Source organism: Flammeovirgaceae bacterium (assembly GCA_015180985.1).
In the GTDB taxonomy this organism is placed as follows: domain Bacteria; phylum Bacteroidota; class Bacteroidia; order Cytophagales; family Cyclobacteriaceae; genus UBA2336.
The window spans coordinates 115,343-576,715 of sequence record CP054185.1; the positions used below are offsets into that span (position 1 = coordinate 115,343).

Sequence of the window (461,373 nt, forward strand, 5' to 3'; positions counted from 1 at the left end):
CCTGATTTCAATTATTGCCAGCCTCACTACATTGGCTATTGTTATTTCAACCCTTTAGTGCATTACCTTGAGCACTGAAAAAACCATAATACAATCCTCAGCCGAAAACATTGATTTTAGCAAACTTAAAATCATTGTCAGAACAAATTTTATATGGATTGTGCTGATTTTCCTGCTAACAAATGCAGCGGCTTATTTTTACCTGCGTTATACCAAAGATTTATATGAGTCGGTGTCAGAGATAAAACTGGATGTAAAACAGGATGCCACCGAACTGGGCATTCGTGAAATAATTCCTGAACGGCAGAATGTTAACCTTATATCATCCGAAATTGAGACGATTAAATCAAAATTGTTTTTAAGCAGCGTTATTGACTCACTAAACCTGCACGTAAGTTATTATAGTATTGGAAAAATACTGAATACCGAATTACACACCAGTTCACCGTTTGTGGTTGAGCATCAGGTTAACAGCCCGGCCTACTTCGATATTCTTTTTCTTATCGAACCCACCTCTAACAACACCTACCGGCTCCGCATACCTGTGTATGCCTCAACCTATGAGGGAGAATTTGGTAAACCGCTAACCTCCAACCATTTTTCACTTACCATCAAAAAAAAGGATGCACCAGCCTTTGAACCTGAAAATCAATACTCGTTTATTGTGAACAGTAAACGCGCATTATTGGATTACATACTCACCAACCTGACGGTTGAACCGCTTAATGTTAATGCCAATACCATTCGCGTGTCCTTCCGCGATAACAACCCTTTTAAAGCACAGGACCTGGTTAATGGAATCGATTCGCTTTACCTGCGGTACAGCAATGCGCAAAAAAATCTGGCCAACCTCCAGAAAATAGCCTGGCTTAACAATGAATTGAGCCAGATTGAACAACAGATGGAGCAGTACGAAAATTACTTTGAAAACTTTACGCTCAAGAACAAGACCAGTAACCTGAATGATGACCTGAAGCGAACCATCATCTTAATCAACAAAATTGATTCACAACGATTTGAAACAAACCGGAGAATCAACGAAGTAAACCGGGTAATAGACGGCCTTGCCGGTAATGAATTTTATGTAAGTCCCTCACAACGAACCCTCTTTTCCGAGTCGGTAAATAAGAACATTGAGAAACTTCAGGAGCTTTACCTGGATATAGATAAAATGAAACTCTCCTACAGCGAGAGTACCTTCGCCTTTAAACAAAAAGAAGCTGAGATAGAAAGCATTCGGAAAAAAGTCTATGGGCAACTTACCGAAATTAAGTCCGACTTAATGAAACGCCTGCAGGACCTGAACAAATCTAAGACCGCACTTGAAAACGAGTTTGCCGGCATGCCCGATAAGAATACGCAGTTCAATAAAAATGCCCGCTTCTATAAATTATATGAAGAATTGTACTTAACCCTGATGCAGCGCAAATCGGAATTTGAAATTGCACGGGCAGGAAGCACCCCGGATTTTAAGATTCTCTCAACGGCCGATCTTCCGCAAAAGCCCATTGCTCCGCAGCGCATACTCATCCACGCCATTGGGTTTGTGGCCGGCATTGTTCTGTCGTTTGCTTTTATAGGCATTCTCTATCTTGCCAACGATAAAATTACCAGTGTATATGAAATTGAACGGATGGCCGGTGTACCCTTGTTAGGCGTGGTGCCGGCATTTCGTGGCCAACCCGAAGAGGGAGTATTCATTATTAATTACCCGAAATCCATGGTTAGCGAAGCCATACGCACCTTGCGCACCAACCTGGATTTTTTTAGTCCGGCAATTTCCAAAAAGATAATAGCAATATCCTCAACCATTTCGGGAGAAGGCAAATCATTTCTGGCCATGAACCTGGGCGGCATTGTTGCATTATCCAGAAAAAAAGTTGTGCTGCTTGATTTGGACATGCGAAAGCCCAAGTTAATACAGGTGACCAACGGCTCCGATCCGAATAAAGGCATCAGCACCATTCTGATACGCAAAAACACCTGGCAGGACTGCGTGGTTAAAACGCCTATTGAAAATTTTGATTTTATACCGGCCGGGCCACATCCGCCAAATCCTGCTGAATTATTACTTAATGGCGAATTCAGCACCATGCTGAATGAACTAAAAGAAAAATATGATTTCATACTATTGGACACACCCCCGGTGGGCCTGGTTACCGATGGCATCATGGCCATGAAGCATGCTGATGTTTCGGTGTATGTTTTCAGAGCCAACTATTCCCGTAAGGAGTTTATACACAACCTGCAGCGCATCGTTCGCATCAACAAATTCTCCAACATTACAGCCGTTGTCAATGCGCTGCCGGCTACCAGCGAAACAGCCTATGGCTATGGCTACTATGAAGATCGGAAACCCTCAGGATTGAAGTCAATTTTTAATCGCAGTGTTTAGCTGGTTCTCTGGCACGAAAAAAGCACCTCAAAGACCGCTGGCAGCTGACATCCATTCACACCTGCTGCCCGGGCTTGACGATGGCGTGCAATCCTTTGACGAGGCCGAGCGAATCATCCGGGACTTTCAGGATATGGGTTATAAAAAACTAATTACAACGCCCCACATCATCAGCGACAGTTACCGAAACACTCCGGAAGCAATACTATCTAAACTGGCCGAACTAAAAATTTACCTGGCCAAAAAATCAATACCCATTGAAATTGAGGCCGCAGCCGAATACTACCTGGATGAAAATTTGGTGTACCAACTGGAGAACAATGACCCGCTATTAACCTTTGGCAACCGGTATCTTTTGTTCGAAGTAAACTTTATGGTTGAACCCTTAAACCTGAAAGAATTTATTTTTAAACTCACTACGCGTGGATACAAGCCTGTATTGGCACATCCTGAACGGTACGTTTTTCTTCAGCAACATCCGGAAAAGATTGAAGACCTTATTAACCGCGGTGTACTGTTTCAACTCAATATCAACTCCCTCACGGGCTATTACTCCAAACCCGCACAGGTAGTGGCACGAAAACTTATTGAAAACAAGTGGGTGCATTTTGCCGGCAGCGACTGCCACAACGCCAATCATCTCCACCTGCTTAAACAAGCCCAGGACACAGCGCTCTATCAAAAACTTTTATCTTTGCCCCTGCTCAACCATTCGCTGATTTAACCCGCACAACATGATTGCCGTAACCGGGGCCAACGGCTTATTGGGAAGTTATATAGTAAGGAAACTTCTTGCCGAAAAAATTCCCTTCATTGCATTAAAACGTTCAGGCAGCGATACCTCGTTACTTAATGATATAAACAGCCAGATTACCTGGCGCGATGCAGATGTATTAGACTTACCGGCATTACATAATGCACTGCAGCATGTAAGCGGTGTAATTCATGCGGCCGCGCTGGTGTCCTTTAATCCACGCGATAAGAAGAAACTCTTCGCAGCGAACATCGAAGGCACAAAGAATATGGTCAATGCCTGCCTGCTGCTGGGCATTACACGTTTTTTGCACATCAGCTCGGTGGCAGCACTTGGCCGGTTAAATGGCCAGCGGGTAATTACCGAAGAAAACAAGTGGACTGACAGTACACTAAACAGCGCCTATGCCGAATCAAAATACCGGGCTGAACTGGAGGTATTCCGTGGGCAGGAAGAAGGCCTCAGCACCGTCATCGTTAATCCCTCGGTTATCCTTTCGCGTAGCGATTGGAACCGCAGCAGTTCACAACTCTTTAAATATGTATGGAACCAACGCCCCTTTTATATTGATGGATCGTTAAATTATGTTGATGTCCGCGACCTGAGTGAGGCCATCGTAAGATTATACCAATCCGATTTTGAAGGAGAACGTTTTATACTCAATGCCGGATCGATACCGTACCATGATTTTTTTGCAGCAGTGGCGAAGCAATTTAACCGGACACCCCCCCGCATTAAACTTTCAAAAACCATGCTTACCTGGCTTGCCCGCGCTGAGCGGGTACGGTCGGCCCTTACCGGTGCCAACCCGCTGATAACACCTGAAACAGCCCGCCTGGCCGGAACGAGTTTTTTCTATTCCAACCAAAAAATTAGTGCTGCCCTGAACATGGCTTTTCAACCGATTGAACAAAGTATTGACTGGTGCTGTGACTGGTATAAGGCGCAGGCCGGTAAAAAATAATTTTTTTAGAATAACTTTGCCTCAGATTTTTTTAACTTGGGCAAACCCATACGCAAATGGCCAAAGAATTTCGCAGGCGTGAGGATGAGGGGAACGATCTGATAAGGCGCTTTGAAGACCACCTTCGCAAAAAGAAATCCGATTATTTTGATCTGGAAGCATTCGAAGAAATAATTGAATTCTATTTACTCCGGTCGAAGTACAACAAAGCCCTGCAGGCCGTTAACCTGGCCATCACCCAGTTTCCTTATTCCACCGGGCTGCTCATTGCAAAAGCCCAGGTGCTTACACACCTCGAAGAATTCTCGGACGCGCTTGACCTGCTGGAGCAAGCTGAAAATCTGCAGCCCAACGATCCGGAAATTCTGCTTTCAAAAGGCTCCCTGTTTGCTGCGCAGAATAAGCACAGCGAAGCCATTGAATGCTATGAACGCGCACTTGATTTTTCAGAAGATAAAGACGAAATCTACTATAACATCGGGCTGTCGTACCAAACCCTGGAAAAATATGAACAGGCCATTCAGGCTTACAAACAGGCAGTTGAATTTAACCTGAACCATGAAGGCGCCCTGTACGAACTGGCCTATTGCCTCGATATAACCGGCCAACTGGAAAGCAGCGTGTCGTATTACAAAAAATTTATTGACGAGGACCCCTACTCGGCCGCAGCCTGGTACAACCTGGGAATTGTGTACAATAAACTGGGCCAGTTTGAAGAAGCACTTACCGCTTATGATTACGCATTAACCATTGACGACACGTTTGCCTCGGCTTACTTCAACATGGGCAATACCTGCATGAATCTGGGTCACTATACAAAAGCACTCGATTCGTTCAAGAAAACCATTGAACTGGAGGGACCCAGTGCAGAAGTATATTGTTCCATTGGTGCCGCTTACGAAAGCCTGGAACAATTTGAACTAGGCCTGAAATACTACCAGAAAGCGGCCAAGCTTGATCCGATGTACGATGAAGCCTGGTTTGGCGCTGGCGTATGCCTCGAAAAACAGGAGAAGTGGTACCAGGCGCTTCACTTCTATAACAAAGCGCTGAAACTTCATGCCGAAAACCCCGAATACTGGCGCGCCATTGCACACGCTGAATTTAAGGTGGGCAACATTGTTTCGAGCATTGATGCCTACGAAGAAGCTTCGCGACTCGATCCGAAAGACAGAGAAATCTGGTTAAACTGGTCGTTTATTTACTACGAGCAGGGCGATTATCAGAAAGCGGTTAATGTATTATTGGAAGGTTTTGATGAATTGCCCGATGATGCCGAATTGTATTACCGGATGACCGTTTACTTAATTGAAGCCGGTAAGTTTAAGGAAGCCTTTAATTATCTTGAAAATGCATTAATTTTGAACTTTGAAGGACACGCCACCTTGTATGAGTTCTTCCCTCAGATCGAAACACAGAAGGCGCTGTTCAAAATCATTGAACAATTTAGAAAAGAAAACAAGTAATGAATTACGAGTTAAAGAACCTGCCTGAGCGAACACGCAAGCCCAGGCAGTACGGTTTTACCATGGCCATGGACAAAGGCCTGAGTGTGCGTGAAGCCGAGGATTTTGTTAATGTATGTGCCGATCATGTTGATATCGTTAAACTCGGTTGGGCCACTTCGTATGTTACACCTAACCTGAAGGACAAATTAAAAATATATAAAGATGCCGGCATTCCGACCTATTTTGGCGGAACCCTTTTCGAGGCATTTATCATCCGCGACCAGTTTGATGACTACCGGAAGGTACTCGATAAGTACAACATGTCATTTGCTGAAGTTTCGGATGGCTCCATCGATCTGGACCACGATAAAAAATGCGATTACATCAGCAAACTCTCCGAACAGGTAACCGTGCTTTCGGAAGTAGGATCAAAAGATGCCGATAAAATCATCCCTCCTTATATGTGGATTGAACTGATGCAGAAAGAACTGGATGCCGGTGCCTGGAAAGTAATTGGTGAAGCACGCGAAAGCGGTAACGTAGGGTTGTTTCGCTCAACCGGTGAGGTGCGATCAGGCCTGGTGCAGGAAATTCTTACCAAGATTCCATTTGAAAAAATCATCTGGGAAGCCCCCCAAAAAGCACAGCAGGTTTGGTTTATTAAATTGCTGGGCGCCAACGTAAACCTGGGCAACATTGCCCCCAACGAAGTAATACCACTCGAAACCATCCGCCTGGGCCTGCGGGGCGATACCTTCCTGCACTTCCTGGGCATTGAAAAAAAGAAAACCAACACCGCACCGCCTTTCGAAGTTGACTAATCGCTGATACTTGAAACGACCAGTCGACTATATATTGCTTTACCTGAAAGGACTAAGCATGGGCGCTGCCGATGTAATTCCCGGTGTATCCGGGGGTACGGTTGCCCTGATAACCGGCATCTATAATGAACTCATCCACTCCATCAAAGCCATTGATGCAGATGCTCTGAAACTGCTGCGGCACTTTCGGTTTGGCGATTGCTGGAAAAAGATAAACGGAAACTTTCTGGCCACCCTGCTGGCCGGTATCCTTACCAGCCTGGTGCTGCTGGCCGGTGTGATGAACTACCTGCTAAAGAACCATCCTATTCTTATATGGTCGTTTTTCTTCGGATTGATTCTAATCTCTGCCCCATTGGTCATGCGTGAAATTAAAATCAAAAATCCGGCAATAATTTTTTCGTTCATTTTCGGAATTGCCATTGCTTACTTCATAACAGTGCTCACGCCAACCGAATCGCCCGATGCCCTCTGGTTTATTTTTTTCGCAGGAATGCTGGCCATCTGTGCCATGATTTTACCGGGTATATCAGGCGCCTTTATTTTGCTGTTACTGGGCAAATACCAGTTTATGGTTAATGCTTTGTTAAATGCCAATGTGGTTGTCATTGCTGTTTTTGCTATGGGGTGTATGGTAGGCATCCTCTCCTTCTCACGGCTTCTTTCCTGGATACTCGATCGGTATCACGGCATTACAGTCGCCTTACTGGCCGGCTTTATGCTCGGTTCACTGAACAAAGTATGGCCCTGGCGACAGGTTCTGGAGTATCAAACATCCGAATCAGGCGAACGGGTATCGGTATTTGATAAAAGTGTATTACCTTGGGACTACCTCAACCTGACCGGAAAAGACCCCCAGCTTTTCCAGGCCATTTTAATGATGGCCCTGGGCGTATTACTTGTAGTAAGTATTGAAAAAATTGCAACGCGTTTAAAAACAAAAATCTGAACATGGAAAAAGTATTCGGGCTTATCGGCTCAACCGTCAGTCACTCTTTTTCAAAATCCTATTTCGATGAAAAATTTTTTCGGGAAGGCCTCCGCGATCACCGCTACGAACTGTATCCGCTAACCAGTATTACTGATTTTAAAAAGCTTGTTTCGGATACTAAAGGATTAACCGGCCTGAATGTAACCCTCCCGTACAAAGAACAGGTGGTATCATACCTTGATGATATCGATGCAGAGGCCAGGAAAATCGGAGCGGTTAACGTAATTAAAATTAAAGACGGCAAACTTATCGGTTACAACACCGACAGCGAAGCGTTTTATGAAACCGTATCGAAATGGCTGCCGAAGGACAAAAAATTCACCGCACTTATTCTTGGTACAGGCGGCTCCTCCAAAGCAGTTCAGCAGGCACTTAACCGGTTAGCCATTCCGCACAAAACCGTTTCGCGCAGCGAAGGAAAGGCAGATTATACCTATGACGAATTAACTGCTAAAATCATCAAAGAAAACAAACTCATCATTAACACCACCCCACTGGGCATGCATCCCAATACCGAAAGCCTGCCCCCTATTGCCTACGAGCATATTTCAAAAGATCATTATGTATACGACCTGATTTATAACCCGGCACGTACGCAGTTTTTACAAAAAGCTGAAATCCGCGGGGCTACCATTAAAAACGGTCTTGAAATGCTGCACGTGCAGGCCGAAAAATCATGGACTATCTGGAATAACTAAGTTATAGAATATGTTTGGTTAGTCGTAGGCAGGATTCTATCTTACCAAGCACGATTAATCAACCTTAATTGAATTTCAAACTTACCAGCGAATATGAGCCTACAGGCGATCAACCGCAGGCCATCCGCCAGTTGGTTGAAGGCCTGGAGCGGGGTGAACCTCACCAAACCTTGTTGGGTGTAACCGGTTCGGGCAAAACGTTTACCATGGCTAATGTGGTAGCCCGGGTTAACCGGCCTACCCTGGTGCTCAGTCACAACAAAACCCTGGCAGCCCAGTTATATGGCGAATTTAAAAACTTCTTCCCCGGAAACGCGGTGGAATATTTTATCTCGTATTATGATTATTACCAACCGGAAGCGTACATTCCATCCTCTAATCTATATATCGAAAAAGACCTCTCCATTAACGAAGAGATTGAAAAGTTAAGGTTAAGCGCTACCTCTTCCCTGCTTACCGGCAGAAGAGACGTACTTGTAGTGGCCTCAGTATCGTGTATTTACGGTATCGGTAATCCGGATGACTTCGGTAAAAATGTTATCAAACTAACCGTGGGTGAGACTATCGCACGAAATCGCCTGCTGTTTGCCTTGGTTGACATTCTGTACAACCGTACTGAAGCGGAGTTCAAACGGGGCACCTTCCGCGTTAAAGGCGATACGGTAGATATCTTTCTGGCCTATGCTGACTATGCCCTGCGTATCTACTTTTTTGGCGATGAAATTGAATCGATACAGCGTATTGATCCGGTATCCGGAAAAAAAATATCAGACGAAAAAATCGTGACCATCTTCCCCGCCAACCTGTTCGTTACCGGTAAGGACTCCCTCCACCAAGCCATTAAAGAAATTCAGAATGACCTGGTGATGCAGGTTGACATGTTTGAATCGGAAAAGCGCCACCTCGAGGCCAAACGGTTAAAAGAACGAACAGAATTTGATCTGGAAATGATGCGCGAACTGGGCTACTGTTCAGGCATTGAAAATTACTCGCGCTATTTCGATCGCAGAAAACCCGGTGCCCGACCGTTTTGCCTGATTGATTACTTTCCCGATGACTTTCTCATGATCATTGACGAAAGTCACGTTACCGTGCCGCAAATCAGGGCCATGTGGGGTGGTGACAGGTCGCGCAAAGTAAACCTGGTCGATTACGGATTCCGGCTGCCTGCAGCCCTTGACAACCGCCCGCTCACGTTCAATGAATTTGAATCGCTGATAAACCAGGTTATTTATGTAAGCGCAACACCGGGCGAATATGAATTGCGGAAATCCGAAGGCGTGGTCGTAGAACAACTCATCCGGCCAACCGGGCTGCTCGACCCGGAAATTGACGTGCGTCCCAGCCGCAACCAGATTGACGACCTGCTGGAAGAAATTGATCAATGCGTGAAGAAGAACGAACGCGTATTGGTCACTACCCTTACCAAACGCATGGCCGAAGAGCTGACCAAATTTCTGGACCATGCTGGCGTAAAATGCCGGTATATCCATTCCGAAGTAACCACACTGGATCGTGTTGAAATTCTGCGGGAATTGCGCCTTGGGGTATTTGATGTACTGGTGGGCGTAAACCTGCTGCGCGAAGGGCTCGACCTGCCCGAAGTTTCACTAGTAGCAATTCTTGACGCAGACAAGGAAGGCTTTTTACGCAACCAGCGATCGCTGGTGCAAACCATCGGGCGGGCGGCACGAAATGTTAACGGCCGCGTGATTATGTATGCCGATTCGGTAACGGAATCGATGCAGGTGGCCATTGATGAAACTAACCGCAGGCGCAAGGTGCAGATGGACTACAACAAAGCAAACAATATTACTCCGCAAACCGTCATAAAATCACGCGACTCTATTTTGCGTCAAACGAAAGTGGCTGACTCCAAGAAATCGGCTAAGAAATACTATGTGGAGAATGAAGAATCAAGCCTGGCAGCCGACCCGGTAGTGGCCTACCTGGGCAAAGATGAGTTAATTAAAATGGCCGACCGAACACGTAAGGCTATGGAAAAGGCAGCCAGGGAACTGGAGTTTATGGAAGCTGCCCGGCTGCGCGATAAGTACATGGCTATTCAAAAATTAATTGACGATCGTTGATAGAAAAATAAGAACCTAACCGAATGTACCGTTTTCGGGCTGTCAGAAATTCAGTTCATCCGCAACTTCAGCTTTTTACCCAGTTCTTCAACCGAAGATTTAAAGTTCGCATCGGTCTTCATCATGTCTTCCACCGATTCGAGCGCATGGATAACCGTGCTGTGATCGCGCCCGCCAAAATTTTCGCCTATCAGGGCCAGGGTTAACTGGGTATACCGTTTGCAAAAGTACATAGCTACCTGGCGGGGGATTACAATTTCGCGCTTTTTAACCTTTCCCTTCATCGACTCCAGGTCAACTTTAAAATACTCTGAAACGGTTTTCTGAATAAAGTCAACGCTTACATCAGCTTGTATTTCCTTAATAATGTTTTTAAGAACTTCCTTTGCCAGATCAAGATCAATTTCCTTCTTCAACAAGGTGGCGTGAAAAATGAGTGAATTCAGCACACCTTCCATATCGCGCAGGTTGGTATCAACACTATAGGCCAGGTATTCGGCCACTTCGGTGGGGATGGTGATCCCATCAGCCTGCATTTTTCGATGAATGATGGCTAATTTGGTTTCAAAATCAGGCTCCTGTAAATCGGCAGTAAGGCCCCACTTGAAACGCGACAGCAGCCGCTCCTGGAATCCCTTCATATCGCGGGGCGGGCAATCGCTGGTCATAATTACCTGCTTGCCCGACTGGTGCAACTGGTTAAAGATGTGAAAAAACATCTCCTGCGTTTTCTCCCGGCCGGCCAGAAACTGCACATCATCCAGAATCAGTAAATCAACCTGCAGATAAAAATTCTGGAAGTCCTGCAGTTTATGGTTTTGAAGTGCATTGAGAAACTGCGTGGTAAAATCATTCTGATCAACATAAAGCACGATTTTATCGGGCATGTTGTTGCGAATTTCGTTGCCGATGGCCTGTACCAGGTGGGTTTTTCCTACACCCACACCTCCGTATAGCATTAACGGGTTAAATGATGTTACCCCGGGCTTTTTAGCCACGGCCAACCCGGCCGACCGGGCCAGCCGGTTGCAGTCGCCTTCTACAAAGTTATCAAAGGTATAATTGGGGTTGAGACGCGAATTAACCGTTTGCGGATTCAGTGCCTTGTAGGTAAATGGTGAATATTCGCTATCCAAACCATTGGCTGAAGCCCTGCGCGAACCCATACCATTAGGGTAATGCACCGTAACAGGAGGTGTATTGGTGTTGCCGCTGTCAACAATTACCGAATACTCCAGCCGTCCGGTAGGACCTAACACTTTTTGTAATGCTTTCTTAAGTACAGGCACATAATTATCTTCAAGCCACTCATAAAAAAACTGCGAGGGTACCTGAATGGTTAACACATCTCCCTCCACTTGTACCGGAACAATCGGCTTAAACCACGTTGAATAATTTTCTTCACCGACCGATTCGCGAATTACTTCGAGACAGTCGTTCCATAGGGTTGTGCAATCAGCTACCATGAAATGTTCGGTTTAAGAATTAACCTTCCGTGGGGAGAAAGGGAGACAAAGATGTGAAAAAAGGTTTTACGAAAACAAGATCGCCAACGCTTGATTTTGTCAAAAAAAATTTCGTAATAATGAGGCCAACAATTTACCTGCCTGAATCTTTATTTTTTTGAATTAAAAAACAATCGGACAAACGATTGGGTGTTTGCTATCTTGCACTATGGCCGAGAATTATTCTAATCTTTTCAGCGAATTCAATATACCTGATTACAGCGAATGGCTTACCGTTGCGCGTGAAGAATTACAAGGCACCGACCCCGAACAGGCTTTGGCTTGGCAAGTTACTGATTTACAGGGCAATCCGTACTATACACCCGAGCATTTAAAAACCAAACAGGCCATTGGCCTGGTGCTGCCTCCCTGGCAAAATAGTCCACTTATATCTGTTACCAGCGAAGCAGCCGGCAACGTACAGGCGCTTGAACACCTGAACCAGGGAGCTGACGGTATATTATTTTACATCCCTAATCCGTCAACGATTTCACTTGAAAAACTGCTTGAAAAAATCGAATGGCCGCATTGTACGTTGTCGTTTTTACTGGATGAAGCTGATGACTCGTTTTCCGTTAAGCTGAAGCAATTCATCGGCAAAAAAAAATATTCGCCTGATGAACTGACCGGATCTTTTTTTGTAAAAACTTATCCACACCATCCACAAACGATTAACAACATTGTCCACAACCTCATAGCTTTCACCAATCTTAATTGCATCGGCCTGTATATTTCTTCCGGCCAACCGGTGGAACGGCTGGCTACCGGTTTAGCCCGGGCGGTACAGACCGTTGAACAACTTGCGGCAGCGGGCATTAGTGCACAGGTCTCACTACAGCGGATGGGTTTTGTTGTTGAAACAGGCAATGATTTCTTTATCGAGGCAGCAAACCTGCGGGCGTTGCGGTTGCTGTTTTATCAAATTGCAAGGGCATACGGTGTAACCGAATATCAACCTTCCGACCTTTACATTCAGGCGCTATCAACGCCCTGGGTTCAAAGCGAATTAGGGCCGCACAGTAACATGCTTAAAAGTACAACCGCGGCCCTCGCTGCAATTACCGGAGGCTGCAACGCATTAACTGTTTTACCCGAAAATGAGACCGATGCCCGCATGGTACGGATAGCCCGCAATGTTTCTAATTTATTAAAAGAGGAATCGCGGTTAGATAAAGTTACCGATCCGCTTGCCGGCTCGTTTTATTTCGAAGCGCTAACCTTTCAACTAATTGAAAAAGCGTGGACGCTGTTCCAACAAAAAATAGCTGCCCGATGAAACCGGATTTCTCCAAAATTTCAGTGGCTGATTTTGTTATACCCGTCAGGCCGATGCCGGTGCTGCAAGAATGGGAAAGTCCGGAAGAAATTCTGATAAAAGCGTTTTATACCGAAGCGGATACAAAGAGTTTAACTCATATCCATTTTGCCTCCGGTATTCCGCCTTTTCTGCGTGGTCCGTACGCCACCATGTACACCATCCGCCCGTGGACGATCCGGCAGTATGCAGGCTTTTCAACAGCAAAAGAATCCAATGCATTCTACCGTAGGAACCTTGAAGCCGGGCAGCGGGGACTATCAGTGGCCTTTGATTTAGCCACCCACCGCGGTTACGATTCTGATCATCCGCGTGTAGCGGGCGATGTGGGTAAGGCAGGCGTAGCTATTGATTCGGTACTCGATATGAAAATCCTGTTCAACCAGATACCATTAGATAAAATGTCGGTATCGATGACGATGAACGGGGCAGTTATTCCTATCATGGCGTTTTACATTGTGGCAGCCGAAGAACAAGGGGTTAAGCCTGCCCAACTCAGCGGCACCATTCAAAATGACATCCTCAAAGAATTTATGGTGCGCAACACGTATATCTATCCTCCGCAGCCTTCCATGCGCATCGTTGCCGACATTTTTAAGTATACTTCGAAGCACATGCCAAAGTTCAACTCCATCAGCATCAGCGGCTACCACATGCATGAAGCAGGCGCTCCCGCCCACCTGGAGTTAGCCTACACCCTGGCTGATGGGCTGGAGTACATCCGCACCGGTTTACAGGCCGGCATTGCCATTGATGACTTTGCACCACGGCTTTCATTCTTCTGGGGCATCGGTATGAACTTCTTTATGGAAATAGCCAAGATGCGGGCCGGCCGGCTGTTGTGGTCGAAAATTGTTAAACAATTCAATCCGAAGAATCCCAAATCGATGGCCTTGCGTACACATTGCCAGACATCGGGGTGGAGTTTAACCGAGCAGGATCCCTACAACAATGTTGCCCGCACGTGCATCGAAGCACTGGCTGCCGTGTTGGGCGGTACCCAATCACTACACACCAACTCGCTGGATGAGGCCATCGCCTTGCCCACTGACTTTTCTGCCCGCATTGCCCGAAATACACAACTGTTCATTGAAAAAGAAACCGGAGTAACACGGGTAGTCGATCCGGTTGGCGGATCTTATTACATTGAATCGCTTACCAACAGCCTGGCCAGAAAAGCCTGGACGCTGATTGACGAAGTGGAGCAATTGGGCGGCATGACCAAAGCCATTGAAAGCGGATTGCCCAAAATGCGCATCGAGCAGGCCGCAGCCGCCAAACAAGCCCGCATTGATTCGGGTAAAGAAATTATTGTTGGTGTTAACAAATACCAAACAGATGAATCCGCGGATTTTTCAATCCTGGAAGTGGACAACAACGCTGTACGTAACGAACAGATAGCACGCCTGAACCAACTCCGGACCGAACGAAACAGCACAGCGGTTGAAGCCGCGCTTTCTGCATTAACACAGGCGGCAGAAACCGGCAAAGGTAACTTACTTGAACTGGCCATTATTGCAGCCCGTCATCGGGCAACGCTGGGTGAAATTTCAGGCGCGATGGAAAAAGCGTTTGGCCGCTATACGGCATCCATCAAATCGGTTTCAGGTGTATATTCGGGTGTAATGAAAAATGAAAAGTCATTTACCCGCGCACGAAAACTTTCCGATGATTTTGCCGTACGAGAAGGAAGGCGACCGAGGATACTGGTTGCCAAGATGGGCCAGGACGGGCACGACCGTGGCGCCAAAGTAATTGCTACCGGTTTTGCCGACCTGGGTTTTGATGTGGATATCGGGCCGCTGTTTCAAACTCCGGAAGAAGTGGCTATTCAAGCTGCCGAGAACGATGTGCATATTGTGGGCGCATCTAGCCTGGCCGGTGGGCACAAAACGTTAATTCCGCAACTCATCGAAGCACTAAAAAAGATTGGCCGCGAAGATATTCTGGTAGTGGCCGGTGGGGTTATTCCGCAAAAAGATTACGATTTTCTTAACCAGTCTGGTGTATCATTTATTTTCGGCCCCGGTACCGTTATCAGCGAAGCAGCTATAAAAATTCTGCAAAAACTAACGCCAGGCCGATGATGGGCAACGCCCGCTTTGTACTCCAAAAACCAGTTAGAATTTAGTAGATTAGTCGCCCGAAACAGGTATAAATAAACTGAAGTGTTATGAGAAAAATGCAGGTGTTTGTGGTGTTGATGGCATTTGTGCTGCCCCTGGCAGTACAGGCGCAAACCAAGTTTGATAAAACCCTTAAAAAAGCCGATAAGTACTATAATAGCGGTAGCTACGCCAAAGCCCTGAAAACACTGGCCAAATACAAAAAAAGTATTAAGGGCAACCAGGCCTATATGCCTAACTATTATACCCGCGAAGCGCGCTACAACCTCGGCTACGGTATTCTGACCGATTTCGATAAAAACATCACAACAGCTATTTCAACCAGCGCCTCCGTTTTTGGCGAAACCTCCATTAATCACGCCAACATCCTTACCGATGTGGCTGAAATTTTTAACCAGTACGGCTATTACCGGCTGGCTGCCGATTATGCAGCCAAAGCCCTTGAAATAAACAGCACAGCAGAAACCGAAGATGCTGCACTGAAGAGCCGCGCACTGCTTGCCCGTGCCGAAGCACTGATAGGCCAGGGTTTTTCAAACGAAGCTCTGGCGCTTTTAAAAACCAACGAATCATTTATGGCTTCGCGTGCAGTTGAAAAAGAAACTTTCGTAGAGAATGGTAAAATCCAAAACCGCAGGGTACCTGAGGAAGAACTTGCGCCCCGTTTCAATAGTTATGCACGGTTACTCATGCTGCGATTGGCCGCCTACGGTAAGAAAGGCGACATTGACAGTGTTGATGCCACAGCTGCAGCAGGCCGGCCCTGGATTTCAAAAAACATTCGCTATATGGGCGAAACCAGTTTAACATTAATTGAACACGATTTTATCTATACCAAAATGTTTGCCGAGAACAATAACGGCATCCCGCCTCCAGGATTGACTAAACGCCAGAAATGGGCCGAATACAGTGAGCAGTTAAGCGAATTAAAAAAACGCACCTCTCCTTCGGTGCCCCTGGCGCACGATTTATACCTGGCCAACCTGGATATGTTACTTCGCCTGAGCGGCAAGAGCGTTCAGTTTGCCAACCTCAAGGCCGAGTACGACCGCATGCTGGCCAAGTACTTTAACAAAGCCAGCGTAATGAACATTAACCTCAAGGCCATTGAGTTCAACTCCAAACTTGAAAAAGATAAAACCCGAAACCTGGAAAACGATGCTCAAAACGTGTTGGGCTCATCAACAATGCCAAAGTTTTACAAAACCCGTATCAGCACACTTGAATTTCTTTATGATCTCTCCGTACAGTTAAGACGTTACACGAATGCCGAATCGTACCTGAACCAGGTTATTGAACAGAAAAAAGAATTGTATGGCGAATTGTCACCCGAGTACCATCTGTCGCGCATCAAGCTGGCTAATTTTTACATGGATTATACCAACAAGCTTGAGGAAGCCGGTAAAATTTACCGCGAAAGTTATACGGGTGTTATCGAAAAACAAATTGCGCCCAAACACAAGGATAACCTGGACATCCTCTACCACCTGGCCGCATACTACGAGATAACCGACAAGTACAGCGATGCAGCAAAAATGCTGGAAAAGGCCAGCGGCATTGCCCTCATCAAATACGATAATGTGGACCCTGTTTACGCCATCGCCCTGAACAACATGGCTAAATTGCGTATCAAAATCGGTGATTACGAGCGCGCGGAAGACGACATCAATAAGGCCCTGGCGGTTTTTGACATGAAAGAAAACCGCGATGACAAATGGAAAGCCGATTACATTAATGCCATTGAAACTCAGGCAAAACTCTTCGGTATAAAAGGCTTATTTGACGAGGCCCAGGATAACCTGGACCGCACCCGCAAAATGATCCTGAAATCCAAAGTACCACTCACCAATGAATTGTCAACAGCCGAAGAACTGTCCGCCCTGCTGATTCAGCTTGGCAAATATTCACAAACCGACCAACTGCTCAACCAGCTCATTCCGGAATATGAGCGGCTGTATGGAAAAGAATCGCTACACCTGATTGACCCGCTGGTTAACAAAGGAAGAATTTTACTGGCCCGTGGCGATTATACCGAAGCCGATAAAGTTGCCCAGCGCGCCAACCAGATTGCCGTTAAAACCTATGGCGAACTCTCCACTAAAACCGCACCTTCTCAAAAGCTGATGGCCGACATTTATTATCAGCTCGGTGACTATGAAAAAGCTGAAGAAAATATAAAGAAAGCGGTTGCCAGCCAGGAAAAACAGTTCGGCCGAAACCACGTGGAGGTAGCCAAATCGCTGTCGCAACTGGCGCTGATCCAGTTTCACGGTGGTGGCGACAAAAAGACCATCGAGAAAAACATGTTCGAAGCCCGCGATGTGGTTGCCAACAAACTGGGCAAAGACAACCCGCAGTATGCCGAGCAACTCAAAAACATAGCCGTGTTGTACATTTCGGAAAAGCAATACGAACTGGCCTTTAATTCGCTGAATATTGCCGTTAGCATCTGGCAGCAAAAAACCGGCTCTAAACGAAACATCAATACAGCCAGCATCTATACCCTGATGGGTGATGTTTACTACCAGCAGAAGAATTATAGAAAAGCCGAAGAATTTTACAATAAATCCAAGGATCTGTACGAACGGAATTTCAGCGCGACCCATCCCGAATACGTAAAAATCCTGTCGAAGTTGAGCAAGGTGCATTACATGGAAAAAGACTATAAACGCGCCAAGCAACGCATTGAACAGGCACTGAATAATTACCAGGATTTTATTAACAAATTCTTCCCCGCCCTCAGTGAACGCGAAAAAGCAAAGTACTGGAACACCATTAAAGGCGACTTTGAATTTTACAACACACTGGCTTTAGGCCGGTTGGAAGACTTTAAAGATTTGAGTGACCAGGTGTATAACTACCAGTTGCTCACCAAAGCGCTGTTACTGAACTCATCCATTAAAATCCGCGAACGCATCCTGAGCAGCAACAACGAAGATCTGATTAACAGTTTTAATACCTGGGTACAAAAAAAGGAACTGCTTACCCTGGCCCTTTCCATGAGCCCCACCCAACTGGCCGAAAATGAAATAGACCCGGCCCTGCTGAACCACGAAGTGGAAAGGTTGGAGCGTAGTTTAAGCCAGCAATCCGAATTATTCGGGCAGAGCTTCGATAACAAAAAGATCACCTTTGAGGATGTGAAAAAATCACTGAAGCCCAACGAAGTGGCCATTGAAATGGTGCGGTTCCGGTACTTCAACCACACGTTTACCGACTCGGTTATATATGCAGCCCTGTATATTAAAACCGACATGAGCAAACCGAAGGCCATTATCAATGGCAACGGGGCGCGGATGGAAGGCCGCAGCTACCGGTTGTTCCGCAACTCCATGATCAACCAGATTGAAGATAACCAATCCTACAAAACCTATTGGGAGCCTATCCATAAAGAACTCGGTCAGGTATCCAGCATTTACCTGTCGGCCGATGGCGTTTATAACCAGATCCCGCTGGATGCCCTGCTGATGCCCGATGGAAAATACGTGCTGGATAACGCGAATATTGTGTACGTAAGCAATACCAAAGATCTCTACCTCCGCAAGGTAAAATCTTCGGCCAGGCCTGATAACAAAGCGTCCATGTTCGGCAACCCGACATTTTATGTTACTGCTTCGCGCGAAAACGCACCCATTACCCAGCTGCCGGGTACCGAACGTGAAATCAATCAACTCCAGTTTTTGCTCAAACAAAAAGGCTGGATGACCGAGGAGTATATTGAAAAGTCAGCCACTGAAGAACAAATAAAGGAACTGAACAGCCCGAAAGTATTCCACGTTGCCACACACGGCTTTTATAAACCCACTTCTGAAGTTAGTGCAGAAACTGAACTAGAAGGCAACGAAGCGCAACTTGCCCAAAACCCACTGATGCGCACCGGGCTCCTGTTACGGGGCGCAGGCGACCTGCTGGATAAAACTGATTACAATTACAATATGGAAAACGGTATCCTAACGGCTTATGAAGCCATGAACCTGAACCTGGATAAAACCGATCTGGTGGTGCTGAGTGCCTGCGAAACCGGGCTGGGTGAATTGCAGGCAGGCGAAGGGGTATTCGGTTTGCAGCGGGCCTTTCTGGTGGCTGGCGCCAAAGTGCTTATTATGAGCATGTTTAAAGTAGATGATGAAGCCACCCAACGGCTGATGCTCAAGTTTTACCAGAAGTGGCTCAACACAAACAATATGCGGCAAAGTTTTACCGAGGCCAAAAAAGAATTGCGGGCTGATTACCCCGACCCGATTTACTGGGGTTCGTTCATGATGATTGGTCTTGACTGATCCGATTGAATCAAATGCAATGCCGGGCTACTCTCCCGGCATTTCTTTTTTATACTTGCATATGAAATCATTTGCCAGCGACAATTACTCCGGGGTACACCCCGAAATCATGGAAGCCCTGCAACGAGCCAACCACGCGCATATGGGTTCGTATGGAAACGATGTGATCACTGATCGAGCCGTGAACCGGTTTAAAGAATTCTTTGGCGATGACATCAAGGTGTATTTTGTGTATAACGGAACGGGCGCCAATACGCTCGGGTTACGGGCACTTACACAATCCTATCACGCCATCATCTGTTCTGATTTGGCTCATATCAACGTGGACGAATCAACAGCCCCGGAACAATTTACGGGTTGCAAACTGGTGGGTGTGCCTAACCAAAACGGAAGGATAAACGCACAACAAGTTGCTGAAAAAATACAACGACTGGGCGACCCCCACCATCCACAAGCAAAGGTCATCTCCATTTCGCAACTAACAGAATATGCAACGGCTTATTCGGTTGATGAAATTAAAGCCCTATCCGAAGTAGCCAAACAGCACAACCTGTACCTGCACATGGATGGGGCGCGCATCAGCAATGCCGCGGTAAGTCTGAATAAAAATTTTCGGGAATTTACACGCGATGCCGGAGTGGACGTACTCTCTTTTGGAGGAACAAAAAACGGGATGATGTTTGGTGAAGCCGTTGTGTTTTTTAACCAGGAGGCAGCAACATACTTTCAGTACATCCGCAAACAAGGCATGCAACTCCACTCCAAAATGCGTTTTATCAGCGCCCAGTTCGAGGCATTATTAAGTAACGATTTATGGAAACGAAACGCATCGCATGCCAATGCCATGGCAAAAAAACTGGCTACAGGGTTACGTGAAATACCCCGGGTTACCATCACCCACCCGGTTGATGGCAACGGAGTGTTCGCCATCATGCCAAACGAAATCATCGCACCCCTGCAACAGGAAGTTTTCTTTTACGTGTGGAATGAACCAACCAACGAAGTGCGCTTAATGTGCTCATTCGATACAACAGATGAAGAAATACACCGGTTTCTTAAAAAAATAAAAGCGCTGGTCAGCGCTTAAGAAATTTAAAGGTACCCTTGAATTTACTGCCTTCATCCCGAAGGGCAATCAGGTAATACCCTGCAGCAAGGTCTTTTATGCGCATCCGGATTTCGTGCTGATCGATTACTTCTGTTTCGGTGCGGATTTCATTACCGATAATATTATGGAGTGTTAACTTCACCTGCCGGGCATCCAGATCTTCCATTCTTACAAACACATAATCATCGGCAGCCGGATTGGGATACACCGAAATAGTCTTGCCCGGATCGGACGTTTCCCGGGCAAATTGTGCTTTTGCAGGCAGTGCAAAGGCAATTAAAACAACTACTATGGTGCTATTGAGAAGGCGCATTACTAAGTCAAATTTACGCAAAATCCACTCCAAAAGTTCAAGCCTGCGTTGCTTTATAGATTCAGGAAAAGGTCAAAAGGTTTAAAAAACCGGTAAATTTTATTGAATAGCCTGTATGGCTTCGGGTATTTTTTCAATTAAATCGGAGGTTATCAGCCCTTCTACCCCTTTTTCGCGCATTGCCAGGTCGCCTGCCAGTCCATGCAACCAGCACCCCAGTTGGGCGGCCTCCACAGCCGTATAGCCCCGGGCCAGTAAAGCGGTAAGCATACCGGTAAGGGCATCGCCACTGCCTCCTTTGGCCATACCGGGATTACCTGTATTGTTAAAAAATACTTTACCCGATGGAGCGGCAATAGAAGAATAGGCGCCCTTAACAATAAGTACCGATTTAAGATTAACCGCCAGTTTACGTTGTCGTTCAAGCCTGTCGAAACTATTTTTCCAATCGCCTGCCAATCGTTTAAACTCACCCGGATGCGGAGTTAAAATACTGCCCTCCGGTATAAGTGCCTGCAATGCCGGGTTAGCCGATAAAATAGTCAATGCATCAGCATCAAGTACCATTGGTTTTTTGTAACGTTCCATAAGTTGCTCCAGTGCTTTGGTTACCATGGTATTGGTACCAATACCCGGACCAACACCAACGGCATTGTAAGTATCAAGCTCAGGTACGCGGGTGAAGTAAGCATCATCGTCATCCACCGACACCATGGCTTCTGGGACGGCTGATTGAAGGATGGTGTTGCCCTGCCTGGGAATATGCGTTGTAAGCAAGCCAGCGCCACTGCGCAGGGCAGCGCGGGAGGCCAGCACAGCCGCTCCCATTTTTCCGTAACTGCCGGCAATGAGCAAGGCATGACCAAACCGACCTTTGTGATCAAAGGTGGAGCGGGGTTTAAGATTTTTTTTCAAATGCTTTTTCGAAAGCAGGTAATTGGTTGTTTCAGACTGGTTGATAAACTCCTTGCTTAGGCCGATATCAACCATTGTCCACGCTCCGACAAAGGGATGATTTTCGGGCATGAAAAACGCCAGCTTCGGCAACTGGAACGAGACTGTATAATTTGCTTTGATAATCGCCCCTTCTGATGGCTTGTCGGCAAACAAGCCGGAGGGAATATCCACGGCAATACGGGTGGCATCGGTCTGATTTACAGCTTCAATTACCTGCGCATAAATTCCTTCCACCGGCCGCGACAGGCCCGAACCGAACAGGGCATCAATCAGTACATTACATCCTGCAAATTCATTAGCCGCTGGCGCTGATGTGATTTGAGTTACTTCCACTTCCTCCGGCAGGCGTTCACGATTTTTTTTGAAGTCATCGGTCTCCGTCACCGAACCGCGAACAATCCAAACTTTTACCGTATAGCCCCAGTCGTGCAACAGGCGGGCTATACCCAGGCCATCGCCACCGTTATTGCCCGTTCCGCAGACAATGCCGATTTTTTTTAAATCATCAATGTGCTGCGAAAACCATGAGCAAAATGCCCGGCAGGCGCGTTCCATCAAATCAAGAGAAGCAACAGGTTCGTGCGCAATGGTGTAAGCATCGAGCGCTTTGATTTGATCCGAACTCAGGACTTTAATCATAAGGCAATTATCAAATTGGCGGCATTCCGGCAAATGGATTAACACTTTACAATCATACGCTGTTACGAATATAACAGAACCTTCGCTTCGGGTTCATAACCTTTGGTTAAGGCCTTGTTGTCATTCGATCTGTTTAGCCGTTCGGCTAACGTAATCCAGCAGTATTCTGAAAAATTCAGCAGGTTGCTCTTCCACAATTTCATGGCCGCATTTTTCAATCACATGCATTTCGCTGCGCTTTAAACATTCCTTTTGCAAATAAAATGTCGACTCGCCCTGGTCATCTTGCCTGCCATAAACAATTAAAGCTGGTATCCGCAGTTTTTTCAATCGGTTAGTGATATCCCACTTTGTTTCGATTACCTCCTTATCGATTATCGGAATAGGCTGAAAATTGAAATCGTAAAAGAGTCGGTCAAAATATTCCTGGGATATTTTATTCCTATCGTAATACATTGCCCGAACATGAATAGCCATAAAGTTCTTATAGGCAACAACTTCTTTACTTAACGGATCGGCCCGTTTGAGTGAATCCAGTTCCTTATCAGTCTTTGTTGCAAAAATCTTTTGCAAAAAGTCCATTGAATCTAGTTCAGCTTTCGAACGCCTGGCATATTGATTGTCGTACAGGAAATGCCAAAGTGTATAAGATGGCGGAGCCGAGCACACCAGTATAAGATTTGAAACAACCTCTGGGTAGTACGCTGCATAATTCATTGCAAGCAAACCACCCCACGAAACCCCTAATAAGGTAACTTTTTTATCACCGCGTTCCCTTCGTAAAAACTCAATATCTTGTGTATAGTTTGCAATGGTAATTGTCTTTTCATTGACAGGTATATTCCTTGATTTTCCTGAACCCCGTTGATGTATCAGAATACATGTATAATATGATTTCAGGCTGTCAATTATCTGACGATACGGATGGTCAGGTGCTTCCCCTGGTCCGCCCGATAAAATATATAGTGCAGGCCCTTTGCCAAATTCTTCATAGTACAATTTTAAGGTACCGTTAGTATAACTTTTAAGAGTCTGAGCCGGGCTAGTTGAATAAGCTAATAGCAGAAGAACCAGTAACAAAGAAGAACTTTTCATTTTTACCTCAATAGCTAATCATATCTTGCTCTTAAGAATTAAGCAAGTCGGGTAAGTATAACAACAGATTGCTTCATTTTTCCGGTTATAAGGTCACCACCAAAATACCTATTGCTACCGCTGCACGCCAAAGAACTCGTAGTTCTTGGCAATGTAGCCCTTCCACTGGTCGGGCACCTGGCTCTCCTCAAAAATGGCATCCACGGGGCAGGCCGGCACGCAGGCATCGCAGTCGATGCACACTTCGGGGTTGATGTACAGTTGCTTGCCGGTTTTATCGAAGCCTGGTTCTTTTACTTCCTGGCCGCTGCCATCGGTCTTCACCGGGCCGTGAATACAATCCACCGGGCATACATCCACACAGGCGGTGTCGCAGGTACTTACGCAGGGTTCGCAGATGATGTAGGGCATGGTTTGATATTTTTTAGGTTTTCAAATGATTTCAGTCATAGTTAAAAATAGGCAATAAAATTAGCATCGCCCAACCTCACCGGCCTTAGTTAATCTGGAGCAGGTGATGTAACTTAACAGACCTAAATTGAACAGCTATGGATGATACGCTGGTAAATGGCACAAAAACCACCAAAGAACTGGAAAAAGTGGTAATCCGGTTTGCCGGAGATTCAGGAGACGGCATGCAGCTTACCGGTTCGCAATTCAGTTTTACCTCGGCCCTGTGGGGTAACGACCTGGCCACCTTTCCGGATTTTCCGGCCGAGATACGGGCACCGCAGGGAACCGTGGAAGGCGTATCGGGCTTCCAGGTGCAGATTGGCAAAATTGATATCTACACTCCGGGCGACCAGGCCGATGTGCTGGTGGCCATGAACCCCGCGGCCTTAAAATCAAACCTGCAGTTTGCACGCAAAGGCGGCAACATTATTATCGACATGGATGCCTTTGTCGATCGCAACATCGAGAAGGCCGGGTTTAAAACCAACCCGCTTGAGGACGGAAGCCTGAACGACTACAACGTAGTTGAAGCCCCCATCTCATCGCTTACCAAAGCGGCACTGGAGGGTTTGCAACTTGACAACAAGAGTATTATGCGGTCGAAGAACATGTTTGCCCTGGGCATGATGTACTGGCTGTTCGATCGCTCATTAAAGGAAACCGAAAAATACATCGAAGATAAATTCCGCAAAACTCCGGCCCTGGCCGAAGGAAACAAGCGTGCACTGAATGCCGGCTACCATTATGCCGAAACCATCGAAGCGCTGCCGGCCCGTTACAAAGTGCCGCCCGCCTCTATTGAAAAAGGAATTTACCGGCACATTTCAGGTAACACTGCCACGGCCTGGGGGCTGATTGCCGCTGCGGAAAAACTAGGCAAACAACTCTTTCTGGGTTCCTACCCGATTACTCCGGCATCGGACATCCTGCATGAACTGTCGCGCCACAAAAACCTGGGAGTAATTACCATGCAGGCCGAAGATGAAATTGCAGCCGTGTGTTCTGCTATTGGCGCCAGCTATGCCGGGCAGGTGGGCGTTACCACATCAAGCGGGCCGGGTATTGCGTTGAAAGGTGAGGCTATTGGTCTGGCGGTGATGGCTGAAGTTCCACTGGTTGTTGTGGATGTACAGCGGGGCGGACCTTCTACCGGTCTGCCGACAAAAACCGAGCAAGCCGATATAAATATTGCCGTGTATGGCCGCAACAGCGAAAGCCCGGCCGTAGTCATCGCGGCCAGTACGCCCAGCAATTGCTTTGAGTTTGCCTACCAGGCGGTGAAGTTAGCCGTGGAGCACATGACGCCCGTCATCCTGCTTACCGATGGGTATCTGGCCAACGGTTCGGAACCCTGGAAGTATCCGAAACTTGCCGACCTGCCACCGATAAAAATAAATGAACCGCAAAAGTCGAATGGCACTTACTACCCGTATGCACGCGATCCGGAAACACTGGCTCGTGGATGGGCCATTCCCGGAACCACCGGACTGGAGCATCGGATTGGCGGCCTGGAAAAACAAGACCTTACCGGCAATGTTTCGTACGACCCGCAGAACCACGAAAAGATGGTCCGTACCCGGGCCGAAAAAGTTGCCCGCGTGGCCAACTACATTCCTGAATTGGACGTCATCGGTAAGGGCGATGGCAAACTGCTGGTGGTGGGCTGGGGCGGTACCTATGGAGGATTACTCACTTCAGTGAAAGAATTGCAGCAGGCCAACAAGAAAATTGATTTTGCTCATTTCAACTACATCAACCCGTTGCCAAAAAATACGCAGCAAATTTTTGAAAAATACGATAAGATACTGGTTTGCGAACTCAACATGGGGCAGTTTGCATCGTTGCTCAGAAGCAAATTCCCCGGCTTGAATATTCTTTCATACAACAAAATCCAGGGGCAACCTTTTCTTGTTACTGAATTAAAAGAGGTTTTCATTAACCACCTAAAAGACTAACACATGGAAAATACCATTGATATACCGCAGCAAAAGCTTACCAAAAAAGATTTTGAAAGCGATCAACTGGTGCGCTGGTGCCCCGGTTGTGGCGACTACTCGATATTATCGGCTATGACCAACGCGTTGCCCCAACTGAACATTCCGCGAGAGAACATCGTGTTTATTTCAGGCATCGGGTGTGCCTCCCGCTTTCCGTATTACATGAACACCTACGGCTTTCATACCATCCACGGGCGCGGGCCGGCCGTGGCTACGGGTGTTAAGCTTGCCAACCCCAAACTAAGTGTTTGGGAAATCCAGGGAGATGGCGATGCCATGGCCATTGGCGGAAACCACTTTATCCATGCCCTTCGCAGAAACATTGACATTAACATCATTCTGTTTAATAATGAGATTTACGGGCTTACCAAAGGGCAATACTCACCCACTTCGCCTACCGGGCTGGTTACCAAGTCAACCCCATATGGCTCCATTGAGCGCCCCTTTCATGCAGCCGAACTGGTTATAGGGGCACAGGGTACTTTCTACGCCCGCACCATTGATACCAACCCGAAACTAATGACCGAAATTTTTGTGCATGCAGCCAGGCATGTGGGCACCTCGCTGGTTGAGGTATTGCAAAACTGCGTCATCTTTAACGATGACGCCCATGCGGCCGTAACGGCACGCGAAAACCGCGATGAGTTTCAACTGCACGTAAAGCACGGGCAACCTTTGCTGTTCGGAAAAGAAAACAAGAAAGGCATACGCCTGAACGGGCTTAAACTGGAAGTTGTAACACTGGGCGAAAACGGCATTACCGAAAAGGATATTCTGGTACACGATGCGCACACTGAAGATCCTACCCTGCATTTAATGCTGGCCCGCATGGCCCCTCCGCATTTCCCGATGGCGCTGGGCGTTATCCGCGAAGTGCGTGCAAAAACGTACGATGAGGCTATTACCGAAGAGCGTGAAAAAATTACTAAAAACGCCAGGTACCACTCGGTTGACGACCTGCTGAAGAGTGGTGAAACCTGGGAGATTAAATAACCATGGGCAGCGAAGCATTGGTGATTTTGTTTATATGCGCCATCATTATGGTGGGCGCGGGTGTTTTGGTTTCGAACCTGGTGGCGCCCAAATCAAAAAACCTGCAGAAAGATGAACCGTATGAGTGCGGCATTCCTACAAAGGGCACATCGTGGATTCAGTTCCGCGTTGGCTACTACCTTTTCGCTATCATCTTTCTGATTTTTGATGTAGAGACCGTTTTTATCTTTCCATGGGCCGTAGCCATGAAGCACGTTGGGCTTGCCGCTTTTATTGAAATTGTGATATTCTTCCTTGTATTGGGATTGGGGCTGTTGTACGCCTGGAAAAAGAAAGCATTAACATGGGAGTAAACCAAAATACAATAACACCACAGCAGCACGAAGAACTGTTGAAAGATTTTCCCGGCCAGGTTGTTCGTGGGCCGGGAAGCAACATCGTCATCACTTCGGTGGATAATGTGGTGAACTGGGCACGCGCCAATTCACTTTGGCCGTTGGTTTTCGGTACCAGTTGCTGCGCCATCGAGATGATGGCCACCGGTGCCAGCCGGCACGACTGGAGCCGGTTTGGAACTGAGGTAGCACGGGCTACTCCGCGTCAGGCAGATTTGATTGTGATTGCCGGAACCATTGTAAATAAAATGGCACCGGTACTGAAAAGATTATATGACCAGATGGCCGACCCGAAGTATGTAATCGCCATGGGTGCTTGTGCTACTTCAGGAGGACCGTTTTACTACAACACCTATTCGGTGGTAAAAGGAGCCGACCACATTATTCCGGTTGATGTGTATGTACCCGGCTGCCCGCCACGGCCGGAAGCATTGTTGTACGGAATAATGCAATTACAAAAGAAAATCCGGGGTGAGTCAGTAACCGAGCCGCGTAACCCGATGGAAGACTTTGTTTGACCTCACTCCCTTTAATCCCTATCCTGAAGGAGAAGGACGCTAAGAGATAAACAGACTATATGGATAACGAAGCGCTGAAGGAATTCATTTTACAACGGGTACCCGAGGCTGAAATCAGCCAGGGCGCCCAATATCTGCAGGCCGTTGTTCCTTCCGAAAAAGCACATCCCCTCCTCTCCGAACTTAAATCCAACCCGAAAACTTCATTCGATTACCTGTTTTGCCTTACCGGGGTTGATTGGCCCCAACACATGGAAGTGGTTTACCATTTGAAATCCACTTTGCTCAATCACATGGTGGTGATTAAAGCAAAAATCAATACACGGGAAAATCCGCAAACCGATACCGTCTGCGACCTCTGGCGAACAGCCGAATTTCATGAGCGCGAGGTTTACGATTTATTCGGAATAGCATTTAACAATCATCCCGATTTAAGGCGGCTGTTATTAACCGATGACTGGGTTGGTTACCCGATGCGAAAGGATTATGTGGATAAAGTAAACATGATTGAATACTGATGGAAGAGGTTGTTACCACAGCGCTGGAGTCGCAGGAGTACTTCATTAACATGGGGCCGCAGCATCCATCCACACACGGTGTGCTGCGCCTGGTGCTTTCGCTCGATGGGGAGATCATCCGCAAAGTAGAACCCCACATCGGGTACATTCACCGCTCCATCGAAAAAATGTGCGAGCACGACAGCTACCAGCAGATTGTGCACCTTACCGACCGCATGGACTACCTCTCCTGCCACATTAACAACGAGGCGGTTTGCCTGGCTGTGGAAATGGGCCTGCAGGTTGAAATCCCTGAGCGCGTAAAAGTCATCCGCACCATCATTGGTGAACTGACACGCCTCTCTTCGCACCAGTTGTGGTGGGGCGTAATGGGCATGGACCTGGGCGCGATTACTACGTTCCTCTATGGTTTCCGCGACCGCGAACTGATTACCGATATTTTTGAAGAAACCTGCGGGGCACGGCTCACCATGAACTACAATGTGCCGGGCGGACTGATGTTCGACATCCACCCGAATTTTCAGAAGCGCACGAAAGATTTTGTAACTCACTTCAAAAAGAAATTGCCTGAATATGATGATCTGCTGTCCAATAACGTCATCTTCCGCGAACGCACCATCGGCATCGGTAAACTATCAAAAGAAGATGCGATTTCGGTTGGCGTAACCGGTCCTTCGGGCAGGGCCTCCGGCTTTTCGTGCGATGTTCGCAAGCACCACCCGTACAGCGCCTACGATAAGGTGCAGTTTAAAGAAATTATCCACACCGAAGGCGACTGCTTTGCGCGGTATCAATGCCGTATTGCCGAGATGTGGGAATCGCTTTCAATCATTGAGCAACTGATTGATAACATACCGGAAGGACCTTTTAAAGCTCCGACCAAAGCGGTGATCAAACTGCCCAAGGGCGAATGGTATCAAAAAGTAGAAACGGCCCGCGGTGAGTTTGGGGTGTACATAATCAGCGAAGGGCAGAAAAGTCCGTACCGCTTAAAATTCCGGTCGCCAGGCTTTAGCAACCTTTCGGCACTCGACCACATGGCGCGCGGGTGCAAGATTGCCGACCTGGTAGCCATTATGTCAACCATTGATTTAGTAATACCCGATATTGACCGATGAAAGCTCTGTACGATTTTTCTTACCTGACCAGCGCCATCCACGAGTGGCTTTCATCCTTCCTTTCTCCAAATGGCGTGATGATTACTGAAATGATTCTGGTAGGCATTGCCTTCATGTTGTTTTTTGCCGTGCTGGGATTGGTGCTCGTTTATGCCGAACGGAAAGTGAGCGCCTTCTTTCAGCAGCGCCTGGGCCCCATGCGTGTAGGCAAATGGGGTACCGCGCAAACCATTGCCGATGTAATTAAACTGCTGATGAAGGAGCCCATCATTAACAAAGAAGCCGACCGGTTTCTCTTTAACCTGGCTCCGTATATAATTATGATGGCCGCGTTCATGGCCATGGCGGCATTGCCTTTTGCCAAAGGATTGCAGGCACTGGATTTTGATATTGGCATTCTCTATGTGGCGGCTGTATCTTCCTTAGGCGTTATCGGAATTCTGCTGGCCGGCTGGTCATCCAACAACAAGTATTCGTTAATCGGTGCCATGCGGGCCGGAGCACAGATCATCAGCTACGAACTTTCGGTGGCACTTTCTCTTCTTACCATTGTTGTACTCACCGGCAGTTTGCAACTCAGTGTGATTGTTGAATCGCAGGCCGATGGCTGGTGGATATTTAAGGGTCACATCCCGGCCATGATTGCCTTTCTGATCTTCTTAATTGCCAGCACAGCCGAAACCAACCGCGGGCCGTTTGATTTGGCTGAGGCCGAATCGGAACTGACTGCCGGTTTTCATACCGAGTATTCAGGATTGAAGTTCGCGTTCTTTTTCCTGGCTGAATTCGCCAACATGTTTATCGTTTCGGCTATTGGCGCTACCGTTTTTCTGGGCGGTTGGATGCCGCTGCACATCGGCAACTGGGAAGGTTTTAACGCCATCATGGATTACATTCCCCCGGTCTTCTGGTTTTTCGGAAAAGTATCGTTTATGATTTTCCTGATGATGTGGTTCCGCTGGACGTTCCCGCGCCTGCGCATCGACCAGTTGTTAACATTGGAATGGAAATATTTATTGCCCATTAACCTGGTAAACATTTTAGTGATGGCCTTTATCGGATTGGTGGGCTGGCATTTTTAACTCAGTCGTCCTACCACTTGAAGTGGTAGGACGACTTTACTGCGCTATAAATGAAAAGTGTTGTAAACTATTTTAAGGAAATCTACTTCGGCCTCCGGTCGCTAATAACCGGTCTGCGGGTAACAGGGCATTATATTACCCACCCGAAAGAAATCATCACCCAGCAATACCCCGAAAACCGCGATACTTTAAAAATGTTTGAACGCTTCCGGGGCGAGGTGGTGCTTATTCACGATGAGAAAAACGAGCACCGCTGCACAGGCTGTTCGGCCTGCGAAGTGGCGTGCCCAAACGGCACCATTGAGATTATTCACAAGAAAGTTGATGTTGACGGAAGAAAAGTAAAAGCCCTCGATAAATTCGTATATCACCTGCAGATGTGCACCATGTGCGGGCTGTGCATACCGGCCTGCCCCACCGATGCCATTAAAATGGCCAACACGTTTGAGCATGCCGTGTTCGACCGGTCGAAGCTCACCAAAATTTTAAATAAGCCGGGATCAAAAATTATGGACGGAATAAAATGATGGGAACCAGCGCACTCTTATTTTATCTGCTATCAGCCGTCATGATCCTGTCGGCCATAGCCGCAATTACGGCCCGCAGAATTTTGCGTGCTGCCGTTTACCTGTTGTTCGCACTGGGAGGCACGGCTGCCATCTACTTTATGGTTGATTACTATTTTCTGGCAGCCGTTCAGCTGATTGTGTATGCTGGCGGTATTGTGGTGCTGATTATCTTCTCCATCCTGCTCACCACCCATATCAATGAGAAACTGGAGCTTCCCCGCTGGAGCAAGATTGCCGCAACCTTTACGCTGACAGCGGTGGGATTTACTATCACAATTTATGTACTTACTCACCACCCCTTTGCAGCAGGCACGGGCACTTTAGTAGATGCCACCGTGGGCCTGATTGGTGAACGTATGCTGGCGTATAATGCCGGAGGATATGTGCTGCCCTTTGAGGTAATCAGCATCTTGTTATTGGCTGCACTGGTAGGCGCCATTGTTATTGCTAAACGAAATCCGCCCGCAGCATGATTGACCAGGTTCCTTTATCGCACGTGCTCATTGTCTCCACGCTGATGTTCTTCATCGGTGCGTACGGTTTTCTTACGCGAAAAAATTTAGTGACGATGTTAATTGGTGTCGAGCTGATGCTCAATGCGGTGAACATCAACTTTGTGGCCTTCGACCGGTACCTGTTCCCATCGGGTATTGACGGCCATTTTTTCGCACTGTTTATCATTGCCATTGCCGCTGCCGAAGCGGCTGTGGCTATTGCCATTTTCATTAACCTGTACCGTAACATCCGCTCCATTGATGTGGAAGAAGTTGACAAAATGAAATATTAATGAATCCGACCCTGACCATACTCATCATCCTGTTGCCCTTCGCGGCCTTTGTTATTAACGGTTTGCTGAGCGATAAACTTCCGCACAAAGCAGCCGGGTGGCTTGCGGTAATTGCCATCGGTATCTCAACCTTTCTTTCATGGCAATCTGCGGCTAACTACTTTTCACAATTCGGGCCATACATCAAACAGCTTGCCTTCAACATAACCTGGCTCCGGTTTACCGATGCGTTGCAGATTGACATGGGCATCCTGCTCGACCCGATTTCGGTGATGATGCTGGTGGTAATCACCACCATATCGCTGATGGTGTTTTTGTACAGCCTGGGTTACATGCACGGTGAGAAGGGTTTTGTGCGATACTTCGCGTTTCTTTCCTTATTCAGCTTCAGTATGCTGGGGTTGGTGGTGGCTACCAACCTGTTTCAACTGTATATGTTCTGGGAACTGGTGGGCGTTTCATCCTACCTGCTTATAGGTTACTATTACGACAAACCCGAAGCGGTTGCTGCGGCTAAAAAGGCGTTCATCGTAACCCGCTTTGCCGACTTCGGTTTTCTTGTGGGCATCCTTATCATTTCGTATTACACCGGCACGTTTGATTTTATTACAATTACCAATCCTGCAAATCCGGCCATCGCTTCCATTACCGGCATATCCTTTATGGGCATTTCGGTACTTACCTGGGCGCTGGTGCTGATTTTTATGGGCGGGGCAGGTAAATCGGCTATGTTTCCGTTGCACATCTGGCTACCCGATGCGATGGAAGGCCCAACACCTGTATCGGCACTAATCCATGCTGCTACCATGGTGGTGGCCGGTGTGTTTCTGGTGGCCCGCATGTTCCCGGTATTTGTATTCCATGCACCGGTTGCACTGGATGTAGTTGCCTTTATCGGAGCCTTCACCTTGTTGTTTGCCGCCATTATTGCCTGCACGCAAACCGATATTAAGCGGATACTCGCGTTCTCCACCATGTCGCAAATCGGGTACATGATGCTTGCCATCGGTGTTTCCGGTTACGGCCAGGAAGGGCTTGGGTTTACGGCCTCTATGTTTCACCTGTTTACGCACGCCTTCTTCAAAGCGCTGCTGTTTCTTGGTGCCGGTTCCATCATCCATGCGGTGCATGCGAATGATATCCGGGAAATGGGCGGGTTGCGGAAGTATCAGCCGGTAACGCACATTTTATTTCTCATTGCGTGCCTGGCCATTGCAGGTATTCCGCCTTTTGCAGGATTTTTCAGTAAGGATGAAATTCTTACCGCCACACTGGCTTCAAATCCCGTTTACTTTATCATGGCCACACTCGCTGCGGCACTTACTGCTTTCTATATGTTCAGATTGTACTTCCTGGTATTCTGGAACAACGATCGTACTTATGAACATACCCCGCATGAATCGCCTGCCGGTATGCTGGTACCAATGGGTATTCTTGCCATTGGATCAATCACTGCAGGATTTATACCGTTCGGAAACTATGTTACTTCAGATGGAAACCCGCTGGAAACACCTCTTCATCTGAACGTGGCTGTTATTTCCGTAACCGCAGCAGTAGCCGGAATTGCCGCTGCATGGTTATTCTATAAAAAGAAATCAGAAACACCGGACAAAATCGCTTCTTCCCTTGGCGGATTGTATCAAACGATTTACCGGAAGTTCTACATTGATGAAATCTATGTTTTTATTACAAAGCGGATAATCTTCAACCTGGTATCCCGACCGCTGGCCTGGTTCGACCGGCACATTATTGACGGCTTTATGGATTTTACGGCCGCAGCCACCAATTGGATCTCTCTTCATATCAGGGAATTTCAATCGGGACAGTTGCAGAAATATGCGTACATCTTTTTATCGGGTGTTATTTTAATTGTATTGGTTGTACTGTATTCACATAGGTAAAATGATACTGATATCGCTCATCCTCGTTCCGGCCCTTACCACCCTGGCTATTGTGTTTGCACAAAACTCAAAGCAGGTTAAGGTTTTATCTGCAACCGGTATGAGTATTCAACTGGTGCAATCGTTTTACCTCCTCTATGCCTTTCTTTCCGAACGTGCATACGGAAATGCTGAACCTGTATTGTTCTATCACCGGTTTCCGTGGTACAACAGTTTGAGCATCTCATTTGACATTGGTGTAGATGGTATTTCGGTAGCTATGATTGTGCTTACCGCTATCGTTATCTTCACCGGTGTTTTTGCAAGCTGGGAAGTGGAGGATCAGTACAAGGAATTTTTCATCTCGCTGATTGTGCTGGCCACAGGCGTGTTCGGGTTCTTCATCTCCCTCGACCTGTTTGTGATGTTTCTCTTCTTCGAGTTGGCCGTCATCCCCATGTACCTGCTCATCGGCATCTGGGGCAGCGGCAAAAAAGAGTACAGCGCCATGAAGCTAACGCTGATGCTGATGGCCGGGTCGGCCCTGCTGGTGGTAGGTATTCTCGGCATTTATTTCAACTCCGATTTTAACGGGCATCACAGCTTCAACATTCTTGAACTGGTCACACAAAACTTTTCTATGGAAATGCAGCGCATATTTTTTCCGCTTACCTTCATCGGGTTTGGCGTAATCGGTGCCTTATTTCCGTTTCACACCTGGTCGCCTGACGGACATAGTTCCGCTCCCACCGCAGTATCGATGCTCCATGCAGGGGTGCTGATGAAACTGGGCGGGTATGGCTGCCTGAAAGTGGCCATCTGGCTTATGCCCCAGGCCGCTAATGAACTGGCCTGGATATTCCTAATCCTAACCTCTATTTCTGTTATCTATGGTGCACTGGGTGTAATAGCCCAAACCGATTTGAAATACATTAACGCATACTCTTCCGTAAGCCACTGCGGGCTGGTATTGTTTGCGTTGCTGATGCTGAATAAAACCGCAACCACCGGTGCAGTCATTCAAATGATTTCACACGGTTTGATGACCGCTCTTTTCTTTGCTTTGATTGGCATGTTGTATTCACGCACGCACACGCGCATTGTGCATGAAATGGGCGGGCTGATGAAAGTGCTGCCCTTCCTGTCGGCATGCTATGTGATTGCCGGTCTGGCTTCGTTGGGCTTGCCCGGCCTGAGCGGCTTTGTGGCCGAGATGACCATCTTTGTCGGTGCCTTCCAGCACCCGGACTGGTTCCATCGCTTCATCACCATTATTGCGGTTTCCTCCATCGTGATAACAGCCGTATACATCCTTCGTGTGGTGGGCACCTTACTGATGGGGCCGGTTAAAAACGATGAGTACAATAAATTTCATCCTGCAACCTGGTATGAAAAACTGGCCACTGTTTCGCTGATTGCCGGCATTGTGGTTATCGGCATCGCACCGCTGTGGCTATCGGATATGATAATGAACAGCCTGGGTACAATTTTGGATTAATGCGATGACCTGGAACGAACTTTTACTGATGCGACACGAATGGGCCCTGATCGGGCTGGCCCTGGTGCTGATTATTCTTGAGATTGGAGTTTCCGATGAACAGAAAAGCAGGATAAATGTTGTTGCCTGCCTGCTGATGGCTGCGGTTGCCCTGTTTGGATTTTGGCCCGCTGAAAGCGGAAGTATTTTTGGCGGAATGTACATTACCGATCCCTTGCGCATGCTGATGAAAAACATCCTGAACATCGGGGTGCTGATTATTTTTCTGCAAAGCAACGTGTGGCTGGGTAAGGCCGGCATGAAAAGCCGGATAACAGAATTTTACCTGCTGCTGGTTTCAAGTTTGATTGGTGTAAACTACATGATTTCGGCAGGACACTTCCTGATGTTTTACCTCGGGCTTGAGTTGCTCACTATTCCGATAGCTGCACTGGCTGCTTATGAACAATACCAGAGCAAATCGGCCGAAGCGGGCATCAAACTTATTTTGTCATCGGCATTTTCATCGGCCATTCTTTTATTTGGGCTATCCATGCTGTATGGGGCAACCGGCAATTTATATTTTGCCGATTTCTCCCTAAGTGATTCACTGCTTACCATCCTGGGTTTTATTTTCTTCTTTTCCGGTTTGGCCTTTAAAATCAGCATTGTGCCCTTTCACCTGTGGACGGCCGATGTATATGAAGGAAGCCCCACCAATGTTACTTCGTACCTGTCGGTTATTTCAAAGGGTTCAGCTGTGTTTTTACTGGTTATCCTCCTGTTCACATTGTTCCGTACGATTCAACCCGTATGGCAGGAAGTATTGTATGCCACGGCCATCGTCACCATGACCATCGGTAACCTGTTTGCCATCCGCCAGCAAAACCTGAAACGTTTCCTGGCATTTTCGTCTATAGCACAAGCCGGTTTTATGCTGCTGGGCGTTATCAATGGTGATACCCTGGGGATGGCCACTGTTGTTTACTTTGTACTTGTTTACGTGTTCAGTAACCTGGCTGCTTTTGGCGTGGTACAGGCGGTAGAACAGGCTTCAGGAAAACTAAACATTGATGATTACAACGGATTTTATAAAACCAACCCGCTGCTGAGCCTGACCATGATGCTTGCGCTGTTTTCGCTGGCCGGCATACCACCCCTGGCTGGCTTTTTCGGTAAGTTCTTTTTATTCACGGCTGTTGCCGAAAGCGGCTTTTACACCTTGCTATTGATAGCGGTACTGAATACGGTAATATCGCTTTACTACTACCTGCTGGTGGTTAAGGCCATGTTCATCAACAAAAACGATTCGCCTGTGCCTGTCATCACCAGCGATGGGGCTATGCGAATTTCGCTTATACTTTCTGTAGCCGGTATTGTAATATTGGGTTTTTACAGCCCGGTGTTTGATTACATTAACGAACTTTGTAAATCCTTCTGATGGCACTCGATAGATTTCAGCACGTAACCAAAGAGATTGACGGAGTGAACTACCGCATCATCGAAGCTGGTATTCCGAAAAATCGGGCTGATTTTCTTCACCGGTTACTCACCCACAACAAACTGGAAACGATTGTCGAAACCGACCCACCCAAAGAGGGGCTGGAACCAACTTATACCATCATCACACCCGATGTAACGTTTAACCCGGTTGTAAAGGTGTATAACCGTGAACTCCGCACGTTGGATGGCCGCAGGGTTACCCCAGATTACTGGAATCAGTTAACGGAAAAAACGGAACCCAACTACTGGGATCTGACCAAAAAGGACTTTCTTAAAAAGTAGTCAGCGCTTCACCAATACGCCCGGATAATTATTAACTGCCCGTTGGTTTTGGTACACCGGCTCACCATTTACCCAAACCATCTCCACACCAGCAGATAGTGCCGATGGGTTTTCAATGGTAGCGTTATCCATAACGGTTTCCGGATTGAATAAAACAAGATCAGCAAAGTACCCGGGCTGAATCAGGCCGCGGCCTTTAATACCCAGATTCTGTGCCGGTAGCCCCGTCATTTTATACACTGCTTTTTCCAGCGGCATCAGGTTTTGCTCGCGCACATACCGGCCAAGAACCCGTGTAAAGGCGCCATGTCCGCGCGGATGGCCATCAATTGAGCCATCAGAACAAATGCTGCTGTATTCCCATAGTAAAAAATTTTTAATATCGGCTTCGTTCATGGATGTGGCCACAATGTAACCGCTCTCCCCGGCAGCTTCCCCTTCGCGGATGATGCGCAGTAAGGCTATGGCTGCATCTTCATTGTTTAGTTTTCCAATATCCGTAATTGTTTTTCCTTCATACGCTTTGTTGGGCGGAAACCAGGCCATTACCGATGCGGACGGATCAAATAATTCAGTAGTTGCATAACGCGCAGCGGCCAGGCTGGTAAAATCTTTTTTAGGAAACAACACCCGCGGTGTTGAGCCCCACATGCTGTAGGGATACACATCGGCTGTAACAGTTACACCATGCTGGCGCGCTTGCTGAAGTAAGGCGAGCAGGGATACCGAACTACCCCATTTGCTTCGCAACGCTATTTTAAAATGCGAAATCTGCACGGGTATGCTGGCCTGCCGGCCGATATCAATCAATTCTTCAAGCGCCCTGTCAATGTGTACATCTTCACTGCGGATGTGGCTGATGTACCGGCCGTTGTATGCTGCAGAAATTTTCGCCAGTTCAATTACTTCATCGCGGCTTGCATAAAAGGCGGGTTCATACTCCAGCCCGGTTGAAAGGCCCAGGGACCCCTTTTCCATTTCCTGTTTCAGCATGTCTTTCATGACAAGCAGTTCTTCAGGTGTGGATTTTCGGAGCACATCACCGTTCATAGCTTTTTCCCGTAGTGAGGCGTGCCCGGTAAACGTGGCGATGTTAATGCTTACCGGTTGTTGATTGAGCAAATACTGAATGGAGTCAATCGGTTTTGAGCCGCCATCCTGCCCCACCACGATGGTAGTAATACCCTGACTGGTGGCTGCAATGCACGATGGGTTTTTCTTCAGGCCCCAATCGTGGTGACTGTGGCTGTCGATAAAGCCGGGTGCCAGCACGTTTCCTTTTCCATCGGTAGCAGTTTCACCGGGCAGCGGTGTCAGGTTGCCGATGTCGGCAATCCGGTCGTCAACGATGCGCACACTGCCACTAAATGCCGGAAGCCCTGTTCCGTTAATGATTCTCACATTGGTAATCAAATGGGTGGATGGAAGTGTGTATGGTTTATCTTCCCAAATGTCGCGCACCACGCGGGCAGTACTATTTGTATTATTCGATAAGACAATAAGTGTTTGATTTTTATCAACATACCGAACAATCAAGGTGCGAAACCCTACCCAGCTTCCGGTATGCGAAACAGTTTTTCCTGGCTCATCAATCCGCCAGCCGAATCCGTACTGGTGGTTTTCCCCCGAATTCAGTTTCCCTGCTGTAAATGCTTCATCGCGCGTTGCTCGTTTTACCAGCTTTTCAGTATATAAAGCCTGGTCCCACTTATATAAATCCTCAGCAGAAGAATACACATTACCATCGCCAACAACACCATCAAACTGATTCAGGTCGTTGATTACCGGCTTGCCTCCTTCGTAACGAAAACCAATTACACGGCCGGCAGGACTCCTGCCCAACTTCAGCGTATACACATACGTGTTGGTTAACTTCAATGGCTTTGCAATTGACTGACTGAAAAACCGGTTGGCCGGCATACCTGATAGTTTTTCAACCAGTGAACCCAGCAGGATGTAATTGGTGTTGCAGTACTCCCAACGTTCACCCGGTTTAAAAACCAACGCGGGTTTCTTGGTTGCCAGTAAATCAAGCACCATGCTGTTGGTAAGCGTATCGAGCAGGTTCATGTCGCGATCAACCAATTCAAAATATTCAGGCAAACCGGAAACCTGGTTAAGCAAATGCCGGATAGTTATGGCCGGATAAGGGAACGTTGGAAAATAGTTTGCAACGGGATCATCATATCGTAGTTTACCTTGTTCTTTCAGTATCATGATCATCATGCCGTAAAACTGTTTGGATACCGAAGCAAGATTAAACGAAGAGGAAGTAGTTAACGCCTGGCCGGTTACCGGATCGGCCGGTCCGAAAGCTTTTTTGTATACTGCTTTACCTCTCTCACCTACCAGCACCACTCCGTTAAACAGTTGCCGCTGGTGGAGGTATGTTAATACAGAATCAATTTTTGCAATCTTCCTGTTGGTTTGTGCCGATACGGTTACTGATAATCCAATACAAAAAACAAGGGCAAGTCGGTTTATCATGGATTCTGAAGAGATTATTTCGCGAAGTTAGTCGTGGAGGGGTCGTTTCTTGATCATGCCGCCTTTTACATCATTAATGCTATTCTCTACCACAAAGGCGTGTTCATCAATTTTAGAAATTTCTGTTTTTAGTTTTTGCAACTCCAGCCGGGTAATGACTGAGAAAATAACATCCATGTCCTTTACCCGGTGCCCGGTTTTGCCAAAGCCGCTTTGGCCCTTTAAAATGGTAACCCCGCGGCCCATGCGGTTAGTGATGGCGTCTTTAATCTGCTCGCTTTTTTCTGAAACAATCATTACACTGGTATATTCTTCAATGCCATGCACAACAAAGTCAACCGTTTTGGAGGCTACCAGGTAGGTGAGTATGGCGTACAGGGCCGTTTCAATATTGATTAAATAGGCCGCCACTGAAAATATCAGGATGTTTAATCCAAGAATTATATCACCTACAGTAAGCGTGGTTTTGCGGCTGGTATAAATCGCCAATACTTCTGTTCCATCCAGTACGCTGCCTCCGCGTATGGATAAGCCGATGCCGGCCCCCAGGAAAAAACCGCCAAAGAAAGCAATCAGCAAATCGTCATCGGTAACCAAAGGGAAATCAATCCAATACAACGCCAAGGCCAGCCCGACAATGGCAACAAGTGTTTTAAATGCAAACAACCTGGAAACCTGGGTGTAACCGATAACAATAAATGGCGCATTGAGCACCACAACCAACAACGATAAGTCGGTTTTGGTAAGTTGATTAACCAGCAGCGAAATACCCATTACACCGCCATCTAAAAATTTATTGGGCAGCAAAAACCCTTTAAGTCCGAACGATGCGGCCAGAATACCAAGGGTAATAAAAAATGTGTCCTTTACAGCTCGTTCAAACTGGATTCGCCTGATGCGGATAGCCTTCAGTTCCTGAAATCGCTGCTGGGTACTCATGCCCAACAAAATAGCAAATCCCGATGGTCTTTGAAAATCATCGCCCGGTGTGACTGAAGTCATAGTTGTACCCGCCCCTGCTGTGCACCTTTACATAAAATTTTAAATCATGACGTACACACATGCTTATACCGTAAACCTGCGCTGGGATGCGGAGCGGAAAGGGACTCTTTATTCTGATGAACTTGATCAGAACCTCTCCGTAGCTACCCCCCCGCCCTTTCCGAAAGGCATGGAAAAAATCTGGTCGCCCGAACATTTGTTTACTGCCGCAGTAAGCAGTTGCCTGATGACGACTTTTCTGGCTATTGCCGAAAACTCAAAACTGGCGTTTGAACGTTTCGCGTGTAAGGCAACCGGCAAACTGGACCAGGCTGAGGGCAAATACCGGATGACGGAGGTGCTGCTGGAGCCGGAACTGGTTATTATCCGTGAAGAGGATTATGCACGGGCCGAACGGATTTTGCAAAAATCAGAAGCAGCCTGTTTAATCACCAATTCTATCAACTCAAAGGTGGAAATGAAACCGGTGATTAAAGTACTGAAACCGGTCTGATGCCGTCTATCAGCCGATGCGTTTCACTTTATACCCGCTTTTAGTAAGCAGGGTTACCAGTTTATCGCGCTGGTCGCCCTGCAAAAGAATTTCACCGTCTTTTACCGAACCGCCAACGCCACACTGGCCTTTAAGTAGTTTTCCAAGGGCCTCCAGGTCAGCTACTTTACCAACAAACCCGGTAACAAGGGTAACGGTTTTGCCGGCACGCCCGCTTTTGTCGAGCAGCACGCGTAGCTGTTGTTGCTGAGGCGGAAGGGTGCCGGGTTCGTACACAGTACGGGTTTCGTACTGAAAATTGTTGTTGGTAGAGTACACAATTCCCTCCCGTTGTTTCCAATTGTTTTTCTTAGTCATTACGAAACGAAAATCAGTATTATGGTAAAAATAATAAGGAACACACTAATAATACCCAGATTAAACCTGAACTCTAAGCTACCGAGGCCTAAAATCCACAGCACACTGGCAACCACCAGTAAAACCGGAACAAAAATAAAATTACCGTATAACGAACCCAGGTTGGTAATCACAAGGGTTCCGTCTGTGGTTTGAACTTTCATCAATATGTTGAAGATGGCCGATTCAGTAAACACCATTTGTGAACTAACAGGTAACGCCTGCACGTCTTCAACCGCAATCTTCACTTCTCTGCCTGTATTGGTAACGAGGTAATCCTGCCACCCGCGCCTGAACGCTTCATTACGAAATTTCACCAGTGTTTCAACAGCTTGCCTGGGGGGCAGAAAGTAATCCGCCACCAGCAATGCAAAAAGCAGGCATCCCGCAATGGCCACCGGCCTGAGGAATAGCAGTGCATTGATCATGAGGTCGCGTTGGGTTGGTCCCTTCGGTTGTGGCGGCCGGTATGCACCATTGCCCCGATAGCGGGGATCACGATGTGAAGGAACAGGCGGTTCAACAGTTTGGGTGAACGGATTTTCCAACCGGTAGTCGTATTCACTCCGCTTTGCTTGGTCACCCAACACATCATAGGCCTCGTTAACCAATTTTATCAGTTCCTGTGCATGCGGGTCAGGATTTACATCGGGATGCAACTGCTGGACAAGCTTCCGGTAAGCCCGTTTGATTTCAGCCGGCTGGGCGGAACGCGAAACTCCTAATACCCGGTAATAGTCTTCCATAAAAGGCAACTACAGAAAAATATCGCCATAAAACAAAAAACCCGGTTGCCCGGGTTTTTACATATAAACTACGTTGGATTATTTCCGATGCTTCACTACAAACGTTAACACCGGGCGTTTGCTGTGGTTTACCACATCTTCAGCAATACTGCCTGCCAGTACGTGCGCGAAGCCTGTGCGGCCGTGGGTGGCCATCGCTATCATATCAGCATGGATACTGTCGGCAAAATAAATAATACCTTCTTCCTCGGTAACATCGTTAAACACATTAATGGTGTAATTTTTCAACTGCAGCTTTTTAGCAAAATCCTGCATGTATTTTTTTACTACGGCATCACGCTGAAAGTTGCCGGGTGTATTAATGCGCACCAGGTGAATGGTTGAATCGTACATGGCCTGGGCGCGTTTTACAATACGGGAGAAAACTTCTTCATCCTTGCTCATGGAGGTAGCGTAAACGATGTTTTTAAAGTTCGTTCGCGTGGGTTTTTTCTGGATAGTGAGCACAGGGCACTTGGCATGGCGTACCACTTTTTCAGTGTTTGAGCCAATAATCATTTCGGTGGCACCGCTAACACCGGTTGTTCCCATTACCACCAAGTCAACTTTGTGTTCGGCAATAATGGTACGCATGCCGTGGAAAGGAGACCCGATTCGTAATTCAGGTTTAACGTTTACTCCGTTAAACACCGGGTCGGCCGCAAATTTGGCCATTTGTTTTTTTGATCGCTCTATGAGTTTCAACATAAACAACTTCTCCTCCATGTCAGCGAATTGAATCTCACCGGTTACGGCAAAAGATCCTTTGGAACCTTCTTCTATAACGTGAAGTAATATCAACTCGGCACCGGCTTTTTTGGCGATACCGGCCGCCACCTCGGCTGCCGTCTGGGCCGTTTTAGAGAAATCAATAGGTACAAGAATTTTTTTCATGGCGTTGATTATTAATGTTTTTAAAGATAAAAACTTTCATGTTAGTTCTAACCTTTCTTTACGGAATTAACACAAATTTTAAGGTTGGGCCTGCATTTCAGGCACAATCAAAACCGGTACCGGGGCCTGGCCTATAAATCCTTCCAGGGTCATCCCTTTCTGTTCAATTATTTCAGAGGCCAGGCGTTGCCCGATTACCACAAACCCCACGCGGTTTGCCTGCACCGAACTTTTAATCCGGTCTGAAAGAAATCCCACTTCGGCCCGGAATTCATAGGGTATCGAACCGTTCAGGCCAAGTTTTTTTTCCAGTTGTGCAAAATTTTCCTGGGCTTTTTTCACAATAGTCCTCCTGTAATCGGCAATGGTTTCATTTTCCGGAATAATCCGGTAGGCATACAAAACGATTAGCCGGGTATGAAAATGGGCAGCCAGATTAACAGCTGCCTTCAGAACAACAGGCGAATTCTCCGAAAAATCAAGTGCGCAAAGTACAGGGTCCATGCATGGTAACTAATGCTAACATACAGGGTTTGGCCGGGTTACGTGCTTGATATGCATCATACCAAAAACTGATTTTTATCATGCCCGGTTGTTGCTATATTTCCACTCCGTGAACGAGCAGCCATTCAAGATACCTTTTGCCTCACCCGAAACGCTGAGCGAAATCTTTCAAAGTTCAGCCGAGGGGATTCTGATGGTGGACGAGGCCGGCATAATCCGGTTGGCTAATAAAGCATCTGAACTTATGTTTGGATACCAGGCCGGTGAACTGCCTGGTAAATCACTGGAGATATTGCTGCCTCAGCGTTACCGCGCAGGGCACGTAAAATACCGGGAGTCGTTCCGGCAGGCACCTGCGCCCCGCAAAATGGGTGTTGGTCGCGATTTGCTGGCTGTTCGGAAAGACGGTACCGAATTTCCGGTGGAAGTAAGCCTGAGTCATCACCGGATAAACAATCAGTTCATCGTAATTGCCTTTATCATTGACATTACCGAACGCAAAAAGGCTGAAGAAGCCGTAAAACGCAGTGAGGAACAATTACTGCTGTATGCTGCCGAACTGGAACGCAAAGTTCGCGCCCGCACCGATGCACTCAACAAATCCGTTGAAGACCTTGAGCGGGCTAACCGGTTTTTACAGGAACAAATTGCCGAACGAAAAAAGGCGGAGGAAGAAGTAAAGCATGCCCTGGAACGCGAGCGCGAATTAAATGAACTGAAAAGCAAGTTCGTTTCCATTGCCTCACACGAATTCCGCACTCCGCTCAGCACGGTACTCAGCTCAGCTTCGCTTGTGATGCAGTACAAAGAAAAGGGCGACCTGGCAAAAATTGATAAACACATACAACGGATAAAATCTTCGGTAAGCCACCTGACCAACATCCTGAATGATTTTCTTTCGCTGGGCAAACTGGAGGAAGGCCGGATTGACATTGCCAAAGAAACGATACCCCTGAGCGAGTTGCTGCACGAAGTTATTGAAGAAATGAAACCCCAGCTTAAAGAAAAGCAGAACCTTACGCTTCAGATCATGGGAAAGGAAAAACCCATATGTACTGATCCAAAGGTGTTACGCAATATACTGTTTAACCTCATCTCCAATGCCAGCAAATACTCCGAAGCGGGCAAGCCCATTGCTATCCACGTTACCTTCTGGGAAAATCATTTCGACATTGCCGTAATCGATCAGGGTATCGGCATCCCGAAAGAGGATGTAAAACACCTGTTTGAACGTTTCTTCAGGGCCAGCAATGCCGGCCAGGTTCAGGGCACAGGGCTTGGCCTGAACATTGTAAAACGGTATGTGGAATTATTAAACGGAGAAATTAATTTTACCAGCCAGGAGGGAAAAGGAAGTACCTTTACCATTATACTGCCAACTACCTAATGCATACCATGAAAAAGATTCTGCTCATTGAGGATAACCATGAAGTCCGCGAAAACACCAGCGAAATACTTTCGCTGGCGAATTATGAAGTAATTACTGCCGAAAACGGAAAAGTTGGCGTTGACCTGGCACAGAAAAACATGCCCGACCTGATCATCTGCGACATCATGATGCCAGAACTCGATGGATATGGTGTATTGCACATCCTTAGCAAGAAACCTGAAACCGCCAGCATTCCGTTCATCTTTCTTACCGCCAAAACCGAAAAAGCCGACATCCGCAAAGGCATGACACTCGGTGCCGATGATTACCTGACCAAACCGTTTGATGACACCGACCTGCTAAATGCCGTGGAGACGCGACTTAACAAAGTGGCTCTCTTCAAAAAGCAGTATGAAGCAACCGCTTCAGGGCTCAACGAATTTATTGAAGATGCCCAGCGGGTTCTGAACTTAAAAGATCTGTGTAAAGACAAAAAAACAAGAGCATTTAAAAAGAAGGCAGGAATTTTTATGGAGGGTGAGCTTCCCAACTTTATCTACTTCTTACAAAAAGGAAATGTAAAGGCCTTTCGTACCAATGCCGATGGTAAAGAGTTTATTACCAATCTTTACACCACGGGGGATTTCTTCGGCTACGAACCGATCCTTGAAAACACCAATTACACTGAATCGGCTGTAGCCATGGAAGACAGCGAACTGATTGCCATACCCCGCCACGATTTTCTTACACTGTTGCACAGTCACCCTGAATTATCGCGGTCTTTTGTATCGCTACTCTGTAAAAAAATTGAAGAAAAAGAATCGCAGTTGCTTACACTGGCCTATAATTCGGTGCGGCAACGAACAGCCGAAGCACTTTTGAAAGTACATCAGCTAAAGGAAGGTGAGTTAATGAATGTATCGCGCGATGACCTGGCTAAAATGGTGGGCACCGCCTCGGAATCGGTAATCCGGGTGCTCTCCGATTTCAGGGAGGAAGGTATTATTGACATTGAAAGCGGCAAGATAAAAGTACTTTACCCTAACAAACTGGAACAGGTAATTAAATGGAATGTGGCCCGGCATTAATGCAGCGGATAACACAGCACAGTTTTATCAATGGCGAATAGCCCCTCTATTGAAACACCACGCCAAATCATGATAAAGGCCATGAGCCCAACAAAAACAAGTTGAATTTTTTTTACCGGAATCGGAATAACCCCTATAATGTTGGTGTACAACCAGGCTGTAACCAACATGGCCGGCACGGTTCCAAGCCCAAATGCCAGCATAACCATTACACTGTTAATCCAGTTGGTTTGCACCAGTGAAAGTACAACAGCTGCATAGACCAATCCACAGGGCAAAAAGCCATTCAGAACACCCATCAACACGGCCGAGCCTGCACTTCGCTGACGAATAAATTTTGAAATACCTTGCTTTAGAAAATTTATTGCCATAAAAGTTTTTGGTAACACCCATCTTTCAACCTGTTTGAAAAGCAGAACACCCAATACGGCTAAACCCAGCATAATAGAAAGCCAGCCCTGCCATCCGCTGAGTTCAATCAGGTGGCCGAATAAACCAGCCATAAGGCCCAACAAACTGTAGGTAACAACCCGACCCGTGTTGTACAGCGCCCGGTTCAACACCAGCTTTTTATTATTTGGGGCCTGAACCTGCACAGCCAGCGGGCCACACATACCGATGCAATGGAGGCTGCCTGTAAATCCCAGAATAAAGGCCGCAGTTAGCATACCCGTAATTGAATAATATACGAAGGAAACTTTTAGATTACTACAAACTTCTCAAGATAGTATTCTTTACCTTCCATTGTCCATTCCATTTTTACCCGATAAGCACCCGGCCTGAGGTTACTAACCCGAAACATCTGCACAGAGTCTGCCGAGGCACTTAATTTAAACTGCTGATCGAGCTTATCAGAAGATGGCCGGAACAATTGTAACTCACCTTGTTCTATAAACCTGGCTTCCGGAAAGTAGACCTTTAAATAGGCGTTCTCAACAAAAGTGATTTCTGGCTTAACCAGTAGTTGTTCGGTATTGTTTTTACGATCGAGTTTTTGCTGGTACGCCAGTTCATCCTGATAATAGGTTCTGGATACCAGGTTTACATCCTGCCGCATGCTAATTGCAACAATACTGCCGATGAAAACAGCAAACAACACAAACGAAACAATTATCCACTTGCCCCAATTCATAGTTTCTCTATCGTCCTCCTTTTACACGGTCGCGATGCGAATGCACCGGCCCTACAAACTTGGCTTTTACAATTTCTATCTGCTCACCGCCCTTGTAAACACCCACCTTCACCACCATTTTGGCAGATGATACCAATTCGGCCGGAATTTCAATGAAGCAAACACCTTTATACAACCCCCCTGGCGTAACCACAATTTCCTGATCGCCAACTTTACGGATGGTTACACCTGGAGGCGATTCAGCCTTAAGTGTTAATTCAATAGCATCAAAAGTTTTATTGACAAACTCAATATTATACAAATTGGTGATTTTACCGTCATCCGTACGCTGAAATAATGTGCCAGGGACTTTTAATATAGTTGTTTCAATATCAGACCGGGTAGCGATCATAAAACTGAGTAACCCCACGAGCGCGGTAAGTACAACCGAATAGCCCGCCACACGCGGTGTAAATAATTTTTTAACACCATCTTTTATTGAATTGTACGATGCAAACCGGATAAGTCCTTTTGGCTTACCGATTTTTACCATCACCTCATCGCAGGCATCAATGCAAGCCGTACAGTTAACACATTCCAGTTGTGTGCCGTTGCGGATGTCAATGCCGGTCGGGCAAACATGTACGCACAGTTTACAGTCGATGCAATCGCCCCGGTTTGCCTGAGTTTCTCCTTTTTTTATTTTTCCCCGGGGTTCTCCGCGCAACCAATCGTACGCTACAACAATACTGTCTTTAACCAGTAAAACACCCTGAAGCCTTCCATACGGGCAAACCGCAATACACGCTTGTTCCCTGAACCAGGCAAAAACAAAATAAAATACACCTGTAAAAGCCACCAGACCGATAAAGCCGGCCAGGTGTTCAGTGGGTGGCTGAGAAACGATTTCTTTTACCTGCTCAATCCCGATGAGGTACGCCATTGCCGTATGCGAAATGATCACCGAAATCAGGATAAAGACTACTTGCTTGCCTGCCTTTTTAAAAATTTTTCGGGGAGTCCACGGTTCCTGGTTTAGTTTGCGCTGCTGGTTGGCATCGCCTTCAATCCAGTATTCAATTTTTCTGAACACCATTTCCATGAACAAGGTTTGCGGGCAGGCCCACCCGCACCACACGCGGCCAAATACCACTGTAAACAAAATAATAAATACAAAAAGCGTGATGAGCGTAAGGGCCAGCAAAAAGAAATCCTGAGGCCAGAAAACCTGACCGAAGATGACAAACCTGCGTTCAAACAGGTTGAGCATAAGCAAGGGTTGTCCCCCGATTTTTATAAACGGCCCTGCAAAGAAAATACTAAGTAGGGTAACAGTTACTGCGATGCGGTAGTTATGAAGTTGGCCTGCAGGCTTTTTTGGATATATCCAAACACGTTTGCCCTTTTCATCGACCGTGGCAATGCTGTTCCGGAATTCCTCATCGTATTGATAAAAGTTTTCACTATCCGTGGTCACGTCTCTTCAATTAACTTAGTGGCGTATTAATTTTCTCAGCCGCGATGCACAGCAAGTTACATGGAGGCTCCTTCGCTTGTGGCCGGAGTGGTTTCTTCCTTGTACAATTCACCCTGCGGAGCTTTCGGGTTTGGCGGGTTGCTTCCCTTAATGCTCTTGATGTAAAAGGTAACATCGCGTATCTGCTGCGGAGATAACACCGGACCCCACGGAATCATTCCCTTCTCCTGCACTCCGTTTTTAATTACTTTATAAATATCGGTAACGCTGCCGCCATGAAGCCAGTATTCATCCGTCAGGTTGGGGCCAATGTTCCCCTGCCCGTCAGGCATGTGGCATGAGGCACAATTCACCACATACACCTGCCGGCCGTTTTTAATTATTTGTTCATCCGCTTCATATACCAGGTTATTTTCATCAATGGCCAGTGCAGGCTGGGAGGCCAGCAGTTTTGCTTTTTGTTCCTCTGCAATAGCCACTTCGTTTTGATATTCCTGGTCCATCAGCGGCAACGAGTCGGTAACATGGTAAACAACCAGGTAAATAGCCCCCCAAACAATTGAACCGTAAAACAGCCAGGTCCACCAGGGCGGCAGGTGGTTATCCAGTTCCTTTATCCCATCGTAATTGTGGTCGAGCATGATTTCTGATTCCTTCTCAATGGGCCGGTAGCCGTTTATCCAGTTCCAGAATTTTGTCCAGGCTCCTGGTTCAGGTACATACACCTTACCCGTTTGCGCAGCTTTCTCCTCTTCGGCCTTGCGGATGAAAACATTTAACACCTGCAGCATGTAAATGGCCACAATAATTACCAGCAAGGCTACTACAAATACAAAGGCAATCACAACATAAAACGGAAACAACGGATCGCTTAAGGGGTCGCTCCAGAAGCTTCGGGCGGGTGTACCCTCCTGCGCCAAAAGCGGGCCGCCCAACAGGAATAAACTGATTAGGGATAGTATCTTTTTCATGACTTGCTGGTTTTTTCGGTTACGGATTGCGGGTCATTATTTTCATTCAGGGGCATTTCTTTCATGTAGCGGATAAAACTTTTATCGGCTGTAAAAACATACCATAAAAGAAAAAGGAAGAACAGGAAGAAAATCACGAACGATATGATGGGCCATACCTGTACGTTATCAATCTGCTGAAGCACGTTTTTATACATAGCCTTTACTGGTTACCCGTTGACAAATTATTATCGGCTGTCTTTGATGCTTTAATATCCTTACCCAACCGCTGCAAGTAGGCGATCAGCGCAATAATTTCAGCATCCGGCTCTACTTCAATGCCCTCCAACTGCAGGTTTTCGGCCATGCGCCTGGCTTGCATATCCAAATCATCATTAGCCCTGCTCTCGTATCCTTCTTCATACGGTACCCCTATCGTGCGAAGGGCCTTTATTTTGGAAGCCGTGGTACTCTTATCAATCACCTGCTCAAACAGCCACGGATAGGCCGGCATAATCGAACCGGTTGATACGGCATCGGGCGCTAGCATGTGGTTGTAATGCCAGCTATCCGAATACTTGCCGCCCAGGCGGTGCAAGTCGGGGCCGGTACGTTTTGACCCCCACAGAAACGGATGGTCGTAAACATATTCACCCGACTTGGAGTATTCGCCACCCAGCGGATCGTACCGCTCCACCTCCGAACGGAACGGGCGAACGAGTTGCGAGTGGCAGCTTACGCATCCTTCGCGTATGTAAATATCGCGGCCGTGCAGTTCAAGCGGAGTGTAGGGCTTAACACTGGAAATAGTCGGCACATTTGATTTAATCAGGAAAGTGGGCACCATCTCAACAATACCGCCAATCAGTATTGACACCAGGGCCAAAGCCGAGAATAATACCGGTTTGCTCTCCAGCCAGTGGTGCCAGCCGCCACCGCTTGATTCTGTTTTAACCAGCGGGGCCGCTTCGGCTGCTTCGTTAGCAATGAAACTTCCGGCATACGCGGTTTTAACCAGGTTATAGGTCATTACAATTGCGCCTGTCAGGTATAGCAAACCGCCAAATGCACGCAGCATGTGCATGGGTAAAATCTGCACGGTGGTTTCAAGAAAGTTTTTGTATACCAAAAAGCCTTCGGGGTTAAACTCTTTCCACATCAGGCTTTGGGTAACACCCGAGATATACATCGGAAGGGCATAAAAGATGATACCCAGGGTGCCAATCCAGAAATGGAAGTTGGCCAGTTTATTCGACCAGATTTTGGTATTCCACATGCGGGGTACCAGCCAGTACAGCATACCGAAAATCAGGAAGCCGTTCCAGCCCAGACCGCCTACGTGTACGTGCGCCACAATCCAATCGGTAAAGTGGGCAATGGCATTTACATTTTTAAGCGACAGCAACGGACCTTCCAGTGTAGCCATGCCGTACGCGGTAACGGCCACCACCATAAACTTCAGCACTACATCTTCGCGCACGCGGTCCCACGCTCCGCGCAGGGTCATTAACCCGTTAAGCATACCGCCCCATGAAGGCGCAATAAGCATCACCGAAAATACCGTTCCGAGTGATTGCGCCCAATCCGGTAATGTTGAATAAAGTAAGTGGTGCGGACCAGCCCAGATGTATATAAAGATCAGCGACCAGAAGTGTATTATCGATAACCGGTATGAATATACCGGGCGGTTGGCTGCTTTGGGCAGAAAGTAGTACATCATGCCGAGGTAAGGTGTGGTAAGAAAGAAAGCCACGGCATTGTGCCCATACCACCATTGCACCAGGGCATCCTGCACACCGGCATACCAGGAGTAACTTTTGAACAAGCTTACCGGCATTTCGAAGGAATTAACAATATGCAGTACAGCTACGGTAACAAACGTGGCGATGTAAAACCAGATGGCCACATACATGTGCTTTTCCCTGCGGTTCAGGATGGTTCCGATCATGTTCCAGCCAAAAACAACCCAGATTAACGTAATGGCAATGTCAATGGGCCATTCCAGTTCGGCATATTCTTTTGATGTGGTAAGCCCCAGCGGTAAGGTAATGGCAGCGGCAAGAATTATCAATTGCCAGAGCCAAAAGTGAATCCAGCTGAGTGTGTCGCTGAACATGCGGGTTTTAAGCAACCGCTGCATAGAATAATACACTCCGGCAAACATGGCATTGCCTACAAAGGCAAAGATTACCGCATTGGTGTGCAGCGGCCTGATACGCCCGAATGATGTGTACTGAAGTTCGAAATTAAATACCGGCCAAACCAACTGGAGGGCAATGGTAAGGCCCACCAACATGCCCACCAGGCCGAAAATAACGGTGGCAATAATAAATGCTTTTACGATTTTGTTATCGTAACTGAATTTGTCGAGTTCCATAGGCAGGGATAGTGTTAATGGTTCAGGTAAAGCTACGAGTCTGGGCTTAAAAGTAGAAGATTGAAATTGCCCGCTTTTATGACTTCGGTTACAGAACGGTATGATTTTCGTCAGGAAACAATTCTCCTTTCAATAAAAAAGTCCGCGGTTGCGGACTTGCCTGATGGTGGAGCCAGTGGGAGTCGAACCCACGACCTCTACAATGCCATTGTAGCGCTCTAGCCAGCTGAGCTATGACCCCGAATGGGCTGCAAATATATTTTTAAATTCCCATGTGCCCAAACTACCGTCTATCCCTTAATAATTCAGTTATCCTTCTGATTTTCTCCTCATCGGCCACCCATTTACCCGAATCATCTGGCAATGATTCCGTCAGACTGATGAGGTGGTTAAACCGTTGATATTCCGATGGTTTGTAGGTACGTGCTGAAAAATGAATTTCCTTTACACCAGTATTCTTAATAACAGGGATAACATTTGATTGATTAATTCCGACCCCGGCTATAATCGAAATCTTTCCTTCCGCACGCAGCACCAAGTCTTTAATTACATCTGCGCCTTCTGCCGCGCTGGGCTGCCTGCCGGAGGTAAGGATGCGGTCAAAGCCTGCTTCCTGGCAATCCTGAAGCGCCTCGTAAGCATCGCGGGTAAAATCAAAGGCGCGGTGGCAGGTAACCTTCAGAGGACGGGCCGCTTCAATAAGTTTTCGGGAACGTTCCCTATCAATTGTGCCTTCCGGTTTTAATATTCCAAACACCACACCATCCAGGCTGGCCCGCTTGCACATTTCAATATCGCGTTTCATAGCATGATACTCGTAGGCCGAGTAAACAAAATCACCGCCCCGTGGCCGAATCATGGCATACACATCAATGCTTATTGCTTGTCTTACGGTTGCCATTACGCCAAAAGAAGGTGTAGTGCCGCCTTCCGAAGGATTATCGCACAGTTCTACCCGGTCGGCCCCACCCTTTTGAGCATACAGGGCCGACTCAATGTTAAATACAGCTACTTCAGTAGTTATGGCCACGGCTCAGTTAAAATAACTTGCTGATTTGATTACAACATGCAACTGATCAGGAGACGTAATGGTGTATTCAAACACGTTGTTTGTTGAATAAGCGCCAACCTCGCCATGAACATTTAATGCCAGAAAGGCAACGCTTAATTCCTTTGCCTTTTCTTCGCCCCGTTTACGGATAAGCCTATTAATCGCTTCTTCACAGGCTTCCTGCGGTGATCGTCCGTTGCGCATCAACTCTACAATGGTATGGCTGCCGGCAATGCGAATCATTTCTTCGCCCACACCGGTAGCTGTGGCCGCTCCTACTTCGCCATCTACATACAAGCCGGCCCCGATGATGGGCGAATCACCCACGCGGCCGTGCATCTTATAAGCCATGCCGCTGGTGGTGCAGGCGCCCGAAAGATTTCCGTTACTGTCCAGTGCAAGAATGCCGATGGTATCGTGCTGGCCGGGATTATGATACGGTTTGTATTCCGATTTTTTCAACCATTCCCTCCATGCCTTTTCAGATTCCTTGGTTAACAGATTTTCCTTTTTAAAGCCCTGGCTTAGGGCAAACTGTTCAGCGCCTTTACCCACCAGCATCACATGCGGGGTTTTTTCCATTACCAGGCGGGCAATGGATACCGGATGTTTAAATCCCTGAACAAACGCTACCGACCCGCAATTGCTTTTTTCATCCATGATGCAGGCGTCAAGTGTAACCATACCTTCACGATCGGGCAAGCCGCCATATCCGACAGAAGTATCCTTCGGATTAGCTTCAGGCACGCGCGCCCCCTGTTCCACTGCATCGAGTGCATGGCCCTTGGCGCTCAGCACCTTCCAGGCAGCTGCGTTGGCATCGGTATTCCGCCAGGTTGAAACCACAATTGGTTTTACAATTAACGGAGCCTTTTGTGCTGAAATTTTTGTAAGCGAAAAAAATGCTGTTGATAATGCCGAAATCTTCAAAAACTTTCTTCTCGAATTAAATTCATTCATAGTGCCAGAGGTAATCACCAGTGAAGGTAATAAAACTTTCAGGCAACATTTACAGAGGCCCTCATTCAATCACCCGCCTGGCTAACCTGAATCGTTTGATGTAGTACTCGGTGTAGATGTTGGTTTCAACCACGCCCAACGTTGTTGAGGCATGAATAAACTTAACGTTGTCTTTGGATTTCTTATCGGTAACCAAGCCCACGTGGGTAATTTCCCTTCTTTTCTTTCCGGTGGCAAAAAATACCAGGTCGCCCGGTTCAACTTCCTTTAACTTTACTTCCTTGCCCACCTTGCTTTGTGCTTCGGAGGTTCGCGGCAATTCCAGATTAATAGCACGGAAAGCATTGAGTAACAGTCCGCTGCAATCCATACCGGAACGGGTAGTACCACCGTACTTATACGGTGTACCCACGTAACTCCGGGCAGCAGTAATCACTTTTTCAACCTTCTCTTCTTTAACCCTGGCTTTGTGTGAGGCGCAGGAAGTTAACAACATCCAGGCAATCAGAAAGTAAAAAGGTTGCTTACCTTTGAGGTTAAAAAATAGCATCCTTAATAAGTTTAAAAAATGGCTCTGTAAATATACGCGTTGTATGGCATTTCCGGAAGTAAGCAAAGATGTTGTAAGCCAATTTGTAACCATTGTAGGAATAGAGAATGTAATTCTTGATGAAGAAAAAAGGCTTGATTATGCTCATGACAAAACGGAAGACTATTCCTTTTTGCCATCGCTGGTTCTGAAGCCAGGCACCACGCAGGAGGTTAGCCAGATTATGCAGTTATGTAATGAGCACCGTATTCCGGTTACTGCACGGGGTGCCGGTACCGGCCTTGCCGGGTCGGCCTTACCAACACATCACGGCCTGGTGTTGTCGATGGAGCGGTTCAACAAAATCCTGAACATTGATGAACTGAACCTTCAGGCTATTGTTGAGCCGGGCGTGATCACAGAAGTCTTTCAGAATGCTGTGAAAGAGAAAGGTTTATTTTACCCCCCCGATCCGGCCAGTAGAGGGTCCTGCTTTCTGGGTGGCAACCTGGCGCAAAACTCAGGCGGGCCCAAAGCCGTGAAGTATGGTGTTACGCGCGATTATGTATTGAACCTGGAAGTAGTTTTACCTACCGGAGAAATTATCTGGACGGGTGCCAACGTGCTTAAAAATTCAACAGGGTACAACCTCACCCAACTGATGTGCGGCAGCGAAGGCACATTGGGCATTATCACCAAAATTGTTTTTAAGCTGCGGGGCTATCCGCAGAAGAACGTACTCATGCTCATTCCCTTTGTAACAAATGAAGAAGCCTGCAGGGCTATCGCGGCAATCTTTACGGCCGGTATTCAACCCTCGGGAGTTGAGTTTTTTGAGCGCGTGGCCGCCCTTCAAACATTGGCATATTGCCAGAAAGTTCTGAACAGTCCGGTCACCACCACGTTCCCCGATAACATGGATGCCTACCTGCTGTGTGAACTGGACGGCAACGATGAGGAAGTGCTGATGCGCGATGCCGAACGCGTGATGAACGTGGTGGAAATATTTAATTCCGGTGAAATTTTATTTGCCGAAAGTGCTGCGCAAAAAGAAGAACTGTGGAAAGTACGGAAGAATATCTCGCCTGCTGTTAACTGGTTTACACTTACCAAAAGCGAGGATGTGGTTGTGCCGAGGGCCAACCTGCCTAAGTTGATTTCGGGAATTAAAGAAATAGGCAAACGCTATGGATTCAATACCGTTTGTTTCGGGCACCTGGGAGACGGCAACCTGCATGTTAATGTACTCAAAGAAAAAATAAGCGATACGGATTGGGCTACCAAAATCCCCGAAGGCATTGGCGAAATATTTAAACTTACTGTGAGCCTGGGCGGAACGCTCTCGGGCGAACATGGCATCGGCATTGCCAAACGGCCCTATATGCCCATTGCCCTGGGCGAGACGAACCTGGAACTGATGCGCGGCATTAAAAAAGTATTTGATCCAAATGGTATATTGAATCCGGGAAAAATCTTCTAACCATGCGTATAGTTTTATTCCTGGTGGCCGGTTTGATGCTCACAACCTGTGAACTAAAAAAACAACCGAAACAACCAGCCGATAGGTACAACCAGTTAACTGTTGAAGAAAAAGATAATGGATGGACACTGCTCTTCGATGGCAGAACGCTGAACGGCTGGCGCATTTTTAAAAACCAGCCAAACAATTCATGGGAAGTTACGGATGGCACCCTTCACTGCAAAGCCTTTGCTGATGGCACCTTGAACGAACGCTCGGATTTAATCACCACCGGAGAGTATGGTGATTTTGAGTTGTCTTTCCAATGGAAAATTTCCCGTCAGGGAAACAGCGGTGTAATGTTTCGTGTAACGGAAGCCTACGACCAAACCTATGCCTCCGGACCGGAATACCAGGTGATTGATGAAGTGAATTACCCTGGCGACTTACCCCCTGAAAATAAGGCGGCTGCCAACTTCGGTATGCATGCTGCCGACAGTACTTTTGTTTACCCGGTAGGACAATGGAACGAAGGAAAAATTATTGTTCAGGGAAATCATGTTGAACACTGGCTTAACGGAACAAGGGTGCTTGCCTACGATTTATTTTCGGATGAGTGGAACAACCGGAAGACTGCCTCCAAATGGAAAGATTTTCCGGGGTATGCATCTGCCAGGAAGGGGTATATTGCATTGCAGGACCATGGTAATGAAGTATGGTACCGCGCCATCAAAATAAGAAATCTATAAGCGATAGAAATTTAAACATTCAATACCTATGAAAAAACTTCTTATACTCTCATTAGCAACTGCCGCACTTGCCTGTAAACCCAAGGAACAGCCGGACACACCAGGCAAACCGGCAACTGAAACCGTTGCCCAGAATACGTTAACCGATCAACAAAAAGCCGAAGGCTGGCGGTTGCTGTTTGATGGCCAGTCTACAGCCGGCTGGAAGAACTTTAATAAAGAAGGCGTAGGTGCCGCATGGACTGTTGATAACGGCACCCTGCACTTTGATAACACGAAGGAAGGCAAAGGAGATATTATTACAGTAGATGAGTTTGAAAACTTTGAGTTGGCGCTGGAATGGAAAATTGATAGCTGTGGCAACAGCGGAATTATGTTCAACGTAGTAGAGAGTCCTGAATTTTCAAACACCTATTTAACAGGCCCCGAAATGCAGGTGCTCGACAATGCCTGCCACCCGGATGCCAAAATTATGAAACACCGTGCTGGCGACCTGTATGATTTAATATCCTGTTCAACCGAAACCGTAAAGCCGGCCGGTGAGTGGAACCAGGTGCGCATTGTGTCCGATAAAGGTAATTGTCAATTCTGGCTTAACGGAACCAATGTTGTAAACTTTACCATGCACACACCCGAATGGGATGCCCTGGTGGCCGGCAGCAAATTCAAGCAATGGCCCGCCTTTGGCAAAGCAAAACGCGGCCACATTGCCTTGCAGGACCATGGCGATAAGGTATGGTACCGGAATATTATGATTAAGCCTTTACCATAAACAGCATACCAGGTGAGTTTCAGAAAAACACTTCTAACTGTTGTTTTGCTTGAAATTCTTCTGGTCGTTCTGGCGCTGGTTAACTATGGTAATTCACTCGCTGGCCTTCAGGCGGTAACCCGGTATTCCGGGCGGCTTTCCCTCCTGTTGTTCAGTATCGTGTTTATCGTTTTACCTGACAGGCAGCAATTAAAAAAGGTATTATCCGATAACCCCTTTTTAATTTTTGCAGTTGCCCACGGCATTCACCTGGCCGAACTGGTAGCCTATGTGTACTTATCGGGCAATGAACTCATCCCCATCCGCCTGGCCGGTGGATTTATCGCATATGTGCTGATTTTTGCAATGCCGGTCTTTCAGTCGCGATATGAAAAAGGGCTGATCACAGAAACGCATTTTAAAACAGCCCTAACAGTATACCAATATTACGTGTGGTTCATCTTCTTCATGAGCTACCTGCCCCGCGTACAAGGAAAACTTCCTAACGTAGGTGGAGAGTATTGGGAGTTTGTAGTGCTGCTGGCCTGGGTGTGCATGCTGATGGGAATGAAACTGGCTTCATTACTATTAAATGGTAAACGTGCCTAATTTTAAAATTCAAGGTTCAACGTTCAGTATTCAATATTAACCCAATACAAGGAACGTTGAACCTTTGAACCAAGAACCTTGAACTTTAAAATCACAGTATGTGCGGCATAACCGGAATTTTTGCCTTTAACCTGGTAGGCAAGATGAACATGATTCACCTGGCTAATGCCACACGTGCTCTTGAAAAGCGGGGGCCCGATTTTCAGGATATGTACCACGACCAGTTTGTCGGACTGGGGCACCGAAGGCTTTCTATCATCGATACCAGTGCTGCAGCTAATCAGCCCATGTGGGACGAAACCAACCGGTATGCCATTGTTTATAACGGTGAAATTTTCAATTACCGCGAACTGCGTAAAGAACTTCAAAATCGAGGTGTTAATTTTTTCTCGCAATCGGATACCGAAGTTTTGCTTAAACTATACATTCACCATCAGGAAAATTTTCTTAACAAACTCAATGGCTTTTTTGCTTTCTGCATTTACGACATAAAAGAGCAAACTTTTTTTCTTGCCCGCGATCGGTACGGTGTAAAGCCGCTGCTGTACCTGTACGATGAAGATAAATTTCTGTTTGCCTCTGAAATGAAATCGATACTTGAGTACGGTATTGAAAAGAAATTAGACTTCACCGCACTGTACACCTACCTGCAACTAAACTATATTCCTGCGCCCGACACAATTTTTCAGCAGGTAAAGAAATTAAGTCCGGGAAACTACCTGAAAATTGAAAAGGGTAAGTTTCTAATCAAAAACTACTACACCATTCCTTACAACCAGAAAGAGGCAGGTCAGAACCCCATTACGTATGATGAAGCCAAAAATGCCTTCAAAAATTTAATTGAAGCCTCGGTTCAGCGCAGGCTCGTGGCCGATGTTCCGTTGGGCGCATTTCTAAGCGGTGGCATTGACTCATCGGTAGTTACCGGACTTGCCGCCAGACATAAACCCGATCTGCATACGTTTTCCATTGGCTTTAAAGACGAAAAGTTTTTTGATGAAACAAACTATGCCAACCTTGTTTCAAAGCACTTCAATACCAAACACACAGTATTCTCGCTAACCAATGCCGATTTATACGAACACGTTTACAACATTCTGAATTACATTGATGAACCTTTTGCCGATTCATCGGCTATTAATGTATATATACTGAGTAAGGAAACACGAAATCATGCCACGGTGGCGCTTTCAGGCGATGGAGCGGACGAACTGCTGGGCGGATACAATAAGCACGCAGCCTTTTTGCAAAGTCTCCAGCCCGGATGGAAGGAAAAACTCATATCGAAATTCGACTGGCTGTGGCAACGCCTGCCCCAGTCAAGAAATAACGCACTCACCAATTTATTCCGGCAACTGGCACGATATAGTTACGGGTTAAAACATTCCATGGAAGTTCGGTATTGGCTATGGGCTTCGCTTGCTTCAGACAATGAAGCGTTGGCATTACTACATCCCGATCAACGGCATCATACCTTTTACAACGAAAATTACTTTACAACCATCAAGAGTACCTGGCTCAAACACCTGCACAGTCAATCTGACATGAACGATATTTTACTAACCGATATGGAGCTTGTACTGCCTAACGACATGCTCACCAAGGTTGACCTGATGAGCATGGCCAACAGCCTGGAGGTGCGCACTCCGTTTTTGGATTACGAACTGGTTAATTTTGTTTTCAGCCTGCCGGCCGAATTCAAAATCAATTCCTCCATCCGGAAACGAATTCTGCAGGATGCCTTTAAAGATTTTCTTCCTGAAAAACTTTACAACCGCCCAAAGAAGGGTTTTGAGGTACCCTTGCTGAAATGGCTCCGAAAGGAAATGAAATCGCTGATTACCGATAACCTGCTCGAAAAGCGTTTTATTGAAGAGCAGGGCATCTTTAACATTGTTGAGGTTGAGAAACTAAAAAAACAACTGTTTTCCTCAAATCCGGGAGATGTACACGCCCGCATCTGGGGGCTGGTGGTGTTTCAATGGTGGTGGAAAAAGTACATGAACTGATGGGCCATGTAAAGAAAATAGAATTTGACAACAGAATTATTCTTGAGATAGATTATTCTGGTTGTAATGAGTCGGGTATGATTAATTTATTACATCAGGCGGCAATCATTGGCATCACTGATAACCGCCCTTATCTCGTGCTTTCAGTGTTAAATAAAAAAAACTTCCTTACACCTGCATTTATGAAGGAAGTAAAGGAAGTAGTGAAACAAAACCTGCACCTTATCGAGAAACAGGCCATTGTAGGCTTAACCCAAACGCAAAGAATTATTGTAATGGGCCTGAATATTTTTGTCCAGCGCAACTTCAAGGTATTCGATACAAAAGAAGAAGCCGTTCGCTTTCTGCTCGATAAAGATTCAACCGATACGGACCTACCCGAGTATTTCAGAAAAAAGGGGCGCTAAAGGGCACTCACTTAAAACGGTAACGTAATTAAAGTCACACACCAGGATTGGACGAAAGGTTACCTTTGCAGTAAAAAATCATCATGACCGTTAAACTCACAACCGCAGACTTCAAAAACAAGGTTTTTAACTACGAAACCGATAAAGAATGGAACTATAAAGGCACCCTGCCCGCCATTATTGACTTTTATGCCGACTGGTGCGGGCCCTGTAAAATGGTATCCCCTATTCTGGAAGAGCTCAGCAAAGAGTATGATGGAAAGATCGTGATTTACAAAGTAGATACCGAGGCCGAACAGGAATTATCCGCAGTGTTCGGCATTCGCAGCATTCCCACTTTCTTGTTTATACCCCTTAACGGCCAGCCCGCTATGCAGCCCGGTGCCTTGCCAAAACACGTATTTAAGCAGGTAATTGATGAGCACCTGGTGGGAGAAAAGCAATTTGCCGAATAGGCCGGTTAAGTAACGAATCTGTAGTTGCCGGTTAAGCCTTTTTGGTAAACTAAAAATACGCTTTTCCTGTATTATTGTTGTACAAAAGGAATTGACCGGATGTCAACCGTAAAACAAGCTTTTCCCGTACTGGAAATGACCTGCGCGGCTTGTGCAGCAAGCGTGGAGTCGATTCTGAAAAATGCTCCCGGAGTAAAGAATGCCTCGGTTAACTATGCTAACCAATCTGCCCTGGTGGAGTTTGATCCCCAAACGGCATCACCCCAAGCCCTGCAGGAGGCTGTGCGTTCTATCGGCTACGACCTGGTAGTGGATATAGAAGACCCGCAAGCGGTAAAAGAAGAAGCCCAACGCAAACATTATCAGGAAATCAAAAGCCGAACAATCTGGTCGGCCGTGTTTTCTGTTCCGGTGGTGATCATCGGGATGTTTTATATGGCTTGGAAACCGGGTGCATATATTTCTATGACCTTGTCTGCACCCGTGGTTTTTTATTTTGGCCGGTCTTTCTTTGTGCATGCCATTAAACAAGCCCGCTTCGGCAAAGCCAACATGGATACCCTGGTGGCACTCTCCACCGGCATTGCATTTTTGTTCAGTTTATTCAACACGTTTTTTCCTGAATTCTGGCTCAGCCGTGGTATTCATGCACACGTGTACTATGAAGCCGCAGCAGTAATCATCACCTTTATCTCGTTGGGCAAGTTGCTGGAAGAACGGGCGAAGTCGAACACCTCATCGGCTATTAAAAAACTCATGGGGCTTCAGCCCAAAACCGTGCGCGCCAGGATTGATGGCGTGGAAATGGAATTGCCAATTGCTTCGGTAAAACCAGGCTACACCATACTTGTTCGGCCGGGTGAACGAATTCCCGTGGATGGTGTGGTAACATCAGGCTCTTCCTTTGTTGATGAAAGTATGATTAGTGGTGAACCTGTGCCTGTCGAAAAAATTGCAGGCGAAAAGGTGTTTGCCGGAACAATCAATCAAAAAGGCAATGTTGAATTTGAGGCACAGAAAGTAGGTGCCGATACGGTGCTCGCACACATCATCAAAATGGTGCAGGAAGCACAAGGCAGCAAAGCACCCATACAAAAACTGGTTGATAAAGTTGCCGGAATTTTTGTGCCCGTAGTTATCGGTATTTCAATGCTCACGTTTATTACCTGGATGGTGATTGGTGGCGAAAATGCCTTTACCCACGCATTGCTCACCTCAATAACTGTTTTGGTCATTGCCTGTCCGTGCGCGCTGGGATTAGCCACCCCTACCGCCATCATGGTTGGTGTGGGCAAAGGTGCGGAAAACAATATTCTTATTAAAGATGCCGAGAGCCTCGAACTGGCTCATCAGGTTAATGCCGTTATACTGGATAAAACCGGAACGATAACCGAGGGCAAACCACAGGTAGTTGAATTCAAGTGGCTGCAAGGACTTGAAAACACTGATCAGCTTCGTAGGATTCTGTTTTCACTCGAAAAAAAATCCGAGCACCCGTTGGCTGAGGCAGTAACTTCTTATCTGAAAGGAACAACCGAAACCCCGGTGGAGTCTTTTGAAAGCATTACGGGAAAAGGTGTAAAAGGCATTGTTGATGGAGCAACGTATTACGTAGGCAGCGAAAAGCTGCTGGACGAATCCAACTGCATGGGCTGTGCTGATTTAGACGTACAAGCCGAACAATGGAAGGCAGACGCCAAAACAGTTGTATGGTTTGCCGATTCGCGAAAAGTGCTGGCGGCTATCGCCATTGCCGATAAAATAAAAGATTCATCCAAAGCGGCCATCGAAGCCCTGCAAGAGAAGAGCATTGAGGTTTACATGCTCACTGGCGACAACGAACAAACCGCACACGCAGTTGCGAAACAGGTTGGTTTAAAACACTACAAAGCCGAAGTGCTTCCTTCCGGCAAAGCTGATTTCATCAAACAACTTCAGGCAAAAGGTAAAATCGTAGCCATGGTGGGCGATGGCATCAACGATGCGCACGCACTGGCCCAGGCCGATGTGAGTATCGCCATGGGCAAAGGCACCGACATTGCCATGGACGTAGCGAAGATGACCTTGATTACTTCGGATCTTCAATCAATACCGAAGGCCTTGAACTTATCTACAAAAACTGTAAAGGGCATTCGCCAGAATTTGTTCTGGGCATTCATTTACAACATAATCGGCATTCCCATTGCGGCCGGTGTGCTATACCCAATTAACGGTTTTTTGTTGGATCCGATGATTGCCGGTGCGGCCATGGCGTTGAGCTCGGTGAGTGTGGTGAGTAATAGTTTACGGTTACAGTTTGCGAAGATATAATCCACTACCCTTTGTTAAACATTTCTCGGTGTTATTGGTGGTAAAAATGAATTACAAAGGATACTTTTTGATGCGCTGCGGGTAATGGCAAAGTATACTCCGTTCGGCTTAAGCAAGCTGAAAGAACTTGAAAATTTAAACTAAAGCATAACCATCAAACCCCGCTTTGCTGCCACTCATAAGAAACTATTGCAATTTCTTTAGATCAAAAAACCTGTACATTGGATAGTACGTAAAGCAGAAAATAAATTATTCAAATCGATACACTATCTCAATCATGAAAACAATCCATCGTCTCCACTATTTTTTGCTTGTACTTTTTTCGGGAATTACTTTGCAGTCCTGTGAAGAAGCCGATACAGTATTATCAAATCCTGTATCTACACCGGCAACAGTTCAATTTGTAAGTACCAACATTGGCCTGAGTGAACTGGCCACGGCAACGGAGGTTACGCTTCAGCTTTCACACCCGGCTCCTGCAGCTGGTACCATTACAATCAACATCAACTTGGAAAATGAGAATGATTTTACCAGTCAGCCGGCTGTTGAAGATGGTAGAATTATTTTACCGGTGGCAGTAGGCCAGTTGCAGGTAAAATTTATTCTTACACCAACTGATAACAATTTATACACCGGCAACCGCAATCTTCTCTTCACGATTGGATCAGTGACAACTGGATTACTTATCGGAACGGAAAAATCATTGCACGTCACCATCTTCGAAAATGAGCAACCCAACCTGGTAAATTTCGAGGCAACGGAGGGTTCCCTGCAGGAACAATTTACTGAGGGCATGATTGTGACGCTTGGTCTTTCACTTCAGGCGGTAGATGCAGGAGAGGTCGAGCTCGAACTCGTGAATGCCACTGGCCTTTATGGAACATATTTCACTACCGAACCGGAAGCCATCAATGGAAAAATTACAATGCCTGTGGCAGCCGGCACATCCTCTCTTCCTATAAAATTCATTCCGGTTAATAACCTGACGCTGAACGGACACAGGGAATTTGTAGTAAGAATTATTGACGCTTCCGGATCAGTGATGAAAGGAGATATGCTGGAACTGAACATTACCCTTATAGATGATGAACTGGCCGGAAAACCAAAGAGCTATGAAACCGGTGCCGGAGAGTGGAAAACGAAGCGTGTTTATGAATACAATGAATCAGGTCAAATCGCCAGGATTCACGTTGAACAGAATTCACTTAGCTGGACGGAGACATATCACTATGACGAAAACAACCTGCTGAAGAAGATTACCAAGTGGACTACCGATGAAACTATTTTTAAACGTGACAACCAAAACAGGATTACCCGTTCGGAAGAGTCGAGAGAAGGAGTCATGAAAAAATACAGCATCTATTCGTATGATCAGGCGGGCAATATTGGTGAAGTAGCTGTATTTCATCGCCAACCTACCGGTGAGTTTGTAATGTCGAACCTGTTTGTATACCTCTACTACAGCAACAGCAACACGGTATTCAAAAAGTTAATTTACTATCCCCTTCCAGGTGATGAATACGCCCTGATTCAGGAAGAGACTTTTGAGTACTTAGCGTCAAACTACACGCAAAACCCATTTCCGATGGTTGACATCTTACCAGGCGTAAATTCACAACCGCTCTATCCTTCCAAGTATACATTATCGCGGGATGGAAAAGTTTACACCTATTATTTGAGCTACGAATTCAACCCGGTGGGTTATCCGGTAAGCAGAACAATTGGCTCGAGAGAAGCTACACGGTACCAGTATTACTGAGAAATTCAATTGATTAAAACAAAGCCACAATACCGTGGCTTTGTTATTTTTGTACCACGCTGGGAAAAGTGATTAAAAGGAAACAATGTGTTTCTTTGGATAAGGCTGAAGAAAATAGCATGAGCACCTTGAAATTCAAAACCAACATTAAATGCTCCTCCTGTGTGGCTACTGTAAAGCCTGTTCTTAATACACTTGCCGGTGAAGGGAAATGGCATGTTGACCTCGCTGCCCCCGAGCGCACTCTCACAGTAGAAACTGAAGCTACCGACAACCAAATCAGTGAAGCCCTGTTAAAGGTTGGCTATAAAGCCGAAGTTATAACCAATTGCTAAAACTTGAGTCCGGTTCGCGGCCACTCTACACCGGGCCGGAGGATAAGCATAACATACGCCCAGTTGTTGGTTTGTTTGTGGCCATCGGCCACATCTTTAAGAAACGCCATGGATTGTGTAGCAAACATTTGGGAATACCCTCCCTGAAAACTGATGCCCGGTCGTAGTTGCAGGACAATGGTTACATCCAGTTCCGTACCTAGTTTTGAATCGCTTACCGTTCCGGGTGTATCATTATTTTCAACGTTGGCATTAGCATAAAAGAAATGCATAGCCGCTCCAATCAATGTTTTGGTGCCCTTCAGTAATCCCTTAACGTAATAATCGTTCAACCCCACCGAGTTGATGTGATTTCCCACATAGAAGTAGTCCATATACCCGTTAAAGCGGTGGTTCGTACCATAATACGGTGTAAATGATCGGCTCTTTCCGGCTGGCGCGTTAACCTGATCTGTACCCGAAAGCATTTCCAACCCTGCGGTTAATGAAAAGCTTCTGTTCACATCATACGCCAGCTCGGCCATTAAATCATAACCTGATAAGGACTGATTCAGATTGTTGGTACCCGTCTGATAATAGAAAGCCACATTACCGGATAACTTGCTGTCACCTTCCTTGTACACCAACCGCGGGCCAAAGGTTTGTGTAAATACGGTGGTGTATTCTGCCGGTATACTATTTGGCTTTTGTATCTGAACACCGTTGTTCAAAAACAGAAACGAGGATTTTATTTTACCAAAAGGCTTGCTAACGTACAGGTATTGAAAGGTTTTATAGTTGTTGGGCACCGTATAAATAGTTCCAACCAATTGTTCCTTGTCCTGATTGAAGGCAAAGCCGGCATGCACCTGCGTATTGCTGGCCGAATCATAGTACTTCAGAATGGCCACATCGTGCCTGCGGGCCTGCATCAGCCAGTCGAGGCTTCCAAAAATGCGGTCTTCATCGTATGCTATTTCCTGCCTGCCCATTTTCAACGCTAACTTTTTACTGATCGGAAGGGCCACCCATGCCTCATGTACCGAAAGCAAGCCTGCATTATCAATAGCCGCATTGGCTGTACTGCCCCAGGTGCGGATGTCCTGAATACTTACATAGATCTCAGCACCCTGAAATTTCAGACTGGTTATGATCCGTGCCCGCTGACTGATGAAAAATGCCGCATCCTGATCCGGAGCCGCAAGCGTAGAAAATCCATGCCGGTACTCGGCCCGGTTCATGTACTGCCCGTTGATGGAAAAATTGACTTGTGCACGAAGCGAACCGGACATACCAATCAATACAAAAAGAACAATTCTAAATAGCAGGGTTTTCATGGTTCTGATTATTGCCAGGTCTAAAGGAAATCCTTAACTTAATTCAGGGTAATGACTTTGGTCATAAATTTCTTATTCATTGCTTATTTTATTTGAAACCATATGCCCGTAAAAAGTTACCTGGTATTTCCCATTGCCGGAACAGTGGCCCAGGTGATTGAAAAGCTTCAATCTTTCAATCACTGTAAAGTATTGCCTGCAGACAACCGGGAAGTAATTGTGCTGGTAACTGATTCGGATTCAGAAAAAGAAGACGAACAGTTTTTGGAGGCCCTGAAAGCCGATACTACCATTCAACACATCAGTTTAATCTCTGGTTTTAGCACCTGAACAATGGAAAGGAAAGCCTATACCGTTAACGATCAATCGCGCAGAAACTTTCTCAAGCAACTGGCGGCCACATCGGCCATCAGCGCGGCAACGGCCATGCTGCCTGAAGTTACATTTGGAGGAGTTGAGAAGTTTTCAGGAAACGATAAACTCACCTGGAAAAAATCGCCCTGCCGTTTTTGCGGAGTAGGCTGCGGTTTGCTCATTGGCTTGCAAAACGGTAAGGCCGTAGCGGTTAAAGGCGATCCCGACAGCACGGTAAACAAAGGGCTGTGCTGTGTGAAGGGCTACCACTCAGTAATGGCATTATACGGGAAAGACAGGCTCAGAAAACCTCTAGTAAAGCGCAACGGCAAATGGGTAGAAGTAACCATGACCGAAGCCCTGGATTTGGTGGCCAGCAAAATGAAGGAAACTATCGACAAGCATGGCAAGGATGCAGTGGCCATGTATGGCTCGGGGCAGTGGACCATCCCCGATGGCTACGTGGCCAGCAAATTCATGAAAGGTGGCATTGGTACAAATAACCTTGAAGCCAATGCACGCCTGTGTATGGCCAGCGCAGTAACCGGCTTTATGACTTCCTTCGGACTGGATGAACCCATGGGTTGTTATGAGGACATTGACCATGCCGATGTATTTGTATTGTGGGGCAACAACATGGCCGAAATGCACCCTGTGCTTTTCTCACGTTTGTTAGACCAACGATTAAAACGAAAAAGCATCATCATCGATTTAGGCACTCGCACCACACGTACCAGTCTGGCAGCCGATAAATCCATACTCTTCCAACCTCAGGGCGACCTGGCCTTAGCCAACGCCATCTGCTACGAAATCATTACCAATGGATGGATAAACCGTGGTTTTGTAGAAAAACATTGTGTATTCAAAAAAGGGAAAACCAATATCGGGTACGGGCTTGAAGATAACTTTCAGTTTACCGATGAGCCCGGTGATATCAGTTTCAATGATTTCAAAAATTTCCTGAACGATTATGCCCCTGTAAAAGCATCGGCATTGTGTGGCGTATCGGTTAAAGACATCAAGTATCTCGCACAATTTTATGGCGACCCGAACAAAAAAGTGATGTCGCTATGGTGCATGGGCCCCAATCAACATACGCGGGGGACCTGGATTAATAATCAGATATACAACATCCACCTGCTCACCGGAAAAATTTCCACTCCGGGCAACTCGCCATTTTCGCTTACCGGCCAGCCGAGCGCCTGCGGTACCGTACGCGAAGTAGGAACACTCACGCATCTGCTCCCGCACGGAACAGTAACCAACGAAAAAGATCGCAAACTTGCCGCAGAAATCTGGAAGGTGCCTGTAGAAAAAATTCCGGCTAAGCCCACCTTCCATACTGTTGAAATGTTTCGTGCATTAGACCGTGGCGAAATCAAATTCATGTGGATACAGGTAACCAACCCGATGGTTTCCATGCCTAACCTGAAACGCTATCGGAACGGTGCATTGAAAGAAGACCGGTTTATCGTGGTGTCGGATGTGTACCCCACACCCACTACCGATGTAGCCGATGTGATTCTGCCCTCAGCCATGTGGATTGAGCGCGAAGGCATGTTCGGCAACTCCGAAAGACGTACGCAGCATTTTGAAAAAATGATTGAACCCCAGGGTGAGTGCATGAGCGACACCTGGCAGATTATTGAAGTAGCCAAACGCATGGGTTATGGAAATCTTTTTCCCTGGACAAAAGAAAGCCACATCGAAGAAATCTGGAAAGAATATACCCGGTTCCATCACGGACCGGAACATGCCATGGCCAGTTACGAAGAACTGAAAGCAAGGCCGGGCATTCAGTGGCCTTATGTTAATGGAAAAGAAACCAAGTGGCGCTACCACGCCAAGTACGATCCCGCAGCAAAAGGCGATTCATTTGACTTTTATGGCAAGCCCAATGGCAAAGCCTGGATATGGGCAAGGCCTTTTGAACCGGCACCGGAAGTTCCTGATAAGGAATATCCATATTGGCTCTGCACCGGCCGGGTGGTTGAGCATTGGCATACCGGCTCCATGACAAGGCGGATTCCTGTGTTACATCAGGCGGTACCACATGCCTATGTGGAGCTGAATGTGCAGGATGCAACAAGTATGAACATCCGCACAGGCGATAAAGTGAAACTGGTTTCGCGCAGGGGTGAACTTGTATTACCCGCCTCTGTAAATGAACGGGGCCAGCCTCCGCGCGGCCAGGTATTTGTTCCCTTTTTTGATGAGGCCCTGTTGATTAATGAACTTACCATTGATGCATTCTGTCCGATTTCGCGCGAGCCCGAATATAAAAAGTGTGCGGTAAAAGTGATGAAAGCCTGAGCCATGACCATCAAGCCGAAACAACATATACTCATTTTCTATATAGTTGTGCTGATGGCTTCAGCGATAGTTGTGCTCAACTTCAGCATGCTGGTGGAGCAGGAGGAAGCGCACGTAGAGGAAGAGTTGTTTCCGTATGTTGAGCCCCTTCCTTTCGAGTCGGGGGTGTTTGAACGTGCCGAGTTTGCATTGGCCTATCGGAACATGCCTGATGATGAAAATCATAATCGCTCATTGGAAGGATATTATAAGCGAAGGGCTTTCTCAGGCGCACCGCCCGTCATTCCGCATGCCATTCTGAATGAAAGTGCCTTTGGCGGAAAGGCTTGTTTGCAATGCCATCAGAATGGTGGATATGTAGAACAGTTTAAAGCCTTTGCACCGGTAACACCCCACCCTGAACTGATTAACTGCAGGCAATGCCATGTGCCGGTCAACACCAATGCACTGTTTAAAGCAACTGCGTTTGAAGGACTGAAAGCACCTGCTATCGGCAACCGTGCGATGGAAGGCAGTCCACCGGTTATACCACATACCTTACAACTCAGGGAAAATTGCCTGGCCTGTCATGCCGGTCCGGCCGCTCCAAAAACCATTCGCGTTACGCACCCCGAGCGGGTAAATTGCCGGTCGTGTCACGCCCTGAAACCTTTAACACCCATTGAATGGGAGAGACCGGCCAAATGATTAAGCACAAGACCATAGTACTTTTTGTCTGTGCAGCACTTGTAATGATTTTGTATTACAGTTGCTCTTCATCCCATCCGCATGATGAACAGCATGACAAAGTTCACGGCCCATTAGCCAACCGCTTGCGCGCCTACACCGACAGTATTGAATACGAAAAATCATCGCTTGATGCCATGCAGCAGGTAAGGCTGGTGCTGGCACAGGTTCACGATACAGTTTCTGTGCTTCTTCCAGAACGCACTTCCATGATTCGTTCCTATCCCTGCAGTAATTGTCATACACAGCCTTTGGCGAAATTAAGTGCCGGCAGAAAAGCCGATGAGAAAAAATCGCACTGGGATATAGCCATCATCCACGGAAGTGCAGAAGTAATGAACTGCCAAACCTGTCATGATGAGAAAAACATGAACGAACTGGTTTCACTGACCGGCAATGCTATTTTATTTGATGAGAGCTTTAAGCAATGCCGGCAATGCCACTCTACGCAATATGCCGATTGGGTAGGTGGCAGTCATGGCAAGCGCCTGGGCGGCTGGCTTCCTCCACGCATCATGAATACTTGTGTAAATTGTCATAATCCGCACAAGCCTGCATTTGCAAGCCGGTGGCCTTCGCGTTTAAATACATCTTCACTAACTGAATGATTTAGGTATGGAACCTGTACAATTACCAGAAAACAAACGCACCGGGTGCCAATCAGGCAATTGTTCTTGCGGAAAAAAGAAAGAGGATGGCTTTGAACAGGTGATGAAAAAACCCTCCGACAGAAGAGAGGCACTGAGAAACCTTACATTAGGCCTGCTTACCGGTATAGGCTTCGCATCAACATCGTGCAGCGTTACGGCCGGTGACGCAAAAAAAGAAAAAGCACAACTCAATTGGGAAGAGTTTTTTAAAGGCAACTACCAGTTAATGACGGATGAAGAAAAAGAATCGACCGTGAAACGCCTTGAACGATTATACGAACTCAACAACGGAAGAAAAATAAATGTATCAGCGCAAGGCCCGATGAAGGATGTGCTTTATGGCTATGCCTTCAATATCTCAAAATGCCAGGGGTACATGGACTGTATTAATGCGTGTGTGCAGGAAAATAACCAGGACCGCAATTCGCAGATGCAGTACATCCGCATACACGAACACAAAAATGGTTCGATGGATTTTGAATTGGCAGATGATAATTTCTATCATGAAGTTCCGGCTGCCGGTCATTTTTATATTGGAACACAATGCTTTCATTGTGAAAACCCACCTTGCGTGGAAGTATGCCCCGTAAAAGCCACCTGGAAAGAGAAAGACGGTATCGTGGTGGTTGATTACGACTGGTGCATCGGTTGCCGGTATTGCATGGCGGCCTGCCCGTATGACGGGCGCAGGTTTAACTGGGCTACTCCCGAAGTTCCGGCCGAAGAAGTAAACCACAACCAGCACTACCTGGGCAACCGGCTTAGAAAGAAAGGTGTGATGGAGAAGTGTACCTTCTGCATCCAACGTTCGCGCAACGGCAAAAATCCGGCTTGTGTAGAGGCCTGCCCCACGGGCGCGCGCATCTTTGGTAACCTGCTCGACCCGAACAGCGAAATCCGGCGGGTGCTGGCTAACAAAAAAGTTTTTAGGCTTAAAGAAGATTTAGGCACAGAGCCGAAGTTCTGGTATTTCATGGATTAACAGAAGCGCATGAAACAGCTGCAAATCTTCAGATCACTGGTAACTAACGGAATAAAAACCGCGCTTCACGGTAATTCATTATACCATGTATGGATGGGTTTTCTTACCTTTTTCATGTTGCTGGGTGCATTTTGCTTTTACATTCAGTTGCGTGATGGACTAATTGTAACAGGCATGCACAACCACGTAAGCTGGGGTTTGTACATCTCCAACTTTACTTTCCTGGTTGGTGTTGCGGCTGCAGCAGTGATGTTGGTGTTACCTACCTACGTATTGAAGGAAATGGACTTTTCAAAAGCGGTACTGATTGGCGAAGGCATGGCCGTAGCCGCGCTCATTATGTGCCTGGCTTTTGTTACCGTTGATTTAGGCGGGCCCATCCGCGCCTGGCATCTGATACCCGGCATAGGCGTATTCAACTGGCCCAACTCTATGCTGGCTTGGGATGTGATTGTGTTGAATGGTTATCTCTTCATTAACATTACCGTGCCCCTGTACATTTTAATGTGCCGGTACCAGGGCAAAGAACCCAATAAAAATTTTTACCTGCCCGGTGTTTTGATTTCTGTTTTCTGGGCCGTAGGCATTCACCTGGTTACAGCCTTTCTGTATGCAGGCTTACCGGCACGGCCGCATTGGAACAACGCACTGTTAGGTCCGCGCTTTCTGGCATCAGCTTTTGCGGCAGGACCGGCACTTATCGTCATTGCGCTTGCCGTAATCGACCGCTTTACAAACTACAAGATTGATGACAACACCTTCCGGAAACTTGCCCTGGTCATCACCGTGGCTGCTCAAATAAACATCATTATGCTGGGCTCTGAGATATTCAAGGAGTTTTACTGGCCCACGCACCACGGAAGCAGCGCCATGTATTTGTTTTTTGGATTACACGGAAAAAACGCATTGGTTCCCTACATCTGGACGGCCATTGGCTTAAGCTTTACCGCCACGGCCATTTTAAGTTTGCATAAACTAAGAAACAACAGAGTGTGGTTGTACATAGCGTGTATCATGTTGTTCACCGGTATCTGGATTGAGAAGGGCATGGGGTTGATCATCCCCGGATTTATTCCAGAGGCCTGGGGCAACATTGTTGAGTATGCACCGACATGGATAGAAATCGGGGTAACCGGTGGTATCTGGGCCATGGGGGCGTTTGTTTTTTCGCTGCTTGCCAAAGTGGCCATTGGCATTGAAACCGGAACACTTCGTTACCAGGAAAAAATTTCAGTATGAAAAAATCTGCCAGGAAATTACCCAAGCCGCCTAAGTTCTTTACCAATTTCGAAAAAAAGTATCCCGAGGTAGCCAAAGCCTACAAGCAATTAGGCGATGCTGTGCATGAACAGGGGCCTTTAACGGAACGCGAACGCGCATTGGTGAAACTTGCAGTATCGGGCAGTCATCGCTTAACGAGCGCGCTGAAATCGCATATCCGAAAAGGAATTACAGCCGGTTTGACACGGGAAGAAATGGAGCAGGTTGCCTTGTTGCTTTTACCCACGGTAGGTTTTCCTACCACCATGACCATGTTAGGTGTTATTGAAGAGCAGTTTGTGAAGAAATGATCCATTGGCCCCGCAAAATTCGTTCTTTCAAGAAATGTGATTAGCAATGAAAATTGACAAAAACCAGTCGATTCTGTTTCAGTTTCGAAGGTTTCCATGAATTCTGTAAGGGTTTGAAATAACTTTATAAATCCAAAACCACCGAAATCCGTACATTTGCTTAATAATGAAACTGCTCCGCACCATATCCTCCCTCCTGCTGGCCGCACTTGTGCTGATGGCCTCTAGCAGTTTTTATGTGGGTGTGCACTATTGTAGCGGTGCTGTTAAAGCAGTAGCCTTCCTTGACGAAGCCGATGGCTGCGGACATCAACAGTTGCCGCCTTGTCATCGAAAAGCGATGGAAGGATGTTGTAATGATGAACAGTTTATTCATGAATCGCAGGATATTAATGGCGCAACCGTAAACATCTTACTTCCTGTGCTTTCATCCACAGATGTTATTCATCACACACAGGTGGTGGCTGAAATTATCCCTACTGCTTCCGTTTCTCCAACATCGTATTTTACAGATCACCCCCCTGCCCCCACCGGGCACGATATCATTATCACCAACCAGTCATTCTTAATCTGATTCTGTTCAGCCATTCTCTTTGATGAGATTGGTGTGTCTTCTTTTTTTCTTTTCAAGAAGTCTTTAGAACAGAACTATGATCAATCTTATAATAAAATTCTTTTTAGAACAAAAACTGGTAACCGTGCTTGTGCTCCTGGCCATTGTAGGCTGGGGCCTGGTTACCGCTCCCTTCAACTGGAACATTGGTTTTCTGCCGCAAGATCCTGTACCGGTGGATGCCATCCCCGACATTGGTGAAAACCAGCAAATCGTTTTCACGGAGTGGATGGGACGATCTCCTCAGGATGTAGAAGATCAAATCACATATCCACTGACTACAGCGTTGCTGGGTATGCCAGGTGTGAAGGCCATCCGCAGCACATCCATGTTTGGCTTCTCTTCTATCTACATCATTTTCGATGATAATGTGGAGTACTACTGGAGTCGCTCAAGAATTCTTGAAAAGTTAAGTGCCCTGCCGTCCGGTTTATTGCCGGATGATGTTCAACCCAAACTTGGACCCGATGCCACCGCACTCGGACAAGTGTATTGGTACACGCTCGAAGGTCGTGATGAAAACGGAAACCCTGCAGGCGGTTGGGATTTACATGAACTGCGTACCATCCAGGATTTTTATGTGCGTTATGCACTCACCGGTGCAGAAGGTGTTGCCGAAGTAGTCAGTGTTGGCGGACATATCAAAGAGTACCAGGTCGACCTTGATCCAGTGGCGATGAAGACGTACAACATTTCCATGATGGAAGTGATGCTGGCGTTGCGTAACAGCAACAGAGATGTTGGCGCTAATACAGTAGAGATAAATCGTGTGGAGTATCTGATTCGCGGGCTCGGCTATGTAAAAAAGATTGAAGACATAGAAGAAGCTGTGGTGCGGGTAAATCAGAATGTGCCTGTTCGCATTAAAGACATCGCACGCGTTGCGCTTGGTCCTGCTGATCGTTCCATGCTGGGGATTTTGGATAAGAGTGGAGCGGAAGCAGTGGGTGGTGTAGTCATTGCCCGCTATGGTGATAACCCATTGGCTGTAATCAATCACGTAAAAGACAAGATCAAGGAAATAGCCCCGGGATTACCTTCTAAAAAATTAGACGATGGAAGGACTTCTAAAGTAACCATCGTTCCGTTCTACGATCGCACACAACTCATCTATGAAACTTTAGGCACGCTGAACGATGCCATCACGCTGCAAATTCTTATCACCATCATTGTAATCATCGTGATGGTGTATAACCTGCGTGCTTCATTTTTGATTTCAGCGTTGTTACCATTGGCAGTGCTGATGTGCTTCATCCTTATGAAATATTTTCATGTGGATGCCAACATTGTTGCGCTTTCAGGAATTGCCATTGCCATCGGAACCATGGTCGATCTCGGCATCATTCTCAATGAAAATATACTGAGACATCTTGAAGAAGCTCCGAAGGAACAACCATTAATCACTACAATTTATAATGCCGTATCGGAAGTTTCATCCGCCATCATCACGGCCGTATCCACCACCATTGTAAGTTTTCTGCCAGTATTTACGTTGCAGGCTGCCGAAGGAAAATTGTTCGGACCATTGGCTTATACAAAAACATTTGCTTTGGTGGCTGCTTTGATCTTCACACTTGTCATCATGCCCACCTTCACCCACTGGGTGTTCGGCATGAAGGTCGGTAAAGGAAGATTCAAACTTGTTGGGAATATCTTACTCGCTTTAACGGGATTATTCATCGCGATAGTTTACTTGCCATGGGCAGGTGTTGCGTTGCTCTTGTTTGCGGTAAATAATATCCTCAATCATTTTTATCAGGAGCAATATTCCCGCTTTCATGAATTGGCTACCGTAGGTATTTCTGTAGTAGCGGTATCATGGCTGCTGGCTACCACCTGGCTGCCGCTGGGTGTACACAACAGCATTATCCTGAACTTCCTGTTTATCCTCATCATCATGGGATTGGTACTGGGTGGATTCACCGCCTTCATTCGCTTCTATCCGGGAATTCTAACCTGGTGCCTTGAAAACAAGGTAAAATTCCTGCTGATCCCTGTCTTTATCATTCTATTGGGCTTAAACATTATGCTTGGCTTCAGCAAGGTGTTTGGTTTTGTTGAAAAAGGTTTTGATGCCATCGGCTGGAATATTCGGACCACTTCGGTGTGGAGTTCATTAACGCATACCTTCCCCGGTATAGGTAAAGAGTTTATGCCATCCCTGGATGAAGGTGCGTTTTTACTGATGCCAACCTCCATGCCGCATGCCGGTGTAGAAGCCAACAAACAAGTAGTGCAACAACTGGACATGTTGGTAACGGCAATCCCCGAAGTAGAAATGGTTGTCGGGAAAGCGGGTCGTGCCGAAACTGCACTTGATCCCGCTCCGATGTCGATGTATGAGAATGTGATTCTTTATAAATCTGAATACATCACGGATGTTAACGGAAGAAAATTGCGGTTTAAGGTTGATGATGAAGGAAACTTTGTCCGTGATGAAAACAGCAACCTGATCGAAGACAACTCCGGTGAATACTTCCGGCAATGGCGAAATCATATAAAGAGCCCTAACGACATCTGGGATGAAATTGTAAAGGTGGCCAATATTCCCGGGGTAACCTCTGCACCCAAACTTCAGCCCATAGAGACGCGATTAGTAATGCTCCAAACCGGCATGCGTGCTCCCATGGGTATCAAGGTTTATGGTCCAGACCTAAAAACCGTTGAGACATTCAGTCTGAAGCTGGAGAAACATCTGAAGGAAGTTCCCTCCGTAAAACCTGAAGCTGTGTATGCCGACCGGTCCCTGGGCAAACCTTACATGGAAATCGATCTTAATCGTAAGGCCATGGCACGGTACGGATTGAATGTAAGTGATGTGCAGGAATACATTGAAGTGGCATTAGGCAGCATGAGTATGACCACCACCGTTGAAGGCCGCGAACGTTACTCCATCCGCGCGCGCTATGCACGCGAGTGGCGCAGCGATCCGGAATCCATCAACAAAGTATTTATTGCAACCCCAACCGGTGCGCAGATTCCGCTCAGCGAAATTTCCACCATCAACTATCGTCCCGGCCCAATGATGATTCGTGGAGAAGATTCATTTCTGGTGGGTTATGTATTGTTCGATAAAAAAGATGGTTACGCAGAAGTGTCGGTAGTGGATGAAGCACAACGCTTCCTGAACAATAAAATTGCCAACGGTGAATTGATCGTACCGGCCGGAGTGAGCTACAAATTCTCAGGTAGTTATGAAAACCAGGTTAGAGCTGAGAAAAGATTAGCTGTAGTAATCCCATTATCGCTGCTGACCATCTTCCTGATTTTGTATTTCCAGTTCCGTTCGGTGGCCACATCACTCTTTATATTCTCCGCTATCGCCATGGCGTTTGCGGGAGGTTTTATGATGCTTTGGCTGTATGGTCAGGATTGGTTCATGGACTTCAGTTTCTTTGGCACCAACTTCCGTGAACTGTTTCAGATGCGTGCATTCAACCTGAGTGTTGCCGTATGGGTTGGATTCATTGCACTGTTTGGTATTGCTACCGATGATGGTGTTGTGATTGGAACCTATCTCGCTCAAAGTTTACAGAAACATAAACCTGGAAACGTGAGCGGGATACGCAAAGCAGTGCTTGAAGCCGGTATGCGCAGGGTACGTCCATGTTTGATGACAACCGCCACAACACTTTTTGCCCTTTTACCTGTACTGACATCATCGGGACGAGGCTCCGACATTATGATTCCGATGGCCATTCCTTCCTTTGGCGGGATGGCGGTGGCCCTTATAACCTTATTTATAGTTCCGGTATTATTTTCCTGGAATGAGGAAAGAAAAGTTAACAACCGACAATTACCATAGTCATGAAAATGAAAACAAAAATATTCATTATCAGTCATCAGGTATCTCTAATCTTCAGTTTGATAGTTCTTGCTTATCACCTTCAAGGACAGTCTTTGGATGAGTACCTTAAGATCTCGGGTCAGAACAACCCATCACTCAAAGCAAGGTACAACGAGTACTATTCAGCGCTGGAAAGAGTACCGCAAGCCGGCTCACTTCCTGACCCGCAACTATCCTTCAGTATGTTCATTTCGAAAGAAGGATTATACATGGAACGCTTCATGGGAGAACAGCTCTCTGAAATTTCCGTGATGCAAATGTTTCCCTGGATAGGCACGCAAGGTGCCGCAAAAAATGAAGCTACTTACATGGCACAAATGAAATTTACTTCATTTAAGGAATCAAAAATCAACCTTTACCATGAAGTGCGTGTAGGCTGGTACAGGCTCTATCAGGTTGATAAGGAGTTAAAACTGTTGGAAGAGGAGAAGGAGATATTAAAAACCTACGAACAACTGGCGCTTACCCGATTTAAAACCGGAATCAGTGGTAGTGCTCCAATGAATAACCAAATCACAAACGTCCAACCCTCCACTTCATCAACAGGCATGGCTAACATGGGTATGGGTGGAAGCAACACAACTTCACCCAGTCCAACATCCAATACAGGAACTGGTGGCATGTCGGGTGGATCAACGGGCTCAATGGTAGATGTATTACTTATTCAGCTCCAGATAAAAGAACTGGATACACGGATATCCATCCTTAAAGCATCACAGAAACCCCTGGAAATAAAATTCAACAATCTGCTCAATCGCCCGGCCCATGAATCCATTGTTGTGGCTGATACATTAGCATCAATACCGTTGCCGGCTTCACTTTCGATAATACAGGATTCCGTCATTCAAAATCACCCTATGGTGAAAATGTATGAATGGGATGAGAAGGCTCGCGAGCAACAACAACGCATGGCTAAACTCATGGGCCGACCTATGATTGCTGTGGGGCTATCGTACATGATTTTCCGTCCGCGGTTCGATGAAATGTTCAATGAAAATATGGGTGGTGAAAATATGTTCATGCCAATGGTAACCATGACACTTCCTATCTATCGAAAAAAGTTTTCAGCACAACGTAAAGAAGCAGAATATTTGCAACAATCAGCTACTGAGAACAAGGAAGCTGCCAAACTTGAGTTACTCAGCGAGCTGGAAAGTTTATTGTATGAATACGAAAGCAGTAACAAGCGCCTTGAGTTGCTAACCGAACAGATAGCAATAACTAACCAGGTCATCCGCCTGATGACAACAACTTACAGCACCGGTGGCAACGGAATAGAGGAGATTCTTCGACAACGACAGTCGCTGCTGAATTATCAACAACAACAAATATCAACCTTGACTGAACAACATGTTATTGTATCAGGAATAACAAAACTTATGGGAATAGACTCAAATTGATATATCAATGATAAAAAATATGAAACCAAAATCAATCATCACTTACATTCTTCTGATTACCATTGGATTAGTTCTTGGCTGGCTAATCTTTGGAGGAAAGGAATCCGCAACACACGACCACAATACAGAAACGACAAGCGAATATACATGCTCCATGCATCCGCAAATCCGGCAGGCTGGGCCAGGTAAATGTCCGCTGTGTGGCATGGACCTGATACCCGTATCAAAAAGTGGAAGCGGTCAATCCAACGCGTTTGTCCATGAAATGACAGCAGAAGCCATCGCGATGGCCAACATTCAAACCACGAAGGTAAAATCCGTCTCAGGTGCGAACGAGCTCTCCCTTACGGGAAAAATTAAAATCAACGAACAACAGCTCTCCGTGGTAACGGCCAAATTTCCCGGGCGGATTGAAAAACTCTTTGTAAACTTTGAAGGACAGGAAGTAAAAAAAGGAGAAAGACTGGCAACTCTTTATTCACCTGAATTGGTAACGGCTCAACGTGAATTACTGGAAGCTAAAAAAATGGCTTCCCTATCACCTCAACTGTACGAAGCAGCTAAAGAAAAGCTTCGACTTTGGAAAATCAGTGATAAACAGATCGAGCAAATTGAAAGTTCGGGTAATGTTGCAACCACAATGGATGTCTATGCTGAAACTTCGGGTGTAGTTACCAAACGCCAGGTCGCTTTAGGTGATTACGTTTCCACCGGAAGCATCATGATGGAGGTTGCCAATTTGTCTTCCTTATGGGTTGTATTGGATGCCTATGAAAGTGATTTAAGCTGGATAAAAAACGGTTCAACAATCAATTTTACTGTACCATCACTTCCGGGAAAAGAATTCAAAGCTACCATTCAATATATCAACCCATCTTTGAATACAGAAACACGGTCAGTTGATGTTCGTGCCGTGGTACCTAATACCGGAAGTCTTCTCAAGCCCGAAATGCTGGTAAACGCTACACTGCAAACCAAACTGGATGCAAAAGTCAGCGGCCTTGCCATTCCAGCAACAGCCGTACTCTGGACGGGCAAACGCTCGATTGTATATATAAAACAGAAAGGCACAATGCCTGCCTTTGAACGAAGAGAGATAACACTCGGTGCACGTATGAAAGATTTATACCTGGTGGAGAAGGGGCTGGAAGTTGGAGAAGAAGTAGTATCCAATGGTGTATTCTCCATTGATGCCTCCGCCCAATTGAGCGGCAACTACAGCATGATGAGTTCACCGGAAACAAAATCTCTTGAAGTACCGGATGCTTTCAGGGATCAACTTACGGCAGTAGCTAATACTTATTTTAATGTGAAAAATGCATTGGTAGAATCCAACCCGTTAACTGCAGCTACAGCAGCAAAAGAAGTGCTGAAAGCACTGAAGGCGGTAGACATGACATTATTGGAAGGCCGGGCTCATGATGAATGGATGGCGTTACTCAAACCCATGGATCAAGGTGCGACCGGCATCAGCACAAAAACCGATGTGGAAGTGCAACGTAAAGATTTTGAACTCCTTTCGGATCACCTGCTTGAAGCCGTTGAACTTTTCGGGCTGTCCAGTGAAAAAGTATATCGCGCCTATTGTCCGATGGCCTTTGATGATAAGGGTGCGTACTGGTTAAGTGAATTCGAAGAGATTAAAAATCCGTATTTTGGCGCCTCCATGTTGAAGTGCGGAGAAAACCGGGAAGTATTCAGGAAACGTTAACAGAAAAAATATTATATTCATCGATATTGATGGGTAGGCATAAATATTGATTCGAAAATCAATGTCAAATTATAAACTAAACGAATAATGAGAATCAAATCAATTTTAGCATTTGCCTTGGCTGCACTGATAATGACAGCCTGCGGAAAAACAGAAAAAGCTTCTGACGAACAAGCACAAGCCAGTACCAAAGAAACCAACGAAGCGTTGAAAGTCGTACTTACCGGATACTTTGATGTGAAAGACGCGCTAGTCAGCGATGATGCCGCGAAAGCTAAAGAAGCTGCAGCCGCTCTCGTTATTTCTACCGGAGATTATGCCAATTCATTAAATGAATCGCTGAACACCATTGCCTCCACCGATGATATCGAAGCACAGCGTGTTGCCTTCGAAACCTTATCCATGAACCTGTATGATGCAGCCAAAGCAGGTGGTGCAGGCATGACCATCTACAAGCAGTACTGTCCGATGGCCTTTAACGACAAAGGCGCATTTTGGCTGAGCAACGAGAAGCAGGTATTGAATCCATACTTTGGTGCTTCGATGTTACGCTGTGGTTCAGTTAAAGAAGAAATAAACTAAGATTCAATCTTCCTGCAGATTGTTGATAACGATCTGCGGGGTGATTTTTATACGGTAAAAATTATGCGATGCCTCCTCTACCCTGTTCTCGTTTTTGCAAGCCTGGTTGCGTGTCAATCGAAAAAAGAATCAGCCGAAAATCACGAGCACCACACCACGGCACCTGCAACCGCTGATGCCGATACCTTGAAAAAGAGCTTGCCTAAAGAAACGCATGCTATGGTTGGCGGTGCACACATCACCATCAAGTACACTGCACCTGTGGTTAAGGGTCGGGTTATCTGGGGTGGTTTAGTTCCATATAATGAAGTCTGGGTTACGGGGGCGCATCGTGCTACTTTATTCGAAATTGATAAGAACTTCATTATCGGCAATCAAAGCATACCCGCTGGCAGGTATGCTATTTTTACGATTCCGGGTACAGAAACCTGGACATTCATTCTTAACAAGAACTGGGACCAGCATTTAGCTGATGACTATAAAGTTTCGGAAGATTTACTGCGAATAACTGTTACACCCGAAAAACTGGAAGAAACCCAGGAGCGTCTCCTGTATGCTATTAAGACTATTTCAGCTAAGGAAGGCACCTTGCAGATCAGTTGGGAAAAAATCAGGATTACTATTCCACTGAAATTTTAGCCAATATTATTTTAAGATTCGATTCAAATCCGCCTCCGCGGCAATAAACCCAAAGGCGGCAAAATGCTTCCCTGAAGTAACTTGTTTAAAAATCTCAACTGCGCGGGTAGTATCGCCTTCGCACAGATACCAGTTGCCAACACCATAGCCCTGCGTAGCCAGCGCCAGGTCAACATCCTCATTGCTATTGCTGACTTTCAGTAAATCATCAGGCGGAATCATACCCTTATACATCTGCAACCGCAGGTAATACGAGTCATTTTCAACGATGTTCATGTTCTCTTTAATCAATTCAAGCACCTTTGCAGCTTCCTCTTTTTTACCCATTCTCCGGTAGGTCATATACAGCCAGTCGGCTGTTGCGGTAATCAGGTCATCATTATCCGAAACATCCAGGCATTGCAGGTATGCCTTCTCGGCACTTTCATAATCACCCTTCAGGTAATGCGCCAGGCCTAAATGATACCACACATTAAATTGTGTATTCGAAAGTGGCAGATTCAACTTATTGGGTTGACCATCCGGTTCAATTTCCAGTGGCTGGCGGGGCATCAGCGAAGCAGCCATCTGCAAGTCGGCAATGGCTTTATCAAAATCCCTAACAGTAATGTAGCGGTGCCCGCGATGACGAAACAGTTTGTAGGAATTGGGGTATTTTTCCAATCCTTCGGTGAATGTTTTAATGGCTTCATTATACCGATACAGATAGGCCTGCCTGCGCCCCAGCCAGATAGAGTTTTCTTCGGAAGGATCAGCCTCAAAATTTTTCTGCGCTACATGCAGGTTGCTGTCGAGCCGGGCTTGTGCTGCCGGGCTTCGTTCGGGTTCAAAGTATTGCTTACCATCCAGGCCGGTGAGGACGGGTGATGGTTCGGATTTTTTTTCTGGCGTAGCGCACGCACAAAAAATCAGCAGAAGTATGAATGTATTTCTATACATAGTATTGTTTGAATATCGCATTAGGAGTTACAAATTTTAGATTGACGATTTACGATTTTTACTTCAGAAGGTAACGCACACTATCAATCTGAAATCGTAAATCCTAAATCAAAACTACTGAAGATAAACCACACCCTCCTTCATCACAAAACTTACTTTCTCCATGGTTTTAATGTTCCGCAACGGGTTGTCATCAGTGGCTACAATATCGGCCAGTTTACCGGTTTCAATCGTTCCGATTTTATCACTCATACCCACTACTTCAGCCGCCACCACGGTTGCTGATTTAATCGCTTCCATAGCCGGCATACCTGCCTCCACCATGTAGGTAAATTCTTTTCCGTTTTCACCGTGCGGAAAAACTCCGGCATCGGTACCAAATGCAATCTTTACACCCCGCTTATAGGCTTTACCAAAGGTTTCCTGAATTTGCGGCCCGATAGCCAGCGCTTTAGGCGTAACCAGTGGGTGATAATAACCGGGCTCTTTCGCCTTATCGGCTACAAACTTTCCGGCCGAAATGGTTGGCACATAATACGTTCCTTTCTCCTTCATCAGGTCCATAATCTCTTCGGTCATCATAGTGCCGTGTTCAATGGTGGTAATACCCGCCAGTACTGCCCGCTTCATGCCTTCAGTGCCATGTGCATGGGCAGCGGTGTGCATACCGTAATCTTTAGCGGTTTCCACAATGGCTTTCAGTTCATCCATGGTAAACTGCGGACCACTGCCATCTTTAGCGAGACTTAACACGCCACCCGTAGCGGTAATCTTTATCAGGTCGCTGCCGTCCTTGTAGCGCTGGCGCACTGCCTGTCGTGCCTCCTCCGGAGAGTTAATCACACCTTCTTTGGGTCCGGGGTCGCCCATCAAATCTTCACGGTAACCGTTGGTTGGGTCAGCATGTCCTCCGGTTGTTCCGATTGATTTTCCTACAGAAAAAATCCGCGGCCCGACCACCAGACCCTGGTTAATCGCATTTCGTAATGAAGTATTAACCCCACTGCCTCCTAAATCGCGTACGGTGGTAAAGCCGGCCAGCAGGGTTTTCCTGGCATATACCGTTGAACGAAAGGCCACATCCGCCTTGTTTGAGGTAAACCGCTGCAGGGCCTGATCTTTATTGGTTTCGCCTTCCAGGTGCACATGCAAATCGATGAGTCCGGGCATTACCGTCTTTTTACTCAGGTCGATCAGCTTATCGGTTGTGCCGGGTTTGGTAAATCCCTTTTCAACTTTTGTGATTTTATTTCCTTCAACAACCAAGGTCATCTGCGGCTGCACGTCATTGGCTTTGCCGTCAATCAGGTTACCACAGTGGATAATGGTTCGCTGGCCGTAAAGCAGTGTAATAACGCAAAGAAAAATAAGGGGTAAAAACTTCTTCATAGGTTTTGTTTATTTCGATAAATACTTCTCTGTTAAATCGCGCAGGGCCTTTTTTTCGTGTTCTTCCATGGTTTCGCGCACATGCAGCATCATATCGAACATTACGGTTTGGTCATAGCCCAGTTTGGCGGCTACCTGCGAACAATATCGTATCTCCTCCTGGTAGAGCCGTTCATCAATCTTCATCAACTGTACCAGGCTCAGCAGATACGAAAATTTTTGCTCAGCCGTAAGGTTGCCCAGGTCAATATTATCATGACTTTTTTCAAGCAGTTGCACCACATCTGCCAGCGGCACTCCATTGGCCAACCCGATGTTGGTGATGTATTTCTTTTCACGCTCAGCCACCTCGCCATCAATGCGGGCCAGATTTACAAGCAGTTTAAGTTGCGGTAACGCCATGATTAGTTGATTTTGAACTTGGAAGATGGGGAATTGTTTTTCGATAGTCAATAGTTTATAGTAGATAGTCCATAGCCTGGCAAGAGTTTACCAGACTACGAACTAATGGACTATGAACTATTGACTATGGACTATTATCTTGACCTCATGAATTTTCTCGCACACCTTTATTTATCCGGCAACAACCCTAAAATAATGGTGGGAAACTTTATTGGCGATTTTGTGAAAGGCCGGAACCTGGCCGAACAATTTGAGCCGGACATTGCCAAAGGCATTGAACTGCACCGCGCTATTGATGAATTTACCGACAGCCACCAGCAGGTAACACACAGCAAAAACCGCCTCCGCCCGAAATACCGTCATTATTCAGGTGTAATTGTTGACATTTTTTATGACCACTTCCTGGCCCGGCAGTGGGATGAGTACCACCCCGAATTTTTACCCGACTATGCCGAACAGGTTTACCGGCTTATCGATCAGCATGAGTCCATCCTGCCGCGCGAAGTAAAGTTTATGATGCCCTACATGACCAAAGGCAACTGGCTGGTGAATTACGCCCAACTGGAAGGTATCCACCGTGCTTTGAGCGGCATGGCGCGCAGAACGCCATACGAATCAAAAATGGATGAAGCCATTGAGGACCTGCGCCAATCGTACACCGATTTCAAAAGTGAGTTCGACCAGTTCTTTCCCGAACTAGCTGCTTTTAGCAAGGCCTGGCTCGATGCCCACCGCTAATTTTTATTTTACGAATTTAACCACCAACTGTGCAACTCGATTAATTCGGGCACTTTACACATAGTCTCATGCTGTTTAATCAAAGGCCCATCGCAAGCTCAGGACGCCAGGTGGTTTGTTATGCTGAGGTCGCTCGTTGAGCGGACGAAGATTTTGTAGAAGCCATCTCAAAAATCAGGTTAACCACAAACTAGCACAAAGAAAACGCAAAGGTCACAAAGAAAGAGGTCAGCATATTGTATTTCTTCGTGTTCTTTGTGTGTACTTAGCGAACTTTGTGGTTATGTTTATTTTTGAGATGGCTCCTAGTTGTATTTGCGTATTATCAGCCTACTTAATTTCAACACTCACTTCGCTTGATTCGCTGCCATTTACAAACTTGATTTTATACTTGCCTTTGCCGGCATACTTCACAGCGGTATCGGTTGCAGGCACGGGCTTAGCACCTTTTCCTTTCGGAGCAGGTGCCGCGGGTGGTGAAATTTTAACATCCCAGCTTACCGTATGAAAACCGGCTGAACCAACCGCGCTGAATTTCCTGACAAGCACATTTTTTTCATCGTAAACCTCAACACCAACTTCAGCAACCGGTTTACCCACATAATACAGGAAACTTACTTTCGGTTCGTTGGCATCGGCCCACGGGTAGGGTTTTTCGCCCCAGCGTTCGTTAAACCGGATACTTTCCGCACCGGCAAACGCCACAATTCCTTTATTAACACCCCCATTTTTCAAGGCCTGCAGGGGCTTCACATTGGCAACAAAAACACTTCGGCCATGAGTACCCACAACCAACTCATTGTCGCGGGGATGAACCATCATATCGTATGTTGCCACGTTTAGCATCCCGTTAAAGAAATGCCAGGTTGTTCCTTTATCCAGGGAAACGTAGGTTCCGTTGTCCAGTCCGCAGTAAAGCAGATCAGGATTAACCGGATCCTGAATAATCACATTGGCTACCGACTCGGGCAAGTTTCCTTTAACACTCTTCCAGGTTTTTCCGTAGTCGGTACTCATAAACAAATAGGTACTAAAGTCGTCATCGCGGTAGCCGTTGAGCGAAACAAACACGGTTCCTTCCTGGTGTGGCGAAGGCGATACGCTGCTTACCCATTTATTGGCCGGCAACCCGGCCGAAATGTTTTCCCAACTTCCTCCTCCGTTTCGGCTCACCCACAGGTTACCGTCATCGGTACCGGCATACAGCAACCCGAATTTCAATGGCGACTCGGCCAGTGCACTGACGGTTGAAAAGGGCACATCGCCCTGCGGTTTGTTTTTAGTCAGGTCATCGCTTATAGCCTCCCAGTTATCGCCTTTGTTTAAGCTGCGAAATACTTTGTTGGCCGCCATGTACACAATGTCGGGGTTGTGTTTACTCAACAACAACGGGGTGCGCCAGTTCCAGCGGTAAGCCGGTTCACCAATGTCGTGCCGTGGTGTAATGCGGGCCGGCTGCTTACCTTGTTCAGTACGGAAATAATTGCCGAACTGAAAGCCCCAGTACACCAGGCGACTGTTCCGCGGGTCGGGCGCCACGTACATGCCATCGCCACCGCCAATGTACTCCCAATGTTTCGAAACGTTGGGTTCGGATTTTGACGAACCCTTCAGCACGCCATTGTCCTGCAAACCGCCATATACGTTGTAAGGTATTTCCATATCCACGTTCACCGTATAAAACTGGCCCACCGGCATGTTGTTAACATGCTTCCAGTAAGCGCCCTCATCATAGGTTACATACAAACCGCCATCGTTGCCCAGTAACATGTGTTTACCGTTGGTTGGGTTGATCCACAACGCATGATGGTCAACATGGATATCCTGTTCGCCACGCAGTGTATCCAGCCGGTGCCAGGTAACGCCACCATCGTTTGATTTAAGCATGGGCACACCATAGATGTAAATCTTATCGGCATTGGAAGGATCAACGCGCATCTCGGCAAAGTAATAGCCGTAGGTAAAGAATACTCCGTCCAGATCATAACTGTTCATCTTCTTCCAGGTTGCCCCGAAGTCATCAGAACGGTAAACTTCCGCACCAATAATTTTTGCATTAAACAAATTGGCATTGGCATCGCCACCCAGGTAATCGTAAATGGCTTTGGGCTGATACTTGCCTTCACGGATTTCCTGCTTCACTTTACGCGCATCGTACTTTTGCGGAAAGCGACTCTCCCGAAGAAATTCATCCAGCTTTTTATCATCCAGTTTCAGAAAATCATCCTTCGAAATGGATTTGAAATCGGTCAGTTTCAGCTTACCATCATCCTTTGGTTTTTCGGTTTGCGGAATCTCACTTTGGTTATCAAGAATGGCATAGACGATGTTGGGTTTGCTGTTGCATACATCGAGCCCGATGCGCCCCACCTGTTTACCTTGTGGAAAACCGGCTATTGATTTTGCCCATGATTCACCGCCATCATCAGAACGGTAGATGGCCGATGCCGCACCTGATTCTTTAAAGTTCCAGGCCTTGCGATCCTTCTCCCATGCAGCCGCCAGCAGTTGATTGGGGTTTTGTGGATTAACCACCAGATCAATAATCCCGGTGCTGTCGTTCACAAATAATGTTTTCTTCCAGGTCTTTCCGCCATCGGTGGTCTTGTACACGCCCCGGTTCGGGCTGTTGGTGTACAGCGGGCCAACCGCTGCAACCCAAACGGTGTTGTTGTCAGCCGGATGAATAACCACCCGACCGATGTGTTGCGTACCGGCAAGCCCCAGGTGCTGCCAGGTTTTGCCGCCATCGGAGGTTTTGTAGATGCCGCTGCCGGCATAGGTTGAGCGGCTGCTGTTTTTTTCGCCCGTGCCTGCATAGAGTATTTCTGTATTGGTCTGCGATAGCGCAAAGTCGCCAATACCTAATGCATCGTTGTTATCGAAAACCGGTTCGAAGGTAATGCCGTTGTTCCTAGTTCTGAAAATACCGCCTGATCCAAACGCCAGGTAATACTCGTTGGTGTTTTTAAGGTTCACCTCAATATCCACAATGCGGCCACCCTGAATGGTAGGCCCGATATTGCGGACAGGGTATTCTTTTAAAATGGATTGTGCCGCCAGGCCTTTCCGCTTCTGCATCGAGGTTGTCCAGTCGGCCTCGCTGGTGGGTTGAGCCGATACTGAAATGGCGAAGAAGCCAAGGATAACAGGTAGCAGGTTTTTCATATCCGATAAGGTTTGTGCACCGAAAATAGGGAATTATAAGTTTGACCTGACGGACATAGCGGAACATATTATTTTAGCGGTTCAATTACACGATATGCATAACGATCCGGAGTTGAGCGGGAAATACCTGGGCACCATTTCGGGCGACTTTGTAAAAGTGGCCGATTCGGTAAAGGAGGCTTCGTACCAGATTCGCACCCGCGGTTTTTCCGATCACCCGATTTTTCCGATATGCAAGGACGAGCAGCCCATCGGCCAGTTGCTGATTGATAAAGATTTGGCTCACACCACCTGGAATTATTACGCCTCCTATCTGGACGAATTTGTTCAGCGGGGCCTGGTGGATGAATCGAAAACTGATGAATTCAAAAAAGCTTATAAAGACCCTGATGAATTTTGCTGCTTGTTTGTAGTGGATAAGGAGTTTACCAATTTTGTATTTATTCCATATCCGATAGACTAATGAGGGGCACGTTGGCCATCATATTATTCTGGATACCCCCCCTGTCAGGATTTGCTCAAATACCCGATACCCCACCCGCTTTTGAACAGGTAATACCACCCGGCACCATCCGGTCAGCCGAACTAACCGATGTAATACAAGACCGCGCGGGACTTATCTGGATGGCGGCAAACGGTATATTCTCCTATGATGGCTACCGGTTTACCCACTACACCACGTTGGCGGATTCCGGTTCAATTCATAATCAGGAAGTAACCTGCTTGCTCTACGATTCAACCCGTAACCGGATACTTATCGGTACACGAAATCTGGGTATCGTAGCCTATAATTACAACACCAACGAACTTAAGCGATTACCTACCAAAGGCGGCATACCCATCATCAACCAGCTGGCTCTGACTCCCGATGGAATTATATGGGTAGCATCGTTTAACAGCGGTTTGTTTCAACTTCATGATGATACCCTTAAACGCAGCTCCGTATCCGGATACAAAAGCATTCGCACCTCTTACCTGCTACCCCATGGTAACAAACTTTACATTGGCGACCACCGGAAAATTTTTGAGGTACAGAATAACCGGGTAACCGACTCGGTGATGTTGCGCTGGGGCAACGTGGATTTTACCTCGCATGGAAGAGTAACAGCTCTTTATGCAGTTAACGAAACCTTATACATCGGCACCGAAAAGGTGGGTATGCTGGTATATGATTTAAAGACCAGGCAATTCATAAAGCATTTCAACACCAACACGGCACCTTTCTTTAACCGCATTAACCGGATTTATGCCGACCGGCACGGTGTTATGTGGATTCTGACCAAGGCGGGCGGGTTAGTACTTTACGATCCAAATACCGATACCATCAGGCGAATCACCAAAGATCCGACACAAGCCCACTCATTAAGCAGCGACAACTGCAATGCAATTATTGAAGATAAAACAGGCATCATTTGGATTGCAACCACCGGGGCATTGAACAAATACGATCGCCTCAAAATCCAGTTCCAACACATCACCCACGATCCGAACAACATCAATTCCCTGTCCGACAGAATGGTGCGGTGCCTGTTTGAGGAAGAAGATGGCACCGTGTTAATCGGAACGGATGGCGGATTCATTAATTTTCTGAATAGGAAAGAAGGAACCGTAGAGCGGGTTAAAATAACTATACCGGGCTTAAACAAAACATTAATGCCCGCATGCCTGCAGCCGTTGTCGAAGGACAAGTTATTGATTGGCACATCGGCCGGGGCAGTTGTTATGGATCGTAAGAAAAAAACATTTACCCGGTTTTCAATCGGGCCAGAACTTGAAAATGTTCTGATCCGTCAACTTCTGAAAAAAGAAAACTACCTGTATTTTATTGCCGGAGGTTCCTTTCGAATTTACGATTTGACTACAGGCCGCCAAAAAGTTTTCAAAAACTTCAACGATCAGGCCGGCAACAACCCCGTTTTTGGCGCCACAGCATTTTTTATTGACTCCCGCCAGCGCATCTGGGTTGGGGCGCAGGGAGGGGTTTCGCTTCTTAATCCAGACTCCACTTTCACTTACTTCCCGGTTGAACGCCAGCCGACCCGTCCGGACGGTTCGTATTTTATGGTATTAGCTTTTGAGGAGTTTAACGGGTATTTGTGGATCAGCTCGTTTAATAACGGAGTGTGGAGACTTCCGCTAACGGAACAAAACCAGGAAGCGCAACTCACCCAACGTGTTAACATCTCTGAACTGAACACCAATACGGTGTATTGCACATTGCCCGATAGAGAGGGATTAATCTGGATGAGTACCAACCAGGGCATCCTGCAGTATGATCCGGCAACTACCGAAATACGGACGTTTCTGCCCGAAGAAGGCGTACAAGCCCTGGAATTTAACCGGCTGGCTTTTTTGAGAACACATGACAATGCCTTTGTAATGGGTGGCATTAACGGCATCAATATTTTTAAATCAGAGGATATTAAACTTCGCGAAACCTTACCAACACCTGTTCTTCTCAGTATTACCAATTACAGCAATGCGCCCAGCAACTTCTATATCAACCTCCGGCAACAGAACCTGATAGAACTTCCGGAAGGTAATAAATCGCTTACTATACATTACCTGATACCCGATTACAGCAATCCACGCAATTATACCGTTGAATACAAACTCGAAGGTCATGATCCGATGTGGATTCAGTCAATTGCTTCGGAGGCAACATACCCCAACATTAAAGAAGGAAATTATACGTTCAGGGTGCGTGTTCAGAACAATGATCAATTCAGTGAAACCGCACCCCTGCAACTTATCATCAAACCGCCTTTTTGGAAACAAACCTGGTTTATGGGCATTGTTGCAACGCTGCTTATCGGAGTCACACTCGGGGTATTCCGCATCCAGGCCATTACCAGCAGGCGCAACAAAGAACGGCTTGAAAAATTACTGATGGAGCGAACCTCCGAAATCGAAAAATCCAGGGCCGAGCTGCAGGCCCTGAACGAAAAAAAAGATTTGATCTTCTCCATACTTTCACATGATCTCCGATCGCCCCTAACCACCTTAAAAGGTTTCTTATCATTATTAACCGATACCCCGGTTCAGCTTTCGCCCGAGCAAATCAATCAGTACGCACGAAACATTCGCAACTCCGTTAGCAGCGCACTCGACCTGATTGACAATACCCTGTATTGGTCGCTCTCGCAAACCGGAAGCATCAACCGCCATGCGGTTGATTTTTCGGTGAAGAATTTACTCACCAAAATCTATCACCTGTACCAGCCTACCGCTTTGCGTAAGCGGATTGAATTTGAGTTTCAGACAGACGAAGATATTTATGTTCATGCCGATGAAAACATGGTGTACGTTGCTCTGCGAAACGTTGTTTCTAACGCGATTAAGTTTACTCCGGAAGGGAAACTTGTAAAGTTAGTAACCGGTAAAAATCACAACCAGGCCATCATTACCGTTACGGATCAGGGAATCGGCATGAGTGAAGATTACCTGAGGCGTGTATTAAACCATGAGCACGTAGTGCTGAAAAAAGGTACGGCCAACGAAAAGGGTACAGGCCTCGGCCTGATCTTGTGCCGTAAATTCATTGAACTGAACGAAGGAACACTGGAAATACACAGCGAAGAAAATGCCGGCACAGAGTTCCGGATTTACCTGCCGCTGGCTAATCATCTGAAATGATCCCACCCCTGTGCCGTTAAAGGCACTGCATTTCCTTGCTTTGTTATCAGCAAAAATTCTTTCGGCTTATCATGCACATAGCCAATCATGTGCACATCGGGGTGGTTTTTTATTTTATCTGCATCACTGGGTGAAATGGTGAAAAGTAACTCGTAATCTTCACCGCCATTCAGGGCGCAGGTTACCGGGTCAATTTTAAATTCAAGTGCTGCCGTATTGTACGTTTCGGCATCCAGCGGAATTTTATCTTCAAAAATCCGCACACCTGCATTTGAACTTCTTCCGATATGAAAAAGCTCGGAAGCCAGCCCGTCCGAAATATCAATCATGGCCGTGGGTTTAACACCCAGCTCTTCCAGTTCAAACACCATATCGGTACGCGCAATGGGCCGCAATTGCCGGCCTACCATATACTGGTATTTTTCCAGGCCGGGCTGCATGTTGGGGTTGGATAGAAAAACTTCTTTCTCGCGTTCCAGTATCTGAAGCCCGGTATACGCTGCCCCTAAATCTCCGGTTACACAAATAATATCGTTTGGTTTAGCCCCGCTGCGGTACACAACCTTATCCTTTGCAACACGGCCCAGCACGCTTACTGAAATGACCAATCCCGACCGCGAAGCTGTGGTGTCGCCACCTACCAGATCAACGTTGTATTGGTCGCACGCAGCGCGGATACCCGAGTACAGCGCATCAACCGCCTCAACCGAAAACCGGTTGCTCAGGGCCACACTCACCAGAATTTGTTCGGCCTTGCCATTCATGGCAGCAATGTCCGATACGTTAACACTTACAGCCTTATGGCCCAGGTGCTGCAGCGGTGTAAAAGCCAAATCGAAATGAACGCCTTCGGCAAGCAAATCGGTTGACCACAGCAAATACTCATTTCCACACGCAATAACGGCTGCATCATCGCCAATGCCCTTTATAGAGGATGTGTTGCCCAGCTTAACCTGCTGATGGATACGCTCAATGAGCCCAAATTCACCCAGTTCGCCAATTTCTGTTCGCTTTTCTGCCATGTGTTTACCGGTTGTAACCGCCTGTTTGCCGGTGCGGCAGGCGGTTCGTCAGGCAAAAGTAAGATTATAACCCGATTTGAAAGATTTGATTTTTGGCAAGCCTGTATCTATGCCCAAAAGTAAAGCAGTATGAAATGGCTGATGTGGATTGTCGTGGCTTTAATCCTGTTCAGTTCATGTTCAACGGTACCCAAACCGTATTATGAAACGCGCGAAGGGAAGAAAAAACTGAAGTACTACAACTCGATCCAGTTTGGTCAGCGCAATACCATGGAGTTGCCTAAGGGCCGGTAATTTCCTGGCACAGCTCGATTAAAACCCCCTGCGTTGACTTCGGGTGCAGAAAACAAATCAGTTTGTTGTCTGCACCTTTTTTTGGCTCGTTACCGATGAGTTGAAACCCAAGTTGCTGGTAGTGTTTTATGCTTGCCCGGATGTCTTCCACCTCAAAAGCAAGGTGATGAATCCCTTCTCCACGCTTTTCAATGAATTTATTGATGGCCGAGTTGGTGGTCGTGGCTTCCAGCAATTCAATTTTCACTCCGCCAAGTTCAAAAAACGAGGTTTTGACTCCTTCCGATTCAACCGACTCAATCTTATAATGCTCCCGTCCAAGCAGGTTGGCAAACAGCTTATTGGCCTGTTCCAGGTTCTTTACCGCAATACCGATATGCTCAAGTTTCTTCATTATTGCCTAATTTTGTACACCAAAGTCAGAACTTTTACGGGCTTTGAAAAGTTTTTGCCTTGAAACCCACATCCATGATAGAAACCACCAGCGAAATGCACGTAGAAGCCGCCCGCATCCAGCAGGAAATTAAAGACTACCTGGGGCTGCGAACGGCTGACCTCGTATTTGAATACAGTACCGTTGACCGCAAGGTAAAGCTGGACCTGATTACCATCAACCCGCGGCACAACCAGGCGTTTTTGTTTCACTCCGAAACAGGAACGGATAAACTGGACGCCCTGAAGAAAATGCTCAACTACGTGCAGAACTATAAGGAAAAAGAAAACAGCTACACCATCCAGTGGGTGGCCAAAGGCGAGCGCGAACTGCATACCTCGTACTTCCGGGCCGGCAACATTATGGATGCGCTGCAAAAATTGTATTACGGCCGCGACATGAACACGATAACCGTTTTTAGTGTTGTATTGAATCCGGTGTCTTAGGTTGAATGATCTATGATTAGCGTAACTGAAAAAGCGAAGGATAAGATTATAGAATTGCGGAAGCAGGAAGGAAAAGTTTCCGAGCCCAACATCCGTGTGTCAGTAAAAGGCGGGGGCTGTTCGGGACTGATGTACGATCTGTCGTTCGATGAATCCATTAACCCGGCCGACCAGGTGTTTGAAGACAAGGGTATTAAAATTCTGGTCGATAAAAAAAGTTTGCTGTACCTGCTGGGCACCACCCTCGATTTTTCGGACGGCCTCAACGGCAAGGGCTTTCAGTTCATCAACCCGAACGCCTCGCGCACCTGCGGCTGCGGGGAGAGTTTTGCAGTTTAGGAAATCTCAGTAGTGCAGATATGCTAGTGATGGGTTCATAATATATCACAAAATATTATCAGTAACCAAGATCGTGTAGTATTGACTTGGATTATATTGAAAACATATAAACTAAAATGTTTTAAACCTACCAAACACCAGAACCGCATTACCCGGAACAACGTCATTGACTGGGTTTATACCACCTTCCGTGTTCGCAAGCAGTTCAACAGGTATAAAACCTATGAAGGAACTTTGTTTATAAAGATTCACAAAGAATATTAATTTGATGTCATCAAGTGATTGATGAAATTGTATGTCATCTGTCAATCCGGAAAAAGTAATTGTATGACCAGTCTTGCGGTTGAATAGAGAAGTGAGGTAATCGCCTCCTTTTTCAAATGTGAGCAGTATAAATGCATCATTGATCAGCACTCTAAAATGGCGAAAAGCATACTGCTGATTACGGAGTTTCGTTACAAAATCGTAAGCATTGTCGAAATCAGCTTCATCATAAAATTTTTGCGGGAGACTCCATGCCCCGTAATCGAGCTGATAAGCAAGTTGCACCCCATCTTCATCAACCGTGTATATGTTATTGATAGCACTGTCCCAAAAAAAAATTTCTCCTTTGGATTCCGGAAAGTGATACCCAGTCAAAAAATTAAAGTATTTCCGTAGTTTCTCCGAAACCGGAATCAGGTCTTTTAAAACCATCCCATCTTCCATATTATAGATCACCAACTTGCCTTGGTTATATTCGGTAACTTCATTTCCTGTATATAAAATAACTACTCCATTACGAAGAATGCTAAATGACTGGGCAAAAACCGGAATTACAACTGTACGTTCCCATTGCAGTAAATCATTGTATTGATGAATCTTCTTGGCCGTCCGATCCAATATGAAGACTTTCCTGTCTGATACAGCAATACTGGTTATTTCGCCAAGCCTGAAATCCGGTACAACCTGTTGGGTCACTTCGCAACGATGGTTCAGCAGGCTAACAATTGCCGGTGAAGTTGAATGAATAATCCAACCTCCAAAAAAAGGGAAAGCATACTTAACCTCCCCTAAATCATGAAAACCTCCGACATTAATAACTTTAAATGAATCAATCTGTGCTATGCGGCTCAAAGTGATTCGCGATTCAAACATTTCGGTTATATGTATTGATTCAATACTATTCTTATCTGATTCTTTCTTTGCACAGCCAATGAGTAAAGTTAACAAGCATAAAAAGATTCTGTTCATAGGGTATTGCTTAGTAGTTTGTCGCACTTATTACTTGAATACAGAAATTACTTTGCTTCCAAAAAACAAGAAGACCCCGTAGGTCTTCTTGTTCTTTTACATTATTCATTATTCCCACCACTGCCACACCGTACGGCACCACAATCATTCGTACCCGCTGCACAGCAAAACTGTGTACCTTCTGGATTGCCCATTAGTGTCCCTTTATCCACACTAGCGTGGATATACGGCATTGTTTGCATAACAAGTCCAACAACAAAAAGTCCTGTGACTGCAATTTTCAAAACTTTAGATGATTTCTTCATAAGGATATAGAATTAAGATATCCACCCACCCCCTCCGGAGCCCCTCACCGGCTACCCTTTCGGATTACCGGCCGGTGAAGTATGCAGGGGCGAATTGGTATACCGAAGTAATAACCGGTTGTGTTATTGAGCAAATCAATTTTGCAGGTAAAAGCACATGCTTACGGCCCGGTAATTTAGTGTGCCGCCAAACCAAAAAAATGGTTTTTGGCGCCTATTTACACACACACACACACGAAAAATTTTGACAAAACCAGGCCAAACCATACATCAGCGAATATTAATAAGGGTACTGTTCCACTGGTTAATATCGAATAAAAAATCATTGTAACGACTCAGGTTTGTGTTTACCGACAAGGTACCACCAGTAACAGCCAACGGTTGAAGCAGCCCAAGATTTAGGACGCCTGTGGTTTGTTGCCGCTCCTGAAAACGAATGGTACCATCATCTAAACGGTTTTTGAAAAAATCACGGTTATAATCAGGTAAATTTCCCTCTAACCGCAACTGCGGGTTGTAATTGGAACGAAAGACACGGTACTGCCAATAGCGCGTTTCCTTTCTTGTTTCGTTTGAACGCCCAACTGGCGATTGCTCAAGGGCAATGTCAATAGCCTGATTAAGAGAGTAAATTATCTGAGACCATCCTTTAGAAGAACAAACAATAAAAAAAAGAATTGTACAGATTGACGCCTTCTTACTCATACCTTTTACATTTAGGTTTAGCTTGTTATCTAAATATACAAATTACTGAGATAGTGCATGTGCATTAGTAATATTCAGGTGCACACCATCAACATATAGTCAAACTGATCCTAATTGATTTCCTCAAAACGGCAAGGGCTTTCAGTTCATCAACCCGAACGCCTCGCGCACCTGCGGCTGCGGGGAGAGTTTTGCGGTTTAATCAACTGTAGCAATACACTTTAATTCAATAGCAATGGGTGTGGGCAGCGCATTCACTTCCACTGTAGTGCGGCAGGGCTGATTGTCCTTAAAGTATTCCGCATAAATTTTATTGAATACCGGAAAATCATCCTTCATATTGGTCAGGAACACGGTTACATCCACCAGGTTTTCCCATCGCGAGCCGGAAGCCTCCAGGATGTAGCGCACATTCTGAAACACCGAGTGGCACTGCTCTTCGATATTGTAAGCAATACTATTTCCGTTGGCATCCAGCGTTACGCCCGGAATTTCCTTTGATCCTCTCTTTCGGGGGCCCACCCCGGATAAGAACAGCAGGTTGCCCACCCTGCGCGCATGCGGGTAAGCACCAACGGGTTCGGGGGCTTTATCGGAATACATATTATCCTAATTTAAAAGTAACCGGCACAACATACCGAGACCTAATTGGAAATCCCCTGATCCTGGCCGGATTCCATTTTGGCGAAAGTTTAACTACCCGTATTGCTTCATCCGCAAGTTCCTTATTCGGAGAACTAACTACATTAAATTCCGATAAGAGTCCGGATTCATTGATGATAAATTCCACAAACACTTTTCCCTCAACTCCATTGTTTCTAGAGATTCTTGGATACTTCAATTCATTCATTATACGATTATAAAACACATTCAGTCCTCCATCAATCTCAGCTTGAGTTTGAAATTCATTATACTCAGATACAACCTGCCCATCCATTACTCTTTTACCTTTTATGAATTTTCCCAATGAATAGTCCTCAATCAAATACTCGTTATGATTTGGAAACCGGATGGTCCATGTTGAATCCCTAAGCCCGTTCACAATTTTTCCTGATTCTATAATCTGTTTACCTAAAAGCTCTGAGTAATAGTTACAATATCCATTGGAGTTGGTGACCGTTTGAACACCTGCCGTGTCCCAGCAGCTTAAAAGCCTATATTTAAATGGATACGTCAAGTCAAAAGTGCCGGCCTCAGAATACGCAAGTATTGCTTTGGCTTTCCCGCTCTCATAATATTCAGTTGCTATACCAAAACGAGCACCCAATTTAAAGTAAGCACGTTCTTTGAGGGAGCCATTTTCGTAATAATAAAGGCTAAATCCATTCTGAATCCCCTGGGAATTAAACACTTCAATCGATCGACTTTTTTTAGAAGAACAATAATATGCTTTCACTGTATCTTTAAATGTCCTCTCCGAACCTGAAACTATTTGTCCCTCTTTGAAATAGTAACAATTCATCTCAGTTGTAACCAGGTCAGCCTTATCGTAATAAAGTCTGCTTTGTGCTGAAATAAAATTTGAAAGAAAAACAAACTTGATAAGAAATGTATAGTACTTCATAAATTCTGCTTATCAAAACCCAAACACCAAACTGCCCCAGTAGCTCTGCCAGTCGGCTCCGGCTTCTTTGGCCGGCACCATCTTCACGCAACTTACCATCCACCTGCCTGTGCTGCTTAGCCGGGTGGCAAGCGTGCCGTCTTTTTCGGTGTAGATGTTTTGTACGGTAGTGCGGTTGTCCTTTCTGTTCCACACTTTTACCAGTGCAAACGCAAGCGGTTTGCCTTCAAATACCACCTGAAATTTCATTTCAGCGCCCGGCTTTAGCGAATACGGATTTTTTAGCGGTATGATTTCAATCGGGGTGCCAACGGTTTTACCAAACGTGTCATCCGGAGTATTACCCACCTGCACCAGCAACTTGGCACTGCGCTGGTAGTATTCCTTTGCGCCCTTACCTTGCGTATTTGTCTTAACACGATATTCCAGGATATCCTCCAGGCCGTCTTCCTTTAAATAGGCATTAAACTTTTCAGCTTCCAGCTCAATAAAGGCGTTGTTGCTTTGCATAACAAACAGGTGTGTGCCCTCCCTGTCCAGTTTCAGTTCAAGGTTGTTTCCCTCGCCCGGCAACACCTGCTCAATCAAGCCATTTGAATAGTTGCCGGCATGATGATCAAACCGGATGAGCCGGTGCTTTTTCAGGTCCCACCGCTCACCGGTAAAATCCTCGCCCACCATGAAATTTAATTTTAGTACTTCACCTTTCTGATACAAAAACTTATCGGACTGGAGCCAGAACTCGTGGGCCTGCACAAGCAGGCTTATCAGCAAAACTGAAGTAAGCGTAACAAACCTAATACGACTCATTTTGAATGCATCAGGTCTTCAATTTCCTCGGCTTCAATCGGGATGTTTTTCATTAAATCGTGCAGGCCGTTTTTGGTTATTACCACATTATTCTCCAGGCGGATGCCCAGGCCTTCCTCCTTTATATAAATGCCCGGCTCTACCGTCCACACCATGCCTTCTTTCATTTTGGCGAACATGTTGCCGGTGTCGTGTACATCCAAACCCAAATGATGGCCTGTGCCGTGCATGAAATATTTCATGAAGGCCGGCTTTTCGGGTGATTGCTTTTTGATGTCGGTTTTATCAATCAGTTTAAGCTTCAGCAGTTCGCTCTCCATGATCTTCTGCACCTCCTTATGATAATCAAAATATACCATGCCCGGCCTCAGCAACTGGTAGGCGGCACGTTTTACGCGCAGCACTGCGTTGTACACATCTCTTTGCCGTTTGGTAAACCGACCACTGACCGGGATGGTGCGCGTCATGTCGGCATTGTAGTTGGCGTATTCGGCACCAACATCCAGCAAGAGCACATCGCCTGCCTTGCAAACCTTTTCATTCTGAATGTAATGCAGCACACACGAGTCGGCCCCGCTGGCAATAATCGGCTCATAGGCGAAACCGCGTGAACCGTTACGCAAAAACTCGTGCATAAACTCCGCCTCAATTTCATATTCCTTCACACCCGGCTTTACAAACTTCAATACCCGTTGAAAAGCGCTGGCAGTAATGTTACAGGCCTGTTGCATCAACTCAATTTCATATTTCGACTTGATAGCCCGCAACTTTGACATGATAGGCGCCACGCGTTCGTACTTATGCAATGGATATTTTTCCTTGCACCAGGCAATAAACCGGCTGTCGCGGGTTTGTACCACCACATCGGCCCGGTAGTGCTCGTTGGTATTGAGATACACCTGCTCAACACCCCCCATCACCATCATGGTGTTAAAAACACGGTGGAATTCGGACGTCCATAGTACCGTTTCAATACCGGTCAGTTCGCGGGCTTCCTGTTTGGTGAGTTTATGCCCTTCCCAGGTGGCGATGGTGTCGTTGGTTTCGCGCAGGAACAACACCTCTCGCATTTTTTTATCCGGATAATCGGGGCAGATTACGAGGATGGATTCTTCCTGGTCAACCCCGGTAAGGTAAAACAGGTCGCTGTTCTGCCTGAACTTCATCGTGCCATCGGCATTGGTAGGCATGATGTCGTTGGAGTTGAAAACTGCAACCGAGCCCGGTTTGAGTTCCTTTACCAGGCGTTTGCGGTTGTCAATAAACAATTGTTTGTTGATTTTCCTGTATCGCATAGAAGTAATTCATCAAAAATAAAAAACCCGGGAGGTTAAAAAAACCTGCCGGGCTGCGGTTTTAATCAATGCTAATTTAACCTGCCGAAGGCTCATCTGTATTGATGTAATTAATCAATACAAAGGTTACAAGCAGGCCGGAGAACACGCCTTCGAGCGCCACAATAAATGATGCGATGTAGGGATTAAGAAACCTGCCCATCGGTTCGTTTTCAATGATGTACCGCATCAGTTCCGTATCCAGAAACGACACATACACAAACAGAAAACCGGCAAACACCAGCGAAGCAATGGCGCCTGTTGCCACACCGGTTACCAGCGCACGGAAGTAGTTAATATGCTCCCCATGGGTGTGCTGAAATTTCTTCAGCGCCATGTAGATACCGGCTACCAGGATAACCAGGTTTAACAGGCGCAACTCAACCACATGCAACAAGCCGGCAAATTTCATGATGAGGAAATAAACAATAAGCCCCGCTGCCACGCGCAGGCCATAATTAACATGAATGTGACTGGAATCGGTTAAGCTCATGGCGGATTTGATTTGGTTCATCTAAAATTTTGAAATTTTAAACAGAATACCAAGCATTTGCGCGGTATATTTTGATAATTTCGTGAAAACAAAAAATCCTTGCATTATGGTAAAGAAAGTTTTGCTTGCCGTGGCAGGCCTCGTTGTGGTTTTGGTAATAGTCGGGTTTTTCCTGCCCTCCAAAATTCAAGTTACGCGCTCCATTTTTATTAATGCCCCCTCCGGTTATGTTTTTGAAGAAGTAAACAACCTGGAAAGACATCCGGCCTGGTCGTATTGGAATAACCTGTACAAAGACGATATGACCGTTAACTACGGCAACATTAAGGCTGGTGCCGGTGCGGTTTCTGAGTGGGACGGTGAAAAATCAGGCAAAGGCAAAATGACGATCACCGAAAGCATACCCGACAAATCCATAAAAATAGATCTTGATTTTATGGAACAAGGCACGGCCCAATCGTGGTACACCTTTGAGCCCGAAGGTGAAGGCACAAAAGTTACCACCGGCTTTGAAGCCGATATGGGCATGAACCCGTTTATGCGCCTCATAGGCGTTGTGCTCATGAAGCCTGATATGAACAATGCCTTCGATTACAACCTGAACCACCTGAAGGAGATTGCTGAGGCTAAAAAGGATACTGCGAAATAAATAACTGAGGAGTATTATCCGATGAAAAAATAAGTTGCGAGCTACAAGCCTCGAGCTGCAAGTTTGTTATTGTAAACCAGAAGCTTGCAGCTCGAAGCTCAACGCTCGAAACTAATTGTCTTCATCGTGCTCCCTGGCTTTTACACGTTGTTGTTTTAATTCCTCCACTTCCTTTCTGCGTTGTTCCAACTCCGCTTCGGTTGGCTGGTAGTTCATTAATTCTTTCACATCGGGCTGGCCGGCATCCATCCACGCACTGTACCAGAAATCGCCAATCATTTTTACGGCTCCCCGCATTTGCCGTTCCACCATCCCGTTAAGGGCAGTGTGGTAGGCTTTTGAAAATTCAACGGAGTACACCTTAACCGTTTGCTTGCCCTTCGTTTCGAATGAAAATTTCCGTTCGCCAAACTGCCGCGTAAGCCGCTGCTCAATCAGTAACACCGAATCTACTTCACGATGCGATGATGCTACGGCTTCCCAGGCCTTTAGCTGCGGATTTGAAACATGTTCGGCTTTGCCCACAAAAAAATCATAGTCGGCTGACAACAATTCCGGCACCCGCGATTCCCAAAAGGCATGGATCCCCTCCTGCCCGGTTAGCTGGCCGTTGTAATTTTCAGTAGTATGCAGAGGCACATGCGCATCGGCAATGTAGTGGCCCAGGTCGGCCGACAGACTGAGTATTCGTTGTGGATCTTTCATCAAAAAAGCATCGCGCAGCCGGTAGTAAACCACTGCAATGTGCCAGGGTAAGATGCCGTAGGTTTTCAGTGTATCTTCACCATATTTCTCCACTGCTTCTTTCCAATACCGCGGCATGGTGTACACGGCACTGTCGCCAAAATGATCAATATCAATATAATGGCGGGGCCCTTCATCCGGTATGGCAAACCGCCTTTTATCAGGATTCACCGCGGCCTCCGAAATATAGTTGATGTGCTTTTTGTAAAACCCGATTAACGGAGCGGGCAGCGTAAACACAGCCAGCCGGTTAATTTGCCGGTGCGCATAAAAGCCCCAGTTGCCGAGCAACAGCAAACCAAGTATCAGTAAACTGTTGAAAACATATCTCACAACCGTTAATTTACACCGAAATATAAACTCGCATGTTATACCGCATTCTGGTTTTACTTTCCATCGTTACAGGTGCTGTTGCCGACAACTACCCGCGTAACGAAGCCATCGATATAAAAAAATACACCTTCCGCATTGAACTGAACGACACCACCAACCGCATCGCAGGGCAGGCAACAATTATGATGGCCATAAAGAAAATAATTCGCGATGTTGAACTTGACCTGGTACAACAGACACAGGAAAAAGGTATGACTGTGAACGAGGTACGGGTGGGTAACCGGCAGGCTATTTTTTCGCACAAAAATAACAGACTGAAAATCCTTCTACCCACCGAAGCTGCTGCCGGAAGTGAGATCACAATAACAATACACTATGCAGGCATACCACAAGACGGACTGATTATATCAAAAAATAAATTTGGCGACCGCACTTTCTTTGGCGACAACTGGCCCGACCGCGCCCGCAACTGGCTGCCGGCCATTGATCATCCATACGACAAAGCGAAAGTTGAATTTATTGTCATCGCCCCGCCACATTACGATGTGGTAGCCAATGGCGCACGGGTGGAACAAAGCTTTGTTAACAGCAAACAAAAACTTACCCACTGGAGCGAAGAGGCTGACATACCCACCAAAGTAATGGTAATTGGTGTAGCCCGCTTTGCCATACACCAGGCGGGCAGGGTCGGGAACATACCGGTTGAAAGCTGGGTCTATCCGCAAAATAAGGAAGCCGGATATTCCGACTATCAGCCGGCCGTGAAGGTGCTCGATTTTTTTAATCGGTTTATCGGGCCGTACCCGTACGAAAAACTGGCCAATGTACAATCCACCACCATTTACGGAGGCATGGAAAATGCCAGCAATATTTTTTATTACGAAAATTCAGTAACCGGTAATGGTGAAATCGAAAACCTGATTGCCCACGAAATTGCCCACCAGTGGTTCGGCAACTCGGCATCCGAAAACGACTGGCACCATGTATGGCTTAGCGAAGGATTTGCCACCTACTTTACGCATGTATACAATGAATTTACCTACGGTGTTGATCGGTTAAAAGAAGGATTACAACGTGACCGCACTACCGTAATACAACATTGCACACGTGCTCCGGCTGCCGTTATTGACACCCGCATTACCGATTACCCGAAACTACTGTCGCCCCACGTTTATCAACGAGGCAGTTGGGTGCTGCACATGCTACGCCAGGAAATGGGAGACGAAGCGTTTTTTACCGGCATCCGAAACTACTACACGCGCTATCAAAATTCAAACGCCCTGACCAGCGACTTCCGGCTGGTTATGGAAGCGGCATCGGGAAAAACATTAAATACATTTTTCGGCCAATGGCTGGAGGAAACCAACCTGCCGGAGCTAACCGGTCAATGGGCATACAATCCTGCCGCCAAAGCCATTTCACTCACCATCGAACAGGTTCAGCCAGGCAGGGTATTCGATTTGAACCTGGAGATTGCCATTCATAATGGTACAAGCGAACCGGTTATTAAAACTGTCAAAATCAATCAGAAAAGCACAAAAACCAGTATTCCGGTCGATTTTAAGCCGGTTAAGCTTGAACTTGATCCTGCCACAAAACTCCTTTTTAAAGGAAACATCAGGAATTAAAAGACCCCGCTTGGCAATTCGGCCCGATAGGATTACCTTTGCCTCCCTTAAAAAGTATTGAACAAACACTATGGCGAATCACAAATCGGCAGAAAAGCGGATACGGGCCAACGAAGCCAAGCGGGTACGAAACCGCTATCAGCACAAATCAACCCGTACCCTGATGAAGAAACTGAAGACCACCACCTCCAAAGCCGAGGCTGAGGCCCTTTTAAAAGAGGTTTCTTCCATGATCGACAGGCTGGCAAAAAAGAATATCATTCACTGGAAAAAAGCCGCCAACCAGAAATCAAAACTTACTAAAAAGGTAAACGCCTTGAAATAAAACCCATATTCATACGCAATTCACAGACCCGGACGCAAAAAACGTCCGGGTCTTTTTATTTTTAAGGAATGAAGAAAGACCAGCATGGGTTTCTTAACATCAAAAACTGGGCAGCCGAAGATCGGCCACGTGAAAAATTGTTGCTGAAAGGAATGGCTGCACTTACCGATGCCGAACTCATTGCCATCCTGCTGGGAACCGGCACCGCCTCTACCAGCGCGGTTGACCTGGCTAAAACAATACTGCAAACCGTTGGCAATAACCTTGACGACCTGGCCCGGCTGTCAGTAAAGGATTTAATGAAGATAAAGGGTGTTGGCGAAGCAAAAGCCATTTCCATCATCAGCGCACTTGAACTGGGCCGAAGAAGAAAGGAAATACGTTCAACCGAAAAGCCTAAAGTTAGTACGTCAGGCGATGCATATGCCTTGCTGAAAGGCAACCTGATGGACAAACCCCACGAAGAGTTCTGGGTTCTGTTGCTAAACCGCAGTAACCGGCTGATTAAAAAACAGCCAATTAGTTTTGGCGGTGTACACGGCACTGTGGCTGATCCAAAAATCATTTTCAAAACAGCATTGGAAGAACTGGCCAGCGCCATTATCGTTGCGCATAACCATCCTTCGGGCAATCTTACCCCCAGTCAGCAGGATATTGATTTGACTAAAAAACTTAAAGAAAGTGCCCGGTTGCTTGACATTACCCTGGCCGACCACCTGATTATTGCCGGCAAGGATTACTTTAGCTTTGCCGATGAGGGAATATTATGAGTGCGAAAAAGATCCTGGTTTTTGTATTTGGTGTAGTGGCCACGGCCGCGGTTATATACTCCTTCATCGGAAACAATAAGGCCGATTACATCACCACCATTGAAAAGGCCAGGAAAGAAAAAGACCACTACCTGCGCACTTCCCCCGACTCACCTTTCAAAGACGATCCCCAGTCTTTTAAAGGCCTTACCTATTACCCGGTTGATCCGGCCTTCCGTGTTCAGGCCAGGCTCGTCCCCATTGAACAAAAAAAAGTAGTGGTTTTACCCACCAGCGATGGGCAGGAAAAAAAATACATCGAATACGGCTATGCCGAGTTTAAGTTAAATGGTGTTGCCAACCGGTTGCTGATCCTCGAAATTATGGACATGGGTCCTTACCGCGGTACATTGTTTCTGGCGTTTGGCGATGCCACCAGCGCCCGCGAGACCTACGGAGCCGGCCGGTATCTTGATGTGAAGAATGTAAAGGGCAGCCACACGATTACACTCGACTTCAACGAAGCCTATAACCCGTACTGCGCGTACAACGAAAACTATTCATGCCCCCTGCCGCCACGCGAAAACCTGTTGGTCATACCCATAACAGCCGGTGAAATGAATTATCCGAAATAGGCCATGTACTGCCAAAGTCTTATTTTTGAAGCCGGTGCCCCGAACGACTTCGGGGTAATTTGTATAGCGCTATGACCATCTCCTACAATTGGCTTAAGGATTACATTGATATTCCCGAGAACCCCGAAGACCTTGGCAAAATTCTTACTTCCACCGGGCTGGAGGTTGAGTCGGTTGAGCCCTTCGAAACAATAAAAGGAAATCTGAACGGATTGGTGGTGGGCGAAGTGCTTACATGCGTAAAACATCCCAATGCCGATAAACTTTCGCTCACTACCGTTGATGTGGGACAAAACCAACCACTTTCAATTGTTTGCGGAGCCGCCAATGTAGCAGCCGGCCAAAAAGTTATTGTGGCCCTGCCCGGTACAACCCTCTATCCCACAAAAAGGGAATCGTTCACCATTAAGTCGGCTGTAATACGCGGTGAAAAATCCGAAGGCATGATCTGTGCAGAAGATGAAATCGGGCTAAGCGACAATCACGCAGGGATCATCGTACTTAATACAAAAGCCGCCAACGGCACACCGGCTGCTGAAATCTTTAAGGTTTATTCAGACTATCGAATTGAAATCGGCCTTACGCCCAACCGGGCCGATGCCGCCTCGCACCTGGGTGTAGCCCGCGACATAAAAGCCGCTAAAAACAGGTACGTGCGCTGGCCTGTTGTTGAATCATTTAAACCCGATACCAACAGCCTTCCTATTCCGGTTGAAGTAAAAAATCCGGAAGCATGCCCGCGCTATTCGGCCGTAACCCTAACCGGTGTAACCGTAACCGAATCGCCCGGCTGGCTGAAGAACAGGTTGCTGGCCATCGGCCAAACACCCATCAATAACATTGTTGATATTACCAATTACATACTGCACGAAACCGGCCAGCCTCTCCACGCCTTCGATGCCGATGCCATTACCGGCAATAAAGTGATTGTTCAGATGCTCCCGGAAGGAACGACTTTCATTACCCTTGATAAAAAGGAACGTAAACTCACCGCTTCCGATTTAATGATTTGCAACGGGAAGGGCGAAGGCATGTGCATTGGCGGAGTATTTGGTGGGATTAACTCAGGAATAACAAACACAACAAAAAATGTATTTCTAGAAAGCGCCTGCTTTTCACCGGATTATATCCGCAGAACGGTAATGCACCACGGCTTAAAAACCGATGCCTCCTTTCGCTTTGAGAGAGGAACCGATCCAAACAACACTGTTTATGCCTTAAAACGGGCGGCTTTACTGATTAAAGAAATTGCCGGAGGGATGGTGTCTTCCGAGATTGTAGACATTTACCCAAAAAAGATTGCCCACCGGCAGATTGAGCTGAAAGACAAAAACATTACCCGGCTTATCGGTAAAGAAATTTCACGCGATGAAATTTTCGAAATCCTGAACCGGCTCGACATCACCATCGAAACAAAAGCCGCTGATCGGTTTACCGTTTCAGTACCCCCGTACCGGGTGGATGTACACCAGGAAGCTGATGTAATTGAAGAGATACTTAGAATTTATGGTTTCGACCGGGTTGAGCTGAGGCCCACTGCAGGCTCTGATTTCATTGCCGGGTTTCCGGCCAACGACCCCAACAAATTCAGGCGTGCCATAGGCGAACTGCTTACCGCAAACGGCTTCTTCGAAATATGGACCAACTCACTCACTAACGCAGCCTATCAGCACAAACATAACCTGCAGTTTCGCGGCAAACCCGTAGAGATGCTTAACAAATTGAGCGAAGAACAGGGTATTTTAAGGCAAACCCTGTTGTTTACCGGCCTGGAGGTATGCGCCTATAACATCAACCGCAAGCAGAAAGACCTCAAATTATTTGAGTTCGGTAAAATTTATTACAAAGAAGATTCCGGTTACTCAGAAGAAGAGCAATTGGCTATGTTCATCACGGGCAACCTGGAAACCGAAAACTGGCAAAATAAAACGCGTGAAGTAACCTACCACGATCTGGCCCAACAGGTGTATCAGGTTATTCAAAAATCAGGCATAACCAATCTGAAACACGAAGGAATGACCGATCAACTCTATGAATACGGATCAAAGTTATCCACAAATGATGCACTCATTGGAAAAATCGGCTTGATAAAATCGGCCTTCCTGAAAGATTTCGGCATCCGCCAACCTGTATTTTATGCCGAACTGAATGCGGCCTTGCTTTTCAAAGCGGCAAACCCTAAGTTAGTAGTTAGGGAGGTGCCCAAATTTCCGGAAGTAAGGCGCGACTTGTCGCTTGTACTTGATAAGCAGGTAAGTTTTGATGATGTGCACAAATTGATTTTGGCTACCGAAAAGCAACTGATAAAAGAGCTGTTCGCTTTTGATGTGTATGAAGGAAAAAACCTGCCGGAAGGTAAAAAAGCCTATGCGCTCGGGTTTATCCTGCAAGACGAAACCAAAACCCTTACCGACCAGGAAATTGACACGACCATGAACCGCCTGATGGCCGCTTTGGAAAGCCGGTTAGGCGCAGTAATACGAAAATAAACCGGCCTGCATAAGGCTTAATTTGAAAGATAACACAATGGACCAGGAACTCTTAAAAACTAACCTGAACGGCTTGGAACGAAAAATAGCCGTGCTCATTAACGAACATAAGCGTTTAAAAGACGAAGTGCGGTTGCTTAAAACTGAAAACCAGGAACTTAAAGCGCACCTGAACAGCCGCGATGAGCAACTGGATCATTTTAAAAATCAAATTAAAATCTCTAAAATTGTAGATAATATAAGCCCGGAAGACGGAAGTGTTTCGGATTTAAAGAGAAAAGTTGACGATTACATCAGGGAGATTGACAAGTGTATCGCTTACTTAAGCCGATAGGAACCTGTAAGAAAAATTAATGGAAGAACTCTCCATACGTATTAAAATAGCCGACCGCGAATACCCCATGAAGGTGAAAGCGCAGGACGAAGAAAAAGTGAGGAGCGCGAGCCGGCTCATTAACGAACGCCTCAAAACTTACAAAGACCAATTCGGTATTGACGATAAACAGGATTTACTGGCCATGGTGGCCTTCGACAGCCTGGTTGAAAAACTAACCACCGATGAAAACCACCAGGCCATTGACCAGACGGTCATCGAAAAAGTAAACCACCTCAATCACCTCGTTTCGCAATCCATTCTCTGATTCGCAAACTTCCCTGCCTTGTTCAGGCCTGCCGGGTTAACGTTAACCTATAACCCATATTGCTATGATACTACTTGACTTTGGTATGGGCAGCGAGTTCCTGACAGCCTTAGGAGTTGCCCTGCTGGCCACCATAATTCTCAGCATCGTACTCGGCACGCTTTTATATAAACGCAAAATCAGCAAGCGCCAGAAAGAACTGGACCAGAAAGCCAAGCTGATTTTAAAAGAAGCCGAAATCGCTGCTGAAAACCTGAAGAAAGACAAAATCATCGAGGCCAAAGAAAAAATCCTCAAAATGAAATCAGAGTTTGAGGAAGAGGCCAACCGCAAGAAAAACCAGATCATCAGCAACGAACAAAAGGTAAAACAGCGTGAAGCACAGATAAACAAAGAACTGGAGCAGGTAAAACGTAAAGAAGCCGAACTGGCCGACATGCAACAAACCCTCGCCCAACAACTGGAACAGGTGCGCAAACGCAGGGAAGAACAGGAAAAGTTTAACCAACAGAAAGTTCAGATACTCGAAAACATTTCCAAGCTTACTGCCGAAGAAGCCCGCGAGCAGCTGGTGGCCTCTTTAAAAGACGAAGCCCAGACACGGGCTGCCTCCTTCATAAAAGACATCATGGAACAGGCCAAGCTCACGGCCACCAAAGAAGCGAAGAAAATTGTGGTGGAAACCATCCAGCGCACCGCCACTGAACATGCTATCGAAAACTGCGTGTCGGTGTTTAACATCGAAAGCGATGACATCAAAGGAAAAATCATCGGGCGCGAAGGGCGCAACATCCGGGCGCTTGAAGCGGCCACCGGTGTTGAAATTATTGTTGACGATACACCCGAAGCCATCATCATCAGCGGTTTTGACCCCGTACGCAGAGAAATTGCCAGGCTCTCGCTCCACCGCCTGGTGCAGGACGGCCGCATACACCCCGCCCGCATCGAAGAAATTGTGGCAAAAACCACCAAGAATATTGAAGATGAAATCGTGGAACTGGGCGAACGCACCGTTATCGACCTGGGCATTCACGGCCTCCATCCCGAACTGGTAAAAATGGTGGGCCGCATGCGGTTTCGCTCGTCCTACGGACAAAACCTGCTGCAACACTCACGCGAAGTAGCCAACCTGTGTGCCGTGATGGCAGCCGAACTGGGATTAAACGTAAAGCAAGCGAAACGAGCCGGTCTGTTGCATGATATCGGCAAAGTGTGGCCTGAAGAACTGGAAAAGCCCCACGCCATTGTGGGCATGGAACTGGCTCAGAAGTATAAAGAACATCCTGCGGTTTGCAACGCCATTGGCGCCCACCACGATGAGATTGAAATGACCAGCATTATCTCGCCCATTGTACAGGCCTGCGATGCCATCAGTGGGGCACGGCCCGGGGCAAGGCGCGAGGTGATGGAGCAATACATTAAGCGACTGAAGGAACTGGAGGAACTGGGCACCAGTTTCGATGGCGTTGAAAAATGCTATGCCATCCAGGCCGGGCGCGAACTGCGTGTAATACTTGATGCTGAAAAAGTAAGCGATGAACGTGCCAGTCAGCTTAGTTTTGAAATATCGCAGAAAATTGAACGCGATATGCAGTATCCCGGCCAGATAAAAGTTACGGTCATCCGGGAGATGCGCAGCGTAGCCTACGCCAAATAATATGATTGTTCAATTTGAACAACCCGGAACAAAAGGTGCTTTCTTCATTGAGGAAGATGGAAAGCGCCTGGCGGAGATGACCTTCAGCTTGGCCGGTAATCGGGTACTCATTATCGATCATACAGAAGTTTCAGATGCACTGCGCGGTAAAGGAACCGGCAAACAATTGGTGGAGGCTGCTGTGCAGTACGCCCGCGAGAAAAAAATAAAAATCCTGCCGCTTTGTCCGTTTGCCAAAGCGGTCTTTGAAAAATCAAAATCATACCACGATGTACTGGATTCGTAAATCTTTCTTTCTCCGTATCCTTGCCTGTACCGTCATTTTCTTAATAGGCTGCAAAACCCAGGAAATATCGTTACAGGCAACCGAATGGAAATTATTACACCTCGGCCAGGATGATGTAAGTATGCTGCAAAACCCGGTAACGCTGACTTTTACCGAAAACGAAAGCCGCATCAGCGGCTTTGGTGGTTGCAACCGCTATTTCGGTTCTTTCAGCCAATCCGGTAACCGGATTAGTTTTACAGGTGTGGGTTCTACCAAAATGTACTGCGATGAAACCATGAATGTTGAAGACACCTTCTTCCGGTTGCTCAATGAAGTTGATGCATTCAATGTGCAGGGAGAAAAACTGGTGTTGCTAAAGGGCGCAACTCCGCTGCTCGAATTTACCAGGGGCCGGTAACACTACTTCATCAACTCCACAATTTCCCGCTCATCAATACGGATATCATCTTCACCCACTTCATCAAACGGATGTTCAAGGTGGTCCTGAATGTTATCCAGGCTAACCAGAATAAAGCTGTACAACACGGGCATTACATACTCCAGGTGGGCGGAATAATCGTGAAAGGTGCTGGCGAAATACGGGCCGTAAATGATCGGGAAAATGTAAATAAACACTTTGCTGTAGGCCCGTAAGGTAACCGGTGTGCGGTACGCATGGATTATTTTAAGGTTATCGAAAGCAATAATCATTTTGCTTACGTATTGGCTTACCCGCGAAATCTCACCACTCTGAACCCCCAGGCTCCTCAATTCCATAGTCAATGCCGAGAGGGTGGAAAATAAACTGTAAATCTTAACCTCATTATCATGCCACTCATGCCGTTGCGATGAGGTAAACATGCTCCTCATTAGTTGGGTTAAGTCGTTAACCAGTTTTCGCGTACGTTCGGGCAAATCGCTGTCTTTATTTGTAGTCCAGTCGCGGGTGGCGTAATAAATGGCAATGGCATGCCCCTTAAAATCCGATAGCCGCTGTAAAGCCGTCTCCCTGCGGTTATAGGCCGAGCCGATTGAAAAGACCACCGGAAAAACGATGGCTACACCCACCAGCATATCCGGAAACTTGGCGGTAAGGCCAAGGTGAAAACAAATGTAGGTTGATACCACCGCCAGGATGGTGATGATAAGGGTTTTATAGTTAATGATGAGGAAGAAACTTTTAAATACACGTTTCATTGGGTTGCAGATTTAGGCAACCCAAGTTTCTTAAAAACCCGAATATTAACAAATGATTAAGATCAGGTTACGCGGATGTTAAGGATGCCTATTCCTGAAGGATTTCAACCTCTACGCGCACATTCTTTTTTGCATTGGCACTGTGTCGATCGTACAGCGGCCGCTTGCCACCCCAGGCTTTAATTTCAATCCGGCTACCATCAATACCGTTAACCATCAGGTACTCCTTAATGGTTTCGGCCCGCTGGAAGGACAGGTCTTTTGCCGAGCCGATGGTTTGCCGGGCACCGTCCAGCGAGAAAAAATTCTGCTCAGAGCCCAGTTGAAGAATTTTACCGTGGTAATTGCCATTGGTGTGCCCGTGCAGTTTAATGCGGTAGTTTGGATTTTCCTTCATCATCTCTACCAGGCTGGTCAGTTCGTACTTTGATTCCGGCAGCATAATGGCTGCATCGTTAAAAAAGTAAACGTGGTAGAGTGTGGCAATGTCGCCCCGATGGTACCGAATCATATCGAACTTCACGGCCAGGGTAGTTCCCATCAGTTCGATGTAGGGCTTAATGGTGTCGCGCAAGGGCAACGGATAATTTATTTCAACTTGTTGTTTGCGGTAGCCGAAGACTTCGGCAATGAGCGTGAGCTGACCGGATTTGGTTTTGGGATCGGGAAGAATGAGGTACTCATTTCCTTTAACCGTGGTAATTAACCGGTTTCTTTCTGTATCAATTACCTGAACATCTCCGTCAATAACCCGGTTGTTGGTAGCATTATACAGGCTAAGGAATACTTCGGTATTACCCAGCGTCATCACCGGGTACTGAACAAGTTTCTGCTCTTCTTCAGGTTCAGGCTCATCTGCCGGCAGTGTAGTTACCGGCTTTTCTTCAACCGGTGGTATGGGTTGTGGTGCGGGTGTTGTCTCAACAGGTTTTGTTTCTGCTTTGGGTGTGGTTTCGTTAACGGCTGGTTTTTCTGCCAGTACAATATCGCCTGATACCACGCGCACCCAGGCATCGGTAAACTGACCTTTTAAACGAACCTGCTGCATTTCTACCAGTGCAGATTTCAGATCAGTAAAGTAATTGAGGTAAACAAAGTATAGTTTCTTCTTTGTGTTAAAGCCATAGCGGGCCGTGTGGCCGCTGGCCGATAGCTGTTGTGTGTATCGGTTTGCATAATCTTCACGGGTGCTGGCATAGGCGGCAACTACCACGTAATAGCCGGCTTTTAACTCACCGGCCGACTGGCCAACAACGCAAAAACTTTGCAGTACTAGGATCAGAAAGAAGACCCGGGAGGTAAAAAAATTCATGTAAGATAGGCTTGGTTTATACTCAATATTCACCAAAAAAAACAAGAATTTCAAGGCTTGGCATTCGGAACGACCTAAAAGTTAAGGTATTAACCCATGTAAGGTTTAATGATTTCCCGTAAAAAGCCAAAGCCATACCCGGTTAGCTGAACCAGCGCTGAGGGTATGCTGAGCAAGGCAACGGTAACTGACTTGGTGGTAAGTCCGGCATCGGCACCAATGGCGGCCAAGTAAACCAGGTACAACGTTATAGTGAGTTTAAACAGGAAGGAACTCACCACCAGCACTACCGGCAGGCTGGCCAATCCGATAACAAAGACAGCCGGAAACCAATGAACTACTTTTACCTCGCCCGGGTGAGCCCTGCCCACACGCACCCGCCCTCGCCCGAAGCCGGCTACTTGCCTATAAAATTGCTTCAATGATGTTCTGCGTTTATGAAATACATACGCATCTTCAATAAGCATAATGCGAAACCCCGCCTTTCGTATGCGTACGCTTAATTCAATGTCTTCGGCCAGCCGATCGAAGTGAAAGCCGCCCGTTGCTTCAAATACCTTACGCGATATACCCATGTTAAAGCTGCGCGGTTGAAATTTTTCAGCTACCCGTTTGCTGCCGCGTATGCCCCCGGTTGTTAATACCGATGCCATGGTGTAAGCCATGGCTTGCTGTACCGGGGTGAAATCAGCATGCCCGCGATCAGGACCACCCCACGCATCAATGCCCTCTTCGCGCAGTACGTTATAAACAATTTGAAAATAATCCGGAGGGATTATGCAGTCTGAATCAAAATAAACAAAGTAATTACCTGCTGCTTTTTCACTTCCGTAGTTGCGGCCGGGGCCGGGCCCCGCATTGGGTTTATAAAAGTATTGAATGCGAAGTTTATCGCGACAGGCATCGACAACCGTATCGCAGCGAACAGACGAACCGTCTTCAACAACAAGTACCTCAAAGTCTGTAAAGGTTTGCTGCGCGAGGCTTTCCAGCAACTCGCGGATTTCATCGGGCCGGTTATAAACCGGAACGATTACGGAAAAGGTAACCGCAGCAGACATAGTCACCTGGCAAAAGTAAGTAAAGATTTACCGATCAACCGAACTATTCGCTTCTGAGTTTTCGTAACTTCGGGACTCATTCAAAAACTTCAACATGAAAAAATACCTCCTGCTGCTTGCCTTGCTTCCGGTTGCCCTCCAGGCACAAAATTATGCTGCTGATGTGCAAACGGTTGATACCATTATTGCCGCGTTGTACAATGTTATCTGCGGAGAGCCGGGTGAGCCGCGCGACTGGAACCGGTTTAAAAACCTGTTCGCTGCCGATGCCAGGCTGATCCCTACGGTAAAAAGCCAGGACGGTAAGATTGCTTACCGGGCGTTAAGCCCTGATGAGTATGTACAACTGTTCAGCAGCCGCATACCTACGGGCTTTTTCGAGCGCGAACTGCACCGCGTTACTGAGCAATTTGGTACGGTTACGCATGCCTTCAGCACCTATGAAACCCGCGAGCGCAAAGACGGCCCGGTAACCAATCGCGGCATCAACAGCATTCAGTTATTTCATGATGGCTCCCGGTATTACATTATAAGTGTCTTCTGGTGTGCCGAAAGCATAGGATATGTGTTACCAGAAAAATATTTGAAGTAATGCCCCGGCTATTTAAAGCATCCCCCTCTTTCCCCCCTCAAGGGGGGAAGCTAAGTCTGTTCATTATGAAGTTACTTCCAATTGTTTTTATCACCCATTGCTTCATTGTCACTGCCCAAAAAAGCAGGTCTGTAAACATGGATGCAATAGCCATAAAACATGCTGTAACTTCGTTCAAAGAGTTCTACGACATGTTAAGCCTGCCCAACGATGCGCACTATCTTGACGACATTGAAAAAAATGTGCAGTGGTGTGAAGCCGCTTTTGCCAAACGGAACTTTACCAGCAAACGGTTAAATACCGCCACCGTGCCCTTGCTGCTGGCCGAACGGAAGGTTAAGAAACCGGTGAAGACAACCAAAACGGTATTGATTTACCTGCAGATTGACGGCCAGCCGGTAAACCCGGCACAATGGAACCAGGAGAGCCCGTGGAAACCCACGTTGAAAGAAAAAGATGCACAGGGTACTTGGAACCCCATTCCGTATGAGCGCCTCTTTGAAGGCTACGATTCCGACTGGCGCATTTTTGCGCGTGCCGCCTCCGATGCCAAAGGGCCGGCAGCCGCATTTCTTGCCTCACTCGATGCACTGGACGAACTGAAACGGGAACCCACCTTCAACATAAAGGTGATCATGGACTTTGAGGAAGAACTGGGCTCGCCCAACCTGCCCGGTGCGGTAGAAAAATACCGCAGCGACCTGGCCGCAGATATGTTTATTATTTTTGATGGCCCCCGGCATATTAGCAATCAACCCACCCTGAGTTTTGGCGCACGCGGCATCTGCACTATAACCCTTACCGTTTTTGGTCCGCGCAATCCGGCACACAGCGGCAACTACGGCAACTTTACGCCCAACCCGGCCTTGCGCCTGGCCCAGCTGCTCGCCTCTATGAAAGATGATGAAGGCCGTGTACTGATTCCCGGCTTTAATGATGGCGTTGTGCTGACGGCAGAAGAAAAGAAAATCCTAAGCCAGGTACCTGATGACGAGCAGCAGATTAAAAAGTTTCTTGGTATTGCCGAGCGCGACAAGGTGGGCGATAACTTTCAGGAATCCATTCAGTACCCCACACTGAATATCCGAGGACTTAATGCCCTGTATGTTGGCAGTGAAGCCCGTACGTTAATCCCCGATAAAGCCGTTGCCGAAATTGATATCCGGCTGGTACCTTCCAGCGATGCTGAAAGGTTAATCGGGTTGGTGCGCAGGCATGTGGAGAGCAAGGGGTATTATATTATTGATCGCACGCCCACGGAAGAAGAGCGGCTCACGTACCCGCGCATCGCATCGTTTACATCAAGTGTTGCGTACGGTCCGTTCCAAACACCGTTCAACTCCGAAGCAGGCCTTTGGCTGAGCCGGGCTATGGTCAAAGCATTCGGTAAAGAACCCGTTAAGATCAGGATGACGGGCGGCTCCATTCCCATATCACCGTTTGTAACCACGCTGGGCATACCGGCAGTAAGCGTACCCACCGTAAACCCCGATAATAACCAGCATGCCGAAAACGAAAACATCCGGGTTGGTAATTATGTAGATGCCGTGAAAACATTTTTGGCTATTTTGATGGAACCTTTGTAGTCGAGAATTTCATTGCACAAGTTAAGCTAAGTGGTTTAAAGGGCCCCACTATGCTAAACATAGGCTATCTTCAGAAATTAACACAACCCCTTATCTTTGTTTAGTCACTACCTGTTCCATGCGCTCACGCTTCGAAAACTGGTTACTCGGTCCCCAGCCCATACCCTCGCACCTGGAATATAAAACCGCCCTTTTGCGGGCCACACTGGCTATCATTTCAATAACGGTGGGTGCGGTTTACATCATTGCGGATGCCTTTTATCGCATTACCGGAAATTCACCGTTCTACATTTTCGCAATGATTGCCGGAACCATTACCCTGCTCTTAAACCGCAGGCGTTATTTTACGCTGGCCAGTATTGTTTTTATGATTGCCATTAACGGGGTTGTTTTTCTGTTTGCCGACAGCGACCCTTTTTACACCGGCATTTATGCATACTTTATCTGCACCAGCCTGACCGCCTTTGCCTTATTTGGCATTCAGAAAAAATTTCTTGCACTGGGCTTCAGTGCGCTGGCTTTGATTTTGTGCCTCACCGCTTACTGGACGGAAGGCCACCTGCTAAACCATAACGTGGTGCCTCCTGCCTATGCCAACATTTACCTTACCATTAATATTACCGTAGCACTGGTTACCAGTGTGGCTATAATTTACTTCCTCACCACACTTAACCAACACTCCGAAAGGATATTGCAAAATCAAAACAACCAGCTTGCCAAAGCGAATGCTGAACTGGATCAGTTTGCCTACAGCGTTTCGCACGACCTGCGCGCACCGCTCAGCTCCATCCTCGGGCTGATAAACCTGTATAACCTGGCGAAGAGCGAATCAGAAAAAGACAGCCTGGTAGCCCTGATCAGCGGGCGTGTAAACACGTTGGATCAATTCATCCGCGACATCCTCGATAACTCGCGCAACTCGCGCATGGAAATAAAATTGGAAGAAGTAAAACTGTCCGACATGATCCGCCAGGTGGTGAGTCAGCTAAGCCACATGCGCGATTTTGGCAAGCAGGAGTTGCAATTACATGTGCCGGAAACCTTCAGCATCATTACTGATGCAGGTCGCCTGCGGATGATCCTGTCGAACCTGATAAGCAATGCCGTAAAGTATTACGATCCGGCCAAGCCCAATCCCTACATCCGCATTTCGGCCGGCATCGAAAATCCGCACTGGTACCTTACCGTTGAAGATAACGGGCTGGGCATTTCGGATAACCACCGCGGAAAACTGTTCGATATGTTTTACCGCGCACATGCCCATGGCGAAGGCTCCGGCCTGGGGCTATATATTGTTAACGAAGTGTGTAAAAAAATGGGAGGCAGCATCTCGGTTAAAACGGTGTATGGCGAAGGATCTTCGTTTACGGTAAGGTTGCCGCTTATAAATTTATAAAGCACCGATCAATTTTATTTTTACTCGTGATTGCTTCGCTTGCCGGGAGGAGCCAAAAAACAATTACATATTTCGCCTTCCATGCTTGAACGGCTGCCCAGATGGGAATGCTGATACCATCACCATCCGACTCTCATGAATTGACAATACCCTACCAAATCAAAGGTGACACCCTTGTTGAAACCGATAAAAACAATACAAAGACTTACTACCTGATGTTACGTACTTAGTGATGCCTTAATGCCTTTGAGTCTTTGTGGCAAGAAAAAATCTACGAAATTAAGCCACGAAGACACCAAGTCACCAAGATTTCACAAAGAAAAAGATAACGTGCGTAACAGCAGCTATTTCCTCAGAAAGAAATAAAGTTCTTTTAACCTACCACCTTCATTTTGCCGGCAGGCAATTCATCCATACCCACCCGGTCAATCACAAGGTAATCTTTCTTTGAAAGCGACTGGCGCGTAATCAGTTCGGCCAAAAAGCCGGTTACAAAAAGCTGCACCCCGATCACTACGGCTACCAGCGCCAGGTAAAATATGGGTTGCTGGGTAATATCACGCTTTAGCGGAATGTGAGAGAAATAAACCGAGTCAATCTTATCCCAGAAAAGTTTAGCGGTAAAAACAAATCCGGCCAGAAAAGAAAGAATGCCGAGCGTTCCGAAAAAATGCATCGGCCGCAAGGCAAAACGGCCTACAAAGGTTATGGTAAGCAAATCGAGGAAGCCGCGCACAAACCGTTCAAAGCCGAACTTGGTATGGCCGTATTTGCGCTCGCGGTGCTCCACCACCTTTTCGCCAATTTTTTTAAAGCCGGCCCACTTGGCTATAACGGGTATGTACCGGTGCATTTCGCCATACACCGAGATGTGCTTTACCACGGCTTTATCGTACGCTTTCAGGCCGCAGTTAAAATCGTGCAGGTTGATACCCGACAACCTGCGTGTAACGGCATTGAAAAATTTAGACGGTACGGTCTTACTAAGCGGGTCGTTGCGTTTTTTCTTCCAGCCCGATACCAGGTGGTAGCCCTCCTGCTTAATCATGTTGTACAGAGCGGGTATTTCATCAGGGCTGTCCTGCAGGTCGGCATCCATCGTGATAATTACTTCGCCCTGTGCGGCACGAAAGCCCGTTTGCAACGCAGCCGATTTACCATAGTTACGGTTAAACCGAATGCCTTTAATATTGGGACTGGCCTGACTCAGCAATACAATTTGCTGCCATGAGTTATCGGTGCTGCCGTCATCCACAAACAGCACCTCATAGGATAAGCCGTGCGCTTCCATCACACGGCTTATCCATTGAGTCAGTTCGTTCAGCGACTCCTCTTCGTCCAGTACTGGAATGACAAGCGATATATTCAGATTACTCATTTACACCATTTCCGGCTGGTTTTTCTTTACAATCAGGCCGGTAATCAGCGACAAGATAATATACCAGATTAATCCGGTAAAATAGCCTTTAACTAATCCGAATGCAGTAAAGTTTTGCGGCATATCTTCACGCATTTTTTCAATCTGCTCTTCGATGGCATCTGGAGGCGCCCCCCAGTTTTCCATGGTCTTTTCGGTATTGGCAATAATGGCATCAACCATGTTACCGGGTAAGTCGGGATCAATAACAAAATACAGTAAAAACGAAAACGCTGTGGAGATCACTCCGGCAACAGCAAAAACCAGAAGGCCATGAAGGTAGGCCTTTCCAAATGGGATGTAACCGCCAATTTGATTGCGGTAATTTATTCCCGCATAAATTACCATGCCGATGCCCAATACAGTTGCAATGATGATAAATGTGAAGCCTGCCATTAAGGTGTAATCAACGGCATACAGCAGCATAACCAATACCGTAGTTACACCGGCCAGGATAGCGCCCCATTTAATAGCATGATTTACAAGGGTTGGTGATGAGGTGTTCTCTTCCATAACTAATTTGTTTTAGGTTGTTTTCGTAAGATGACTGACATTATAATGCTTACAAGCAGGCCGATTACGAAGCTTTGGGCCAGGTAGGTGGAGGCCAGTTGCGCCATGTTAGTCGATGGAAGGCTTTTTAAATTACTTTCATAAACCTCTTTTCCGATGCGCTGGATATCCTCCTCAGGAAAGTTTTTAAGGTAGTCGGTCATTTGCCGAACATAGGAAGGCACAAATTCGCTTTCCAGGGTACCGAAAATCCAAAAGAACAAAGCGCCCAGCAGGCCTGCCACGGCTACCATTATAAAACTGCCGGCCATACCCTGCCAGAAATACAAGGCCCCATCCTGGTGATAATCGCGGAATTCGCGCAGGGAAAAGAAAATAAAAATGCCGTACAGGATAATGCGAAAATCAAGAAACGGAGCCACCATAAGCGGGTGCCGCCCCAGGTAGAACATGGTTATCATCAGCGACACGGCCAGCACCGAGGCAATAGCTCCCCAGCGAATTGAAATAAGTGCCAAACTCCGCAACATGAATTTCCGGTTAATCGTCAATGCGCTGCCGGCCATTATTAAAAACAGCCACGGCTTTTCCTTTTATCGGTTTACCGTACCATGGCGAATTTACCGACTTGCTGAAATTGCTATTTTCATCAAACGTCCAGGTACGCTCCGGGTCAAACAAGGTAAGGTTGGCTTTTGCATCTACATCAACGATTGGCAGTTCAAGACCTAACACCTTGCGCGGGGCCACCGTTACTTTTTCAATCAGTACTTCCCACTTTACCAGTTCAGCCAAAGCCACCAGGTTGGCGCCCATGGTTTGCAGGTTGATGATGCCCGGCTCGGCATGATCAAATTCCACGTTCTTGCTTTCAATATCCTGTGGCAGGTGGCCTGAGCAGATAACATCGATAGTACCATCATTAAGCCCCCGGATCAGCGCATCGTTATCGCGTTTTTCACGCAAGGGCGGATTCACTTTATAATTTGTATCGAACCCGGCCAGCATAGTGTCATCCAGCAGGGGTTGATAGGCTGCGATATCGCAGGTTACCGGTAATTTTTTCTTAGCACTCCGGAGCAGATTAACCGATCGGGCCGATGAAAGACGGGCGATGTGCAACCGGCCACCGGCATACTGAAGTAAATCGAGGTTGCGGTGAATGGCTACCTCTTCGGCCAGGCGCGGCATTCCTTTTAACCCCAGCATGGTGCTTTGAACACCTTCATGCATTTGCCCGAACATGTTCAGCCAGATGTCTTCGGGATGATCAATCAGCACACCATTAAACTGCTGCAGGTATTGCAGGGCTTTCAGAAAAATATCAGTGTTCCAAATGGTTTTTAGTCCATCGGTAAAGCCCACGGCACCGGCCTGGTGCAGGTCCATCATTTCGGTCAGTTCTTCCCCTTTGGTGTTACGGGTAACCGCGGCTAGTGCATGCACGTGTACCAGGCGGCTGCTGTTGGCACTGGTCAGGTAGGTAACATCGTTTTTGCTTTGAATGGCCGGCTGGGTATTGGGCAGTACGGCTATTTCGGTAAACCCTCCGGCCATGGCGGCCTTGGCTACCGACTCCAGGTCTTCTTTGTGCTCAAAGCCCGGGTCGCCAACATACGTGCCCAGGTCAAACCACCCGGGGCTCAGCAGCATGCCCTCGGCTTTTATCACTTTATCGGCCTGGTAATTTTTTTCACCGATATCGGTTACGCGACCGTTTTGAACAACAACGTTTCGTATTTTTTTATGAAAAGGTGAGTTGGGGTCGAGAATTTTGGCAGACTGAATAAGTACTTTCATTAAGTCTTATTTAAGAAACCGGACCAGCAAAATTTCCACCAGCAGGAAGAGTAACGCCAACAGTATCGCATATTTCCATAAAGGTGTCCCCAAATATCTGGCTTTTATTTCGTTGCTGAAAGTTTCGGATGTATTTGATTCGAAAATGGTAATTTTTTTACCATTACCCAGTTTTTCTTTAACCGCCTGTGGGGTATATTGATCCAGTAACGACTCCAGTTTACTTTGATTCAACGCGAGAAGGCCAAGGGTATCGGTCCGGTGCAAAGCATAATAAAATCCGGCATTCATTGAAAACCGGGGCAACTCCATCACCAGCCGGCTGCCCACCTTGCGCTGTGGGGGTATAACTTCCTGTTGCCCGGCCAGCCGCACCGGCTGTTCGCCCGCCAGGCTGTCGGCCCGCAAGGTAATAATGGGCTGCGTTAACAGGTAATAGGGCTTATTTTCAACTTTCTTACCGGTGGAAGCCATCCGATACATAACCGGCAGAAACAAAAAGTTACTGGCAAAATCGGTGTACTCGTTTGTAAGTGGTGAAGCCAGCAGGTACGTTAAGCCTGTTCGGCCAAAACGCGATAAAAAAGGTTGCTCGTTTTTTAGTCGGAGCAAAGCGGAGCGGTCAGCCCCCCAATCGAGGATCCTTCGGGCCACCGGCAATGCCAGCCGGGTGTTTCGCTCTTCAAACACATTTTCGAAAAAAGGATTATTTAGGTCGGGTGGTGCCAATTCCAGGTTCTCGAGGTCCTCAGCTTTTTTCAACGTTACTATTCCGGTTATCGTCTGGTAGTCCTTTAATTGCGGATTGGCCGATGGAATAATTAACAAGGTTCGTCCGGAGGCACGGTAATCATTAAGCACTTGCTGAAGCGGAGGCTCAACCCGATCCAAGCTGTTTAGCACAACCAAATCAGCCTCCAGCAGCTCGCTGTAGTTTATGTTACCTGAAAGAAAAGAACGGAAGGAGAACACCGACTTGTTTCCAAATACTTTTTCAATCACGGTGGCTGCCGGTATTGATTTGATCTCCAACACCCGTATTTTATCCGAAAAATTAAGCGAAAGATAAAACTCATTATCAAACGCCACCGGATAATCGTTAAAACTAATAACCGCCCGACTAAACCGGCTTAAACCGGTTACAATGTCAAAGGATGTTTGTGCTGTAGATTTTGCGGGTATGGAAACCATTGCCGTACCCGCTTGTATATTATTAATACTTAACTTAAGCAGCAACTGCTCCACGGATTTTGTGCCCTCATTGCGCAGGCGCACATGGAGCGTATTTTTTTCGCCACCTACAACAAACGGGCTTTCCAACCAGGCCGTATCGGCAAAGATATTGGCCTGTGGCATACGGGTGATGGGAACCAGGTGAAGGCGTTGGGAACTATCGGTTAACCATTGAGCATGCGGCTCACCAAATGTTGACTTTTGGAAATCGGATATCCAGAATATATCAGTAGCTGCCTGGCCCTCAGAATTGGTGATGCGTTCACGAACCTCATTAACGGTGCGACTAATGGGGCTTAGCCTTACCTGCGTTAGCAGATCAGTGACCTCGGTTTTGGTTTTGAACGAATTGGAGAAAGGAGCAAAGTCATTCGTTACCAACTGATAGCGTGTATCCGGTGGAAAAACTTCAATAACCTGTTGGGCAAAATTGATACCCGCGTCCAGTGCACGCACATTGTCATGCGAAGGTACCGACATGCTCATGGAGTTATCCACATACAACGTTATGCTACGCATGGCCGAAACCTGTTCGGTAGCAGGAATAAAGGGCTGGGCAAAAGCCAGTACCAGAAACAGGAGAAACAGGAGCCGGGCTGCCAGAATCAGGTAATGTTTGAGTTTTCGTTTGGCAGAAGTAGCCTGCTGTACCTGGCGCAGAAACCGGTTGGATGAAAAATAAACCCGCTGGGTCTTCCGGAAACTAAATAGGTGAATGAGTACCGGAATAGCCAGCACACTTAATGCCCATAGAAAGCCAGGCGATACAAAACTCATTGTTGCAAAATACGATTACAAACTACGATTTACGAATTACCAACCCGCAAGTTGCATCAAATTATACAACCGGTAGTGACTTTGCATAATCACTCTGATTCTATTCATAAAAAAACAGGTGTATGAACCGGGCACGTTTAACTCCGCCAATCAATTCAGGATCCCTGGCCGATATCGCTTTCCTGCTGATATCATTCTTCCTGTTAACCACTGTAATTAAAAATGAAAAAGGCATTGCTATACTTTTACCATCGTATTTACCAACCGATCCGCTTCCTGTTCATGAACGAAATATTTTGAGAATACAAATCAATTCACAGAATCAGTTCATGGTAGAAAATCAACACCGACCAAGCCTGTACGGATTAAAAGAAGAGATTAAACAATTCATACTGAATTATGGTGTTATTCCAAATGCCTCCGAAAATCCGGAAAAAGCCATCGTATCACTCCGGGCCGATCGGGGTACCCGTTATGGTATAGTTATTCTGGCGCTGGACGAGATCCAGTCGGCATACTATGAAATTTATGCTCAACGGGCAGGCATTTCACCCGAACAATTTAGAAACCTTGATTTAACGATACCGGCCGACCGGCTGCTTTACGAAAAGGGTAAGCAAGGAATTCCGATGAATATTTCCATCGCAGAGCCAACGGCTGTAAAATAAAAAACCCGGTTCCGTTGCGAACCGGGTTTTTTTTCTGTGCAATCAGGCCTGCTTACCACCCAGCATCACCAGGTCATTCACGTTGATTTCGGTGATGTAGCGCTTTTCACCGGCACTGGTTTCGTACACGCGGTGTACCAGTTTACCTTCAATGGCCACTTCGTTTCCTTTCTTCAGGTATTTCTCGGCTATGCCCGCCAGTTTACCCCAGATGACCACGTTGTGCCACTGCGTATCCTGCACCTTTTCACCTTTTTGATTTTTGTACGAATCTGAAGTAGCAATGGAGAATGAGGCCCGCGTCTTGTCGCCAAACGTTTTCACTTCCGGGTCTTTGCCTAACCGACCGATTAACTGCACGCTGTTTCTTAAACTTTTCATAACGGTATTGTTTATTGGTTTAACATACGATTTTGTGAATTGCGCCAACCGAATAGTGTCGATTGACGATGCAAAGGTGTGGGCATAAAAAAACCCGACTCGTATGATAATCGCTTATTTTCGGTTATATTCGTTTGTAAACGTTTAGCAACGCTTAAGAAATAAGCAAAAATCAGCGAAATCATGGCAAAAAACGATGAAAAGGTGTGCCTGGAGTGCGGGGAAAAAATAAAAGGCCGGGCCGACAAAAAATTCTGTTCCGACCCGTGCCGCATCAGTTATAACAACAAACTGAACAGCGATGAAACCAACTACATGCGCAACGTAAACAACATTTTGCGCAAAAACAGGCGCATTCTGACCGAGTTGAACACCACCGGTAAAACCCGCGTAAGCCGAAGTAAACTGAACGAGAAAGGTTTTGATTTCACCTATTTTACAGGAACCTACACCACCAAAGAAGGAGCCGTGTACAAATACTGTTATGAACAGGGGTATCTGGAAATGGACAAGGATTACTTCCTGTTAGTAGTAAAAAAAGAAATGTAGGCTACCAGCCAAAACGTTCCGGATCAAATTGATTCAGGGAAACGGATGGTCTTTCCCGGTTAACTATCTCGCCCACCAACTTACCGGTGCCCGGCCCTAAACTCAATCCCATCATGGAGTGACCCGTAGCAATGACCAGGTTGGAGAAACTTCTAGATCGGCCGATGTACGGCAGGCCATCAGGCGAGCAGGGACGAAGCCCATGCCACACGTCCTTCGCATCAGGCATATTAATTTTTATATCAGGATAATACCGGGGAATGGCGTTCACGATTCCTTTTACCCGATTCATATTTATAGAGTGATCTACACCGGTTATCTCCATGGTACCGCCAAAGCGCAGCGAACTGCCCATTGGCGTTACGGCTACACGCGCTTCCAGAAAGATGGAAGGTATGCGCGAATTCTTTGCTATGTTGTTTAGGGTAAAACTGTATCCCTTGCCGGCCTGCATCGGCAGGGTAATGCCCAGTTTGGAAACAAGCAACCCTGACCATGAACCTGTGGCAATAACCACTTCATCAAAATCGAAATGGCCTTTATTTGTTATTACCGATTTTATCTTGTCTGCTCCAATCGTAAAATCCTGCACCTCGGTTAATGTATGGAAAGCAACACCATTAGCTATTAAATAAGGAATCCACTGGCTTACCAACGCCTGCGGAGTGATGTGGGCATCGCCCGGATAATAAACTCCTCCTCTTACACTCACCCGCATATCGGGTTCAAGTTCCTGCACTTCAGCTGCCGAAAGCACACGCGCCTCAATACCGAGCTTATTGGCAAAAGTTGCCGCTTCAATTTCTTCGTGCCCGGTTTCTTTTGTTTGGTAGAGCATCAGCAAACCCCGCTCATGGAATCCAAAATCAAACGGAAGCTCTTTAGCCAGTTGCTGGTACATGGCTTTGCTGAGCAGGCTAAGTTCTTTCAAAGCCGGGGCAGCACGCTCAACATGATCTTTGGTTGAATGCCGGTAAAACTGCCAGCCCCATTTTAACAGGTTACCGCTCAGGCGTGGCCTTACATAAAACGGACTGGTTGAGTTGAACATCCAGCGGATACCTTTGCTAATCATGCCCGGTGCGGCCAGTGGAATAATGTGGCTGGGCACAATCATGCCGGCATTGCCAAAGGAGCAGCCGTCTTTTAAATCGCTTTGATCAATAACGATAACCTGGTGGCCTGCCCGCATTAAATAGTAAGCCGAACTCAGTCCGATAATTCCTCCTCCGATAATTCCTACCTGAGCCATAATCTAATCGTAATGAAATTTGCAGGAGATTATCCGGATTTCCGAATCGGTTACTTCATAAACCAGTCGGTGTTCACGGGTTATTCGCCTTGACCATTTTCCTTTTAAAGAGTGTTTTAAAGGTTCGGGTTTACCAATTCCTGCAAATGGATTCTCAGAAATTCCGGTAATCAAGGCAACAATTCGAATAGCAATCTGTGGCTGAGTCGCCTTCCATTCATCTAATTGCATCAGCGCTTCCCTGCTGAATACAATCTTTCTCATTTCAAATATTTTTCCTGGAGTTCAGCCAAGGTAAAGGGTATACCTTCTCCCAGTTTAATTTCTTCTATTGATTTATATAGGTGTTTTCGATTGGCTTCGGTTGACAATAGATAATCAGTTTCGTCAATCACCTCGGTCACGGTTATTTCAATTTCTTTATCCTGAAAAGCCTCTTGAATCGACTTTAGAATATCTTCAGTAAGCTGGCTTGCCTTTATTCTATACGTTGTAATCATAATATAAAGGTAATAAATGTATCAAATTACCTGAAACCCATACGCATACGGATCATCTTCCGGGACGATGGTTATTGTGTTGAAACCGTACACCCTTGCCCAGCCTTCAACACTGGGTATGATGGCCGGCTTACCGCTTAGTTCTGTCTCTTCTTCTATTCTGCCGATAAACGTTGAGCCGATGATGCTTTCATGAATGAAGGCTTCGCCTTTTTTCAGTTTTCCTTTGGCATACCACTGTGCCATACGTGCCGATGTACCGGTACCACAGGGTGAACGATCGATTGCCTTATCACCATAAAATACTGCGTTACGTGCCGTAGCGCCAGGGTCAATCGGTTGGCCTGTCCAAAGGATGTGGCTGCACCCGTTGATGGTGGAGTTTTCCGGATGCACGAAGGTATAGTTGGCATTGATGTTTTTCCGCAACACACGGCTCCAGCTAATCAGCTGGTCGGCCGTGAAGTGCTCAAGCCCCGGAAAATTTTTCTGTACATCCACAATGGCATAAAAATTTCCGCCATAGGAAACGTCCACGGTAAGTTCGCCCAGGCCCGGGCATTCGGCCTTTAAATTTTCGGCAGCCAGGTAGGCTTTTACATTTCTGATTTTTACCGACTTCACTTTTTTGCCCTCCTGTTTGTATTCCACGCGAACGAGTCCGGCAGGCACTTCCAGGTTAAGCACACCCGGAGTTTTTGGCTTTACCAGGCCGTGTTCAATGGCAACCGTTACCGTACCGATGGTGCCATGCCCGCACATGGGCAGACAGCCGCTGGTTTCGATAAATAAAATACCAGCATCGTTGGCCGGATCGGATGGTAGGTATAAAATGCTGCCGCTCATCATATCATGGCCACGCGGTTCAAACATCAGCCCTTTACGAATCCAGTCATATTCTCGCATAAAATGCTGCCGCTTTTCACTCATGTTGGCACCTTGAAGTTGCGGGCCGCCTTCGGCAACTACCCGAACGGGGTTACCACACGTGTGCGCATCAATGCATTTGAAAATGTTCATCCTGTTGGTTGTTGGTTATTAGTTGTTAGCAGAGCAGCCGGCAGGAAGCCAAAAGTCTGCAATCAGTTTCAGTCAAGGTCATTTTTCCCACTTTCCGTCAACCAATCGCCATATACCCAGGGGATTGCTGTTTTTCAATTCTTCGGGCAACAGGGCATCGGCAAAATTCTGAAAAGCCACCGGCCTTGCAAATCGCTTAATGGCATCGGTACCCACTGCGGTGAAGCGCGAATCGGTTGTGGCAGGGAAGGGTCCGCCATGCATCATCGAAGGACAAACCTCTACGCCTGTCGGCACACCATTCATAATAATTCGTCCTGCTTTCTCCGCTAGGATGTTGAGCAAGTTTCGATGTTTTATCAGCTCCGGTTCATCGGCAATAACTGTAGTAGTTAACTGACCCCGGATGCGGTTCACCACGGCATGAAGTTCATCAATAGTTCTGCAACGGATGATTAACGAAAACGGTCCGAAAACCTCTTCGGCCAGAGCCGGGTTTTTAATAAACTCTTCGCCCGGTGCCGAAGCTACCAGGGGGCGGCCTTGTTCTTTGCCGCCAGCATCTGCCGCTTGTCCTTCAACAGTAACGCCCTTCTGTGCTAGAGTCTCTTTTAATTTCTTATGGTAATTATCGGCAATACCCTGGTGCAGCATTGTCCCCGGCAGAACCTTCCCGATTTCAGACGAAAGACTTTGTATGAACCGATTCAATCCATCGCCTTCTATAGCTATGATTAGTCCAGGATTCGTGCAAAACTGCCCAACACCCAGCGTGATGGAGGCCGCTAATTTATTAGCCGTTGTTTCCGCATCGCGCGAAAGTGTTTCAGGCAAAAGCATAACCGGGTTGATGCTGCTCATTTCAGCAAAAACCGGTATCGGTTCAGGACGTTGATTAGCCAGATCAAAAAGTGCTTTACCTCCGGCAAAAGAACCTGTAAAGCCTACGGCTTTTGTAAGCGGGTGTTTTACCAACGCTTGCCCAACGTCAAAACCGGCCCCGTACACATGCTGAAAAACACCTTTGGGCATGCCGGTTTTTTCCATGGCTTTTTGAATGGCCGATGCCACCAGGGTTGATGTTTCCGCGTGTGCAGGATGTGCCTTTACCACTACAGTACACCCGGCGGCAAGAGCTGATGCCGTGTCACCACCGGCAGTTGAATAGGCTAGCGGAAAGTTTGCAGCTCCAAAAACTACCACTGGTCCGATGGGCACAAGCATTTTGCGTATATCGGGCTTAGGTGCCGGCATGCGGTTGGGTAGGGCGGTGTCAATCCGTGCTTCAATCCACGAGCCTTCTTCAACCAAATCGGCAAACATGCGGCAATGCCAGGTGGTGCGGCTGCGCTCATTGATAATGCGGGCTTCGGGCAGGTTGGTTTCGCGCATGGCGGTTTGCACCAAGGTATTACCCAGAGCTTCTATTTCATCGGCAATGGCCCGCAGAAACCCGGCCTTTTTCTTGCCTGAAAAATTCTTGTACGACAAAAACGCCAGGTGAGATTCCTGCATCGTTTTGCTCAGGTCTTCCGGTGTGGTGTCAGTAAACGTCATTTGTACAGCAGGGTGTCAGTACGTAGTATTACAATTTCGGGCGGCTATTGATTCCGGCACGGATAATTTTTAAAACCCGTTCGCGTTCTTCACCAACCAGTGGCAGGCGCGGTGCGCGTACCTGCTCCGAACCTAAACCCACCTCCTGTTCAGCCAGTTTAATGTACTGCACTAGCTTCGGGTGGATGTCTAATTCAAGTAAAGGCAGGAACCACCGATAAATTTTCAACGCCTCATCTGTCTTTCCTGCCTTGGTGAGTTTATACACAGCAACAGTCTCTTCAGGAAAAGCACAAACAAGTCCGGCTACCCAGCCATGTGCTCCGAGTACCAACTCTTCCATAGCCAGGGTATCGACACCGCACAAGATTTTAAACCGATCGCCAAAGCGGTTAATCATGCGTGTAACATTCGATACATCGCGGGTAGATTCTTTTACGGCCTGTACGTTTTTAATGGCAGCCAGTTCAGCAAACATATCAATGGTTACTTCAACTTTGTAATCAACCGGGTTGTTATATACCATGATTGGCAATGAGGTTGAATCGGCTACCGCCTTGAAAAAGGCTACTGTTTCGCGGTGGTCAGACTTGTACCGCATGGGGGGCAGCATCATTAATCCCTTAGCACCGTTTTTTTCCGCTTCGGCTGCCTGCTTTACCGCTTCGCGTGTGCTCCCTTCGGCAATGTTTATCACCACCGGAACCTTTCCGGCAACTTTTTCAACAGTAAATTTTAGCAGCGCTAATTTTTCTTCATTGTTCAGTACACTCGCTTCTCCCAACGTACCCCCAAGGATTACGCCCTCAACGCCAGCAGTAAGTTGGGCCTTCAGGTTTTTTTCAAAAAGAACAAAATCAAGCTTGTCCTCAGCTGTAAACTTGGTGGTTAATGCCGGGTAAACACCATTCCATGAAATCATACACAGTTTTTTATCCGGCCAAAGTTATACGAATTGCCCTAATACCCATAGCCTTCCCGCAACCGCTTGTACGCCTAAACTACCGAAGTTAGAAAAGGAACCAGCCAATTTCGGAATTATGGCTAATTCAATTTTACATTTGTTACCAGCCAACCCAACCATGAGTACGCCCCGGAAAATTCAGACGCTTAAATTTTATTCTTCAGAAAAACTGGAAACCGTTAAAGGCTTTAAAGCAAGTGATGGGCAACGGTACGCCATCTCGAATTTCGGCCGGGTGGTAGCCTTTTGGAACACCCATGATAACGGGTACTTTATGAAACACAGCTACATTAAACAATACCCGGGTATTCAATTGCGCAAAAACGGAAAGAGTTACGGGTTTTTGGTGCACCGCCTGGTAGCTGAATACTTTTGCGAGCGGCCCAGTGCGGCCCATAAGTTTGTTATCCATCTTGACCATAAGAAAGAAAACAACTATTACCGTAACCTCAAGTGGGTTACGCGCGATGAAAAACACGCCCACATGGTGAAAGATCCGAACTACATTCAATCGAAGGCTGAGTATTCGGGTCGCGGACAAAAACTTACTACCGAGCGTGTGAAGCTCATTAAGCGCAAGTTGGCTGAAGGAAAAACAAGAATGAAAATCATTGCCAAGCAATTTGGCATTTCGGAGATGCAACTCTATCGGATTAAATCCGGAAAGAACTGGGGGCATGTGAAAGGGTAATCGGGTTGCGGGGTACGGGTTTCGGGTTTGTTCAGTACTTTTGAAACAAGTCTTAACCAACGTTTATGCTGCGATTTACTTTTCTTATCCTTATTGTGCTTATGGCCCTGCCGGCCCGGGCACAAGTGTTTGTTCAGGCCAAACCGGAAACGGTTGGTTTTTCAGCCGAACGACTTAAGCGGATTGATGCAATGGTGAACGACCTGGTTGCCAAACAAGGCATTCCAGGGGCAGTGGTGCTGCTGGTGCGCAACGGCAAAATTGTGTATCACCAGGCGTTTGGATATAGCGATACAGAAGCCAAAAAAGCGATGCAGAAAGACAACATCTTTCGCATTGCTTCACAGACCAAAGCCATTACCAGCCTGGCCGTAATGATGCTTTGGGAGGAGGGAAAGTTTTTGCTTGATGACCCCGTTTCGAAATACATTCCTGAATTTAAAAACCCCAAAGTGTTAAAAACATTCAATCCGGCCGACAGTAGTTTCGTATCGGAGCCAGCCAACAAAGAAATCACTATCCGGCAGTTGCTTACCCACACCTCGGGCATTGATTATGCAGCCATCGGCAGCAAAGAGTTTAAGGCCATTTATGCCAAAGCAGGTGTGCCAAGCGGCATCGGTAACGATAAAGAAGTGTTGGCTGACAAGATGAAAATTTTAGGTGGCCTTCCGTTAAAGCATGCGCCCGGAGAGCGGTTTACCTACGGATTAAACACCGATGTGCTGGGCTACCTGGTTGAAATCTGGTCGGGCATGCCGTTCGATGAATTTCTGCGAAAGCGCATTTTTGAGCCGCTGGGCATGAACGACACCTGGTTCTACCTGCCCGCTGAAAAACACGCCCGCCTGGTGCCGTTGTACAGCGGCCGCGATGGAAAACTTCAAAAAGCAACAACCAACATGTACGATAAAGTCAACCCTGACTACCCGAAACTGAAAGGGAGCTATTTTTCAGGAGGAGCCGGATTGTCATCAACCGTTGAAGACTATGCAAAATTTTTGCAGCTTTTTCTGAATTACGGTCAACTGAACGGAGTTCGGTTAATCAGCCGGAAAACCGTTGAGCTGATGCTGACCAACCAGGTTGCAGCCATCAACGCCTCACCGGTTGGTTTGGGTTTCGGTCTGGAAACAACTTCCAACGATCATTCTTCTGTTGTTTCGCTCGGAACATTTTCGTGGGCCGGAGCTTTTAATACCCATTACTGGGCTGACCCCAAGGAGAAACTGATCGGATTGATTTTCACCAATATTTATGAAACAGCACACTGGAGTATTGGCGAAAAGTTTAAAGTGCTTACCTATCAGGCCCTAGCTGATTAGTACATTGACAACTGAAACAACCAACCAAAAAAATCAAAAACTCTATTCCATTGCCCTGGCATTGGCAGTTTTTACCATTATCTACAACCTGGCCGAAGGAATTATTGCCACCTGGTTCGGCTATGAAGATGAAACGCTTACGCTCTTCGGCTTTGGGGTTGATAGTTTCATTGAAATGATTTCCGGCATCGGCATTATGCATATGGTGCTGCGCATCCGGCACCATCCAACAGCTAACCGTGATTCATTTGAACGCACCGCGTTGCGCATAACCGGAACAGCCTTCTACCTGCTGGCTGTTGGCCTGGTAGCAGGAGCGGCATGGGTAATTTACCTCGGCAAAAAACCGGAAACCACATTTTGGGGTGTTATTATTTCAATCATCAGTATTGCGGTTATGCTCGGCCTGATATACGGCAAACGGTACACCGGCCACCGGCTGAAGTCGGAAGCCATTTTAGCCGATGCAAACTGTACACTGGTTTGTGTTTATATGTCGATAATTCTACTCTTATCGAGCGGCCTGTATGAACTCACCGGCCTGCCGTACATTGATGCAGCCGGTACCCTGGGACTGGCATGGTTTTCCTACAAAGAAGGAAAAGAGTGCTTTGAAAAAGCAGCCAGCAATAAGTACTGCGGTTGTGATCACCCGTAGCCTGTAAGATTGAACCCTTCAGATATCAGCTTTATTCAACTTCAGGTAGCTGAAATAGTTAAACAGAAACGTCCATACCAGGGCAATGGCTACAGCCGAAAGGCTTACATAATCCTGTATCTCCTGGAAGGCGTACCGTGCAAAGGGCAATGGCACCAGGTTCATGATGGATTCGAGCGGAAAAAAACGGATGGCCTCCGGAAAATAGTTGTCCAGGTTTTCTTTTATGATGAGTTCAATCAGGTAAGAATTCAGTAATAAAATAATGCTCAGACCTGATCGCTGCACAAAAACACCAAGCATAAGTGCAAACGAAAGAAAGGCAAAAACCTCGAGGAAGTAAGCCGGAAAAAATTCAATCCCCCGAAACATGTAGTCGATATTGTAGGATGGCGAGTAAATAAGGCCGGTAACCAGTGCCACCAGAAAAACGAGCATCATGCTGAGTGCAGCCAACACCAGATTCGTTAAAATCTTTGAAATCAAAAAATCCTTCCTGCTCAGTCCGTCAATAATGTTTTGCCGGATGGTGCGGTACGAATATTCATTGGTGATGGAGATGACCACCATGATAGCAATCATTATCTTCAGCAGCCCGCTGCTCCAGGCCAGGTTTTGCCAAACATCCGGAAAATGATACAACGGAATGCGGTTAATATTAATCGATTGCCCGAATCCTTCAACCGTGCGGGCAAGCCATTTTAAAAACTCCATACCGCTGGCCGTGGCCATGAGCAACGTGAAAAAGTACAAGCCGCAGATAATCCAGAAGGTTCTGTAATTGAGCAGTTTTTTAAGATCTATCTTAAGCAGGTGCAGCATGTTGGTCAATTTGATTCCGATAGAATTTCAAGAAACTGTTTCTCGAGGCTCTTTCGTTTAGTTACCAGGTGAGACGCAACAACACCTTTTTCAAACAGAAACCGGTTAAGGTCTTTGCCGGTAAACCCCTCCCGCAGCGAAACATGGTAACTGCCGTTTTCCCTATTGATGGATGACGTTCCGGAGAAGTCGAGCAGCAGTTCATTCAGGGTTTCAACGTCAGCATTCACTTCAACCACTTCGGCACCGCTGCCAACCTCGCCAACCGGTCCGGTATAAATCATGTTTCCCTTTTTTAATACGGCAAAATGGGTGCACACTTTTTGCACTTCATCCAGCAGGTGACTGGCCAGGATGATAGTTTTACCCTGCGCAGCGATTTTGCGGATGATGTCGCGGATTTCTGCGATACCCATCGGATCAAGGCCGTTAGTCGGTTCGTCCAGAATCAACACGGTTGGATCGTTAAGCAATGCAGACGCAATAGCCAGGCGCTGCTTCATACCCAAAGAGTAGGTTTTATACTTATCGTCTTTCCGATCGGTAAGCTCAACCAGATCTAATACACGAGGAATATTTTCTGCAGCACATTCCTTGATCATCGCGTTTAGCTCCAGGTTCTTCTGTCCGCTCAGGTAAGGGTAGAAAATAGGATGCTCAAGTACCGCACCGATTCGCTTCCGGATTTGAGGTGTGGGCTCCTCGCCAAACCAGTAAAAACTTCCTGAAGTGGGGTTGGTTACGCCCATCAGCATACCCAGCGTAGTGGTTTTACCACTGCCGTTCGGGCCAAGCATGCCAAATACCTGTCCGGATTTTACTTCCAGATTCAGGTTATTGACGGCCCTGATCCGGCCAAAGTGTTTGGACAGGTTTTGGATGGAAAGAACCGTTGCCAAAGTTTAATGAAGATTAGTGATTGTTTTCTTTGTCGTCATCCTTGCGCTTTGCATTACGTTCAGAGAAGTTTTTAATTTTAGTGCCGATATCGGCACTCTCGTCAATAGCCTTATACAGGGTGGTTACCTGGTCAAGCGCAATACGGCCTACAATATCCAACACGTACAAATTTGCCGAATCATTTACGAGCACAACCATTCCCTGCGTTTTGCCTGATTTTTCTTTTAGAAGAACATCCAGGTTCCTTCCCTGGTAGCGGGTGGTCATTACTGCTTCAAAGGTTTCGGCTGCATAGTCTTGCTTTAAGCGCTGATAATCGGTTGGTTTAAATGCATCTTTTTTGTCAATCATCAGGAACTTCATTTTCTCGATGTCCTTAATTAATTCATCAAATTCCTTATTCTCAGACTGATTGATCATGCGGAGCGTATTTTGATAAAAGAACAATGAAAATGAATCATTAAATTTTTTCTGCAGATTTTCGGTGGCCTTGCTCTGGGCGGTTGCACCAAATGAAACAATTAGGAGGCAGCAATAAATAAGTTTTTTCATACACTGGTTTTTAAAACGAACAAAGCAACTGCCGGGTTTTGCAGTTGCTTTGTTATTATAACTTCTGCTAAATCAGCTCTTCTTCTTTTTTTCATCCACCTTCTCCAGTTTCTCCAGGCCTTCCACATTCATCTTACGGCCAATACGTGAGACTTGTTTCAGATCAATCTCGCCAAACAAACTCATCAGCATAAAATCCTGCCCGTTGCCCGAAAGCATTACCAGCTCGCTGATTTTGCCGGGGCTTTTTTCAAGGATGTAAAACTTCATATCCTTGTCCTTATCGCGAACGGCCATCAATTCCTCATACTTGTTTGCAGTGATAATTCCAAAGGCTTCTTTGTACAGGTTGCGCGCATCGCTGGTATTGTCCTTGCCGATAATGCGAAGCCCTTTAAGTTTACTGATGGCGTCCAGCACTTCTTTATCTTCCGGGGTTTCTGCCTCCATGTCAGTAAACAAACTGAACATTTTGCCTGAAATGGTTACCTGCGTGGTAAATGAATCATCGGTAGCGTACTTATTAAAAAACTTTGCTATTGCCTCACCCTGCGCATATACGCCCGTGCCCAGGGCTACCAGCGTTACCACTATAATTACCTTCTTCATAGTTTTAATTTTTGTTTTAGTTATAATTCTGCTTCTTTCTTTAATTGATTCTGAATTTTTTCCTGTGCTTCATTGAAAACGTTGATCTTTTTTGCCTGTTGCTCGGCCCTTACAAATCCACGCGAAATCATTTCAAGGGCTTTCTTTGTCTCTTCAAATGCCTTTTGCGGATCATCGTACGTATCAACCAAATCGGCATTTGCCGCAACGCCATCTGCCCGCTGCAATTCCTGGCGTACCAGAAAGACGGCCACCACCAATACGGCCACACCAGCGGCAATGCGGATCGAGTAGGTAAATAGCGTTTTGATTCCCGGTGTACCGCTTTTTCTGGTTTGCGTCATTCTGCCGATCACCAACTGGTCAAAATCATCATTCAGTGAATTAGTCTTTTGTTCATCAAAGTAACGGAAGAGACTGGCGGCAGGCGCCAGGTCTTCCGGAACATCGGTTTGCCTGAAGTACTCGCGGAGTTCTTTTTCTTCATCAAGCGAGGTCTGGCAGTCCCAATATTTTTTTAGCAGCTCATCTGCACGCTTAGAGTCCATACGCATTGATTTTCATCAGTTTTTCCCGAACAGCATTTCGCGCCCTGAACAGGTTTACTTTCACCTGGTTCATATCGAGCTCTAAAATATCGCAAATCTCGTTGTACGTGTAGCCTTCCACATCCCGTAGGTGAATAATCTGTCGTTGTTTTTCCGGCAAGCCTGCAATCAATTGATTTACATTCAGCATACTTTCATGAAGCTCTGCCCTTACATCCGGGGTAACATCCGGGTGTTGCATGGTAACACGTTCGTATGTGGAATGTATTTTCATTCGTTTTTGTACCCTTAGCTTATCCAGCGAAAGGTTTTTGGTTATTTGCATGCACCAGGCCTCCATATTCTCTATGTCGGCCAGTTGATCGCGTCCCTTCCATACCCGGATAAATACCTCCTGAATTACATCTTTAGCCTCGTCTTCATTACCCAGCATGCGCAGGGCAAACCGAAAAAGCTTGTTTTTAACAGGAAGAACTCGGTTTTGAAAAGCGTGCAAATCCATTCTTTCAAATCCATTAACCAGACGCCTGGCGGGTTTATTTGTTACAGCTTACTTCAAAAGTTTTTTTATACGGATATTAACGTGGACATCCATCATGTATCGGTAAAACCATGGAAAAACAGGATAAAATCATTGTACTCAAAACGTTTGGCGGTGCCATTGAGGCAAACATTGCCAAAACCAAGCTCGATGCCTACGGTATTCCCTGTTTTTTGAGCGAAGAAAACCTGGCCAACCTGTATCCCATTCAAAACCCACGGTTTAGTGTGCGGCTTCATATTTTTGAGAAAGATAAAACGCGGGCAACAGAAGTACTCAGCGAAGTTGTTCAGCAGCCGGATGAGGAGCCGATCCGATGTCCGCGTTGTAAATCAGCAAACATTGAAACCGGATACAGCCGAAAACCGGCTTCCATTATTCTTTCCCTGTTCTTCTCGCTATTCTTTGTATTGTTTCCGCCAAAAACAGTTTCGCGATGTAAAGATTGTGATCAGGAGTTTTAAGCAGGGCTAACCCGGATTTAAAACAAATGAATTGTTTTAAATTGCCACACTCAGTTATTCTGGAAATAAAAAGATGCCCCGAATTCACCTTGTTTTACCTGAAACGTTCAACTTTATATGCGAACTCCCGGTAAGGGTTTCCGATCTGAACTATGGCGGGCATGTGGGTAATGACTCCTTCCTTACTATCATGCAAGAGGCCCGTGTGTTGTATTACCGGCAACTGGGATTTCAAAGCGAGCTCAGCCTGGAGGGAACCATCGGCCAGATCATTACTGATGCGGCTGTGGTTTATAAGTCAGAGTCCTTCCTGGGTGATGTGCTCACCATCGAAATTGCTGCGACTGATTTTACTAAATACGGGTTTGACCTTATGTATCGCCTTCGGAATAAAGCCACCGGAAAAGATGTGGCATACGGAAAAACCGGTGTTGTTTGTTTTGATTATGCTGTTCGAAAAGTAACGCCCGTACCTGAACCAGTTAAAAGAAAACTTCAATTAAATTCTGAACATACTGAAAAAAGAGAATAAACCTTTTGGTATGATTCCAGATTATCGAAAAAAAGAATGTAAGAGGTTACAAAATTCTCTATGAAACTCTGCTGCTCCGCCAGTTTACCGGCAGGCTGGAGCCAATCGCTTAGTTCTTCACAAGGCTCACCACATTCTCCACATGCATCGTGTGAGGAAACATATCTACCGGCTGAACAGCAACAATGGAGTATTTATCAGCCATAATTTTTAAATCGCGGGCCTGTGTGGCCGGGTTGCAGCTTACATACACAATTCGCTTAGGCTCAGCCTTTAACAACATCTTGCAAACATCTTCGTGCATTCCTGCCCGGGGCGGATCGGTAATAACGACATCAGGCTTGCCGTGTATGTTCAGGAAATCTTCATTCAACAGGTTCTTAATGTCTCCGGAAAAAAAATCGGTGTTGGCTATGCTGTTTAACTTTGAATTGATTTTTGCATCGTCAATGGCAGCGGCCACATACTCCAGTCCGATAACTTTTTTTGCCTCCCCGGCTACATAGTTGGCAATGGTTCCGGTGCCGGTGTACAAATCATAAACAAGTTCGTTTCCCGTAAGGGCAGCCAGTTGCCAGGCAACATAATACAATTTCTCGGCCTGTTCAGAATTAGTTTGATAAAACGATTTTGGCCCGATACGAAATTGAAGTACCCCGCTGCCCTCCGGCCTCTTCATGGTCTCGGTAATATACGGATTACCCTTCCAGGTGTTAACCGTGAGTTCGTGAAAAGTATCGTTACGTTTGGTATTGATGACATATAACAGAGAAGTGGTTTGCGGAAAGCGATTGCTAACCTCGTTCATTAAAACAGATAGCCATTCCGGTTTATCGTAAGCAACTTGTACAATCACCATCACTTCACCGGTGGTAGCTGTGCGAATGGTAACGGTACGCAGGTAGCCGGTCTGCTTTCGCAAATCGAAGAAAGGAATTCCATTACCAATTGCTGCTTCCTTTATGGTTTTGCGAATTTCATTACTCGGTTCGGGCTGCAGGTAACAATGCTCCACATCAAACACGCGGTCAAAGCTTTTGGCCACATGGAAGCCTAATCCATCACGCCCTAATTCCCCCTCTCCGCTGGGGCGGGGGTTGGGGGGTGAGGTCAGCCACCGGTAATTCGTGGCACTGAAGTCCAGCCGGTTGCGGTAATACGTAGTTTTCGATGATGGAATAATGGGTTGAACTGTTGGAAAAGTCAGTCCGCCAATCCGCTCCAGGCTATCAACCACCTGTTGTTGCTTATACTGAAGCTGCGTTTCATAGTTCAAATGCTGCCACCGGCATCCTCCGCAAAAACCAAAGTGCGAACACACCGGCTCAACGCGGTTTGCGGAGGGAGTAATTACCCTGCTCAGCGTAGCTTCCAGAAAGTTGTTTTTGATTTTTGTGATGCGGGCTTCAACAACATCACCGGGTGCGGCACCTTCAATAAACACCACTTTCCCATCCAGGCGGGCTACGCATTTCCCTTCGGCTGCCATGCTTTCTACCCGTAATCCTTCCAGAATATCTCCTTTTTTCATCACCATGAAATGCAAATATGCGTGTTTTTCCGGCTGCACAGGTTTTCTTATCTTTCCCATCCGGGTATGAAGAAAATAGTACTGGTTGGCCTTTTCTGTGCGGTTGGAGTATTCACCCGCGCCTCGCACATTGTTGGTGGAGAGTTTGAACTGAAACACCTTACCGGCAACAACTACCGGGTTAACCTGATTCTTTATTTTGATAAAATCAACGGCTTAGTGGGCGCCAAAGACCTGAGCGTTATGGCCCGCATCTACCGGATACACGATAATGCCCGCATGACCGATGTGTTCTTACCGCTTACCACCGAAGAGGAGGTTTCCTATACCCAGCCGGAATGCTCAAATGGCGAAATCGAAACACTCAAATTAACCTACACCACCACCATTATTTTGCCCGACAACATGTACAATCACCCGCAGGGCTACTACCTGGTGTGGGAACGCTGCTGCCGCAACTATTCCATCACCAACATCATCAGTCAGGAGCCGCCCCAAAATGATCCGCTTTTTCCGAATGCAGCCGGCCAAACCTTTTACCTGGAGTTTCCCCCGGTTGTAAAAGATGGACAGCCTTTCATCAATTCAACGCCCCGCCTGTTCCCTCCGCTTAACGACTACGCCTGCCCGCGTAAACCTTACTACACCGACTTTGCCGGTACTGACGATGATGGCGATTCGCTGGTATACTCGCTGGTTACTCCGCTTAACACACACTCTGCGGTGGCCATACCTGCAGGCGGCCCGGGCACGCGCCCCTATCCGCTGGTGAAATGGCAAACCGGATTTTCATTGAACAACATTTTGCACGGAATGCCTGATTTGAAGATAAGCCCGGACGGTTTTTTAACCGTTACACCTACTGTACAAGGACTGTTCGTATTTGCCGTTAAATGCGAGGAATTCCGTGATGGCGTGAAAATCGGTGAAGTAAGGCGCGACTTCCAGATGCTGGTAGTAGAAGCATGCCCCGTAGCAGAACCGCCACAGATTGTAGGTAGAAAAAAAGGAACTACAACGTTTACTTCAGCTAACCAATCATTAAACGTGTCGTTTGCAAATACCGTAACCGATGCCGACCGCTGTGTACAGGTGCGCATATCCGATCCGGATTCAGAAAAAATTGATGATAACTTCCAGGAGAGAGTTTTTATCCGGGTATTTCCGCTCAATTTCAAAAAGAGCACACGGTACCTGAATGAATTGCTTCCTGTGGTAAGTAATGCCACGCTAATTAACGGCAGCACCGTTGATTTTGAAATCTGCTTTCCACAATGCCCTTACCTGCCCGATGGAAACTACCAGGTGGGTATTATTGCTTACGATGATGCCTGCAGTTTGCCTTTATCCGATACACTGGTGGTAAATGTGTTTGTTCAGCCGCCACCCAACAACAAGCCAACGTTCACCACGGCCAACGTTATCACCACGCTTAATGAAGGAGACCCGCCCCTGACCATACCCATTCATGCCGTTGATGCCGATGGCGACCAGTTGGATGTATTTGTAATTAATGATGGATTCATCCTCACTGATGTGGGCATGACACTCGGCCTCAGCACCTCCCCTGCCGGGCAGGTGAACGGCCAGTTAATCTGGGATACGCGATGTGATGTGTACGACTTTACACAAAAAACCAATTTCAATTTTAAAATCATTACCGATGACCGCGACCAATGCCTGTTTGCACACCCTGATACCATGTTGATTACCCTCAACATTATCCTGCCCGGCAACTTTGATCCGGTTATCAGTTCATCCTTGCAAACGGCAAACGAAAAGACCATTGAAGTTACCCGTAAGATTTACGAACCTTTGACGTTTACCGTAACCGGTACCGATGCCGATAACGATTTGCTGGTGCTGAGTATGTACGGCTTGAACTTTAGTACGACTGAATTCGGAGTCTCCTTTTCAGAAGTAACAAACCGGGGCATGGTCACTTCGGCATTCTCATGGTTTCCGGATTGCAGCACCATCGACCTGGATGTGAAAAATCAATTTGACTTCCGGTTTATTGTGGTGGATAATGCCAATAAGTGTCGCTTTTACAAAGCCGATACCCTGCACGTCATCGTGCACGTTGAGCCGCCCGACAACAATGCGCCTGAGTTATCGGTTGCCAGCACTAATCCGGAAATAACCATAACGGATAATTCGCTTACCGCTATTTTAGGAACTCCGATAACCCTTTCTTTGGCTGGCTTTGATGCCGACCTGGCGCCTGATAAAGACTTGTTGAAACTGGAACTGATTGGAAAAACCGGAGTTGTACAGCCCACGGGATTTGTATTTCAGAATGTCGAGGGCCCATCGCTTTTAACCGCTTCGTTCACCTGGGAGCCTGATTGCAGCATCTTTAAAAACCGCATTTACGAAAATAACTATGTGTTCACCTTTTTGCTAAGCGACAACCGTTGTTTTAATACTAAAACTGATACACTTGAACTGGCCATTACCATTAAAGATGTTGACGGCAGCGATATAAATTTTCTTCCGCCAAATTTCTTTTCACCTAACAACGATGGTGTAAACGACTTCTTTGCCATGATGGCCTGGGATGAGGCCGCCAACAATTTTGTAAACATCCTGCCCCTTGATAACTGCGTGGGCGAGTTTGTGAGTATCCGTATTTACAACCGGTGGGGCCGCCAGGTGTTTGAAAGTACCAACCGCGATTTTAAATGGTTTGGCGAGGGGTTGCCGAACGGAGTGTATTATTACCTGGTTAAGTACACCCACAAAGAATACCGTGGCTCCGTTACATTACGATTCTGAAGTCAGATTTTTATTGCTTTAACATTCGATTCGCGGACGTAAACTTCACGGTCCTGCCAAAGAACTTTAACCCACACATCCTCCCTGCCAAGCACTGTTACCCGATTGCCCTCGCCAATTACGGCAACCACCGAAGAACCAGCCGAAGGTCCAGACATCAGGTAAGCTGTGCCTTGTTTAATAATCGCCTTTTCTTTAAAGGGAAAATTCAGATGAATTAACAGCAGAGCAAAGCAAAAAGATTGTGCTGCCCAATGGGCCTTGCGATTGCGGTTACTGACAACCAGCAGCACCGTAAATACCACTGCTACAACAACCAATACCAACGTAACCAGGTATCCATGCTTACGCCAGGCCATTTCCAGTTTGTCTAAATCGGTTTGTTCATAACCCGTAAACCGGTTTGCTTCGGCTATCTCTTGAATTTTACGAATAGCCGCTTCATCAAATGTGTACTGATAATACAGATTCAGGTAATAAAGCGCGTTGGCTTTGTGCATAAGCCCTTCTTCAATAAAAGCCATCCGCAATAACATTGCCGTAGAGAATATTTTTTTGTCAACCAACTCCGTGTATACTTCAAGCGATTGGGTGTATTTCTTAATGTTAAACAATGAATCGGCCCGAGCCAGCTGTTGGGTTGGCGACTGACCCTGTACGCTATTGAGCGAAAGGAGAAGACCAAACACCGCGAGGGCAATTTTTAAAAAGGCTTTTTGCATAGTTGTGCCCTTGTGCTATTTTTGTGCCCTCAATAACGGAAAAGCCCCCAAATTAGGCAAGGAAGTTAATTTTTGAGGATCTTGTGGCTCAGCTGGTAGGGCCCTGACGCTTTCGGGTCAGGACTTAAATCAGCTAAGAAACTGCAAAAGGAATGATTTGACATAAATAATTGATCTCGTAGCTCAGCTGGTAGAGCATTACACTTTTAATGTAAGGGTCCTGGGTTCGAATCCCAGCGGGATCACGAAGAACAAAATGCAGAGGCTGCCTCAAAAAGGCAGCCTTTTGCTATTATGCGTGGATGAATAGTGTTTGACCCAACTTTTCATAAAATGTAACTAAAATCACAGGCCGGTTGCCGGTTAATCAGGAACTTTGCGCTTACCTTATAAAATTTAGCGATGCCATGAACCGACTTTTGGTAACCCTGTTCAGTTTAACCCTCCTTGTCGTTGCATCAAGTTGCCAGGGGCAATCCGGGGCACAGGTGCTTAATGTCAATGCGTTTGAAACGAAACTTAATGCTACACCGGAGAAGATTATTCTTGATGTACGCACCACCTCGGAATACAACCGGGGGCATTTAAAAAATGCAGTACTGGTTGACTATTACCAGCGCGATTTCAGTGCGCAACTCGGCAAACTGGATAAAACAAAACCTGTGTTTGTGTATTGCGCCAGCGGGGTACGCAGCAATTCGGCTGCCCGGGAACTTGTTAAGTTGGGATTTAAAGAAGTTTACGACCTGAGTGGCGGCCTGTCGGCTTGGGCACGGGCAGGCAAGCCAATTGAAAAATAACTTCTTTCCTTTTACTTACTTGCATATCTAAATTCTCATTTTGTTGATCGTTCAGGTATTCCTCATCGGGTTTGTATTCAGTTTTTTAGGCTCTATTCCCCCGGGCACACTAAACATGATGGTGTTGCAACTTGGGCTGGAGCGCAAAATTAATGTAGCCCTGCGCTTTGCTTTAGCCGTGGCTGTTGTGGAATATCCGTATGCCTGGATTGCCGTAGAGTTTGAGCATGTCATCACTTCTTCACCGGTAGTAGTCCACAACCTGCAACTATGGGGAGCAATCATTATGACTGTAATTGGAGCAATAAGTTTATGGACAGTACGGAAACCGTCAGCGATTTCAGTAAAACTTCAGCAAAGCGGTTTCAGGCGTGGTATTATACTAAGCATTCTTAATCCGCAGGCTATCCCGTTCTGGATTGCCCTTACCGCATATTTAAAATTGCAGGGCTGGATTGACATTAGTACAAACTGGCGATTGCACAGTTACATCCTCGGTACCTCGGTGGGTGCTTTCGCCTTGCTTGCATTGTTTACGTTTATGGCAAACCGCGTAGCCTCCTCCATTAACGACAACCGGTTAATACGGATGATTCCGGGGCTGGTGCTGCTCTTTCTTGGTGCAATTGGTTTTATGCGATATTTCTTTTTTTAGAAGCTACTTCTCTACCGGCTTACTTATGGTCATGGCCAGTTTTACTGCTTCATACGCATTAACCAAACCGCCTGTAATGCTCAAATCTTTAAACATCACTTCCTGGCCGCTGCCTGGTTTGGCTACCTTCAGGTTATCGAACTTGCGGGTAGATTGCCGTAAAATTTCGCGTACCTGTACAGCCGATAAATCCGGAAAATAAGCCATCAGTATAGCCGCTACCCCGGCTGTTGCCGGGCTGGCCATGCTGGTGCCATCGTTGTTCTTATACTGGCCTTCCGGAATGGTTGAATAAATCCGCACACCGGGCGAAAACAGGTCAACGGTTTTCTTTCCATAGTTCGAGAATGACCCCACAAATGAATTATCGGCTCCCCAGGCCGAGGCTCCGATTTCAACCCAGGTTTTACACTCCTTGCCGTCTTTGTAAAAGCGCGAAGGGTAATTAACTTCTTCATCTGAATTCTTTGCATCATTACCGGCTGCATGAACCAGCAGTACACCCTTCGATTCGGCATAACGAACGGCCTTATCCACCACTTCCTTCTGCGGTGAGTATGATTTACCAAAACTCATGTTGATTATATGCGCTCCGTTATCAACAGCATAGTAAATGGCATTGGCTACATCTTTATCACGCTCATCGCCATTGGGCACTGCACGCACCGACATAATTTTTACGTTATCAGCAATGCCTTTTATACCCAGGTTGTTGTTGCGGTTGGCCGCAATGATGCCCGCTACGTGTGTGCCGTGTTCAGCATCAGGGCCTTTAACATCGTTATTTCCGTAAGCACGCTCATAAGGATTACTATAGTCATCGCCTACAATCTCACGCGAATCAAAGTTTTCGTTGTATCCGTAGAGAGCCTGTACTTCGTAATAATGGACCGCGTCTTTCAATTCCTCCAGAAAACTTTCCGCATCGGCATCGGGACCCGCATTTTTATAAAGTACACTCATCGCATTTTTGGCAAACGCCTTAACCGGTGTAGTGGGTTTAATCGTATCTACCATTTCGGCTGTTAGCCGGTCAACCTTTAAAATCTTTTTTAGTGTATCATTGGCAAATGAAATGTTCTGGTAGAACGAGTTATACAGGTTGTATTGATTGGTTGCTTCTTTGGCGCGCTTTTCAAATTTGGTTTTAATGTCATTCCAATACGCGTACTCGGCTTGTTGCTTTTTACCTATTTTCTTCTCATCAATATTTTCAAACTTCGGCTTTAGCCGCACGTATTCGCGGGTAAGTTCATAGGTATCTTCATTAACGTTTCCGTTTTTTCCGCCTATAAAATTCCAGCCATATACATCATCCACGTAACCGTTCTTATCATCATCAATGCCGTTATTGGGTACTTCCTTGGTATTGACCCAGATTACATCTTTCAAATCCTCATGAAAGATATCCACCCCGGAGTCAATCACCGCCACAATTACCGTACGGGCCGGTTTGCCTTTAAGTAGCGTGTTATAAACCCGTTCGGCACTCACCCCCTGAAAGCGATCTGTTTCAGGATCGAGTAAAAACCAATCGTCAGGTACGGTTTTATGCTCATTTTCGGTAATGCTGGTTTGCGCTAATACACCAGTACTCTGCAACGTAGCAATCAATACCAGGGCAATCCACTTCAATTTCACTGTCATGCTGTATGGGATAAATTATTAAAAGGCTGCAAGTTACACTTTGAATCCGTTCTGCAAGCATGAAAGTTTACAGGCGGTAACCCGGCACAAAAGAACAAAATCGTGCCAAATATTACGTTGGTTAAAGGTACCCATACTAAACCGGAAACAATGGGTAAAGGTTGCTCAATTTTGAACCGGATTAACGAGGGAGGTATGGTATATATATTCTTTACAACACTTACGGCACTTTACAGCCTGATTTTCTACGGTGCTCATCAGGCAAAAAAAACACAGCGCATTACTGAATGCAAAGAATCCAGCCGGTAACCGCTGGTGTTTAGAAATCGCTTGCAATCAGTTCGGCCCACCGGGTGTACATGGCACCGGAAGGATGCAACTTATCGGCTGCAACCAGGTGGGGCTGTTCAAGGCCCTTTCGTGTTAAATCTGTAATGTAATAGTACCGGATGCCGTACCGCAGCGTTATCTCGCGGTTTGCCTGGTTAAAGGCATCAATGGCTTTTGAAATTTCTTCCTTCTTCGGTTCACCAAAGGGAGTAAATCCATAATCCGGAATTGACACCACAAACACGCGTTCTTTTCTGCCCCCGGCCAGCTCAATGGCTTTTTTAAGGAGTCCTTCAAACTCCGGTTTATAACTTTCAACCGATTTTCCCTGGTATTGATTATTAACTCCGATGAGCAGTGAAACCAAACCATAATCGTTACTTAAGCCGGCATTATCGACAGCATTTTTTAAATCATCGGTGCGCCAGCCGGTAGTAGCAATAATGCGTGACGCTTCAATTCTATAGCCTTTGGCATTGAGCAGCTTTACCAGTTGCACCGGCCACCGCTCATGCTCCGGCACACTTTCTCCGATTGTATAGGAATCACCCAGTGCCAGATAGCTGACTTGCTCGTTTTTATTAATGGGTTGTGTCATGGCGGTTAATGAAAAGATGGACATAATTACGAGACCGAATATTTTCATAATCCAATAAACTGATTTTTGATGAATTTCCAGTGCTGCATTCTCAGGTTTCCATGTACCCGGTTTTTATCAAAACACTATCGGGTATGCCGAGTTTTTCTTTTACTGCCATGCACTGCGCTTTTAACGCTGCAGCTGAAAACCGGTTAGTCCGGTCAAAGGCTTCAATTTCAATAAATTTCCGATTGTCAGGAAGGGTATCCAAATGAATTTTCAGGTTATCGAGCCTATAAATTTTTCTTGATTTTCTCACAAAACCTATCAGTTTGTTCTGGCTTCGTAATTGTTTAATTGCTTCGGATGAAGGATTTTCTTCGTAGCGAAATACAATTGTTTTTTCGGAACCAACCTCGTATTCGCGTCTGTAGTGTGCTATCCTATTTTCAATGGTGCCTTGCCTGAGTTTTAATTTTCCGTTATCAGTTTCAAAATAATAATCGGTTTGCTCATCATTGCCGATGTACATGGCTCCCATGGAAATCAATACCTCCTCAACCGGAGCAAAGTTTGTTAGGGTAGCCTTAATGGTGAAGTCGGTGTACTCCAGCGGGCTATTGGGGTTTTCAGATGACACGACCCGAAGTTACCAAACTAAGGCTTTTGTGTTTACTATAACCCGATTTTAAAAATGGGCCCCTGTGGAATGCTCTTTGGTTAACAAAAAAAGTCATCCCATGTATAAAATGACTTTTAAATATTGTGCCGAAGGTGGGACTCGAACCCACATCCCGCCTGGGCGGGACGCCACACGCACTAACTGCAACCTTAAGCCCTTTGAAATAAAAAAGTCATCTCGTGCATAAGATGACTTTTGAATGATGTGCCGAAGGTGGGACTCGAACCCACACAGCTTTCGCCACACGCCCCTGAAACGTGCGTGTCTACCAGTTTCACCACTTCGGCAAAAAATTAATGAACAATGTAGTGCCCAGGACTGGATTCGAACCAGCACACCCTTTCGGGCGCTACCCCCTCAAAGTAGTGTGTCTACCAATTTCACCACCTGGGCAATTCGGGGCGACAAAAGTAATAACCTTTTCGGAATTTGTACAGTTCAGCGGCTGTGCCGGTATTTGATAACATTCACCGGCTCCAGCGTTATCAGGCCTTCTTTTACGTGTTCATCCAGAAAGGGAATCAGTTTATTGATATGCTCCTCGGTATCAACAATTTCAATCACAATGGGCAGGTCTTCCGAAAGGCGCAGTACCTTGGCCGTGTGGATACGGCTTTCAGCTCCAAAGCCCATAATGCCGCGAAACACGGTGGCCCCGGCCAGGTTCAGTTCGCGGGCTTTCAGCACAATGGCCTCATACAATGGCCTGTCATTAAGTTGATCCGACTCACCAATGTGGATCCGCAGCAGGATTCCGTTTTCAGGCAATTTCATAGCTTGGTTATCAGTTGTTGAACTTCCCGTGTGGCGCTAAATCCGGCAAAAGCCAGCAAAATACCTCCTACGTTATTCACCAGTATGTTGAGCAACGCAGTGCGTACCTCACCATCGCGTAACAGGCTTAGGGTTTCCAGCGAAAAGGTTGAGAATGTGGTAAATCCACCCAGTATACCTACAAACAGAAAAACGCGCAACGTGGGGCTCATCGTTGCCGATTCGAACAAGGCCCATAAAACGCCAATCAGAAATGAGCCCGCCAGGTTTACGGTTAACGTGCCCAGCGGGAACACCCCGCTGTATTTACCGTGCACCCACCCCGACACACTGTAACGAATAAGTGATCCGATGCCTCCGCCCAGTAAAACGAGTACAAATTTCATTGCCCGAAGTTACAATTTACCGGCAATATGTAATTTTGACCAACTTGCCGAAGTAGCTCAGCGGTAGAGCAACGGTTTCGTAAACCGTAGGTCGTGAGTTCAAATCTCATCTTCGGCTCTGGTATTAAATTAATGTATTGAAGGGAGTTGCAGGCTACCCGGTAACATTCGGACCCAACTCCTGCCCCATGCTTTCTAAAAAATGTAAATACGCCATCCACGCCCTGGTTCACATGGCCAGGAACCCGGAGGAAAAATTTCTGATCCGCGAAATCTCTTCTTCCTGCAACATCCCGAAAAAATTCCTGGAGAACATTCTGCTTGAACTGAAGCGGGCCGGAATTCTAGGAAGCCGGGCCGGCAAAGGAGGCGGTTACTTCCTCAGGCGATCAACCCGCGATGTAAACCTGGCCGAGGTAGTACGGCTGTTTGACGGGGCTATTGCTGCCGTACCCTGTGCCACGTATAAGTATTATGAATCCTGTACTGAATGCCGGGATGAAGAAACCTGCAGCATTCGCCATGCTTTCTTGCAGGTACGCAATGCCACGGTTGACATGCTGAAAAAAGATACGCTGGAGTTGCTGGTTAAACAGGAACAAAAACTTACCCGCAAAAGAAAAAGTTAAACCCTTTAAATCAACTGACCTTGATACCCCGACTGCTTACCACCGCCTTTATTATTGTTTTTATTCTTAACGGATGCGGCAAGAAAGAAAAATTTACCAAACCACAGATAAAACCCCTGGTAGAAGCTGTATACGCCTCCGGCAACATCGTTTCGGAAAACGAATACCAGGCATTTGCTCAGGTTGATGGCTATGTAGCCGATAAACACGTGCAAGACGGTGACCCGGTACGTAAAGGCGATGCTTTGTACACCATCCAGGCCGATCAGCAAACAGCCCGATACCGTATTGCACGCGAAAACTATGAACTCGCCCTGAAAAACTTCAGCGAGAACTCCCCGGTACTGGCCGAACTGAAAGCGGCTTTAACTACCGCCCGAACAAAAATGCTGTTTGACTCAACAAACTTTATACGCTACTCCAACCTGCTTAAGAACAATGCCACCTCAAGGGCCGAGTACGACCGCATGAAACTGGTATACGAAAATTCAAAAAACGATTTCCTGCTGGCCGAGAGCCGTTACAAACGAACTTATGACCAGTTGCAACTCGACCTGCGAAACGCAGAAAATCAGTTCCGCATAGCCCGCGATGAATCAGATCGCTATACAATCCGAAGCCAGGTAGATGGCCTGGTATTTAAAACGTTAAAGGAGAAAGGCGAACTGATCAAACGAAACGAGGTTGTGGCTGTATTGGGCAGCGCCAACTCATTTTACCTGCAACTTAACGTGGATGAACTGGACATTCAACGCATACAGGTAGGCCAGCCGGTAGTTGTAAAAATTGATGCCTACCCCGACCGGATTTTCAACGCTGTTGTCAGCAAAATATATCCGCTGGTTGATGTGCGGCAGCAGGCCTTTCGGGTAGATGCAACGCTTACCGAAAAACTGCCCGGTACCTTCTCCGGGCTTGCCTTGGAAGCCAACATCATCATCCGCCAAAACCCCACCGCGCTGGTTATTCCAAAAAATGCCCTCCTTCCGGGCGACTCCGTAATTATACGAAGTGAATCGGGTTACCGGAAAACAAAAATATCACGGGGCATAACCACGCTCGATGAAGTTGAAATACTGAGCGGTATTGATAGTCAGACGCAGGTAAAAATTAACTGAGTGCCACGCCATGACCCCTGTTGTTGAAATAGCCTGGACACACATCGTTTCAAAACCCAAGCAAACCATTGTTGCCATGCTGGGCGTTACGTTTGGCATCGGTATGTTCATCGCGTTGGTAAGTTTAATGACAGGCCTTAATCAGTTTACCGAAGATGTTACCATGACCTCATCACCCGACATTCACATTTACAATGACATTACCCGCGAACGAAAATCCATCGTGGATGAATTAAACCCGGCCGGCATTAACCTTGTGCATCACCAAAAACCCAAGGTAGAAACCACCAAACTCCGCAATGCCCTTCAGGTAGTCGAAATCATCCGAAAAGACCCCCGCGTTTCCGGTGTGGCCCCAACCCTCTCCTCGCAGGTATTCTACAACTTCGGGCCGATACAACTAAACGGCCAGATATTGGGTGTTGACATATTGGAAGAAGACAAACTTTTCGACATCCGCTCGCGGCTAAAATCCGGACGGCTGGAAGATTTGAAATCCAACCCGGATGGCATCCTGGTGGGTACCGGCCTGGCCCGAAAACTGAGTGCCGCCACAGGCGACCGCGTTGTGATTACCACACCACAAGGCTATACCATGACACTTAAAATAGTTGGCACTTTTCAAATGGGTATTGGTGCGGTGGATAATGTGCGCGCCTATGCCAACATAGCCACCGTGCAAACCATCTTGCAGCAGGACCAGACCTACATTACCGACATTAACATTAAATTACATGACCGACTTCAGGCAAAAAAAATTGCACCGGAATACGAGACCATGTTTCAATACAAGGCCGAAGACTGGGAAACGGCCAACGCTACTTTTTTAACCGGTGTTACCATCCGTAACATCATTACCTGGTCGGTATCGGTTACACTGCTTATTGTGGCCGGCTTCGGCATCTACAACATCCTGACCATGACGATCTACAACAAAATGAAAGACATCGCCATCCTCAAAGCAATGGGATTTGCCGGTACCGATGTACGCTTGATTTTTATGTTCCAATCGCTGGTCATCGGGTTTGCCGGAGGGCTGATGGGGCTCATCATTGGGTACATACTGTCGTGGCTGATTTCCAAAGCGCCTTTCGAAGGCGGTGATATTGTCAGCCTCGATCACTTTCCGGTAAACTTCGACCCCATGTACTATGTAATCGGGATTGCTTTTGGTGTGCTTACCACCGCTTTTGCCGGGTACACCCCCTCGCGAAAAGCTTCGCGGGTTGATCCGATTGAAATTATACGCGGCCAGTAATGTATGGAACCGGTACTACAAACCCGAAAGATCAGCAAGTATTTTTATGAACCTGAAAAATTCCAGGTATTAAAGCAGATTGATCTGACGGTAAACCGGGGCGAATTTATGTGCCTGATGGGGAAATCCGGGTGCGGTAAATCAACGCTGATGTATGTACTTTCTACCATGGACACCGACTACGAAGGTGAGCTGGAGATTGCCGGAGAGAACCTGAAGGGCAAAAGTCAGAATTACCTTTCGGCTTTTCGTAACAAACACATCGGTTTTATTTTTCAGTTTCATTACCTGCTGCCCGAGTTTACCGCTTTACAAAATGTGATGTTGCCCGCCATGAAACTCGGGCGGTATTCCAAAGCAGAAATTGAATCCCGTGCCTACGATAAACTGAAAATACTGGGAGTAGCCGATCAGGCCCTTAAAATTTCATCCAAACTTTCCGGTGGCCAGCAGCAACGCGTGGCCATTGCCCGCGCCCTGATTAACGACCCTGACATTATCATGGGCGATGAACCGACCGGTAATCTGGATTCCTATAACTCTAATGTGGTGTTTGATATTCTGCAGGAACTTACCCACACCTACCGGCAAACCATTATTGCCGTTACTCACGATGAGGATTTTGCCAACCGTTCCGATCGTGTTGTGGAGATGAGCGATGGCCGGATCATCCGGGGCGATAACGGAAGTGCCTGACCTCTTCACCTTGTGTAGTCAGATACTCGCCCATGCAATCGGCTGTTAAACACGAATGCACAGGCAAAATTCCAAGAACATCACCCTCTTTAATGGATTCAATTTCTTCTGCTGAACCACCGATGATGCCGTGTTCCTGCGAAAGCGATTTTACAAACAGGGTTGTCGGCTCAGCGAGCCACCCACTATCAGTAAGTCTTACAACTTTGCCAAACAGTACCCGGCCATTCTCAGCAACCGAATCTTTCGAAAAATGAATGCTGCCTCCGTAAATAACCACTTCATTGCGCTGCCTGTGTGTACTTACTACGGGGCAGGCCATGCAAACAGCCACATCATCAAGCGAGCAGGAGCCAATTAAAGATTGTGTAATGTCATAAAAAAACAAAATTTCCCGGTCGTATTTCATCGATACCCGTAAACTCTTCCATCACGCTGCACGATGGAGTATCGCCAACAGAAGCAAGAACATCGGGGTACTTGCTACGATAATACTCTTTTATCGCACGCATGACTTCGAGCGAACTGTTGTGGATTTTTTCAATTTCATGTCGGCCGCGGGCTTTGTAGCTATGGCCGGCATGGGTTAAGAAACCGAGAAAAGAAAAGGATGCCACATTTGTGATTTCCCGGAGTATGGCATCTATCAAAGTTTTATCCGTAGGATCAACTCCTGTACGGTGATAACCACTATCGACTTTAATAAATAACCCGATTGGTTGCGTAATACGTTCTTGCAACTTCCTGACTACGACCGGAGATTCCACCAACAGGTTGAGGTTGATTTTGCCGGCCAGTTTATTGATCAATTCATACTCATGAATATTTGCCGGAAAAGCCACGGTAATGTCATTCCATCCATCGGCAGCAAAATACTCGGCCATAGCAAGTGACGAAACTGTTATGGCTTCTGCACCAAAATCCCTGAACCATCTTCCGATTTCGTGCGCCTGGTGGGTTTTAAAATGCGGCCTGAAGCGCACACGGTGCCTCCGGGCTTTTTCGGCCATACGCGAAATGTTCCGTACGCATTTCTCCTTATCCAGAAGCAACGTAGGTTTTGTAACCGGTAACATCACAAGTAAAAGGGAGTGGAAACACCATTTTTCAGGCGTGGGTCGGCCACCGGGGTTTTACGCTCAAGCTGAAGCGGCACCACCCCCGCCCACACATCTAATGTATAATCTTCTTCATCATCAACGGGTGGACCGGTTCTGATTTTTGCCGAAACCTCTTCTATCGGGAAAGCCAGTACCATAGTCGCTTTCCACTCAGCCGTTGTGGGTTTGCGTACATCATCCCACCGGCCGGGTTGCATTTTGTTTGTAAACACTTCGAGTACGCGGTACAATTCAGCCTCATCGGTTATCCGTTCAGGTTTGCCGAACAATACCACCGACCGGTAATTCATGGAGTGATGAAAGGCCGACCGCGCCAGCACCAGGCCATCCAGGCAGGTTACATTGATGCAAACAGGTGTTTTCTTTTCAGCGAGTTCCCGCATGTAGGTACTTCCAACTGAACCGTGTATGTAGAGTTTATCATCAATCCGGCAGAAGCCGGTTGGAAGTTGAACGGGCCCACCGTTTAACACAAAGGCTACTGTACAATACAACGCTTCATCCAGTATAGCATAGATGATTTCTTTGTTGTACGAAGCGCGTTTAGCTAAACGCGTAATTGTTGTCCGCTCGGTTTTCTGAAATTCACTCATAAGTACCTGAAATTTTATCAGCGGGTATCTGCGCAATCAGCGGAAGGCATCATCCTACCGGGCTGTAATTGTATAGTTCCAGTTGTGTTTATCCGGTTCTATACCGTGGCGGATGTTGTATAATTTTTTCTTTACCTGCATTTGAAACGATTTTTCTGTGGCAGGCGGTAATTGAAAATCTTTTCCGTGAATGTTAATGGTTGCAATGGGCGCTACCACGGCTGCGGTTCCTGCACCAAATGCTTCGGTTAACGTTCCGCGCTCAAATCCTGCAATCAAATCATCCAGGCTTACTTTGCGCTCTTCGGCAACCATGCCCATTTCGTTGGCCAGGATAAGAATGCTGTCGCGGGTTACGCCATCCAGCAACGCGGTGGTGAGTTTGGGTGTTATCAGTTTTCCATCCAGCACAAACATCACGTTCATGGCTCCTGATTCATCAATGTACCTGTGTTCTTTCGCGTCTGTCCACAATACCTGGTCGTACCCCTGCTCACGGGCCAGTTGGGTAGGGTAGAAGGCGCCACCATAATTGCCGGCACATTTGGCGTAGCCGGTGCCACCTTCAGCGGCCCGCACATACGTTTCTTCTACTTTTACTTTGATGGGTTTATTAAAATAGGGTCCCACCGGGCTGGTCATCACCACAAATTTGTACTGATCGGATATTTTTACACCCAACCTCGACTCGGAAGCAAAAACTACCGGCCGGATGTAGAGGGCGCTGCCTTCGTCATCAGGTACCCATGCCCGATCAAGGTCCACCAGCGCATGCAGGCTCTGTACAAACATTTCTTCGCTGATGGCCGGCATGCACATCCGCTCAAGCGATTTGTTGAGACGCTGGTGGTGCTTGTAGATTCTGAAAATAGTGATGTTCCCATCGACTGTCCGAAATGCTTTCATGCCTTCGAACACAGCCTGGCCGTAGTGCAGCGCCAGGATGGCCGGTGTCATGGCCATTTCACCGTAAGGTTTGATTACGGGTGCATGCCAGGTTTTATTTCGGTACTCGGCTACCACCATGTGGTCGGAAATGTATTTTCCAAACTCCAGGTTTTTAAAATCAATTTCGCTGATCCGCGATTTGCCGATCCGCTCAACCGGTATGCTTTCGGTAATGGTCATGGCCTGAATTGTTTCTTCAAGGTATAAATTATTTGGCTACAGAAAATCATAAAATCAGTTCCATTTTAATGTTGCTGCGTTTATAAGGCCCGTCAAGCGGTATTTCATTAAAACCCAGTTTCCGGTAAAGCGCTATGGCAGGTGCCAGTATGGTGTTTGAATAGAGAATGATCTTCTTTGCTCCTGATTTTTTTGCTTTTCCGATGGCTGCCTTGGCCAGCGCCTCGCCCACTTTCTGTCCCCTGAATTTTTCAGCCACCGCCATTTTGGTAAACTCAGATACGCCCGTCTCCACCAACTTCAGGGCCACTGTACCGGCAATTTCTTTATGTACGGATGCCATTAATATAACGCCACCTGTACGGATGATGTGAGTTTCCGGGTCGCCCAGCACGGCTTCATCTACCGGTTCCATCCAAAAAAATTTTTCAATCCATTCGCGGTTCAGTTGCTCAAACCACGGCTGATGCTCCGGCTTAAAATCTACGATTTCGAGAATTGCGCTTTCCATATGGTACGAAGTTGGTACCCGCGGTTTACCAGGTAAATACCGGCAATGGTTACGGCAATGGCCAGGCCGATGGTACCATTTAATTTCTCATTCAATACCATCCAACCCAGGATAACCGCCACCAATGGATTAACGTAGGCATAAAGTGATACGATTGTCATCGGAAGACTGCGCAGCGCATACAGGTAGCTGGCATAAGCCACGATGGAGCCGAATATAATCAGGTATAGCAAGGTATAAACGGCCTCAGGAGACCAGCTTACGGTGGTTAAATCATCGACTGCAAAACTTATTGGCAAACAAAACAAACCGCCAAAAAACATCTGAAGGGCAGCATTAACAAATGGATTGCTGTTGCTGTGATGTCTTTTGATCCAAATGCTGCCGAACGCCCAGCTTAAAACGGCACCCAGTGTAAGCAGTATGCCCAGCAAATATTCGGTTTTCGAAAACTCAGCCACATGCTCGCTAAACATCAGTAAAATGCCACCAAGCCCGAGGATGGCTCCAAGCCCTATGGTGAGGTTGGGTTTTTCATCGCGCCCGATGGTCATATTAATAAGGATAACCGCTACGGGCATCAGCGAACAGAGGATGGCCGCCACCCCGCTTGGAATATGCACCTCCGACCAGGCCACCAGCCCGTTTCCCATCGTAATTAAAAAAAAACCGGCAATGGCTTGTTGCAGAACATGACTGGCCGGTGGCCAAGGCACTCTTTTAAAGCCTGCAATCAACGCCATCAAAATCATGCCTGCACTTACCTGACGGATAGCGGTGAACAAAAAAGGCGGAAAATTCAGTACACCAATACGAAGGGCCAGGTAAGTAGTACCCCAGATAAAACTTACCGCAACCAGGGCAGCATAAGGAAGGTAATTCGGGCGTGTTTTCACTTCGGCTATCAAAAACTTACGCTAATTACGCATAAACAGGTCGTTCAGTTCCACCACTTAAAAAAATACCGGCCCGGCAATGCCACCAAGTGCAACCAAAGAATGAAAAAGTTCTTTAAGCATAGTTTTTTGCTATTTATTTAATAAAGAAGGTCCTTCGCCTACCCGGCCAGGGCGGCATACGCAGAACCACAAAGGTTTTTTTGTTATGCTGAGGCCGCCCAACGGGCGGGCGAAGCATCTTTTAATGACGGATGTCTGTGGTATGTTCAAAATAAAAACGGTATGTGGGCGTCTGTCATCCACCGATTACTTCAACTTTAGTCAAGCTGTCTTCCCGCATGAACTCCTCGGCACGCTGGCTCACCATTGGAATTTTATCCATAGCGTCAACTTCAATCATATTCACGCCAAAGTCTTCTGCAACAGTTCCCTTAATCAGGTAAAACCCGCGGCCACGGAAGGGAAACCTGCGGGCCGCATCCGGAAAATGAACGGTATCAAACACGTCACCCTGCTTATCGTAAAACGTGCCGAAATACATCGGGTCGCCTTTGATGGTGCTGGTATACTTGATAGTTACCATATAACCTAAAATACAAACGGTCTTTCCGATGCAACCCGGCAAATCGCCTACCGTATGTGTTGAGTCAACCGGTGTAACCAGTTTAAACGGATTGCACAACGGAAAGCCGAGCAGTTCAATTTCATCAAAGGCATCTTCCAGTTCACCACGCTGCAGGGGCGGCAGCGGGTACTCGGCCGGCTCGGTGTCAAACAATTCAGCCGATGGCACTTTTGTTCTGGCCTGGCCGAGGTACAGCATCGCCTCCCACAACAATCGCTGTTTCGACTTACCGGTAAACCGGAATGCACCTACCCGGATTAAAATACGTACTTGCTCTAACCCGGGGTTTACTCTTCGCAAAAAATCATGCAGACTTTTAAATTCTCCGCAGCGACTGCGCTCGACAGCAATTTGCTGTGCAATGCGGGTTTCGAGGCTTTTCAGGTGGATAAATCCCAGGTACATGCAATTGCCATAGATTGTGGTGAGGTATTCGCTGTAATTCACACAAGGTGCCTCCATAACAGCTCCGTTCATCCGCGCCTCATGAACATAGAACTCGGTTTTATAAAATCCGCCAAAGTTGTTGATCACACCCACCATAAACTCCAGCGGGTAATGGGCCTTCAGGTACAAACTCTGGTAGCTCTCCACGGCATAACTGGCCGAATGCCCCTTGGCAAAGGAATAGCCTGAGAAACTTTCAATCTCATACCACACCCGTTCAATAACATGTTGAGGGTAGTTGCGCTGCCGGCAGTTTTCAAAAAATTTATCCTGCACCCGCTTAAACTCTTCGCGCGACCGGTACTTGCCCGACATGCCCCTGCGCAGCACATCGGCCTCTGTTAAGGTGAGACCGGCAAAATAGTGCGCTACTTTAATCACATCTTCCTGGTACACCATTACGCCATAGGTTTCTTTCATCAGCTCATCCATCTTCGGATGAATCGATTCATACGTACCCCCGTTTTGAACAGCATGAAAGCGTTCGATGTACGCGCGCATCATGCCCGAACGCGCCACACCCGGCCTGATGATGGAACTGGCCGCCACCAGCGTGAGGTAGTCTTCGCACCTCAACTTGCCCAGTAACATGCGCATGGCGGGCGACTCCACATAAAAACAACCCATGGTTTTGCCGGCACGCATCAGCTGCTTTATTTTCTCATCCTTTTTAAAATCACCAAAGCGGTACACATTTACATCAACACCGCGGTTGCGCCTTATATGCTTTACGGTTTCCTTAATATGCCCCAGCCCGCGCTGGCTGAGAATGTCAAATTTGTAGATGCCCAAATCTTCGGCATTGTGCATTTCGAAGTGCGATACGGGTAAACCTTTTGGCGGTAGTTCGGTGGCGGTATAGGCATAGATGGGTTTTTCGGTGATGAGCACACCACCGGCATGGATGGAAATGTTGGCGGGCAAATCCTTGATGCGATCGGCATAGTTAAAAATCAGTTCAGTAATGTGATCGCGGTGGCGGTTTTCTTCCGGGTATTCCACCAACGCATCAATTTCGGCTTTAGGTAAACCGAACACTTTTCCCAGCTCGCGCAGCACCGAGCGCTTCTGGTAGGTAACATGCGTACCCAGCAGGCATACGTGGTCGCGGCCGTATCGGGAAAACAGGTATTCATAAACAGCATCGCGGTTGTCCCACGAAAAGTCAATGTCAAAATCGGGTGGCGAGGTGCGCTCGGTGTTTAAAAACCGTTCGAAATACAGGTCCAGTTCAACCGGGTCAACGTTGGTAATGCCCAGGCAGTAGGCCACCATGCTGTTGGCTCCGCTGCCGCGGCCCACAAAATCGAAATGGCTGGCGCGGGCAAAGCAAACCAGGTCGTAGGCAATCAGGTAATAGGCACAAAATCCCTTCTGCCGGATGATGCTGAGTTCGCGCTGAAAGCGTTCGCGTAAAACCGGATTGCCGGCATCGTACAGCCGTTGAAAACCTTCCCACGCCCGGGTAACCAGAAAATCCCAGTCGCTGGCTTCGCTGCCGGTAACGTGTTTTTTATTCTTGTCTTCACCCAGCGTAAAATCAATTGAACACTGATTGAGCAGCCGGGTAGTGTTTTCAATCAATTCAGGATAGCGCGCCAGCCGGTTCATCAATTCTTGAACTGGCATCATCACCTCATCGGCACGGGCCTGCCGGTAGGGATGCAGCTTGCTGAGCACCGTGTTGTAGTGGATGGCCCGCAACAACCGGTGTACATTAAAATCAATTGCCGAGGAAAACGTTACCGGCTGAAGCAACACAAACCGTGGTGCATATGCTTTTCGGTTGGGATACCGGTTGTATTGGTTTAGCTGATGAAGCCCTACCCCGATAAATTCATTGGAGCGCAGGCGTTCCGGTTCTGTTTTTCCGAAAGGATAAATAACAAAAACATCTTCTATTTCGGGGGCCCGCTGTGGAAACGGCTTGCCGGCAGCATGGTGGTGCGACAGAAACCGGTTTATCTTTTCAAAGCCGCTGTTGTTGCGCGCCAGGATAACATACAGTAATTCATGGTCGCTCTCCTTGTTTCTGAACTCCACTCCAAGTACTATCTCCAGGTTCTTGTCTGTCCCCCGCTGAAGGAGTGTTTTACAAACCCGCAGCATTTCAATGTACGAGGCCACATTGTTGATTTCGGTTAGCGCCAGTTTGCGCACTCCGCATCGGCAGGCTTCCTCTGCCAGTTTTTGCACCGGCAGGGTGCCATATTTAAAACTAAAGGCGGTATGGCAGTTCAGGTACATGGTGCTAAAGGTAAATGGTTGACGGGCCGGTTATGCAGGGTGCGTCCTGAGCCTGTCAGCAATTGTCAGGAAAAAAATCACGCTTTAATTAACAGAAATAAAACCACCGGAAAATACGCTGAAACTGCCCTATGCATTAACTTGCCTGCATGCCCCGCATCTCCGAAACCGACCTTATCCTGAATAAAGACGGCAGTGTTTACCACCTTAACCTGCTGCCAAAACATGTATCGGAAATTGTAATCATGGTGGGCGACCCGGGCCGGGTTTACCGGGTAAGCCGGTTTTTTGATGAGGTGGTATTTGAAATGAACAAGCGGGAGTTCATTACGCACGTGGGAGAATTTAATGGGAAACGAATAACTGTGATGAGTACCGGCATCGGCACCGACAACGTTGAAATTGTACTGACCGAACTGGATGCGCTGGTGAATATCGATTTGAAAACCCGCGAACCGAAAACCAAAAAGAAAAAACTGAAGATTATCCGCATCGGCACCTCCGGGGCGTTGCAGGAAGATATTCCGGTGGGCGCTCATTTAATATCAGAATACGGTGTGGGGCTCGATAACCTTATGAATTTTTACGAATTGCCTTTGACTAATTTTGAAAAGCGCATCGGCAAAGATATTAAACGCCATACCGGCCTTGCGTTTACACCGTACGTGGTGCGCGGATCCGACTTATTGTTAACCCGGATCGGTCAGGACATGATTGTTGGTAATACCATTACTGCTCCAGGATTCTACGCCCCGCAGGGACGGAAAATACGGGCCACCGCGCGCTACCCGAATCTGCTGGACGATTTTACATATTACCACAACAAGGCCGGTAATTTCTGGTTAACCAATTTTGAAATGGAAACGGCAGCGTACTATGCACTCGGCCGGTTGCTCGACCATGAAGTAATCAGCGTTAACGCCATTATCGCCAACCGGGTCAAGAAAAAGTTTATGAAAAATCACGATAAGGCTATTGATGATTTGATACAAAAAGTACTGGAACGGGTATAACACTAGAAGCCATCTCAAAAATAAACTTAACCACAAAGGCCACTAAGTACACACAAAGAACACGGAGAAACACAATATACTGACCTCTTTCTTTGTGACCTTTGTGCTTTATCTGTGCTACTTTGTGGTTAACCTGATTTTTGAGATGGCTTCTAAACGCCCAGGTCGGCTCCATCGGCAATCAGCAACAGCAGCTCTTTCACCTCTTCGGCTTTATCGTGTTCGCCCATTTTATCAAACGACATAATAAGATTTCGGAAAACCCTGCGCACAATTTCAAGGCTGGAACACGGCTCGAAAAAGGAAGGTTGCGGAGCCAGGTGCAACTCATGAATATAGTTTTCAATATCCTGCCGTGAAAAAATCAGCCCCTTATTAAAAGCATTGATATAAAACTGCGTCTTCTCGTCTTTATAGGTAAGAATAAACAGGTTGGGCAGGTTAACGCCATATATTGGCAGTTTTAGTTTTTGAGCAACCAGCATGTAAATAACGCACAACGAAATGGGATTTCCTTTACGGGTTTCGAGCACCACGTTTATCATGGAGTTGCCCGGTGAATGAAAATTTTTTGTGTTGGCCCCAAACTTCAGTTTATTGAACAACACACCATTCAACACCTTTACCTGATCGAACGCATATAGATCGGGCTTAAATTCAAGCCAGGCTTCGTAATAAATCTGTTCCAAATCCTGTTTTAATCGCTCCAGTTCAAGATCAGGATATTGGTAGGTAGCAATCAGCCACAGCCCGGTAAGCAAATCCTGATCCGTACTGGCATACCAATCCGCCACACGTTGCTTTAAAAGTTCATATTGAAGATCATGGATAAGGTCCTCAATCTTACGTTGCACCAACGGGTTAAAATTGTTCTCCCATTCCTGCTCCAGGTATGGAATTACCTCCTTTCCGAGTGAGCGGATTTTATCGGTTACCTCCGAAACGACCTGCTCGTCATTATCATCAAGCAGCGAAACCAGCGCTTTCAGTTCTTTGTCAGTCATCACGTTTGAATAACGCCTACATTAAACCGTTCAACCGGTGCATGATTAGCCGCTTCAATGCCCATGGAAATAACCTGCCGGGTTTCAACCGGATCGATAATGCCGTCAACCCAGAGGCGGGCGGCAGCGTAATATGGGCTTAGTTGCTCGTTGTACCGATCAGTTATCTCTTTAAGCAAACCGGCTTCCTCTTCTTTGCTGATTTCCTTTCCCTGCGATTTGAGCGCAGCCACCCGTATCTGCAGCAGCGTTTTGGCTGCCGAAGCCCCGCTCATAACGGCAATCTGGGCAGAAGGCCAGGCAAAAATGAGCCGCGGATCGTAGGCCTTGCCGCACATGGCGTAGTTGCCGGCTCCGTACGAGTTGCCCATGATGATGGTAAACTTGGGCACCGTGCTGTTGGCCATGGCATTCACCATTTTGGCGCCATCTTTTATTATTCCGCCATGCTCGGCTTTGCTGCCCACCATAAAGCCGCTTACATCCTGCAGAAATACCAACGGAATTTTACGCTGGTTGCAGTTCATAATAAAGCGCGCGGCCTTGTCGGCCGAGTCGGAATAAATTACTCCGCCCATCTGCATCTCGCCTTTTTTTGACTTAACCACTTTTCGCTGGTTGGCAACAATGCCTACGGCCCAGCCGTCTATCCGGGCGGTACCGCAAATCAGCGTTTTGCCATACAAGGCTTTGTATTCATCGAAGGCTGAGTCATCAACCAACCGGTGGATGATTTCCATAGTGTCGTACGGTTTAACCCGGTCGGCAGGAAAAATTCCATACAGGTCCTTCAGATCAGCCTTTGGCATAGTGGGTGTTGCCCGGTCAAAGCCGGCCGGTTCGTGATGCCCCAGTTTATCGAACAGCGAGCGGATGTAATCCAGACAGGCTTCATCGTTGGGAAATTTATTATCGGTTACACCGGATATTTCGCAGTGTGTAGTAGCTCCGCCCAGCGTTTCATTGTCTATCTCTTCGCCAATGGCTGCTTTCACCAGGTATGAACCCGCCAGGAAAATGGAACCCGTTTTATCCACAATCATAGCTTCATCCGACATGATGGGCAGGTAAGCGCCACCGGCCACACAGCTGCCCATGATGGCGGCAATCTGCACAATGCCCATGCTTGACATCCTTGCATTATTTCTGAACTGCCGGCCGAAGTGTTCTTTATCCGGAAAAATTTCATCCTGCATGGGCAGAAACACTCCGGCACTATCAACCAAATAAACAATGGGCAGGCGGTTTTCCATGGCAATCTCCTGAGCGCGCAGGTTTTTCTTGGCAGTAATCGGAAACCACGCGCCCGCCTTTACGGTAGCATCGTTGGCTACAATTACGCATTGGCGGCCTTTAATATAGCCGATGCCGGTAACCACACCACCCGATGGGCAGCCCCCTTGTTCTTTGTACATGCCGTCACCGGCAAACAACCCGATTTCAAGAAAAGCAGCGTCCTTATCGGTGAGGTAGGCAATGCGCTCGCGGGCTGTAAGCTTACCTTTTTGGTGCTGCTCTTTTATTTTCTTTTCTCCCCCACCCAGTTTCGTAGCGACCGTCTTTACATGCAGGCGGTGAATCATCTGCTTGTACTGATCTTCATTCCGGTTAAACTCCAGGTCTTTCTCAGGCATGACTACTTTTTTGCATCCTCCTTTCGCTGGCGTTCCAGGTCGCGCTGAATTTTGTTTCGGCTTTTACCCAGCGGAGCCATAAAGTGTTTAGGATTTTCGTTGAGGTGATTGGCTAATGAATCAAGCGAAACTAACAGCTTGTTGAGATTCACGTATAAGGTGTCCTCCGTCATCAGTTTGCTCATGGTATTATCGCCCTTGCTTAAGCGCGACAGCGATTCGTTGAGTTTTGCCAGGGTGCCCTCAATATTTTTCAGCGTCTTGCTTACTTCTACGGCCTTCAGCGAGTCAGAAAAAACTTTCAGGTTGGTAAGCGTGGGGCGTAGTTCGGATAGGGTGCCCCGCAGGCTGCGCGACAATGCACTCAGATTAGCAGAAACGCTATCCATTTTATGGTTGGCATTAACAATGGTGTTGTTGAGCAAAACCGGAGTTTGTTTAAACCCGTCAAATATCGAATCCAGTTTATATGAATTGCGGCCCAGGTTATCAAGTATTGTATTGAGTTTACGAAGCGTACTTTGTAAATTATCGGTAACCGGTGCAGCATTTTCGGCCAGAAAATCGGTAATGCCTTTGGCCACATCCGATCGCAACGTGTCCTTGGCTTTCAGTTCACGCCTGATGCGGCCGATATTTAATTGAATAAACTTGGTGCCCAGAAAATCGCCATTCAGAATGGCCACCGTTGAATCGCCCAGACGCACGTACGAATCAATTTCCATCTCAACAATAACACGCCTTCTCACCTGGTCAATCTGTATGCGGCTAACCCGGCCCACCGAAACCCCGCTCAGAAAAACCTGGTTGGAAGGCATGAGTTGATCCACGTTTTCGTAAACGGCATAATATTTTTTTCGGGAAGAAAAGAAATCAATGCCCTTCAGGTAATTGAAGCCCAGGTAGAGCAACACCAATGACACGACCATGAACAGGCCTACACGTACTTCTTTGGATATCTTCATGCCGGGTGGGTTAACAGGATTATTTAAATCCTTAATTTAGAGATTCTACTTCATTTTTATACTCACGAACAGCCCGGTAAATCCCTGAAGCCAGCAGATCCTGACCTTTTTCGGAAGCCAGAAACTGCTCTTCCTTTTCGTTGGACAGAAACCCTACTTCAACCAGTACGCTGGGCATAGCTGTTTTCCATAATACCAGAAAGCCGGCCTGCTTTACACCGTGGTTTTTGCGCCCTACCCGTTTTTCAAATTGCTCCTGAATTTTTGCCGCCAGTTTCAGGCTGCTTTCGGTATACGCGCTTTGTGTAAGCGAAAACAATATGTATGACTCCGGGCTGTTCGGGTCAAATCCCTCTGCACGCTCCTTGGAGTTTTCATCCAAAAGAATAACTGAATTTTCCCGCTTGGCAACCGCCAGGTTGCTCTCTGTTTTATGAAGGCCCATTACCCAGGTTTCTGTTCCATACACCTGCGGACTGGGACTGGCATTTACATGAATGGAGATAAATATATCGGCTTTATTGCGGTTAGCCAGGTTGGCGCGGTCATCCCAGATTACATATCGATCGTCTTTGCGGGTGTACAGCACCTTAACACCAGGAATATTTTTCTGGATGTACTCACCAACCTTTAGCGATATACTCAGGGCGATGTCTTTCTCCTTATTATTGGCTTTACCAATGGTACCCGGATCTTTACCCCCATGGCCGGCATCAATTACAATGGTGTTTACTTTATACTCCCTTACCGGCAAGGTACTTGAGGAGTTTAGCAGGGTTATTGCTATGCAGAGCGCTGTTATTCCTATATTCCTCACGGGCCTTACAATGTTCAACCGATTTGCAATACCTTTACGCAAAGTTGTGAATTTATACCGGATTTTCAACGTTTCGAACGTGCCCTCTGCCTTTAGCCGCATCGCCCTGTTCTGTTTTTTTATAACCTACTCATCCATAGCCTATACACAGGTGGTACCTGATAGCCTGCAAACCATAAACCCCAGCGATACAACCAAAAACCCTGCCGATACCATCCCCAAAAAGGGCGACATCGAAACAACTATTATCTATTCCGCACGGGATTCCATCCATACCAGTATTGACGGAAAAATTATATGGCTGTACGGTAATGCGAAGATTACCTATGGAGCCATTCAACTGGACGCTGAAGAAATAATTATTGATTATGCCAACAGCACACTTACGGCCCACGGCAAGCGCGACTCACTGGGGCGCAGGGTGGGTTTTCCGATTTTTAAGAACGGGCCCGAGGTTTACGAAACCAAAGACATTACCTACAACTTTAAAACCGGTCGGGCCCGGATCTCCGAAGTCGTTACCCAGCAGGGCGAAGGCTATCTGCATGGCGATGTGGTGTATAAAAACGAGCGGAATGAATTGCTGAGTTTGCGCAATACCTATACCACCTGTAACCTGGAACATCCGCATTTTCGAATCCGCTCCACAAGAACCAAGGCCATACCCGATGACAAGATTGTTTCGGGGCCATTTTATGTTGAGTTCAACGATGTGCCGCTTTATCCCATCGGTTTCTTGTTCGGCATGTTTCCGGCTCAGCAAAAAAGCACATCCGGAATTCTCTTCCCCTCCTTTGGCGAAGATCGCAGGCTTGGCTTTAACCTGCGCGATTTAGGCTACTTTTTTGATGTGAGCGAATACATGAAACTCGCCCTGACTTTCGACCTATACTCCAAAGGCGGGTTTGCCGGCCGGGTTGCATTGCCTTACATGAAACGGTATAGCTTCAATGGCAACCTAAACTTCAGCTACTCACGTTACCGGTTTAGTGATAAAATTGAAGACCAATCCGTATCGCGCGATTTCCAGATAAACTGGAGCCACACTCCGCAAAGCAAAGGAACCGGCCGTTTTTCGGCTTCTGTATCGGCTGCCAGCAACTCCTTTAACCAAAATAACAACCTCAACCAGGGCATGCCAGCAAGCATTTACTCACAGGGGCTTACCAACACCACGCGCAAAATGAATTCAAACATCTCCTACAGTAAACGGTTTGCGGGAACGCCCTTTAACCTGGGGTTAAATGCCAGCCACAGCCAGGATTTACAAACCAAACAGGTTGACCTGACGCTGCCTTCCCTGACAGTAAATATGCAAAACCTTTATCCTTTTCAACGCAAAGACGGTACACCTACCGCGCTTGACAATTTCAGCATCGGGTATAGCATGGCAGCCTCCAACCGGATTACAAACAACCTGGGCCGTATCGGCACTTCCACACAGGACAGCATAGCCCCCTTTACAGTTGAAAATCTCCCCAAATTCATTGAGAACGGTAAAAACGGAATCCGGCATTCCGTGCCCATCGGCTATTCGTTTAAAGCCTTTCGGTTTTTTACCGTTTCACCCCAATTCTCGTACGAAGAAAAATGGTATTTCGAAAAACTGGGGTGGTCGTACAACATCCAAAACAACCAGCCGGTACTGGTGGCTTCTGATACCATAAAAGGCTTTAACCGCATCGCCAACTATTCTATATCGGCAGGTTTTAATACACGTATTTTCGGTACTTATTTTTTTAAGCGGGGTAATGTAAAAGCCATCCGGCATGTTATGAACCCGACCATTTCGTTTAGCTATGTGCCTGATTACACCAAAAACACCAACTACTTTCAACCGATTAACGAAAACGGAAAAATGAGGTACCAATCGCGGCACCAGGGCTTTTTATACGGAGGTTCCAACACCGGCAAAAGCGGTTCCATCGGATTCGGGCTTGGCAACACCCTGGAGATGAAGGTGAAATCAGCGAAGGATACTGTTGCCCGAAAAGTAAATCTGCTTAATAGTTTATCAATAAACACCGCGTACAACCTTGTTGCCGATTCATTTAAACTGGCCCCTTTCAGCCTGGCGGCCAACACCAACATACTGGACAATCTGATTAACCTGAACCTGAATGCAACGCTGGATCCATACACCATTGTTACCCGTACGGATGAGAACGGAAAAAAAACCGAGGTGAGGATTGATGAGTATGCCTGGAAAGGCGGCAGCCTGGGGCGCATCACCTCCGGAACTATTGCATTAAGTACCAACCTCAACCCAAAAGGCCGTGAGCAGGACCAAAAAAGCCGGGAGAAAATTGCTAAATCCGACTTACCCGAGCAGGAAAAGCAATACTACCTTAACAATCCCGATACGTACATCGATTTTGAAATCCCCTGGAGCCTCCGCCTGAATTACAGCCTTCAATTTTCTCATCCGGTTAACACCGATATCCGCATAACACAGGCCCTGCAGTTTTCGGGCGATATAGCCCTTTCAGAAAAATGGAAAGCCATGTTCAGCTCCGGTTACGATTTCGAAAACAAAACGTTAACGCTTACCAACATCGGCATTACCCGAGACCTTCACTGCTGGACATTGATGTTCAACTGGGTTCCCTTCGGAACGTTTACACAGTATAACTTCCGGATTAATGTAAAGGCCTCTATTCTATCGGATTTGAAACTGGAACGCAGGCAACCCTTCTATATCAACCGGTAACAAAATTACTTAAGCCACCCCTCCACTTCTTCTATCGTGGGATTTTTAACATCCTCCAGTTTCATTTTTTTGCGCATACCGCACACATCGTTGAAGAGTTTGGAGGCTTTTATGGACTTTAACTGCTCTACTGACTGGATGCCGAGCTTTTGAATAACGGGAAACAAGTCGCTGCGGATGCCCAGTTGCTCGGCATCCTTTACCGTAAACCCTGAAGCCGGCTTTTCGGGCTTCATCTGCGGGAAGAAGAGCACATCCTGAATGGAAGGCTGGTTGGTCATGATCATACACAATCTGTCAATGCCCACGCCCAGGCCGGCTGTGGGCGGCATGCCAAACTCCAGGGCGCGTAAAAAATCTTCATCCAGCGTCATGGCTTCTTCATCGCCCCGTTTTCCGAGTTCCAGCTGTTCTTCAAACCTTTTGCGCTGATCAATCGGGTCGTTTAGTTCTGAAAAGGCGTTGCAAATCTCTTTCCCGTTGCAAATGGCTTCAAACCGCTCAACCAGGCCGGGCTTGCTGCGGTGCTTTTTGGCCAGGGGCGACATTTCAATGGGATAGTCCATAATGAATGTCGGTTGTATAAGGTGCGGCTCGCATTTCTCACCAAAAATGGCGTCAATCAGTTTACCTTTGCCCATCGTATCATCAACCGGCACGTGCAGCTTACGGCAGGTATCGCGCAACTCATTTTCCTCCATCGATGAAATATCTACATTGGTAAAGTGCAGTATGGCTTCAAACATGGTGAACCGTTTCCATGGCCTTTTAAAATCAATCACATGTTCGCCAACTTTTACTTCGGTGGTGCCGTGCAAATCAAGCGACACTTTTTCAATCATCTCCTCCACCAGATCCATCATCCAGAAGTAATCCTTGTAGGCCACGTACAACTCAACCTGTGTAAACTCAGGGTTATGAAAGCGCGACATGCCCTCGTTGCGAAAGTCTTTCGAAAACTCATATACTCCGTTATACCCACCCACAATCAAACGCTTTAAGTAAAGTTCGTTGGCTATTCGCAGGTATAATGTCATATCCAGCGTATTGTGGTGTGTTTTAAACGGCCTGGCAGCCGCACCACCATACAGCGGTTGCAGCACGGGAGTTTCAACCTCGAGGTATGCTTTGCTGTTAAGGTACTCCCTCATGGAGTTGATGAGCTGGGTGCGTTTAACAAATACGTCACGTACTTCGGGGTTTACAATCAAATCAACATACCGCATGCGGTAGCGTTGCTCGGGGTCGCTGAACGCATCGTGCTTGTGCACGTGGCCTTGTTCATCCACCGTTTCTTTAACGATGGGCAACGGGCGTAGCGATTTCGACAGGATTTTGAATTCGGTTACATGGATGGATATTTCACCGGTTTGCGTAGTAAAGCCATACCCCTTCACCCCGATGATATCGCCAATATCGAGCAGCTTTTTGAAAACTACATTATAAAGCGTTTTATCATCGCCCGGGCAGAGGTCATCTCTGCGGAAGTATAACTGAATGCGCCCGGTTTCGTCCTGCAACTCGGCAAACGAGGCCGAGCCCATAATCCTTCGGCTCATGATGCGGCCTGCAATGGAAATACCCCGGTAATCACTTTTGTGCCTGGGGTAGTTCTCCAGGATTTCCTTGGCCGAAACGTTAACTTCAAAACGATCGGCCGGATATGGGTTAATGCCCAGTTTTTCCAACTCCTCCTTCGCCTGCCTGCGGATGATTTCCTGTTCGGATAACGACATGATAAACAACTTTTCGGGCAAAAATAAGGTAATAATGCCGAGCGAAAAACCGGAGGAAGCCTTATCGGGAATTTTTACGCCTGCTGAGTTCTTTTCTTATCAGCATCAACTCACGACTGCTTTGTCCGGCAACGGAAGTGTTTTCTTCGGCCCTGCGGAAAAGATATGGCATTACTGAACGTACCGGCCCATAAGGAAGATACTTAACCACATTATAGCCGGCTTTAGCCAGGTTAAATGAAATGTGATCGCTCATCCCGTATAATTGCGCAAACCATACCCTCGGATCATTATTCAGCATACTGTGTTTCTCCATCAGCACAGTGAGGTAATAGTTGCTGTAATCGTTGTGCGACCCGCACATCAGGGAAATGCGCTGTTTATTGTCAATACAAAAGGCAAGGGCTTCGTTAAAGGCATCATCCGTGGCCTGCTTATTCGGATGGATAGGATCAGTATAACCCATTTTCGCAGCACGTTCCCGTTCTTTCTCCATGTAAGCACCCCGCACCAGTTTTGCTCCAAAGTACACGTTGTGCATTACGGCCTCATGAAAATGGTTACGCAGGTTCGGCAGACCGGCCGTTCGGTAGAGCTGGTAGGTATTGTAAACGATGGCTTTCTCCCTGTTATACTTAATCATTAAATCCATTACAATTCGGTCAATTGTATCCTGGTACCATGAATCTTCGGCATCGATTAAAATCGGAATACCGTATTCGTACCCTTTGGCACAAATGCGGTCCATCCGGTTTTTAACACGGTTAAATGCGGCTTGCTCTTCAGCAGTAAGCGATTGCTGTAACTGCACTTTTTCAAGCAGGGCCGCAGAGGCCAGCCCGGTAACCTTAAAAACACAAAACGGAATTTTGGTTGTGGCTTTGGCATTCTCAATGGTCCGCAGGGTTTCCTGGGTGGTTTGTTCAAATCCTTCCTCCGTATGCTCGCCTTCTACCGAATAATCCAGGATGGCGCGTACATTAAACCGGGCAATAACCTGCATTACTTCATCGGCCTGGGTAATTGTTTCTCCGCCACAAAAATGGTTGAACACCGTTTTCCGGATGATACCGTTGACGGGCAGCCGTAAAAACAACCCTGCTTTAACAAGCCCAATGGCCAGGGCCGATATCCATGGGTGGTTGACCAATGAGAAAATGAAATGGGCCCTTCGCAACTCCGCATCTGATTTATAGGCAAAAGCTGTTTGCGTATCCTCGAACGAAACTTTAGGGGTGGATTCCATATTAAAATAAGGTGCGCTAATATAGGCGGTGAAGGGCAGGTTTCAAGCCCCGGTTGAACCAGTGGCTAAACAAATGGATGGCTTTGTGCATTTACCTGTCACGATGAATTGATTTTCTTAACTTTCAACCCCAATGAAACCTGAAAACTGGAACGCAGCCTTCTGCACCGGTAACCAACCCCTGGTTATTGCCGGGCCCTGCAGTGCCGAAAGCTACCACCAACTGCTAACCGTTGCCACTTCGCTGAAAGAACAAGGTATCGGCCTGATGCGGGCCGGAGTTTGGAAACCCCGTACAAGGCCGAATACTTTTGAAGGAAACGGCCGCGAGGCGTTGGACTGGATTGCCGAGGTTAAAAAGCAAACCGGAATTGCCATAGCCACCGAAGTAGCCAGCGCGCAGCACGTTGAGCAGGCGCTTCATGCCGGGATTGATGTACTATGGCTGGGCGCACGCACAACGGTAAACCCCTTTTTAGTCCAGGAGCTTGCCGATGCTTTGAAAAGCGTTGATACTATTGTACTGGTTAAAAACCCGATCAATCCCGATTTGTCGCTATGGATTGGTGCCCTGGAACGGCTGCACCGTGCGGGTATAAAAAAACTCGGGGCCATTCACCGCGGCTTTTCTTCACTTCAAAATTCGGTGTTCCGGAACCAGCCCCTGTGGCAACTGCCACTCGAACTTAAAATCAGGTACCCCCAACTTCCGCTGATTGCCGACCCCAGCCACATTGCCGGCAACCGGAAACTGATTTTTGACGTATCGCAAAAAGCGCTGGACCTGGGCTATGACGGCCTGATGATCGAAACTCATCCTGACCCGGATAACGCCCTGAGTGATGCACAGCAACAGATTACCCCCTCTGCCTTAAAAGAACTGCTGGCTAACCTGCGTATTGCCGAGCGCTCCTCTGACAACATTTTATTCCTCAATCAACTGGAACAGCTTCGCGAGCGGATAGACCAGATGGATCAGGAACTGATTAACACGCTCGCTTCACGGATGAAGCTGGTTGAAAAAATCGGGGACTATAAAAAAGAAAACAACGTAACCGTATTTCAGCTGGAGCGGTGGAATGAGATTATGAAAACCCGCCCGGAGTGGGGGCAGCACGCCCACCTGGCAGCTGATTTTATTAAAGAACTTTACCGGGTTATCCACGATGAGTCCATCCGCATCCAAACCGAAATCATGAACCAATCCGAAACCCGGCATGATACTCCCTGATCACATCCGGCTATCGGCCTGGCCGGAAAACGACCTGCGCGAAGTTCTGACAGTAAAAAATTACTCCCGTGTTTCCGTTCTGGTTGATGAGAACACAAAAAACCAGTGCTATCCCCGGTTAAAGCAAAGCCTTCCGGCACACCAGGTAATTACCATACCCGCTGGCGAACAGTACAAAACCATCGAAACCTGTATGCAGGTTTGGAAAGCCATGACCGACCAGCAACTTGACAGGCATTCGGTGCTGATTGTTGTGGGAGGCGGTGTGGCAGGCGACCTGGGCGGATTTTGTGCCAGCACGTTTAAGCGGGGTATTGATTTTATACTAATACCCACCACCCTGCTGGCTATGGCCGATGCCAGTATTGGCGGTAAAGTGGGTGTGGATTTGGGTTATTACAAAAACCAAATCGGGGTTTTCAGAGAGCCTGCCTATACCATCTTGTCCACCGTGTTTCTTAACACTCTCCCCGAAAAAGAGCTGCGATCGGGCTTTGCTGAAGTGATTAAACATGCCCTGATTTCGGATAAGCCCCTTTGGGATATAATACGGGTTAAAAGCTGGAAGAGCCAGGAGTGGAACAGCCTGGTGCAGCATTCGGCCACGTTAAAATGGCGGGTGGTACAACACGATCCACATGAAAAAGGATTGAGAAAAATTCTGAATGCCGGCCACACCATCGGCCATGCTATTGAAACACACTTTCTGGCAAAAGGCCAACCTGTGTTACATGGCGAAGCCATAGCAGCCGGCCTGATTTGCGAATCGAAAATTGCTGCGCAAAAAGGACTGATAACCAGGCAGGACATGCAGGAAACCTCCAGTTACCTGCTCTCGGTTTTCGGCAAACTAAGCCTGCCGGAGCACCCTGAAGAAATAGCGAAGTTGTGCTACCAGGACAAGAAAAATAAAGACAATAGGGTACTGATGGCCCTTTTAGATGGCATCGGAAGGGCCCGATGGGACGTTGAGGCTTCTATGGCTGAGATGGTTGACTCGCTGACATACTATAGTTCGCTTCACACGTAGTGGGCTTCCGAATCGTTGAACGACTCCCTGCTTTTACGGATGGCTCGCTTTACGTCATCGGCTTTTTTAGCAATAAAATCCACGGTTTTCTTCTTACGGTCGCCCGTAAGCAGCCATGCTGCCAGTAAAGCCCCTGAGGCAATTCCCAACCCAATCGCTATTTTTTTGGTGGTGCTCATAAAATACTATAACAAAGTTAACTGCTAACGATGTGTAAATGTTTCATACCTGCAAAAAAATCTTTTACAAAATGTAATTTGTGCAACTAACAGTTGTTCAGTGAACCGCCACATTACGCTTCAACACAAACCGACCATTTCCGGAACCGTCAGCCATCTGCCGGCATCAAAAAGCATCAGCAACCGGGTTTTAATTATCCATGCACTCAGTGGTGGCAACACCCCAATTAATAATCTTTCGGAGGCGAATGATACGCGCCTTATGCAGCAATTGCTTAACGCACCCGAGCCGGTACTTGATGCGGAGGATGCCGGAACCACCATGCGTTTCCTGACGGCCTACTTTTCGGTGCGGGGCATACCAAAACGGATAACCGGCACCGACAGGATGAAGCAACGCCCTATTAAGTTGTTGGTTGAAGCCCTCAGCAAGCTTGGCGCCCGGCTATTTTACACCGAGAAGGAAGGTTTTCCACCGGTGCAGATTGATGGCCCCTTCATTCAAAAAACCAATCGTTTGGCAATCCGGGGCGATGTCAGCAGCCAGTACATATCAGCCTTGCTCATGATTGCCCCCATGCTGCCGCAAGGACTAACCCTTGAACTGGAGGGAAAAATTGCCAGCCGCCCCTACATTGAAATGACGCTTTCGCTGATGCGTACGTTTGGTGCAACAACCCACTGGAGTGAAACCATCATCACCGTTTCGCCCGGCACCTATAAAGCCGTGCCTTATACGGTTGAACCGGATTGGTCAGCCGCCAGTTATTGGTTTGCCTTTACAGCCCTTGCCAGGCAGGCGGAGATTACCCTTCCGGGAATATCGGTAAGATCAATTCAGGGCGACCGGGTGATTGTTGACATGATGGAGTTGCTTGGTGTAAAAACCGAACCACGGGGCAATAGCCTGATTTTACAACCGCAAGACCCTCGCCAGGTATTTAGCCGGGATTTTACCGATTGCCCCGACCTTGCACAAACGGTAGCCGTAGTGTGTGCCGCCAAGGGTATTACAGCAACTTTTACAGGACTGGATAGTTTGCGCATTAAAGAAACCGACCGGACAAAGGCGCTACAGACCGAACTGGCAAAACTGGGAGCAGAATTTCAAGAAAGACAGGGTGCCTGGCATCTTACCCCGGCACGTAAACTACCCTACGAAATTGGTACGATTTGTACCTACCTGGACCACCGCATGGCTATGGCTTTTGCACCGCTGTGCATGCTCAGTGCGATACACATTGAAAATCCGGACGTGGTTAAAAAATCTTATCCGCATTTCTGGCACGATGTAAAGTCGCTTGGCATTACGGCAACTGAAGCCTGAGTTCCTTAACGTAATCAGCAAATTTCAGCAAGCGGCTGCCGTACCATGAAAAGGATTCACCATTAACCAGAATAACTTTCGCACCTGGCACCAGGCGTTCCAACTCTATTTTATGTTTATCTGCGAACGGATAGGGCTCGGACGACAAGAGGATGATTTCCGGATTAAGCATCCGTATAGCATCATCCGTAAGTTCTGGGTAACGCGGCTTTTTGAGTACATTTTTAAAACCGGCCGCTTCGAGCATGGAGTTGATAAATGTTTCACGGCCGGCTGCCATCCAGGGTTCTTTCCAAATGAGATACAGTACCGTGAAAGGTTTTATCTTTTCCAGCAGCTTAAAAGAATTTTCTATTTGGCCGATAAGGTTTACAGCCCGTTGGGCACAACCTGTAATCATGCCCAATTGCTCAATAAGGTGAATGGCATCGGCAAAGGTGGTCACATCGCTCATCCAAACCGGAAATTCACGCTTCAGTTGCTCAATACCCTCCAAGTAGTTTTCTTCCTTGTTTCCAATAATCAGATCAGGGTTGAGCGAACGGATTCGATTGAAATCAAATTTTTTTGTTCCACCGATAATGGTTTTTGACTTGCGCCACACGGCCGGGTGAATGCAGAACTTTGTTATTCCAACAACTTGTTCATTGAGCCCTAAATCAGCAAGCAGTTCGGTTTGAGAGGGCACCAGCGAGATGATGCGCTTTGGCGAACAGGGTACCGCCACCTTGTTTCGCAACTGATCGGTAAAGATCCGGGTTTCCATACGGGTATAAAGATAAAAGGCACCCCGCCAATGGCAGGATGCCTCGTTGATAAAAAGCGCACAGAGCACACGAAGAAAGACCCTCTCAATAAAAACTCCGTGACCCTGCGCGCATGTCGTTAACCGGCAACAGCGGGCATTGTTACCTGGTTTGGAATAAATATTTTAAACGTGGTGCCCACGCCCACCTGCGATTTCATTTCAACGGAACCCTTTAACCGCTCAACGGTATCCTTCAAAATGAACAGCCCCAATCCGGTTCCTTGCGATTGGGTGGTGGCCCTGAAGAAGAGATCATAAATTTTGTTTTGATACTTTTCTTCAATGCCGATGCCGTTGTCTTCTACAACCAGTACGCACTGTTGTCTATCGGTTTTGGCAGTTATCCGGATGACCGATTTTTCCTTAGTTACATCGGCATACTTGATAGCGTTGGTAACCAGGTTGGTCAGGATGGTTTTTACCCGAATCCGGTCGGAGAAAAATGCCTCCTCTTCATCAACCGCAGTTTCAATCGTCAGCCGGTCGGCCCGGTACAGGTTGCGTTGGCTTTCCAGTTCTTCGCGGATAAGTTCGCTGAGGTTTATCCGCTCCCGCTGTACCTCCATCTTCTCTGCACGGAAAAAATGGTTCATCTCTTCAATAAATCCGTTCAACTTGTGCAGGCTCTTCCGGATAAGCGCCAGGTATTCATCCTTTTGTTCAGCCGGGGCCTTTATGGCCAGGTCAACCAGCCCGAGGGCCGACATGAGCGGAGCCCGCAAATCGTGTGTGGTTTTATAAATAACCTGGTCGAGCTGCTTATTGGAATTAACCAGTTCTTTCTCCTTAAGCTTGCGCTGGGTAACATTGTGCAACTTAAGCACATGGCCGTTTTCTGGTGCGCCCTGGTTAATGCGGTAGATGGTAACATCAAAATACGTAGTGGTGCTCTTGCCTAACCGTAAACCGATTTCATACAATCTTCTTTCCTCAACACCCGCCAGGTGTTGTTTCCATTCTTCGGTTTTTTCAGGGCAAACAAAATCAAAGATGTTTTTGCCCAGCAGGGAAAGCGGTTCGGCTCCGTATTCTTTTACACCCGAAGAAATGTAGCGGATCCGAAAGTTTTTATCCACCACCGTAAAGATGTCGCCCGAGTTCTCTACCAACTCCCGGAAAATCCAATCCGCTCTTTCCATCCCCTTAAATTATCGCTGAAACCGGATTCAGCGCACATGTACTTCTTAAATAAGTATCGACATACTGCTCAACTGACCGGAAACCTTCAGGTTTGAACTGGTAAAGGTGCCCTGGTTAAGCTCCCACTTCAGTTTGCCGTCAACAATTTTGAAGTTGATGCAGCTGCCTTTTTGTCCCAGCCCACTGCCATCGGTTACAGTTAGTACGGGCTTGCCGGAGATGCTGTTTTTGATGTTCTCAAATTCTTTGCTTTTGTTTTTACCCAAATACACTACGTGGCAGGCAGCGGCTTCATCGGCCGAAGCAAGTTTTTTTACCACATACTTCTTGGCCCCTTTGGGTTTGCCATCGTACCATGCCTTGAGTGTATTAAACACATCGTCCTCGCCCATCACGCCCACTACAAAATCGCCACCTGCTCCTTCATCAGGCCATTGAACATACTTGATGAAGTTGAACACCATGGCCGCATGGATTTCGTGGTTCGGTCTTTCCTGTGCCCAGGCGGTACTTCCCGCCAGCAACACGGCAAAAAATACAACTGCTTTTTTCATATTCAGAGAGGTTTTGTTTATACGAATGTAAAATCTTAAATCAATATAGCCATTGAAGTAAGCGAACCGGAAACTTTCAGGTTCGAAGCCTCAATAGCTTTCTGATTCAACTCAAACTTGAGCTTGTTGTCAATATTCTTAAAGTTAATGCCACTGCCTTTCTCGCCTAAACCTGCTTTATCGGTAATCACCAATGTGCCTTTGCCTTTAACTTTGGTATTTACCGCTTCAAACTCACCGCTCTTTGATTTATCGATAAACACCACATGACAATCGGCCACATCGGCTGCTGAGTTGAATTTCTTAATCACATAGGTTTTGCTGCCGCGCGGTTTGCCGCCATACCAGCTGTTTAGTGTGGCAAACACATCGTTGTTGCCAATAACACCAATAACAAATTCGCCACTCTCAGTGTGATCGGGCCATTGAACGTATTTCACAAAGTTATACACCATCATAGAGTACACCTCGTGCAGGGGGCGCTCCTGTGCAAATACAGTTGTAGCAGAGGCTACCAGAAAGGTGAAGAGGATTTTCTTAATCATTTTCATACGGGTCAATTCGTTTAGTTGATTTTTACGATACAAAAATAGGCCCCTCTTTTTCGCTTGAGGAGCCTATCAAGACCCGTTTCTTATGGATGTAAGATTTTCAGGGTTTACTTAATGTACCGGAAATCGTGCCCCGGCTTAACCTGCAAAAGAACCTCAAAAATGAGCTTTATTACGTTTTCCACATCGTCTTTATGCACCGTCTCGACCGTGGTGTGCATGTATTTAAGGGGTAAGGAAATAAGCGCTGAGGCCACTCCTTCGGCCGAGTAGGCAAACGAATCGGTATCGGTGCCGGTGGAGCGGCTAACGGCCTGCCGCTGGAAGGGAATTTTCCGTTTTTGGGCTGTTTGAATGACCATTTTGAGAACATTATTCTGCACGGCCGGACCATAACAAAGCACCGGACCGCTGCCGCATTTAATATGACCCGTTTCCTTTTTGCTGTACATGGGCGAGCAGGTATCGTGTGTTACATCCGTACAAATTGCCAGATCGGGTTTTAACCTGCGCGAAATCATTTCAGCACCGCGCAAACCGATTTCTTCCTGCACCGAGTTGACGATGTACAGGCAGAACGGAAGTTTCCTTTTACCCTCCTTTAGTCTGCGGGCCACTTGGGCAATCATAAACCCACCCATCCGGTTATCGAGTGCGCGACCCACCAGATAATTCTTGTTCATCTCCATCAATTCATCTTCGAAGGTGATAACGCAACCTACATGTACACCCATTGCTTCTACTTCCTTCTTGCTTTCGCAGCCGATGTCGATAAAAATGTTTTTCAAGGAAGGTGGTTCTTCCTTGGCCGCATCGCGTACATGAATAGCCGGCCAGCCGAATACACCTTTTACAATGCCTTTTTCGGTATGGATGTTTACCCTCTTGGAGGGCGCTATCTGGTGATCGGACCCGCCATTGCGCTTAACATAAATGTAGCCGTCATCGGTAATGTAGCCAACAAACCAGGAGATCTCATCGGCATGCGCTTCAATAACCACTTTGTACTTTTCTTTCGGGTTAATAACGCCCACCACCGTGCCGTACACATCAACCAGGTAATCGTCAATGTAGGGCTTCAGGTAGTTGAGCCAGATTTGCTGGCCGGGGTATTCAAATCCGGTGGGTGAGGCATTGTTCAGGTAATCAAACAGGAAGGTTTTACTTTTTTTGTCCATAAGAAGTTAATCGGTTATTCTGATCGGGTAAAGATACTTAAATAAGGAGGTAATTACGTGACTCACCCCCTCCTTCCCCCTCTCTGCTGGCAGAGAGGGGGATGTCAGCCGAAGGATGACAGGGGGTGAGTCCAGGATTATTAGTTACAACGGAATATTCCCATGTTTTTTCCGGGGTAGTTTTGCCGCTTTATTCTCCAGCATCTTAAACGCACGGATTAACTTTTCGCGGGTCTGGTCAGGGTAGATCACTTCGTCAATATAGCCCCGGTGCGCAGCCCGATAGGGGGTAGCAAATTTGCGGGTATATTCCTCCACCTTTTCGTTGAGTTTGGCCTGGGGGTCAGCCGCTTCGGCAATTTCCTTTCGGAAAATAATTTCGGCCGCACCTTTGGCGCCCATCACGGCAATTTCGGCTGTGGGCCATGCGTAATTCAAATCGGCCCCGATGTGTTTGCTGTTCATCACATCATAGGCTCCGCCATACGCTTTGCGGGTAATTACTGTAACACGGGGCACGGTAGCCTCTGAAAATGCATAAAGCAATTTTGCACCGTTGGTAATGATGCCGTTCCACTCCTGGTCGGTACCCGGCAAAAAGCCCGGCACATCTTCAAACACCAACAGCGGAATGTTAAAGCAATCGCAAAAGCGAACAAAGCGTGCCCCTTTTACGCTCGCGTCAATATCCAGCACACCGGCCAGTGCAGCCGGCTGATTGCCGACAATACCAATGCTTCGGCCGGCCAATCGCGCAAAACCCACCACTATATTTTCGGCAAAGTTTTTATGTACTTCAAAAAAACTGCCCTCATCCACCGTGCCCGTAATCACTTCACGCATATCGTACGGCTGATTGGGGTTAGAGGGCACTATGGCATTCAATGCTTCCCGTTTTTCATCAGCCGGTGTGTAGGGTACAACGGGCACATCATCCTCACAATTCTGCGGCAGGTAACTCAGCAGTGTTTTGATCTGACGGATACATTCTACTTCATTGGCACAGGCAAAATGGGTTACCCCGCTTTTGGTGCTGTGCGTTTGCGCCCCGCCCAATTCTTCAGAAGTTACATCTTCGTGTGTAACGGTTTTAACCACATTCGGGCCGGTAACAAACATGAACGAAGTGTGCTCCACCATGAAAATAAAATCGGTAATAGCGGGTGAATACACCGCACCGCCTGCACACGGCCCCATGATGGCCGATATTTGCGGAATAACTCCTGATGCCAATGTGTTGCGATAGAAAATATCGGCATAGCCACCCAGCGACACCACGCCCTCCTGGATGCGCGCCCCGCCCGAATCGTTCAGACCGATGATCGGGGCGCCATTCTTCATGGCCAGTTCCATGATCTTCACAATCTTTTCGGCATGCGTTTCAGAAAGGGAGCCGCCAAACACGGTAAAATCCTGTGAGAACACATACACCAGTCTGCCGTTTACGGTGCCATAGCCGGTAACAACGCCATCACCCAGGTAGTGTTCCTTGTCCAGGCCAAAATCTTTGGCGCGGTGCATCACAAATTTGCCTAGCTCTTCGAAGGAGCCTTCATCCAGCAGCAAATGAATGCGCTCGCGGGCTGTTAACTTGCCCTTGGCATGTTGTTGTTCTATGCGCTTTTCACCGCCACCTAATAAGGCTTCGTTGTTCTTGCGGTCCAGCTCATCAAACTTCTGTTGCAGAATGGTATCGGGTGCTTTTCGCTTTGCCATGAAGAAGGGGATCAGCCCGAAATATAGTTAAAGGAAAGGAAGGTAGTAAATTGCCTTTTTTAAAGGCCATGACCAACCGTATTGCCATTATTGATCTGGGTACCAACACGTTTCACCTGCTGGTTGCGGAAAAAAAGAACGGAGTATTTTCCATTATTCATCGCGACAGGCGGGCGGTGAAGATTGGTAAAGGCGGCATTAATCAAAACCAGATTACCGATGAGGGGATGGCCCGCGCCCTGGAGACCATGCAATTGTTTAAAGATACCCTTGCAATGCACAATGTAGCCGTTGTTTATGCTTTCGGAACCAGCGCGTTGCGTCATGCCGTTAACCGGGATGAAGTACTAACTGCCATTAAATCTAAAACCAGCATTGAGGTTAAGGTGATTTCGGGTGAAGAAGAAGCGGAATACATTTATTACGGAGTGCGGTGGGCGCTGAACCCAGGCCATGAAAAAATGCTGATTATGGACATTGGCGGGGGCAGCGTGGAGTTTATTATTGCCAACGGCAACGAAATTTTCTGGAAGGTGAGCCTGGAAATAGGCGCCCAGCGGCTGCTGGAGAAATTTCAGCACCACGACCCGATAGCACCCGAAGAAATTGCTGCTCTTAACGACTACTTTGAAACGCAATTGCCTGAACTGAAAAAAGCATTGCAACTGCACCGGCCTTTTATCCTGGCCGGCTCTTCCGGAACGTTTGATACATTAAGCGACATCTATTGCATTCAGCAAAACCTGCTTACACAACCGGACGCACCCGAAACTCCGCTGACTATAGAAGCCTTTTACAAAATTTATGATGAACTGATTACCAAAAACCGCCAGCAGCGGCTGGCCATACCCGGCATGCTGGAGATGCGCGTTGACATGATTGTGGTAGCCTGCTGCCTGATACGGTATGTATTGCAACTACATGCTTTCACCGGCATCAGGGTATCAGGTTACTCAATGAAAGAAGGGGTGCTGGCAAGGCTTGGGAGCAGATAATAAAAAAAACAGGCCGCACACTTTATCAGTTGACACTTGACAAAATGCTATAAGTGAAATATATTCAATTGTATAAAGAACGGTATTAGGGGTTATTAGACGAGAACCCTCGCAAAAAATTAGAATTTAATGAGAATATATTTCATCATCGGACTTTTACTTGCATTCTCGCCCAGATTGTTTGCTCAAGAGACAACTGCTAATGCAATAGATAGTTCTTTAATGAATTCATTCAAGCATTTTGAACTAAAAATTGAACACTATAATTTAAGTGATACTGCCAATAATGAATTTGCCGCATATTTGATTAAAACTGGATTTAAAAATTATATGATAAGAAGGGAAGAGTTGAAAGAAAGTTCTTTAGATCAAAACAACAAAAGCAAACAAAATTTATTTAGGATTTTAAGCGAACCTTCCTTCAATCACCCCATTTGCTTTACAATAAGTATTAAAAATAACCAAAGATATTTAACATGGACAATTGGCAAAGGTTCTGGAGGATATGAACCTAAAGGGATTAAGAAAAAAGGAAAAGTTAAAATTCCGGATAAAGACTGGAATTATTTTAAACAATTAATTGATATTAATTCAATTGATACATTACCTCTAGCGTCCTATTTACCAATGACAGACGGGACATCATGGACAATCGAAAAAAATATTAATAATATTTACAAAATATATTTTACGAATACTCTACCAGCCGGACTTAAAGATGGCTTTGCTCTATTATCCCATATAAGTGGCATAAAGAACAATGAAATAACTCACTTTTTTAATGGAACAGAATTGAGATTCTTTGATAAGAATAACAATAAAATTAGTTTAGACAGTTTAGCAGAGAAAGTTAGGCTGCATTTGAATAATGATTTTTCTGAGAAACTCAAGGTTGACAAATATTGTTTCGATTGGGACATCTACATAAAAATCAACTCAAGAGAGAAAGTTAAATCAGTGAAATACATTCCATACATTTTACCACACCTTTCATTAAAAGATAGATTTGAATATTTTGTTGAAAATTTTGAAGATAGAAAATTTCTAAATGAAGTTAAGAAATCATTAAGTAGGATTACAATTTCTGAGTTTAATCTTTCGCAGAGTATATGGATTCCCGTTTATATAGGTTGCGACAAACAAAAGAGAATACTTAAATTCAATAGTTACTAACAACCCTAACAACGGCTATATGTAAGCTCCCCCTTTTTAGGACAACTCTAAATTAGAAAATTTATTCATTGTTATCATAGTAACCGGCTGTGGGTTTGTGGGAAACTCGTTTCGAGTTTTCCATAAATCCACTGCCAGCATGTCCGCAGGACTGCGACCTTCTAGCGCGTCATGGGGACGGTGGTAGTTATAATCATTCATCCACTCGTCTGCCAGGATTCTAACCTGGGTCAGCGATTCGAATACGTATGCATCAAGCACATCCTTCCGAAAGCTCCCATTAAAACGCTCGATGTATGCATTTTGGGAAGGTTTGCCTGGTTGAATGAATTGTAAATGGATACCATTCTCCTCGCACCATAAGCCAAGTTTGCTTGATATGAATTCGGGCCCATTATCAACCCTGATTCGCTTGGGTTTCCCTCTCCACCCAATGACTTGTTCCAGCACCCGTATCACCCGTTCGGCTCTCATTGAGGTGTCCACTTCAATAGCCAGAGCCTCGCGGTTAAAGTCATCCAGCAGGTTCAGCACCCTGAACTTACGACCTGACAAAAGAGAATCACTCATAAAATCCATCGACCAGCTTGCATTGATATGGCTAACCGCCTCCAGGGGCTGGAGCGCGCGTGCCGGTAACCTCTTTTTTCCTTTTCGCTTCATATTCAATTTCAATAGTTTATACACCCGGTGGATGCGTTTATGGTTCCATAATAATCCTTCCTTTCGTATCCTGAAGTACATTTTCCAAAAACCCTCCGTAGGCCGTTTCTCCGCTAAATCCTGAAGTTTGTCAATCACCACATGATCGTCCTTCTTACTTTGGTAGTAGTAAACCGAACGTGAGATATCCATCACTTTACAGGCCCGACCGAGGCTGACTTTAAATGTCGTTCTCAGATGGTCTACATGGGTTCGCTTCTCAGCGGGCCTTAATACTTTTTTCCCAAAACATCTTTAAGCATCTTGTTGTCCAGGGCCAGGTCGGCATACATCTGCTTGAGTTTCCGGTTTTCTTCCTCAAGTTCCTTAACCCGCTTGAGTTCGCTCATCTCCATGCCCCCGTATTTTGCCTTCCAGTTATAAATGGTGGCTTTCGAAATCCCCTGATCGCGGGCAATATCCTGGATGTTTTTGCCAGCATCAAACTCCTTGAGAATGTTGAAAATCTGGACTTCGGTGAATCGTGTTCTTTTCATAGTTAACAGTTTAAAGTTAGACCTTTTGTCTAATTCAAAACTGTCCTATTTTCGGGGGAGCTTACATATACATCATTGCTTTTATTTAATTATTTTTAAAAGATAAAAGCAATGCTGTATAGCCAAACGTTAGCGATCACAGTTACGTAGTCGTTGCTTTATTTACCAAGCCTCCTGAACCCGCAACAGCACAAACACAAACGTTATTCTACAACCCGCTCACCTGCCTGTCCTTCGGGTATTTCACTTCGTACTTAAACACCACCTTCTTCGATTCATTGGGCTGAAGGTTCATTTCCCACACCAGCTTGCCGGTGTCTTTGGTGTACTTCGCACCACCAACATCAACAACAGTTACTTCAATCTGGCTGATCTTGGATATGGGCACCTGGTCTTCCATTACCAGTTTTACCGGCTCGTTGCGCGTGTTGCGTACGGTAATTTCCCAGGCAGCCGTCTCGCGGATGCTGGAACCAATGGCTTTGCGCGATGTAAAATCCTTTACGCGCTCGCGCTGCACCACAATGCGCTTGTCGCGGCCCAGTGAAACGGAGATGGTGTCCTTCACGTTGTTCGGGTCAATAAACGAGTTGCCTACAAAGGTTCCTTCAAAAAACACGTTGGCCTCACCGGGCAACAGGCTGAAGTCCTCCCAGCCCGTGGCGCGGGCCATCAAAAAGGCATCGTTATCCAGCTTGGGCGCCACGGCATAGCGGTAGTCGGCCTTCATTTCGTGATTGCGGATGTCCACCAGTGTAGGCTTTGATGCCGAAACCACCGTGTAGGGCAGGCTGATGTCAAACTCGGTATTCAGACTGGTCTGAATGGTTTGCGTGTAATCGGCAACACTCTTTTGCTCTGTTGGAGGAACTTCTATGCTCAGCTCCACTTCTTCAGCCTTTTCAGGGGCAGCCCGGTGAACTGCTCCCATCCGGGAAATTTCGCGTTGCTTGTAGGTAGGATAATAAAAATCAAGGTACCAGGTGTACAGCTCGGGCTTGGTGCCGCCCAGGCTGGGGTTGGCGGTGGAGAGTTTCAGCCGCACATCTTTCCAGTCTTCGCCTGTGCTTTGAAACACATTGGCTTTGTAACTTAACTGGATCGGGCTCTTTGTATTCACCGCCCGCAGGTCGTACACGGCATACCAGCCGGCATTGGCCACCACGTAATTTACTTCCAGGTCAACAGTGCCGGCCGTTTCAGCCGCCAGGCTTATCACAATCTCGCTGGTATTGCGGCTGTACAATTCGTTTTGCTCCTGGATTTGCTGATTGAGTTTACTGATGCGCTCGTTGGTTTTGCGGATCTTCTCATCGCTTTTGATTTTGGCCATCCCGATTTCGCCCAGGCGGCTGCGGTAAAACTCGGCCATGGCCTTCAGTTCATTTACGGTAATATTCTGGTTATTCCCCCCGATCTTCTGATTGGCCAGCAGCAACTGCTCTTCTTTGCTGAGCACATCTTTTTGTTGCTGTTCTATGAGTAATAATCGTTTATAATAGTCAAGCGAATCGTTCAACACACGCAGGCTTTTCGGCAGGTTAAATTCGCTGATAAAATTCTGGCGGTGATTGATACCCAGCAAAATAAAATTTCCTTTACCCGAAACCTGCACGCTTTGCTGATCGAGCTGCGCGGTGAGGCCCGAAAGCACCAGGCTGGTTTTGCCGGCCTCCACGCGGGTTTTAAGTTCGCGGGTTACCTGGGCGCGGTTTAAGAAAACGGTTACGCGGGTAATTTTTGAATCAACCGGCTTTTCGGGCTGTGCAATAGCATAACCGGCAACAACTAACAGAATCAGTAACAGGCTAACGGGCTTCATAAGTTAAAATTTATCTCTTCAGATGCAGGCATGCACCCTTTTTCACAAACCAAAGTAAATCTTTTTTACCCACCCGCCATACTGGCAGGTTGTCTATCTTTGCCGCACATGAGTACCCGCACATACACCATCTCCGAACTGAAAAATTTTGCTTATTCAGTCTTTACAAAAATGGGTTGCCCTGAAACCGATGCCCGGCTGGCAGCCGATGCGCTGCTGGCAGCCGATGTGCGTGGTATTGATTCACATGGCGTAGCCCGGCTTTCAGGGTATGTGCGATTATGGGAAGCCAACCGCATTAACCCAACACCTGCAATCCGGATTGTACATGAGTCACCTGGAACGGCAACCGTTGATGGCGATGCCGGCCTGGGCCTGGTGGTAGCGCCAAAAGCCATGGCCATAGCCATTGAAAAGGCAAAAGCGTGCGGCACCGGCTGGGTGGCGGTGCGCAACTCCAACCATTTTGGCATTGCCGGCTATCATACCATGCTCGCCCTTGAGCACGATATGATTGGCTGGGCCATGACCAACGCCAGTCCGCTGGTGGCGCCCACCTTTTCAACCGAGCGGTTGCTGGGCACTAACCCGATTTCGGTAGCCATACCGGCCGGCAAGCAACCACCCTTTGTGCTGGATATGGCCACCACTACTGCAGCCAACGGTAAGCTGGAAATACTTCAGCGAAAGAATAAAGAAGCGCCACTCGGGTGGATACAAACGAAAGACGGCAAGCCCTCCGCCAACCCGCACGAACTGAAAGCAGGTGGCGCGCTCATTCCGCTGGGCAGCGATTATGAACACGGCAGCCACAAGGGCTACGGACTTGGGGCGATGGTGGATATCCTTTCGGCTGTATTAAGCGGGGCAAACTACGGCCCTTGGGTGCCGCCCTTTGTTGCTTTTTTGCAACCCCCGGCCGACCCGGTGGGTAGCGGCATCGGGCATTTTTTAGGAGCCATGCGCATTGATGCGTTCCGGCCGGCCGAAGAATTTAAGCAGCACATGGATACCTGGATTGAACGATTCCGTTCGGCTAAACCAGTGGAGGGAAACTCATCCGTGTTAATTCATGGAGACCCCGAACGTCAAATGACAGACAAGCGCTTGAAGGAAGGAGTAGAATTAAATCCTGCTGTTGAAAAAGATTTAAAGGAACTGGCCGCCAGGTTCGGTCTTTCGTTTTAGAAGCTAATTCCACCAATGGTTATACCTGCCCGGATTACCCACGGACTCTGGTACGGAGTGTATAAACTTGATGAGGCCGTGTACGAAAAATTATAGAGGGCCATTACAAAGAACGCAGCATTCCTGCCCATGGGCTGAATAAAACCACCACCAGCCAGAAAACTGTTAAATGTGCTGCGCGCGGTTTCTCCAAAGCCAACATAGTATTCGTAATTGAGGTGTTCGAATTCTGTTTGAATGAAGATGCCGTTATACACCGTGAACCGTGCAAACGGGTTAAAGGCGTAATCGTTAAAAGTAATGGGTGGGTTTATTGTTTTATATTTTGTGTAACGGTACGTTAAGCCGGTGCCGGCTATAAATTTTTTGGTAATGGCATACCCGATAATCGGTGAAACAGAAATGAAGTCCATCGTGTTGCCAAAACTTAATCCTAGTCCGCCACCGGTAACGATGCGCTCCTTTGCGGGCACTCCTTCCAGGCTGTTGTTTTTTCCTTGTGAAAAAGCAGTCAGGGGGCCCAGCACGATAATACAACTTAAAAGGAATGGCTTCATCGTAAACGAAGGTTTATTCTTCAACGATAACAAATACATCTTCATTATCTTTCTTCATCAGGTATTTTTCGCGGGCAAATTTTTCGAGCGATTCCCGATCACCGAACAACTCGTTCTTATCCTGCTCAACCTCTTTTATTTTTTGCTGGTAGTACGCCTTTTCGTTCTCCAGCGCCCGTAACTTAGCCGACAGGCGGTAGCGCGAAATCAGATCATTGGAATCCAGAAACAGCATCCAGATAAAAAAAATAAGGCCGGTAATCACATAAAAATTACGGAAGGCCTTCGGCAATTTCTTCCACATAGCTTAAAAAATGATGTCTAAGGTAGCGCTAATTACGGGAGATTACAACCCTGTATTCCAAGGTGGTCAGAACTTCTTTCCCGGAAAGTACGCCACCTCGCCCAGTTCTTCTTCAATGCGGATAAGCTGGTTGTATTTGGCCATCCGGTCAGATCGAGAAGCGGAGCCGGTCTTAATCTGTCCGGTATTCAAGGCTACTGCCAGGTCGGCAATGGTGCTGTCTTCGGTTTCGCCCGAGCGGTGCGACATCACACTCTTGTAACCATTGCGCCTGGCCAGATTAACGGCATCAATCGTTTCCGTTAAAGAACCAATCTGATTCACCTTTATAAGGATGGCATTGGCAATACCATCGTCAATTCCTTTTTGAAGCCGCTTTACGTTGGTCACAAAAAGGTCATCGCCCACCAGTTGTACTTTCTTGCCCACCTTGTCGCTTAATGCTTTCCACCCGGTCCAGTCATCCTCGGCCATGCCGTCTTCAAGCGAAATAATCGGATATTTCTTTATCCAGTTGGCCCAATAATCGGCCATTTCTATCGGCTTCAGTTTTTTACCGGACGACTTTTTGAAGTGATATACTTTGGCTTTGGAGTCGTAGAACTCCGAAGCGGCCGGATCAAGCGCGATAAAAATATCCGAGCCGGGTTTGTAGCCGGCTTTTTCAATCGCTTTCAGTACCACTTCAATAGCCTCTTCGTTCGACTTCAGGTTTGGAGCAAAACCGCCTTCATCGCCCACGTTGGTAGATAATCCTTTGTCGTGCAGCACTTTCTTCAGGGTATGAAAAACTTCGGCACCCATGCGCAGCGCTTCTGAAAACGTGTCGGCCCCTACGGGCATTACCATAAACTCCTGGAAGTCGATGGCATTGTCGGCATGACTTCCGCCATTCAGGATATTCATCATCGGCACGGGCAGCGTGTTGGCGCTCACACCACCCATGTAGCGATACAGGGGCATGCCGGCTTCCATGGCCGCTGCTTTGGCGATGGCCAGTGAAGTGCCGAGTATGGCATTGGCGCCAATCTTCGATTTGTTGGGCGTACCATCCAACTCGATCATGATTTTATCGAGCAGGTTCTGTTCAAAAACAGAAAAGCCAACCACTTCAGCCGCGATTTTATTGTTTACGTTATCCACGGCCTTCAGCACACCTTTGCCGAGGTATTTTTTCTTATCACCATCACGCAACTCTACAGCTTCATGTGTTCCGGTTGATGCTCCGGATGGTACGGCCGCGCGTCCGTAAGCTCCGCTTTCGGTAACTACATCAACTTCAATAGTGGGATTGCCGCGGCTGTCCAGTATCTGCCGGGCGTGAATACTTTCAATTAAACTCATAGGTGCTTTGAATTTCTAAATGGCAACTTTCATTTCACTTTTCCGGATCATGGAAACAAACTGCTCAAACAGGTAGCGTGAGTCGTGTGGTCCGGGTGATGCTTCCGGGTGGTACTGTACCGAAAAGGCCTGCTTGTTTTTAAGACGAATGCCCATGATGGTGTTGTCGTTCAGGTGAAGATGAGTGACTTCTACCTCGTTATTTTTCTCAATATCTTTTTCGCTTACGGCAAACCCGTGATTCTGCGATGTGATTTCACCCAACCCGGTTACCAGGTTTTTAACCGGATGGTTAAGTCCCCGATGGCCGTGATGCATTTTGTAGGTTGAAAGTCCGCAGGCCAGGGCCAGCAATTGATGGCCGAGGCATATCCCAAACAACGGTTTATCGGCATCAAGTATTTTCTTTACCGTGGTGATGGCATACTCCATTACCGCTGGATCGCCCGGGCCATTGGAAATAAAGTACCCGTGCGGATTCCACTGCTCCATCATTTCGAACGATGTCTTTGCCGGAAACACCTGAATGTAGCAGCCCACCCTGGCCAGGTTGGTAAGGATACTTTTCTTGATGCCCACATCAAGCGCGGCAACCCGGTAATCGGAATCGCTGCTTCCGAAAAAATAGGGTTTTGAAGTAGAAACTTTGGACGCAAGTTCAAGGCCGTCCATCGAGGGCACGTTCAGAATTTCCTTTTTCATCTGCTCCGGTGTAAGTTCGGAAGAGATCAGAGCATTCATCGCTCCCTTGCTGCGGATGTGCCTTACGAGCATCCGGGTATCCACATCAGCAATCCCGGTTATCTTATGTTTCTCAAGATAATGTTGCAGACTTTCGCGTGCGGTTGCCCGGCTGAATTCAGTTGAAAATTCGTTTACCACGATGCCGCTGATTTTGGGCGAATCAGATTCCTGCTCGGCATCCACCGTTCCGTAGTTTCCAATATGGGCTGTGGTGTTCACAATAATCTGCCCGAAATATGACGGGTCGGTGTAGATTTCCTGATAGCCCGTCATGCCGGTATTGAAACAGATTTCACCACCGGTTGTGCCCGGGCTACCGACCAGGTTGCCTTCCACCAACAGGCCATCTTGCAGTAAGAGGTACGCTTTCTTTTTCACTTCGATTCAGGTTTAACAAAAATAGTCCGCAATCCGATATGACAGACCTTTACCCGGTAATTTTTGCAGACACTCGCAAAAACGCAATAAAAAAAGGGATTGAACCAAATGCCCAATCCCTTTTGTATGCCGAATCGCACGTTATTCTTTATCTTTTTTATCCGATTTCTTTTTAGCGGGTTTCTTTTCGGCTTTAGGTTCTGAAGCAACGGTTTCAGTTGTTTCAGCGGCTGTTTCCTCCTTTTTGCCCTTAGTCCCCCGGCTTCTGCGGGTCTTGCCTTTCTTGGCCACGGCTTCCTTGCCGTATAGTTCGTTAAAGTCAACCAGTTCAATCAGGCACATTTCGGCATTATCGCCCAGGCGTACATCGCCCATTTTAATAATACGGGTATAACCGCCCTGACGCTCGGCTATGCGGGAAGCCACGGTACCGAACAACTCGCTAACTGACTCCTTATTTTGGAGGTACGAGAATACTGTTCTGCGCGAGTGGGTTGAATCCGTTTTGGCTTTTGTCAGCAAAGGCTCAACGTATTTACGCAAAGCTTTGGCCTTAGCAACCGTGGTGGTAATGCGCTTTTTAAGGATGAGCGAACTGGCCATGTTGGAGAGCATTGCTTTCCGATGGCTGGACGTTCTTCCCAGATGATTTACTTTCTTACCGTGTCTCATGATTCGTTAATCTTCTTCGAGTTTATATTTCCCGAGGTCCATACCGAACGTCAGGCCTTTCTCTGAAACCAATTGTTCTAATTCAGCAAGCGATTTCTTTCCGAAGTTTCTGAACTTCATCATATCGGAAATCTCCAATTGCACCAGGTCGCCCAGGGTTTTCACATCGGCAGCCTTAAGGCAGTTGTACGCCCTTACTGACAGATCTAAATCGTGAAGCGGAGTCTTCAGGAGTTTGCGCATGTGCAGCATCTCCTCATCTACCTGCTCTACTTCAGCATCTTTGCCGGTTTCAAGTTCCATTGACTTATCGCTGAACAAGGCGAAGTGCTTAATCAGGATATGGGCGGCACCTTCCAACGCCTTCTCAGGGTGGATGGAACCATCGGTTTGTATATCAAGAACCAGCTTTTCGTAGTCGGTTTTTTGTTCCACACGGGTATTCTCCACGCTGTACTTCACGTTTTTAATAGGCGTAAAGATGGCATCAATGGGAATAAACCCGAATACCTGTTCGGCCGGCTTACTTTCTTCGGCCGGGAGGTAACCACGGCCTTTATCGATGGTCAGTTCAATTTCAAAAGTGGCCGTTTCATCCAGGTTACAGATAACGTGGTCGGGATTCAATACTTCAAAAGCAGAAGTAAACCGGGCAATGTCGCCTGCTTTAAATTGCTTTTGCTTCTTGATGTTAACTGTTACTTTGCTGTCGAAGTTGTCACCGGTCTTCTTCAACCGAACCATTTTCAGGTTCAGGATGATCTCAGCCACATCTTCCACAACACCTTCCAGTGTAGAAAATTCATGCAGCACTCCCGGTATTTTAATACCGGTAATGGCATAGCCTTCCAGCGAGGAGAGCAGAATTCTGCGCAGCGCATTACCGATGGTTACGCCATAACCTTTTTCAAGCGGCTTGAAGGTAAAGGTGCCGTGAAAATCATCGGCCTTTTCCATCACCACTTTATCGGGTATTTGAAATGCAAGTATTGACATAGTTACGTTCTGATTAAAGGTTAGAATTATTTTGAGTACAATTCAACGATAAGCTGCTCGTTGATGTTCTCCGGTATATCCTCTCGCGGAGGCAGGTGGATAAGTTTTCCTTCCATTTCGGCACCATCCCATTCCAGCCAGGAGTATTTTCGCGCACTCTGCAACGAGAGGCTGTTGGTAATGGTTTCGAGTGATTTCGATTTCTCACGAACACCCACTTTATCGCCCGGACGAAGGGTAAAAGAAGGAACATTTACAACTTCGCCATTTACGGTAATGTGCTTGTGCAGCACAAGCTGTCGGGCGCCCCTACGGGTTGGCGCAATGCCCATGCGGTAAACCGTGTTATCGAGTCGTGCTTCCAGTAATTGCAGCAACACTTCACCGGTTACCCCTTTTTTTCGCGAAGCCTTATCAAACAACTTGGCGAACTGCCGTTCCAGCAGACCATAGATGTATTTTGCTTTTTGCTTCTCGGCTAACTGCGTAGCGTATTCCGACTGCTTGCGTTTCTTTCCACGACCGTGCATACCAGGGGCAAAGTTCTTCTTCTGAAGCGCTTTATTCTCACCCATTACCGGCTCTCCGAATCGCCTGGATATTCTGGCTTTTGGACCTGTATATCGTGCCATTACTTCTTGATTTTTTTATTTCAGTTTTTTAAGTCAATTAAACCCTTCTCTTCTTTGGCGGGCGACAACCATTATGCGGAAGCGGTGTCATATCCTTAATGGCCGTCACTTCAATGCCCGCAGTTTGAATGGTACGGATGGCCGACTCGCGTCCAGCGCCCGGACCCTTCACAAATACTTCCACTTTGCGCAGGCCAAGTTCGAAGGCGCGCGTGGCGCAATCCTGGGCGGCCATCTGGGCTGCATACGGAGTATTTTTTTTCGAACCTTTAAACCCCATTTTGCCTGCCGAAGACCAGGTAACTACCTGACCCGTGGAGTTGGTCATAGAAATAACGATGTTATTAAACGTGGCTTTAATATGCGCCTGACCTACGGCTTCCACGTTTACTACCCGCTTCTTGGCTTTGTCTTTACGTTTCTCGGTTGACATTATCCTTGTTCGTTATTGTTTCTATATCAATTACCCTTTCGTGGCCTTCTTCTTATTGGCTACGGTCTTACGTTTTCCTTTGCGCGTACGGGCGTTGTTTTTGGTTGTCTGTCCACGCACCGGCAACCCTTTGCGGTGGCGAAGGCCCCGGTAGCAGCCAATGTCCATCAGCCGCTTGATGCTCAGTTGCACTTCGGAACGCAGGGAACCTTCTACCCGGAATTTCTCGGAGATGATGGAACGAATAGCATTCGACTCCTCATCGGTCCAGTCTTTTGCCTTCTTATTCCAATCCACACCCGCCTGGGTAAGAATGTTTTGCGCTGACCTGCGGCCAATACCGTAAATGTACGTGAGGCTGATTTCGCCACGTTTGTTATCCGGAATATCGACACCTTGTATCCTTGCCATGTTGTATAAGTTATCGTGTTTTGGTTATCCCTGGCGCTGTTTAAACCGGGGGTTCTTTTTGTTAATAACATAGAGCTTGCCGTTGCGCCTGATGATTTTGCAATCGGCACTGCGTTTCTTTATGGATGCTTTTACTTTCATTGCGTTCAATCCTTATTTATACCTGAATACAATTCTTCCTTTTGTCAAATCGTAGGGCGACATCTCAAGCCTTACCTTATCGCCAGGCAATAACCGGATGTAGTTCATCCGCATCTTGCCTGATATGTGTGCCAGCACTTCGTGTCCGTTTTCCAACTGAACCCGAAACATGGCGTTCGATAACGCTTCGGTTATCGTTCCATCCTGCTCTATCGACTTTTGCTTCGCCACTTATACGAATACTTTTCTTCTATATACTGATGTGTTGTTAACACCTCTGTTCTATCTTCCCGTATGGCAACCATGTGCTCAAAATGAGCCGAGGGTCGCCTGTCGGCTGTGCGTATGGTCCATCCGTCACGCTCCTGCACCACGTTTTTAGTACCCATGTTAATCATGGGTTCAATGGCAAACACCATTCCGGGCACCAGTTTTACGCCTTTGCCCCGTTTACCAAAATTGGGCACCTCCGGATCTTCGTGCAGTTTTTTACCTACACCGTGACCCACCAACTCACGCACTACACCGTAGCCAAAACTCTCCACATAGCTCTGTATGGCATAACTCACATCGCCCATCCGGTTTCCGGCCTTAGCCTGTTCAATTCCTTTGAACAGCGATTCATAGGTCCGCTCCAGCAACAACAGCACTTTTTCATCGGCACCTTCCAAAGGATAGGTGTAGGCTGAATCGCTGTGATAGCCTTTGTAGTACACCCCGCAATCAATCGATACCACATCCGCTTCTTTCAGCTCATAACTTGATGGGATTCCATGCACCACCACATCATTTACCGAAATACACAGCGATGCCGGAAAGGACCCGTTATAGTTTTTGAATGACGGGATACCTCCGTGATCGCGGATAAATTCTTCGGCCACCTTATCGAGTACTGAAGTTTTGATGCCGGGTTTTATCAGACCAGCCACTTCACCATGAGCTTTGCCCAATATGTGGGCACCCTCTTTGATGATGTGTATCTCCTCTTCAGACTTTAAGTGAACCATTCAGCACTTAAGCCGCAGCAAATTGAGAACGACCTTTCACACGTCCCGATTTCATCATGCCTTCATAATGCCGCATTAACAGGTAGCTTTCAATCTGCTGCAGGGTATCGAGGATTACCCCCACCATAATCAGCAGTGAAGTGCCACCATAAAACTGGGCAAAATTCTGACCGACACCGGCCCGCACAGCAAAAGCCGGCAGCACCGCAACAACCACCAGGAACAACGCACCGGGCAGTGTGATTCTTGACAAAACTGTATCGATAAATTCAGCGGTTTGCTTACCCGGCTTTATCCCGGGTATGAACCCACCGTTTCGTTTCAGGTTATCCGCTATATCATTTGAATTAATGGTAATAGCTGTGTAGAAAAATGTAAATATCAGAATCAACGAACCAAACAGCAGGTTATACTGCCAGCTGGTAAAGTCAGAGAACGTTGAACCGATATAGGCCCCAATGTCGCTATCGCGCCAGAAGCCGGCCAGCAAAGCCGGAATGAACATCAGCGCCTGTGCAAAGATGATTGGCATAACACCGGCTGAGTTTAACTTAAGCGGAATGAAATCGCGTTTGCCGCCATACAGTTTATTTCCGATAACCTGTTTGGCATATTGAATAGGTATCCTCCGGGTAGCCTGCGTAAGCATGATTACACCCATTACCACAAAGAACAAGGCCAGCAATTCGATAATAAACAGCAAAGCACCCTGCATACCCCGGTTGTTCACCGCTTCATCAATGATGGCGCCCGGGAAACGGCTAACAATACCGATCATGATCAGCATGGAAATACCGTTACCGATACCTTTATCCGTAATGCGTTCGCCCAGCCACATGCAGAACATGGTTCCGGCAATGAGGATGGTGATGGAAGAGAAATAGAAAAAGAAGCCGGGATTGGTTATTGCTTCAACAGGTATAGTACCGCGGATATAGCCGTATGATTGGAAGCCCGTGATAAAGATGGTGAGTACGCGGGTCATCTGGTTGAGGCGCTTCCGGCCGGAGTCTCCCTCCTTCTGTAGCTTTTGAAAATAGGGTACAGCAAACGTGAGCAATTGTACAATAATGGATGCCGATATGTAGGGCATTATACCCAGTGCAAAAATGGATGCACGGCTGAACGAACCACCGAGGAACGTGTTGAGCAGATCAAAAATACCACCAGAGGCTACATTGCCTGCCAGTATTACCGGATCGATACCGGGCAACACGATAAAGGAGCCGAGTCTGAAGATAATCAGAAAACCAATCGTGTTAAGAATCCGGACACGCAGATCTTCAATTGAGAAAATATTCCGTATGGTGGTAATGAATCGCTTCATTATTAAATCTTGGTTGTTGAGCCTCCGGCCTTTTCAATAGCCTTGATGGCGGTTTCAGAGAAGGCGTGCGCCTGAACATTTACTTTCGCTTTCAGTTCGCCCCGGCCCAGCACTTTCACTTTATCTTTTTTACCTACAATTCCGTTGTCAATCAAAAACTGAAGGCTGATGTCACTCGATTTGGCCGCCAGGGTTTCGAGTACGTCCAGGTTAACTGCTTTGAAATACTCTTTGTTGTTATTCTTAAAACCGAACTTCGGTACGCGTCTCTGCAGCGGCATCTGGCCGCCTTCGAAACCGAATTTCTTGGCGTAACCCGAACGGGATTTAGCCCCTTTGTGGCCGCGACCGGCCGTAGTTCCGCCCGAGCCTTGTCCGCGCCCGAGCCGCTTATTGGTTTTTACCGATCCTTCTGCCGGCTTCAGTGTATGCAGTTTCATTTTACAGTTCCTTTACAGTAACCAAGTGATTTACTTTCTGAATCATCCCGGCAATCTGCGGGGTGAGTTCAACTTCTACTGATCTATTTAAACGGCCCAGGCCCAGCGCGCGCAAGGTGCGCTGCTGTGTCTCCGGTCGCTTAATGTCACTTCGCGATTGCGTAATTTTTACCTTACCCATGGCTCTTATCCGTTAAATACTTTCGACAGTGATACACCGCGGTTTTTAGCAACGGTAAAAGGATCGCGCATGCTGGTAAGAGCCTTAAAGGTTGCTTTTACCACGTTATGCGGATTGGAAGATCCTTTTGATTTGGCTAACACATTATGAATACCGGCACTTTCCAACACGGCACGCATGGCACCTCCGGCAATTACACCGGTACCCGGTGAAGCCGGCTTGAGCAACACCAACCCGCCACCAAACTTGCCAATGGCTTCGTGCGGCACGGTGCCTTTTGCAATCGGAACTTTAACCAGGTGCTTCTTGGCATCGTCAATGCCCTTGGTTATCGCATCGGTTACCTCGTTGGCTTTGCCAAGTCCGTAACCCACTACTCCGTTTCCATCGCCCACAACGACAATTGCAGCAAAACTGAACCTGCGACCGCCCTTTACCACTTTGGCTACACGCTCAATGGCAACCACGCGTTCTTTCAGATCAATTTCGCTTGCCTTAACCGTACTGATGTTGCTTACTGACATACTAATTTTTTTTGTCTGAAGTTTAGAATTTCAATCCGCCCTCGCGGGCACCTTCCGCAAATGCTTTTATATTCCCATGGTACAGATAGCCGTTGCGATCGAACACCACGGTGGTTACTCCGGCAGCGATGGCTTTTTCAGCAATCTTTTTCCCGGCATTCTTTGAATTAGCCATATTGAGGGTGGCTTTCTCGCCCAGCTCACGGGTTGACACTGAGGTTAACGTAACTCCCTTGCTATCGTCAATAACCTGGGCATAGATGCCGGTATTGCTGCGGAATACGGTTAACCGCGGGCGCTCGGCTGTACCTGTTATCTTCTTGCGGACACCCATCTTAATCCGTGCCCGCCTTGCTGTGTTCTTACCTGCCATCGATATCGTATTTACAATTACCTATTATTTAGCAGCTGCCTTACCGGCTTTTCTGCGAACATATTCACCCACAAACCGGATACCCTTGCCTTTGTACGGTTCCACTTTACGCAGCGATTTGATTTTGGCCGCCACCTGGCCTACCAACTGTTTATCGATACCTTCCAGTGTAATAGTGGGGTTGCCTCCCTTCTCCTGGGTGGCCTGCACTTTTACTTCCTGCGGAACCGCCAGAAAGATATTGTGTGAATATCCCAGGCTTAGTTCAAGTACATTGGATTGGGCATTGGCTTTAAAACCTACACCCACCAGTTCCAGTTGTTGCTTATAGCCGTTCTTTACTCCTTCAACCATGTTGGCAATAAGTGCACGGTATAAACCATGCATGGCCTTGTGGCGCTTTTGCTCCGTGGGCCGCTCAACAATAACCTGGTTGTTTTCCTGCTTGATTGTAAAATCCGGATCGATAACCTGCGAGAGTTCACCCTTCGGGCCTTTAACGGTTACCTTGTGATTCTCTTTCGAGAATGTAAAGGTAATTCCTGCAGGGATGTTTATGGGTTGTCTTCCTATGCGCGACATAGCTTCCGTTCGTTTAATACACGTAACATAAAACTTCACCCCCTACATTCATTTTGCGGGCTTCCTTATCGGTAATCACTCCTTTCGAAGTGGATAGGATGGCTACACCCAACCCGTTCATTACCCGGGGCAGGCGGCTGGTGTCAACATACTTGCGCAAGCCCGGAGTGCTGACGCGCTCAAGCCTGGAAATGGCCGACTCGCGGGTTTCGGGGTTATACTTCAGGGCTATTTTTATTACGCCCTGATTGGCCAGTCCGTCCTCAAACTTATAATTGAGGATATAGCCTTTATCAAATAACACCTTGGTTATTTCTTTCTTCAGGTTTGACGCAGGAATTTCAACCACCTTGTGGTTTGCCTTTATGGCATTGCGCAACCGGGTTAAATAATCTGAAATAGGATCTGTCATGTTTCTATTTCTTAGTCTAAAATGCTTTAAATAAAGCAGCCCGTTTTAAACGGGCTGCAAAGATACCTAACAATTTCTGTTATCCAAACTGTTACCTGGTTTCGCCCCGGTTGCCGGCCGGGGGACCTTGGTACTCAGCAACCTAATCAATATGTCGTGCCGGTTATTACCAGCTAGCCTTGGTCAACCCCGGGATTTTGCCTGCTGAGGCCATTTCGCGGAAAACATTCCGGCATACGCCAAATTTTCCCACGTACCCTTTCGGGCGGCCGGTAAGCTTGCACCGGTTTTTTAAACGCACCGGTGAGGCATTGCGCGGAAGTTTATCAAGCGCTACGTAATCGCCTGCTTCTTTTAAACTCTTGCGCTTGGCAGCATACAATGCCACCAGTTTTTCCCGTTTGGTTTGCCTTGCTATTACAGATAGTTTCGCCATTCGTTTTTAGTTTTTATTGGCAAACGGCATCCCGAATGCCTTCAGGAGCTCGTAGCTTTCTTCATCGGTTTTGGCAGTGGTTACGAACGTAATGTCCATCCCGCTGATCTTATTTACTTTATCAATGGAAATTTCCGGGAAGATGATTTGTTCCTTTACCCCCAGGGTATAGTTTCCACGACCGTCAAATCCTTTCGGATTCACACCACGGAAATCGCGCACACGCGGAAGGGCAATATTCATCAGGCGGTCCATAAATTCATACATCCGGTCGCCCCGGAGGGTAACGCGTACGCCAATGGGCATATCCTCGCGCAACTTGAAATTCGAAATCGCTTTTTTCGATTTGGTGGCAACAGCTTTTTGGCCGGTGATTGCTGAAATTTCCTCAACCGCCACATCAATCAACTTCTTATCGGTTACGGCAACACCCATACCCTTGTTGATGCAGATCTTATCAATCTTAGGTACCTGCATAACCGACTTGTACTGAAACTTTGACTTCAAAGCCGGTACAATTTCTTTCTGATACTTTTCTTTTAATCTTGGGGTAGCCATCACTTTATAAATTCTCCTGTTTTCTTCGCATAACGTTGAAGCTTGCCTTTTTCATTCGGCTTTCTTCCAACCCGGGTAGGCTTGCCGCTGGCCGGGTCAACCAACATCAGGTTACTGATGTGTATGGAGCCTTCGGTTTTTTTAATACCGCCTTCGGGCTTTCCGGCCGAAGGTTTCTCGTGTTTGGTAACTACATTAATCCCTTCAACAATAGCCCGGTTTTTCTGCAGCCACACTTCCAGCACCTTTCCGGTTTTACCTTTATCGTCTCCGGCAATAACCTTCACGGTATCGCCTTTACGGATGTGGAGTTTGGGTTGTTTGTTATATTTTCTTTCCATGACTTAAATCACTTCAGGTGCCAGTGACACAATCTTCATAAACTGTTTTTCACGCAACTCGCGGGCTACCGGCCCGAAAATGCGGGTACCGCGGGGCTCATCCTGGTTGTTGAGCAGCACAGCTGCATTATCTTCAAACCGGATGTACGATCCATCCTTTCTGCGGATCTCCTTGGTGGTTCGTACCACTACCGCTTTCGATACGGTACCCTTTTTTACCTGGCTGGTGGGCATGGCCGACTTAACCGTTACTACGATCTTATCGCCAACGGAAGCATACCGCCTTTTACTTCCGCCCAGTACGTGCATACAAAGCACTTCTTTTGCTCCGCTGTTATCAGCTACCGTTAATCGGGTTTCGGTACGTATCATACTTATTTCGCTTTTTCAACAATCTCAACTAATCTCCAGCGCTTGTTCTTGCTTAACGGGCGCGTTTCCATAATGCGCACGGTATCACCAATGCCGGCTTCATTTTTTTCGTCATGGGCCATGAACTTGGTGGTTTTGTGAACAAACTTTTCGTAGATGGGATGCTTAACCTTGCGGTCAACCGCAACGGTTATGCTTTTCTGCATTTTATTGCTCACCACTACGCCAACACGTTCTTTTCTAAGTTTCCTTTCCATAGGAATTATTTTTGAATCTCTTTCGCACGAAGCTCGGTTTGCAGGCGGGCAATCAATTTGCGGGTTTGTTTAATCCGCATGGGATTTTCAATTGCCGATACCTGATGGGCGAACTTCATTTTTCGCAATGCCTCTTTTTCACTGGCTATTTTTTCAGTGAGTTCCGGTACGCTCAATGCTTTAATGTCTGTATTCTTCATGGCTTACTGACCTTCTACGTAATCTCTTCGGACGGTGAATTTGGTTTTAATGGGAAGTTTCCCTTCAGCCAGCCGCAGAGCCTCGCGTGCTGTGGCAACGCTTACCCCACCGGCTTCGAACAGAATGGTGCCCGGCTTTACAACTGCTACCCAATACTCGGGTGCTCCTTTACCCTTACCCATCCGCACTTCAGCGGGCTTTTTGGTTATGGGTTTATCCGGAAATATCCGAATCCACACCTGGCCTTCGCGTTTCATGGCCCGCGTAACAGCCACACGCGCAGCCTCGAGCTGGCGCGATGTTATCCAGCCGCCCTCCAGACATTTCAGGCCGAACGAACCAAAGGCAATGGTATGACCCCGGGTGGCCATTCCCTTCACCCGGCCTTTTTGCATCTTTCTGAACTTGGTACGTTTAGGTTGTAACATGACGTAATACTGTTATCGCGTTCGTTTAAATTCAATTACCGTTTTGATCTGCGCTCGCCTCCGCGTTCACCCCCGCGGCCTTCACCCCTTCTGCGGCCACCGCGCTCAGATCCGCCACTGCGCTGGCCACTACCCTGCTGTGCGGTTGTGGTGTTGCTCACAATGCCTACGTTAGGCGACAAATCACGCTTACCGTATACTTCTCCTTTAAAAATCCACACCTTGATACCTATTTTACCATAAACTGTTTGCGCTTCGGATATGGCGTAGTCAATATCGGCCCGAAGGGTGTGCAACGGAATACGGCCTTCCTTGTATTGTTCAGTACGGGCCATATCGGCACCTGCCAAACGACCTGACACCTTTATTTTAATACCTTCAGCTCCCACACGTATGGCCGATGCGATGGCCTGCTTCATGGCGCGCTTATAGGAAATACGGGCTTCAATCTGCTGGGCGATGGATTCGCCAACAAGTTTTGCATCCAGTTCAGGACGCTTTATTTCGTAAATGTTAATCTGAACGTCCTTGCCGGTTAACTTTTTCAGTTCCTCCTTAATTTTATCAACTTCGGTACCGCCTTTACCAATAACAACACCCGGGCGGGCCGTGTGGATGGTTAGGGTAATGCGCTTTAGTGTACGCTCAATAACAATCTTGGCTATGCCGCCTTTAGGAATACGGGCTTCGATGTACTCCCTGATCTTCTGATCTTCAACCAGTTTCTCGGAGAATGTGTTGCCACCATACCAGTTGGAGTCCCAACCTCTGATGATGCCCAGACGGAGCCCGATTGGATTTATCTTCTGTCCCATTATTCCTTAGTTTCTGTTATTGTTGTTTCGGTTTCAGCCGACTTCTTCAAACTGTCAATTACCAACGTTACGTGGTTTGAACGCTTACGGATGCGGTGTGCCCTGCCCTGCGGAGCCGGGCGGAGCCGCTTTAATATCCTGCCGCCATCTACCCAGATATCCTTCACATACAGGTCAGCCTCCTCCAATTTGGCATCCTGATTTTTGGCGCCCCAGTTCGATATAGCCGAGAGCAGAAGTTTTTCAAGCTTTGGCGATCCTACCTTGGGCTCGTACTTCAAAATATTAAGCGCTTTACTTACCCGTTCGCCCCGGATAAGGTCGGCCACCAAACGCATTTTACGCGGTGAGGTAGGCACGTTTTTCAACTTGGCCACCACGGGGCCGGTCTTAGCGGCTTCCTTTCTGGCATCGCGCTTTTCGCGTTTTACAACGGATCGTTTTGTTTTCTTTTCAGTTGTTTCCATGACTACTTAGCTGCTGGAGTACCCTCATCTTTTCTGTTACCCGAATGACCGCGAAATGTACGCGTGGGTGCAAACTCTCCCAGTTTATGACCAACCATGTTTTCGGTTACATAAACCGGTATGAATTTATTTCCATTGTGGACCGCAAAGGTATGGCCGATCAGTTCAGGCACTATCGTTGACCTTCTTGACCAGGTTTTAATTACCGATTTCTTTCCTGACTTTTCAGTTGCCTCAACTTTCTTCAGCAAGCGAAAGTCACAATACGGTCCTTTTTTTACTGAGCGTCCCATTTATTTTTTCCTCCTTGATATAATTAGCCGATCGGAATACTTCTTCGGATGACGGGTCTTTTTGCCTTTAGCATACAACCCCTTTCTAGAACGCGGGTGTCCACCGGAAGCGCGGCCTTCGCCACCTCCCATCGGGTGATCAACCGGGTTCATGGCCACACCCCGGTTACGCGGCCTTCTTCCACGCCAGCGGCTGCGGCCCGCCTTGCCCACGCTTTCGTTCATGTGGTCGGGGTTGGAAACGGCTCCTACGGTTGCCATGCATACTTCCAACACATTGCGCATTTCACCCGAAGGCATTTTCAGCGTGGCCAGCCCGTTTTCGCGGGCCAGTAACTGAACGAACGAACCTGCGCTGCGTGCGATGGCTCCGCCCTTGCCCGGCTTTAATTCAACGTTGTGTACGATGGTACCCAGGGGTATTTTCGACAACGGTAACGCATTGCCTACTTCGGGGGCAACATCGGCACCGGATACAACTTGTTGACCTGCTTTCAATCCATCCGGAGCGAGTATGTATGATTTATCCCCATCGGCATAATAGAGCAGGGCCACCCTAGCCGAACGGGTAGGATCATATTCAATAGATTTTACCGTGGCCGGCACACCATCCTTTTCACGCTTAAAGTCAATGACACGCAATTTCTGCTTGTGCCCACCGCCAATGTAGCGCATGGTCATACGACCGTTGTTGTTTCTGCCTCCGGTTTTCTTGCGGGTAACAACCAACGACTTCTCAGGTGTTGCCGAGGTAAGGTCGTCAAAACTCGGGGCGAGTCTGTGTCGCGTTCCTGGGGTTACCGGTTTTAATTTCTTCAACGCCATCGCTCAATACATTAAACGTTGCTGTAAAAATCAATTACTTCACCACTGGCCAGGGTTACGATGGCCTTTTTGTAATTCGGCTTACGGCCTTCCAGAACACCTGCTTTGGTGTAGCGCGACTTACGCTTACCCATTACCCGGATGGTGTTCACCTTTTCAACGGTTACACCATACTGTTTTTCTACGGCATTCTTTATTTCAACCTTGTTGGCATCAATGGCCACAATAAATCCATACTTGCCCTTTTCGTTCAGGGCGGAAACCTTCTCGGTGACCAGGGGTTTCTTTAACACGCTCATTATTCTTTATTTAACAGGCTCTCAACCTTGGTTACTGAACTCTCTACGAAAATCAGGCTGTCGGCATTTATCAAATCGTAGGTATTGATCTGATCAGCCGTAGTAATTTTTGCATTCTTCACATTTCGGCCTGATAGAATGATGTTTTTATTCATTTCCGGCAACACCAAGAGGGTTTTCTTATCAGCCAATGATAAAGCCGAAAGGAAACTGATATACTGCTTGGTTTTAGCCGATTCAAAAGTAAAATCCTCTAAAACAGCTATGGCATTTTCCTTTGCCTTGTAGGTCAGGGCCGATTTGCGGGCCAGATCTTTTACTTTTTTGTTTAACTTAAATGAGTAGTCGCGCGGAACAGGGCCGAATACCCGGCCTCCGCCTTTGAACTGCGGGTTTTTAATGTTACCGGCTCGCGCCCCGCCTGTACCTTTTTGTTTTTTGATTTTTTTGGATGAGCCGGCAATCTCGTTGCGCTGCTTCGACTTGTGTGTACCCTGGCGCTGGTTGGCCAGGATGCTCTTTACATCAAGGTAAATAGCATGATCGTTAGGCTCGATGCCAAATACAGATTCAGGAAGTGAAACCTTCTTTTTGGTTTTCTCTCCGGTATATGTGAACACTGCTACTTCCATCACTTCTGCAGAATTACGGTTGAATTTTTTGCGCCAGGCACAGAACCGCTCACCACAATGATATTCTGGTCAGGCATTATCTTAACCACTTTCAGGTTCGTCAGCTTTACACGGTCGTTACCCATGCGGCCCGGGAGGCGTTTTCCCTTAATTACCCGCGAGGCAAATGAAGCGTTACCCATCGAACCGGGAGCGCGTAACCGGTTGTGCTGACCGTGTGTTGCTTCGCCAACACCACCGAAACCGTGGCGTTTTACCACACCCTGAAAACCACGACCCTTTGAGGTGCCAACGGCATCTACAAAGTCGCCTTCCTGGAATACATCCTGCACCCGTATTTCTTTTCCTAACTCAACAATACCTTCGAACTCTTTTCTGAAATCACGAAACTCAACAACATTACGCTTAGCCGTTGTGTTTGCTTTTTTAAAGTGGCCGAGAAGGGCCTTGGGGGTGTTCTTTTCTTTTTTCTCTCCGAAGGCGAGCTGGACAGCACGGTAACCGTCTGTTTCCACGTTTTTTACTTGGGTGACTACGCAGGGGCCCGCTTCAATAACCGTACAGGCGATATTTTCGCCTTGGGGGCCATAGATGCTGGTCATTCCTACTTTTCGTCCTATAATTCCAGGCATGGGTAAAACCTTTTAATGCTTGTTTTTCAGGATTTTGCGCCATTCTGACGCAAAAAGGACTGCAAAGATATGAGATAAAGGGTAGTTAGCAAACCCGCCTTTTAAAATTTTTGGAAGGCCCCATGCCGCTCAGGTAAGTCGGTACAAGCCGCTTGTTTTTGTTATCATTGAGCGCTAAAACACTCAATGCGGTACGCCTGGCTGCTTCTTTCTCTAATTCTGCTTGTCTTTTTTCTTCTCAACCTGTCGCTGGGAAGCGTATCTGTTCCGCCCCTTGAAACACTGAATGTTTTACTGGGTGGAGACCCATCGGTACAAGCCTGGAAAGACATTGTTCTTGAATTCAGACTGACAAAAGCTCTTACGGCTGTTCTGGCCGGGGGGGCACTATCGGTTAGCGGCCTGTTAATGCAAACTCTCTTTAGAAATCCACTTGCCGGACCTGATGTGCTGGGCCTGAGCTCCGGTGCCAGCCTGGTTGTGGCTGTTGTTGTAATGGCCGGTGCACCGTTTTTCTTTTCTGCCCCTTACGCTATTTCGCTTGCGGCAAGCTTAGGATGCCTCTCAGTTTTCATTTTGATGCTATTGGTGGCACAACGTTTACGCGATAATGCTTCTTTACTCATTGTAGGGCTTATGGTTGGTGCGGCAACTTCATCGCTGGTTAGTGTTCTGCAATTTGTCAGCCGGGCTGAAGACCAGCAGTATTACCTCGTTTGGACGTTTGGCAGTATCGGAAGCCTGAATAAACAAGAGGTATCCGCGTTAGCTACGGTTAGCCTGTTAGGAATTGCGTTGGCTTTTTTTCTGATTAAGTCGTTAAACGCATGGCTGCTGGGTGATACCTATGCACGTAGCCTTGGGGTTAACCCCAATCGGGCAAGAATACTTATTATGGTAAGTGCATGCCTGCTTACCGGTACCGTTACTGCCCTGTGTGGGCCGATTGCCTTTGTTGGACTTGCCGTTCCGCACCTTACCCGGTTGTTTATTAAATCCAGCAATCATAAACTGCTGATACCAGGCACTGTATTAATGGGCGGATCATTTATGCTGGTGTGTGATAGCCTGGCGCAACTTCCAGGCGTTGCTATGGTGTTGCCAATTAATGCTGTTACCGCGCTGATTGGCGCACCGGTCGTTATCTGGGTAATTATCCGGTCGAAAAAAATATGGGTTTAAGCATGGCGTCTGATCGAAGTCCATTACTCACAACTGCTAAACTGGATGTGGGGTTTGCCGGTAATCCGGAGATACTGCTATTCGCTAACCTTGACCTTGTTTTGATGCCCGGAGAACTGGTTTGCTTTATGGGACCAAACGGTATTGGCAAATCAACGCTGCTGCGAACCCTGGCCGGATTGCATAAACCGTTACACGGCACTGTTTCGGTTTATGGCACTAAAGCCACTGAACAAACGGTGGCCGTAGTATTAACTGATACGGTAAGCGGTAACCTCACTGCCCTTGAATTGATTACCTATGGCCGCTATCCCTATCTGGATTGGAGCCTGCACTTAACTCAAGTTGATAAAGACTCCATTGAGGAGGCCATAAGCATAACTCATGTCAGTCATTTGAGGAATAAGAAAATTTATGAGTTGAGCGATGGCCAGCTACAAATGGTAATGATTGCCCGTGCGCTTGCACAGGAAACACCCATCCTGTTGCTGGATGAACCAACCTCACACCTGGACCTGAACAACCGGGTTGAGATTATGAATTTACTCCGCAAAGTTGCCCGCCAAAAAAATAAAGCGGTGCTGGTTGCAACCCACGAACTTGATTTAGCCCTACAAACCGCTGACCTGATTTGGTTGACGGGAGAAAATAGGGACCTCTTAACAGGAATTCCGGAGGATCTGGTTCTTGATGGGTCTTTTGACAGGATTTTTCAACTTAAAGGTTTCGACTTAAAAACCGGGAAAGTTAAGCACGAGGCCTGGCGCGGAGTAACAATAAACCTTGAAGGCAGTGGCCCGGAATACCTGTGGACAAAAAATGCGCTGGAGCGAAATGGATTCATAGTTTCACCCGATGCCCCAACCACTGTGCAGATAATTAATCAGCATCAAAACCTAATCTGGGTCATTAATCGCAAACCGTGTAGATCAATAAAAGAACTTCTAACGACTCTTGATACCAGTTCAGTTTAGCTGTACAAAAAACATCACTTAGGTTTAAACCTGCGTTTTACTCCTTCCAGTTCTTCCTTAACCCATGACTCACAATTGTCTTCCTTAAATAAGGAATCGGCATTCATTGAAGTCATTTTACTGCCCAGTTCAACTGCTTTCTTAAAATCAGCGCAGGCCAGGTCGTTATAAAACAAATCGCTATACACCAAGCCGCGGTACATATAGAAATCCGCCTCTCGCGGTTTTAATTCAATTGCCCGGTTGATGTGCTCAAGGGCTTCGTGGGGCAGGTGATTCATCCAGAGATAATAAGCCATGTTTGATTGGAGGTTGTCATCCTGTACGGAACGCGGATCGACAAACGCTTTATCCAGAAAAAACTTGGCTGAATCGTATAGCTGCAGTTGCAGGTACACATTTGCCAATGCGGATAGTACCCAGTAACTGTTGTCGCCTGCATGATATAGTTGTATTAAGCAGTTCCGGCCGTCCTCGAAACGTCCGTTTTTACAGTGTTTTACTCCCGCCTTAAAAAGTTTAGTTGTATAGCGGTGTGCACAACCCGGGCATAAAAGTAAAATCAGCATACAAATCCGCAGCGTACTCATCGCATATCAAACGTTTGCGTACTAAACTTATTTGCCGCTTCCCTTAATAAATTTCAGTTTTTGTACTTTGGCGGCTTGTTTTTACAGTCATGATTCATCTGAACGAATTATTCCCCTACTCTTTTAGTAAAAAGTATTCAAAACCCGTAGCCTACTTTTCGATGGAATTTGCCATTGACCAGCCGTTGAAAATTTACTCGGGCGGGTTGGGCTTCCTGGCCGGTTCGCACATGCGCAGCGCCTATGAACTGAAGCAAAATATGATTGGCATCGGCATCTTGTGGAAAAAGGGTTACTACGACCAGGAGCGCAACGAAGACCAGACCATGCGGGTTAGCTTCAGGAATAAAGATTATTCATTTTTAACCGATACCGGCATCCTGTTTCCAATTACTATACACGGTTCGCGCGTTTATGTGAAGGCATTTTTACTGAAACCAGAAGTATTTAAAACGGCACCCATCTTCTTACTTACTACTGATATTGATGATAACGACCACCTGGCGCAGACCATCAGCCACAGGTTGTACGACCCCAACGAAACTACCCGCGTGGCGCAATCCATTTTATTAGGGATTGGCGGAGCCAAACTGCTGGAAGTACTTGGCCGCGAAACCGACATCTACCACATGAACGAAGGACACTCGTTGCCGTTGTGTTTCTACCTGCTCGATAAATTCAAAAACATCAATGATGTACGAAAGCGTGTGGTATTTACCACCCACACACCCGAAAAAGCTGGTAACGAAGAGCACAATATTCCGCTGCTTGAAAGCATGAGTTTTTTTAACGGCTTAACACCACAGGAAGTTGACGAGTATGTTTATCCTGAAAACGGAACGCTGAACTACACCTTAACCGCCTTGCGCATTGCTAAAAAGGCCAATGGCGTTTCTCAACTACATGGCGAAGTAGCCCGAAAAATGTGGGAACCCTATAAAGGCATTTGTGAAATCGGTGCCATTACCAATGCGCAGAACAAAGCCTACTGGCATGACTACATGCTCGATAAAGCGCTGGCAAAAGGCGATGACAAAAAACTGCTGGCCCGGAAAAAGATGCTTAAACGGAAACTCTTTAGGGTGGTGGCCAACCAAACCGGTAAACTGTTCGATGAAAATGTGCTGACCATTGTTTGGGCCCGGAGATTTGCGGGTTACAAACGCGCCAACCTGTTGCTGCGCGACTTTAACCGGTTCAAGGCACTCATTAATAATAAAGAGTTCCCCATCCAGGTTATCTGGGCCGGCAAACCCTATCCGGAGGATTACACAGCCATCAACATTTTCAATGAGATTTTCTGGAAGACAAAGCCCTTCTCTAACTGCACCGTGCTTACCGGTTATGAACTCTGGTTATCCGGACATTTAAAACGCGGTTCGGATGTGTGGCTGAACAATCCGCGGCTTTACCACGAAGCCTCCGGCACTTCGGGCATGACGGCCGCCATGAACGGATCGGTTAACGTTTCCATTCCTGACGGGTGGATACCCGAGTTTGCCAAACACGGAAAAAACAGCTTCATTATTCAGCCTGCAGCTGATGATTTACCACAGGAAGAAAAAGACAAACAAGAGGCCAGCCACTTGTATGACCTGCTTGAAAACGAAATTATTCCGATGTACTACAAAAGCCCGGCTAAATGGCTAAAGATAGTGAAGGCCGGAATGAACGATGTACTCCCCTATTTCGATTCGGCACGGATGGCCGATGAGTACTACGAAAAGCTATATAAGTAATTTTGCCAGCTACTTTTTAGGTTCGCTTTTCTTTTCGCGGTAGAAATTCAGCGAAACCGAGTTCACACAATAGCGTTTGCCCGTAACGGTGGGCCCGTCATCGAACACGTGGCCTAAATGCGAACCGCAGTTGGCACACATTATTTCAGTTCGCTCCCAACCGTAAGCCCGGTCAACCTGGTATTTGATTTTGCCTCCCTCAATGGCTTTATCAAAACTGGGCCAGCCGCAATCGCTGTCGAACTTCATATCCGAAGTAAACAGCTCGGCATCGCAGGCGGCACAGGCATAAACACCTTTGTCGTTGGTTTTATAATACTTGCCGGTAAAAGGACGCTCAGTGCCCTTTTCCCGAAGGATGTGGTACTGTTCGGGGGTTAGTATCTTTTTCCATTCCTCTTCGGTTTTAAAAACCTTCTGCTCGGCAACCACCGGTTTTTCTTTTTCGATGATTCGCGATTTCATGTCTTGCGCAGGCATACAGGAAGTGATTAAAAGTCCAAGTGAAATTAATGTGGTCGTTTTAACGGTCATCACCGGTACTAACAATTTTTGATTAATAAAGTTGCAGGTTACCATCTTTTTACCACCCCGATTGCACCCATGAGCGCTTTATTTCTAAACCGATCATTGGGTTCAGGAAATTGCTGAACCTCGGTTTCAGTAAAATACTCGGTAAAGTGAAACTGGGCCGCAACTTTAACCGACCATTTTTCGGAAAGCAAGTACTTCAGATAAAGTTCTGAGTTGAGGTTTCCTCTATCATTATCGCTGATGAGTAAAGCATTAAACGAGGCCGGTCTGGTTCGGATAGGGGTGTTGCGAAATGTACCCGGCTGACTGGCTCCAAAAGAAAAGCCGATAGCGTCAATATTAAAGCCGAGCTGAAACTTTGAGTGTACTGCATACCGCATGTTGATGAAAAGATTCAGGGAGTTGACCTGCGCCTTTGCCAGCAACACGGTGTCTATGTTTTCTGGTATATTTTCTTTAAAAATCACTAAGGGCCCCGTACTGCCCGTGGTGAGTTTGGCGGGTGCTGTTTGATAATATTGGTTTGTTCCAAAGTAAGAGGTAAACCGGGCACCAAAACCAACGGCAAATTTCTCTTTCGATCCTACCTCCCGATCATAGCCTGCCAACAGGCTGACTGTACCCTGGGCATTACCAATGGCTGCTGTAAGGTGAACTTCCTTAACCTGGGTATAGGCCGCGATGCTTACGCCCAGAAGAAGTGCAGTAAAAACTGATACCCTCATAATTTTAAAACAATGAAATTACCAAACAGGCTACTGTAAACTGTCGGCCAACCGACATCCGGTTACTTAAGCTGGCTTAAATCCCGAATGAGAATTTTCCTTCTGTCAAAGTAAATCAGGTTTTGATCTTTTAATTCGTTAAGGATGGTAGTAACCGTTTGGCGTGAAGTACCGGTAAGTGCCGCAATATCTTTGTGTGTGAGCTTAGTGGGAATCATCGTCTCAAAGCCCACCTTCTTTCCCTTCCACGAAGCGGCATCCTTTAAAAATTCAATAATGCGGGTGCGGGCATCTTTAAACACCAGCAACTCCAGCTTTCGTTCCAGCCGCATCAGCCGCAGGCCAACCAGTTTCAATAAACGGAAGCTTAATTCCTTATCATCCTTCATCAAAGCTTTCAACTCTTCAATGCTAAGCGGGCAAAGCACCGTACTGTTTTCCATGGCCTGCGCAAAATCCTTGCGCTTTTCTTCACCGGCAAGTGCCAGTTCCCCAAAAATCTCTCCTGTAGTAAGGATGGCACTAACAACTTCTTTTCCGTCATCCAGGTAATGACCGATTTTTACCCGTCCTTCAACGACCATATAAATATGACTGGCCTCATCATTGGGGATGTAAATAAACTGATCTTTGTGGTACTGCCTGAACTCATGCTTTTCGCCCATCACTTTTGTTTTGTGCGGGCACAATACGTTATACAAATTTACGCTTTCGAAATACCAGAGCGCAGCCGTGTTGCTCATAATCCAACAAAAGATTCTTTAAGTTAGCAAAAATTTGAGGCCATAGGTTAATGAAAAAACAAGTCAGCGAAATATGGCTTTATCCGGTTAAGTCGCTTGCCGGTATACGGGTAAACCAGGCTAAGGTTATGGAAAAAGGCCTGGAGCACGACAGGCGATTTATGCTGGTTGATGCCGACAACCGGTTTATTACACAACGTGAACATCCGCACCTGGCTCTTTTTAATACCGAAATGGTTGACAACCAGCTTCGAATAACGCACCGGCTAAGTAAACAGTTCGTAAATCTGGAAATCGCTCCTGAACCAAAGGCCACCTTTTCAGCCACTATCTGGAATGATACGGTTTCTGTTTCTGAAGTAGACAGCCACTTAAGCGAATGGTTTTCCGATCACTTAAAGTTTCCATGCAGGCTGGTGTATTTTCCTGAAAACAATAAACGTCCGGTAGATAGTACTTATGCCATTAACAATGAACAGGTAAGCCTGGCCGATGGCTACCCCTTCCTTATCATTGGGCAGGCTTCGCTGGATGATCTGAACACCCGCCTGGCTGAGGCGGTCGGAATAAACCGTTTCCGCCCGAATTTCGTTTTCATTGGAGGGCAGCCATATGAAGAGGACGAGTGGAAAAATTTTTCAATTGGTTACGTCCGTTTTACGGGTGTAAAAAACTGCGCCCGCTGCGTGCTTACTACCGTTGACCCGGCAACAGGATTAAAAGGCGCTGAGCCCCTCAGAACCCTTTCAGCTTACCGAAGAAAAAACGGTAAGGTTTATTTTGGTCAGAACGTGGTGGCAATTAGTTCAGGAATTGTTAAAGTTGCAGACTCTATTAATATTGAGTAAGCATGCGTGAACAGTTAATTTATTTCATTGTTGTACTATTTCTCTGGAGCTGTCAGGCAGAAAAAGAAAAGCCCCTTCCCATCTTCGGCCACCGCGAAGTAGTGGTTAATGAAGTTAACGGACAAAAGGTGGTAGACACAGTATATCACACCATTGCCGATTTTGAATTTGTTAACCAGGATAGCGCGCTGGTTACCAACAGAACTTTTGAAAACAAAATTTACGTAGCCGATTTCTTCTTTACCTCCTGCCGTACCATCTGCCCGAAAATGAAAACGCAAATGCTGCGCGTGTACGACTCTATTCAATCTATGCCCGATGTACTCATCCTTTCGCACACCATCGACCCGGAACACGATGATGTTGCCCGCCTGCACGATTTTGCCGAACGGCTCGGAGTGAGCAGCGCCAAATGGCATTTTGTTACCGGTGAACAGGATAAGATTTACGACATCGCACAAACCAGTTACTTTGCCACCGCTATGGTGGACAAATCCGAACCGGATGGTTTTATTCACAGCGGTGCCTTTCTGCTTATCGACAAACAGCGAAGAATACGCGGTAAGTACGATGGCACGATGGAGGAAGATGTAAACCGGTTAATCAAAGACATTAAGCGATTGCGCCAGGAGTATGGAACGTAATTATTGGTTGTTGCTCACCAGCCTGCTGTTTGTGGGGTGCGGGCATTCGCAGGAAAAAAATAAGTTCACCAACTACTACCGGCAGGGCGAACAACTCTACATTAAACACTGCAGCAACTGCCACCAGCCCAACGGCACCGGGCTCGGCCGGGTGTATCCGCCTCTTCATCAATCCGATTACATGAAGAACAACTTTAAAGCTGTTATCTGCCTGATGAAAAACGGGATAGACGGACCCTTACTCGTTAACGGGAAGGAATTCAACCAGGCCATGCCGGGCGTACCCACACTAACTGATTTGGAGATTGCCGAAATCGCCACTTACATCTACAACTCGTGGGAACATAAACGCGGTTTGGTTGATGTAGCAGAGGTAAGTAACGTGCTTCGCGAATGTACTTCTACTTTAAACTGATGGATTGTTTGGTGTTGCTTTTAACCGTAAACCGTGCATCCTCAAATGCGGGCGGCCCGAATGTTCCCCGCGCATTGTTCGAAAACCCGTAAGGCTCGCGGGGGATGCCCATGAAATTTGAATCCAGCTTTTTGTTGTTGTTTATATCGTGGTAACAACTGATGGCATATTCGCCTGGTTCGAGATTATCAAACGTTACATGCATGTTGTTTCCGGTAACTGCAACTTCGCGTACGGCCTTGTGCTTTTTCATAAAATCAGCCGAATTGTTGTAGAGGGCCATCCGGATGGAGCCTTTAATAACCTTAATATCCGAAACTGTTACTTCAAGCGTGTGCTGGGCCAAGGTGCATCCACAGTAAACCATAAACCCTAAAATCACTATCAAAAACTTCATTTATCAGCCGTTTACCACTAAAAATTAACCATTCCCGTTAATCGAATCCGTTAACAAATTTTTTACAAACCCGGTGTCCGGCAATTTCGTAACTTTCATCACTTCCTGAAAAAAACCTTTACTCCTCATGGCAACAATCAAACTTAAAATCAACAAGAAAACGTATTCGCTGGAGGCCGATCCCAACATGCCCCTGCTTTGGGCCCTGCGCGATCTGGCCGGGCTTACCGGCACCAAGTATGGCTGCGGTATTGCCCAATGCGGTGCCTGTACGGTTCACCTTAATGGCGCAGCAGTCCGCTCCTGCTCCCTGCCAGTTTCTGCGGTTGGCGATAGTGAAGTGACCACCATTGAAGGCTTATCGAAAAACGGTGATCATCCGGTACAGAAAGCCTGGGAAGAAGTGGATGTAATGCAGTGTGGTTACTGCCAGGCCGGCCAAATCATGACGGCTGCCGCGTTGTTAAATCAAAATCCAAACCCAAGCGATGCGGATATATACAATGCGATGAACGGCAACATTTGCCGGTGTGGCACCTATCTGCGTATTCGCGAAGCCATTAAACTGGCCGCAGGCATGAAATAACAGGTTCTGATTGTAAACCCGAAAAACACCCATTATGGAAATTATTAAAACTCATTATAACAGACGATCTTTTTTAAAGGTATCGGCTGCTGCTGGCGGAGGTATGGTTATCGGCTTTAACTGGCTGATGTCGTGTGCGCCATCGCAGGAAAAAGCCGGGCTCGCCATGCCCGATGAATGGTTCGACATCAACGCGTTTTTGAAAATCGGAAACAACGGAGTGGTAACTATTTTTTCGCCCAACCCCGAAATCGGACAAAATGTAAAAACATCCATGCCCATGATTGTTGCTGAAGAACTGGATGTGGACTGGGGCAACGTGTTGGTTGAACAGGCGCCCCTCAACACCGTAAAATATACACGGCAGCTGGCGGGCGGCAGTCAGTCCATTCGGCAAGGATGGAAATCGCTGCGTATTGCCGGGGCTTCGGCCAGGCGTATGCTCATGGAAGCAGCCGCCAAACAATGGCAGGTACCGGTTTCCGAACTCGCCACCGATAACGGTGTCATCAAACATGCTACCGGAAAAACAATCGGTTATGGCGAAGTGGCCGCGCAGGCTGTTTCAATTCAGGTGCCTGAAGAAGTACAACTTAAAGAGCCGAAAGATTTCAAGATCATCGGTAAACCAACGAAAAATGTTGATGGCAAAAAGGTTATCAAAGGTGAACCGTTATTCGGACTTGATATACAACGCGAGGGCATGCTGATAGCTATGATCGTACATGCACCCGCCTTCGGCATGCGGCCCAAATCGGTGGATGACTCAGCGGCCCGATCCATGCCGGGAATAAAAGATGTTTTCATCATCAACTCATTACCCGATGGCATTGAACCGCAATGGTCGGATGTGAATGCTTTTAGAGAACTGGTGGTACTTGTTGGCGACAACACCTGGAATGTAATGCAGGCTAAAAAAGCGTTGAACATTGAATGGGAAACTGTTTCAGCGCCCATGGACACCACCAGCTACGACAAAGCCCTGTCGGATCTGCTGGAGAAAAAGGCTGATACACCTGCACGCAAAGACGGCAATCCGGATGAAGCTTTTAAAAAAGCGGCTAAAATTATTGAACGCACTTACTCAGCTCCCTTCCTGGCGCATAACACCATGGAACCGATGAATTTCTTTGCGCACGTTACAGCCGATGGTGCCGAACTGATTGGCCCGATACAAACGCCCGAATTTTTACGCAAAACGGTTGCGGCAGTTACCGGATTGCCGGAAGACAAAGTAACCATTAACATGACGCGACAGGGAGGTGGCTTTGGAAGAAGATTATACGGGCACTTTGGTGTTGAAGCAGCCGTGATTTCCAAACGCGTGAATGCTCCGGTTAAAGTGGTATACACCCGCGAAGACGACATGACCCAGGGCACCTACCGACCTGCTTATAAAGTGAAGTACCAGGCAGCCATTGATAAGAACAATAAACTAATTGGACTGAAAATACGTGGAGCCGGCATTCATGAAAGCCCGGTGTTTGCTAACCGGTTCCCGGCCGGAGCTGTGGATAATTACCTGGTGGAAAATCATGCGCTCGAATCGAATATATCCACGGGCGCCTGGCGAGCACCCCGATCCAATTTTATGGCCATAGCTGAACAGTGTTTTCTTGATGAAGTGGCCGAAGCCCTGGGCAACGATCCGATTGACTTCCGGTTGGAACTGTTGGATCGCGCAGCCACCAATCCGGTGGGTACTAACAACGATTACGATGCCGCCCGCTATGCCGGGGTACTTAAACTGGTAAAAGAAAAATCGGGTTGGAGCGAAAAGAAAAATGGCGTACACCGCGGGGTGTCGGCCTACTTCTGCCACAACAGTTATGTGGCCCAGGTGCTGGATATTGTAATGAAAAACTCAAAGCCCGTTATCCAGAAAGTATGGTGCGCGGTTGACTGTGGCATTGTGGTGAATCCGGAGGGTGCCAGGAATCAACTTGAAGGCGGAATTGTAGATGGCCTCGGCCATACCCTGTATAGCGAGATGACCTTTACCAACGGCAAACCCGACCAGAACAACTTTCATAACTACAAACTGATCCGCAACAGCGAGGCCCCGCTGGAAATTGAATGCTTCTTTGTTGACAACGGAGTTGAACCTACTGGTTTGGGCGAACCCGGTCTGCCACCGGCTGGTGCAGCGCTGGCCAACGCCCTGTATGCTGCAACCGGAAGGCGCCTAACCAATCAACCGTTCTACAAAGACGAGATGGCCATAAGCCCGATGTAAAAAAAAATAATACCTCCAAACGGAATTTCTTTGGTAAAAATACCCCTATCAGATTAGGGGTATTTTTATTTTCTTTTGATTTTCAGCAAAACATCAGAATAGTCATTCAGTCCTTTACTTCTGTAAAGATTTTTATTTGGTGGATTAGTTTAAATTCGCTTCATCTAAACTTTTACTAAACCCTAAAACCTATGCAGTTAAAACGTTCCTTAAAGCTGTCAGGTATGATTGTACTGATAGCCGTGACATCGTGCGTTGATGAAAATGTAATTACGCAGGATGTAAGCATCCAAAAGTCCGGTTCGCAACCGAAGTATGTTCCGGGCGAAGTGCTGATCAAATTCAAATCCACCGGTCAGGAAGGTGCGCGTGCAAAGTCTGAGGCCCTGGCATTAATCGGGGCCGAGGTACTTGAAACCATCGCTACGCCAGCCATGGAGACAGAAATGGCCCGTAAAGGTGCAACAGGTGATTTGGTTCTTGTTCATTCTGCGCTTGAAACCATGGAAGCAATTAATGCGCTTCGGAAGTTACCAGAAATTGAGTACGCTGAACCCAATTGGATTTACACACATTTTGCCACTTCCAATGATCCTTATTACACCAATGGTTCACTGTGGGGCATGTATGGCGATGCTACCTCACCATCCAATCAGTTTGGAAGCCAGGCCGGTGAAGCCTGGGCGGCCGGTAATGTCGGTTCTAATTCGGTTTGGGTAGGCATTATTGACGAAGGGTACATGTACACGCATACCGACCTTTCTGCCAATGCGGGTAAGAATCCGGGTGAAGTTGCCGGCAACGGTATTGACGATGATGGTAATGGATATATTGATGATGTATACGGATGGGATTTTGCCGGTGGCAACAATACCGTATTTGATGGACTTAGCGATGACCACGGAACACACGTTGCCGGAACTATCGGTGGTGTTGGCGGCAATGGCACCGGTGTTGCCGGTGTGGTTTGGACCGTTAAAATGATGAATGCTAAATTTTTGGGCAGTAACGGTGGTACTACTGCCAATGCCATAAAATCTGTTGATTATTTCACCGACCTGAAACAACGCCACAACCTTAATTTGGTTGCTACCAACAACTCCTGGGGAGGTGGCGGCTTTTCACAAGGATTATATGATGCCATTGAGCGGGCTAACCAGGCCGGAATCCTGTTTATTGCTGCAGCAGGTAACAGCACCAACGATAATGATGCAAGTCCATCTTATCCGGCTTCGTATAATAACAGTAACATTATAGCTGTTGCGTCCATTGACAGTAATGGTGCCCTGTCAAGTTTCTCCAACTGGGGAGCCACAACTGTTGATCTCGGTGCGCCAGGTCGTGGAATTGTTTCCACTGTGCCTGTACGCTCAAGAGGACAAATTGTATCCGGATATTCCAGCTACAGCGGTACGTCCATGGCAACACCTCACGTTTGTGGTGGTGCAGCACTGTACGCGGCTTCTCATCCAGGGGCAACGGCCTCTCAGATAAAGAATGCCATTATGAACAGCACGGTTGCCACTTCTTCCTTAAGCGGTAAAACAGTTACCGGTGGCCGCCTGAATGTAAGTGGTTTCTGAAAAACAAAGCCAACTTTAAAAGCCCTGATGCAGTCCGTCAGGGCTTTTTTTTATCTTTAAAATCGCCATGTTTAAACCTTCAGCAATACTAATAGCACTTGTATTTATCGGAAGTTGTAATACCTCACAGGTATCTTCTGCCAGCATCACCGCAGTGGGTTTACTGTTTAAACCAGAGTTCACCTCCTATATGTACGGAACTCATGCCCTGGAAGAATCCCGAAAGAATAAGCACTATGCCTTAACCAGTTCAACCTGCAACCTGGACAATTATGTAAATAAAACCGTTCGTGTAAGAGGAAAACGCATACAGGGATACTCTTTAAGCGGAGGGCCACAATTAATAGAAGTTATTTCTGTTGAAATAATTAAGCCTCAATAGACTTCGTTTAACTTAGTTGATTAAGTAAATTCAACTTGTGAAAGAACTGAAAGCCATTGTAACAGCCTTCAGGGCTACAGACTACAGCATACGCAAAGCCGCCCTGGCCACCGTGGTACGTGTACACGGCTCATCGTACCGGAGCCCCGGGGCCCGCATGCTCATAACCGATGACGGCAAATGGACAGGCTCCATCAGCGGGGGCTGCCTGGAGGGTGATGCCCTGCGAAAAGCACGGCAGGTGATGATAGACGGAAAACCGCTGACCGTTACGTACGACACCCGCGAAGAGAGCAACCAAAACCTCGGCATCGGCTTGGGCTGCAACGGGGTAATTGATGTACTTATCGAACCAATCGAACCTTCATCACCACACAATCCAATACTGCTGTTTGAAAAGATCATCAGTCGGAATGAACCCGTGCTGCTGGCCACAGCCTGCAAAGGAAAATCAACGGGCTGCAAACTACTGATGGATGAATTCAAGCAGATCCTTTTTAACACGTTTAACCAGGATATCACCGGTTTAATCACTGAAGACTTATCGGCTTTGACAAATAACCGCGCCAGCCGGATAGAGACCTATACCGACACCGATGTCTTCCTCGAACTTATTCAACCCGCCATTTCACTTATCATTTTTGGCGGGGGCTTCGATGCCCGGCCGGTAAGCGAATTGGCCAAAACGCTGGGCTGGAGTGTACAGATAACCGATGAATGCGTGGCCCACATTGCCCCCGTGTTTTTTCCTACTGCCGACAGGCTTTCGCTCTGCCAGCGGGAATTCATTGAGCGCGATTTTTCCATTACTAACTACACTGCCTGCATACTCATGTCGCACAATTATGAATATGACCGTGATGTGCTGAAGAAACTTTTGAAAACAAAAACTCCCTATATCGGTATGCTTGGTCCGCGCAAACGTTTTGAAAAAATGCTGGACGAATTTGAAAAGGAGGGTCTCACCCTGAACGCTGACGATCTGCACCGCATTCATTCCCCAATTGGACTGGATATCGGTGCCGAAACACCGGATGAAATTGCCGTATCGATCATAGCCGAAATTCAAAGCAAGTTCACCAATCGTTCTGGCGGGTTTTTAAAATACCGCAGCAGCCCCATCCATCAGCGCGACACGAATAGCGACCAGATTTTCAAGCAGGTGTTTCTGGAGGATGCTCAGGGAGTCAAGCCCAGCAAACTAAAAACTTCAGGACGCTGAAGTAAATGGCCCGTGTGAATGAAATGACCCGTCTTGCCAGGGAGTTGCGCAAACAACAAACACCCCAGGAAACGCTGTTATGGCAAAAATTACGTAACCGAAAATACCATAACCTGAAGTTCCTGAGGCAGCACCCGATAGTTTACGATAAGCAAAGGGGTAATTTGAAATTCTTTATTGCTGATTTTTATTGTGCTGAACTCCGCCTAATCATTGAAGTGGATGGCTTGATTCACCAATTTCAAAAGCACTATGATCAAAACCGCGATGCTATTTTGCGCGACCTGCGAATACAAGTCATCCGGATAAGAAATGAAGAGCTAGCGGATGTTGATGCGGTTCTTAAAAAGTTGACAAGCACAATACAGGCAACTCTCCCCCCGGCCCCCTCTCTGCAAGGCAGAGAGGGGGTGTCCGAACGCAGTGAGGACGGGGGTGAGGCAAATATGTTTTAAATCTGTGTTAGAACCGCGTGTTAATCATTGACATTTATCTTTGGTTAGCTATCCTTTTAAAATCAAGTATGGTAAATTGAAAAAGCGCTTTAACTCGCTAAAAAATTGAAAAACAAAATTCAAAAGACTCTCCCCCCAACCCCCTCTCTGCAAAGCAGAGAGGGGGTGTCCGAACACAGTGAGGACGGGGGTGAGTCAACTGTTATACCGATAATCATCCTTGCTGCCGGCCCTTCTTCCCGGCTTGGTCAACCCAAACAGCTTTTGCAATTGCAGGGTGAACCCCTTATCCATCGAATAACCCGATACGCCAGTGAAAGCAACACCGGCCCTGTGGTGGTTGTGCTGGGTTCACAGGCTAAAAAAATACAACAAGCAATTACCGATCTGCCCGTACACATCTGTGTTCATACCGATTGGAAAAAAGGTATGGGCAGTTCCATAAAGGCAGGTTTAAAGTTTGTTGAGAAAAAGTTTCCGGCTGCCGCAGCCACTATCCTGTCGGTGTGCGACCAGCCGTTTCTGGAGGCCGGTCATTTCATGAGTCTCAGCAATGCTTTCAGAAAAAAAAGAAGCGAAATTATTGCTTCGAAATATGCAGGAACATTCGGGGTTCCGTGCCTCTTTGGTAAACGCTTTTTTTCTTCCCTCGAAAAATTGCGCGATGACCAGGGAGCCAAATCAGTATTGGAAGTGCATCGGAATGAAATCGCTTTTATTTCCTTCACGAAGGGTAACGTTGATGTTGATACGGCAATGGATTGGGAAAAAGTACAAACCCTGATTTCATCAAAACCTTACTAAGCCGGTTTCATTCAATTCATACTTTGGTTGTGTCATTCTGATTCAATGGGGTATCCATCAGCCACGTAATAAACATGTAAAACCTGCCGGTAAAAGTTAAAAAATTCGGGTGAACCGAAGGCCTGTGATCCTTATCCCTACAAGCTTATATTTGCGCGCCATGCGATTAGTTACCATACTGCTTGTTTTTCTTACGCATATAACACAGGCGCAGGCTAATGCTTTTCAACAGTTTGAGGAAGGCGGGGAAATCGGGCTGCGCAACAGCCAAGGCGTTGTGGTAATCCCGGCAAGGTACGAAGCACTCGGCTGGAGCGATCATTCATTCTCGCTGATTACAACCGTTACCGGCTACAAACTGGATGGAAAATGGGGACTCATCAACACCTCGAATCAACGAATTACACCACCTGAATATGACGGGCTGGTACCCGCAGACAGCCGGCACATTCTGGCTGTAAAACAATCACCGGTAACTTTCCGAATTAAAACCGGCTGCCTATCGGCCAATGGAAAAATCATCATCCCGTTTGACTATACCGGTATTAAACTCCATGGCCTGCGGGCTATAACCTACAGCCTTGACAAAGACAATCAATTAAAATACGGACTGATTGACCTGGAGAACAACACTATACTGCCAGCCTTGTACCAAAATATCTATCCATTGGGAAGCCTGCGGTATGCCGTGCAAAATACATCCGGTAAAACCGCTTTGTTTACAGAAAACGGAAAAGCGATTACCAGTTTTGTAATCGACAGCATTGGCCCGCTGCAAAATGATCGGGCTGTTTACTATCAGGACGGCCGGCAGGGCCTGATAAACCGTGATGGCACAATGATAAAAGATGCCATTTATCGCGAAATCAAATCAGAAAACTACAACTGGTATGGAAGGCTCTCTGACGAGTGGATGGTACTTTCTTCCTCAAATACCATTGCCAAAAGACTGGCAGGTGATTCACTTGTCGGGCTAAGCGATGGACGATTCAAACTCGTTACCACACATGGAACAGAACTGCTGGATGAACAGCTTAATCCGGTAACCACCAAACGGTTCAACTCCATTTCCGGCTTCAGCAACGGTATGGCTGTTTTCTCGGATGGAGATAAAAAGGGTATCATCCGAAGTAACGGCACGATAGTTTTGCCGGCCGCATATCATGAAGTCGCCATCGGCAGCACCCATCTCTTCGTTGCCGAAAATTTTTCTGGCACCCTTAAATGGTCACTCTACAATTCAACCGGCCAACGCGTAACAAAAAAAAACTATGCGCAGATTGGCGAACTCAATGAACACCTCTTTTGGGTTACCGAAAACGGGTACCAGGGCGCTATCAACAAACTTGGTGATGAACAGATTGCCTGTGTGTTCGACAGCCTGTTGGAAACGAAAGGCAGCCTGGTGGTTGTAAAGTTCAGGGGGCAGTATGGCATCATTTCTGAAAAAGAAGAATGGATTGTAACACCACAGCGAAATCCTATCCGATTGATTACCAGCGATCGCTTCCTTGAAAATTCGGGTAACCTGATAACCCTGAAAACCTTGGGTGGAACTATTTTGTATTTCACTACGAACAAAATTGAAGTTGAGCAAGAAAAATTAACCGAGCATCTTTCAGACGGTGGGAAATGGATTATCAACATGAATGGACAAATCATCTCACGTGAACTGCCCCCTTCTGAACAAACTGAGTTGGTATGGCCGGCCACCGAAGGTTATCGGATGATAAAACGCAACGGCCGCTACGGCTTTATTGATAACCAGGCCCGGCTGATGATTCCCAACCGCTACGAAGAAGCCAAACCATTCAACGAAGGACTGGCGCCCATTAAAATCCGCAACAAGTGGGGATTTATTAACCACGATGACAAAATTGTGGTGCAACCGGTGTATGAAAGCGTTTCCTCATTCGAAGCCGGTTACTGCCGGGTAAAACTGAACGGAAAATACGGACTGATTAATAAAACAGGAGAACAGGTTTTGCCAACCCGTTACGATGAACTGACTGTACTGCCGGGCGGGAGAATTCTGTTAAAGTCGGATGGCTCGTTTGGCCTGAGTAGCCCGCATGGCGATGTATTGCTTTTTCCGAAATACGATGTGGTAACTGATTTAAATAATGGCTTTGTTATTGTGGCGCAGCAAGGAAAATACGGACTGGTTGATTTGAAGGGCCTTACCACCATTCCGCTTATGTACGATTATCTTTTTTTCAATCCGGCAGCCGGTACTTACGTGGGCCTTGTAAAAAAATCGTGGGAAGAAATAAAGTAAAAGGGGCCGAAGCCCCTCTGTTATATACTTAATCTTTCTTCGGTGCATTGCTTGACCCCTTCCCTGAATCAGAAATGGATTGCCGCATGCCCGTATCGGCCTGCACGTTTTGCATCCGGTAGTAATCCATCACACCCAGGTTGCCTTTAATGAAGGCTTCGGCAATGGCTTTCGGAATCTCGGCTTCGGCCTGAATAACATTGGCGCGCGCTTCCTGCGCTTTTGCTTTCATTTCCTGTTCCAGCGCAACGGCCATGGCGCGTCTTTCTTCCGCCTTTGCTTCGGCTACTTTCAAATCGGCCGAGGCCTGATCGATCTGTAGCTTGGCACCAATGTTAGCGCCAACATCCACATCGGCAATATCAATCGAGAGAATCTGGAAGGCCGTACCTGCGTCAAGCCCCCTTGATAGAACAACTTTCGAAATTTTATCGGGATTTTCCAGCACTTCCTTGTGCGACTTGGCCGAACCAATAGCGGTAACAATACCTTCGCCAACACGGGCCAGGATGGTATCCTCACCGGCACCACCCACCAGTTGCTGAATGGCAGCCCGTACCGTGACCCGTGCAATGGCAATGAGCTGGATACCATCGGCAGCAACAGCCGCTACTTTGGGTGTGGTGATCACCTTGGGGTTAACCGAAATCTGAACGGCTTCAAACACATCACGTCCTGCAAGATCAATAGCCGTAGCCTGCTTGAAATCAAGATGGATGTTTGCTTTCTCTGCAGAAATCAGCGCCCGGATAACATTTGGCACATTACCACCGGCCAGGTAGTGTGTTTCTAATTCGGTAGAAGTGAGTTTCAACCCGGCCTTGGTTGCCGTAATCAGCGACTCAACAATGACCCGCGGTGGCACCTTACGAATGCGCATAAAGACCAGTTCGAACAACCCCACGCGCACCCCGCTGAACAGGGCGGTAATCCAAAGGTTAATGGGAACAAAGTAGAGGAAAATAAAAAACAGGATTATCCCTGCAAAAACAACAAACAAGAGTGCTACACCTTCTAATTCCATAGATTAATAAGTTTAGGTTAAGGGATTGGTTCTACCAAAATATCATTCGACTGAATCTGAACAACTTTCACTTTCGAGCCTGCTGCAAGATAGTCGCCATTGGTTTTTACTTCAAAAATTTTCCCGTCAAATTCTGCTGTTCCCATCGGCCGCAGAGCCGAAACGGCCACTCCTTCATTGCCGGGCTTTAAGGCCTGCGTCACACCTTCGTTTACCTTGCTTTCGATGCTGGTTTTCAGCGAAAACCGCTTCCAGGCGCCCTTTCTGAAACTCAGGTAGAGGGCCAGCGCAAAACCAACGGTTGAGGCAATGAGTGTATAATTACCGACTTCACTGCCAAATTGCCCGTAGCTGAAGGCAATACCCACAATCAAAAAAACTAGGCCCAGTATACCCACCACTGTAGTACCCGGAATAAAAACTACCTCCACAATCAGCAGGGTTAATCCGACAGCAATAAGCGCAATAACAACCAAAGCCATAATTTTCTTTAAAGTTTAAAACGGAACCGAAGGTAATGCAATTCGGTGAATTGATCGACTTTGTTTACGTTTCAATATGCCTGCGCAAACAACACCCTACGCGTTGATGGTTTGCCTGAATATACACAAGTGCCGGGTTCTTCCGGTGAATCGAGCGGGATACACCGTATGGTAGCCTTAGTTTGTTCTTTAATGGCTGCCTCGGTTTCTTTGGTTCCGTCCCAGTGAGCCGACACAAACCCGCCCTTCTCACTGATTACCCTTTTAAATTCATCAAACGAATCAACGGGGGTTGTCATTTGCTTATGGAAAGCAAATGCCCGTTTATAAATGTTTTTTTGAATTTCATCGAGCAATAACACCACGTTAACCGCCACCTGATCAACCGGCATCACGTGTTTTTCTTTGGTATCCCTGCGGGCAACTTCCACGGTTCCGTTCTCCAAATCGCGTGGACCAAGTGCAAGCCGCACCGGTACGCCCTTCAGTTCCCACTCGGCAAATTTAAAACCCGGCTTTTGGGTATCGCGGTCGTCAAACTTTACGGTAATGTTATGCCTGCGCAGGTCTTGTGTAATTTGGTTTACCTTTTCACGAATAGCCGCCAGTTCCGTTTCGTTCCGGAATATCGGCACAATTACCACCTGGATGGGCGCCAGTTTCGGGGGAAGCACCAGTCCATCGTCATCGGAGTGTGCCATAATTAATGCCCCCATCAGACGTGTACTCACGCCCCATGAAGTACCCCAAACGTATTCCAGTTTTCCTTCTTTGGTGGCAAACTGTACATCAAAGGCCTTGGCAAAATTCTGCCCGAGGAAGTGCGAAGTACCTGCCTGTAATGCTTTACCATCCTGCATCATCGCTTCGATGCAATAGGTATCAACCGCGCCCGGAAATTTCTCCCCTTCCGATTTCTTGCCCTTTACCACCGGCAACGCCATAAACTTTTCGGCAAACTCGGCATACACGTCAAGCATCTGAAGTGTTTCATGAACCGCCTCCTGTGCAGTAGCATGAGCCGTATGACCTTCCTGCCATAAAAACTCGGCAGTACGAAGGAACAACCGTGTACGCATCTCCCAGCGCACAATATTGGCCCACTGATTAATGAGTATCGGTAAATCGCGGTACGATTGAATCCATTTTTTGTAGGAGTTCCAAATAATGGTTTCAGAAGTTGGCCTGACGATCAGTTCCTCTTCCAGTTTAGCCTCCGGATCAACAACAACGCCTTTTCCGTCTTCCGAATTTTTTAGCCGGTAATGGGTAACGATGGCGCATTCTTTGGCAAAACCTTCAACATGATCCGCTTCCCGCGCCAGAAACGATTTAGGTACAAACAGCGGAAAGTAAGCATTCACATGGCCTGTTTCCTTGAACATCGCATCAAGGGCCTGTTGCATTTTTTCCCAAATGCTGTAACCGTACGGTTTTATCACCATACAGCCCCGCACATCCGAATGCTCCGCTAAATCGGCTTTTTTTACTAACTCATTGTACCACAGCGAGTAATCTTCACTTCGGGTTGGAATATCCTTGGCCATCTCTGGTATAATTATTGTCGCATTTTAAACAGTCGGCAAATATACGGGAGGTTCTTCTTCAAGAAAGTAAAGGCTGCCGTTTTTGGCTGATTTTTGTAATTTTAGAAGAATACTTTTGCTGGCTTTTACGTTAATACATGAGGATTAAAACCGGAAACTGATGAAAGCGCACATAGGATTTTGGATGCTGGTGCTACCCGTTGTGGTCTTGGCCCAGGAAAGTGATGATCTGTATTTCCGCTCGAAAGACAGGCAGAAGGTAATGACTACGGAGAGTTATGTAAGCAATTACGATAACTTTAAACGGCAGCATTTTCCTGAAGCGTATAATCAGGACAATAACCAGAACCCTACCGACAGCTATTCGGCAAGGCAAATAAATCCGGAATATGTTGCGCGGGCCAGTTCGGAACAGGCCAGTGAAGATGAGCAGAACTATTTTATCGAAGGCTACACTCCGGCAACAACCAGCACCACCAACTATTACAGTGGCTCGTCCTTTAATAACGGCTGGAACACCGGCTGGTACACACCCGGATGGTACGGACCGGCTCGTTTCAACAACTGGTACAGCCCATATTATAGTTTTTATGATCCCTGGATGAGCCCCTTCTGGGGCTATGGCCCGGGTTGGAACTACGGCTATAGCAACTACTGGTCGCCATGGGGAAGCGGGTGGAACATAATGATTGGCTATTCGTGGGGTAACTCGTGGGGCAACAACTTCTGGGGTCCCTCCTGGTTGTACTGGAATTATCCGTACTACTATTATGGCAGCACCGAAAGAACCCGTATTAATTACGGTAAACGCCCTTCGGCAAATGCAGTTGTGGCAGGCGATGTGCGAAATCACTATCCAAACAACGTAAGAAACCAGGCCATTAATAATTCCAGTGGCCGCACGCGCGCTAATGATGAGTATTACGTGAGGCCAAGTCGAAGACCGGTAAATGATGGTACCAATACCTCTTCGGGTGAAACCTTTAACCGTACCCGCACTTACCCTCGCGACTCTTATACCAGTCCAACCCGCAGTACCAGCTATCCATCAAGCAGACCGAGCTATACACCATCAAGAAGTAGTTCGTTTCCATCGGGTGGTACGCGAAGTAGTGCACCATCTTCCGGAAGTCGTTCACGCGGAAGAGATTAACCACTAGCGTATTTTACTTTCATGAACGGTAAGGTTTTAGGCTACCTCACGGCAATCGTATTGTGCCTGCCCCATCTGGCGGCTGCCCAAGGGTTTATTGAAAATGCCTTGTTATTCAGCCGCACCCGGCCCGGTGGAAGCGCGCGCATCCAGGCCTTGGGTGGCGCCCAGGTTGCCCTCGGTGGAGATTTCAGTTCGGCCTTGTCGAATCCGGCAGGCCTGGGCATGTATAACCGTTCGGAATTTACCTTTTCACCGGCCCTGAATGCTTATAATACTTCGGCCACACACCTGGATAACTCAACGAATGATTCAAAAAATGTTTTTAATGTGCCCGGGTTGAGTTACGTTTTTAACAGTCCAAAAAACACCACGGGCTACATCGGAGGATCGTTCGGCATCAGCATGGCACGAACCAACGACTTTAACCGGACTTTTACCTATGCCGGCACGGATAACCTGTCTTCCATTGTTGACTGGTTTATTGAGGATGCTTATGGATTTACGCCCGAACAGTTGCCCGACCCGTACGCCTCCATTCCTTTACTCAACTACGATTACAGTACAGGTCAAAGCTACCTGACTTTCCTGATCAATACCCTGGCTGACGATCAGGGCAACACCACCCCGGTTATGCCCGATGATTACATCGAGTATTACTCCGAACTGGAGCCTATACCCGGTGAAACCCGTACACTCGATCGGATTGAGCAGGTTTCGGTAAAAGGAAGTCAGTACCAGTGGTCGCTTGCGTATGGCGGTAATTATAATGATAAGTTGTTTTTCGGGGCCAACATCGGTATTACTTCGCTGCGGTATACTTTCAAACGAAAATACCGCGAACAGGATTTTGATTTCAGCGATGACCCCTCGTACAATCCATTAGACTACCTGGAACTGGAAGAGAGAATTACTATTGATGGTTCGGGCTTAAATCTTACATTGGGTTTGATCTACCGCCCGGCAGATGTTGTACAATTGGGTATGGCGCTGGTAACGCCTACCTACTACCAGCTTACCGATTCCTACACTTCGGTGGTACGCACCTTGTGGAACGACAGTCGCGCGTTTATCGAAGAAGAATCCGCTCAGCCACTCGTATCCGAATACAGCCTGACCACCCCGTTGAAACTCAGTCTGGGTACAGCCGTTTTTCTTGGCAGTTATGGATTTATTGCCGGGGATGTTGAGTTCGTGAATTACGGAAAAGCAAAGTATCGATCCGATATCAGCGGCATCTCCTTTTCACCGGATAACGAAGGCATCCGTGAATTTTTTACCAACACAGTCAATTACCGTATAGGCGCAGAGTTTCGCTATGAGAAACTGCGCTTGCGTGCGGGGTATAACATCCAATCCAATCCGCTGCGGGATAACGATTCCAATCTGAGCATAAAAACACTTAGTGCCGGCATTGGCTTGCGCCTGAGTAAATTCTTTACCGATCTGACATGGTTAACCTCAACCGGGGAAAGTTTTTACAGTCCGTATTTATTTCAGGATGGTACCGGCCCGCTGGTTAAACTGGATAATACGGTAAACTCGCTTATGCTAACTGTTGGTTTTACCTTCTGAAGATTTCAATAATTGAAGAAGTTTCGGCAAATCAGCATCAGTAACCTGATAAGTTGCCCGCTGATAAATTTTTTTTCGTTCATGAAGCAAATGCTGCAGTGTTTCGTTGATTGAATTGGCCGATTTCAGCAGCGGACGCTTTAATGCCTCCTTACTATTCATACGGGAAACCAACATATCAACGGGCACATCGAGAAATATTGATACACCGTTACGATTCATAAATTCGATTCCATCATAAAAACAAGGCGTTCCTCCACCGGTGGCCATTACAAAAGACGGATTTTGATCTGACAACTGACGCAATGCAACCGCCTCGGCCTGACGAAAATAGGGTTCGCCTTTCCGCTCAAAAACTTTTTTAATAGGCTCACCTTCCTGCTGTTCAATTTCAGCATCCAGGTCAATGAACGGTATTTTTAGCTTCTCGGCCAGCGCCCGGCCCAACGTGGTTTTTCCGGCCCCCGGCATCCCGATAAAGTAAATTTTCATGGCCTATTGCGCTAAGCGGATGACCTGGGCAGCATCCGGTGTATCGTTATGATGCCACATGCCTTTTACCGTGCCGTTTACCCATAATGTTAAACCCGGGTTGGAGCGAACAATGGTTTTAAGTACGGTGGCATCGGCAAAATAATAAGGAACAGCCAGCTGATGCTCATGCCTGAAAATTTCAAATTCAGTTTCGGGCGAGGCAGTCAGTGCCAGCACATCCACCTTCGCGTCAAGCGCCTGAATAAGTGCACGAATCCGCTCGATATTCGTAACCGATGCCTGATTTACATTGTAAATAACGATAATGAGTTTTGCACCCTGAAAAGTTTGCTGTGTTACCGTTTGTCCTTCCTGATCGGTAACGGCATAGTCGGTAATTTTGGGCCGGTCGCCTTGCCGAACCACCTTATCCTTCCGGTCAACAAACTGGTAGGTTGAGTCTACCCGATTCAATTCGTCCATTGTCAGTTCAACAAGCTGACCTTTTGTTTTATAAATGAACGTCATCACCACGCTGTCGCGCTTGGCACCGGGGGGCAATGTCATCTGTTCAGGAATATTGTTTCCGATTTTGTATGCCCTGAAATCAATAAACGGCAAATGGCGGATGGCATAAATGCCCAGAAAGAAGCTTATAGCCGTTACGGCAAGGATAACCACATGACCTTCGCGTGTGCGAAATACCGGATCATACTTCTTACGGTACCAGAACAAATGAAGGATAAAAACAATCAGGATTAAATCCTTGTAAAACGATTGCCACGGAGTAAGTTTTATCGCATCGCCAAAGCAGCCGCAATCGGTAACCTTGTTGAAGATGGCTGAATAGCCTGTAAGGAACGTGAAGAAAATAATCAGTACCAGCAACACGGTGGTGGTCAGTTTCATGCGGTAATTGATCAGCACAGCCACGCCCAGCACCACTTCAAGCACAATAAGGATAAGTCCGATTTCCAGCGCAAAAGGAATAAACACCCGAAAGAACGAACCAAAATCAACAGCAAATACTTCAAAGTACTCCTCGAGTTTAATTTCAGTACCCACCGGATCATTTAGTTTTATCAGGCCCGAAAAAATAAAAAGCCCGCCTACCAGGTATCGTGAAAACTGATCGATGAATTTTCGTATCATGATTTATAAATTCTTAACCGTTGGCCGATAACAAAATCAACGCAAACACTGCGTAATTGATCATATCCTGATAGTTAGCTTTAACACCCTCGCTTATCAGGGTATTGCCTTCATTGTTTTCAATCTGCTTAACCCGATGCAACTTCATCAGGATAATATCGGTAATGGAAGAAACCCGCATGTCGCGCCAGGCTTCACCGTAATCATGGTTTTTGTTTTTCTGTAAATCGAACGTTTCGTGTATCACCTCATCGTACATCGGTTCAATTTCCGCAGCACTTAATTCAGTTTTGGTACTTCTCTCCAGTTTAAGCTGAATCAGAGCAATAACACAATAATTAATTATGCCGATAAATTCATCGGTAATCGGGTCGTTAATTTTTTGCACGCCCTTTTCCTGTATGCTACGGATGCGCTGCGCTTTGATAAAAATCTGGTCGGTAATGGATGGCAGCCTCATTACACGCCAGGCTGTGCCGTAATCTTTTGTCTTTTGTAAGAACAAGGCTTTGCAGGTGGCAATGACGTTTTTATATTCGGATTCAGTTCTTTCGTGCATATGAATTCAGCGGGGCAAAATAAGGTATTTTCAACGAACAAAACACTGAACGTGGGCGGGCGGCTGCTTACATTGGATACTCCGCTGGTAATGGGCATACTGAATGTAACGCCCGACAGTTTTTATGATGGCGGAAGGTTTACCGAAGAAGCATCCATCCTTAAACAGGTTGAAAGAATGATCAGCGAAGGTGCAACCATCGTTGATGTAGGCGGTTATTCATCCCGACCGGGCGCAACTGATGTTTCATCTGACGAAGAAGCCGGGCGAGTAATTCAAGCCCTACAAGTCATCCGTAAAGAATTTAAGGACTTGATTATTTCTGTTGACACGTTTCGCTCGGCTATCGCCCGGCAAGCTGTGGCCGAAGGTGCTGATATGATAAACGACATATCAGGGGGAGAACCGGACAAGGCCATGTTCGAAACCGTTGCTGATTTAAATGTTCCCTACATCTGCATGCACATGAAGGGCACGCCCCAAACCATGAACACGTTGGCCTCGTATGAAAACCTCTTAACGGAAATTACGACTTGGTTTTCGAACAAACTGGCAACCTTGAGTGCACATGGTGTGAAAGACGTTATTATTGATCCGGGCATTGGTTTTGCCAAAACGGTTGAGCATAATTTCGAATTACTCTCCAGGCTACACCTGCTCAGCATGTTGGGCAAGCCGATGCTCATTGGGTTATCCCGCAAGTCCATGATTTGGCGTACCCTGAATACCTCACCCGAATGGGCATTGAACGGAACCACTGCGTTGAATATGGTCGCCTTGCTAAAAGGGGCCTCTATCCTGCGCGTACACGATGTAAAAGAAGCAGTCGAACTAATCACATTATTTTCAAAACTCAACCACGAATCTGCTTAACCAGAAACGGTAGTTTAGTACATTTGTATTCATGATTTTCCTTTTCAAGATAGGGTTTCTGGATGTTACGTGGGTTGACTTTATTGACATTGCCCTGGTGAGTGTGCTGCTTTACCAGGTGTACAAACTGATACGCGGCAGCATTGCCGTTAACATCTTTCTGGGCATCCTTGCGCTATACCTTATATACCTGATTGTTCGTGCCGCCCAGATGGAACTACTGGCCACCATTCTGGGCCAGTTTATGGGTGTAGGCGTGCTGGCCATGATCATTTTGTTTCAGCCCGAAATCCGGAAGTTTCTGTTGGTCATCGGCCGAAGCACCGAGTTCCGCGACAACATTTTTAAAAATCTGGCTAATTGGCGTACCGATTACCACGATGATTTTGATGTTCGCGAAGTGATTGAAGCTGTTAAAACCCTTAAAGGTACACGCACCGGAGCGCTGATTGTTTTCTCGCGCGATACCGAACTTAAATTTTATGCCGAAACCGGTGAGCCACTGGATGCCGAGGTTACCAAACCACTCCTGCTTTCTATTTTTAATAAAAACAGTCCGTTACACGATGGAGCTGTAATTATTTACAAAGGACGCATTAAAGCCGCCCGATGCGTTTTACCCGTTAGCGAAAACGATAACCTGCCTCCTCATTTCGGCATGCGCCACCGGTCAGCCATCGGTATGTCGGAAAGTACCGATACGTTGGTAATGGCCATCTCTGAAGAAACGGGCCGGCTGATATTGGCGCGGAACGGAAAATTTCTGCGCGGCCTTAAACTCAGGCAGGTTGAACAAAAAATACTGGAATTCCTGCACGCTACCGAGCCTGCCAACTGGGATGAAGTTCCCCAGGATGAAGAGGTGCAGGCCTGATTATTTTAGTACACCCAGTTCTTTACCAACCTCCGTAAATGCCTGAATGGCTTTATCGAGATGGTGTTTTTCATGAGCAGCCGATAACTGTACACGGATACGGGCCTGCCCTTTGGGAACCACCGGGAAGAAAAAGCCTATAACGTAAATTCCCTTTTCCAGAAGTTTGTCGGCAAACTGCTGGGCTAATGGCGCGTCATAAAGCATTATAGGAACAATCGGGTGCTCTCCGGGCTTGATGTCAAAACCGGCTCTTGTCATTTCACTGCGAAAGTATTTAGTATTTTGTTCAAGCTTATCGCGCAACGCAGTCGTCTCATTCAGCATATTAAATACTTCAATGGATGCACCCACAATGGAGGGCGCCAGCGTATTGGAAAATAAATAGGGCCGCGACCGTTGGCGCAGTAATTCGATAATTTCTTTTTTACCCGAGGTAAAGCCACCCGATGCACCACCCAATGCTTTGCCGAGGGTTCCGGTAATAATATCAACACGGTGCATAACACCCCGGTACTCCGGTACACCGCGCCCGGTCTTACCAAGAAAACCCGTTGAATGGCATTCATCTGTCATCACCAGCGCTTTATACGTATCGGCCAGGTCACAGATTTTATCCAACTGGGCAATGGTTCCATCCATCGAAAAAGCACCATCAGTAACAATCATAATTTGCTTAGCACCAGCAGCCCGTGCATCTTTCAGTTGCTTTTCCAAATCAGCCATATCGTTGTGCTTATACCGATAGCGCATGGCTTTGCACAACCTCACCCCGTCAATAATGGAGGCGTGGTTCAGTTCATCCGAAACGATGGCATCCTCGGCACCCAGCAGGGGTTCAAACACGCCACCGTTCGCATCGAAAGCTGCTGCATATAATATCGTGTCATCCATGCCGAGGAATTGCGAAATTTTTTGCTCCAGTTCCTTATGAATGTCCTGCGTTCCGCAGATAAACCGCACAGACGACATACCAAAGCCGTGCGTGTCAATGGTGCGCTTGGCGGCAGCAATCACCCGCGGGTGCGATGAAAGCCCCAGGTAATTGTTGGCACAAAAATTAATGACCTGCTTGCCGCCCTGGATGGTGATGTCAGCACCCTGTGGAGAGGTAATGATGCGCTCTTTTTTATAGAGGCCGGCTTCGCGGATGGCGGCTAATTCTTTTTCGAGGAAAGGTTTTAAGGTATACATGCTGACGGGTTACGTTTTTTAATGACGGGAGCAAAGTTATACGCTTCCGGCAAAACTGACTGTTGTTATTGACTCAAAAGCATTAAAATTACCTAACTTTCGGGCTGTTGGGTAACGCATGAAGACACAAAAAATTCTGGTAATCGGGGCCGGGGGCCAACTCGGGTCGGAGTTGGTTCAGGGCCTTTGGAAGTTATACGGTAAGGAAAATGTTTTCGCCACGGATATAAAGGATCCACAGGGAATTCTATCGCAAGGAAATTTCGAAATACTGGATGTACTTAAACAAAAACACCTTTTCGAGTTCATCCAGAAAAACAGCATAACCCAGGTCTATCACCTTGCCGCAGTGCTTTCGGCTACGGGCGAAAAAAACCCGAAGTTTGCCTGGCACCTGAATATGGACGGACTGATCCATGTGCTGGATGCAGCCGTTGAGTTTAAACTGGACAAGGTGTATTGGCCCAGTTCCATTGCCGCCTTCGGGCCAACAACACCGAAACAAAACACCCCGCAGGACACCACCATGGACCCGACCACCATTTACGGCATAACTAAACTTGCCGGTGAACGGTGGTGCGACTGGTATTTTCGTAACAAAGGCGTGGATGTTCGAAGCCTTAGGTACCCGGGCCTGATCGGCTACAAAACCAAACCCGGTGGCGGCACCACCGATTATGCGGTTGATATTTTCTTTAAAGCCCTCACCGATAAAAAATTTGATTGTTTCCTAAAAGCCGATACCTACCTGCCCATGATGTACATGGACGATGCCGTAAAGGCAACCCTGGATTTAATGGAAGCACCGGCCGAAAAAGTAAAAATCCGATCGAGTTATAATATTTCGGCAATGAGTTTTTCACCGGCTGAAATCGCAGCTGAAATAAAAAAACACATCCCCGAATTCACCATCACTTACCAGCCTGATTTCCGGCAGGCAATCGCTGACAGTTGGCCCAAATCCATTGACGACTCGCGGGCTCGCCAGGACTGGAACTGGCAACACCGGTTTGGATTAAAGGAGATGACAAAAGAAATTCTGGAGCACCTGCCTGCCCTGTTGGCACAAGAGGCATAATACCGATTACCTGGCTACAACAAACCGCACCACCTGCGTAAACGTTGCTGCGTTATACCTTATCAGGTAAACACCAGGGATCAGGGGTTGCTCGAACTGAATTTCACCGTTTACCCGGCTGGCCGAAACGTCCTTAAGTAGGGCGCCCACCTGGTTAAAAAACTGAATTCGGTCGCCATCGGCCGGAGAAAAGTTCATATGAAGTATAACCCGCTCACCCGAAGCGGGATTCGGAGTTACCCAAAGTATTCTTTCACCCTGATATACCACGGATACCGGGCCGAAGTATTCGAACGAACCGTCAAGGTCAACAGCTTTTAGGCGGTAGTAGTTTGTACCCAGCAGCGGGTGATCATCGGTAAATTCATACTCTCTAAGCGAGTGAGTATCATATCCGGCACCCCGTATTTCACCTAAATCTTTAAACGATAAATTTCCAACCGCGCGCTGAATAACAAACTTGTCGAAGCCCTCCTCTTTTTCGGTAGCCCACGTCAGGACAATTTGATTGCCACTTGACTCTGCAATAAAATAAAGCAAGGTTACCGGCAGCGTGGGGTTATACCCATTTTCATCAAAACCGGTTGGCCCAGTAAACCCTCCACCGGGTTCACAATAAGGTAACGGACCAGCAGGATACGGATTACAGCCAGCGCCTCCGCCCCGTGCAATCTCTACGCCACAAATATTTAGTCGGTCGGGTGTTCCACCGGTAATATCAACGGTGCCCCCTGTTTCAACTATTAATGTATATCCGCAACCGGATGTGGAGCCCAAATTAAGCTTACTGTCAATACTAAGTAAACCACCATTTTTAACTACAATATTGCTGTTAATGGTTACCTGCCCGGGGGCGGAAATACGTAGCGTTCCTAACACTTCAATGCGTGTACCCGTCCAGGTATCGGGGTTACTGTCGAAATTTAATGTAACGCCAACCGGAACCACAATAATAGAAGCACTGCCGGCCGTACCGCCTTCTATGCAAGTCGGGGGCGATGCATTGACCCAGTTAATAGTACCCGAGCCGCTGATGGTACAGGTTTGGGAAAGAACCGGACCAATAGCGGAAGTGATTAGCAAGGGGATAGCTAAAATGAGGCGGATGTCCGTTAATCGCATAAAAAGCCAACTAAACCGCCCACTAATGTATTTTTTTACTCAAAAGTAACCTCTATGTTTAGATTTTGTATTACGCTCCGGCAAAATCCGAAGTTCAAAATACCATGAGCGCCATTAAAAAACTTGCAGGCGAAACAGCTCTTTACGGATTGGGCACCATTGTTCCACGCCTGTTTAATTTTTTGCTGTTGCCGTTGCACACCGCTGTGTTTGCCCCCGAGGCCTATGGTGTTATCACCTATCTCTATGCGTTTGTGGCATTCATCAACGTAGTGTATATGTGGGGTATGGAAACCGCGTACTTCCGGTTTGCCACCAAACCGGGTGCCGATGCAGTACAGGTGTTTAATCTCGCACAAACGGTTGTTGTTACCATCAGTTTTTCCTTCTCCTTATTATTTATTGCATTTAAGTTTCCAATAGCCTCTTATCTCAATATAAACGGTAATGAGCACTATGTTACCTGGCTTGCCGGCATCATGGCTATTGATGCACTGGTAGCCATCCCTTTTGCACGATTACGCTTAGAAAAAAAACCAAAAACGTTTGCGGCTGCAAAAATCACAAGTGTGGCACTGTTGCTGATATTGAACTACTACTTTCTAAAAGTGAACTACCAAGAAGAAATAGGTATAGGGTACGTCTTCCTGGCTAACCTAATGGGCAATGCGGTACTCATAATCTTTTTTGTAAAACAGTTGGCAGCATGGAGGCCCGCCTATCACCGCGAAATTACACCGGCCATGTTTCGCTACGCCTACCCGGTAATGCTTACCGGTGTGGCCGGCATGGTTAACGAAATGTTTTCGCGCATTACCTTAGAATGGTGGCTGCCGGAAAATTTTTATCCGGGAAAACCTTCAGCCTATGCCTTAGGTGTTTTCGGGGCTTGCTACAAATATGCTGTATTTATGAGCCTCGCTGTGCAGGCTTTTCGGTTCGCAGCCGAACCGTTTTTCTTTTCGCACGCACAGGATAAACACTCGCCCAACCTGTTCGCGCGGGTCAATCATTACTTTGTTATTGCCGGCTGTCTCATTCTGCTGGGGGTAAGTCTTAACTTAGACCTGCTGAAGTATATTCTGGGCGATCCACAGTATTGGGAAGGCTTAGTGATCGTTCCTATTCTGTTAACCGCTTATCTCTTCCTGGGTATTTACTATAATTTATCGGTTTGGTTTAAACTAACCGATAAAACTTATTTTGGAACACTGTTTTCCGTTGGCGGGGCAGTTATAACTGTCGCAGCCAATTATATGCTTATTCCTGTTTTAGGGTATGTCGGCAGCAGCATAGCCGCGCTGCTCTGTTACGTAAGCATGACGATAGCCTGTTATAAAACGGGGCAAGCGTACTTTCCTATACCATACCGCATCGGTAAATCGCTACTCTATATAGTAGTTGCACTGGTCCTTATCTACATCGGTACCTGGATACCGATTGAAAGGTACTGGTTAGCCATGCTTTTCCATAACAGCCTGGTGCTTGGGTATGGCGGGCTTGTATATTTTTTAGAACGATCCGCAGCCCAACCAACCGTATAAACAAGAAACTCAGCGAGGTACTGAAAATTCACTAATTTTGGCATCCGGTTTGGATACCCGAAAGCAAACAACCCATTGAAGCTGTACATCAATTTGCTATTGTTACTCTGCGCTGTACTGTGCAGTACCCCTGGCGTTTCACAAAAAAGAAAGCGAACCGATACCCCTTCGCTGGCCGGTGTAAAATCGCGCGAAGCTGAATTTTATTTTACCGAAGCTGAAAAATATTTTATCCTGGAGGACTACTCCAAAGCGCTGGACTACTACCAAAAAGTACTGGAGATAAATCCGGAAAATGCAACCGTGCATTACAAAATTGCCGATGTACTTTCAAGGGGTAATCGTACTGACGATATGCTGCGTGCTTCCGTAAGCATTGAGCAGGCACTGAAGTTGGAACGCAAAAACAAATACTTTTACCTCCTTGGGGCCAACATCTATATGGGGCTCTCACGGCATGAGCGTGCTGCCCAATTATTTGAGGGCATGCTGCACGAGGTACCTAATACGCAAGAGTACCTGTATGAACTGGCCGTGATTTATCAATATGCCGGTAAACCCGAAGAAGCCATTAAGGCTTACAACCGGGCTGAAACTTTTTTTGGCATTAACGAAACCTCCTCTCTTCAAAAGCAACGGCTTTATCTGGAATTGGGCAAAACAAAAGAAGCAATAACCGAGGGAGAAAAATTGCTGCAGGCATTTCCGGATGAGGAACGACTGGCCACGGGCGTTGCCGAAAACCTGTCACAGTACAATTTTAAAACACAGGCCATTACCCTCCTTGAAAAATTTACTGCCGACAATGCCGTTGCACCTCATGCTTCGATGTTCCTGGCAGGGCTCTACCGCGATACCAACCAGGAAGACAAAGCCCGTAAATTATTGCGCAATGTATTTGACGATCCGGAAGTTGACCTGACCAACAAACTGGTGGTTTTAAGTGCATACAATGAAGAATTAAACCAATTACGTTCAAAGAATGCCACCGACCCGGCTAAGGAAACCTTTGCCCTCGAACTACTAGCCCATCTAAAAAACAATTATCCGGATGAACCCAATGTATTCATACTGGGTGGCGACCTGTACCTGGCCGTTGGAAAAAATAACGAAGCCAGAGAAGAATATCAGAAAGCCGTACAATCGGGTGAAGTAAACTTCGAAGTATGGCAAAACCTGTTGTACATCGAAATGCAGGCCGGTAATTGGAATGCCGTGATCAGTCATACTGAAAAGGCCCTGGAGTATTACCCCAACCAGGCCATGTTGTACTATTTCCGCGGAACAGCTTTTCTTCAGAGAAGAAATTACCGTGACGCCATTGGTACCCTGGAGCAAAGTAAAAAACTGGCTGCCGCCAACCCGGCCATGACGGCCGAAATTAACAGTATGCTGGGCGATGCATACAATGCGGTTAAAGATTATGCCAAATCCGATATGGCCTATGAAGATGCCCTCGCGTTTAATCCAAACAACGATGTGGTGTTAAACAACTATAGTTATTTCCTTGCCCTTCGAAAGGCCAACCTGGAACGAGCCGAAAAACTGGCTGCCCAGTTAATCAGAGATCATCCGGATAACCCAACCTACCTGGATACCTATGCCTGGGTATTGTACGCCCGCCAGAAATACAAAGAAGCACGCAAAGTGATGGAGCGCTTCATTTCAGGCGGACAGGCTAATGCCACACACTTCGAACACTATGGCGACATCCTTTTTCAACTTGGTGAAGTGGCTACTGCAGTGAAGCAGTGGGAAAAGGCCCGACAATTGCTGCAGGCGCCCAGTGAAGCACTCAATAAAAAAATAGCCGACCGTAAATTATATGAATAACCGGGCACGCCTGTGGTTTTTAGTCGTTTCGGTATTGCTGGCTTCGTGCAGCAAAAAAGCCGTTCCACTTACCGGAGGCTCACCCAAGGAATCATTGGCCATTGAAGAGATCGACTTCGACTATTTTCATGGCAAAGCCCGCATGGTTTTGAAGGATGGAAACAAAGAACGCGAAGTAAAAGCCAACATCCGCGTACGCAAAGACAGTGTCATCTGGATGAACTTTACCGTAATCGGAGTGCAGGGCGGCCGGGTACTAATTAATAAAGACAGCATTACGGTTATCAGCAATGTGGACAAAGAGTATTACGTTTTTGATTATACCGAACTTTCAAAACAATTTAACTTCAACGTAACCTACCAGGTTATTCAGTCGGCTTTTCTGGGCAACCTGCTGATTACCCGCAACGAAGCGGATGAAGTAGAACAGAAGAGCGCTACCTTCCTCCTCAAACAATCCTCCGGAACGGTGGACGTTCTTAATTATATCAGTGCAACCACCATGAAAATTCAGAAGGTGGAGTTAAAAGAAAACAATACGCACAACACCTTAACGATTAACTACGGAAATTTTCAACCGGTGGGTAATAAAGTCTTTCCGTACAACGGCACCATTACTCTGCTCTACAAATCGCCAACCGGGCTGCTCAACACAACCATTATTTTTGAGTACAATAAGGCCGAAGTAGGCGATAAGGAATTAAAGTTTCCATTCAACATTCCGAAGAAGTATGATCGCAGGTAAAGGTTTACTGGGCGCATGCCTGCTTTCGGTACTCCTGTTTTCTGCCGGGGCCCAGCACAAAAACAAAGCGCAGCTTCAAAAAGAAAAACAGCAACAACTCGAAAAAATCAAAGAGGTTGAAAAAATCCTGTCTGAAACCACGGTAAAAAAAAAGAATACCCTGGGCGAACTCAATGCCATTAACCAGCGCATCCGCATCCAGGAAGAACTCATCCACTCCATCAAGGAAGAAATCAACCTGCTCAATAAAGAAATTGCCGATAACAACGGCATTATACTGGCCCTCGAAGAAGATTTAGTAAAATTGAAGGACGAATATGCACGCATGCTGTTTGCTGCTCAAAAAGCCAACAACAGCGCTACCCGGTTAACCTTTCTGTTTTCAGCGCAAACCTTTGACCAACTGGTTATGCGCCTGCGTTACATGAAGCAATACGGTGAAAAAAGAAAACTGCAGGCCGAAGCCATTACGCGCGTACAGGAAGAAATCATCGGGCAAACCCGGCAAATTGAATCCAAGCGAACCGAAAAAAATACCCTGCTCAGCGATGAGTTGAAAGAAAGCAACCAACTGGCCGACCTTAAAAAGAAACAAAACCAGGTCGTTAAATCGCTGGAAAAGGAAGAGAAATCATTAAAAAAAGATCTGGAAGAAACCCGCAAAGCCGTTGCGCGACTTGATAAAATGATTAGCGACCTTATTAAAGAGGAAATGGAACGTGCAGCGCGCGAAGCCCGGGCCAAAAGCAATACCAGCGCAAACCTGGCACTTTCCGCAACCTTTGAAGAAAACCGAAGAAAATTCCCCTGGCCCGTAACTGGTTTTGTTTCCATGGGCTTTGGCCGGCAAAATCACCCTGTATTAAAAGGCGTAGTGGTAGACAACCAGGGGCTCACCATCCAGACTAAAGGGGGCGAAAAAGTAAAAACCATCTTCGATGGCGTAGTGCGCGAAGTAGCCGACCTGAAGATGATTGGGCTAACGGTGCTTATCAGTCATGGCGAATATTACTCAGTATATGCCGGGCTGCGCGAAGTATTTGTGCGCAAAGGCGACCGGGTAACCACCAACCAGGAAATTGGTGAGGTGCTTTCGAACAGTGAAGGTATTTCAGAACTGCGTTTCCAGATACGCAAAAATACCACCGCCCTGGACCCCCAGCAGTGGCTTCGGAACTGATTAATCCAGCCGTCATTATTGATTTTTTCGTTCAACTGATTACTTCTATCTTTACCCGCTAAATCTTACGTTATGAACGCAATGCTGTTGTTTGGAATGCCCGGTGGCGCTGAATGGATCATCATCGCCCTGGCTGTGCTGATTTTCTTTGGGGCAAAAAAAATTCCTGAGTTTGCCAAAGGCTTAGGCCGGGGCATCCGCGAGTTTAAAGATGCCGTGAAGGATGTTAAAAAAGAAGTAGACGAAGCCGGCAAGGAAGTACCTAAAAAAATCGAGGAGTAGTTGTTGAGCCCCTACGCAACCTTTCGCGACTTACAACACGATCTGATTAACGGCACTCTTACCTGCAGAAGCCTGGTGGCGCACTACCTGCAGAACATCAACTCAAACGCACACCTCAATGCCTTTCTGAGTGTTTACGAGGAAGAAGCATTAACCCGTGCAGACGATATTGACAGAAAAATAAAAAACGGCACTGCCGGAAAACTGGCGGGCCTGGTAGTCGGTATCAAAGACATGCTCGCCTATGCCGGCCATCCCCTGCAAGCCGCCAGTAAAATTCTTAAGGGCTATAAACCGCCTTACAACAGTACCCTTGTTCAGCGATTGCTGGATGCCGATGCGCTCATCATCGGGCGGCAAAACTGCGATGAATTCGGCATGGGGTCATCCAATGAAAATTCGGCTTTTGGAAAGGTGCTCAACGGGTTGGATACCAACCGCGTGCCGGGTGGTTCCTCAGGAGGCTCGGCTGTTGCCGTGCAAATGGATATGTGCAGGATTTCGCTGGGCTCTGATACGGGCGGCTCCGTTCGCCAGCCCGCTGCTTTTTGCGGAGTTATCGGACTTAAACCCACCTATTCACGCATATCGCGATACGGCCTGGTTGCGTATGCCTCCTCCTTTGATTGCATTGGCATTATCGGCACTCATCCGGAAGATATCGCACTTGTACTGGAAGTGGTGGCGGGCAATGATGACTACGACAGCACCGTTTCCAGTTCAACGGTTCCGAGTTATTCCCTGCTTATTCAGCAAAAACAGGAGCAGCCATTCACCATCGGTTACATACAGGAAACTTTACAAGCCGATGCCCTTCAGCCTGAAATCCGCGATGCCGTTGCTGGTACAATCGAAAAACTAAAAGCGCAGGGCCATGCCGTTAAACCGGTAACGTTTCCCTATCAGGATTATCTGTTGCCCACGTACTACATACTGGCAACAGCCGAGGCCAGTTCAAACCTTTCGCGTTATGATGGTGTGCGTTACGGATATCGCGGGCAGGCCGCATCAGATTTGGATTCGCTTTACAAAAAAAGCCGCTCCGAAGGTTTCGGCAACGAAGTAAAACGCAGAATACTGCTCGGTAATTTTGTGTTGACATCCGATTTTTATGATTCGTATTACACCAAAGCCCAACAGGTGCGCAGGTTAATTCGCGAATCAACCCGGCAACTACTCACTGAAGTAGATGTACTGCTAACGCCTGCCACACCCACCACTGCCTTTCCGGTGAACCAACCCACAAAAGATCCGGTTGAAACATACCTGGCCGACATTTTTTCCGTTCAGGCCAATGTGGCCGGTGTTCCGGCTATTTCCGTACCTTGCGGTAAGGATGAAGCCGGTTTACCCATTGGATTACAGGCTATAGCCAATGATTTTATGGAAGATAAGCTGCTTCGGTTTGCTACCCTGATTAGTAAATTAAATTAACCGTGAGAAGTATTGGGCTAAGTGTAATGCTGATTTTTTTGCTGACGGTCTTCGGGCAGGCACAGTCGGTCATTGCCGATACGCTGGAAATGGAAACAGCCGCAGTGGGCTGGTTATACACTGATACGGCTGCCTACTCTTATTATGCACTTCCGTTTGACATCGAATATATTCCGGGCGATGATGCACCGGCCCTGATAAAAGAACGACTTACCTTAATCCGTCAAACGATTCCTCTTCACTACAACGAACGGGTGCATGCTTTCATTAATTATTTTACTGTGCGCGACCGGGAATACACACGCATGGTGGCCCGCAGAAGAAACCTTTATTTCCCGCTCTTCGAAAAATACCTGGCTCACTACAAGTTGCCCGATGAATTAAAATACCTGGCCATCGTTGAATCGGGCTTAAATCCAAAAGCTGTTTCGCGGGCACGGGCTGTCGGGCTTTGGCAATTCATGTATTCCACCGGCCGGCATTACGGCCTGCAGGTTGACTGGTATGTTGACCAGCGGATGGACCCGGAAAAATCAACCGATGCGGCATGTCGCTACCTGCGCGATCTCTACAGCCTGTTTAACGACTGGGAACTGGCCCTGGCTGCTTACAACGCGGGCCCCGGCAATGTAAAAAAAGCCATCAGGCGCTCAGGCTATAAGCGGTCATTCTGGGAAATCTATCCCTACCTGCCGCGCGAAACCCGTTCGTACGTGCCGCAATTTGTTGCGATACTATATACCATGAATTACCTGGCCGAACATAATTTCAACAACCAGGAAAGTGAATCGCTGCCGCCTTACGATACACTGCTGCTATCGAAATTTTTGCACTTTGAAACTTTTGCAAACCTAACAGGCACGTGCCTGGAGGATATGCAAAAACTAAATCCGGAATATACGCGCAATGCTGTGCCGGACGCAGCACGTGCTTACTCAGTAAAAATTCCCTCCGTTATTGTAGAAGAATTGACTCAGAACCGAAACGCTATTCTTGATTCCGCATCGAAAGCCGGCAAAAGAGAAATCCTGTCACTCGCTCAGGCAACGGATGCGGGCATCTACGGCCGCAACCGTGTAGTTTATTACGTTAAAACGGGCGATGTGCTGGGCTCCATTGCCCAGCGCTACCGCGTGCGGGTGGCCGACATCCAACAATGGAATAACCTTTCAGGCACAACCATACGCACAGGCCAGCGGCTCATCATCTGGACAAAGCCACCGGTTAATTCACCGGCTGTAGCGGCTAACTCTAATCCGGCACCACAGCCGTTGGCGGATACCAAAATTTATACCGTACAACCGGGCGATACGTTGTGGTTAATCGCACGGAAATTTGAAGGACTCACCATCGAAAAAATTAAAGCACTCAATAACCTCAACTCAAATACCATTAAACCCGGCCAAACGCTTATCTTATCACGGTAAGGTTCAAAATTATCCGGTGACTTCCCACCAATCGCGCATTATATTGTAAACTTGCAGTCATGAAGTTCGCAGCGTTTGCCTGTTTAGTTGTACTTGCGGTTTCCTGCAATACAAAAAACAATCCGGAGTACCTGCCCGTAGCAACCGGCAAGCCGGGCGACATGATTCTGATTATGGATTCAGTACAATGGAAAGGCCCGCTGGGAAGCGAGCTGCGAAAAATTTTTAAAGCCGAGATACCCGGCTTGCCCCGTGAAGAGCCGATGTTTAACCTCATTTATGTACATCCACGCAAGGGTTCAACCCTGCTTACACAAATACGAAACCTGGTTTATGTGTTTACACTTGATGCAGAGACACCGGGCGCTAAAATTTTGAAAGAAGGGTTCGATGCCGAAACACTTTCGCGCATTGAAACCGATACCAGTTTTTTTGTTTCCACAGCTACCGATGAATACGCCCGCGGCCAGGAGGTGATGTACCTGTTTGGTAAGAATGAAAAGAGTTTGATTAAGCACCTGCAGGAAAATGCACAGTACATCCGCAACTTTTTTAACGATATTGAAAAGAAGCGCGCAGTGGCCGCCCTTACCGGAACATCTTCAACAAAAGCATTAACCGAATTCTTAAAGAAAGAAAACGGAATTGAAATACGGGTGCCGTTCGGTTTTAAAGTAGCCGATAAACAACCCGATTTTGTGTGGCTTCGGCAAATGGATGCCAAAGCCGATAAAAGTGTGTTCATCACCTGGAAACCGTACGAAAGTGAATACCAGTTTTTGCCCGACAGCCTGGTGAGCTGGCGAGACAACATATTAAAACACTACATCTTCGAAGACCCCGACAACCCCGATAGTTTTGTGGTTACCGAAACCACCGTGCCTTTTAAACCGGTTACCGCACGGCAGTTAACATTTAATAATTCATTCGCGATGGAACTCCGTGGACTTTGGAAAACCAATACCAACACCATGGGCGGGCCGTTCATCAGTTATGCAGTGGCCAACCGGCAAACAGGACTTATTTATTATCTGGAAGGATTTTGTTACAGCCCCGGTAAAGACCAACGCGAAACCATCCGCGAACTGGAAGCCATTCTCTCCACGTTCAAAGTAAGCGACTCCAAATCCGCTGCAAACACGGGTAAACCGTAAGGTATTGCAACAGGCCAATCGTTTCTTTTTAGGATTGTTTTCTCCTATCCTATACTATATTTGATTTCATTAATCCACACGTATGTCGCTCAAAATACGTAAACAGGAAGCACTCAACTACCACATGCAGGGCCAGCCCGGTAAGATTGAAGTTGTGCCAACAAAAATGCTTAGCTCCCAACTTGATCTGGCCTTAGCCTACTCGCCCGGTGTGGCCGAACCCTGCAAGGAAATTGCGGTTAACAAAGAAGAAGCCTACAAGTACACGTCCAAAGGCAACCTGGTGGCCGTTATCTCCAATGGCACAGCCGTACTTGGTTTAGGCAACATCGGAGCCGATGCGGCTAAACCGGTAATGGAAGGCAAAGGTGTGCTCTTTAAAAAATTTGCCGGCATTGATGTATTTGATATTGAAATTGACGAAACCGATCCGGATAAATTTATTCACATCGTTAAATCGCTTGAGCCCACCTTTGGAGGCGTTAACCTCGAAGACATTAAAGCGCCTGAGTGTTTTAAAATTGAACAGGTGCTGCGGGAAAAAATGAATATCCCCGTAATGCACGATGACCAGCACGGAACAGCCATCATTTCGGGTGCCGCTTTGTTAAATGCGCTTGAGCTGGTCGGAAAAAAAATCAACGAAATAAAACTGGTGATAAACGGGGCCGGTGCGGCTGCCGTAAGTTGTACGCGCCTGTATTTTCAACTGGGCGTGAAACCGGAAAACACCGTGATGTGCGACAGCCGCGGAGTAATACGTAAAGACCGACCCGACCTGGACTCCATAAAAGCCGAGTTTGCCACAGCCCGCAACATAAATACCCTGCAGGAAGCCATGAACGGTGCCGATGTATTCGTAGGGCTAAGCAAAGCCGATGTATTGACCCCGGCCGACATTAAGGCCATGGCAGCCGACCCGATTGTGTTTGCCCTGGCAAATCCCAATCCGGAAATTGATTACGAAGTCGCCCGTAAATCACGGCCCGACCTCATTATGGCTACAGGCCGATCGGACCATCCCAACCAGGTAAATAATGTATTGGGCTTTCCGTACATATTCCGCGGAGCACTCGATGTGCGCGCAACCGAGATTAACGAAGAAATGAAACTGGCGGCCGTCTACGCACTGGCCAAACTGGCCAAAGAACCGGTACCCGATATGGTGGTGAAAGCGTATGGCGATGACAAGTTATCGTTTGGAAGAAATTACCTCATACCCAAACCCCTCGACCCCCGCCTCATTACAGCCATCTCACCTGCTGTTGCCAAAGCCGCGATGGACTCGGGCATGGCTAAAATACCCATTACCGACTGGGGCGCCTACCACCAGCAACTGCTAAACCGGATAGGTATTGACCAGAAACTGATGACACGCATAATTGATCGCGCCAAGAAAGACCCCAAGCGTGTTGTATTTTCAGAGGCCCATCACCATAAAATTTTAAAAGCTGCACAAATTCTGCAGGACGAAGGCATTGCCAAACCCATTTTGCTGGGTGATAAAAATGAAATTGAAAACCTGATTAAAGAACACAAACTCGAACTGGACTGCCCCATCATCAGCACCTTGGATGAGCACGAAAAATGTAAAACCTTTGCCGAACTACTGCATCAAAAAAGGCAACGCAAAGGATTAACGTATCGCGATTGCCTTCAACTAATGCGCGACCGAAACTATTATGGCGCCATGATGGTGGAGACCGGAGAAGCTGATGCCCTGGTAAGTGGCTTAACCAAAGATTACCCCAAAACCATTCTCCCCTCGTTGCAAATAATCGGTATGGCTCCGGGTGTAAGCCGCGTGGCCGGCATGTACATTATTTTAAACAAACGCGGCACCTACTTTTTTGCCGATACAACCGTTAATTTGAATCCGAACACCGAGGAGTTGGTGGATATCATCGGGCTTACCGCCCGCGGAGTGCGTTTCTTTGATATGGAACCCCGCGTTGCGGTACTCTCCTATTCAAATTTCGGTTCATCAAAAGGCGAAGTACCCGAAAAAACAAGCGAAGCCGTTAAGCGTGCACGCCAGAAATTTCCTGACCTGGTAATTGATGGCGACATCCAGGCTAACGTGGCATTGAATACTGAAATCCAAAAAGAAAACTACCCGTTCAGCGCCCTGGCTAATGAAGGTGCCAACACCCTTATTTTTCCGAACCTGGCTTCAGGTAACATTGCCTACAAGTTGCTGATGGAAATTGGTGGGGCCGAAGCCATCGGCCCGATACTGTTGGGTATGAAAAAGCCGGTTCATGTGTTGCAGTTGGGCAGTTCCATTCGCGAAATAGTAAACATGGCCGCGATTGCCGTAGTGGATGCTCAGTTGTATGCACAGCACGATCATTTGTAGGATTTCAGTTTGTAGATTGTAGATTTACCTGAATTCTGTAATCAGACTAGTACAATGATCTCCTTTCTTAAAGGTACCCTTGTTCAGAGAGATCCTACCCATGTGGTAGTTGATGTAAATGGCGTTGGCTATCATGTAAACATTTCCGTTCAAACCTACGCGGATATTAAAGACAAAGCCAGCACCGTCATCCACACACATTTAGCCATACGCGAAGACGCCCATGTGCTTTACGGCTTTAGTACCGAGGGCGAGAAAAAACTCTTTCAGCAACTCATATCCGTTAACGGAGTTGGCCCCAGCACAGCCATTGTTATGCTTTCGTATATGTCGGCCAATGAATTACGGCAGGCCATTGCCCGGGAAGACGACCAGGCGTTACAGCGGATAAAAGGAATTGGCGGTAAAACCGCCCAGCGGGTAATAATTGAATTAAAAGACAAGGTCAGGAAGGAACTCCACGAAGATGTGAAGCAGCCAATTTCCGGCATCGGGCACAATACCTTGCGAAGCGAAGCGTTATCTGCTTTAATCACCTTAGGGATAACCCGAAGTGCAGCTGAGAAAAGTGTGGATGCGGTCCTGAAAAGATCAGGAAATACGATTACTTTGGAGGATTTAGTGAAACAAGCACTTAAAAACGCCTGAGTCACACCCAGACCTTGAACCGATTGAAGTTACTCGCAGCTATAGCTTATGTCCTGCTTGCGGCAGGCCCTGCCGTTATTTCAGCAAGCGCTCAGCAGGATACCACACAACAATCCTACCGGCCCAGCCGCAGACCTACTTTTCAGTTACGCGACCGGTATGGTGATCCTTTCTCCAACACCACCACCCTCTCGCCCTTATTTCTTAAAGAACCAACCCAAGTCAGCTACGACATTGAACTGGACTCAACCCTTAACTACACCCTTTATGAAAAAATCGGTAACCTGAACTACCGGCCGGTTACTACCATGTCGTTCGAAGAGTTTAACGCTTACCAGGAACGGCAGCTATTAAAAAGTTACTGGCAGGGTAAGTCGCGTAGTCAGCTGGGCGAAAGCCCCGTCAGCAACCGGGGGTTTGCTCCTAAAATTTTTATCAGCCCCGTACTCGACCGGATTTTTGGAGGCAGCTATGTGGAGCTGATACCCCGGGGATTCGTTACACTCGATTTTGGAGCCTCCTTTCAACGCATCAACAATCCAAATATACCCATCCGCCAACAGCGAAACGGGGGCTTTGAGTTCGATCAGCAAATCAACATGAGCGTAATCGGTAAGGTGGGCGAAAAACTTGCTGTAAGCGCCAACTTCGATAACAACAATTCTTTTGACTTTCAAAACAATATGAAGGTGGAGTACACCGGGTTCAAGGAAGACATTCTGAAAAAACTGGAGATTGGTAACGTAAGCCTGCCGCTGAATAATTCCCTCATTCAGGGGTCGCAAAACCTGTTTGGCGTTAAAGCACAATTGCAGTTTGGTAAAATGTATGTAACCACTATTGCTTCCACACAACGTGGTAAGGTTTCTTCCATTGACATTCCCGGAGGCAACCAGGGGCAGGGCAGGCCTTTTGAAATTATTGCTTCCAACTACGATGAAAACCGCAATTTTTTCCTGGGTCATTTCTTTCGCGATAACTATGAAGAATGGCTGAAAAACCCACCCCAGATTTACTCCGGTGTAAATATAACCCGCGTTGAAGTGTACCTTCTTAACAGAAATAACGATACCCAAACCCTGCGCAACATTTTAGGGCTTATGGATCTGGGTGAAGGCTCGCGCGTATATAACAATAATGTACAAGCACGGGTACCCGGACCAAACGTAAACACGGCTAATGATTTGAGCCAGGTCTTTACACTATCGGGGGCTGACCGTGACGCCCAGGCAATTAATAATGTGCTTGAAAATGTACTCTACGGTTCCGGTGCTTTGGTTAACGGAACGGATTATGAAAAAATAACCAGTGCCCGTAAACTTAACCCCACCGAGTTTACCTTTCACAAACAATTAGGCTACATAACGCTGCTGCGAAAACTACAAAACGATGAAGCACTTGCGGTAGCCTACGAGTACACCTACAACGGGCGCACCTATAAAGTTGGCGAACTAACAGAGGATTACGCCAGCCGCCCGGATAACGAAGTTATTTTTTTAAAACTGCTGCGCCCCCGTAAAATAGCCATCCGCGATGCCCAGCAACGGATAATTCCTACCTGGGATTTAATGATGAAGAATATTTACACCTTAAACGTATCGCAACTCTCACGCGAAGGATTCCAACTTCGCATCGTTTATCGCGATGACCGTACCGGCATTGACAACCCGCAACTCCAGGAAGGCGTGAACGTCCGGAACCGGCAACTTATTGAAATATTTGGGCTCGATCGGCTAAACCCGGTTAACGATTTACAACGTGATGGCAATTTCGATTTTGTGGAGGGGCTTACTATTAACGTGCAAAACGGAATGATAATATTTCCATTTGTTGAACCCTTCAACACCGCACTTCGCAAAGCCTTTACAGGCGAACCTCAGGAAGATTTTTTAATTAACAAATATGTTTACGACACCCTGTATCGCACTACCAAAGCCGATGCCGAATTGCTTACCACCAAGAATAAATTTTTTCTGGTAGGAACCTATGTAGCCGGTTCATCTAAAGAAATACTTATCCCCGGATTTGGCGTATCACAGGGTTCAGTGCGAATCTATGCCGGAGGGACACCTTTAATGGAAGGCGTTGACTATACCGTAGATTATACCTTCGGGCGTGTTACGATTTTAAATGATGCCATTTTAAATTCCGGTAAAAACATTAGTGTACAGTATGAGCAGGCCGACCCGTTTGCATTCCAGACCCGGTCATTACTGGGTACCCGTTTTGACTACAAACTAAACGATGATGTTAATTTCGGGTCCACCCTGCTGTATTACAATGAGCGGCCACTCATTACCCGTAACCTGATTGGCACCGAACCGGCACGTAACCTGCAATACGGATTTGATTTTAATGTGCGCAAAGAAAGCCGGCTGTTAACCAAACTGGTGGATGCGTTGCCGGGCATCCAAACCAAAGAAAAATCATCCTTCAACTGGAGCGGTGAATTTGCCCAGCTGTTACCCGGAACATCAAACAAAGTACAAGGCCAGGGCACCGGCTATATCGATGACTTTGAAAATACGGCTACTCCTTTTTCATTAATGAACCCGGCCAGTTGGAAACTTGCGGCAACCCCCCGTACAGCCGACAACCGGTTTGACCCCGCCAACGGTGCCCTAAATGATATCCGAGCGGGTTTTAAGCGTGCCAAGCTGGCCTGGTATATTGTTGACAACCAGTTTTACCGCGATGGCGGACAGTTTAAACCACCCAATATTTCAAGTACTGATTTACAAAACCATTACGTACGGGCTGTTGGCCCACAGGAAATTTTTCCGCTCCGTAACCAGACACAGGGAAACTTCTTTGAAACTATTTTCGATGTGGCCTACTACCCTGCCGAACGCGGACCATTTAACTATGATACACAAAACCTAAACCCGGCTACGGGTGACTTCACCAATCCGGCCGACCGCTGGGCAGGAATTACCACCGCCATCCGCACCGAAGTGGACTTCGACAAAGCCAATATTGAATACGTTGAATTCTGGCTGCTCGATCCGTTCATTAACTACACTGAAAACGGAAAAATTATTGACGGCAAGTTTAACGACTTTAATACCACCGGTGGCAAACTAATTTTTCATCTCGGCAGCATTAGCGAAGACATTATGCGGGATGGCAAACATGCCTTTGAAAACGGCCTGCCACCCGATGGCGATGTAACCAAAGCCACCGAAAACAATTGGGGTTTTGTAACCAATCAGCAATACATAACCAATGCATTCGATAATTCTTCTTCATCACGAACGAACCAGGATGTAGGACTGGACGGTGTGCGAAACGACCAGGAACCTGTTAAGTTTCAGGATTTCTTAACCGAAGCGGCAGGCGCGCTTACCTCCGATCCGCTAACCGTACTTCAGGCCGACCCCTCAACCGATAATTTTGTTTACTTTTTCGGAAGCCAATTAGATGCCCGTAATGCCAAAGTGCTTGAACGTTACAAAAATTTTAACGGCACCGATGGCAATACCCCCATTACCGGCAACTCCGATATCGCCCGGTTCGGAAGCCCGTATCCGGACAACGAAGACCTGAATGCCGACAATACCCTGAGCGAGCTGGAAGAGTATTACGAATACAGCATTAACCTGAAACCCGGTGAGCTGGAAATCGGAAAAAAATACATTGCCGACAAGATTACCACCACAGCAACCGGTAGTTCCGACCTGGTAACCTGGTACCTGTTTCGCATACCGGTTCGAAATTTTGAGGGGCGCTTTGGCAACATTGACGGTTTCAAATCCATTCGGTACGCCCGCATGGTGCTTACTGAATTTCAACAACCCGTGGTGTTGCGGTTTGCCAATTTCAGAATGATCGGCAGCCGGTGGAGAAGGTACCTGGCCAGTCTGGAAGAAGCCGGATTGGTACCCGACAGCGAACCTGACTTTGACAATTTTACCGTTTCAGTGGTAAACATTGAAGAGAACGCTGCGCCTGATCCGGCTGGCAATAAATCGCCCTATGTAGTACCTCCCGGCATTGTGCGCGACCGGGACAATACCTCCTCGGTTCCGCGCCAGCTTAATGAACAATCCATACAGGTGTGCATCGACAACCTGAAAGACGGTGATGCCCGGGCGATTTATAAGAATGTAGAAATGGACTTCTTCAACTACGGCCGGATTAAAATGTTTGTGCATGCCAACAGCGAATCGGACGATGACGACATGGTGGTTTTTATGCGCCTGGGTACTGATTTCGACCAGAACTACTACGAGGTTGAGTTACCGTTAAAAATCACTAAACCTGCCAACACCCAGGACCCGCGGGCCATCTGGCCGGAAGAAAATGAATTTAATTTTGATCTGGATAACCTGTACGCTTTAAAGGCCGAACGCGACCGGGTAAAATTTCCACTGCCTTTGGCGTATCCGTTGGAAGGACCCCGCATTATCGGCAGGCATGGCTTCCGCATCGTGGGGCGACCCGACCTGAGCAGTGTACGCACCATTATGATTGGCGTGCGTAATCCGCGCACGGCTGATAAGCGTGCTCACTCGGTGTGCATTTGGGCAAACGAACTTCGCCTGACAGACTTTGACCGCACGGCAGGATGGGCCGTAAATACCGCACTCGGTGTAAAACTTGCCGATTTTGCAACGGTATCCACCTCGGTGCGCTACACTACTTTCGGCTTTGGTAGCGTAAGCTCAAAAATCAGTGAGCGCACCCGCGAAGAAACCACCGCATTTGATATTACATCCAGTATCAATGTTGATAAACTATTGCCGGGTAATCATGGCATTGTAATACCCTTGCTGCTAAGTTATCAAACAACCACCATCAACCCCAATTACGATCCGGCCAATCCGGATCAGCGATTGGATGCCGCTCTTAAATCATTCTCGAGCGATGCCGAACGAAATGCTTACCTGAATATTATCCGCGACAGTGAGGTGCGTAGGGCAATTAATTTTACAAACGTCAGGAAAACCAAAGTCAAACCCGATGCCCGATCAAACCTGTGGGACATTGAAAATTTTTCATTCAGTTACCGGTATAGCGAAATTACCCGGAGAAACTTTACTATTGCTGATTTTCTGAAACAGGATTATGGTGGCTCCATCGCTTACAATTTTGCTCCGAAAGGAGCCGGGATTGAACCGTTTAAAAAATCAGAAGGTTTAAAATCACCGTATTTAAAATTCATTAAGGATTTCAACTTTAGTTTATTACCCAACAACATTGCTGTGCGGGGCGACCTGGATCGGTCCTTCTCACGAACCATTTACAGAAACTCGCTTTCCGATTCAGAGCCCAACTACCTTAAGTACTTTACCTTTAACCGGTTGTACAACCTGCAGTGGAACCTTTCAAAAAACCTGTCGCTTACCTATGCCGCCCGGGCCAACGCCATTATTGACGAACCCGAGGGTGACATCAACACCAAAGAAAAACGCGATAGCATAATGACTAACCTGAAGAAATTCGGGCGGATGAAAAATTTCGATCAAAGCGTAACCATCAACTACACCCTTCCGCTTGACAAATTCCCGGTTACCGACTGGCTGGGTGCAGACTACCGTTACCAGGTTAACTACAACTGGAAAGCCGGGCCGTTTAACAAACCCGATAACCAGGTTAAACCGGGTGAACAGGATTTACCCGACAGCCTGGACTTTAAAAACACCATCCAAAACAACCGCGACCAAACCCTTACCGGCCTTATTGATCTGGTAAAACTGTATAACAAAGTGGGGTTCTTAAAGAAAATCAACACACCGCCCAAACCCCCGGCACGCCAGCCCACCCAACCTGATACCACCAAATCCGCACCACCCCTGGTAAAAGGATTTTTACGGCTGCTTATGTCGTTACGATCAGTTAATGGAACGTACACCATTATTGAAGGTACAATATTACCAGGCTTCGAACCAACAACGCGCTTTCTGGGGATGGACAGGCAGTGGGATGCGCCCGGCTGGGGGTTTGTTTTTGGAAGTCAGAATCCGGATATCCGGTTTAAGGCGGCACAAAACGGATGGCTCACCAACTCCACTTCATTAACAGCACCCTTCACGCAATCGGTAACCCGGGCCATTAGCGCACGAGCCAATATTGAGCCCTCGCCCGATTTAAAAATTCAACTTGATGTTAAAAAAGATGTGACCGATGCTTACCAGGAAATATTCCGGTTTGATAATGTAATGAACGATTATATATCGCTTAACCCCAGTCGTACCGGCAGCTATAAAATTTCAACCATCGCCATTAAAACAACATTTCGCTCCGATAATAACGACCTGGCGTCTTCAGTCTTCAGGCAATTCGAACAAAACCTGGATGACATTACCAATCGTTTCAGAGCCATTACCGGAAATGAATATGATACCATCGGCCAGGATGTGATAATCCCTACCTTTATTGCAACCTATACCGGAAAAGATGTAAACAAAGTAAGCCTCAGTCCCTTCCCGAAAAACCCGTTACCCAACTGGCGTTTGGATTATACCGGATTAACTAAAATAAAAAGCATTGGCGATAAATTTCAATCGGTAACCATCTCCCATGCCTACACTGCGTCCTATGGCGTAATGAACTACTCCAATTCATTGCAGTACGGAGGTATCGATACCGTAGGTATTAACATACCGATTGAAAAATACAACAACGGAATATTCTCGTACCCTAATGCCAGCGGTCAGATAATTCCCATTTACGTTATCAGCCAGGTAATGATTTCGGAACAATTTGCGCCATTGATTGGGATAAACCTGCGCACGAAAAGCCGGTTTACGGCACGGGCAGAATACAAAACCAAACGCGACTTAGCCCTCAACATTTCAAACGCGCAAATTACCGAGGTAAACACCAAAGACGTTTCTGTTGAGATCGGCTATACAAAAAACAACATGCGGCTGCCGTTTAAATCGGAAGGGCGCACCATTGTACTGAAAAACGATGTAACCTTCAGAATGAACCTTACCGTGTCCGATCAGTCAACCATCCAGCGGAAAATCAACGAATTAAATGTGCTCACCAACGGCAACATCAACTTTCAGTTACGACCCAACATCAGTTATGTGGTTAACCAGCGGTTAAACATCCAGGCCTACTTTGAACGCACCATCAACGAACCGCTGGTTTCCAACTCCTTCCGCAGGGCAACCACCCGCTTTGGCTTCCAGGTACGGTTTAGCCTTGCCCAATAATTATACAGGCCGCCTCATCCGCATTACACAATTGTATTAACTTTGAGACTTTAACTTTCAATGCTATGAACATTCCTTCCGAACTGAAGTACACCAAAGACCACGAATGGATAAAACTTGAAGGCACAACAGCCACCGTAGGCATTACCGATTTTGCCCAGGGCGAATTGGGCGATATCGTTTATATTGATATTACCACCGTTGGCCAGGATGTAAACCAACACGATATTTTTGGAACCGTGGAGGCCGTAAAAACCGTTTCGGATTTATACATGCCCGTAAGCGGCAAAGTACTTGAGGTCAACCCGGCTTTGGAAGCCAACCCCGAAAAAGTAAACGCGGATCCGTATGGCGAAGGGTGGATGGTAAAAGTAGAGGTAAAAAATCCGGCTGATGTTGCCGCGTTGCTTTCAGCCGAACAGTATAAAGAACTTATCGGAAAGTAAGTTGTTTAAGTACATGCGGTGAAGCATGTTTAACCCGGCATGATCGAATTACCCACCATAGCGCCCCCGGCTAACCGAAAGCCCAACTGGCTTCGGGTTAAATTGCCCGTGGGCCCTGAGTACGCCAAAGTGCGCAGGCTTGTGGATGAACATAAACTGCACACCATCTGCGAAAGCGGCAACTGCCCCAACATGGGCGAATGCTGGGGTGCAGGCACAGCTACGTTCATGATCCTCGGCAACATTTGTACGCGCAGCTGCACGTTTTGTGCAGTAGCCACCGGCCGGCCAACCGAGTACGACACAGAAGAACCACGAAGAGTTGCCGAAGCCATTAAAACCATGGGGGTTAAGCATGCTGTTATTACTTCGGTTAACCGCGATGAACTGAAAGACCGGGGCGCTGAAATCTGGTACCAAACGGTTGTACAAACAAAACAACTCAGTCCGGCAACAACCATTGAAACGCTGATACCCGATACGAAGGGAAACTGGGATGCTCTTTACCGGATGATTGAAGGCGGCCAGGAAGTGGTGAGCCACAATATGGAAACCGTGGAACGCCTGTACCGGATGGTACGCCCGCAGGCAAAATACGAGCGCAGCCTGGAACAACTTAAACGCATACGCGAGGCCGGCAAGCGAACCAAATCGGGTATTATGCTGGGTGTAGGCGAAACCAAAGAAGAAGTATTCAAAGCGATGGATGACCTGGTTGAGCACGGGTTGTTGATTTTAACCCTCGGCCAATACCTGCAGCCCACCAAATTGCATTTGGAAGTAGCCGAATATATCCATCCTGATACTTTTGAAATGTATAAAGAAGAAGGTTTAAAACGCGGCCTTAAATATGTAGAGGCAGGCCCATTGGTGCGTTCTAGCTACCATGCCGAACGGCATGTGAACGTGCCGTTGGAATAAATGCTTTATTGGCCTTCTAAAAATTCAATATCACCCTGATCTTTAGGCCTGTTAGTAGCTTTCTTTTCTTTAAGTAAATCTTTTCTCTCCAAAACTCTGAAATGAAGACCCTTAAAGGTTCCGGCATCCGCACGCTCATAGCAGGCATCGAAATCATATTCCTTAAATGCCTTAAGTGCTTTAAACGGTTCAACAATAAAACCTGTTGAGCCCAACCTGAACTCGGTAACGCCCGGTACACGTTCAAATTCGGTAATTTTATCAAGTCCTTCCATACCATGGCGCATCAGAGCAGTTTTCAGCTTACTGATGTTCTCGGGCGTGTACTTTATCCATAAATCAAGGTCGTTGGTTGCCCTCACAAAACCATGAAAGGCCATAGCAAAACCGCCCACCAGCAGATACTTTACATCCAACTCCTGCAGTGTTTTTAAGAAGGAGTACACTTCGTCATCGTTCAGGTCAATCGGGGCCATATGCGTATGCCGGGGATTTGCGTTATAAAAAGAAACAGCCATACGGTTTACCGCAGAAAAAAGGTTCAATCGTTCTTGTACCGTGGCTGCCCGCATTAAGTTAAAATTACAAAAACCTTTTTAAAAACACGGTTTTACCGTTTTTACGAAAGTATTTTAAATCGATATTGCCTGTCTTACATTTGTGGCACTTTTCAAAACCGATTTTCACCTATACTGTTAATACCACATGAACTTCGATCCCAGCTACACCGAAAAATTTGAATCGCGCCACAACGGGCCTGATGCACAGCAGATTGACCAGATGCTTAAGGTTATCAACGCATCAACCATTGACCACCTGATTGACCAGACCGTGCCGGCAACCATCCGGCTGAAAAAAAAGTTAAACCTTCCTCCGGCAAAATCCGAAGCGCAGTTCCTCAAGGATTTCAAACAACTGGCTTCGCAAAACAAGGTGTTCAAATCCTACATCGGTATGGGATACTACAACACCTATACTCCCAATGTTATTCTGAGAAATATTTTGGAAAACCCCGGATGGTACACAGCTTACACTCCATATCAGGCCGAGATCGCCCAGGGCCGCCTCGAAGCGCTAATCAATTACCAGACTATGGTAATTGATTTAACCGGTATGGAAATCGCCAACGCCTCATTGCTCGATGAAGGAACGGCAGCAGCCGAAGCAATGCATCTGCTTCACGCATCGGTAAAGGCATCAAAGAAAAATGCCTCAACTTTTTTTGTTGATAAGAACACCTTTCCACAAACTATTGATGTACTGAAAACCCGTTCGGCTCCCCTCGGCATTAACCTGGTGATTGATGATGTAACGAAACTGGATGTTACCAACCCCGATTTGTTTGCCGTACTTGTTCAATACCCCGACAACAACGGTGCCATTACCGACCACACCGCCTTTATACAAGCTGCACATGAACACGATGTGTTTGTAGCGGTAGCGGCCGACTTACTGGCGCTTACGTTATTGAAATCACCCGGTGAAATGGGGGCTGATGTAGTAGTTGGTTCAAGCCAGCGGTTTGGTGTGCCTATGGGTTTTGGCGGTCCGCATGCCGCTTACTTTGCTACAAAGGATGAATTTAAACGCCAGATGCCTGGACGCATCATAGGCGCTTCGGTAGATGCACAGGGCAAGCCCGGCTACCGCATGGCCCTGCAAACACGCGAACAACACATTCGCAGAGAAAAGGCTACATCCAACATTTGTACAGCCCAGGTACTGCTTGCTGTCATGGCCGGTATGTATGCGGTTTATCATGGACCGGACGGCCTGAAAAAAATTGCCGGCCGTGTGCATGCCTTAACCAACACGCTTAATGCAGGGTTGAAAGCTGCCGGATTAAAGCAGGTAAATAACCAGTACTTCGATACCTTAAAAGTTGAGGTTAAAAACAAAGAGGCCATACGCCAGGAGGCTGAAAAGCGCGGAATAAACCTCCGGTACTTTGATGACAACCACATCGGCATTTCATTAGATGAAACCACAACTACCGATGACGTTAATCAACTACTCGAAACTTTTGGCGTAAAGACCCCTTCACAGGTACAAGGCGAGGGAATACCCAAGAACCTGCATCGCACATTGCCCTTCTTAACTCACCCTGTATTCAACTCGCACCATGCCGAGCACGAAATGCTGCGTTACATCAAGAAACTGGAAAACAAAGATCTCTCCATGGTGCACTCGATGATCTCGCTTGGCTCCTGCACCATGAAACTGAATGCCACCACCGAAATGATTCCGGTAACCTGGCCTGAGTTCGGGGCCATCCACCCGTTTGCTCCGGCCAGTCAAACGAAAGGCTATCAGCAACTCATAAGCGATTTGGAAACCTGGCTTGCCGAAATTACAGGCTTCACAGGTGTTTCACTGCAGCCCAACAGCGGTGCTCAGGGAGAATATGCCGGCCTGTTGGTAATACGGGCTTATCATCAAAAACGAAACGAAGGCCATCGCCACATTGCGCTCATTCCGGCTTCGGCCCACGGTACCAATCCGGCCAGCGCGGTAATGGCCGGCATGCAGGTGGTAATCGTTAAATCAGATGAAGACGGTAAGATTGATGTTACCGACCTTAAAGCAAAAGCCGAACAACATAAAAACAACCTGGCCTGCCTGATGGTAACTTACCCTTCAACACATGGCGTGTTCGAAGAGGCGATTACGGAGATATGTGAAACCATCCATCGGCATGGCGGATTAGTTTACATGGATGGCGCCAACATGAATGCGCAGGTGGGGTTGACGTCTCCTGCAAACATTGGTGCCGATGTTTGTCACCTCAACCTCCATAAAACATTTTGCATTCCGCATGGCGGGGGTGGCCCCGGCATGGGCCCGATCTGCGTGAATGATAAACTCAAACCCTTTCTTCCGGGCAACCCGGTAGTGAAAACCGGTGGTGAACATGCCATCACAGCCGTATCCGCAGCGCCTTGGGGCAGTGCGAGCATTCTTACTATTTCATACGCCTACATTGCCATGATGGGCAGCGAAGGTTTAACCAATGCCACCAAACTGGCCATACTCAATGCAAACTACATTAAAGATCGGCTGAACGGTCATTACAAGATTCTTTATACAGGAACCAACGGCCGCTGTGCGCACGAAATGATTGTTGACTGCCGTGATTTTAAGAAAGCCGGAATCGAAGTGGAAGACATTGCCAAACGATTGATGGATTATGGCTTCCATGCACCTACGGTTTCCTTTCCGGTAGCCGGAACACTGATGATTGAACCTACCGAAAGCGAAACCAAGGATGAACTCGATCGCTTCTGCGATGCGCTGATCGAGATACGAAATGAAATCCGCGAAGTAGAAGAAGGTAAGGCCGATAAAGAAAACAACGTACTGAAACACGCACCGCACACCGCACAAGTAGTTACAGCAGATGATTGGAACAGGCCCTACTCACGTCAAAAAGCGGCTTATCCGTTACCGTATGTACGCGAAGCCAAGTTCTGGCCAAGCGTTAGCCGGGTGGACAATGCCTATGGCGACCGTAACCTGGTGTGCAGTTGTTTGCCGGTTGAAGCCTTTGAGGAGCGGAATGAAGCAGTATCCGCCTGATTACTGGAACATATACCACAGAACACCAAGCAGGGTAATAAAAATTGCCGCAAGCCAAACATACAGGAGCCACTTCACTGCACGCTCCGATGAAGATGTGATCTGCTTCATGCGTTCAAGCACATAGCCTCGCTTGCGCGGTTCTTCTGTGTTTTTGTTGGCCTCCATTCACCGAAAATTTGGCTTTTATGCAAAACTGAAGGATATAGTAACCTCATTTTAACCCGTACTGGTCAATCAGGTAAATCAAAGCGGCCATCGAAGCTGCCCCCAGTTCCAGTTCGCGTTTATCCACTTTGTCAAACGTATCTTCCGGAGTGTGATGATAATTGAAATACCGCTGCGAGTCGGGCAGAAAACCCATCAGCGGAACGCCTTGTGGCGCCAGTGGACTGATATCAGCACCGCCTCCTTCCTGGTTGAAATCAGTAAGTCCATACGGCTCAAGTAACGGTCTCCACCCTCTGATTTTTTCTTTTGCCTTAGGATCAACGGGCACGGTAAACCCTCGTGGGGTAAACCCGCCCCTATCGGATTCCATGGCCGCAATGTGCTTTTCCTTTTTCAATTCAGCCTGGCGGGCATACTCAATGCCACCGCGCAGGCCGTTTTCCTCATTCATAAACATTACGGAACGAATGGTGCGTTTAGGCTTATAACCCATTGCTTTGAAAATACGCAGCACTTCAATGGATTGCACACAGCCGGTGCCGTCATCATGCGCGCCCTGCCCTAAATCCCAACTATCAAGATGCCCGCCAACAACAATAATTTCATCGGGGTATTGTGAGCCTTTTAATTCACCGATCACATTAAACGAGGGCGCATCAGGCAATTGCTCGCAATGGGTTTCCATGTAGAATTTCAGATCCTTATCATCTTTCAATAATTCGCTGAGCAACTCGGCATGGCGCGTAGCCATGGCAATAGCCGGAATTTTCGGAACGTTCAACGCATACCGCAACGAACCGGTGTGCGGATAATCCTCCAGGTTCACACCCATCGACCGAACGATGGCACCAACGGCACCATACTTGGCAGCTTCAGAGGCCCCGTTGGCGCGCTGATCAACCGCACCACCATACGATGCAAACATCTGCAGCAGTTTCGGATCCATCGGGCGATTGTAAAAAACGATCTTTCCCTTAATTACTCCTTTCTCGCCCAAAGCTTTCAACTCATCCCAGCTTTTAACTTCCACCACGTTGGCCAGTACGCCACCAGGGCCGGTACCTATAGAGTTACCCAACGCGCATACGTTTACTTCCTGCACGCCCAGTTTCCTGGAGTTTACTATGCGGCCTATCTCCTTTTTTCCACGCACCCAGTGGGGCACCATTACCGGCTGTAACCACACCGAATCAAACCCGTACCGCTGCATGATGTGGCGCGTCCACTCCACCGAAGCTGCCGCACCCGGTGATCCGCTCAGCCGCGGGCCGATGGTGTTGCACAGGTAGTCAAGCATCTCATACGACTTACCCCGGGCAAGGGCTTCGTCATAAATTTTCCGGATGAATACTTCATCAGTCGCCTGCCCGAAAATCAAAACCGGTGCAGCTACAAGTAAAAACAAGGTAATGCGGAATCTCATGGAAATAATGTTACAGTTAGTTTAACGTTAATCAATAACTCTTGCATTTTTAAGGATGTACATATGATGCTCCGGATCAAAATCATTCAGAAATAAAACACCTTCAATGGTAATTTGCCTGGACACAAATTTTATGGTTTGCTTCGTTTGAAGTTCCACCACTGTTTCCGGTCCCGCACCTCCACAGAAATAACACTGGTTAAAGGGTAGCGATGATAGCATGTATTCATTTCTACCTCCTAATTCAGCCATCGGGATTAAATACCCTTTAACCCGAACTACCTTGCCGTTATAACTCATTAGCCGCTTGCTGAATTTTGGTGATTCAATTTCAAAACCCGTTTCCGGGCTGGGTTTACTTTCGTACCCTACTTCGGCCAACACCTGCCACACATTGATATCCTGTGCCTGAACAGGCGTTGTAAACACCAAACCGATCAGTATTAACTTTCTCATAGAGTCATTACCTTGCGGAAAGATAATTTCTTTATCCCGTAAATGATCGAAAATTTATTGTTAGCCGGTGCCGGACTGATTGGTGGCTTAATTGCCGGACTTACGGGAATCGGTACGGGGTTTATGATGTTGGCCGTTATACCGCTGGTGCTAAGCCGGTTTGGCGTGCCTGAACAGCATTACGTAACGGTAACGATTGCCAACGCCATTTTTTCCACCATGGTATCATCGCTGGCAAATATGGCTACCACCATCCGCGGAAAATCGTTTTACCTGACCGAGACCAAATGGACCGCTGTGGGGGCTGTGATCGCATCGTTTGTTATATTCGAAACCATCGCCAAGAGCAGTTTTTACTCGCGCACGCTCTTCAATTCGGTAGTTGTTTTCTTCATGTTCATCATCATCATCCAGACGTTTAAAAAACTAAAACTTTCCAATCCGCAGGATGAACACATTACGAAAACAAGACTATTACTAACCGGTGGAGCAGCAGGCACTGCTGCCGCGTTAACCGGCTTGGGCGGTGGTACGCTGGTTATCCCGCTGCTTAACCTCTGGCAAAAGGTGGACATCATGAAAGCCAAATCTATTTCGTTCGGCACCATCTTCGCCATTGCCTTGTGGCTTACAGTGAACAACCTGTTTCTGGAGCCAACTTATCCTATTCCGGGCAGCTTTGGCCTGATTGTGTTCCCCATGATTTTACCCATTTCCATTGGCGTACTCATCGGCTCGCCTATCGGGGTTGTGCTCAGCCATAAAATACCGGCACGTACCGTAACTATTCTGTTTCTGGTGGTGATCAGCATCGTAGCCATACAAAAAATTGGCGAACTGGTGTGGCTATAAACAAAAGGAGGGCGTGAGTTAATTAATTCGTAACTTCGATGACTCAAATGATTTGCTATGCCCTTTCTTTTTGATTCGTTCGAGAACTGGAAAAAATATACCAACGACAATAAGCTTACGCTGCCACAGGTGGTAATGGAATACGAACGCTCCCAGCGCGGCCGAACCGATGAGGAGATTATAAAAGGGCTTGAAAAAGCCTGGACCGTGATGAAAGAAGCCGTACACACGGGCCTTACCGAAGAAATGAAATCACGGTCGGGTATGGTAAACAACGGAGCCAAGAAGGTGTATAATTATCCGTTGCCGGTTCTTTCAAAAGAATTTCAAAACCTGATTTCGCGTGCGCTGGCTGCCAAAGAAGTTAACTCGTGCATGGGCCGTGTGGTAGCGGCTCCTACTGCCGGTGCCAGCGGCATTATGCCGGGTGTACTGTTTACGCTTCAGGAAATCCACAACGTTGATGACAGCAAAATCATTGATGCCATGCTGCTCGCAGCAGGCGTGGCGCTGATTATGGAACAGAAAGCCAGCATTGCCGGTGCCGTGGGTGGCTGCCAGGCCGAAACCGGAACGGCTGCTGCCATGGGGGCAGCTTCGGTTGTGTATTGCCTGGGCGGAAACACCGACCAGGTTTTCAATGCCGTAGCCATTACCGTGCAGTGCATGCTTGGTTTGGTGTGCGATCCGGTGGCCGGGTTGGTAGAAGTGCCCTGCATTGTTCGCAATGCCAGCGCTGCAGCGATTGCCTTCAGCTCAGCCCAGATTGGCCTTGCCAATGTAAGCAGTGTAATCCCGGTTGACGAAGTGATAGAAGCCATGGGCGAAGTGGGCGCCAGCATGGAAACTCGCTACAAGGAAACGGCACTGGGCGGGCTGGCCGCCACCAAAACCGGGCAGGCTATTGCCAAAAAAGTCTTAATTCACGATATCGAAGTGCTGCCGGATGAAGACATGAAGTAAAAGCATCTATCTCCCCAGATCAACTCATGAAGTCCTTTTAAAATGTTCCAATTATTTTGATATTTAACCAGGTAACAGATTAACACCACATTTCAATTCTTTCTAATAAAAATAAATTCACCGCCCTCATCACCGGTTTGACCAATCTCACCATACTGAGGCACCTGATTGTTCGGGCTATTGTTTATAACCTCCCTGCGTAATCCGCTAAAGAGTTCTTCCGCTGTAATGTATGGCTCTTGATTTTGTTCAAGCCGCCTGATTAGAAAATCAATAAAAACACTTCTATCCGGTACTTTCTCTAAAGTTCCACTGGTCATTGCTTTTCGGCTCTTTCTTAAGTAAAGTGTTTCAATAGCCGCTGATGCATTTTCAAAAATGGACCGGCTTTTAAAAATTCCACCCGAAAAGCATGCATCGGTTACCAGTAATGTATGGCGTGCTCCAATTCCACCAATATAGTCACGCAGGGTACCATTGGAGAGCCACGTGCTGCGTTTGTTCGGCTCAGCATCCGATGGCAGCCAATACCCTTGTTGTAACTGTTCATCCCAGTACCCGTGACCGGCATAAAAAATCAAGAGGTTATCAAGTTTGTCAAGTTTAGCTTGTAGTTCATCCAATGCCGCATATAACTGGTTTCGGTTAGGATTTTCCATCACGGTAATATTTTTTTCATCGAATGAATAATACTGAAGGAGCGCTTGCCTCAGGCGCTGCATATCCTTAACAGGTTGATCAAGACTCACAATTCCCGGATCAGAATAAACCTGATTGGCTATGAGTAAAGCATAGTACTTATCCTTGTTAATAGTTCCGCTAAAAGGTTTGTGTTCTACCAAAAGTTTTTCCTGTGCCACATTACCGATTTTATCGGTAGCGTTAATAACCAAAGTACTCTCTGTATTAATCGGGACACTGAAATTGAATTGATAGCGATCAGGATATCCCTCAATCCGTTCTAATTTATTTCCATTAACCAGCACTTCCGTTACTCCACTAAGATCATTCACTTCCAGCAGCAACCGAACTGAAGACTGATGAACTGAGGATTTACGCGAACCGGAGGCAATGTCTTTCGAAGCCAGTAGTTTCGGGCTTAGGATAACAACCGAAGGTGGTGTGATATCGAACGGCTTCCATGGCTCAATATTCAGCACTGTGCAGTTATATAATTTTACTACCGGGGTGAGGTCAGCGGCAACAATAAACCTACCATCGTATGAAAACTGCGATGCGCATACCACCTGCGATAAATCGGTGATACGTTGAGTCATTTTTCCTGCCTTATCAAAAATGATAGCCTGGCCGTCTGCACCGCTGCTAATCAAATACTTTCCATCGGGGCTATAGTTTAAATCAGTAACCCAACTCCGATGCCCTGTGAGTGTGGAGTTTAATTCACCTGTTTGGGTATTCCAATGCCTTATGGTTTTATCATAACTTCCCGTTGTCAGGCTTTGTCCATCGCGACTAAATGCAATGGCACGAACCCAATCTTTATGGCCCCTCAAAGCATGTATTTGTTTGTTGTCTTCAACATCCCAAACAATAACAACATTATCGACCGAGCCCCAGGCGAGTTTTTTGCCATCGGGCGAAAATGCAAGGCAAAGGATTTTCTGGCCGGTCGATTGAAAAGTCTGAATCTTTTCCCGCGTGATACAATTCCAAAGGCTTACTTTTCCCTCGTCATTACCTGAAGCAAGTACTAAACCCGTTGGGCTGAAACTTAATGCCCGAACGGTACCGGTCGCACCATTGAGCTTAAGGGGTTTTGATTCCGTAAAGTCGTACAATGAAACATTTCCATCTTCACTGGAAGCCGCAACAAACCGGTTATCATAGCTTACCGCCATGGCATTGATCTTTGCGGCATGCGATGGAAGATTCCAAACATCCTGGCTGGCTGGTTCATACACTGACAGACTTCCTTTATCACCCCCGATGATAATTCGCCTGGAATTTGTGGTCACTACAACAACCCGAGCGTTTTCATCATTTGGCAGTTTGATTTTGTTTTGTTGAACAACTTGGGTATTGCCAATAATAACCGTCACACACTGAAGCAATGTTGTTATAAGGCATCTTTTCATATCAGAAGAAAGATTTTAAAAATCGCGCTTCTTTTTGCGCTTACTGAAGTAATACTTAAGGCCTCCCGAAAATTGAATAAACATTGGACCAATGATCTTGTCAGGTGTATTATTTGATACCTGGCCAATGTATAAGGCTTCTATTGCTCGTCCACTTTCTTCATCAAGATCCACCGCATGGAAGCCCCCCGAAATCGTTGCATAAAATCCACCAGTTAGTTTAAACTCAAGTCCAAGATCAAGGCCTACTCCAACCTTCGCTTTAACACTCTCATCAAATGCCGGCTGCACCTGGCCCCGACTATCTGTTACTTGCTCCTGATTTATAATATGATTGCCAAAAAACATAAACTGAAGCTGACCGTACGGAACAAACTTCTTTTCATGAGAAATGAAGTTCACCTTAAATCTTAACCCAAGGCCACCATCTTTTGAAGACCTGTTGTTTTTTGAATTAGAGAACTGCATGTAACGATACACCAGGCCAAGACTTACACGATTCGATGCCTCCCAGGTCAAAAAAATATTCGTTGCCATACCGGTTGCTCCATCGTAAAAGCCCAACTCACTTGAATTACTTGAATTTTGCCAATCTTTTTCGGGAGCGAAAGGATCCGCAGGACTCAGGGAACTCACATATCCGGTGTTAATACCTATCGAAATCTGAGCCTTTGCCGTATAGAAAGTCAAAAGCAAAGCCAAAACAAACAGTGAAATTAAGAATCTGCTCATGGCGAGGAGGGTTTAATCAAAATTAAACAAATAAAGATAAACCATCCAAGCGCAGGACAACCCCGATGCAGGATGCTCATAAGCAGAAAAGGTGTTCCTGCAAATTACTATCCTGCTCTAAACTTAATACTGACAATAGCCCGACTACCTCACTATTGTGAAGTTTCCCGAATAAAATCAGCCAGATCTTTCTTGAATTTCTGTAAGGAAGGCCCGTGGGTGTACATCATGTGGCCGGCTTCATAGTAGGTCATGATGATGTTCTTTTTGATTTCAGGGCGCAGGCCAAGGTGGTTAATGGAATGCTCAACACCATAAAACACGGTTGCCAAATCATAAATGCCGTTCATGATCAACACCTTCAGGTTCGGGTCTTCGTTCATGGCTTTGGCCATATCAATGCCGGTATTAATTGCGCTTTGTGTATTCCATTGCATGTTGCCCACATGGTTCCAGTCCCATTTAAAACCCGGACTGGCATAAGCCGATGTTTTATAGTTCAGTTTTTTGTCAACGCCCAGTTCACGATGGAAATAATCCAGAAAGCCGGCTGTATAGGCGGGCGAGATGGCATCACTTTGCGGATCAGTCGTACCGCTCTGGTTTATAAGGCGTTCGTTAATACCAATAAACCGTGAATCCAGCCGGCCTACCGTCATGCCCTCATTCCGCAGCAACTCATTAAAAAATTCTCCGGCCTTCACCCGTAAATCGGCTTTGAGCCAGTAATCGGTGCTCACGCCCGTATATTGGTTTAACCGACCGGCAAGTTGATTTTTTTGTGCATGCGTAAGGCGATCGCCCTTAAAGAGAGCCGGCATATACTCTTCTTCGGTAAATTTTCTAACCTCGTCCAGAAAAGCCATCAGGTTCGGGTTCTTGTTTACCAGTTTGTTATGATACCAGGCCGTAGCCGCATAAGTGGGGAAATGAACTATATAGGGCATGTCGTCATTAGGTGGGAATGTAAGCGTGCGCAGATCAAACACTGCCGAAACCATCACCACGCCATTTAACGCATAACCGCGATCGAGCAGGTAGCTCATCACACCCGCATTACGAAACGTGCCGTAACTCTCACCGAGAATATACTTTGGCGATTGAAGCCGGTCGTACTGCTTTAAAAATTGCATGATGAACAAACTGATTGCACGAATATCCTGGTCAACACCCCAGAAGTCCTTTCCTTCGGCTTTGCCCACCGGCACGCTGAGGCCGGTGCCGATAGGGTCCATCATCACCACGTCTGCCATATCCAGAATTGAATAATCATTATTGACCAACTGGTACGGAGCCGCCTTTGTATAGCCCGGATCGTTCACTACAATTCGTTTGGGGCCCATTACGCCCATGTGCAGCCAATAGCTTGATGAACCCGGACCGCCATTGTAAGCAAAAATTATTGGTCTTTTTGATGGGCCGTCTTCTTTGAAATAAGCCGTAAATCCATGCAACGCAATCGGTTCATTGTTCTCATCCCTGAGCAGCATGGTACCCGCACGTGCTTTAAGCGTATGCACCACGCCATTGATTTTTACGGTTTGAGTTGTGGTGAAAACCTGGGGCTCAGGCACCGGTTTATCGGCTGGCTTTTCGGCTGGTTTATCCTGTGCCAGTGTTGTAACAACTAAATAAAAGATTGCAATAAAGAGAATGGAAATCTTTTTCATGGGATGGGATTTTAACGCTTAACTAACAAAACCCGGGCGTTTAATCCTAATGGTTTTTTACAACTTGTGTATTGATGGAATTGCTCCGGCCCTTAACCACAATCTTATAAAACGATGATGGATACCTGCTTACATCAATGGTACAACGGCCCGGTGTGGCCGATTGGCATTTTATCCGTTGCCACTCGTCCTTTCCTCCGGTTTTGAAATTATTGGTAGTTGACAAATAAACTACTGGTTTAGAATTCCCCTCTAGCACAGTCCAGCGTAATTCAATTTTTTTTCCGTCATCAATCAACGTTGCTCCGGCATCAGCCACAGAAACAGGGCCGATAAACGGAACACCATCCTGTTCCATAATAATTTCTTCCGGGGGATTGATTTTCAAATGCCACAACAACGAAGGCATTATATCAACAGCGGCTGTACCCTGGCCAAACCGGCCGTTCAGGTTTTTTGCATTGGTGGCAATCCAAACTGTACGTTCGCGATCGCTCTGCCCGCCATGCCCTTTGCCGGTTTGCGGATCGCGACCGTGATCGGTAGTTACTACAATCATCCAATCCTCACCAACTTGTTTTTGTCTGAATTGAACTGCCTCCCATATCCGGCCCACTTGTTCATCGGCAAACTGAATGGCTCGTTCATAATCCGGGCTGTCGCCATGCCGATGACCGATATCATCGGTGTACTCCAGGTAAACCCATGAAACATCAGGCGCTCGTTCGCGGATGTAGCGGGCAGCTTCCTTCGATACGTGTTCGTCTATATCAAAAATATATTTCTTATCCGCATCGTGCGGAAATTGCTTTTCATTCACTTCAAATCCGTCAAAGGCATAATCAAATTTGAAATTGCCGGCTGTTTCCAATCCTTCGCCAATCAGTTTCGTTCGGTTATCCTGCCAGGTAGAGAAGATGGCCGTCTTCAACCCGGGTTTAGCGTGCTTGGCAATTCGGAAAATATTCCAGTAATGATAGTTAGGTTCCTTAATTGAATTATCCCAAACGTTATGCTTGTTCGACCACACACCGGTTAACACATGGTTGTAGCCGGGCGCTGAAATGGTAGGTGACTGATTATAGGAGTCATTTAAACCTCCGGTGCAGGCCCGTGTATATCCTCCTGCCTTTGCTATGGCATCAATAGAAGGAGTTTCAACTTTTTCGAGTACATCGGCTGAAATGCCGTCAAGGATAATAAAGACTGCTTTCTGCTGGGCATAAACCAGCCCGTGCGCTGCAATTAAAATCAGCGTAAATAAACCTGCAATTCTACTCATTGCCATTGTTGTACAAATTCAGGGAGCACCTTGTTTCCAAACGTATAGATGGCTACTGAAAAAATAGTAGCCCATGCAGCCGCACTGATAAACATGTAAATCAACACCTTGTCTTTCGGGCTGCCGAAAGCAACGGCCAGTATGGTTCCACCAATTGGCGTAAACAACAGGGGCGTTAAGAAAGCCACTCCGGCCAATCCATATTTTTTCCATATGGTAACGAACTTGCGATTGCCCTGTGAAAATTTTTTTCTCTTACTAAAGAACCGGTTTACAATTTTATCGCGTAGCCAGTCGCCAAAAAACGTAAAGGCTGTTACGCTGGCCATCATGCCCACAACTGTGGCAATAATGGTAGTTACCAAATGAAGCCCAAGGGTGTATCCGCCCAACGGGCCTAAAATAAACTTAACCGAACTGGAAGCTGCCACGGGTAATGCTTTCAAGATTTCTTCCCACATACCTAAATCACGGTTCAAAGTTCAAGGTTCGAAAGAGTATAAAGTGAGTTATTGTATTAACCTGAAGTTAAATTTTTTCGCCATAACATAAGTCGCCCGCATCGCCCAGGCCCGGCACAATGTAGGCGTGTTCATTCAGTTTCTCATCCAGGGCCCACGTCCAGATGGTAAAGGGCAATTTTAAATGCTGTTTAATGTATTCCACCCCTTCAGGTGCTGCTACCAATGCGGCTACATGAACATGAGCCGGTGTTCCGTGCTTTAACAAGGCATTTACCGACTTAACAAATGATTTGCCGGTAGCCAGCATGGGGTCGATCAGAATTACAGTGCGGCCTTTCAGTTGAGGCGCGGCCAGGTAATCCAGGTTAATGGCGATTTCTCTTTCGTCTTCCTTACGGTAAGCCCCGATGAAACCGCAATCGGCCTGGTTGAAAAAATTTTTGAATCCTTCAAAGTAAGGTAAACCGGCCCGCAAAACGGTAATTAGCACGGGTTGCTCGCTGAGTATTTCAATTTTTGATGTGCCCAGTGGCGTATCAACAAGCCTTTCTTCATACTTCAGTTTTTTCGATACTTCATACGCCATCAATTCACCGAGTCGCTCCAGGTTCATTCTGAATCGCTCACGGTTTTGTTGAATGGATTTGTGGCGCAATTCGAACAAAAACTGGTTAGCAAGGGTGGCATATTGATTGAGAATGATCAGCATGGGTATTTTTTTATCATCAAAATTTAGGATAAAGTTGTCATATGAACCGAAATCCATCTGTGAAAAAGAAAAAAACATCAGCTAAAGCAACCCGTAAACCCGACTTCGGCCTGCTGAAAGCACTCTGTGCTGTCCACGCTCCTTCCGGAGAAGAGTATGCCATGACGGAGTTTTTGCTGAATTACATTGCCAAAGTCAAAAAAATCTGGAAAGCAAATCCAAAAATTTTTTACGGAGAAGGTTTTCAGGATTGCATCCTGCTTCAATTCGGCAAACCGCGTACCGCCATCTTTGCCCACATGGATTCCATCGGCTTCACCGTTCGATACTTTAATCAACTGCTTACCATCGGCAGCCCCGATGCCGAAGCGGGCACTAAACTGGTGGGTCGTGACAGGCTGGGCGAAATTGAGTGCGAACTGGAGTTCGATAAGGAGCACCATGCCTTTTACAAATTCGGCCGCACGATTGAACGCGGCACTTCACTTACCTACAAACCCAACTTCAAAGAAACCACCCATTACATCCAGTCGCCCTACCTCGATAACCGGCTGGGGGTTTACAATGCGCTGAAAGTGGCCGAAACACTTACCGATGGCATAATTGCCTTTTCGTGCTGGGAAGAACACGGTGGCGGGTCCGTTCCTTACCTCGCCCGTTTTATGTATGAGAAGTGGGGCGTAACCCAGGCGCTTGTTTCTGACATTACCTGGGCATCGGATGGCGTTGAGCCCGGCAAAGGCGTGGTGATTTCAATGCGCGACCGGAACATACCCCGCAGAAAATTTATTGACCGTATTATATCCATTGCCGATAAGAATAAACTTCCTTACCAGCTGGAAGTAGAGGGCATGGGCTCCAGCGATGGCCGCGAATTACAACTATCGCCTATTCCGTTCGATTGGTGTTTTGTTGGCGCCCCACAGCAATTCGCACACACCCCACACGAGAAGGTGCACAAATACGATATCGAAAGCATGATCGGGCTTTACAAGGAACTGATGAAAAAACTTTAAAAAGTAAACTTTCGGTTAAGAAGCACAGAAAGAACCTCACCTTGATAATTGCCCAACTCTTCGAACCCTGTTCCTGTGTGTTTATATCCTGCCGCTATCCTGGTTTCCGGATCAATTATCCAATATTCCTTCACGGCAAATCGTTCATAAAGATTCTTTTTTTGTACGGTATCAAACATTGGATTACCTCCGGACAGTACTTCTATAATTAAATCCGGAACACCATGTACATGTTCTTTAATAATCGATAAATTCTTTTTTTGAATAAAAAGGATTTCCGGTTGAACAGCATTGGCACTTTCATCCAAGTAAACATCAAACGGTGCCGTAAATACCTCACCCAGATCATTTTTATCTACAAAATGCCCTATTTGAACAAGCAATCGCGAAACTATTTGCTGATGTTTATACAACGGTGATGGGCTCATATAGATAATTCCATCAATAAGTTCAGCAAGAGTCCCCTCAGGAAGCATCTTAAATACCTCCATAATCGTTCTGGGGGGTCTTGCAATTGATTCCTGCATACTTCAAATTTAGCAAAAAAACCAAAGTAACCTGCCGGATACAGTGGCGTTTCCTATTGATGATCTGCATGATTAAAATCAAAGACCTCGAATTCAAAAAATTTATTACAGCCGCCAAAATAGCCGATAAAGTAGCTGCGCTGGCAAACCAACTTCATGCCGACTACGATGGAAAAACCCCGTTGTTCCTTCCTATCCTGAACGGCTCATTCATCTTTGCGGCCGACCTCATCCGCCAGACCAATTTGGAATGCCGCGTATCGTTTGTAAAGCATGCTTCGTACCAGGGAACCGTAAGCACCGGGCAACTCAAAACACTTATCGGTCTTAATGAAAGCATCTTTAATCAAGATATCATTCTGGTGGAAGACATAATGGATACCGGGTTAACACTGAGTAAAGTAGTAGAAGAACTCCGTGGCCTCGGTACCCGGTCGGTCGAAATCGTTACACTCATCCGCAAAGCGCCCGCACGCCAGCATGCCGTGCAGCCGAAATATATTGGCTTTGATATTGAAAATGAATTTGTGGTGGGCTACGGACTGGACTATGACGGCCTCGGGCGAAACTTGCCTGATATTTATAAGGTAGCCGGCAATCAATCCTGACTTTCTTCAACGGATGCCGGATCACATAGACCTGTTGAATTAAAATTCCATCATTATCTTGCAGGCCCTACAAACCTTTTACCTATGGTCAACCTTGTAATTTTCGGTCCTCCGGGTGCCGGCAAAGGAACACAGAGCGAAAAGCTCATCGGCAAATACGGCTTTGTTCATATTTCCACGGGCGACCTGTTTCGCTGGCACACTAAAAACGATACACCGCTCGGTAAACGGGTTAAGGAAATCATGAACAGCGGTGCACTGGTGCCCGATGAGATTACAATCTCCATGCTCAAAGAAGAACTGGATAAAAATCCTGATGCAAAAGGTTTTTTATTCGATGGCTTTCCGCGCACCGTGGCCCAGGCCGAAGCATTGGATAAGTTTATGAAAGACAACGGCAGCGCCATTCATTTTGTGGTTGCCCTCGATGTAAACGAGCAGGAGTTGCGCGAACGCATCGCCAAACGCAAAGCCATTGAAAACCGAGCCGATGATGAGGAGGAAAAGCTGAACAAACGCATCACCGAATATTTTGGTAAAACCATTCACGTACTGCCCTACTACGAAAAGCAAGGCCGCCTGGCCCGCGTAAATGGGGTTGGAAAAATTGACGACATCTTTGCCAGCATCTGCGCGGTAATTGATAAAGGAAAATGATTCCCGTTTACCCCGATCCCAAAGTGCCGATCCCACGCGGTGTTCAGCGAAGGGTTAACCGGGTTGTGGCTGGTTTTCTGGTAACTGTTGTTATACTTTTTCTCTTTTTTTACTGGCTTGCATCCTGAGTCATGTCATCACCCAACTTTATTGACCATGTAAAATTCTGTTCGCGATCGGGTGCGGGTGGAGCCGGCTTTCTGCACTTTCACCGCGAAAAGTTTGTGCCCAAAGGCGGGCCCGATGGCGGTGATGGCGGCCGGGGCGGGCATGTCATCCTACGGGGCAACTCACAATTATGGACGCTGCTTCATTTAAAATACCGGAAGCATGTAATTGCCGAGAACGGCAAACCTGGCGAAGCACAAAACTGCACCGGTGCCGAAGGCAGAGATGAAATCGTTGAAGTACCCCTGGGCACGGTTGCCAAACGTGCTGAGACAGGCGAAACAATTATTGAGATAACTGAACACGGACAGGAGTTTATTCTTACTCCCGGAGGCCGGGGAGGCCGGGGCAATGCCTACTTTGCAACCTCAACGCGGCAGGCACCCAACTTTGCCCAGCCGGGCGAACCCGGAAAAGAAGAATGGATTGTTCTTGAACTTAAACTGCTGGCCGATGTCGGACTGGTTGGCTTTCCGAATGCCGGCAAATCAACACTGCTCTCGGTGGTATCGGCAGCGAAGCCTAAAATTGCCGATTATCCGTTTACCACATTAACGCCAAACCTGGGTGTGGTTTCTTACCGGGAGAACCAATCGTTTGTAATGGCCGACATCCCCGGAATAATTGAAGGTGCTGCCGAAGGCAAAGGCCTGGGCATCCGCTTTCTCCGGCACATCGAACGCAATGCCATGCTGCTGTTTATGGTGCCGGCCGATTCAAAGGATATTTCGAAAGAATATGAAATCCTGTTAAGTGAACTCCGCAAATACAATCCGGAGTTGCTTGATAAAAAACGGTTGTTGGCTATCTCAAAATCCGACTTGCTGGATGATGAACTGAAAGCGGCTACCGAACGCGAACTGCCTGCCGGTGTACCGCATGTATTCATCTCGGCCGTTACCGGCAAAGGCCTTTCCGAACTGAAAGACCTTATCTGGCAGCATCTTCACACCTGACGGCCCCCACCGTCAATCTGGCACATCGTAGGCGTTTGGCAGAATTATTGACAATTTTGCGCCACAATTAGTTACATTTTTCTGGATCATGGACAAAAATCAGGTAACCGATAACGATTTAGAGAGTCCTGTGGCTCAAAATCAGGCCGGTGAAAGCCCGAATCAGGACAGCCCCGAGACATTTGATACCCTTACAGGAACCGATAACACTGATTTGGCGAAGGAATTGAGCAAAACCAAAGACGAATTGGCAGAAGCAAAAGACAAATATTTAAGGCTGTATTCGGAGTTCGAAAACTTCCGCAGGAGGACAGCCAAAGAAAAACTGGAGCTGATCCAATCAGCCAATGAAGCCACTATCAAGTTGTTTCTGCCCGTGATGGACGATTTTGAAAGGGCCGAAAAATCGTTTCAGGGCAGCAACCCCAAAGACCTCGAAGGCCTGCAACTCATTAGCAATAAATTCCGGAAACTGCTTGAGCAATCCGGTGTAAAACCGATGGACTTGCCGGCCGGATCGGAGTTTAATCCCGACCTGCACGATGCCATTACCCAGGTACCGGTAAATGACGACAGCCTGAAAGGCCGGATTGTTGATGTGGTTGAGAAGGGCTATTTTTTAAACGATAAAGTTATACGCCACGCCAAGGTAGTGGTAGGGCAATAATTTTTACGTATGGCAAAACGCGACTATTACGAAATACTGGGTGTTAACAAAGGTGCCACTGCAGAAGAAATAAAAAAGGCATACCGTAAAGTGGCCATACAATACCACCCTGATAAAAACCCGGGCAACAAAGAAGCGGAAGAAAAATTTAAAGAAGCAGCTGAAGCGTACGAAGTACTGAGTGATGAAAACAAACGCGCCCAGTATGATCGCTTTGGGCATTCGCGCGGCAACGGTGGGTTTGGCGGGCACCACATGGACATGGAAGATATCTTCAGCCAGTTTGGCGATATCTTCGGAGGGCACAATCCGTTTGACTCATTCTTTGGCGGAGGCGGTGGTACGCGCAGAAGACAACGCAAAGGATCGAACCTGCGCATCAAACTCAAACTTACCCTCGATGAAATTGCCCATGGTGTTGAAAAGAAAATCAAAGTCAATCGGCTTGTCCGTGCCGAAGGCATAACCTATAAAACCTGCTCAACCTGCCAGGGCAACGGGCAGGTGCGCAAAGTAGTTAACACCATGCTGGGCCAGATGGTATCCACCACCACCTGCCCGCAATGCGATGGTGCCGGCCAGGTAATTGACAAACGGCCGCCCGGTGTTGACAGTTCGGGACTGGTTCATAAAGAAGAAATCATCACCATTAAAATTCCGGCAGGCGTAAGCGAAGGCATGCAGCTTTCGATGGCCGGCAAAGGCAACGAAGCCCCCGGTGGCGGTATTGCCGGAGACCTGCTCATTTTAATTGAAGAACAGGAAGACACCAAACTGAAGCGCGATGGCAATAACATTATTTACGACCTGCACATCAGCTTTGTTGATGCCGCTCTGGGCACTACGGTGGAAGTACCCACCATTTCAGGCAAAGTGAAAATTAAAATTGAACCGGGCACCCAAAGTGGTAAAATCCTGCGCCTGCGGGGCAAGGGCCTGCGCGATGTAAACGGCTATGAAACGGGCGACCAACTGATTTATGTCAATGTGTGGACCCCCCGGAAACTGACACCCGAAGAGCGCGCCAAGCTTGAAAGCCTTCGAAATTCGCCCAATTTCGAGCCTAAACCCGATGCCGGGGATAAAACGTTCTTCGAGCGGATGAAGGAATTTTTCCAGTAATTTCCTAACCCTTAAGCCCTTATACCCGTTAACACCTTCAAATTGGGGTTATTTTTATCATTTTTAGCAATAATCTTACACGTTGCAACCCTGCAGGGTTTAACGCGTAATTAGTGGTCATGCAGAGAATTTTGGGGCTTATACTTATGGGAGTAGCCATGGCCGGCTTATCGTTCGGCCAGATAAAGAAGCAATTTACCGTAGAGGATAACAATGCTTGCGAAACCGTTCGCCTTAAACTAAAAGCCAACAGCGGCAATTGTTTTATTAAACCCAGCGAGGGTACCGACATCCTGAACATGTTCAGCAACCAGGAACCGGAGTCGTACAGCCACCAGTTTGTTAAAGAAATAAAAGGAAAAACCTGTAATGTATTTGTTGCCGTTGAAGAGAGTTCCTCTACGGGTTTCAGCCAAACCATTTCCTCAAAGGTTTTTGGTTCAGAAAAACCGGCCGGAGAAAAATTCTGGAAGATTTACCTCACTGACGAAAAGCCTTATTCCCTCGAATTGAATTACGGTATCGGTAACTCCAACATCGACCTTTCAGGCATGGCCGTGAAAAACCTGCGCATTACTTCGGCCAGCGCCAATGTAAATGTGGGTTACCCCACCGGCCTGGAAAACAAAGTGGAAATGGATACCTTCTACATTAAAGTGGATTTGGGCAGTGTGAACGTACGCGATCTGAACCTGGCCCGTACCAGCCATGTGGTGGCTGATGTAGGCTTTGGTAATGTTATGCTCGACCTGAGCGCAAAACCCTCCACCACCAACACCATTCGTGGCAGCGTGGCAGCCGGCAACCTTACCATTTTATTGCCCGATGCCGAAACCCCCGTATTTGTAAAAATTAAAGACTCGTGGTTATGCAGCGTGCGCATGGTACGCGGCCTCAAAAAAATTGGCGAAGGCACGTTTGCCAGTGATTCCTATACAAAAGATGCTCCCAATGCCCTTTTATTCGACCTTGACGTATCCATGGGCAACATTATCTTCAAGGAAAAAAAGAACTAACAGGCTATTTCCTTTGTAAACCCGTAATTCGCAGTTATTTTTTCACACTAATCCCGTGAAAAAAATAATTCTGTGGAAGCCCTTCTTGCAAAAAACGTTACCAAGCATTACGCCAATCACATTGCGCTGAATGATGTATCGCTGACCATTCCTGAAAAAAGTATTTATGGCTTACTTGGTCCCAACGGTGCCGGAAAAACCACCTTCATCCGCATCATCAACCAAATCATTAATTCGGATGGAGGTGAAATCCGTATTTTTGGTGAACCCCTTGCCGAAAAACATGTGAGCATCATCGGCTACCTGCCCGAAGAACGCGGATTATATAAAAAACTTAAAGTAGGCGAACAACTGCTTTATCTGGCGCAACTTAAGGGATTGAGTCGCAAAGATGCTCTTACTAAAATCAAAACATGGTTCGAAAAATTCGAGATCAAAGACTGGTGGAACAAAAAAGTAGAGGATCTCTCCAAGGGTATGGCGCAAAAGGTACAGTTTATCTCTACCGTGCTGCATGAGCCCCGATTAATCATTCTGGATGAGCCCTTTTCCGGGTTTGATCCGGTTAACGCGCAACTGATTACTGAAAACATTTTAGAGCTACGCGAAAAAGGTAGTACCATCATTTTCTCTACCCACCGGATGGAAACTGTAGAGTCGTTGTGCGACCAGATTGCGCTGATCAACAAATCGAAAAAAATACTGGAGGGGTCCAAAAAAGAAGTAAAGGAACAGTTCCGGTCGAATACTTTTATGGTTGAACATAACAACAACAATTTTCATCTGGATGGTGGTCGCTATGAAATTCTGCAGCAAAAGTCCATCAGCGAAAACCATATCGAATCTACCATTCGTGCGGCCAGCGGCATCAAAGGCAACCAGCTTATCCGCGAACTGGTTGACTTGACCGAGGTGCACCGGTTCGAAGAAAAACTACCCACCATGGCCGATATCTTTATCAGTTTGGTAAAAGGCGAAGGCGATGAAGCCCTGAAAAAACACCTGCAGGAAGTTTAACACGTTAAAAGGCATGAAAAAAATTCTACTCATCATCCAGCGCGAATTTTTAAACCGGGTTCAGAAGAAGTCCTTCCTTCTTACCACCATCCTGGTGCCGTTGGTTTTCCCGGCCATCATGGCCCTGCTGGTGGTACTGATGATCCGCGAGGCTGAGTCGGCCAAACCTGATACCGTACAGGTTGTCGATGAAAGCGGCAAGTGCTCATTTGAAAATACCAGGCGCTTTAATTTTGTTCCGTTAAACATGCCGCTCGACCAGGCTAAAACAGTTTTTCAACAGTCAGAAAATTTTGGCCTGTTGTACATACCTGATTTCAATCTGGAAAAGCCCGATGGGTTCATCCTGTACACCAAGGAAAACCCCAGTATTGAAAAAACCGAACAACTGGAGGGGATGATTGAAGACCGCCTGCATGATTTGAAGCTGGAGGCATTCAACATCAACAAAGAAGTACTTAAAAATCTGAAATCGAATATCTCGTTGAGGCAATTCCGCATCTCCGAATCGGGTGAAGAAAAATCCAGCAACTCAGGCATTTTGTATGGAGCCGGATTTTTACTGGGCATCCTCATTTACATTTTTGTTCTGGTGTACGGCATCCAGATCATGCAGGGTGTAATTGATGAGAAAACATCAAAGATAGTAGAAGTAATTGTTTCGTCCGTAAAACCCTTCCAACTGATGATGGGAAAGATCATCGGCATTGCTTCAGTGGGGTTGCTTCAGTTTATTATCTGGATTGTGTTAATCACCGTGCTGTCATCAGGTATTATGGCCTGGCTTGGCACCAAAATGCCGCAACAGCAAATGATGGAACAGGTGGCTCAGCAAATGGATAATGAAGAAGCCAAAGAAGCCATCGAATCGCAGAACTCAAAAATTTCAGGGTTTCTGTCACAAATGAACCAACTGCCCTTTGCCCGTATTGCAGCCGTATTTGTCTTCTATTTTCTGGGCGGCTACCTGCTTTACGGGGCGTTGTTTGCAGCTGTCGGTTCAGCCGTTGATTCCATTCAGGAGTCGCAACAATTTCAGTTTCCGATTACACTTCCCCTGTTGATTGGTTACATGGGCTTATTCCTGTTCATCCTGCGCGACCCGCACGGACCGGTAAGTTTCTGGTTGTCCATCATACCGTTCACTTCACCCGTAGCCATGGTAGGCCGTATTGCTTTTGGCGTACCCGGTTGGCAGTTAGCTCTTTCGATGGCCTTGCTTATAGGCGGTTTCATCTTTACCACCTGGGTTGCCGGCCGCATTTATCGCGTAGGCATATTGATGACCGGCACCAAAGTAAATTACAAAGTGCTGGCCAAATGGTTTATGCTGAAAAACTGAACCAACTGTTGATGATACCCTGAGCCGGATGCACCACATCCGGTTTTTTTATTTATTTTAATCGGCCTATACAGTACCCAATGGCCCGAAACGAACCCTACAGCGGCAACACCAACCTGAAATGGATTGTGCTGGGGGTTTCTATACTGATCAGCATCGGTTCTATTTTCTACACCGATATCCTGGTTGATGAACTAAAGCAACGGGAGCGCCAGCAAGTTGAGCTTTTTGCCAAAGCGCTGGAGTACACCCTCAACGAACAATCCAATGAAAATATCCTGTTCGTTACCGATGAAATCATCTTTAAAAACAATTCCATACCTACCATCTGGATAACCAAAGACGGTGATTATCAGTACCGGAACATTGATATTAAAGACGACTGGCCGGCTGCGCGAAAAAAGAAAGTGCTTAAAGAGGTGTTAAAAGATATGAAAGCACGGTACGACCCGATTCAAATGTCGTACCGCAATGAAAACGGTGAAGTTGAGAACTACGGATACGTTTATTATAAAAATTCGTTTCTGCTAACCCAATTGATTTACTACCCGTTTATCCAGCTCTCTGTTATCGCTGTTTTTGCGTTCATCGCCTACCTGGCATTTAATTACTCAAAAGTAGCCGAACAAAACCAGGTATGGGTTGGTTTGGCTAAAGAAACGGCCCACCAATTAGGCACACCGCTATCCTCATTAATGGCCTGGGCCGAAGTATTGCGCGATGATCCAAACCTTAAAAACAAAGAGATAGTGGATGAACTGGAAAAAGACATTCGCAAACTCACCGTTGTAACGGAACGGTTTTCCAGCATCGGCTCCGTTCCGGCATTAAAGCCCGAAAACGTAGTAACTCTTGTGAACAATGTGGTAAACTACCTACGCCCGCGGGTATCATCCAAAATAAAAATCGAAGTGTTCTCGCTTTCTGAAAACATCCAGGCCAACGTGCACGCCCCATTGTTCGAATGGGTATTGGAAAACCTCTGCAAAAATGCGGTGGACGCCATCGGCACAACCGGAACCATCGCCATTAAAATATTACGAGGTAGTGATAACAAAGTATTTATTGATGTGTCCGACACAGGGAAAGGCATTGCACGTTCGAAAATTCCCATGGTTTTTAAACCTGGCTTCACCACCAAAAAACGAGGCTGGGGCCTGGGCCTGGCGCTTGCCAAACGAATTATTGAAACCTACCACCATGGCCGAATTTTCGTAAAGTCTTCCGAAGAAAATCAAGGCACAACCTTTCGGATTTCGCTGAACACAGCATCGTTGTAAACCGGCTTTCGATGTGATAATTATCAGCTCTGGGATGTTGGCAGAAAGGGCTATTCCTGCTACTTTTGCGCCTGCCGCGCCAAGGCGTGGAATCACACTAATTCAAAAAATATAATCAATGGCAAATATCGGTAAGGTTACCCAGGTTATCGGCCCCGTGGTTGACGTGGCCTTCGATGAACCGGGCTCAAAAATCCCCAACATTCTTGATTCCCTCGAAGTAACAAAACCTGACGGCACCCGCATTGTACTGGAGTGCCAGCAACACCTGGGCGAAGACCGGGTGCGAACCATCGCGATGGACGGCACCGAAGGGTTGGTGCGCGGCATGAAAGTGGTGGATACCGGCATGCCGATTAAAATGCCCATTGGCGATGACATTAAAGGCCGCCTCTTCAATGTGGTTGGCGAAGCGATTGACGGTATAAAACAACCCAAAGGCGACCAGGCGCTGCCCATTCACCGCCCCGCTCCTGCGTATGAGGATCTTTCTACTTCAGCTGAAGTGCTGTTTACCGGTATTAAAGTAATTGACCTGATTGAGCCCTATGCCAAAGGCGGCAAAATCGGATTGTTTGGCGGTGCCGGTGTGGGTAAAACCGTGTTGATCCAGGAACTTATCAACAACATTGCAAAAGCATACTCCGGTCTCTCGGTATTTGCCGGTGTAGGCGAACGTACCCGCGAAGGAAACGACCTGCTCCGCGAAATGATTGAGGCCGGCATCGTGAATTACGGCCCTGAATTTTTAAAGTCGCTGCATGCCGGTGGCTGGGACCTTTCAAAAGTTTCGGAAGCTTCGCTGAAGGATTCAAAAGCCACTTTCGTGTTCGGACAGATGAACGAACCGCCCGGAGCACGTGCCCGGGTAGCCCTTTCAGGGTTAACCATTGCCGAATACTTCCGTGATGGCGATGGCAAAGGAAAAGGCCGCGACATTCTGTTCTTTATCGATAACATCTTCCGGTTTACGCAAGCCGGCTCGGAGGTATCAGCGCTGCTTGGCCGGATGCCTTCGGCCGTAGGATACCAGCCTACGCTGGCTACCGAAATGGGTACCATGCAGGAACGCATTACTTCTACCAAAAACGGTTCCATCACCTCGGTACAGGCTGTTTATGTACCTGCCGATGACCTGACCGACCCGGCTCCGGCTACCACCTTCGCTCACCTGGATGCTACAACCGTATTAAGCCGTAAGATTGCCGAACTCGGTATTTACCCGGCCGTTGATCCGCTGGATTCAACTTCACGGATTTTACGTGCCGATATCGTGGGCGAAGAACACTACAACTGTGCCCAACGCGTGAAAGCCATCTTGCAACGCTATAAGGAACTTCAGGATATTATCGCCATTCTTGGTATGGATGAGTTAAGCGATGAAGACAAGCAGGTAGTACACCGCGCAAGGCGTGTGCAGCGCTTCCTGTCGCAGCCCTTCCACGTAGCCGAAGCCTTTACCGGTTTGAAAGGCGCACTGGTTGATATTAAAGACACCATTAAAGGCTTTAACATGATCATGGATGGCGAGTTGGATCATTTACCCGAAATGGCCTTTAACCTGGTGGGTAACATCGATCAGGCCATTGAAAAAGGTGAGAAAATGATTGCCGAAGCTAAAGGTTAATAATTACGATGCACCTGGAAATACTTACCCCTGAAAAGAAACTGTTTGAAGGTGATGTAACCATTGCCACTTTTCCCGGTGCCGATGGTTCCTTTCAGGTAATGGATAATCACGCACCATTAATAAGCCTGCTTAAAGAAGGCCGAGTTGAATATAAGGGTAAAGAAGGCAATATAAGCCTGGCAATAACTGGTGGTGTGGTAGAAGTACTGGGCAACAAAACCATATTGCTTGCCGATAGGGTTATTGAATAAAAAATTATTCAGGTTGTAAGTAAAAAAAACCCGGCTTGTTAACCGGGTTTTTTTGTTGATCCGGTTGTTGTTGGGTTACTGCCGCATTAACCACTTTACGAAAAAGACCACACCAACAATTAGGGCAATGGCCCCGATAACATGGAATACGTCTCCTCCAATGATAAAGGATACGATACCTACGGCACCAAAAACAGCTGCAAGTTTTAAATCGTTATCCATGGCTTGTTTCAGTTCGGCAGCCAAGGCTTTATCACCATTCTTAACGGCTTTGGTGTAGGCCTTTATTTGTTTAATGGCTTCTCTTTTTAGCTCCTTCTTTTCTTCACGGGTAAGGGTAACAGACTTTGAAACTGGTGCTGCAATGACTTCCGATGGGGTTGCCAGGTAAACATGTTCATCGGAAATACTGGCCACCAAAGTACCTTCATCAATAGAGAAAGGAACATCTGGCTCTCTTGTATGAGCATACTCCGTTTTACTACCATGTGTTGGCTGACCGGCAAATCTTGGCGTTGAGCATGAAACGAATAAGGCTATCCCGCACAGGAATAAAAAATTTACTTTCATAACGATGCAGATTTAGGTTTCAGATTTATTCCTGTTCAATTTAGAAAATATCCGGTTAAAAAATTTTTTTTCAAAGTCCCAGAAAAATCTGAACTGACCGAATAGAAATCCATAGATTAACAAAAACATGTTGTACACAGGCAAAATAAGCACATAGTAGGTTATCGTGGCCCACAACGGCTTTTCACCCTCCGGGAACCAGTAGGCGAATAACGGGCGCTTGATAAGCAACACGGTTGTACCCGTGCAGGCAAAAACCACCAACACGATTATCACCTGCCAACCACTGGTTAGCCCCCACCGCTGTTTCAGTTTGTCAATCCACCTGGCCATGTTCATTCAAAGCCTTTAAAGTACTTCCAGAAATCAGTATCCGGAAGCCGCGCATCAATTTTCAGTACTTCTTTTTTTACCGGGTGAACGAACGCCAGCGCCTTGGCATGCAGGTTAATGCCGGCATCGGCATTGGGTTGGGGATATCCGTATTTCACATCCCCGCGAATAGGGCAGCCGATGGATGCCAGCTGAACGCGTATCTGGTGCGGCCGGCCGGTTACCGGTTTTACTTCAAGTAAAAAATGGCCGGCTGCCTGGCCCATCAGTTTATACGTTAGTTCGGAGCGCAGTGCCCCGGGTGTTTCGCGTGTAAACGCGGTGGTCTTATTTTTCGATTGATCCTTTTTTAACCAATGGATTAATCTTCCTTCCGGTTCCTGGGGCCGGTTTCCCACAACAGCCCAGTACGTCTTGTTTGTTTCCTTTTCACGAAACAATGCATTCATCCGCTCCAGCGCTTTGGATGTTCTGGCAAAAACCACCACCCCGCTTACGGGCCGATCGAGACGGTGCACCACGCCCAAAAAAACGGCTCCCGGCTTTTTGTACTTATCGGCTATGTATTCCTTAACCAGGCCTGCCAATGGTTTATCGCCTGTTGCATCGCCCTGCACCAATACACCAGACGGCTTGTTGACAGCAAGCAAATGGTTATCCTCGTACAATACTTCCAATGAAGGCGCTGCCATGACCAAAGATATTGATTCGATTCTGTATTTTCGGTCAACCAAATCACTATGCAACGTTTTGCTCTACTTCTTATCACCATCGCTTTGGCTTCCTGCAAAAGCAACTTAAAAAAACTGGAAGAAAAAGTTCAGGCGCAACTGAAAACCCAGCCGGGAACATTCGCTGTTGCCTTCAAGGACTTATCCACCGGGCAAACTTTACTCATCAACGAGCATGAATCATTTCACGCAGCCAGTACCATGAAAACCCCGGTGATGATTGAAGTTTTTAAACAAGCCGCAGAAGGACGTTGGAAACTTTCCGATTCGGTGGAAGTAATCAACGAATTCAAAAGCATTGTTGACGGAAGCCCGTACAGCCTGAGCCCCGAGGACGACAGCGAGCAAAACCTCTACACCCTGGTAGGGAAAAAGCGCACCCTGTATGATTTGGTGTACGACATGATTATTGTGAGCAGCAACCTGGCCACTAACATTATCATTGAATATGTGGACGCCAAAAAAGTTACCCAAACCATGCGCGACCTGGGCGCACCTAACATCCAGGTGCTGCGCGGTGTGGAGGATATAAAAGCCTATGAAAAAGGCCTCAGCAACACCACCACCGCCTACGACCTGCTGGTGATTTTTGAAAAACTGGCCACCGGCCAGGCTGTGAGCCCGGAAGCCTCAGAACAGATGATTAACATTTTGCTTGACCAGAAATTCAACGACATCATACCGGCTCATTTGCCTAAAGAAGTGAAAGTGGCCCACAAAACCGGCTTCATCACAGGTGTTCACCACGACTCGGGAATTGTTATGTTGCCCGATGGAAGGAAATATGTGTTAGTGCTGCTCTCCAAAAACATGACCGACATGGAAGGCGGCACGCAATCACTTGCCCGTACTTCGGAACTGATCTATCAGTTCGTGACAAAAAATTAATCCGGCAAAACTTTATGAACTTGTTAAAGCCTATCTTGTGTGCCCGGCATGGTGATTGATTACAGACCATGCTCCAATTGCTAATTGACATGATAACGGAAACCAGAACGCATTTACACAGGATCTTTTCAGTATTACTCACAACCTTTTTATTCGCGTCTACACACCATGCTGCAGGGCAGTATGATGATATGCGCATACTGTCCTACATTGTAGATCCGGAAGCCCAGGAACTTCACTTCTACTGGAAGGATGAATATGGTGTAATACTTGAAAATTTTCAAAACCTTAAGGACTATGTAGAGCGAAAAGGTAAGGCATTAGTTTTTGCTACGAATGGAGGTATGTTTAAGCAGGATTTTTCACCATTGGGACTTTTTATTCAGAATGGTAAAACTGGTGAAAGCGGTGTACCTGGCTTTACGGGAGATCACCAAAAAATGGACCTTGCCCGTGAGAAACTGGCCAATAATCGTAAATCAATTTTTAACTATCTTCGAAGGCAGATGCAAAATATAAAACCTTTACGCAGTTGCTTAGTCGTTACCCAGCACTTACACACTTAATTAGGCAGTGTCTTCTGTAATGTAATAACACCAAGCGACACATTCAAGATAACTATCTCTTTGTGTACGGAGTTTTTCTTCATTAACCCTACTAAAACTATAAAGTGAACCACCTACACTTGTACCAATGTATTTGTCAATAAGCTCTCCCTTACCGGTTGTGATCTCTAATACAACCGAACTATTTTCCCACTTTATCCACTCAACCACTGTTAAAAATGTACTTGCATTATCAATTGATAGCACGGCTAGAGTTCCAAGCTTAGTGCTTCCTTCCAAAATCGGAAAGTAGTATGCATTATATCCGTGCTCGGAATGCGACTTAAAAGTATATAGATTAAAATTCAGCCTATCTTTTAAAATAGGATAAGTACCTACCAAATCCAAATAAAAAGAACTTTGTTGAAATTTTGCCAGCTCAGCATTTTTTACATTAAACACTGTTTCAGTACTGTGATCAGTACATGCCCCGATAAGAATAACAATAATTGCTAATATTCTTATTAAAATTTTCATAATCGTTGGATTAAATACACCAGAAATCTGTCTGGCACAGCGGGTTTTGCAAAACGTATTTGAAATTTACAATAGAACTTATGCACCACAAATGGTGTAGATTATTAAGGTGTAACTATTAAGGCTATTTGTATGGAATTTTCCCCTTGTGAAACAGGAGGAAATACTAAATCTTACGTTGCGGCAAATTGGTGAGCAATTAACCGAATTGCGTAAACAGGCAGGGTACTCAAGCTATGAAACATTTGCTTACGACCACGACCTGCCCCGCATGCAATACTGGAGAATGGAGAAAGGAAAAGTAAATATTACCATAAAAAGCCTGCTTAAAATATTGGCTATTCATAAAATCGGACTGGCCGAGTTCTTCTCATCCATGCGCTACAAAAAAGGCAAATAAGGCAAAGGTATGCCTGAACTTACATATGTACCATTTAAGGCTATTTTAATCCTTAAACTCCGAAGTAAAATGAAACTGAATCTCCGGAAAGTTTTCCTGCACCATCTGCAGCCACGCGCGCGATTCGGCCATAAACACCAGCTTGCCGTCTTTGTCACGGGCCATGTGCCGTTGTTTTGAGTTGATAAACTCCTGCAGCTTTTTCGGGTCTTTGCTACTGATCCAGCAGGCTTTGTAAATATTTTGCGGAACAAACTGCACCGTGGCGCCATACTCGTTTTTGAGCCGGAACTGGATCACCTCAAACTGCAAGGCGCCCACCGTGCCCACCACTTTCTTTTTGCCAATCTCATAGGTAAATAACTGAGCAACGCCCTCTTCCATCAGTTGCAAAAGTCCTTTTTCCAGTTGCTTGCTTTTCATGGCATCCAGGTTTTCCACTTCTTTAAAAATTTCAGGAGAAAAACTGGGGATGCCCGTGTACATCAGCTTTTCGCCTTCAGTAAGCGTATCGCCAATTTTCAGGTTACCGGTATCGTAAATACCTACAATGTCGCCCGGCCAGGCTTCGTCAACCGTTTCCCGGTCTTGCGCCATAAAGGCCGTGGCGTTACTGAAGCGCAGGCTCTTGTTCTGCCGCACATGAAAATAGTTGCTGCCCCGTTCAAAGCGGCCGCTGCATACACGCACAAATGCGATGCGGTTGCGGTGCTTGGGGTCCATGTTGGCGTGAATCTTAAATACAAAGCCGGTAAACTTTTCTTCGTCTGGTTCAACCACACGCAGCGTGGTTTCGCGGTGCATGGGCGGAGGCGCAATGCGAATGAATGTGTCCAGCAATTCCTTTACACCAAAGTTGTTTACCGCGCTGCCAAAAAATACAGGCGCCACATTACCGGCCAGGTATTCATTCACATCAAAATCGGGGTATACACCTTCAATCAACTCCACATCATGACGCAGTTGACGGGCATTGTTTTCACCTACCAGTTCATCCAGTTGACCGGAGTTGATGTCCTTTATCTCAATTCCTTCTTCCACCGTAATCTTGCTGGGTGTAAACAGGTGCAGGCTTTTCTCGTACAGGCTGTACACACCCCGGAAAGTTTTACCCATGCTGATGGGCCAGCTCAGCGGCCTTACTTTTATATTGAGTTTCTCTTCAATTTCATCCAGCAGTTCAAACGGGTCACGGCCTTCGCGGTCGAGTTTGTTGATAAAACAGATAACCGGTGTGTTGCGCATGCGGCAAACGTCCATCAGTTTTTCGGTTTGCATCTCCACACCCTTCACACAGTCGATCACCATAATTACGCTGTCAACAGCCGTGAGTGTGCGGTAAGTGTCTTCGGCAAAATCCTGGTGGCCGGGTGTATCGAGCAGGTTGATTTTTACATCCTTGTAATTAAAACCCATTACCGAAGTGGCCACCGAAATACCCCGTTGCTTTTCAATCTCCATCCAGTCGCTGCGGGCGTGGTCTTTTATTTTTGATGATTTAACCGCACCGGCTTTTTGGATGGCCCCGCCAAAGAGAAGCAGTTTTTCGGTTAGTGTGGTTTTGCCGGCATCGGGGTGGCTGATGATGCCGAAGGTTCTGCGCTTGGCGATTTCCTGGGATAGCGTCATAATCGGCCGCAAAACTACCCAATTCTGGCACCTGCAAAAGCCATTTGAAACTCTGCCTTATGCCAATGTGTCATTATTTTACCTTAAAACCCCGCTGGCATACCCATTGATAAGTCTTTCAGGGCTTAAAATTTTATTCATTAGTAAATACACACGATCATGGGAAAGATTATAGGAATAGACCTGGGTACGACCAACTCCTGCGTTGCCGTAATGGAGGGTAACGAACCCGTTGTTATAGCCAACAGCGAAGGGCGCAGAACCACCCCGTCCATAGTTGCTTTTCTGGATGGCGGCAAGGGTGAGCGCAAGGTGGGCGACCCGGCAAAACGACAGGCCATTACCAACCCCAAGAATACCGTCATGTCCATCAAGCGGTTCATGGGTAAAAAATATGCCGATGTGACCGAGGAAATGAAGTTCGTTTCCTACCAGGTGGAAAGCGGCAACAACGATACGGTGCGGGTGCGCATTGGCGACCGCCTGTACACCCCGCAGGAAATCTCCGCAATGATTCTTCAAAAAATGAAGACTACAGCCGAAGATTATCTGGGCACTACCGTAACCGAAGCGGTGATTACCGTGCCCGCCTATTTTAACGATGCCGAACGGCAGGCCACCAAAGAAGCCGGGCAGATTGCCGGCCTTGATGTGAAACGCATCATCAACGAACCTACCGCAGCCGCACTGGCTTACGGCCTCGATAAGAAAAATAAAGACATGAAGATTGCCGTGTACGACCTGGGTGGTGGTACATTCGATATTTCCATTCTTGAACTGGGCGATGGCGTATTCGAAGTAAAATCAACCAACGGTGATGTACACCTTGGCGGTGATGACTTCGATATGAAAATCATTAACTGGCTGGCCGATGAATTCAAGGCTGAGCGCAACATCGACCTGCGCAAAGACCCGATGGCCCTGCAACGTTTGAAAGAAGCTGCCGAAAAAGCCAAGATTGAATTGTCCAGTTCTCAGGAAACCGAAATCAACCTTCCATATATCACCTCAATTGACGGAGTGCCGGAGCACCTGGTGAAAAAACTTACGCGCTCCAAGTTCGAGCAACTGGTTGATGACCTGGTGCGCAGAACACTTGAGCCCTGCCGCAAGGCCGTGGCCGATGCCGGCATCAGCGTTAGCCAGATTGATGAGGTGATCCTGGTGGGCGGCTCAACCCGCATACCCCGCATCCAGGAAGAAGTGGAGAAATTCTTCGGCAAAAAACCTTCGAAAGGTGTTAACCCCGATGAAGTAGTGGCCGTAGGCGCTGCCATCCAGGGCGGTGTACTTACCGGAGAAGTAAAGGATGTACTGCTGCTGGATGTTACCCCGCTGTCGCTGGGTATTGAAACACTGGGTGGCGTGTTTACCAAACTCATTGAATCGAACACCACCATTCCTACCAAGAAGTCGGAAGTATTCTCAACGGCTGCCGATAACCAGCCTTCGGTAGAGATACATGTGTTACAGGGCGAACGCCCGATGGCAAAAGACAACCGAACTATCGGCCGCTTCCACCTCGATGGAATACCCCCGGCACCTCGCGGCATTCCGCAAATTGAAGTAACGTTTGATATTGATGCCAACGGCATTCTGCATGTATCGGCCAAAGATAAAGGCACCGGCAAGGAACAGAAGATCCGCATCGAAGCCTCCAGCGGTTTAACCGATGCCGAGATTCAGAAGATGAAGCAGGAAGCACAGGCTCATGCCGAAGAAGACAAGCGCATGAAAGAACGGGCTGAGAAAATCAACCAGGCCGACTCGCTGATCTTCCAGACCGAAAAGCAGTTGAAAGAATATGGCGACAAACTTTCTGACGGTAACAAGAGCGCCATTAACAGCGCGCTTGAAAAACTTCGGGAAGCACATAAGAATCAGGACCTGACCGCCATTGATACGGCCATGGCCGCCCTGAACGGAGCCTGGCAGGCTGCCTCGCAGGAGATGTACCAGGCAACCCAAAATGCCGGTGCACAACCTGGCGCGAATGCCGGTGGCAGTGCCGGAACTTCCACCGATGGCAATAATGTGTCGGATGTGGAGTACGAAGAAGTGAACGATAAAAAGTAAGATTTATCAACCTGTAAACTTAAAAGCCCTGTCGCTTCATGCACAGGGCTTTTAATTTATCCTCCCTTCTCTAACTTTGCCGCCTAACTTTTACACATGCTGGTATTAAAATTTGGCGGCACTTCGGTTGGCCAGCCCGACCGGATGAAAAAAATTGCCCGGCTGATTACCGAAACACCCGGGCAGAAAATTGTTGTACTCTCGGCCCTGTCGGGTACAACTAATGCCCTGGTTCGTATTGGCGATTTTCTGTTAAAAGAAGACTTGACTGCAACAGAAAAAGAAATTGCCGCACTTGAAAGTCACTACCAGTCGTTCATCGCTGAACTCTATATTACCCAGGCCTTTAAAGCCATCGGCCAGGAAATCGTCAGCCGGTTTTTCATTTTCATCCGGCTCCTCGCGGCCGGCCAGTTTGACGACAAGAGCTACCGCGAACTGCTGGCCCAGGGGGAGTTGATGTCCACTGAACTATTCTACCAGTATTTGCTGGAACAGAAAATTAATTCACGCCTGTTGCCGGCCCTGCACTTTATGACGATTGATGAAAATGAAGAACCCGAGTTGGAAAAAATCGGGCAACGCCTGCGGCCCTTGTTAAAATCGCTGGCAACCGTTGATATCATCATTACCCAGGGGTACATCTGCCGCAATCATCGAAATGAAATTGACAACCTGAAACGCGGGGGAAGCGATTATACCGCTTCGCTTATTGGCTCAGCCATTCAGGCCGAAGAAATCCAGATATGGACTGACATTGACGGCATGCACAACAACGATCCGCGCATTGTAAAAAAAACCTACCCTATTTCGGAACTGACGTTTGATGAGGCCTCCGAACTGGCTTACTTCGGTGCTAAAATTCTGCACCCTTCCACCATCGTACCCGCTCAAAAACAAAATGTACCCGTGCGCTTAAAAAATACAATGGACGAAAAAGCGCCAGGCACCCTCATCAGCAATAAAGGCACCGAAGGAACCATCAAGGCTGTGGCCGCGAAAGACGGCATCACAGCCATTAATATAAAATCTTCGCGCATGCTGATGGCCTACGGCTTCCTGCGAAAAGTTTTCGAGGTTTTTGAACAATACAAAACCCCGATTGACATGATTTCGACTTCAGAAGTAGCAGTTTCATTAACTATTGATAACACAACAAATCTGGTCGCTATTGAAACCGAGTTGAGAAAATTCGGCAACATCGGGATTGATACTAACCAAACTATTATCTGCCTGGTTGGGCACAAAATTGGCGGGCAGCAGGGCATACTGGAGAAAGTTTTTCATGCCCTGGCCGGCATACCTGTTCGCATGGTTTCTGTTGGCGGCAGCGCCAACAACATCTCGCTACTAATCAGCACTTCGTTTAAAGATAAAGCGCTGAATGCCCTGAATGCCGACTTATTCGGGTTAAGGTGATTGAATTGTAATCATCCCTTAACAAATTTCTCTTTTACATACGGGCAAAAATTTTCATATTTCAGCGTTGCCAAACCCTGAACTATGGAAACGTTTGTTATTGCCATTTTCGTTATCGGCTACCTTTGCATCGCGCTGGAGCATCCCATTAAAGTAAATAAAACCGCTTCGGCACTGTTAACCGGGGTTATCTGCTGGACACTCTATGCCGTTTTTCAACACGATAGCATCGCGCACATTGGCGAGCAACTTAATCACCATCTGGGCCAAATCGGGGCCATTCTCTTTTTTCTAATGGGAGCCATGACCATTGTTGAGTTGGTGGATGCCTACCAGGGTTTTCGCATCATTACGGATAAGATAAAAACGCAGAATCCAAAAAAACTGATGTGGATTATCTGCTGGGTAACTTTTTTTCTGAGCGCCATACTGGATAACCTGACCACTTCCATTGTGATGATCTCATTGTTGCGAAAGCTGGTGCCCAACAAAGAAATGCGTTTGTTCTTTGCTGCCATGGTGGTTATCGCAGCGAATGCCGGTGGTGCCTGGTCGCCCATTGGCGATGTAACCACCACCATGCTGTGGATTGGCGGCCAGATTTCTTCGGGCAACATCATCATTACACTCTTATTGCCCAGTATAATTTGTATGGTCATTCCGTTACTATACCTGCAGTTTACGCTGAAAGGCGATTTGGGGCATGCCGGCAACAAAGCAGACGAGGGCAGTCTGGCTTTCGGGCACGGACATGCCCATAGCAGCACACCTATTAAAGGTTCAAAAACAATGTTTTTCCTTGGTGTTGGTGGTCTCATTTCAGTTCCTGTATTTAAAACCGTTACGCATTTGCCTCCCTACCTGGGTATGCTGCTGGCACTGGGTGTGCTTTGGGTGGTCTCAGAACTGATTAACCCACACATGGATGAAGCTGAAAAAAGACCCTACACAGCCGCAGGGGCGTTGAGCCGCATTGATGTACCCAGCGTACTGTTCTTCCTCGGCATTCTGCTGGCGGTAAGCGCACTGGAGTCGATGGAAATCCTGCACCACTTTGCCGCCTGGCTCGATAAAAGCGTAGGTGATCAGCGAATCATCATCACATTAATCGGTATACTATCCTCCATCGTTGATAACGTGCCGCTGGTTGCTGCCAGCATGGGTATGTACGATATGAGTATTTATCCGCAAGACCATCTGATTTGGGAATACCTGGCCTACTGTGCCGGTACGGGCGGCAGTGTGTTGATCATCGGTTCAGCCGCGGGAGTAGCCGTAATGGGTATGGAAAAGATTGATTTTATCTGGTATATGAAGAAAGCCTCGCTGCTTGCGCTGCTGGGGTACTTTGCCGGAGCCATTGTTTACCTGATCATCCAGCCCTACCTGGCTGTTCACCACTAAACCAGTTGCCGCAACGCCTGTTCGAACGAAGTTTGGGCTATACCGGTTTTTACCGGATTGGCAGCATGTGTTTGCTTTAAAGCCTTGTGAATTGTATTGGATATGTCTGTAAAAATGGCTTCATCTTCCATGCTAACCTCGTTTTCCATGAAATAAGCAAACACCCTGGCCATGCCGCAATTGGCGATGAAATCGGGCACTACCGAAAAATTCTGATCGGCATATAAACCAGTCGGGCCGAAAAATATTTCAGGATCTGCAAAGGGAACGTTGGCTCCGCACGAGAACACTTCCAGTTTGGAGTTAATCATCCGGTCAACCTGATCGCGCGTGATCAACCGGGAGGCAGCAGCCGGGATAAAAATTTCAAATTCCTCATCCCAGATTACCCGGTTCAACGTTTCGTAAGGAATCATGTTATCGGCAACCAGGTGGTTTTTGTTACGGCTTGTAATCAGCTTACAAATTTCATCCAACGTAAACCCTTTGTTGTTGATAAGTCCTCCATCTCTGCCGATAATACCCACAATCTTTACTCCCAACTGGCTCAGATAAAATCCGGCAGCGGCTCCAACATTGCCCCATCCCTGGATTACCGCCCGTTTACCGGTAATGCTTCCACCCCAAAGATGATAATAGTGCCTTACGGCCTGAGCTACACCATACCCGGTGCACATATCGGCAATTGTATATTTTTTTTCAAGGGATGGGGTAAAACGTTCATCTTCAATCACCTTAATTACACCACGCCTGAGTTGACCAATTCGATTTACTTTTTGAGGCTCGGTGGGCTTAAAGTGTCCTGTAAATACACCTTCCTGCGGATGCCAGATACCCACATCTTCGGTAATCGGAATTACTTCATGGATCTCATCAACATTCAAATCACCACCAGTACCATAATAATACTTGAGCAACGGCATCACGGCTGCATACCATCGCCTGAGTACGCCTTCTTTGCGCGGATCATTCGGATCGAAGTTAATGCCGGACTTGGCCCCTCCGATGGGCGGTCCGGAAACTGTAAATTTAACCTCCATCGTTTTGGCAAGGGATTCCACTTCACGCTTATCCAGGCCGGGGCGCATGCGTGTGCCTCCACCCGCGGCACCACCCCGCAACGAGTTGATCACCACCCATCCTTCGGCTTCTGTTTCCGGATCCTTCCATTCAAATACAATTTCTGGACGTTTATTTTCAAACTGCCGAAGGAGGTCGTTCATAGGTAAATTAATGAAGCGGCAAAGTTAAAGTTTTTACGGGCATCAGAAACCCGCCAGCAACCCCGATGACGAATCCGTTGCAGCACCGGTTACACTTTTCAGGCAATTAATTTCGCTGCGCACCCGAAGCACACCCAGCAATCCAAATACAAGTGCTTCTTTAAATTTTACAACCGATTCATCCGGAATAATAAAAGTAATTCTGTCCTCCGCACGATCCAGTAACCGGTACATCAGGTATGAATTTAACGCGCCACCACCGGTGCAGAGAACGGTTGGCCTCTTCTTGCCGGTTAAAGCATGGTTTATCTCTATAGCTATCGACTCAACAGCCGTAGCCAGTTTATCCGAAACAGATAAATCGGCCTGCTGAATGACGGGGACAATTTTATCTTCAAAAAATTCTCTGCCCAGCGAAGGCCTTGTCTTTCGCATTGTGGCATAACCGGCCGTCAACTTTTTTAATAATATCCTGTCAACCTTGCCGGCAGCCGCCATGGCCCCCTGCTTATCATACCATTTACCGGCTTGTTCGGCCAGGTAGTTCAGCGCCATGTTCACATAGCAGATGTCGAAAGCAATACGCTTGTTGTGATGAATCATGGAGCAGTTGGCGATGCCTCCCAGGTTTAGGCATACATCATATTCATTAAAAAGCAAATGATCGCCAACCGGCACCAGCGGTGCGCCCTGCCCGCCCCGTGCAACATCCAGGCTTCTGAAATCGAAAACAACTTTCTTGTTAGTGACTGCATGTATCGCATTGCCATCGCCCAGTTGAAAGGTGAATCCGTTGCCCGGCTGATGATAAACCGTGTGCCCGTGTGAGGCAATGAAGTCTACTTTTTCAATAGCGTATTTCCTGCAAAACCTGTTGACAAGACTGCCCAGATAATGCCCATAGCGAATATGCACTTGAACCAGTTTATCCCCCGGCAATTGATGGGCAGTAACCAGCCTTTTTCTCCACGCCTTATTATAACCAACGGTTTCTGCCCGCAGTATAGCATACCGCCATCTCTTCTTAATGCGGGTAAATGTGCAATAGGCCAGATCAACCCCATCAAGCGAAGTGCCCGACATGAGCCCGATAATGTGATAGTGCTTCCGATTCAGCATGCTGAGGGTAGATTAAGATTAGGAGAAACAAAGCTAACCAAATCAATCCTATACTAACTCCACCAGCAGCGCGTTAACCAAGCATCAGTTACCTGTCAGGTATTCGGAAATTCCGGGGTTTCCGGTTTTTTTGAAAACAATTTTAAAGCATTCATATTTGCGTGCCCAAAAAGTAGAAATAGTGATAATTGCGCGTTTTGTCCCGGTGATTGCCATAAAATTCGGTTTAAGCACATTTATTTTAATATTGCTACTTACCGCAGCCTTTGGCCAGGCTGCCCGTTCGCCATTTTCTACATTTGGTATTGGTGAGCCATACGGCAGTTCGCTTATCCATAATCAGGGTATGGCCGGCACCGGAGTAGCCCAGCCACAATACTGGTTTCTGAATAATCAAAACCCGGCCCTGCTTGTATTTAATTACTACACCGTTATTGCAAGTGGGCTGTTGGTTGAATCAAAAACCATTCAAGGCGACACAACCAATGTTAAAAGTACCGGAGGTAACCTGAACTACCTGGCAGCGGCCTTTCCTGTGAAGCCGGGTAAATGGACAACCTCGGTTGGATTGATGCCCTTTACGAATGTGAATTATAAATTTATTTACTACGACTCCGTTCGCGACAACAACAATAATGTAGTGGATACTATTGCGGTTCAGGAGCAGGGCAGTGGTGGATTGAACCAGCTTTATTGGAGCAACGGCTACCGCCTTCATAAAAACTGGGCAATTGGTTTAAAGGCGGCATACATATTTAGTTCGATAGAAAACGATTTTGCGAACACCCTCATCAATGTTAATCAACCCGTTCCATTTTTAATTGCTGTGAAAGAGCAAACTTATGTAAACGATTTCCAGTTTACCGGTGGTTTGTCTTTCAGCAAAGATTCACTTGGTAAGAGAAACAACATTATTGTGAGTGCCGGGCTTACTTACAGTTTCGCTTCTAACCTGAAGGCTCGTAAAACCACAACCTATGAACGCAGAACGGCCTCGGGCAATCCGCTTACGTTGGACACCCTGGTTACATATCGAGGCAAAATATCAATCCCCAGCGGTTTGCAGGCTGGCTTCTCTGTTAGCAAATCGGCCAACTGGTCGGCCGCGGTAGAGTTTGGCATGCAAAACTGGGCTGACTTTAACAGCCTGAACGAAGACGATTTAGGCAGCCTGGGCAGAGCCTGGCGGGTGGCCTTTGGGGGAGAATATACCCCTGACTACCTTTCAAGCAGATTTTTTGACCGGGTTACCTACCGGGCCGGCTTTAAACTGGAGCACTACCCATTTTTAATTAATAATAACCAGCTTAAGGATTTTGGCATTAATTTTGGGTTTTCATTGCCTGCAGGCCGTTCAAGTATTGATTTGGCCTTTAGTACAGGAAAAAGAGGCAACCGATCAGAAAACGTACTCGAAGAAACCTATTTCAAAGTTTACTTCGGGCTTACATTTAATGATCAATGGTTTGTTCGAAGAAAGTTTGACTAGTAAAACAATATGAAAAACACCGTAGTAAAATTACTGATTACCGGTTTGTTCGGTTCCTTTACACTGACTAACGCTTTTGCCCAATGCAAAGAGTGGGCTTTCAGCGATGGCGAGGCCAAAGCTATTGAGCAGGAGAAGGTTACGCTGTACACCGATGCCAAAAGCAATAACAACTTTAAAGCAGCACTACCTCCGCTGAACTGGTTACTGAAGAATAACCCCAAACTGAATACCAGTATTTATATTAATGGTGCTGAAATATTTGATAAAGTGGCCAGTGCCGAGACCGACCCGGCAAAAAAGAGGGTTTACATTGATTCGCTGTTACTCATTCATGACCTGCGCATCGCCAACTGTGGCGAAGAGGCACCGGTAACCAACCGAAAGGCACTCATGGCAGCAAAATATTATGCCAATGAAAATGGTAAAGAGGCCTATGTACTGTCGCTCATGGATAAAGCCATCGAACTGAACGGTAACAATACGCTTGACGGGACCCTGATTCCGTATATGCAGTCCACCAAGATTAACAAACTGAAACTGAAGACACTTACAGACGAACAAGTGCTTGAACGCTATGACAAGGTAATGTCCATTATTGATGCCAAAATCAAAAAAGCACGCAGCGAAGGTAAGCCCGTTGATAAACTAGAGACCATGAAGGGCGATGTTGACAAAGTATTGTTTAGTATGGTAACTGTTAACTGCGACTTTGTGCGTAAAAACCTCGGACCAAAATTCAAGGCAAATCCGGCCGATATAGGCAATGCCAAAAAAATATTTGCCTTCATGCTGCAGGATAAATGTACTGATGACCCGCTGTGGCTTGAAGCGGCTGAGGCCATTCACAAAGTGGAAAAGGACTTTGGCTTGGCCAAGAACCTGGCCATCCGTTACCTTGCTGCTGAGAACTATGCTAAAGCCGAACAACTCTTCAAAGAAGCACTGGAACTGGCCCCGACAAATTCCGACAAGGCCGATATGATGATCTATTTAGGGGCTATTGAAGCCAAAAACGGCAATAAACCGGGTGCCCGTGAGTTATACCGGCAGGCATTAGCAGCCGATGGAGCAAAGAAAGAAGCTTATGAAAAAATCGGTGACCTGTACTATCAAAGTTTTTCCGATTGCGCCAAGAAAGAAAACATGGCGGCTGACAGGCTGGTATATATAGCTGCGTTTGAAATGTATCAGCGGGCGGGCGATGCCAAGAAAATGGCCATGGCCAAAGACCAGTTCCCTTCCAAGGAAGATATCTTCCTGGTGAACTGGTCAGCTGGTGAAACCCAGCGTGTAGGATGCTGGATTAATGAAAGCGTTACCGTAAAAACACGCGATTAATCTGAGCAAGAAGCATCAGAGAGGTCATAGTTAAAATACTATGACCTCTTGTTTTTTATATGAAACACCTAAGCACAATACTCATGCTGCTTACCCTGGCGTGTAGCACCAACGAAAACACCCAGCCCCTGCTTTACGAAGGGCCCCTGCGTGAGGCTGAGCATGTAGAGATGTTTTACAGCGAAGCCCAGGTTGTAAAGGTAAAAATGCTGGCCGACCTGGTGTATGAATTTCAAAATGGCGACCGGGAATTTCCAAAAGGCATTTACCTTGAATTTTTTGACGAAACAGGCAACCTTTCTTCCACCCTGCGTGCCAACCACGCCTACTACTTTAAAAACGAAGATCAATGGCGTGCCCGCGGAAAAGTAGAGGTTATTAACCTGGCCAAAAACGAACAATTAAATACAGAAGAACTTTTCTGGCGACCAACCAAAGAAGAAATCCATACCGAAAGTTTTGTTACCATCCGCATGCAGAACGAGGTTATTTATGGCGAAGGCCTTGAGGCCAAGCAGGATATGTCCTCCTACACTATAAAAAAACCCCAGGGTGAGTTTACCATCGAAGAAAACGAAACACCCCGCTGACCCTGCAAAATCCCTATCTTTGCCGTTCGATGAAACTACCGGACGTTATCCTCCTTTCGCTGGCGGCTGCACTACTGATTATCGGTATCCACCAGGTGATGACGGCCGGCATTGGTAATGCCTACTGGATACTGATGATCGCATCGGCCTTGTTCCTGGTTTACACGTATCGAAAAAGAAAGTGATGGATCCGGGATTACTTCCGTATATCGCCCTGTCGCTGATCTTTTCCTTTTTCTTCTCAGGGATTGAAATCGCCTACCTGTCGGCCAACAAACTACAACTGGAGCTTCAGGGCAAACAGGGCTCGCTGGCCGGCCGGATTTTTACAAAGTTCATCCGCAAACCTTCCATGTTTATTGGTACAACGCTTGTAGGCAATACCATCGCGCTTGTATTTTATGGAATCTTCATGGCCCAGCTGCTCGAACCGCTGTTACAGGTTTGGCTACCGCAAGCCCTGCTGAACGAGGCTTTTGTAATGATTGTGCAGGTGTTCCTGTCTACCGTCATCGTTTTGGTAACAGCCGAATTTCTGCCAAAAAGCATCTTTCTGAGCAATCCCAATTTCTGGCTAACAGCCCTGGCGGTTCCTTTCAACATTGTCTATTACGTGCTTTACCCATTCGTTACCACAGTAGTGGCCTTGTCACGGTTCGTAATCATTCATCTCTTTCGTGTGCCGTATTCCGATGAACGCCCGGTGTACGGATTAACCGACCTGAATAATTACCTGAAGAGCATGATGAAGGTAAAGCACGAGGATGAAGATGTTACACTCGATAAAAAGATATTCCATAATGCGCTTGAGTTCAAATCGGTAAAAGTGCGGGACTGCATGATTCCACGAACCGAAATTGTTGCTGTTGACTTGCAGGATGGTATTACGAGCCTGAGAAAAGCATTTGTTGAAAGTGGCCACTCAAAAATTCTGGTTTACAAAGATTCGATTGACGAGGTTATTGGTTACTGCCACTCGTCAGGGCTGTTTAAAAAGCCGAACACCATCGAAGAAATGCTTACCCCCATCATCACCGTTTCGGAAACCACACTGGCCAACGAACTGATGCTTCGGTTTATCCACGAGCGGAAAAGCCTGGCTGTAGTGGTTGATGAATTTGGAGGAACATCCGGCATTGTAAGCATGGAAGACGTTATTGAAGAAATATTCGGTGAAATTGAAGACGAACACGACCAGGATGACCTGGTGGAGCAGAAGCTTGACGAGACAACCTGGCTGCTGAGTGCCCGGTTGGAAATTGATTACCTGAATGAAACCTATGGATGGAGGCTTCCGGCCGGTGAATATGAAACCCTGGGCGGCCTTATTCTTGCCTATGCCGAAGACATTCCCCAGGCAGGCGAAACCATCCAGGTACCTCCTTTTACCTTCACCATTCAGTCAACCCTTGATAACCGGATTGATACCATCAAACTGACACTTTCAGGCCCTGCTGGGGATTAAATCAATCGACTCAGAATCAGGTTATTAACCACTTGAGGATTCCGGAAAACGAATTTCCCTGGCCGTTTTGCCATTGGAAAAACTGGGTTAAATTTGCGGTCTTTAAAATTTACGATATGGCATTTATTGGCAAGTTGCGGGATAAGATGGGCACCTGGGTAGTGGTTTTTGTGTTCGTGGCTATTTCTGCATTTATACTGGGCGATTTATTGGGCAACAACTCGGTTTTGTTTGATCGCAACGATGTTGGCGAGATTGCGGGCCACACGGTTTCGCTGGAGGAATTTCAGCAGGCCGTTCGCGAACGCGAAGCCAGTTATATCCTCAACTTCAACCGCCAGCCGGGCGACCGCGAAATGATCACCCTTCGTCAGCAGGCGTGGGAAATGCTTATCCTGCGTTACGCCATTCAGAAAGAATATGCCAAAGTAGGGGTTGTGGTTTCTGATGATGAAGTGGTGGACATGATTACCGGAAAAAACGTGGATGAAAGCATTAAGCAATCGTTCATCAACCAGCAAACCGGTCAGTTCGACCGGGCCCAATTGGGCGCTTATATCAGCCAACTAAAAGCCATGCCCGAAGGCTCAGAGGCACGCGTTCGCTGGGAAATATTTGAACGTGAGTTGCGGCCGGCCCGTGAACGCCTGAAATATGAAAATCTCCTTATTAAAAGTGCATACGTAACTGCAGCCCAGGCCGAGTTTGATTACCACATGCAAAACGATGTGGCTGAAGTAAAGTACCTGTTTGTACCGTACTACTCGGTAAGCGATACAACTATTACCATTACCGATGACGACCTGAAAGCTTATTACAACAAGAACAAGGAAAAATATAAAGCCGAACACACACGCGATTTAAAATATGTTTCTTTTCCTGTGCTGCCTTCGGCTGATGACACCCTGGCTATTAAAGAAGAAATTACCCGCCTGGCTGCCGAACTGAAGACTGCCGACAATGATTCGGTTTTTGCTACATTAAATACCGATGGCAGCAACGCCTACGCAAAATACACCCCGGCAAACCTGCCCGACTTTGTAACTACCGCTGACTTGGTGCCCGGTAATGTAGTTGGGCCATTTATTGATGATTCCTCCTACAAAGTTTTTAAAGTATCCAAAACGGGTACCGACACCACCTATAGCGCACGTGCCAGCCACATTCTCATCCGGTGGGAAAACGATACGGATGCCGCAAAAAAAGAAGCTAAGGAAAAAGCAAGAACCATTCTTAAAGACATTAAAGCCGGTGCCAGCTTTGCCGAAAAAGCCCGCGAATTCGGAACAGACGGCACAGCAACGCAAGGTGGTGACCTGGGTTGGTTTACCAGCGGCCAAATGGTAAAACCCTTTCAGGATGCCGTTTTCGGTGCTACCAAAAAAGGTGCGCTTAACGATGTGGTCGAAACGGAATTCGGCTACCACATTATTGATGTTACCGAAGTAAAAGATAACCGCTACTACACACTGGCCATAATCGAACGCGAAATTACACCCGGTGATGCCTCTATTAACGAAACCCTGCGAAAGGCTGAAATGTTTGCCGCAGACCTGGAGGGTGTTGACAATTTTACCGAACGGGCCGCTAAAGAAGGATATACAGTACAGGAAGCCACTAACATTGGTGCTGCCGAAAGGCGGGTGGGTACCCTGGGCGATGCCCGCCAGATTGTTACCTGGTTATTCCGCGATGCAAAAACAGGCAAAGTATCCGATGCCTTTGACCTGCAGGACAAGTATGCCGTAGTGGTGATGACCGGTGAAATTGAAAAAGGAATTAAACCTTTCAGTCTGGTAAAAAATGAAATCAAACCGGCCGTGCTCAACGAACTAAAAGGAAAGAAAATAACTGAGAAACTGAACAGTCTGAATGGCAGCCTTGATGAAATAGCCACCAATTACGGACGCGATGCCGCAGTGTATTCCAACAGCAGTTTAAAACTCAATACCAATACAATGACTTCTGTTGGGTTTGACCCGGCTGCCGTTGGTGTTGCCTTTTCACTGGAAGGTGGCCAGCGCTCCAAACCCTTTGCCGGTGAAAGCGGTGTGATTATTATTGAAATGCAAAACAAAACCATCGCGCCCTCCATTGGCGACTACACCATGTTTAAAAACCAACTGGAGCAAACGGCCAACCGAACCAATAGTTTTAATATAGCGGAGGCCATCAAGGAAGCTGCCAACATTGAGGATAAGCGATACAAGTTTTATTAATTGAAATTATCAGGCCCCGAAAGGGGCCTGCGTTTTTTATGGACCAGGAGGCCATCCAATCATTCCGGCTTAAACTCGACCAGCACTACCGCTGGCCCTCCCTGTATATGTTTAAGTTCATCGTTCCCAAAGAACGGGCCGAAGAAGTTATTCAGCTTTTTCCGCTGCATACCGGTACACAAAAAAAATCAAGCCAGGGAAAATACATTTCAATAACCATACAAATGATGATGCCCTCCAGCGAAGCCGTTATTGAAGTGTACCGCAAAGCAGCAACCATTGATGGCCTTATTGCCCTTTAATGCTAAAGCACATTTTCTTACATTCGCTGGTCAGCTAAATCAGGCCACCATGTGGAAAGAAGAAAACAACCGCCTTACAAAAACCTTTACGTTCAACAATTTTACCGAAGCATTTGGCTTTATGGCCAAAGTGGCTATTGAGGCTGAGAAAATGAACCACCACCCCACCTGGACGAACACCTGGAACCGCGTAAGTATTGAATTAACTACACACGATGCCGGCAACACCGTTACCGATAAAGACCGAAAGCTGGCCGCTGTTATCGATAAACTTTCGGGCCAGTAATGGAAACAAAAACCGCACTGTTTATTGTGCCTACACCCATCGGTAACCTGGGCGATATTACCCTGCGTGCACTGGAGGTACTTAAATTGGTGGACCTAATCCTGGCTGAGGATACGCGCACCTCCGGGAAACTACTTAAACATTACACTATCGATAAACCACTGCAAAGCTTTCATAATTTTAACGAACACAAAGTTGTTGGCGCACTCATTAAGCGCTTGAAGGAGGGTGAACAGATGGCCCTCATCAGTGATGCAGGCACACCGGGCATTTCCGACCCCGGATTTTTAATTGTACGGGAGGCATTGAAGGCCGGCATAAAAATAGAATGCCTGCCGGGGGCAACGGCTTTTGTACCTGCCCTTATCAAATCAGGCTTGCCCACCGACCGGTTTGTATTTGAGGGGTTCCTCCCGCATAAAAAAGGCCGGCAAACAATGTTGAAAAAACTGGCCACCGAAGAACGAACCATGATTTTTTACGAATCGCCACACCGGCTGGTAAAAACCTTGGAACAGTTTGTTAATACCTTTGGTGCAACAAGACCGGCCTCTGTATCGCGTGAGCTTACCAAATATTACGAAGAAACTGTGAACGGAACTTTGAAAGAAATACATAATCACTTTGCCGGCTCAGAGGTAAAGGGTGAATTGGTTATTGTTGTGGGGGGGCTATCCTGATAAATAACCGGACACAAAAAACTTTTCCTTATTCTCGCGCGTTGGTGATTTATATTTTTGGAATTTAGCCGGCACATGAACCTGGAGGAACTAAAACCGGAAGTCATTAAAATTTGCAAAGAGGTTGGGCAATTCATTCGTGAAGAAGCCCAGGCCTTCGACCGATCGCGCATTGAGTTCAAGCACGGATTTAATAACCTGGTTTCGTATGTTGATAAAGAAGCAGAACAAAAACTTGTTACACAACTAAAGCAACTAATCCCTGGAAGCGGTTTCCTTGCAGAGGAAGGAACCGGTTCATCCGCTCAAAATGAATATAACTGGATTATTGACCCCCTTGACGGCACCACTAATTTTATGCATGGGCTTCCTGTATTTGCCATTAGCGTGGGGTTGGCCAAACACGGAAAGCCTGTTCTGGGTGTGGTGTACGAAGTAAACCGGGATGAGTGCTTCCACGCAACCATCAACAGCCCGGCTTATTGCAACAATCAACCCATCCGGGTTTCGGCAGTAAGCCAGTTAAACGAGAGCCTGCTGGCCACCGGCTTTCCATACAATTATTCGGATAGGAAAGAAAACTACCTGCATATCATCCGGCTTTTCCTGGAAAGAACACACGGTATCCGGAGGCTGGGCAGTGCTGCTATTGATTTGGCTTATGTTGCCTGTGGACGATTTGAAGGCTTTTTTGAATACAACCTCAATGCCTGGGACGTTGCGGCAGGTGCGCTTATTGTACAGCAAGCGGGCGGCATGGTGACCGATTTCAGTGGGGGCAATAATTTTTTGCATGGAGGCGAAATAATCGCGGCCGGAGAAATACATCCGAAAATGCTGGACCTTATACGGTCGCAGTGGTTCAAATAAAGAGGCCTGACGTGTTACCGTCAGGCCTGGCAGAGATGGTCTGAAAAAATTCAGACCTGGGGTTATTCGTAACGAAGTGATTCCACCGGGTTAACCGTGGCCGCTTTAATGGACTTGTAACTCACCGTAACAAGGGCAATAAGAAGAGAAACGCCTATCCCCATCAAAAAAATTGATGGGCCGAGTTCAATCCGGTAGGCAAACTGGTCAAGGTACAACCGGGTAACCCACCAGCCCAGCGGGGCTGCCAGTATAAAACCTATGAGCACCAGCCCGATAAATTCTTTCGAAAATTTAATCACAATGCTTTCCACAGATGCCCCCAGCACCTTTCGCACGCCAATTTCTTTTGTCTTTTGGGCAGCCATAAACGTTACCAGCCCCAATAAGCCCAGGCACCCGATGAAAATGGCCATTGAAGTAAAGATGGTAAGGAGCACAGACATTCTTCGCTCGTTGTCATAGAACTCTTTTATTTGCTGATCCAAAAACTCATAGCTGAAGATGTGATCAGGGTAGGCCTGTTCCCACTTTTCCTGCACTTTTTTAATGACTGATTGGAAATCGGCTGAAGCAATTTTAACCGAAAGGCAGTCGTACCCCCGTATCCGGTTAAACATAATGACCGGCTCAAGGGGTTGCGCCAGCGACATGGTGTGAAAATCATTTACCACGCCCACCACCGGCTTTTTTCGGCCCCACATGGTAATTTCTTTACCAATGATATCCTGCGGGTCAGTTAAACCAACCATCTTTACTAACTTTTCATTCACTACGAAACCCGTGGCTGTATCGCCATCAGCCAGCTTTTCGCCAGCCAGTATCTTCAATTGAAATAAATCGAAGTAACTGTCATCGGCTTGTTTAACTTGTGTAACAAATTCCTCTTGGCGTCCTTCGAAGAAAAAGCCGGTAGATGAAACGTTTCCGGATGCCGGTGGTGAGCTGTTCAGGCTGACTTTTTCGATACCTGAAAAGCCCTGTAACTCATTCTTCAGCGTACGCATTTTACTCACACCATCAGCACCACCCGGGCTTTCGCGCTCCGGTATCGGTACGGAAACAATGGCGTCTCTCTGAAAGCCCAAATCTTTACTTTGAAAATAATCCATCTGGCGGATGATAACGATGGTGCCGATGATGAAGAACTGGGAAATAAAAAATTGAGTTACCACCAGCCCCCTGCGTAACATGTATCCTGAGGAGTTTCGATTGCTAATCAGATTTTTAATAGCGAGTGCCGGCTTAAACCTCGAAACAATAAATGAAGGATACAAGCCGGATAACAGCGATACAATAATAAAAACAGAACCAAGAAATACCCATAAAACAACATCTCCAACAGGGTTAATGGTAAGATTCAAATCGAGAAAAGGGTTAAGAAAACGCAAAGCCAATTGGGCTATGCCCAGCGAAAGCAATACAGCTGCTAACGTAACTAAACTGGTTTCGCCAAGAAACTGCACAATGAGTTGCCCGCGCGTTCCGCCAAGGGATTTTCGGATACCTACTTCTTTCGAACGTTTAATGGCCTCAGCTGTTGTAAGGTTAATGAAGTTAATGCAAGCCGTAACAATCAAAAATACGGCAATAACACTCAGGGCCAGCAATACAGACTTTGATACCGTATTGTAGTTGAGGTTAGAGTAACGGTCATCAAAATGAATTTGAGCCAGCGGCTGAAGCGGGTGTGTGCGTTCAAAGAAATCACCATTCCCCAGGTGCTTTTTTACAAAATCGGGCATACGGGCCTCTATGCTTGCGGGCGATTCGCCCTCTTTTAGCAGGATGTAACATTGTTCATCGCTCCAGATGCTGTTCCAGCCTTTTTCGTCCGATTCCTTTTTTATCGTAGCAAACGAAAGCATAACATCAAATGGAAGATCAGTATTACCGGGAAGGTCTTCCATGATAGCCGTAACGCGGTACTCGCGGTTTTCAAATTTTATTACCTCGTCAATCGCATCCTCTTTGTTGAAATATTTAAGGGCCGACCGTTGCGACAAAATCACTTCGTTGGGTTCATCAAGTCCGGCTTCGGCATTACCATGAATAATCTTTCGGTCAAAAATTTTAAAGAAATTAGGCTGCGCAAAAACGACTCCGCGCGGTTCATCATACTTCTTCTGTTCACCGCTGGGCTGCGGTACGGTAATCAGGCTGCCGGCCCGGTAGGACAAGAAAGTAACCTCCTCCGCTTCGGGGAAATCGGTTTTAAAGGCCTCCGGCAAAACAGCCGGTACCCCCGGTGTGTGATCGTTGCCGTTGTTGCCACGGGTTTGAGTAACTACGCGGTAAATGCGATCGCGCTTAGAATGAAACGTATCAAAACTGGTAGCGTGGCGGATGAGCAGGAAGAGGATGAGCGAACTGGTAATTCCCAGCGTAAGACCCGACAAGTTAATGAGTGCACTGCCTTTATCGCGCCACAGGTTCCGGAAAGCAGTTTTCAGGTAATTTTTAAGCATAGCTAAGAAATTTTGCTCTACCTCATTGCCAAATGAAGTGCCAGTTAAAAACACTGATTATACAGTAAAAATCAGGGTTGTGTAAATCTGCCATGTTCGCATACGCGCTTTTTTGTCCGCAATCGGGCATTTTTATTACTGATAATCCGTAAACAAACCACCAGCTAATACCTCAGCCCAATGATTCTTTGCCTGATACCCCAAAAATGCTTCGCTTAACGGCTCAGCGTAACAAATACACTGCTGTCCTGAGCTCCGCTGCAAGCGGGCGAAGGACCTCTTGTGAAAAGTAGGAGGTAAGTAAATGGACCAGCAAATTGACCAAATTTGAAATACAATAGGTATGTCTCTTGAACTATAGCACTTTCTATTTATCAAAGTTCAGGCAATTCAGTTAACTTTGTGGTGTGCTTCAGAATATAATTATACTACTCTTATTCCTGTCGGCTGTTATTTACCTGGGCCTGCTGGTTTACCGGGCCTTTCAGGCCAAGTCGTGCGCCACGGGTTGCGGCAAGTGTGCGGCAATTGATGTGGATAAAATCGCGAAAGAACTACAAAGCCGGCAGAAGTTCTGAATCAGGCCCATACCTTTGTACCCTCCGTACAGTTCCTACAGATTTCAATTTCCTTTCTTGACTGGAGTAAGGAACTTCTGAACTGCCGGTATTTATCACCAAACCAGATTTGCCGGAACGACTCCTGCGTCAGATCACCAAGCACATGATTAGCGTCTTTATCGAAACAACAGGGTACCACTTTGCCGTCCCAGGTAATTACGCAACTGTGCCACATTTTCCAGCAATGGTTATCGAGGTTGTTCTTTATTGTGTAGGTTCCGTCATCATTTTTTTTGTAGCGCGAATATTTTTCCTGCACGGGTAGTAAATCTGAACCACGGGTATAATCATAAATCTGCGCTGTTTTGAGTAAGACCTGATCAACGCCCAGTTTTTTTGCCAATGTATACACTTCGGGAATTTGGTGTTCGTTGGGTCGCACCACCAGGAACTGAAAAATTACATGCGGAGTTTTGGATTTTAGTTCTTTCTTCATCCGGATAATATTTTTCGTTCCCTCAATCACCTTATCAAGATTACCACCGATACGGTACTGCTGGTACGTGTCCTGCGATGTTCCGTCTATAGAAATGATCAATCGATCCAAGCTGGATTGCACGGTAGTCCGTGCCAGGGCTTCATCCAGGTAATGCGCATTGGTTGACGTGGCCGTATAAATTCCCTTATCAGCGGTATAGCGCACCATGTCAAGAAAGCGCGGATTCAGATAAGGTTCGCCCTGGAAATAAAAGATGAGATACGAAAGCGTAGGCGCCAGTTCATCAATAACCTTTTTAAACAGGTCATCCTTTAACATTCCGGTGGGCCGGGTAAACGATCGTAACCCGCTGGGGCATTCGGGACAGCGGAGGTTGCAACTGGTTGTTGGCTCAATAGCGACACTGATGGGCAATGCAGAGAGAACAGCTTTGCCGGTAATGCGCGACCGATAATAACCCGATAGCACCTGAGTGGCATTCCAGCTTTTTCGGGCGGTTAATTTCCCCGCCAGATTCAGCGCATCCTGTAAGCCTGTAAACATGGCGGTAAGTTAAATGAAAATTAATGGCCGGGCTGGCATTTGTTTTTATCTTTCGGAATCGGTCTTTACCCCATGAGAAAATTTTTCTTACTTCTTATCAGCCTGGTCAGCCTGTCAGCGGGCGCTCAGATTACCTTGTCCGAACGAGCAACCATCTCGGTAATTACCTGCGGACCGGGCCAGAATGAATTATACTCGGCCTTTGGCCATAGCGCTTTCCGTGTAAATGATCCGGGAAATGGTTTTGATTACGCCTTTAATTACGGGGTTTTTGATTTCAATCAGCCTAACTTCTACCTCAACTTTGCCCGCGGACATAATTATTACAAACTGGCCGTGCAGGATTATAAGCGGTTTGAGTATTTCTACATATACTACAACCGGTATGTGCACGAACAAGTGCTTAACCTTACCGCCTGGCAAAAGCAACGGCTGTTCGATTACCTGCAATGGAATGCGCAACCTGAAAATCAGAGCTACCTGTACGATTACTTTTACGACAACTGCGCCACCAAACTACCCGAAATTGTAACCAAGGTTTTTGGCGACTCCGTAACGTTTAATGATTCCCACATCACTACAAGGTACTCTATCCGCCAACTCACCGATCTGTATTTACAATGGCAGCCGTGGGGTGATTTAGGCATTGACATTTGCCTTGGCCTGCCCATGGACAAACGGGCAACCCCCTTCGAGTACATGTTTCTGCCCGATTTTGTGGAAGCCGGTTTCGATAATGCCACGATAAACGGCCAGCCACTGGTAAAGCAAAAAATTATAGTGTACGAGGCACAATCCGAAAATCTTAGTAACGGCCTGTTCACGCCTCGTAACGTTTTCACAGCGCTTGCCGTGCTAATCATGGCCCTATCGGTTTGGGATTACAGGAGAAAGAAACCTTTAAACTGGTTAGATGCCATGCTGTTTGGGATAACCGGTCTCATCGGCTTGTTGCTGCTATTGCTCTGGACAGCCACTGATCATAAGGCTGCAGCCAATAACCTGAACATGCTGTGGGCTTTGCCGACACATTTATTAGCAGCCTTTGCGTTATTCAAACCCCGCAAATGGGTAAGAATTTATTTCCTGATTACGGTTATTCTCAACGGATTGCTGATTACGTTTTGGTGGTGGCTTCCGCAACAGTTGCATTACGCGTTAATTCCGTTGGTGCTTGCACTGGCTGCACGTGCCTTTGTTCGCTACCGTTTTGAATTGCCAATGGGAGCTTAATGATAAACGATGACCCCCGCTCAAATTCAGAAGTAACACGTATAACACCGCCCATTTTCTCTACGGTTTCTTTAACGATATACAGTCCGAGGCCGGAACCTTTTGATTGTTCCGTACCCCGGTAGAACATGTCGAAAATTTTACCAAGCCGGTCTGCCGGAATGCCCTGACCATTATCCGACACCTCAATTTTCAAGTCAGTATCTTCAATTTGGGCTGCCACTTTAACCAACGCATCAGAAGTTTTACGGTGATACTTAATTGCGTTAGAGAGCAGGTTGTTCAGTACAATGGAGAGCCTCCGTTTATCCGTATAAACAGGTTTATCCAGCGCAATCTTCTTCTCGAAACAAATCCCCTGAGCGGATTCTGCAAACCGGTGATTTTCGAAAATATCATTTACCAACCCGTCAAGATCAACAGGTTCATAAACGATTCCCGTACGGGCATTGCGTGCATAATCAATAATATCATGGATAAAATCATCCAGTTTATCGGTCCGGTCTACCATCATGGCCAGGTATTGTTGAATAACTCCGTCTTTAGACTCAAACTGGGCCAGGTTAATTAAACCCTTTATAGACATTAACGGAGCCCGTAAATCGTGTGAGGCACTATACACAAACCGATCGAGTTCATCGTTGGTTTTCTGGAGGCGTGCGTTTTTTTCCTGCACTTCACGGGCAAGCATGACCAATCGTTCTTCTGAGAGGTCATTGGTGCGGGCCATAAACACAATAAAGAATACCAGTACAATAATACTGCTGATGAGATTGATTAAGAACGATCGTTCAACATCCACCACCTGAATATTGAAATCACCAAACAGGCTAAAGTCGGTCAGATGTAACAGAAGAATTAATCCAATTGACGCTGCAACAAAAAATATTCGCAGCAGGTTTTCGGTCGGCTCAAAAATTACGCTGGCCAACCCAATCCAGGCAAAGTAATAGAAATAAATGCCCAATTCTTTCGGAACCAGCGAGCAGTAAACAAAAAAGTAAATATTCAAAAACGTCAGAAGAAAGATGCGGGCTGTTTTATGGAACTCATTTTCATTCAGCAGGTAGGCAACAAAAATAAACACAGCCATAATGGCGTCCATCACGGGCATGAACACCAGGCCATCCACTAAATCTTCGAGGGCATGCAGAATACCGATAACCGCACCAAACAGGGTAAACTGCGAAAGCAAAATAACGCGCTTGTATTTGTAATAGGCCTCGCTGTCTTCTGAAAATTGCCGGCTGTACCGCGACCAGTTTTTCGGCAATAAAATCGACAATGCTTTCATTATACCGTTCAACAAAGCGGCAAAGCTAACCAAACCCTGCCCCTGCAATTGAACATTTTTACACGATTCCTTACATGTGAATCGGCCGGCTGGCCGTGGCTGCCAGACAGGCCTCCTTCACGGCTTCCATATAGGTGGGGTGCGCATGCGACATGCGCGCAACATCCTCAGCCGAGGCCCGGTACTCCATGGCCACCACTCCGGCCGCAATCATATCGGCCGCACGGGCACCAATAATGTGTACGCCCAGTATTTCATCGGTGGTTTTATCGGCCAGAATTTTAACAAAGCCATCCGTATCCATCGAGGCCCGCGCACGCCCAAGCGCCTTGTACGGAAAGTTGCCCACTTTATAGGCCCTGCCCGATTGCTTGAGTTGCTCCTCGGTTTGGCCCACACTGGCCACTTCGGGCCAGGTATACACCACACCGGGTATCAGGTTGTAATTAATGTGCGGCTTTTGCCCGGCCAGTTGCTCGGCTACCAGTATTCCTTCCTCTTCGGCTTTGTGTGCCAGCATGGCCCCGCGAACCACATCGCCTATGGCATAAATAGTATCAACCTTCGTTTTCAGGTGATCATCAACGGGTATCTGTCCCTTCACCGTTTCAATTCCAACTTTCTCCAAACCAAGGCCTTCGGTATAGGGCCTGCGGCCGATACTCACCAGACAATAATCGCCCTTCAGTTCAAGTTGTTTACCGGTTTTGTCTTCGGCTTTCACCACTACTTCCTTACCCTTGTTTTCAACTGCGGTAACCTTATGGCCCAGGTAAATATCCATACCCAGTTTCTTCGCCACCTTTTGCAACTCTTTTCCAAGCGATCCATCCATGGTGGGTATTAAGTTGTCGAGAAATTCAACAACACTAACTTTTGCACCGATGCGGGCATATACCGAACCGAGTTCCATACCGATTACACCTCCGCCAATGACGATCAGGTGCTTGGGTATTTCTTTTAATTCAAGCGCTTCGGTACTGGATATGATTCGCTTTTTATCAAACGGGGCAAACGGAAGCGGTGTTGGCTTTGAACCGGTAGCAATAATCACTTTTTCAGTAGTGATGGTCTTTTGTTTACTATCAGAGGAGGTGATTTGAATTGTATTCTTATCCACAAACGAACCGACACCGGTAAAAACATCAATCTTGTTTTTCTTCATCAGGAAAGCGATACCATCCACATTCGCTTTTACCACACCCGCCTTGCGTTTAATCATCTGGGCGAGGTTGGCCTTTGGTTTTGAGATTTCGATGCCGTGCTCTTCAAACGTATGGCCGGCATTGTAAAAATGTTCGGATGAATCGAGCAACGCCTTTGATGGTATGCACCCCACATTCAGACAAGTTCCTCCCAGGGTGGGATACTTTTCAACGATGGCTGTTTTAAAACCGAGCTGTGCACAGCGGATAGCTGCCACATACCCACCGGGACCAGAACCAATAACAACAACTTTATAATCCATACGATGATTTTTATTTCTAGTAATTTATTTCACTCCCATCTCCCTGAGGTAAAAGAAGGCAGGGGATGAGGGCTAAACCCCCAACACTAACCTTCCCGGGTCTTCCAGCATCTCTTTTACCCGAACCAGAAAACTTACTGATTCGCGCCCGTCAATAATGCGATGGTCATACGACATGGCTACGTACATGACCGGAGTGATTACAATCTGACCGTTTTTAACAACCGGCCGCTCCACAATATTGTGCATACCCAAAATAGCCGACTGTGGCGGATTAATAATGGGCGTTGACAGCATGGACCCAAACACACCTCCGTTGGTTATGGAAAATGTGCCTCCGGTCATTTCTTCAATGGATAGCTTTCCTTCCCTGCCTTTTGCAGCCAGCCTGGCAATTTCTGCTTCAATCTGGTCGAACGATAACGACTCGGCATTGCGGATAACCGGCACCACCAGGCCGCGTGGTGTTGAAACGGCTATAGAAATGTCGCAATAATCATGGTACACAATTTCATCGCCATCTATCTGGGCATTCACCGCAGGCCACTCCTTCAGCGCCTGGCAAACCGCCTTGGTAAAGAACGACATGAAGCCCAGGCCTACGCCATATTTCTCCTTGAATTTGTCCTTGTACTTCGCGCGCATATCCATAATAGGCTTCATATCCACTTCGTTAAAGGTGGTGAGCATGGCCGTTTCATTTTTTACAGCCACGAGCCTGCGCGCAATGGTTTTGCGCAGCGAAGTCATTTTTTCTCTGCGCTGATTACGCGATCCTCCACCGGCAATAACCGGTGGGCCTGAAGACGCTGCCGGCTGTTTGGCCGGTTCAGCCTTAGCCGATGGCTGGGCTTTCAGGGCATCTTCTTTGGTAATGCGACCTCCCACACCGGTACCGGCTACCTGGCTGGCGGGTATGCCTTTCTCATCGAGGATTTTTCCGGCTGCGGGTGAAGGATGACCGGCAGCATACGATTTATCTCCTGATGAAACCGTTGTGGCTGCAGAAGCAGGTGTAGCTGCTGAGGTGACAGGTGCGCCTTCCATCACTTCGATTTTGCAAATCAACCCACCAATGGGCAGTGTTTCTTTTTCTTTAGCAACGATTCGTAAAATACCGTTAGCTTCGGCAGGTAATTCAAACGTGGCTTTATCGGACTCCACTTCGGCAATTACTTCATCAAGTTGAATGTAATCACCATCCTTTTTCAGCCAGGTTGAGATGGTAACCTCGGTAATTGATTCGCCAACCGCGGGTACTTTCATTTCTTTAACAGCGCCCGTTGCTTTTGTGGCAGCTTCAGGATTCTTCGCTACCGGTTTATTTTCCTTTGCAACTGGTTTACCTGCCGATTCTTCAATCTCACAAATCAATTCACCAATCGGCACGCTTTCACCTTGCTGCTTTTTTATGCGAAGCACTCCGGCTGCCGGGGCAGTTAACTCAAAGGTTGCTTTGTCCGATTCCAGTTCGGCAATTACTTCATCCATCTGCACCACATCGCCATCTTTCTTAGTCCAGTTGGCAACGGTCACTTCAGTGATAGACTCGCCTACGGTAGGCACTTTTACCTGAATAGCCATAGTTTAATTTTAGATTGGTTGATTGAAGATTTTTAGATTTCAAATGCCTGTGTGATGATCTTCTCCTGCTCGGTTTTATGAAGTTTAGAGTAACCCGTTGCAGGCGAGGCACTCGACTTCCGGGCAACCACTTTCCACTTTTCATCGGGCATAAACCGGTGGATATACGCCCAATAACCCATGTTGTACGGCTCCTCCTGTGCCCAGATCATCTCTACATTTTTGTATCTCTTCAGCACCGTCTGAAGCTGGTGTTTCGGGAACGGATACAGTTGCTCCAGGCGGATGATAGCCGTGTCTTTGATTTTCTTTTTCTGTTGATATTCCTGCAATTCAAAGAACAACTTGCCGGTGCAAAGTACAACCCGCTTCACATCTTTTGGATTTGCGTTAGGATCATCAAATACCTCGACAAACGATCCGGTAGTAAACTCCTTCAAAGGTGACACAACACCCGGATGGCGCAATAACGATTTGGGCGAGAATACCACGCAGGGTTTACGGAATTCCCACTTCATCTGCCTGCGTAACAAATGAAAATAATTCGCTGCCGAAGTCATGTTGGCCACCACCATGTTCAATTCAGAGGCCTGCTGCAGAAAACGTTCCGGCCGGGCGCTGGAGTGCTCCGGTCCCTGCCCTTCATAGCCATGCGGCAACAAAAGCACCAATCCGTTTTGCCGCTGCCATTTCGATTCGGCACTGGTAATAAACTGGTCGATAATTACTTGTGCTCCGTTTACAAAATCGCCAAACTGGGCTTCCCATATTACCAACGCATGTGGTGTAGCCAATGCATAGCCATATTCAAAGCCCATTACGCCAAATTCTGAGAGTAATGAATTGTACATGTGCAACCTGGCCTGGTCGGCACTGATGTGGTTCAGCCCACAATACGATTCGTTGGTATTTACATCCCAGAAATAGGCATGCCGATGGGAGAACGTGCCGCGCTTTACATCCTGGCCTGACATGCGCACGATATACTTTTCGGTGAGCAGCGAACCAAAAGCCAGCAATTCAGCTTCGGCCCACCCCAGGGCCTTGGTTTCGAAAAAAGCATCTTTTCTATCTTTCAGCAGTTTTTCAATCTGCTTTATCGGTTTAAAGCCCTCCGGAATGGTGGTAAGCGCTTTGCCGACCTTATCGATAACTGCCTGGGAGATGGCCGTGTTCGGTGACTTATCAAAATCTTCGGCAACCGCTTTGCGCATAGTTTGCCACTCCTCCTCGCGCTCCTGAAATTTATAAGGCAGCGATTTTTGCTTTACCTCATTAAGCCGATCCTGCAACTGGTTACGGAAGTTTTTATCCATCTCATCGGCCAGTGCCGCATCCACACCGCTGCTGGCGAGTTTCTTTACATACACTTCGCGCGGGTTGGGATGTTTGGCAATCAGGCTGTACAATTTTGGCTGCGTAAACTTCGGCTCATCGCTTTCGTTATGCCCGTGCCTGCGGTAGCAGAGCATATCAATAAAAATATCTTTACCAAACCGCTGTCGGTATTCCACTGCCAGGTTGGCGGCAAAGGTTACAGCCTCGGCATCATCACCATTTACATGCAACACGGGTGCGTCAATAATTTTCGCCACATCGGTACAATAAATCGCTGTGCGGGCATCATCATAGTCGGTTGTAAAGCCTACCTGGTTGTTGATAACAAAGTGAATGGTGCCGCCTGTAGTATATCCCGGTAAGCCGGACATCTGCACCACTTCATAAACTATGCCCTGGCCGGCAATAGCCGCATCGCCATGAATGAGGATGGCCATAGCCTGCTTCAGGTTGCCATTGTATTCGTCATCAATCTGGCCGCGGGTATAGCCAACCACCAGCGGATCAACCGCCTCAAGGTGCGATGGGTTGGGTGTTAGTTTAACATAAATCTTCTTGCCCGAAGGCGTATCAATACGGCTGGCATAACCCAGGTGATATTTCACATCCCCATCGCCCATGGTGGCATCGGGATTAACCTGCCCTTCGAACTCGGTAAAAATTTGTTCGTAGGTTTTACCCAGAATATTGGCCAGCACATTCAACCGACCGCGGTGCGCCATGCCTATCACAACCTCCTTTACATCCAGTTCGGCTGCCTTATTGATAATGGCCTGCAAACCGGGAATGGTGTTCTCTCCTCCTTCCAGCGAAAAGCGCTTCTGCCCCAAAAACTTGGTGTGTAAAAAATTTTCAAATACAACTGCTTCATTCAGTTTACCAAGAATGCGTTTCTTCTCTTCCAGATCAGGATTATGATTGTAGTACTCCGTTTCGCACTTATTGAAAAACCATTGGCGAATATCATCGTTGCGGATGTAGTTGTATTCAAACCCGATGGTGCCGAGATAAACCTTTTTGAGCTTTTCAACAATGTTCCGCAACGTGGTGCGCTTCATGCCGATTTCAGCGGCCACATCAAACTCGGTATCCAGATCAGCATCCGACAATCCAAAAAACTTCAGGTCGAAGTGAACATTGTGATTCCTTCGCTCCCGCACCGGGTTGGTTTTAGAAGCCAGGTGCGCAAATGATCGATAGGCAAAAATCAGGTTCCGTACCTGGGTTTCTTTTATCGAATGCGTGTCGGTGCCCGCAACAGCACCACCGTTTTCACCATACCGTTGGATTGAAAATTCATATCCTTCAAAAAATTTCTGCCAGGTGAGGTCGACTGAAGTGGGATCGGATTTATAATTCTGGTAGAGCTGGTCAAGGTAGCTGACATCAGCATTGGAGATATAAGAATACTTATCCATAGTTGCAGGATTTGGATGGGGTATCAAATGTATCGAACCCAATCAGCAATTAAAAATTGAATACTCGTTTGAGCAATTATTTATTCATAAAAATGCTTTAGGCCCTTTCGGGGATACGGGTTGGCATAACTGAAAAAAGGCCTATATTTGCAGCCTTTATTAACCGGACGAGATCCAAAAACAAGTAAAAAATGGCAGTTAAAATCAGATTGGCCCGCAGAGGCCGCAAAAAACTGGCCCGCTTTGATGTTGTCATTGCCGATGCCAGGGCACCACGTGATGGTCGCTTTATTGAGAAAATTGGTACGTATAACCCTTTAACAGTTCCGGCCTCCATTGAACTGGATGAGGAAAAAGCCTTTCAATGGCTTATGAACGGGGCACAGCCCTCGGAAACCGTTAAAGCGATGCTCTCCTACCGGGGCGTTATGCTGCGCAAGCACCTGCAGATTGGCGTTATTAAAGGCGCCTTTTCACAAGAAGAAGCCGACCGCAGACTGGCTGAGTGGAAACAGGCTAAAGAAGCTAAGATCCAGGCCAAGCGCGAACGGGTTGTTGATACGAAGAAAGCGCAGGCCCAGGCACGTAAGGAAGCTGAGGCTAAAATCAAGGAAGCACGTGCTGAGGCTATTCGTAAGAAGGCCGAAGCAGCGGCTGCTACCGCAACGGAATCTACCCCTGCCGAAGGCGAAGCGCAAACCACAGACACTGCTACTGAAGGTTAATACCTTACCGTAAAAATTTAGGTGAGGTAACAAACCTCAATCTCTTCAACCCCCTCTCCTTTAGTAGGAGCGGGGGCTTTTTTTATGAAAGCGAAAGATTTCTACAAAGTGGGGTTTATTATGAAACCACATGGCCTTAAAGGCGAGGTAACCGTTTCGCTTGATATAGACTCACCTGCTGATTGGAAAAATCTTCAAACAATTTTTATTGACATTAAAGGGCAACACATTCCTTACTTCATTGAAAGTATCTCGTTAAAAGGCGATAAGGCATTTATAAAACTTGAGGATGTTTCTTCATTCGATGAAGCTAAAAAACTGCAAAAGCATAGCTTGTACCTTCAGAAAACCGAGCGTCCGAAACTCCAGCGCGGGGATTTTTATAATGATGAGATAATTGACTTTGTTGTAGAAGATGCGACTACAGGCATACTCGGAAAAGTACTGACGGTAGAACAAACCGGCCAAACCCGGTTTTTAATTGTTAATCATGCTTCAAAAGAACTGATGATTCCGGTAACCGGGCCGTTTATTACCAACATTAGCAAATCAAAACGAAAAATAACCGTCAGCCTTCCCGATGGTTTTTTGGATATTTGACTCATGCACCTCTCCATCATCACCTGTCTTCCTCGCCTGCTCGAAAGCCCCTTAAATGATTCTATTCTTAAACGGGCGCAACAAAAAAATCTGGTTACTATTGATATTATTGATCTTCGCGATTACGCCACCGACAAACACCAATCGGTTGATGACTACGCCTTTGGCGGAGGGGCCGGCATGGTGCTGATGATTGAACCTATTGACCGGTGCATTACTGACCTGAAATCGAAGCGCCAGTATGATGAAGTAATTTACATGAGCCCGGATGGCGAGTTGTTTACGCAACCCGTTGCCAATGAGCTGAGCCTGAAGAAAAACCTCATTCTTTTGTGCGGTCATTACAAAGGCGTGGATGAACGCGTTCGGGAGCATCTGATTACCCGCGAAATCAGTATCGGCAACTATGTGCTATCGGGAGGCGAGTTGGCGGCAGCCGTGGTGGCTGATGCGGTTATCCGTTTACTGCCCGGTGTGTTAAACGATGAAACCTCAGCCCTAAGTGATTCCTTCCAGGACGGGCTGGTGGCACCCCCGGTGTATACCCGGCCGGCCGACTACAAAGGCTGGAAAGTGCCTGATATTTTATTATCGGGGGATCACGCCAGAATTGAAGAGTGGCGACATGCCCAGGCTGTTGATCGAACAAAGAAAAGAAGACCTGGTCTATCCGGATCGTTATATTAGTTGTAGCGATGTGTGGGTGGCCATTACCTCAAAATCCTTATCGTTGTGCAACAGCATTACATTATGCGAAATGGCATACCAGGCAATCAGGCAATCGCTGCTTTTGCGAATAGTAACTCCTTTCTTTCGCAGGTTCCTGTACAGTTGAGCGGCCTCTATAGCCGACTTAAGCGGATCTGAAATCAGAATGGTGTATCCGAATAGCAACTCGTAAATGCGTTCGTACTGCTTATCACTCTTAATTCCTTGCAAAATTTCCTGAAGTATCGTGGGCGACAGGCAGATTGTCTCATCCCGCTCCATGAACTCAACCAATCTTTTAACCTGCTCCGTGCTTTTGCCATTAAAATAATCTACCCAAACGGTGGTGTCAACGAGTATCCTTTGCATAACCGGGAATCAATCCGCTCGCATAGCTGTTAAATCTCCTTCCCATACTACTTTGCCAAAGAGTTGGCTCATCTCTTTTCGTTTAAGGTATTTTATCAGCTCAGCAATTGCCTCTTCAATGGCTTGCCGTTGCGAGCGGGTTTGAGCCAGTTTTTCAATCTGTACCAACAATTCCTTTTCAACCTCAATGTTAGTACGCATCTTTTCTCCTTTTAGTCCGTTCACCCGATTTTTGACGGAGCAGCAGGTCGCGGTAATAGCGTAAGGCTGTGTTTACAAGGTCCTTTTTTGTTTTCGCACCACTCATCCGCATGCCTGTTTCCATAAGCTCATCATCGATGTCGACATTTATCCGCACCATCTTTTGCTTCGTCATACACAAAAATAGATGATTTTATACACATTAAATCAAAGCATCACCCAGGTTTCCTAATTTCAGGTTGTTTCCATACATTTGCAGTCCATTTTTGAAAAACATGCTTTATATGGCCGATTTAATCAAAGTTGTAGAGCAGGAATTTGCCTCCGTTCGCGAAAAAATGCCTGATTTTAAGGCTGGCGACACGATTAACGTACACGTTAAAATCAAAGAAGGTAACAAAGAACGAGTACAGCAGTTCCAGGGTGTTGTTATCCAGCGCAGGGGCTACGGCACCAATGGCGAGACCTTTACCGTGCGCAAGGTTTCCAATGGCGTAGGTGTAGAGCGTATTTTCCCCATTACCTCACCCAGTATTGATAAAATTGAGGTGGTAAAAGAAGGCAGCGTACGCAGGGCAAAACTTTACTACATGAAGGGCCGCCAGGGTAAGTCTGCCAGGATTAAAGAAAAAGTCTGAATTGCTTTTGCGAAGGTATAATGAGCCACTGAAAAGTGGCTTTTTTATTGGCTTGGGGCAGTTTTTCAAGGTTAGCATCCTATTAAATTATTGATAACTTTGTTGCCCCACAGTTGAAATTTATGGCAAAAATTAACATTTCGAAGATTCTCGGGAAGGACGCCAAATACCTTCTCAGCCACAAAAGCAAAACTATTTCAACCAACCAGATACATGCCCCGGGGCCTGATTTTGTCGAGCGGGTGTTCGCGCAATCCAACCGTAACCCACAAACCTTACGCAGTCTGCAAACTTTGTTTGACAACGGCCGTTTAGGCGGTACGGGTTATCTGTCAATCTTGCCTATTGATCAGGGCATTGAGCACAGTGCGGGGGCGTCATTTGCCAAAAACCCGATCTACTTCGACCCCGAAAATATTGTAAAACTTGCCATTGAAGGCGGATGCAATGCCGTAGCGACTACGTATGGTGTGTTGGCTTTGATGTCGAGAAAATATGCCCACCGCATTCCTTTCATTGTAAAGATCAATCATAACGAACTGCTCACCTATCCGAATAAGTTTGATCAGATTATGTTCGGTTCGGTGGAAGAAGCCTGGAACTTAGGCGCGGTTGCTGTGGGTGCAACCATCTATTTCGGGTCGGATAATTCTACCCGACAGATTCAGGAAGTGGCAGCCGCCTTTGAACGTGCCCATGAACTGGGCATGGCCACCATATTGTGGTGCTACATCCGCAACAACGCCTTTAAACAAGGCGGAAAAGACTATCATGTTTCGGCCGATTTAACCGGCCAGGCCAACCACCTTGGCGTAACCATTCAGGCTGATATCATCAAACAAAAGCTGGCCGAAAACAACGGAGGCTACAAAGCGCTCAATACCGGGGGCAGCAGCTACGGCAAACTTGACGAACGCATTTACACACAACTTACCTCCGACCACCCGATTGACCTGTGCCGTTACCAGGTAGCCAACTGCTATATGGGCCGGGCCGGGTTGATCAATTCGGGCGGTGAATCAAAAGGTACAAGCGATCTGGCCGATGCCGTGCGCACGGCTGTTATCAACAAACGGGCAGGCGGTATGGGCCTGATTTCCGGACGAAAAGCCTTTCAACGACCAATGAAGGAAGGTGTTGAGATATTAAATGCTATACAAGATGTCTATCTCGACAAAAGTATTGACCTGGCTTAAGCTGTATGGCGGTAGTCTATTCCATTTAAACTGATAAAGACATGTCGTGGTTTAACCGTACCGATAAAGGCATTCTCACACCCACCGAAGCCAAGCGCGAAGTTCCCGATGGGTTATGGTTCAAATCGCCCGGTGGAAAAATAATCCACACCCGCGAACTGAAGAACAATGCCTACGTGGTGCCGGAAGAAGATTACCATGTTCGCATCGGCTCAAAAGAGTATTTTGAAATCCTGTTCGACAATAACGAGTTCACCGAGCTTGACCCTAACATGGAGTCGGCCGACCCGTTGAAATTCAAAGACACCAAGCCCTACCCGAAGCGCATTAAAGAAACCCAGGAAAAAACCGAACTGAAAGATGCCGTGCGCACCGCGTATGGCAAGATGAACGGGCTCGATATTGTTATCGGTTGTATGGATTTCAGTTTTATTGGCGGCTCCATGGGCTCGGTGGTGGGCGAAAAAATTGCCCGCGCCATGGATTATTCCCTGAAAAACAAAATACCCTTCCTCATGATTTCACGCTCGGGCGGTGCCCGCATGATGGAGGCCGGGCTTTCGCTGATGCAAATGGCCAAGACATCGGCCAAAATAGCTCAACTGGATGAAGCAGGGATACCATACATCTCCTTGATGACCGACCCGACCACAGGTGGCGTTACGGCTTCTTACGCCATGCTTGGCGATTTCAACATTGCAGAACCCGGAGCACTTATAGGCTTTGCCGGTCCGCGCGTTATCCGCGAAACCATTGGTAAGGATTTACCAAAGGGATTTCAGAGTGCTGAATTTGTTTTGGAACACGGCTTTCTGGATTTTATTGTTGACCGGAGGAATCTTAAAAACCGGTTAACGACCCTGTTGAAAATGCTTAAGGACTAAATCTGTTTCCGTCCGCCTGCGGACAATTTTTCCCTTAATCGAACAATCAGTAGAATACAGCCCGCTGGAATCAACCTGATTACGGTGTTTAAATCACTGCTTAAAGAGGCATGAGTATTGACTTGGATTGGTTTGTTAACCGGCCGATCATGTTAAAAAACTATTTAAAAGTTGCATTTCGCAGCCTCATCAAGCAGCGTGTCTATTCCTTCATTAATATTTTTGGCTTATCCGTAGGAATTGCCAGTTGCCTGTTGATTACGCTGTTTGTAACCTCGGAGTTTTCATACGATACCTTTCACCCGTATGCGGACCGCATTTACAAAATAGCCCTCGAACGAAAGTACCCTAATCACTCAACATATTACGCCATTATTCCTCACTCCTATGCTGAAGTAATACCCGAGGACTTTCCTGAGGTTGAATCCGTTGTGCGTATGGGGGGTCCGTTTAATGATGTTGTGGTAACCTACGAAAAGGGTGATGAAAAAATTCAGTTCGAAGAAGATTACATCATGGCAGCAGACTCCAATTTCTTTAATGTGTTTAATATCAAACTACTGCAAGGAAACGTTAATTCAATTTTTACCACAGTTAACGATATTGTACTTACCGAATCTGCTGCCAAACGTTATTTCGGAACGGAAGATCCTATTGGCAAAACACTTAAATTTTTCAACAACGATTTCAAGGTAACCGGAATCTGTGAAGATGTACCTCACAATTCGCACATGAAGTTTGATTTCCTCACCAAATGGAACGAACAATTCTTCGGTGACAGAAGAGTCAATTTCATCACATTTTCAGCGCATGTTTACCTGGTGCTGAAACCGGGAACAAACCCGATTGAGTTGGAAGCAAAATTCCCGAAAATGGTCGATACGTATGCTTCCGCCCAGATTGAATCGGACCTGGGAAAATCGTGGGAGGATTACAAAAAAGAAGGCAATGGGTATCGTTATTTCTTACAACCACTCCCATCCATTCACCTGGATCCAACCAACATCGAAGCGAAAATGCAGCCCGGAGGAAACATCAATTACGTGTATTTCCTAATTGGCATTGCTGTACTGATTGTGGTTATAGCCAGTATCAACTTCATGAACCTTGCCACGGCACGTTCAGCCGAGCGGGCACGCGAAGTAGGTGTTCGTAAAACCATGGGTTCTATGAAAAACCAACTCATCTTCCAATTTCTAATTGAGTCAATACTCATTTGCTTTATTGCAACACTACTGGCTTTATTATGGGTACAACTGGCATTACCCGGATTCAATTTACTTGCACAGAAAAGCCTGAGTCTTCAAATTACACCACTTATTATTCTAAGCCTTGCTTTGTTAATACTGGGTGTGGGTTTCCTGGCCGGCAGCTACCCTGCCTTTGTACTTTCGGGGTTTAACCCGGTAGCCGTAATGAAGGGCAATTTTACCGGAAGTGCCAATGGTTCGTGGCTGCGCAGCGGGCTTGTGGTTTTTCAGTTCATTATTTCTATTTCACTTATTGCCGGAACGTTGATTATTTCACGCCAAATGAAGTTTATGCAGAACAAGTCGCTTGGTTTTGATAAAGAACAGATATTATTAATTGAGCGGGCTTTTGTACTTCAGGATAAAACAAAGACCTTTTTAGAGGAGGTTCGGAAACTGCCCGAGGTTGAAAAAGCAGGCGGCTCCTTTGCGATGCTGGGTCGCCAGGGTGATTTTTTCGGGGCTCAATTTATAGGAAAGGGCTCCTCAGAAATTCTTACCACAAAAAGCATGGTGATTGACGATGAACTGGCAGAAACGATCGGGTTTGAATTTGTTGACGGCAAAGGATATTCAAAGGAAACGAGTGATTCGCTGTCCATCATACTCAACGAAACAGCCGTAAAAACAATGGGATTGGTAGATCCGGTAGGCCAAACACTTAACCAGATACAACGCGGCCCGAACGGAACACAAACCGTTACCTTCACTATTATAGGGGTAATCAAAGATTTCAATTTTCAATCGCTTCGTGACCCCATAACACCGCTGACCATTCAAAGTACTGAAACGTTTGGTCCGGCAATCGGGTATGCCTACATCCGGATCAAAGGGAATGGCATTCAACGTGGTGTTGAAAAAATTGAAGGGTTATGGAAAGAAATGGTACCAGGCCAACCCATGAAATATTCTTTCCTTGATCAAAACCTGAATGCAAATTATGAAACCGAGCAACGGGCAGGTGCCGTATTTGCAACCTTTTCAGCACTGGCTATTTGCATTGCGTGTGTGGGTTTGTTTGGATTGGCCGCCTATACAGCCAGCTTGCGCACCAAAGAAATTGGTGTAAGGAAAGTTATGGGGGCCTCTGTTGGGAGTGTGGTGTTTCTTCTTTCGAAAGACTTTACAAAACTTATTTTAATTGCCTTCGTGATTGCGGTGCCGCTTTCGTGGTACCTCATGAACAACTGGTTAAATGGATTTGCTTATCGGATAAACCTTGATGTCGGAACTTTTCTATTGGCCGGATTCATAGCTGTTGCTATTGCCTGGGTTACCGTGAGTTACCAATCGATAAAGGCTGCCATTGCTAATCCGGTAAGGTCGCTAAGGAGCGAGTAGCCGCTTGAATATAATTCTTAAACGGGTTCTTAATAAAATAAGCCCTATAAGAAGCGTTATCGGCTGTTATCTTCCACAAAATTTGGCCTGAATCATTAACAACGGTTACTGTTGCATCTTTCCGGGTAGTACACACCAGGTATCTTCCTTCACCAATCATTTCGGCACTGCACATCCTGTAGGATGACAGGGCCCGTGGCAACTCTATATAAATAGCCGGGGTCACTGTGTGTTCGCGTTCATTAATTTGAAAGGACAACACCCTTGAATTTGGCCGGGCCTTTAATTCGCCATTATCAAACATCATTAACTCGCCCCGCGGGTTGAAATGAATACTGTGCTGGCGTATAAAATTGTATTGTGGATCAGAAGGCCTAAGAGTTCCTCCTTCACCAAATTTCCATATCACTTCACCTGTATTTTTATCGATTTTCCAAACCTGGTTAAAATCTCTGAAGGAGATAAGGTAATTCCCATCCGCATCCAGCGCTATAGAATTTGCATGACCCCAATTTTCATGTAAATTAATTTTGCCTTTAAATTGTAAAGGATCCTCAACCTGCAGCAGGTTCCATTTCCAGATTATTTTACCCGTTCTTGATAACACCAAAATACCATCGGCAGTAAGGTACTGTTCTCTCTCTCCACCGAACTTTCGCAAATCATAACGGGCAGAATCATGCGTGATCGTAACGATGTTTCCGGCAGGATCATAGAATACCTCGTGATGCACTTTATACGGCAATCCCAATTTTTCCAAATCAAGATCAAGAATCACATTACCAAGTAAATCGGTTTCCATAATCCTGGCCGAATCATAAATGGATAAAATGGTGTTATTGTTAGTCCACGAAAATGCCCTGCGAACGGCTGTATCATATTCATGGTACCATACAATATCACCATTTTGGTTAAGCAGCACATCGGCCCCCTGTTTAAAAAACCTGCGAATCAGGATATACCCGTTAAAGAGTGTGGTATCAATAATATCTTTTTTTACGCGCACAATATGCCCCGGCACCGAATCGGTTGTAAAAGTATACTCCTCCGAAGTGGTCTGGCCCCTTTCATTAACCAGGTGGTACGCATACTGTGTATTGGGCTTAAGATTAACAAGGATTACTTCATGATACTTACCCAAACTGGCCTTTGATGCGTGTTTTAAGCGCGTGTTGTGCACCGGCCAATATTCGATACAAACCGAAACACTATCGGTAGTACTGAACCGGATTTGCGGAAGTAAAACATTACCATTTAAAAAGGTAATTTCAGGTTCAGAGTACCAGGACGACTGACATGCCCATGCAATCAGCGCCAGCATCAGCAATATAAAATGTACTCTCATCGGATAATGCGGTTTTTTATTTCCTTTAGAAGACTTTCCTGCGGTTCACGTTTTAATACATCTGTCGGATCGGCTTTGCGTAAAGCTTCCTGAATTCCCCTGGCATTTTCCTGATTATACAATTCCACATCTTCCTCGCTTAACCGAAAGCTACTTGCATCCGTAAACAACGGGTACCCCAGCCGGGTCAGCATCTCATGGGCCACGCCTTCAAAAATACCGATTTGTGTCAGGGTGAGCTCGCGCAAATATTTATGATGGTTGTTACGTAAGATTGGCTTAACCACATTTTTCCACATCTCACCGGAGCTGGCTGTATTAAGCGATTCTTCTGAATGGAAATAATCCATCATGGCTTCATCAAATTTCAGTTGAAGTTTGTTACATATACCCTCCAAAACCTCACGGGGATGCGCCAGTAATTCCTCATATTGAACCTCAATAAATCGTGCGTCCGGCACCTGACCTTTCAATTTTAATGAAAGTTCCTGTTCTGTTTTCCATTTCCGGGCAAGATGATACACATGCTTGGGGCCTACAATTGCCTTTAAAAAAGACAATGCTACATCGCGGCCATCGCGATAAATAAAAATATAATAGGGGTGAATGCCCGCATTTTCTATTTCGTCTGTATAATAAACACTCTCCATGCTTTTGCAGCACCAGTATCTGGCGCCCTCTTTGCGGGCTTTCATTTCATAAATTCTTCTGAAAATTTCTACAAGATTCCGCTGTTTACACGCCCGAAACACAGTTTCTGTATCAAACACAATATCCTGCCAGGGTACCGGATTTCTGTTTACCCATTTACAAACATCGGCTACCAGCAAACGGAAATTCTTCTCCTCGGCTAAATCTCCGTATAGTTCGAGTAATGGAAAAAATGTTTTAAGTATATGCGGAGGATGAGGGGCCGATATTTCAGGCAATTGGTTAAGCATTACCCGCAGCAGGTTTGAGCCTGACCGTTGAGTACCTACAAATTGAATGGCTGATAAGGATACTGAATTAATCACTGCGAGTAAAATAGGTAGCCTGCTAAGCCTGAAATTGCCACAAGAATAACAGGATTTATCTTAAACCGAAAAATTAATAAAAAAGAAACTACAAGAATGATAATCGTTGCAAATGGGTTTGCACCCGGCCAGTAATTACCAAGAACTGAAAATGCGGCTGCCAGAATAAGACCAACAACAACCGGCTTAATACCGGCAAGTGCAGCCTGAACAAACCGGTTTGATTTGTACCGACTAAAAAATTTTGAAACCAAAATCATCAGGAGTGAAGAGGGAAGAAAAATGGCTATTGTGGCGATAACGGCACCGGTTACTCCCTTTATTTTGTAGCCAAAGAAGGCCGCACTAATCAGTATAGGCCCCGGTGTAATCTGCCCCGCAGAGATACCCGCCAGAAATTCGGTCAGTGTAAACCATTGGGTTTTATCAACAAGAATACTCTTAAGAATCGGAACCATAACATACCCCCCTCCGAAAAGTGTAAGGCTGACTGAACTAAATATTGAGAACAGACGAACACCACTGTCTTCCGGAAAGAAATAGAGCACGACACTGTATACAAGTAGGCCCATCAGGAAAACAAATACAATAATCAAAACATGGCTAAACCGTACGGAAGACGCTTGCTGCTCTGTAACTGATGATTTTTTGTTAGTCAAAACTATGCCTTTGAAAGCGCCCAGCAAGAAAAGGCCAACAATACTGCCATAGCCTGGGAAGAGAAGAAAAACGGATGCGGCCAATGCCACTATAACCCACTCAGAAATTTTCCTGATGTTGTTTAAGCCCATGGTTACCGCCACAGCTAATAATAAAGCAACAATAACCGGTATAACTCCTTTTAAAACAGCATTGGCACTAACTATTTCGCCATAGTTAAAATATAAAACAGCAAATGCGGTAATCAGAAAAAATGACGGAATCAAAACAGCTATAACCGACACTATTGCCCCCGCCACACCTGCCAATACATAGCCGGTATAGGCAACCACATTTACCGCAACCGGTCCCGGCAATACAGAAGCGATAGCAATACCTTCAGTAATTGCTGCGTCATCAATAAGTTTCTCCTTGGTTACAAACCTGTTGCGAACCATGGCAATCAAGGCCATGTATCCTCCGAAGCTAGTCGAGCCGATCAATAAAAACCTCCAGAATAATTTTACAAGATTGGGCATACAGTTAAAAAAAAAGCCCTGATGCAAGTCACCAGGGCTTTTATGCTAATTCAAAAAATTAAATCGGAGTCAAGACTGTACGGCCATATTCGGCAAATACATTCTCCCAGAAAATAGTAATGACGCCTGTGCCTGGGTTAACGTTTGAGTCGTTCCCAAACGTATTGGCAGGGCCGTTCATAAGATAACCGTAAATATACGGAGCTGAGACAAGATTAAGTTTGCCGCAAACATCTTCAAATACAGCCGGTACTGGCGGATTTCCCCAGATAATGGGCTCCATTCCCCCGCTTAAGTCATCCAGGTTATACTGACCAATACCTGACGCAGCAGTAAGGTTAACCGTGTAGGCATTAACATCCGGTGCACCGTAATAATCAACCCAGTCAGTTACCGCATTGTAATTGCCTTCCAGGTCGGAAGGACAAAGCACCGAAACCGTACTGAACATGGGAGCATTGAAAAATGCACCCCCTGTAACCACACCATTGGTATTGGTGTTGGTAAATTCACGGCCATCTTTTAACCTGAGGATATGCCTGATTTCAAACACATCGCCACCATTTACATCGGTGGCTGTCAGCCCCAGGGCGGTAAGAATAGTAGCCGATTCGATGGTAATGGTAGCCCGCGGATAACCGGTATCCGGATCCTTTGTAAAAGCTGAAGCGGGAACCGTTGCTACAGAAGTCTCAGCCGGTTCCAATATAGGGGCATTGTTGTCCTTGAACTTTACCGCGAACTCCATCTCCTCAAGCAACCCGCCTTTTTTAGCATCACGCACTTCAAGCACAATAGTAAACCGCGAAACCGCAGGGTTCAGAGGATACCCGGGAGCATCCTGAGCAAGAAACGAACCGGAAGGAACTTCAATCACAGTGGCGTAAGCGCCATACTCCAGCTTTTCATAATCAAACGGGAGCTTACTCTCATCTTTACAGGCTACGGTTGCAATAAGCAACAGGGCCGTTATCGAAAGGAATTTTATGTATTTCATAATTCGGTATCTTTTAGTCAATAAAATTTTCAGGATTTGTATCCCAGAAAACCTGTACTTTATTGCTCGGCTTCTGCGTTACAGTATTGTTACGCGTCACGTACACACTCGGGTATGTAAATGAGCGATAGGCATTACCACCATTGGGTTGTAGTGTGGGCTGCAGATCGGCCGGTTTACCTGTTCTGCGGTACGTGTTGAATGCATCAATGCCGTTTCCATACAGCGCTATCCAGTATTCTTTAATAATCACCTGCAACCGCTCGTTATCAGTACCAGCAGCATCATACAAGGCAAGCACATCATTAACGTAGTTGTTAATGGCTGTTGTGCCAGGAATAAGCGGGGAGGTCCCGGCAACCGGTGCGCCCACTGCTTTCACTTTATCAATTGATTTGCGGATACCAGCTTCAAGAAGTGTCCGGGGGTTTCCAACAATAGCTGAATTAAGTGTTAGAGCGGCCTCGGCCTTCATAAACTCGGTAAATGCGGCATTCATAATTGGCAGAATACCTGCGCCCCGAAGCCCCATGTTTTGATTGACTGCAGTGAACGAACTGTTGTCAAAATTTCCTCCGGCCGGATAGACGCCAAAAGCTGTGCGTTTAAAGTTATCCGGTGGAATACCGCTGAAATCGCCAAAGTCGCGACCCCAATAGCCATCGCCTACAGCACAGAAGGGAAAGCCTGCATAGTGCGGTGGCGGACTTACGTTAATGCAAAACAACTCATTTACATCAGTTGTCGTAGCCGATACCTGACGATAGAAGTAATAGCGGATACGCGGGTCAACAAAGTTTTTTCCGTTATACATCTGATCCATCAGGTAATTGCTTTGGTAGTAACCGGCCCCATTCAGGTAATCACCGGTAAAGTACGGATGCCGGCTATCCGGATTAGCATTTGTGGTAGAATACCTGAAGTTAAAGTCTTCAGCATTCGACCCTGCATCAATCAAATCATTCTCGGTTACCAAGGCTTCTATATTTGCTTTGGCGCTGGCATCCACCAATCGGGTTTGCAGATATGCTCTCAACTTCAGTGTTTTTGCAAAGGTGCGCCAACGCGTTCCGTTACCTCCATAATAGAGATCGTTTTTCGGAAACGCCAGCGAATTGTTATCCGGATCAGCATCCAAGTCTCGGGTAAAGTCGGCAATGGCATCATCCAATATGGATATAGCCTCGGCATACATAGCGGCTTGGTCGTCTTGAGGGGGATTGAAATTGGCCGGATCAAAAGCCTGTGAATAAGGCACTGAACCAAAATAATCAATCAGGGTCATCATGGTATAGGCCTGAATCACCCGGGCCATACCGGCATGGAAATACAATTGCCTCTCTTCGAATACAGGCAATGTATTTACAATGTTTATAAGGATGCTTGAATACGCACCGCTCCAAAGCCCGTCAAAACTGCTGGCGTTGTAACCGTTTTCATAGGTAGGCCCATAGAAATGGATCAACCGCGTCATCTGCATACCGAAATCACTGGCTTCCCAAAAGAAGTCAGCAAATTCAAGCTGAATTCCATTCAGGATAAAATCCGGATCAGCCTGGCCGGGCGTCAACGTGCTGGGATTTTCCAGCTTGTTCAGGTCGCATGAAAGTGCACCGACCAGAAGCATTGACAACAATATTTTTTTAATCAGTTTCATTTTAATACAAGTTTTACGATTTAACCATTAGAGATTGATTCGCAAGCTGACACCATACCGTCTGGATGACGGACCCGTGATGAGTTCAAGGCCCAGGCCGTTGCTAACACCCGTGCTCAATACATCAGTATCAAAGTTTACATACTTCGGGAAGTTTACCGCACGATACCACAGGTTCTGACCCAGGAACGTAATAGTGGCTCCCTTTACAGGGGTTTTGCTAAGTAGCGACTTGGGTAATGTATACCCCAGGCTCACTTCACGAAGGCGAATGGTGGTACCATCAAATATGGAAACTTCAGAAGGTCCAAATCCGATGTTGTTAAAAAAGCCAGTGCTAATCGAGGTCTGAATGGTATTGGGTGTTCCATCCTGGAGCACACCGGGAAGAATCATGGTTTGATCACGGTCAAAATCAGTGTCTTTGGTTATACCCCGGGCCAACATGGTACGGGTAGTAGCCGAGTAAATATCACCTCCATGGCGATATTCAAGTTGAGCGGATAATACAAACCCTTTCCACGAGAAATTATTAATTAACGCGGATACCCAATCCGGGTTCGGGTTTCCAATGATGCCAATATCATCGCTAAAGAGCCAGTCGCCATTGGAGTCAACCACCCGTTGTCCGTTCAAACGCTCAATCCGACTTCCCTGGATAACGTTAAACGGTTTACCTACAATGGCGTAGTTGCCTGGATCGATAAAGCCATCAACCTGAATTTGCGAAAGTCCGCCACCTAACTCTTTAATAATACTACGATACAGTGACCAGTTTAACTTCACGTCCCATGTAAATCCGTTTGCCATCTGAACCGGTACACCATCCAGCGTTAACTCAATACCTTTTGTATTCAGCCTGCCGATGTTAATACGGGTTACTCCAAAACCGGTAGCCGGGTCAAGGGGAGCATCGGTAATCAGATCTTCGGTGTCGCGGGTGTAAAGGGTAAGGTCAACACCAACCCGTTTGTTGAAGAATTGCGCCTCTGTACCAACCTCAAATTCCTTCTGAAGTTCAGGCTTCAGGTTGGGGTTCCCTAATCGTGAACTTGCCGCATTAACGGTAATTACGTTTCCATTAACATCAACAAATGAACGCGCATCAGAAAACAATGTGTTACGTGTACTGTATGGCGGAGGGAATCCTGCTGAAGTTCCATAGCCTACACGTACTTTCCAATAGTTCAGGAAGTTTGATTCAATACCAAAAGCGGTAGCCGGCAGGAACGACACACTGGCACTTGGATAAAAAATTGAACGATTTGCTTTTTCCAGTGTAGATGACCAGTCATTTCTGGCCGCCAGCTTCAGGTACAGGTATTCGTTGTACCCCAGCGTGGCTTCACCATAAATACCCTGGCGTATGTTCTCTTCCTGATACTGTATTTGAAATCCCTGGAAGGTTGTTGACGCATGGTTGATAAAGTTGTTGTGATTAATCAAACCAAACACAACCTGGTTCTGGCTTTCCATGCCGTCCTGCTCATAGGTGTCCTGACGAATCTGCGCGCCAGCTACAATACCCAATGACAAAACCTCAGATAATTTAGTGTTGTAGTTAGCGATAAAGTCATGGTTCCAAATGGTGTTCTTACCGCTTACCGACTGATAAACGCCTTGCTGGGAGATTACTCCCTGAACACCGCCTTTATTGCTCCAGTATTGCTGGTACTCATTGTAGGTGTCCAATCCAACACGATACAACACGCTGAATTCATCCGTGATGTTGTAGGTGAAGGAGGTTTGTCCATAAAATCGCGAAACCTCATCGGTTTGACGGGAGTATTTAGTCGTCCAGCGTGGGTTCTGAATATCATTACCTGAACGGTAATAAACACTGCGGTGATCAGCAGGCGCTTCAAAAGGAAGTCCCATCAGGTCAACGCTGCGTGGCGTGTACAGTACATCAGCCAAAACAGAAATACCGGAGCCGCTGGGTCCACTGCCACCACCCGTGCTTATGGGGGGTGTCATCATTTCCGTTCTGGCAATGTTCATTGTGGTATTAATGTTGAATTTGGGTGTTACGTTGGCATTAATACCAACACCGCCATTAATTTTTGATAATGTATTGTTTGGAACAAAACCCTCTTCATCGGTAAATGAAAAGTTGGCGTTATAACTCAGGTTATCGCGTGAACCTCCGATGTTAAGGGAGGTAGTGGAAATTGTACCGGTGCGGAAAAAGTTAGAGGGATCAGGATATGCCTTATACTCATATTGAGCGCCCTGGAATTCAGGGAACTGCGCCCGAAGGGTTGGATCGGCAAACCGGTCGTAAGGGTGTTGAACAAATTCAGGACCGAATAACCCTGTGCCACCGGCACCCGGAAAGCGCGGTCCCCAGTTGCTGAAGAAAAAGCCGAAGTTCTGGTCAAAACCATTTCCATAGTTATCCTGATACGTAGGGATTGAAGCAATCTTGTTCAAAAAGAACGACTGACTCACATCAATAGAAAAAGGTTTGGCCTTTTTTGAACCATTTTTAGTTGTGATAAGAATTACCCCATTTTTTCCCTGCTCACCATAAAGTACCGCTGCAGCCAGACCTTTCAAAACAGAAACGTTTTCAACGTTGTTAGGATCCAAATCCAAAAAACGGGATGAAGTTCCAAGTCCGCCACCGGTAAAGGTGCCCTGAGTATTTGTAGAGGTGTTAAAAGGAACACCATCAACAACGAATAAAGGTTGGTTGCTACCGGATATAGTAGTATACCCACGAATAACGATGCTTGCCCCGCTACCGGAAACACCACCAGTCGGTGTAATATTAACACCGGGGATTTTACCCATCAGCAGGCGGCCGATGTCTGCCTCTGCTTTCTGAGCTACCAACGAACCGGAAATTGAAGTTACGGCATAACCAAGAGCTTTTTTCTCAGTTTGAGCTCCAAGTGCAGTTACCACCACCTCTGAAAGCTGGGTAATATCAGCCGCCATCGAAACATCAACAACGGATCGCTCACCGACTGCAACCTCCTGCGTTTGCAAACCGATAAATGAAAAGACCAGAACAGCTCCGCTGGATGGAACCCCCGTTAACCGGTAATTTCCTTCCGAATCTGTAACTGTTCCTACACTGGTTCCTTTAAGAACCACGTTAACACCGGGCAAGGCTGTTCCGTCTTCAGCTGACGTAACCTTACCGGTTATCGTTCGCTCTTGTGCCCAAACCTGGAGCGCAAGAACCAACGAGAAGCTTAGTAGTAAAAACTTCTTCATAGAAATTGGTTTAGGTTAATACAAGTTTCAAATTAAGGTAAAATTCAATTCGATTGAATGACTTTTATTGAAATTTTAAAATCTCATTTTAATAAATTGAAAATCAGAAAAATTTTATACTGAAATCATAACGTCTTTACAAAAGAAAAGGCCCCCGTGAAATCACGGAGGCCTTTAAAATCATAAGGGAATTGACCTGTTTATCAGGCTTCAGCTTTGGGCTCAACCGATACAAATGACCGGTTTTCACGACCTTTTTTAAACACCACCACACCGTTTGTGAGTGCAAAAAGCGTGTGATCTTTGCCTATCCCTACGTTTTTGCCCGGATGGTGCTTCGTACCACGCTGACGCACAATAATATTGCCCGCTACAACCGTTTGGCCGCCAAAAACCTTAATGCCTAACCGTTTACTTTCTGACTCGCGGCCGTTTTTTACTTTACCTTCTCCTTTTTTATGTGCCATATATCTTAGCCTATTTTTTCAATTAAAACCTTGGTAAACTGCTGGCGATGCCCGTTTTTAACGGCATAGCCCTTTCTGCGCTTTTTCTTAAACACAGTAACTTTTTCACCTTTTACGTGCTCAAGAATCTTGCCGGTAACCGATACACCCTTTACCGTGGGGGCGCCTACCTCAATTTTTCCCTTATTATCTACCAGCAAAACCTGATCAAACGTTACTGCCGAACCAGCCTCACCTTCCAGCCTGGGCGCATAGATGTACTGGTCTTTAGCCACTTTGTATTGTTTGCCGGCTACGTCAACAATTGCGTACATAGTTTCAAAAATTGGACTGCAAAGGTAAAAAAAGTCAACAGATTTCAGCCTATACGCCAAGGAAATTAAAGAATAGGCTTAAAAACTACTCAATTTAGGGCCTAAAAAATATTTCATTTTTTTTCACTGCCTATATACCTCCGTAACCAAGGCCAATCAAACGGCTATAACACAACCATTTATAATTATAGAAATAGCGTAAATCGGGTTGAAAAACGCTATTTCCCAAAAATGCCAGTCCTTTGAATTATTGGCCTCATTTCAAATATTTGTACGCACTCAAGCAAACCCGGGCCGGAAAGGAAACCTTCCGGTCGGATTTAATTAACAGAGACATTTTTTAACCTGGTGAAGCCAGTTCAATTCCCGTGCATTGCCCGGGGCAACTTGTTGTCACCTTAAATTAATAACAACCCTAAACGCACATTGCCATGAGTACTACTCTACAGGAGCCTATTTTAATTGAAAACAAGGACCGTTTCGTTCTTTTCCCCATCCGCCACCACGATATCTGGAAATTCTATAAACAGGCTGAGGCCAGTTTCTGGACAGCCGAAGAAATTGACCTGAGCCAGGACCTGACCGACTGGGAAAACATGAATGACGGGGAACGCCACTTCATTAAACACGTTCTGGCCTTTTTTGCCGCCAGCGATGGTATTGTAAACGAAAACCTGGCCGAACATTTTGTTTCGGAGGTGCAATACACCGAAGCCAAGTTTTTCTATGGCTTTCAGATTGCTATTGAAAACATCCACTCCGAAACGTATTCCTTACTAATTGACACGTACGTAAAAGACCCGAAAGAAAAAGATTCGCTGTTTCATGCAATCGAAACCATCCCCTGTGTAAAGAAAAAGGCCGACTGGGCCCTTCGGTGGATTTCAAACGGAAATTTCCAGGAGCGACTCATTGCCTTTGCGGCCGTTGAAGGAATTTTCTTTTCGGGGTCTTTCTGCTCCATCTTTTGGTTAAAAAAACGCGGTCTGATGCCCGGCTTGAGTTTTTCCAACGAACTCATTTCGCGCGATGAGGGCCTGCACTGCGATTTTGCCTGCCATCTTTATACCAAGCACGTCATTAACAAACTTCCGGAAGAAACCGTAATCAACATCATTAAAGATGCTGTTGAAATTGAAAAAGAATTCGTAACCGATGCCCTGCCGGTAAACCTTATCGGCATGAATGCCGAACTCATGCGTCAGTACATTGAATTTGTGGCCGACCGCCTGCTCAATGAACTGATTGGCAAAAAAGTGTATGGTGCTACCAATCCGTTCGACTTTATGGATATGATTTCGCTGCGCGGAAAAACCAATTTCTTCGAAAAGCGGGTAGCTGAGTACCAGAAAGCCGGGGTAATGAGCAGTTCGGAAAAAGAAACTGCTCCGAAGTTTTCGTTGAACGAAGATTTTTAATTACCTTCATCACACGTTTTACATTTTTTAAACTAAACAACCCTAGTCTACATGCTTGTCATTAAAAGAGACGGACACCGTGAGTCCGTGAAGTTCGACAAAATCACTGCCCGCATCGAAAAACTCTGCTACGGACTTGACATGAAATATGTAAGCCCGGTAGAAGTGGCCATGAAAGTCATTAACGGTTTGTACGATGGCGTAACCACCGTTGAGCTGGATATCCTGGCGGCCGAAACAGCCGCCACATTAACCACCAAGCATCCGGATTATGCCCGCCTGGCTGCCCGCCTGGCCATTTCAAACCTGCACAAGGTTACCAGCAAGTCGTTCTCTAGCACAATGAAACGACTCTATACCTATGTGGACCCCAAAACAGGCGAAAATGCACCCCTTATTTCCAAAGAAACCTGGCGGGTTATCCACCAGCATGCGGCCGAACTGGACGAAGCCATTATTTACGATCGAGATTTCGGGTATGACTATTTCGGCTTCAAAACACTGGAGCGCTCCTACCTGATGAAAATTGACGGCAAAGTGGTTGAACGCCCCCAGCACATGCTGATGCGTGTTGCCGTTGGGATACACGGTGAAGATATTCCGGCAGCCATCGAAACCTATAACCTGCTTTCTGAAAAGTGGTTTACACACGCCACACCCACACTCTTTAATGCCGGCACACCAAAACCACAGCTTTCATCATGCTTCCTGCTAACCATGCAGGATGACAGCATTGACGGCATCTATGACACGCTGAAACAATGCGCAAAAATATCACAGTCGGCAGGTGGCATAGGCCTGAGCATCCATAACATTCGGGCAAAAGGAAGCTACATTAAAGGAACAGGCGGCACATCCAACGGCATCGTACCCATGCTGCGCAACTTCGACATGACCGCGCGTTATGTGGACCAGGGAGGCGGCAAACGCAAAGGCAGTTTCGCTATTTACCTGGAGCCCTGGCATGCCGATATTTTTGACTTCCTCAACCTGAAGAAAAACCACGGCAAGGAAGAAATGCGCGCCCGCGACTTGTTCTATGCACTGTGGATTCCGGACCTGTTTATGAAACGTGTGGAGAACAACGAAACGTGGTCGTTGTTCTGCCCCAACGAAGCACCCGGCCTGGCCGATGTATGGGGCGAAGAGTTTGAACGCCTCTATGAAAAGTATGAGAAAGAAGGCAAGTACCGCAAACAGGTAAAGGCTCAGGATTTATGGTTCGAAGTGCTGGAGTCGCAAATTGAAACCGGAACACCGTACATTTTATATAAAGACTCGGCTAACCGGAAATCAAACCAGAAAAACCTGGGCACCATCAAGTCCAGCAACCTCTGCACGGAAATCATTGAGTACACCTCAAAAGATGAAGTAGCGGTTTGTAACCTGGCTTCCCTGGCGTTACCCAAATTCGTAAGTGACGAAGGTAAGTTCGATCACCAGAAGTTGTATGAGATTACCAAGGTGGTAACCCGCAACCTTAATAAGGTAATTGATATAAATTATTATCCGGTTGAAGAAGCCCGCAACTCCAACATGCGCCACCGCCCTATTGGCTTAGGGGTGCAGGGACTTGCCGATGTGTTTATTATGCTGCGCATGCCGTTCGACTCGGAAGAAGCCCGCAGGCTCAACGAAGATATTTTCGAAACCATCTATTTCGGTGCCATGGAGGCCTCGATGGAACTGGCCAAACAACACGGTCCTTACGAAACCTTCAAAGGGTCGCCTGTTTCAAAAGGCATCTTCCAGTTCGACATGTGGGGGGTTACACCAAAAAGTGGCCGCTGGAACTGGGAACAACTCAAGCAGGACGTAAAGAAGCATGGCGTGCGCAACTCCCTGTTGCTTGCTCCTATGCCAACCGCTTCCACTTCACAGATACTCGGTAACAACGAATGTTTTGAGCCCTACACCTCAAACATCTACACCCGCAGAACCCTGTCCGGTGAATTTATCATCGCCAACAAACACCTGATGAAAGATTTAATTGACTTGGGTTTATGGAGCGAAACCATGCGCCAGAAACTGATTGCCACCAACGGTTCAGTGCAGCCCATTCCGGAAATTCCTCAGAACATCAAAGACATCTACAAAACAGTTTGGGAAATTTCGCAGAAGGCCATCATCGATATGTCGGCCGATCGGGGTGCCTATATCTGCCAGTCGCAAAGCCTGAATATACACCTGAAAGACCCCAACTTCGGCAAACTTACCTCCATGCACTTCTATGCCTGGAAGAAAGGGTTAAAAACCGGCATGTACTACCTGCGTTCAACCGCAGCAGCCGATGCCATCAAGTTCACCCTGGATAAATCAGCCATACAACAGCCGGCTACGGCTGCTGTTCCGGCTGAGGTTCCATCAGGCGCCGCCACCGCACAGCAAACGCTAACCTACAACGAGCCGGTGGCCGACTATGAACAGAAGAAAGCCGACATGGCCTGCTCGCTGGATAACCCCGATGCCTGCGAGGCATGCGGAAGTTAACCGGAGCATGAACCCATAACCGAACCCTGGCCTCATCCGTCAGGGTTCTTTTTTTATTCCTATTTTTCGAATTCAACCCCCGGCTTATGAACCGCAGAAATTTTGTAAAGAACACCGGCCTGGCAACCGCGGCCTTTTCCATACTACCACCAGCACACTTGTTTGCGCAAAACAGGAATGTGCGGTTAGGATTGATCGGTGTAGGTTTGCGCGGACAGAATCACCTCGACCTGGCCCTGCGCAGAAAAGACACAGACGTAATTGCCATCTGCGACATCAACGATCGCATGCTGGAAAGTTCAATAAACATGATTAAAAAATCAGGCAAACCGCAGCCCAAAATCTACAAAGGCGATGTAAATGCCTGGCGAAAAATGCTGGAGTTGAAAGAACTTGACGGGATCATTATCTCCACACCGTGGGAATGGCACGCACCCATGATCATCGGATGCCTGGAGGCGGGTATCAAATACGTAGGTACTGAAGTAGTGCTTGGCATCACGTTACAAGATCACTGGGATGTGGTAAAAGCAGCCGAGAAGTACCGCGCCCAGGTAATGATGCTCGAAAATGTTTGCTACCGCAGGGATGTACTGGCTGTGCTGAACATGGTGCGGCAAGGATTATTTGGCGAACTGATTCATTTGCAGGGCGGCTACCAGCACGATCTGCGCGAAGTAAAATTCAACGATGGCAAAAACCCTTATGGAGGCGGGGTTGAGTTTGGCGAAAAAGGATTTTCGGAAGCCGCCTGGCGTACACATCATTCAGTACATCGAAATGGTGACCTCTATCCCACTCATGGCATTGGGCCGTTAGCCCAAATGATCAACATCAACCGGGGTAACCGTTTTCTTTCGCTCAACTCGTTTGCCTCCAAAGCGCGCGGCCTGCATGAATACATTATTAAAAATGGCGGAGCTGATCACCCCAATGCCAAAATTGAATTTAAGCTGGGCGATGTGGTGACTACTCAAATCCGCTGCGCCAATGGCGAAACCATTCTGCTGCAGCACGATACCAACCTGCCTCGACCGTATTCGCTGGGCTTTCGTGTACAGGGTACCAAAGGCATCTGGATGGACGTAAATAAATCCATCTACCTGGAAGGAACCAGCCCGCAGCCGCACCGGTGGGAAGATGCCAAATCCTACCTGGATAAGTACGACCATCCCCTGTGGCAACGCTGGACGAAAGATGCCGAAGGTGCCGGGCATGGCGGTATGGATTTCTTTGTGCTTCATGCTTTTGTAGAATCCATCAAAGGCGGGGTGGCCACACCCATGGATGTGTACGATGCCGCAGCCTGGAGCGCGATTACTCCGCTCAGCGAAAAAAGCATTGAACTGGGCAATGAAACCGTAGAATTTCCGGACTTTACCAGCGGCCAATGGATGTATCGAAAAAATGATTTTGCACTTACCGATGCGTATTAAATGAATGTGCAGGTCATACGCAGGGCAGCCCAGGCCTTTGGATATAATCAGCCTGAACTGGAATTACTCACTTCGGGCCTGATCCATACTACCTACAAAGTAACCGAAGGCAACAAAGCCCTGGTGCTCCAGCAAATCAATACGGCTGTATTTACCGAGCCTGATAAAATTGTGAACAACTACAAAATCTTGTTCGACTACCTCAACAGGCAATCAGCGTTCAGGATACCCGAACCCGTTCAAACCACCGCAGGTAATTTTCTATTCTTTGATGAAGGCGGCCGCGTATGGCGGGCTACGCAGTTCATTCCCAACTCGTACATCGAAAACAATAACATGCCACCCGAACAGGCGTATAAAGCAGCCCACTGTTTTGGTGCGTTTTCAAATGCAATAGCCGATCTGAACGCCCAATCAATTGAAGTGGTCATTCCCGGATTCCATAACCTGGCCTGGCGGTATGAGCAGTTTGAAAATGCCTTGCCCAAGGCTTTACCTGAACGATTGGCACGGGTAAAAACAATCGTTGAAGGGCTGCAAAACAGAAAATGGCTGGTTGATTTTTACAATGCGCTTCAAGCCAACCCGCAATTCCGGTTGCGCATCATGCACCACGATTGCAAGGTGAGCAACATCCTGTTTGATGTGAAAACAAAAAATCCCATTTGTCCGATTGACCTGGACACGGTAATGCCGGGATATTTTTTTTCCGACATCGGTGACCTGGTGCGGAGTGTAGCCGGCAACGTTAACGAAACGGTTACCAGCGTGAGTTCAATGCAAATCAGAAAACCGTATTACGATGCCTTAATTAGCGGATACCTGGCCGGCCTGGGCGATACGTTTACCGAAACCGAAAAACGGTTCATCCATCATGCGGGCCTGCTGATGATTTACATGCAGTGCCTGCGCTTTACAACCGATTACCTGTTGGGCGATGTGTATTATAAAGTAGCTTACCCTGAACAAAATTTTCACCGCAGCAATAACCAGTACCACCTGTTGTTGCGGCTTGAGGAGTTTTTGGCCGACCGGCTCAAGGAACACCCACCACGTTAAGGCAACCGAGGATTTTTTTGTACGTGATTTCCGGATCATGATCCAATCCTACACTCATCCGTATCAGCCCATCCGTCATACCCATGGCGTAGCGTTCTTCTTCAGGTATTTCCGATGAGGTGCTTCCTCCGGGTGAACTGAACAGGGTTTTATAGAAACCCAAACTTACCGCCAGATAGCCCACATTCTGGCGTTGCATTTCCTCCATCAGAGTAAATGCCTTTTCGGTTGTTCCCATATCCATTACAAGCATACCGCCATTACCAAATTCAGCATGACGCATACTTTTCAGAAGCTGGTGTTGCGGATGACTTTCAAGACCGGGATAAATGACACGGATACCCGACCTGCTTAACTTGTCGGCAAGGTAGAGTGCATTTTCACTGTGCTTCATCATACGCACAGGTAAACTGTGAAGATTTTTAAGGACCGATGCCGCACGCAAACTATCCATCACCGGTCCCAGCAACATCAGCGCCCCGGAATTGACATCAGTTAACTGATGCGTAAATTCATGGCTGCCGCAAATGGCCCCGGCAACTGTATCGCTGGTGCCGTTGATAAATTTAGTAAGGCTGTGAATTATCACATCGGCTCCGAATTGCGCAGGGCTTACGATAAGCGGTGTAAACGTATTGTCAACAACCAGTTTCAGCTTATGCTTTTTACAGATGGCAGAAACAGTTTTCAAATCTGTAACTTCTAATAATGGATTACTAACCGTTTCGCAGTAAACAACCCGCGTGTTTGGCGTAATTGCCTTTTCAATCAAGGCCGGGTTGCGCATATCAATAAAGGTGGTGGCAATGCCAAACCGGGGAGCTACATTTTTTAAAAAGGCGTATGTGCCACCATAAATCATGCGGCTGGAAATAACCTCATCACCGGCACTGCACAACTGAAGCAGCGTACACGTGATAGCCGACATGCCCGAAGCAGTAACCAAAGCCGATTCGGTACCCTCCATCCTGGCCAGTGCCTGCGACAGGTACCGGTTGGTCGGGTTCATGTGGCGTGAGTAGAGATAGCATCCTTCAATCTCCTTTTCAAAAAGCTCACTCATTTTCTTGGCCTGAAGAAAGGTATAGGTCGAAGAATCCTCAATAGACGGATTAACTCCACCGAACTCTCCGAAGAACTGGAGGTTCTGAATTTCCTGGGCCGGATCAAATTTTTTACTCATAAGGCTTATTACAGTGAACGGATTCGTCAAAAAAATAAAAGAACATTTATTATAAATGAATGACTTCTGTCAGCCCGGGGAATGCGCAATTAAAAAAGAACACTTAAAACGGCAAATCATCAGTAGCACCTGCATCCGCGACAAACCGATCATCGACTGAGGAATTGGAACTGGATGGTGTGCCCTGGTTTTGTATTACCACTTTCCAGGCCCGCACATCGGTATACCACCGTCCATTGTATTCACGGCTTTCGATATTAACAGATGCGGTAATTTTATCGCCTGTAGAAATTTTTATTTCATCAACCTTATCGCCCCACAAATGCATAAGCACTTTTTTCGGGTATTGACCCGGTGTTTCCAGAATAAATTCCTGTTTCCTCCATGTTCCGTTTTTGCCCTGGCCGGTTTGAAGCGGCAACAGGCTTACTACTGTTCCTGATATTTCCATGTTATTAATTTTTACAAAACTCCGTTTTTAATCTCTTCGACCACACCCGGATCAAGCAACGTAGTCACATCGCCCAGGTTGGTGGTATCACCTTCGGCAACTTTACGCAAAATCCTCCGCATTATTTTGCCCGATCGCGTTTTTGGTAGCCCGCTCACAAACTGAATCTTGTCGGGCTTAGCAATGGGGCCAATAATCTTTGAAACAATCTCCCGAATTTCGTTGCGCAGGTTTTCTTCCTCATGCGGTTTATCGTAACAGATTACAAAAGCATAAATGCCCTGCCCTTTTATATCGTGGGGATAGCCCACCACAGCCGATTCGCACACGGCCGGATGTTCATCAATGGCGCTTTCTATTTCGGCAGTACCCAGGTTATGACCTGAAACAATAATGATATCATCCACCCTTCCGGTAATGCGATAGTACCCCTCGCTGTCGCGCCTGCAACCATCACCCGTAAAATATTTTCCGGGAAATGTTGAAAAGTAGGTATCCTTAAACCGCTGGTGGTCGCCATAAATGGTGCGCGCCATAGCAGGCCAGGGAAATTTTATAGCCAGGCGGCCTTCCACTTCATTCGTTGCCAGTTCGTTACCTTGTTCATCCATCACGGCAGGTTGCACGCCCGGCAGGGGCAGTGTAGCAAAAGCCGGTTTAAGTTTGGTAATGTTGGCAATGGGCGAAATCATAAATCCGCCTGTTTCGGTTTGCCACCAGGTATCAACCACCGGGCAGCGCTTTTGCCCGATTTGCTCATGGTACCAGTGCCAGGCTTCTTCGTTGATGGGCTCGCCCACGGTGCCAAGAATTTTCAGGGAATGCAGATCGTGCTGTTTAACAAAACTGAGCGGTGCTTTTTCGAGCGAACGAATGGCGGTTGGTGCCGTATAAAAAATGTTTACCCGGTGCTTTTCAACCACGTGCCAGAAGCGGCCCCAGTCGGGCCAGGAAGGAATGCCTTCGAACATCAGTGTGGTTGCTCCTGCCGAAAGCGGTCCGTAAATAATATACGAGTGCCCGGTTATCCAGCCCACATCGGCAGTACACCAGTACACCTGACCGTCCTGATATTGAAACGCGGTGCGGAATGTATAATTGGTGTACACCATGTAACCTCCGCAGGTATGCACCATTCCTTTTGGTTTACCCGTGGAGCCGGAGGTGTAAAGTATAAATAACAGATCTTCGGCATCGGTTTCAACAGCCGGACAGTTAGCGCCTGCTTTGCTGATTTCTTCACTCCACCAAAAATCGCGGCCGGCTTTAAGTTTTGGTTTCGAATTAATTCGTTCAGCCACAATTACCTTTTCAACAGTCGGGCATTTTTCAAGCGCTTCATCAACTATGCCTTTCAGGTTAATGGTTTTATCTCCGCGATAGGCGCCATCGGCCGTCAAAACCATTTTGCATCCTGCATCATTAATGCGGTCGATGAGTGAACCGGCTGAAAAGCCGGCAAACACCACCGAGTGCACCGCTCCGATTCGTGCGCAGGCCAGCATGGCATAGGCCGTTTCCGGGATCATCGGCATGTAAATGCAAACGCGGTCGCCTTTCTGTACGCCATGCGCCTTGAGCATATTGCCTACCCGGCAAACATTTTCCAACAACTCCTTGTAGGTAATGTATTTTGATTCATCCTGCGGATGGTTGGGCTCCCAGATGAGGGCCGTTTGGTTAGCACGTTGCGGTAAATGCCGGTCAAGGCAATTTTCGGTGATATTCAGTTTACCGTTTATAAACCATTTTACTTCGGGCTTATGAAAATCCCATTGTAAAACTGTATCCCATTTTTTTCGCCATGAAAAATCACTCGCAACTTCAGCCCAGAAGGCCTCTGGATTTTCAACGCTTTGTTTGTACTGGTTTGAATAATCCTGAAATGATTGAACAATTTTCATGGTTTGAAAATAGCGGTTATTTGGTTTCTCCGCCATTATCAACATGAAGGATGTGAAGCAGCCGGTGTATAATGGGTGCAAAGAAAACAGCGGTGATGCTCAGAAATGCAACTCCGCTGTAAAGCGCATAAAATGATGAAAACAGTTTAGCCTCATCAGTCGGCATGTCGGCAACAGGGCCCATGCCGGTTAGTATCATGCACGCCATATGGAAACTGTCTACCCATTGAAGATCCGCTATAGAATGATAACCTATGGTACCTATGGCAACCGAAAAGAAAATAAGGGCGAGTGCAAAGAGAAAGTAACGCCCCAGGCGTACGAGGAAGCTGGAAAAAGAAGCCACCTTTTGTTTACGACTTTCCATTTTCATTTTATCAGAGTATGTATTCAACCGTTACAGCAGCCAGGGCACCAATAATGGCCACGGCCAGTTTGCGCGCATTAAAATGATGCTCGGGGCTGCTTTCAAAAACAATGGTAGTTGAAATGTGCAGAAAGTTGCCGCTCACCAGTGCATACAGAAAAGTAAGGCCGGAGGTAGTGAGCACTTCTGCTTCCGTCAGGTACGTGCTTATCAGCAAGCCCACGGGTGCAGCAACGGAAAAAACCATCAAATAAGGCAGTGCCTTGGATTTAGAATGAAGTTGAAACGAGAGCACCGTCATCAGGGCAAAAGCTGCCGGGGCGCGGTGTAAGGCAATGCCCAGCAGGATGGCATTTACATCGTAATTAAACCCCATGGCTGCCGGTTGCGCCAGCATGGCGCCTTCTAAAAAAGCATGCACACACAACGCCAGCAACAGCACAATTGCAGAAACCTGTTGATGATAATGCGCATGGGTGTGCGCATGATCATGCGTATGAATATGACCGTGCTCAACCCCTGAAGTAAAGTACTCCAGTAGTTGCTGCAGAAAAAAACCGGCCAGCACAAATAGGCCTATCAATTCCACTTCACCATTGTTCCGGTAAAGTTCAGGCAGGATGTGCACCACCGTAATGCCGAACAAATACGAACCTGCAAAAACCAACAGTAACCGATAGTTTCGGTTACGGCCTTCGGGTAAGGAATAAATCAGTAAGCCGGCAAGCAGGGGCGTGAAAAAAAGAACAGAAAGTTTCAGTGCCATGCTTACTTTTTTAACGTTACCTGATCTTTTATTCCTGGAGTAATGAATACTTCTGTCTTTCCCTCTTCACCGGAGTACATCAACACGGCATCAAGGTCAGGTTGCTGCTCAAGTACTTGTTTCGCCTTTTCAACACCCATCACCATAAGGGCAGTTGCCCAGCCATCGGCCGAGGTGGCATCGGCCGAAAAAACAGATACACTCAGCAGCGGATTGTTTACCGGGTAACCCGATTGCGGGTCGATGGTATGCGAAAATTTCTTGCCGTCAATTTCGCGGTAGTTAAAATAATTTCCGGACGTAGTGAATGATTTGTTTTCGAGCCCGACATAGGCTTTAAAAAACTGATTTTCACGGGTAGAATTCGGATCGAGTATACCGATTTCCCACGGCCGGCCGGTTTTCCGGTTCTTACCCAGGGCCATACCCTCACCTCCTATTTCCACCAGCATATCGGTAATGCCTTTGCTTTTCAAAAATTCGGCCACCACATCGGCTCCGTAACCCTGGCCGATGCCGCCAAAATCAAGCTGGGTGCGGGCATCGGTTTTCCACACGCTGTCGGCATTGAAGCCAACTTTTTCAAAACCGATAAACTCACGGATGGAGTCAATCTCCAGGTTATCGGGATTAAGCGGTTCTGCCGGCCCGAATCCCCATGCATTTACCAACGGCATTACGGTCGGATCGAACGCTCCGGAAGAAGCGCTTACAATTTCCTTTGAACGTTCAAGTAACTGACGCAAATAAGGCAATTGAAACTTTACAGCCCCGCTACCATTATTAAAGCGCGTTACTTCAGCCTGCGGCAAATAGGTATTGATAGCCTGGTTGACCTGGTTAAGAATCGAATCAACCTGTTGTTTAAAGTCTCTCCGTTCGCCATCAAAATAAGTAATGTGATAGGTAGTGCCCATGGTTTTTCCTTCAATGAAAACCGGGTTTTGTGATCGATTCCGGTACTGGTAAACAATAAATACACTTATCAGAAGGATAACCGTGTAAAGAATGTTTTTGGTGCGATTGCTCATAAGCGGGCAGCAAGTTAGCCCAATTCAGCTAATGCAACAATGTTGCTTATTAAGGAAGTTCATGAAATACGTACTTTTGTAAAACTTACACTATGCGTGAAGACTACCTGAAGGGCGACAGCGAATCATTAACAGCGGCTGATAAGGAAATGGAGAAGGCCCTGCGCCCGCTCACCTTTGCTGATTTTACCGGCCAGCACAAAACTGTTGAGAACATTCGCGTGTTTGTGCAGGCTGCCAAACAACGGGGTGATTCGCTCGACCACGTATTGTTGCACGGCCCCCCCGGACTCGGTAAGACCACGCTTTCCTATATCATCGCCAACGAATTAGGCTCAAACATTAAAATCACGTCAGGCCCTGTGCTCGATAAACCGGGCGACCTTGCCGGGTTGCTTACTAACCTGGAGCCTAACGATGTGCTGTTTATTGATGAAATCCACCGCCTAAACCCGGTGGTGGAAGAGTACCTCTATTCGGCCATGGAGGATTTTAAAATCGACATCATGCTCGACTCCGGTCCGAGTGCACGGTCTATACAAATTGGGCTCAACCCTTTTACATTAATCGGTGCCACCACGCGTGCAGGGCTGCTTACCTCGCCCTTACGCGCCCGGTTTGGCATCAACTCGCGGCTGGAGTATTATGATTCATCGCTGCTCACCAAAATCATTCACCGTTCAGCCGGTATTCTCAATGCGCCTATTGAAAAGGAGGCTGCCTTTGAGATTGCCCGCAGAAGCCGCGGCACACCGCGCATTGCCAACAACCTGCTGCGCAGAACCCGCGACTTCGCCCAGATTAAAGGCGATGGCACCATTACACTTAGTATTGCCCAGTTGGCTTTAAAGGCATTGGACGTGGATGAAAACGGATTGGATGAAATGGATAACCGCATACTGCTCACCATCATCGAAAAATTTAAAGGCGGGCCGGTGGGTATTTCTACCATTGCAACTGCGGTGGGCGAGGAGGGCGAAACCATTGAAGAAGTGTACGAACCCTTTTTGATTCAGGAGGGCTACATCAAACGAACATCACGCGGAAGAGAAGTTACCGAACGCGCGTATAAACACCTGAAAATTATTCAACCCCGAGGCAAAGGACCGGGATTGTTTGATTGAAAACTTTAACCCCTGCCCTTCTCCCCGGGAGAGGGGTGTCCGAAGGACGGGGAGAGGGAAAATGAAAATCAACGCCACAAACTTCATCAAACAAACTGCTTCCCAACTGGGCTTCAGTTATTGCGGTATTTCCAAAGCCGAATTCCTTGAAGACGAGGCTCCCAAACTGGAAGAGTGGCTGAAGCGCAACTACCACGGCAAAATGGCTTATATGGCCAACCACTTTGAAAAGCGCCTCGACCCGACCAAACTTGTTCCGGGAGCAAAATCAGTAATCAGCCTTATCTACAATTACTTTCCCGAAAAAGACCTCACAGCTAAGCAGAACCTGAAAATTGCACGGTATGCCTATGGCGAAGATTATCACTTCGTGATTAAAGACAAGCTGAAAGAATTTTTATTCCGGTTGCAGGAAAAACTGGGCCCTATAAACGGCCGCGCTTTTGTTGACTCAGCTCCGGTACTTGAACGGGCCTGGGCAAAACGTTCGGGCATCGGGTGGATCGGAAAAAATTCACTCTTGCTAAACCGGTCCATGGGTAGTTTCTTTTTCCTGGCCGAACTGATTGTTGACCTTGAACTGGAATACGATGGCCCCATAAAAGATTACTGCGGCACCTGTACGGCCTGTATGGATGCCTGCCCTACAGAGGCTATCCCCCAGCCGTATGTGGTGGACGGCAGCAAATGCATATCGTATTTCACCATCGAATTAAAAGAAGAAATCCCGGCCGAAGTAAAAGGCAAATTCGGAAACTGGATTTTCGGGTGCGACATCTGCCAGGAGGTGTGCCCATGGAACCGCTTTGCACAGCCGCACCGCGAACCGCGCTTCAACCCGCATCCGCAAGCAGGCGGCATGGATAACTCCGATTGGCTGGAGCTAACCGAAGAAGTGTTTCAAAAACTGTTCAAAAAATCGGCCGTTAAACGAACAGGCTTCAAAGGCTTAAAGCGCAACATCCGATTCGTTTCCACATCATCACATTAACACATCGGCACATCAACGCATCGGCACATCAACACATCAACTCATCGGCATATCAGCACATCAACTCATCGGCATATCAGCACATCAACTCATCGGCATATCAGCACATTACCACATCGGCACATTATCGTCCAAACGCCCACTTTAAAAACTCAGGCAAGGCCTGCCTCCAGGTTTCGAGATTATGCTTGCCCCCTTCTATTTCGTAATACTGAATATCCTGAAACGGACGATATCCTTTTTTTGTTAATTCGGCAATCAGATCCAGTGTATCGTCAATAGAATCAATCGTTCCATTTTCATTGCGGTCACTAAACTCATCAAGAGTGCCCGTCTGAAACCAGAACTTTAATCCGGGCTTAAACTTTCCTCTTCGAATCTGCAAATGCATCAGCCTGTCCCGTTTATCGGTATAAAACATGCTTTTAGTATCGCGCTTGCGCCACCAGAATGATCCGCTGAAGGCCCCTGCCTTTCCAAAATAGTCGGCATTATTCCAGGCAATATCAACGGCCGACAGGCCACCCATTGAAAATCCGGCAATAGCGTGATTGGTCTTACTTTCCGAAACAGGATACCGGTAATGAATATAGGGTACCAGTTCTGTCATGATAAACCGTGTATATTCTTTTGCTTTGGAACCGCGGCCCTTATAATCTTTTTGTGCTGCAACCCCGTATTCCTGCAGGCGATCTCCGGCATGCACAGCCACCACGATTATTTCACGGATAGAATTTGACTTACTCAAATCTTCAAGGCATTCCTTCAGTTCAATAGCTTTACCATCCTGGCCGTCATTGAGAATCAGCAAAGGATATGGCGTATTCGCCTTTTCAAACGCTTGCGGAACATAGATATCCACAATCGTATCGCGCCCCAGTAATTTAGAATGGACATCAGTTAATTGTTCAAGATGGTACAATTGCGGGGTGTCCAAAACCGATATTGAGTTGAATTGCTTATTTTAAGGCAGCAAAAATAGAATTTTATCAAAACCCTCCACAGCCGCTGCCATGCCCCACGAACATTTTCATAAATGGTACAGCCCCAACCTGGGCCGCGAAATCGGCACCCTCGCGTTTGGCACACGCGGATACCCGGTAATGCTGTTCCCAACGTCCATGGGCAGCTATTACGAAAACAAAGATTTTAAACTCATCGATAGCGTTGCCTGGTTCCTGGATGAAGGCCTTGTGAAAATCTATTGTCCGGATGGGATTGATTCAATGAGCTGGTACAACAAAAACATTCATCCGGCCGATCGGGTAAAGAATCATATCTGGTACGATCAGTTTTTATTGCACGAACTGGTGCCCCTTATGCAACAGGAAACCGGTTTACAACGCATTGCCACGGCCGGTTGCAGTTTTGGCGGTTACCATGCCACCAATTTTGCGTTTCGCCACCCCGAAGTAGTGAAGTATGTATTCAACATGGGTGCAGCCTTCGACATAAAAAGCCAGCTTGACGGTTATTACGATGACAACGTGTACTTCAATAACCCGCCCGATTTTCTGCCTGGTGCACAAAACCCGTTCTTCAGCGACATGTTTGTAGTACTCGGCACCGGCACCCACGACATGTGCTGGGAAGCCAACGAAAAAATGGCAGTCATCCTGAAAAACAAAGGCATCAGCCACTGGCTGGATGTGCGCCCCGAACGCCCGCACGACTGGCCCGCGTGGCGCGAAATGTTCCCGCATTACCTCTCACTGATAAAATAAAACCTATGAAAAAAATCGGAATCCTGTTTGGCATGGAACGCTCTTTCCCCGAAGCATTCGTTGAGCGCGTAAATAAAGCCGGCCTGAAAGACGTTAAGGCCGAACCGGTATTGATCGATAAAGTTCAGCAAGGCGAACCGACAGATTATGCCGTGATTATCGACCGCATTTCGCAGGATGTTCCCTTTTACCGGGCCTACCTGAAAAATGCCGCCATCTCCGGAACAGCCGTAATCAACAACCCGTTTTGGTGGAGTGCCGATGAAAAATTCTTTAACAACGCACTGGCTGTAAAAATCGGGGTGCCCGTACCGAAAACAGTTATCCTTCCCTCGCACGATAAACCAACCGACACTACCGACTCCTCGTTCAGCAACCTGAAGTTTCCACTCTCGTGGGAAAAGATCTTTGAGTACATCGGCTGGCCGGCTTACATGAAGCCCCATGCCGGTGGCGGCTGGAAGAGCGTATACAAGCTCAACAACATGGATGACTTCTTCAGGGCCTACAAAGAAACCGGCCAATTGGTAATGATGCTGCAGGAAGAAATTATTTTTGAAGAGTACTTCCGCTGCTACTGCCTCGGCCGAAAGTATGTGCGTGTAATGCAGTATGAGCCGAGAAACCCCCATCATTTGCGCTACGTGGTAAATAGTAGCCCGGCATCGGAAAAAATGGTTAAGAAAGTGCATGACTATGTTTTACAATTAAACCACGCGCTCGGCTATGATTTTAACACCGTAGAGATGGCTGTGCGCGGAGGCGTACCCTACGCTATTGATTTTTGCAACCCCGCCCCCGATGCCGATGTCAACTCCGTTGGCCAGGAAAATTTTGAGTGGGTAGTTGAACATGCCGCGAAAATGGCTATCGAACGGGCCCGGCTACAAAAACCCGGTAAGGATAATCTTAGCTGGGGTACGTTTGTGTCCGATTCGGTAGCGGCTTTTCTTAAAGGAAATTCCAGGGCTGCGTCAAAATCAAAAACAAAATCTAAATAATTTTTCTCCCCTCTCCGCTGGAGAGGGGCCGGGGGGGTGAGGTCTATGGAAAAATTTACATTAGGCGTTGAAGAAGAGTACATGGTGGTTGACCCGGTGAGCCGGGAACTCACCTCGCACGACCAGAAAATTGTTGAGGCCGCCCAACAGGTGCTAAAAGACCATGTAAAAGCCGAAATGCACCAGGCTGTAGTTGAAGTAGGTACCGGCATTTGCCGCACCATTGAAGAAGCCCGCAACGACATCAGCAAACTGCGCAAACTGGTTAGCGATATTGCCCGTTCCATGAACCTGCGCATTGGTGCTTCGGGTACTCATCCGTTTTCACATTGGTCAAAGCAACTCATTACGCCCAACCCGCGCTACGATGAAATTGTAAATGAAATGCAGGAGGCGGCCCGTTCAAACCTCATCTTCGGTTTGCATGTACACGTGGGCATTTCGGATAAAAACATGGCCATTCACATTGTGAATACCATCCGCTATTTCCTGCCCCATGTGTATGCGCTGTCGTGCAACAGCCCGTTTTGGGAGGGCCGAAACACCGGCTTTAAATCCTTCCGCACCAAAGTGTTCGATAAATTTCCGCGCACCGGCTTACCCGACTATTTCAACGATTGGGACGACTTCAAAAACTATGTAAACCTGCTTATTAAAACCGGCTGTATAGACAACGCCAAGAAAATCTGGTGGGATATCCGAGTACATCCTTTCTTCAATACGATTGAATTTCGGATATGCGATGTTCCAATGAAGGTAGAAGAAACCATCGCCATAACAGCCTTATTCCAGGCACTGGTGGTAAAACTGTATAAGCTGCGCAAGCAAAACATGAGTTTCATTGTGTACAACCGCGCGCTTATTAACGAGAACAAGTGGCGCGCAAGTCGGTATGGTATTGATGGCAAGCTGATTGACTTTGGCAAGCAGGAAGAAGTGGAAACCCGCGCACTGATTAACGAGTTGCTTGAATTTGTAGATGATGTGGTGGACGAACTGGGAAGCCGCCAGGCAATTAATTATGTTTACACCATGCTGAAACAAGGTACCGGGGCCGACCGGCAACTGGCCGTGTTTCAGCAAACCGGCAGCCTGGAAAAAGTTGTTGATTACATTACCGAACAAACCATAGAAGGATTATGAACACCATCCGCATTGCCATATTGGATTTATACGAGGGTGAAGAAAACGAAGGAATGCGCTGCATTGTGCAACTGGTTGAGCAATTTAAGGCCGAATCATCATTGCCGGTTGAATACGAAGTGTTTGATGTGCGCCTGAAAAATCAAATCGCTTCACCCGAATTCGATATCTACATTTCATCGGGCGGCCCGGGCAGCCCGCTGGCCAGCGAAGGCTCTGAATGGGAAGCTGATTATTTCGGGCTGATGGATGCCATCCGGGAACACAACAGGCAGCACCCGCAACAAAAGAAATTTGTTTTTCTCATCTGCCACTCCTTCCAGATTTACTGCAGGCACTATAAATATGGTAAGGTAAGCAAAAGACGCAGCGAGGCTTTCGGCATTTTTCCAATACATAAAACCAAAGAGGCCCGGCACGAACCGCTTTTTAAAAACCTGGACGATCCGTTTTATGCTGTGGATTCGCGATTTTACCAGGTTACCGAGCCCAGTGCCCGCATGCTGGCCACCGGTGCACATGTATTATGCATTGAAAAAGAACGGCCCCATGTTGACCTGGAGCGGGCCGTGATGGGCATCCGGTTTGACGATGCCATCGTGGGTATGCAGTTTCATCCGGAAGCTGACTATGACGGCATGTTTAAATACCTGCTGCGCGAAGACAAGAAAAAAGGAATTATCGAACGGCATGGCGAAAAGAAATACGTAGAGATGCTTAAGTACCTCAACGATCCCGATAAAATCAAGCGAACTTATAAAACCATAATCCCTGCGTTTCTTCGCCAGGCAGCTGCAACACGACTGACCGTGTTATGATTAAAACTGCCCGCGAACGATACAATGCCTTTTTTTCAGAGGAGAAGTACAATCGCTTCATTGAGTCCCTCGATCGGCATTTTAACTTCCCGATTAAATTCAGGGTAGCAGAAACACCCGTTTTTGTTGACCGGGTACTTAAGCAAAAACTGGTGCAGGCGGCCGAAAGCATTGTTGACTTCATTATCAGACCAGACTTTAAGAGTTTGACCGAACGTGCAATTCCGGAAAATCTTCGGGTTCCTAATGAAGACAGTCACACACTTTTTCTGGCGCTCGACTTTGCCCTTGTAAAGGATGAGGACGGGCAATTACAGCCCCGCCTGATAGAAATGCAGGGATTTCCTTCGCTGTTCCTCTGGCAGGATTTTCTTTCGGAACAATACCGCAAGCATTTTCCGGTACCCGATAATGTTCAATCGCATTTCAGATTAAGCCCGGAAGAATACCGATCACTTTTAACATCCGTTTTACTGAACGGTCATGATCCGAATGAGGTCATTCTGCTTGAAATTGATCCACTGCAACAAAATACCGCTATTGATTTTGTTATCACTAAACACGTAACCGGCATAGAACCCGTACACATTGGTGATATTAAGCGCACCGGCTCCAAACTCTTTTATAAAAAAAACGACCAAGAAATACAGATAAAACGAATTTACAACCGCGTTATCTTCGATGAACTGATTGCCCGTAAGGATTTGACTTTACAGTTTAACCTTACCGAAGAAGCGGAGGTGGAATGGGCCGGACATCCTAACTGGTTTTTCCGGATTAGTAAATTCACGATGCCTTTTATTAAAAGCGAGTTTATTCCTGAATGTCGTTTTCTTAATAGCTACAACACTTTCCCTGAAGACCTTGAAAATTACGTACTGAAGCCCCTGTTCTCCTTTTCAGGCAGCGGCATCATCTTTCATGTTACGCAAGCAGACCTGGAGGCCATACCGGAACATGATCGTCATAACTATATGCTCCAGCGAAAAGTGGTCTATGAGCCTGTTATTCAGGCACCCGATGGCCTTGTGAAAACAGAAATACGGCTGCTCTACATTTGGGAGCCGGGGAAACCGCGGCCAACACCGGTTACCAACCTGGCCCGGTTAAGCCGGGGCGAAATGATTGGTGTGAAGTTTAACAAGAACAAAACCTGGGTGGGTGGTTCGGTTTGTTTTTTTGAACAATAGAGTCGTAGCTAAAAGCCATTTAAAAATTAACATAACCGCAAAGGCCACTAAGTACACACAAAGAACACAGAGTGTTACAATTTACTGACCCCTGACTTTAAAGATAGCTTCTAAATAATTGCAGCTACTTCGTTAGCCTTTTTCTGATTGTATTCAAAAGCCAGCTTCTGATAGTTTACCAAATCGATGATGGTTCCGATGAAACACAGACCTGCCGTAAAAAAATACAGAAGCCCCATCCCTATCTGATCGGTAATAAAACGCTGAACACCGGCTACACCCAAAAACCCGATGATTGTAAGAATCAGAATCATTTGCGGGTCGCGCCTGCGGGTGCGGTACACATTGGCAAAGTTGCGGGCTTTATCGTCCGTCCAGTCTTTCATCAGATTCTGAACGTATACCATTTCTTCACCGGCTAATTCAGGTAATACATCAGTTACTTTTGCCATAGGGTTTAAGGGCGTTTAAGAAAAGTGAAACAATCCGATAAGATAAGACAATTACCGCAAAAATTCCCAACGGATGTATGTTCCAGGATGCTGCAAAATCACCATGAAACAATAATGTTATTGAACGACCCAGCCCGCAACCCGGACAAAACGTAGCACCTGCCTGGGCCAACGGGCAAAGTGTGAAATGCCCCGCGACACATGGATCGGTCAAAGCCAAGACCAGTAATGCCACCAGCCAGAGTACAGCTTCACGGGGTATTTGTTTCACCGGATATAAAAATAAAAGGTCCCGCTCTTTAGCGGGACCCGGGTTAAACATTCTGTTTTACGCTACCACGAAGCACCGGTTAAGGATGGCTTCGTGTTGATTCCCAAACCGGGCATAACACCACTGTTTGAGTTCCTGCACTTCTTCGCGGATTAAAACTTTCAGGGCCTTGCGCAACTCTTTCTCAAAGAGCCGGGCATCAAAACTCACCTTGGTGAGGATGGACTTGAAGTAATTCAGCATGTCAGCAGTTTTTAACAGGTTGGTTATTTTAAAAAATTGCTGCGTTCTTGAAACAGTTAAATTTAACACCCTACTAATTGAACTGAAAGAACATTTTTAGTTTTGTAACGACAAATCTGGTACAGAGATTGATGTTTAGGCGATTTTTTTTAACAGGCGTGGTTCTACTTACCATGCCGGCCCTGACTGGCCGGGCACAGAACATCCAGATTGTGCTGGGACCTGACGAAATTGGCGAAAATCAAACCTGGACCATCACGGTTACCGTACAAAACGACCGATTGAAGAATTTTGATAACTTCCCTGAAATTGCCGGCTTTCGCAAGCGCGGGCAGTCCACCTCCTCACAAACCAACATTGTAAACGGTCAGGTTTCCTCATCGCAAAGCGTTATCATGACCTACGCCCCGCTGAAACAGGGTGTGGTGGTTGTTCCGCCTTTTAAGATGACCGTAAACGACCAGGTACTATCTTCACCGGGCAAGCGGGTAAAAGTAGGACCCCCGGTACAGCAGCAACGCGATCCGTTCAGAAGTTTTTTTGAACGTGACGATTTTATGGGCAATCCGCCCACCGAATTCATTGACATAAAAGAAGACGCCTTTTTTGCACTCACTACCAACAAAGATGAGGTGTACGTGGGCGAAGGTTTTAATACCACACTCGCTTTTTATGTTGCTGAATCGAACCAGGCGCCCTTGTACTGGTACCAAATCAGCAAGCAGGTTTCTGAAATTGTTAAAAAGATAAAACCACAAAACTGCTGGGAAGAAAATTTCTCCATCGAAAACATTGAAGGCACCCGGGTTGAACTGAACGGCAAAGGCTATACACAATATAAAATTTACCAGGCTACGTATTTTCCATTAAACACCGAGCCTTTTCACTTCCCGAGTGTACCGCTTGAAATGATTAAATACAAAGTAGCCAAGAACCCTTCCTTTTTTGGCCAAAACCGGCAGGAAGATTTTAAAACCTTTTACAGCAAACCCAAAACTGTTACCGTAATAGAACTGCCCCCACACCCGTTGCGCGACCGCGTTGCGGTGGGCGATTACCATCTTGACGAAAAGATAAGCAACACAAGTCCACAAACCGGTAAAAGCATTTCATACGAATTTAACATATATGGCGAGGGCAACATTTCGGGGATTAATAAGCCGGATGCCGAATCAAACAGTTACTTCGATTTTTATGAACCCAATGTACGGCAAAGCATCAGCCGCAACGGCAACCGCGTAACCGGATCCAAGTCGTTTACGTATTTTATTATCCCAAAAGAACCGGGCCACTATAACCTGGGTGATTATTTCCGGTGGGTATTCTTTAACCCTGCTAAAAAATCATACGACACCCTTATTGCTGAAACAACCGTGCACGTTGAAGGTGAGAGCCTTAAAAATGAAGCCATTGAGTCGGTAGATGACGGATCTTTCTATGATAAAATAAACACGGCCGATAATGCACTGAAAAACGCTGCGGAGCCCGATGGGATGAAATGGGTAATTAATGCCTTTATTTTGGTAATCATGTCCGGTTCGGCTTATCTTGTCTTCCGGAAGTAATTTCAGGTTCAAGGTTCAGGGTTCAATATTGAATTTTGAATCGCTAACTTAAAACCTTGAACCTCCAACCTTGAACTTCAGATGAATTCTTTCGGTACGCTCTTCCGCATCACCACGTTTGGCGAATCGCACGGCCCCGCCATTGGTGTGGTAATTGACGGCTGCCCGGCCGGATTGGGGATTGATGAGGATTTCATTCAATCCGAACTTAACCGGAGAAAGCCGGGGCAATCAAAAATCACAACACAACGAAAGGAGGACGATTCATTTCAAATCCTATCAGGAGTATTTGAAGGAAAATCAACAGGTGCACCGATCACCCTGCTAATCGAAAATACCGATCAGCGCAGCAAAGACTACAGCCACCTGGAAAAAACTTTTCGCCCCTCGCATGCCGACTACACCTACCAAACCAAATACGGCCTGCGCGATTACCGGGGCGGTGGACGCAGCTCGGCCCGCGAAACAGCAGCACGGGTTGCTGCCGGGGCCATCGCTAAACTGTTGCTCAACAAAGCCGGCATCGAAATACAGGCTTATGTTTCGCAGGTTGGCGAAATAAAAGCGCCCCCTTACACCCAACTTGATTTATCGGATACCGAAAGCAATATTGTGCGCTGTCCCGATCCGGCTACAGCCGAAAACATGATTGCCCTCATTGACCGGGTGCGGCTTGACCGTGATACAATTGGTGGCATTGTTACCTGTGTAATTAAAAACACTCCGGTAGGATTGGGCGAACCGGTGTTCGATAAACTGCATGCGCAACTGGGCAAGGCTATGCTAAGCATTAATGCCGTGAAAGGTTTTGAATATGGCAGCGGATTTGACGGAGTAACCCTTCGCGGCTCACAGCACAACGATGAATTTGTGAATGACAAAGGAACCATCCGAACGAAAACCAACCACTCGGGCGGCATCCAGGGGGGCATCAGCAATGGCGAAGATATTTACTTTAACGTGGCGTTTAAACCGGTAGCCACCATCATGCAGGATCAGCAATCCGTAGATTCGGAAGGAAATGAGGTTACAGTTTCCGGTAAAGGCCGGCACGATCCATGCGTAGTGCCCCGTGCCGTACCGATAGTTGAAGCCATGGCCGCGTTGGTACTGGCCGATTTCCTGCTCCTTTCAAAACTTTCAAAAATCTAAATGAAAAAAATAGTTACGCTTTGCGTTGTAGCCGCACTTGCCATTGCCGGTTATGCCCAAACCTATACTGTTGAAACCGTACCCAACACCAAACTGGTTAACAACAGCTACGTGAGCGATCCGGCTCGTATCCTCCATGACACCACGGTTGCACGCATTAACCAACTGCTTACCAACCTGGAAAAAAGTGCAACCGCCCAGGTAGCCGTAGTCATGCTTCCTTCCATTGGCAGTGACGAGCATGTTGATTTTGCCCAGCGGTTATTTCGGCATTGGGGCATCGGGCAGGCCAGCAACGACAACGGGTTATTGATTCTCTTCATCCTCGACCAGCGCACCATCCGCTTTCATACCGGCTATGGTGTTGAGGGCATTTTAACCGATGCCACCTGCAAGCGCATTCAGCAACGACACATGGTGCCCCACTTTAAAAATGGCGATTACAACACGGGCATGCTGCGTGGTATTGAAGCTACTGTAACTATTTTGCAACAACCCGAAGCGATTGAAGAAATCACGGCACAAAATGATGCTGTTGCCGGAATTGGCGGCCTGTACTTTTTTCTGGGCGGAATTTATGGAATCATTTTAATTATCGTTGTAATCAGTAGGTTGATTAAAAGTTCATCACGGTCAACCGACCGGTTTAGGCTGTCGTGGAAGCGGTGGTTTTTGTATTACGCGTTGGTGCCCGGTTTATATGTTATCATCACCACCGTGCTTGAACCTCCGTTTTTTGTTTTCATTGCGGGGTTTTACATCCTGATGGTTACTCTTTTTATTGAGCGCTATTTCAGGGCCATGCGGGTTTCTGAATCTATATTGAAGGAACTGGGCCAACAGGATGCCTACAATTTTCTTAACCGGCAGAAATCGTATTGGATAAGCGCTTTGGTGGTGGCCTTTATCCCGATGATTTTTATTTACCTGAACTGGCGTAAGAAAAAAAATTATTACCGGAACCGTCCGCTGATCTGCAAAAAATGCCAGTCAACCATGCGGAAATTATCGGAGGCAGAAGAAGATGAATTTATGCACACGGGCCAGATTGCCGAAGAAAAAGCAGGCACGGTTGATCATGACGTATGGCAGTGCGCAGCCTGCGGCTCCACTGAGTCGCTGCGTTACCCAAACGCCACTACAAAGTTTACCCATTGCCCGAAGTGCAACTTTTTAACATATTACTTTGGTGCCAGGCGAACCATTCAAAGCGCCACCTACACCGCTGCCGGCTACGGTGAAGAGGAGCGCACGTGCCTGCACTGCGGCCATCACCACATCGATAAGTACATCATTCCCATGCTGGTTGCTTCCTCTTCCGGCAGCAGTTCATCCTCCAGCAGCAGTGGCGGAAGCTGGGGCGGAGGCAGCTCGGGTGGTGGCGGTGCCAGCAGCAGTTGGTAAGGTTTACATTTGATTGTGTGCCGCTTCTTTGACAAATACTCTTATTTTTAAGGGTATGAAGTTTCCGAAACTTCCCCTCTACGGAAAAATTCTTATCGGCATGGCACTGGGCATGATCTGGGGCCTGAGTGCCACGAGCCTGGGGCTTGCGGAATTTACAGCCTTATGGATAAAGCCATGGGGAACCATTTTTATCAACTGCCTCAAACTCATTGCCATCCCACTCATCATCTTCTCCCTCATTGACGGCATCTCCAACCTTTCGGATGTATCCAAACTATCGCGCATTGGCGGCCGAACCATAGGCCTTTACCTGGCTACAACCGTTCTCGCTGTAACCATCGGGCTGGTGTTGGTTAACATTATTCAACCGGGAAAATTTTTAACGCCAGAAAAACGAGAAGAACTCAGTAAAGCGTATGCCTCCGATATCGGTAACCGGATTTTCTCTGCGCATGATTTGAAAGAAGAAGGCCCGCTGCAGATACTTGTTGATATTGTGCCTGACAACATTTTTGGTGCGGTATCGAACAACACCAACATGCTGCAGGTTATCTTCTTCGCTATCCTGTTTGGTATCGCCATGATTCTGGCCAAGCCCGATAAGATCAAACCGGTAAAGTCCTTTTTTGAGGGCAGCAATGAAGTGATCCTGAAAATTGTGGATCTGATTATGCGTTTCGCACCGGTTGGTGTATTTGCCTTGCTCGCCAGTCTGAATATTGATTTACAACTCATAAAGGCGCTGGGGGTGTATAGCCTGAATGTAATACTGGGCCTGGCAGTGATGGTTTTCATTACCTATCCGCTCATCCTGAAAATTTTTACCAACATGCCGTACCTGCGGTTTATCAGGGGTATTTTTCCCGCCCAGGTTCTTGCATTCTCCACCAGTTCGAGTGCAGCCACTTTGCCGGTAACCATCGATTGTGCCGAAAAGCGGCTTGGCATCTCCGATGAAGTTTCCAGTTTTGTTTTGCCGCTCGGTGCCACCATTAACATGGATGGTACCAGTATTCACCAGGGCGTGTCGGCTGTATTTATTGCGCAGGCCTTTGGGCTTGATTTAACCCTGGGCCAGCAGTTAACCATCCTGATGACGGCTGTACTCTCTTCCATTGGTGCCGCGGCCGTGCCTGGCGCTGGCATTATTATGCTGATTATTGTATTGGAAGCCGTAGGCCTTGACCCCACCGGCCTGGCCCTCATCCTGGCTGTTGACAGACCCCTGGATATGTTGCGCACCGTAGTTAACATCACCGGAGACTCCACGGTGGCCACCGTTATTGCCGGGGCTGAAGGCGAATTGAAACCGGATATTTCAGGTACTAAATAAATCTGTTGACCGGTAGCTTGTTTGGCCAATCAAACCCATAAATTGCGGGGATAGGGTTTTTGCTTTATGAAAAAATTTCCGCTGCACATCCGCATTTTTATCGGCATGTTTCTGGGTATTGTGCTGGGCACCATCGCCATCTTCTTTAACCTGGGCCCGTTTATCACCGACTGGGTAAAGCCGTTCGGAACCATCTTCATCAACCTGCTCAAGCTTATTGCTATCCCGCTTATCCTGGTTTCGCTGATCAGCGGCATATCAAACCTGAAAGATATTTCTAAACTCTCCCGCATCGGTGGCAAAACCATGGGCCTGTATCTCATTACCACTGTTCTTGCCATCACAATTGGTTTACTTACAGTGAACACCATCAAGCCTGGCAACTTTCTGTCGAAGGAAAAACAGGTTGAACTTTCAGGCGAATATGCGCAGGATGCTAACCTGAAAGTTTCTGATGCGCAGAAACTGAAAGAGTCGGGGCCCCTGCAGGTGATTGTTGATATTGTACCCGATAACATTTTCGGTGCGGCCGCTTCAAACCGCAACATGCTTCAGGTTATCTTCTTTGCCATCCTGTTCGGCATTGCGCTGATTATGGCACCCGAACAAAAAGGTTTACCCGTAAAAGGTTTTTTTGACGGCACCAATGAAGTAATATTAAAAATTGTAGACATGGTAATGCAATACGCACCTATTGGCGTATTGGCCTTGCTGGCTTCATTAATGGTGGATGTTGCCGGTAACAATCCGAAACAAGCCCTTGAATTGTTTAGCGCACTGGGCGTTTACGCTTTTACCGTGCTGCTCAGTTTAGCTCTGATGGTGGCAGTTGTTTATCCGTTGTTTATGCGGCTTTTTACACACATTAAATACAAAACTTTTCAGAAAGGAATTTTGCCGGCCCAGATTATGGCCTTCTCCACCAGCTCAAGTGCAGCTACACTGCCGGTAACCATGGAGTGTGCCGAAAAGAACCTCGGCATCAAAGATGAAATAACCAGCTTTGTGCTTCCGCTTGGTGCTACCATTAACATGGACGGCACCAGCATTCACCAGGCCGTATCGGCTGTGTTTATTGCCCAGGCGTTCGGACATGATTTAACCATGGTTGACCAGTTAATTATTGTGCTTACTGCAACGTTGTCCTCTATCGGGGCAGCGGCCGTACCCAGTGCCGGGCTGATTACCCTGGTTATCGTACTGGGAGCAATTGGCGTATCCCCCGAAGGACTTGCGCTGATAATTGCTATTGACCGTCCTTTGGACATGTGCCGCACCATTGTAAACATCACAGGCGATGCGGTTGTGGCGAGCATTGTGGCAACTACAGAAGATGGCTTTCGAAAAGAGGCTGCGGTGAACTAAATTTGCCCGTAACTGTTTAACCTGCTAAATACCAGCCATGACCGCCCAAAAGCATATTCACATTTACCTCGAATCGAACCCTAACCCCAATTCACTAAAATTTGTGGTGAACGAAATGCTGGTGCCTGATGGTATGAGTTTCGATTTCCCCAATCGCGAAAGCGCTGCCAATGCGCCCCTGGCCCAGGAACTTTTTGATTATGCATTTGTTGACCGGGTGTTTTACATGAGCAACTTCGTTACGGTTACAAAAAAAGAGGGCATTGAGTGGATAGAAATTCAGGATAAGATCAAAAATCACATCAAACATTTCCTGGAATCCGGCCGGTTTATCATTGAGGTAAATCAGGAAGAGCCAACTTCGTCCGAAGAAGAAACCGAAACGGTAAAGAAAATCAAGACGATTCTGGAAGAATACATCCGCCCGGCTGTTGAACAGGACGGAGGCGCTATTACCTATCATTCGTTTACTGATGGCGTAGTGAAAGTAAAATTGCAGGGCTCCTGCAGCGGTTGTCCTTCATCCATGATTACGCTTAAATCCGGCATAGAAAACCTCTTCACCCGCATGATGCCCGGTGAAGTAAAAGCAGTTGAGGCCTTTTGAACAGCGTAATACCCGAACAAAACTTTACAATGGCCCAAAGGAATTCCTAACTTTAGGGATGCTGCGAATATTGGTGTTGAGTTTAGTGGCCATTCAGGCAATTTTTGCATTAACACCCCCCTCAATCCCCCCTCGAGGGGGGAAGAAAGATGGGAGTTTTTTCTCCACGAGTGTTACCATCATGTCGTGGAATATCCGGTATGACAACCCCAACGATGGCGTAAATGCGTGGCCGAACCGCATACAGAAAGTGGCCGGAGTTATCCAGAAATATAATCCAGATATTATTGGCGTGCAGGAAGCATTGCACCATCAAATTCAGGATTTACTGAAAGTGTTGCCTGAGTACTCGTATGTGGGTGTGGGGCGCGATGATGGAAAAGAAAAGGGCGAATACAGTGCCATTCTTTACCGCAACAGCCGGTTTGGGGTGGTGCGTTCAAAAACCATCTGGCTTTCTCTATCGGGCGAGCCAGGCTCCATTGGGTGGGATGCGGCCATTACCCGTATTGCTACCTGGGCCTGGTTGTACGACAAAGAACTGAAACAGGAATTTGTGGTTGCCAACACCCACTTTGATCACATTGGCAAACAGGCACGCATAGGAAGTGCCCATTACCTTTCTGGATATTTTTCTGGGATGATGTTCAAAGAAAGCCGGCCTTTATTGCTTACGGGTGATTTTAACTGTGAACGCTCGGAAGAAACCTACACCCACCTGTTGAAAATTGCCAATGGTTTAACCGATACCAAACCCGCCAACGATGCCACCGGCACCTACTGTGGTTTTGAAGTAGGCGCTATGGAATGCAAAGCCATTGATTATATTTTTTATTCGGCTGAATGGATACTGCGCAACTACAGGGTAATTCAAGATAATGATGGTAAATACTACCCTTCTGACCACTTGCCGGTATTGGCGGAGTTTGAGCTGAGCAGCGCTAAGTAATTCTTTTTTGAATGAACCAGCAATGGATGATTAAAAAAGTGGCATGACCTTAATGATCATAACTGATTACCCTTGAAATCTTCCAGGTGCCCTTGTCTTTCTTCCACACGTGGACAAACTTAAATGTTCCGCAATCTTCCCTGCCCTTCTCAACATGGCAAAACCGGTGTGATGCAATCTGCACGGCTCCGAAATCGCCAATCGGATAAACTTCCATACTGCCGGATACAAGGGTACGCGTAAGCCCGAGTTTGCGTTCGCAATTTTCTTTTATGGCATTAATTGTATGTAAGTAATCTGTTAACCCACCTTTATCATGGTAAAACTCCAGATCCTCCGTGAACATGGAACCAAATGTCTTAATATCGCACCTGTTAAAGGCGGTAAAAACAATGCTGTCAAGAACACTAATTTCTTTATAAAGTTCATCGGGTTGCTGTGCAGATGCCGTTACAGAAATTACTAAACCAACCAGCGCAACGTAACATAAACCTTTCATAAGCAGTGTTAATTATTTCTGCATGCTAATCGTTAAAAATTGTGCCACACACTAAACATCCTCTTAATTAGTCCCTTTCACAATTGACAAATCTTGTTTTGTACAAAAGCGAACAGTGCTGTTCAAAAATCCGTCATCCCAATCAATTGGGAAAAACAACTGGCCCCTCATTCCCCTCCCTGGGGGCAAAGGAGATGTCAGCTGTAGATGACGGGGGCGAATCACTATTAACTACTTAACCCCAAACGCGTCTGCATCGCGCAAGGATGGCATGGGTAAATAAAATTCAAAATTCAGGTAAGCGGCTCTCCCCCCTCATTCCCCATCTCTATTCATAGAGAGGGGGGATGTCGGCCGAAGGACGACTGGGGGTGAGTCCACCCTATTAACTACTTGACCTCAAACGCGTCTGCATCGCGCCAGGCAGGGAATTTTTCGCGGTAGGCTGTTAGTGTTTCGGCATCGAGTTCAATGGTTATAACCCTTTCGTTATCCGCTTCAAAAAACAGTGTCTCCCCTTTCGGGGAATACACAGCTGAGTGCCCGTTGTAGGGTATGCCGTTGCCGTCATTGCCTGTGCGGTTTACGCCCACCGTGTAACAGAGGTTTTCAATAGCGCGGGCTTTGAGCAGTGTATCCCATGCCTCTATTCTTGCTGATGGCCAATTGGCTACATAAACAAGCGCGTCATAGTCCATGCGGCCTGTTGCTTTATTATAGCCGTTGCGGCTCCACACCGGAAAGCGCAAATCATAGCATACCAGCGGGCAAATGCGCCAGCCTTTCCACTCGCCTGTTAATCGGGTTTCGCCCGAAGCATAGGTTGCATGCTCTTCGGCCATCCGAAAGAGATGGCGCTTGTCGTATGTTTTAAAATTTCCGCTGGGCTCCATCCACAGCAGGCGATTATAGTACCGGTTGTTTTCCTTAACAATAAAACTACCCAGCATCAACGCCTGCGTTTGCGCGGCCATCTGTTTCATCCACTTAAATGTGGTCATGTTCATGGGCTCAGCCAGCCTTGCTGCATTCATGGTAAACCCGGTGGAAAACATTTCGGGCAGCACAATCACATCGGTGTTCTGCCCGATAGTCCAGATCTTTTCCTCAAACATGGAGAGGTTGGAGGCAATTTCTTCCCAATAGAGATTCGACTGGATTAGGGTAATTTTCAGCTTGTGGTTCAATGTGAAGAATTTAACACTTGTTGCTGTTAGATTTACGATTGTAGCATTACCGCTATAGCAATCAAAAATCGTCAATCATCAATCATCAATCAACTTAAAGCCTTCTTAAAATTTCCATTGCTTTATCCAGCGTTTGCTCATTTTTAGCAAAGCAAAAGCGTAACAGGTGGTTATCGGTTTTGTCGTTATAAAAAACAGAAACCGGAATAGAGGCAACCTTATGCTTAACTGTTAGTTCTTCGGACATCTGGCGATCGGGCAATGATGAAATTGCCCGGTATGACAACGTTTGAAAATACGATCCATGGCAGGCGATGGGCTCAAAAGAAGATCCTTTTATTCCCTCAAGAAAGTAATCGCGTTTGGTTTGGTAAAATTTTCCCAGGTTCAGGTAATGCTGTGGCTCTTTCATGTACTCGGCCAGGGCCAGTTGCACAGGTGTGTTTACCGAAAAGGTAATGAACTGGTGGGCCTTACGGATTTCGCGGGTGAGTTCTTCAGGAGCAACGGTATAGCCCACCTTCCAGCCGGTAGCGTGAAAGGTTTTACCAAACGAGAACACAGCCACACTGCGTGCCGCCAGTTTCGGATAATGGAGCACGCTTTCATGCCTTATGCCATCGAAAATAATACGCTCATACACCTCATCGCTCAGCACAATCAGATCGTTTTCGTCTGCAACCTTTTCAAGATGCTTCAAATCTGCAACGGTCAATACCGCACCGCTTGGATTGTGCGGGGTGTTGATCATAATCAGTCGTGTACGCGGGGTAATTTTTGATTTTACAAGATTCCAGTCAATCGAAAAATCCGGATAGGTAAGGTTGATGTGCACGGGCACTCCGCCATTGAGGCGTATAGCCGGGTTGTACGAGTCATAGGCCGGGTCAAACACAAGTACTTCATCGCCCGGGTGGATGAATGCGGCAATGGAAGCAAACAGGGCCTGGGTTCCGCCAGCGGTAACGGTAATTTCCGTTTCAGCGTTTATCGTTCGGTTGTAAGTTTTTGAAACTACATCAGCCACTATGGTGCGCAAAGCGGGTGTGCCCGGCATGGGTGCATACTGATTGTGGCCCTCCTTCATAAACCGGTGAATCAGGTCAATCAGTACCGAATCAACCTGAAAATCAGGGAAGCCCTGTGACAGATTAATGGCACCCTGCTCAGCCGCCATCTTCGACATGATGGCGAAGATGGAGGTTCCTGTATCGGGAAGGCGTGAAAGAATCGGTCTCATTACAGCGCGTTCTTGTCGATACCTGCCTGCTTCAGAATTCCAAAGAAAGTACCCTTTGGCATGTCTTTATTTCCATGAACAAGCACAACTGCAATCTTTCGGGTGGTTGAATTTTCGTAGATGTGATGACTGCCCTTTGACCGTTTGAATTCGAACCCATTCCTTTCCAAAATAGCTATTATATCTTTGGCCGTATAGCTCAAGCCGTTTTGAGGTTCAGATTGATGGAGTACTCCAGCGTTTGACTGTCATCTGGAATGGATTCGCCCCTCGCCTTCAGGTGTTCTATATACAATTCAATAGCTTCTTTGGCCATAGCAATAGCGTGGTCAACATCATTTCCATAGGTAATACAACCCGGTAAAGCCGGAACGGTTGCCGTATACGCACCTTCAGGTTCTTTTGTAAGCAACACCTTGTAGGTCAGGTTTCTCATATTGTTCAAAGTTACAAAAACGTATTTACTTCCTTAGTGGTGCCAGAATGCGGTACTCGGTATCCACCTCACCCCGGCTGATGTCATTTAGCTTCCCTTTAAGCAGCCGTTTCTTCAATGGCGACAGGTAGTCGATGAATAATTTTCCTTCGATATGATCATACTCGTGCTGGATGATACGGGCTTTCATCCCATCAAAGGTTTCTTCTTTTAAATTCCAGTTCTCATCATAATACCGAATGCGCAGGGTATCTTTGCGCGAAACCTTTTCACGGATGTTTGGAATACTCAGGCAGCCTTCTTCAAATTCCCAGGGCTTACCCAGTTCTTCGATCATCACCGGGTTTACAAATGCTTTCTTAAAGTCTTCCATACCGGGTTCGGCTTCCTCGGCATCCTTGCTGAGCGTGGTACCGTCAACTACAAACAGGCGCACACTTTTTCCTATCTGAGGGGCAGCCAGGCCAATGCCATTAGCCGCGTGCATGGTCTCGAACATGTCGTTAACCAGTTCGGTAATGTCGGCCCCTTGTTCAATTTCCCGCGCCCGTTGCCGCAGTACAGGGTCGCCATAGACTACAATGGGATGGATCATTAAATGGTGTTAAACTGACTGCAAAGGTATAAAATATTGAAACGGCATACCTTCCGCGAATTACCGGGTTGAATCCATAAACGCCTGCAAGATCAGCACCGCACTTATCTTATCCACGTTTCCTTTCACCTGTCTGTCTTTCTTTTTCATCCCACCCTCAATCATTGCTCGCTGAGCCAGGGTACTGGTAAAGCGTTCATCCGCTTCATGAATTGGGATACCGGGAAACTCCGTGCGGAGTGTTTGAATAAACCTCCTGACCTCAGGCGCTGTAGCCGAATCCTGGTTGCTGAGTGTTTTGGGCATCCCAATCACAAAAGCATCTACCGATTCATTCTGACAATAGACTTTCAGATATTTTAGTAAACCGGATGTAGGTACCGTCTCCAGTGCTGTTGCAATTATCTTCAACGGATCAGTAACAGCCAGGCCGGTTCGTTTCACTCCGTAATCAATGGCCAGTATTCTGCCCATCAATTCAGGCGGATGCGTTCAAAAAACTGTTGTTTCACTTTAGTTTCCAGCACCATCGCTTTGGGGAAGAGAATGTCATTCTCAATGCGCGCATGGGTAACGAGGCTCTTTTCAAATTCCTTCAACTCGTTGTAAATAACCTTTACGTGCAGGGGAGCCTGGGCAGGCAACGTGTAATTGTTGGTTATCCTGCGGATGCCTTCCATCTCATCATCATGTACCTCGTGCTCAATGGCAAACTTCTGTACGGAATGTTTTTCAATAAGGTAGTACAGGCGGGTGGGGATGTACTTTCCTTTTGCAGCACGATCCAAGGCAAGAATATACCGAAAGAGGGTATCCTCTTCTTCGTAGATGTGATGAATAAAATCTTCAACAAAAAGCGGGAACACCACTTTTAAGTCGCGTTCCACCAGGCGGTAGTCATCATGCGAGGCCTTAAAATCGTTTACCAGCCTGGCAATGTAGGGCAGTTTATGTTTAATGAACATAAAATGCGCGTGCTTCAGATATTCGATAATCAAATCGACCGGGTAAGTACCCAGGGGCACATGCTCTTCGCGAAGTAACCCGGGGTTTTCCAACTCTTTTACCACCTGGTGCAGGTTCAGGCCTTTATCAGCACATACTTTTTCAAGGGTTTGCTCAGGGTAGTCATCGAACCGGATGCCGAAATAGTACAGCACATACGCATGCACATAATTCTCCTCCACCAATTGGGTAATGCGTTTTGACGGTAATGCCGATGTACTCATGCTCCGTCAAATATAGATATTCAAACTGTAAAAAAGGCACATACCATACCGTTCAATTGATTTTTACCATTTTTGCGCACATGCGAACTATTTAACCTGTAAGCCGTTAACCGATAAGATCGTAAAACTTCTATGAGCGAAAACATTCACAACTCCCCCAATCAAATCCGATTACCATTTGTGTTATTCTTTGGCCTGGCGGCCGGCATTTTTCTGGGTGCCAGTTTTGGCTACCGTAAGCCTTCGGGCGATGTGGGCAAAGACGTGCAGAAACTCCGCGAGGTGCTTACCTACATCCAGGATAAATATGTGGATGACATAAAAACCGACAAGCTGGTGGATGAGTCCATCAAGCACCTGCTTACCAAACTCGACCCGCATTCGGCCTTTATTCCGGCTTCCGACCGGATAGCTGCCAACGAGGATTTGAGAGGAAACTTTGACGGCATCGGCATTGAGTTTAATGTTTTTCAGGATACCATTGTGGTGGTGGCTCCGCTGAGCGGGGGCCCTTCCGAAGCGCTGGGTATCCGCTCGGGCGATAAGATTATTGAAGTGGATAATAAAAATGTAGCCGGCATCGGCATTACCAATGCCGATGTAATGAAACTGCTTAAAGGCCCGCGGGGCACCGAAGTTAAAGTAACCATTAAACGCAGTGGCGTCAACGAACCACTTACGTTTACCATCATCCGCGATAAAATTCCACAATATTCGGTGGACGTGGCCTACATGGTTGACCCAGAAACCGGCTACATTAAAATAAGCCGCTTTGCCGCCACTACCTACGAGGAATTTGCTAAAGCCTTTAAGGAACTTCAGCAAGCCGGCATGAAGAAGCTGGTACTCGACCTGCAGGGTAACCCGGGTGGATACATGAATGTGGCCATTGAAATGGCTGATGATTTTCTGAAAGAAGGCAAAAAGATTGTTTATACCAGCGGCAAGGACAAGCGCCTTAACACCAATGCCACGTCAACCAGGCGGGGCATCTTCGAAGAAGGGGCGTTAATTATTCTGGTGAATGAAGGCAGCGCTTCGGCATCAGAAATTGTTGCCGGTGCCCTTCAGGATAATGACCGTGCACTGATTGTGGGGCGCAGAACCTTCGGCAAAGGGCTTGTGCAACATCCGTTTGACCTGAGCGATGGTTCTGAGCTGCGCCTGACAATTTCACGCTACTATACACCCAGCGGACGCAGCATTCAAAAGCCCTATACCGATGAAGATGAGTATGCCCTCGACATTATGGAACGATACAAAAAAGGCGAATTCTTCCATGCCGACAGCATCAAGTTCAACGATTCGCTGAAGTACACCACAGCCAACGGCCGTACCGTTTACGGTGGCGGAGGCATTATGCCCGATTACTTTGTACCACTGGATACCACCCTGAACAGCCACTATCTGAATGAATTGTACACCTCCACCTCGTTGCAGGAATATACGTTTACCTATGCCGAGAAAAACAAAGCTGAACTGGAGAAAAAGGGATTTGAATATTTCTTAACCAAATTTGTGGTAACCGACCAGATGCTGAACGACCTTGTAAAAGTAGGGCAGCGCAATAAAGTAAAGCCCGACCTGAAAGAACTGAACACCAAAAAGAAACTTTTTCAGATCCATGTAAAAGCCCAGATTGCCCGTAAAATCTGGAACAACAAAGGCCTATACCCCATTCTGAACGAGACCAACGAAATATTTTTGCAGGCATTAAAACTGTTCGACCGCATTCCTGAATTGGATCGGTCAGCAATGTAAGTACACCCGAACACAGGCGAAAGACGAGGTTAAATTTTTAGTAACTTGACCTCGCTAAAACTAAGTTGCTATGTATTACCACCGTCTTGGAAAAATCCCACCGAAGCGCCACACCCAATTTCGCCAGCCCGATGGCAGCCTGTACAAAGAAGAGTTGGTCAGTTCTGAGGGCTTCTCCGGCATTTACTCCAACCTGTACCACATCAACCCGCCCACCCGCATCAAGCAACTGAAAGACCCGGTAAAATACGGGCCGAAACTTGTTGACGATTACGGGCTTCGCCAAACCCACCTCAACACATCGAAAGTTGGCACCACCGGTGAAGATTACCTGGATGCACGCAAGGTGCTGCTTAAAAATACCGATTGTTCCATTGCCATCTGCTCGCCAAGAAAAAGGAAGATGGCCTATTTCTATAAAAATGCCGAAGGAGATGAAGTTCTGTTTATTCATGATGGCAAGGGTGTGCTCATTTCGCAATTCGGTAAACTCGAAATCCGGCAGGGCGACTATGTGGTTATTCCACGCACGGTAATTTATAAACTCGAGTTTGAAGAACAGGGCCCCCTGCGCCTGCTCATTGTAGAGGCGGCATCTCCGGTTGAAACTGTTAAGCGATACCGCAACGACCTGGGCCAGTTATTGGAACACTCGCCCTACTGCGAACGCGACATCCGGCCTCCGCATGAACTGATTACCGATACCAGCAAAGGCGAGTTTCTGATGAAAATAAAAAAACAGGGATACCTGCATCAGTACGTGTACGACTACAGTCCGCTGGATTTGGTGGGCTGGGACGGCTTCCTGTGGCCCTATGCCTTCTCCATTCACGACTTCGAACCGATAACCGGGCGCATCCACATGCCTCCGCCCATACACCAAACGTTTCAGGCGCACAATTTCGTTATCTGCTCATTCGTACCGCGGCTGTTCGATTACCACCCGCTGGCCATCCCTGCGCCCTACAACCACAGCAACATCGACAGCGATGAAGTGCTGTATTATGCCGAAGGAAACTTTATGAGCCGCAGGGGTATTGAGCGCGGATCGTTCACCCTGCACCCGGGCGGTTTGCCTCACGGCCCGCACCCCGGTACGGTAGAAAAAAGCATTGGCGCAAAAGAAACGCACGAACTGGCGGTGATGATTGATACCTTTAAACCGCTGTACCTCACCACCGATGCACTGGAGTTTCTGGACAAGAACTACCCGATGAGCTGGACGGATGTAAATCCGAATGACGGGTTTAATGAGGTGAATACGCCTTAAACAGTTTACCTGCTACTTGCCGGGCGGATGAAGTGTAAAGGCACTGTCATGACTTTTCGTACCATTTTATTTCTTGGCGTCTTCATCGCATTTCTTCTGGTGGCATATTTCAGCAGGATTACTTCTGTAACAATTTGCGGAAACAGGTTTAATGTGCCCGCTGATTGCTCGGCTCAATCGCCAACCTACCTGAAGTGTGAAAATTATGATTTGAGTTGGCTTCATGTTGATGACAACACACACGATTACATTGTGCAGGATCTTCTGCTTAAACGTGAAAAAGAGAAACGTTACAAAAAAACCGAAATCCGTTGTTTGCTCCTGAATACCGAATCAAAAGGGTTTAAGCTGACGGCCACAACATCTTTTGAAAAATCCTGTATACTTATTGTTCACGGCAAAGTGAATGACCAGTCCGTAATAGTTAATCTCTCAATGCCATACGAACCTAAAACAACAAAAGAACTTCCTAAACTGATCAGACAGATTATTCAGTTAAACGATTAACCTCACAGCCGTTGCAGCACCTGGCCTCGGTGTGCATCCAGCTTGAGCAGGATAAACAGCAAAATGGTAAAGCCCCAAAGTGCGGAGCCTCCGTAGCTGAAGAAGGGTAAGGGTATGCCAATAACCGGGAACAAGCCGATGGTCATACCGATGTTGATGGCGAAGTGAAAAAAGAAAATGCTGGCTACACTGTAGCCATATACACGGGAAAACCGGTTTTTCTGCCGCTCGGCCAGGTAAACAATCCGCAGCAGCAGCGTAACAAACAACCCTATTACCACCAGGCTGCCCAGCCAGCCGTGTTCTTCGCCAATGGTGCAGAAAATAAAGTCGGTGCTCTGTTCGGGCACAAAATCGAACTTGGTTTGTGTGCCCTCCAGAAAACCCTTTCCTGTAAACCCTCCGCTGCCGATGGCAATTTTTGATTGTGTTACATTCCAGCCGTAGCCCAATGGGTCGGCATCGGGATTAATTAGTGCGCGGATACGATTTTGCTGATGCGGTTTAAGCACATCAGTAATTACGTAATCCACACTTTGAATAACCCCTGCCACAGCCAGCGCACCCAGGGTAAGCAGGGCAATGCGTTTAAATTTTCTCTTTCCGGCCAGGATAGAAATAATCAGAATAACACCAATACCTGCGTATAAGTAAAGTTCATTTTCAACCAGTAGCGTGAGAATAAAAATAAATGCCGAGGCAATACCAACAATCATCAGGAAAGGCGACATGCCCTCGCGGAAGAAAACCAAAACAAAAGCGGTAAACACCAGCGCGGTGCCGGTATCTTTTTGGGCCAGAATGATCACCATCGGAATGCCGATCATAGCAAACAGGATAACCTGGTTACGCAGGTTATCCATACGAAACCCGATAGAGCCGATAAATTTTGCCACTACCAATGCGGTGGCGAACTTGGCGAACTCCGAAGGTTGGCCGCCAAATGAACCAAACCCCAGCCACGCTTTATTGCCGCCCACTTCTTTACCCACCACCAGCACCAGCACCATCAGAAAAAGAACCACACCGTAGATAAGGTAAGCAGCCGCTTCATAAAACCGCATGTCCACTACCAGGATGGCCAAAATGATGATGCCCGATACGGCAATAAAAATCAGTTGCCGGCCGCTGTTAAGCGATAAATCAAAAATGTTGGGATGTACGGTCTCATCATATACGGCAGCATAAATATTCAGCCAGCCCAGCAACACCATAACCAGGTAAATCAGCACGGTAAGCCAATCCATTTTGCCTGATATATCTTCCTGCCTGTGCATGTTACTCGGTTGAAGGTGTTTTTGTAACCTTATCCAGAAAGTCGCCCTTCAAAACATAATCCTGTAATGCCAGGCGTTTCACCTCACCGGTCAGGTAGCGTTCAATCATCAGGCTGGCAATGGAGGCTGCGGCCCGGCCGCCCCATCCGGCATTTTCTACATACACCGCAATGGCGATTTTCGGATTATCCTTCGGGGCAAACGCCATAAATACCGAGTGATCATACCCGTGCGGATTTTGGGCCGTGCCGGTTTTGCCGCATAATTCTATACCCGGAATTACCGCGCGCTGGGCTGTGCCGTAAATGGCATCGCTCATGGCATCCTGCACAAATGTGAAATACTCGGGCTTAATACCTGTTTCATGTTTGGTCACTGCCGGCTGCTGCTCACTGCCCCGGATTTCCTTTACCAGGTGCGGGGTAAAGTAGTATCCTTTGTTGGCCATAATGGCTGCCAGGTTAGCCATCTGCACAGGCGTTATCAGCATTTCGCCCTGGCCGATAGCCAGCGAGTAAATGGTTGAAAACTTCCAGCGACCCTCTCCATAAATACGGTTATACAAGGTACTGCTGGGCATCTGGCCGCTCTTTTCGCTGGGCAAGTCAACACCCAGTGGTTGCCCTAAACCGAAACGGGTAACATAGCGGTGCCAGTTTTCAAGCCCGATGCGCGAATCAATGAATGTATTTGGCGATTTATTCTGATTGATAATGCGCCTGAAGGCCTGGTGAAAATACGGGTTGCACGAATACTGTACGGCCATGTGCAGGTCGCACGGGTTGGGGTGGTCATGACAATTCACCACGGAGCGGTCGCACGGAAAACGGGTATCCGGGTGCAACACACCTTCCTGCAACCCGATTAATGTCTGCACAATTTTAAATATCGAACCGGGCGGATACATGGCCATCAGCGGCCGGGTAAACAATGGCTTGGTGGTGTCGCTGCTCACAAGCAAAAAATTAGAACTGAACTTCCGGCCCGTCAGCAAAGTCGGATCATACGAAGGACCTGAAATCATCGATAGTATTTCGCCCGTTGACGGCTCAATGGCTACGAGGCTACCCACCTTGCCTTTGAGCAGTTGTTCACCATATTCCTGCAGATCAAGGTCAATGGTGGTAACCAAATCGTTGCCGGGTACAGAAAGGGTATCGAATTCGCCATTTTTAAATGATCCCTTTTCAATGCCACTTACATTACGCAGTTTAAACCGAACACCCCGTTTGCCGCGCAGCACATGTTCATACTGTGCCTCAATTCCGCTTTGCCCGATGTAGTCGCCCTGGCGGTAAATTTTTGTTGAGTCGTTTTCCAGTTGTGTTTTGCTGATTTCGCTGACATAGCCCAGGGCATTAGCCAAGGAGCGGGTGGTGTATGCGCGCGTGGTACGGGGTTGGATGTAAAAGCCGGGGAACTCATCAATGTGTTCCTGAATTTTGGCAAAATCGTAATTCGATAACTGGCGGATAAACACAGTGGGTTTTACGGGTGAGTATTCTTTTCGGGCGCGCAGTTCTTTGAATTTTGCGCGCAATTCATCACGGGTCAAATCGAATACCTTACAAAAGGCAGCAGAATCAAAATTGCCAATCTCCTTTCTAACAATCAGCAGGTCATATTCCGGTGAGTTATATACCAATAACTTCCCGTTCCGATCGTAAATTAATCCGCGAAAAGGGTACTCCACCTCTTTTAAAATGGAATTGCTGTCGGCCAGTTGCGCATAACGGTCGTCAACTATCTGAATGAAGAATAACTTAACCAGGAATACCAGCCCGGTTAATACCACAAGGGCGCGGATAATTTCTTTTCTCCCTTCGTTCATCGTTTTCTTCCGGCAAAGAGCACTTCAACCATTACCAGCACAAGCAACGTATACAGAATACTAGCTGTGATTTTACCTGCCGTCAGCCAAAAATAATCAAACCCGCCTGCTTCGGTAAAGAACAATACGCTATGATGAAGTAAAGCAAGCGGTACTGCATAAACAAGGAACCACTGTACGCTGAACTGCGCAACGCCCGGCATGGCTCCTGAATCATAACCTCCCTGGGGTGTAAGAACCGAAAGCCAGTAGGGCCGAAGGTACATTATCAGTACACAGGTCAGGGTATGCAGGCCGAGGCTGTCGTAAAATAGGTCGACCAGAAAGCCCATGACGAAGCCCACGCCCATTAGCGCCATGTGGTTGGTTTCTACGGGTAACCGCAGCAGGTAGCCCAGGTAGAAAAAACAAAATGCAGTGTGAAAGAACACGGCATTTTTAAACAGCATGACCTGTACCAGCAGGTAAACGAAAAATAATACACCCTGAAATATGCCAAAGCGGTTCATTGAAAGTTGGGTACACGAAGTTCAAGCGAATCTAATTCAGGTAGCAACCGGTTGCGGATTACCGTAACCCACGCTAACCTGCGGAAGTCCTGCGCCAGTTTTACTGTTACCAGGTTAAAGGGTGCCTCTTTGCTTAATTGCACATCCGATACGGTGCCGATCAATATCCCCTCCGGAAAAACACCGCTGTATCCTGAGGTAAGTACGGTATCTCCTCGTACCGGCTTAACATGTCGCGGAATGTATTTCAGCAGAACAAAATCCGGGTTGGTTCCATCCCACTGTACGGTACCAAAATGGCCCGTGCGCTTTAGCACCCCCGACACCATCACATCGACATTGAGTAGCGATGTAACAACACTGTAATGCCGACTGGTTACTTTTATTTTACCCACTACACCGGCCTGGCTGATTACCGCCATACCCGGCTCCAGGCCATCATCACTTCCTTTATTTATTGTGAGGAAGTTGGTAAACCGGCTTACCGAGTTGTTTACCACTTTTGCACTCACAAAAGTATACTGGTTAATAACGGCCGAATCCGTAACAGCGGCATACTTGCTTTCGAGTTGCCGGTTTCGCTTTTCAAGCTCGTAACGCAGCATGGCATTTTCTTCCGCAAGCGCCTGGTTCGTCTGCCGAAGGCTGAAATAATCCGCCATGTTTTTCGAAAACCCGTTGATGGCGGCCACCACTCCGTTTGCCGAGTTAAAAAAACGAGCGCCCTGATACTGGTTGTTTTGAAGAAACAACCACACGGCTACCAGTTCCAGTACAAGAAAAGTAAAGAAGGCGCGGTATTGATAGATGAATAAAAATATCCGCTCCATGGAATCACGTCATGAGCACCGAACGATAGTGATGCAGATTTTTTAACGCAGCACCGGTGCCGCGAACAACGGCACGAAGCGGGTCATCAGCCACATGAATGGGTAGCTTGGTTTTCAGTGCCAGGCGTTTGTCCAGGCCGCGAAGCAAAGCACCGCCACCGGTTAAATAAATTCCCCGTTCGTAAATATCGGCCGATAATTCAGGGGGCGATGTTTCCAGGGCTTTTAATACCGCCTCTTCAAGTTTTGAAACAGACTTATCGAGTGCAAAGGCCACTTCGGAATACGATATGCGGATGGTTTTTGGTATGCCGGTCATCAAGTCGCGGCCGCGGATTTCGTAATCATCGGGCCCATCATCCAACTCAGTTAACGCAGAGCCCACTTCAATCTTGACTTTCTCGGCCGACCGTTCGCCAATCAGCAGGTTGTGCTGCCTGCGCATGTAATCCAGGATGTCGCGGTTAAACGTATCACCGGCAACACGGATGGACTGGTCGGACACAATACCCGACAGGGCGATAACGGCTACTTCGGTGGTTCCTCCGCCAATATCCACAATCATATTGCCAACAGGCTGCTCAATATCAATGCCGATACCGATAGCCGCTGCAATGGGTTCGTGTATCATATACACTTCTTTTGCACCGGCATGTTCGGCACTGTCGCGCACGGCCCGTTTCTCCACTTCGGTAATACCCGATGGAATACAGATGACCATACGGTACGATGGCGGAAAGAACCTGCGGCCGGTATCAATCATTTTAATGAGGCCGCGAATCATCATTTCGGCTGCCTGAAAGTCGGCAATTACGCCTTCTTTAAGCGGGCGGATGGTTTTAATATGCTCGTGGGTCTTTTCGTGCATTTGCATGGCCTCGCGCCCAATGGCCAACACCTTGTTGTGTTGTTTGTCAATAGCAATAATGGAGGGCTCATCCACCACTATTTTGTCTTTATATATAATAAGGGTGTTGGCCGTGCCCAGGTCTATAGCCACATCGGAAGTGAAGAAATCGAAAAGCGCCATCAGGTAATCTTAATAAATGAACTTTATTTCGGGCTGAATTTACCAAAATATTGTGTTGAACCTCTTTACCCGTAATATTTTGGATGTTTTTACCTTCAATGCTTAAAGTGCCGGGTGCCGGTAAACACCATGGCCATGTGGTGCGCATCGCAGTAATCAATCGAGTCCTGGTCGCGCACCGAGCCACCCGGTTGAATAACGGCCGTGATACCGGCCAGGTGTGCCAGTTCAACACAATCAGCAAACGGAAAGAATGCATCGGATGCCATCACCGCACCGTTCAAATCAAACCCAAACGATCGGGCCTTTTCAATGGCCTGCTTCAGTGCATCTACGCGCGAGGTTTGCCCGACTCCGCTGGCCAGCAACTGGCCATCAACTGCCAGCACAATGGTGTTTGATTTGGTGTGCTTGGCAATTTTTGCTGCAAAAAGCAGGGCATTGGTTTCCTGCCCGGTGGGCGCGCGTTTTGTTACAGCTATGAGGTCGGCAACGGTGTCAGTTTTCGAATCCACGTCCTGCTCAATAACTCCATTGAGCAAACTTTTGAATTGTTTGGTTTCGTTCAGTAGTTTTTTCTGCACCAATATCATCCGGTTCTTTTTGCTTTTAAGCAACTCAAGCGCTGCAGCATCATAGCCGGGCGCTATAAGGATTTCGAAAAAGAGTTTATTGATTTCCTCAGCTGCTTCTTTATCCACCGGCCGGTTGGTTGCCAGCACACCTCCGAAGGCCGAAGTGGTATCGGCCTGGTAGGCCTTCAGGTACGCTTCTTTAACAGTTCTGGCGGTGGCCACTCCGCAGGCATTGGTATGTTTTATGATTACAAAGGCTGGTCCATTGTTAAATTCCTGAACGAGGTTCAGCGCAGCATCTGCATCAACCAGGTTGTTATAGGATAATTCCTTGCCGTGAAGTTGTTCGATAAGTTCTTCAAGGCGGCCATAAAAACGGCCCTGTTGGTGCGGGTTTTCTCCGTAGCGCAGCACCCGGCCGGTGCGGATGCTTTTCTTGAATGAAGGTATTTGCTGCTCTGAATTAAACCACGAGAAGATGGCCGCATCGTAATGCGAAGTAACATCAAAGGCTAAAGCTGCAAAATGCTTACGGTCGTTCAGCTCGGATGTACAATTCTTATCACGAAGCAGGCGTGCCAATTCACCATACTGCTCGCGCGAAGCAACGATAAGTACATCGTTGAAATTCTTTGCGGCACCGCGGATAAGGGAAATGCCACCGATGTCAATTTTCTCGATGATTTCATCTTTGCGGCCGCCTGCAGCAACGGTTTCTTCAAACGGATAGAGATCAACAATAACCAAATCAATCGGCTTGATGCCAAATTCAGCTGCCTGCTTTACATCTTCCGTCTGTTCGCGCCTGTACAGAATGCCGCCAAATACAGCGGGGTGCAGGGTTTTAACGCGCCCACCGAATACTGAAGGATAACCGGTTAGCGTTTCGACCGGTGTTACCGGATAGCCCAGTTTTTCAATTAATTGCTGTGTACCCCCTGTTGATACCAGCTCAACGCCCGCTTTACCGAGCAACTGAATAATCGACTCAAGGTTATCTTTATGGTAAACAGAAATAAGGGCACGGGTAATTTTTCGCTGCATGGTTCAGGTAATGAAGGCGCAAAGGTAGGGGAACAGCCTGAACTGAAAAAAAACTACCTGCGGTTAGCCAGGTAAACGCCACCAATAATTGCAGCCATGCCAATAAAGTGCCCCGCATAAAGCCGTTCGCCATCCAGCACACCCCACATTACAGCCACAATGGGCATTACATAGGTTACCGAACTGGCAAACAACGGGGTGCTTATTTTTACCAGGCGGTTAAACAGAAACGTAGCAGTGGCCGTACTCATAATACCCAGCAATACCGTATAGCCAAACGCTGCCCAGGCACCCGGATGCTGAACAAACTTTTCGGTAAAACTGGTGAAACCAAAAAGGTAAATGAGTGCTAAAGGACCCAGCAGCAACAAGGCCACGCTGGTGATAGTCATCGGGCTCAGATCGGCTATTTTGAACTTGATGAAATTCAGGTTCGATCCGTAGAGAATGCAGGAGAAAACAATCAGCAAAGCATACAGATTTATCCCTTCTACTTTTCCGCCCACGCGCGCGAGCATCAGCATAAACGTACCGCCAAAACCTAGTATAATACCGAAAACGGCAACGGGCCTGAACCGCTGCTGAAAAAGCATCGCCCCGATAATCATCGTAAAGATGGGCGTAAGGGTATTGAGTATGCCGGCAACGGAGCTATCCAGGCGGGTTTGGGCAACGGCAAACAGAAAGGCCGGGATGAAAATGCCCATCATCCCCGAGAGCAGCAGTTTTCCAAAATGCTTAATCCGTAAATTTTTAAGCCGGTAAAGCGCTGCCGGCAATAAAAACAAGGCCGCAGCCGAAACCCGGATGGCTCCTACCTCATCCGGTTTAAAAACCTTTAAGCCCTGTTTGATTAGAATGAATGAGGTACCCCAGATGAGCGAAAGCACAATCAGCAAAACAATGGCTTTACTCCTTGCGCTGTCGCTCATGCTACAGGGTTAAACTCATTTGCAGCAAACACCTCTACGATTTCATCTAAAATAGAAAACAACTCTTCCACAGAAACCGCATTTACCAACCGTGTTCGATACAGTTTAAATTCGGGGATGCCTTTAAAATAGTTGGTGTAATGCCTGCGCATTTCAAACACACCGGTTCGCTGGCCCTTCCATCGAATTGAAAATTCAAGATGGCTGCGCACCACAGAAACCCGCTCGGCAACATCGGGCGAAGGAAGTACCTCGCCATGTGCCAGGTAATGCTTAATTTCATTAAAAATCCAGGGATAGCCGATGGCCGCCCGCCCAATCATCAGGCCATCCACGCCATACCGGTTTTTGTATTCCAGTGCTTTTTGTGGCGAATCAATATCACCATTGCCGAAGATGGGGATGGTTAGCCGCGGATTCTCTTTCAGTTTTCCAATCAATGTCCAGTCGGCCTGGCCTTTGTACATCTGCACACGCGTGCGGCCGTGCACGGTTAACGCCTGCACGCCTACATCCTGCAATCGTTCGGCTACTTCCAGAATATTTTTTGTGTTGTCGTCCCAGCCCAGGCGTGTTTTTACCGTAACCGGCAGGTGGGTGGCTTTTACCACCGCCTCCGTCATGCGCACCATTTTGGGTACATCCTGAAGCAACGCGGCTCCTGCACCGCGGCAGGCTACGTTTTTTACAGGACAGCCGTAGTTTATATCGATCAAATCGGGATTAGCAGTTGTGGCAATTTCAGCAGATTGCACCATGTGTTCGATGTTACTGCCAAACAACTGTATGCCGATGAGCCGCTCGTACTCGAACACATCCAGTTTTTGTTTGCTTTTGGCGGCATCGCGGATGAGACCCTCGGACGAAATGAACTCGGTATACATCAGGTCGGCCCCGTTGGCCTTGCACACGGCACGAAAGGGCGGATCGCTCACATCTTCCATCGGGGCAAGCAACAACGGAAATTCACCGGCTTCAATTGAACCAATGTGCACCATTTAACAGGTAATCAAAACCACAAAGGTAAGGGATATTAGCACGATTTGCAGATTTTGCATTAGCATTGCAGGCATGAACACCAACCCGATTTCAGACCGCCACCCGGCAGCGTCCTTAATTTATATACTTTTCGTTGTGGCTATCGGCTTCCTTATTATTGGTCCATCATTGGGGTTACTTCTTGCGTCACCGTTTTATGATGGCGATTTGTTCAGCGAGTTCACCGGCATTTTATATAATCAATCAAATCCACAACTCTTTACCGCCCTGATGATTGTTCAGGGAACGGCCGGAATCATCGGATTGATTGTGTTGCCGCTGTTGTACCTGAACGCTATTGAACACAAATCTATTCGTGTGTTGTTCCGGAAAGAGGCGAACCTGCCGATGATAATAATTATGCTGACGGCCATCGGCACCTGCTTTACCATTGCCATCTCACCGGTTATTGAATGGAATATGAACCTGGATTTTCCGGATTTCCTCAGCGGATTTGAACGGTGGGCAAAGCAGAAGGAAAATGAATTGATGGAAGTAACACGCTTTCTGACTACCTTCTCATCTCCCACCGACTTCCTTATCGGGTTGTTTGTTGTGGCCGTCATACCGGGTATCGGAGAAGAACTTGTTTTTCGGGGCTTTGTTCAAAACGAACTGCACCGCGGCACCAACAGTATTCACGTTGCCATTTGGGTTTCGGCTTTTTTGTTCAGCGCCATGCACATGCAGTTCTTCGGTTTTATGCCCCGCATGCTGCTGGGCGCCTTGTTCGGTTACCTGTATTATTGGTCGGGCAACCTGCTTATACCCATGCTGGCCCACTTTTTTCATAACGGATTGACGTTGGCGCTCCTATATACTTACCAACGGGGTATAACAACGTTGGACCCGGAGAGCAACGAAGCAGCCCCACTGCCCCTGGTACTGGGTTGTGTAGCGGCAGTTGTTGGACTTTTGTATTATTTCAGAAAACTTTACCAGGTAAATAACCATCCGCCAAGTTGATACAGGCCCTATCCCGATACACCAACCTTACCCAACGGCTGATTACCGGCCTGGCCGGTGCAGCGGTTATCATTACCTGCACTGTTTTAGGTGAGTGGACTTACTTTGCGGTGTTTACCATCATCTGTTTTTTTTCACTGCTTGAGTTTTACAAGCTGGCCGGGCTTGACGGCATGATTCCCCAAAAATCAATCGGCATCATCAGCGGCATGTCGGTTTTTGTTCTATCATTTCTTATTGAACAGCATACGCTGAGCTACCGGTATTACTACCTGCTGTTTCCGTTTATTTCAATAACCTATCTGATTAAACTGTATAAGAAATCGGAAAAAAAACCATTCACCAACATCGCCTTTACTTTTCTGGGTATTTTTTACGTGGCCGTACCGATTGCTTTGCTGAATCATGCCGTATTTGAAGCCGGGTATTACAACTACGAAATCATATTGGGTTCGTTGCTGATATTGTGGGCCAGCGACTCAGGAGCATATTTTGCCGGAACCAGGTTTGGAAAACACAAACTATTTGAGCGCATCTCGCCAAAAAAATCGTGGGAAGGTTTCTGGGGCGGGGCCTTGCTGGCAGCGGTAATGACTTTTGTGCTGAGTTTATACTTTACGTCACTGACTATTGTTGACTGGCTCGTAATAGGCCTGATCATCATTATTGGCGGCACGTTTGGCGACCTGGTGGAGTCGTTGTTGAAACGGAGCATCGAAATAAAAGATTCCGGTACCAGCCTGCCCGGGCATGGCGGCTTTTTAGACCGGTTTGACGGCCTGCTCATTTCAGCACCTTTTATTGCCGCTTACCTGGAGGTTTTCTGACCTGGTGTATCGCAAACCGGTCGAACGGAAATTGCTTATCTTTGCCCGCCAATTCTGTGATTAACCCACAGAATTTCATTTGCTGCATCAAAATTTAACATCCTTATGGCATACGTTGAACCGGCTCCTTTAACCAACAAGGAGAATCCGTTTGAGGCGATGATGTCGAGATTCCATGTAGCCTCGCAAAAACTGGGACTCGAAGAAGAAGTTTACAATGTACTCAAATCACCCACCAAACAGGTAATTGTTTCACTGCCCATTACCATGGATGATGGCAGCATCCGGGTGTTTGAAGGATACCGCGTTGTTCACTCCAACATTTTAGGTCCTTCAAAAGGAGGAATCCGCTACGATCCGCATGTAAACCTGGATGAAGTAAAAGCCTTAGCCGCCTGGATGACCTGGAAATGTGCCGTGGTGGATATCCCCTATGGCGGAGCCAAAGGCGGCATTACCTGCAACCCGCGCGAAATGTCGGCCGGTGAAATTGAACGCCTTACCCGCGCGTACACCAGCGCGATGATCGATATCTTCGGCCCTGACCGCGACATCCCAGCACCTGACATGGGTACAGGCCCGCGCGAAATGGCCTGGCTGATGGACGAATATTCAAAAACGCAGGGCATGACTGTAAACGCAGTAGTTACCGGAAAGCCAATTGTACTGGGCGGTTCGCTTGGCCGCACCGAGGCTACCGGCCGCGGAGTGATGGTAAGCACACTTGCCGCCATGGAAAAAATGAAGATCAATCCGTACAAAGCCACCTGTGCCGTGCAGGGCTTTGGCAATGTAGGCTCATGGGCCGCCCGGCTGCTGGCCGAACGGGGCCTGATTGTGCAGGCCATCAGCGATGTGTCGGCAGCGTACTATAATGAAAAAGGCATTGATGTTGAGGCTGCCGTAAAACACAGCCAGGCCAATAAAGGATCATTAACCGGATTTACCGGTGGTGAAAAGATAAACCGCGATGACATTCTTACCCTGCCGGTGGATGTGCTGGTGCCGGCCGCTACCGAAGACGTGATTACCGCAACAAACGCTCCACACATTAAAGCCAAACTGATTGTAGAAGGAGCCAACGGCCCGACCTCTTCTAAAGCCGACAGCATTATTCATGAAAAAGGTATTGCCGTAGTGCCGGATATCCTGGCCAATGCCGGTGGTGTTACCGTATCGTATTTTGAGTGGGTACAAAACCGACTGGGCTATAAATGGGAGGCCGAACGCGTGAACCGCAGAAGCGACCGCATTATGAAAGATGCCTTTCAGAATGTTTACAAAACCGCTATGGAATATAAGGTGTCGATGCGCATTGCAGCCTACATGGTGGCCATTGATAAGGTAGCCAAAACCTATAAGTACCGGGGTGGATTCTAAATCAATACAATGACCATTCACAAAGAAGGAAGGACGATTCTTTTTGTAGTGCTGGTTGCACTGGTAGGTATTATCTGGGCATTCGATTATTTTTTCCCGGACCAGCAGGTACTTCGAAACATAGTTATTGGTGTGAGTTTGATTTTTTACCTGCTCATTCTGCAGTTCTTCCGTCATCCGTCAATCGCCATCGAAAAAAATCCGCAGCACATTCTGGCTCCGGCCGATGGCAAAGTGGTGGTTATTGAAGAGGCCGATGAACCCGAATACCTGAAGCAAAGGTGCAAACAGGTTTCGATTTTTATGTCGCCCGTCAACGTGCATGTTAACCGCATGCCGGCAGGCGGAACGATATCCTACTACCGCTACCATGCCGGCAAATACCTGGTGGCCTGGCATCCTAAGTCGAGTACGGAGAATGAACGCACCACAGTGGTAGTAAAAACCGATAACGGAACCGAGATACTCTTTCGTCAGATTGCCGGTGCGCTGGCCCGCAGAATTAAATGCTATGTTAATGAAGGGCAGAAACTGGAGCAAGGCCAGGAGTTTGGCTTCATTAAATTCGGTTCACGTGTGGATATTTTTCTTCCGACCCACGCTGAGGTTTGCGTTAACGTTGGCCAGAAGACCACCGGTGGCAGAACCATCATCGCCCGAATCTGACCATTTTAACCAACGAACCCGCGTTAGGAGCCTTTTCTAAAATAAAAGGGCTTAATCTCCTTATTAGTGCGATCGTCTGCGTACATTTGAAAGATAGCCTTATTGTGAGTTTTGACAAACTTCGCTCTCAGGCTTTGTTAACCCTAAATTCAAAAACCTATGAGCCGCGCGGCCAATCTGAAATTTCCACATACCAAACAGGATTTTTTCGTTTCATTAAATCAACGGGTAAATCAGTATTTCAAAAGCCACAACATCAGCCGGAATGCCAATACAGAAATGGTTGTGAAAACCATTTTTATGTTTATGCTGTACTTCATCCCATACGGCATCATCCTCAGCGGAGCCATCACCAATGTTTGGATTTTGCTTGCTCTTTGCCTGGTAATGGGCATGGGCCTGGCCGGCATCGGCCTGTCGGTTATGCACGATGCCAACCACGGGGCCTACTCAAAAAAAGCCTGGGTTAATAACCTGATCGGGTATTCATTAAATATCATTGGCGGCCACGCATTCAACTGGAAGATCCAACACAACGTATTGCATCATACTTACACCAATGTGCACGATGCCGATGAAGACATCAGTCCGCGGGGCGTAATGCGCATGGCTCCGGAGTCACCCTGGAAACCCGCGCATCGCTTTCAGCATATTTACGCATGGTTTCTGTATTGCCTGCTTACCCTGGTGTGGGTTTTCGTAAAAGATTTTGCCCGGCTGGTAAAATACCAGCGTGAGGGATTGGTAAAAAAGCAACACGCTTCCATAACCCGCGAGTGGATAATAATGGTGACCACAAAAGTGTTGTACCTCGGCTACATTGTAGTTTTACCGGCCATTCTATTGCCGCTGGCCTGGTGGCAGGTGCTCATCGGATTTGTAGCAATGCATGCCGTGTCGGGATTTATTTTGTCGGTTATTTTTCAGCCTGCCCACGTGGTTGACGGCACCGAATACCCCGAGCCCGACCACCAGGGTGTGCTTGAAAATACCTGGGCTGTTCATCAATTAAGAACTACCACCAATTTTGCCAACAGGAACAAAATTTTATCGTGGTACGTGGGCGGGCTGAATTTTCAGATTGAGCACCACCTGTTTCCTAACGTGTGTCATGTACACTACCGTAAGTTAGCGCCCATTGTAGAACAAACGGCCCGTGAGTTCAATCTTCCTTACAAAACCATTCCTACATTCATGGGTGCCATGGCCGGGCACGCGCGCCTGCTGAAGAAACTGGGGCAACAGCCAGCCATGATGATTGCCGGCAAGGATTAATTGTTTTTTTTAAACCTGCGCCCGTGCCAGAGGGCCTGCATACGGGCGGCATCATGAATGCTGGCGTTTAATTCGTACCCTACCAGCAATACAATGGTAATGAGTTGTATCCAAATCATCAGCGCGATGAGTACCCCGATTGAACCATATACTTTGTTGTACGTTCCGAAGTGGGTAATATAATAAGAGAACCCGTACGAGATAAGCAGAATAAACAGTGTTGCCAGAAACGAACCAATTGAAAAAAACCGCCAGTTGTAGTGAATGGCCGGCCCAAAGTAATAAATGGTGGATACGGCCAGAAAGAATACGATGAAGATGACCATGAACCGCAACGCAAACAGCAGGTACACATTTACATTACTCATCCATACAAATTCGCCCAGGTTGCTTTGCACGTAATTAAGCACCAGTTGCCCGACAACCAGCAGGATGATCGCGAGGAACAATACAAAAGCCAGGTTAACGGTTAGGCCCGTGGCGATAAGCCGCATTTTAATGGCTCCCCGCCTGTCGTCTGTTTTGTAGCACGCATTAAAGGCACCCATCAGCGCCATCATGCCGTTAGTAGCCAGGTAAAGCGAGAACAAGAACCCGAATGTTAACAGGCCACCACGCTGGTTACTCACAATATCCAGCACCGTTGAGGAAATCACATCGTACATACTGGCCGGCAGCATCTGCTCCAGAAACTGCATAATGCTTTGCGTGTTTACTTCGGGTACTACCGTTGTAACGTATGGGATAAGAGTAAACAGAAAAATAACGGCCGGGAAAATAGCCAGAATAAAATTGAACGCCACCCCATTGGCACGCCCCACTATCTCATCCTGCATCAGGTTGCGCGTAAACAACTTAATGATTTTATACAGCGATACATTATCCCATCGCTTAAACCGGATTTTGCGCATCCAGTTAACAAGCACTTGTGCGGGCGTCCACTTAAACAGGTATCGTCTGTATTTATACTTCATCAGAAAAACGGATCAAGCACATCCATCATAGGTTTTGGCGGACGCACCGGCCGACTGGTTTTCTGATCAAGAAACGCCAGCACCGTTTCGCCCTGGTTTATCAGCTTACCCTGTTCGTTAAATATTTCATATTCAAATTTCATACGTACTGTCGGCTTCTCGCGGATGGTCGTTACTATCCGTAGCAACTCATCATATTTACCGGGCGCCAGAAAACGCGTGTGGTTTTCCAGTACCGGCATAATGATGCCCATCGCTTCAATTTCGCGGTACGTGAGGCCAAGCTTCCGCAACGCCTCTACACGTGCCACTTCATAATACATCGCGTAATACCCATAGTAAACGTACCCCATCTGGTCCGTTTCTCCATAGCGTACACGTACTGTGGTTTCCGATTGATACATTACTTTTTTAATTGAGCCCGGGCCTTTCGCTGCTCGCGCGAAAGCGCCTGCTGATACCGCTGGGCGTTGCGGTTATGTTCTGTAAGATTGGAAGTAAAATGATGATAGCCCGAAAAATCTTCTCGGGCACACATATATAAATAGTTACTGGGCTTGTAGTTAAGCACCGCATCGATAGATGAAATCTCTGGCATGTTAATAGGCCCCGGAGGGAGTCCACGATATTTGTAAGTATTGTATGGAGAGTCGACTTCTTTATGTTCATTCAATACCCGCTTCAGCGTAAAATCACCAACAGCAAATACCAGGGTGGGGTCAGCCTGCAAGGGGATTCCCTTCTTTAGCCGGTTGAGGTACAGGCCGGCAATTACAGGGGCCTCATCGCGCTTAACAGTCTCAGCCTGTACGATGGAAGCCAGTATGGAAACCTGAATAGGCGATAACCCGATGGCTTCCGCTTTTGCTCTCCGCTCTTCCGTCCAGAATATTTCATATTCTTCATGCATCCGCTCAATCAATTGCGTTGGTGTTACGTTGTAATACACTTCGTACGTGTTGGGGATGAACATGGCAAGGATATTATCCTTTGTAAATCCATACGGATTGCTCATGGCAAACCGAATCAGTTCGGCTTCAAATTCTTCCGGTCGTATGCCGATGGTGCGTGTGATTTTCTGGGCCAGGTCGGGCAGTAACCGTACGTTGTTAAAGGTTATGGTTACCGGTTCCTGTTTACCCAGCCGCAGAAACCGGATGGTCTCCAGGTTGTTCATGTTGCTGTGCAACACATAACGCCCGGGTTTTACCTTGCGGTCATACTCCATGATGCGGGCCAGAAAACTAAACGACATTAAATCCTGCACGTAGCCGCCATCGTGCAGCAACTTTTGAACCGTCTCAAAGGTGGCATCATTGGGTATAATCAGCAGTTGACTTTCTTTCCCAACCAGGATGTTCGGAGTATAGCAAATCTGGTAAACGTAAAATGTAAACGTAATCAGCAGAACCGACAACACCAGGAATACAAACAGTTTACGGGCGCCTTTCATAACAATATGTGAACATCAAAAATACAAAAATCGCTACACGTGGTGGTGTACGCAGCTAAGCTGTGTATATTAACGCCATGCCTGCCGAACTTTTAAAAATCCATCCGCTTAATCCGGAAGGAAGAAAAATAAACCGGGTAACTGACGTACTCCGCAGCGGGGGTATCGTTGTTTATCCGACTGATACGGTTTACGGCATCGGGTGCGATTTGAAAAACCGCAGGGCGGTTGAACGGTTGTGCCGGATACTGGACATCAGGCCCCAGAAACTTAACCTGTCATTCATCTGCCGGGATTTGAGTGAGGTATCCGCATACGTAAAGCGCATTGATACACCCGTGTTTAAAATACTCAAGAAATCGCTTCCCGGACCCTACACCTTTATTTTTGAATCGAGTACCAGTGTACCGAAAATTCTCGATGTCAATAAAAAAACTGTAGGCATACGCATCCCTGATCATGCCATTCCTTTTGCTATCGTTACTGAACTTGGTAACCCGTTGATTACCGCCTCGATTAAAGATGATGACCACATTAAAGAATACACAACCGATCCGGAAGAAATTTTTGAAGAGGTTAAAAAAGTGGTCGACCTGGTAATTGATGGCGGGGCGGGCGGCAATATACCATCAACCGTTATCGACTGCACCGGTAACGAGCCCCGGCTGATTCGCCAGGGCCTTGGCGAAAATCCATTGTGAAAGCCAAATGCCATGCCTGCCAAGCGTTGCCTCATTGAACTTCACTACCTGCCCTCCCTGGCGTGGTTTGCAGCCGTTTCCGGGTATGATGAAGTTATCATTGAGAAACATGAACATTATGTAAAACAAACATACCGCAACCGGTGCTACATTCGTGGTGCAAACCGTGTTGAAAAACTGATTATCCCGCTTACCTCAAAAAGTAATCACACACGGATTGCCGATTTGCGCATTGATTACTCCCAAAAGTGGTTGAACAACCATTGGCGTTCCATTGAATCGGCTTATCGGAACGCACCTTATTTTGATCATTATGCCGATGATTTGTCTCATGCCCTCTTTAGCGGGACGTCATTTCTTTATGAATTGAATAACCGACTGCTCGAAGTATGTCTGAAGTTGCTTAACCTGAAAGTAACACTAAAGGAAAGTTCGCAATACGAAAAAACAGTTCAGCCCGGTACGCATGATTTACGCAACCAGATAAGCCCCAAACATTCCGGCCTTGAAAAGTTTATCAAACCGGTTGCCTACACCCAGGTGTTTGGTAATACCTTCATGCCTAACCTGAGCATTATCGACCTGCTTTTCTGTACCGGGCCGGAATCCCTCGCCTACATTAAAACCGCCCGCATCAGCGAATGAACAAAACGGCAGTCAATTACGTTTTCACCTTCATAAAACCTGTTTTCTTTTTCTAAACCGGGCACCTGGAAAACCCCCTGAAAAAATCCGGTCGAAAAAGTTTACATTTACAGTAATTTCATTCACGTTTACAGTATGGAGGCAAAATTTTCGAACCGCGTTAAAGAAGTAATAAGCCTTAGCCGTGAAGAAGCACTTCGCCTGGGGCATGATTATATAGGCACCGAACATTTGTTACTGGGGCTGATTCGCGAAGGGGAGGGTGTGGCCGTAGGAGTACTTAAAAAACTGGGCGTGCCACTTAGTGACTTGCGCAGCGAAATCGAACGGGTATCGAAAGGCACCGCCACCCACGAAGTAAAAAACCTGGCCAACATACCGCTAACCAAGGCCTCTGAAAAAGTTTTAAAGATTACTTACCTCGAAGCCAAGATATTCAAAGCCCAGCTTATCGGAACAGAACATTTGCTGCTCTCCATTCTGCGCGATGCCGACAACCTGGCCACACAAATCCTGAAAAAATTTGATGTGAATTATGAAACTGTAAAAGAAATGCTTGAATACCAGCACGAAGGTCCGCAGGCCGCATCGGATACAGACGATCCGGATGAAGATTCATCAAGAATCTTCGGTGGTGGTGCCGGTTCGCAAGGCAAGGAAAAGAAAGGAACTGAAAAATCGCGCACCCCGGTACTCGATAATTTTGGCCGCGACTTAACACGACTGGCTGAAGACGGCAAACTTGATCCGATTGTCGGCCGCGAAAAAGAGATTGAGCGTGTGGCCCAGATTCTGAGCCGCAGAAAGAAAAACAACCCGATATTGATTGGCGAGCCGGGCGTTGGTAAAACCGCCATTGCCGAAGGCTTAGCCCTGCGCATTGTACAGAAAAAAGTTTCGCGTGTACTGTTTGGTAAGCGCGTTGTTACGCTCGACCTTGCTTCGCTGGTGGCCGGCACCAAGTACCGCGGCCAGTTTGAAGAACGGATGAAGGCTGTGATGAATGAACTGGAGAAATCACCGGATGTTATTTTGTTTATCGATGAACTGCATACCATCGTTGGTGCAGGCGGTGCCTCCGGCTCGCTCGATGCCTCCAACATGTTTAAGCCTGCTCTTGCCCGTGGCGAGATTCAGTGCATAGGCGCCACAACGCTTGACGAATACCGCCAGTACATTGAGAAAGACGGTGCGCTGGCGCGCAGGTTCCAGATGGTAATGGTCGATTCAACCACACCGGAAGAAACGCTGCAGATTCTGGAGAACATCAAAGACAAGTACGAAGATCACCACCACGTTACTTACACCAAAGAGGCCATTGAAGCTTGCGTAAAACTTTCCGACCGGTATATCAGCGATCGCTTCCTGCCCGATAAAGCCATTGATGTAATGGATGAGGCCGGTGCGCGTGTGCACATCAACAACATTCACGTACCGGAAGAAATCGTAAAGCTGGAAGAAGCGATTGAAGATGTGAAGAAAGAAAAGAACCGCGTGGTAAAAAGCCAGAAGTACGAAGAAGCCGCCCAACTGCGCGATAAAGAAAAGAAACTGCTCGAGCAACTGGAGATAGCCAAAGCCCGCTGGGAAGAAAAAACCCGGACTGAAAAATATACGGTTAACGAAGACAATGTGGCCGATGTGATCGCCATGATGACGGGTATCCCTACCAACCGCATTGCCCAGAAAGAAAGCAATAAACTGCTGGGCATGGCCGAAGAACTGAGCGGCAAAGTTATCGGGCAGGAAGAAGCCATAAAAAAATTAACCAAGGCCATTCAGCGTACCCGGGTTGGTTTAAAAGACCCGCGCAAACCGATCGGCTCCTTCATATTCCTTGGTCCTACGGGCGTAGGTAAAACCGAACTGGCCAAAGTGCTGGCCACTTACCTGTTCGACAAAGAAGATGCGCTCATCCGCATTGACATGAGCGAGTATATGGAAAAGTTTTCCGTATCGCGCCTGGTGGGCGCGCCTCCGGGCTATGTAGGGTACGAAGAAGGCGGCCAGCTTACCGAAAAGGTAAGACGCAAACCGTATTCAGTGGTATTGCTTGACGAGATTGAAAAAGCACACCCCGATGTATTCAACATTCTGCTGCAGGTACTGGATGACGGTATTCTTACCGATGGCCTGGGCAGGCGGGTGGACTTCCGCAACACCATCATCATCATGACGTCCAACATTGGCGTGCGCGACCTGAAAGATTTCGGAACGGGCATCGGTTTTGCGCCTTCGTCCAAGCGCGAGAATGAAGAAGAACTGATGAAGTCAACCATTCAGAATGCCTTGAAGCGGGCGTTCAGCCCCGAGTTTTTGAACCGCCTGGATGATGTAATCGTGTTCAATTCGCTGCAGCGCGAGCACATACACAAAATCATTGAGATTACGCTTAAGAAAGTATTCGACCGGATTAACACGCTGGGTTACACCGTTGAATTAACCGATAAGGCTAAAGATTTTCTTTCGGAGAAAGGCTACGACCAGCAGTTTGGCGCCCGCCCGCTGAACCGCGCCATTACCAAATACCTGGAAGATCCGGTGGCCGAAGAAATCCTGAAAGGCGAAATTGAAGAAGGCGGCACCATTGTGGCCGACCATGACGGCAAAGCGGATTCGCTTACGCTGAAGGTAAAAAAGCCCAAGGCGGCCTCGAAGAAAGAGTAACACACAACGTGTTTACAGGAAAGAAGGCGGGGCAACCCGCTTTTTTTGTGGAGGTTTGAAATATGTAAATAATTGCAATGAATATATTAGGGTGTTATAGCTCATTTTAAGACGACAACCAACGACAAGACAAAATGCCATTAAGAGCATACATAGACAATGAAGAAATCATTTCCATTGACCAAGACGAAAAACAATGGGACGATTTAAAAAAGCGACTCAAATCAAAAGAGTGCGTTTTGACATTGCCGTGTTGTAAAGAAGAAGGCTTTTTAAGAACAAGTAGTAAAGGTCTTAGACATTTTGTTCACGCAAAATCGGATAACACTTGTGATTGGAAACCAGAATCACCAGAACATTTAAGAGCAAAAATTGAAATAATTGAAGCTTGCAAAGAAAATGGGTGGAAAGCTATACCTGAATTTTCAGAGACTAATTGGCGTGCGGACGTTTTAGCAATCCAAAATGAAAAACGAATTGCATTTGAAGTTCAATGGAGCAGACAGACTTTTGAAGACACAAAGTTTCGCCAAGACAGATATAAAGAATCTAATGTTCGTGGTTGTTGGTTTTTCCGAACTGCACCAAAAGAATTAAGAGAATATGATGAACACCTAAAAGCCGACAAAGAAATTCCAGCATTCAAAATTTTCAAAGACGAGAACTCAAATATTATTGCTCAACTCAAACAGACACAACTTCCATTAAGGACTTTGGTAGACAGTTTATTAAAAAGAAGACTAAAATTTTGTGAACATATTAGACTGAAACCAAAACAGGAAGTAACAATCGTTTTCTTTGAGACAAGTTGTTGGAAGTGCCATAAACCTCAACACCTTTGGACAGTTGAACAGAATCTTGTTACGGTTTGCAATCAAGACTTTTACTTAATGGGTTCAATGTGGGACAATGACGATATTGACAAAAGTCCAAAAATATACGAAGCTGTAAAACAGTTTTTGCAGACAGAAACAGGAAAGAACTTAAAAATCGGGCAACTAAAAAAACGATATAGCAAAACAGTTCACGACAGCTATTTATCACACGGCTGCTTTTACTGTGACTCAATTTTTGGAGATTGGTTCTTAAACACAGAAAAAATGAACGGACAGAACAACCCAAACTCTTTAAGACATAAAGTAGAAATTGAATTTGGAACAACAAAAGAAGAAGGACAACACTGGTGCTATTCAGACATTGGACAATTTTGCGAATGAGAAGAAAAACGAGCTATAACACGGGTTTTGCGTCAGGCGGGGTGACGTGCAAACTTGTAGCTTTGTGCTTCTATTCAAGTCCAGTGCAGGTTGACAGTTTTGTGCTCCGAAACCCGCCCGAACGCAAAGCCCGAAAACGTTACCTGCAGGCATAAAAACACTACTTGCCTTAAAATGCAACAAATGATAACAAAACCCCTCATTAAATTTAATCTCATAATCTTAACGGGGCTATTAGTATCATCGAATTTAGCAGCACAAATTACCTGGGCAAAACATCCGACCCCTGTAGTAAGCCGAAGTGCAGTTTTCCCCGATTGGAAGGCTTTGGCAGCAGGCGATGCTTGTGTGATTAAGGATAACGATACCCTGAAAATGTGGTACGCTGGTGTGGGATGGCAAACAGCTAGCGACCCGTGTCCAAGAGTAAGAATTGGTTATGCATGGTCGTTGAATGGAATTATTTGGAATGAATATCCCGGAAATCCCATTCTAAATGTCAGTTCTGATACTTCAAAATTTGACTCTGATGGTGTAGAAACACCCACAGTTATCAAGGATTTATCGGCTCCTGCAAATCAGCGATATAAACTCTGGTATGCTGGTAGAAAAGCCAAATGCATCCCCGTTAACGACCATAAATTCGGTTATGCCTACTCTCCCGATGGAATTAATTGGACAAAATATTCAGGCAACCCTGTTCTTGTGCCGGGCAACAATTCGAGTTGGTTTAACACCTTTATTTCCAGCCCCAGTGTAGTGTTAGATGGAGGGATTTACAAAATGTGGTTCACTGCACCAGACCTTGTCTTCAATAGTCAGCCAACGGATGGGAAAAGCAACATTGGCTACGCAACATCTACTGATGGGATAAATTGGACGGTTCACCCTGCGGCTGTATTAATTGCAGGAGAGCAGATGAATTGGGATTCTGCCAGCATTGCAGAACCTTGTGTTGAAAAAATAGGGAACACATTTCATGTGTTTTATTCCGCATTAGATCAGTGGACAATAGAGAATTTTCAGGTAGGGTACGCAACATCTTCAGACGGAATTAATTGGTTGAAATCGACACAAAATCCAATTCTGCAAATTGGAACTGCAGATCAATGGGACAGATACTGGGCTTCACATCCTGCAACTATTTATGATGGAATAACTAATAAATTCAGGATGTGGTACACCGGGAGAGACACAGCAACAATAACAAGCCTTTCTGGATACTATTGGGATATTGGTTACGCAGAAAGTATGCTTATAACGGCAATTACTGAAAACAATGAAACTGAAAACCTATTGGCTATTTATCCTAACCCAGCCCGGAATTATTTGACATTGAGATTATCTGCTTTTAGCAAAAATGCCGAAATAAAAATATACAATAGTTTCGGGCAACTTGAAAACATTATTTCAAATATAAATGGTGAAATCGTTGAGATAAATACAGAAAAATTGCAGAATGGTGTATATTTTCTTGCAATAAATGATGGAGAAAAACTCTTAAATAAGAAGTTTATCATCAATAAATGATATCAGAAAAACGCCAGCAGGTAACAGCCGTTTGCCGCAATGGGGCTGACGTGGTTAAATCAAATGCAGTGCATCTATCAATCCCGCATATGCGGGATGCTTGGTTGAGGCCGCAGGTGCGGGACTCCGAGAATCGCCAACTGCGGCAACCAGACAGGAGGCACACCCGATTGACGAGAAGCACGAACTGCTAACAGCGGTTTGGCGTAATGGCGGGTGACGTTCTTTGTAGAACCATTTATGTTCATAATCCGTCACTACGTAAAGCACCAAAACGTTACGCCCTTAATACCCCCCAAAATATTTTCTTAAAAACCACTCCGTGCCTACCAGCAGCACCAGCAGCATGAAAATCACAGGCATGTTAATGATCGGCCGGTAGCGCTCGTTACTGCGCAGGATGCCCCGCGCTTCAAGGGCGGTCAGTTCGTTTTGTAACTCATCAAACCGGTTTACCGGGTAAAACCGGCCGCCAGTATTGGCTGCAAGTTTCCGCAGCAAATCAAAATCGGCCGTCAGGTTAAGCAACTCAAGTTGCTGGGCCGTTACAAGAAACTGCCCGCGTACTTCATTGCGTGCACCATTCACTACGGTGGCAGCTTTGTACCGGTACACACCCTCCTTCAATCCGCTCAGTGAATACCGTGTGTTTCCGGGGCTCGTAATGTAACTGTATTGAGCGCGTTTTCCCTGTTCATCGGTTATCTCCAGGTCAATGGTATTGCCGTAAACAGGTTCAAAAATATCGTTAAACAACTGGCTCTCGAACACCACCGCTTCCGTCTCTGAAAATTGCTGCTTCACCGGAAAACACCGGAATTTGCGATTGTCATCGGCCGTAGAAAGAAACTGAATAAGCTTGCCGAAAAACTCATCGAACACAGCCGTGTTTTCGGTTTTTGAATATTCATGCAGGCGCCAGCGCCACAACCCTTCACCGAGCATCATACCGGTTTTTCGGGTTTCGGAATTTTCAACCACCAGCAGCGGCTTATCGGTAACCAGGCTGCCCACCTTTTGCATGAGCAGGGGCATAGCCTGAGCCACCGGTTGAATCTTTCCAAAGTGCACACTCACCGGTGGAAACGCATTGAACGTTGAGCCCGCCTCGGCCGAAAGAGCAAACAGTGAAAAATTCGGGTTGATAACCGGTGTTACTTCATCAAATTGACGGGGTGGTTGTTCAAATCTTAACGGCAGGTTGTACTGGCCAAGCTGGTTCCAGTCGGTTTGGCTGCCCAGTATTAATAATACCGGTGTACGTCCCGTCATCGCCCACTGAAATAGTTCGCGGTGGCGGCCCCGCACATCGGGCACCTGATGGAAAATAATAAGGTCAACAGCATCTGGTTGCAGCAACGCAGGTTCGGCTTCGCTCACGGGCGGTATGTGCAGAACAAGTTCATAATTGGCATTCTTTTCAATAACCGACCGCAACGCTTTCACATCAGGATGGGGCGCCCCGCCCACCAGCAGTATTTTTTTCTTTCCTTTTATTACTTCGATAAACACCGTAGCCTGGTTGTTTTTGAGGTTGCTTTCTCCGGGTTTTCGTTCCACCACCACATCCCAGCGCTGAAGGCCCTCTTCCGCAGCCACCGGTTTGAATTCCACCGGAATAAATCCGTCATTCATAACAGTTTTGCTTTGTCGTTCAATAACCGAGCCTTTGTGTACAAGCGAAACAACAACCTGCTCCTGGCGAAAGCCGGTAGCCGAAATTTCTGCACGCAGCAGAAACTGGTTTCCCTGGTAAGCAATTTTGTTATACAACACATCTTTTACAGCCAGGTCGGCCCGTTGTAACGTATCACCAAGCCCAACGGTGTACACCGGAAAGTTGTAATCGCCATAGAGCGGAGAAAGCCCGGTATTGTAAATGCCATCTGAAATCAGCACCACGCCTTCAATCCTCCGGCCTTCAAAACGGTTACCAACTTTACGCAAAGCTTCATGGATGTTGGTGCTTGGCGAGGTGTACTTTTCACCGGCAAAATCATTGCCCTGTAAATCGAATTTAACGGGTTCAAAATCGCGCTTGCTTAACCCATCCATTAACCCGGAAGTTTTGACAGCGAGCGCTTTTAATGAAACTGAGTCAATTACTTCGGCAACCGACAAGGAGTTGTCGCGCAGAATAACAACTACCGGTTTCTCCATTGTAGTTTCAATCTGTTTAACAATAGGGCTCAGCAACAGGAAAAAAAGAAATACGGAAAGCAATGCCCGCAGGGCGAACAGCATGCGGTTTAACGTATTGCTCCACGGATGTTTAACCCGGTAATACATGAGGGCGGCATACGCAAGCCCGCCCGCCAGGCACAGCAGGATAAAACCAAAAGAGGCATCGAGCAGAATTTGCTTCATGACGGCCGTTAAGATAACAAATGCGGGCCCTTAGTAACCATATTTTTCTTTCCACAGGCTGCGAAGGTACTTTCTTAACTCTTCTTCGCGCGGATTGTTGCCCGGTTCATAAAGTTTTGTCCCGCTCACCTGCTCCGGCAGAAATTCCATGTCGGCAAAATTTCCCTCAAATTGGTGCGCGTATTTGTAGCCCTTACCATAACCCAGTTCTTTCATCAGGTTGGTAGGCGTATTGCGAATGGATAACGGCACGGGCAAATCACCGGTTTCATTTACTACACGAATGGCTTCCTCAATCGCCACATAACTTGCATTGCTTTTGGGCGAACAGGCCAGGTAAACCGCGCATTGTGCCAGGATAATCCGCGCTTCCGGGTAACCAATCACATCTACCGCCTGAAAGGTACTGGTGGCCAGTACCAGCGCATTGGGGTTGGCGTTGCCAATGTCTTCCGAGGCGAGGATAACCATCCTGCGGGCGATGAATTTTACGTCCTCTCCGCCTTCCACCATGCGGGCCAGGTAATAGAGGGCAGCGTTCGGATCGCTGCCGCGGATGGATTTGATGAATGCGGAGATGATATCATAGTGCTGTTCACCGCTTTTATCATAAACAGCAATTTTTTTCTGGGCCACCTGTGTGGCCAATTCATCGGTAATAATAACCGGGTTAGCCGGAACGGAATCCACAATCAGCTCAAGCAGGTTAAGTACCTTTCGTGCATCACCACCCGATAACCGAAACAATGCGGCATGTTCTTCCAGGTTTATTGTTCGCTTTTTCAGTTCTTCGTCTTTGCTCATTGCCTGGTTAATCAATAACAGGAGATCATCCGCAGAAAGCGGGTTGAGCGTGTACACCTGGCAGCGTGAAAGCAAGGCGGAGTTTACTTCAAACGATGGGTTTTCGGTTGTTGCTCCTATCAGTATAACAATTCCTTTTTCAACAGCACCCAGCAGCGCATCCTGCTGTGATTTATTAAAGCGATGAATTTCATCAATAAACAGAATGGATTTGCCCGACTGCCGCGCACGATCAATCACCTCGCGGATGTCTTTAACGCCCGAACTGATGGCGCTAAGCGTGTAAAAAGGTCTTTTCACTTCATGGGCAATGATGTTGGCCAGGGTTGTTTTACCCGTACCGGGAGGACCCCACAAAATCATGGAAGGTATATTGCCCGACTGAATGGCCTTGCGGATAATTCCGTTTGAACCGGTTAGATGTAACTGCCCCACCAGGTCCTCCAGTTTTGAAGGACGCATGCGTTCGGCCAGCGGGTGTTTTGCCTGGAAGAGCATCAGAGTACCGGTGATTATCGTGACTTCAACTACAAATGCAAAATCGAATTTTGAAAATTACGAAATCGAACCCGTGTTTGGTTGGTGGAAGAAGCTTATTTGGTTTTTAAGGCTTAGCGTTCTACTTTTGTGCACCAAATCGCGGGGTGGAGCAGTTGGTAGCTCGTTGGGCTCATAACCCAAAGGTCGTAAGTTCGAGTCTTACCCCCGCTACTAAATAAGGCGACCTCGAAAGGGTCGCTTTTATTATTTTTCAATCATTAGGAATTCGAATTCCAAGTAATGCCATCTAAACCATTCAAATCAGGCTTCGTCAGTATCGTTGGGAAACCCAACGTGGGGAAATCCACCCTGATGAACCGGTTAGTAGGCGAACAACTTTCCATTGCCACGCCCAAAGCACAAACCACCCGCCACCGGATTATGGGTATTCTGAATGGGGAAAATTATCAGGTTGTTTATTCGGATACCCCCGGCATCCTGGAGCCCAAATACGCCCTGCATGAGGCAATGATGAACTATGTAAAAGTCTCGCTGGAAGATGCCGACCTGATTTTGCTGGTGGTAGAACTAGGCGAAAAATACGACCCGGTAACGTTTGACCGGTTCAAAAAAATTAAAACACCCATTGTACTGGTAATCAACAAAATAGATCAGGCAGCGGGCTCGCAGGCAGAGGATAAAGTAAAGCATTGGCAAGAAAACCTGCCTGTGGTAAACACGATTATGCCTGTTTCGGCAACAACCGGCCAGAACATAGCCCGGCTTTTCGAAACCATTATTGAATTGATGCCCGAACATCCTGCTTATTTTCCGCAGGACGAGCTTTCTGATAAATCCGAGCGGTTCTTTGCCGGTGAAATTATCCGCGAGAAAATATTCATGAACTTTGACCAGGAGATTCCTTACAGTACGGAAGCAGTGATTACCGAATTCAAAGAAGAAGAAACAATAATCCGGATGCGAGCCGAGATTTATGTGGAACGTGATTCACAAAAGGGCATTATCATTGGCAAAGGCGGCAGTATGCTCAAGAAATTAGGTACAGAAGCAAGGGAAGAACTGGAGCGGTTCTTTGCCAAAAAAGTTTTTCTGGAAACCCATGTTAAGGTGGCTGATAACTGGCGGAAACAAAAAGACAAACTAAGGAGGTTTGGATACTTAGATAATTAGTCAATTAGCCGATGGTTTAATGTGCCAATGTTCTTATTTGAATCATTGGCCCATTGAATCATTGACCATTGGCACATTAGCAATATGGCAAACATTGTAGCGATAGTAGGCAGACCCAACGTGGGCAAATCAACCTTGTTCAACCGGCTGATTGAAAAGCGGCAGGCGATCATGGACGACATTGCCGGGGTTACGCGCGACCGCCACTATGGGTATGCCGAATGGACCGGAAAGTTTTTTACAGTAATTGACACCGGAGGGTACGTAACCGGCTCGGAAGATAAATTCGAAACAGAGATACGCAAGCAGGTAGCCATGGCTCTTGACGAAGCCACCGCAGTAATTTTTGTCGTTGATTGTAAGGATGGATTAACCGGGTATGATAAGGATTTTGCCAACATCATCCGCAAATCAAAAAAGCCCGTTTTTGTTGCCGCCAACAAAGCCGATACCCCTGAGAAGTCGGCCTATGCGGCCGAGTTTTACGAGTTAGGGTTGGGCGAAGTGTACCCTATATCGGCCGAGAACGGTGGCGGAACCGGTGAACTGCTGGATGACCTGGTGAAGATTTTCCCCTCAGAAGGTGTGGAGGATCCGAATGCCGGCATCCCGAAAATTTCCATCCTGGGCAGGCCCAACGTAGGCAAATCCTCGCTGCTGAATGCCCTGCTGGGTACTGAGCGGAGCATCGTAACTGATGAGGCCGGCACTACCCGCGATGCCATCCACTCGCACTACAAGCTGTATGGCAAAAACTTCATCCTGATTGATACGGCCGGCATTCGTAAAAAATCAAAGGTAAAAGATGACATTGAGTTTTACTCGGTGCTGCGTTCGCTAAGGGCGCTGGAAGAAAGCGATGTGTGCATTGTGGTACTCGATGCTGAACGTAAAATGGAGTCGCAGGATGTGAACATCATCAGCCTGGCCCACCGGCAGGGCAAGGGCATCGTTATCATGGTAAACAAATGGGATTTGATTGAAAAAGACTCAAAAACAGCCGATACCTATAAAAAGGACATACTGGAAAAACTGGCCCCCATCGACTACATACCCATTATTTTCGCTTCAGCCCTTAATAAGCAGCGCATTTTTCAGGTTATCGAAAAGGCCGTGAAGGTGTATGAGAACAAAACCATCAAAATCCCTACATCGCGCCTGAATGAGGCTTTGTTGCCGGAAATTGAGCGCTACCCCCCTCCGGCCATCAAGGGCAAGTTTATTCAGATTAAATACATCACCCAGGTTAATGCGCGGTTTCCATCGTTTGCGTTGTTTTGCAACCTGCCCCAGTATATCCAGCCGGCTTACGAACGTTATCTGGAAAATAAGTTACGGGAGCATTTCGACTTTGAAGGGGTACCCGTCCGGCTGATTTTCAAGAAAAAATAAAAATTCTTACCCCTCCCCCTTGACATGCGCAATTCATAGTATATTTGCGCCATATTTTAAACACCTGTAAACTATGAAAAAGTTATTTGCCCTGTTGATGGTTTGTGGCTTTGCTTTTGCATTTGCAGCTTGTGGCGGAAAGAAGGCTGAAGAAGCTACTACTGAACCCGCTACGGAAGAGACTGCACCTGCTCAGGAAGCAGCACCTGCTGACTCAACCGCTGCAGACAGCACTGCCGCACAGTAATCAATCCGAAGACGATTGTTTCCGGAGAGGCTTTAGAAAAACTAAAGCCTTTTTTGTTTCTAAAGGGGGTATGCCCGAGTTCAGCCTAGAAAAAATCCTGGTTGCCAACCTGCCCGAAAAGGCCGTAGCGTATTGCTTTGAACTCTGGAGAAAAAAGCCATTCCGTTTTATACTCAGCAAATCGCGGCACTCCAAAGCAGGCGATTTCTCAGCCCGGCACGCTGGTTATACTATTACCATTAACCGTGATCTGAACCGGTACCAGTTTCTTATCACCTACATTCACGAAGTCGCCCACCTTCTGACTCACAAAAAATTCGGGCGAAGCGTTACCCCTCATGGCCAGGAGTGGAAAAAAGAATTTAAACAACTCATGCAGCCGCTATTAACCACCGAAGTTTTTCCACCTTCTATACTGAACCCCCTGATCACCCACCTGGAAAATCCAAAGGCTTCTACCTTTTCCGATCCGGCATTAACAAAGGAACTCCGGCTGTACGATTCAACACCCTCAGCGGTTGTTGTGTTAGACCATCTTGCTGCGGGGAGCCTGTTTAAACTTCGGGGCCAGTTATTTAAAAAAGGAGAATTACGCAGAACACGGTTCTATTGTCATGAAATAAAGACCAATCGCAAGTACCTGATACCCCGATTAGCTTTGGTTGAACAGGTTCAACCGGTATGATTTAAAACTTATAACGGACGAACGCCTCCATTGCTTCGTAGTCGGCAAGGCCAAGTTTGTTGTAGGCGGCAGCCGTGGCATGATTCCGGTCTTCAGCACGCACCCAAAACTCGCGCTGGTCCGTACCCGGAAACAAGGCGCTGTCTTTTTGCGATTGATGTTTGAAAATGGCTTTGCGTTTGCGCAACAATTCATCGGGGCTCAGCGGTACGGCCATTTCAATCTGGTCAATATCCCACTCCTGCCAGGCGCCCCGGTACAGCCACACATAGCACTGCTTCATCCAGGTTTTTTTCTTTAATCGTTCAATGGCTCTATAAATAGCCGCTAAGCAAACGCGGTGGGTGCCGTGCGGATCGGAGAGATCGCCTGCCGCATAAATCTGGTGTGGTTTTATTTTTTCCAGTAAGTCCACAATAATGCTGATGTCTTCTTCGCCCAGTGGCTTCTTCTTTACCTTACCGGTTTCATAAAACGGCATGTCCAGAAAGTGGATGTTGCTTTCAGGAATGCCCACATATCGACATGCGGCTTTGGCTTCACCCCTGCGGATGAGTCCTTTGATTTGCATTACTTCCGGGCTGTCAACCTGTGCGGGTTTCTTTTTCTTTAAGGTTGCGGTTATCTGTTTCAGCAGTTTTTCGCTGGCCGATTTGTTCAGTTTAAATGATTCACTGAAATCGTTTACAAAATCTGCAAAGCGGATCACATCATCATCGAACACGGCAATATTGCCCGATGTCTGGTAAGCTACGTGCACCTCATGCCCCTGATCAACCAGCCGGATAAACGTACCGCCCATCGAAATCACATCGTCATCAGGATGGGGCGAGAAAATAACCACACGCTTGGGGAAGGGTTTGGCCCGTTCAGGACGGTGCGTGTCATCGGCATTGGGCTTGCCACCCGGCCAGCCCGTGATGGTGTGCTGCAGTTCGTTGAATATTTTAATGTTTACCTGGTAGGCCGAGCCGTACTCTGTTATGATGTCGCCCATGCCGTGCTCGGTGTAATCGTTGTTGGTAAGTTTGAGCACCGGCTTATTTACTTTTTGACTAAGCCACACCACAGCTTTGCGAACAAGTTTATCATTCCACTTCTCCACCTCATCCAGCAGCCAGGGTGTTTTGATTTTGGTGAGTTCGGAGGACGAGGCCTCATCCAGCACCACCAGTGCATTCGGGTGGTATTGCAAAAACGATGAAGGGTTTTGATCGGTAACCGGCCCTTCTACGGCTTTCTGGATAATGGACGCTTTGCCTTCGCCCCAGGCCATCAGAATAATGCGTTTGGCTTTCAGGATGGTACCCACGCCCATGGTAATGGCTTTGCGAGGAACATTTTCTTCGCCAAAGAAATCGCTGGCCGCATCCATGCGAGTAACATGGTCGAGGGTAATGAGGCGGGTAAACGATTTTTCGGTAGAGCCGGGCTCGTTAAAACCAATGTGGCCGGTGCGGCCAATGCCGAGGATCTGAACATCAATGCCGCCCAAATCCTGGATTTTCTTTTCATAGCTCCTGCAAAATGCGGCCACCTTTTCTTTTGGCACAGTGCCATCCGGAATGTGAATATTCTTTGCCGGTATGTCGATGTGATCGAACAGGTACTCGCGCATAAACCGTACATAGCTTTGCAGCGAATCCGGGTGCATGGGGTAGTACTCATCCAGGTTAAAGGTGTACACGTTTTTAAAACTGAGGCCCTTCTTTTTGTGAAGCATCACCAACTCATCGTACACGCGTGTTGGTGTTGAGCCGGTGGCCAGGCCAAGTACGCACGGCTTCTTTTCGCGCTGGCGCGATTTGATTAGCGCAGCAATTTCACCGGCCACGAATACGGAGGCTTCTTCGGAAGATGAAAAAATTTTTACAGGAATCTTTTCAGGGTTATATGAAATCATAAACTAGCGCGTTGCAGCCTGAATGGCTTTTCGAACGGAACCAAATTTATTTAATAATACTGAAGCTTTAGTCTCATCAATCCCCAACTCTTCCATAATCATCTTTATACCGCGGCCAATCAGCTTGTTGTTGGTGAGTTGCATGTCAACCATTTTGTTGCCTTTTACCCGGCCCAGTTTGACCATTGCGGTTGTGCTGATCATATTGAGCACCAGCTTTTGTGCGGTGCCGGCCTTCATGCGGGTACTGCCCGTAACAAACTCAGGCCCAACGATCACCTCAATCGGGTAATCGGCAAAGCGGGCCACCTCGCTTTTCGGGTTGCAGGTAATACAGGCAGTTGTGATTTTGTTTTTTTTTGCATCGCGTAGCCCGCCCACCACATAAGGCGTGCGGCCCGAAGCGGCAATGCCGATAAGCACATCTTTTTTATTGATGCTGTACTTCTTCAAATCCTTCCAGGCTTGCCTCGGATCATCTTCGGCATGTTCTACGGCTTTGCGGATGGCTTTATCGCCACCGGCAATCAACCCGATTACACGGCCGTGCGGCATGCCGTAGGTGGGCGGTATCTCACTCGCATCCACAATACCCAGCCGGCCGCTCGTGCCCGCACCGATATAAAACAACCGCCCGCCTGCTTTCATCTTCCGTACAATAACGACAACCAGTTTTTCAATTTTCGGAATGACCCTTTCAATGGCCAGCGGAACAGTTTTATCTTCTTTATTTATATTTTTCAGTAATTCCCGGATGCTCATCCGCTCGAGCCGGTCGTAGTAGGAAGACGATTCCGTAATACTCGTATTCTTGCGGGGCATCAGCTGGTAACTTTGGTTTGATGGTACAACGTTAACCCGGCAATCGGACTTTCCAGAATATTTTTTACGGTAATTCCTTTATCGGTTGCTGCCTGGCGCAGCACATCGCTGAAGTAAAAAGCCACCGAGCCCACAAAATGAACTTTTAATTCCGGGGCACGATCATATTTCAGTACGTTTTTATCAAAGAATTCGCTGAAACCATCATACACCAGTTTGTAGCAATAGGGCTCTTTAATATGTTGAAAGATAAAGTGGGAAAAACTACCCAGAAACCGGCTGGGCATATCCTGGCTGTACACCCGGTTGAGAATCTCATCGCGGTCCATCGGAAAGCGTTTTTTGAACTGGTCCCAGAGTTTAGCGGGCAAATCTTTTCGCAGGTAATCGCCCAGAATGCGTTTCCCCATCCAGGCGCCCGAACCCTCATCGCCCAGCACATACCCAAGCGAGGTTACGTTCTCTACAATTTTTTTTCCATCGTAGTAGCACGAGTTGGCACCCGTACCAAGAATGCAGGCTATGCCTTCTTCGCGTCCGCACAGGGCGCGGGCAGCCGCTTCCAGGTCGTGCCAGATTTCGATGTACGCATTGGCAAAATACCGTTGCAGCACGTTGCGGATCAGTTGCCGGTTCCGGTCAGACGAGCACCCTGTGCCATAATAATAGATCTCGTTAATGGTGTGTTTAATCTGCGGCAGCACTACCTCGCGTATTTCGGTTTCAAACTGGTCGATGGGCTGGTAATACGGGTTATACCCGATGGACTGCGCCTGTTCAATGGTACCGTTGGTGCCGATGATGCGCCAATCGGTTTTTGAGGCTCCGCTGTCAGCTATCAGAATCATGCTTTTATCAGTCGTCCTACGACTTGAAGTCGTAGGACGACTCATCAAAAATTTTAACTGTATAACTCAATGAATAAAATTGCTCAGGATTATCCGGAATATCAAGTAACTGATATGCGAGACTGGAGTTCACCAACCCGTTACGCTTGAAGTAATAGTCGTTAAATGAAGAATAATCCCATTTCTCCATTTTATCGACCAACCCTGCTCTAATCGGATTCTGGTGTATGTAATGAAAGCAAGCTGTACCATAGGCAGGTTCATCCACCAACTTAAATTTACTGTGTTGTTGAAACAAACTGCCCACCCGGCCCTCCTGTATGTTTATAGCGCGAGTATATGAACTCAGCATAACTCTAAAATCATTCGTAAAATAATCGGGTCTAAAATTCTCACTTGTATAGAAAAGGAAATGAAAATGATCTGGCATCAGGCAATAGGCCACAAAATCACCATGTTTCAAAAAACAGGATTTTGCTTTAGCGAGGAAGAAGAAATAGTTCTTCTCTTTAAAGAAAATCGGCTGCCTGTTATTGCCCCTGTTAAAGATATGATATAACTGCAACGGAATCATCTACCTGTTAATCTTTCTGTGTTTTCAGTCGTCTTACGAGTTATAGTCGCAGGACGACTCTAATCTTCCAATAACCCTAAACTTATCAAACACTTTCTCCGTATGCGGTGCATCTTTCAGCTCGTCCGTCAGGTCCTGCCCCGCCCAATGTTCGTAGTGCTTACCCGTTTTCCAGAGGCGTGAGTGAGTAACCTCATAGATCAATCCCTTGTAGGCAACCCACACTTCGGGTTTATCCTGGCCGTTGCGGAGCGCGAGTTGCGCCCTGGTGTACGCTGGATAGGAGTGCTCCATCACCGCGAAGTAATATGGCCGTAGTCTTTCACAATGGTGTACAGAAATTTCACGGGCGGCATATCGGTTTGAATACCGAGCAGCGATTTTATTTTTTCGGTTACCGCCAACACCGGGCGATCATTGCCCGTGGTACGGTTTAATTCCAGCGCCTGTTGGATAAGTTCGATATCCTGATCCTTCAACTGTGTTACCTGGTGAAAAACAGGCACATAGGTTTCTTCGGCCAGGGTAAACACGTCACGGGCTGTTACTTCGCGTTGCTTTACCAGTTTAACTACGGCTGTGCCTGCGGCTATATCACCCAACCGCTGACCTTTACCGTTGATGGCAATGGTGAGCATGGCTATGGCCCCCGACATAAAGTCAACTTCAACAATGCGGATCAGCCACCGGATGATGTAGTTGCCGATGGTGGGCGGTGTGCCGTCCAGCCGCACCACTTTAATGCCCATTTGTTTTTTACCCGGACTCTGACCGTCCATAAAAATTTCGAACAACACATGATAGAGAAAAACAGGGATTGCAAACAGCGCAATAATTAAGATGCCTGATACATTACCTGCCGAACTTAAAATAAATGCAAGCAATATGAAGTAGGCAATAATAATAGCCAAGTCAATCAAGTACGCAAAAATGCGGTCGCCCAGGCTGGCAGCCGGGTATTGGATAATTACATTCTGGGTTGTTCGTACAGAAACGGTTTGCATCCCTTCAAAAAATCAGTAATCTTTCAAAATCAAAAATCAAAACGCCATGCAAATTACAAAACAAATCGCGGTGGGCCTGCTGCTGGTACTGGCCGCCTGCGGTACCCGCGAAAAAGTTGACTACACCAGGCTATCGGATGAACAACTGGCAAAAGTTGCCGACTCGCTGGCTCATGCATTTATCATTACCGATGGGCATGTTGACCTGCCCTATCGGTTAAAAGTTTCCAAGTTCAGGCTGGAGCGCGAATATCTGGGCATTCCCATCAGCACCACCGAAGGCGATTTTGATTACGAGCGCGCCAAAAAAGGCGGGCTCGATGCGCCCTTTATGTCAATTTATATACCGTCAAGCTACCAACTTCAGCCCGATATGGGCAAAGCGCTGGCCGATTCGCTGATTGACATGGTGCGGGGCATTGCCGTAGCGCACCCCGATAAATTTGGTCTGGCCAATACACCCGCTGAGGCCGATGCCAATTTTAAAGCAGGTAAGATTTCACTGCCAATGGGCATGGAAAATGGCGCACCCATCGGTAACGACATTGCCAACGTAAAATATTTCTTCGACCGGGGCATTCGTTACATCACCCTCACGCATGGTAAAGACAACCAGATTTGCGACTCCTCTTACGACACGCTAAATACCTGGAGAGGCCTCAGCCCGTTTGGCGAACAGGTAGTGAAAGAAATGAACCGGGTAGGCATTATGGTGGATATCTCTCATGTATCCGACAGCACCTTTTACGATGTACTGAAAATTACCAAGGCACCGGTAATCGCCTCACACTCATCGTTGCGCTACTTTACACCCGGCTGGCAGCGCAACATGGCCGATGACATGATAAAGGAACTGAAACAAAATGGCGGGGTTATCCAGATAAATTTCGGCTCAACCTTTCTGGATTCGGCCGTGGCCAAACAAAACGATGAAAACCGAAAAAAGTTAATGGCGTTACTAAAGGAAAAAAACTTATCATGGCGTGACACCGCAGCCAAACCGGTGATCGAAGAATTCCGCAAGAAAAACCCTTCGCTCTATGCCGATGTAAAAACGGTGGCCAATCATATTGATCGCGTGGTTCAGCTGGCCGGCATTGACCACGTGGGCCTTGGCTCGGATTACGATGGCGTGGGCGACAGCCTGCCTACCGGGTTGAAAGATGTATCGCAATACCCCAACCTGATTGCTGAATTATTGCGCAGAGGTTACTCGCCCGATGACATTGCAAAAATCTGCTACCAAAATGTGTGGCGGGTGTGGAATAAGGTGATTGAAGTTTCCGGTCAGAAATAGGTTCGAAGTTAAAGGTTCTAAGTTCTGGGTTTAGTTGTATCTAAACTTTGAATTTCAAACCTTGAACCTTGAATTTCATGTATGCGCGAAGCTGCCTTTGTAAAACGGAACCAGGAACGCTGGCAGGTAATTGAGCAAACCCTGCAGGCCCAGCGGCCTCACCCCGACCGGCTGGCTGAGGTTTTTATTCAGCTTACCGATGACCTTTCGTTTGCGCGTACGCAGTACCCCAACAGCCGGGTAACGCAATACCTCAATTCGCTGGCTTCCAAAATCCATCTGGAGATTTATAAAAACAAAAAAGAAGACCGCAGCCGGTTCATCACCTTTTGGAAGTACGAAGTGCCCCTGCTGCTCTACCAGTCGCGCAGGCACATGCTCTATGCGTTCATCATCTTCATGCTGGCCATACTTATCGGGGCGGTTTCGGCCATCTATGACGAAACATTTGTACGGCTTATTCTTGGCGATGCCTACGTAAACATGACTATCGAAAACATAAAAAACGGCAACCCGATGGCCGTGTACGGCAGCATGGAACAAGCAGACATGTTTTTTGCCATCACCTACAACAACATCCGGGTTTCGATGGTAGCGTTCGTGGCAGGCTTGTTTTTTTCCATCGGCACGGGATTTATTCTGTTTCAGAACGGCATCATGGTGGGCGCATTCCTCTCCTTCTTTTACAAAGAAGGGTTGCTGGCCCATTCCCTTTCGGTAATCATGCTGCACGGCACCATCGAATTATCGTCAATTGTAATTGCCGGTGCCGCTGGTTTTGTTATGGGCAACAGTTTTCTGTTTCCCGGAACCTATCCGCGCCTGTATTCCTTTAAAGAGGGTGTTAAACGCGGGGTAAAAATTGTTATGGGGCTTATCCCCTTGTTTATCCTGGCCGGGTTTATTGAGTCGTATATCACACGTTACACGTTTATGCCGGTTTCGTTAAAGACTCTAATTATCGGGTTGTCGGCTTGGCTGATTCTGTATTACTTTGTTGTTTATCCAAGCAACCTGGCCCGCCATGCAAACCTTCGTACCGATTGAGTTCCAGCAAGCACGCGACTTCAGCAAAAAACTCAACGCCACATTTGAATTCATCAAACAAAATATTAAGCCGCTAACCAGATGCCTGCTGTACATAGCCGGCCCACCCATGCTCATCGGCAGTATTCTGGCCGGTAAGCTGTACACCGGGTATTTCGATTTTGTTATGGGCTTCAGCCGCAACCAGGGCAACCCGGAGATGATGGTTGATTACCTCACATCGCCCATCCTGTGGATACAAATAGCAGGCGCCATTCTGCTGATGCTCGCCAGTTTTGTGGTGATCGTATCGGTGGTGAACAATTACATGCTGGAGTATGAGGCCACAAAAAGCAACAATATCACGGTAGAAGCAATCTGGGAGCGTGTGCGCAATACCTTGCCCATGTATTTTGGCACCACCCTGCTGTACTGGCTGCTGTTGATGGCCGGCTATATACTGATTGTGCTGATCATTGCCGGGGCCGGTTTCCTTTCTGTATTTCTCGGTGTGATTGTGGGTATCGTTACGGTGCTTGCCTTTATTTACATGCTGGTTGCCCTCTCCCTGATTTTCGTTGTACGAACCTGGGAAAAAACAAGTTTTTTCGAAGCTGTTTCAAGGTGCTTTACACTTGTTAAGGACAAGTGGTGGAGCACCTTCGGGTTGCTGCTTGTTGCCTCCATCATTCAAAGCACCATTGCCTCGGCTTTTTTAATTCCCTGGTACATAAACTTTTTTATCAGCATGATGCACAGCCTGGAAGGAGGACCCGTGGCCGAGCCGTCATTCATCAGCGAACTGATTAACAATGTTTTTATGACGTTGTATTTTATTGTCAGTTTTTTACTGTACGCCATACCGCTGCTTGCATTGGCGTTCCAGTACTTTAATTTGGTAGAACTCAAGGAAGCCAAAGGGCTGCTCACAAAAATTGAAACGATTGGTCAAACGCCAGCATCACAACCGAAGGATGAACAGTATTAGCATTTTTATTTTACTGTTTTGTATTTCGTTTGTAACACTTGCAGCGGAAGGAACCACGTTGCCGCTAACCGATAGCAGCGCCATTGAGCTGCGCAGTTTTGACCAGTCAACACTTGAGAAACTAAAGAGTAATCCGGAGCTAAGCTACACCCAGGCCCCGGCCGTGATGAGCCTGTGGGAACGGTTCAAAATCTGGCTGAACCGCCTCATCGAGTCGCTGCTTCAGGCAGCAGCCTCTGCCGACTGGGTTTCCGTGCTCATTGTCGCACTGGCACTTATCGCAATCATTTATGTGGCCATGCGGCTGATGAAGGTTGATCCATTTACACTATTTTACAAAACACAAACACCCCTAAAAGCCGGAGTAATTGAGGAAGATATTCACAGCCTGGATTTCGAAAAACTCATCCGCGAAGCGCTGCAACAGGAGCAGTACAGGCAAGCCATCCGGCTGGTGTTTCTGCAAGCCTTAAAACTGCTTGCCGATCACCACCGCATCCACTGGCAACCCGGCAAAACCAACCACGATTACCTTGACGAACTAACCGATGCCCGGTTGCGCACCGGCTTCAACGAACTGAACTTTTACTTTGAGTACGCCTGGTACGGCAATTTTGCGATTAATTCGCACCTGTTTGACCGGGTAAAAACTATTTACGAAAACTGGAAAACCACCGTGTAGTGCGTAAAGACTGGAAATATATCGCTTACCTGCTGGCCGCAGTGGCTGTTTACCTGATCGTAAAAATGGTTTCTCCGCGCGAGATTGACTGGACCATCACGTTCTACCATAAAGACAAGAATCCGCACGGCACCTACGCATTGAACGAACTCATGCCTAACCTGTTTCAGGGGAAGAAAATTTATTTGAGTAACCTTACAGTTTACGAGTGGTACGATTCCGTAAACACACCGGTTAATTTTATCAGTTTCTCAACAACTTTTAAGCCGGGTAAAGAAGATGTGGAGTCCCTGCTGAGGAATATCCACGAAGGCGGCACCGCATTTATTGCCGCTCAATATTTTGACGGCACCTTTGCCGATACGCTGAACCTGGGCACATCCGATTATTTTTTCGATTCATCCTTTTCAGACATGTTCAACCGGAACGACTCCTCTTACCTGGAATTTACCAATCCGGATTTACCTGCATTGGAAAAAAATGTCTTTCCGCGAAAGAACATTCATAATTATTTCTCTTCGTTCGATTCAACCCGAACACAAGTGATTGCCGTAAATGATCTTGACCTGCCGGTAACGCTTAAAATAACGTGGGGCAAGGGCAGCCTGTATGTTAATTCCACCCCGCTGGTATTCACAAATGTGTACCTGCTGCAAGGAAGCAATTATCAGTTTATTGAACGAAGCCTTTCGCATTTACCGGTAGCCGATACCTATTGGACGGAGTTCTATCACCTGGGCCGGATGGAAGCTGCTACCCCGCTGCGCTTTATCCTTAGCAATGAACCGCTGGCATGGGCATACTATGTTTCCATAGCTGCCCTGCTGTTGTTTATCCTGTTTGAAATAAAGCGAACGCAGCGTGTTATACCCGTAATTAAACCGCTGGGTAACTCAACCCTCGAATTTGTGCGCACCATCGGCAACCTGTATTACCAATCGGCCGACCATAAAAACATAGCTGAAAAAAGGATTGCCTTTTTTATTGATCAACTGCGCAATAAACATAACATTAAAATGCATCACCTGTCAGATGACCTGGTTCATACTATTTCAAGCAAGACCGGTAACAGCCTGGAAGAAGTGAATATTCTAGCAAAGCAAATTCAAATCATTCAAAACAAACCGGCCATCACAGCCGATGAATTAACAGCTTTAAGCAAAAAATTAGATAGTTTTAACCTGTAGGATTTCACGTAAAGAACTCAAAGCTTATTGTAAAGAATCATGGAAGAAAAACTTTTTGAAAACCGGGTCGACCTCAGCGCACTGAATGCCAGCGTACAACAAATCCGCAATGAAATCGGCAAAATCATTGTCGGGCAGCAACACCTGGTTGATCTGCTGATTACAGCTGTACTGGCCGATGGCCACGTACTGATTGAAGGCGTACCCGGTGTAGCCAAAACCCTTACGGCCAAATTGCTGGCGCGGGTTATTGATGTAAAGTTTACCCGTATTCAGTTTACTCCCGATCTGATGCCTTCCGATGTGCTGGGCACTTCGGTATTTAACGTAAAGAAATCGGAGTTTGAATTTAAAGCCGGGCCAATCTTTGCTAACATTGTGCTGATTGATGAAATCAACCGGGCCCCGGCAAAAACGCAGGCTGCACTGTTTGAGGTAATGGAAGAGCGGCAGGTAACTGTGGACGGAACTACCTACACCCTGGAGCATCCTTACCTGGTGGTGGCCACGCAAAATCCAATCGAGCACGAAGGAACGTATCGCCTGCCCGAAGCGCAGTTAGATCGTTTTCTCTTTAAGGTTGTTGTTGCCTATCCCAATCTTGAGCAGGAAGTGGCCATCATCAGCGGCCACCACCACCGCCAGGGCCACGCACCGGTAGATGAAGTAAAACAGGTGCTTAGCGCAGAGCAAATCAAAGCCTACCGGCAGGTTGTTCAGCAGGTACATGTGGAAGATAACCTGGTGAGGTACATGGCACAGATTGTTCATGAAACCCGCAACCATCCTTCGCTGTTTCTGGGTGGCTCACCCCGTGCATCAGTGGCTTTGCTCAATTGTTCAAAGGCATTTGCCGCCCTTAACGGCCGCGATTTTGTAACCCCTGAGGATGTAAAGTTTGTTGCCGCTCCGGTACTGCGTCATCGCATTATGCTTAACCCCGATAAGGAAATGGAAGGAGTAACTTCCGATGATGTGGTTAAACAAATCGTGGATAAAATAGAAGTGCCCCGCTAACCAGTTCGATGAAGTTCCTGAACGCTCTATACCTCAACAACCGGTTATTTGTGTTTACCGGCATGGTAGTACTGGCTTTTATTGTGAGCTTTATTGTTTCGTCACTGGTCATCATCCCAAAAATTTTACTGCTGGTATTTACAGCTTTAATCCTCACCGATGTTTTACTGCTCTTCAGTCCAAAACGAGGGTTACACGGTTACCGCTTTACCCCCGACCGGCTATCCAATGGCGATGAAAATGAAATCAGAATATATCTGGAAAATTTTTATCCCTTTACCGCTTCGCTCGAGGTAATTGATGAAATCCCGCACCAGTTTCAGAAACGCGATGTTTCCTTCCAATTGGCTCTGGCATCGCGTTCAAACAAAACCATAACCTATTTGCTGCGGCCTGTAAAACGGGGCGAGTATTCGTTTGGAGCCGTAAACGGCTTTGTCAGTTCACCGCTGAAACTGGTTAAACGCAGATTCCGCTTTTCGGCCGATGCGCTGGTACCGGTGTATCCGTCATACATCCAGATGCGCAAATACGAACTGATGGCCATTTCAAACCGGCTTACCGAAGTGGGGGTTAAAAAAATCAGGCGCATCGGCCACAACATGGAGTTTGAACTGATAAAAGAATATGTGGCTGGCGATGATGTGCGCACCCTAAACTGGAAAGCCACCGCACGAAGAACACACCTGATGGTGAATCATTATCAGGATGAGCGGTCGCAACAGGTGTATTCGCTGATTGATAAAGGCCGTGTAATGCAAATGCCGTTTAACGGGATGAGTTTGCTCGACTACGCCATCAATGCCTGCCTGGTCATTTCCAACATCGCCATCCGTAAATCCGACAAGGCCGGGTTGATTACTTTTCAAAACGACATAAACACCACATTGCCGGCAAGCCGCAGCAACCGGCAGATGGCGCAGATACAGGAAGTACTCTATAACCAGAAAACCGGCTACCGCGAGTCCGACTTTTCGGTGGTGTACAGTCACATCCGCAGAAAAATAACCCAGCGCAGTTTACTGCTGTTGTTTACCAATTTTGAATCGCTGTACGGCATGCAACGGCAGTTGCCGTTTTTAAAAAGCCTGAACAGACAGCATGTGCTGGTGGTAATATTTTTTGAGAATACCGAACTAATCGCCCTTACCACAACACCTGCCCATGCCTTACAGGAAATTTATTATAAGGCCGTTGCCGAAAAATTTGCTTACGATAAAAAACTAATTGTAAAAGAACTTCAACAGGCCGGCATTCAAACCATTTTAACGCCTCCAGAAAAACTTACCGTTAACACCATTAACAAATACCTTGAATTAAAGGCCCGGGGAATGATTTAGTCGACCTATTTTCCGAAACGTTATACTTTTTATATTTTCGTTATTCCCGGCTTTCTGCAATGCAGGAATTTCGGCCGGTAACAAGCTTTATCAGAACCCGAGGTTATGAAGAACGTTTACAGTTGGATTTTTATTGGTGGCTCTCTTTTACTAACCAACACCCGGTTACAGGCCCAGCAGTTTATGGGCATAAAAATAAAAGATCACACCGTTTGCTACGGGCACACCACCAACCATGATTTTTATGTTCCCCCACCGGAAGAATATGTTCAATGGAAAACCGGTGCACGCACGAAAACAGCCAATATCCAGGTAAACTATAACGGATTTACGGCACAGGCACAAGCAGCTTTTCAATTTGCCGTGGATATCTGGGCCTCCCTCATTACCTCATCACAAACCATTACCATTGATGCGTACTGGCAGCCTCTGGGAGCTGGTATCCTGGGCGGTGCTATTTACACTTCGGCCTTCGCCAATTTTGATGGCGCCCAGAAACTGAATGTTTTTTACCCGGTTGCTTTGGCTGAAAAAATGGCCGGCAAAAACCTGAACGGCACAAACTCCGAAATCTTTACCCAATTCAGCAGCAGTGCAAACTGGCACCTCGATCCCGGTTCGCCACCCCCGGCCGGAACATTCGATTTGGTTACAGTGGTTCTCCATGAAATCGGTCATGGACTGGGTTTTTCCGGATCATTCAAAATTTTAAGTTCCAACGGGCAGGGTGAAGTGGGCGTACAATCAACCGGAGTTCCTATTATTTATGATGTACCCATTAAAAACGGATCGAACATCAACCTCATAGAAGGATTTGCCTCCCCCTCCAGCCAGCTGGCCGGCCAACTTACAAGCTCCAGTTTATTTTTCGATACACCCAACTCAACCAATTCGAGGTTATTTGCACCAAGTACGTTTAGCAGCGGCTCCAGCATCAGCCATTTGGATGAAGCCACTTTTAACGGAACAGGCGATGCCCTGATGACTCCGCAAATCGCACCACAGGAAAGAATACTTGCACCAGGTGTTGCCCTGAACATGCTTAATGACATGGGGTGGCAACAGGTGTTTATCAATCACCAGGCGCTACCTAACACCGAAAATGTTACAGGACCCTACACGGTTACGGCCTTGGTAACCAGCGACAATGGTTTTAATGCGGGCACCCTGCGATTGAATTACACCACAGATGGCAATACCTTTACACAGGTAACCATGGCTCCCACCGGTTTACCGAATGAATACTCCGCTGTCATTCCTTCAACCGGCACGCCTACTACGTATGGCTACTTTATTTCTGTAAACGATAACAACAACAGGCAGTTTGTAAAGCCCGGTAAGTTTGTACGCAAACAAAACACGCAGCTACAGGCGCTGTTTGTCTTTGAGGCCGGACCGGATACCAAAGCGCCCATCATCTCGCACAGCCAAAAGCCTTTTTTACTTGATACCGATACTCACCTGGATATCGAGGCCCGCGTAACCGACAACATTGGTGTTGCTTCTGTAGTACTTGAGTATCTGATTAATGACGTTCCGCAAACCGGGCAATCGTTTACGCTGCAAAACCCCGGAGAGGACTCCATTTACCGCACCACGGTTAATCTCGGCACCGGCCTGGCCAATGGCGATGTACTCAAATACCGCATCATCGCTACCGATAATTCATCGAACAGCAACCAACGCACTTCCCCCGCCACAGGGCATTATGTTTTAAATGTTGTGGGTTTGGCGCCTACACAAAATTCGTATGCTAACGATTTTAATACACCCAGTGACGACTTCTTTGGCGTAGGCTTCAGTATTACTACCCCTTCAGGCTTTAATAATCCGGCCATTCATACCACACATCCGTATCCTGAAGGTCAGGGATTTCCGGGAGGCGAATACAATTACCTCTATCAACTTAAAGTTCCCATCCGGATAAAAGCACAGGAGGCCACACTTAAATTTGATGAAATTGTTTTGGTAGAACCCGGAGAACCCGGTACGGTGTTTGGCGATCCTCAGTTTTGGGATTACGTAGTGGTTGAAGGCAGTAAAGACGGTGGCTTTACCTGGGTGCCGGTTGCCAACGGCTATGATTCGCGCGACTTTAGCCCGTGGTTAACCCGGTACAACAGCGCCATTTCAGGCAATAATTCTACCGCTGTTGGTGATCCCACATTGTTCAGAACGCGCACCCTGGACCTACAGAACCAATTTGATACTGGTGATGAAGTTGTTATTCGCTTTCGGCTATACAGCGACCAACTGGCTGCAGGCTGGGGATGGTGCATTGATAACCTGAAAATTCAGATTGACGAAACTCCTCCCAAAATACTCCACAATCACACCGACTATTTGAAGGATGAAGACGATGTGTTAGTTATAACCACCGCGGCTACTGATGCAAGCGGAGTTGAAAGCCTGAAGGTTGAGTACAACATTAATGGTGGTGCGGCTACCGAAATTGAATTTGATGTTGACCCCCCGGCTGCTACCTATACATTTTCATTAGCCGGCCTGAGTACTCTTCCGGCTGGCAATTTTGTGGAGTACCGCCTGGCAGCTGTAGATAGTGCCGGCAATACCACAACGCTGCCTTCCAGCGGGTTTTTTAAAGTACCCATTATAAACTTTAGCACACCCATTGCCACCTATGCCAATAATTTTAACAGTGCAACCACTGATTTTGTAGGTAATTTCTTCTCAGTAGCCCAGCCAACCGGTTTTTCAAACAGCGCCCTTCATAGTGAACATCCTTATTCCAATGGCTTCGGTCTGGACCAAACAACCAACTATACCATTACCCTGTTAAAGCCAATCACCATAGCCTCCTCAAACAGCCTGATGCGCTTTGATGAGATTGCGATTATTGAACCGACCAACCTGGGTATTCCGTTTGGCAGTCCGAACTTTAAGGATTATGTAATTATTGAAGGCTCGAAAGATGGCGGACAAACCTGGCTGCATTTTCTGGACGGGTATAATGCACGCGAAAATTCGGCCTGGCTTGGTGCGTACAATACAGGTTCAACGCCAACGCCTGCATTATTCAGAACCCGCCTGCTCGATTTGAAAGCCAGTGGTAATTTTAACACGGGCGATAATGTTATTATCCGGTTCCGCTTGTTTGCTACCTCTTCGGTTAATGCGTGGGGCTGGGCTATTGATAATCTGTACATTCAGGACGCCACCACCGGCCTTGAAAACGAACTGGCTTCAGCCATACAGGTGTTTCCCAATCCGGTGGTTGATTGGATCACCATTGAAGCCTCAGGGCTTGACGGAAATGTTTCCGTTTCGATGGTTAATCTGCAGGGACAAAGTCTTCATTACGCAGAGATTCAACCGGAACAAGGTGCCGTTAAACATTCCATTAACACATCGGCTTTGCCTTCAGGCCTCTACCTCCTGAAACTGAAAACCGCCAAAGGAACGGTGATTAAAAAAGTAGCCAAAGTAAACCGATAGTTCGTTCAGGGCAGGCTTAAAATCTGAATAGCCCGTTAGGCTGACGGGCTATTTTTATTCACATGCTTTCAATCCCGTCTTTCCTGATTATTTTTGCCCAATTTATCCAACCACTACCGTACAATGCCCAGAGACAGAAGCATCCGTTCCATCCTGATTATCGGCAGCGGGCCCATTATTATCGGCCAGGCATGCGAATTTGACTATGCCGGCTCGCAGGCAGCCCGTTCGCTGCGCGAAGAAGGAATTGAAGTTGTCCTTATCAACTCCAATCCGGCCACCATTATGACCGACAAGGTCACAGCCGACCACGTGTACCTGAAGCCGCTGACCAAAAAATCCATCAAAGAAATTCTTGAAAAACACCATATCGATGCCGTATTGCCCACCATGGGAGGCCAAACCGCCCTTAACCTGTGCATTGAATGCGATAAAGCCGGCCTGTGGCAACATTACGGAGTACGCATCATTGGAGTAGACATCAAAGCCATTGAAACTACCGAAGACCGAGAAAAATTCAGGCTCAAAATGCTCGAACTGGGCGTTGGCGTTTGCAAAGGCTCAACAGCCACCTCGTTTTTACAGGGAAAAGAAATCGCACAGGAAATCGGCTTCCCGCTGGTTATTCGTCCATCCTTTACACTGGGTGGTACCGGTGGCGGATTTGTAAACAACCCGGAAGATTTTGATGAAGCGCTGAACCGCGGCCTGCATGCTTCGCCTATACACGAAGTGCTGGTGGAGCAAAGCATCGTGGGCTGGAAAGAGTACGAACTGGAACTGCTGCGCGATGGTGCGGGCAACGTCATCATCATCTGTTCGATTGAAAACTTTGACCCGATGGGCATCCACACAGGCGATTCGATAACTGTAGCCCCCGCCATGACGTTGCCCGATACCGTTTACCAGCACATGCGCGACCTGGCCATCCGGATGATCAACGGTATCGGCAAATTTGCCGGAGGGTGTAACGTGCAGTTTGCCGTTAACCCGGAAACCGATGAAATCGTTGGCGTTGAAATCAACCCGCGCGTGTCACGATCCTCTGCACTGGCCTCAAAAGCCACGGGCTATCCGATTGCCAAAGTGGCCGCCAAACTGGCCATTGGGTATAACCTGGATGAAATACGCAATGCCATAACCAAAACCACAACGGCTTACTTCGAACCTGCACTGGACTATGTGATTGTAAAAATTCCGCGTTGGAATTTTGATAAGTTTCACGGGGCCAACCGTACACTCGGCCTGCAGATGAAGTCGGTTGGCGAAGCCATGGGCATCGGGCGCAATTTTCAGGAAGCTTTGCAAAAAGCCGCCCAGTCGCTCGAAATCAGGCGCAACGGCCTGGGCGCTGACGGCAAGGAACTCCGCAACCAGGATGAACTGCTGCACAGCCTGGCTAATGCCTCCTGGAACCGGATATTCCATTTACATGATGCCATTAAAATCGGCATTCCGCTTAAAACCATTTTTAACATTACCAAAATTGATAAATGGTTCTTAAAACAAGTGGAGGAACTGGTAATGATCGAAAATGAAATCGAGCAATACGATTTGAATTCCATACCCGTTGACTTGCTCCGCAAAGCAAAAGAAAAAGGATTTGCCGACCGGCAAATTGCACACCTGCTGCACTGCCTGGAAAGCGAAGTGTACAAAAAACGAAACGACCTGGGTATTAAACGCGTGTACAAACTGGTGGATACCTGTGCGGCCGAGTTTGAGGCAAAAACACCGTACTATTATTCAACATTCGATACGGAAAACGAATCTGTTTCATCGAATCGTAAAAAAATTATTGTACTCGGTTCCGGCCCCAACCGTATCGGCCAGGGTATCGAGTTCGACTACTCGTGTGTACACGGTGTATTGGCTGCGCGCGAGTGTGGGTTTGAGACCATCATGGTAAACTGCAATCCCGAAACAGTTTCTACCGACTTTGATATTTCCGATAAACTGTATTTCGAACCGGTGTTCTGGGAACACCTGTACGACATCATCCAACACGAAAAACCCGAAGGTGTAATCGTACAACTGGGCGGGCAAACCGCACTGAAAATTGCCGAGAAACTGAACAAATACGACATCAAAATCATCGGCACTTCGTTCGACTCGCTCGACCTGGCCGAAGACCGCGGACGCTTCTCTACCTTGCTCAAAGATTTAGGGATCCCCTACCCGGAATTCGGAGTTGCCAAAGATCCCGACCAGGCCCTTGAAGTTTCCAAGCAAATCGGTTTTCCGCTGCTGGTGCGCCCCTCCTATGTGCTGGGCGGCCAAAGCATGAAGATCGTCATCAACGAAAAGGAACTGGAATCACACATTATCGACATCTGGAAACACCTGCCCGATAACAAAGTGCTGCTCGATCATTTTTTAGATGGCGCCATTGAAGCCGAAGCCGATGCCATTTGCGATGGAAAAGACGTGTACATCATCGGCATCATGCAGCACATTGAACCGGCCGGTATTCACTCAGGCGATTCGTTTGCCGTACTGCCTCCCTACAACCTGGGCGATTTTGTGGTAAAGCAAATGGAACTCTACACCACAAAAATTGCACAGGCCCTCGAAGTAAAAGGATTGATCAATATTCAGTTTGCCATTAAAAACGATAAGGTGTATGTAATCGAGGCAAACCCGCGGGCTTCGCGCACGGTACCCTTTATTTGCAAAGCCTACGATGAGCCCTACGTAAACTATGCTACTAAAATTATGTTGGGCGTAAATAAACTAAAAGACTTCACATTCCGTCCGGTAAAGAAAGGCTATGCCATTAAAGAGCCCGTGTTTTCATTCAACAAGTTTCCCGATGTGAACAAGGAACTGGGCCCCGAAATGAAATCCACCGGAGAATCCATTTACTTTATTGACGACCTGATGGACGATTACTTTATGAAAGTGTACAGCGAACGAAACCTGTACTTAAGCCGTTAAAGAAAAACCATGTTCCGGCTGTTGCTTATCCTCATCCTGTTGTTTTACGTGCTCTACAAAATGGGCCTGTTCCGGGTATTTGTGCACCAGGTTAAAGACGGTTACCACGAAAACAGCCGCAGACCGGGCGAACTCAACATTGACCCACCTGCACCAAAACAAAAGAAAAAGCCCAACCTGAAGGGGGGTGAATACATTGATTACGAAGAAGTGAAATAACCTTCTATAAAATCAGCTTTCCGGTTAATTTTACTTTCAATAATCCTTTACAATTATGTACCGACTGGTCCTGGTGTGCCTGGCCCTCGTCCTTAGCCTTCCTTCCGTAAAAGGTCAAACCTACCAAAAGCGACTCGCCCTGGTAATCGGTAATTCATCTTACCAAAATGGGGGCGCGCTTAAAAACCCTGTTAATGATGCACGTGCTATTTCCAGTGCATTACAGAACGCAGGCTTTGAAGTATTGCGTTATGAAAACCTTACTCAAAATCAGATGAAAAAGGCCATTAACGATTTTGGCCTGAAATTACGCGACTACGAAGTAGGGTTGTTTTACTATGCCGGACACGGTATCCAGCACAAAGGCATAAACTACATGATACCGGTCGAAGCCGATTTGCAGGCTGCCGAGCAAATTGAGTTTGATTGTGTGCCGGCCGATCGGATTCTGGCGTTTATGGATGCGGCCTCAACCAAAGTTAATATCCTTATTATGGATGCCTGCCGAAATAATCCGTTCGAACGAAGCTGGAACCGCAGCGTTGAAGGAAGCGGATTGGCCATGATGAACGCCCCTGCCGGCACCTTGATTGCATACGCCACTGCTCCCGGCAAAGTAGCTTCCGATGGAGAGAGCGCTAACGGACTTTACACCAGTGTACTGCTCAAATACCTCAAAGATCCCACACTTAATATCGAACAGGTATTTAAACGGGTGCGCACGGAAGTAACCGAAAAATCGCACGGTGCCCAGGTGCCGTGGGAAACTACTTCACTCACCGGAGGTGATTTTTACTTCACCTCAAAAGCATTGCCGGCTGATAATTATAAACCGGCTGATGCTATTAAAACCGATAATACAACACGCGAACTGGCCGGAGAAAATCCAGAGTTGGCCCTCCAATTCTATACCTCCGGTATGGAAAAATATGATCAGCAAAACTATAAAGAAGCCATTACCGATTTTACCAAATCCATAAATAATAACCCCCGGGATTTTCAGGCCTACCTGTGGCGCGGACATTCAAAATATAACCTGGGTTATCAAAATGGTAAGAAGGACAACAAAATACTGGAGGAGGCCATTGCCGACTATTCCATGGTCATCCAGCTTGATCCGGCTAATTCCGATGCGTACTTCTACCGGGCAAATGCCAAAAAACTGCTGGATCGCTACACTGAGGCTATTCCGGATTTTACCATGGCCATTAAATATGATCCTAAAAAATGGGATAACTATTACTACCGGGGCCTAACCTACTACCTGCTTAAAAAATACTGGGCCGCGATCGAAGATTTTACAAAAACGATTGAACTCAATAACACCATTCCGGAAAATTACTACTGGCGCGGGGCTAACTATTATGGGGCTCAGGAATATGAAAAATCAATTGAAGATTTTAACCAGGCTATTGCATTAAATCCGGAATACCTGGATGCCTATTTCTTCAAGGGAGATGCCTACTATGAATTGAAGGACTATGAACATGCGCGCAAAGCGTACGAATTCTACGTTGACCGAAAACCCGAACCCGATATAATGATGATGGTTGCCCATTGCCTCTATAATACCCGGCAGTATGATAAAGCATTGACAAAGTATAACGAGGTTTTAAAAATAAATCCTTCCTATGCCGAAGCCTATTACTGGCGCAGTCATTTGTATTTCAATGGCTTGAGTGACAAAGCCAATGCCGTTAAAGAAATCAATAAAGCGCTGGCACTCGATCCGAACAATGCAACCTACCTCGAATTGCAAAAGGAAATAAAGCAGTAGGATTTTTGGCCCTTATGAAAATTAATTTCACCAAATACCAGGCCACCGGTAATGATTTCATCCTGATTGACAACCGGTCGGGCAACTACACCCTTACAGCCGAGCAGGTCCGTCACCTGTGCGATCGCAAATTCGGCATCGGGGCCGATGGCATCATGCTCATCGAAAACCATCCGGTACTGGACTTCAACCTTGTTTACTATAACAGCGATGGTTCGCAAAGTTTATGCGGCAACGGCTCAAGGGCCGCTGTGCACTTTGCATCTCAACTTGGTATTGTAACCAACAAAGCCTCCTTTCACGCTTTCGATGGCGAGCACCGGGGCGAACTCCAAACACCTGACACCATCCGCATCAAACTGAATGATGTATCAGAAATTAAAAATTACAACTCCGATATATTCATCAACACGGGCTCGCCCCACCTGGTACGCTTTGTGGAGGCCGTAGCGTCCTTTCCGGTTGTGGAGGAGGGAAGAAAAATCCGCTACAGCGAAGTCTTCGCTCCACAAGGCGGCACTAACGTAAACTTCGTTGAACAACTTGATAACAACACCCTCTTTGTGCGCACCTATGAGCGGGGTGTTGAAAACGAAACGCTCTCGTGCGGCACCGGGGTTACGGCCGCAGCGCTGGCCGCAGCCCAAGAAGGTTATCAATCGCCTGTAACGATCAAAACGTTGGGGGGTAATCTCCGGGTAGAATTCAGTCAACAAACCACAAAACCCTGCTTCACCGATATTTACCTCATCGGGCCTGCCAAAAAAGTATTTGCCGGAGAGGTGGAGTTGTAAACCCTGCCAAATAGTGGCGTCAACCTGCCAAAATGGGCAAACCGGTCGTTTAACCCATTGTTTGGAGTCATTATTGCCCGCATCCATTACCAAAAACAAATTAACTTTGACACTCTTTTGTCCTTAACCATAACATTGGGGTGACGGAGTAACAGACTATCAACTTTTTATGCTACAATTCATTGCCAGGATTTTCGGCACCAAATCAGAAAAAGACATTAAGCGCATCATGCCCCTGGTGGAGCAAACCAGGCAGGAAGAAGCCCGTTTGGCCACCCTTACCAATGATCAACTAAGAGCCAGAACAACCGAGATTCAGAATACCATAAACCAGGAACTGAAGGAAATTGACGACCAGCTTGCCGCCTTACACCAGCGCATTGCCGATAACCCCGAACTGGACATAGCCGAAAAGGAAACCATTTTTTCAGAAATCGATGCACTGGAAGAAACCCGCAACAAGGAACTGGAAAAAGTGCTGATGAAGATCTTGCCCCAGGCATTTGCGGTGGTTCGCGAAACCGCCCGCAGGTTTAAAGAAAACAGCCGCCTGGAAGTAACTGCCACAGAACTTGATCGCGAACTGGCCGCTAAACACGCACACGTACAGATTGAAGGCGACAAGGCCATCTGGCACAACCAGTGGATGGCCGCGGGCAACCTCATCACCTGGGATATGGTGCACTATGATGTGCAAATCATCGGAGGGATTGTGCTGCACGAAGGTAAAATTGCCGAGATGGCCACAGGCGAAGGCAAAACCCTGGTGGCTACCTTCCCGGCTTTTCTCAATGCGCTGGCTAAACGGGGTGTGCATATTGTTACAGTTAACAACTACCTTTCTGTTCGCGACAGCGAGTGGATGGGGCCGCTCTTTCAATTCCACGGCCTGCGCGTTGACTGCATTGACAAACACGAACCCAACTCGCCCGCGAGGAGAAACGCCTATCAGGCCGATATTACCTACGGCACCAACAACGAATTCGGCTTCGATTACCTGCGCGATAACATGGCCCGCGACCCGCAGGAACTCGTGCAACGAGGCCACCATTACGCCATGGTTGACGAAGTGGACAGTGTACTGATTGATGAAGCCCGAACACCGTTGATCATTTCAGGGCCCGTACCGCGGGGCGACCAGCACGAATTTTATGATTTAAAACCACGCATCTTTAAACTGGTCGAGGCCCAGAAAAAAATTGTTGCCGACTACCTGGTTTCCGCAAAAAAACTGATTGCCGAGGGCAACGAAAAAGAAGGAGGCACCGCCTTGTTCCGCGCCTTCCGCGGCCTGCCCAAAAACAAACCGTTAATTAAATACCTGAGCGAAACCGGCATCAAGGCCATCTTGCAGAAAACCGAAAACTTTTACCTGCAGGACAACAAAAGAAATTTACCGGAAGCCGATAAACCGCTTTACTTCATCATTGATGAAAAAGATAACAGCGTTGAACTAACCGAAAAAGGAATTGACCTGATTACCAACGAAGGCGAAGACCCCCGCTTTTTCATTCTCCCCGAAATCGGTACGGAACTTAACAAAATCGAAAAGGATCCGGCACTGAGCGAAGCCGAACGCTTCCAAAAGAAGGAAGAACTCATCCGCGAGTACCAGGTTAAATCGCAGCGTATTCACAGCGTTAACCAACTGCTGAAAGCCTATACCCTGTTTGAAAAAGATACCGAGTACATTATTGTTGACGGCAAAGTAAAAATTGTTGACGAACAAACCGGCCGGGTGTTGGAAGGCCGCAGGTACTCCGATGGCCTGCACCAGGCCATCGAAGCCAAAGAAAACGTTAAGGTGGAAGACGCGACCCAAACCTACGCCACCATTACCCTGCAGAATTATTTCCGCATGTACCACAAGCTGGCCGGTATGACGGGCACTGCCGTAACCGAAGCCGGTGAGTTCTGGGACATCTACAAATTGGACGTGGTCACCATCCCCACCAACAAGCCGGTAACCCGCAAAGATTTTGACGACCTGGTTTACAAAACCATGCGCGAAAAATTTAATGCCGTAGCTGATGAAATTGTAAAACTCACCCAGCAAGGCAGGCCGGTACTGGTGGGTACCACCTCGGTGGAAATTTCTGAACTGGTAAGCCGCATGCTGCAACTGCGTAAAATCAAGCACCAGGTACTTAATGCCAAGCAGCACCAGCGCGAAGCCGAAATTGTTGCCGAAGCCGGAAAACCCGGCACTGTTACCATTGCCACCAACATGGCCGGGCGCGGTACCGACATTAAACTTACCCCCGAATCGCGGGCTGCGGGCGGATTGGCCATCATTGGTACCGAGCGCCATGAATCCAGGCGGGTTGACCGCCAGTTACGCGGACGTTCGGGCCGCCAGGGCGACCCAGGTACTTCACAGTTCTACGTGTCGCTTGAAGACAACCTGATGCGGTTGTTCATGCCCGAACGCATTGCCCGGATTATGGACAGGCTTGGACTCAAAGAGGGTGAGGTTATCCAGCATTCCATGGTAACCAGCTCCATCGAGCGTGCCCAGAAAAAAGTAGAAGAAAACAACTTCGGCATACGCAAACGCCTGCTTGAGTATGATAACGTGATGAACTCGCAGCGCGAAGTTATTTACAAGCGCAGACGCAACGCCCTGTTTGGCGAACGGCTGGAACTGGATATTCTGACCATGCTTAACGATACCTGTGAAGACATCGTGGGCAATGCCAAAGCCGCCAACGACTACGAGAGCCTTCGGCTGAACGCCCTCAGTACGCTGGCTCTTGATTACGAACTGAGCAAGGAAGAATTTGAAAAGCAAGGCGAAGCCAAACTGGCCAGCGACCTGTACCACAAGGCCCTGGAGCACTACCATAAAAAGAACAAAACCGTAGCTGAAAAAGCCTTGCCGGTAATTAAAGAAATATACAAAACACGGGGAGCCACCATCGAAAACATTCTCGTACCATTTACCGATGGCACCAAAAATATCAGCATTGCAGCCAACCTGAAAAAGTGCGTAGACACCGGCAATGCCGAACTGATCAAGGCCATGGAGAAAATGGTAACCCTGGCCATTATTGACCAGCTTTGGAAAGAACACCTGCGCGACATGGACGACCTGAAGCAATCCGTACAAACGGCCGTGTACGAACAAAAAGATCCGCTCCTGATTTACAAGTTCGAAGGCTTTGAACTGTTTAAGCGGTTGGTGGGCAAAGTAAACGAGGATACTATTTCATTCCTGATGAAGGCCGATATTCCCGTACAGGAACCCGACCAGGTGCAGGAGGCCCGCTCTGCCCGCAGGCAGCGCTTTAGCGAGCAGAAGGAAGAATCGCGTTCGCTGCTCAGCGGTGGCGGACAGGCACAGGCACCAACAAGCCGGCCACCACAGGAGAAAGTAATGCCGGCCAAATCGCAGAAAATTGCCAACCGCAACGACCGTGTTTCCGTGCAATACCCTGACGGCAAAATTCTGCGCGATGTGAAATATAAAAAGGTAGAAGACGATATTCTTAATAACCGTTGCATACTTATCGAATGAGTGCACGCTTATCCTATTACCTGATAATCCTTCTGCTGGCCGCTCACGCCTGCAAGCCGCCACAGCAATCAACCGCTGCGCAGGGTGGACGGTACCATGAAGATCTCTCAGCTTACCGGCCGGTCGTACAGGAAGTACCCTCGGGAAACGGCACTACCCAACAAGAACCAGGGCGCGACCCGAAAGCTTACGTAGAAGCGCAGTATGCTGTAAACAAACAGGTTGATTTTGTGCTGGACAGTATTGATCGCATTAACCTTACCCGCAAGTTTATTGACGGATTTACCATACAGGTACACTCCGGGCTGAAACGCGATGACGCCCTGAACGTAAAAAAAAACCTGCTTGCTTACCTGCCCCATCTTGAATCAGAAATACAATATATCCAGCCTAACTTCCGGGTAAAAACCGGAAAATACGTTACCCGCCTGGATGCCCAGAAGGATTATATGGCCGTCAAGCGATATTTTCCCGGAGCCATTGTTGTGCCTGATAAAATACCGGCAAACTGATAAAGTACCGTTTAGGGCATTCATTCCCGCAATCATTTGTATTTTTGAGAATGCCCCTGCTTGAACGGATTAAAAAACTTGCAAGTGATTTTGCCTCCGAAGTGATCGACATGCGCAGACACCTGCATGCGCATCCCGAACTTTCTTTCCAGGAATTTGAAACGGCCGCCTTTATTACCCGCCAACTTATTGAACTCGGCTTAACCCCCCGGCCGATGGCTACCACCGGAGTTATTGCCGAGATAAAAGGGAAAAATCCGGAACGTAAAACAATGGCCCTGCGGGCTGATATCGATGCCTTGCCGATACAGGAAACAAATAACATTGCTTACAAATCAACCAAACCGGGTATTATGCACGCCTGCGGTCATGATGTTCACACCTCATCCTTGTTAGGAACGGCCCGTATATTGAGTTTGCTCACGGATCAGTTTGAGGGTACTGTCCGGCTGATTTTTCAGCCGGGCGAAGAGAAACATCCGGGTGGAGCTTCGCTGCTCATTAAAGAGGGCGTGCTTAAAAACCCCGTACCATCATCCATCATCGGGCAGCACGTATTTCCTCTGCTGCCGGCAGGAAAGGTGGGCTTTCGTTCCGGCAAATACATGGCCAGCTCCGATGAAATTTTTTTAAAGGTGATTGGTAAAGGCGGGCATGGGGCCACTCCCGAACTAACCATTGATCCGGTGGTCATCGCCTCGCACATTATCATTGCCCTGCAACAAATTATCAGCCGGCATACCTCCCCAAAAAATCCAAGTGTATTAACCTTCGGCCGTGTACAAGCCAATGGGGCCACCAACATCATACCCGATGAAGTTACCATAGCCGGAACGTTCCGCACGTTAAACGAAGGATGGCGCCAGGAAGGGCTGCAAAAAATTAAAACCATGGCAGCAACCCTTGCCGAAAGTATGGGCGGCCATTGCGAGGTGACTATTTCCAGCGGGTATCCCTACCTGGAAAATAATGCTGAACTGACAGAACGAATCCGCCAGGCAGCCGAAGCGTACGTTGGCAAAGAAAACACGGTTGACCTGGACATTACCATGGGTTCGGAAGATTTTGCGTATTACTCACAGGTAATTCCCGCATCATTTTACCGGCTGGGTACGCGCAACGAAGCCAGGGGTATAACCTCGTATGTGCACACCCCAACTTTTGATATTGATGAGGAGGCACTGGCCCTTGGTCCGGGGCTGATGGCCTGGATGGCCGTTAAAGAATTAGGCAGCTAACTTTTATTCATTTTGGAAACACCCCTTCAGCAAAATGCCATACCTGCCCCGCGTCCACCGTTTCTGGGTCGCGCAATAACTACGTTGTACATTCTGGGTACGCTGGTGCTTTTTGTGTTCTCGCTTGATTTGCTCGTTTCGTCACTTCAAAACCTGGGCAAATCGGCAGCCGAAACTATCATCATGGCCACATCCAACCCGTTCACGGCCTTGTTCATCGGCTTGCTGATTACTGCTATGATACAAAGCAGTTCAACAACCACGGCATTGGTTGTTGCTTTTGTGGCCTCCGGATCAATTACCCTGGAGAGTGCCATTCCGATAATTATGGGCGCCAACATCGGCACCACCATTACCAGCACCATTGTTTCGCTTGGGTTCATCAACAAAAAGAAGGAATTCAGGCGTGCGGTTGCGGCCGGAACTTATCATGACTTTTTCAATATTCTCACGGTATTTATACTGTTTCCGCTCGAGTATTATTTCCGTTTTCTGTCAGATACTTCGCTGTACATCACACAGCGCTTTCTCAAGATGCCCCTGATACAGGCCGAAGCCCTACCTTCGGGGTGGTCGGGCTTTACACCGGTTGTTGACTTTTTTATCCGGATAATCCCCAGTGGCTTTGTGCTGGCGGTACTGTCATTCGGTTTGTTGTTTCTCTCCATTGTCTTGTTCAGGCAACTGATTTCGCGACTACTGATGGCCAGTTCGCCCGAACGCTTCAGCCGGTTTTTCTTTAAAAATACGTGGAAGTCATTTTTCTGGGGCCTCCTTACTACGGCCGCCATCCGCTCCAGCACCATTACCACATCGGTGGTTGTGCCTATTGTGGCGCAAAAAATTATCACCCTGCGCAAAGCCGCTCCGTTTATACTGGGCGCCAACACCGGCACCACGATAACAGCGTTTATTGCTGCAACGCTAAATGTAAATTCATCCAGCGCCATCAGTATTGCGTTGGTGCATTTTCTGATTAATCTTTTTGGAGTACTTATATTCTATCCCATTCCATTCTTACGGCAAATTCCATTGGGCTTAGCCTACCGGCTCGGCCGCCTAACCCTGCGTTACCGCCTGGTGGGATTCGTGTACATCCTGACGGTTTTTTTCTTTATTCCTTTCTCGCTCATTTACCTTAATAAAGATTCAGCAGAAACCATCCGGATGGGCTTTAGACTTACGAACCACATCACAGCCGAACAAAAGACTATTGCCGTTACACTTAAGCAACCATCAGGTAATAAAAGCGGTGAGTGGCTGTTGTACCGTGAGGCCGATAACGCTTCCGAAGAAATTATTGTTGTTTACAGACGCAACAATATGTTAATGATCAACAAAGAAATGTTCCTGTTCAACAAGCCTGGGTATTGCTGGGATGGTGAAAACAAGCTTGGAAAATACAAGTGCTGTGTTGAAACCATTCTGCCTTCTTTTACATCTGCCTCCGATATAACGATCGATTCGGTTTATGTATTCAACCGCCAGTATTACCAGGCGCCCGATTCAACTGTTCAGCGGCTGTACATAAGCCCCGATTACCCGGTTATCCTAAAATACACCAGTCACACCGGTAACCGGATTACCGAAACCGAAGAGGTCGTAGGCATTTCGAGGGAATAGCGATTTCCGGCCGCCTCTATTTTATCTATATTGCATAGTCAAACAAGGTTATGCTGAAAGATACCATTTTGAAATTTTTGAAACTGGACGGCCTGGTAAACAACCTGAACGACTACGTTGAAACACGCCTTGAGTTACTGAAGTACGAAATCAGGGAGGATGTTGCGCAGGCCCTTGCCAAAGCCTCCATCTTTCTGGTGCTGATGTTGCTTGCCGGATTGGTGGTGGTATTTCTGAGCGTGGCCGCAGCCTTACTGTTGAGTATATACGTGGGCAGTGCTGCCGGATTTGCCATTATTAGCGGAGTTTACTTGTTAGTGATTATTATTATAGTTCTGACACGCAACCGCCTAACCCATACGATTGAAGAGGACATTAAAAAACATTTAAAGAAAAAAACGTCATGAACATGCAACAAACGGACGACCCCGTAAAAAGCCAGTTGTTGCGCAAAGCATCGCAACAGCGTGATGAACTGGAAGGCGAACTGAAAGACCTTTCTGACCGCACCGAAAAATTTTTAACCAATGCATTGATTATTGGCGGAGCATTGGCATTAACCTATGTCCTCGTCAGGCAGCTTGGCGGGAGAAAGAAAAAGAAATCAAAGACTAAGAAAGCAGTTACAAAGCCGCAAGCTGAAGTAGAGGCCGAGTCGGAAGATGACTCCCCCGTTACCCATGTAGTCTCACAAATTGGCACGGCCCTGCTTAGCCAGGCTACTGTTTTTTTGCTGAACATGGCCAAAGAAAAACTAACCGAATACCTGCAGGCTCAGGCACAAAAAAATACCCATGAACATTCTTAACCTGCTCTACCAGAAACAAACTCAGGGTAAAAAATCCATTGCCGTACTGATTGATCCCGACAAGGTTGCCGAACGGATTCAACTGCAGCACCTGATTGACCTGGCCAGCGAAAATTGTGTAGATTTTTTTCTGGTGGGTGGCAGCCTGGTTACCACTGTCAATAGCGCTGAAATCATTTCGCAGATTAAACAAAGTGTAAGTTTACCGGTTATCCTGTTCCCGGGTAATGCCATGCAGGTTGAGCCGACTGCCGATGGCATCTTTTTCTTATCACTTATATCCGGTCGCAATCCCGAACTGTTAATTGGTCAGCATGTGGTGGCGGCACCGGTTATCCGCAACACCCGGCTTGAGGTGCTGCCAACCGGTTATTTACTTATCAACTCCGGCCGTACGACATCCGTTGCTTACATGAGCAACACCATGCCCCTGCCCGATGACAAATATTCGCTGGCCGCGTGCACGGCCATGGCCGGTGAAATGCTGGGACTAAAACTTATATACCTGGATGCCGGCAGCGGGGCCGAAAAAGAAATCAGTGCAAAAATGATAAGCGCAGTAAGAAAAGCCGTGACTGTTCCGCTCATTGTCGGTGGAGGAATTAACACACCTGATAAAGCACAGGCGGCCCTGCAGGCCGGAGCCGATATGATTGTTGTTGGCAATGCGCTTGAAAAGGAGCCAAACCTGCTGATTGACATTGCCAACAAAGTTTATGAATGGAATGAACGCGTTGGCGTAAAGTAAACTGTTCGCTAATGCCGCCCTTCAAATTGCTTATGCAAGGGCCCGGCTTTTTCCAGATCTTCCAGTATTTGTTTATCCAACGGGCTGTCCTTAATCAGGTTATAATTGTCCCAGAATTCTTTGTTATAGGGCTTATCCTGGTATTGTAATCCATAATTACGCATGCGCTCGGTGGTGCGAATGCGTTCAATGGCTCCGGGCCTAATGTCATTTATCAGCAGTTGCTGGTGCAATTCGGTTTCAAATTTCAATTCATTGGTTTGCCGGTCGTGCCAGTTTACTTTTGATACCATGCTCAGGTAGCTCAAATACATTTTGCCGTTGACCTCGCGGAAGTCGATGGTTTTGCGTAATCCGGCAAAGCGACCGATAAGATTTTTCTTTTTACCCACCGGTTCATTGGAAGAACCGGTTTCATATTCAAGGTGTACAACTGCGTACGTACGCTTATCGATAAAAATTTTAAGCATATATTGTTCGCGGTGTGCGATAACAAATATTTCATGACCATTATAATACGAATCGGGCTCGCGGGTCATGCCGGCAAACATCTCCTCGCGGGCTTCAATTTGCCGGTAGCGGATGTTGTTGTGGAGCAACAAATCTTCCAGCAGATTATCCTGATCAAAAAAAGTGGTAAAGCGACTTTCATAACCGATGCTTTTACGCACTTCCACCAACTTTACCCGTTCGCGTAATTTGTACTTGTTGCGCGGTTCGGCATAATCTTCGTCATAAATCTGCACAGCAGCCTCCAGCAGCGATATATACGTACCGGCTACTTTTTTTACATCGCGATAGAAACCTTCCAGTAAAAACGAAGTCATCGGATAATTCATTTCAATCCGGCTTAGTGCAATCCGTAAGATATCACCTCCTGCAAGCGAATCGCGCACCACAACTTCATTAAGCACAGTAGTGGACCGGTTAAGTTCAACAACAAGGGGCTTATCGGTAACCGACCACACCGGGGTTTCAAAATTGTAATACCCCAGCATGCTGATAACCAGTATTTCATTGCGGTACTCAACCGGAATATGGAAATCGAACTCTCCCTGCAGGTTACTGATGGTACCCACCGATTTACCCCGGATACCGATGGTAGCAAAAGGCAACGTCTCACCGCTTTCACGGTCGCTGATTTTACCGGAAATGGTAATCTTTTGTGCAGCACCCGGCACACAAAACACCAACAATACCCCGATGATTAGCGAAATCCTCATTTGCTGAACTTTAAAATTGGGTATTCATTTCCGTGTTTCAAACAACAGGTAAGGTTATCGGTGTTTTTTGCTGTTTACCGATGAAAGGCAAAGTTTAAACGCGTTTATCTTCTTTGATGTAACTTTAACGGACAAATTATCGGCCCTTGATCAATTTTGACAAAATACCGCGCATCTGGAAAAAGGCTTACCTGCTGCTTTGCCTGTGGTATTTCATTAATTTCTCAGTCAGTGCCATCATCGAATACCAACTGGAAACGCCCTTCATGTATGTTTTCTGGAATACCTTGTACCTTTTCGAAGCCCTTTGCGTGTTCATTGCCCTCATTCTGTTGTATTCGCATTTTCTTTTCCGGTACAAAATTGTAATTCAGGTTGCCGGTCATGTTGCAGGGGCGATGATTTTTTTTCTGATTATGGGGTCCTTCAGTTATTACCTGGAAGATTACATTGAAGGGTACGTGTACTTCGATAACTGGAAAGATCACATGGTGGGGCTGCTGCGCTGGGAAGGATTACATTTTCAAAATCAGTATGTAATAACCGCAGCCGTATATTACATTATCCGGTACTTTGAACGGATGCAGAAACGCGAACAGGAAAAAGGCGAGCTGGCCATTAAAAACCGCGAGATGCAATTGTCGCTGCTTAAATCGCAAATCAATCCGCATTTTTTGTTTAATACGCTTAACTCCATTAACATGCTGGTTGGATCAAGCAAAGAACAGGCCCGCAAGGTGATTACCCAACTCTCGGATATTTTCCGCTATGCGCTGGATTCGCATGGCGACCAGTTAGTTAAACTTATCCACGAGATTGATTTCATCGACAATTACATTAAAATCCAACAGGTTCGCTTTGGCGACAGGCTTAAGTTTGTAAAGCAGGTTGATTTTACCTGCCTCGGCATTAACGTACCCCCCATGATTTTACAGCCGCTGGTGGAAAATGCTGTGAAGTACGGAATCGCCCCGAAGGATGCCGGAGGCACCATAACCCTAACCGTAAAACGCCTGGAACAAAGCATCTTTTTCGAGGTGAAAGATGACGGCCTGGGTTCAAATGCTAAAAAAGTAATGGACAGCACCTCCTCGGGCGTTGGAATTAAAAACACCGATAAACGCCTGCGCAATACCTATGGCGCAGGTGCCGGTTTGCGTATTCGCTCCAGTGAAACAGGGTATTCCGTTAGTTTCTTCATTCCGTTAAGCGATGAGGAACGCGACTTTGTAAGCGAAACGGAGTTAAAAAGCGAAGTTGTTTAACCGAACCAGTAATCGAAAAACTATGACCATAAATTGTTTGATTGTTGATGATGAGCAGTTGGCACGCGACCTGTTGCGCGAATACATCGGCCATGAGCCCGAACTGAAAATTACCGGTGAGGCTGCCAAAGGTAAAGAGGCGGTTGAGTTGATCGACTCCCTTAAACCGGAATTGATTTTCCTGGATGTGCAGATGCCGGGTATGAACGGCTTTGACGTGCTGGATGACATTGCCCACGACCCGTACGTTATCTTCACCACTGCATACGACCAGTATGCCATTAAAGCATTTGAAAAAAATGCCGTTGACTATCTGCTAAAGCCCATCGACCAGGAGCGCTTCAGATTGGCAGTAAAGCGCGCCATTGAACGGATGAAACTGGAGCAAAATAACGTGGGCGAACTGCTGCGCAGCCTGAAAACCGAAAACAAAACTTCGTACGACAGCCATATTTTTGTACAGAAGTCGGAAAAACTAATTAATCTGCCGGTAGAAGAAATCATGTTCTTGGAAGCATCGGGTGATTACACCATATTAACTACCAAAAACGATCAGTTTGTCAGTTCGTCCGGTATCGGCAAACTGGAAGAGATTCTTAACCCCGAAACGTTCATCCGCGTGCACCGGAGCACCATCATCAACATCAACTTTCTGAAAGAAATTGAAAAACATTTTAATGGCGGCATGATGGTAAAAATGCAAACCGGAAAAAGTTTTCCGGTAAGCCGCACCTATGCCAAACTCATCAGGAGGAAAGTAGTGTAAGAATTATTTCTTCGGCAAATCAAACTTCAGTCTCACGCGTGCTTTATCCCGCACGGGCACGCCATCACGCCTGGTAGGTTCCCATTTCGGCCCCTCGCGCACAAGGCGGATTACTTCTTCATCGCACCCGGCACCAATACCCCGGATGACGGTAAAGCCGGATAACGCTCCGTTGGTCTCTACAAAAAATTCTATGGTTACCCGGCCTTCTACTTTCTTATCCAGCGCCTCCCTCGGATACTGTAAATTCTTCTCCAGGTATTGCTTAAACGCCCGGTTGCCGATACCTGGATGAGCCAGTTCAACCGTAGGTGTATAGGCTTCGCCCTGAATGCCATAGCCGGTAACCACTACTTCGCTAAGCTGTGTTACATCCAGGGCCATCTGCACATCAACCTGATTGCGGTCAGCAACTGCTACCTCCTGGGTTTGCAAACCGATAAAGGAGAAAACCAAAGAAGGATTAGGCTGAGCCGATTCGATTTGAAAATTTCCGGTAGCGTCTGTTACTGTTCCTATGCTCGTACCTTTTATCACAACGTTTATGCCCGGCAACGGACTGCCATCCTCTTTCGAAGTTACCTTACCCTGCATAATGTACCGCTCCGGGAGCACGCTTGAGCGCGTCACTCCGGAAACTTTTTTACGTTCATCGGCTGGCAAATCAGGCTTTTGTAACTGTTCCTCTTGTTTATCCGCAACAGCAAGTTCAGCCACTTTTTCAGTAGCTGGCACCTGCTCGGTTTGTTCTTTTGCCTTTTCAGTCTCAGCTAAAGCGGGTACGCCATGAATTTCAGTTGCAGGTTTTTCATCCGTTTTTGCAGTAAAAGTCTTGTCTTCAGTTGACCGTGCCGATGGTTTTGCCTTGACTTCGGCCGGATAGTTCGCACCCGTGCCGGGTTCATCGCGTTTTACCGGGCCAGCCTGCTCAGATGGTGTAGCCGATTCAGCGATTGCAGCCGAATGAGTGTCCTTATCGCCAGCAACAACTGATGACGATTCCGTCTCTGCCTTGTTCAATGCCAGAGTAACTTCGTCATCTTGTTTGGCAAAATACCAAATGGTAAATGTGGCCACCGCCAGCAACAGCAGCGCTGCTGCAATACGAAATACCCAAGGTAATGAGGTTGTCTTTTGTGCGGGAAGTTCTTCAGCCGGGACCGGCTGTGCTGCAACTTTTGACGCGGCCGTTGCTTTTCTGTTAAAATCGCTTTGCTTATCAATTGCACTGTTCAATTCAGCCACATCGTTGCTGAAATCGGTAACCGATACATGCAAGGCGCCTTCAAGGGCCTCGGCAAGAAACGGATCGGAAAGCGCCTTCTTCTCCAGGGCCTGCATTTCGGCCGGAGTCATCTCACCGTTCAGGTAGCGTTTAATATCATTGGTATAGTCAGTCATTTCTCTCCATGCAAATCTTCAGGTTGCGCTTGCCGTTCTGGATGTAGCTTTTTACCTGGTTCAGGGCGTAGCCCGTGGCCACGCTTATTTCAGCATAGCATTTTTCTTCCAAAAAGAACATACGAACACATTGTTTCTGTTCATTACCCAGTTTTTCAATGCATTTTTCCAATTTAACAAGATTTCCCTCCAGATTGTCACCGGTATCCTGATGCTCCAACTCACTGGTTTCCATAATAAAAGGCGATAATTCTTCATGGTATTTGCCCTTTTGCGATCGCAATTGCATCAGGCAGTGGTTACGCGAGGTGGCGTACAACCAGCTTTTAAAATAGTTTACTTCATGACTGAGCAGGCTTACGGCCAGCTTCTCATAGATCTGCATCACAGCATCGCGGGCATCTTCCCTGCTTTTAAGGTACTTCAGGCAAACACCGTACACAAGCCCGGAATAACGTTTAAACAAAACGCCCAGTACATTCATGTCACCCTCCAGCTTGTACCTCTTTACAAGGTCCAGGTCGGTTAATTCAGGCAGCGGGCGGTTAAAAAGCATTTTTTAAGATAAGAATTTTTTTACGGCCCCGTATGGAATCAGTAGGCTTATGGCATCTCAGCCGAGTAACCAAAAACAATACTGTATGAAAACCAAACTGATTATTCTGGCAACCCTGGTGTTTACCGCACTTGGTTTCCAGGTTCGCGAAAACCGTACCATTACCGGAACTGTCAGCTCGGCTGAAGACGGCAGTGCTTTACCCGGAGTGAATGTTACCCTGAAAGGTACAAAAACCGCTACCGTAACCGATGCCACCGGCCGGTATTCTATTTCGGTTCCGTCAACCGGGGGCACACTTGTTTTTTCATTCATCGGATTAGTGACCCGTGAAATAAAAATCAGTACAACCAACGTGATTGATGTGGCAATGTCGTTAGACGTGACCCAACTCAGCGAAGTGGTAGTAACCGGATATGGAATCAAAAGCCGGCTCAAAAAAGATAAAGCTATGGGTGCACCGGCCGAATATGAGCCCATGTATTTCGACAATCCGAAACCCCAGTGGAACACGGAAGAGTATGATGCCATTCATGAAAATATCTTTCATGATGCGCTGCGCAACCCGCTCTCTACTTTTTCTATTGATGTGGATGCTGCTTCGTATGCCAACATCCGCAGGTTTATAAACAACGGCCAGCGCCCGCCCAAGGATGCCGTGCGCATTGAAGAGCTGGTTAATTATTTCGATTATGATTACGAACAACCTAAAAATGAACACCCCTTCAATATTATCACCGAAATATCAGATGCCCCCTGGAACCGCAAGCATAAACTGGTGCACATTGGGTTGCAGGGTAAACGCATCCCCACCGAAAACCTGCCCCCGTCAAACCTGGTGTTTCTGATTGATGTTTCCGGCTCAATGGACGAACCGAACAAACTTCCGCTGCTAAAGTCATCGTTTAAGATGCTTGTTAACGAACTGCGCGAGCAGGATCACGTGGCCATTGTGGTGTATGCCGGTGCGGCCGGACTGGTACTGGAGCCAACAAGCGGTGCTGATAAGAAAAAAATTATCGATGCGCTCGACAGGCTTGAGGCGGGCGGATCTACCGCAGGTGGTGCCGGGTTACGGTTGGCGTATGCCACCGCACGCGAGTACTTTAAAAAAGGCGGCAACAACCGGGTTATATTGGCCACCGATGGCGACTTTAACGTAGGTGAGTCGAGCAATGCCGCGATGGAACGGTTAATTGAAGAGGAAAAGAAAAGTGGGGTTTACCTTACCGTGCTGGGTTTTGGCATGGGCAACTATAAAGATTCGAAAATGGAAACGCTCTCCAACAAAGGCAATGGTAATTACGCGTACATTGACACCATTACCGAGGCGAAAAAAGTATTGGTGAATGAATTTGGCGGTACGCTGTTTACCATTGCCAAAGATGTGAAACTGCAGATTGAGTTCAACCCGGCAAAAGTGCAGGCCTACCGGCTGATTGGTTACGAAAACCGTATGCTGAAAAATGAAGACTTCAACAACGATAAAAAAGATGCAGGCGATTTGGGTTCAGGCCATACAGTAACCGCGCTTTATGAGATTATACCTACCGGAGTGGAGAGTGAGTTTTTCAAAATTGATGAACTTAAGTATCAAACCATCAAAACAGATCCTTCAGCTCAGAAGTCCAGGGAACTGATGACGGTGAAATTCCGCTACAAAAATCCGGATGAAGATGTAAGCAAGCTCATTGTGCATCCGCTGGTTGACTCTTCGGTAGCTCTTGAAAAAACAACCGACAATTTCAGATGGTCGGCTGCGGTAGCAGGCTTTGGTATGCTGCTGCGCGATTCGGAATACATCAAAAATTTCAGTTATGAAGATGTGATTCAACTGGCACAAAATGCCCGGGGTATTGATAAAGAAGGGTATCGGATAGAATTCATCCGCATGGTGAAATCGTTAAATGGTGTAGTTGCAAAACGGTAAGCCTGCTGCCCCTTACTTAAAGTCGTTGCCCGCGGGCAGCGACTTTTTTATTTATAATTTATCTAAAGAAGTTGCTACTTTTGAAGCCCATGGAAGAACCCATCAGCCAGCACTACAGTGAAACGGAGAAGCACCGCATCTTCCATTCTGAGTTTATGCCTCATATAAACTCCATGCACAATTTTGCTTACCGGCTTACGCTGGATGCCGATGATGCAAGCGATTTGGTTCAGGACACCTATTTAAAGGCCTACCGCTTCATTGATTCCTTCCAGCAAGGAACTAATGCCAAAGCCTGGCTGTTTCGGATTTTAAAAAACAGCTTCATTAACGACTACCGCAAGAAGAGCAAGGAGCCTTCGAAGGTAGATTACCAGGAGGTTGAAACGTACTATAACTCGGATGATGTAAACCGGCAGATTACACCGGATTTGCGTGTTGAGGCCCTGCAGGATATGATTGGCGATGAGATCTCCAATGCCCTTAACTCGCTGGATGTTGACTTCAGAACGGTGATTATCCTGTGTGATTTGGAAGGTTTTAAATACGATGAAATGGCCAAGATTCTCGATATTCCAATCGGAACGGTGCGCAGCCGCCTGCACCGGGCGCGCAACCTGCTGAAAGAAAAGCTAACCGATTACGCCAGAAAAATGGGTTACAAAAACACGTAAGCGTATGCCAAAACCTCCCGACTCATCCGATCCCTCCAAGGCTATCAACTGCAGGGAAATGCTTCAGAAAATCCTTGATGGTGAAGCCACCCCCGAACAGCAACAACAGTTTAAAGCACACATGGAAGAGTGCATGCCTTGCTATAAGGGCTACGAACTGGAAATGGCCATCAAGGCCCTGCTTCAAAAAAAATGCAACGGCCATGGCGCCCCGCCCGACCTGATTGAAAAAATTAAAAATCAAATCAGCCACAATACCCCGCATTAATGGCCGGCAAAGCGTTAATCTTTTCTGCACCCTCCGGTTCCGGTAAGACCACCATTGTAAAACACCTGCTGCAAAACAATTCCGATCTTGGGTTTTCGATTTCGGCTTCTACGCGCGACAAACGCGGGCGTTCCGAACAACACGGAAAAGACTATTACTTTCTTACGCCCGAAGAATTCAAAAAGAAAATAGATAACGATGAGTTTATAGAATGGGAAGAAGTGTACGAAGGAAACTACTACGGCACGCTGAAATCAGAAATTGAGCGCATCTGGAAAGAAGGTAAAAATGTAATCTTTGACGTAGACGTAAAAGGCGGACTGAACCTGAAAAAATATTTTGGCAACAAGGCCCTGGCTGTCTTTGTAAAAGTTCCATCGCTGGAAGTTCTGGAAGAACGATTAAAAATGCGGGGTACCGAATCGCACGGCAGCCTGTCGCAACGCCTGTTCAAGGCAAAATTCGAAATGACATTTCAGGATAAGTTTGATGTAGTACTGGTTAATGAGGATTTGAACAAATCGCTGGCCAAAGCCCAGCAGCTCTACGAGGAATTCAAGAAGAAGTAACCAAATGAAAATCGGTCTTTTCTTCGGCTCCTTCAACCCCATCCATACCGGCCACATGATCATTGCCAACATCATGGCCGAAACCACCGACCTGAAAAAAGTGTGGTTCGTTGTAACACCTCAAAACCCACTGAAACCCAGCAAAGGTTTACTGCATGATTTTGACCGGTATGACATGGTGCGCGCTGCCGCCTATGATAACTACAAACTGGAAGTATCGGATGTGGAGTTTCATCTGCCCAAACCGAATTACACCATTCATACGCTGGTACACCTGTCTGAAAAACACCCCGATAAGCAGTTTAAAGTAATTATCGGTGAAGACAACCTGGAAACCTTTACCCGCTGGAAGAATTACGAAAGAATACTTAAGGATTACGGGTTGTATGTTTACCCCAGACCCAACGTAACAAATTCAGAACTAAAGCGTCACCCAAACGTTAAACTGGTCGAAGCGCCCATGATCGACATATCTGCCACCTTTATCCGCAACTGCATCCGAAAAGGCCAATCCGTGCGTTATCTTGTTCCCGATCCGGTGGAAGAAATGATTCGCACCCGTAATTTTTACAGGTAAGCAACCCGACAGGTAATTTTACAATCTTCAGGTCAGCATGCAAAAAGTCTACTCACAAGCATGGAACATCCGGTTAACCTGCCTGGGGTTTTTGCTGGCGCTTACTCCTCCGCTTTTTGCCGGTGGTATTCGTGGAACGGTTAAAGCCGATGATGGAACGTTGCTTTCCTACGCTACTATTTATGTAAAGCAAGCAGGAACCGGCACGACCACCAACGTAAACGGCTATTACGAATTATCCATTCCGCCCGGCAACTATAACATTGTGTACCAATACCTCGGCTATGAAACGCAGGAGCGCCAGGTAACCGTAGCTGAAAAATTTGAAGAGATTAACATCGTCATGAAGCAACAGGTAATCGTGTTGCAGCAGGTTACCATTTCATCGGGTAATGAAGACCCGGCCTATACCATCATGCGCAAAGCCATCGCCAAAGCGAAGTACCATACCCAACAAATTGATAGTTTTTCGGCACGTGTTTATATAAAGGGTGCAGGTAAGCTAAAAGATTACCCGTGGCTGGCAAAAAAGGCCCTGGAAAAAGAAGGGATTAAAAAAGATCGCGTGTTTATCTCTGAATCCGTCAGCGAAATCCGGTACAGGCGCCCTGCAACATTCTCTGAAAAAGTAATTTCCATCCGCAGCGATGGCAAAGACAACAACACTTCGCCCAACGCATTCATCTTCGGCAGTTTTTACCAGCCCGTGATTGCCGAAACCGTGTCACCGCTGTCGCCCGCTGCTTTTGGCTATTATAAATTTGAATACCAGGGCACATTTAAAGATCGCAACTACGACATCAGCCGCATAAAAGTTACCCCGCGCAGCCGGGGCGACAATGTAGTTGAAGGAACCATTTACATTGTAGAAGACTGGTGGAGCATCCACAGCCTGGATGTAATTACAACAAAGCTGGGAGTAAAAATCGGGGTGAAGCAAGTTTATGCACCGATTGATGATAAAGCCTGGTTGCCCGTTTCACAACAATTTGTTGTGGATGGCCGCTTTTTCGGCTTTGAGTTTGAATACAACTACCTGGCAACTGTAAGCGACTATAAAATTATGCTTAATCCTGAACTGGTTGTAGAAACCATGGAAGTAATTGATGACAAACTCCATAAAGAACAGGCAAAAGAGATTGAAAAGAAATTCGGGCAGAAAAACCAGCAACTGCAGGAGCGGATGGCTTCCGGTAAGGAGATTACCCGGAAAGAACTGAAAACGATACTGAAAGAATACGAGAAAGAAGAACGCAAAGAACTAAAAGAACCGGAAGTGCTCTACAACACTTCGTTTAAGGTGGATAGTGGTGCTTATAAAAAAGATTCGGCCTATTGGTCACTCATCCGGCCGGTGCCCTTAACCCTCGAAGAAGTAAAGGGTTACAAAATCACTGATAGCATCGCCATCGAAGAAAAGAAACGCGAAGAGGGCGATACAATTAAACGGGCTCAAAAGAACAAAAAAGGCTTTCAGCCGTGGGACCTTATCGTTGGCGATTATTATAAAATCTCAAAACATTCAAACCTGCAAATTGAATTCCCTCAAGTTTGGTTTAACACGGTGGAAGGATTCAACCTGATTTACCGCCTGAACTATGGCATCATCGTTCAGGATACAAACCGCACACACATCAACATCAGGCCCACGTTCCGGTATGCGTTTTCAAGAGAAACCGCCAGCGGTACGCTGCGTCTTCAGATACGCAACCGAAACCACCGGTTTGAACTGGAAGGAGGCCGGTACATACGGCAATTCAATGCCGATGAACCCATACTGCCGGTAGTCAACACATTTACAACTCTTTTTTTAGAACAAAACTGGATGAAAATATATGAGCGCGATTTCATCGCGCTGTCATATCGAAAGCGTTTCTCACCAAAATATTCAGCCGAAACAACCTGGTCATGGGCACAGCGCAGGGAACTTTTCAACACCACAAACTATAAATGGATTGACCGCGATAAAATTGAAGACTACACACCTAATGCCCCCGTTAATGCCGAACTTATAAACACAGGCTTTGCTGAACATTATGCCTTTATCGGATCGGTTGGTCTTTCGGCACGGCCCTGGCTGAAATACCGCATCCGTAACGGAAGAAAAGCTGAAATCGAAAATTCCTCACCCACCTTCAACCTGTATTACGAAAAAGGGTTCACCGGCCTGCAAAGTGAACTGGATTTCGACCGGATAGAAATTGGCGGACGCCATGAATTTGGCATTGGCGTACGCGGCCGCATGCACCTGGCACTGCGGGGCGGAGCTTTTTTAAATGCCGACAGCCTGGCGTTTATTGATTTCAAACACTTCTTAGGTAACCGCACGCCATTGGCCACCACCGACCCGATTGGAAGTTTCCGCCTGCTCGACTATTATATACACAGTACGGCTGATAAATACCTTATCGCCAATATGCATTACCAGTTCAGGCGTTTCCTGGTGTCATCTATTTACGAAGTACGCATGCTGGGCATCCGCGAAAATATTTTTGTGAATTACCTGGCCACCCCCACCTCCAGAAACTACACCGAACTCGGCTACAGTATCAATGGCATCCTGCGCTTCTTCCGGATTGAGGCAGCCGTGGCTTTTCAGGATGGAAAATACCAGTCGTACGGATTCCGGTTTGGCATCGCCACCAACCTGGCTGTCCGGTTCTCCGATAATTAACAAGCAGTTTTTGGCAGATGATCTGATCATGCTAACTTCAAGGCGTGGTCATCTCGCCCGAAGAATTCTTATCGCTCCGTAAATTACTGCCCGTAGTGGATGTCCGCTGCGAAGGCGAATTTCATAACGGACACATACCCGGAGCCATTAACATTCCGTTGCTGAACAACACCGAACGGGCAGCCGTGGGCACAGATTACAAACAAAAAGGACAAGCGGAAGCAATTAAAACCGGTTTCCGGCTGGTAGGCCCGCGGTTAGTTGATATTGTTAACGAAGCTGAAAGAATTGCATCAAACAACGAAATGATTGTTCATTGCTGGCGCGGAGGCATGCGCTCAACGTTTTTCAGCCGCTTTGTGGAAATGGCCGGTATTAAAACCCGCCAATTGAAAGGAGGCTACAAAGCGTACCGAAACATGGTGCAGGGTTCGTTTCAATTACCCTTTAAACTAATCGTAATTGGCGGATTCACCGGCAGCGGTAAAACCGAAATCCTTCGGGCACTGGAAAAAGCCGGTGAGCAGGTGATTAACCTGGAGCATCTCGCCCATCACAAGGGCTCAGTATTTGGCGGATTGCGGATGCCCCCCCAACCTACTACCGAACAATTTGAAAATGATCTGTTTGAGGTGATCCTTTCGCTGGATACAACCAGACCAATCTGGATTGAAGATGAATCCATTGCCATAGGCACGGTATTTCTTCCACTTGCCTTCTGGAAAACCCTAAGCGCAAGCCCGGTGATAGAAATTGATGTTGATAAATCCGTTCGGGTGCATCGCCTGGTAACGGAATACAGCCAATCCGATCCGACTGATTTTCTGAACGCCCTTACCGGCATTACTAAAAAACTGGGCGGCCAACACTACAAAGCGGCCAAAGAGAAACTGCTGGCCGGTGATTGGCACAGTACCATTGATATTGTGCTGACCTATTACGACAAAGCCTACCGAAACGGACTGGAGCGAAAACAACATCGGATTATCAGGCGATTACCTTGGGATGGGAAAAATGTAGAATTGATTTTGAAAAATTTATTAACAGCCCAGGTGGTTTAAATTGCTATGAACGAAATGAAACTAACGCTATTCTCGCACGGAGCGGGCTGTGGTTGCAAAATTGCCCCGGCTGTACTTGAAGAAATTCTGCAATCATACCAGCTACCTTCATCATTCTCCCGCTTATTGGTGGGCAATGAAACGAAAGACGATGCAGCCGTATATGAACTTACCGATGGAACCTGCATCATCAGCACCACCGACTTTTTTATGCCTATTGTGGATGACCCGTTTACGTTTGGTGCTATTGCATCGGCCAATGCATTAAGCGATGTGTATGCCATGGGGGGCACACCGCTGATGGCGCTGGCCATCCTGGGCTGGCCGGTTGACAAACTTCCGGTAGAAGCAGCACAGCAGGTACTAAAAGGCAGTCGATCAATGTGTGAGCAGGCCGGCATTCCGCTGGCCGGTGGGCACAGTATCGACAGCCAGGAACCGATTTTTGGCCTGGCTGTAACAGGAACTGTAAAAAAGCAAAACCTGAAACGTAACAATACCGCTAAACCAGGCGATTTACTTTACCTTACAAAACCGCTTGGAACCGGTATTATAACCACTGCCCAAAAACGCGGGCAGGCCCTTGCCGCAGATGTGGAAGAAGCCGTACGTGTAATGACACAGTTAAACACGCTGGGTGAAAAAATGGGCGAAATCCAGGCGGTTACGGCCATGACCGATGTTACCGGCTTCGGATTACTGGGCCATCTGCTGGAAGTGTGTGAAAGCAGCGGAGTATCGGCCGAGATTGATTACACCAAAATTCCGCTTATCAACCAACTTTCGGATTACACTGCTAGAATGATTTACCCTGACAACACCATGCGTAACTGGCAAAGTTTTCAGTCGAAGGTAAACGGCATCGGAAGTGAATCGTTACTAACCCTGTGCGACCCGCAAACAAGCGGAGGCTTGTTGATTTGTGTGCAGGCGGAATACAAAAATACCTTCGAGCAGAGATTTGGCGTACAAGGGCTGCAGCCGATTGGAAAATTAACTAAAGAACAACCTTCTACAATCACCATACACCATGGATGAAACAACCGAATTACTATGGCGTGCCTCGGAAGAAAAACTGACCTGCCGCATCCAAATGCTGCATGAGCCTTTACCGCGTATTGTTCATCCGTACGGTATTTGCCGCACCACACGCAACCAGGTGGTAGTGGTGTGCTGGCAGGAGCGCGGCTTTACCAAAGCCGGTGCCACGGCCGGCTACCGCAACCTGCAACTTGACGAGATCGCAGAAGCGGAGGTGACAGACCAACACTTTTTTAAACGCGATGATTTCAATCCGCGCGATGGTCAGTACAAGGAGTGGGTTTATCACATTTAATTCTGCCGGCTTACCAGCAATGTGTATGATGCAAGGTTGCCGTTCTTATCGTACGCCTCCGATTTGACCATGCCCGCTTTTTCGGCAAACCATTCAACCGAAGAAAAATTCAGGTTCATGGCAACACCCATTTGCATCTGCGTGCTTGACTTACCGGAAATCTTCCAGCACTCAAACGTTCCGGCTGGTGTGGTAATCGTCTCCTTCCCTTCCACCTTCCTATCGGTAATGTTTACTGTAATTTTCATCGGTATCGGACTCCCCACGGCTGTCATCGTAACCGAACCGTTTTTTAAAGACTGCCCGGCCGAAAGTTTCGAGGGCAGTTCCAGGTTCTCGGTTTCAAATTTCAGTTCATACGAATCGAACGCCTTTTGCTGTTCCTGCGGAATAAACCTGCGCATATCCATAATAAAAACACCACCCTCACATTTAACGTCCAGATCAGCCTCGGTAAGTTTTTTACCCTTTTCATTAAACACAACGGTATGGATGGTAGCCTTATACCCGCCCGCTGCTGCCTGATAGGCCGTTACTTTCTGTTCGTTTTTACCAACTGGTTTGCCTTTACCGTTATAATTTTCATAGGTCCAGGTAGTTCCATCGGCCAGTACATAAAAATCGTTACACTGAGCAAATGTGTAGACCGTGAAAAGAAGCAATGCAAAACTAAAGACGATGCGTTTCATAGTAATTGAAATGTTGTATTGCCGAAAGTAGATAAAAGTTTAAAACCGGTCAAAAATTACTTCAGCCGGTGCGGGTAGTTCCGCTTATTTCCAGTATCAGATTTGCCCCATACGCCATAGCCGGAGTGTGAAAGCCGGGGTTTAAATTTTTATTAAGAATTTTCTCTGCAATCAGTACACTGGTTTTGGCGGTAAGCATGTAACCGTTTAACGTTTGTATACGGGCATGTAATTCATTTCCGGCATCGTCCTTCACGCGGCCCCATAAATAGCTGCGGGCCGTGGCCAGCTTTTCAGCCGAAGGCCCGGGCGGCTGGTTTTCAATCTGTCGTTGCAGGAAATTTTTCACCCACCGTTGACCAAGCAACGGGTTTAAAAAATTACTTGCCTTCAGAAACCGGATAGTTTTGCTGCTCACACCGGCATATACTTCAATGTTGGGTATGCCGGTGCTGCGCCAGGCGGTGGCAATATCACCCCAGGGAATGCACACCGCCTTGCTTGTAAACGGCCCAAAGTCAACATCCAAAACCTTTTCAGCAGTTTTAAGGGTTACATATTTGCCTTCTTTACGGATGGTGCTTCCGTAACCAAGTCCTTCAACCATGGTTTTGGAAGTACCCCTTGAAAATCCGCCTGACGAGGCAAATGCAAGTTGCAGACTGGTGGCCGTGGGGAGTTTTTCTTTGAGGTAAAGCGCCAGGCAATCCGATGGCACCACGTCAAAGCCGGTGCCGGGCATCAGCATAATACCTTTATTCCTTGCAGCCTCAGCGTAACTGAAAATCTTATCAAACACCTGGTATTCACCGGTAATGTCGGTGTAATGGGTGCCGGTATTCAAACAGGCTTCCACCATGTGTCGGGCGGTAAACTGAAACGGGCCCGCACAATGAATAACCACAGCTCCTCTTTCAAGCAGGGCATGCAGTGCCTTTGTATCCGATAACGCAACCGATTGGACCGGATAACCCGTTTCGGCCCCTTGTTCAGCTAACTGCCGGCCATCGCGGCCCGATAAAATAGCATTAAGTCCGCGCCTGCGGCATTCCTCCACAATCAACCGGCCGGTATAGCCGTACGAACCGTAAACAATAATTGTATCAGCTTTCATCATTAGCCGGTTTATACCGGTGTAGTTTCGGCAGCAGGCTTTTGTACTGATCAGGGTTGCCCAGTATATAAAAAGTTTTTGTTGCTGTGCCCGTAATAAACCCGATAAACCCTCCGGCAAAAGCGCCCAGCAAACCGCTTCCTGCGGCATGCCCCAATTGATTAATGTTGGTACCGCTGCCGGTGTTAAACTCATCCCAGCCAATAGCAAAACCAAGCGTAAAGCCAATGCCTGCACCAATGAGGGTATTGCGTTTCACACTGTTAACTTTTCGGATTTCTAATCGATATATTTCATCCGGGGTAAATTCTTCTGTATCGGCCAGGTTGGAAAGACGGGCTATCGTCATTCCGGTGTCACCGGCATCCATCAGTATACCGGTGTACTGCTCTCCGTTCTTCAGGTATAATTTTATCAGCGAAGCACCCTTGGGGTAATTGATTTTTTGTTGCGCTCCGGCAACAGTAAAACTAAAAATAAGTGAAACTAAAAAGGCTATCTGCCTCATGGCTGCGGGCCTCGTTCCACACGGGTAACAAACACCCGGGTATCGCCACGCCACGGAAATTTCATGTAGCGTTTTACAAAATGAAGATTCACTCGTTCGCCCGTTAACGCCACGGCCTGCAGTTCTTTCAGCACTTCGGCTTCGCTGGACTCAACCGAAAAATCATAGGTTTCGGCAAGCGGGCTGGTTCCTTTGAGTGAGCCGAATGCTTCGCGACTGAGTTGGCCCTCGTAGGTTTTAAAGATTACGCCCTTCTCGGCAATGCGCAAAACTTTGCCGGCCATTACTCCACGTTCAAAAACGCCAAAATACATAAACACCGTCACCGCCAGGCCCAGACCCAGTAAAATTAGAAGTAAGCGTTTAACGAATTTCATGGTTGCCGTTTTCGCACGACTTACAAAGCCCTGGTCTTCCATGTTTAAACAGTTAGAATTTCACTTTCCTTCTTCTTCATCAAGGCGTCAATCTTGGCTATAAACTCATCGGTAAATTTCTGTACTGTGGCTTCGGCATCTTTAATATCATCTTCGCTGGTGCCTTTTATCTTCTTCAGGTGTTCGTTGGTTTCTTTGCGGATGTTACGGATGCTGATCCGGCCCTGCTCGCACTCGTGCCCAACCTGTTTTACCAGTTGTTTGCGTCTTTCTTCGGTTAGCATCGGTATGTTAACAATTACCTGCTGGCCGTCATTTTGCGGATTAAGACCGAGGTTGGCATCGCGGATGGCCTTTTCAATTTCAGGAATGAGGTTCTTCTCCCAGGGTTTGATAAAGATGGTTCGTGCATCGGGTGTAGTCATTGACGACACCTGGTTTAGCGGTGTCATGGTGCCATAATAAGAAACCTGTACCCCATCGAGCATAGCCGGGTTGGCTTTGCCCGCTCGGATTTTCGTTAGCTCATGCCCCACATGGTTAAGGGTCTTCATCATGTGTTCTTTGGCATCTTCAAGGTACATTTCAATTTCTTCCATAACAAAACGGTTTTCTATCGAAACAACACTACGTACAAATTACACTGTGCGCTGAAAATAAACCTAACTGATGAGGGTGCCGGCTTCTTCGCCCATGGCTACTTTCAGCAGGTTACCTTTCTTATTCATATCGAAAACGATTATCGGCAATTTGTTTTCCATGCACAGGGTAAAGGCCGTCATGTCCATGATGTTGAGGTTTTTCTCATAAGCTTCCTGAAACGACAGTTTGCTGTACCTGACGGCATCGTTAAATTTTTCGGGATCTTTATTGTACACACCATCTACGCGTGTCCCCTTCAGTACCACGTTGGCCTGTATTTCAATAGCCCGCAGGCTGGCGGTGGAATCGGTAGTGAAATACGGGTTGCCGATGCCTGCCCCGAAAATAACAATCCGCCCCTTTTCGAGGTGGCGGATTGCCCTGCGCCTGATAAACGGCTCGCAAACCTGCTCCATTTTAATACCCGACATCAGCCGGGTGTACAGTCCGTGTCGTTCAAGCGCACTTTGCAGGGCCATGGCATTGATAACGGTTGCCAGCATACCCATGTAATCGCCCTGTACGCGGTCAATGCCCAATACATCGGCTTCGCCACCGCGAAAAATATTTCCGCCTCCTATCACAATCGCCAGTTCAACGCCTTTCTCCTTTACACGCTTAACTTCTTCGGAATATTGCTCAAGCATGGCCGGGTCGATGTGGGTTTCTTTGTTGGAGCCCTGCAGGGCCTCTCCGCTAAGTTTGAGCAGGATGCGCTTGTATTTCATAGAATGCTGACTAAAATCCCGGCAATATATTCAGAAATGCAGCATGCATCAAAAAACACATCAGCTGCCAAATTCAATCAGCACCTGCCCTTTTTCCACGCTGTCGCCTTTTTTTACCTTAACGGTTTTAACAGTGGCCGGTCCGGAGGCCTTTAGTACATTTTCCATTTTCATGGCTTCCAGGATGAGCAGCGCATCACCCGTATGGACTGTATCGCCAACAGCTACCTTCAGGTCCACAATTAGCCCGGGCATGGGCGCTTTGATGGAATGCAGCGCACCGGCCGAAGCACTGTTCATGCCTAGTTTTTCCAGCAGTAAATCAAAGCGATCCTTAACCATCACTTCGTACTTGGTGCCATTGATTTTAATGGTGAACGCCTTGGCTGCCGGGTCGGCCTTCACTACCTCTGCTCGGTAGCTTTGGTTGTTGTGAATAATATGAAAATACCCTACGCTGATTTCAACAACATCCCAATCCAGTTTTTCACCATTAACAAGCAGGCCGTCAGGCGAGGAGGCCAGCGAAAAGGTGCGGTTATTAACCTGAGCCGTAAGCATGGCCAAAAATAGAACTTACCCTGCAGAAATCAGAATACAGATGATTACCTTTGCACCAAGGGGTGCCTTAAAATAACGGGCTGAGATTATACCCATAGAACCTGATGCCGGTAATGCGGCCGAAGGGAGGCAAAGTCCTGATGCAGGACGGTTTAATGTAAGCGGCACATTCCCCTGTGTGCGGCAGGCTTAAACCAGTTAAACATGATAAAAAAGATTGCAGTTGTTTGCATGCTGCTGGCAGGCAGCGGTGCATACACCCAACACCGTATTCACGGCAAAGTTGAAGACGCCAAAACCAAAACCGCCCTGGCGGGCGCCACCGTTACACGGTTGAGTGACCGGTTAACAACCGTAACCGATGGTGATGGTTATTTCAGTATCGTCCAATCGAATGAAAAAGCAGTTACGCTTGAGATTCGGTTTGTTGGTTATGAAACGCAACAGGTAACGGTAAAACCAGGCGAGGAAGAGTTGCTTATCGCGTTAGCTGAAGCAACCCTCCTTACCGATGAGGTGATTATCGTAGCCACCCGGGCGGGCGAAAAAACACCGACTACTTTTACTACTGTTTCAAAAGAAGAATTGCAGCAGCAAAATTTCGGACAGGATTTACCCCTGTTACTCAACTGGACACCCTCGCTGGTTACCACCTCCGATGCCGGTAACGGCATTGGCTATACCGGCATGCGCATCCGCGGAAGCGATGCCACCCGCATTAATGTAACCATCAACGGCATTCCGTATAACGACAGCGAATCGCAGGGCACCTTTTGGGTTGACATACCTGATATTGCTTCATCTACCCAGAGCATCCAAATCCAGCGGGGAGTCGGCACTTCTTCCAATGGCGCAGGTGCATTTGGTGCCACCGTAAATTTACAGACCAATACATTAAAAGCTGAGCCGTATGCCGAGGCCATTGTTTCGGCCGGATCGTTTAATACCCAACGCTATACATTTCAATCCGGCACAGGGTTACTCAACAATCGCTGGGCTTTTGATGCCCGGCTTTCCAGGATTACTTCTGACGGCTACGTGGAGCGCGCCTCCTCTGATTTGGGTTCGTATTTCCTTAGCGCGGGCTATCACGGAAAAAATACGCTGGTTAAGGCCCTTGTTTTTGGCGGTAATGAGGTTACGTACCAGTCGTGGTACGGGCTGGATGAAGCAACCATGAAATTAAACAGGCGGTTTAATTATGCCGGTGCGATTTATGATGAAAACTATAATGTGGTGCGGTACTACGAAAACCAGGTAGACGATTACACACAACATCATTACCAATTGCATGTTTCACAAAAACTGAATCCGTACTGGAATGCCAATATGGCCCTTCATTATACCCGTGGATTTGGTTTTTATGAAGAATACCACCAGGGCGATTCGCTGAAATACCTGGGCCTGCCCGATTACACCGTTGGCGATACTACTATTTCAGCCATGGATGTGGTGGTACAGCGGTGGCTCGATAACCATTTTTACGGCACGACCTTCTCATTTAATTACGAAAAGGATCGCACCAACCTGATTATCGGTGGTGCACTGAATCAATACGGCCACGCGCGCCACTTCGGCAAGCTGCTTTGGGCCCAGTTTGCCGATGCAGTTCCTTCTACCAACTACACCTATTACAACGGCTCCTCCTTAAAGAATGATTTCAACGGGTACATTAAACTACATTACGATATAACAAACCGGGTAAATGGATTTATCGACTTGCAGTACAGGCACGTATTTTACAAAACAGCGGGGCTGCGCGATGATCAAAGCAGTTATGCTGTAAATGAAACCTTCAATTTCTTTAATCCGAAAGCTGGTATTAGCTACACGCTGGCTGATCAGAGCATGCTGTATGCTTCCTATGCCATCGCCCACCGTGAACCGAACCGCACCGATTACCTGGAAAACGACAACAAGCCTAAACCTGAACGACTTGGCAACCTGGAAGCCGGCTGGCGTAAACGATTAACACGGTATACCCTCGAAATAAATTATTACCTGATGAACTATAAAGACCAACTGGTGCTTACCGGTGAGCTCGACAACGCGGGCTATCCCATCCGCGCCAACGTGGGCAGCAGCTACCGCACCGGCATTGAAGTATCTTCAGTTATTCGATTAAATCAGGCGCTTACGTGGAATGTTAACACAACGCTCAGTAAAAACATGAACCGCAACTATACGTTTACCAACAGCAACAACGATTTGATTACACGCAACACTCCAATTATTCTTTCACCCAATTTCGTTGCCGGCAGCCAGCTTTCCTGGCAAATCAACCGGATAGTTACTGCATCGCTTTTAAGCAAATATGTTGGCGGGCAATTTCTTGACAATACCGGAAACGAATCGCTTAAACTGGATGCTTATTTTGTAAATGATTTGCGTTTAAACTTTCGTACTCCATTTAAAACATTCGGTATGGAAGTTAACCTGTTGGTAAATAATGTGCTTAATGTGGAGTATGCGGCCAATGGTTACGCTTATTACGGAACCGCGTATTTTTACCCACAGGCCGGCCGGCATTTTATGGCCATGCTGCACATAAAATTTTAGCAACTCTTTTAGCCGGTAATCTTAAAGTGTGTAAGGAAATGGCCGGGGCTGTGCTTACTTTTGTTCTCTCCGGCCATGACCTCCTTTAAAGCCCTTGCTGAATCATTACTGCGCCTGACACGGGCCTGGAACCTGATTATTCTGGCACTTGCTCAGTATTTTACGGCTTATTTTCTTATCGGCAGCCATACCCTGCCGGACTGGCGGTTGTTTATACTGGCGGTCTCAACCACCATGGTTGCCGCAGCGGGGTACGTGATCAACGACTATTACGATATGAAAATAGACATCATCAACCGGCCCGGCCGGGTGGTGGTGGGCAGGCTCATTCACCGCAGGTTTGCCATCATCCTGCACGCAGCACTTTCGTTTGCCGGCATTGCGCTGGGTTTTTTATTGTCATACTGGATTGTCGCAATTAATATCTTTTCGGTGGTTTTATTGTGGTTTTATTCCAGTCTGCTGAAGCGATTACCATTTGTGGGCAACCTGGCCGTTTCAGTATTAACCGGACTTTCCATTGCGGTGATTAACATTTTGTACCATACACCCAACCTGCTGGTAATTATCTACGCGGTCTTTGCATTTTTTATGACGCTGATTCGTGAGATTATCAAAGACATGGAAGATTTAAAAGGCGATAATACGTATGGATGCAAAACACTTCCCATCGTTTGGGGAATTCGCAAAACAAAAATATTTCTATATACACTTATAACCCTGTTTGCATTAAGTGTCTTGTTTATCAACTACGCTTATGTAAAGTTAGAGATGATTTATTTTATAATGTTCCTGTTCGTTCCGTTGGCCTGGCTGGTGTCGCGCCTGGCCCGGGCTGATACCATGCGCGATTTCGGGTGGCTGAGTAGTTTTTGCAAAGTGATTCTGCTGCTCGGAATTTTAAGCATGGCTCTTGTTTAGTTCTTATTCTATGCAAACACAACTGTCCGGTTCCGACAACTCCACACACGAAAAACGGCTGGCCATCTTTGCTTCCGGCAGCGGCACGAATGCCGAGGCGATTATGACGCATTTTGCAAATCATCCGCTGGTTGCCGTTGCCGCATTACTCAGTAATAATCCGCACGCCTATGCGCTGCAGCGCGCACAAAAATTTAACGTACCGACTTTTGTATTTAATCGTCACCAGTTTAAGGAGTCGCATGAAGTGTTGAACTGGCTCACCGAAAAGAAAATCACCCACCTGGTGCTGGCCGGCTTTATGTGGCTGGTGCCCGATTACCTGGTAAAAGCCTATGCCGGAAGAATCATTAACATCCACCCGGCCCTGCTGCCCCGGTATGGAGGCAAGGGCATGTACGGCATGCACGTGCACCAGGCTGTAAAGGCTGCCGGTGAAAAGGAGACTGGCATTACCATCCACCTGGTTAATGAGCGATACGATGAAGGGAAAATTTTGCTTCAGGCACGGGTTAAATTAACAGGCACTGAAACAGCCGAAGAGATTGCCGCTAAAGTACACGAACTGGAATACCGGCACTACCCGGACGTAATTGAAAAATGGGCTAGAAATTCCTGATCAGCCAAACCGTTTCTCGATGATCTCGATAAACTCAAGGTATTCATCGCTCTCCCTGTCCCATGAGTCCTCAAACTGGCTGATGTATTTAAGCGCCCCGGCTATAGAATCCTGCCGGTCAATGTCATCAACAGCTTTACTGAACAATTCGAAATCGCCATTGAACAGCACTTTGGTGAACATGAATTTCTGATTGATTGTCAGCCGGTCTTTGATTTTATCAATCTTCTGAAAATTATCAGCCAGGGTGGCCCTTTGCTTTTTTTCTTCTTGAGACCTTGTCTTGGTCGGTGCCGGCTTATCAACCGGTTTTGGTGCCGGCTCTGCTTTTTTTACATAAAAACCCTCAGGGTTTAATTTTTCAATTTTGCTGAATTGCTCAAAGAAAGGCTCCACATCTTCGGGTGTAAAGTTTACTGCTTCCAGAATCTGATCCAACATGGCAAACGCTTCGTTGCCCGAAATTGCAGTCACGTTCCGATCCTCGAGTTGTTGAACAAGTTTTTCGAGCGGAGCTTTATTGATTTTGAGGTATTTGATCTCGTCCCGGAATGCAGCTACCTCCAGTTTATTGTTGACACCCGAGATCAGCACCGAGAAATAATCATACGGATTAAAAATCACCAGCAGCGTTGCACTTACCGCTTTCTTCAGCAAGGGTGCAAAGTGGGCGCGATCAATGGAAATATGTTGCGATAAAACGCCCAGGTATTGTTCCAGGGCTTCTTTAACCTCCTGGTGCTCGTAATCAAAATAGGGGCTTTTCAGTTTTTTTGTTTCATCACGCCACAGGCGGAATAACTCGCGGATAACAAACAGGTTTACCTGCTGCACCTCGCACAGCGAGAGGATTTCCTTACCGGTAATACGCTCTTTTTTATCAAAAAATTTTGCCAATACCTTTTCTGCAAACGCATCGCTGTACAGGGCTATAGCTTCCAGACTGATTTTTTCATCCATAAGGTATCAACCGTTAGCAGGGTTTAACGTCAAAAATAGCAAGGCAGGTATATCTCCGCCATGCAATATGGTAAGATTTTGATGGAACTTTTACCTCCTCCTTCAGAAGTTAGTCGCTACCGATAAACTAAAGCCTGTACTCACTAAATTGCACCATGTTTATCGAACCGCAACTTCATAAAAACAATCCCCCCGGCCGGGCCGGCTGGATTGAAGTGATCTGCGGCTGTATGTTTTCGGGTAAAACCGAAG

The 461,373-nt window shown here is 47.0% G+C and carries 448 protein-coding genes, 6 tRNA genes, 2 pseudogenes and 1 riboswitch (2 of these 457 only partly in view); of the genes and pseudogenes, 239 read left to right on the top strand and 217 right to left on the bottom strand.

Annotated features, from left to right (window positions below; genetic code table 11):
* From HRU69_00505 to uvrB, 9 genes are all read left to right on the top strand, one after another.
* A protein-coding gene (locus tag HRU69_00505; GenBank protein ID QOI96045.1) for a polysaccharide biosynthesis/export family protein crosses the window boundary here: on the top strand, positions 1 to 58 show its end. The gene continues 695 nt to the left of window position 1, outside the view; only the last 58 of its 753 coding nucleotides appear in the window; its start codon lies off the left edge, out of view; it ends in the stop codon at positions 56 to 58.
* A gap of 9 nt (positions 59 to 67) precedes the next feature.
* Entirely contained in the window at positions 68 to 2,395 is a 2,328-nt protein-coding gene (locus tag HRU69_00510) for a polysaccharide biosynthesis tyrosine autokinase (protein ID QOI96046.1), read from the top strand.
* Positions 2,388 to 3,119, top strand: a complete 732-nt coding sequence (locus tag HRU69_00515) for a capsular biosynthesis protein (GenBank protein QOI96047.1) — start codon at positions 2,388 to 2,390, stop codon at positions 3,117 to 3,119. Before HRU69_00510 ends, HRU69_00515 begins: the two co-directional genes overlap by 8 nt.
* A gap of 10 nt (positions 3,120 to 3,129) precedes the next feature.
* Positions 3,130 to 4,113: an NAD-dependent epimerase/dehydratase family protein gene (locus HRU69_00520; protein ID QOI96048.1), complete on the top strand. Its 984-nt coding sequence runs from the start codon at positions 3,130 to 3,132 to the stop codon at positions 4,111 to 4,113.
* A gap of 56 nt (positions 4,114 to 4,169) precedes the next feature.
* Complete coding sequence (locus HRU69_00525; GenBank protein QOI96049.1) at positions 4,170 to 5,579, top strand: tetratricopeptide repeat protein; 1,410 nt, start codon at positions 4,170 to 4,172, stop codon at positions 5,577 to 5,579.
* A complete protein-coding gene (locus HRU69_00530) occupies positions 5,579 to 6,382 on the top strand; it encodes a phosphosulfolactate synthase (GenBank protein QOI96050.1) in 804 nt (267 codons plus the stop codon). Before HRU69_00525 ends, HRU69_00530 begins: the two co-directional genes overlap by 1 nt.
* A gap of 10 nt (positions 6,383 to 6,392) precedes the next feature.
* Entirely contained in the window at positions 6,393 to 7,331 is a 939-nt protein-coding gene (locus HRU69_00535; protein ID QOI96051.1) for a DUF368 domain-containing protein, read from the top strand.
* A 2-nt stretch (positions 7,332 to 7,333) separates the two neighbouring features.
* On the top strand, positions 7,334 to 8,071 hold the full coding sequence (locus tag HRU69_00540; protein QOI96052.1) for a shikimate dehydrogenase: 738 nt from the start codon (positions 7,334 to 7,336) through the stop codon (positions 8,069 to 8,071).
* A gap of 68 nt (positions 8,072 to 8,139) precedes the next feature.
* Positions 8,140 to 10,161, top strand: a complete 2,022-nt coding sequence (gene uvrB / locus HRU69_00545) for an excinuclease ABC subunit UvrB (GenBank protein ID QOI96053.1) — start codon at positions 8,140 to 8,142, stop codon at positions 10,159 to 10,161.
* A 50-nt stretch (positions 10,162 to 10,211) separates the two neighbouring features.
* Here the strand turns inward: uvrB and dnaA are convergent, their stop codons facing one another.
* A complete protein-coding gene (gene dnaA / locus HRU69_00550; protein QOI96054.1) occupies positions 10,212 to 11,627 on the bottom strand; it encodes a chromosomal replication initiator protein DnaA in 1,416 nt (471 codons plus the stop codon).
* Positions 11,628 to 11,835: 208 nt separating this feature from the next.
* On the opposite strand from dnaA, the gene HRU69_00555 reads away from it, so the two are divergent.
* The 4 genes from HRU69_00555 to HRU69_00570 all read left to right on the top strand — a co-directional run bounded on the left by HRU69_00555 (position 11,836) and on the right by HRU69_00570 (position 20,474).
* On the top strand, positions 11,836 to 12,942 hold the full coding sequence (locus tag HRU69_00555) for a hypothetical protein (protein ID QOI96055.1): 1,107 nt from the start codon (positions 11,836 to 11,838) through the stop codon (positions 12,940 to 12,942).
* A complete protein-coding gene (gene scpA, locus HRU69_00560) occupies positions 12,939 to 15,068 on the top strand; it encodes a methylmalonyl-CoA mutase (protein ID QOI96056.1) in 2,130 nt (709 codons plus the stop codon). The genes HRU69_00555 and scpA overlap by 4 nt, the downstream gene beginning before the upstream one ends.
* Positions 15,069 to 15,154: 86 nt before the next feature.
* A complete protein-coding gene (locus tag HRU69_00565; GenBank protein QOI96057.1) occupies positions 15,155 to 19,387 on the top strand; it encodes a CHAT domain-containing protein in 4,233 nt (1,410 codons plus the stop codon).
* A gap of 61 nt (positions 19,388 to 19,448) precedes the next feature.
* A complete protein-coding gene (locus tag HRU69_00570) occupies positions 19,449 to 20,474 on the top strand; it encodes a low specificity L-threonine aldolase (GenBank protein QOI96058.1) in 1,026 nt (341 codons plus the stop codon).
* Here HRU69_00570 and HRU69_00575 read toward each other — a convergent pair.
* The 4 genes from HRU69_00575 to HRU69_00590 form a co-directional block, all read right to left on the bottom strand.
* Positions 20,464 to 20,808, bottom strand: a complete 345-nt coding sequence (locus tag HRU69_00575; protein ID QOI96059.1) for a T9SS type A sorting domain-containing protein — start codon at positions 20,806 to 20,808, stop codon at positions 20,464 to 20,466. The genes HRU69_00570 and HRU69_00575 overlap by 11 nt on opposite strands.
* Positions 20,809 to 20,907: 99 nt before the next feature.
* Positions 20,908 to 22,401 (bottom strand): NAD(P)H-hydrate dehydratase, encoded by a 1,494-nt coding sequence (locus HRU69_00580; protein QOI98786.1) that lies wholly within the window; start codon positions 22,399 to 22,401, stop codon positions 20,908 to 20,910.
* 123 nt (positions 22,402 to 22,524) lie between these two features.
* Positions 22,525 to 23,403: an alpha/beta hydrolase gene (locus HRU69_00585; GenBank protein ID QOI96060.1), complete on the bottom strand. Its 879-nt coding sequence runs from the start codon at positions 23,401 to 23,403 to the stop codon at positions 22,525 to 22,527.
* Between the two features lie 210 nt (positions 23,404 to 23,613).
* A complete protein-coding gene (locus HRU69_00590) occupies positions 23,614 to 23,910 on the bottom strand; it encodes a ferredoxin family protein (protein ID QOI96061.1) in 297 nt (98 codons plus the stop codon).
* Between the two features lie 137 nt (positions 23,911 to 24,047).
* Between HRU69_00590 and HRU69_00595 the strand changes: the two genes are divergently transcribed.
* Genes HRU69_00595 through HRU69_00660 form a run of 14 tightly spaced genes read left to right on the top strand, consistent with a single transcriptional unit; the run spans position 24,048 to position 37,071 of the window.
* On the top strand, positions 24,048 to 25,907 hold the full coding sequence (locus tag HRU69_00595; GenBank protein ID QOI96062.1) for a 2-oxoacid:acceptor oxidoreductase subunit alpha: 1,860 nt from the start codon (positions 24,048 to 24,050) through the stop codon (positions 25,905 to 25,907).
* Positions 25,908 to 25,910: 3 nt separating this feature from the next.
* Positions 25,911 to 26,942 carry a 2-oxoacid:ferredoxin oxidoreductase subunit beta gene (locus HRU69_00600; protein ID QOI96063.1) on the top strand — a complete coding sequence of 344 codons (1,032 nt, stop codon included), beginning with the start codon at positions 25,911 to 25,913 and terminating at the stop codon, positions 26,940 to 26,942.
* Between the two features lie 2 nt (positions 26,943 to 26,944).
* Entirely contained in the window at positions 26,945 to 27,295 is a 351-nt protein-coding gene (locus HRU69_00605) for an NADH-quinone oxidoreductase subunit A (GenBank protein ID QOI96064.1), read from the top strand.
* On the top strand, positions 27,286 to 27,855 hold the full coding sequence (locus tag HRU69_00610) for an NADH-quinone oxidoreductase subunit B (protein QOI96065.1): 570 nt from the start codon (positions 27,286 to 27,288) through the stop codon (positions 27,853 to 27,855). The genes HRU69_00605 and HRU69_00610 overlap by 10 nt, the downstream gene beginning before the upstream one ends.
* Before the next feature lie 59 nt (positions 27,856 to 27,914).
* A complete protein-coding gene (locus HRU69_00615) occupies positions 27,915 to 28,373 on the top strand; it encodes an NADH-quinone oxidoreductase subunit C (GenBank protein ID QOI96066.1) in 459 nt (152 codons plus the stop codon).
* 50 nt (positions 28,374 to 28,423) lie between these two features.
* Positions 28,424 to 29,491, top strand: a complete 1,068-nt coding sequence (locus tag HRU69_00620) for an NADH-quinone oxidoreductase subunit D (GenBank protein QOI98787.1) — start codon at positions 28,424 to 28,426, stop codon at positions 29,489 to 29,491.
* On the top strand, positions 29,488 to 30,573 hold the full coding sequence (nuoH, locus tag HRU69_00625) for an NADH-quinone oxidoreductase subunit NuoH (protein ID QOI96067.1): 1,086 nt from the start codon (positions 29,488 to 29,490) through the stop codon (positions 30,571 to 30,573). The genes HRU69_00620 and nuoH overlap by 4 nt, the downstream gene beginning before the upstream one ends.
* Positions 30,574 to 30,623: 50 nt before the next feature.
* Complete coding sequence (locus HRU69_00630) at positions 30,624 to 31,100, top strand: 4Fe-4S binding protein (GenBank protein ID QOI96068.1); 477 nt, start codon at positions 30,624 to 30,626, stop codon at positions 31,098 to 31,100.
* A complete protein-coding gene (locus HRU69_00635) occupies positions 31,100 to 31,615 on the top strand; it encodes an NADH-quinone oxidoreductase subunit J (GenBank protein QOI98788.1) in 516 nt (171 codons plus the stop codon). The genes HRU69_00630 and HRU69_00635 overlap by 1 nt, the downstream gene beginning before the upstream one ends.
* Positions 31,612 to 31,929 (top strand): NADH-quinone oxidoreductase subunit NuoK, encoded by a 318-nt coding sequence (gene nuoK / locus HRU69_00640; GenBank protein QOI96069.1) that lies wholly within the window; start codon positions 31,612 to 31,614, stop codon positions 31,927 to 31,929. Before HRU69_00635 ends, nuoK begins: the two co-directional genes overlap by 4 nt.
* Entirely contained in the window at positions 31,929 to 33,830 is a 1,902-nt protein-coding gene (gene nuoL, locus HRU69_00645) for an NADH-quinone oxidoreductase subunit L (protein ID QOI96070.1), read from the top strand. Before nuoK ends, nuoL begins: the two co-directional genes overlap by 1 nt.
* A gap of 1 nt (position 33,831) precedes the next feature.
* Positions 33,832 to 35,307, top strand: a complete 1,476-nt coding sequence (locus HRU69_00650) for an NADH-quinone oxidoreductase subunit M (protein ID QOI96071.1) — start codon at positions 33,832 to 33,834, stop codon at positions 35,305 to 35,307.
* Positions 35,308 to 35,311: 4 nt separating this feature from the next.
* Positions 35,312 to 36,727: an NADH-quinone oxidoreductase subunit N gene (locus tag HRU69_00655; GenBank protein QOI96072.1), complete on the top strand. Its 1,416-nt coding sequence runs from the start codon at positions 35,312 to 35,314 to the stop codon at positions 36,725 to 36,727.
* Positions 36,727 to 37,071, top strand: coding sequence for a hypothetical protein (locus HRU69_00660; protein QOI96073.1), 345 nt, complete (start codon positions 36,727 to 36,729; stop codon positions 37,069 to 37,071). Before HRU69_00655 ends, HRU69_00660 begins: the two co-directional genes overlap by 1 nt.
* Here HRU69_00660 and HRU69_00665 read toward each other — a convergent pair whose 3' ends face one another.
* Positions 37,072 to 39,558, bottom strand: a complete 2,487-nt coding sequence (locus tag HRU69_00665; protein QOI96074.1) for a serine hydrolase — start codon at positions 39,556 to 39,558, stop codon at positions 37,072 to 37,074.
* Positions 39,559 to 39,585: 27 nt separating this feature from the next.
* Entirely contained in the window at positions 39,586 to 40,497 is a 912-nt protein-coding gene (locus tag HRU69_00670) for a YitT family protein (GenBank protein QOI98789.1), read from the bottom strand.
* 109 nt (positions 40,498 to 40,606) lie between these two features.
* On the opposite strand from HRU69_00670, the gene HRU69_00675 reads away from it, so the two are divergent.
* On the top strand, positions 40,607 to 41,053 hold the full coding sequence (locus tag HRU69_00675) for an OsmC family protein (GenBank protein ID QOI96075.1): 447 nt from the start codon (positions 40,607 to 40,609) through the stop codon (positions 41,051 to 41,053).
* Between the two features lie 9 nt (positions 41,054 to 41,062).
* On the opposite strand, the gene HRU69_00680 is transcribed toward HRU69_00675, so the two are convergent.
* From HRU69_00680 to HRU69_00695, 4 genes are all read right to left on the bottom strand, one after another.
* Positions 41,063 to 41,410: a translation initiation factor gene (locus HRU69_00680; GenBank protein QOI96076.1), complete on the bottom strand. Its 348-nt coding sequence runs from the start codon at positions 41,408 to 41,410 to the stop codon at positions 41,063 to 41,065.
* Positions 41,410 to 42,195 (bottom strand): DnaJ domain-containing protein, encoded by a 786-nt coding sequence (locus HRU69_00685; protein QOI96077.1) that lies wholly within the window; start codon positions 42,193 to 42,195, stop codon positions 41,410 to 41,412. Before HRU69_00685 ends, HRU69_00680 begins: the two co-directional genes overlap by 1 nt.
* A gap of 78 nt (positions 42,196 to 42,273) precedes the next feature.
* On the bottom strand, positions 42,274 to 43,128 hold the full coding sequence (locus tag HRU69_00690) for a universal stress protein (protein ID QOI96078.1): 855 nt from the start codon (positions 43,126 to 43,128) through the stop codon (positions 42,274 to 42,276).
* 78 nt (positions 43,129 to 43,206) lie between these two features.
* A complete protein-coding gene (locus HRU69_00695; protein ID QOI96079.1) occupies positions 43,207 to 43,632 on the bottom strand; it encodes a universal stress protein in 426 nt (141 codons plus the stop codon).
* Positions 43,633 to 43,741: 109 nt separating this feature from the next.
* Between HRU69_00695 and HRU69_00700 the strand changes: the two genes are divergently transcribed.
* Both HRU69_00700 and HRU69_00705 read left to right on the top strand, forming a co-directional pair.
* Entirely contained in the window at positions 43,742 to 45,019 is a 1,278-nt protein-coding gene (locus HRU69_00700; protein ID QOI96080.1) for a PAS domain-containing sensor histidine kinase, read from the top strand.
* Between the two features lie 8 nt (positions 45,020 to 45,027).
* Entirely contained in the window at positions 45,028 to 46,089 is a 1,062-nt protein-coding gene (locus tag HRU69_00705; GenBank protein QOI96081.1) for a response regulator, read from the top strand.
* Here HRU69_00705 and HRU69_00710 read toward each other — a convergent pair.
* The 10 genes from HRU69_00710 to HRU69_00755 form a co-directional block, all read right to left on the bottom strand.
* The gene (locus tag HRU69_00710; GenBank protein ID QOI96082.1) at positions 46,086 to 46,757 is read right to left on the bottom strand and encodes a sulfite exporter TauE/SafE family protein; all 672 of its coding nucleotides are present in this window, start codon (positions 46,755 to 46,757) and stop codon (positions 46,086 to 46,088) included. The two genes, HRU69_00705 and HRU69_00710, sit on opposite strands and share 4 nt — an antisense overlap.
* A 32-nt stretch (positions 46,758 to 46,789) precedes the next feature.
* Complete coding sequence (locus HRU69_00715; protein QOI96083.1) at positions 46,790 to 47,221, bottom strand: FixH family protein; 432 nt, start codon at positions 47,219 to 47,221, stop codon at positions 46,790 to 46,792.
* A 7-nt stretch (positions 47,222 to 47,228) separates the two neighbouring features.
* Positions 47,229 to 48,677 (bottom strand): cytochrome c oxidase accessory protein CcoG, encoded by a 1,449-nt coding sequence (ccoG, locus tag HRU69_00720; protein ID QOI96084.1) that lies wholly within the window; start codon positions 48,675 to 48,677, stop codon positions 47,229 to 47,231.
* A gap of 56 nt (positions 48,678 to 48,733) precedes the next feature.
* Positions 48,734 to 49,648 carry a c-type cytochrome gene (locus HRU69_00725; protein ID QOI96085.1) on the bottom strand — a complete coding sequence of 305 codons (915 nt, stop codon included), beginning with the start codon at positions 49,646 to 49,648 and terminating at the stop codon, positions 48,734 to 48,736.
* Positions 49,645 to 49,845 (bottom strand): cbb3-type cytochrome c oxidase subunit 3, encoded by a 201-nt coding sequence (locus HRU69_00730; GenBank protein ID QOI96086.1) that lies wholly within the window; start codon positions 49,843 to 49,845, stop codon positions 49,645 to 49,647. The genes HRU69_00725 and HRU69_00730 overlap by 4 nt, the downstream gene beginning before the upstream one ends.
* A gap of 5 nt (positions 49,846 to 49,850) precedes the next feature.
* Positions 49,851 to 52,004: a cytochrome-c oxidase, cbb3-type subunit I gene (gene ccoN / locus HRU69_00735; protein QOI96087.1), complete on the bottom strand. Its 2,154-nt coding sequence runs from the start codon at positions 52,002 to 52,004 to the stop codon at positions 49,851 to 49,853.
* Positions 52,005 to 52,168: 164 nt separating this feature from the next.
* Positions 52,169 to 52,245, bottom strand: a tRNA-Ala gene (locus HRU69_00740).
* A gap of 42 nt (positions 52,246 to 52,287) precedes the next feature.
* Positions 52,288 to 53,034, bottom strand: coding sequence for a copper homeostasis protein CutC (locus HRU69_00745; GenBank protein ID QOI96088.1), 747 nt, complete (start codon positions 53,032 to 53,034; stop codon positions 52,288 to 52,290).
* 3 nt (positions 53,035 to 53,037) lie between these two features.
* Entirely contained in the window at positions 53,038 to 54,015 is a 978-nt protein-coding gene (locus HRU69_00750) for a N(4)-(beta-N-acetylglucosaminyl)-L-asparaginase (protein QOI96089.1), read from the bottom strand.
* A gap of 61 nt (positions 54,016 to 54,076) precedes the next feature.
* Entirely contained in the window at positions 54,077 to 54,565 is a 489-nt protein-coding gene (locus tag HRU69_00755; GenBank protein QOI96090.1) for a C40 family peptidase, read from the bottom strand.
* Between the two features lie 43 nt (positions 54,566 to 54,608).
* On the opposite strand from HRU69_00755, the gene HRU69_00760 reads away from it, so the two are divergent.
* The 10 genes from HRU69_00760 to HRU69_00805 all read left to right on the top strand — a co-directional run bounded on the left by HRU69_00760 (position 54,609) and on the right by HRU69_00805 (position 65,387).
* Entirely contained in the window at positions 54,609 to 56,024 is a 1,416-nt protein-coding gene (locus HRU69_00760) for an FAD-binding protein (protein ID QOI96091.1), read from the top strand.
* Between the two features lie 2 nt (positions 56,025 to 56,026).
* Positions 56,027 to 56,752 carry a DUF1080 domain-containing protein gene (locus tag HRU69_00765; protein QOI96092.1) on the top strand — a complete coding sequence of 242 codons (726 nt, stop codon included), beginning with the start codon at positions 56,027 to 56,029 and terminating at the stop codon, positions 56,750 to 56,752.
* A 28-nt stretch (positions 56,753 to 56,780) separates the two neighbouring features.
* Complete coding sequence (locus HRU69_00770; GenBank protein ID QOI96093.1) at positions 56,781 to 57,524, top strand: DUF1080 domain-containing protein; 744 nt, start codon at positions 56,781 to 56,783, stop codon at positions 57,522 to 57,524.
* A 12-nt stretch (positions 57,525 to 57,536) separates the two neighbouring features.
* Positions 57,537 to 58,112, top strand: coding sequence for a hypothetical protein (locus HRU69_00775; protein QOI96094.1), 576 nt, complete (start codon positions 57,537 to 57,539; stop codon positions 58,110 to 58,112).
* Positions 58,113 to 58,210: 98 nt separating this feature from the next.
* Positions 58,211 to 60,121, top strand: coding sequence for an asparagine synthase (glutamine-hydrolyzing) (gene asnB / locus HRU69_00780; protein QOI96095.1), 1,911 nt, complete (start codon positions 58,211 to 58,213; stop codon positions 60,119 to 60,121).
* Positions 60,100 to 60,528, top strand: a complete 429-nt coding sequence (locus tag HRU69_00785; protein QOI96096.1) for an STAS/SEC14 domain-containing protein — start codon at positions 60,100 to 60,102, stop codon at positions 60,526 to 60,528. Before asnB ends, HRU69_00785 begins: the two co-directional genes overlap by 22 nt.
* 83 nt (positions 60,529 to 60,611) lie before the next feature.
* The gene (trxA, locus tag HRU69_00790; protein QOI96097.1) at positions 60,612 to 60,983 is read left to right on the top strand and encodes a thioredoxin; all 372 of its coding nucleotides are present in this window, start codon (positions 60,612 to 60,614) and stop codon (positions 60,981 to 60,983) included.
* A gap of 99 nt (positions 60,984 to 61,082) precedes the next feature.
* The gene (locus tag HRU69_00795) at positions 61,083 to 63,293 is read left to right on the top strand and encodes a copper-translocating P-type ATPase (protein QOI96098.1); all 2,211 of its coding nucleotides are present in this window, start codon (positions 61,083 to 61,085) and stop codon (positions 63,291 to 63,293) included.
* 277 nt (positions 63,294 to 63,570) lie between these two features.
* Positions 63,571 to 65,052 carry a hypothetical protein gene (locus HRU69_00800; GenBank protein QOI96099.1) on the top strand — a complete coding sequence of 494 codons (1,482 nt, stop codon included), beginning with the start codon at positions 63,571 to 63,573 and terminating at the stop codon, positions 65,050 to 65,052.
* A 119-nt stretch (positions 65,053 to 65,171) separates the two neighbouring features.
* Complete coding sequence (locus tag HRU69_00805; protein QOI96100.1) at positions 65,172 to 65,387, top strand: heavy-metal-associated domain-containing protein; 216 nt, start codon at positions 65,172 to 65,174, stop codon at positions 65,385 to 65,387.
* On the opposite strand, the gene HRU69_00810 is transcribed toward HRU69_00805, so the two are convergent.
* Positions 65,384 to 66,703, bottom strand: coding sequence for a hypothetical protein (locus HRU69_00810; GenBank protein ID QOI96101.1), 1,320 nt, complete (start codon positions 66,701 to 66,703; stop codon positions 65,384 to 65,386). The two genes, HRU69_00805 and HRU69_00810, sit on opposite strands and share 4 nt — an antisense overlap.
* A 102-nt stretch (positions 66,704 to 66,805) precedes the next feature.
* Between HRU69_00810 and HRU69_00815 the strand changes: the two genes are divergently transcribed.
* From HRU69_00815 to HRU69_00875, 13 genes are all read left to right on the top strand, one after another.
* A complete protein-coding gene (locus HRU69_00815) occupies positions 66,806 to 67,033 on the top strand; it encodes a hypothetical protein (GenBank protein QOI96102.1) in 228 nt (75 codons plus the stop codon).
* Positions 67,034 to 67,036: 3 nt separating this feature from the next.
* On the top strand, positions 67,037 to 69,370 hold the full coding sequence (locus HRU69_00820; protein QOI96103.1) for a molybdopterin-dependent oxidoreductase: 2,334 nt from the start codon (positions 67,037 to 67,039) through the stop codon (positions 69,368 to 69,370).
* Between the two features lie 3 nt (positions 69,371 to 69,373).
* Positions 69,374 to 70,057 carry a cytochrome C gene (locus tag HRU69_00825; GenBank protein ID QOI96104.1) on the top strand — a complete coding sequence of 228 codons (684 nt, stop codon included), beginning with the start codon at positions 69,374 to 69,376 and terminating at the stop codon, positions 70,055 to 70,057.
* Entirely contained in the window at positions 70,054 to 70,704 is a 651-nt protein-coding gene (locus HRU69_00830; protein QOI96105.1) for a cytochrome C, read from the top strand. Before HRU69_00825 ends, HRU69_00830 begins: the two co-directional genes overlap by 4 nt.
* Before the next feature lie 7 nt (positions 70,705 to 70,711).
* Positions 70,712 to 71,728, top strand: a complete 1,017-nt coding sequence (locus HRU69_00835; protein QOI96106.1) for a 4Fe-4S dicluster domain-containing protein — start codon at positions 70,712 to 70,714, stop codon at positions 71,726 to 71,728.
* 9 nt (positions 71,729 to 71,737) lie between these two features.
* Positions 71,738 to 72,967, top strand: a complete 1,230-nt coding sequence (gene nrfD, locus HRU69_00840) for a polysulfide reductase NrfD (GenBank protein QOI96107.1) — start codon at positions 71,738 to 71,740, stop codon at positions 72,965 to 72,967.
* A complete protein-coding gene (locus tag HRU69_00845; protein QOI96108.1) occupies positions 72,964 to 73,299 on the top strand; it encodes a carboxymuconolactone decarboxylase family protein in 336 nt (111 codons plus the stop codon). The genes nrfD and HRU69_00845 overlap by 4 nt, the downstream gene beginning before the upstream one ends.
* 166 nt (positions 73,300 to 73,465) lie before the next feature.
* Complete coding sequence (locus HRU69_00850; GenBank protein QOI96109.1) at positions 73,466 to 73,873, top strand: hypothetical protein; 408 nt, start codon at positions 73,466 to 73,468, stop codon at positions 73,871 to 73,873.
* A gap of 76 nt (positions 73,874 to 73,949) precedes the next feature.
* Complete coding sequence (locus tag HRU69_00855) at positions 73,950 to 77,717, top strand: efflux RND transporter permease subunit (GenBank protein QOI96110.1); 3,768 nt, start codon at positions 73,950 to 73,952, stop codon at positions 77,715 to 77,717.
* Positions 77,718 to 77,725: 8 nt separating this feature from the next.
* Positions 77,726 to 79,159 carry a TolC family protein gene (locus tag HRU69_00860; protein ID QOI96111.1) on the top strand — a complete coding sequence of 478 codons (1,434 nt, stop codon included), beginning with the start codon at positions 77,726 to 77,728 and terminating at the stop codon, positions 79,157 to 79,159.
* A gap of 19 nt (positions 79,160 to 79,178) precedes the next feature.
* Positions 79,179 to 80,870, top strand: coding sequence for an efflux RND transporter periplasmic adaptor subunit (locus HRU69_00865; GenBank protein QOI96112.1), 1,692 nt, complete (start codon positions 79,179 to 79,181; stop codon positions 80,868 to 80,870).
* Between the two features lie 87 nt (positions 80,871 to 80,957).
* On the top strand, positions 80,958 to 81,452 hold the full coding sequence (locus HRU69_00870) for a DUF3347 domain-containing protein (GenBank protein QOI96113.1): 495 nt from the start codon (positions 80,958 to 80,960) through the stop codon (positions 81,450 to 81,452).
* A 63-nt stretch (positions 81,453 to 81,515) separates the two neighbouring features.
* Positions 81,516 to 82,091, top strand: a complete 576-nt coding sequence (locus HRU69_00875; GenBank protein QOI96114.1) for a DUF2911 domain-containing protein — start codon at positions 81,516 to 81,518, stop codon at positions 82,089 to 82,091.
* Positions 82,092 to 82,097: 6 nt separating this feature from the next.
* On the opposite strand, the gene HRU69_00880 is transcribed toward HRU69_00875, so the two are convergent.
* From HRU69_00880 to HRU69_00890, 3 genes are all read right to left on the bottom strand, one after another.
* Positions 82,098 to 83,030 carry a tetratricopeptide repeat protein gene (locus HRU69_00880; protein QOI96115.1) on the bottom strand — a complete coding sequence of 311 codons (933 nt, stop codon included), beginning with the start codon at positions 83,028 to 83,030 and terminating at the stop codon, positions 82,098 to 82,100.
* Positions 83,031 to 83,144: 114 nt separating this feature from the next.
* Positions 83,145 to 84,419 (bottom strand): amidohydrolase family protein, encoded by a 1,275-nt coding sequence (locus tag HRU69_00885; protein QOI96116.1) that lies wholly within the window; start codon positions 84,417 to 84,419, stop codon positions 83,145 to 83,147.
* Between the two features lie 9 nt (positions 84,420 to 84,428).
* A complete protein-coding gene (locus tag HRU69_00890) occupies positions 84,429 to 84,821 on the bottom strand; it encodes a TerB family tellurite resistance protein (GenBank protein ID QOI96117.1) in 393 nt (130 codons plus the stop codon).
* A gap of 147 nt (positions 84,822 to 84,968) precedes the next feature.
* Here HRU69_00890 and HRU69_00895 point away from each other — a divergent pair, with 147 nt between their 5' ends.
* Entirely contained in the window at positions 84,969 to 85,559 is a 591-nt protein-coding gene (locus HRU69_00895; GenBank protein QOI96118.1) for a DUF479 domain-containing protein, read from the top strand.
* 330 nt (positions 85,560 to 85,889) lie between these two features.
* On the opposite strand, the gene HRU69_00900 is transcribed toward HRU69_00895, so the two are convergent.
* Positions 85,890 to 88,727, bottom strand: coding sequence for a glycosyl hydrolase (locus HRU69_00900; GenBank protein QOI96119.1), 2,838 nt, complete (start codon positions 88,725 to 88,727; stop codon positions 85,890 to 85,892).
* 94 nt (positions 88,728 to 88,821) lie between these two features.
* Here HRU69_00900 and HRU69_00905 point away from each other — a divergent pair, with 94 nt between their 5' ends.
* Positions 88,822 to 89,190: a hypothetical protein gene (locus HRU69_00905; GenBank protein ID QOI96120.1), complete on the top strand. Its 369-nt coding sequence runs from the start codon at positions 88,822 to 88,824 to the stop codon at positions 89,188 to 89,190.
* Positions 89,190 to 92,363 (top strand): hypothetical protein, encoded by a 3,174-nt coding sequence (locus tag HRU69_00910; protein QOI96121.1) that lies wholly within the window; start codon positions 89,190 to 89,192, stop codon positions 92,361 to 92,363. Before HRU69_00905 ends, HRU69_00910 begins: the two co-directional genes overlap by 1 nt.
* On the opposite strand, the gene thiL is transcribed toward HRU69_00910, so the two are convergent.
* Positions 92,351 to 93,385, bottom strand: coding sequence for a thiamine-phosphate kinase (thiL, locus tag HRU69_00915; protein QOI96122.1), 1,035 nt, complete (start codon positions 93,383 to 93,385; stop codon positions 92,351 to 92,353). The genes HRU69_00910 and thiL overlap by 13 nt on opposite strands.
* A gap of 129 nt (positions 93,386 to 93,514) precedes the next feature.
* On the opposite strand from thiL, the gene HRU69_00920 reads away from it, so the two are divergent.
* A complete protein-coding gene (locus HRU69_00920; protein QOI96123.1) occupies positions 93,515 to 93,679 on the top strand; it encodes a hypothetical protein in 165 nt (54 codons plus the stop codon).
* On the opposite strand, the gene mce is transcribed toward HRU69_00920, so the two are convergent.
* Complete coding sequence (gene mce, locus HRU69_00925; protein QOI96124.1) at positions 93,666 to 94,073, bottom strand: methylmalonyl-CoA epimerase; 408 nt, start codon at positions 94,071 to 94,073, stop codon at positions 93,666 to 93,668. The two genes, HRU69_00920 and mce, sit on opposite strands and share 14 nt — an antisense overlap.
* A 77-nt stretch (positions 94,074 to 94,150) precedes the next feature.
* Between mce and HRU69_00930 the strand changes: the two genes are divergently transcribed.
* Both HRU69_00930 and HRU69_00935 read left to right on the top strand, forming a co-directional pair.
* Positions 94,151 to 94,558, top strand: coding sequence for a hypothetical protein (locus HRU69_00930; GenBank protein ID QOI98790.1), 408 nt, complete (start codon positions 94,151 to 94,153; stop codon positions 94,556 to 94,558).
* A 12-nt stretch (positions 94,559 to 94,570) separates the two neighbouring features.
* Positions 94,571 to 94,897 (top strand): iron-sulfur cluster assembly accessory protein, encoded by a 327-nt coding sequence (locus HRU69_00935; GenBank protein QOI96125.1) that lies wholly within the window; start codon positions 94,571 to 94,573, stop codon positions 94,895 to 94,897.
* Between the two features lie 111 nt (positions 94,898 to 95,008).
* On the opposite strand, the gene HRU69_00940 is transcribed toward HRU69_00935, so the two are convergent.
* The 8 genes from HRU69_00940 to HRU69_00975 all read right to left on the bottom strand — a co-directional run bounded on the left by HRU69_00940 (position 95,009) and on the right by HRU69_00975 (position 101,362).
* Positions 95,009 to 96,130 carry a 6-bladed beta-propeller gene (locus HRU69_00940; protein ID QOI96126.1) on the bottom strand — a complete coding sequence of 374 codons (1,122 nt, stop codon included), beginning with the start codon at positions 96,128 to 96,130 and terminating at the stop codon, positions 95,009 to 95,011.
* Positions 96,131 to 96,231: 101 nt separating this feature from the next.
* Entirely contained in the window at positions 96,232 to 96,435 is a 204-nt protein-coding gene (locus HRU69_00945) for a hypothetical protein (GenBank protein QOI96127.1), read from the bottom strand.
* A gap of 270 nt (positions 96,436 to 96,705) precedes the next feature.
* A complete protein-coding gene (locus HRU69_00950) occupies positions 96,706 to 97,140 on the bottom strand; it encodes a hypothetical protein (GenBank protein ID QOI96128.1) in 435 nt (144 codons plus the stop codon).
* A 198-nt stretch (positions 97,141 to 97,338) separates the two neighbouring features.
* The gene (locus tag HRU69_00955) at positions 97,339 to 97,743 is read right to left on the bottom strand and encodes a RidA family protein (GenBank protein QOI96129.1); all 405 of its coding nucleotides are present in this window, start codon (positions 97,741 to 97,743) and stop codon (positions 97,339 to 97,341) included.
* 1 nt (position 97,744) lies between these two features.
* Positions 97,745 to 98,704: a TonB family protein gene (locus tag HRU69_00960; GenBank protein QOI96130.1), complete on the bottom strand. Its 960-nt coding sequence runs from the start codon at positions 98,702 to 98,704 to the stop codon at positions 97,745 to 97,747.
* 12 nt (positions 98,705 to 98,716) lie between these two features.
* Positions 98,717 to 99,514: a DUF4198 domain-containing protein gene (locus HRU69_00965; protein QOI96131.1), complete on the bottom strand. Its 798-nt coding sequence runs from the start codon at positions 99,512 to 99,514 to the stop codon at positions 98,717 to 98,719.
* Positions 99,511 to 100,809: an aminopeptidase P N-terminal domain-containing protein gene (locus HRU69_00970; GenBank protein QOI96132.1), complete on the bottom strand. Its 1,299-nt coding sequence runs from the start codon at positions 100,807 to 100,809 to the stop codon at positions 99,511 to 99,513. Before HRU69_00970 ends, HRU69_00965 begins: the two co-directional genes overlap by 4 nt.
* A 76-nt stretch (positions 100,810 to 100,885) precedes the next feature.
* Positions 100,886 to 101,362, bottom strand: coding sequence for a DUF4199 domain-containing protein (locus tag HRU69_00975; protein QOI96133.1), 477 nt, complete (start codon positions 101,360 to 101,362; stop codon positions 100,886 to 100,888).
* 85 nt (positions 101,363 to 101,447) lie between these two features.
* Between HRU69_00975 and HRU69_00980 the strand changes: the two genes are divergently transcribed.
* Entirely contained in the window at positions 101,448 to 101,990 is a 543-nt protein-coding gene (locus HRU69_00980; GenBank protein ID QOI96134.1) for an SRPBCC family protein, read from the top strand.
* 111 nt (positions 101,991 to 102,101) lie between these two features.
* Here HRU69_00980 and HRU69_00985 read toward each other — a convergent pair whose 3' ends face one another.
* Positions 102,102 to 103,067, bottom strand: coding sequence for a S1/P1 Nuclease (locus tag HRU69_00985; protein QOI96135.1), 966 nt, complete (start codon positions 103,065 to 103,067; stop codon positions 102,102 to 102,104).
* 32 nt (positions 103,068 to 103,099) lie between these two features.
* Here HRU69_00985 and HRU69_00990 point away from each other — a divergent pair, with 32 nt between their 5' ends.
* The 10 genes from HRU69_00990 to HRU69_01035 all read left to right on the top strand — a co-directional run bounded on the left by HRU69_00990 (position 103,100) and on the right by HRU69_01035 (position 111,877).
* Positions 103,100 to 104,695, top strand: coding sequence for a M1 family metallopeptidase (locus HRU69_00990; protein ID QOI96136.1), 1,596 nt, complete (start codon positions 103,100 to 103,102; stop codon positions 104,693 to 104,695).
* A 70-nt stretch (positions 104,696 to 104,765) separates the two neighbouring features.
* On the top strand, positions 104,766 to 105,020 hold the full coding sequence (locus HRU69_00995) for a 30S ribosomal protein S20 (GenBank protein ID QOI96137.1): 255 nt from the start codon (positions 104,766 to 104,768) through the stop codon (positions 105,018 to 105,020).
* A gap of 68 nt (positions 105,021 to 105,088) precedes the next feature.
* On the top strand, positions 105,089 to 105,790 hold the full coding sequence (gene radC, locus HRU69_01000; GenBank protein QOI96138.1) for a DNA repair protein RadC: 702 nt from the start codon (positions 105,089 to 105,091) through the stop codon (positions 105,788 to 105,790).
* Positions 105,787 to 106,404, top strand: a complete 618-nt coding sequence (locus HRU69_01005; GenBank protein ID QOI96139.1) for a DUF1684 domain-containing protein — start codon at positions 105,787 to 105,789, stop codon at positions 106,402 to 106,404. Before radC ends, HRU69_01005 begins: the two co-directional genes overlap by 4 nt.
* 71 nt (positions 106,405 to 106,475) lie before the next feature.
* Positions 106,476 to 108,893 carry a phenylalanine--tRNA ligase subunit beta gene (locus HRU69_01010; GenBank protein ID QOI96140.1) on the top strand — a complete coding sequence of 806 codons (2,418 nt, stop codon included), beginning with the start codon at positions 106,476 to 106,478 and terminating at the stop codon, positions 108,891 to 108,893.
* A 37-nt stretch (positions 108,894 to 108,930) separates the two neighbouring features.
* Positions 108,931 to 109,227 carry a hypothetical protein gene (locus HRU69_01015; protein ID QOI96141.1) on the top strand — a complete coding sequence of 99 codons (297 nt, stop codon included), beginning with the start codon at positions 108,931 to 108,933 and terminating at the stop codon, positions 109,225 to 109,227.
* A 19-nt stretch (positions 109,228 to 109,246) separates the two neighbouring features.
* The gene (locus HRU69_01020) at positions 109,247 to 109,534 is read left to right on the top strand and encodes a cell division protein ZapA (protein QOI96142.1); all 288 of its coding nucleotides are present in this window, start codon (positions 109,247 to 109,249) and stop codon (positions 109,532 to 109,534) included.
* A gap of 85 nt (positions 109,535 to 109,619) precedes the next feature.
* Complete coding sequence (gene rny, locus HRU69_01025) at positions 109,620 to 111,191, top strand: ribonuclease Y (protein QOI98791.1); 1,572 nt, start codon at positions 109,620 to 109,622, stop codon at positions 111,189 to 111,191.
* A gap of 1 nt (position 111,192) precedes the next feature.
* A complete protein-coding gene (locus HRU69_01030) occupies positions 111,193 to 111,477 on the top strand; it encodes an N-acetyltransferase (GenBank protein QOI96143.1) in 285 nt (94 codons plus the stop codon).
* Positions 111,461 to 111,877, top strand: coding sequence for an META domain-containing protein (locus HRU69_01035; GenBank protein ID QOI96144.1), 417 nt, complete (start codon positions 111,461 to 111,463; stop codon positions 111,875 to 111,877). The genes HRU69_01030 and HRU69_01035 overlap by 17 nt, the downstream gene beginning before the upstream one ends.
* Positions 111,878 to 111,879: 2 nt before the next feature.
* Here the strand turns inward: HRU69_01035 and HRU69_01040 are convergent, their stop codons facing one another.
* From HRU69_01040 to HRU69_01050, 3 genes are all read right to left on the bottom strand, one after another.
* A complete protein-coding gene (locus tag HRU69_01040; GenBank protein ID QOI96145.1) occupies positions 111,880 to 112,656 on the bottom strand; it encodes a hypothetical protein in 777 nt (258 codons plus the stop codon).
* Positions 112,657 to 112,744: 88 nt separating this feature from the next.
* Positions 112,745 to 113,968 (bottom strand): OmpA family protein, encoded by a 1,224-nt coding sequence (locus tag HRU69_01045; protein ID QOI96146.1) that lies wholly within the window; start codon positions 113,966 to 113,968, stop codon positions 112,745 to 112,747.
* Positions 113,969 to 114,057: 89 nt separating this feature from the next.
* The gene (locus HRU69_01050) at positions 114,058 to 115,029 is read right to left on the bottom strand and encodes a glycosyltransferase (GenBank protein ID QOI96147.1); all 972 of its coding nucleotides are present in this window, start codon (positions 115,027 to 115,029) and stop codon (positions 114,058 to 114,060) included.
* Between the two features lie 94 nt (positions 115,030 to 115,123).
* On the opposite strand from HRU69_01050, the gene HRU69_01055 reads away from it, so the two are divergent.
* The 3 genes from HRU69_01055 (at position 115,124) to HRU69_01065 (ending at position 118,603) form a co-directional block, all read left to right on the top strand.
* Positions 115,124 to 115,621, top strand: a complete 498-nt coding sequence (locus HRU69_01055; GenBank protein QOI96148.1) for a hypothetical protein — start codon at positions 115,124 to 115,126, stop codon at positions 115,619 to 115,621.
* Positions 115,622 to 115,686: 65 nt separating this feature from the next.
* Positions 115,687 to 117,207: a M20/M25/M40 family metallo-hydrolase gene (locus HRU69_01060; protein ID QOI96149.1), complete on the top strand. Its 1,521-nt coding sequence runs from the start codon at positions 115,687 to 115,689 to the stop codon at positions 117,205 to 117,207.
* Positions 117,208 to 117,325: 118 nt separating this feature from the next.
* Positions 117,326 to 118,603: a HAMP domain-containing histidine kinase gene (locus HRU69_01065; GenBank protein QOI96150.1), complete on the top strand. Its 1,278-nt coding sequence runs from the start codon at positions 117,326 to 117,328 to the stop codon at positions 118,601 to 118,603.
* Between the two features lie 373 nt (positions 118,604 to 118,976).
* Here the strand turns inward: HRU69_01065 and HRU69_01070 are convergent, their stop codons facing one another.
* From HRU69_01070 to HRU69_01090, 5 genes are read right to left on the bottom strand one after another with little or no spacing between them, the layout of a single operon-like run.
* Positions 118,977 to 119,981 (bottom strand): glycosyltransferase family 2 protein, encoded by a 1,005-nt coding sequence (locus tag HRU69_01070; protein ID QOI96151.1) that lies wholly within the window; start codon positions 119,979 to 119,981, stop codon positions 118,977 to 118,979.
* The gene (locus HRU69_01075; GenBank protein ID QOI96152.1) at positions 119,982 to 120,533 is read right to left on the bottom strand and encodes a DUF4199 domain-containing protein; all 552 of its coding nucleotides are present in this window, start codon (positions 120,531 to 120,533) and stop codon (positions 119,982 to 119,984) included.
* A gap of 2 nt (positions 120,534 to 120,535) precedes the next feature.
* Complete coding sequence (locus tag HRU69_01080) at positions 120,536 to 121,063, bottom strand: DUF4199 domain-containing protein (protein QOI96153.1); 528 nt, start codon at positions 121,061 to 121,063, stop codon at positions 120,536 to 120,538.
* Positions 121,064 to 121,073: 10 nt separating this feature from the next.
* Positions 121,074 to 122,333, bottom strand: coding sequence for a dihydroorotase (gene pyrC, locus HRU69_01085; protein ID QOI96154.1), 1,260 nt, complete (start codon positions 122,331 to 122,333; stop codon positions 121,074 to 121,076).
* Positions 122,334 to 122,339: 6 nt separating this feature from the next.
* A complete protein-coding gene (locus HRU69_01090) occupies positions 122,340 to 124,343 on the bottom strand; it encodes a BatA domain-containing protein (protein QOI96155.1) in 2,004 nt (667 codons plus the stop codon).
* A gap of 122 nt (positions 124,344 to 124,465) precedes the next feature.
* Between HRU69_01090 and HRU69_01095 the strand changes: the two genes are divergently transcribed.
* Complete coding sequence (locus HRU69_01095; GenBank protein ID QOI96156.1) at positions 124,466 to 125,011, top strand: biopolymer transporter ExbD; 546 nt, start codon at positions 124,466 to 124,468, stop codon at positions 125,009 to 125,011.
* A gap of 42 nt (positions 125,012 to 125,053) precedes the next feature.
* Here the strand turns inward: HRU69_01095 and HRU69_01100 are convergent, their stop codons facing one another.
* Complete coding sequence (locus HRU69_01100) at positions 125,054 to 125,392, bottom strand: single-stranded DNA-binding protein (protein QOI96157.1); 339 nt, start codon at positions 125,390 to 125,392, stop codon at positions 125,054 to 125,056.
* Positions 125,393 to 125,575: 183 nt separating this feature from the next.
* Here HRU69_01100 and HRU69_01105 point away from each other — a divergent pair, with 183 nt between their 5' ends.
* Positions 125,576 to 125,941 carry a hypothetical protein gene (locus tag HRU69_01105; GenBank protein ID QOI96158.1) on the top strand — a complete coding sequence of 122 codons (366 nt, stop codon included), beginning with the start codon at positions 125,576 to 125,578 and terminating at the stop codon, positions 125,939 to 125,941.
* 1 nt (position 125,942) lies between these two features.
* On the opposite strand, the gene HRU69_01110 is transcribed toward HRU69_01105, so the two are convergent.
* The 6 genes from HRU69_01110 to HRU69_01135 all read right to left on the bottom strand — a co-directional run bounded on the left by HRU69_01110 (position 125,943) and on the right by HRU69_01135 (position 131,192).
* The gene (locus HRU69_01110) at positions 125,943 to 127,193 is read right to left on the bottom strand and encodes an FAD-dependent oxidoreductase (GenBank protein ID QOI96159.1); all 1,251 of its coding nucleotides are present in this window, start codon (positions 127,191 to 127,193) and stop codon (positions 125,943 to 125,945) included.
* 3 nt (positions 127,194 to 127,196) lie between these two features.
* Positions 127,197 to 127,457 (bottom strand): Txe/YoeB family addiction module toxin, encoded by a 261-nt coding sequence (locus tag HRU69_01115; protein ID QOI96160.1) that lies wholly within the window; start codon positions 127,455 to 127,457, stop codon positions 127,197 to 127,199.
* Positions 127,454 to 127,693, bottom strand: a complete 240-nt coding sequence (locus tag HRU69_01120) for a hypothetical protein (protein ID QOI96161.1) — start codon at positions 127,691 to 127,693, stop codon at positions 127,454 to 127,456. The genes HRU69_01115 and HRU69_01120 overlap by 4 nt, the downstream gene beginning before the upstream one ends.
* A gap of 21 nt (positions 127,694 to 127,714) precedes the next feature.
* Positions 127,715 to 128,713, bottom strand: coding sequence for a 4-hydroxyproline epimerase (locus tag HRU69_01125; GenBank protein QOI96162.1), 999 nt, complete (start codon positions 128,711 to 128,713; stop codon positions 127,715 to 127,717).
* Between the two features lie 78 nt (positions 128,714 to 128,791).
* Positions 128,792 to 130,270 carry an aldehyde dehydrogenase (NADP(+)) gene (locus HRU69_01130; protein ID QOI96163.1) on the bottom strand — a complete coding sequence of 493 codons (1,479 nt, stop codon included), beginning with the start codon at positions 130,268 to 130,270 and terminating at the stop codon, positions 128,792 to 128,794.
* A gap of 28 nt (positions 130,271 to 130,298) precedes the next feature.
* Positions 130,299 to 131,192, bottom strand: a complete 894-nt coding sequence (locus tag HRU69_01135; GenBank protein QOI96164.1) for a dihydrodipicolinate synthase family protein — start codon at positions 131,190 to 131,192, stop codon at positions 130,299 to 130,301.
* A 160-nt stretch (positions 131,193 to 131,352) separates the two neighbouring features.
* Here HRU69_01135 and HRU69_01140 point away from each other — a divergent pair, with 160 nt between their 5' ends.
* From HRU69_01140 to HRU69_01150, 3 genes are all read left to right on the top strand, one after another.
* A complete protein-coding gene (locus HRU69_01140) occupies positions 131,353 to 131,925 on the top strand; it encodes a helix-turn-helix domain-containing protein (protein ID QOI96165.1) in 573 nt (190 codons plus the stop codon).
* Between the two features lie 65 nt (positions 131,926 to 131,990).
* A complete protein-coding gene (locus HRU69_01145) occupies positions 131,991 to 133,250 on the top strand; it encodes a beta-lactamase family protein (GenBank protein ID QOI96166.1) in 1,260 nt (419 codons plus the stop codon).
* A gap of 4 nt (positions 133,251 to 133,254) precedes the next feature.
* Entirely contained in the window at positions 133,255 to 133,908 is a 654-nt protein-coding gene (locus HRU69_01150) for a cation transporter (protein QOI96167.1), read from the top strand.
* Positions 133,909 to 133,926: 18 nt separating this feature from the next.
* Here the strand turns inward: HRU69_01150 and HRU69_01155 are convergent, their stop codons facing one another.
* From HRU69_01155 to HRU69_01180, 6 genes are all read right to left on the bottom strand, one after another.
* On the bottom strand, positions 133,927 to 134,730 hold the full coding sequence (locus HRU69_01155) for an ABC transporter permease subunit (GenBank protein QOI96168.1): 804 nt from the start codon (positions 134,728 to 134,730) through the stop codon (positions 133,927 to 133,929).
* A gap of 5 nt (positions 134,731 to 134,735) precedes the next feature.
* On the bottom strand, positions 134,736 to 135,629 hold the full coding sequence (locus HRU69_01160) for an ATP-binding cassette domain-containing protein (protein ID QOI96169.1): 894 nt from the start codon (positions 135,627 to 135,629) through the stop codon (positions 134,736 to 134,738).
* 13 nt (positions 135,630 to 135,642) lie between these two features.
* Positions 135,643 to 136,182: a DUF4252 domain-containing protein gene (locus HRU69_01165; GenBank protein QOI96170.1), complete on the bottom strand. Its 540-nt coding sequence runs from the start codon at positions 136,180 to 136,182 to the stop codon at positions 135,643 to 135,645.
* 72 nt (positions 136,183 to 136,254) lie between these two features.
* Complete coding sequence (locus HRU69_01170; GenBank protein QOI96171.1) at positions 136,255 to 136,791, bottom strand: DUF4252 domain-containing protein; 537 nt, start codon at positions 136,789 to 136,791, stop codon at positions 136,255 to 136,257.
* 20 nt (positions 136,792 to 136,811) lie between these two features.
* A complete protein-coding gene (locus tag HRU69_01175) occupies positions 136,812 to 137,339 on the bottom strand; it encodes a hypothetical protein (GenBank protein ID QOI96172.1) in 528 nt (175 codons plus the stop codon).
* Entirely contained in the window at positions 137,329 to 137,841 is a 513-nt protein-coding gene (locus HRU69_01180) for a sigma-70 family RNA polymerase sigma factor (GenBank protein QOI96173.1), read from the bottom strand. Before HRU69_01180 ends, HRU69_01175 begins: the two co-directional genes overlap by 11 nt.
* A gap of 110 nt (positions 137,842 to 137,951) precedes the next feature.
* On the opposite strand from HRU69_01180, the gene HRU69_01185 reads away from it, so the two are divergent.
* Positions 137,952 to 138,344 (top strand): DUF2007 domain-containing protein, encoded by a 393-nt coding sequence (locus HRU69_01185; protein ID QOI96174.1) that lies wholly within the window; start codon positions 137,952 to 137,954, stop codon positions 138,342 to 138,344.
* Between the two features lie 73 nt (positions 138,345 to 138,417).
* A complete protein-coding gene (locus HRU69_01190; protein QOI96175.1) occupies positions 138,418 to 138,876 on the top strand; it encodes a thioesterase family protein in 459 nt (152 codons plus the stop codon).
* Between the two features lie 109 nt (positions 138,877 to 138,985).
* Here the strand turns inward: HRU69_01190 and rlmD are convergent, their stop codons facing one another.
* Positions 138,986 to 140,413, bottom strand: a complete 1,428-nt coding sequence (gene rlmD, locus HRU69_01195) for a 23S rRNA (uracil(1939)-C(5))-methyltransferase RlmD (protein QOI98792.1) — start codon at positions 140,411 to 140,413, stop codon at positions 138,986 to 138,988.
* Between the two features lie 60 nt (positions 140,414 to 140,473).
* Here rlmD and HRU69_01200 point away from each other — a divergent pair, with 60 nt between their 5' ends.
* On the top strand, positions 140,474 to 143,185 hold the full coding sequence (locus tag HRU69_01200; GenBank protein QOI96176.1) for a gliding motility-associated C-terminal domain-containing protein: 2,712 nt from the start codon (positions 140,474 to 140,476) through the stop codon (positions 143,183 to 143,185).
* Between the two features lie 2 nt (positions 143,186 to 143,187).
* Here the strand turns inward: HRU69_01200 and HRU69_01205 are convergent, their stop codons facing one another.
* Positions 143,188 to 143,907: an SH3 domain-containing protein gene (locus HRU69_01205; GenBank protein QOI96177.1), complete on the bottom strand. Its 720-nt coding sequence runs from the start codon at positions 143,905 to 143,907 to the stop codon at positions 143,188 to 143,190.
* Positions 143,908 to 144,079: 172 nt separating this feature from the next.
* Here HRU69_01205 and HRU69_01210 point away from each other — a divergent pair.
* The 3 genes from HRU69_01210 to HRU69_01220 all read left to right on the top strand — a co-directional run bounded on the left by HRU69_01210 (position 144,080) and on the right by HRU69_01220 (position 145,362).
* Positions 144,080 to 144,152: transfer RNA gene (locus HRU69_01210), tRNA-Lys, on the top strand.
* A 162-nt stretch (positions 144,153 to 144,314) separates the two neighbouring features.
* Entirely contained in the window at positions 144,315 to 144,707 is a 393-nt protein-coding gene (locus HRU69_01215; GenBank protein ID QOI96178.1) for a rhodanese-like domain-containing protein, read from the top strand.
* A gap of 43 nt (positions 144,708 to 144,750) precedes the next feature.
* A complete protein-coding gene (locus HRU69_01220) occupies positions 144,751 to 145,362 on the top strand; it encodes a LysE family transporter (protein ID QOI96179.1) in 612 nt (203 codons plus the stop codon).
* A gap of 3 nt (positions 145,363 to 145,365) precedes the next feature.
* Here the strand turns inward: HRU69_01220 and HRU69_01225 are convergent, their stop codons facing one another.
* The 7 genes from HRU69_01225 to crcB form a co-directional block, all read right to left on the bottom strand.
* Positions 145,366 to 147,009, bottom strand: a complete 1,644-nt coding sequence (locus HRU69_01225; protein ID QOI96180.1) for a S8 family serine peptidase — start codon at positions 147,007 to 147,009, stop codon at positions 145,366 to 145,368.
* A gap of 319 nt (positions 147,010 to 147,328) precedes the next feature.
* Complete coding sequence (locus tag HRU69_01230; protein QOI96181.1) at positions 147,329 to 147,985, bottom strand: SGNH/GDSL hydrolase family protein; 657 nt, start codon at positions 147,983 to 147,985, stop codon at positions 147,329 to 147,331.
* Positions 147,986 to 148,028: 43 nt separating this feature from the next.
* Positions 148,029 to 148,559, bottom strand: coding sequence for a CYTH domain-containing protein (locus HRU69_01235; GenBank protein QOI96182.1), 531 nt, complete (start codon positions 148,557 to 148,559; stop codon positions 148,029 to 148,031).
* 247 nt (positions 148,560 to 148,806) lie between these two features.
* Positions 148,807 to 148,888: transfer RNA gene (locus HRU69_01240), tRNA-Leu, on the bottom strand.
* Positions 148,889 to 148,910: 22 nt separating this feature from the next.
* Positions 148,911 to 148,994: transfer RNA gene (locus HRU69_01245), tRNA-Leu, on the bottom strand.
* A gap of 45 nt (positions 148,995 to 149,039) precedes the next feature.
* The gene (locus HRU69_01250) at positions 149,040 to 149,375 is read right to left on the bottom strand and encodes a DUF190 domain-containing protein (GenBank protein ID QOI96183.1); all 336 of its coding nucleotides are present in this window, start codon (positions 149,373 to 149,375) and stop codon (positions 149,040 to 149,042) included.
* Positions 149,372 to 149,761, bottom strand: coding sequence for a fluoride efflux transporter CrcB (gene crcB, locus HRU69_01255; GenBank protein QOI96184.1), 390 nt, complete (start codon positions 149,759 to 149,761; stop codon positions 149,372 to 149,374). Before crcB ends, HRU69_01250 begins: the two co-directional genes overlap by 4 nt.
* A 46-nt stretch (positions 149,762 to 149,807) precedes the next feature.
* Between crcB and HRU69_01260 the strand changes: the two genes are divergently transcribed.
* From HRU69_01260 to HRU69_01280, 5 genes are all read left to right on the top strand, one after another.
* Positions 149,808 to 149,879: transfer RNA gene (locus HRU69_01260), tRNA-Thr, on the top strand.
* 70 nt (positions 149,880 to 149,949) lie between these two features.
* A complete protein-coding gene (locus tag HRU69_01265) occupies positions 149,950 to 150,390 on the top strand; it encodes an Rrf2 family transcriptional regulator (GenBank protein ID QOI98793.1) in 441 nt (146 codons plus the stop codon).
* A 20-nt stretch (positions 150,391 to 150,410) separates the two neighbouring features.
* On the top strand, positions 150,411 to 151,508 hold the full coding sequence (locus HRU69_01270; protein QOI96185.1) for an HlyD family efflux transporter periplasmic adaptor subunit: 1,098 nt from the start codon (positions 150,411 to 150,413) through the stop codon (positions 151,506 to 151,508).
* A 10-nt stretch (positions 151,509 to 151,518) separates the two neighbouring features.
* Positions 151,519 to 152,766: an ABC transporter permease gene (locus HRU69_01275; GenBank protein QOI96186.1), complete on the top strand. Its 1,248-nt coding sequence runs from the start codon at positions 151,519 to 151,521 to the stop codon at positions 152,764 to 152,766.
* A 3-nt stretch (positions 152,767 to 152,769) separates the two neighbouring features.
* Positions 152,770 to 153,462 (top strand): ABC transporter ATP-binding protein, encoded by a 693-nt coding sequence (locus tag HRU69_01280; protein QOI96187.1) that lies wholly within the window; start codon positions 152,770 to 152,772, stop codon positions 153,460 to 153,462.
* Here the strand turns inward: HRU69_01280 and HRU69_01285 are convergent.
* From HRU69_01285 to HRU69_01310, 6 genes and pseudogenes are all read right to left on the bottom strand, one after another.
* Positions 153,434 to 154,538 (bottom strand): annotated as a pseudogene (locus tag HRU69_01285) (alanine racemase). The gene HRU69_01280 and the pseudogene HRU69_01285 sit on opposite strands and share 29 nt — an antisense overlap.
* On the bottom strand, positions 154,538 to 155,176 hold the full coding sequence (locus HRU69_01290; protein ID QOI96188.1) for a pyridoxamine 5'-phosphate oxidase family protein: 639 nt from the start codon (positions 155,174 to 155,176) through the stop codon (positions 154,538 to 154,540). Before HRU69_01290 ends, HRU69_01285 begins: the two are co-directional and overlap by 1 nt.
* Before the next feature lie 54 nt (positions 155,177 to 155,230).
* On the bottom strand, positions 155,231 to 156,304 hold the full coding sequence (locus tag HRU69_01295; GenBank protein QOI96189.1) for a branched-chain amino acid aminotransferase: 1,074 nt from the start codon (positions 156,302 to 156,304) through the stop codon (positions 155,231 to 155,233).
* Positions 156,305 to 156,350: 46 nt separating this feature from the next.
* Positions 156,351 to 156,815: a GNAT family N-acetyltransferase gene (locus HRU69_01300; GenBank protein QOI96190.1), complete on the bottom strand. Its 465-nt coding sequence runs from the start codon at positions 156,813 to 156,815 to the stop codon at positions 156,351 to 156,353.
* A complete protein-coding gene (locus tag HRU69_01305) occupies positions 156,788 to 157,723 on the bottom strand; it encodes an EamA family transporter (protein ID QOI96191.1) in 936 nt (311 codons plus the stop codon). Before HRU69_01305 ends, HRU69_01300 begins: the two co-directional genes overlap by 28 nt.
* A gap of 286 nt (positions 157,724 to 158,009) precedes the next feature.
* Positions 158,010 to 161,033 carry a DNA polymerase III subunit alpha gene (locus tag HRU69_01310; protein QOI96192.1) on the bottom strand — a complete coding sequence of 1,008 codons (3,024 nt, stop codon included), beginning with the start codon at positions 161,031 to 161,033 and terminating at the stop codon, positions 158,010 to 158,012.
* Between the two features lie 149 nt (positions 161,034 to 161,182).
* Between HRU69_01310 and HRU69_01315 the strand changes: the two genes are divergently transcribed.
* On the top strand, positions 161,183 to 162,046 hold the full coding sequence (locus HRU69_01315) for a nucleoside phosphorylase (protein ID QOI96193.1): 864 nt from the start codon (positions 161,183 to 161,185) through the stop codon (positions 162,044 to 162,046).
* A gap of 152 nt (positions 162,047 to 162,198) precedes the next feature.
* Here HRU69_01315 and HRU69_01320 read toward each other — a convergent pair whose 3' ends face one another.
* From HRU69_01320 to HRU69_01335, 4 genes are read right to left on the bottom strand one after another with little or no spacing between them, the layout of a single operon-like run.
* Complete coding sequence (locus HRU69_01320; protein QOI96194.1) at positions 162,199 to 163,050, bottom strand: hypothetical protein; 852 nt, start codon at positions 163,048 to 163,050, stop codon at positions 162,199 to 162,201.
* Complete coding sequence (locus HRU69_01325) at positions 163,050 to 164,684, bottom strand: acyl-CoA carboxylase subunit beta (protein ID QOI96195.1); 1,635 nt, start codon at positions 164,682 to 164,684, stop codon at positions 163,050 to 163,052. The genes HRU69_01320 and HRU69_01325 overlap by 1 nt, the downstream gene beginning before the upstream one ends.
* Positions 164,685 to 164,686: 2 nt before the next feature.
* Positions 164,687 to 165,649 carry an MCE family protein gene (locus HRU69_01330; GenBank protein ID QOI96196.1) on the bottom strand — a complete coding sequence of 321 codons (963 nt, stop codon included), beginning with the start codon at positions 165,647 to 165,649 and terminating at the stop codon, positions 164,687 to 164,689.
* Positions 165,650 to 165,680: 31 nt separating this feature from the next.
* Positions 165,681 to 166,568, bottom strand: a complete 888-nt coding sequence (locus tag HRU69_01335) for an N-acetylmuramoyl-L-alanine amidase (GenBank protein QOI96197.1) — start codon at positions 166,566 to 166,568, stop codon at positions 165,681 to 165,683.
* On the opposite strand from HRU69_01335, the gene HRU69_01340 reads away from it, so the two are divergent.
* Complete coding sequence (locus HRU69_01340; GenBank protein QOI96198.1) at positions 166,546 to 169,176, top strand: LPS-assembly protein LptD; 2,631 nt, start codon at positions 166,546 to 166,548, stop codon at positions 169,174 to 169,176. The genes HRU69_01335 and HRU69_01340 overlap by 23 nt on opposite strands.
* Before the next feature lie 5 nt (positions 169,177 to 169,181).
* On the opposite strand, the gene lysS is transcribed toward HRU69_01340, so the two are convergent.
* Both lysS and HRU69_01350 read right to left on the bottom strand, forming a co-directional pair.
* Complete coding sequence (gene lysS / locus HRU69_01345) at positions 169,182 to 170,912, bottom strand: lysine--tRNA ligase (GenBank protein ID QOI96199.1); 1,731 nt, start codon at positions 170,910 to 170,912, stop codon at positions 169,182 to 169,184.
* 61 nt (positions 170,913 to 170,973) lie between these two features.
* A complete protein-coding gene (locus tag HRU69_01350; GenBank protein QOI96200.1) occupies positions 170,974 to 172,158 on the bottom strand; it encodes a proline dehydrogenase family protein in 1,185 nt (394 codons plus the stop codon).
* A 133-nt stretch (positions 172,159 to 172,291) separates the two neighbouring features.
* Between HRU69_01350 and HRU69_01355 the strand changes: the two genes are divergently transcribed.
* Both HRU69_01355 and aroB read left to right on the top strand, forming a co-directional pair.
* A complete protein-coding gene (locus tag HRU69_01355) occupies positions 172,292 to 173,389 on the top strand; it encodes a bifunctional 3-deoxy-7-phosphoheptulonate synthase/chorismate mutase type II (protein QOI96201.1) in 1,098 nt (365 codons plus the stop codon).
* Complete coding sequence (gene aroB, locus HRU69_01360) at positions 173,376 to 174,419, top strand: 3-dehydroquinate synthase (protein ID QOI96202.1); 1,044 nt, start codon at positions 173,376 to 173,378, stop codon at positions 174,417 to 174,419. Before HRU69_01355 ends, aroB begins: the two co-directional genes overlap by 14 nt.
* On the opposite strand, the gene HRU69_01365 is transcribed toward aroB, so the two are convergent.
* A complete protein-coding gene (locus HRU69_01365; GenBank protein QOI96203.1) occupies positions 174,410 to 174,598 on the bottom strand; it encodes a hypothetical protein in 189 nt (62 codons plus the stop codon). The genes aroB and HRU69_01365 overlap by 10 nt on opposite strands.
* Before the next feature lie 136 nt (positions 174,599 to 174,734).
* Between HRU69_01365 and HRU69_01370 the strand changes: the two genes are divergently transcribed.
* The gene (locus HRU69_01370) at positions 174,735 to 175,925 is read left to right on the top strand and encodes a 3-phosphoshikimate 1-carboxyvinyltransferase (GenBank protein QOI98794.1); all 1,191 of its coding nucleotides are present in this window, start codon (positions 174,735 to 174,737) and stop codon (positions 175,923 to 175,925) included.
* On the opposite strand, the gene HRU69_01375 is transcribed toward HRU69_01370, so the two are convergent.
* The 6 genes from HRU69_01375 to HRU69_01400 form a co-directional block, all read right to left on the bottom strand.
* The gene (locus tag HRU69_01375; GenBank protein ID QOI96204.1) at positions 175,906 to 176,691 is read right to left on the bottom strand and encodes an ABC transporter substrate-binding protein; all 786 of its coding nucleotides are present in this window, start codon (positions 176,689 to 176,691) and stop codon (positions 175,906 to 175,908) included. The two genes, HRU69_01370 and HRU69_01375, sit on opposite strands and share 20 nt — an antisense overlap.
* A gap of 119 nt (positions 176,692 to 176,810) precedes the next feature.
* Positions 176,811 to 177,872 (bottom strand): PAS domain-containing sensor histidine kinase, encoded by a 1,062-nt coding sequence (locus HRU69_01380; protein ID QOI96205.1) that lies wholly within the window; start codon positions 177,870 to 177,872, stop codon positions 176,811 to 176,813.
* Between the two features lie 45 nt (positions 177,873 to 177,917).
* Positions 177,918 to 178,427: a YfiR family protein gene (locus tag HRU69_01385; protein ID QOI96206.1), complete on the bottom strand. Its 510-nt coding sequence runs from the start codon at positions 178,425 to 178,427 to the stop codon at positions 177,918 to 177,920.
* Between the two features lie 35 nt (positions 178,428 to 178,462).
* Positions 178,463 to 178,978, bottom strand: coding sequence for a YfiR family protein (locus HRU69_01390; GenBank protein ID QOI96207.1), 516 nt, complete (start codon positions 178,976 to 178,978; stop codon positions 178,463 to 178,465).
* A gap of 107 nt (positions 178,979 to 179,085) precedes the next feature.
* Entirely contained in the window at positions 179,086 to 180,156 is a 1,071-nt protein-coding gene (locus tag HRU69_01395) for a M42 family metallopeptidase (GenBank protein QOI96208.1), read from the bottom strand.
* Positions 180,157 to 180,300: 144 nt separating this feature from the next.
* On the bottom strand, positions 180,301 to 181,872 hold the full coding sequence (locus HRU69_01400; GenBank protein ID QOI96209.1) for an acyl-CoA carboxylase subunit beta: 1,572 nt from the start codon (positions 181,870 to 181,872) through the stop codon (positions 180,301 to 180,303).
* Positions 181,873 to 181,940: 68 nt separating this feature from the next.
* On the opposite strand from HRU69_01400, the gene HRU69_01405 reads away from it, so the two are divergent.
* Complete coding sequence (locus tag HRU69_01405; protein ID QOI96210.1) at positions 181,941 to 182,867, top strand: exopolyphosphatase; 927 nt, start codon at positions 181,941 to 181,943, stop codon at positions 182,865 to 182,867.
* Positions 182,868 to 182,996: 129 nt separating this feature from the next.
* A complete protein-coding gene (locus HRU69_01410) occupies positions 182,997 to 184,040 on the top strand; it encodes a hypothetical protein (protein QOI96211.1) in 1,044 nt (347 codons plus the stop codon).
* A gap of 135 nt (positions 184,041 to 184,175) precedes the next feature.
* On the opposite strand, the pseudogene HRU69_01415 reads toward HRU69_01410, so the two are convergent.
* Together HRU69_01415 and HRU69_01420 are read right to left on the bottom strand one after the other, a co-directional pair.
* Positions 184,176 to 185,239: pseudogene (locus HRU69_01415) on the bottom strand (IS3 family transposase).
* A 208-nt stretch (positions 185,240 to 185,447) separates the two neighbouring features.
* A complete protein-coding gene (locus HRU69_01420) occupies positions 185,448 to 187,061 on the bottom strand; it encodes a DUF4139 domain-containing protein (protein ID QOI96212.1) in 1,614 nt (537 codons plus the stop codon).
* 108 nt (positions 187,062 to 187,169) lie between these two features.
* Here HRU69_01420 and HRU69_01425 point away from each other — a divergent pair, with 108 nt between their 5' ends.
* Entirely contained in the window at positions 187,170 to 188,249 is a 1,080-nt protein-coding gene (locus HRU69_01425) for an Ldh family oxidoreductase (protein ID QOI96213.1), read from the top strand.
* Here the strand turns inward: HRU69_01425 and HRU69_01430 are convergent.
* From HRU69_01430 to rplC, 33 genes are all read right to left on the bottom strand, one after another.
* Complete coding sequence (locus HRU69_01430; protein QOI96214.1) at positions 188,246 to 188,806, bottom strand: hypothetical protein; 561 nt, start codon at positions 188,804 to 188,806, stop codon at positions 188,246 to 188,248. The genes HRU69_01425 and HRU69_01430 overlap by 4 nt on opposite strands.
* Before the next feature lie 13 nt (positions 188,807 to 188,819).
* Positions 188,820 to 189,110 (bottom strand): septum formation initiator family protein, encoded by a 291-nt coding sequence (locus HRU69_01435; protein QOI96215.1) that lies wholly within the window; start codon positions 189,108 to 189,110, stop codon positions 188,820 to 188,822.
* A gap of 66 nt (positions 189,111 to 189,176) precedes the next feature.
* On the bottom strand, positions 189,177 to 190,454 hold the full coding sequence (gene eno, locus HRU69_01440; protein ID QOI96216.1) for a phosphopyruvate hydratase: 1,278 nt from the start codon (positions 190,452 to 190,454) through the stop codon (positions 189,177 to 189,179).
* Between the two features lie 15 nt (positions 190,455 to 190,469).
* Complete coding sequence (gene carA / locus HRU69_01445; protein QOI98795.1) at positions 190,470 to 191,582, bottom strand: glutamine-hydrolyzing carbamoyl-phosphate synthase small subunit; 1,113 nt, start codon at positions 191,580 to 191,582, stop codon at positions 190,470 to 190,472.
* A 135-nt stretch (positions 191,583 to 191,717) separates the two neighbouring features.
* Positions 191,718 to 192,248, bottom strand: a complete 531-nt coding sequence (rplQ, locus tag HRU69_01450) for a 50S ribosomal protein L17 (GenBank protein ID QOI96217.1) — start codon at positions 192,246 to 192,248, stop codon at positions 191,718 to 191,720.
* Between the two features lie 6 nt (positions 192,249 to 192,254).
* A complete protein-coding gene (locus HRU69_01455) occupies positions 192,255 to 193,244 on the bottom strand; it encodes a DNA-directed RNA polymerase subunit alpha (GenBank protein QOI96218.1) in 990 nt (329 codons plus the stop codon).
* A gap of 26 nt (positions 193,245 to 193,270) precedes the next feature.
* A complete protein-coding gene (rpsD, locus tag HRU69_01460) occupies positions 193,271 to 193,876 on the bottom strand; it encodes a 30S ribosomal protein S4 (GenBank protein QOI96219.1) in 606 nt (201 codons plus the stop codon).
* 37 nt (positions 193,877 to 193,913) lie between these two features.
* A complete protein-coding gene (gene rpsK, locus HRU69_01465) occupies positions 193,914 to 194,309 on the bottom strand; it encodes a 30S ribosomal protein S11 (protein ID QOI96220.1) in 396 nt (131 codons plus the stop codon).
* Between the two features lie 30 nt (positions 194,310 to 194,339).
* The gene (gene rpsM / locus HRU69_01470; protein QOI96221.1) at positions 194,340 to 194,720 is read right to left on the bottom strand and encodes a 30S ribosomal protein S13; all 381 of its coding nucleotides are present in this window, start codon (positions 194,718 to 194,720) and stop codon (positions 194,340 to 194,342) included.
* Positions 194,721 to 194,744: 24 nt separating this feature from the next.
* Positions 194,745 to 194,861 carry a 50S ribosomal protein L36 gene (rpmJ, locus tag HRU69_01475; GenBank protein QOI96222.1) on the bottom strand — a complete coding sequence of 39 codons (117 nt, stop codon included), beginning with the start codon at positions 194,859 to 194,861 and terminating at the stop codon, positions 194,745 to 194,747.
* A 12-nt stretch (positions 194,862 to 194,873) separates the two neighbouring features.
* On the bottom strand, positions 194,874 to 195,092 hold the full coding sequence (gene infA, locus HRU69_01480; GenBank protein ID QOI96223.1) for a translation initiation factor IF-1: 219 nt from the start codon (positions 195,090 to 195,092) through the stop codon (positions 194,874 to 194,876).
* The gene (gene map / locus HRU69_01485; protein QOI96224.1) at positions 195,071 to 195,868 is read right to left on the bottom strand and encodes a type I methionyl aminopeptidase; all 798 of its coding nucleotides are present in this window, start codon (positions 195,866 to 195,868) and stop codon (positions 195,071 to 195,073) included. The genes infA and map overlap by 22 nt, the downstream gene beginning before the upstream one ends.
* A gap of 7 nt (positions 195,869 to 195,875) precedes the next feature.
* Positions 195,876 to 197,195 (bottom strand): preprotein translocase subunit SecY, encoded by a 1,320-nt coding sequence (gene secY, locus HRU69_01490; GenBank protein QOI96225.1) that lies wholly within the window; start codon positions 197,193 to 197,195, stop codon positions 195,876 to 195,878.
* 2 nt (positions 197,196 to 197,197) lie between these two features.
* Entirely contained in the window at positions 197,198 to 197,635 is a 438-nt protein-coding gene (rplO, locus tag HRU69_01495; GenBank protein QOI96226.1) for a 50S ribosomal protein L15, read from the bottom strand.
* Position 197,636: 1 nt separating this feature from the next.
* A complete protein-coding gene (gene rpmD, locus HRU69_01500; protein QOI96227.1) occupies positions 197,637 to 197,816 on the bottom strand; it encodes a 50S ribosomal protein L30 in 180 nt (59 codons plus the stop codon).
* A gap of 5 nt (positions 197,817 to 197,821) precedes the next feature.
* Positions 197,822 to 198,340: a 30S ribosomal protein S5 gene (rpsE, locus tag HRU69_01505; GenBank protein QOI96228.1), complete on the bottom strand. Its 519-nt coding sequence runs from the start codon at positions 198,338 to 198,340 to the stop codon at positions 197,822 to 197,824.
* Positions 198,341 to 198,362: 22 nt separating this feature from the next.
* Positions 198,363 to 198,713: a 50S ribosomal protein L18 gene (locus HRU69_01510; protein QOI96229.1), complete on the bottom strand. Its 351-nt coding sequence runs from the start codon at positions 198,711 to 198,713 to the stop codon at positions 198,363 to 198,365.
* Between the two features lie 24 nt (positions 198,714 to 198,737).
* Positions 198,738 to 199,295 carry a 50S ribosomal protein L6 gene (gene rplF, locus HRU69_01515; GenBank protein QOI96230.1) on the bottom strand — a complete coding sequence of 186 codons (558 nt, stop codon included), beginning with the start codon at positions 199,293 to 199,295 and terminating at the stop codon, positions 198,738 to 198,740.
* A gap of 13 nt (positions 199,296 to 199,308) precedes the next feature.
* Entirely contained in the window at positions 199,309 to 199,707 is a 399-nt protein-coding gene (rpsH, locus tag HRU69_01520; protein QOI96231.1) for a 30S ribosomal protein S8, read from the bottom strand.
* 166 nt (positions 199,708 to 199,873) lie between these two features.
* The gene (rpsN, locus tag HRU69_01525; protein ID QOI96232.1) at positions 199,874 to 200,143 is read right to left on the bottom strand and encodes a 30S ribosomal protein S14; all 270 of its coding nucleotides are present in this window, start codon (positions 200,141 to 200,143) and stop codon (positions 199,874 to 199,876) included.
* A 6-nt stretch (positions 200,144 to 200,149) separates the two neighbouring features.
* Positions 200,150 to 200,701, bottom strand: a complete 552-nt coding sequence (gene rplE, locus HRU69_01530) for a 50S ribosomal protein L5 (protein ID QOI96233.1) — start codon at positions 200,699 to 200,701, stop codon at positions 200,150 to 200,152.
* Positions 200,701 to 201,042: a 50S ribosomal protein L24 gene (rplX, locus tag HRU69_01535; GenBank protein QOI96234.1), complete on the bottom strand. Its 342-nt coding sequence runs from the start codon at positions 201,040 to 201,042 to the stop codon at positions 200,701 to 200,703. The genes rplE and rplX overlap by 1 nt, the downstream gene beginning before the upstream one ends.
* A 3-nt stretch (positions 201,043 to 201,045) precedes the next feature.
* Positions 201,046 to 201,414, bottom strand: a complete 369-nt coding sequence (gene rplN / locus HRU69_01540; protein ID QOI96235.1) for a 50S ribosomal protein L14 — start codon at positions 201,412 to 201,414, stop codon at positions 201,046 to 201,048.
* A gap of 2 nt (positions 201,415 to 201,416) precedes the next feature.
* Positions 201,417 to 201,671 carry a 30S ribosomal protein S17 gene (rpsQ, locus tag HRU69_01545; GenBank protein QOI96236.1) on the bottom strand — a complete coding sequence of 85 codons (255 nt, stop codon included), beginning with the start codon at positions 201,669 to 201,671 and terminating at the stop codon, positions 201,417 to 201,419.
* A 5-nt stretch (positions 201,672 to 201,676) separates the two neighbouring features.
* Entirely contained in the window at positions 201,677 to 201,871 is a 195-nt protein-coding gene (rpmC, locus tag HRU69_01550) for a 50S ribosomal protein L29 (GenBank protein QOI96237.1), read from the bottom strand.
* A 3-nt stretch (positions 201,872 to 201,874) separates the two neighbouring features.
* Positions 201,875 to 202,300, bottom strand: coding sequence for a 50S ribosomal protein L16 (gene rplP / locus HRU69_01555; protein ID QOI96238.1), 426 nt, complete (start codon positions 202,298 to 202,300; stop codon positions 201,875 to 201,877).
* Between the two features lie 35 nt (positions 202,301 to 202,335).
* On the bottom strand, positions 202,336 to 203,115 hold the full coding sequence (gene rpsC, locus HRU69_01560) for a 30S ribosomal protein S3 (protein ID QOI96239.1): 780 nt from the start codon (positions 203,113 to 203,115) through the stop codon (positions 202,336 to 202,338).
* Positions 203,115 to 203,582: a 50S ribosomal protein L22 gene (gene rplV, locus HRU69_01565; GenBank protein ID QOI96240.1), complete on the bottom strand. Its 468-nt coding sequence runs from the start codon at positions 203,580 to 203,582 to the stop codon at positions 203,115 to 203,117. The genes rpsC and rplV overlap by 1 nt, the downstream gene beginning before the upstream one ends.
* Before the next feature lie 2 nt (positions 203,583 to 203,584).
* On the bottom strand, positions 203,585 to 203,875 hold the full coding sequence (gene rpsS, locus HRU69_01570) for a 30S ribosomal protein S19 (protein ID QOI96241.1): 291 nt from the start codon (positions 203,873 to 203,875) through the stop codon (positions 203,585 to 203,587).
* Positions 203,876 to 204,700, bottom strand: a complete 825-nt coding sequence (rplB, locus tag HRU69_01575) for a 50S ribosomal protein L2 (GenBank protein QOI96242.1) — start codon at positions 204,698 to 204,700, stop codon at positions 203,876 to 203,878.
* 11 nt (positions 204,701 to 204,711) lie between these two features.
* Positions 204,712 to 204,999 (bottom strand): 50S ribosomal protein L23, encoded by a 288-nt coding sequence (rplW, locus tag HRU69_01580; GenBank protein ID QOI96243.1) that lies wholly within the window; start codon positions 204,997 to 204,999, stop codon positions 204,712 to 204,714.
* Complete coding sequence (gene rplD / locus HRU69_01585; protein ID QOI96244.1) at positions 204,999 to 205,631, bottom strand: 50S ribosomal protein L4; 633 nt, start codon at positions 205,629 to 205,631, stop codon at positions 204,999 to 205,001. The genes rplW and rplD overlap by 1 nt, the downstream gene beginning before the upstream one ends.
* On the bottom strand, positions 205,631 to 206,263 hold the full coding sequence (rplC, locus tag HRU69_01590) for a 50S ribosomal protein L3 (GenBank protein ID QOI96245.1): 633 nt from the start codon (positions 206,261 to 206,263) through the stop codon (positions 205,631 to 205,633). The genes rplD and rplC overlap by 1 nt, the downstream gene beginning before the upstream one ends.
* Before the next feature lie 186 nt (positions 206,264 to 206,449).
* Here rplC and HRU69_01595 point away from each other — a divergent pair, with 186 nt between their 5' ends.
* A complete protein-coding gene (locus HRU69_01595) occupies positions 206,450 to 207,445 on the top strand; it encodes an iron ABC transporter permease (GenBank protein QOI96246.1) in 996 nt (331 codons plus the stop codon).
* A gap of 2 nt (positions 207,446 to 207,447) precedes the next feature.
* Positions 207,448 to 208,419 carry an ABC transporter ATP-binding protein gene (locus HRU69_01600; GenBank protein QOI96247.1) on the top strand — a complete coding sequence of 324 codons (972 nt, stop codon included), beginning with the start codon at positions 207,448 to 207,450 and terminating at the stop codon, positions 208,417 to 208,419.
* 14 nt (positions 208,420 to 208,433) lie between these two features.
* Here the strand turns inward: HRU69_01600 and HRU69_01605 are convergent, their stop codons facing one another.
* Positions 208,434 to 208,988: a hypothetical protein gene (locus HRU69_01605; GenBank protein QOI96248.1), complete on the bottom strand. Its 555-nt coding sequence runs from the start codon at positions 208,986 to 208,988 to the stop codon at positions 208,434 to 208,436.
* A 110-nt stretch (positions 208,989 to 209,098) separates the two neighbouring features.
* Between HRU69_01605 and glgP the strand changes: the two genes are divergently transcribed.
* Entirely contained in the window at positions 209,099 to 210,748 is a 1,650-nt protein-coding gene (gene glgP / locus HRU69_01610) for an alpha-glucan family phosphorylase (protein ID QOI96249.1), read from the top strand.
* Positions 210,749 to 210,757: 9 nt separating this feature from the next.
* Here glgP and msrB read toward each other — a convergent pair whose 3' ends face one another.
* The 3 genes from msrB to HRU69_01625 form a co-directional block, all read right to left on the bottom strand.
* Entirely contained in the window at positions 210,758 to 211,213 is a 456-nt protein-coding gene (gene msrB / locus HRU69_01615; GenBank protein QOI98796.1) for a peptide-methionine (R)-S-oxide reductase MsrB, read from the bottom strand.
* 107 nt (positions 211,214 to 211,320) lie between these two features.
* Entirely contained in the window at positions 211,321 to 212,007 is a 687-nt protein-coding gene (locus HRU69_01620) for a hypothetical protein (protein ID QOI96250.1), read from the bottom strand.
* A 62-nt stretch (positions 212,008 to 212,069) separates the two neighbouring features.
* Positions 212,070 to 212,750, bottom strand: coding sequence for a Crp/Fnr family transcriptional regulator (locus HRU69_01625; protein ID QOI96251.1), 681 nt, complete (start codon positions 212,748 to 212,750; stop codon positions 212,070 to 212,072).
* 50 nt (positions 212,751 to 212,800) lie between these two features.
* On the opposite strand from HRU69_01625, the gene HRU69_01630 reads away from it, so the two are divergent.
* Genes HRU69_01630 through HRU69_01640 form a run of 3 tightly spaced genes read left to right on the top strand, consistent with a single transcriptional unit; the run spans position 212,801 to position 214,657 of the window.
* Positions 212,801 to 213,598 (top strand): MOSC domain-containing protein, encoded by a 798-nt coding sequence (locus HRU69_01630; GenBank protein ID QOI96252.1) that lies wholly within the window; start codon positions 212,801 to 212,803, stop codon positions 213,596 to 213,598.
* A 2-nt stretch (positions 213,599 to 213,600) separates the two neighbouring features.
* Positions 213,601 to 214,242 carry an SCO family protein gene (locus HRU69_01635; GenBank protein QOI96253.1) on the top strand — a complete coding sequence of 214 codons (642 nt, stop codon included), beginning with the start codon at positions 213,601 to 213,603 and terminating at the stop codon, positions 214,240 to 214,242.
* Positions 214,232 to 214,657, top strand: a complete 426-nt coding sequence (locus HRU69_01640) for a cytochrome c (protein ID QOI96254.1) — start codon at positions 214,232 to 214,234, stop codon at positions 214,655 to 214,657. Before HRU69_01635 ends, HRU69_01640 begins: the two co-directional genes overlap by 11 nt.
* On the opposite strand, the gene HRU69_01645 is transcribed toward HRU69_01640, so the two are convergent.
* Positions 214,644 to 215,054 (bottom strand): DUF2141 domain-containing protein, encoded by a 411-nt coding sequence (locus HRU69_01645; GenBank protein QOI96255.1) that lies wholly within the window; start codon positions 215,052 to 215,054, stop codon positions 214,644 to 214,646. The genes HRU69_01640 and HRU69_01645 overlap by 14 nt on opposite strands.
* Positions 215,055 to 215,181: 127 nt before the next feature.
* Here HRU69_01645 and HRU69_01650 point away from each other — a divergent pair, with 127 nt between their 5' ends.
* From HRU69_01650 to HRU69_01685, 8 genes are all read left to right on the top strand, one after another.
* Entirely contained in the window at positions 215,182 to 215,640 is a 459-nt protein-coding gene (locus HRU69_01650) for a (2Fe-2S)-binding protein (GenBank protein QOI96256.1), read from the top strand.
* A 34-nt stretch (positions 215,641 to 215,674) separates the two neighbouring features.
* The gene (locus tag HRU69_01655; protein QOI96257.1) at positions 215,675 to 217,876 is read left to right on the top strand and encodes a xanthine dehydrogenase family protein molybdopterin-binding subunit; all 2,202 of its coding nucleotides are present in this window, start codon (positions 215,675 to 215,677) and stop codon (positions 217,874 to 217,876) included.
* Positions 217,877 to 218,100: 224 nt separating this feature from the next.
* Positions 218,101 to 219,459, top strand: a complete 1,359-nt coding sequence (locus tag HRU69_01660) for a S8 family serine peptidase (GenBank protein QOI98797.1) — start codon at positions 218,101 to 218,103, stop codon at positions 219,457 to 219,459.
* Positions 219,460 to 219,526: 67 nt separating this feature from the next.
* Positions 219,527 to 219,841 (top strand): hypothetical protein, encoded by a 315-nt coding sequence (locus HRU69_01665; protein ID QOI96258.1) that lies wholly within the window; start codon positions 219,527 to 219,529, stop codon positions 219,839 to 219,841.
* 37 nt (positions 219,842 to 219,878) lie between these two features.
* Positions 219,879 to 221,063, top strand: coding sequence for an XdhC family protein (locus tag HRU69_01670; protein QOI96259.1), 1,185 nt, complete (start codon positions 219,879 to 219,881; stop codon positions 221,061 to 221,063).
* Positions 221,064 to 221,068: 5 nt separating this feature from the next.
* A complete protein-coding gene (locus tag HRU69_01675) occupies positions 221,069 to 221,518 on the top strand; it encodes an endonuclease domain-containing protein (GenBank protein ID QOI96260.1) in 450 nt (149 codons plus the stop codon).
* Positions 221,519 to 221,683: 165 nt separating this feature from the next.
* Positions 221,684 to 222,322 (top strand): nucleotidyltransferase family protein, encoded by a 639-nt coding sequence (locus HRU69_01680; protein ID QOI96261.1) that lies wholly within the window; start codon positions 221,684 to 221,686, stop codon positions 222,320 to 222,322.
* 160 nt (positions 222,323 to 222,482) lie between these two features.
* Positions 222,483 to 224,600 (top strand): WG repeat-containing protein, encoded by a 2,118-nt coding sequence (locus tag HRU69_01685; GenBank protein ID QOI96262.1) that lies wholly within the window; start codon positions 222,483 to 222,485, stop codon positions 224,598 to 224,600.
* 28 nt (positions 224,601 to 224,628) lie between these two features.
* Here the strand turns inward: HRU69_01685 and floA are convergent, their stop codons facing one another.
* From floA to HRU69_01700, 3 genes are all read right to left on the bottom strand, one after another.
* Entirely contained in the window at positions 224,629 to 225,624 is a 996-nt protein-coding gene (gene floA / locus HRU69_01690) for a flotillin-like protein FloA (protein QOI96263.1), read from the bottom strand.
* Positions 225,625 to 225,641: 17 nt separating this feature from the next.
* Positions 225,642 to 226,106: a hypothetical protein gene (locus HRU69_01695; protein QOI96264.1), complete on the bottom strand. Its 465-nt coding sequence runs from the start codon at positions 226,104 to 226,106 to the stop codon at positions 225,642 to 225,644.
* 71 nt (positions 226,107 to 226,177) lie between these two features.
* Positions 226,178 to 227,653: a proline--tRNA ligase gene (locus tag HRU69_01700; protein QOI96265.1), complete on the bottom strand. Its 1,476-nt coding sequence runs from the start codon at positions 227,651 to 227,653 to the stop codon at positions 226,178 to 226,180.
* Between the two features lie 160 nt (positions 227,654 to 227,813).
* Between HRU69_01700 and HRU69_01705 the strand changes: the two genes are divergently transcribed.
* Together HRU69_01705 and HRU69_01710 are read left to right on the top strand one after the other, a co-directional pair.
* Positions 227,814 to 228,806, top strand: coding sequence for a hypothetical protein (locus HRU69_01705; GenBank protein QOI96266.1), 993 nt, complete (start codon positions 227,814 to 227,816; stop codon positions 228,804 to 228,806).
* Positions 228,807 to 228,827: 21 nt separating this feature from the next.
* Positions 228,828 to 230,381 carry a hypothetical protein gene (locus tag HRU69_01710; GenBank protein QOI96267.1) on the top strand — a complete coding sequence of 518 codons (1,554 nt, stop codon included), beginning with the start codon at positions 228,828 to 228,830 and terminating at the stop codon, positions 230,379 to 230,381.
* Here the strand turns inward: HRU69_01710 and HRU69_01715 are convergent.
* Genes HRU69_01715 through HRU69_01725 form a run of 3 tightly spaced genes read right to left on the bottom strand, consistent with a single transcriptional unit; the run spans position 230,358 to position 232,566 of the window.
* Positions 230,358 to 230,873, bottom strand: a complete 516-nt coding sequence (locus HRU69_01715) for a shikimate kinase (GenBank protein QOI96268.1) — start codon at positions 230,871 to 230,873, stop codon at positions 230,358 to 230,360. The two genes, HRU69_01710 and HRU69_01715, sit on opposite strands and share 24 nt — an antisense overlap.
* A gap of 3 nt (positions 230,874 to 230,876) precedes the next feature.
* On the bottom strand, positions 230,877 to 232,007 hold the full coding sequence (locus HRU69_01720; GenBank protein QOI96269.1) for a DoxX family protein: 1,131 nt from the start codon (positions 232,005 to 232,007) through the stop codon (positions 230,877 to 230,879).
* A gap of 13 nt (positions 232,008 to 232,020) precedes the next feature.
* A complete protein-coding gene (locus tag HRU69_01725; GenBank protein ID QOI96270.1) occupies positions 232,021 to 232,566 on the bottom strand; it encodes a DUF1599 domain-containing protein in 546 nt (181 codons plus the stop codon).
* Here HRU69_01725 and folP point away from each other — a divergent pair, their 5' ends adjacent.
* Positions 232,567 to 233,439 (top strand): dihydropteroate synthase, encoded by an 873-nt coding sequence (gene folP / locus HRU69_01730; protein QOI96271.1) that lies wholly within the window; start codon positions 232,567 to 232,569, stop codon positions 233,437 to 233,439.
* Between the two features lie 31 nt (positions 233,440 to 233,470).
* A complete protein-coding gene (locus tag HRU69_01735) occupies positions 233,471 to 234,313 on the top strand; it encodes a TIGR00159 family protein (protein ID QOI96272.1) in 843 nt (280 codons plus the stop codon).
* Here the strand turns inward: HRU69_01735 and kbl are convergent, their stop codons facing one another.
* Positions 234,314 to 235,507 carry a glycine C-acetyltransferase gene (gene kbl / locus HRU69_01740; protein ID QOI96273.1) on the bottom strand — a complete coding sequence of 398 codons (1,194 nt, stop codon included), beginning with the start codon at positions 235,505 to 235,507 and terminating at the stop codon, positions 234,314 to 234,316.
* Positions 235,508 to 235,625: 118 nt separating this feature from the next.
* On the opposite strand from kbl, the gene HRU69_01745 reads away from it, so the two are divergent.
* On the top strand, positions 235,626 to 236,585 hold the full coding sequence (locus HRU69_01745; GenBank protein ID QOI96274.1) for an NAD-dependent epimerase/dehydratase family protein: 960 nt from the start codon (positions 235,626 to 235,628) through the stop codon (positions 236,583 to 236,585).
* A gap of 6 nt (positions 236,586 to 236,591) precedes the next feature.
* Here HRU69_01745 and HRU69_01750 read toward each other — a convergent pair whose 3' ends face one another.
* Entirely contained in the window at positions 236,592 to 237,707 is a 1,116-nt protein-coding gene (locus HRU69_01750; GenBank protein ID QOI96275.1) for a T9SS type A sorting domain-containing protein, read from the bottom strand.
* Between the two features lie 104 nt (positions 237,708 to 237,811).
* Between HRU69_01750 and HRU69_01755 the strand changes: the two genes are divergently transcribed.
* The 13 genes from HRU69_01755 (at position 237,812) to lipA (ending at position 258,846) form a co-directional block, all read left to right on the top strand.
* A complete protein-coding gene (locus HRU69_01755; GenBank protein ID QOI96276.1) occupies positions 237,812 to 239,251 on the top strand; it encodes a polysaccharide biosynthesis C-terminal domain-containing protein in 1,440 nt (479 codons plus the stop codon).
* Positions 239,252 to 239,326: 75 nt separating this feature from the next.
* Positions 239,327 to 241,084 (top strand): tetratricopeptide repeat protein, encoded by a 1,758-nt coding sequence (locus HRU69_01760; protein ID QOI96277.1) that lies wholly within the window; start codon positions 239,327 to 239,329, stop codon positions 241,082 to 241,084.
* Complete coding sequence (locus tag HRU69_01765) at positions 241,077 to 241,829, top strand: DUF4292 domain-containing protein (GenBank protein ID QOI96278.1); 753 nt, start codon at positions 241,077 to 241,079, stop codon at positions 241,827 to 241,829. The genes HRU69_01760 and HRU69_01765 overlap by 8 nt, the downstream gene beginning before the upstream one ends.
* Positions 241,816 to 243,009 (top strand): peptidoglycan DD-metalloendopeptidase family protein, encoded by a 1,194-nt coding sequence (locus tag HRU69_01770; GenBank protein QOI96279.1) that lies wholly within the window; start codon positions 241,816 to 241,818, stop codon positions 243,007 to 243,009. Before HRU69_01765 ends, HRU69_01770 begins: the two co-directional genes overlap by 14 nt.
* Positions 243,010 to 243,081: 72 nt before the next feature.
* Positions 243,082 to 243,291, top strand: coding sequence for a twin-arginine translocase TatA/TatE family subunit (locus tag HRU69_01775; protein ID QOI96280.1), 210 nt, complete (start codon positions 243,082 to 243,084; stop codon positions 243,289 to 243,291).
* Positions 243,292 to 243,294: 3 nt separating this feature from the next.
* Positions 243,295 to 244,725: an Asp-tRNA(Asn)/Glu-tRNA(Gln) amidotransferase subunit GatA gene (gatA, locus tag HRU69_01780; GenBank protein QOI96281.1), complete on the top strand. Its 1,431-nt coding sequence runs from the start codon at positions 243,295 to 243,297 to the stop codon at positions 244,723 to 244,725.
* Between the two features lie 2 nt (positions 244,726 to 244,727).
* Entirely contained in the window at positions 244,728 to 246,152 is a 1,425-nt protein-coding gene (locus HRU69_01785; GenBank protein ID QOI96282.1) for a LysM peptidoglycan-binding domain-containing protein, read from the top strand.
* A gap of 59 nt (positions 246,153 to 246,211) precedes the next feature.
* Positions 246,212 to 247,306, top strand: a complete 1,095-nt coding sequence (locus HRU69_01790) for a DUF4837 family protein (GenBank protein ID QOI96283.1) — start codon at positions 246,212 to 246,214, stop codon at positions 247,304 to 247,306.
* An 82-nt stretch (positions 247,307 to 247,388) separates the two neighbouring features.
* On the top strand, positions 247,389 to 249,665 hold the full coding sequence (locus HRU69_01795; GenBank protein ID QOI96284.1) for an NADP-dependent malic enzyme: 2,277 nt from the start codon (positions 247,389 to 247,391) through the stop codon (positions 249,663 to 249,665).
* 54 nt (positions 249,666 to 249,719) lie between these two features.
* Complete coding sequence (ruvA, locus tag HRU69_01800) at positions 249,720 to 250,313, top strand: Holliday junction branch migration protein RuvA (protein QOI96285.1); 594 nt, start codon at positions 249,720 to 249,722, stop codon at positions 250,311 to 250,313.
* Positions 250,314 to 250,390: 77 nt separating this feature from the next.
* A complete protein-coding gene (sprA, locus tag HRU69_01805; protein QOI98798.1) occupies positions 250,391 to 257,479 on the top strand; it encodes a cell surface protein SprA in 7,089 nt (2,362 codons plus the stop codon).
* A 65-nt stretch (positions 257,480 to 257,544) separates the two neighbouring features.
* The gene (gcvH, locus tag HRU69_01810) at positions 257,545 to 257,925 is read left to right on the top strand and encodes a glycine cleavage system protein GcvH (protein ID QOI96286.1); all 381 of its coding nucleotides are present in this window, start codon (positions 257,545 to 257,547) and stop codon (positions 257,923 to 257,925) included.
* A 39-nt stretch (positions 257,926 to 257,964) separates the two neighbouring features.
* Positions 257,965 to 258,846: a lipoyl synthase gene (gene lipA / locus HRU69_01815; protein ID QOI96287.1), complete on the top strand. Its 882-nt coding sequence runs from the start codon at positions 257,965 to 257,967 to the stop codon at positions 258,844 to 258,846.
* Positions 258,847 to 258,851: 5 nt separating this feature from the next.
* Here lipA and HRU69_01820 read toward each other — a convergent pair whose 3' ends face one another.
* Complete coding sequence (locus tag HRU69_01820) at positions 258,852 to 259,364, bottom strand: hypothetical protein (protein QOI96288.1); 513 nt, start codon at positions 259,362 to 259,364, stop codon at positions 258,852 to 258,854.
* 187 nt (positions 259,365 to 259,551) lie between these two features.
* Here HRU69_01820 and gcvP point away from each other — a divergent pair, with 187 nt between their 5' ends.
* On the top strand, positions 259,552 to 262,422 hold the full coding sequence (gcvP, locus tag HRU69_01825) for an aminomethyl-transferring glycine dehydrogenase (GenBank protein QOI96289.1): 2,871 nt from the start codon (positions 259,552 to 259,554) through the stop codon (positions 262,420 to 262,422).
* Here the strand turns inward: gcvP and HRU69_01830 are convergent, their stop codons facing one another.
* From HRU69_01830 to HRU69_01840, 3 genes are read right to left on the bottom strand one after another with little or no spacing between them, the layout of a single operon-like run.
* Complete coding sequence (locus HRU69_01830) at positions 262,423 to 262,590, bottom strand: hypothetical protein (protein ID QOI96290.1); 168 nt, start codon at positions 262,588 to 262,590, stop codon at positions 262,423 to 262,425.
* Between the two features lie 46 nt (positions 262,591 to 262,636).
* On the bottom strand, positions 262,637 to 264,016 hold the full coding sequence (locus tag HRU69_01835; protein ID QOI96291.1) for a M20/M25/M40 family metallo-hydrolase: 1,380 nt from the start codon (positions 264,014 to 264,016) through the stop codon (positions 262,637 to 262,639).
* 27 nt (positions 264,017 to 264,043) lie between these two features.
* Positions 264,044 to 264,472 carry a hypothetical protein gene (locus tag HRU69_01840; GenBank protein ID QOI96292.1) on the bottom strand — a complete coding sequence of 143 codons (429 nt, stop codon included), beginning with the start codon at positions 264,470 to 264,472 and terminating at the stop codon, positions 264,044 to 264,046.
* A 42-nt stretch (positions 264,473 to 264,514) separates the two neighbouring features.
* On the opposite strand from HRU69_01840, the gene HRU69_01845 reads away from it, so the two are divergent.
* The gene (locus tag HRU69_01845) at positions 264,515 to 265,324 is read left to right on the top strand and encodes a sulfite exporter TauE/SafE family protein (protein ID QOI96293.1); all 810 of its coding nucleotides are present in this window, start codon (positions 264,515 to 264,517) and stop codon (positions 265,322 to 265,324) included.
* Positions 265,325 to 265,381: 57 nt separating this feature from the next.
* The gene (gene sdaAA / locus HRU69_01850; protein ID QOI96294.1) at positions 265,382 to 266,287 is read left to right on the top strand and encodes an L-serine ammonia-lyase, iron-sulfur-dependent, subunit alpha; all 906 of its coding nucleotides are present in this window, start codon (positions 265,382 to 265,384) and stop codon (positions 266,285 to 266,287) included.
* Positions 266,288 to 266,379: 92 nt separating this feature from the next.
* Here the strand turns inward: sdaAA and HRU69_01855 are convergent, their stop codons facing one another.
* From HRU69_01855 to upp, 6 genes are all read right to left on the bottom strand, one after another.
* The gene (locus HRU69_01855) at positions 266,380 to 268,263 is read right to left on the bottom strand and encodes a caspase family protein (protein QOI96295.1); all 1,884 of its coding nucleotides are present in this window, start codon (positions 268,261 to 268,263) and stop codon (positions 266,380 to 266,382) included.
* 135 nt (positions 268,264 to 268,398) lie between these two features.
* A complete protein-coding gene (locus tag HRU69_01860) occupies positions 268,399 to 269,115 on the bottom strand; it encodes a hypothetical protein (protein ID QOI96296.1) in 717 nt (238 codons plus the stop codon).
* A gap of 152 nt (positions 269,116 to 269,267) precedes the next feature.
* Positions 269,268 to 270,785, bottom strand: a complete 1,518-nt coding sequence (locus HRU69_01865; GenBank protein QOI96297.1) for a carboxypeptidase — start codon at positions 270,783 to 270,785, stop codon at positions 269,268 to 269,270.
* Positions 270,786 to 270,831: 46 nt separating this feature from the next.
* Entirely contained in the window at positions 270,832 to 272,067 is a 1,236-nt protein-coding gene (locus HRU69_01870) for an alkaline phosphatase family protein (GenBank protein ID QOI96298.1), read from the bottom strand.
* Positions 272,064 to 272,528 (bottom strand): hypothetical protein, encoded by a 465-nt coding sequence (locus tag HRU69_01875; GenBank protein ID QOI96299.1) that lies wholly within the window; start codon positions 272,526 to 272,528, stop codon positions 272,064 to 272,066. The genes HRU69_01870 and HRU69_01875 overlap by 4 nt, the downstream gene beginning before the upstream one ends.
* Before the next feature lie 67 nt (positions 272,529 to 272,595).
* On the bottom strand, positions 272,596 to 273,237 hold the full coding sequence (gene upp / locus HRU69_01880; GenBank protein ID QOI98799.1) for a uracil phosphoribosyltransferase: 642 nt from the start codon (positions 273,235 to 273,237) through the stop codon (positions 272,596 to 272,598).
* 44 nt (positions 273,238 to 273,281) lie between these two features.
* Between upp and HRU69_01885 the strand changes: the two genes are divergently transcribed.
* Positions 273,282 to 274,256 (top strand): aminopeptidase, encoded by a 975-nt coding sequence (locus HRU69_01885; protein ID QOI96300.1) that lies wholly within the window; start codon positions 273,282 to 273,284, stop codon positions 274,254 to 274,256.
* On the opposite strand, the gene HRU69_01890 is transcribed toward HRU69_01885, so the two are convergent.
* A complete protein-coding gene (locus HRU69_01890) occupies positions 274,253 to 274,783 on the bottom strand; it encodes a Uma2 family endonuclease (GenBank protein ID QOI96301.1) in 531 nt (176 codons plus the stop codon). The genes HRU69_01885 and HRU69_01890 overlap by 4 nt on opposite strands.
* Before the next feature lie 59 nt (positions 274,784 to 274,842).
* Here HRU69_01890 and hpt point away from each other — a divergent pair, with 59 nt between their 5' ends.
* The 11 genes from hpt to HRU69_01945 all read left to right on the top strand — a co-directional run bounded on the left by hpt (position 274,843) and on the right by HRU69_01945 (position 285,497).
* Entirely contained in the window at positions 274,843 to 275,391 is a 549-nt protein-coding gene (gene hpt / locus HRU69_01895; protein QOI96302.1) for a hypoxanthine phosphoribosyltransferase, read from the top strand.
* 84 nt (positions 275,392 to 275,475) lie between these two features.
* Positions 275,476 to 276,048, top strand: a complete 573-nt coding sequence (locus HRU69_01900; protein QOI96303.1) for an adenylate kinase — start codon at positions 275,476 to 275,478, stop codon at positions 276,046 to 276,048.
* A 131-nt stretch (positions 276,049 to 276,179) separates the two neighbouring features.
* The gene (gene obgE, locus HRU69_01905; protein ID QOI96304.1) at positions 276,180 to 277,172 is read left to right on the top strand and encodes a GTPase ObgE; all 993 of its coding nucleotides are present in this window, start codon (positions 276,180 to 276,182) and stop codon (positions 277,170 to 277,172) included.
* Between the two features lie 88 nt (positions 277,173 to 277,260).
* The gene (locus HRU69_01910; GenBank protein QOI96305.1) at positions 277,261 to 277,839 is read left to right on the top strand and encodes a nucleotide exchange factor GrpE; all 579 of its coding nucleotides are present in this window, start codon (positions 277,261 to 277,263) and stop codon (positions 277,837 to 277,839) included.
* 9 nt (positions 277,840 to 277,848) lie between these two features.
* Positions 277,849 to 278,961, top strand: coding sequence for a molecular chaperone DnaJ (gene dnaJ / locus HRU69_01915; protein QOI96306.1), 1,113 nt, complete (start codon positions 277,849 to 277,851; stop codon positions 278,959 to 278,961).
* 119 nt (positions 278,962 to 279,080) lie between these two features.
* Positions 279,081 to 279,977, top strand: coding sequence for a hypothetical protein (locus HRU69_01920; protein QOI96307.1), 897 nt, complete (start codon positions 279,081 to 279,083; stop codon positions 279,975 to 279,977).
* A gap of 72 nt (positions 279,978 to 280,049) precedes the next feature.
* Positions 280,050 to 280,994, top strand: coding sequence for an ABC transporter ATP-binding protein (locus HRU69_01925; GenBank protein ID QOI96308.1), 945 nt, complete (start codon positions 280,050 to 280,052; stop codon positions 280,992 to 280,994).
* Positions 280,995 to 281,007: 13 nt separating this feature from the next.
* Positions 281,008 to 282,336, top strand: a complete 1,329-nt coding sequence (locus tag HRU69_01930; GenBank protein ID QOI96309.1) for an ABC transporter permease — start codon at positions 281,008 to 281,010, stop codon at positions 282,334 to 282,336.
* 80 nt (positions 282,337 to 282,416) lie between these two features.
* Entirely contained in the window at positions 282,417 to 283,616 is a 1,200-nt protein-coding gene (locus tag HRU69_01935; protein ID QOI96310.1) for a HAMP domain-containing histidine kinase, read from the top strand.
* A 118-nt stretch (positions 283,617 to 283,734) separates the two neighbouring features.
* Positions 283,735 to 285,243, top strand: a complete 1,509-nt coding sequence (locus HRU69_01940; protein ID QOI96311.1) for a F0F1 ATP synthase subunit beta — start codon at positions 283,735 to 283,737, stop codon at positions 285,241 to 285,243.
* Between the two features lie 8 nt (positions 285,244 to 285,251).
* Complete coding sequence (locus HRU69_01945) at positions 285,252 to 285,497, top strand: F0F1 ATP synthase subunit epsilon (protein QOI96312.1); 246 nt, start codon at positions 285,252 to 285,254, stop codon at positions 285,495 to 285,497.
* A gap of 75 nt (positions 285,498 to 285,572) precedes the next feature.
* Here the strand turns inward: HRU69_01945 and HRU69_01950 are convergent, their stop codons facing one another.
* From HRU69_01950 to HRU69_01960, 3 genes are read right to left on the bottom strand one after another with little or no spacing between them, the layout of a single operon-like run.
* The gene (locus tag HRU69_01950; GenBank protein ID QOI96313.1) at positions 285,573 to 286,067 is read right to left on the bottom strand and encodes a hypothetical protein; all 495 of its coding nucleotides are present in this window, start codon (positions 286,065 to 286,067) and stop codon (positions 285,573 to 285,575) included.
* A gap of 12 nt (positions 286,068 to 286,079) precedes the next feature.
* The gene (locus HRU69_01955) at positions 286,080 to 286,406 is read right to left on the bottom strand and encodes a prolipoprotein diacylglyceryl transferase (GenBank protein QOI96314.1); all 327 of its coding nucleotides are present in this window, start codon (positions 286,404 to 286,406) and stop codon (positions 286,080 to 286,082) included.
* Positions 286,403 to 287,092, bottom strand: a complete 690-nt coding sequence (locus tag HRU69_01960; GenBank protein ID QOI96315.1) for an RluA family pseudouridine synthase — start codon at positions 287,090 to 287,092, stop codon at positions 286,403 to 286,405. Before HRU69_01960 ends, HRU69_01955 begins: the two co-directional genes overlap by 4 nt.
* 48 nt (positions 287,093 to 287,140) lie before the next feature.
* On the opposite strand from HRU69_01960, the gene HRU69_01965 reads away from it, so the two are divergent.
* Complete coding sequence (locus tag HRU69_01965; GenBank protein QOI96316.1) at positions 287,141 to 288,019, top strand: serine hydrolase; 879 nt, start codon at positions 287,141 to 287,143, stop codon at positions 288,017 to 288,019.
* A gap of 89 nt (positions 288,020 to 288,108) precedes the next feature.
* On the top strand, positions 288,109 to 288,585 hold the full coding sequence (locus tag HRU69_01970) for a hypothetical protein (GenBank protein ID QOI96317.1): 477 nt from the start codon (positions 288,109 to 288,111) through the stop codon (positions 288,583 to 288,585).
* Here the strand turns inward: HRU69_01970 and HRU69_01975 are convergent, their stop codons facing one another.
* Entirely contained in the window at positions 288,586 to 289,101 is a 516-nt protein-coding gene (locus tag HRU69_01975) for a hypothetical protein (protein QOI96318.1), read from the bottom strand.
* A 163-nt stretch (positions 289,102 to 289,264) separates the two neighbouring features.
* On the opposite strand from HRU69_01975, the gene HRU69_01980 reads away from it, so the two are divergent.
* The gene (locus HRU69_01980) at positions 289,265 to 289,501 is read left to right on the top strand and encodes an XRE family transcriptional regulator (GenBank protein QOI98800.1); all 237 of its coding nucleotides are present in this window, start codon (positions 289,265 to 289,267) and stop codon (positions 289,499 to 289,501) included.
* A gap of 45 nt (positions 289,502 to 289,546) precedes the next feature.
* On the opposite strand, the gene HRU69_01985 is transcribed toward HRU69_01980, so the two are convergent.
* Positions 289,547 to 291,130 (bottom strand): peptide chain release factor 3, encoded by a 1,584-nt coding sequence (locus tag HRU69_01985; GenBank protein ID QOI96319.1) that lies wholly within the window; start codon positions 291,128 to 291,130, stop codon positions 289,547 to 289,549.
* A 159-nt stretch (positions 291,131 to 291,289) separates the two neighbouring features.
* Between HRU69_01985 and dnaK the strand changes: the two genes are divergently transcribed.
* The 3 genes from dnaK (at position 291,290) to nhaD (ending at position 296,029) form a co-directional block, all read left to right on the top strand.
* Positions 291,290 to 293,206: a molecular chaperone DnaK gene (dnaK, locus tag HRU69_01990; GenBank protein QOI96320.1), complete on the top strand. Its 1,917-nt coding sequence runs from the start codon at positions 291,290 to 291,292 to the stop codon at positions 293,204 to 293,206.
* 96 nt (positions 293,207 to 293,302) lie between these two features.
* Entirely contained in the window at positions 293,303 to 294,625 is a 1,323-nt protein-coding gene (locus HRU69_01995) for an aspartate kinase (GenBank protein QOI96321.1), read from the top strand.
* Between the two features lie 84 nt (positions 294,626 to 294,709).
* Entirely contained in the window at positions 294,710 to 296,029 is a 1,320-nt protein-coding gene (gene nhaD, locus HRU69_02000) for a sodium:proton antiporter NhaD (protein ID QOI96322.1), read from the top strand.
* Here nhaD and HRU69_02005 read toward each other — a convergent pair.
* On the bottom strand, positions 296,026 to 297,252 hold the full coding sequence (locus HRU69_02005; GenBank protein ID QOI96323.1) for an amino acid dehydrogenase: 1,227 nt from the start codon (positions 297,250 to 297,252) through the stop codon (positions 296,026 to 296,028). The two genes, nhaD and HRU69_02005, sit on opposite strands and share 4 nt — an antisense overlap.
* A gap of 42 nt (positions 297,253 to 297,294) precedes the next feature.
* Complete coding sequence (locus HRU69_02010; protein QOI96324.1) at positions 297,295 to 298,371, bottom strand: anhydro-N-acetylmuramic acid kinase; 1,077 nt, start codon at positions 298,369 to 298,371, stop codon at positions 297,295 to 297,297.
* Positions 298,372 to 298,528: 157 nt separating this feature from the next.
* Between HRU69_02010 and HRU69_02015 the strand changes: the two genes are divergently transcribed.
* The 10 genes from HRU69_02015 (at position 298,529) to HRU69_02060 (ending at position 307,613) form a co-directional block, all read left to right on the top strand.
* On the top strand, positions 298,529 to 299,860 hold the full coding sequence (locus tag HRU69_02015) for a hypothetical protein (protein QOI96325.1): 1,332 nt from the start codon (positions 298,529 to 298,531) through the stop codon (positions 299,858 to 299,860).
* A 9-nt stretch (positions 299,861 to 299,869) separates the two neighbouring features.
* Entirely contained in the window at positions 299,870 to 301,201 is a 1,332-nt protein-coding gene (locus HRU69_02020) for a tetratricopeptide repeat protein (GenBank protein QOI96326.1), read from the top strand.
* A gap of 146 nt (positions 301,202 to 301,347) precedes the next feature.
* Positions 301,348 to 301,791, top strand: a complete 444-nt coding sequence (lptC, locus tag HRU69_02025; protein ID QOI98801.1) for an LPS export ABC transporter periplasmic protein LptC — start codon at positions 301,348 to 301,350, stop codon at positions 301,789 to 301,791.
* 29 nt (positions 301,792 to 301,820) lie between these two features.
* Positions 301,821 to 301,976: a hypothetical protein gene (locus tag HRU69_02030; protein ID QOI96327.1), complete on the top strand. Its 156-nt coding sequence runs from the start codon at positions 301,821 to 301,823 to the stop codon at positions 301,974 to 301,976.
* Positions 301,976 to 303,256, top strand: coding sequence for an HlyC/CorC family transporter (locus HRU69_02035; GenBank protein ID QOI96328.1), 1,281 nt, complete (start codon positions 301,976 to 301,978; stop codon positions 303,254 to 303,256). The genes HRU69_02030 and HRU69_02035 overlap by 1 nt, the downstream gene beginning before the upstream one ends.
* A 116-nt stretch (positions 303,257 to 303,372) precedes the next feature.
* Positions 303,373 to 305,475, top strand: a complete 2,103-nt coding sequence (locus HRU69_02040; protein QOI96329.1) for a peptidylprolyl isomerase — start codon at positions 303,373 to 303,375, stop codon at positions 305,473 to 305,475.
* A gap of 38 nt (positions 305,476 to 305,513) precedes the next feature.
* On the top strand, positions 305,514 to 305,777 hold the full coding sequence (locus HRU69_02045; GenBank protein QOI96330.1) for a DUF493 family protein: 264 nt from the start codon (positions 305,514 to 305,516) through the stop codon (positions 305,775 to 305,777).
* A gap of 49 nt (positions 305,778 to 305,826) precedes the next feature.
* Positions 305,827 to 306,063: a 4a-hydroxytetrahydrobiopterin dehydratase gene (locus tag HRU69_02050; protein QOI96331.1), complete on the top strand. Its 237-nt coding sequence runs from the start codon at positions 305,827 to 305,829 to the stop codon at positions 306,061 to 306,063.
* Positions 306,063 to 306,743, top strand: a complete 681-nt coding sequence (gene rsmI, locus HRU69_02055) for a 16S rRNA (cytidine(1402)-2'-O)-methyltransferase (GenBank protein QOI96332.1) — start codon at positions 306,063 to 306,065, stop codon at positions 306,741 to 306,743. Before HRU69_02050 ends, rsmI begins: the two co-directional genes overlap by 1 nt.
* A 75-nt stretch (positions 306,744 to 306,818) precedes the next feature.
* The gene (locus tag HRU69_02060) at positions 306,819 to 307,613 is read left to right on the top strand and encodes an inositol monophosphatase (GenBank protein QOI96333.1); all 795 of its coding nucleotides are present in this window, start codon (positions 306,819 to 306,821) and stop codon (positions 307,611 to 307,613) included.
* 62 nt (positions 307,614 to 307,675) lie between these two features.
* Here HRU69_02060 and HRU69_02065 read toward each other — a convergent pair whose 3' ends face one another.
* Positions 307,676 to 310,081 carry an ABC transporter permease gene (locus HRU69_02065; protein QOI96334.1) on the bottom strand — a complete coding sequence of 802 codons (2,406 nt, stop codon included), beginning with the start codon at positions 310,079 to 310,081 and terminating at the stop codon, positions 307,676 to 307,678.
* A 407-nt stretch (positions 310,082 to 310,488) separates the two neighbouring features.
* Between HRU69_02065 and HRU69_02070 the strand changes: the two genes are divergently transcribed.
* Positions 310,489 to 310,659, top strand: coding sequence for a FeoB-associated Cys-rich membrane protein (locus tag HRU69_02070; protein QOI96335.1), 171 nt, complete (start codon positions 310,489 to 310,491; stop codon positions 310,657 to 310,659).
* Between the two features lies 1 nt (position 310,660).
* On the opposite strand, the gene HRU69_02075 is transcribed toward HRU69_02070, so the two are convergent.
* Positions 310,661 to 311,683, bottom strand: coding sequence for an SPASM domain-containing protein (locus HRU69_02075; GenBank protein QOI96336.1), 1,023 nt, complete (start codon positions 311,681 to 311,683; stop codon positions 310,661 to 310,663).
* Between the two features lie 72 nt (positions 311,684 to 311,755).
* On the opposite strand from HRU69_02075, the gene HRU69_02080 reads away from it, so the two are divergent.
* Complete coding sequence (locus HRU69_02080) at positions 311,756 to 312,916, top strand: DUF4105 domain-containing protein (GenBank protein ID QOI96337.1); 1,161 nt, start codon at positions 311,756 to 311,758, stop codon at positions 312,914 to 312,916.
* On the opposite strand, the gene HRU69_02085 is transcribed toward HRU69_02080, so the two are convergent.
* The 4 genes from HRU69_02085 to HRU69_02100 form a co-directional block, all read right to left on the bottom strand.
* Positions 312,801 to 314,210, bottom strand: coding sequence for a HAMP domain-containing histidine kinase (locus HRU69_02085; GenBank protein ID QOI96338.1), 1,410 nt, complete (start codon positions 314,208 to 314,210; stop codon positions 312,801 to 312,803). The two genes, HRU69_02080 and HRU69_02085, sit on opposite strands and share 116 nt — an antisense overlap.
* A gap of 70 nt (positions 314,211 to 314,280) precedes the next feature.
* On the bottom strand, positions 314,281 to 315,678 hold the full coding sequence (gene lpdA / locus HRU69_02090; GenBank protein QOI96339.1) for a dihydrolipoyl dehydrogenase: 1,398 nt from the start codon (positions 315,676 to 315,678) through the stop codon (positions 314,281 to 314,283).
* Positions 315,679 to 315,750: 72 nt separating this feature from the next.
* On the bottom strand, positions 315,751 to 317,262 hold the full coding sequence (odhB, locus tag HRU69_02095) for a 2-oxoglutarate dehydrogenase complex dihydrolipoyllysine-residue succinyltransferase (GenBank protein ID QOI96340.1): 1,512 nt from the start codon (positions 317,260 to 317,262) through the stop codon (positions 315,751 to 315,753).
* Positions 317,263 to 317,294: 32 nt separating this feature from the next.
* Entirely contained in the window at positions 317,295 to 320,018 is a 2,724-nt protein-coding gene (locus HRU69_02100; protein ID QOI96341.1) for a 2-oxoglutarate dehydrogenase E1 component, read from the bottom strand.
* 191 nt (positions 320,019 to 320,209) lie between these two features.
* Between HRU69_02100 and HRU69_02105 the strand changes: the two genes are divergently transcribed.
* The 3 genes from HRU69_02105 to trmD all read left to right on the top strand — a co-directional run bounded on the left by HRU69_02105 (position 320,210) and on the right by trmD (position 322,030).
* On the top strand, positions 320,210 to 320,743 hold the full coding sequence (locus HRU69_02105; protein ID QOI96342.1) for a 30S ribosomal protein S16: 534 nt from the start codon (positions 320,210 to 320,212) through the stop codon (positions 320,741 to 320,743).
* Positions 320,744 to 320,827: 84 nt separating this feature from the next.
* Positions 320,828 to 321,343 (top strand): 16S rRNA processing protein RimM, encoded by a 516-nt coding sequence (gene rimM / locus HRU69_02110; protein QOI96343.1) that lies wholly within the window; start codon positions 320,828 to 320,830, stop codon positions 321,341 to 321,343.
* Positions 321,344 to 321,346: 3 nt separating this feature from the next.
* Complete coding sequence (gene trmD / locus HRU69_02115) at positions 321,347 to 322,030, top strand: tRNA (guanosine(37)-N1)-methyltransferase TrmD (GenBank protein QOI96344.1); 684 nt, start codon at positions 321,347 to 321,349, stop codon at positions 322,028 to 322,030.
* On the opposite strand, the gene HRU69_02120 is transcribed toward trmD, so the two are convergent.
* The 3 genes from HRU69_02120 to HRU69_02130 are packed head-to-tail and all read right to left on the bottom strand — an operon-like array spanning position 322,022 to position 322,796.
* Positions 322,022 to 322,420, bottom strand: a complete 399-nt coding sequence (locus HRU69_02120) for a PIN domain nuclease (protein ID QOI96345.1) — start codon at positions 322,418 to 322,420, stop codon at positions 322,022 to 322,024. The two genes, trmD and HRU69_02120, sit on opposite strands and share 9 nt — an antisense overlap.
* Positions 322,421 to 322,429: 9 nt before the next feature.
* On the bottom strand, positions 322,430 to 322,621 hold the full coding sequence (locus tag HRU69_02125) for a type II toxin-antitoxin system VapB family antitoxin (protein QOI96346.1): 192 nt from the start codon (positions 322,619 to 322,621) through the stop codon (positions 322,430 to 322,432).
* Complete coding sequence (locus tag HRU69_02130; GenBank protein ID QOI96347.1) at positions 322,611 to 322,796, bottom strand: type II toxin-antitoxin system VapB family antitoxin; 186 nt, start codon at positions 322,794 to 322,796, stop codon at positions 322,611 to 322,613. The genes HRU69_02125 and HRU69_02130 overlap by 11 nt, the downstream gene beginning before the upstream one ends.
* A 109-nt stretch (positions 322,797 to 322,905) precedes the next feature.
* Between HRU69_02130 and rplS the strand changes: the two genes are divergently transcribed.
* From rplS to HRU69_02150, 4 genes are all read left to right on the top strand, one after another.
* A complete protein-coding gene (rplS, locus tag HRU69_02135; protein QOI96348.1) occupies positions 322,906 to 323,259 on the top strand; it encodes a 50S ribosomal protein L19 in 354 nt (117 codons plus the stop codon).
* 122 nt (positions 323,260 to 323,381) lie between these two features.
* Positions 323,382 to 324,455 carry a class I fructose-bisphosphate aldolase gene (locus HRU69_02140; GenBank protein ID QOI96349.1) on the top strand — a complete coding sequence of 358 codons (1,074 nt, stop codon included), beginning with the start codon at positions 323,382 to 323,384 and terminating at the stop codon, positions 324,453 to 324,455.
* A gap of 41 nt (positions 324,456 to 324,496) precedes the next feature.
* Positions 324,497 to 325,339, top strand: a complete 843-nt coding sequence (locus HRU69_02145) for an acetyl-CoA carboxylase carboxyltransferase subunit beta (protein ID QOI96350.1) — start codon at positions 324,497 to 324,499, stop codon at positions 325,337 to 325,339.
* A 149-nt stretch (positions 325,340 to 325,488) separates the two neighbouring features.
* Positions 325,489 to 327,930 carry an ABC transporter permease gene (locus HRU69_02150; GenBank protein QOI96351.1) on the top strand — a complete coding sequence of 814 codons (2,442 nt, stop codon included), beginning with the start codon at positions 325,489 to 325,491 and terminating at the stop codon, positions 327,928 to 327,930.
* Here the strand turns inward: HRU69_02150 and HRU69_02155 are convergent.
* The 8 genes from HRU69_02155 to rplU form a co-directional block, all read right to left on the bottom strand.
* On the bottom strand, positions 327,899 to 329,275 hold the full coding sequence (locus tag HRU69_02155) for an aryl-sulfate sulfotransferase (protein QOI96352.1): 1,377 nt from the start codon (positions 329,273 to 329,275) through the stop codon (positions 327,899 to 327,901). The genes HRU69_02150 and HRU69_02155 overlap by 32 nt on opposite strands.
* Positions 329,272 to 330,291 carry a sulfotransferase gene (locus tag HRU69_02160; GenBank protein ID QOI96353.1) on the bottom strand — a complete coding sequence of 340 codons (1,020 nt, stop codon included), beginning with the start codon at positions 330,289 to 330,291 and terminating at the stop codon, positions 329,272 to 329,274. The genes HRU69_02155 and HRU69_02160 overlap by 4 nt, the downstream gene beginning before the upstream one ends.
* Entirely contained in the window at positions 330,288 to 331,469 is a 1,182-nt protein-coding gene (gene chrA / locus HRU69_02165; GenBank protein QOI96354.1) for a chromate efflux transporter, read from the bottom strand. The genes HRU69_02160 and chrA overlap by 4 nt, the downstream gene beginning before the upstream one ends.
* Before the next feature lie 58 nt (positions 331,470 to 331,527).
* Entirely contained in the window at positions 331,528 to 332,466 is a 939-nt protein-coding gene (locus HRU69_02170) for a hypothetical protein (GenBank protein QOI96355.1), read from the bottom strand.
* Positions 332,467 to 332,479: 13 nt separating this feature from the next.
* Positions 332,480 to 334,123, bottom strand: coding sequence for a SusD/RagB family nutrient-binding outer membrane lipoprotein (locus HRU69_02175; GenBank protein QOI96356.1), 1,644 nt, complete (start codon positions 334,121 to 334,123; stop codon positions 332,480 to 332,482).
* Between the two features lie 27 nt (positions 334,124 to 334,150).
* On the bottom strand, positions 334,151 to 337,348 hold the full coding sequence (locus tag HRU69_02180; protein ID QOI96357.1) for a SusC/RagA family TonB-linked outer membrane protein: 3,198 nt from the start codon (positions 337,346 to 337,348) through the stop codon (positions 334,151 to 334,153).
* Between the two features lie 203 nt (positions 337,349 to 337,551).
* A complete protein-coding gene (gene rpmA, locus HRU69_02185; protein ID QOI96358.1) occupies positions 337,552 to 337,815 on the bottom strand; it encodes a 50S ribosomal protein L27 in 264 nt (87 codons plus the stop codon).
* Positions 337,816 to 337,820: 5 nt separating this feature from the next.
* Positions 337,821 to 338,129, bottom strand: coding sequence for a 50S ribosomal protein L21 (rplU, locus tag HRU69_02190; GenBank protein ID QOI96359.1), 309 nt, complete (start codon positions 338,127 to 338,129; stop codon positions 337,821 to 337,823).
* 431 nt (positions 338,130 to 338,560) lie between these two features.
* On the opposite strand from rplU, the gene HRU69_02195 reads away from it, so the two are divergent.
* From HRU69_02195 to HRU69_02210, 4 genes are all read left to right on the top strand, one after another.
* The gene (locus tag HRU69_02195) at positions 338,561 to 339,547 is read left to right on the top strand and encodes a ribonucleotide-diphosphate reductase subunit beta (GenBank protein QOI96360.1); all 987 of its coding nucleotides are present in this window, start codon (positions 338,561 to 338,563) and stop codon (positions 339,545 to 339,547) included.
* 51 nt (positions 339,548 to 339,598) lie between these two features.
* On the top strand, positions 339,599 to 342,037 hold the full coding sequence (locus tag HRU69_02200; protein ID QOI96361.1) for a ribonucleoside-diphosphate reductase subunit alpha: 2,439 nt from the start codon (positions 339,599 to 339,601) through the stop codon (positions 342,035 to 342,037).
* An 86-nt stretch (positions 342,038 to 342,123) separates the two neighbouring features.
* Positions 342,124 to 343,473, top strand: a complete 1,350-nt coding sequence (locus tag HRU69_02205) for a Gfo/Idh/MocA family oxidoreductase (protein QOI96362.1) — start codon at positions 342,124 to 342,126, stop codon at positions 343,471 to 343,473.
* Positions 343,474 to 344,532 carry an aminoglycoside phosphotransferase family protein gene (locus HRU69_02210; GenBank protein ID QOI96363.1) on the top strand — a complete coding sequence of 353 codons (1,059 nt, stop codon included), beginning with the start codon at positions 343,474 to 343,476 and terminating at the stop codon, positions 344,530 to 344,532.
* On the opposite strand, the gene HRU69_02215 is transcribed toward HRU69_02210, so the two are convergent.
* The 6 genes from HRU69_02215 to HRU69_02240 form a co-directional block, all read right to left on the bottom strand.
* The gene (locus HRU69_02215) at positions 344,510 to 345,715 is read right to left on the bottom strand and encodes an aminotransferase class V-fold PLP-dependent enzyme (GenBank protein ID QOI96364.1); all 1,206 of its coding nucleotides are present in this window, start codon (positions 345,713 to 345,715) and stop codon (positions 344,510 to 344,512) included. The genes HRU69_02210 and HRU69_02215 overlap by 23 nt on opposite strands.
* Before the next feature lie 103 nt (positions 345,716 to 345,818).
* The gene (locus tag HRU69_02220; GenBank protein ID QOI96365.1) at positions 345,819 to 346,166 is read right to left on the bottom strand and encodes a DUF3127 domain-containing protein; all 348 of its coding nucleotides are present in this window, start codon (positions 346,164 to 346,166) and stop codon (positions 345,819 to 345,821) included.
* An 11-nt stretch (positions 346,167 to 346,177) separates the two neighbouring features.
* Entirely contained in the window at positions 346,178 to 348,070 is a 1,893-nt protein-coding gene (acs, locus tag HRU69_02225) for an acetate--CoA ligase (protein ID QOI96366.1), read from the bottom strand.
* 16 nt (positions 348,071 to 348,086) lie between these two features.
* A complete protein-coding gene (locus HRU69_02230; GenBank protein QOI96367.1) occupies positions 348,087 to 348,443 on the bottom strand; it encodes a hypothetical protein in 357 nt (118 codons plus the stop codon).
* A gap of 4 nt (positions 348,444 to 348,447) precedes the next feature.
* Positions 348,448 to 349,203, bottom strand: a complete 756-nt coding sequence (locus tag HRU69_02235; protein ID QOI96368.1) for a ZIP family metal transporter — start codon at positions 349,201 to 349,203, stop codon at positions 348,448 to 348,450.
* 2 nt (positions 349,204 to 349,205) lie between these two features.
* On the bottom strand, positions 349,206 to 350,234 hold the full coding sequence (locus HRU69_02240) for an FAD:protein FMN transferase (GenBank protein ID QOI96369.1): 1,029 nt from the start codon (positions 350,232 to 350,234) through the stop codon (positions 349,206 to 349,208).
* A gap of 92 nt (positions 350,235 to 350,326) precedes the next feature.
* On the opposite strand from HRU69_02240, the gene ruvB reads away from it, so the two are divergent.
* Both ruvB and queG read left to right on the top strand, forming a co-directional pair.
* Positions 350,327 to 351,358 carry a Holliday junction branch migration DNA helicase RuvB gene (ruvB, locus tag HRU69_02245; GenBank protein ID QOI96370.1) on the top strand — a complete coding sequence of 344 codons (1,032 nt, stop codon included), beginning with the start codon at positions 350,327 to 350,329 and terminating at the stop codon, positions 351,356 to 351,358.
* A gap of 61 nt (positions 351,359 to 351,419) precedes the next feature.
* Positions 351,420 to 352,349 (top strand): tRNA epoxyqueuosine(34) reductase QueG, encoded by a 930-nt coding sequence (gene queG, locus HRU69_02250; GenBank protein ID QOI96371.1) that lies wholly within the window; start codon positions 351,420 to 351,422, stop codon positions 352,347 to 352,349.
* A gap of 124 nt (positions 352,350 to 352,473) precedes the next feature.
* Here the strand turns inward: queG and HRU69_02255 are convergent, their stop codons facing one another.
* Positions 352,474 to 353,295: an esterase family protein gene (locus HRU69_02255; protein QOI98802.1), complete on the bottom strand. Its 822-nt coding sequence runs from the start codon at positions 353,293 to 353,295 to the stop codon at positions 352,474 to 352,476.
* Positions 353,296 to 353,362: 67 nt separating this feature from the next.
* Here HRU69_02255 and HRU69_02260 point away from each other — a divergent pair, with 67 nt between their 5' ends.
* The 5 genes from HRU69_02260 to HRU69_02280 are packed head-to-tail and all read left to right on the top strand — an operon-like array spanning position 353,363 to position 358,225.
* The gene (locus HRU69_02260) at positions 353,363 to 354,073 is read left to right on the top strand and encodes an esterase family protein (protein ID QOI96372.1); all 711 of its coding nucleotides are present in this window, start codon (positions 353,363 to 353,365) and stop codon (positions 354,071 to 354,073) included.
* 5 nt (positions 354,074 to 354,078) lie between these two features.
* A complete protein-coding gene (locus HRU69_02265; GenBank protein ID QOI96373.1) occupies positions 354,079 to 355,074 on the top strand; it encodes a hypothetical protein in 996 nt (331 codons plus the stop codon).
* A 45-nt stretch (positions 355,075 to 355,119) separates the two neighbouring features.
* Positions 355,120 to 356,217: a carboxylate-amine ligase gene (locus tag HRU69_02270; GenBank protein QOI96374.1), complete on the top strand. Its 1,098-nt coding sequence runs from the start codon at positions 355,120 to 355,122 to the stop codon at positions 356,215 to 356,217.
* Positions 356,214 to 357,035, top strand: a complete 822-nt coding sequence (locus HRU69_02275) for a homoserine O-succinyltransferase (GenBank protein ID QOI96375.1) — start codon at positions 356,214 to 356,216, stop codon at positions 357,033 to 357,035. Before HRU69_02270 ends, HRU69_02275 begins: the two co-directional genes overlap by 4 nt.
* The gene (locus HRU69_02280) at positions 357,032 to 358,225 is read left to right on the top strand and encodes a hypothetical protein (protein QOI96376.1); all 1,194 of its coding nucleotides are present in this window, start codon (positions 357,032 to 357,034) and stop codon (positions 358,223 to 358,225) included. Before HRU69_02275 ends, HRU69_02280 begins: the two co-directional genes overlap by 4 nt.
* Before the next feature lie 110 nt (positions 358,226 to 358,335).
* Here the strand turns inward: HRU69_02280 and HRU69_02285 are convergent, their stop codons facing one another.
* Genes HRU69_02285 through HRU69_02295 form a run of 3 tightly spaced genes read right to left on the bottom strand, consistent with a single transcriptional unit; the run spans position 358,336 to position 359,191 of the window.
* Positions 358,336 to 358,677: a TM2 domain-containing protein gene (locus tag HRU69_02285; GenBank protein ID QOI96377.1), complete on the bottom strand. Its 342-nt coding sequence runs from the start codon at positions 358,675 to 358,677 to the stop codon at positions 358,336 to 358,338.
* Positions 358,661 to 358,999: a DUF2752 domain-containing protein gene (locus HRU69_02290; GenBank protein ID QOI96378.1), complete on the bottom strand. Its 339-nt coding sequence runs from the start codon at positions 358,997 to 358,999 to the stop codon at positions 358,661 to 358,663. The genes HRU69_02285 and HRU69_02290 overlap by 17 nt, the downstream gene beginning before the upstream one ends.
* 6 nt (positions 359,000 to 359,005) lie before the next feature.
* Positions 359,006 to 359,191: a hypothetical protein gene (locus HRU69_02295; GenBank protein QOI96379.1), complete on the bottom strand. Its 186-nt coding sequence runs from the start codon at positions 359,189 to 359,191 to the stop codon at positions 359,006 to 359,008.
* A gap of 131 nt (positions 359,192 to 359,322) precedes the next feature.
* Between HRU69_02295 and HRU69_02300 the strand changes: the two genes are divergently transcribed.
* The 7 genes from HRU69_02300 to HRU69_02330 all read left to right on the top strand — a co-directional run bounded on the left by HRU69_02300 (position 359,323) and on the right by HRU69_02330 (position 367,569).
* Entirely contained in the window at positions 359,323 to 360,756 is a 1,434-nt protein-coding gene (locus tag HRU69_02300) for a BatD family protein (protein ID QOI96380.1), read from the top strand.
* Positions 360,757 to 360,837: 81 nt separating this feature from the next.
* Positions 360,838 to 361,908 carry a chorismate synthase gene (gene aroC, locus HRU69_02305; GenBank protein ID QOI96381.1) on the top strand — a complete coding sequence of 357 codons (1,071 nt, stop codon included), beginning with the start codon at positions 360,838 to 360,840 and terminating at the stop codon, positions 361,906 to 361,908.
* A complete protein-coding gene (locus tag HRU69_02310) occupies positions 361,909 to 363,312 on the top strand; it encodes a TPM domain-containing protein (GenBank protein QOI96382.1) in 1,404 nt (467 codons plus the stop codon). It abuts the gene before it with no gap.
* Positions 363,313 to 363,367: 55 nt separating this feature from the next.
* Entirely contained in the window at positions 363,368 to 364,648 is a 1,281-nt protein-coding gene (locus HRU69_02315; GenBank protein ID QOI96383.1) for a dicarboxylate/amino acid:cation symporter, read from the top strand.
* Positions 364,649 to 364,714: 66 nt separating this feature from the next.
* Complete coding sequence (locus HRU69_02320) at positions 364,715 to 366,013, top strand: dicarboxylate/amino acid:cation symporter (protein ID QOI96384.1); 1,299 nt, start codon at positions 364,715 to 364,717, stop codon at positions 366,011 to 366,013.
* A 37-nt stretch (positions 366,014 to 366,050) separates the two neighbouring features.
* Positions 366,051 to 366,620: a NifU family protein gene (locus HRU69_02325; GenBank protein ID QOI96385.1), complete on the top strand. Its 570-nt coding sequence runs from the start codon at positions 366,051 to 366,053 to the stop codon at positions 366,618 to 366,620.
* Positions 366,621 to 366,678: 58 nt separating this feature from the next.
* The gene (locus HRU69_02330) at positions 366,679 to 367,569 is read left to right on the top strand and encodes an endonuclease/exonuclease/phosphatase family protein (protein ID QOI96386.1); all 891 of its coding nucleotides are present in this window, start codon (positions 366,679 to 366,681) and stop codon (positions 367,567 to 367,569) included.
* 49 nt (positions 367,570 to 367,618) lie between these two features.
* Here the strand turns inward: HRU69_02330 and HRU69_02335 are convergent, their stop codons facing one another.
* The 8 genes from HRU69_02335 to HRU69_02370 form a co-directional block, all read right to left on the bottom strand.
* A complete protein-coding gene (locus HRU69_02335) occupies positions 367,619 to 368,068 on the bottom strand; it encodes a nuclear transport factor 2 family protein (protein ID QOI96387.1) in 450 nt (149 codons plus the stop codon).
* Positions 368,069 to 368,457: 389 nt separating this feature from the next.
* Positions 368,458 to 369,243 (bottom strand): amidohydrolase, encoded by a 786-nt coding sequence (locus tag HRU69_02340; GenBank protein ID QOI98803.1) that lies wholly within the window; start codon positions 369,241 to 369,243, stop codon positions 368,458 to 368,460.
* Positions 369,244 to 369,349: 106 nt separating this feature from the next.
* Positions 369,350 to 370,495, bottom strand: coding sequence for an aminotransferase class I/II-fold pyridoxal phosphate-dependent enzyme (locus HRU69_02345; GenBank protein QOI96388.1), 1,146 nt, complete (start codon positions 370,493 to 370,495; stop codon positions 369,350 to 369,352).
* Entirely contained in the window at positions 370,495 to 370,698 is a 204-nt protein-coding gene (locus tag HRU69_02350; protein ID QOI96389.1) for a type II toxin-antitoxin system HicA family toxin, read from the bottom strand. Before HRU69_02350 ends, HRU69_02345 begins: the two co-directional genes overlap by 1 nt.
* Positions 370,695 to 370,931 (bottom strand): type II toxin-antitoxin system HicB family antitoxin, encoded by a 237-nt coding sequence (locus HRU69_02355; GenBank protein QOI96390.1) that lies wholly within the window; start codon positions 370,929 to 370,931, stop codon positions 370,695 to 370,697. Before HRU69_02355 ends, HRU69_02350 begins: the two co-directional genes overlap by 4 nt.
* A 25-nt stretch (positions 370,932 to 370,956) precedes the next feature.
* Complete coding sequence (locus tag HRU69_02360) at positions 370,957 to 371,526, bottom strand: peptide deformylase (protein ID QOI96391.1); 570 nt, start codon at positions 371,524 to 371,526, stop codon at positions 370,957 to 370,959.
* A 60-nt stretch (positions 371,527 to 371,586) separates the two neighbouring features.
* Positions 371,587 to 372,000, bottom strand: a complete 414-nt coding sequence (gene ruvX, locus HRU69_02365; GenBank protein QOI96392.1) for a Holliday junction resolvase RuvX — start codon at positions 371,998 to 372,000, stop codon at positions 371,587 to 371,589.
* Entirely contained in the window at positions 372,000 to 372,755 is a 756-nt protein-coding gene (locus HRU69_02370; protein QOI96393.1) for a hemerythrin domain-containing protein, read from the bottom strand. The genes ruvX and HRU69_02370 overlap by 1 nt, the downstream gene beginning before the upstream one ends.
* A 132-nt stretch (positions 372,756 to 372,887) precedes the next feature.
* Here HRU69_02370 and HRU69_02375 point away from each other — a divergent pair, with 132 nt between their 5' ends.
* From HRU69_02375 to HRU69_02385, 3 genes are all read left to right on the top strand, one after another.
* Positions 372,888 to 374,516 carry a S41 family peptidase gene (locus HRU69_02375; protein QOI96394.1) on the top strand — a complete coding sequence of 543 codons (1,629 nt, stop codon included), beginning with the start codon at positions 372,888 to 372,890 and terminating at the stop codon, positions 374,514 to 374,516.
* A gap of 70 nt (positions 374,517 to 374,586) precedes the next feature.
* Entirely contained in the window at positions 374,587 to 375,786 is a 1,200-nt protein-coding gene (locus HRU69_02380; GenBank protein QOI96395.1) for a homogentisate 1,2-dioxygenase, read from the top strand.
* Between the two features lie 48 nt (positions 375,787 to 375,834).
* Positions 375,835 to 376,293 (top strand): hypothetical protein, encoded by a 459-nt coding sequence (locus HRU69_02385; protein ID QOI96396.1) that lies wholly within the window; start codon positions 375,835 to 375,837, stop codon positions 376,291 to 376,293.
* Positions 376,294 to 376,295: 2 nt separating this feature from the next.
* Here HRU69_02385 and rodA read toward each other — a convergent pair whose 3' ends face one another.
* The 8 genes from rodA to dusB all read right to left on the bottom strand — a co-directional run bounded on the left by rodA (position 376,296) and on the right by dusB (position 385,319).
* On the bottom strand, positions 376,296 to 377,570 hold the full coding sequence (gene rodA, locus HRU69_02390; protein ID QOI96397.1) for a rod shape-determining protein RodA: 1,275 nt from the start codon (positions 377,568 to 377,570) through the stop codon (positions 376,296 to 376,298).
* Between the two features lies 1 nt (position 377,571).
* Positions 377,572 to 379,401 (bottom strand): penicillin-binding protein 2, encoded by a 1,830-nt coding sequence (gene mrdA / locus HRU69_02395; protein QOI96398.1) that lies wholly within the window; start codon positions 379,399 to 379,401, stop codon positions 377,572 to 377,574.
* Positions 379,398 to 379,910 carry a Rod shape-determining protein MreD gene (locus HRU69_02400; protein QOI96399.1) on the bottom strand — a complete coding sequence of 171 codons (513 nt, stop codon included), beginning with the start codon at positions 379,908 to 379,910 and terminating at the stop codon, positions 379,398 to 379,400. Before HRU69_02400 ends, mrdA begins: the two co-directional genes overlap by 4 nt.
* The gene (gene mreC, locus HRU69_02405) at positions 379,907 to 380,740 is read right to left on the bottom strand and encodes a rod shape-determining protein MreC (protein ID QOI96400.1); all 834 of its coding nucleotides are present in this window, start codon (positions 380,738 to 380,740) and stop codon (positions 379,907 to 379,909) included. Before mreC ends, HRU69_02400 begins: the two co-directional genes overlap by 4 nt.
* Positions 380,741 to 380,744: 4 nt before the next feature.
* On the bottom strand, positions 380,745 to 381,770 hold the full coding sequence (locus HRU69_02410) for a rod shape-determining protein (protein ID QOI96401.1): 1,026 nt from the start codon (positions 381,768 to 381,770) through the stop codon (positions 380,745 to 380,747).
* A gap of 95 nt (positions 381,771 to 381,865) precedes the next feature.
* Positions 381,866 to 383,389, bottom strand: a complete 1,524-nt coding sequence (gene purH, locus HRU69_02415) for a bifunctional phosphoribosylaminoimidazolecarboxamide formyltransferase/IMP cyclohydrolase (protein ID QOI96402.1) — start codon at positions 383,387 to 383,389, stop codon at positions 381,866 to 381,868.
* A 53-nt stretch (positions 383,390 to 383,442) separates the two neighbouring features.
* Complete coding sequence (locus HRU69_02420; GenBank protein QOI96403.1) at positions 383,443 to 384,321, bottom strand: DMT family transporter; 879 nt, start codon at positions 384,319 to 384,321, stop codon at positions 383,443 to 383,445.
* Entirely contained in the window at positions 384,318 to 385,319 is a 1,002-nt protein-coding gene (gene dusB, locus HRU69_02425) for a tRNA dihydrouridine synthase DusB (GenBank protein ID QOI96404.1), read from the bottom strand. Before dusB ends, HRU69_02420 begins: the two co-directional genes overlap by 4 nt.
* A gap of 73 nt (positions 385,320 to 385,392) precedes the next feature.
* Here dusB and HRU69_02430 point away from each other — a divergent pair, with 73 nt between their 5' ends.
* The 5 genes from HRU69_02430 (at position 385,393) to HRU69_02450 (ending at position 390,473) form a co-directional block, all read left to right on the top strand.
* Positions 385,393 to 386,325, top strand: coding sequence for a CPBP family intramembrane metalloprotease (locus tag HRU69_02430; protein ID QOI96405.1), 933 nt, complete (start codon positions 385,393 to 385,395; stop codon positions 386,323 to 386,325).
* A complete protein-coding gene (locus HRU69_02435) occupies positions 386,322 to 387,152 on the top strand; it encodes a phosphatidate cytidylyltransferase (GenBank protein QOI96406.1) in 831 nt (276 codons plus the stop codon). Before HRU69_02430 ends, HRU69_02435 begins: the two co-directional genes overlap by 4 nt.
* A 105-nt stretch (positions 387,153 to 387,257) precedes the next feature.
* Complete coding sequence (locus HRU69_02440; GenBank protein ID QOI96407.1) at positions 387,258 to 388,532, top strand: Glu/Leu/Phe/Val dehydrogenase; 1,275 nt, start codon at positions 387,258 to 387,260, stop codon at positions 388,530 to 388,532.
* 9 nt (positions 388,533 to 388,541) lie between these two features.
* On the top strand, positions 388,542 to 389,198 hold the full coding sequence (locus HRU69_02445; GenBank protein ID QOI96408.1) for a phosphatidylserine decarboxylase family protein: 657 nt from the start codon (positions 388,542 to 388,544) through the stop codon (positions 389,196 to 389,198).
* 159 nt (positions 389,199 to 389,357) lie between these two features.
* Entirely contained in the window at positions 389,358 to 390,473 is a 1,116-nt protein-coding gene (locus HRU69_02450) for an acyl-CoA desaturase (protein ID QOI96409.1), read from the top strand.
* On the opposite strand, the gene HRU69_02455 is transcribed toward HRU69_02450, so the two are convergent.
* Genes HRU69_02455 through mltG form a run of 3 tightly spaced genes read right to left on the bottom strand, consistent with a single transcriptional unit; the run spans position 390,470 to position 392,900 of the window.
* A complete protein-coding gene (locus HRU69_02455) occupies positions 390,470 to 391,447 on the bottom strand; it encodes a YihY/virulence factor BrkB family protein (protein QOI96410.1) in 978 nt (325 codons plus the stop codon). The genes HRU69_02450 and HRU69_02455 overlap by 4 nt on opposite strands.
* Positions 391,447 to 391,851, bottom strand: coding sequence for an acyl-CoA thioesterase (locus tag HRU69_02460; protein ID QOI96411.1), 405 nt, complete (start codon positions 391,849 to 391,851; stop codon positions 391,447 to 391,449). Before HRU69_02460 ends, HRU69_02455 begins: the two co-directional genes overlap by 1 nt.
* Positions 391,851 to 392,900, bottom strand: coding sequence for an endolytic transglycosylase MltG (mltG, locus tag HRU69_02465; GenBank protein ID QOI96412.1), 1,050 nt, complete (start codon positions 392,898 to 392,900; stop codon positions 391,851 to 391,853). Before mltG ends, HRU69_02460 begins: the two co-directional genes overlap by 1 nt.
* Before the next feature lie 77 nt (positions 392,901 to 392,977).
* On the opposite strand from mltG, the gene HRU69_02470 reads away from it, so the two are divergent.
* From HRU69_02470 to HRU69_02490, 5 genes are all read left to right on the top strand, one after another.
* Entirely contained in the window at positions 392,978 to 393,601 is a 624-nt protein-coding gene (locus HRU69_02470) for a threonylcarbamoyl-AMP synthase (GenBank protein ID QOI96413.1), read from the top strand.
* A gap of 12 nt (positions 393,602 to 393,613) precedes the next feature.
* Positions 393,614 to 394,246, top strand: coding sequence for a WbqC family protein (locus HRU69_02475; protein QOI96414.1), 633 nt, complete (start codon positions 393,614 to 393,616; stop codon positions 394,244 to 394,246).
* A gap of 135 nt (positions 394,247 to 394,381) precedes the next feature.
* Entirely contained in the window at positions 394,382 to 396,913 is a 2,532-nt protein-coding gene (locus HRU69_02480) for an ATP-dependent Clp protease ATP-binding subunit (GenBank protein QOI96415.1), read from the top strand.
* A gap of 134 nt (positions 396,914 to 397,047) precedes the next feature.
* Positions 397,048 to 398,130 (top strand): hypothetical protein, encoded by a 1,083-nt coding sequence (locus HRU69_02485; protein ID QOI96416.1) that lies wholly within the window; start codon positions 397,048 to 397,050, stop codon positions 398,128 to 398,130.
* A 183-nt stretch (positions 398,131 to 398,313) separates the two neighbouring features.
* A complete protein-coding gene (locus HRU69_02490) occupies positions 398,314 to 399,660 on the top strand; it encodes a T9SS type A sorting domain-containing protein (protein QOI96417.1) in 1,347 nt (448 codons plus the stop codon).
* A 285-nt stretch (positions 399,661 to 399,945) separates the two neighbouring features.
* Here the strand turns inward: HRU69_02490 and HRU69_02495 are convergent, their stop codons facing one another.
* Positions 399,946 to 402,027 carry a VWA domain-containing protein gene (locus tag HRU69_02495; GenBank protein QOI96418.1) on the bottom strand — a complete coding sequence of 694 codons (2,082 nt, stop codon included), beginning with the start codon at positions 402,025 to 402,027 and terminating at the stop codon, positions 399,946 to 399,948.
* Positions 402,028 to 402,057: 30 nt separating this feature from the next.
* The gene (locus HRU69_02500; GenBank protein QOI96419.1) at positions 402,058 to 403,329 is read right to left on the bottom strand and encodes a replication-associated recombination protein A; all 1,272 of its coding nucleotides are present in this window, start codon (positions 403,327 to 403,329) and stop codon (positions 402,058 to 402,060) included.
* Between the two features lie 140 nt (positions 403,330 to 403,469).
* On the opposite strand from HRU69_02500, the gene HRU69_02505 reads away from it, so the two are divergent.
* The 5 genes from HRU69_02505 to HRU69_02525 all read left to right on the top strand — a co-directional run bounded on the left by HRU69_02505 (position 403,470) and on the right by HRU69_02525 (position 406,826).
* Positions 403,470 to 403,542: transfer RNA gene (locus tag HRU69_02505), tRNA-Met, on the top strand.
* Positions 403,543 to 403,611: 69 nt separating this feature from the next.
* Positions 403,612 to 404,502 carry a GTPase Era gene (gene era, locus HRU69_02510; protein QOI96420.1) on the top strand — a complete coding sequence of 297 codons (891 nt, stop codon included), beginning with the start codon at positions 403,612 to 403,614 and terminating at the stop codon, positions 404,500 to 404,502.
* Between the two features lie 84 nt (positions 404,503 to 404,586).
* Positions 404,587 to 405,894 (top strand): ribosome biogenesis GTPase Der, encoded by a 1,308-nt coding sequence (gene der, locus HRU69_02515; GenBank protein ID QOI96421.1) that lies wholly within the window; start codon positions 404,587 to 404,589, stop codon positions 405,892 to 405,894.
* A gap of 73 nt (positions 405,895 to 405,967) precedes the next feature.
* The gene (locus HRU69_02520; GenBank protein ID QOI96422.1) at positions 405,968 to 406,141 is read left to right on the top strand and encodes a hypothetical protein; all 174 of its coding nucleotides are present in this window, start codon (positions 405,968 to 405,970) and stop codon (positions 406,139 to 406,141) included.
* 70 nt (positions 406,142 to 406,211) lie between these two features.
* On the top strand, positions 406,212 to 406,826 hold the full coding sequence (locus HRU69_02525; GenBank protein ID QOI96423.1) for a SprT-like domain-containing protein: 615 nt from the start codon (positions 406,212 to 406,214) through the stop codon (positions 406,824 to 406,826).
* A gap of 1 nt (position 406,827) precedes the next feature.
* On the opposite strand, the gene nagB is transcribed toward HRU69_02525, so the two are convergent.
* The 6 genes from nagB to HRU69_02555 are packed head-to-tail and all read right to left on the bottom strand — an operon-like array spanning position 406,828 to position 411,977.
* The gene (gene nagB / locus HRU69_02530) at positions 406,828 to 408,729 is read right to left on the bottom strand and encodes a glucosamine-6-phosphate deaminase (GenBank protein ID QOI96424.1); all 1,902 of its coding nucleotides are present in this window, start codon (positions 408,727 to 408,729) and stop codon (positions 406,828 to 406,830) included.
* A 3-nt stretch (positions 408,730 to 408,732) separates the two neighbouring features.
* Complete coding sequence (murQ, locus tag HRU69_02535) at positions 408,733 to 409,551, bottom strand: N-acetylmuramic acid 6-phosphate etherase (GenBank protein QOI96425.1); 819 nt, start codon at positions 409,549 to 409,551, stop codon at positions 408,733 to 408,735.
* Entirely contained in the window at positions 409,551 to 410,399 is an 849-nt protein-coding gene (locus HRU69_02540; protein ID QOI96426.1) for an N-acetylglucosamine kinase, read from the bottom strand. The genes murQ and HRU69_02540 overlap by 1 nt, the downstream gene beginning before the upstream one ends.
* A 16-nt stretch (positions 410,400 to 410,415) precedes the next feature.
* A complete protein-coding gene (locus tag HRU69_02545) occupies positions 410,416 to 410,973 on the bottom strand; it encodes a transposase (protein QOI96427.1) in 558 nt (185 codons plus the stop codon).
* 33 nt (positions 410,974 to 411,006) lie between these two features.
* Entirely contained in the window at positions 411,007 to 411,267 is a 261-nt protein-coding gene (locus tag HRU69_02550; protein QOI96428.1) for a cytochrome b5, read from the bottom strand.
* Positions 411,267 to 411,977: an RDD family protein gene (locus HRU69_02555; protein QOI96429.1), complete on the bottom strand. Its 711-nt coding sequence runs from the start codon at positions 411,975 to 411,977 to the stop codon at positions 411,267 to 411,269. Before HRU69_02555 ends, HRU69_02550 begins: the two co-directional genes overlap by 1 nt.
* Positions 411,978 to 412,023: 46 nt before the next feature.
* Here HRU69_02555 and HRU69_02560 point away from each other — a divergent pair, with 46 nt between their 5' ends.
* The 19 genes from HRU69_02560 to HRU69_02650 all read left to right on the top strand — a co-directional run bounded on the left by HRU69_02560 (position 412,024) and on the right by HRU69_02650 (position 437,143).
* The gene (locus HRU69_02560) at positions 412,024 to 413,274 is read left to right on the top strand and encodes a membrane dipeptidase (protein QOI96430.1); all 1,251 of its coding nucleotides are present in this window, start codon (positions 412,024 to 412,026) and stop codon (positions 413,272 to 413,274) included.
* Positions 413,275 to 413,355: 81 nt separating this feature from the next.
* Positions 413,356 to 414,321: a stage II sporulation protein M gene (locus tag HRU69_02565; GenBank protein QOI96431.1), complete on the top strand. Its 966-nt coding sequence runs from the start codon at positions 413,356 to 413,358 to the stop codon at positions 414,319 to 414,321.
* Entirely contained in the window at positions 414,299 to 415,288 is a 990-nt protein-coding gene (locus HRU69_02570; protein QOI96432.1) for a hypothetical protein, read from the top strand. Before HRU69_02565 ends, HRU69_02570 begins: the two co-directional genes overlap by 23 nt.
* Positions 415,275 to 415,970 carry a DUF4129 domain-containing protein gene (locus HRU69_02575; protein ID QOI96433.1) on the top strand — a complete coding sequence of 232 codons (696 nt, stop codon included), beginning with the start codon at positions 415,275 to 415,277 and terminating at the stop codon, positions 415,968 to 415,970. The genes HRU69_02570 and HRU69_02575 overlap by 14 nt, the downstream gene beginning before the upstream one ends.
* Positions 415,970 to 417,157 (top strand): hypothetical protein, encoded by a 1,188-nt coding sequence (locus HRU69_02580; GenBank protein QOI96434.1) that lies wholly within the window; start codon positions 415,970 to 415,972, stop codon positions 417,155 to 417,157. Before HRU69_02575 ends, HRU69_02580 begins: the two co-directional genes overlap by 1 nt.
* 39 nt (positions 417,158 to 417,196) lie before the next feature.
* A complete protein-coding gene (locus HRU69_02585) occupies positions 417,197 to 418,174 on the top strand; it encodes a MoxR family ATPase (GenBank protein ID QOI96435.1) in 978 nt (325 codons plus the stop codon).
* A gap of 8 nt (positions 418,175 to 418,182) precedes the next feature.
* Positions 418,183 to 419,514: a DUF58 domain-containing protein gene (locus HRU69_02590; GenBank protein QOI96436.1), complete on the top strand. Its 1,332-nt coding sequence runs from the start codon at positions 418,183 to 418,185 to the stop codon at positions 419,512 to 419,514.
* A gap of 105 nt (positions 419,515 to 419,619) precedes the next feature.
* Positions 419,620 to 422,970, top strand: coding sequence for a T9SS type A sorting domain-containing protein (locus HRU69_02595; GenBank protein ID QOI96437.1), 3,351 nt, complete (start codon positions 419,620 to 419,622; stop codon positions 422,968 to 422,970).
* A 123-nt stretch (positions 422,971 to 423,093) separates the two neighbouring features.
* On the top strand, positions 423,094 to 425,907 hold the full coding sequence (carB, locus tag HRU69_02600; GenBank protein QOI96438.1) for a carbamoyl-phosphate synthase large subunit: 2,814 nt from the start codon (positions 423,094 to 423,096) through the stop codon (positions 425,905 to 425,907).
* A 9-nt stretch (positions 425,908 to 425,916) separates the two neighbouring features.
* A complete protein-coding gene (locus tag HRU69_02605; protein QOI96439.1) occupies positions 425,917 to 426,126 on the top strand; it encodes a hypothetical protein in 210 nt (69 codons plus the stop codon).
* Between the two features lie 55 nt (positions 426,127 to 426,181).
* Entirely contained in the window at positions 426,182 to 427,903 is a 1,722-nt protein-coding gene (locus tag HRU69_02610; protein ID QOI96440.1) for a caspase family protein, read from the top strand.
* A gap of 14 nt (positions 427,904 to 427,917) precedes the next feature.
* Positions 427,918 to 428,697, top strand: a complete 780-nt coding sequence (locus tag HRU69_02615) for a diaminopimelate epimerase (protein ID QOI96441.1) — start codon at positions 427,918 to 427,920, stop codon at positions 428,695 to 428,697.
* 169 nt (positions 428,698 to 428,866) lie between these two features.
* Entirely contained in the window at positions 428,867 to 432,214 is a 3,348-nt protein-coding gene (secA, locus tag HRU69_02620; protein QOI96442.1) for a preprotein translocase subunit SecA, read from the top strand.
* Positions 432,211 to 432,726, top strand: coding sequence for a hypothetical protein (locus HRU69_02625; GenBank protein QOI96443.1), 516 nt, complete (start codon positions 432,211 to 432,213; stop codon positions 432,724 to 432,726). Before secA ends, HRU69_02625 begins: the two co-directional genes overlap by 4 nt.
* A gap of 50 nt (positions 432,727 to 432,776) precedes the next feature.
* Positions 432,777 to 433,964 carry an amidohydrolase gene (locus tag HRU69_02630; GenBank protein QOI96444.1) on the top strand — a complete coding sequence of 396 codons (1,188 nt, stop codon included), beginning with the start codon at positions 432,777 to 432,779 and terminating at the stop codon, positions 433,962 to 433,964.
* A 39-nt stretch (positions 433,965 to 434,003) separates the two neighbouring features.
* Positions 434,004 to 435,587, top strand: a complete 1,584-nt coding sequence (locus HRU69_02635; GenBank protein QOI98804.1) for a Na/Pi symporter — start codon at positions 434,004 to 434,006, stop codon at positions 435,585 to 435,587.
* Positions 435,588 to 435,637: 50 nt separating this feature from the next.
* Positions 435,638 to 435,994, top strand: coding sequence for a phage holin family protein (locus HRU69_02640; GenBank protein QOI96445.1), 357 nt, complete (start codon positions 435,638 to 435,640; stop codon positions 435,992 to 435,994).
* Between the two features lie 2 nt (positions 435,995 to 435,996).
* Complete coding sequence (locus HRU69_02645) at positions 435,997 to 436,395, top strand: hypothetical protein (GenBank protein ID QOI96446.1); 399 nt, start codon at positions 435,997 to 435,999, stop codon at positions 436,393 to 436,395.
* Positions 436,382 to 437,143 carry a geranylgeranylglyceryl/heptaprenylglyceryl phosphate synthase gene (locus HRU69_02650; protein ID QOI96447.1) on the top strand — a complete coding sequence of 254 codons (762 nt, stop codon included), beginning with the start codon at positions 436,382 to 436,384 and terminating at the stop codon, positions 437,141 to 437,143. Before HRU69_02645 ends, HRU69_02650 begins: the two co-directional genes overlap by 14 nt.
* Positions 437,144 to 437,151: 8 nt before the next feature.
* On the opposite strand, the gene HRU69_02655 is transcribed toward HRU69_02650, so the two are convergent.
* Positions 437,152 to 438,366 (bottom strand): carboxypeptidase-like regulatory domain-containing protein, encoded by a 1,215-nt coding sequence (locus HRU69_02655; protein QOI96448.1) that lies wholly within the window; start codon positions 438,364 to 438,366, stop codon positions 437,152 to 437,154.
* Positions 438,367 to 438,512: 146 nt separating this feature from the next.
* Between HRU69_02655 and HRU69_02660 the strand changes: the two genes are divergently transcribed.
* Both HRU69_02660 and HRU69_02665 read left to right on the top strand, forming a co-directional pair.
* Positions 438,513 to 439,631, top strand: coding sequence for a histidine kinase (locus tag HRU69_02660; protein ID QOI96449.1), 1,119 nt, complete (start codon positions 438,513 to 438,515; stop codon positions 439,629 to 439,631).
* 22 nt (positions 439,632 to 439,653) lie between these two features.
* A complete protein-coding gene (locus tag HRU69_02665; protein ID QOI96450.1) occupies positions 439,654 to 440,397 on the top strand; it encodes a response regulator transcription factor in 744 nt (247 codons plus the stop codon).
* 3 nt (positions 440,398 to 440,400) lie between these two features.
* Here the strand turns inward: HRU69_02665 and HRU69_02670 are convergent, their stop codons facing one another.
* Positions 440,401 to 441,798, bottom strand: a complete 1,398-nt coding sequence (locus tag HRU69_02670; GenBank protein ID QOI96451.1) for a TonB family protein — start codon at positions 441,796 to 441,798, stop codon at positions 440,401 to 440,403.
* Positions 441,791 to 442,354 carry a sigma-70 family RNA polymerase sigma factor gene (locus HRU69_02675; GenBank protein QOI96452.1) on the bottom strand — a complete coding sequence of 188 codons (564 nt, stop codon included), beginning with the start codon at positions 442,352 to 442,354 and terminating at the stop codon, positions 441,791 to 441,793. Before HRU69_02675 ends, HRU69_02670 begins: the two co-directional genes overlap by 8 nt.
* An 85-nt stretch (positions 442,355 to 442,439) precedes the next feature.
* Here HRU69_02675 and HRU69_02680 point away from each other — a divergent pair, with 85 nt between their 5' ends.
* The 9 genes from HRU69_02680 to HRU69_02720 all read left to right on the top strand — a co-directional run bounded on the left by HRU69_02680 (position 442,440) and on the right by HRU69_02720 (position 451,443).
* Positions 442,440 to 444,284, top strand: coding sequence for a von Willebrand factor type A domain-containing protein (locus HRU69_02680; GenBank protein ID QOI96453.1), 1,845 nt, complete (start codon positions 442,440 to 442,442; stop codon positions 444,282 to 444,284).
* Positions 444,285 to 444,373: 89 nt separating this feature from the next.
* Positions 444,374 to 444,958 carry a sigma-70 family RNA polymerase sigma factor gene (locus HRU69_02685; protein ID QOI96454.1) on the top strand — a complete coding sequence of 195 codons (585 nt, stop codon included), beginning with the start codon at positions 444,374 to 444,376 and terminating at the stop codon, positions 444,956 to 444,958.
* Between the two features lie 4 nt (positions 444,959 to 444,962).
* On the top strand, positions 444,963 to 445,226 hold the full coding sequence (gene rsrA, locus HRU69_02690; GenBank protein ID QOI96455.1) for a mycothiol system anti-sigma-R factor: 264 nt from the start codon (positions 444,963 to 444,965) through the stop codon (positions 445,224 to 445,226).
* The gene (gene gmk, locus HRU69_02695; protein QOI96456.1) at positions 445,226 to 445,795 is read left to right on the top strand and encodes a guanylate kinase; all 570 of its coding nucleotides are present in this window, start codon (positions 445,226 to 445,228) and stop codon (positions 445,793 to 445,795) included. The genes rsrA and gmk overlap by 1 nt, the downstream gene beginning before the upstream one ends.
* A gap of 4 nt (positions 445,796 to 445,799) precedes the next feature.
* A complete protein-coding gene (locus HRU69_02700; protein ID QOI96457.1) occupies positions 445,800 to 446,372 on the top strand; it encodes a nicotinate-nucleotide adenylyltransferase in 573 nt (190 codons plus the stop codon).
* A 37-nt stretch (positions 446,373 to 446,409) separates the two neighbouring features.
* Complete coding sequence (locus tag HRU69_02705) at positions 446,410 to 449,046, top strand: carboxypeptidase-like regulatory domain-containing protein (GenBank protein ID QOI96458.1); 2,637 nt, start codon at positions 446,410 to 446,412, stop codon at positions 449,044 to 449,046.
* A gap of 44 nt (positions 449,047 to 449,090) precedes the next feature.
* Positions 449,091 to 450,107 carry a tRNA 2-selenouridine(34) synthase MnmH gene (gene mnmH / locus HRU69_02710; protein QOI96459.1) on the top strand — a complete coding sequence of 339 codons (1,017 nt, stop codon included), beginning with the start codon at positions 449,091 to 449,093 and terminating at the stop codon, positions 450,105 to 450,107.
* A gap of 6 nt (positions 450,108 to 450,113) precedes the next feature.
* Complete coding sequence (gene selD, locus HRU69_02715; protein QOI96460.1) at positions 450,114 to 451,145, top strand: selenide, water dikinase SelD; 1,032 nt, start codon at positions 450,114 to 450,116, stop codon at positions 451,143 to 451,145.
* Positions 451,138 to 451,443 (top strand): hypothetical protein, encoded by a 306-nt coding sequence (locus tag HRU69_02720; protein ID QOI96461.1) that lies wholly within the window; start codon positions 451,138 to 451,140, stop codon positions 451,441 to 451,443. The genes selD and HRU69_02720 overlap by 8 nt, the downstream gene beginning before the upstream one ends.
* On the opposite strand, the gene HRU69_02725 is transcribed toward HRU69_02720, so the two are convergent.
* From HRU69_02725 to HRU69_02755, 7 genes are all read right to left on the bottom strand, one after another.
* On the bottom strand, positions 451,440 to 452,132 hold the full coding sequence (locus tag HRU69_02725) for a hypothetical protein (protein ID QOI96462.1): 693 nt from the start codon (positions 452,130 to 452,132) through the stop codon (positions 451,440 to 451,442). The genes HRU69_02720 and HRU69_02725 overlap by 4 nt on opposite strands.
* Before the next feature lie 61 nt (positions 452,133 to 452,193).
* Complete coding sequence (locus tag HRU69_02730) at positions 452,194 to 453,246, bottom strand: saccharopine dehydrogenase NADP-binding domain-containing protein (protein ID QOI96463.1); 1,053 nt, start codon at positions 453,244 to 453,246, stop codon at positions 452,194 to 452,196.
* Positions 453,236 to 453,754 (bottom strand): hypothetical protein, encoded by a 519-nt coding sequence (locus tag HRU69_02735; GenBank protein QOI96464.1) that lies wholly within the window; start codon positions 453,752 to 453,754, stop codon positions 453,236 to 453,238. Before HRU69_02735 ends, HRU69_02730 begins: the two co-directional genes overlap by 11 nt.
* Positions 453,751 to 454,173 carry a hypothetical protein gene (locus tag HRU69_02740; GenBank protein QOI96465.1) on the bottom strand — a complete coding sequence of 141 codons (423 nt, stop codon included), beginning with the start codon at positions 454,171 to 454,173 and terminating at the stop codon, positions 453,751 to 453,753. The genes HRU69_02735 and HRU69_02740 overlap by 4 nt, the downstream gene beginning before the upstream one ends.
* 2 nt (positions 454,174 to 454,175) lie before the next feature.
* Positions 454,176 to 454,730: a ribosome recycling factor gene (gene frr, locus HRU69_02745; GenBank protein ID QOI96466.1), complete on the bottom strand. Its 555-nt coding sequence runs from the start codon at positions 454,728 to 454,730 to the stop codon at positions 454,176 to 454,178.
* A 63-nt stretch (positions 454,731 to 454,793) separates the two neighbouring features.
* Positions 454,794 to 455,501 (bottom strand): UMP kinase, encoded by a 708-nt coding sequence (locus tag HRU69_02750; GenBank protein QOI96467.1) that lies wholly within the window; start codon positions 455,499 to 455,501, stop codon positions 454,794 to 454,796.
* 60 nt (positions 455,502 to 455,561) lie between these two features.
* A complete protein-coding gene (locus HRU69_02755; protein ID QOI96468.1) occupies positions 455,562 to 456,062 on the bottom strand; it encodes a biotin/lipoyl-binding protein in 501 nt (166 codons plus the stop codon).
* A gap of 48 nt (positions 456,063 to 456,110) precedes the next feature.
* Positions 456,111 to 456,207: riboswitch (TPP riboswitch) on the top strand.
* Positions 456,208 to 456,266: 59 nt separating this feature from the next.
* Here HRU69_02755 and HRU69_02760 point away from each other — a divergent pair.
* The 3 genes from HRU69_02760 to purN all read left to right on the top strand — a co-directional run bounded on the left by HRU69_02760 (position 456,267) and on the right by purN (position 460,161).
* A complete protein-coding gene (locus tag HRU69_02760; protein ID QOI96469.1) occupies positions 456,267 to 458,621 on the top strand; it encodes a TonB-dependent receptor in 2,355 nt (784 codons plus the stop codon).
* 75 nt (positions 458,622 to 458,696) lie between these two features.
* Positions 458,697 to 459,542: a geranylgeranylglycerol-phosphate geranylgeranyltransferase gene (locus tag HRU69_02765; protein ID QOI96470.1), complete on the top strand. Its 846-nt coding sequence runs from the start codon at positions 458,697 to 458,699 to the stop codon at positions 459,540 to 459,542.
* A 10-nt stretch (positions 459,543 to 459,552) separates the two neighbouring features.
* A complete protein-coding gene (gene purN, locus HRU69_02770; GenBank protein QOI96471.1) occupies positions 459,553 to 460,161 on the top strand; it encodes a phosphoribosylglycinamide formyltransferase in 609 nt (202 codons plus the stop codon).
* Here the strand turns inward: purN and HRU69_02775 are convergent, their stop codons facing one another.
* A complete protein-coding gene (locus HRU69_02775; GenBank protein ID QOI96472.1) occupies positions 460,162 to 461,121 on the bottom strand; it encodes a hypothetical protein in 960 nt (319 codons plus the stop codon).
* 155 nt (positions 461,122 to 461,276) lie between these two features.
* Between HRU69_02775 and HRU69_02780 the strand changes: the two genes are divergently transcribed.
* Positions 461,277 to 461,373, top strand: the start of a protein-coding gene (locus tag HRU69_02780) for a thymidine kinase (GenBank protein QOI96473.1). The gene runs 521 nt beyond the window's last position; 97 of the gene's 618 nt are visible here — the first part of the coding sequence; its start codon is at positions 461,277 to 461,279; its stop codon lies off the right edge, out of view.

Excerpts from the sequence above, each read along its gene's own strand:
- HRU69_00520 (QOI96048.1), top strand. The coding sequence starts at position 3,130 with ATGATTGCCGTAACCGGGGCCAACGGCTTATTGGGAAGTTATATAGTA.
- HRU69_00525 (QOI96049.1), top strand. The coding sequence starts at position 4,170 with ATGGCCAAAGAATTTCGCAGGCGTGAGGATGAGGGGAACGATCTGATA.
- HRU69_00530 (QOI96050.1), top strand. The coding sequence starts at position 5,579 with ATGAATTACGAGTTAAAGAACCTGCCTGAGCGAACACGCAAGCCCAGG.
- HRU69_00540 (QOI96052.1), top strand. The coding sequence starts at position 7,334 with ATGGAAAAAGTATTCGGGCTTATCGGCTCAACCGTCAGTCACTCTTTT.
- dnaA (QOI96054.1), bottom strand. The coding sequence starts at position 11,627 with ATGGTAGCTGATTGCACAACCCTATGGAACGACTGTCTCGAAGTAATT.
- HRU69_00555 (QOI96055.1), top strand. The coding sequence starts at position 11,836 with ATGGCCGAGAATTATTCTAATCTTTTCAGCGAATTCAATATACCTGAT.
- scpA (QOI96056.1), top strand. The coding sequence starts at position 12,939 with ATGAAACCGGATTTCTCCAAAATTTCAGTGGCTGATTTTGTTATACCC.
- HRU69_00565 (QOI96057.1), top strand. The coding sequence starts at position 15,155 with ATGAGAAAAATGCAGGTGTTTGTGGTGTTGATGGCATTTGTGCTGCCC.
- HRU69_00570 (QOI96058.1), top strand. The coding sequence starts at position 19,449 with ATGAAATCATTTGCCAGCGACAATTACTCCGGGGTACACCCCGAAATC.
- HRU69_00575 (QOI96059.1), bottom strand. The coding sequence starts at position 20,808 with ATGCGCCTTCTCAATAGCACCATAGTAGTTGTTTTAATTGCCTTTGCA.
- HRU69_00590 (QOI96061.1), bottom strand. The coding sequence starts at position 23,910 with ATGCCCTACATCATCTGCGAACCCTGCGTAAGTACCTGCGACACCGCC.
- HRU69_00595 (QOI96062.1), top strand. The coding sequence starts at position 24,048 with ATGGATGATACGCTGGTAAATGGCACAAAAACCACCAAAGAACTGGAA.
- HRU69_00600 (QOI96063.1), top strand. The coding sequence starts at position 25,911 with ATGGAAAATACCATTGATATACCGCAGCAAAAGCTTACCAAAAAAGAT.
- HRU69_00605 (QOI96064.1), top strand. The coding sequence starts at position 26,945 with ATGGGCAGCGAAGCATTGGTGATTTTGTTTATATGCGCCATCATTATG.
- HRU69_00610 (QOI96065.1), top strand. The coding sequence starts at position 27,286 with ATGGGAGTAAACCAAAATACAATAACACCACAGCAGCACGAAGAACTG.
- HRU69_00615 (QOI96066.1), top strand. The coding sequence starts at position 27,915 with ATGGATAACGAAGCGCTGAAGGAATTCATTTTACAACGGGTACCCGAG.
- HRU69_00620 (QOI98787.1), top strand. The coding sequence starts at position 28,424 with ATGGGGCCGCAGCATCCATCCACACACGGTGTGCTGCGCCTGGTGCTT.
- nuoH (QOI96067.1), top strand. The coding sequence starts at position 29,488 with ATGAAAGCTCTGTACGATTTTTCTTACCTGACCAGCGCCATCCACGAG.
- HRU69_00630 (QOI96068.1), top strand. The coding sequence starts at position 30,624 with ATGAAAAGTGTTGTAAACTATTTTAAGGAAATCTACTTCGGCCTCCGG.
- HRU69_00635 (QOI98788.1), top strand. The coding sequence starts at position 31,100 with ATGGGAACCAGCGCACTCTTATTTTATCTGCTATCAGCCGTCATGATC.
- nuoK (QOI96069.1), top strand. The coding sequence starts at position 31,612 with ATGATTGACCAGGTTCCTTTATCGCACGTGCTCATTGTCTCCACGCTG.
- nuoL (QOI96070.1), top strand. The coding sequence starts at position 31,929 with ATGAATCCGACCCTGACCATACTCATCATCCTGTTGCCCTTCGCGGCC.
- HRU69_00650 (QOI96071.1), top strand. The coding sequence starts at position 33,832 with ATGATACTGATATCGCTCATCCTCGTTCCGGCCCTTACCACCCTGGCT.
- HRU69_00655 (QOI96072.1), top strand. The coding sequence starts at position 35,312 with ATGACCTGGAACGAACTTTTACTGATGCGACACGAATGGGCCCTGATC.
- HRU69_00660 (QOI96073.1), top strand. The coding sequence starts at position 36,727 with ATGGCACTCGATAGATTTCAGCACGTAACCAAAGAGATTGACGGAGTG.
- HRU69_00665 (QOI96074.1), bottom strand. The coding sequence starts at position 39,558 with ATGATAAACCGACTTGCCCTTGTTTTTTGTATTGGATTATCAGTAACC.
- HRU69_00670 (QOI98789.1), bottom strand. The coding sequence starts at position 40,497 with ATGAGTACCCAGCAGCGATTTCAGGAACTGAAGGCTATCCGCATCAGG.
- HRU69_00675 (QOI96075.1), top strand. The coding sequence starts at position 40,607 with ATGACGTACACACATGCTTATACCGTAAACCTGCGCTGGGATGCGGAG.
- HRU69_00680 (QOI96076.1), bottom strand. The coding sequence starts at position 41,410 with ATGACTAAGAAAAACAATTGGAAACAACGGGAGGGAATTGTGTACTCT.
- HRU69_00685 (QOI96077.1), bottom strand. The coding sequence starts at position 42,195 with ATGGAAGACTATTACCGGGTATTAGGAGTTTCGCGTTCCGCCCAGCCG.
- HRU69_00690 (QOI96078.1), bottom strand. The coding sequence starts at position 43,128 with ATGAAAAAAATTCTTGTACCTATTGATTTCTCTAAAACGGCCCAGACG.
- HRU69_00695 (QOI96079.1), bottom strand. The coding sequence starts at position 43,632 with ATGGACCCTGTACTTTGCGCACTTGATTTTTCGGAGAATTCGCCTGTT.
- HRU69_00705 (QOI96081.1), top strand. The coding sequence starts at position 45,028 with ATGAAAAAGATTCTGCTCATTGAGGATAACCATGAAGTCCGCGAAAAC.
- HRU69_00710 (QOI96082.1), bottom strand. The coding sequence starts at position 46,757 with ATGCTAACTGCGGCCTTTATTCTGGGATTTACAGGCAGCCTCCATTGC.
- HRU69_00715 (QOI96083.1), bottom strand. The coding sequence starts at position 47,221 with ATGAATTGGGGCAAGTGGATAATTGTTTCGTTTGTGTTGTTTGCTGTT.
- HRU69_00725 (QOI96085.1), bottom strand. The coding sequence starts at position 49,648 with ATGAAAAAGATACTATCCCTAATCAGTTTATTCCTGTTGGGCGGCCCG.
- HRU69_00730 (QOI96086.1), bottom strand. The coding sequence starts at position 49,845 with ATGTATAAAAACGTGCTTCAGCAGATTGATAACGTACAGGTATGGCCC.
- ccoN (QOI96087.1), bottom strand. The coding sequence starts at position 52,004 with ATGGAACTCGACAAATTCAGTTACGATAACAAAATCGTAAAAGCATTT.
- HRU69_00750 (QOI96089.1), bottom strand. The coding sequence starts at position 54,015 with ATGAATGAATTTAATTCGAGAAGAAAGTTTTTGAAGATTTCGGCATTA.
- HRU69_00755 (QOI96090.1), bottom strand. The coding sequence starts at position 54,565 with ATGCTATTTTTTAACCTCAAAGGTAAGCAACCTTTTTACTTTCTGATT.
- HRU69_00760 (QOI96091.1), top strand. The coding sequence starts at position 54,609 with ATGGCATTTCCGGAAGTAAGCAAAGATGTTGTAAGCCAATTTGTAACC.
- HRU69_00765 (QOI96092.1), top strand. The coding sequence starts at position 56,027 with ATGCGTATAGTTTTATTCCTGGTGGCCGGTTTGATGCTCACAACCTGT.
- HRU69_00770 (QOI96093.1), top strand. The coding sequence starts at position 56,781 with ATGAAAAAACTTCTTATACTCTCATTAGCAACTGCCGCACTTGCCTGT.
- asnB (QOI96095.1), top strand. The coding sequence starts at position 58,211 with ATGTGCGGCATAACCGGAATTTTTGCCTTTAACCTGGTAGGCAAGATG.
- trxA (QOI96097.1), top strand. The coding sequence starts at position 60,612 with ATGACCGTTAAACTCACAACCGCAGACTTCAAAAACAAGGTTTTTAAC.
- HRU69_00795 (QOI96098.1), top strand. The coding sequence starts at position 61,083 with ATGTCAACCGTAAAACAAGCTTTTCCCGTACTGGAAATGACCTGCGCG.
- HRU69_00800 (QOI96099.1), top strand. The coding sequence starts at position 63,571 with ATGAAAACAATCCATCGTCTCCACTATTTTTTGCTTGTACTTTTTTCG.
- HRU69_00805 (QOI96100.1), top strand. The coding sequence starts at position 65,172 with ATGAGCACCTTGAAATTCAAAACCAACATTAAATGCTCCTCCTGTGTG.
- HRU69_00810 (QOI96101.1), bottom strand. The coding sequence starts at position 66,703 with ATGAAAACCCTGCTATTTAGAATTGTTCTTTTTGTATTGATTGGTATG.
- HRU69_00815 (QOI96102.1), top strand. The coding sequence starts at position 66,806 with ATGCCCGTAAAAAGTTACCTGGTATTTCCCATTGCCGGAACAGTGGCC.
- HRU69_00820 (QOI96103.1), top strand. The coding sequence starts at position 67,037 with ATGGAAAGGAAAGCCTATACCGTTAACGATCAATCGCGCAGAAACTTT.
- HRU69_00825 (QOI96104.1), top strand. The coding sequence starts at position 69,374 with ATGACCATCAAGCCGAAACAACATATACTCATTTTCTATATAGTTGTG.
- HRU69_00830 (QOI96105.1), top strand. The coding sequence starts at position 70,054 with ATGATTAAGCACAAGACCATAGTACTTTTTGTCTGTGCAGCACTTGTA.
- HRU69_00835 (QOI96106.1), top strand. The coding sequence starts at position 70,712 with ATGGAACCTGTACAATTACCAGAAAACAAACGCACCGGGTGCCAATCA.
- nrfD (QOI96107.1), top strand. The coding sequence starts at position 71,738 with ATGAAACAGCTGCAAATCTTCAGATCACTGGTAACTAACGGAATAAAA.
- HRU69_00845 (QOI96108.1), top strand. The coding sequence starts at position 72,964 with ATGAAAAAATCTGCCAGGAAATTACCCAAGCCGCCTAAGTTCTTTACC.
- HRU69_00850 (QOI96109.1), top strand. The coding sequence starts at position 73,466 with ATGAAACTGCTCCGCACCATATCCTCCCTCCTGCTGGCCGCACTTGTG.
- HRU69_00855 (QOI96110.1), top strand. The coding sequence starts at position 73,950 with ATGATCAATCTTATAATAAAATTCTTTTTAGAACAAAAACTGGTAACC.
- HRU69_00860 (QOI96111.1), top strand. The coding sequence starts at position 77,726 with ATGAAAACAAAAATATTCATTATCAGTCATCAGGTATCTCTAATCTTC.
- HRU69_00865 (QOI96112.1), top strand. The coding sequence starts at position 79,179 with ATGAAACCAAAATCAATCATCACTTACATTCTTCTGATTACCATTGGA.
- HRU69_00870 (QOI96113.1), top strand. The coding sequence starts at position 80,958 with ATGAGAATCAAATCAATTTTAGCATTTGCCTTGGCTGCACTGATAATG.
- HRU69_00875 (QOI96114.1), top strand. The coding sequence starts at position 81,516 with ATGCGATGCCTCCTCTACCCTGTTCTCGTTTTTGCAAGCCTGGTTGCG.
- HRU69_00880 (QOI96115.1), bottom strand. The coding sequence starts at position 83,030 with ATGTATAGAAATACATTCATACTTCTGCTGATTTTTTGTGCGTGCGCT.
- HRU69_00885 (QOI96116.1), bottom strand. The coding sequence starts at position 84,419 with ATGAAGAAGTTTTTACCCCTTATTTTTCTTTGCGTTATTACACTGCTT.
- HRU69_00890 (QOI96117.1), bottom strand. The coding sequence starts at position 84,821 with ATGGCGTTACCGCAACTTAAACTGCTTGTAAATCTGGCCCGCATTGAT.
- HRU69_00895 (QOI96118.1), top strand. The coding sequence starts at position 84,969 with ATGAATTTTCTCGCACACCTTTATTTATCCGGCAACAACCCTAAAATA.
- HRU69_00900 (QOI96119.1), bottom strand. The coding sequence starts at position 88,727 with ATGAAAAACCTGCTACCTGTTATCCTTGGCTTCTTCGCCATTTCAGTA.
- HRU69_00905 (QOI96120.1), top strand. The coding sequence starts at position 88,822 with ATGCATAACGATCCGGAGTTGAGCGGGAAATACCTGGGCACCATTTCG.
- HRU69_00910 (QOI96121.1), top strand. The coding sequence starts at position 89,190 with ATGAGGGGCACGTTGGCCATCATATTATTCTGGATACCCCCCCTGTCA.
- thiL (QOI96122.1), bottom strand. The coding sequence starts at position 93,385 with ATGGCAGAAAAGCGAACAGAAATTGGCGAACTGGGTGAATTTGGGCTC.
- HRU69_00920 (QOI96123.1), top strand. The coding sequence starts at position 93,515 with ATGAAATGGCTGATGTGGATTGTCGTGGCTTTAATCCTGTTCAGTTCA.
- mce (QOI96124.1), bottom strand. The coding sequence starts at position 94,073 with ATGAAGAAACTTGAGCATATCGGTATTGCGGTAAAGAACCTGGAACAG.
- HRU69_00935 (QOI96125.1), top strand. The coding sequence starts at position 94,571 with ATGATTAGCGTAACTGAAAAAGCGAAGGATAAGATTATAGAATTGCGG.
- HRU69_00940 (QOI96126.1), bottom strand. The coding sequence starts at position 96,130 with ATGAACAGAATCTTTTTATGCTTGTTAACTTTACTCATTGGCTGTGCA.
- HRU69_00945 (QOI96127.1), bottom strand. The coding sequence starts at position 96,435 with ATGAAGAAATCATCTAAAGTTTTGAAAATTGCAGTCACAGGACTTTTT.
- HRU69_00950 (QOI96128.1), bottom strand. The coding sequence starts at position 97,140 with ATGAGTAAGAAGGCGTCAATCTGTACAATTCTTTTTTTTATTGTTTGT.
- HRU69_00955 (QOI96129.1), bottom strand. The coding sequence starts at position 97,743 with ATGTATTCCGATAAAGCCCCCGAACCCGTTGGTGCTTACCCGCATGCG.
- HRU69_00960 (QOI96130.1), bottom strand. The coding sequence starts at position 98,704 with ATGAAGTACTATACATTTCTTATCAAGTTTGTTTTTCTTTCAAATTTT.
- HRU69_00965 (QOI96131.1), bottom strand. The coding sequence starts at position 99,514 with ATGAGTCGTATTAGGTTTGTTACGCTTACTTCAGTTTTGCTGATAAGC.
- HRU69_00970 (QOI96132.1), bottom strand. The coding sequence starts at position 100,809 with ATGCGATACAGGAAAATCAACAAACAATTGTTTATTGACAACCGCAAA.
- HRU69_00975 (QOI96133.1), bottom strand. The coding sequence starts at position 101,362 with ATGAACCAAATCAAATCCGCCATGAGCTTAACCGATTCCAGTCACATT.
- HRU69_00980 (QOI96134.1), top strand. The coding sequence starts at position 101,448 with ATGGTAAAGAAAGTTTTGCTTGCCGTGGCAGGCCTCGTTGTGGTTTTG.
- HRU69_00990 (QOI96136.1), top strand. The coding sequence starts at position 103,100 with ATGTTATACCGCATTCTGGTTTTACTTTCCATCGTTACAGGTGCTGTT.
- HRU69_00995 (QOI96137.1), top strand. The coding sequence starts at position 104,766 with ATGGCGAATCACAAATCGGCAGAAAAGCGGATACGGGCCAACGAAGCC.
- radC (QOI96138.1), top strand. The coding sequence starts at position 105,089 with ATGAAGAAAGACCAGCATGGGTTTCTTAACATCAAAAACTGGGCAGCC.
- HRU69_01005 (QOI96139.1), top strand. The coding sequence starts at position 105,787 with ATGAGTGCGAAAAAGATCCTGGTTTTTGTATTTGGTGTAGTGGCCACG.
- HRU69_01010 (QOI96140.1), top strand. The coding sequence starts at position 106,476 with ATGACCATCTCCTACAATTGGCTTAAGGATTACATTGATATTCCCGAG.
- HRU69_01015 (QOI96141.1), top strand. The coding sequence starts at position 108,931 with ATGGACCAGGAACTCTTAAAAACTAACCTGAACGGCTTGGAACGAAAA.
- HRU69_01020 (QOI96142.1), top strand. The coding sequence starts at position 109,247 with ATGGAAGAACTCTCCATACGTATTAAAATAGCCGACCGCGAATACCCC.
- rny (QOI98791.1), top strand. The coding sequence starts at position 109,620 with ATGGGCAGCGAGTTCCTGACAGCCTTAGGAGTTGCCCTGCTGGCCACC.
- HRU69_01030 (QOI96143.1), top strand. The coding sequence starts at position 111,193 with ATGATTGTTCAATTTGAACAACCCGGAACAAAAGGTGCTTTCTTCATT.
- HRU69_01035 (QOI96144.1), top strand. The coding sequence starts at position 111,461 with ATGTACTGGATTCGTAAATCTTTCTTTCTCCGTATCCTTGCCTGTACC.
- HRU69_01040 (QOI96145.1), bottom strand. The coding sequence starts at position 112,656 with ATGAAACGTGTATTTAAAAGTTTCTTCCTCATCATTAACTATAAAACC.
- HRU69_01045 (QOI96146.1), bottom strand. The coding sequence starts at position 113,968 with ATGAATTTTTTTACCTCCCGGGTCTTCTTTCTGATCCTAGTACTGCAA.
- HRU69_01050 (QOI96147.1), bottom strand. The coding sequence starts at position 115,029 with ATGTCTGCTGCGGTTACCTTTTCCGTAATCGTTCCGGTTTATAACCGG.
- HRU69_01055 (QOI96148.1), top strand. The coding sequence starts at position 115,124 with ATGAAAAAATACCTCCTGCTGCTTGCCTTGCTTCCGGTTGCCCTCCAG.
- HRU69_01060 (QOI96149.1), top strand. The coding sequence starts at position 115,687 with ATGAAGTTACTTCCAATTGTTTTTATCACCCATTGCTTCATTGTCACT.
- HRU69_01065 (QOI96150.1), top strand. The coding sequence starts at position 117,326 with ATGCGCTCACGCTTCGAAAACTGGTTACTCGGTCCCCAGCCCATACCC.
- HRU69_01070 (QOI96151.1), bottom strand. The coding sequence starts at position 119,981 with ATGAGTAATCTGAATATATCGCTTGTCATTCCAGTACTGGACGAAGAG.
- HRU69_01075 (QOI96152.1), bottom strand. The coding sequence starts at position 120,533 with ATGGAAGAGAACACCTCATCACCAACCCTTGTAAATCATGCTATTAAA.
- HRU69_01080 (QOI96153.1), bottom strand. The coding sequence starts at position 121,063 with ATGTTGCGGAGTTTGGCACTTATTTCAATTCGCTGGGGAGCTATTGCC.
- pyrC (QOI96154.1), bottom strand. The coding sequence starts at position 122,333 with ATGAAAGTACTTATTCAGTCTGCCAAAATTCTCGACCCCAACTCACCT.
- HRU69_01090 (QOI96155.1), bottom strand. The coding sequence starts at position 124,343 with ATGAGTTTTGTATCGCCTGGCTTTCTATGGGCATTAAGTGTGCTGGCT.
- HRU69_01095 (QOI96156.1), top strand. The coding sequence starts at position 124,466 with ATGAACCGGGCACGTTTAACTCCGCCAATCAATTCAGGATCCCTGGCC.
- HRU69_01100 (QOI96157.1), bottom strand. The coding sequence starts at position 125,392 with ATGAAAAGTTTAAGAAACAGCGTGCAGTTAATCGGTCGGTTAGGCAAA.
- HRU69_01105 (QOI96158.1), top strand. The coding sequence starts at position 125,576 with ATGGCAAAAAACGATGAAAAGGTGTGCCTGGAGTGCGGGGAAAAAATA.
- HRU69_01110 (QOI96159.1), bottom strand. The coding sequence starts at position 127,193 with ATGGCTCAGGTAGGAATTATCGGAGGAGGAATTATCGGACTGAGTTCG.
- HRU69_01115 (QOI96160.1), bottom strand. The coding sequence starts at position 127,457 with ATGAGAAAGATTGTATTCAGCAGGGAAGCGCTGATGCAATTAGATGAA.
- HRU69_01120 (QOI96161.1), bottom strand. The coding sequence starts at position 127,693 with ATGATTACAACGTATAGAATAAAGGCAAGCCAGCTTACTGAAGATATT.
- HRU69_01125 (QOI96162.1), bottom strand. The coding sequence starts at position 128,713 with ATGAACATTTTCAAATGCATTGATGCGCACACGTGTGGTAACCCCGTT.
- HRU69_01130 (QOI96163.1), bottom strand. The coding sequence starts at position 130,270 with ATGACGTTTACTGACACCACACCGGAAGACCTGAGCAAAACGATGCAG.
- HRU69_01135 (QOI96164.1), bottom strand. The coding sequence starts at position 131,192 with ATGATTTCATGGAATGGTGTTTACCCGGCATTAACCACCAAGTTTACA.
- HRU69_01140 (QOI96165.1), top strand. The coding sequence starts at position 131,353 with ATGAGTACGCCCCGGAAAATTCAGACGCTTAAATTTTATTCTTCAGAA.
- HRU69_01145 (QOI96166.1), top strand. The coding sequence starts at position 131,991 with ATGCTGCGATTTACTTTTCTTATCCTTATTGTGCTTATGGCCCTGCCG.
- HRU69_01155 (QOI96168.1), bottom strand. The coding sequence starts at position 134,730 with ATGCTGCACCTGCTTAAGATAGATCTTAAAAAACTGCTCAATTACAGA.
- HRU69_01165 (QOI96170.1), bottom strand. The coding sequence starts at position 136,182 with ATGAAAAAACTTATTTATTGCTGCCTCCTAATTGTTTCATTTGGTGCA.
- HRU69_01170 (QOI96171.1), bottom strand. The coding sequence starts at position 136,791 with ATGAAGAAGGTAATTATAGTGGTAACGCTGGTAGCCCTGGGCACGGGC.
- HRU69_01175 (QOI96172.1), bottom strand. The coding sequence starts at position 137,339 with ATGGACTCTAAGCGTGCAGATGAGCTGCTAAAAAAATATTGGGACTGC.
- HRU69_01180 (QOI96173.1), bottom strand. The coding sequence starts at position 137,841 with ATGGATTTGCACGCTTTTCAAAACCGAGTTCTTCCTGTTAAAAACAAG.
- HRU69_01185 (QOI96174.1), top strand. The coding sequence starts at position 137,952 with ATGGAAAAACAGGATAAAATCATTGTACTCAAAACGTTTGGCGGTGCC.
- HRU69_01190 (QOI96175.1), top strand. The coding sequence starts at position 138,418 with ATGCCCCGAATTCACCTTGTTTTACCTGAAACGTTCAACTTTATATGC.
- rlmD (QOI98792.1), bottom strand. The coding sequence starts at position 140,413 with ATGGTGATGAAAAAAGGAGATATTCTGGAAGGATTACGGGTAGAAAGC.
- HRU69_01200 (QOI96176.1), top strand. The coding sequence starts at position 140,474 with ATGAAGAAAATAGTACTGGTTGGCCTTTTCTGTGCGGTTGGAGTATTC.
- HRU69_01205 (QOI96177.1), bottom strand. The coding sequence starts at position 143,907 with ATGCAAAAAGCCTTTTTAAAAATTGCCCTCGCGGTGTTTGGTCTTCTC.
- HRU69_01215 (QOI96178.1), top strand. The coding sequence starts at position 144,315 with ATGAACCGACTTTTGGTAACCCTGTTCAGTTTAACCCTCCTTGTCGTT.
- HRU69_01225 (QOI96180.1), bottom strand. The coding sequence starts at position 147,009 with ATGACAGTGAAATTGAAGTGGATTGCCCTGGTATTGATTGCTACGTTG.
- HRU69_01230 (QOI96181.1), bottom strand. The coding sequence starts at position 147,985 with ATGAAAATATTCGGTCTCGTAATTATGTCCATCTTTTCATTAACCGCC.
- HRU69_01250 (QOI96183.1), bottom strand. The coding sequence starts at position 149,375 with ATGAAATTGCCTGAAAACGGAATCCTGCTGCGGATCCACATTGGTGAG.
- crcB (QOI96184.1), bottom strand. The coding sequence starts at position 149,761 with ATGAAATTTGTACTCGTTTTACTGGGCGGAGGCATCGGATCACTTATT.
- HRU69_01265 (QOI98793.1), top strand. The coding sequence starts at position 149,950 with ATGCTTTCTAAAAAATGTAAATACGCCATCCACGCCCTGGTTCACATG.
- HRU69_01275 (QOI96186.1), top strand. The coding sequence starts at position 151,519 with ATGACCCCTGTTGTTGAAATAGCCTGGACACACATCGTTTCAAAACCC.
- HRU69_01280 (QOI96187.1), top strand. The coding sequence starts at position 152,770 with ATGGAACCGGTACTACAAACCCGAAAGATCAGCAAGTATTTTTATGAA.
- HRU69_01290 (QOI96188.1), bottom strand. The coding sequence starts at position 155,176 with ATGAGTGAATTTCAGAAAACCGAGCGGACAACAATTACGCGTTTAGCT.
- HRU69_01295 (QOI96189.1), bottom strand. The coding sequence starts at position 156,304 with ATGACCATTACCGAAAGCATACCGGTTGAGCGGATCGGCAAATCGCGG.
- HRU69_01300 (QOI96190.1), bottom strand. The coding sequence starts at position 156,815 with ATGGAAAGCGCAATTCTCGAAATCGTAGATTTTAAGCCGGAGCATCAG.
- HRU69_01310 (QOI96192.1), bottom strand. The coding sequence starts at position 161,033 with ATGTACCTGAACTGCCATACCGCCTTTAGTTTTAAATATGGCACCCTG.
- HRU69_01315 (QOI96193.1), top strand. The coding sequence starts at position 161,183 with ATGCCCCGCATCTCCGAAACCGACCTTATCCTGAATAAAGACGGCAGT.
- HRU69_01320 (QOI96194.1), bottom strand. The coding sequence starts at position 163,050 with ATGACTGACAAAGAACTGAAAGCGCTGGTTTCGCTGCTTGATGATAAT.
- HRU69_01325 (QOI96195.1), bottom strand. The coding sequence starts at position 164,684 with ATGCCTGAGAAAGACCTGGAGTTTAACCGGAATGAAGATCAGTACAAG.
- HRU69_01330 (QOI96196.1), bottom strand. The coding sequence starts at position 165,649 with ATGAAGATATCCAAAGAAGTACGTGTAGGCCTGTTCATGGTCGTGTCA.
- HRU69_01335 (QOI96197.1), bottom strand. The coding sequence starts at position 166,568 with ATGCGGCTAAAGGCAGAGGGCACGTTCGAAACGTTGAAAATCCGGTAT.
- lysS (QOI96199.1), bottom strand. The coding sequence starts at position 170,912 with ATGTCGTTATCCGAACAGGAAATCATCCGCAGGCAGGCGAAGGAGGAG.
- HRU69_01350 (QOI96200.1), bottom strand. The coding sequence starts at position 172,158 with ATGGAATCCACCCCTAAAGTTTCGTTCGAGGATACGCAAACAGCTTTT.
- HRU69_01355 (QOI96201.1), top strand. The coding sequence starts at position 172,292 with ATGAAACCTGAAAACTGGAACGCAGCCTTCTGCACCGGTAACCAACCC.
- aroB (QOI96202.1), top strand. The coding sequence starts at position 173,376 with ATGATACTCCCTGATCACATCCGGCTATCGGCCTGGCCGGAAAACGAC.
- HRU69_01365 (QOI96203.1), bottom strand. The coding sequence starts at position 174,598 with ATGAGCACCACCAAAAAAATAGCGATTGGGTTGGGAATTGCCTCAGGG.
- HRU69_01375 (QOI96204.1), bottom strand. The coding sequence starts at position 176,691 with ATGGAAACCCGGATCTTTACCGATCAGTTGCGAAACAAGGTGGCGGTA.
- HRU69_01380 (QOI96205.1), bottom strand. The coding sequence starts at position 177,872 with ATGGAAAGAGCGGATTGGATTTTCCGGGAGTTGGTAGAGAACTCGGGC.
- HRU69_01385 (QOI96206.1), bottom strand. The coding sequence starts at position 178,427 with ATGAAAAAAGCAGTTGTATTTTTTGCCGTGTTGCTGGCGGGAAGTACC.
- HRU69_01390 (QOI96207.1), bottom strand. The coding sequence starts at position 178,978 with ATGAAAATGATTAAGAAAATCCTCTTCACCTTTCTGGTAGCCTCTGCT.
- HRU69_01395 (QOI96208.1), bottom strand. The coding sequence starts at position 180,156 with ATGGACAAAAAAAGTAAAACCTTCCTGTTTGATTACCTGAACAATGCC.
- HRU69_01400 (QOI96209.1), bottom strand. The coding sequence starts at position 181,872 with ATGGCAAAGCGAAAAGCACCCGATACCATTCTGCAACAGAAGTTTGAT.
- HRU69_01405 (QOI96210.1), top strand. The coding sequence starts at position 181,941 with ATGACCAACCGTATTGCCATTATTGATCTGGGTACCAACACGTTTCAC.
- HRU69_01410 (QOI96211.1), top strand. The coding sequence starts at position 182,997 with ATGAGAATATATTTCATCATCGGACTTTTACTTGCATTCTCGCCCAGA.
- HRU69_01420 (QOI96212.1), bottom strand. The coding sequence starts at position 187,061 with ATGAAGCCCGTTAGCCTGTTACTGATTCTGTTAGTTGTTGCCGGTTAT.
- HRU69_01425 (QOI96213.1), top strand. The coding sequence starts at position 187,170 with ATGAGTACCCGCACATACACCATCTCCGAACTGAAAAATTTTGCTTAT.
- HRU69_01430 (QOI96214.1), bottom strand. The coding sequence starts at position 188,806 with ATGAAGCCATTCCTTTTAAGTTGTATTATCGTGCTGGGCCCCCTGACT.
- HRU69_01435 (QOI96215.1), bottom strand. The coding sequence starts at position 189,110 with ATGTGGAAGAAATTGCCGAAGGCCTTCCGTAATTTTTATGTGATTACC.
- eno (QOI96216.1), bottom strand. The coding sequence starts at position 190,454 with ATGAGTTTAATTGAAAGTATTCACGCCCGGCAGATACTGGACAGCCGC.
- rplQ (QOI96217.1), bottom strand. The coding sequence starts at position 192,248 with ATGAGACACGGTAAGAAAGTAAATCATCTGGGAAGAACGTCCAGCCAT.
- HRU69_01455 (QOI96218.1), bottom strand. The coding sequence starts at position 193,244 with ATGTCAATACTTGCATTTCAAATACCCGATAAAGTGGTGATGGAAAAG.
- rpsD (QOI96219.1), bottom strand. The coding sequence starts at position 193,876 with ATGGCACGATATACAGGTCCAAAAGCCAGAATATCCAGGCGATTCGGA.
- rpsK (QOI96220.1), bottom strand. The coding sequence starts at position 194,309 with ATGTCAACCGAGAAACGTAAAGACAAAGCCAAGAAGCGGGTAGTAAAC.
- rpsM (QOI96221.1), bottom strand. The coding sequence starts at position 194,720 with ATGGCAAGGATACAAGGTGTCGATATTCCGGATAACAAACGTGGCGAA.
- rpmJ (QOI96222.1), bottom strand. The coding sequence starts at position 194,861 with ATGAAAGTAAAAGCATCCATAAAGAAACGCAGTGCCGATTGCAAAATC.
- map (QOI96224.1), bottom strand. The coding sequence starts at position 195,868 with ATGGTTCACTTAAAGTCTGAAGAGGAGATACACATCATCAAAGAGGGT.
- secY (QOI96225.1), bottom strand. The coding sequence starts at position 197,195 with ATGAAGCGATTCATTACCACCATACGGAATATTTTCTCAATTGAAGAT.
- rplO (QOI96226.1), bottom strand. The coding sequence starts at position 197,635 with ATGAAACTGCATACACTGAAGCCGGCAGAAGGATCGGTAAAAACCAAT.
- rpmD (QOI96227.1), bottom strand. The coding sequence starts at position 197,816 with ATGGGTAAGGTAAAAATTACGCAATCGCGAAGTGACATTAAGCGACCG.
- rpsE (QOI96228.1), bottom strand. The coding sequence starts at position 198,340 with ATGTCAGTAAGCAACATCAGTACGGTTAAGGCAAGCGAAATTGATCTG.
- HRU69_01510 (QOI96229.1), bottom strand. The coding sequence starts at position 198,713 with ATGGCAGGTAAGAACACAGCAAGGCGGGCACGGATTAAGATGGGTGTC.
- rplF (QOI96230.1), bottom strand. The coding sequence starts at position 199,295 with ATGTCGCGCATAGGAAGACAACCCATAAACATCCCTGCAGGAATTACC.
- rpsH (QOI96231.1), bottom strand. The coding sequence starts at position 199,707 with ATGACAGATCCTATTTCAGATTATTTAACCCGGTTGCGCAATGCCATA.
- rpsN (QOI96232.1), bottom strand. The coding sequence starts at position 200,143 with ATGGCGAAACTATCTGTAATAGCAAGGCAAACCAAACGGGAAAAACTG.
- rplE (QOI96233.1), bottom strand. The coding sequence starts at position 200,701 with ATGGCTACCCCAAGATTAAAAGAAAAGTATCAGAAAGAAATTGTACCG.
- rplX (QOI96234.1), bottom strand. The coding sequence starts at position 201,042 with ATGGAAAGAAAATATAACAAACAACCCAAACTCCACATCCGTAAAGGC.
- rplN (QOI96235.1), bottom strand. The coding sequence starts at position 201,414 with ATGATACGTACCGAAACCCGATTAACGGTAGCTGATAACAGCGGAGCA.
- rpsQ (QOI96236.1), bottom strand. The coding sequence starts at position 201,671 with ATGGAAAGGAAACTTAGAAAAGAACGTGTTGGCGTAGTGGTGAGCAAT.
- rpmC (QOI96237.1), bottom strand. The coding sequence starts at position 201,871 with ATGAAGAATACAGACATTAAAGCATTGAGCGTACCGGAACTCACTGAA.
- rplP (QOI96238.1), bottom strand. The coding sequence starts at position 202,300 with ATGTTACAACCTAAACGTACCAAGTTCAGAAAGATGCAAAAAGGCCGG.
- rpsC (QOI96239.1), bottom strand. The coding sequence starts at position 203,115 with ATGGGACAGAAGATAAATCCAATCGGGCTCCGTCTGGGCATCATCAGA.
- rplV (QOI96240.1), bottom strand. The coding sequence starts at position 203,582 with ATGGAAACAACTGAAAAGAAAACAAAACGATCCGTTGTAAAACGCGAA.
- rpsS (QOI96241.1), bottom strand. The coding sequence starts at position 203,875 with ATGGGACGCTCAGTAAAAAAAGGACCGTATTGTGACTTTCGCTTGCTG.
- rplB (QOI96242.1), bottom strand. The coding sequence starts at position 204,700 with ATGGCGTTGAAGAAATTAAAACCGGTAACCCCAGGAACGCGACACAGA.
- rplW (QOI96243.1), bottom strand. The coding sequence starts at position 204,999 with ATGAGCGTGTTAAAGAAACCCCTGGTCACCGAGAAGGTTTCCGCCCTG.
- rplD (QOI96244.1), bottom strand. The coding sequence starts at position 205,631 with ATGGAAGTAGCAGTGTTCACATATACCGGAGAGAAAACCAAAAAGAAG.
- rplC (QOI96245.1), bottom strand. The coding sequence starts at position 206,263 with ATGCCTGGAATTATAGGACGAAAAGTAGGAATGACCAGCATCTATGGC.
- HRU69_01595 (QOI96246.1), top strand. The coding sequence starts at position 206,450 with ATGCGGTACGCCTGGCTGCTTCTTTCTCTAATTCTGCTTGTCTTTTTT.
- HRU69_01600 (QOI96247.1), top strand. The coding sequence starts at position 207,448 with ATGGCGTCTGATCGAAGTCCATTACTCACAACTGCTAAACTGGATGTG.
- HRU69_01605 (QOI96248.1), bottom strand. The coding sequence starts at position 208,988 with ATGCTGATTTTACTTTTATGCCCGGGTTGTGCACACCGCTATACAACT.
- glgP (QOI96249.1), top strand. The coding sequence starts at position 209,099 with ATGATTCATCTGAACGAATTATTCCCCTACTCTTTTAGTAAAAAGTAT.
- msrB (QOI98796.1), bottom strand. The coding sequence starts at position 211,213 with ATGAAATCGCGAATCATCGAAAAAGAAAAACCGGTGGTTGCCGAGCAG.
- HRU69_01620 (QOI96250.1), bottom strand. The coding sequence starts at position 212,007 with ATGAGGGTATCAGTTTTTACTGCACTTCTTCTGGGCGTAAGCATCGCG.
- HRU69_01625 (QOI96251.1), bottom strand. The coding sequence starts at position 212,750 with ATGAGCAACACGGCTGCGCTCTGGTATTTCGAAAGCGTAAATTTGTAT.
- HRU69_01630 (QOI96252.1), top strand. The coding sequence starts at position 212,801 with ATGAAAAAACAAGTCAGCGAAATATGGCTTTATCCGGTTAAGTCGCTT.
- HRU69_01635 (QOI96253.1), top strand. The coding sequence starts at position 213,601 with ATGCGTGAACAGTTAATTTATTTCATTGTTGTACTATTTCTCTGGAGC.
- HRU69_01640 (QOI96254.1), top strand. The coding sequence starts at position 214,232 with ATGGAACGTAATTATTGGTTGTTGCTCACCAGCCTGCTGTTTGTGGGG.
- HRU69_01645 (QOI96255.1), bottom strand. The coding sequence starts at position 215,054 with ATGAAGTTTTTGATAGTGATTTTAGGGTTTATGGTTTACTGTGGATGC.
- HRU69_01650 (QOI96256.1), top strand. The coding sequence starts at position 215,182 with ATGGCAACAATCAAACTTAAAATCAACAAGAAAACGTATTCGCTGGAG.
- HRU69_01655 (QOI96257.1), top strand. The coding sequence starts at position 215,675 with ATGGAAATTATTAAAACTCATTATAACAGACGATCTTTTTTAAAGGTA.
- HRU69_01660 (QOI98797.1), top strand. The coding sequence starts at position 218,101 with ATGATTGTACTGATAGCCGTGACATCGTGCGTTGATGAAAATGTAATT.
- HRU69_01665 (QOI96258.1), top strand. The coding sequence starts at position 219,527 with ATGTTTAAACCTTCAGCAATACTAATAGCACTTGTATTTATCGGAAGT.
- HRU69_01675 (QOI96260.1), top strand. The coding sequence starts at position 221,069 with ATGGCCCGTGTGAATGAAATGACCCGTCTTGCCAGGGAGTTGCGCAAA.
- HRU69_01685 (QOI96262.1), top strand. The coding sequence starts at position 222,483 with ATGCGATTAGTTACCATACTGCTTGTTTTTCTTACGCATATAACACAG.
- floA (QOI96263.1), bottom strand. The coding sequence starts at position 225,624 with ATGGAATTAGAAGGTGTAGCACTCTTGTTTGTTGTTTTTGCAGGGATA.
- HRU69_01695 (QOI96264.1), bottom strand. The coding sequence starts at position 226,106 with ATGGCTTTGGTTGTTATTGCGCTTATTGCTGTCGGATTAACCCTGCTG.
- HRU69_01700 (QOI96265.1), bottom strand. The coding sequence starts at position 227,653 with ATGGCCAAGGATATTCCAACCCGAAGTGAAGATTACTCGCTGTGGTAC.
- HRU69_01705 (QOI96266.1), top strand. The coding sequence starts at position 227,814 with ATGAAAGCGCACATAGGATTTTGGATGCTGGTGCTACCCGTTGTGGTC.
- HRU69_01710 (QOI96267.1), top strand. The coding sequence starts at position 228,828 with ATGAACGGTAAGGTTTTAGGCTACCTCACGGCAATCGTATTGTGCCTG.
- HRU69_01715 (QOI96268.1), bottom strand. The coding sequence starts at position 230,873 with ATGAAAATTTACTTTATCGGGATGCCGGGGGCCGGAAAAACCACGTTG.
- HRU69_01720 (QOI96269.1), bottom strand. The coding sequence starts at position 232,007 with ATGATACGAAAATTCATCGATCAGTTTTCACGATACCTGGTAGGCGGG.
- HRU69_01725 (QOI96270.1), bottom strand. The coding sequence starts at position 232,566 with ATGCACGAAAGAACTGAATCCGAATATAAAAACGTCATTGCCACCTGC.
- folP (QOI96271.1), top strand. The coding sequence starts at position 232,567 with ATGAATTCAGCGGGGCAAAATAAGGTATTTTCAACGAACAAAACACTG.
- HRU69_01735 (QOI96272.1), top strand. The coding sequence starts at position 233,471 with ATGATTTTCCTTTTCAAGATAGGGTTTCTGGATGTTACGTGGGTTGAC.
- kbl (QOI96273.1), bottom strand. The coding sequence starts at position 235,507 with ATGTATACCTTAAAACCTTTCCTCGAAAAAGAATTAGCCGCCATCCGC.
- HRU69_01745 (QOI96274.1), top strand. The coding sequence starts at position 235,626 with ATGAAGACACAAAAAATTCTGGTAATCGGGGCCGGGGGCCAACTCGGG.
- HRU69_01750 (QOI96275.1), bottom strand. The coding sequence starts at position 237,707 with ATGCGATTAACGGACATCCGCCTCATTTTAGCTATCCCCTTGCTAATC.
- HRU69_01755 (QOI96276.1), top strand. The coding sequence starts at position 237,812 with ATGAGCGCCATTAAAAAACTTGCAGGCGAAACAGCTCTTTACGGATTG.
- HRU69_01765 (QOI96278.1), top strand. The coding sequence starts at position 241,077 with ATGAATAACCGGGCACGCCTGTGGTTTTTAGTCGTTTCGGTATTGCTG.
- HRU69_01770 (QOI96279.1), top strand. The coding sequence starts at position 241,816 with ATGATCGCAGGTAAAGGTTTACTGGGCGCATGCCTGCTTTCGGTACTC.
- HRU69_01775 (QOI96280.1), top strand. The coding sequence starts at position 243,082 with ATGAACGCAATGCTGTTGTTTGGAATGCCCGGTGGCGCTGAATGGATC.
- HRU69_01790 (QOI96283.1), top strand. The coding sequence starts at position 246,212 with ATGAAGTTCGCAGCGTTTGCCTGTTTAGTTGTACTTGCGGTTTCCTGC.
- HRU69_01795 (QOI96284.1), top strand. The coding sequence starts at position 247,389 with ATGTCGCTCAAAATACGTAAACAGGAAGCACTCAACTACCACATGCAG.
- ruvA (QOI96285.1), top strand. The coding sequence starts at position 249,720 with ATGATCTCCTTTCTTAAAGGTACCCTTGTTCAGAGAGATCCTACCCAT.
- gcvH (QOI96286.1), top strand. The coding sequence starts at position 257,545 with ATGAACATTCCTTCCGAACTGAAGTACACCAAAGACCACGAATGGATA.
- lipA (QOI96287.1), top strand. The coding sequence starts at position 257,965 with ATGATCGAATTACCCACCATAGCGCCCCCGGCTAACCGAAAGCCCAAC.
- HRU69_01820 (QOI96288.1), bottom strand. The coding sequence starts at position 259,364 with ATGGCTGTTTCTTTTTATAACGCAAATCCCCGGCATACGCATATGGCC.
- gcvP (QOI96289.1), top strand. The coding sequence starts at position 259,552 with ATGAACTTCGATCCCAGCTACACCGAAAAATTTGAATCGCGCCACAAC.
- HRU69_01830 (QOI96290.1), bottom strand. The coding sequence starts at position 262,590 with ATGGAGGCCAACAAAAACACAGAAGAACCGCGCAAGCGAGGCTATGTG.
- HRU69_01835 (QOI96291.1), bottom strand. The coding sequence starts at position 264,016 with ATGAGATTCCGCATTACCTTGTTTTTACTTGTAGCTGCACCGGTTTTG.
- HRU69_01840 (QOI96292.1), bottom strand. The coding sequence starts at position 264,472 with ATGAGAAAGTTAATACTGATCGGTTTGGTGTTTACAACGCCTGTTCAG.
- HRU69_01845 (QOI96293.1), top strand. The coding sequence starts at position 264,515 with ATGATCGAAAATTTATTGTTAGCCGGTGCCGGACTGATTGGTGGCTTA.
- sdaAA (QOI96294.1), top strand. The coding sequence starts at position 265,382 with ATGCCCTTTCTTTTTGATTCGTTCGAGAACTGGAAAAAATATACCAAC.
- HRU69_01860 (QOI96296.1), bottom strand. The coding sequence starts at position 269,115 with ATGAGCAGATTCTTAATTTCACTGTTTGTTTTGGCTTTGCTTTTGACT.
- HRU69_01865 (QOI96297.1), bottom strand. The coding sequence starts at position 270,785 with ATGAAAAAGATTTCCATTCTCTTTATTGCAATCTTTTATTTAGTTGTT.
- HRU69_01870 (QOI96298.1), bottom strand. The coding sequence starts at position 272,067 with ATGAGTAGAATTGCAGGTTTATTTACGCTGATTTTAATTGCAGCGCAC.
- HRU69_01875 (QOI96299.1), bottom strand. The coding sequence starts at position 272,528 with ATGTGGGAAGAAATCTTGAAAGCATTACCCGTGGCAGCTTCCAGTTCG.
- HRU69_01885 (QOI96300.1), top strand. The coding sequence starts at position 273,282 with ATGAACCGAAATCCATCTGTGAAAAAGAAAAAAACATCAGCTAAAGCA.
- HRU69_01890 (QOI96301.1), bottom strand. The coding sequence starts at position 274,783 with ATGCAGGAATCAATTGCAAGACCCCCCAGAACGATTATGGAGGTATTT.
- hpt (QOI96302.1), top strand. The coding sequence starts at position 274,843 with ATGATCTGCATGATTAAAATCAAAGACCTCGAATTCAAAAAATTTATT.
- HRU69_01900 (QOI96303.1), top strand. The coding sequence starts at position 275,476 with ATGGTCAACCTTGTAATTTTCGGTCCTCCGGGTGCCGGCAAAGGAACA.
- obgE (QOI96304.1), top strand. The coding sequence starts at position 276,180 with ATGTCATCACCCAACTTTATTGACCATGTAAAATTCTGTTCGCGATCG.
- HRU69_01910 (QOI96305.1), top strand. The coding sequence starts at position 277,261 with ATGGACAAAAATCAGGTAACCGATAACGATTTAGAGAGTCCTGTGGCT.
- dnaJ (QOI96306.1), top strand. The coding sequence starts at position 277,849 with ATGGCAAAACGCGACTATTACGAAATACTGGGTGTTAACAAAGGTGCC.
- HRU69_01920 (QOI96307.1), top strand. The coding sequence starts at position 279,081 with ATGCAGAGAATTTTGGGGCTTATACTTATGGGAGTAGCCATGGCCGGC.
- HRU69_01930 (QOI96309.1), top strand. The coding sequence starts at position 281,008 with ATGAAAAAAATTCTACTCATCATCCAGCGCGAATTTTTAAACCGGGTT.
- HRU69_01935 (QOI96310.1), top strand. The coding sequence starts at position 282,417 with ATGGCCCGAAACGAACCCTACAGCGGCAACACCAACCTGAAATGGATT.
- HRU69_01940 (QOI96311.1), top strand. The coding sequence starts at position 283,735 with ATGGCAAATATCGGTAAGGTTACCCAGGTTATCGGCCCCGTGGTTGAC.
- HRU69_01945 (QOI96312.1), top strand. The coding sequence starts at position 285,252 with ATGCACCTGGAAATACTTACCCCTGAAAAGAAACTGTTTGAAGGTGAT.
- HRU69_01950 (QOI96313.1), bottom strand. The coding sequence starts at position 286,067 with ATGAAAGTAAATTTTTTATTCCTGTGCGGGATAGCCTTATTCGTTTCA.
- HRU69_01955 (QOI96314.1), bottom strand. The coding sequence starts at position 286,406 with ATGAACATGGCCAGGTGGATTGACAAACTGAAACAGCGGTGGGGGCTA.
- HRU69_01960 (QOI96315.1), bottom strand. The coding sequence starts at position 287,092 with ATGGCAGCGCCTTCATTGGAAGTATTGTACGAGGATAACCATTTGCTT.
- HRU69_01965 (QOI96316.1), top strand. The coding sequence starts at position 287,141 with ATGCAACGTTTTGCTCTACTTCTTATCACCATCGCTTTGGCTTCCTGC.
- HRU69_01970 (QOI96317.1), top strand. The coding sequence starts at position 288,109 with ATGATAACGGAAACCAGAACGCATTTACACAGGATCTTTTCAGTATTA.
- HRU69_01975 (QOI96318.1), bottom strand. The coding sequence starts at position 289,101 with ATGAAAATTTTAATAAGAATATTAGCAATTATTGTTATTCTTATCGGG.
- HRU69_01985 (QOI96319.1), bottom strand. The coding sequence starts at position 291,130 with ATGACGCTATCCCAGGAAATCGCCAAGCGCAGAACCTTCGGCATCATC.
- dnaK (QOI96320.1), top strand. The coding sequence starts at position 291,290 with ATGGGAAAGATTATAGGAATAGACCTGGGTACGACCAACTCCTGCGTT.
- HRU69_01995 (QOI96321.1), top strand. The coding sequence starts at position 293,303 with ATGCTGGTATTAAAATTTGGCGGCACTTCGGTTGGCCAGCCCGACCGG.
- nhaD (QOI96322.1), top strand. The coding sequence starts at position 294,710 with ATGGAAACGTTTGTTATTGCCATTTTCGTTATCGGCTACCTTTGCATC.
- HRU69_02005 (QOI96323.1), bottom strand. The coding sequence starts at position 297,252 with ATGAACGACCTCCTTCGGCAGTTTGAAAATAAACGTCCAGAAATTGTA.
- HRU69_02010 (QOI96324.1), bottom strand. The coding sequence starts at position 298,371 with ATGCTGAATCGGAAGCACTATCACATTATCGGGCTCATGTCGGGCACT.
- HRU69_02020 (QOI96326.1), top strand. The coding sequence starts at position 299,870 with ATGAAAAACACCGTAGTAAAATTACTGATTACCGGTTTGTTCGGTTCC.
- HRU69_02030 (QOI96327.1), top strand. The coding sequence starts at position 301,821 with ATGAAACTACCGGACGTTATCCTCCTTTCGCTGGCGGCTGCACTACTG.
- HRU69_02035 (QOI96328.1), top strand. The coding sequence starts at position 301,976 with ATGGATCCGGGATTACTTCCGTATATCGCCCTGTCGCTGATCTTTTCC.
- HRU69_02040 (QOI96329.1), top strand. The coding sequence starts at position 303,373 with ATGGCATTTATTGGCAAGTTGCGGGATAAGATGGGCACCTGGGTAGTG.
- HRU69_02045 (QOI96330.1), top strand. The coding sequence starts at position 305,514 with ATGGACCAGGAGGCCATCCAATCATTCCGGCTTAAACTCGACCAGCAC.
- HRU69_02050 (QOI96331.1), top strand. The coding sequence starts at position 305,827 with ATGTGGAAAGAAGAAAACAACCGCCTTACAAAAACCTTTACGTTCAAC.
- rsmI (QOI96332.1), top strand. The coding sequence starts at position 306,063 with ATGGAAACAAAAACCGCACTGTTTATTGTGCCTACACCCATCGGTAAC.
- HRU69_02060 (QOI96333.1), top strand. The coding sequence starts at position 306,819 with ATGAACCTGGAGGAACTAAAACCGGAAGTCATTAAAATTTGCAAAGAG.
- HRU69_02065 (QOI96334.1), bottom strand. The coding sequence starts at position 310,081 with ATGCTTAAAAATTACCTGAAAACTGCTTTCCGGAACCTGTGGCGCGAT.
- HRU69_02075 (QOI96336.1), bottom strand. The coding sequence starts at position 311,683 with ATGTTTACAGGCTTACAGGATGCGCTGAATCTGGCGGGGAAATTAACC.
- HRU69_02080 (QOI96337.1), top strand. The coding sequence starts at position 311,756 with ATGAGAAAATTTTTCTTACTTCTTATCAGCCTGGTCAGCCTGTCAGCG.
- HRU69_02085 (QOI96338.1), bottom strand. The coding sequence starts at position 314,210 with ATGAAAGCATTGTCGATTTTATTGCCGAAAAACTGGTCGCGGTACAGC.
- lpdA (QOI96339.1), bottom strand. The coding sequence starts at position 315,678 with ATGGATTATAAAGTTGTTGTTATTGGTTCTGGTCCCGGTGGGTATGTG.
- odhB (QOI96340.1), bottom strand. The coding sequence starts at position 317,262 with ATGGCTATTCAGGTAAAAGTGCCTACCGTAGGCGAGTCTATCACTGAA.
- HRU69_02100 (QOI96341.1), bottom strand. The coding sequence starts at position 320,018 with ATGGATAAGTATTCTTATATCTCCAATGCTGATGTCAGCTACCTTGAC.
- HRU69_02105 (QOI96342.1), top strand. The coding sequence starts at position 320,210 with ATGGCAGTTAAAATCAGATTGGCCCGCAGAGGCCGCAAAAAACTGGCC.
- rimM (QOI96343.1), top strand. The coding sequence starts at position 320,828 with ATGAAAGCGAAAGATTTCTACAAAGTGGGGTTTATTATGAAACCACAT.
- trmD (QOI96344.1), top strand. The coding sequence starts at position 321,347 with ATGCACCTCTCCATCATCACCTGTCTTCCTCGCCTGCTCGAAAGCCCC.
- HRU69_02120 (QOI96345.1), bottom strand. The coding sequence starts at position 322,420 with ATGCAAAGGATACTCGTTGACACCACCGTTTGGGTAGATTATTTTAAT.
- HRU69_02125 (QOI96346.1), bottom strand. The coding sequence starts at position 322,621 with ATGCGTACTAACATTGAGGTTGAAAAGGAATTGTTGGTACAGATTGAA.
- HRU69_02130 (QOI96347.1), bottom strand. The coding sequence starts at position 322,796 with ATGACGAAGCAAAAGATGGTGCGGATAAATGTCGACATCGATGATGAG.
- rplS (QOI96348.1), top strand. The coding sequence starts at position 322,906 with ATGGCCGATTTAATCAAAGTTGTAGAGCAGGAATTTGCCTCCGTTCGC.
- HRU69_02140 (QOI96349.1), top strand. The coding sequence starts at position 323,382 with ATGGCAAAAATTAACATTTCGAAGATTCTCGGGAAGGACGCCAAATAC.
- HRU69_02145 (QOI96350.1), top strand. The coding sequence starts at position 324,497 with ATGTCGTGGTTTAACCGTACCGATAAAGGCATTCTCACACCCACCGAA.
- HRU69_02150 (QOI96351.1), top strand. The coding sequence starts at position 325,489 with ATGTTAAAAAACTATTTAAAAGTTGCATTTCGCAGCCTCATCAAGCAG.
- HRU69_02155 (QOI96352.1), bottom strand. The coding sequence starts at position 329,275 with ATGAGAGTACATTTTATATTGCTGATGCTGGCGCTGATTGCATGGGCA.
- chrA (QOI96354.1), bottom strand. The coding sequence starts at position 331,469 with ATGCCCAATCTTGTAAAATTATTCTGGAGGTTTTTATTGATCGGCTCG.
- HRU69_02170 (QOI96355.1), bottom strand. The coding sequence starts at position 332,466 with ATGAAATACATAAAATTCCTTTCGATAACGGCCCTGTTGCTTATTGCA.
- HRU69_02175 (QOI96356.1), bottom strand. The coding sequence starts at position 334,123 with ATGAAACTGATTAAAAAAATATTGTTGTCAATGCTTCTGGTCGGTGCA.
- HRU69_02180 (QOI96357.1), bottom strand. The coding sequence starts at position 337,348 with ATGAAGAAGTTTTTACTACTAAGCTTCTCGTTGGTTCTTGCGCTCCAG.
- rpmA (QOI96358.1), bottom strand. The coding sequence starts at position 337,815 with ATGGCACATAAAAAAGGAGAAGGTAAAGTAAAAAACGGCCGCGAGTCA.
- rplU (QOI96359.1), bottom strand. The coding sequence starts at position 338,129 with ATGTACGCAATTGTTGACGTAGCCGGCAAACAATACAAAGTGGCTAAA.
- HRU69_02195 (QOI96360.1), top strand. The coding sequence starts at position 338,561 with ATGAGTACTACTCTACAGGAGCCTATTTTAATTGAAAACAAGGACCGT.
- HRU69_02200 (QOI96361.1), top strand. The coding sequence starts at position 339,599 with ATGCTTGTCATTAAAAGAGACGGACACCGTGAGTCCGTGAAGTTCGAC.
- HRU69_02205 (QOI96362.1), top strand. The coding sequence starts at position 342,124 with ATGAACCGCAGAAATTTTGTAAAGAACACCGGCCTGGCAACCGCGGCC.
- HRU69_02210 (QOI96363.1), top strand. The coding sequence starts at position 343,474 with ATGAATGTGCAGGTCATACGCAGGGCAGCCCAGGCCTTTGGATATAAT.
- HRU69_02215 (QOI96364.1), bottom strand. The coding sequence starts at position 345,715 with ATGAGTAAAAAATTTGATCCGGCCCAGGAAATTCAGAACCTCCAGTTC.
- HRU69_02220 (QOI96365.1), bottom strand. The coding sequence starts at position 346,166 with ATGGAAATATCAGGAACAGTAGTAAGCCTGTTGCCGCTTCAAACCGGC.
- acs (QOI96366.1), bottom strand. The coding sequence starts at position 348,070 with ATGAAAATTGTTCAATCATTTCAGGATTATTCAAACCAGTACAAACAA.
- HRU69_02230 (QOI96367.1), bottom strand. The coding sequence starts at position 348,443 with ATGAAAATGGAAAGTCGTAAACAAAAGGTGGCTTCTTTTTCCAGCTTC.
- HRU69_02235 (QOI96368.1), bottom strand. The coding sequence starts at position 349,203 with ATGGCACTGAAACTTTCTGTTCTTTTTTTCACGCCCCTGCTTGCCGGC.
- HRU69_02240 (QOI96369.1), bottom strand. The coding sequence starts at position 350,234 with ATGAGCAATCGCACCAAAAACATTCTTTACACGGTTATCCTTCTGATA.
- ruvB (QOI96370.1), top strand. The coding sequence starts at position 350,327 with ATGCGTGAAGACTACCTGAAGGGCGACAGCGAATCATTAACAGCGGCT.
- queG (QOI96371.1), top strand. The coding sequence starts at position 351,420 with ATGAAAATCAACGCCACAAACTTCATCAAACAAACTGCTTCCCAACTG.
- HRU69_02260 (QOI96372.1), top strand. The coding sequence starts at position 353,363 with ATGCCCCACGAACATTTTCATAAATGGTACAGCCCCAACCTGGGCCGC.
- HRU69_02265 (QOI96373.1), top strand. The coding sequence starts at position 354,079 with ATGAAAAAAATCGGAATCCTGTTTGGCATGGAACGCTCTTTCCCCGAA.
- HRU69_02270 (QOI96374.1), top strand. The coding sequence starts at position 355,120 with ATGGAAAAATTTACATTAGGCGTTGAAGAAGAGTACATGGTGGTTGAC.
- HRU69_02275 (QOI96375.1), top strand. The coding sequence starts at position 356,214 with ATGAACACCATCCGCATTGCCATATTGGATTTATACGAGGGTGAAGAA.
- HRU69_02280 (QOI96376.1), top strand. The coding sequence starts at position 357,032 with ATGATTAAAACTGCCCGCGAACGATACAATGCCTTTTTTTCAGAGGAG.
- HRU69_02285 (QOI96377.1), bottom strand. The coding sequence starts at position 358,677 with ATGGCAAAAGTAACTGATGTATTACCTGAATTAGCCGGTGAAGAAATG.
- HRU69_02290 (QOI96378.1), bottom strand. The coding sequence starts at position 358,999 with ATGTTTAACCCGGGTCCCGCTAAAGAGCGGGACCTTTTATTTTTATAT.
- HRU69_02295 (QOI96379.1), bottom strand. The coding sequence starts at position 359,191 with ATGCTGAATTACTTCAAGTCCATCCTCACCAAGGTGAGTTTTGATGCC.
- HRU69_02300 (QOI96380.1), top strand. The coding sequence starts at position 359,323 with ATGTTTAGGCGATTTTTTTTAACAGGCGTGGTTCTACTTACCATGCCG.
- aroC (QOI96381.1), top strand. The coding sequence starts at position 360,838 with ATGAATTCTTTCGGTACGCTCTTCCGCATCACCACGTTTGGCGAATCG.
- HRU69_02310 (QOI96382.1), top strand. The coding sequence starts at position 361,909 with ATGAAAAAAATAGTTACGCTTTGCGTTGTAGCCGCACTTGCCATTGCC.
- HRU69_02315 (QOI96383.1), top strand. The coding sequence starts at position 363,368 with ATGAAGTTTCCGAAACTTCCCCTCTACGGAAAAATTCTTATCGGCATG.
- HRU69_02320 (QOI96384.1), top strand. The coding sequence starts at position 364,715 with ATGAAAAAATTTCCGCTGCACATCCGCATTTTTATCGGCATGTTTCTG.
- HRU69_02325 (QOI96385.1), top strand. The coding sequence starts at position 366,051 with ATGACCGCCCAAAAGCATATTCACATTTACCTCGAATCGAACCCTAAC.
- HRU69_02330 (QOI96386.1), top strand. The coding sequence starts at position 366,679 with ATGCTGCGAATATTGGTGTTGAGTTTAGTGGCCATTCAGGCAATTTTT.
- HRU69_02335 (QOI96387.1), bottom strand. The coding sequence starts at position 368,068 with ATGAAAGGTTTATGTTACGTTGCGCTGGTTGGTTTAGTAATTTCTGTA.
- HRU69_02345 (QOI96388.1), bottom strand. The coding sequence starts at position 370,495 with ATGAGACCGATTCTTTCACGCCTTCCCGATACAGGAACCTCCATCTTC.
- HRU69_02355 (QOI96390.1), bottom strand. The coding sequence starts at position 370,931 with ATGAGAAACCTGACCTACAAGGTGTTGCTTACAAAAGAACCTGAAGGT.
- HRU69_02360 (QOI96391.1), bottom strand. The coding sequence starts at position 371,526 with ATGATCCATCCCATTGTAGTCTATGGCGACCCTGTACTGCGGCAACGG.
- ruvX (QOI96392.1), bottom strand. The coding sequence starts at position 372,000 with ATGGGCAGAATACTGGCCATTGATTACGGAGTGAAACGAACCGGCCTG.
- HRU69_02370 (QOI96393.1), bottom strand. The coding sequence starts at position 372,755 with ATGAGTACATCGGCATTACCGTCAAAACGCATTACCCAATTGGTGGAG.
- HRU69_02375 (QOI96394.1), top strand. The coding sequence starts at position 372,888 with ATGAGCGAAAACATTCACAACTCCCCCAATCAAATCCGATTACCATTT.
- HRU69_02380 (QOI96395.1), top strand. The coding sequence starts at position 374,587 with ATGTATTACCACCGTCTTGGAAAAATCCCACCGAAGCGCCACACCCAA.
- HRU69_02385 (QOI96396.1), top strand. The coding sequence starts at position 375,835 with ATGACTTTTCGTACCATTTTATTTCTTGGCGTCTTCATCGCATTTCTT.
- rodA (QOI96397.1), bottom strand. The coding sequence starts at position 377,570 with ATGCACAGGCAGGAAGATATATCAGGCAAAATGGATTGGCTTACCGTG.
- mrdA (QOI96398.1), bottom strand. The coding sequence starts at position 379,401 with ATGAACGAAGGGAGAAAAGAAATTATCCGCGCCCTTGTGGTATTAACC.
- HRU69_02400 (QOI96399.1), bottom strand. The coding sequence starts at position 379,910 with ATGAACCGCTTTGGCATATTTCAGGGTGTATTATTTTTCGTTTACCTG.
- mreC (QOI96400.1), bottom strand. The coding sequence starts at position 380,740 with ATGGAGCGGATATTTTTATTCATCTATCAATACCGCGCCTTCTTTACT.
- HRU69_02410 (QOI96401.1), bottom strand. The coding sequence starts at position 381,770 with ATGGCGCTTTTCGATTTCTTCACTTCCGATGTGGCTATAGACCTGGGC.
- purH (QOI96402.1), bottom strand. The coding sequence starts at position 383,389 with ATGCAGCGAAAAATTACCCGTGCCCTTATTTCTGTTTACCATAAAGAT.
- HRU69_02420 (QOI96403.1), bottom strand. The coding sequence starts at position 384,321 with ATGAGCGACAGCGCAAGGAGTAAAGCCATTGTTTTGCTGATTGTGCTT.
- dusB (QOI96404.1), bottom strand. The coding sequence starts at position 385,319 with ATGGTGCACATTGGTTCAATTGAAGCCGGTGAATTTCCGTTGTTGCTT.
- HRU69_02430 (QOI96405.1), top strand. The coding sequence starts at position 385,393 with ATGAACACCAACCCGATTTCAGACCGCCACCCGGCAGCGTCCTTAATT.
- HRU69_02440 (QOI96407.1), top strand. The coding sequence starts at position 387,258 with ATGGCATACGTTGAACCGGCTCCTTTAACCAACAAGGAGAATCCGTTT.
- HRU69_02445 (QOI96408.1), top strand. The coding sequence starts at position 388,542 with ATGACCATTCACAAAGAAGGAAGGACGATTCTTTTTGTAGTGCTGGTT.
- HRU69_02450 (QOI96409.1), top strand. The coding sequence starts at position 389,358 with ATGAGCCGCGCGGCCAATCTGAAATTTCCACATACCAAACAGGATTTT.
- HRU69_02455 (QOI96410.1), bottom strand. The coding sequence starts at position 391,447 with ATGAAGTATAAATACAGACGATACCTGTTTAAGTGGACGCCCGCACAA.
- HRU69_02460 (QOI96411.1), bottom strand. The coding sequence starts at position 391,851 with ATGTATCAATCGGAAACCACAGTACGTGTACGCTATGGAGAAACGGAC.
- mltG (QOI96412.1), bottom strand. The coding sequence starts at position 392,900 with ATGAAAGGCGCCCGTAAACTGTTTGTATTCCTGGTGTTGTCGGTTCTG.
- HRU69_02470 (QOI96413.1), top strand. The coding sequence starts at position 392,978 with ATGCCTGCCGAACTTTTAAAAATCCATCCGCTTAATCCGGAAGGAAGA.
- HRU69_02475 (QOI96414.1), top strand. The coding sequence starts at position 393,614 with ATGCCTGCCAAGCGTTGCCTCATTGAACTTCACTACCTGCCCTCCCTG.
- HRU69_02480 (QOI96415.1), top strand. The coding sequence starts at position 394,382 with ATGGAGGCAAAATTTTCGAACCGCGTTAAAGAAGTAATAAGCCTTAGC.
- HRU69_02485 (QOI96416.1), top strand. The coding sequence starts at position 397,048 with ATGCCATTAAGAGCATACATAGACAATGAAGAAATCATTTCCATTGAC.
- HRU69_02490 (QOI96417.1), top strand. The coding sequence starts at position 398,314 with ATGATAACAAAACCCCTCATTAAATTTAATCTCATAATCTTAACGGGG.
- HRU69_02495 (QOI96418.1), bottom strand. The coding sequence starts at position 402,027 with ATGAAGCAAATTCTGCTCGATGCCTCTTTTGGTTTTATCCTGCTGTGC.
- HRU69_02500 (QOI96419.1), bottom strand. The coding sequence starts at position 403,329 with ATGCTCTTCCAGGCAAAACACCCGCTGGCCGAACGCATGCGTCCTTCA.
- era (QOI96420.1), top strand. The coding sequence starts at position 403,612 with ATGCCATCTAAACCATTCAAATCAGGCTTCGTCAGTATCGTTGGGAAA.
- der (QOI96421.1), top strand. The coding sequence starts at position 404,587 with ATGGCAAACATTGTAGCGATAGTAGGCAGACCCAACGTGGGCAAATCA.
- HRU69_02520 (QOI96422.1), top strand. The coding sequence starts at position 405,968 with ATGAAAAAGTTATTTGCCCTGTTGATGGTTTGTGGCTTTGCTTTTGCA.
- HRU69_02525 (QOI96423.1), top strand. The coding sequence starts at position 406,212 with ATGCCCGAGTTCAGCCTAGAAAAAATCCTGGTTGCCAACCTGCCCGAA.
- nagB (QOI96424.1), bottom strand. The coding sequence starts at position 408,729 with ATGATTTCATATAACCCTGAAAAGATTCCTGTAAAAATTTTTTCATCT.
- murQ (QOI96425.1), bottom strand. The coding sequence starts at position 409,551 with ATGCCCCGCAAGAATACGAGTATTACGGAATCGTCTTCCTACTACGAC.
- HRU69_02540 (QOI96426.1), bottom strand. The coding sequence starts at position 410,399 with ATGATTCTGATAGCTGACAGCGGAGCCTCAAAAACCGATTGGCGCATC.
- HRU69_02545 (QOI96427.1), bottom strand. The coding sequence starts at position 410,973 with ATGATTCCGTTGCAGTTATATCATATCTTTAACAGGGGCAATAACAGG.
- HRU69_02550 (QOI96428.1), bottom strand. The coding sequence starts at position 411,267 with ATGGAGCACTCCTATCCAGCGTACACCAGGGCGCAACTCGCGCTCCGC.
- HRU69_02555 (QOI96429.1), bottom strand. The coding sequence starts at position 411,977 with ATGCAAACCGTTTCTGTACGAACAACCCAGAATGTAATTATCCAATAC.
- HRU69_02560 (QOI96430.1), top strand. The coding sequence starts at position 412,024 with ATGCAAATTACAAAACAAATCGCGGTGGGCCTGCTGCTGGTACTGGCC.
- HRU69_02565 (QOI96431.1), top strand. The coding sequence starts at position 413,356 with ATGCGCGAAGCTGCCTTTGTAAAACGGAACCAGGAACGCTGGCAGGTA.
- HRU69_02570 (QOI96432.1), top strand. The coding sequence starts at position 414,299 with ATGCAAACCTTCGTACCGATTGAGTTCCAGCAAGCACGCGACTTCAGC.
- HRU69_02575 (QOI96433.1), top strand. The coding sequence starts at position 415,275 with ATGAACAGTATTAGCATTTTTATTTTACTGTTTTGTATTTCGTTTGTA.
- HRU69_02585 (QOI96435.1), top strand. The coding sequence starts at position 417,197 with ATGGAAGAAAAACTTTTTGAAAACCGGGTCGACCTCAGCGCACTGAAT.
- HRU69_02590 (QOI96436.1), top strand. The coding sequence starts at position 418,183 with ATGAAGTTCCTGAACGCTCTATACCTCAACAACCGGTTATTTGTGTTT.
- HRU69_02595 (QOI96437.1), top strand. The coding sequence starts at position 419,620 with ATGAAGAACGTTTACAGTTGGATTTTTATTGGTGGCTCTCTTTTACTA.
- carB (QOI96438.1), top strand. The coding sequence starts at position 423,094 with ATGCCCAGAGACAGAAGCATCCGTTCCATCCTGATTATCGGCAGCGGG.
- HRU69_02605 (QOI96439.1), top strand. The coding sequence starts at position 425,917 with ATGTTCCGGCTGTTGCTTATCCTCATCCTGTTGTTTTACGTGCTCTAC.
- HRU69_02610 (QOI96440.1), top strand. The coding sequence starts at position 426,182 with ATGTACCGACTGGTCCTGGTGTGCCTGGCCCTCGTCCTTAGCCTTCCT.
- HRU69_02615 (QOI96441.1), top strand. The coding sequence starts at position 427,918 with ATGAAAATTAATTTCACCAAATACCAGGCCACCGGTAATGATTTCATC.
- secA (QOI96442.1), top strand. The coding sequence starts at position 428,867 with ATGCTACAATTCATTGCCAGGATTTTCGGCACCAAATCAGAAAAAGAC.
- HRU69_02625 (QOI96443.1), top strand. The coding sequence starts at position 432,211 with ATGAGTGCACGCTTATCCTATTACCTGATAATCCTTCTGCTGGCCGCT.
- HRU69_02630 (QOI96444.1), top strand. The coding sequence starts at position 432,777 with ATGCCCCTGCTTGAACGGATTAAAAAACTTGCAAGTGATTTTGCCTCC.
- HRU69_02640 (QOI96445.1), top strand. The coding sequence starts at position 435,638 with ATGCTGAAAGATACCATTTTGAAATTTTTGAAACTGGACGGCCTGGTA.
- HRU69_02645 (QOI96446.1), top strand. The coding sequence starts at position 435,997 with ATGCAACAAACGGACGACCCCGTAAAAAGCCAGTTGTTGCGCAAAGCA.
- HRU69_02650 (QOI96447.1), top strand. The coding sequence starts at position 436,382 with ATGAACATTCTTAACCTGCTCTACCAGAAACAAACTCAGGGTAAAAAA.
- HRU69_02655 (QOI96448.1), bottom strand. The coding sequence starts at position 438,366 with ATGAGGATTTCGCTAATCATCGGGGTATTGTTGGTGTTTTGTGTGCCG.
- HRU69_02665 (QOI96450.1), top strand. The coding sequence starts at position 439,654 with ATGACCATAAATTGTTTGATTGTTGATGATGAGCAGTTGGCACGCGAC.
- HRU69_02670 (QOI96451.1), bottom strand. The coding sequence starts at position 441,798 with ATGACTGACTATACCAATGATATTAAACGCTACCTGAACGGTGAGATG.
- HRU69_02675 (QOI96452.1), bottom strand. The coding sequence starts at position 442,354 with ATGCTTTTTAACCGCCCGCTGCCTGAATTAACCGACCTGGACCTTGTA.
- HRU69_02680 (QOI96453.1), top strand. The coding sequence starts at position 442,440 with ATGAAAACCAAACTGATTATTCTGGCAACCCTGGTGTTTACCGCACTT.
- HRU69_02685 (QOI96454.1), top strand. The coding sequence starts at position 444,374 with ATGGAAGAACCCATCAGCCAGCACTACAGTGAAACGGAGAAGCACCGC.
- rsrA (QOI96455.1), top strand. The coding sequence starts at position 444,963 with ATGCCAAAACCTCCCGACTCATCCGATCCCTCCAAGGCTATCAACTGC.
- gmk (QOI96456.1), top strand. The coding sequence starts at position 445,226 with ATGGCCGGCAAAGCGTTAATCTTTTCTGCACCCTCCGGTTCCGGTAAG.
- HRU69_02700 (QOI96457.1), top strand. The coding sequence starts at position 445,800 with ATGAAAATCGGTCTTTTCTTCGGCTCCTTCAACCCCATCCATACCGGC.
- HRU69_02705 (QOI96458.1), top strand. The coding sequence starts at position 446,410 with ATGCAAAAAGTCTACTCACAAGCATGGAACATCCGGTTAACCTGCCTG.
- selD (QOI96460.1), top strand. The coding sequence starts at position 450,114 with ATGAACGAAATGAAACTAACGCTATTCTCGCACGGAGCGGGCTGTGGT.
- HRU69_02720 (QOI96461.1), top strand. The coding sequence starts at position 451,138 with ATGGATGAAACAACCGAATTACTATGGCGTGCCTCGGAAGAAAAACTG.
- HRU69_02725 (QOI96462.1), bottom strand. The coding sequence starts at position 452,132 with ATGAAACGCATCGTCTTTAGTTTTGCATTGCTTCTTTTCACGGTCTAC.
- HRU69_02730 (QOI96463.1), bottom strand. The coding sequence starts at position 453,246 with ATGAAAGCTGATACAATTATTGTTTACGGTTCGTACGGCTATACCGGC.
- HRU69_02735 (QOI96464.1), bottom strand. The coding sequence starts at position 453,754 with ATGAGGCAGATAGCCTTTTTAGTTTCACTTATTTTTAGTTTTACTGTT.
- HRU69_02740 (QOI96465.1), bottom strand. The coding sequence starts at position 454,173 with ATGGAAGACCAGGGCTTTGTAAGTCGTGCGAAAACGGCAACCATGAAA.
- frr (QOI96466.1), bottom strand. The coding sequence starts at position 454,730 with ATGGAAGAAATTGAAATGTACCTTGAAGATGCCAAAGAACACATGATG.
- HRU69_02750 (QOI96467.1), bottom strand. The coding sequence starts at position 455,501 with ATGAAATACAAGCGCATCCTGCTCAAACTTAGCGGAGAGGCCCTGCAG.
- HRU69_02755 (QOI96468.1), bottom strand. The coding sequence starts at position 456,062 with ATGCTTACGGCTCAGGTTAATAACCGCACCTTTTCGCTGGCCTCCTCG.
- HRU69_02760 (QOI96469.1), top strand. The coding sequence starts at position 456,267 with ATGATAAAAAAGATTGCAGTTGTTTGCATGCTGCTGGCAGGCAGCGGT.
- HRU69_02765 (QOI96470.1), top strand. The coding sequence starts at position 458,697 with ATGACCTCCTTTAAAGCCCTTGCTGAATCATTACTGCGCCTGACACGG.
- purN (QOI96471.1), top strand. The coding sequence starts at position 459,553 with ATGCAAACACAACTGTCCGGTTCCGACAACTCCACACACGAAAAACGG.
- HRU69_02775 (QOI96472.1), bottom strand. The coding sequence starts at position 461,121 with ATGGATGAAAAAATCAGTCTGGAAGCTATAGCCCTGTACAGCGATGCG.